Annotated in this window: 420 protein-coding genes, 5 tRNA genes, 5 pseudogenes and 3 riboswitches (1 of these 433 cut by a window edge); of the genes and pseudogenes, 199 read left to right on the forward strand and 231 right to left on the reverse strand. The window is 68.3% G+C overall.

Translation table 11 applies throughout. From position 1 onward, the window contains the following. Positions 1-149 carry the 5' end (the start) of a DUF2934 domain-containing protein gene (locus STARVERO_RS23520; RefSeq protein WP_244616712.1) on the reverse strand. It extends 271 nt beyond the left edge of the window, so the window shows 149 of its 420 coding nt (coding positions 1-149); the start codon lies at positions 147-149; the stop codon falls past the left edge of the window. A gap of 29 nt (positions 150-178) precedes the next feature. Here STARVERO_RS23520 and STARVERO_RS10205 point away from each other — a divergent pair, with 29 nt between their 5' ends. Beyond that, positions 179-1303 (forward strand): DNA topoisomerase IB, encoded by a 1125-nt coding sequence (locus STARVERO_RS10205; protein WP_244616718.1) that lies wholly within the window; start codon positions 179-181, stop codon positions 1301-1303. A gap of 77 nt (positions 1304-1380) precedes the next feature. Here the strand turns inward: STARVERO_RS10205 and STARVERO_RS10210 are convergent, their stop codons facing one another. The 3 genes and pseudogenes from STARVERO_RS10210 to ku (STARVERO_RS10215) all read right to left on the reverse strand — a co-directional run. Continuing rightward, positions 1381-1779: a type 2 periplasmic-binding domain-containing protein gene (locus STARVERO_RS10210; RefSeq protein ID WP_244616720.1), complete on the reverse strand. Its 399-nt coding sequence runs from the start codon at positions 1777-1779 to the stop codon at positions 1381-1383. After that, the gene (locus STARVERO_RS23525; protein ID WP_308678442.1) at positions 1721-1972 is read right to left on the reverse strand and encodes a LysR substrate-binding domain-containing protein; all 252 of its coding nucleotides are present in this window, start codon (positions 1970-1972) and stop codon (positions 1721-1723) included. The genes STARVERO_RS10210 and STARVERO_RS23525 overlap by 59 nt, the downstream gene beginning before the upstream one ends. 19 nt (positions 1973-1991) lie before the next feature. Then, a pseudogene (gene ku / locus STARVERO_RS10215) lies at positions 1992-2699 on the reverse strand (non-homologous end joining protein Ku); the annotation flags it as partial. A gap of 218 nt (positions 2700-2917) precedes the next feature. Here ku (STARVERO_RS10215) and STARVERO_RS10220 point away from each other — a divergent pair. From STARVERO_RS10220 to STARVERO_RS10270, 11 genes are all read left to right on the forward strand, one after another. Then, positions 2918-4249 carry a PQQ-dependent sugar dehydrogenase gene (locus STARVERO_RS10220; protein WP_244616722.1) on the forward strand — a complete coding sequence of 444 codons (1332 nt, stop codon included), beginning with the start codon at positions 2918-2920 and terminating at the stop codon, positions 4247-4249. 36 nt (positions 4250-4285) lie between these two features. Then, positions 4286-4609 carry a hypothetical protein gene (locus tag STARVERO_RS10225; protein WP_159598775.1) on the forward strand — a complete coding sequence of 108 codons (324 nt, stop codon included), beginning with the start codon at positions 4286-4288 and terminating at the stop codon, positions 4607-4609. A 28-nt stretch (positions 4610-4637) separates the two neighbouring features. Continuing rightward, the gene (locus STARVERO_RS10230) at positions 4638-6833 is read left to right on the forward strand and encodes a VTT domain-containing protein (protein WP_244616724.1); all 2196 of its coding nucleotides are present in this window, start codon (positions 4638-4640) and stop codon (positions 6831-6833) included. Positions 6834-6865: 32 nt separating this feature from the next. Next, on the forward strand, positions 6866-7597 hold the full coding sequence (locus STARVERO_RS10235) for an endonuclease/exonuclease/phosphatase family protein (protein WP_159598776.1): 732 nt from the start codon (positions 6866-6868) through the stop codon (positions 7595-7597). A gap of 463 nt (positions 7598-8060) precedes the next feature. Then, complete coding sequence (locus STARVERO_RS10240) at positions 8061-8558, forward strand: YciE/YciF ferroxidase family protein (protein WP_159598777.1); 498 nt, start codon at positions 8061-8063, stop codon at positions 8556-8558. Between the two features lie 70 nt (positions 8559-8628). Next, positions 8629-9075 (forward strand): DUF6766 family protein, encoded by a 447-nt coding sequence (locus tag STARVERO_RS10245; protein ID WP_159598778.1) that lies wholly within the window; start codon positions 8629-8631, stop codon positions 9073-9075. A 187-nt stretch (positions 9076-9262) separates the two neighbouring features. Further along, positions 9263-10432, forward strand: coding sequence for a zinc-dependent alcohol dehydrogenase (locus STARVERO_RS10250; RefSeq protein ID WP_159598779.1), 1170 nt, complete (start codon positions 9263-9265; stop codon positions 10430-10432). Between the two features lie 11 nt (positions 10433-10443). After that, positions 10444-11238 (forward strand): SDR family NAD(P)-dependent oxidoreductase, encoded by a 795-nt coding sequence (locus STARVERO_RS10255; protein WP_159598780.1) that lies wholly within the window; start codon positions 10444-10446, stop codon positions 11236-11238. A gap of 10 nt (positions 11239-11248) precedes the next feature. Further along, the gene (locus STARVERO_RS10260; protein WP_159598781.1) at positions 11249-11707 is read left to right on the forward strand and encodes a hypothetical protein; all 459 of its coding nucleotides are present in this window, start codon (positions 11249-11251) and stop codon (positions 11705-11707) included. Further along, entirely contained in the window at positions 11704-12207 is a 504-nt protein-coding gene (locus tag STARVERO_RS10265) for a hypothetical protein (RefSeq protein WP_200837767.1), read from the forward strand. Before STARVERO_RS10260 ends, STARVERO_RS10265 begins: the two co-directional genes overlap by 4 nt. Beyond that, positions 12204-12527, forward strand: a complete 324-nt coding sequence (locus STARVERO_RS10270; RefSeq protein ID WP_159598782.1) for a hypothetical protein — start codon at positions 12204-12206, stop codon at positions 12525-12527. Before STARVERO_RS10265 ends, STARVERO_RS10270 begins: the two co-directional genes overlap by 4 nt. Here STARVERO_RS10270 and STARVERO_RS10275 read toward each other — a convergent pair. From STARVERO_RS10275 to STARVERO_RS10310, 8 genes are all read right to left on the reverse strand, one after another. After that, positions 12524-13003: a DUF2269 family protein gene (locus STARVERO_RS10275; protein WP_159598783.1), complete on the reverse strand. Its 480-nt coding sequence runs from the start codon at positions 13001-13003 to the stop codon at positions 12524-12526. The genes STARVERO_RS10270 and STARVERO_RS10275 overlap by 4 nt on opposite strands. After that, positions 13003-14298 carry an SDR family oxidoreductase gene (locus STARVERO_RS10280; RefSeq protein ID WP_159598784.1) on the reverse strand — a complete coding sequence of 432 codons (1296 nt, stop codon included), beginning with the start codon at positions 14296-14298 and terminating at the stop codon, positions 13003-13005. Before STARVERO_RS10280 ends, STARVERO_RS10275 begins: the two co-directional genes overlap by 1 nt. A 30-nt stretch (positions 14299-14328) precedes the next feature. Next, positions 14329-14856, reverse strand: coding sequence for a DUF4142 domain-containing protein (locus tag STARVERO_RS10285; RefSeq protein WP_159598785.1), 528 nt, complete (start codon positions 14854-14856; stop codon positions 14329-14331). A gap of 191 nt (positions 14857-15047) precedes the next feature. Beyond that, positions 15048-15632 carry a flavodoxin family protein gene (locus STARVERO_RS10290; protein ID WP_308678444.1) on the reverse strand — a complete coding sequence of 195 codons (585 nt, stop codon included), beginning with the start codon at positions 15630-15632 and terminating at the stop codon, positions 15048-15050. Between the two features lie 64 nt (positions 15633-15696). After that, the gene (locus STARVERO_RS10295; protein ID WP_159598786.1) at positions 15697-15930 is read right to left on the reverse strand and encodes a hypothetical protein; all 234 of its coding nucleotides are present in this window, start codon (positions 15928-15930) and stop codon (positions 15697-15699) included. A gap of 10 nt (positions 15931-15940) precedes the next feature. Continuing rightward, a complete protein-coding gene (locus STARVERO_RS10300; RefSeq protein WP_159598787.1) occupies positions 15941-17710 on the reverse strand; it encodes a thiamine pyrophosphate-dependent enzyme in 1770 nt (589 codons plus the stop codon). A gap of 64 nt (positions 17711-17774) precedes the next feature. Further along, positions 17775-18050, reverse strand: coding sequence for a DUF3175 domain-containing protein (locus tag STARVERO_RS10305; protein ID WP_159598788.1), 276 nt, complete (start codon positions 18048-18050; stop codon positions 17775-17777). 72 nt (positions 18051-18122) lie between these two features. After that, positions 18123-18440 carry a plasmid stabilization protein gene (locus tag STARVERO_RS10310; RefSeq protein ID WP_159598789.1) on the reverse strand — a complete coding sequence of 106 codons (318 nt, stop codon included), beginning with the start codon at positions 18438-18440 and terminating at the stop codon, positions 18123-18125. A gap of 406 nt (positions 18441-18846) precedes the next feature. On the opposite strand from STARVERO_RS10310, the gene STARVERO_RS10315 reads away from it, so the two are divergent. Together STARVERO_RS10315 and STARVERO_RS10320 are read left to right on the forward strand one after the other, a co-directional pair. After that, a complete protein-coding gene (locus tag STARVERO_RS10315; protein WP_159598790.1) occupies positions 18847-19296 on the forward strand; it encodes a DUF2231 domain-containing protein in 450 nt (149 codons plus the stop codon). Between the two features lie 104 nt (positions 19297-19400). Then, a pseudogene (locus STARVERO_RS10320) lies at positions 19401-20635 on the forward strand (PQQ-dependent sugar dehydrogenase); the annotation flags it as partial. A gap of 145 nt (positions 20636-20780) precedes the next feature. Here the strand turns inward: STARVERO_RS10320 and STARVERO_RS23685 are convergent. The 12 genes from STARVERO_RS23685 to STARVERO_RS10375 form a co-directional block, all read right to left on the reverse strand. Then, entirely contained in the window at positions 20781-20909 is a 129-nt protein-coding gene (locus STARVERO_RS23685) for a hypothetical protein (protein ID WP_280178119.1), read from the reverse strand. A 38-nt stretch (positions 20910-20947) separates the two neighbouring features. Continuing rightward, complete coding sequence (locus STARVERO_RS10325; RefSeq protein WP_159598791.1) at positions 20948-21235, reverse strand: helix-turn-helix domain-containing protein; 288 nt, start codon at positions 21233-21235, stop codon at positions 20948-20950. 15 nt (positions 21236-21250) lie between these two features. Next, a complete protein-coding gene (locus STARVERO_RS10330) occupies positions 21251-21673 on the reverse strand; it encodes a BrnA antitoxin family protein (protein WP_159598792.1) in 423 nt (140 codons plus the stop codon). After that, entirely contained in the window at positions 21666-21920 is a 255-nt protein-coding gene (locus STARVERO_RS10335) for a BrnT family toxin (RefSeq protein ID WP_159598793.1), read from the reverse strand. Before STARVERO_RS10335 ends, STARVERO_RS10330 begins: the two co-directional genes overlap by 8 nt. Before the next feature lie 397 nt (positions 21921-22317). Continuing rightward, the gene (locus STARVERO_RS10340; RefSeq protein ID WP_159601709.1) at positions 22318-22845 is read right to left on the reverse strand and encodes a hypothetical protein; all 528 of its coding nucleotides are present in this window, start codon (positions 22843-22845) and stop codon (positions 22318-22320) included. Further along, positions 22845-24878, reverse strand: a complete 2034-nt coding sequence (locus tag STARVERO_RS10345; protein WP_159598794.1) for a phage tail tape measure protein — start codon at positions 24876-24878, stop codon at positions 22845-22847. Before STARVERO_RS10345 ends, STARVERO_RS10340 begins: the two co-directional genes overlap by 1 nt. After that, positions 24878-25351 (reverse strand): hypothetical protein, encoded by a 474-nt coding sequence (locus STARVERO_RS10350; RefSeq protein WP_159598795.1) that lies wholly within the window; start codon positions 25349-25351, stop codon positions 24878-24880. Before STARVERO_RS10350 ends, STARVERO_RS10345 begins: the two co-directional genes overlap by 1 nt. A gap of 356 nt (positions 25352-25707) precedes the next feature. After that, entirely contained in the window at positions 25708-26127 is a 420-nt protein-coding gene (locus tag STARVERO_RS10355; protein ID WP_159598796.1) for a hypothetical protein, read from the reverse strand. Beyond that, entirely contained in the window at positions 26120-26854 is a 735-nt protein-coding gene (locus tag STARVERO_RS10360; protein ID WP_159598797.1) for a hypothetical protein, read from the reverse strand. Before STARVERO_RS10360 ends, STARVERO_RS10355 begins: the two co-directional genes overlap by 8 nt. Then, positions 26851-27771, reverse strand: coding sequence for a helix-turn-helix domain-containing protein (locus STARVERO_RS10365; RefSeq protein ID WP_159598798.1), 921 nt, complete (start codon positions 27769-27771; stop codon positions 26851-26853). The genes STARVERO_RS10360 and STARVERO_RS10365 overlap by 4 nt, the downstream gene beginning before the upstream one ends. Continuing rightward, positions 27768-28181, reverse strand: coding sequence for a hypothetical protein (locus tag STARVERO_RS10370; RefSeq protein WP_159598799.1), 414 nt, complete (start codon positions 28179-28181; stop codon positions 27768-27770). The genes STARVERO_RS10365 and STARVERO_RS10370 overlap by 4 nt, the downstream gene beginning before the upstream one ends. A gap of 10 nt (positions 28182-28191) precedes the next feature. After that, a complete protein-coding gene (locus STARVERO_RS10375; protein WP_159598800.1) occupies positions 28192-28383 on the reverse strand; it encodes a MerR family transcriptional regulator in 192 nt (63 codons plus the stop codon). A 106-nt stretch (positions 28384-28489) separates the two neighbouring features. Here STARVERO_RS10375 and STARVERO_RS10380 point away from each other — a divergent pair, with 106 nt between their 5' ends. Beyond that, the gene (locus tag STARVERO_RS10380) at positions 28490-28753 is read left to right on the forward strand and encodes an Arc family DNA-binding protein (RefSeq protein WP_159598801.1); all 264 of its coding nucleotides are present in this window, start codon (positions 28490-28492) and stop codon (positions 28751-28753) included. Positions 28754-28755: 2 nt separating this feature from the next. Next, on the forward strand, positions 28756-30000 hold the full coding sequence (locus STARVERO_RS10385) for a tyrosine-type recombinase/integrase (protein ID WP_159598802.1): 1245 nt from the start codon (positions 28756-28758) through the stop codon (positions 29998-30000). 122 nt (positions 30001-30122) lie between these two features. On the opposite strand, the gene STARVERO_RS10390 is transcribed toward STARVERO_RS10385, so the two are convergent. Then, positions 30123-30455 (reverse strand): hypothetical protein, encoded by a 333-nt coding sequence (locus STARVERO_RS10390; RefSeq protein ID WP_200837769.1) that lies wholly within the window; start codon positions 30453-30455, stop codon positions 30123-30125. Between the two features lie 356 nt (positions 30456-30811). Between STARVERO_RS10390 and STARVERO_RS10395 the strand changes: the two genes are divergently transcribed. Genes STARVERO_RS10395 through STARVERO_RS10405 form a run of 3 tightly spaced genes read left to right on the forward strand, consistent with a single transcriptional unit; the run spans position 30812 to position 32169 of the window. After that, a complete protein-coding gene (locus tag STARVERO_RS10395) occupies positions 30812-31042 on the forward strand; it encodes a hypothetical protein (protein ID WP_244616726.1) in 231 nt (76 codons plus the stop codon). 12 nt (positions 31043-31054) lie between these two features. Further along, the gene (locus tag STARVERO_RS10400; RefSeq protein WP_159598804.1) at positions 31055-31954 is read left to right on the forward strand and encodes a dihydrodipicolinate synthase family protein; all 900 of its coding nucleotides are present in this window, start codon (positions 31055-31057) and stop codon (positions 31952-31954) included. Positions 31955-31959: 5 nt separating this feature from the next. Further along, positions 31960-32169, forward strand: a complete 210-nt coding sequence (locus STARVERO_RS10405) for a hypothetical protein (RefSeq protein WP_159598805.1) — start codon at positions 31960-31962, stop codon at positions 32167-32169. A 9-nt stretch (positions 32170-32178) separates the two neighbouring features. Here the strand turns inward: STARVERO_RS10405 and STARVERO_RS10410 are convergent, their stop codons facing one another. The 7 genes from STARVERO_RS10410 to STARVERO_RS10440 all read right to left on the reverse strand — a co-directional run bounded on the left by STARVERO_RS10410 (position 32179) and on the right by STARVERO_RS10440 (position 41620). After that, a complete protein-coding gene (locus tag STARVERO_RS10410) occupies positions 32179-33993 on the reverse strand; it encodes an acyltransferase family protein (protein ID WP_159598806.1) in 1815 nt (604 codons plus the stop codon). A 179-nt stretch (positions 33994-34172) separates the two neighbouring features. Next, on the reverse strand, positions 34173-34613 hold the full coding sequence (locus tag STARVERO_RS10415; protein WP_144342207.1) for a BA14K family protein: 441 nt from the start codon (positions 34611-34613) through the stop codon (positions 34173-34175). Positions 34614-34828: 215 nt separating this feature from the next. After that, positions 34829-35263: a GlcG/HbpS family heme-binding protein gene (locus tag STARVERO_RS10420; RefSeq protein ID WP_159598807.1), complete on the reverse strand. Its 435-nt coding sequence runs from the start codon at positions 35261-35263 to the stop codon at positions 34829-34831. Next, positions 35260-36801 (reverse strand): tripartite tricarboxylate transporter permease, encoded by a 1542-nt coding sequence (locus tag STARVERO_RS10425; protein ID WP_144342205.1) that lies wholly within the window; start codon positions 36799-36801, stop codon positions 35260-35262. The genes STARVERO_RS10420 and STARVERO_RS10425 overlap by 4 nt, the downstream gene beginning before the upstream one ends. 11 nt (positions 36802-36812) lie before the next feature. After that, positions 36813-37325 carry a tripartite tricarboxylate transporter TctB family protein gene (locus STARVERO_RS10430; RefSeq protein WP_144342204.1) on the reverse strand — a complete coding sequence of 171 codons (513 nt, stop codon included), beginning with the start codon at positions 37323-37325 and terminating at the stop codon, positions 36813-36815. A gap of 153 nt (positions 37326-37478) precedes the next feature. Continuing rightward, positions 37479-38501 (reverse strand): Bug family tripartite tricarboxylate transporter substrate binding protein, encoded by a 1023-nt coding sequence (locus tag STARVERO_RS10435; RefSeq protein ID WP_159598808.1) that lies wholly within the window; start codon positions 38499-38501, stop codon positions 37479-37481. 143 nt (positions 38502-38644) lie between these two features. Beyond that, on the reverse strand, positions 38645-41620 hold the full coding sequence (locus STARVERO_RS10440) for an FAD-binding and (Fe-S)-binding domain-containing protein (RefSeq protein ID WP_159598809.1): 2976 nt from the start codon (positions 41618-41620) through the stop codon (positions 38645-38647). A gap of 189 nt (positions 41621-41809) precedes the next feature. Between STARVERO_RS10440 and STARVERO_RS10445 the strand changes: the two genes are divergently transcribed. Together STARVERO_RS10445 and STARVERO_RS10450 are read left to right on the forward strand one after the other, a co-directional pair. Next, a complete protein-coding gene (locus STARVERO_RS10445; RefSeq protein WP_144342201.1) occupies positions 41810-43015 on the forward strand; it encodes a pyridoxal-phosphate-dependent aminotransferase family protein in 1206 nt (401 codons plus the stop codon). A 68-nt stretch (positions 43016-43083) separates the two neighbouring features. After that, positions 43084-43809, forward strand: coding sequence for a GntR family transcriptional regulator (locus tag STARVERO_RS10450; protein ID WP_244616728.1), 726 nt, complete (start codon positions 43084-43086; stop codon positions 43807-43809). A gap of 138 nt (positions 43810-43947) precedes the next feature. Here STARVERO_RS10450 and STARVERO_RS10455 read toward each other — a convergent pair whose 3' ends face one another. Continuing rightward, positions 43948-44547, reverse strand: coding sequence for an FMN-dependent NADH-azoreductase (locus STARVERO_RS10455; RefSeq protein ID WP_159598810.1), 600 nt, complete (start codon positions 44545-44547; stop codon positions 43948-43950). A gap of 106 nt (positions 44548-44653) precedes the next feature. Here STARVERO_RS10455 and STARVERO_RS10460 point away from each other — a divergent pair, with 106 nt between their 5' ends. The 7 genes from STARVERO_RS10460 to STARVERO_RS10490 all read left to right on the forward strand — a co-directional run bounded on the left by STARVERO_RS10460 (position 44654) and on the right by STARVERO_RS10490 (position 51519). After that, positions 44654-45085, forward strand: a complete 432-nt coding sequence (locus STARVERO_RS10460) for a winged helix-turn-helix transcriptional regulator (protein WP_159598811.1) — start codon at positions 44654-44656, stop codon at positions 45083-45085. Between the two features lie 241 nt (positions 45086-45326). Beyond that, a complete protein-coding gene (locus STARVERO_RS10465; protein ID WP_159598812.1) occupies positions 45327-46331 on the forward strand; it encodes a Bug family tripartite tricarboxylate transporter substrate binding protein in 1005 nt (334 codons plus the stop codon). A 109-nt stretch (positions 46332-46440) separates the two neighbouring features. Further along, positions 46441-46923, forward strand: a complete 483-nt coding sequence (locus STARVERO_RS10470; protein ID WP_159598813.1) for a tripartite tricarboxylate transporter TctB family protein — start codon at positions 46441-46443, stop codon at positions 46921-46923. Between the two features lie 33 nt (positions 46924-46956). Beyond that, positions 46957-48492: a tripartite tricarboxylate transporter permease gene (locus tag STARVERO_RS10475; protein WP_144342196.1), complete on the forward strand. Its 1536-nt coding sequence runs from the start codon at positions 46957-46959 to the stop codon at positions 48490-48492. Between the two features lie 83 nt (positions 48493-48575). Next, positions 48576-49316, forward strand: a complete 741-nt coding sequence (locus STARVERO_RS10480) for a GntR family transcriptional regulator (protein WP_159598814.1) — start codon at positions 48576-48578, stop codon at positions 49314-49316. A gap of 98 nt (positions 49317-49414) precedes the next feature. Further along, positions 49415-50704 carry a CaiB/BaiF CoA transferase family protein gene (locus STARVERO_RS10485; protein ID WP_144342194.1) on the forward strand — a complete coding sequence of 430 codons (1290 nt, stop codon included), beginning with the start codon at positions 49415-49417 and terminating at the stop codon, positions 50702-50704. After that, positions 50701-51519, forward strand: a complete 819-nt coding sequence (locus tag STARVERO_RS10490) for an enoyl-CoA hydratase/isomerase family protein (protein ID WP_159598815.1) — start codon at positions 50701-50703, stop codon at positions 51517-51519. The genes STARVERO_RS10485 and STARVERO_RS10490 overlap by 4 nt, the downstream gene beginning before the upstream one ends. A gap of 102 nt (positions 51520-51621) precedes the next feature. On the opposite strand, the gene STARVERO_RS10495 is transcribed toward STARVERO_RS10490, so the two are convergent. From STARVERO_RS10495 to STARVERO_RS10515, 5 genes are all read right to left on the reverse strand, one after another. Next, positions 51622-52635 (reverse strand): amino acid ABC transporter substrate-binding protein, encoded by a 1014-nt coding sequence (locus STARVERO_RS10495; RefSeq protein ID WP_159598816.1) that lies wholly within the window; start codon positions 52633-52635, stop codon positions 51622-51624. Positions 52636-52701: 66 nt separating this feature from the next. Next, positions 52702-53325, reverse strand: coding sequence for a L,D-transpeptidase (locus tag STARVERO_RS10500; RefSeq protein WP_144342191.1), 624 nt, complete (start codon positions 53323-53325; stop codon positions 52702-52704). Between the two features lie 161 nt (positions 53326-53486). Further along, positions 53487-54812 (reverse strand): xylose isomerase, encoded by a 1326-nt coding sequence (gene xylA, locus STARVERO_RS10505; RefSeq protein WP_159598817.1) that lies wholly within the window; start codon positions 54810-54812, stop codon positions 53487-53489. Further along, positions 54809-56266: a xylulokinase gene (gene xylB, locus STARVERO_RS10510; protein ID WP_159598818.1), complete on the reverse strand. Its 1458-nt coding sequence runs from the start codon at positions 56264-56266 to the stop codon at positions 54809-54811. The genes xylA and xylB overlap by 4 nt, the downstream gene beginning before the upstream one ends. 35 nt (positions 56267-56301) lie before the next feature. Next, complete coding sequence (locus tag STARVERO_RS10515; RefSeq protein ID WP_200837771.1) at positions 56302-57339, reverse strand: LacI family DNA-binding transcriptional regulator; 1038 nt, start codon at positions 57337-57339, stop codon at positions 56302-56304. A 299-nt stretch (positions 57340-57638) separates the two neighbouring features. Between STARVERO_RS10515 and xylF the strand changes: the two genes are divergently transcribed. The 8 genes from xylF to STARVERO_RS10555 all read left to right on the forward strand — a co-directional run bounded on the left by xylF (position 57639) and on the right by STARVERO_RS10555 (position 64281). After that, a complete protein-coding gene (gene xylF / locus STARVERO_RS10520) occupies positions 57639-58679 on the forward strand; it encodes a D-xylose ABC transporter substrate-binding protein (RefSeq protein WP_159598819.1) in 1041 nt (346 codons plus the stop codon). A gap of 90 nt (positions 58680-58769) precedes the next feature. Next, on the forward strand, positions 58770-60092 hold the full coding sequence (locus STARVERO_RS10525) for a sugar ABC transporter permease (protein ID WP_159598820.1): 1323 nt from the start codon (positions 58770-58772) through the stop codon (positions 60090-60092). A gap of 106 nt (positions 60093-60198) precedes the next feature. Continuing rightward, complete coding sequence (locus STARVERO_RS10530; protein WP_200837903.1) at positions 60199-60951, forward strand: ATP-binding cassette domain-containing protein; 753 nt, start codon at positions 60199-60201, stop codon at positions 60949-60951. 89 nt (positions 60952-61040) lie between these two features. After that, positions 61041-61451 carry a hypothetical protein gene (locus STARVERO_RS10535; protein ID WP_159598822.1) on the forward strand — a complete coding sequence of 137 codons (411 nt, stop codon included), beginning with the start codon at positions 61041-61043 and terminating at the stop codon, positions 61449-61451. A 78-nt stretch (positions 61452-61529) separates the two neighbouring features. Then, positions 61530-62084: a copper chaperone PCu(A)C gene (locus STARVERO_RS10540; protein WP_159598823.1), complete on the forward strand. Its 555-nt coding sequence runs from the start codon at positions 61530-61532 to the stop codon at positions 62082-62084. A 94-nt stretch (positions 62085-62178) separates the two neighbouring features. After that, positions 62179-63549, forward strand: a complete 1371-nt coding sequence (locus tag STARVERO_RS10545; RefSeq protein WP_159598824.1) for a PepSY-associated TM helix domain-containing protein — start codon at positions 62179-62181, stop codon at positions 63547-63549. Between the two features lie 57 nt (positions 63550-63606). After that, positions 63607-64035 (forward strand): winged helix-turn-helix domain-containing protein, encoded by a 429-nt coding sequence (locus STARVERO_RS10550; protein ID WP_159598825.1) that lies wholly within the window; start codon positions 63607-63609, stop codon positions 64033-64035. Positions 64036-64083: 48 nt separating this feature from the next. Continuing rightward, complete coding sequence (locus STARVERO_RS10555; protein ID WP_159598826.1) at positions 64084-64281, forward strand: hypothetical protein; 198 nt, start codon at positions 64084-64086, stop codon at positions 64279-64281. Here the strand turns inward: STARVERO_RS10555 and modC are convergent. From modC to STARVERO_RS10575, 4 genes are all read right to left on the reverse strand, one after another. Continuing rightward, positions 64278-65387, reverse strand: coding sequence for a molybdenum ABC transporter ATP-binding protein (modC, locus tag STARVERO_RS10560; RefSeq protein WP_144342180.1), 1110 nt, complete (start codon positions 65385-65387; stop codon positions 64278-64280). The genes STARVERO_RS10555 and modC overlap by 4 nt on opposite strands. A gap of 10 nt (positions 65388-65397) precedes the next feature. Beyond that, complete coding sequence (gene modB / locus STARVERO_RS10565; protein ID WP_144342794.1) at positions 65398-66087, reverse strand: molybdate ABC transporter permease subunit; 690 nt, start codon at positions 66085-66087, stop codon at positions 65398-65400. A 168-nt stretch (positions 66088-66255) separates the two neighbouring features. Beyond that, a complete protein-coding gene (gene modA, locus STARVERO_RS10570) occupies positions 66256-67053 on the reverse strand; it encodes a molybdate ABC transporter substrate-binding protein (protein WP_159598827.1) in 798 nt (265 codons plus the stop codon). A 234-nt stretch (positions 67054-67287) separates the two neighbouring features. After that, positions 67288-67527, reverse strand: coding sequence for a hypothetical protein (locus STARVERO_RS10575; RefSeq protein WP_144342178.1), 240 nt, complete (start codon positions 67525-67527; stop codon positions 67288-67290). Positions 67528-67850: 323 nt separating this feature from the next. Between STARVERO_RS10575 and STARVERO_RS10580 the strand changes: the two genes are divergently transcribed. Next, positions 67851-68117, forward strand: a complete 267-nt coding sequence (locus tag STARVERO_RS10580; protein WP_159598828.1) for a hypothetical protein — start codon at positions 67851-67853, stop codon at positions 68115-68117. Positions 68118-68210: 93 nt separating this feature from the next. Here STARVERO_RS10580 and glgX read toward each other — a convergent pair whose 3' ends face one another. From glgX to cbiE, 10 genes are all read right to left on the reverse strand, one after another. Beyond that, a complete protein-coding gene (gene glgX / locus STARVERO_RS10585) occupies positions 68211-72359 on the reverse strand; it encodes a glycogen debranching protein GlgX (protein WP_159598829.1) in 4149 nt (1382 codons plus the stop codon). After that, positions 72356-73813: a glycogen synthase GlgA gene (glgA, locus tag STARVERO_RS10590; protein ID WP_159598830.1), complete on the reverse strand. Its 1458-nt coding sequence runs from the start codon at positions 73811-73813 to the stop codon at positions 72356-72358. Before glgA ends, glgX begins: the two co-directional genes overlap by 4 nt. A 143-nt stretch (positions 73814-73956) precedes the next feature. Beyond that, the gene (glgC, locus tag STARVERO_RS10595; RefSeq protein ID WP_144342175.1) at positions 73957-75225 is read right to left on the reverse strand and encodes a glucose-1-phosphate adenylyltransferase; all 1269 of its coding nucleotides are present in this window, start codon (positions 75223-75225) and stop codon (positions 73957-73959) included. A 22-nt stretch (positions 75226-75247) separates the two neighbouring features. Then, entirely contained in the window at positions 75248-77482 is a 2235-nt protein-coding gene (gene glgB, locus STARVERO_RS10600) for a 1,4-alpha-glucan branching protein GlgB (protein ID WP_159598831.1), read from the reverse strand. Positions 77483-77634: 152 nt separating this feature from the next. Then, complete coding sequence (locus STARVERO_RS10605) at positions 77635-80139, reverse strand: glycogen/starch/alpha-glucan phosphorylase (RefSeq protein WP_144342173.1); 2505 nt, start codon at positions 80137-80139, stop codon at positions 77635-77637. 104 nt (positions 80140-80243) lie between these two features. Beyond that, positions 80244-80621 carry a DUF423 domain-containing protein gene (locus STARVERO_RS10610; RefSeq protein WP_159598832.1) on the reverse strand — a complete coding sequence of 126 codons (378 nt, stop codon included), beginning with the start codon at positions 80619-80621 and terminating at the stop codon, positions 80244-80246. Between the two features lie 3 nt (positions 80622-80624). Then, positions 80625-81953 carry a cobyrinic acid a,c-diamide synthase CobB gene (locus STARVERO_RS10615; RefSeq protein ID WP_159598833.1) on the reverse strand — a complete coding sequence of 443 codons (1329 nt, stop codon included), beginning with the start codon at positions 81951-81953 and terminating at the stop codon, positions 80625-80627. Between the two features lie 277 nt (positions 81954-82230). After that, a complete protein-coding gene (gene cobM, locus STARVERO_RS10620) occupies positions 82231-82989 on the reverse strand; it encodes a precorrin-4 C(11)-methyltransferase (RefSeq protein ID WP_159598834.1) in 759 nt (252 codons plus the stop codon). Then, a complete protein-coding gene (locus tag STARVERO_RS10625; RefSeq protein WP_159598835.1) occupies positions 82986-83384 on the reverse strand; it encodes a cobalamin biosynthesis protein in 399 nt (132 codons plus the stop codon). The genes cobM and STARVERO_RS10625 overlap by 4 nt, the downstream gene beginning before the upstream one ends. Further along, on the reverse strand, positions 83381-84664 hold the full coding sequence (cbiE, locus tag STARVERO_RS10630; RefSeq protein WP_159598836.1) for a precorrin-6y C5,15-methyltransferase (decarboxylating) subunit CbiE: 1284 nt from the start codon (positions 84662-84664) through the stop codon (positions 83381-83383). Before cbiE ends, STARVERO_RS10625 begins: the two co-directional genes overlap by 4 nt. Between cbiE and STARVERO_RS10635 the strand changes: the two genes are divergently transcribed. Then, the gene (locus STARVERO_RS10635) at positions 84663-85451 is read left to right on the forward strand and encodes a cobalt-precorrin-6A reductase (protein ID WP_159598837.1); all 789 of its coding nucleotides are present in this window, start codon (positions 84663-84665) and stop codon (positions 85449-85451) included. The genes cbiE and STARVERO_RS10635 overlap by 2 nt on opposite strands. Positions 85452-85675: 224 nt before the next feature. Here the strand turns inward: STARVERO_RS10635 and STARVERO_RS10640 are convergent, their stop codons facing one another. The 6 genes from STARVERO_RS10640 to cobW all read right to left on the reverse strand — a co-directional run bounded on the left by STARVERO_RS10640 (position 85676) and on the right by cobW (position 93639). Next, positions 85676-86437 (reverse strand): precorrin-3B C(17)-methyltransferase, encoded by a 762-nt coding sequence (locus tag STARVERO_RS10640; RefSeq protein WP_144342166.1) that lies wholly within the window; start codon positions 86435-86437, stop codon positions 85676-85678. Continuing rightward, the gene (locus tag STARVERO_RS10645) at positions 86434-87198 is read right to left on the reverse strand and encodes a precorrin-2 C(20)-methyltransferase (RefSeq protein ID WP_144342165.1); all 765 of its coding nucleotides are present in this window, start codon (positions 87196-87198) and stop codon (positions 86434-86436) included. The genes STARVERO_RS10640 and STARVERO_RS10645 overlap by 4 nt, the downstream gene beginning before the upstream one ends. After that, positions 87195-87830, reverse strand: coding sequence for a precorrin-8X methylmutase (locus STARVERO_RS10650; RefSeq protein WP_422802137.1), 636 nt, complete (start codon positions 87828-87830; stop codon positions 87195-87197). Before STARVERO_RS10650 ends, STARVERO_RS10645 begins: the two co-directional genes overlap by 4 nt. Continuing rightward, positions 87831-89045 carry a precorrin-3B synthase gene (gene cobG / locus STARVERO_RS10655; RefSeq protein WP_159598838.1) on the reverse strand — a complete coding sequence of 405 codons (1215 nt, stop codon included), beginning with the start codon at positions 89043-89045 and terminating at the stop codon, positions 87831-87833. Further along, positions 89042-92389, reverse strand: a complete 3348-nt coding sequence (cobN, locus tag STARVERO_RS10660; protein ID WP_159598839.1) for a cobaltochelatase subunit CobN — start codon at positions 92387-92389, stop codon at positions 89042-89044. The genes cobG and cobN overlap by 4 nt, the downstream gene beginning before the upstream one ends. Positions 92390-92577: 188 nt before the next feature. After that, positions 92578-93639: a cobalamin biosynthesis protein CobW gene (cobW, locus tag STARVERO_RS10665; protein ID WP_159598840.1), complete on the reverse strand. Its 1062-nt coding sequence runs from the start codon at positions 93637-93639 to the stop codon at positions 92578-92580. A gap of 112 nt (positions 93640-93751) precedes the next feature. Then, a riboswitch (cobalamin riboswitch) is annotated at positions 93752-93959 on the reverse strand. A 68-nt stretch (positions 93960-94027) separates the two neighbouring features. Next, a riboswitch (cobalamin riboswitch) is annotated at positions 94028-94246 on the forward strand. A gap of 33 nt (positions 94247-94279) precedes the next feature. On the opposite strand from cobW, the gene STARVERO_RS10670 reads away from it, so the two are divergent. From STARVERO_RS10670 to STARVERO_RS10700, 7 genes are all read left to right on the forward strand, one after another. Next, positions 94280-94465: a CbtB domain-containing protein gene (locus tag STARVERO_RS10670; protein ID WP_144342161.1), complete on the forward strand. Its 186-nt coding sequence runs from the start codon at positions 94280-94282 to the stop codon at positions 94463-94465. A gap of 19 nt (positions 94466-94484) precedes the next feature. Further along, positions 94485-95210: a CbtA family protein gene (locus STARVERO_RS10675; protein WP_159598841.1), complete on the forward strand. Its 726-nt coding sequence runs from the start codon at positions 94485-94487 to the stop codon at positions 95208-95210. A gap of 50 nt (positions 95211-95260) precedes the next feature. Then, positions 95261-95878: a HupE/UreJ family protein gene (locus STARVERO_RS10680; RefSeq protein WP_159598842.1), complete on the forward strand. Its 618-nt coding sequence runs from the start codon at positions 95261-95263 to the stop codon at positions 95876-95878. Positions 95879-95893: 15 nt separating this feature from the next. Continuing rightward, the gene (gene cobU / locus STARVERO_RS10685) at positions 95894-96406 is read left to right on the forward strand and encodes a bifunctional adenosylcobinamide kinase/adenosylcobinamide-phosphate guanylyltransferase (protein ID WP_159598843.1); all 513 of its coding nucleotides are present in this window, start codon (positions 95894-95896) and stop codon (positions 96404-96406) included. A 4-nt stretch (positions 96407-96410) separates the two neighbouring features. Continuing rightward, positions 96411-97025: a cob(I)yrinic acid a,c-diamide adenosyltransferase gene (gene cobO, locus STARVERO_RS10690; RefSeq protein WP_159598844.1), complete on the forward strand. Its 615-nt coding sequence runs from the start codon at positions 96411-96413 to the stop codon at positions 97023-97025. 138 nt (positions 97026-97163) lie between these two features. Then, on the forward strand, positions 97164-97412 hold the full coding sequence (locus tag STARVERO_RS10695) for a TM2 domain-containing protein (protein WP_144342156.1): 249 nt from the start codon (positions 97164-97166) through the stop codon (positions 97410-97412). 25 nt (positions 97413-97437) lie between these two features. Continuing rightward, entirely contained in the window at positions 97438-98922 is a 1485-nt protein-coding gene (locus STARVERO_RS10700; protein WP_159598845.1) for a cobyric acid synthase, read from the forward strand. A gap of 27 nt (positions 98923-98949) precedes the next feature. On the opposite strand, the gene cbiB is transcribed toward STARVERO_RS10700, so the two are convergent. Then, positions 98950-99927, reverse strand: coding sequence for an adenosylcobinamide-phosphate synthase CbiB (gene cbiB, locus STARVERO_RS10705; RefSeq protein ID WP_159598846.1), 978 nt, complete (start codon positions 99925-99927; stop codon positions 98950-98952). Between the two features lie 126 nt (positions 99928-100053). Between cbiB and recQ the strand changes: the two genes are divergently transcribed. From recQ to tmpT, 4 genes are all read left to right on the forward strand, one after another. Continuing rightward, positions 100054-101892 (forward strand): DNA helicase RecQ, encoded by a 1839-nt coding sequence (gene recQ, locus STARVERO_RS10710; RefSeq protein ID WP_144342153.1) that lies wholly within the window; start codon positions 100054-100056, stop codon positions 101890-101892. Positions 101893-102020: 128 nt separating this feature from the next. After that, a complete protein-coding gene (locus STARVERO_RS10715) occupies positions 102021-102566 on the forward strand; it encodes an SRPBCC family protein (RefSeq protein ID WP_159598847.1) in 546 nt (181 codons plus the stop codon). Positions 102567-102602: 36 nt separating this feature from the next. After that, positions 102603-103589 carry a YVTN family beta-propeller repeat protein gene (locus STARVERO_RS10720; protein WP_159598848.1) on the forward strand — a complete coding sequence of 329 codons (987 nt, stop codon included), beginning with the start codon at positions 102603-102605 and terminating at the stop codon, positions 103587-103589. A 72-nt stretch (positions 103590-103661) separates the two neighbouring features. Then, entirely contained in the window at positions 103662-104300 is a 639-nt protein-coding gene (tmpT, locus tag STARVERO_RS10725) for a thiopurine S-methyltransferase (protein ID WP_159598849.1), read from the forward strand. Positions 104301-104327: 27 nt separating this feature from the next. Here tmpT and STARVERO_RS10730 read toward each other — a convergent pair whose 3' ends face one another. After that, positions 104328-105428, reverse strand: a complete 1101-nt coding sequence (locus STARVERO_RS10730; protein WP_144342149.1) for a sulfate/molybdate ABC transporter ATP-binding protein — start codon at positions 105426-105428, stop codon at positions 104328-104330. A 193-nt stretch (positions 105429-105621) separates the two neighbouring features. On the opposite strand from STARVERO_RS10730, the gene STARVERO_RS10735 reads away from it, so the two are divergent. Then, positions 105622-106251, forward strand: coding sequence for a GNAT family N-acetyltransferase (locus STARVERO_RS10735; RefSeq protein ID WP_159598850.1), 630 nt, complete (start codon positions 105622-105624; stop codon positions 106249-106251). A 16-nt stretch (positions 106252-106267) separates the two neighbouring features. On the opposite strand, the gene fliJ is transcribed toward STARVERO_RS10735, so the two are convergent. Beyond that, positions 106268-106666, reverse strand: a complete 399-nt coding sequence (fliJ, locus tag STARVERO_RS10740) for a flagellar export protein FliJ (RefSeq protein ID WP_159598851.1) — start codon at positions 106664-106666, stop codon at positions 106268-106270. A gap of 523 nt (positions 106667-107189) precedes the next feature. Between fliJ and ctrA the strand changes: the two genes are divergently transcribed. Beyond that, positions 107190-107891 (forward strand): response regulator transcription factor CtrA, encoded by a 702-nt coding sequence (ctrA, locus tag STARVERO_RS10745; RefSeq protein WP_144342146.1) that lies wholly within the window; start codon positions 107190-107192, stop codon positions 107889-107891. Between the two features lie 177 nt (positions 107892-108068). Here the strand turns inward: ctrA and copM are convergent, their stop codons facing one another. The 4 genes from copM to chpT all read right to left on the reverse strand — a co-directional run bounded on the left by copM (position 108069) and on the right by chpT (position 111004). Continuing rightward, the gene (gene copM / locus STARVERO_RS10750; RefSeq protein WP_144342145.1) at positions 108069-108464 is read right to left on the reverse strand and encodes a CopM family metallochaperone; all 396 of its coding nucleotides are present in this window, start codon (positions 108462-108464) and stop codon (positions 108069-108071) included. A gap of 58 nt (positions 108465-108522) precedes the next feature. Next, positions 108523-108921, reverse strand: coding sequence for a hypothetical protein (locus STARVERO_RS10755; RefSeq protein WP_159598852.1), 399 nt, complete (start codon positions 108919-108921; stop codon positions 108523-108525). 104 nt (positions 108922-109025) lie between these two features. Then, complete coding sequence (locus tag STARVERO_RS10760; RefSeq protein WP_244616729.1) at positions 109026-110063, reverse strand: DNA-binding transcriptional response regulator; 1038 nt, start codon at positions 110061-110063, stop codon at positions 109026-109028. A 293-nt stretch (positions 110064-110356) separates the two neighbouring features. Next, entirely contained in the window at positions 110357-111004 is a 648-nt protein-coding gene (chpT, locus tag STARVERO_RS10765; RefSeq protein WP_144342142.1) for a histidine phosphotransferase ChpT, read from the reverse strand. A 123-nt stretch (positions 111005-111127) separates the two neighbouring features. On the opposite strand from chpT, the gene cysQ reads away from it, so the two are divergent. The 5 genes from cysQ to STARVERO_RS10790 all read left to right on the forward strand — a co-directional run bounded on the left by cysQ (position 111128) and on the right by STARVERO_RS10790 (position 116412). After that, positions 111128-111940, forward strand: coding sequence for a 3'(2'),5'-bisphosphate nucleotidase CysQ (gene cysQ, locus STARVERO_RS10770; RefSeq protein WP_144342141.1), 813 nt, complete (start codon positions 111128-111130; stop codon positions 111938-111940). A 168-nt stretch (positions 111941-112108) separates the two neighbouring features. Continuing rightward, the gene (locus tag STARVERO_RS10775; protein ID WP_144342140.1) at positions 112109-112678 is read left to right on the forward strand and encodes a DUF1134 domain-containing protein; all 570 of its coding nucleotides are present in this window, start codon (positions 112109-112111) and stop codon (positions 112676-112678) included. Between the two features lie 126 nt (positions 112679-112804). Further along, positions 112805-114136: a coiled-coil domain-containing protein gene (locus tag STARVERO_RS10780; RefSeq protein ID WP_200837773.1), complete on the forward strand. Its 1332-nt coding sequence runs from the start codon at positions 112805-112807 to the stop codon at positions 114134-114136. Between the two features lie 94 nt (positions 114137-114230). Beyond that, positions 114231-115601: an NAD(P)H-dependent oxidoreductase gene (locus tag STARVERO_RS10785; RefSeq protein WP_159598854.1), complete on the forward strand. Its 1371-nt coding sequence runs from the start codon at positions 114231-114233 to the stop codon at positions 115599-115601. A 250-nt stretch (positions 115602-115851) separates the two neighbouring features. After that, entirely contained in the window at positions 115852-116412 is a 561-nt protein-coding gene (locus STARVERO_RS10790) for a DUF2087 domain-containing protein (protein WP_159598855.1), read from the forward strand. A 55-nt stretch (positions 116413-116467) separates the two neighbouring features. Here the strand turns inward: STARVERO_RS10790 and STARVERO_RS10795 are convergent, their stop codons facing one another. The 5 genes from STARVERO_RS10795 to STARVERO_RS10815 all read right to left on the reverse strand — a co-directional run bounded on the left by STARVERO_RS10795 (position 116468) and on the right by STARVERO_RS10815 (position 121626). Next, the gene (locus STARVERO_RS10795; protein ID WP_144342137.1) at positions 116468-117073 is read right to left on the reverse strand and encodes a thiamine phosphate synthase; all 606 of its coding nucleotides are present in this window, start codon (positions 117071-117073) and stop codon (positions 116468-116470) included. A gap of 14 nt (positions 117074-117087) precedes the next feature. Beyond that, positions 117088-117900: a thiazole synthase gene (locus STARVERO_RS10800; RefSeq protein WP_159598856.1), complete on the reverse strand. Its 813-nt coding sequence runs from the start codon at positions 117898-117900 to the stop codon at positions 117088-117090. Between the two features lies 1 nt (position 117901). Further along, a complete protein-coding gene (gene thiS / locus STARVERO_RS10805; RefSeq protein WP_144342135.1) occupies positions 117902-118099 on the reverse strand; it encodes a sulfur carrier protein ThiS in 198 nt (65 codons plus the stop codon). Next, positions 118077-119078, reverse strand: coding sequence for a glycine oxidase ThiO (gene thiO / locus STARVERO_RS10810; protein ID WP_159601715.1), 1002 nt, complete (start codon positions 119076-119078; stop codon positions 118077-118079). Before thiO ends, thiS begins: the two co-directional genes overlap by 23 nt. Before the next feature lie 41 nt (positions 119079-119119). Beyond that, a riboswitch (TPP riboswitch) is annotated at positions 119120-119237 on the reverse strand. Positions 119238-119307: 70 nt separating this feature from the next. Beyond that, entirely contained in the window at positions 119308-121626 is a 2319-nt protein-coding gene (locus tag STARVERO_RS10815; protein WP_159598857.1) for an MHYT domain-containing protein, read from the reverse strand. A 336-nt stretch (positions 121627-121962) separates the two neighbouring features. Between STARVERO_RS10815 and STARVERO_RS10820 the strand changes: the two genes are divergently transcribed. After that, positions 121963-122742: a phosphatase PAP2 family protein gene (locus STARVERO_RS10820; RefSeq protein WP_200837775.1), complete on the forward strand. Its 780-nt coding sequence runs from the start codon at positions 121963-121965 to the stop codon at positions 122740-122742. Positions 122743-122834: 92 nt separating this feature from the next. After that, positions 122835-123044: a hypothetical protein gene (locus STARVERO_RS10825; RefSeq protein WP_144342133.1), complete on the forward strand. Its 210-nt coding sequence runs from the start codon at positions 122835-122837 to the stop codon at positions 123042-123044. A 28-nt stretch (positions 123045-123072) separates the two neighbouring features. On the opposite strand, the gene STARVERO_RS10830 is transcribed toward STARVERO_RS10825, so the two are convergent. Beyond that, positions 123073-123639 (reverse strand): RBBP9/YdeN family alpha/beta hydrolase, encoded by a 567-nt coding sequence (locus tag STARVERO_RS10830; RefSeq protein ID WP_144342132.1) that lies wholly within the window; start codon positions 123637-123639, stop codon positions 123073-123075. Between the two features lie 17 nt (positions 123640-123656). Then, complete coding sequence (locus tag STARVERO_RS10835) at positions 123657-124055, reverse strand: MAPEG family protein (protein ID WP_159598858.1); 399 nt, start codon at positions 124053-124055, stop codon at positions 123657-123659. A gap of 183 nt (positions 124056-124238) precedes the next feature. Between STARVERO_RS10835 and STARVERO_RS10840 the strand changes: the two genes are divergently transcribed. Beyond that, a complete protein-coding gene (locus STARVERO_RS10840) occupies positions 124239-124661 on the forward strand; it encodes an NUDIX hydrolase (protein ID WP_244616899.1) in 423 nt (140 codons plus the stop codon). A gap of 30 nt (positions 124662-124691) precedes the next feature. On the opposite strand, the gene STARVERO_RS10845 is transcribed toward STARVERO_RS10840, so the two are convergent. Further along, positions 124692-125945 (reverse strand): multidrug effflux MFS transporter, encoded by a 1254-nt coding sequence (locus tag STARVERO_RS10845; protein ID WP_244616730.1) that lies wholly within the window; start codon positions 125943-125945, stop codon positions 124692-124694. A gap of 292 nt (positions 125946-126237) precedes the next feature. On the opposite strand from STARVERO_RS10845, the gene STARVERO_RS10850 reads away from it, so the two are divergent. Next, positions 126238-126729 (forward strand): hypothetical protein, encoded by a 492-nt coding sequence (locus tag STARVERO_RS10850; RefSeq protein WP_159598859.1) that lies wholly within the window; start codon positions 126238-126240, stop codon positions 126727-126729. A 21-nt stretch (positions 126730-126750) separates the two neighbouring features. On the opposite strand, the gene STARVERO_RS10855 is transcribed toward STARVERO_RS10850, so the two are convergent. The 7 genes from STARVERO_RS10855 to ssuD form a co-directional block, all read right to left on the reverse strand. Further along, complete coding sequence (locus tag STARVERO_RS10855) at positions 126751-128163, reverse strand: TRAP transporter large permease (protein WP_144342130.1); 1413 nt, start codon at positions 128161-128163, stop codon at positions 126751-126753. A 59-nt stretch (positions 128164-128222) separates the two neighbouring features. Continuing rightward, positions 128223-128762, reverse strand: coding sequence for a TRAP transporter small permease subunit (locus tag STARVERO_RS10860; protein ID WP_144342129.1), 540 nt, complete (start codon positions 128760-128762; stop codon positions 128223-128225). 221 nt (positions 128763-128983) lie between these two features. Further along, entirely contained in the window at positions 128984-129874 is an 891-nt protein-coding gene (locus tag STARVERO_RS10865; protein ID WP_159598860.1) for an ABC transporter permease subunit, read from the reverse strand. Continuing rightward, positions 129871-130650 (reverse strand): taurine ABC transporter ATP-binding protein, encoded by a 780-nt coding sequence (locus STARVERO_RS10870; RefSeq protein WP_159598861.1) that lies wholly within the window; start codon positions 130648-130650, stop codon positions 129871-129873. The genes STARVERO_RS10865 and STARVERO_RS10870 overlap by 4 nt, the downstream gene beginning before the upstream one ends. A gap of 122 nt (positions 130651-130772) precedes the next feature. Continuing rightward, positions 130773-131789, reverse strand: a complete 1017-nt coding sequence (gene tauA / locus STARVERO_RS10875; protein WP_159598862.1) for a taurine ABC transporter substrate-binding protein — start codon at positions 131787-131789, stop codon at positions 130773-130775. A 255-nt stretch (positions 131790-132044) separates the two neighbouring features. After that, on the reverse strand, positions 132045-133475 hold the full coding sequence (locus tag STARVERO_RS10880) for an FAD/NAD(P)-binding protein (RefSeq protein ID WP_244616731.1): 1431 nt from the start codon (positions 133473-133475) through the stop codon (positions 132045-132047). Beyond that, positions 133472-134662, reverse strand: coding sequence for an FMNH2-dependent alkanesulfonate monooxygenase (gene ssuD, locus STARVERO_RS10885; RefSeq protein ID WP_159598863.1), 1191 nt, complete (start codon positions 134660-134662; stop codon positions 133472-133474). The genes STARVERO_RS10880 and ssuD overlap by 4 nt, the downstream gene beginning before the upstream one ends. Before the next feature lie 295 nt (positions 134663-134957). On the opposite strand from ssuD, the gene STARVERO_RS10890 reads away from it, so the two are divergent. The 6 genes from STARVERO_RS10890 to STARVERO_RS10915 all read left to right on the forward strand — a co-directional run bounded on the left by STARVERO_RS10890 (position 134958) and on the right by STARVERO_RS10915 (position 140819). Beyond that, complete coding sequence (locus STARVERO_RS10890) at positions 134958-135539, forward strand: NAD(P)H-dependent oxidoreductase (protein ID WP_159598864.1); 582 nt, start codon at positions 134958-134960, stop codon at positions 135537-135539. A 1-nt stretch (position 135540) separates the two neighbouring features. Beyond that, a complete protein-coding gene (locus STARVERO_RS10895) occupies positions 135541-136389 on the forward strand; it encodes an ABC transporter permease subunit (RefSeq protein WP_159598865.1) in 849 nt (282 codons plus the stop codon). Between the two features lie 17 nt (positions 136390-136406). Beyond that, a complete protein-coding gene (locus tag STARVERO_RS10900; RefSeq protein WP_144342121.1) occupies positions 136407-137177 on the forward strand; it encodes an ATP-binding cassette domain-containing protein in 771 nt (256 codons plus the stop codon). A gap of 38 nt (positions 137178-137215) precedes the next feature. Next, entirely contained in the window at positions 137216-138175 is a 960-nt protein-coding gene (locus tag STARVERO_RS10905) for a sulfonate ABC transporter substrate-binding protein (RefSeq protein WP_144342120.1), read from the forward strand. A 120-nt stretch (positions 138176-138295) separates the two neighbouring features. Next, positions 138296-139321, forward strand: coding sequence for an AI-2E family transporter (locus tag STARVERO_RS10910; RefSeq protein WP_159598866.1), 1026 nt, complete (start codon positions 138296-138298; stop codon positions 139319-139321). Between the two features lies 1 nt (position 139322). After that, positions 139323-140819, forward strand: a complete 1497-nt coding sequence (locus tag STARVERO_RS10915; protein ID WP_159598867.1) for an alpha/beta hydrolase — start codon at positions 139323-139325, stop codon at positions 140817-140819. 24 nt (positions 140820-140843) lie between these two features. On the opposite strand, the gene STARVERO_RS10920 is transcribed toward STARVERO_RS10915, so the two are convergent. Beyond that, complete coding sequence (locus STARVERO_RS10920) at positions 140844-143882, reverse strand: efflux RND transporter permease subunit (protein WP_159598868.1); 3039 nt, start codon at positions 143880-143882, stop codon at positions 140844-140846. Beyond that, positions 143882-144946 (reverse strand): efflux RND transporter periplasmic adaptor subunit, encoded by a 1065-nt coding sequence (locus STARVERO_RS10925; protein WP_422802138.1) that lies wholly within the window; start codon positions 144944-144946, stop codon positions 143882-143884. Before STARVERO_RS10925 ends, STARVERO_RS10920 begins: the two co-directional genes overlap by 1 nt. A gap of 291 nt (positions 144947-145237) precedes the next feature. Here STARVERO_RS10925 and STARVERO_RS10930 point away from each other — a divergent pair, with 291 nt between their 5' ends. Continuing rightward, positions 145238-146455 (forward strand): alpha/beta hydrolase, encoded by a 1218-nt coding sequence (locus tag STARVERO_RS10930; protein ID WP_144342116.1) that lies wholly within the window; start codon positions 145238-145240, stop codon positions 146453-146455. Positions 146456-146492: 37 nt separating this feature from the next. On the opposite strand, the gene gltS is transcribed toward STARVERO_RS10930, so the two are convergent. The 13 genes from gltS to STARVERO_RS10995 all read right to left on the reverse strand — a co-directional run bounded on the left by gltS (position 146493) and on the right by STARVERO_RS10995 (position 161484). Next, complete coding sequence (gltS, locus tag STARVERO_RS10935) at positions 146493-147698, reverse strand: sodium/glutamate symporter (RefSeq protein ID WP_159598869.1); 1206 nt, start codon at positions 147696-147698, stop codon at positions 146493-146495. 35 nt (positions 147699-147733) lie between these two features. Next, positions 147734-149185 (reverse strand): GntP family permease, encoded by a 1452-nt coding sequence (locus tag STARVERO_RS10940; RefSeq protein WP_159598870.1) that lies wholly within the window; start codon positions 149183-149185, stop codon positions 147734-147736. 3 nt (positions 149186-149188) lie between these two features. Next, complete coding sequence (locus STARVERO_RS10945; RefSeq protein ID WP_244616732.1) at positions 149189-150298, reverse strand: patatin-like phospholipase family protein; 1110 nt, start codon at positions 150296-150298, stop codon at positions 149189-149191. Between the two features lie 326 nt (positions 150299-150624). Continuing rightward, complete coding sequence (locus STARVERO_RS10950; protein ID WP_144342113.1) at positions 150625-150960, reverse strand: RcnB family protein; 336 nt, start codon at positions 150958-150960, stop codon at positions 150625-150627. A gap of 274 nt (positions 150961-151234) precedes the next feature. Next, positions 151235-151657, reverse strand: coding sequence for a RidA family protein (locus STARVERO_RS10955; protein WP_159598871.1), 423 nt, complete (start codon positions 151655-151657; stop codon positions 151235-151237). An 18-nt stretch (positions 151658-151675) separates the two neighbouring features. After that, the gene (locus STARVERO_RS10960; protein WP_159598872.1) at positions 151676-152635 is read right to left on the reverse strand and encodes an agmatinase; all 960 of its coding nucleotides are present in this window, start codon (positions 152633-152635) and stop codon (positions 151676-151678) included. 48 nt (positions 152636-152683) lie between these two features. Beyond that, positions 152684-154768 (reverse strand): dipeptide ABC transporter ATP-binding protein, encoded by a 2085-nt coding sequence (locus STARVERO_RS10965; RefSeq protein WP_159598873.1) that lies wholly within the window; start codon positions 154766-154768, stop codon positions 152684-152686. After that, the gene (locus tag STARVERO_RS10970) at positions 154768-155565 is read right to left on the reverse strand and encodes an ABC transporter permease (RefSeq protein ID WP_200837777.1); all 798 of its coding nucleotides are present in this window, start codon (positions 155563-155565) and stop codon (positions 154768-154770) included. Before STARVERO_RS10970 ends, STARVERO_RS10965 begins: the two co-directional genes overlap by 1 nt. A gap of 64 nt (positions 155566-155629) precedes the next feature. Continuing rightward, entirely contained in the window at positions 155630-156586 is a 957-nt protein-coding gene (locus STARVERO_RS10975) for an ABC transporter permease (protein ID WP_144342108.1), read from the reverse strand. A gap of 126 nt (positions 156587-156712) precedes the next feature. Next, positions 156713-158212 (reverse strand): ABC transporter substrate-binding protein, encoded by a 1500-nt coding sequence (locus STARVERO_RS10980; RefSeq protein WP_159598874.1) that lies wholly within the window; start codon positions 158210-158212, stop codon positions 156713-156715. A gap of 77 nt (positions 158213-158289) precedes the next feature. Next, positions 158290-159249: an agmatinase gene (speB, locus tag STARVERO_RS10985; RefSeq protein ID WP_159598875.1), complete on the reverse strand. Its 960-nt coding sequence runs from the start codon at positions 159247-159249 to the stop codon at positions 158290-158292. Continuing rightward, on the reverse strand, positions 159249-160175 hold the full coding sequence (locus STARVERO_RS10990) for a MurR/RpiR family transcriptional regulator (protein ID WP_159598876.1): 927 nt from the start codon (positions 160173-160175) through the stop codon (positions 159249-159251). Before STARVERO_RS10990 ends, speB begins: the two co-directional genes overlap by 1 nt. A 172-nt stretch (positions 160176-160347) precedes the next feature. Next, positions 160348-161484, reverse strand: coding sequence for an acyl-CoA dehydrogenase family protein (locus STARVERO_RS10995; RefSeq protein WP_159598877.1), 1137 nt, complete (start codon positions 161482-161484; stop codon positions 160348-160350). 97 nt (positions 161485-161581) lie between these two features. Between STARVERO_RS10995 and STARVERO_RS11000 the strand changes: the two genes are divergently transcribed. The 4 genes from STARVERO_RS11000 (at position 161582) to STARVERO_RS11015 (ending at position 166898) form a co-directional block, all read left to right on the forward strand. Then, on the forward strand, positions 161582-162502 hold the full coding sequence (locus STARVERO_RS11000; RefSeq protein WP_144342103.1) for a LysR family transcriptional regulator: 921 nt from the start codon (positions 161582-161584) through the stop codon (positions 162500-162502). Between the two features lie 131 nt (positions 162503-162633). Further along, positions 162634-164310 (forward strand): urocanate hydratase, encoded by a 1677-nt coding sequence (gene hutU, locus STARVERO_RS11005; RefSeq protein WP_422802174.1) that lies wholly within the window; start codon positions 162634-162636, stop codon positions 164308-164310. 6 nt (positions 164311-164316) lie between these two features. Next, positions 164317-165696: an MmgE/PrpD family protein gene (locus tag STARVERO_RS11010; RefSeq protein ID WP_159598878.1), complete on the forward strand. Its 1380-nt coding sequence runs from the start codon at positions 164317-164319 to the stop codon at positions 165694-165696. A 2-nt stretch (positions 165697-165698) separates the two neighbouring features. Further along, the gene (locus STARVERO_RS11015; RefSeq protein ID WP_159598879.1) at positions 165699-166898 is read left to right on the forward strand and encodes a CaiB/BaiF CoA transferase family protein; all 1200 of its coding nucleotides are present in this window, start codon (positions 165699-165701) and stop codon (positions 166896-166898) included. Positions 166899-166971: 73 nt separating this feature from the next. On the opposite strand, the gene STARVERO_RS11020 is transcribed toward STARVERO_RS11015, so the two are convergent. Beyond that, entirely contained in the window at positions 166972-167877 is a 906-nt protein-coding gene (locus STARVERO_RS11020; protein WP_159598880.1) for a LysR family transcriptional regulator, read from the reverse strand. Between the two features lie 110 nt (positions 167878-167987). Here STARVERO_RS11020 and STARVERO_RS11025 point away from each other — a divergent pair, with 110 nt between their 5' ends. The 3 genes from STARVERO_RS11025 (at position 167988) to STARVERO_RS11035 (ending at position 169786) form a co-directional block, all read left to right on the forward strand. Beyond that, complete coding sequence (locus STARVERO_RS11025) at positions 167988-168704, forward strand: SDR family oxidoreductase (RefSeq protein WP_159598881.1); 717 nt, start codon at positions 167988-167990, stop codon at positions 168702-168704. 86 nt (positions 168705-168790) lie between these two features. Continuing rightward, positions 168791-169168, forward strand: a complete 378-nt coding sequence (locus STARVERO_RS11030) for an Atu4866 domain-containing protein (RefSeq protein ID WP_159598882.1) — start codon at positions 168791-168793, stop codon at positions 169166-169168. Positions 169169-169282: 114 nt separating this feature from the next. Then, complete coding sequence (locus STARVERO_RS11035; protein ID WP_159598883.1) at positions 169283-169786, forward strand: invasion associated locus B family protein; 504 nt, start codon at positions 169283-169285, stop codon at positions 169784-169786. A 52-nt stretch (positions 169787-169838) separates the two neighbouring features. Here the strand turns inward: STARVERO_RS11035 and phnE are convergent, their stop codons facing one another. From phnE to STARVERO_RS11050, 4 genes and pseudogenes are all read right to left on the reverse strand, one after another. Then, positions 169839-170645, reverse strand: coding sequence for a phosphonate ABC transporter, permease protein PhnE (gene phnE, locus STARVERO_RS11040; RefSeq protein ID WP_244616733.1), 807 nt, complete (start codon positions 170643-170645; stop codon positions 169839-169841). After that, on the reverse strand, positions 170638-170994 hold the full coding sequence (locus tag STARVERO_RS23690; RefSeq protein WP_280178120.1) for an ATP-binding cassette domain-containing protein: 357 nt from the start codon (positions 170992-170994) through the stop codon (positions 170638-170640). Before STARVERO_RS23690 ends, phnE begins: the two co-directional genes overlap by 8 nt. A 106-nt stretch (positions 170995-171100) precedes the next feature. Next, positions 171101-171562: pseudogene (locus STARVERO_RS23695) on the reverse strand (ATP-binding cassette domain-containing protein); the annotation flags it as partial. Positions 171563-171581: 19 nt separating this feature from the next. Continuing rightward, positions 171582-172439: a PhnD/SsuA/transferrin family substrate-binding protein gene (locus STARVERO_RS11050; protein ID WP_159598885.1), complete on the reverse strand. Its 858-nt coding sequence runs from the start codon at positions 172437-172439 to the stop codon at positions 171582-171584. Positions 172440-172562: 123 nt separating this feature from the next. Here STARVERO_RS11050 and STARVERO_RS11055 point away from each other — a divergent pair, with 123 nt between their 5' ends. Together STARVERO_RS11055 and phnF are read left to right on the forward strand one after the other, a co-directional pair. Beyond that, on the forward strand, positions 172563-173711 hold the full coding sequence (locus tag STARVERO_RS11055; protein ID WP_244616734.1) for an alpha-D-ribose 1-methylphosphonate 5-triphosphate diphosphatase: 1149 nt from the start codon (positions 172563-172565) through the stop codon (positions 173709-173711). Between the two features lie 4 nt (positions 173712-173715). Then, positions 173716-174492 carry a phosphonate metabolism transcriptional regulator PhnF gene (gene phnF / locus STARVERO_RS11060; protein ID WP_244616735.1) on the forward strand — a complete coding sequence of 259 codons (777 nt, stop codon included), beginning with the start codon at positions 173716-173718 and terminating at the stop codon, positions 174490-174492. Positions 174493-174736: 244 nt separating this feature from the next. On the opposite strand, the gene STARVERO_RS11065 is transcribed toward phnF, so the two are convergent. Together STARVERO_RS11065 and STARVERO_RS11070 are read right to left on the reverse strand one after the other, a co-directional pair. Then, a tRNA-Glu gene (locus tag STARVERO_RS11065) sits at positions 174737-174811 on the reverse strand. Between the two features lie 123 nt (positions 174812-174934). After that, on the reverse strand, positions 174935-175276 hold the full coding sequence (locus tag STARVERO_RS11070) for a hypothetical protein (RefSeq protein WP_144342091.1): 342 nt from the start codon (positions 175274-175276) through the stop codon (positions 174935-174937). Between STARVERO_RS11070 and STARVERO_RS11075 the strand changes: the two genes are divergently transcribed. Beyond that, positions 175275-176333 (forward strand): RluA family pseudouridine synthase, encoded by a 1059-nt coding sequence (locus STARVERO_RS11075; RefSeq protein ID WP_159598888.1) that lies wholly within the window; start codon positions 175275-175277, stop codon positions 176331-176333. The two genes, STARVERO_RS11070 and STARVERO_RS11075, sit on opposite strands and share 2 nt — an antisense overlap. Positions 176334-176489: 156 nt before the next feature. Further along, positions 176490-177401: an RNA polymerase sigma factor RpoH gene (gene rpoH / locus STARVERO_RS11080; RefSeq protein WP_159598889.1), complete on the forward strand. Its 912-nt coding sequence runs from the start codon at positions 176490-176492 to the stop codon at positions 177399-177401. A 24-nt stretch (positions 177402-177425) separates the two neighbouring features. Here the strand turns inward: rpoH and STARVERO_RS11085 are convergent, their stop codons facing one another. Together STARVERO_RS11085 and STARVERO_RS11090 are read right to left on the reverse strand one after the other, a co-directional pair. After that, positions 177426-177878 carry a CBS domain-containing protein gene (locus tag STARVERO_RS11085; protein WP_144342088.1) on the reverse strand — a complete coding sequence of 151 codons (453 nt, stop codon included), beginning with the start codon at positions 177876-177878 and terminating at the stop codon, positions 177426-177428. Positions 177879-178078: 200 nt separating this feature from the next. After that, a pseudogene (locus STARVERO_RS11090) lies at positions 178079-178210 on the reverse strand (NAD(P)(+) transhydrogenase (Re/Si-specific) subunit beta); the annotation flags it as partial. Positions 178211-178234: 24 nt separating this feature from the next. Here STARVERO_RS11090 and STARVERO_RS23530 point away from each other — a divergent pair. Further along, positions 178235-179188: pseudogene (locus STARVERO_RS23530) on the forward strand (recombinase family protein); the annotation flags it as partial. Between the two features lie 564 nt (positions 179189-179752). Here the strand turns inward: STARVERO_RS23530 and STARVERO_RS11100 are convergent. Together STARVERO_RS11100 and STARVERO_RS11105 are read right to left on the reverse strand one after the other, a co-directional pair. Then, positions 179753-179844: transfer RNA gene (locus STARVERO_RS11100), tRNA-Ser, on the reverse strand. A gap of 127 nt (positions 179845-179971) precedes the next feature. Then, on the reverse strand, positions 179972-180685 hold the full coding sequence (locus STARVERO_RS11105) for a glutathione S-transferase N-terminal domain-containing protein (protein WP_144343665.1): 714 nt from the start codon (positions 180683-180685) through the stop codon (positions 179972-179974). Between the two features lie 182 nt (positions 180686-180867). Between STARVERO_RS11105 and STARVERO_RS11110 the strand changes: the two genes are divergently transcribed. Continuing rightward, a complete protein-coding gene (locus STARVERO_RS11110; RefSeq protein WP_159598890.1) occupies positions 180868-181566 on the forward strand; it encodes a hypothetical protein in 699 nt (232 codons plus the stop codon). 25 nt (positions 181567-181591) lie between these two features. Here STARVERO_RS11110 and STARVERO_RS11115 read toward each other — a convergent pair whose 3' ends face one another. Beyond that, entirely contained in the window at positions 181592-182080 is a 489-nt protein-coding gene (locus STARVERO_RS11115; RefSeq protein ID WP_159598891.1) for a GNAT family N-acetyltransferase, read from the reverse strand. A 141-nt stretch (positions 182081-182221) separates the two neighbouring features. Further along, complete coding sequence (gene gatB / locus STARVERO_RS11120; protein WP_422802139.1) at positions 182222-183697, reverse strand: Asp-tRNA(Asn)/Glu-tRNA(Gln) amidotransferase subunit GatB; 1476 nt, start codon at positions 183695-183697, stop codon at positions 182222-182224. A gap of 158 nt (positions 183698-183855) precedes the next feature. On the opposite strand from gatB, the gene STARVERO_RS11125 reads away from it, so the two are divergent. Both STARVERO_RS11125 and STARVERO_RS11130 read left to right on the forward strand, forming a co-directional pair. Continuing rightward, positions 183856-184812, forward strand: a complete 957-nt coding sequence (locus STARVERO_RS11125) for a threonine dehydratase (RefSeq protein WP_159598892.1) — start codon at positions 183856-183858, stop codon at positions 184810-184812. A gap of 64 nt (positions 184813-184876) precedes the next feature. Beyond that, positions 184877-185203: a DUF6455 family protein gene (locus STARVERO_RS11130; RefSeq protein ID WP_144343669.1), complete on the forward strand. Its 327-nt coding sequence runs from the start codon at positions 184877-184879 to the stop codon at positions 185201-185203. Between the two features lie 8 nt (positions 185204-185211). On the opposite strand, the gene STARVERO_RS11135 is transcribed toward STARVERO_RS11130, so the two are convergent. The 5 genes from STARVERO_RS11135 to STARVERO_RS11155 form a co-directional block, all read right to left on the reverse strand. Then, entirely contained in the window at positions 185212-185505 is a 294-nt protein-coding gene (locus STARVERO_RS11135) for a chorismate mutase (RefSeq protein WP_144343670.1), read from the reverse strand. Between the two features lie 3 nt (positions 185506-185508). Further along, on the reverse strand, positions 185509-186990 hold the full coding sequence (gene gatA / locus STARVERO_RS11140) for an Asp-tRNA(Asn)/Glu-tRNA(Gln) amidotransferase subunit GatA (protein ID WP_159598893.1): 1482 nt from the start codon (positions 186988-186990) through the stop codon (positions 185509-185511). Between the two features lie 5 nt (positions 186991-186995). Beyond that, positions 186996-187283 carry an Asp-tRNA(Asn)/Glu-tRNA(Gln) amidotransferase subunit GatC gene (gene gatC, locus STARVERO_RS11145; protein ID WP_144343672.1) on the reverse strand — a complete coding sequence of 96 codons (288 nt, stop codon included), beginning with the start codon at positions 187281-187283 and terminating at the stop codon, positions 186996-186998. Between the two features lie 111 nt (positions 187284-187394). Next, positions 187395-187682 carry a hypothetical protein gene (locus STARVERO_RS11150; RefSeq protein WP_159598894.1) on the reverse strand — a complete coding sequence of 96 codons (288 nt, stop codon included), beginning with the start codon at positions 187680-187682 and terminating at the stop codon, positions 187395-187397. A gap of 26 nt (positions 187683-187708) precedes the next feature. Continuing rightward, positions 187709-188011, reverse strand: a complete 303-nt coding sequence (locus STARVERO_RS11155) for a hypothetical protein (protein ID WP_159598895.1) — start codon at positions 188009-188011, stop codon at positions 187709-187711. Positions 188012-188134: 123 nt separating this feature from the next. Between STARVERO_RS11155 and STARVERO_RS11160 the strand changes: the two genes are divergently transcribed. After that, a complete protein-coding gene (locus tag STARVERO_RS11160) occupies positions 188135-189049 on the forward strand; it encodes a hypothetical protein (protein ID WP_244616736.1) in 915 nt (304 codons plus the stop codon). A gap of 10 nt (positions 189050-189059) precedes the next feature. On the opposite strand, the gene STARVERO_RS11165 is transcribed toward STARVERO_RS11160, so the two are convergent. Further along, a complete protein-coding gene (locus STARVERO_RS11165) occupies positions 189060-189764 on the reverse strand; it encodes a metal-dependent hydrolase (protein ID WP_144343676.1) in 705 nt (234 codons plus the stop codon). 144 nt (positions 189765-189908) lie between these two features. Between STARVERO_RS11165 and ruvX the strand changes: the two genes are divergently transcribed. The 6 genes from ruvX (at position 189909) to dprA (ending at position 195481) form a co-directional block, all read left to right on the forward strand. Next, positions 189909-190391, forward strand: coding sequence for a Holliday junction resolvase RuvX (gene ruvX, locus STARVERO_RS11170; protein ID WP_159598896.1), 483 nt, complete (start codon positions 189909-189911; stop codon positions 190389-190391). Between the two features lie 30 nt (positions 190392-190421). Next, positions 190422-191354: an AEC family transporter gene (locus STARVERO_RS11175; RefSeq protein ID WP_159598897.1), complete on the forward strand. Its 933-nt coding sequence runs from the start codon at positions 190422-190424 to the stop codon at positions 191352-191354. An 82-nt stretch (positions 191355-191436) separates the two neighbouring features. Next, positions 191437-192402, forward strand: coding sequence for an aspartate carbamoyltransferase catalytic subunit (locus tag STARVERO_RS11180; protein ID WP_144343679.1), 966 nt, complete (start codon positions 191437-191439; stop codon positions 192400-192402). Next, complete coding sequence (locus tag STARVERO_RS11185) at positions 192395-193693, forward strand: dihydroorotase (RefSeq protein WP_144343680.1); 1299 nt, start codon at positions 192395-192397, stop codon at positions 193691-193693. Before STARVERO_RS11180 ends, STARVERO_RS11185 begins: the two co-directional genes overlap by 8 nt. 63 nt (positions 193694-193756) lie before the next feature. After that, on the forward strand, positions 193757-194362 hold the full coding sequence (plsY, locus tag STARVERO_RS11190; protein WP_144343681.1) for a glycerol-3-phosphate 1-O-acyltransferase PlsY: 606 nt from the start codon (positions 193757-193759) through the stop codon (positions 194360-194362). Positions 194363-194365: 3 nt separating this feature from the next. Beyond that, positions 194366-195481, forward strand: coding sequence for a DNA-processing protein DprA (gene dprA / locus STARVERO_RS11195; RefSeq protein ID WP_159598898.1), 1116 nt, complete (start codon positions 194366-194368; stop codon positions 195479-195481). A 13-nt stretch (positions 195482-195494) separates the two neighbouring features. Here the strand turns inward: dprA and STARVERO_RS11200 are convergent, their stop codons facing one another. Then, positions 195495-195815 carry a hypothetical protein gene (locus tag STARVERO_RS11200; protein ID WP_159598899.1) on the reverse strand — a complete coding sequence of 107 codons (321 nt, stop codon included), beginning with the start codon at positions 195813-195815 and terminating at the stop codon, positions 195495-195497. Positions 195816-195933: 118 nt separating this feature from the next. Here STARVERO_RS11200 and topA point away from each other — a divergent pair, with 118 nt between their 5' ends. After that, positions 195934-198591 carry a type I DNA topoisomerase gene (topA, locus tag STARVERO_RS11205; RefSeq protein ID WP_159598900.1) on the forward strand — a complete coding sequence of 886 codons (2658 nt, stop codon included), beginning with the start codon at positions 195934-195936 and terminating at the stop codon, positions 198589-198591. A 46-nt stretch (positions 198592-198637) separates the two neighbouring features. Here the strand turns inward: topA and STARVERO_RS11210 are convergent, their stop codons facing one another. After that, entirely contained in the window at positions 198638-200116 is a 1479-nt protein-coding gene (locus STARVERO_RS11210) for an MDR family MFS transporter (protein ID WP_159598901.1), read from the reverse strand. A gap of 255 nt (positions 200117-200371) precedes the next feature. Between STARVERO_RS11210 and rnr the strand changes: the two genes are divergently transcribed. From rnr to rpmG, 5 genes are all read left to right on the forward strand, one after another. After that, positions 200372-202612 carry a ribonuclease R gene (rnr, locus tag STARVERO_RS11215; protein ID WP_244616737.1) on the forward strand — a complete coding sequence of 747 codons (2241 nt, stop codon included), beginning with the start codon at positions 200372-200374 and terminating at the stop codon, positions 202610-202612. A 47-nt stretch (positions 202613-202659) separates the two neighbouring features. Then, positions 202660-203103 (forward strand): DUF983 domain-containing protein, encoded by a 444-nt coding sequence (locus STARVERO_RS11220; protein WP_159598903.1) that lies wholly within the window; start codon positions 202660-202662, stop codon positions 203101-203103. Between the two features lie 26 nt (positions 203104-203129). Next, positions 203130-203882 carry an NUDIX hydrolase gene (locus STARVERO_RS11225; RefSeq protein WP_244616738.1) on the forward strand — a complete coding sequence of 251 codons (753 nt, stop codon included), beginning with the start codon at positions 203130-203132 and terminating at the stop codon, positions 203880-203882. A gap of 128 nt (positions 203883-204010) precedes the next feature. Further along, positions 204011-205168, forward strand: a complete 1158-nt coding sequence (locus STARVERO_RS11230) for an MFS transporter (RefSeq protein ID WP_159598904.1) — start codon at positions 204011-204013, stop codon at positions 205166-205168. Positions 205169-205300: 132 nt separating this feature from the next. Then, complete coding sequence (gene rpmG, locus STARVERO_RS11235) at positions 205301-205468, forward strand: 50S ribosomal protein L33 (RefSeq protein ID WP_144343689.1); 168 nt, start codon at positions 205301-205303, stop codon at positions 205466-205468. 343 nt (positions 205469-205811) lie between these two features. Here rpmG and STARVERO_RS11240 read toward each other — a convergent pair whose 3' ends face one another. Continuing rightward, positions 205812-206183: a response regulator gene (locus STARVERO_RS11240; protein WP_144343690.1), complete on the reverse strand. Its 372-nt coding sequence runs from the start codon at positions 206181-206183 to the stop codon at positions 205812-205814. Positions 206184-206291: 108 nt separating this feature from the next. Here STARVERO_RS11240 and STARVERO_RS11245 point away from each other — a divergent pair, with 108 nt between their 5' ends. After that, on the forward strand, positions 206292-206594 hold the full coding sequence (locus STARVERO_RS11245) for a DUF3572 domain-containing protein (protein ID WP_144343691.1): 303 nt from the start codon (positions 206292-206294) through the stop codon (positions 206592-206594). A gap of 36 nt (positions 206595-206630) precedes the next feature. Next, entirely contained in the window at positions 206631-208028 is a 1398-nt protein-coding gene (locus STARVERO_RS11250) for a DNA polymerase IV (RefSeq protein ID WP_159598905.1), read from the forward strand. Here the strand turns inward: STARVERO_RS11250 and STARVERO_RS11255 are convergent. Then, positions 207985-208803, reverse strand: coding sequence for a cell envelope integrity EipB family protein (locus STARVERO_RS11255; RefSeq protein WP_159598906.1), 819 nt, complete (start codon positions 208801-208803; stop codon positions 207985-207987). The two genes, STARVERO_RS11250 and STARVERO_RS11255, sit on opposite strands and share 44 nt — an antisense overlap. Positions 208804-208952: 149 nt before the next feature. On the opposite strand from STARVERO_RS11255, the gene STARVERO_RS11260 reads away from it, so the two are divergent. The 4 genes from STARVERO_RS11260 to STARVERO_RS11275 all read left to right on the forward strand — a co-directional run bounded on the left by STARVERO_RS11260 (position 208953) and on the right by STARVERO_RS11275 (position 212133). Then, positions 208953-209414, forward strand: coding sequence for a RidA family protein (locus STARVERO_RS11260; protein ID WP_144343693.1), 462 nt, complete (start codon positions 208953-208955; stop codon positions 209412-209414). An 8-nt stretch (positions 209415-209422) separates the two neighbouring features. Beyond that, entirely contained in the window at positions 209423-210181 is a 759-nt protein-coding gene (locus STARVERO_RS11265) for a glycerophosphodiester phosphodiesterase family protein (RefSeq protein ID WP_200837779.1), read from the forward strand. Positions 210182-210362: 181 nt separating this feature from the next. Beyond that, positions 210363-211661, forward strand: coding sequence for a GNAT family N-acetyltransferase (locus STARVERO_RS11270; RefSeq protein ID WP_159598908.1), 1299 nt, complete (start codon positions 210363-210365; stop codon positions 211659-211661). 49 nt (positions 211662-211710) lie between these two features. Then, the gene (locus STARVERO_RS11275; RefSeq protein ID WP_159598909.1) at positions 211711-212133 is read left to right on the forward strand and encodes an HIT family protein; all 423 of its coding nucleotides are present in this window, start codon (positions 211711-211713) and stop codon (positions 212131-212133) included. A gap of 72 nt (positions 212134-212205) precedes the next feature. Here STARVERO_RS11275 and STARVERO_RS11280 read toward each other — a convergent pair whose 3' ends face one another. From STARVERO_RS11280 to STARVERO_RS11300, 5 genes are all read right to left on the reverse strand, one after another. Next, positions 212206-212556: an AzlD domain-containing protein gene (locus STARVERO_RS11280; protein WP_159598910.1), complete on the reverse strand. Its 351-nt coding sequence runs from the start codon at positions 212554-212556 to the stop codon at positions 212206-212208. Next, positions 212553-213296, reverse strand: a complete 744-nt coding sequence (locus STARVERO_RS11285; protein ID WP_244616739.1) for an AzlC family ABC transporter permease — start codon at positions 213294-213296, stop codon at positions 212553-212555. The genes STARVERO_RS11280 and STARVERO_RS11285 overlap by 4 nt, the downstream gene beginning before the upstream one ends. Before the next feature lie 161 nt (positions 213297-213457). After that, positions 213458-215899, reverse strand: coding sequence for an ATP-dependent Clp protease ATP-binding subunit ClpA (gene clpA / locus STARVERO_RS11290; RefSeq protein WP_159598911.1), 2442 nt, complete (start codon positions 215897-215899; stop codon positions 213458-213460). 31 nt (positions 215900-215930) lie between these two features. Further along, positions 215931-216302 (reverse strand): ATP-dependent Clp protease adapter ClpS, encoded by a 372-nt coding sequence (clpS, locus tag STARVERO_RS11295; RefSeq protein WP_144342783.1) that lies wholly within the window; start codon positions 216300-216302, stop codon positions 215931-215933. 264 nt (positions 216303-216566) lie between these two features. Then, entirely contained in the window at positions 216567-216905 is a 339-nt protein-coding gene (locus tag STARVERO_RS11300; protein ID WP_144342782.1) for a phasin family protein, read from the reverse strand. Positions 216906-217342: 437 nt separating this feature from the next. Between STARVERO_RS11300 and STARVERO_RS11305 the strand changes: the two genes are divergently transcribed. Continuing rightward, positions 217343-219016 (forward strand): D-alanyl-D-alanine carboxypeptidase, encoded by a 1674-nt coding sequence (locus STARVERO_RS11305; protein WP_244616740.1) that lies wholly within the window; start codon positions 217343-217345, stop codon positions 219014-219016. A 10-nt stretch (positions 219017-219026) separates the two neighbouring features. Here STARVERO_RS11305 and STARVERO_RS11310 read toward each other — a convergent pair whose 3' ends face one another. Beyond that, entirely contained in the window at positions 219027-219725 is a 699-nt protein-coding gene (locus tag STARVERO_RS11310) for a DnaJ domain-containing protein (protein WP_159598912.1), read from the reverse strand. Further along, complete coding sequence (locus tag STARVERO_RS11315; RefSeq protein ID WP_159598913.1) at positions 219722-220435, reverse strand: VWA domain-containing protein; 714 nt, start codon at positions 220433-220435, stop codon at positions 219722-219724. The genes STARVERO_RS11310 and STARVERO_RS11315 overlap by 4 nt, the downstream gene beginning before the upstream one ends. 139 nt (positions 220436-220574) lie before the next feature. Between STARVERO_RS11315 and panC the strand changes: the two genes are divergently transcribed. Beyond that, positions 220575-221435: a pantoate--beta-alanine ligase gene (panC, locus tag STARVERO_RS11320; RefSeq protein WP_159598914.1), complete on the forward strand. Its 861-nt coding sequence runs from the start codon at positions 220575-220577 to the stop codon at positions 221433-221435. Between the two features lie 3 nt (positions 221436-221438). Here the strand turns inward: panC and STARVERO_RS23360 are convergent, their stop codons facing one another. From STARVERO_RS23360 to STARVERO_RS23365, 4 genes are all read right to left on the reverse strand, one after another. Continuing rightward, on the reverse strand, positions 221439-221609 hold the full coding sequence (locus STARVERO_RS23360; protein ID WP_186291897.1) for a hypothetical protein: 171 nt from the start codon (positions 221607-221609) through the stop codon (positions 221439-221441). 64 nt (positions 221610-221673) lie between these two features. Further along, on the reverse strand, positions 221674-222108 hold the full coding sequence (locus tag STARVERO_RS11325; RefSeq protein ID WP_144342778.1) for a DUF1489 family protein: 435 nt from the start codon (positions 222106-222108) through the stop codon (positions 221674-221676). A gap of 51 nt (positions 222109-222159) precedes the next feature. Next, positions 222160-222834 carry a glutathione S-transferase family protein gene (locus STARVERO_RS11330; protein WP_159598915.1) on the reverse strand — a complete coding sequence of 225 codons (675 nt, stop codon included), beginning with the start codon at positions 222832-222834 and terminating at the stop codon, positions 222160-222162. Between the two features lie 235 nt (positions 222835-223069). After that, a complete protein-coding gene (locus tag STARVERO_RS23365; protein ID WP_186291896.1) occupies positions 223070-223207 on the reverse strand; it encodes a hypothetical protein in 138 nt (45 codons plus the stop codon). A gap of 291 nt (positions 223208-223498) precedes the next feature. Here STARVERO_RS23365 and STARVERO_RS11335 point away from each other — a divergent pair, with 291 nt between their 5' ends. Together STARVERO_RS11335 and STARVERO_RS11340 are read left to right on the forward strand one after the other, a co-directional pair. Then, positions 223499-224182, forward strand: coding sequence for a DUF599 domain-containing protein (locus STARVERO_RS11335; RefSeq protein ID WP_159598916.1), 684 nt, complete (start codon positions 223499-223501; stop codon positions 224180-224182). Next, complete coding sequence (locus STARVERO_RS11340) at positions 224172-224459, forward strand: DUF3253 domain-containing protein (RefSeq protein ID WP_159598917.1); 288 nt, start codon at positions 224172-224174, stop codon at positions 224457-224459. Before STARVERO_RS11335 ends, STARVERO_RS11340 begins: the two co-directional genes overlap by 11 nt. Here the strand turns inward: STARVERO_RS11340 and STARVERO_RS11345 are convergent. The 3 genes from STARVERO_RS11345 to mgtE all read right to left on the reverse strand — a co-directional run bounded on the left by STARVERO_RS11345 (position 224456) and on the right by mgtE (position 229065). Next, positions 224456-225250 carry a YdcF family protein gene (locus tag STARVERO_RS11345; protein ID WP_159598918.1) on the reverse strand — a complete coding sequence of 265 codons (795 nt, stop codon included), beginning with the start codon at positions 225248-225250 and terminating at the stop codon, positions 224456-224458. The genes STARVERO_RS11340 and STARVERO_RS11345 overlap by 4 nt on opposite strands. Positions 225251-225259: 9 nt before the next feature. Continuing rightward, on the reverse strand, positions 225260-227512 hold the full coding sequence (locus STARVERO_RS11350; RefSeq protein ID WP_159598919.1) for a putative bifunctional diguanylate cyclase/phosphodiesterase: 2253 nt from the start codon (positions 227510-227512) through the stop codon (positions 225260-225262). Between the two features lie 158 nt (positions 227513-227670). Further along, complete coding sequence (gene mgtE, locus STARVERO_RS11355) at positions 227671-229065, reverse strand: magnesium transporter (protein WP_159598920.1); 1395 nt, start codon at positions 229063-229065, stop codon at positions 227671-227673. Positions 229066-229237: 172 nt separating this feature from the next. Between mgtE and STARVERO_RS11360 the strand changes: the two genes are divergently transcribed. Then, the gene (locus STARVERO_RS11360) at positions 229238-229531 is read left to right on the forward strand and encodes an acylphosphatase (RefSeq protein ID WP_159598921.1); all 294 of its coding nucleotides are present in this window, start codon (positions 229238-229240) and stop codon (positions 229529-229531) included. 41 nt (positions 229532-229572) lie between these two features. Here the strand turns inward: STARVERO_RS11360 and STARVERO_RS11365 are convergent, their stop codons facing one another. The 4 genes from STARVERO_RS11365 to STARVERO_RS11380 form a co-directional block, all read right to left on the reverse strand. Then, on the reverse strand, positions 229573-231165 hold the full coding sequence (locus STARVERO_RS11365; protein WP_159598922.1) for a Na/Pi cotransporter family protein: 1593 nt from the start codon (positions 231163-231165) through the stop codon (positions 229573-229575). Between the two features lie 154 nt (positions 231166-231319). Then, complete coding sequence (locus tag STARVERO_RS11370) at positions 231320-231691, reverse strand: response regulator (protein ID WP_144342769.1); 372 nt, start codon at positions 231689-231691, stop codon at positions 231320-231322. Positions 231692-231702: 11 nt separating this feature from the next. Beyond that, positions 231703-234048 (reverse strand): response regulator, encoded by a 2346-nt coding sequence (locus STARVERO_RS11375; RefSeq protein ID WP_244616741.1) that lies wholly within the window; start codon positions 234046-234048, stop codon positions 231703-231705. A gap of 11 nt (positions 234049-234059) precedes the next feature. Then, entirely contained in the window at positions 234060-235244 is a 1185-nt protein-coding gene (locus STARVERO_RS11380) for a PP2C family protein-serine/threonine phosphatase (protein ID WP_159598923.1), read from the reverse strand. 205 nt (positions 235245-235449) lie between these two features. Between STARVERO_RS11380 and STARVERO_RS11385 the strand changes: the two genes are divergently transcribed. Further along, positions 235450-235752, forward strand: a complete 303-nt coding sequence (locus STARVERO_RS11385; RefSeq protein ID WP_159598924.1) for a hypothetical protein — start codon at positions 235450-235452, stop codon at positions 235750-235752. Between the two features lie 237 nt (positions 235753-235989). On the opposite strand, the gene thrS is transcribed toward STARVERO_RS11385, so the two are convergent. Next, complete coding sequence (gene thrS, locus STARVERO_RS11390; protein ID WP_159598925.1) at positions 235990-237951, reverse strand: threonine--tRNA ligase; 1962 nt, start codon at positions 237949-237951, stop codon at positions 235990-235992. A gap of 66 nt (positions 237952-238017) precedes the next feature. Then, complete coding sequence (gene yidD / locus STARVERO_RS11395; protein ID WP_159598926.1) at positions 238018-238359, reverse strand: membrane protein insertion efficiency factor YidD; 342 nt, start codon at positions 238357-238359, stop codon at positions 238018-238020. Between the two features lie 143 nt (positions 238360-238502). Here yidD and STARVERO_RS11400 point away from each other — a divergent pair, with 143 nt between their 5' ends. Beyond that, positions 238503-238994, forward strand: coding sequence for a hypothetical protein (locus STARVERO_RS11400; RefSeq protein ID WP_244616742.1), 492 nt, complete (start codon positions 238503-238505; stop codon positions 238992-238994). Positions 238995-239002: 8 nt separating this feature from the next. Here STARVERO_RS11400 and STARVERO_RS11405 read toward each other — a convergent pair whose 3' ends face one another. Further along, positions 239003-239449 (reverse strand): iron-sulfur cluster assembly scaffold protein, encoded by a 447-nt coding sequence (locus STARVERO_RS11405; RefSeq protein WP_144342764.1) that lies wholly within the window; start codon positions 239447-239449, stop codon positions 239003-239005. Between the two features lie 253 nt (positions 239450-239702). On the opposite strand from STARVERO_RS11405, the gene folE reads away from it, so the two are divergent. After that, positions 239703-240341, forward strand: a complete 639-nt coding sequence (gene folE, locus STARVERO_RS11410; RefSeq protein ID WP_144342763.1) for a GTP cyclohydrolase I FolE — start codon at positions 239703-239705, stop codon at positions 240339-240341. A gap of 34 nt (positions 240342-240375) precedes the next feature. After that, a complete protein-coding gene (gene hisI / locus STARVERO_RS11415) occupies positions 240376-240876 on the forward strand; it encodes a phosphoribosyl-AMP cyclohydrolase (protein WP_159598928.1) in 501 nt (166 codons plus the stop codon). 245 nt (positions 240877-241121) lie between these two features. Here the strand turns inward: hisI and STARVERO_RS11420 are convergent, their stop codons facing one another. Further along, on the reverse strand, positions 241122-241553 hold the full coding sequence (locus STARVERO_RS11420) for a CBS domain-containing protein (protein WP_144342761.1): 432 nt from the start codon (positions 241551-241553) through the stop codon (positions 241122-241124). Between the two features lie 190 nt (positions 241554-241743). Then, positions 241744-242514, reverse strand: coding sequence for a rhomboid family intramembrane serine protease (locus STARVERO_RS11425; protein WP_144342760.1), 771 nt, complete (start codon positions 242512-242514; stop codon positions 241744-241746). A gap of 276 nt (positions 242515-242790) precedes the next feature. On the opposite strand from STARVERO_RS11425, the gene STARVERO_RS11430 reads away from it, so the two are divergent. Further along, positions 242791-243435 carry a transglutaminase-like cysteine peptidase gene (locus STARVERO_RS11430; RefSeq protein ID WP_159598929.1) on the forward strand — a complete coding sequence of 215 codons (645 nt, stop codon included), beginning with the start codon at positions 242791-242793 and terminating at the stop codon, positions 243433-243435. Positions 243436-243605: 170 nt separating this feature from the next. On the opposite strand, the gene STARVERO_RS11435 is transcribed toward STARVERO_RS11430, so the two are convergent. The 7 genes from STARVERO_RS11435 to STARVERO_RS11465 form a co-directional block, all read right to left on the reverse strand. Continuing rightward, positions 243606-244136 (reverse strand): gamma carbonic anhydrase family protein, encoded by a 531-nt coding sequence (locus STARVERO_RS11435; RefSeq protein ID WP_159598930.1) that lies wholly within the window; start codon positions 244134-244136, stop codon positions 243606-243608. 6 nt (positions 244137-244142) lie between these two features. Beyond that, positions 244143-244355, reverse strand: coding sequence for a DUF3126 family protein (locus tag STARVERO_RS11440; RefSeq protein WP_159598931.1), 213 nt, complete (start codon positions 244353-244355; stop codon positions 244143-244145). Between the two features lie 93 nt (positions 244356-244448). Beyond that, on the reverse strand, positions 244449-245300 hold the full coding sequence (cysE, locus tag STARVERO_RS11445; RefSeq protein WP_144342756.1) for a serine O-acetyltransferase: 852 nt from the start codon (positions 245298-245300) through the stop codon (positions 244449-244451). Between the two features lie 277 nt (positions 245301-245577). After that, positions 245578-246330, reverse strand: a complete 753-nt coding sequence (locus STARVERO_RS11450; protein ID WP_159598932.1) for an alpha/beta fold hydrolase — start codon at positions 246328-246330, stop codon at positions 245578-245580. Positions 246331-246401: 71 nt separating this feature from the next. After that, positions 246402-247274 (reverse strand): DMT family transporter, encoded by an 873-nt coding sequence (locus STARVERO_RS11455; protein ID WP_159598933.1) that lies wholly within the window; start codon positions 247272-247274, stop codon positions 246402-246404. Positions 247275-247591: 317 nt separating this feature from the next. After that, entirely contained in the window at positions 247592-247957 is a 366-nt protein-coding gene (locus STARVERO_RS11460) for a DUF4087 domain-containing protein (RefSeq protein WP_144342753.1), read from the reverse strand. An 18-nt stretch (positions 247958-247975) separates the two neighbouring features. Continuing rightward, complete coding sequence (locus STARVERO_RS11465; RefSeq protein WP_159598934.1) at positions 247976-248962, reverse strand: hypothetical protein; 987 nt, start codon at positions 248960-248962, stop codon at positions 247976-247978. A 349-nt stretch (positions 248963-249311) separates the two neighbouring features. On the opposite strand from STARVERO_RS11465, the gene STARVERO_RS11470 reads away from it, so the two are divergent. The 3 genes from STARVERO_RS11470 to STARVERO_RS11480 all read left to right on the forward strand — a co-directional run bounded on the left by STARVERO_RS11470 (position 249312) and on the right by STARVERO_RS11480 (position 251803). Next, positions 249312-249560 (forward strand): zinc-finger domain-containing protein, encoded by a 249-nt coding sequence (locus STARVERO_RS11470; RefSeq protein ID WP_144342751.1) that lies wholly within the window; start codon positions 249312-249314, stop codon positions 249558-249560. Between the two features lie 15 nt (positions 249561-249575). Next, positions 249576-250745, forward strand: a complete 1170-nt coding sequence (locus STARVERO_RS11475) for an FAD-dependent monooxygenase (protein WP_159598935.1) — start codon at positions 249576-249578, stop codon at positions 250743-250745. Between the two features lie 158 nt (positions 250746-250903). Beyond that, the gene (locus STARVERO_RS11480) at positions 250904-251803 is read left to right on the forward strand and encodes a DMT family transporter (RefSeq protein WP_159598936.1); all 900 of its coding nucleotides are present in this window, start codon (positions 250904-250906) and stop codon (positions 251801-251803) included. Between the two features lie 225 nt (positions 251804-252028). Here the strand turns inward: STARVERO_RS11480 and STARVERO_RS11485 are convergent, their stop codons facing one another. Beyond that, positions 252029-253057: an LLM class flavin-dependent oxidoreductase gene (locus STARVERO_RS11485; protein WP_159598937.1), complete on the reverse strand. Its 1029-nt coding sequence runs from the start codon at positions 253055-253057 to the stop codon at positions 252029-252031. Between the two features lie 293 nt (positions 253058-253350). Between STARVERO_RS11485 and putA the strand changes: the two genes are divergently transcribed. Further along, complete coding sequence (putA, locus tag STARVERO_RS11490) at positions 253351-257175, forward strand: trifunctional transcriptional regulator/proline dehydrogenase/L-glutamate gamma-semialdehyde dehydrogenase (RefSeq protein ID WP_159598938.1); 3825 nt, start codon at positions 253351-253353, stop codon at positions 257173-257175. Between the two features lie 171 nt (positions 257176-257346). Then, positions 257347-258462, forward strand: coding sequence for a linear amide C-N hydrolase (locus STARVERO_RS11495; protein ID WP_159598939.1), 1116 nt, complete (start codon positions 257347-257349; stop codon positions 258460-258462). 28 nt (positions 258463-258490) lie between these two features. On the opposite strand, the gene STARVERO_RS11500 is transcribed toward STARVERO_RS11495, so the two are convergent. The 9 genes from STARVERO_RS11500 to STARVERO_RS11540 form a co-directional block, all read right to left on the reverse strand. Then, a tRNA-Leu gene (locus STARVERO_RS11500) sits at positions 258491-258577 on the reverse strand. Between the two features lie 30 nt (positions 258578-258607). Continuing rightward, positions 258608-260302, reverse strand: coding sequence for a formate--tetrahydrofolate ligase (locus tag STARVERO_RS11505; protein WP_159598940.1), 1695 nt, complete (start codon positions 260300-260302; stop codon positions 258608-258610). A 39-nt stretch (positions 260303-260341) separates the two neighbouring features. After that, on the reverse strand, positions 260342-260752 hold the full coding sequence (locus tag STARVERO_RS11510) for a DoxX family protein (RefSeq protein ID WP_159598941.1): 411 nt from the start codon (positions 260750-260752) through the stop codon (positions 260342-260344). 88 nt (positions 260753-260840) lie between these two features. After that, entirely contained in the window at positions 260841-261206 is a 366-nt protein-coding gene (locus STARVERO_RS11515; protein ID WP_144342743.1) for a hypothetical protein, read from the reverse strand. 12 nt (positions 261207-261218) lie between these two features. Continuing rightward, a complete protein-coding gene (gpt, locus tag STARVERO_RS11520; protein ID WP_144342742.1) occupies positions 261219-261725 on the reverse strand; it encodes a xanthine phosphoribosyltransferase in 507 nt (168 codons plus the stop codon). A 146-nt stretch (positions 261726-261871) separates the two neighbouring features. Further along, entirely contained in the window at positions 261872-262693 is an 822-nt protein-coding gene (locus STARVERO_RS11525) for an ABC transporter permease (protein WP_159598942.1), read from the reverse strand. After that, the gene (locus tag STARVERO_RS11530) at positions 262686-263522 is read right to left on the reverse strand and encodes an ABC transporter ATP-binding protein (RefSeq protein ID WP_200837783.1); all 837 of its coding nucleotides are present in this window, start codon (positions 263520-263522) and stop codon (positions 262686-262688) included. The genes STARVERO_RS11525 and STARVERO_RS11530 overlap by 8 nt, the downstream gene beginning before the upstream one ends. A gap of 28 nt (positions 263523-263550) precedes the next feature. Continuing rightward, positions 263551-264561: an ABC transporter substrate-binding protein gene (locus STARVERO_RS11535; protein WP_159598943.1), complete on the reverse strand. Its 1011-nt coding sequence runs from the start codon at positions 264559-264561 to the stop codon at positions 263551-263553. 99 nt (positions 264562-264660) lie between these two features. Continuing rightward, positions 264661-265404 carry a competence/damage-inducible protein A gene (locus STARVERO_RS11540; protein ID WP_159598944.1) on the reverse strand — a complete coding sequence of 248 codons (744 nt, stop codon included), beginning with the start codon at positions 265402-265404 and terminating at the stop codon, positions 264661-264663. A 205-nt stretch (positions 265405-265609) separates the two neighbouring features. On the opposite strand from STARVERO_RS11540, the gene STARVERO_RS11545 reads away from it, so the two are divergent. The 6 genes from STARVERO_RS11545 to STARVERO_RS11570 all read left to right on the forward strand — a co-directional run bounded on the left by STARVERO_RS11545 (position 265610) and on the right by STARVERO_RS11570 (position 271444). Then, the gene (locus STARVERO_RS11545) at positions 265610-267031 is read left to right on the forward strand and encodes a circularly permuted type 2 ATP-grasp protein (RefSeq protein ID WP_144342738.1); all 1422 of its coding nucleotides are present in this window, start codon (positions 265610-265612) and stop codon (positions 267029-267031) included. Between the two features lie 39 nt (positions 267032-267070). After that, positions 267071-267694, forward strand: coding sequence for a LysE family translocator (locus tag STARVERO_RS11550; protein WP_159598945.1), 624 nt, complete (start codon positions 267071-267073; stop codon positions 267692-267694). Positions 267695-267706: 12 nt separating this feature from the next. Further along, the gene (locus STARVERO_RS11555; RefSeq protein ID WP_159598946.1) at positions 267707-268651 is read left to right on the forward strand and encodes an alpha-E domain-containing protein; all 945 of its coding nucleotides are present in this window, start codon (positions 267707-267709) and stop codon (positions 268649-268651) included. Between the two features lie 14 nt (positions 268652-268665). Further along, on the forward strand, positions 268666-269502 hold the full coding sequence (locus STARVERO_RS11560) for a transglutaminase family protein (RefSeq protein ID WP_159598947.1): 837 nt from the start codon (positions 268666-268668) through the stop codon (positions 269500-269502). Positions 269503-269647: 145 nt separating this feature from the next. Further along, positions 269648-270394 (forward strand): proteasome-type protease, encoded by a 747-nt coding sequence (locus tag STARVERO_RS11565; RefSeq protein WP_144342734.1) that lies wholly within the window; start codon positions 269648-269650, stop codon positions 270392-270394. A 303-nt stretch (positions 270395-270697) separates the two neighbouring features. Continuing rightward, positions 270698-271444: an SDR family oxidoreductase gene (locus STARVERO_RS11570; RefSeq protein WP_159598948.1), complete on the forward strand. Its 747-nt coding sequence runs from the start codon at positions 270698-270700 to the stop codon at positions 271442-271444. A 23-nt stretch (positions 271445-271467) separates the two neighbouring features. Here STARVERO_RS11570 and STARVERO_RS11575 read toward each other — a convergent pair whose 3' ends face one another. Beyond that, on the reverse strand, positions 271468-272070 hold the full coding sequence (locus STARVERO_RS11575; protein ID WP_186291894.1) for an exopolysaccharide biosynthesis protein: 603 nt from the start codon (positions 272068-272070) through the stop codon (positions 271468-271470). A gap of 126 nt (positions 272071-272196) precedes the next feature. Continuing rightward, on the reverse strand, positions 272197-272511 hold the full coding sequence (locus tag STARVERO_RS11580) for an usg protein (protein WP_159598949.1): 315 nt from the start codon (positions 272509-272511) through the stop codon (positions 272197-272199). Positions 272512-272816: 305 nt separating this feature from the next. Between STARVERO_RS11580 and groES the strand changes: the two genes are divergently transcribed. Both groES and groL read left to right on the forward strand, forming a co-directional pair. Continuing rightward, entirely contained in the window at positions 272817-273131 is a 315-nt protein-coding gene (gene groES / locus STARVERO_RS11585) for a co-chaperone GroES (protein ID WP_144342731.1), read from the forward strand. 44 nt (positions 273132-273175) lie between these two features. Further along, positions 273176-274813: a chaperonin GroEL gene (groL, locus tag STARVERO_RS11590; RefSeq protein ID WP_159598950.1), complete on the forward strand. Its 1638-nt coding sequence runs from the start codon at positions 273176-273178 to the stop codon at positions 274811-274813. A gap of 269 nt (positions 274814-275082) precedes the next feature. Here the strand turns inward: groL and STARVERO_RS11595 are convergent, their stop codons facing one another. From STARVERO_RS11595 to STARVERO_RS11610, 4 genes are read right to left on the reverse strand one after another with little or no spacing between them, the layout of a single operon-like run. After that, positions 275083-275718, reverse strand: a complete 636-nt coding sequence (locus STARVERO_RS11595) for an ABC-type transport auxiliary lipoprotein family protein (protein ID WP_244616743.1) — start codon at positions 275716-275718, stop codon at positions 275083-275085. Between the two features lie 42 nt (positions 275719-275760). Beyond that, positions 275761-276807: an MlaD family protein gene (locus STARVERO_RS11600; protein WP_159598952.1), complete on the reverse strand. Its 1047-nt coding sequence runs from the start codon at positions 276805-276807 to the stop codon at positions 275761-275763. Positions 276808-276814: 7 nt separating this feature from the next. Beyond that, positions 276815-277597 (reverse strand): ABC transporter ATP-binding protein, encoded by a 783-nt coding sequence (locus STARVERO_RS11605; protein WP_159601738.1) that lies wholly within the window; start codon positions 277595-277597, stop codon positions 276815-276817. A 59-nt stretch (positions 277598-277656) separates the two neighbouring features. Further along, positions 277657-278805 (reverse strand): ABC transporter permease, encoded by a 1149-nt coding sequence (locus STARVERO_RS11610; RefSeq protein WP_144342727.1) that lies wholly within the window; start codon positions 278803-278805, stop codon positions 277657-277659. 247 nt (positions 278806-279052) lie between these two features. Between STARVERO_RS11610 and dgcA the strand changes: the two genes are divergently transcribed. Continuing rightward, positions 279053-280030, forward strand: coding sequence for an N-acetyl-D-Glu racemase DgcA (gene dgcA / locus STARVERO_RS11615; RefSeq protein ID WP_159598953.1), 978 nt, complete (start codon positions 279053-279055; stop codon positions 280028-280030). Here the strand turns inward: dgcA and STARVERO_RS11620 are convergent. Further along, positions 280027-281199 (reverse strand): MFS transporter, encoded by a 1173-nt coding sequence (locus tag STARVERO_RS11620; protein WP_159598954.1) that lies wholly within the window; start codon positions 281197-281199, stop codon positions 280027-280029. The genes dgcA and STARVERO_RS11620 overlap by 4 nt on opposite strands. Before the next feature lie 65 nt (positions 281200-281264). Further along, positions 281265-282071 carry a bifunctional hydroxymethylpyrimidine kinase/phosphomethylpyrimidine kinase gene (thiD, locus tag STARVERO_RS11625; RefSeq protein ID WP_159598955.1) on the reverse strand — a complete coding sequence of 269 codons (807 nt, stop codon included), beginning with the start codon at positions 282069-282071 and terminating at the stop codon, positions 281265-281267. A 294-nt stretch (positions 282072-282365) separates the two neighbouring features. Between thiD and STARVERO_RS11630 the strand changes: the two genes are divergently transcribed. Beyond that, entirely contained in the window at positions 282366-282602 is a 237-nt protein-coding gene (locus tag STARVERO_RS11630; protein WP_144342723.1) for an Lrp/AsnC ligand binding domain-containing protein, read from the forward strand. 4 nt (positions 282603-282606) lie between these two features. On the opposite strand, the gene STARVERO_RS11635 is transcribed toward STARVERO_RS11630, so the two are convergent. The 3 genes from STARVERO_RS11635 to STARVERO_RS11645 are packed head-to-tail and all read right to left on the reverse strand — an operon-like array spanning position 282607 to position 284740. Continuing rightward, complete coding sequence (locus tag STARVERO_RS11635; protein WP_244616744.1) at positions 282607-283551, reverse strand: DMT family transporter; 945 nt, start codon at positions 283549-283551, stop codon at positions 282607-282609. Positions 283552-283590: 39 nt separating this feature from the next. Continuing rightward, positions 283591-284292 carry a cytochrome b/b6 domain-containing protein gene (locus STARVERO_RS11640; protein ID WP_244616745.1) on the reverse strand — a complete coding sequence of 234 codons (702 nt, stop codon included), beginning with the start codon at positions 284290-284292 and terminating at the stop codon, positions 283591-283593. 1 nt (position 284293) lies between these two features. Next, complete coding sequence (locus tag STARVERO_RS11645) at positions 284294-284740, reverse strand: cytochrome c (protein ID WP_159598957.1); 447 nt, start codon at positions 284738-284740, stop codon at positions 284294-284296. 258 nt (positions 284741-284998) lie between these two features. On the opposite strand from STARVERO_RS11645, the gene STARVERO_RS11650 reads away from it, so the two are divergent. The 4 genes from STARVERO_RS11650 (at position 284999) to STARVERO_RS11665 (ending at position 288588) form a co-directional block, all read left to right on the forward strand. After that, on the forward strand, positions 284999-285814 hold the full coding sequence (locus STARVERO_RS11650; protein WP_144342719.1) for a universal stress protein: 816 nt from the start codon (positions 284999-285001) through the stop codon (positions 285812-285814). A 172-nt stretch (positions 285815-285986) separates the two neighbouring features. After that, positions 285987-286583 (forward strand): LysE family translocator, encoded by a 597-nt coding sequence (locus STARVERO_RS11655; protein WP_159598958.1) that lies wholly within the window; start codon positions 285987-285989, stop codon positions 286581-286583. A gap of 122 nt (positions 286584-286705) precedes the next feature. Next, the gene (locus STARVERO_RS11660) at positions 286706-287524 is read left to right on the forward strand and encodes a UDP-2,3-diacylglucosamine diphosphatase (protein WP_186291914.1); all 819 of its coding nucleotides are present in this window, start codon (positions 286706-286708) and stop codon (positions 287522-287524) included. Continuing rightward, entirely contained in the window at positions 287524-288588 is a 1065-nt protein-coding gene (locus STARVERO_RS11665) for a glycosyltransferase family 4 protein (RefSeq protein WP_159598959.1), read from the forward strand. The genes STARVERO_RS11660 and STARVERO_RS11665 overlap by 1 nt, the downstream gene beginning before the upstream one ends. A 10-nt stretch (positions 288589-288598) precedes the next feature. On the opposite strand, the gene STARVERO_RS11670 is transcribed toward STARVERO_RS11665, so the two are convergent. Further along, on the reverse strand, positions 288599-289588 hold the full coding sequence (locus STARVERO_RS11670) for a threonine ammonia-lyase (protein WP_144342715.1): 990 nt from the start codon (positions 289586-289588) through the stop codon (positions 288599-288601). Positions 289589-289733: 145 nt separating this feature from the next. Between STARVERO_RS11670 and STARVERO_RS11675 the strand changes: the two genes are divergently transcribed. Then, positions 289734-290354 (forward strand): helix-turn-helix domain-containing protein, encoded by a 621-nt coding sequence (locus STARVERO_RS11675; RefSeq protein WP_144342714.1) that lies wholly within the window; start codon positions 289734-289736, stop codon positions 290352-290354. A 63-nt stretch (positions 290355-290417) separates the two neighbouring features. On the opposite strand, the gene STARVERO_RS11680 is transcribed toward STARVERO_RS11675, so the two are convergent. Beyond that, positions 290418-292634, reverse strand: a complete 2217-nt coding sequence (locus STARVERO_RS11680) for an esterase-like activity of phytase family protein (RefSeq protein ID WP_159598960.1) — start codon at positions 292632-292634, stop codon at positions 290418-290420. A gap of 267 nt (positions 292635-292901) precedes the next feature. Here STARVERO_RS11680 and STARVERO_RS11685 point away from each other — a divergent pair, with 267 nt between their 5' ends. The 3 genes from STARVERO_RS11685 (at position 292902) to STARVERO_RS11695 (ending at position 296178) form a co-directional block, all read left to right on the forward strand. Beyond that, complete coding sequence (locus STARVERO_RS11685; protein ID WP_159598961.1) at positions 292902-294041, forward strand: TRAP transporter substrate-binding protein; 1140 nt, start codon at positions 292902-292904, stop codon at positions 294039-294041. A 182-nt stretch (positions 294042-294223) separates the two neighbouring features. Further along, the gene (locus STARVERO_RS11690; protein ID WP_159598962.1) at positions 294224-294850 is read left to right on the forward strand and encodes a TRAP transporter small permease subunit; all 627 of its coding nucleotides are present in this window, start codon (positions 294224-294226) and stop codon (positions 294848-294850) included. Then, positions 294850-296178: a TRAP transporter large permease gene (locus tag STARVERO_RS11695; protein ID WP_159598963.1), complete on the forward strand. Its 1329-nt coding sequence runs from the start codon at positions 294850-294852 to the stop codon at positions 296176-296178. The genes STARVERO_RS11690 and STARVERO_RS11695 overlap by 1 nt, the downstream gene beginning before the upstream one ends. A gap of 82 nt (positions 296179-296260) precedes the next feature. On the opposite strand, the gene STARVERO_RS11700 is transcribed toward STARVERO_RS11695, so the two are convergent. Then, positions 296261-297736: an ATP-binding protein gene (locus STARVERO_RS11700; protein ID WP_159598964.1), complete on the reverse strand. Its 1476-nt coding sequence runs from the start codon at positions 297734-297736 to the stop codon at positions 296261-296263. A 162-nt stretch (positions 297737-297898) separates the two neighbouring features. Between STARVERO_RS11700 and STARVERO_RS11705 the strand changes: the two genes are divergently transcribed. Beyond that, positions 297899-298360, forward strand: coding sequence for a DUF488 domain-containing protein (locus STARVERO_RS11705; RefSeq protein WP_159601740.1), 462 nt, complete (start codon positions 297899-297901; stop codon positions 298358-298360). Positions 298361-298512: 152 nt separating this feature from the next. After that, the gene (gene bcsS, locus STARVERO_RS11710; protein WP_159598965.1) at positions 298513-299256 is read left to right on the forward strand and encodes a cellulose biosynthesis protein BcsS; all 744 of its coding nucleotides are present in this window, start codon (positions 298513-298515) and stop codon (positions 299254-299256) included. Positions 299257-299287: 31 nt separating this feature from the next. Here the strand turns inward: bcsS and STARVERO_RS11715 are convergent, their stop codons facing one another. The 3 genes from STARVERO_RS11715 to STARVERO_RS11725 are packed head-to-tail and all read right to left on the reverse strand — an operon-like array spanning position 299288 to position 301973. Further along, positions 299288-300952 (reverse strand): NTP transferase domain-containing protein, encoded by a 1665-nt coding sequence (locus tag STARVERO_RS11715; protein WP_159598966.1) that lies wholly within the window; start codon positions 300950-300952, stop codon positions 299288-299290. Further along, positions 300949-301650, reverse strand: coding sequence for an XdhC family protein (locus STARVERO_RS11720; protein WP_159598967.1), 702 nt, complete (start codon positions 301648-301650; stop codon positions 300949-300951). The genes STARVERO_RS11715 and STARVERO_RS11720 overlap by 4 nt, the downstream gene beginning before the upstream one ends. Continuing rightward, positions 301650-301973 (reverse strand): XdhC family protein, encoded by a 324-nt coding sequence (locus STARVERO_RS11725; protein WP_159598968.1) that lies wholly within the window; start codon positions 301971-301973, stop codon positions 301650-301652. The genes STARVERO_RS11720 and STARVERO_RS11725 overlap by 1 nt, the downstream gene beginning before the upstream one ends. An 88-nt stretch (positions 301974-302061) precedes the next feature. On the opposite strand from STARVERO_RS11725, the gene STARVERO_RS11730 reads away from it, so the two are divergent. Both STARVERO_RS11730 and STARVERO_RS11735 read left to right on the forward strand, forming a co-directional pair. Further along, positions 302062-303138, forward strand: coding sequence for a lysine-2,3-aminomutase-like protein (locus STARVERO_RS11730; protein ID WP_159598969.1), 1077 nt, complete (start codon positions 302062-302064; stop codon positions 303136-303138). Beyond that, entirely contained in the window at positions 303135-304322 is a 1188-nt protein-coding gene (locus STARVERO_RS11735; protein WP_159598970.1) for a BaiN/RdsA family NAD(P)/FAD-dependent oxidoreductase, read from the forward strand. The genes STARVERO_RS11730 and STARVERO_RS11735 overlap by 4 nt, the downstream gene beginning before the upstream one ends. A gap of 7 nt (positions 304323-304329) precedes the next feature. Here the strand turns inward: STARVERO_RS11735 and STARVERO_RS11740 are convergent, their stop codons facing one another. Beyond that, positions 304330-304833, reverse strand: coding sequence for a flavin reductase (locus STARVERO_RS11740; RefSeq protein ID WP_244616904.1), 504 nt, complete (start codon positions 304831-304833; stop codon positions 304330-304332). Positions 304834-305243: 410 nt separating this feature from the next. Here STARVERO_RS11740 and STARVERO_RS11745 point away from each other — a divergent pair, with 410 nt between their 5' ends. From STARVERO_RS11745 to STARVERO_RS11770, 6 genes are all read left to right on the forward strand, one after another. Further along, complete coding sequence (locus STARVERO_RS11745) at positions 305244-306161, forward strand: branched-chain amino acid ABC transporter permease (RefSeq protein WP_144342703.1); 918 nt, start codon at positions 305244-305246, stop codon at positions 306159-306161. An 11-nt stretch (positions 306162-306172) separates the two neighbouring features. After that, positions 306173-307618 (forward strand): high-affinity branched-chain amino acid ABC transporter permease LivM, encoded by a 1446-nt coding sequence (gene livM, locus STARVERO_RS11750; RefSeq protein ID WP_159598971.1) that lies wholly within the window; start codon positions 306173-306175, stop codon positions 307616-307618. Beyond that, positions 307618-308580 (forward strand): ABC transporter ATP-binding protein, encoded by a 963-nt coding sequence (locus tag STARVERO_RS11755; RefSeq protein WP_159598972.1) that lies wholly within the window; start codon positions 307618-307620, stop codon positions 308578-308580. The genes livM and STARVERO_RS11755 overlap by 1 nt, the downstream gene beginning before the upstream one ends. A 62-nt stretch (positions 308581-308642) precedes the next feature. Further along, positions 308643-309356, forward strand: coding sequence for an ABC transporter ATP-binding protein (locus STARVERO_RS11760; protein WP_186291913.1), 714 nt, complete (start codon positions 308643-308645; stop codon positions 309354-309356). Positions 309357-309469: 113 nt separating this feature from the next. Continuing rightward, positions 309470-309832, forward strand: coding sequence for a DUF6867 family protein (locus STARVERO_RS11765; protein WP_200837909.1), 363 nt, complete (start codon positions 309470-309472; stop codon positions 309830-309832). 130 nt (positions 309833-309962) lie between these two features. Further along, on the forward strand, positions 309963-311063 hold the full coding sequence (locus tag STARVERO_RS11770; protein ID WP_144342698.1) for a branched-chain amino acid ABC transporter substrate-binding protein: 1101 nt from the start codon (positions 309963-309965) through the stop codon (positions 311061-311063). Between the two features lie 176 nt (positions 311064-311239). Here STARVERO_RS11770 and STARVERO_RS11775 read toward each other — a convergent pair whose 3' ends face one another. Then, entirely contained in the window at positions 311240-311971 is a 732-nt protein-coding gene (locus STARVERO_RS11775; RefSeq protein ID WP_144342697.1) for a cytochrome c biogenesis CcdA family protein, read from the reverse strand. Positions 311972-312084: 113 nt separating this feature from the next. Between STARVERO_RS11775 and STARVERO_RS11780 the strand changes: the two genes are divergently transcribed. The 6 genes from STARVERO_RS11780 (at position 312085) to rpe (ending at position 319519) form a co-directional block, all read left to right on the forward strand. Next, on the forward strand, positions 312085-313074 hold the full coding sequence (locus STARVERO_RS11780; protein WP_159601742.1) for a P1 family peptidase: 990 nt from the start codon (positions 312085-312087) through the stop codon (positions 313072-313074). 127 nt (positions 313075-313201) lie between these two features. Then, positions 313202-314401, forward strand: coding sequence for a quaternary amine ABC transporter ATP-binding protein (locus STARVERO_RS11785; RefSeq protein WP_159598974.1), 1200 nt, complete (start codon positions 313202-313204; stop codon positions 314399-314401). A 13-nt stretch (positions 314402-314414) separates the two neighbouring features. Continuing rightward, a complete protein-coding gene (locus tag STARVERO_RS11790; RefSeq protein WP_159598975.1) occupies positions 314415-315269 on the forward strand; it encodes an ABC transporter permease in 855 nt (284 codons plus the stop codon). 66 nt (positions 315270-315335) lie between these two features. After that, positions 315336-316190 (forward strand): glycine betaine ABC transporter substrate-binding protein, encoded by an 855-nt coding sequence (locus STARVERO_RS11795; protein ID WP_159598976.1) that lies wholly within the window; start codon positions 315336-315338, stop codon positions 316188-316190. Positions 316191-316586: 396 nt separating this feature from the next. Next, positions 316587-318752, forward strand: a complete 2166-nt coding sequence (locus STARVERO_RS11800; protein ID WP_159598977.1) for an inverse autotransporter beta domain-containing protein — start codon at positions 316587-316589, stop codon at positions 318750-318752. An 80-nt stretch (positions 318753-318832) separates the two neighbouring features. Further along, positions 318833-319519, forward strand: a complete 687-nt coding sequence (rpe, locus tag STARVERO_RS11805) for a ribulose-phosphate 3-epimerase (RefSeq protein WP_159598978.1) — start codon at positions 318833-318835, stop codon at positions 319517-319519. Between the two features lie 12 nt (positions 319520-319531). On the opposite strand, the gene STARVERO_RS11810 is transcribed toward rpe, so the two are convergent. Continuing rightward, positions 319532-320140, reverse strand: coding sequence for an N-acetylmuramoyl-L-alanine amidase (locus STARVERO_RS11810; RefSeq protein WP_144342691.1), 609 nt, complete (start codon positions 320138-320140; stop codon positions 319532-319534). Positions 320141-320285: 145 nt separating this feature from the next. Between STARVERO_RS11810 and purB the strand changes: the two genes are divergently transcribed. After that, positions 320286-321593, forward strand: coding sequence for an adenylosuccinate lyase (gene purB / locus STARVERO_RS11815; protein WP_159598979.1), 1308 nt, complete (start codon positions 320286-320288; stop codon positions 321591-321593). A 23-nt stretch (positions 321594-321616) separates the two neighbouring features. Here purB and STARVERO_RS11820 read toward each other — a convergent pair whose 3' ends face one another. The 3 genes from STARVERO_RS11820 to STARVERO_RS11830 form a co-directional block, all read right to left on the reverse strand. Beyond that, a complete protein-coding gene (locus STARVERO_RS11820) occupies positions 321617-322291 on the reverse strand; it encodes an SH3 domain-containing protein (protein ID WP_159598980.1) in 675 nt (224 codons plus the stop codon). A gap of 133 nt (positions 322292-322424) precedes the next feature. Further along, a complete protein-coding gene (locus tag STARVERO_RS11825; protein ID WP_159598981.1) occupies positions 322425-324500 on the reverse strand; it encodes an SH3 domain-containing protein in 2076 nt (691 codons plus the stop codon). A gap of 181 nt (positions 324501-324681) precedes the next feature. Beyond that, positions 324682-325005, reverse strand: coding sequence for a DUF1476 domain-containing protein (locus STARVERO_RS11830; RefSeq protein ID WP_159598982.1), 324 nt, complete (start codon positions 325003-325005; stop codon positions 324682-324684). 301 nt (positions 325006-325306) lie between these two features. Between STARVERO_RS11830 and purC the strand changes: the two genes are divergently transcribed. From purC to grxD, 6 genes are all read left to right on the forward strand, one after another. Next, entirely contained in the window at positions 325307-326116 is an 810-nt protein-coding gene (gene purC / locus STARVERO_RS11835; RefSeq protein WP_144342687.1) for a phosphoribosylaminoimidazolesuccinocarboxamide synthase, read from the forward strand. A gap of 140 nt (positions 326117-326256) precedes the next feature. After that, positions 326257-326499, forward strand: coding sequence for a phosphoribosylformylglycinamidine synthase subunit PurS (purS, locus tag STARVERO_RS11840; RefSeq protein WP_159598983.1), 243 nt, complete (start codon positions 326257-326259; stop codon positions 326497-326499). Positions 326500-326504: 5 nt separating this feature from the next. Then, positions 326505-327203, forward strand: coding sequence for a phosphoribosylformylglycinamidine synthase subunit PurQ (purQ, locus tag STARVERO_RS11845; protein ID WP_144342685.1), 699 nt, complete (start codon positions 326505-326507; stop codon positions 327201-327203). 55 nt (positions 327204-327258) lie between these two features. Further along, complete coding sequence (gene purL / locus STARVERO_RS11850; RefSeq protein ID WP_144342684.1) at positions 327259-329469, forward strand: phosphoribosylformylglycinamidine synthase subunit PurL; 2211 nt, start codon at positions 327259-327261, stop codon at positions 329467-329469. An 18-nt stretch (positions 329470-329487) separates the two neighbouring features. Beyond that, positions 329488-329721 carry a BolA family protein gene (locus STARVERO_RS11855; protein WP_144342683.1) on the forward strand — a complete coding sequence of 78 codons (234 nt, stop codon included), beginning with the start codon at positions 329488-329490 and terminating at the stop codon, positions 329719-329721. 57 nt (positions 329722-329778) lie between these two features. Next, complete coding sequence (gene grxD / locus STARVERO_RS11860; RefSeq protein WP_144342682.1) at positions 329779-330117, forward strand: Grx4 family monothiol glutaredoxin; 339 nt, start codon at positions 329779-329781, stop codon at positions 330115-330117. A gap of 156 nt (positions 330118-330273) precedes the next feature. Here the strand turns inward: grxD and rpsD are convergent, their stop codons facing one another. The 4 genes from rpsD to STARVERO_RS11880 form a co-directional block, all read right to left on the reverse strand. Continuing rightward, entirely contained in the window at positions 330274-330891 is a 618-nt protein-coding gene (gene rpsD / locus STARVERO_RS11865) for a 30S ribosomal protein S4 (protein ID WP_144342681.1), read from the reverse strand. 216 nt (positions 330892-331107) lie between these two features. Beyond that, positions 331108-332361 (reverse strand): lytic murein transglycosylase, encoded by a 1254-nt coding sequence (locus STARVERO_RS11870; RefSeq protein WP_159598984.1) that lies wholly within the window; start codon positions 332359-332361, stop codon positions 331108-331110. 77 nt (positions 332362-332438) lie between these two features. Further along, entirely contained in the window at positions 332439-333386 is a 948-nt protein-coding gene (gene murI / locus STARVERO_RS11875) for a glutamate racemase (protein WP_244616746.1), read from the reverse strand. Positions 333387-333471: 85 nt separating this feature from the next. Further along, positions 333472-334326: an RNA methyltransferase gene (locus tag STARVERO_RS11880; protein WP_144342679.1), complete on the reverse strand. Its 855-nt coding sequence runs from the start codon at positions 334324-334326 to the stop codon at positions 333472-333474. Positions 334327-334618: 292 nt separating this feature from the next. Here STARVERO_RS11880 and STARVERO_RS11885 point away from each other — a divergent pair, with 292 nt between their 5' ends. Continuing rightward, positions 334619-335830, forward strand: coding sequence for an NADP-dependent isocitrate dehydrogenase (locus STARVERO_RS11885; RefSeq protein ID WP_144342678.1), 1212 nt, complete (start codon positions 334619-334621; stop codon positions 335828-335830). Positions 335831-335917: 87 nt separating this feature from the next. Here the strand turns inward: STARVERO_RS11885 and STARVERO_RS11890 are convergent, their stop codons facing one another. The 11 genes from STARVERO_RS11890 to STARVERO_RS11940 form a co-directional block, all read right to left on the reverse strand. After that, positions 335918-337156: a cyclic nucleotide-gated ion channel gene (locus STARVERO_RS11890; protein ID WP_159598985.1), complete on the reverse strand. Its 1239-nt coding sequence runs from the start codon at positions 337154-337156 to the stop codon at positions 335918-335920. 195 nt (positions 337157-337351) lie between these two features. Then, entirely contained in the window at positions 337352-340003 is a 2652-nt protein-coding gene (gene alaS / locus STARVERO_RS11895) for an alanine--tRNA ligase (protein ID WP_159598986.1), read from the reverse strand. 270 nt (positions 340004-340273) lie between these two features. Further along, positions 340274-341359 (reverse strand): recombinase RecA, encoded by a 1086-nt coding sequence (gene recA / locus STARVERO_RS11900; RefSeq protein WP_144342675.1) that lies wholly within the window; start codon positions 341357-341359, stop codon positions 340274-340276. 149 nt (positions 341360-341508) lie between these two features. Continuing rightward, complete coding sequence (locus STARVERO_RS11905) at positions 341509-342492, reverse strand: carbohydrate kinase family protein (RefSeq protein ID WP_159598987.1); 984 nt, start codon at positions 342490-342492, stop codon at positions 341509-341511. 30 nt (positions 342493-342522) lie between these two features. Continuing rightward, positions 342523-343959 (reverse strand): mannitol dehydrogenase family protein, encoded by a 1437-nt coding sequence (locus STARVERO_RS11910; RefSeq protein ID WP_159598988.1) that lies wholly within the window; start codon positions 343957-343959, stop codon positions 342523-342525. 113 nt (positions 343960-344072) lie between these two features. Further along, positions 344073-345071, reverse strand: a complete 999-nt coding sequence (locus STARVERO_RS11915; RefSeq protein ID WP_159598989.1) for an ABC transporter ATP-binding protein — start codon at positions 345069-345071, stop codon at positions 344073-344075. Positions 345072-345081: 10 nt separating this feature from the next. Then, positions 345082-345912 (reverse strand): carbohydrate ABC transporter permease, encoded by an 831-nt coding sequence (locus STARVERO_RS11920; RefSeq protein ID WP_144342671.1) that lies wholly within the window; start codon positions 345910-345912, stop codon positions 345082-345084. A 2-nt stretch (positions 345913-345914) separates the two neighbouring features. Further along, the gene (locus STARVERO_RS11925) at positions 345915-346787 is read right to left on the reverse strand and encodes a carbohydrate ABC transporter permease (RefSeq protein ID WP_144342670.1); all 873 of its coding nucleotides are present in this window, start codon (positions 346785-346787) and stop codon (positions 345915-345917) included. A gap of 185 nt (positions 346788-346972) precedes the next feature. Continuing rightward, positions 346973-348292 carry an ABC transporter substrate-binding protein gene (locus tag STARVERO_RS11930; RefSeq protein ID WP_144342669.1) on the reverse strand — a complete coding sequence of 440 codons (1320 nt, stop codon included), beginning with the start codon at positions 348290-348292 and terminating at the stop codon, positions 346973-346975. Between the two features lie 254 nt (positions 348293-348546). After that, a complete protein-coding gene (locus tag STARVERO_RS11935; protein WP_159598990.1) occupies positions 348547-349506 on the reverse strand; it encodes a sugar-binding transcriptional regulator in 960 nt (319 codons plus the stop codon). Continuing rightward, positions 349503-350195: an HAD family hydrolase gene (locus STARVERO_RS11940; protein ID WP_159598991.1), complete on the reverse strand. Its 693-nt coding sequence runs from the start codon at positions 350193-350195 to the stop codon at positions 349503-349505. The genes STARVERO_RS11935 and STARVERO_RS11940 overlap by 4 nt, the downstream gene beginning before the upstream one ends. 321 nt (positions 350196-350516) lie before the next feature. Between STARVERO_RS11940 and STARVERO_RS11945 the strand changes: the two genes are divergently transcribed. From STARVERO_RS11945 to STARVERO_RS11970, 6 genes are all read left to right on the forward strand, one after another. Beyond that, positions 350517-352463, forward strand: coding sequence for a sigma-54-dependent Fis family transcriptional regulator (locus STARVERO_RS11945; RefSeq protein WP_159598992.1), 1947 nt, complete (start codon positions 350517-350519; stop codon positions 352461-352463). Between the two features lie 194 nt (positions 352464-352657). Continuing rightward, entirely contained in the window at positions 352658-354811 is a 2154-nt protein-coding gene (locus STARVERO_RS11950) for a hydantoinase/oxoprolinase family protein (protein ID WP_144342665.1), read from the forward strand. Between the two features lie 37 nt (positions 354812-354848). Beyond that, positions 354849-357179 (forward strand): hydantoinase B/oxoprolinase family protein, encoded by a 2331-nt coding sequence (locus STARVERO_RS11955; RefSeq protein WP_159598993.1) that lies wholly within the window; start codon positions 354849-354851, stop codon positions 357177-357179. 65 nt (positions 357180-357244) lie between these two features. After that, positions 357245-357754, forward strand: a complete 510-nt coding sequence (locus tag STARVERO_RS11960) for an acetone carboxylase subunit gamma (RefSeq protein WP_159598994.1) — start codon at positions 357245-357247, stop codon at positions 357752-357754. A 109-nt stretch (positions 357755-357863) separates the two neighbouring features. Then, on the forward strand, positions 357864-358583 hold the full coding sequence (locus STARVERO_RS11965; RefSeq protein WP_159598995.1) for a CoA transferase subunit A: 720 nt from the start codon (positions 357864-357866) through the stop codon (positions 358581-358583). Continuing rightward, on the forward strand, positions 358583-359242 hold the full coding sequence (locus tag STARVERO_RS11970; protein WP_159598996.1) for a CoA transferase subunit B: 660 nt from the start codon (positions 358583-358585) through the stop codon (positions 359240-359242). Before STARVERO_RS11965 ends, STARVERO_RS11970 begins: the two co-directional genes overlap by 1 nt. A 34-nt stretch (positions 359243-359276) precedes the next feature. Here the strand turns inward: STARVERO_RS11970 and STARVERO_RS11975 are convergent, their stop codons facing one another. Genes STARVERO_RS11975 through STARVERO_RS11985 form a run of 3 tightly spaced genes read right to left on the reverse strand, consistent with a single transcriptional unit; the run spans position 359277 to position 361926 of the window. Beyond that, entirely contained in the window at positions 359277-359942 is a 666-nt protein-coding gene (locus tag STARVERO_RS11975; protein WP_144342660.1) for a response regulator transcription factor, read from the reverse strand. Beyond that, a complete protein-coding gene (locus tag STARVERO_RS11980; RefSeq protein ID WP_159598997.1) occupies positions 359939-361402 on the reverse strand; it encodes an ATP-binding protein in 1464 nt (487 codons plus the stop codon). Before STARVERO_RS11980 ends, STARVERO_RS11975 begins: the two co-directional genes overlap by 4 nt. Then, positions 361399-361926: a hypothetical protein gene (locus STARVERO_RS11985; protein WP_159598998.1), complete on the reverse strand. Its 528-nt coding sequence runs from the start codon at positions 361924-361926 to the stop codon at positions 361399-361401. Before STARVERO_RS11985 ends, STARVERO_RS11980 begins: the two co-directional genes overlap by 4 nt. 461 nt (positions 361927-362387) lie before the next feature. On the opposite strand from STARVERO_RS11985, the gene STARVERO_RS11990 reads away from it, so the two are divergent. From STARVERO_RS11990 to STARVERO_RS12045, 12 genes are all read left to right on the forward strand, one after another. Next, on the forward strand, positions 362388-364289 hold the full coding sequence (locus tag STARVERO_RS11990) for a methanol/ethanol family PQQ-dependent dehydrogenase (protein WP_144342657.1): 1902 nt from the start codon (positions 362388-362390) through the stop codon (positions 364287-364289). A 141-nt stretch (positions 364290-364430) separates the two neighbouring features. After that, entirely contained in the window at positions 364431-365312 is an 882-nt protein-coding gene (gene moxJ / locus STARVERO_RS11995) for a methanol oxidation system protein MoxJ (RefSeq protein WP_144342656.1), read from the forward strand. Between the two features lie 69 nt (positions 365313-365381). Further along, positions 365382-365990 (forward strand): cytochrome c(L), periplasmic, encoded by a 609-nt coding sequence (moxG, locus tag STARVERO_RS12000; RefSeq protein WP_144342655.1) that lies wholly within the window; start codon positions 365382-365384, stop codon positions 365988-365990. A 44-nt stretch (positions 365991-366034) separates the two neighbouring features. Further along, a complete protein-coding gene (locus STARVERO_RS12005) occupies positions 366035-366349 on the forward strand; it encodes a methanol dehydrogenase [cytochrome c] subunit (RefSeq protein WP_144342654.1) in 315 nt (104 codons plus the stop codon). A 234-nt stretch (positions 366350-366583) separates the two neighbouring features. Continuing rightward, positions 366584-367615 carry an AAA family ATPase gene (locus STARVERO_RS12010; protein WP_159598999.1) on the forward strand — a complete coding sequence of 344 codons (1032 nt, stop codon included), beginning with the start codon at positions 366584-366586 and terminating at the stop codon, positions 367613-367615. Continuing rightward, positions 367612-368475 carry a DUF58 domain-containing protein gene (locus tag STARVERO_RS12015; RefSeq protein WP_159599000.1) on the forward strand — a complete coding sequence of 288 codons (864 nt, stop codon included), beginning with the start codon at positions 367612-367614 and terminating at the stop codon, positions 368473-368475. Before STARVERO_RS12010 ends, STARVERO_RS12015 begins: the two co-directional genes overlap by 4 nt. Further along, entirely contained in the window at positions 368476-369399 is a 924-nt protein-coding gene (locus tag STARVERO_RS12020; RefSeq protein ID WP_159599001.1) for a nonribosomal peptide synthetase MxaA, read from the forward strand. Then, positions 369396-370463: a vWA domain-containing protein gene (locus STARVERO_RS12025; RefSeq protein WP_159599002.1), complete on the forward strand. Its 1068-nt coding sequence runs from the start codon at positions 369396-369398 to the stop codon at positions 370461-370463. Before STARVERO_RS12020 ends, STARVERO_RS12025 begins: the two co-directional genes overlap by 4 nt. Next, positions 370460-371020, forward strand: a complete 561-nt coding sequence (locus tag STARVERO_RS12030) for a hypothetical protein (protein WP_159599003.1) — start codon at positions 370460-370462, stop codon at positions 371018-371020. The genes STARVERO_RS12025 and STARVERO_RS12030 overlap by 4 nt, the downstream gene beginning before the upstream one ends. Beyond that, positions 371017-371994 carry a vWA domain-containing protein gene (locus STARVERO_RS12035; RefSeq protein ID WP_159599004.1) on the forward strand — a complete coding sequence of 326 codons (978 nt, stop codon included), beginning with the start codon at positions 371017-371019 and terminating at the stop codon, positions 371992-371994. Before STARVERO_RS12030 ends, STARVERO_RS12035 begins: the two co-directional genes overlap by 4 nt. 11 nt (positions 371995-372005) lie before the next feature. Then, a complete protein-coding gene (locus tag STARVERO_RS12040; protein ID WP_144342647.1) occupies positions 372006-372533 on the forward strand; it encodes an SRPBCC family protein in 528 nt (175 codons plus the stop codon). Then, positions 372530-373501 (forward strand): YncE family protein, encoded by a 972-nt coding sequence (locus STARVERO_RS12045; protein ID WP_159599005.1) that lies wholly within the window; start codon positions 372530-372532, stop codon positions 373499-373501. The genes STARVERO_RS12040 and STARVERO_RS12045 overlap by 4 nt, the downstream gene beginning before the upstream one ends. Before the next feature lie 39 nt (positions 373502-373540). On the opposite strand, the gene STARVERO_RS12050 is transcribed toward STARVERO_RS12045, so the two are convergent. After that, on the reverse strand, positions 373541-375163 hold the full coding sequence (locus tag STARVERO_RS12050; RefSeq protein ID WP_159599006.1) for an ABC-F family ATP-binding cassette domain-containing protein: 1623 nt from the start codon (positions 375161-375163) through the stop codon (positions 373541-373543). Positions 375164-375526: 363 nt separating this feature from the next. Here STARVERO_RS12050 and STARVERO_RS12055 point away from each other — a divergent pair, with 363 nt between their 5' ends. The 3 genes from STARVERO_RS12055 to STARVERO_RS12065 are packed head-to-tail and all read left to right on the forward strand — an operon-like array spanning position 375527 to position 378297. Beyond that, a complete protein-coding gene (locus STARVERO_RS12055) occupies positions 375527-376447 on the forward strand; it encodes a heme/hemin ABC transporter substrate-binding protein (protein ID WP_244616747.1) in 921 nt (306 codons plus the stop codon). Further along, positions 376444-377532 carry a FecCD family ABC transporter permease gene (locus STARVERO_RS12060; protein ID WP_244616748.1) on the forward strand — a complete coding sequence of 363 codons (1089 nt, stop codon included), beginning with the start codon at positions 376444-376446 and terminating at the stop codon, positions 377530-377532. The genes STARVERO_RS12055 and STARVERO_RS12060 overlap by 4 nt, the downstream gene beginning before the upstream one ends. A 3-nt stretch (positions 377533-377535) precedes the next feature. Next, on the forward strand, positions 377536-378297 hold the full coding sequence (locus tag STARVERO_RS12065; RefSeq protein ID WP_159599007.1) for a heme ABC transporter ATP-binding protein: 762 nt from the start codon (positions 377536-377538) through the stop codon (positions 378295-378297). Between the two features lie 31 nt (positions 378298-378328). On the opposite strand, the gene STARVERO_RS12070 is transcribed toward STARVERO_RS12065, so the two are convergent. From STARVERO_RS12070 to STARVERO_RS12115, 10 genes are all read right to left on the reverse strand, one after another. Beyond that, positions 378329-378910 carry a biliverdin-producing heme oxygenase gene (locus STARVERO_RS12070; RefSeq protein ID WP_159599008.1) on the reverse strand — a complete coding sequence of 194 codons (582 nt, stop codon included), beginning with the start codon at positions 378908-378910 and terminating at the stop codon, positions 378329-378331. Between the two features lie 41 nt (positions 378911-378951). Continuing rightward, positions 378952-381213, reverse strand: a complete 2262-nt coding sequence (locus STARVERO_RS12075; RefSeq protein WP_159599009.1) for a TonB-dependent hemoglobin/transferrin/lactoferrin family receptor — start codon at positions 381211-381213, stop codon at positions 378952-378954. A 395-nt stretch (positions 381214-381608) separates the two neighbouring features. Continuing rightward, a complete protein-coding gene (locus STARVERO_RS12080; protein WP_159599010.1) occupies positions 381609-382331 on the reverse strand; it encodes a hypothetical protein in 723 nt (240 codons plus the stop codon). Positions 382332-382563: 232 nt separating this feature from the next. After that, positions 382564-383271, reverse strand: a complete 708-nt coding sequence (locus STARVERO_RS12085; RefSeq protein ID WP_159599011.1) for a LuxR C-terminal-related transcriptional regulator — start codon at positions 383269-383271, stop codon at positions 382564-382566. A gap of 379 nt (positions 383272-383650) precedes the next feature. Next, complete coding sequence (locus STARVERO_RS12090) at positions 383651-385018, reverse strand: HlyD family type I secretion periplasmic adaptor subunit (protein WP_159599012.1); 1368 nt, start codon at positions 385016-385018, stop codon at positions 383651-383653. 40 nt (positions 385019-385058) lie between these two features. Continuing rightward, on the reverse strand, positions 385059-386813 hold the full coding sequence (locus STARVERO_RS12095) for a type I secretion system permease/ATPase (protein WP_159599013.1): 1755 nt from the start codon (positions 386811-386813) through the stop codon (positions 385059-385061). Positions 386814-386876: 63 nt separating this feature from the next. Beyond that, entirely contained in the window at positions 386877-389693 is a 2817-nt protein-coding gene (locus STARVERO_RS12100) for a beta strand repeat-containing protein (protein WP_244616749.1), read from the reverse strand. Positions 389694-390224: 531 nt separating this feature from the next. Then, the gene (locus tag STARVERO_RS12105; RefSeq protein ID WP_159599015.1) at positions 390225-390533 is read right to left on the reverse strand and encodes a hypothetical protein; all 309 of its coding nucleotides are present in this window, start codon (positions 390531-390533) and stop codon (positions 390225-390227) included. 160 nt (positions 390534-390693) lie between these two features. Further along, positions 390694-391425 (reverse strand): hypothetical protein, encoded by a 732-nt coding sequence (locus STARVERO_RS12110; RefSeq protein ID WP_159599016.1) that lies wholly within the window; start codon positions 391423-391425, stop codon positions 390694-390696. Positions 391426-391600: 175 nt separating this feature from the next. Continuing rightward, positions 391601-393394, reverse strand: coding sequence for a hypothetical protein (locus STARVERO_RS12115; protein WP_159599017.1), 1794 nt, complete (start codon positions 393392-393394; stop codon positions 391601-391603). A gap of 255 nt (positions 393395-393649) precedes the next feature. On the opposite strand from STARVERO_RS12115, the gene STARVERO_RS12120 reads away from it, so the two are divergent. Continuing rightward, on the forward strand, positions 393650-394042 hold the full coding sequence (locus STARVERO_RS12120; protein ID WP_244616750.1) for a RidA family protein: 393 nt from the start codon (positions 393650-393652) through the stop codon (positions 394040-394042). Positions 394043-394048: 6 nt separating this feature from the next. Here STARVERO_RS12120 and STARVERO_RS12125 read toward each other — a convergent pair whose 3' ends face one another. Beyond that, positions 394049-394750, reverse strand: a complete 702-nt coding sequence (locus tag STARVERO_RS12125; RefSeq protein ID WP_159599018.1) for a fumarylacetoacetate hydrolase family protein — start codon at positions 394748-394750, stop codon at positions 394049-394051. Here STARVERO_RS12125 and STARVERO_RS12130 point away from each other — a divergent pair. Together STARVERO_RS12130 and STARVERO_RS12135 are read left to right on the forward strand one after the other, a co-directional pair. Further along, a complete protein-coding gene (locus STARVERO_RS12130; protein ID WP_280178121.1) occupies positions 394658-395872 on the forward strand; it encodes a phosphate acetyltransferase in 1215 nt (404 codons plus the stop codon). The two genes, STARVERO_RS12125 and STARVERO_RS12130, sit on opposite strands and share 93 nt — an antisense overlap. Positions 395873-395875: 3 nt before the next feature. Then, entirely contained in the window at positions 395876-397063 is a 1188-nt protein-coding gene (locus STARVERO_RS12135) for an acetate/propionate family kinase (RefSeq protein WP_159599020.1), read from the forward strand. Positions 397064-397151: 88 nt separating this feature from the next. Here the strand turns inward: STARVERO_RS12135 and STARVERO_RS12140 are convergent, their stop codons facing one another. From STARVERO_RS12140 to STARVERO_RS12195, 12 genes are all read right to left on the reverse strand, one after another. Beyond that, entirely contained in the window at positions 397152-397559 is a 408-nt protein-coding gene (locus STARVERO_RS12140; RefSeq protein ID WP_200837785.1) for a DUF1801 domain-containing protein, read from the reverse strand. 14 nt (positions 397560-397573) lie between these two features. After that, positions 397574-398050, reverse strand: coding sequence for a DUF1801 domain-containing protein (locus STARVERO_RS12145; RefSeq protein ID WP_159599022.1), 477 nt, complete (start codon positions 398048-398050; stop codon positions 397574-397576). Between the two features lie 24 nt (positions 398051-398074). Beyond that, positions 398075-398833 carry an ATP12 family chaperone protein gene (locus tag STARVERO_RS12150; protein ID WP_159599024.1) on the reverse strand — a complete coding sequence of 253 codons (759 nt, stop codon included), beginning with the start codon at positions 398831-398833 and terminating at the stop codon, positions 398075-398077. After that, complete coding sequence (locus STARVERO_RS12155; protein ID WP_159599026.1) at positions 398830-399501, reverse strand: HAD-IA family hydrolase; 672 nt, start codon at positions 399499-399501, stop codon at positions 398830-398832. Before STARVERO_RS12155 ends, STARVERO_RS12150 begins: the two co-directional genes overlap by 4 nt. Before the next feature lie 46 nt (positions 399502-399547). After that, positions 399548-399623, reverse strand: a tRNA-Val gene (locus STARVERO_RS12160). A 284-nt stretch (positions 399624-399907) separates the two neighbouring features. Continuing rightward, on the reverse strand, positions 399908-400186 hold the full coding sequence (locus tag STARVERO_RS12165) for an HU family DNA-binding protein (protein ID WP_013167015.1): 279 nt from the start codon (positions 400184-400186) through the stop codon (positions 399908-399910). 330 nt (positions 400187-400516) lie between these two features. After that, complete coding sequence (gene lon, locus STARVERO_RS12170; RefSeq protein WP_144342626.1) at positions 400517-402955, reverse strand: endopeptidase La; 2439 nt, start codon at positions 402953-402955, stop codon at positions 400517-400519. A 252-nt stretch (positions 402956-403207) separates the two neighbouring features. Continuing rightward, positions 403208-404479 (reverse strand): ATP-dependent Clp protease ATP-binding subunit ClpX, encoded by a 1272-nt coding sequence (clpX, locus tag STARVERO_RS12175; RefSeq protein ID WP_144342625.1) that lies wholly within the window; start codon positions 404477-404479, stop codon positions 403208-403210. Positions 404480-404857: 378 nt separating this feature from the next. Beyond that, positions 404858-405490, reverse strand: coding sequence for an ATP-dependent Clp endopeptidase proteolytic subunit ClpP (clpP, locus tag STARVERO_RS12180; RefSeq protein ID WP_144342624.1), 633 nt, complete (start codon positions 405488-405490; stop codon positions 404858-404860). Positions 405491-405646: 156 nt separating this feature from the next. Beyond that, positions 405647-407002: a trigger factor gene (tig, locus tag STARVERO_RS12185; RefSeq protein WP_159601752.1), complete on the reverse strand. Its 1356-nt coding sequence runs from the start codon at positions 407000-407002 to the stop codon at positions 405647-405649. A gap of 135 nt (positions 407003-407137) precedes the next feature. Next, positions 407138-407222: transfer RNA gene (locus tag STARVERO_RS12190), tRNA-Leu, on the reverse strand. A 148-nt stretch (positions 407223-407370) separates the two neighbouring features. Beyond that, the gene (locus STARVERO_RS12195; protein WP_159599028.1) at positions 407371-408861 is read right to left on the reverse strand and encodes an NAD(P)H-hydrate dehydratase; all 1491 of its coding nucleotides are present in this window, start codon (positions 408859-408861) and stop codon (positions 407371-407373) included. Here STARVERO_RS12195 and STARVERO_RS12200 point away from each other — a divergent pair. The 3 genes from STARVERO_RS12200 (at position 408860) to glnA (ending at position 411110) form a co-directional block, all read left to right on the forward strand. Then, positions 408860-409018 (forward strand): hypothetical protein, encoded by a 159-nt coding sequence (locus STARVERO_RS12200; RefSeq protein ID WP_159599030.1) that lies wholly within the window; start codon positions 408860-408862, stop codon positions 409016-409018. The two genes, STARVERO_RS12195 and STARVERO_RS12200, sit on opposite strands and share 2 nt — an antisense overlap. A 209-nt stretch (positions 409019-409227) precedes the next feature. Beyond that, a complete protein-coding gene (locus STARVERO_RS12205) occupies positions 409228-409566 on the forward strand; it encodes a P-II family nitrogen regulator (RefSeq protein ID WP_013167021.1) in 339 nt (112 codons plus the stop codon). Positions 409567-409700: 134 nt separating this feature from the next. Continuing rightward, positions 409701-411110: a type I glutamate--ammonia ligase gene (gene glnA, locus STARVERO_RS12210; protein WP_144342621.1), complete on the forward strand. Its 1410-nt coding sequence runs from the start codon at positions 409701-409703 to the stop codon at positions 411108-411110. Between the two features lie 84 nt (positions 411111-411194). Here the strand turns inward: glnA and STARVERO_RS12215 are convergent, their stop codons facing one another. From STARVERO_RS12215 to rplM, 4 genes are all read right to left on the reverse strand, one after another. Beyond that, the gene (locus tag STARVERO_RS12215) at positions 411195-412385 is read right to left on the reverse strand and encodes a GGDEF domain-containing protein (protein WP_159599032.1); all 1191 of its coding nucleotides are present in this window, start codon (positions 412383-412385) and stop codon (positions 411195-411197) included. A gap of 108 nt (positions 412386-412493) precedes the next feature. Continuing rightward, positions 412494-413642, reverse strand: a complete 1149-nt coding sequence (locus STARVERO_RS12220) for a GGDEF domain-containing protein (RefSeq protein ID WP_244616905.1) — start codon at positions 413640-413642, stop codon at positions 412494-412496. Positions 413643-413843: 201 nt separating this feature from the next. After that, entirely contained in the window at positions 413844-414320 is a 477-nt protein-coding gene (gene rpsI / locus STARVERO_RS12225; protein WP_144342618.1) for a 30S ribosomal protein S9, read from the reverse strand. A gap of 2 nt (positions 414321-414322) precedes the next feature. Then, the gene (gene rplM / locus STARVERO_RS12230) at positions 414323-414784 is read right to left on the reverse strand and encodes a 50S ribosomal protein L13 (RefSeq protein WP_144342617.1); all 462 of its coding nucleotides are present in this window, start codon (positions 414782-414784) and stop codon (positions 414323-414325) included. A 295-nt stretch (positions 414785-415079) separates the two neighbouring features. Here rplM and STARVERO_RS12235 point away from each other — a divergent pair, with 295 nt between their 5' ends. Further along, on the forward strand, positions 415080-415520 hold the full coding sequence (locus STARVERO_RS12235) for a CoA-binding protein (protein WP_159599036.1): 441 nt from the start codon (positions 415080-415082) through the stop codon (positions 415518-415520). Positions 415521-415527: 7 nt separating this feature from the next. On the opposite strand, the gene STARVERO_RS12240 is transcribed toward STARVERO_RS12235, so the two are convergent. Further along, positions 415528-416127, reverse strand: a complete 600-nt coding sequence (locus STARVERO_RS12240) for a tyrosine-protein phosphatase (RefSeq protein ID WP_144342615.1) — start codon at positions 416125-416127, stop codon at positions 415528-415530. Between the two features lie 234 nt (positions 416128-416361). Between STARVERO_RS12240 and STARVERO_RS12245 the strand changes: the two genes are divergently transcribed. Then, entirely contained in the window at positions 416362-417654 is a 1293-nt protein-coding gene (locus tag STARVERO_RS12245; protein ID WP_159599038.1) for an O-acetylhomoserine aminocarboxypropyltransferase, read from the forward strand. 200 nt (positions 417655-417854) lie between these two features. Further along, positions 417855-418016, forward strand: a complete 162-nt coding sequence (locus STARVERO_RS12250; RefSeq protein WP_144342613.1) for a DUF1127 domain-containing protein — start codon at positions 417855-417857, stop codon at positions 418014-418016. Between the two features lie 150 nt (positions 418017-418166). Here the strand turns inward: STARVERO_RS12250 and STARVERO_RS12255 are convergent, their stop codons facing one another. Both STARVERO_RS12255 and STARVERO_RS12260 read right to left on the reverse strand, forming a co-directional pair. Further along, the gene (locus STARVERO_RS12255) at positions 418167-419453 is read right to left on the reverse strand and encodes a flavin-containing monooxygenase (protein WP_159599040.1); all 1287 of its coding nucleotides are present in this window, start codon (positions 419451-419453) and stop codon (positions 418167-418169) included. Between the two features lie 347 nt (positions 419454-419800). After that, positions 419801-420964: a branched-chain amino acid ABC transporter substrate-binding protein gene (locus tag STARVERO_RS12260; RefSeq protein ID WP_159599042.1), complete on the reverse strand. Its 1164-nt coding sequence runs from the start codon at positions 420962-420964 to the stop codon at positions 419801-419803. 305 nt (positions 420965-421269) lie between these two features. Between STARVERO_RS12260 and STARVERO_RS12265 the strand changes: the two genes are divergently transcribed. From STARVERO_RS12265 to ku (STARVERO_RS12315), 11 genes are all read left to right on the forward strand, one after another. Next, the gene (locus tag STARVERO_RS12265; RefSeq protein WP_144342610.1) at positions 421270-422187 is read left to right on the forward strand and encodes a branched-chain amino acid ABC transporter permease; all 918 of its coding nucleotides are present in this window, start codon (positions 421270-421272) and stop codon (positions 422185-422187) included. Beyond that, positions 422187-423362: a branched-chain amino acid ABC transporter permease gene (locus tag STARVERO_RS12270; protein ID WP_159599044.1), complete on the forward strand. Its 1176-nt coding sequence runs from the start codon at positions 422187-422189 to the stop codon at positions 423360-423362. Before STARVERO_RS12265 ends, STARVERO_RS12270 begins: the two co-directional genes overlap by 1 nt. A 2-nt stretch (positions 423363-423364) precedes the next feature. Then, positions 423365-424177, forward strand: coding sequence for an ABC transporter ATP-binding protein (locus STARVERO_RS12275; RefSeq protein ID WP_159599046.1), 813 nt, complete (start codon positions 423365-423367; stop codon positions 424175-424177). Then, positions 424164-424862 (forward strand): ABC transporter ATP-binding protein, encoded by a 699-nt coding sequence (locus STARVERO_RS12280; protein WP_144342607.1) that lies wholly within the window; start codon positions 424164-424166, stop codon positions 424860-424862. Before STARVERO_RS12275 ends, STARVERO_RS12280 begins: the two co-directional genes overlap by 14 nt. After that, complete coding sequence (gene argE, locus STARVERO_RS12285; protein WP_144342606.1) at positions 424859-426007, forward strand: acetylornithine deacetylase; 1149 nt, start codon at positions 424859-424861, stop codon at positions 426005-426007. The genes STARVERO_RS12280 and argE overlap by 4 nt, the downstream gene beginning before the upstream one ends. A 199-nt stretch (positions 426008-426206) precedes the next feature. Next, positions 426207-427727, forward strand: coding sequence for a 4-hydroxyphenylacetate 3-hydroxylase family protein (locus tag STARVERO_RS12290; protein WP_159599048.1), 1521 nt, complete (start codon positions 426207-426209; stop codon positions 427725-427727). Positions 427728-427806: 79 nt separating this feature from the next. After that, a complete protein-coding gene (locus STARVERO_RS12295) occupies positions 427807-428220 on the forward strand; it encodes a RidA family protein (protein WP_144342604.1) in 414 nt (137 codons plus the stop codon). A 19-nt stretch (positions 428221-428239) separates the two neighbouring features. Next, on the forward strand, positions 428240-428914 hold the full coding sequence (locus tag STARVERO_RS12300; protein WP_159599050.1) for a DUF1028 domain-containing protein: 675 nt from the start codon (positions 428240-428242) through the stop codon (positions 428912-428914). A 109-nt stretch (positions 428915-429023) separates the two neighbouring features. Further along, positions 429024-429974 carry a LysR family transcriptional regulator gene (locus STARVERO_RS12305; protein ID WP_144342602.1) on the forward strand — a complete coding sequence of 317 codons (951 nt, stop codon included), beginning with the start codon at positions 429024-429026 and terminating at the stop codon, positions 429972-429974. A gap of 69 nt (positions 429975-430043) precedes the next feature. Next, positions 430044-430718, forward strand: a complete 675-nt coding sequence (locus STARVERO_RS12310; protein ID WP_144342839.1) for an HAD family hydrolase — start codon at positions 430044-430046, stop codon at positions 430716-430718. Between the two features lie 85 nt (positions 430719-430803). Further along, positions 430804-431616, forward strand: coding sequence for a non-homologous end joining protein Ku (gene ku / locus STARVERO_RS12315; RefSeq protein ID WP_159599052.1), 813 nt, complete (start codon positions 430804-430806; stop codon positions 431614-431616). 30 nt (positions 431617-431646) lie between these two features. Here the strand turns inward: ku (STARVERO_RS12315) and ligD are convergent. Next, a partial coding sequence (ligD, locus tag STARVERO_RS12320) for a DNA ligase D (RefSeq protein WP_159599054.1) occupies positions 431647-433248 on the reverse strand: 1602 nt, incomplete at its 5' end.

The following is a 433248-nucleotide window of genomic DNA, read 5'->3' on the forward strand; positions in this document are numbered from 1 at the left end:
AACGGCTTGAATATCTCGGGGCGGCCGTCCTCGATCGCCACGATCTCCTTGGCCTGGAACCAGTGGCTCTCGGCGCGGCCTTCCGGGCGGCCCTCTTCCTCCCAGAGCCGGTGGGCGCGTTCGCGAATACGGCTTTCGTCAGTCTGCATCGTCATCTCCCTAGGTTGTCAGGAAGAACGTGCGTGCCGGACATCCGTTCCGCGCGATGCCGCCGGAACGGATGGCAGGGCGGCGCGTTGGTCCGCGCTGTTTCGAGGAGCGTCCGGCCACGATGACCGACAGTAGTGCCCAGCGACGCCTCGCGCGTCGTTTCGATCTGCGGATCGTCGCCTGTTCGGCGCTGACGATCCGTCGCCGGCGCCGCGGGCGCGGCTTCAGCTACGAGAATGGCGACGGCAGGCCGATCACCAACGAGGCGACGCTTACCCGCCTGAAAAGCCTCGCCGTGCCGCCAGCCTATGCCGATGTCCGGTTTGCCGCCGATCCACGCGCGCATCTGCAGGCCATTGGCACTGATGCCGCCGGCCGGCTGCAATATCGCTACCACCCCGACTGGACACGAGTGCGCGAGGCGCTGAAGGCCGGGCGGCTCTCGGCGCTGGCCGGGGCGCTGCCGGCGATCACTCGCGCCGTGCGGCGGGCGCTGCGCCGGCCCGAGCCCGACCAGCGCTTTGCCCTCGCCGCGGCGGTCGAACTGGTCGCGCTCACCGCAATTAGGCCCGGCAGCGAGCAATATGCCGCGCAGCACGGCACGCGCGGCGCTACCACCCTGCTGAAATCGCATATCCGCATTGAGGGTGACGCCATCGCCCTTACCTTCACCGGCAAGGGCGGCAAGGCAATCCGCAAGCAGCTTAGCGACATCCGCCTCGCCGAGGCATTGACGCGGCTCAAGGCGCTGCCTGGCCGCCGGCTGTTCAAATATCGCGACGCCGAGGGCGCGCTTCGCCCCATCCATGCCGGCGATGTGAACCGCTTCCTCAAGGAGGTCAGCGGCCAGCCGATCTCGCTCAAGGATTTCCGCACGCTCACTGCCTCGCTCGGCGTGCTCGACCAACTCGCCCGACTCGAGCCGGAAATGAGCGAGAGCGGCCGACGTCGTCAAATCCGTCAGGCGATCGCGCCGCTAGCCGAAGAACTCGCCAACACTCTGACAGTGTGCCGAAGCAGCTATGTTCATGACAGCGTAATTGCCGCCTTCGAAAGCGGCAAGCTGCGCAACGCGCGTGAGAAGGGCTTGTGTAGTGTTGAGCGACTGTCCCGCCTGCTGGCAAGCCGAGACTGTCGGCCAAAGCTCGCTTGACGAAACTCAGGCATCTTACACCATGCTTGGCTGGCGTTCGGCCACGCTGACGGCGAATAATAGTTGGCGAATAATAGTTATAGAATCCACAACGCGCCAGCACCGGACATTGTTCGCCTGAAAACCGACATTGCGATTGTCGTGCACTTGACGCCGCTCTCCCGTTGTCGCTGGACCGCGATCTCTGAAGCGCTACTCTGAGGCAGATGACTGACCCCGCCCGGCGAAGGGGCGAACGCGCAGGTCGCCCGGCGTTCGAGGTCAGCCCCGGCACGGCACAGGGGGCGGCTCGCCGAATAGAGGATGTGGAAGGCACCGACATCGGCGGTGTATTCGTCGAGCACGCTGGCCAGCGTGCCCCGCTCCAACTGCCGGCGCACGGCGAACAGCGGCAGGCAGGCAAGACCGAGGCCTTCCTCAGCCAGGCAGATCTGAGGTTCCAGCGTGCTGGCGACGCTGGTCACGGGCAGTTCCATCGCGATTTCGCCTCCGTCCCGCCGCACCTGTCGAGGGGAAACGGTGACGGTGGCAGGCGTGCTGCGCCAGATCCTCGGGGATCAGCGGCGTACCCCAGGCGGCGAGATAGGCCGGAGAGGCGACGATACGGTGCGAGAAGGTGCCGAGCTTGCGCGTCTTCAGGCGGGAATCCTGCGCCTCGCCGGTGCGGATCGCCGCCGCCGCGCCCGCGCCGTGCCTTGGTGGGACGCCGGCGCTTCTTCTTGTCCTCGATCAGCGCCCGCAGGTTTTCCTGCAGGGGATCGTGCACGAGGGTCCTGTCCCAGTCGCGGGTGCGGCGATCGATCAGCCGGGAGACGAGGCCGACGAGATCCGGGTCCGCCTTGCCGTCGATGTCCTCGAAATAGCCCTCCGGCGCGCGCAGCTCGTCCGCATAGTGCAGGGTCCACAGCACGATGCCCCGCTCGCGCGGCTCCAGCATCACCGGGCGCTCGCGCCGGTACATCACCAGCCGGGAAAGGCCGACCGTGCCGGTCACGGCCATCGCCTCGCGGATGACGGCGAAGGCTTCCTCGCCGACGGGATCGTCCGGCATGAGGAAGTGCGGCTTGTCGTACCAGAGCCATTCGATGCTGTCGGCGCGCACGAAGGTCTCGACGTCGATGGTGCGCGTGCTTTCCAGCGCAACGGCATCGAGCTCGTCGTCCTCGATGACGACGTAGCTTCCCGGTTCGCGCTCGTAGCCGCGCGCCTGGTCGTCGTCATCGACCCGCTCGCCGCTTTCGGCATCGACATAGATGCCTTCGACCCGGTTCCCCGTCGCCCTGTTGAGCGTATGGAACCGGATCTTCTCCGCCTCGCTGGTCGCCGGCGTCATGGCGACCGGGCAGGTGACGAGCGAGAGCTTGAGATAGCCCTTCCAGAAACTGTGTCCCGCCATCTGTGCCTCTCGCACGAGTGAGCCGCAAACCTTGAGACAATCGGCGAAGCGCGCCGGCGTTCCACGAAAAGCGATGGTCTGGCGAACCATCCGCAGCGCTGCGCGTTCACCTCTCATCACATGCGTGGCCAGCTTGGGCCGGGGCGAGCGAAGCCTACACGCGTTCGCAGATGAGGCACGCCATGTCGATGTCATCAAGCATGAGAGGCACCAGATTGATGGTCCTTCCCTGCGCCCTATTCCTCGCCTTCTCCGTCGCCGGCTGCGACCGCGGCTCGCAACTGCCGGAAAGCGCCGGCTACGGGCCGGACCCGCAACTTCCCGAGCCGGCGCCTTCTTGGATTCCGACGCTGAAGGTGGCGGAGGCTATCGGCTGGCGGGAGGGCGACGGGCCCAAGCCCGCCGCCGGCATGGAGGTTGTTGCCTTCGGCTCCGATCTCGCCCATCCGCGTTGGCTCTATGAACTGCCGAATGGCGACATCCTCGTCGCCGAATCCGATGCCCCGCCCAAGCCCGAGGGCACGTCCGGCGGCATTCGCGGCTGGGTGCAGGGCCTGTTCATGAAGCGCGCAGGCTCGCGCACCGAAAGCGCCGACCGCATTACCCTGCTGCGCGACAGCGACGGCGACGGTGTCGCCGAGACCAAAAGTGCGTTTCTTGACAAGCTGAACTCGCCGTTCGGCATGGCACTGATCGGGGATCGGCTCTATGTCGCCAATGCCGATGCCATCATCAGCTTCCCCTATGAGCAGGGCGCCACGCGCGTCACCGCGCCGGGCGAGAAGCTCGCCGACCTGCCGGCGGGGCGCAATCACCACTGGACCAAGAGCCTGCTAGCGAGCCTGGACGGCTCCAAGCTCTATCTCGGCGTCGGTTCCAACTCCAATGTCGGAGAGAACGGCATGGAGGAAGAAGAAAGACGAGCCGCCGTGCTGGAGATCGACGTGGCGAGCGGTGCCTCGCGGGTCTTCGCCTCCGGCCTGCGCAACCCGGTCGGCATCGACTGGAACCCGGTCAATGGCGAGCTCTGGGTCTCGGTGAACGAGCGCGACGAGATCGGCGACGACCTCGTGCCCGACTACATGACTTCGGTGAAGGACGGAGCCTTCTATGGCTGGCCCTACAGCTATTACGGCCAGCATGTCGATGAGCGCATCGAGCCACAAAAGCCGGAACTCGTCGCCAGGGCGATCAAGCCGGATTACGCACTGGGCAGCCACACCGCCTCACTCGGCTTCACCTTCGTCGACGGTACCGCCTTTGGCGAGCGCTTCCAGAACGGCGCGATCATCGGCCAGCACGGCTCGTGGAACCGCAGCCGGCCGGTCGGCTACCGGGTGATCTTCGTGCCGTTCGCCAATGGACGCCCCGCCGGCCCGCCCGAGGAACTGCTGACGGGCTTCCTCGATGCCGACGGCAAGGCGCAGGGCCGCCCGGTCGGGGTGATGGTCGACCGCCGTGGCGGGCTGCTGGTCGCCGATGACGTCGGCAACACTGTCTGGCGGGTGAGCAGCGGTTCGCCGACGCCCGCCGGCAACGAGGTCAACTGATCCGCTCCGCGGACCGCCAGAAGGAGGGCTGACCCGATGCCCCATCCAGACCGCCTGCGCCACGACATCGATAGCGGCCGCGCCGCCGACAAGGTTCCGTTCCCCGATCCCGCCGCGGCGCCGCTCGGCACCGACGAGGAGGCCGCCGGCACGCCGGTGCCGGTGGACGAGGTCATTGCCGCGCGCCGCGAGGAATGCCGGACCGCGCCAATGCCCAGCAGCGGCACCGATGAGCGCCGGCGTCCCTATGACGACAGGGGAACCTCCGTTCCCGGCGCGAGCTTTCCCGTCGCCACCGCCGGCCTCCTCGGCGCAGTGGTCGCGCTGGGGGCCGCAGCGGCCTTCCTCATCGCCTCGTGAGCCGTCGAGGCAGCAAAGTGGAGACGCAATGAAGAGCCGGACCATGGAACGGGTCGAGAGCCTGATCGCGGAATACACCGTTCCGCGCGCCACCTCGCATGAGCCTCCGAGCGCGGAGCCGTCATCGAGCGCCGAACCCCTGCTGCGACCGGGCCGCAATGTCTGGTGCCGGGAAACGGCAAAGCGCGCGAGCGTGCTGATCGACGGCGCCGGCTATTTCGGCGCGCTGCGCAGTGCGATGCTGAACGCCCGCGAAACCATCCATATCGCTGGCTGGGACCTCGACAGCCGCATGAAACTGGTCGGCGAAAGCGGCACGGCGGATGACGGCTTTCCCGAGGAGCTGGCGGCGTTCCTGTCCGCGCTGGTCCTGCGCAAGCCGCATCTGCGAATCCGCCTGCTGCTCTGGGACTATTCGGTGGTGTTCGCCTTCGAGCGCGAGTTGACGCCGCTCTATTCCTTCCTCTGGGCGACGCCGCCACAAATCGAACTGTGCCTCGACGACACGCTCCCTATCGGCGCTTCCCATCACCAGAAAATCGTGGTGATCGACGACAGCATCGCGTTCTCCGGGGGGCTCGATCTCACCCGCCGGCGCTGGGACACGCCCGAGCATCGCCCGGATGACGAGCGCCGGAAGGACCCGAGCGGCTCGAGCTACGCCCCTTTCCACGACGTACAGATGGTGGTGGACGGCGCGGCGGCGGTGGCGCTCGGCCGGCTGTTCCGTGAGCGCTGGAAGCAGGCGGCCTGCGAACGCCTGCCGGCCGGCCGCCAGCCGGGCGCGGAGGACCGCTGGCCGGACGGTCTGGAGCCGGACTTCCGCGAAATCGGGATCGGCATCGCCCGCACCCTGCCGACCCTCGCCGACCAGGCGGAGGTGCGCGAGATCGAGGCGCTGTTCTTCGACATGGTCGATTCAGCCGAGCGCTCGCTCTATGTCGAGAACCAGTTCCTGACCTGCGAGCGCTTCACCCGCCGGCTGATCGAGCGGCTGCGCGCGAAGCCCCGGCTCGAAGCGCTGCTGGTGACGCCGCAGGCCTATCGCAGCTGGATCGAACATCAGGCCATGGGCGTCGGCCGCGAGCGGGTGATGGCGCTGCTGAACGCGGCGGGCGTTGCTGACCGGGTGCGCATCGTGTTCCCCGAGGTTGGGGCCGAGGACGGCGAGAGCACGCCGGTCATGGTGCATTCCAAGGTGATGATCGTCGACAACCGCCTCCTGAGGATCGGCTCGGCGAACCTTTGCAACCGCTCCATGGGCTTCGATACCGAGTGTGATCTGGTGATCGAGGCGAGCAGCGAACACGAGCGGGCGGCGATCCGCGCAGTGCGCGACCGGATGATCGGCGAGCATGTCGGCCTCGTCGCCAGCGAGGCGGCGGATCTTGTGCCGCCGGATGGCTCGCTGCTGGCCATCATCGATCGCACGTCAGCGGAGCGGCGCCTCCTCGATGTGTCGCGTTCGCCGGCGAGCGAACTGCCGTTGCCGGCGCTCGATGCCTTGGGCGATCCGCTGGAGCCGCTCTATGAAGAGCGCGTGGCGGCCGGCAAGACGCGGAACTGGCGGGGCTGGCTGCCGCTCCCCGCCGGCGCCGTGGTGCTTTTCGCTTTGGTCATCGCCGGGGCCTATTCGCCGTTCTCCGAGCCCGAACGCATGATCGCGGCGCTCGATGGCATCGCCGAGCGGCCCTGGGCGCCGGCGCTGGTGGTGGCGCTGTTCGTGCTGGGCGGGCTCGTGGCGTTCCCGGTCTCGGTGCTGATCATCGCCACCGTCGCGGTGTTCGACGGCTGGGCCGGCGGGGTGATCGCCGGTGTCGGCGCGCTCGCCAGCGCGGTGGTCACCTATGTCATCGGGCAGCGCATGGGCGCGGGCGCGCTGCGGCGGCTGATCGGGCCGCGCATCAACCGCATCCGCCGCTCCTTCGCCGACCGCGGGGTGATCACGGTGGCAATGGTGCGGCTGGTGCCGGTGGCGCCGTTCTCCTTCATCAACCTCGTCGCCGGCGCCGCCGGGGTGCGGTTCCTCGACTATCTCATCGGCACCGTGATCGGCCTGATGCCGGGGCTGATCGTGTTCACCGCGCTGGGGCGGCAGATCGTCGAGATGATCTCGAAGCCGTCGCTGTTCAGCGCGGGGCTGCTGGTCGGCTTCATCCTGTTGTGGGGCACCTGCTCACTGGGGCTCCAGTTGCTGGTGACGCATTTTCGGAGGAAGCATTGAGTCTGGAAGGTGTCGCCCCGAGTCTGCGCCTGATGACGTGGAACATTCATGGCGGGATCGGGCCGGACCGGTGCTTCGACCTCTCCCGCATCGCTGCGCTGGTGGCGCGGCATCGGCCGGATATCCTCGCGCTCCAGGAGGTCGACACCCGCGGGCGCCCGGTCGACTGCCTCGCGCCGCTCGGCGCGTTCGACATCGCCCACCTCACCGAGGCGAAGACCATGGTGGTGCCGGACGGGCATTACGGCCATGTGCTCTATTCGCGCTGGCCGATGCGCGACGTGGTACTGCACGATCTGTCGATGCGCTGGCACGAGCCGCGCATGGCGATCGAGACAAGACTGGAGACGCCGTTCGGCCCGCTGCATCTGGCGGCGGTGCATCTCGGCCTCGCCATCTGGGAGCGCCAGCGGCAGGTGATGGCGCTCGCCACCATCGCGCGGCGTATCGGCGACATACCGACCGTCATGATGGGCGACTTCAACGACTGGCTCTCATTCGGCCGGGTGCGGCGGACCATGGCAGAACTCCTGCCGGAGCGCACCCGGCTGCGCAGCTTTCCCGCCGGCCGGCCGATGCTGTCGCTCGACCGGATCTATTGCAGCCGGCACGCCACGCTGGTGCGCGCCTTCACCGACCTGGAAGCCGCAACGGCCTCCGATCACCTGCCGGTCATCGCCGATATCCATCTTGCGATGGCCGATGCCCGGCGGGAGCCGGATTGGATCGATGATACAGGAGTGGAAGTCAGCCTTTGGGGCTGATCACCGTTGAGGATGGCATCTGGATCGATCTCAGCGGTCAGTACTTCGGATGATATCGAGGGGAACGCCGTTATTCCTGTAGGCATCTTTGATATGCTACGCGTGTCCGCCACGGAAGGGCGCGCATGTCTTATTCTAGCTCACTACGAAGACTTGTATTCGTTATTTATTATGATAAATGACGACACATCATATTATGTACTATTATGTTATAATGAATTCTTCAGAATCATAGCGCTCTCCGGTGCGATAAACAAGAATACATGAAAGTGCACTTCCTCGGACGAGGGCGCGAATCCGGTACTGGCGATCTATCGTTCCCGCTTCGCCGAGCAGGCTAGCGTGGTGCGGGCGGCGGGATAGGTCGGCGGTTGGCCTGCTGAACCGTACGTCCCTGCGGAACGAAGCGACGCTACTTACGTTCTTCGCTTGGGCTTGGGAGGACAATCCCATGGAGACGGACATGGCCGAGAAGACGCTCGATACCCTGTTTCATGAGACCCTCAAGGACATCTATTACGCCGAGCGCAAGATCCTGAAGGCGCTGCCGAAGATGGCGCGCGGCGCTCAGTCGCCGGAGGTCAAGGCCGCGTTCGAGAAGCATCGCGACGAGACCGAAGGCCATGTCGAACGCCTGCAGCAGGTATTCGAGATGATCGGCAAGGGCGCCCAGGGCAAGACCTGCCCGGCGATCGACGGCATCATCGAGGAAGGCGAAGAGATCCTCGAGGAGTTCAAGGGCCAACCGGCGCTCGACGCCGGCCTCGCTGCGGCGGCGCAGGCCGTCGAGCATTACGAGATCAGCCGATACGGCACGTTAAAGCGCTGGGCTCAGGTGCTCGGCATGAACGACGCGGTGAAGCTGCTCGATGCCACGCTGAAGGAAGAATCCCTGACCGACGAGACGCTGTCGAAGCTCGCCGATCAGGTGGCCAACCAGAAAGCGCTGAAGGCCGCGTGAAGTAAAGGGGTATCGGCGACGGCCGGTGCCCCTTCCCGCGTGATCCAGGCAGCGCTTGTCGGAGAGCTTCATGGGCGAGCCCGAACTCCATCCCAACCGCAGATCGATCTGGCGCCGCTACGGCTATGGCTGGGTGACGCTTGGCTTCTTCCTCATCTCGCTGATCGGGCACTGGCTGTTCGGCTGGCTTGCGTATGTAAACGAGCAGACCCAGCATGGCACGCAGATCGCGGTCTCCGGCTATGTGGTGGAGATGATGCGCGACACGCTGGAGAACTGGCAGTCCGAATTCCTCCAGCTGATCTGGCAGATCGGCGGCCTTGCCTTCCTGCTCTATGTCGGCTCGCCGCAGTCCAAGGAAGGCGACGATCGCATCGAGGCCAAGGTCGACGCCATCCTCGCTGCCGTCGATCCGAAGAACGCGAGCAAGCTGATCGACGAGATCGATCGCGAGTATGCCGGCCGCCACACCGACGAACGCTGGCAGCGGCTGGCACAACGGGGACGGGGAAACTGAACTTTCCATTCCACCGCAATGGGTACTCTCATCCACTCCTTGATTCAGGAAGATACGTTCAGCTGGTAATATTTTGATAACAGCTCCAAGAAACACACAGGCGTTATCATCAGTATTTGCTGGCAAACTGGAACGCCCTGCCGCTCGGCGCATTGTCGAGAGCATCTCCGGCCCCAAGGAGCTCCCGATGAAAGCGCTGACCTGGCACGGCAAGGGTGACATTCGCTGCGAGAGCGTGCCCGACCCGAAGATCGAGCATGGCCGCGACGCCATCATCCAGGTCACCTCCTGCGCCATCTGCGGCTCTGATCTGCACATCTATGGCGGCATCATTCCCAGGATGGAGAGCGGCGACGTGCTCGGTCACGAGACCATGGGCGAGGTGGTCGAGGTCGGACCGGAGAACACCAAGCTCAAGGTCGGGGACCGCGTCGTGGTGCCCTTCACCATCTCCTGCGGCGAATGCTTCTTCTGCAAGCGCGGTTTCTATTCGGGGTGCGAGCGCACCAATCCCGATCGGGAGAAAGCCGCCAAGCTCTGGGGCAACTCGCCCGCCGGCCTGTTCGGCTATTCGCACCTGCTCGGCGGCTATGCCGGCGGCCAGGCGGAATATCTGCGCGTGCCTTATGCCGATGTCGGTCCGATCAAGGTGTCGGGCAATCTCACCGACGAGCAGGTGCTGTTCCTCTCCGACATCTTCCCGACTGGCTACATGGCGGCGGAGTTCTGCGACATCCAGCCCGGCGACACCATCGCCATATGGGGCTGCGGCCCGGTCGGACAGATGGCGATCCGCTCCGCCTTCCTGCTCGGGGCCGAGCGGGTGATCGCCATCGACACCGTGCCGGAGCGGCTAGCGCTGGCCAGTCAGAGCGGGGCCGTGACGCTCGATTACATGGAAGAGGATATCTACGACCGCATCATGGAGCTCACCCATGGCCGCGGCGCCGACGCCTGCATCGACGCGGTCGGCACCGAAGCCGAGCCGATGGCGAGCGCCGATTCCATGCTCGACCGGGTGAAGACCGCCCTCTTCATGGGTACCGACCGGCCGCATGTGCTGCGCCAGGCGATCCATTGCTGCCGCAACTTCGGCACCGTCTCCATCGTCGGCGTCTATGGCGGCTTCCTCGACAAGGTGCCGATGGGCTCGGCGATCAACCGGGGGCTGAAGTTCCGCATGGCCCAGACGCCGGTGCAGCACTATCTGCCCATGCTGCTCGAACGCATCGAGAAGGGCGAGATCGACCCGTCCTTCGTCATCACCCATCGCGCGTCGCTGGACGAGGGCCCCGAGCTCTACAAGACGTTCCGCGACAAGCAGGACGGCTGCATCAAGGTCGTTCTCAACCCATAAGGAGACCTGCCATGGCCTATGTCGCCAAGCCGCTCGCGGTCGTCACCGGCGCCTCCACCGGCATCGGTTTCGAGCTCGCCCGCATCGCCGCCGAGAAGGGCTACGACCTCATCATCGCTGCCGACGAGCCCCGCATCGAGGAAGCGGCGCTGAAATTGCGTGGCCTCGGCGCTGCCGTGGTGCCGGTCGAGGCCGATCTCGCCCAGCTCGAGGGCGTCGACGAGCTCTACGAGACCATCCTCACCATCGGCCGGCCCGTCGATCTCCTGATGGCCAATGCCGGCATTGGCCTCGGGCACGCCTTCCTTGAGCAGGATGTCGACGCCTGGCAGCGTGTGGTCGACACCAACATCACCGGCACGATCTATCTGATCCAGCGGATCGGGAAGGACATGCAGGAGCGCAATGCCGGACGCATCCTCATCACCGGCTCGATCGCCGGCTTCATGCCGGGCTCGTTCCAGGCGGTCTACAACGGCACCAAGGCGTTCCTGAACTCCTTCTCTTTTGCCTTGCGCAACGAGTTGCAGGACACCGGCGTCACCGTCACCTGCCTGATGCCCGGTGCCACCGACACCGAATTCTTCGCCCGCGCCGGCATGCTCGACACCAAGGTCGGGCAGGACGAGAAGGACGATCCGGCCGAGGTTGCCAGGAACGGCTTCGAGGCGATGATGAACGGCGAGGGCGATGTGGTCAGCGGCTGGAAGAACAAGCTGCAGACCGCCGCTGCCAATGTCATGCCGGCCGGCATGCTTGCTGAACAGCACCGCAAAATGGCCGAGCCGGGCTCGGGCAAGCATTGAGGACGGAGCGATGCTGCCGCTTCTTACGAGGGCCATTCTCTCCGGCAGCGCGGTGAGCCTTGCCACCAGCGTGGCGCTCGCCCTGTTGGCACGCAGCGAAGGGCGGCACGCGGTGCAGCCGGTGAATTCCACCAGCCACTGGTTCCTCGGCGAGGCCGCCGGCCACTCGCGGGCCATCGACCTCAAGCACACGCTCGGCGGCTTCGCCACGCATCACGCGGCCTCCGTGTTCTGGGCGATGGTGTTCGAAGCGCTACAGCGCCTGCGCCCGAACAAGGCGCCGCTGGGCGACGCCGTCGCCGTGTCGGCGCTCGCCGCTCTCGTCGATTACGGCGTTGTTCCGAAGCGCCTGACGCCGGGCTGGGAGAAGGTGGTGACACCCAAATCCATCGCCCTCGCCTATGTCGCCATGGCGCTCGCCTTGGCGGCCAGCTGCCCGCGGGTCCACGGGCGCGAGCGACGGCAATGAAACCGCTCGATCGCATCGTGCTGGGAGCGATCGCTGGCTTTGCGGCCACCCTTCCGATGACCATGGCCATGCGGGGCCTGCACGCCCGGCTGCCGCGCACGGAGCGCTATCCGCTGCCGCCCCGGGAGATCAGCGAAGACCTGCCGCGGCCGGGGATGAGCGCCGCAACGGCCGCGCTGCTGTACCACTTTCTCTATGGGGGAGCGGCAGGCGGCCTGTACGCGCTGCTGGTCCGCCGCCGCGACGTCGTCAACGGCTCGGCCTATGGAGTGGCGGTCTGGCTCGCCAGCTATCTCGGCTGGATACCGGCGGCAAGCATTCTGCGCTTCGGCACCGAGCACCCGGCACGGCGGAATGGCCTGATGATCGTCGCTCATCTGGTGTGGGGATCGGCCCTGGCGCTCGGGCTGGAAGAATTGGCCGGGGCCAGGACCGAGAGCTTCTCCCGCTCGACCAGCCCAAGATCCGCCTTGAAGGACCGCACGGAGTTCTCACGATGAACACTGCCAATCTGCAGATGGAAGGCGTACTACTCGCCCTCGCGGCGCTGTGCGACGTGCTGAAGCGGAAAGACGTGTTGAATGGGGACGAGATCGCCGCGGCGCTCGACCGTGCCGAGAAGGGCGCATCGGCGCGCGCGCCCGGCCTCAGCGAGGCCAATGTCGAGGCGATCCGCTTTCCTATCCGCTTCCTGTGCCGAGCCATGGAGCGCGACGGCGATGCGCTCGACTATGCCGCCATCGCCGCCGGCATCGGCCGCATGCGCGACAGTCTGTCGGTGCAGAGCTCCTCGCCGCCCGACGGCCCGATGGATCTCTAGCCGAAGAGCTGGATTTCGGGCCTGGCGATCATCAGCCACAATATGCCGAGGATCGCGCCGAAGGCCGGGAAGCCGAAGCCGAACCAGGTCCAGAAGATCCGGTGATAGGCGGGCGGCAGCGGCGTGCCGTCCCGCTCGGCGGCTTCCGCGAGGTCGCGCAGGCGCATCTGCATGAAGACCACCGGAATCCAGAAGGCGCCAATGACGAGATAGAGGACGATCGACAGCACGATCCATCCTTCCGTCAGCGGATAGCCGACCTCGCGCGCCAGCAGCACGCCTGTGATCGGCTGGACGACGACGGCGCTGGCGGTGAACAGGAAGTCCGCCGTCACCACGATGCGGGCGACGCCGGCGATCTTCGTCGCGTTGCCGGTGAAATGCGCCATCACCATGAAGAAGGCGATGCCGGCGCCGGTGCCGATCAGCACCATCGCGCCGATGAGGTGCAGGAACTTCAGGATGAAATAGGTCATTAGCGATCCTGCAAGGTGGCCAGCGCCACCAGGTGCAGCGCGATCACCGGCGCGATCTTCAGGAGCGGCGCCAGCGGATCGAGCCACAGCCAGGGCGTGAGAAGGGTGCCGGCGAGGGCGTAGAACAGCGCGACCGCGATGCCGGCGAGGAGCGCGAGGCGCGCGGTCCGCCGGATGGCGATGCCGATGCCGACCAGAAGATCGGCCAGCCCGCCGCCGACAACCGCGACAGGCGCCAGCCCGGCCGCCGCCCCGCCCTGCTGCATCATCGCTATGCCCGATGCATAGCCTTGCCCGAGCGAAGCGAGGCCCGAGCCGATCCAGAAGATGGCGAGGCTCACCAACACCAGCGGCTTGAGCAAATAGAGCCCGGCGAACCACCCCTCCTGCACCGAGGCTGGACGGGCGTTGAGCATCGATTCTATGGAACGGGGCACGATGCCGGTAATACGGGTCCATTCGCTCGCATCGCCCACCGCGCCGCGGGCAATCTCGCGCCGCGCGGTCGAGCGCACCGGCGGGCGCCAGCCGAGCAGGCCGGCAAGATCGCCCAGGCGGTAGACGAGGCCGGCGAGCCAGCCGGGCAGAGCGATCTCACGCGCCGGCGCGTGGCCGAGCCAGCGGCGGTAAAGGCAGATCAGTCGAGCGAAGTCGAGCCGGTCGGGTCCCGCAAGTTCCAGCGCCAGCCTTGCCGGCGCCTCCGGCTTCCGGAAGAAGGCGACGGTCGCCACCACATCCTCCAGCGCCACGGGTTGCAGCGGCGCGGTGTCCGGCATCACCGGCAAGATCGGTTGCGCGGCCAGCCCGCGGATCAGCGCGCTTGCACCATAGGCCGACGGGCCGAGCACGACGGAAGGGCGCAGGATCACCCAGTCGAGCCCGCTCGCCATCAGCGCCTCGTCGCCCGCCCGCTTGCTGCGCGAGAACTCGCTCGGGGTTATCCGGTCGACACCCATGGCGGAGAAATGGACGAGGCGCCGCACGCCGGCGGCTTCACATGCCGCGACCAGCGCCGTCAATCCCCGCTCATGCACGCCGGCGACGTCGTCCGCCGGTCCGCTCTGCAACGCGCCGGCACAGTTCACCACCGCGTCGATGCCGGCGAGATGGCGGCGCCATTCATGCGTCGAGGCACGGGCGAGGTCGACCGCCTCCCAGCCTATCGCCGGTATGCGGCGCGACGCCGACCCGAGATGGCGCGCCACGCCGGTCACGGCGTGACCGGCGGCGCAGAGAGATGCCGCGACGTGCGAGCCGATGAGGCCGGTGGCGCCGATGACGAGGATGCGGCTCATGGTGGCGACATACGATCGGGCCGCCGGCCGTCAGTCCGCCAGCTTTTCCGCCATTTCGAGGTGATGCCGCAGCTCCGGCAGCGTCTTGCCGGCCCAATCCTTCAGCGCCGGGTTGTCGCCTTCCTTGGCGTAGCGCTCGAACAGCGAGACGGCCGCTTCATGCGCGTCGACCTGGTCTTCGTGGTACTGGTCGATGAACTCGCTGCCCTGCAGCTTCTTCAGGTCGTCGAGCTTGCCCTGATGAGAGCTGTCGAGCGCGGCAGGTGGCGTGATCTGGATATTGGCGCTGACCAGCAGGCCCTTCAGCTCCGTCGTGGTCTTCTGGTGCGCAGCGATCATCTGCGTCGCAAAAGCCTTGGTCGGCTCATCGCCGCGCTCCAGCGCAAGCTCGCTCGACTGGATTTCGAACATGTCGCTGACGGCGGCTTCGGTGACGAAGTCCTGCGTCGAGGGGCTGATGCCGAGCACGGAATTGACGCCGGTCTTCTCGCCAATCGACTGGGCGGCGGCGGGTGTCGCCGCGATGAGAAGCGCGGCCACGAGATGAAGCGTCTTCATCGTCTTTCTCCATCGGTTCGATGATGCAGCAGCCCGATGTATTGCGAGCCATCGCGGCGCTCGCGGACTAATGGCGCCGGGGCATCAATGTTCCGATAGGCAAAGAGATTCGAGGCAGGAGAACAGGAAGGATTACTCGGGTACATCGAACAACATAATACTATACCACATCCTGTGATACGAATTCGGGGTCAGCCCTGGTCCATGCCTGGATAGCCGGAAGCCTTGAGCAGGCCGGCGAGGTGCACCGCACTGATCGCGAGCGAGGCGGTCTGCTTGTGCGTCTTCTCTGCCGGCTGTTCCAGATCCTGATAATCGACCGAACCCATCGCCTCGCCAACCCAGTAGGTGCCGGCGCCGGGAGCGAGACTGAAGCCGACATCGTTGAGCGCCTGGAACAGCTCGGCATGGCAGTGATGCGCGCCGTCCTCATTGCCGACCACCGCCACCGCCGCGACCTTGCCGAAGGACGGCATGCGGCCGCGCTCGTCACCCTCGCTGAGAAAGGCGTCCATCTGCTCCAGCACGCGCTTGGCGACGCTGGAGGGCTGGCCGAGCCAGATCGGCGTGCCGATCAACAGGATGTCGGCGGCCAGAATGCGCCGGCGCAGCGCTGGCCATTCGTCGCCTTCACCCTCGTCCGAGGTCACGCCTGGCTTGATGTCGAGATCGGCGACGCGGACGACCTCGCCGGCGACATCGAGCTTGCCGAATTCGGCCAGCGCCTCGCGTAGCAGCTTTTCGGTGGAAGACGGCGCCGCGCTTGAGGGTGCAATTCAACGCGACAACGGAAAGCGCCATGTCGGTCTCCTCTCGGTGGGGCGATGGCCCGGCGTATGTTCAGAGCCACCCGAGCGAGCGAAGCAGGGCGCGCATTTGCTCGGTTGCCATCTTACGATGGGACGGCTGACCGGAAACGGCTGCCTTGGTCACCGCGGTCACTGCCGCCTGGCACAGCTCGCGGTCGCCTTCGCTTGGCTCGTGCAACGCCAGCAGTCCGTGCGCATCGTCGAGCGTGCGGAGCGTCCGCGCCTCGCCGTCCCTGTGAAAGGTGAGCGGCTCCGACAGGTCCATGTCCCAGCCCTCAGTCATCACGGCTGCCCGCCTCGATCATGGTCTTCAGCGGCTCTTCGGCAATCGCCGCCTCGATCTCCTCATGGCCGGGCGTGTCCGGCAGCGCTTTGCGGAAATTCTCCGCATAGTCCGGCGGCATTTTCGGCGGCATCATCGGCTCGGCGGCGTCGACCACCGCCTCGATCAGCACCGGCCCCTCAGTGGCGAAGGCCCGGTCCAGCACCTCCTCGACCTGGTCGGGGTGGGTGATCGAATAGCCGATGCCGCCCATCGCCTCGGCGGCCATAGCGAAGTCGATCGGCTGCAATTCGCAGCCGAATTGCGGGTTGCCAAGGAACATCATCTGCTCCCATGCGATCTGGTTCAGCATGTTGTTCTTGATCACCAGCATCTTCGAAGGGATGCTATAGCGCACGGCGGTAGAGAACTCGCCGAGCTGCATGGCGAGCCCGCCATCGCCAACCACGGCGAAGATCGGCCGGTCCGGAAAAGCGAGGCCCGCGGCGATGGCATAGGGCAGGCCGCAGGCCATGGAGGCAAGCGAACCAGAGACGCCGAAGGCCTGGCCCTCGCGCATGTCGATATGGCGGGCGGCAAGTTCGGTGTTCTGCCCGGAATCGGTGACCAGCACCGCGTGGTCCGGCAGGCGCCGCCCAAAGGCGCAGGCCACCAGCTGGGGCTTGAGCGGCAGATCCGCCTTGGTCTCGGAGGTAACCATCATCTCGCGCCAGCGCGCCATGCCGGCCTGCGCCTCCTCAAGGAAGCCTCGGTCGCGCTTGCGAGTCAGCCGCTCGTTGAGCAGGCGCAGCGTCTCGCCGGCATCGCCGACGAGGCCAATCTCGACCGGGTAGCGCAGCCCTATGCGCTGGCCGTCGCGGTCGATCTGTACGCCTTTCGCTTGGCCGGGCTTGGGGTAGTACTCGATATACGGGAAGGTCGAGCCGACAATCAGCAGCGCGTCGCAGCGTTCCATCGCCTCCTGCGAGGGCAGCGTGCCGAGCATGCCGATGCCGCCGGTGGAATGGGGATGGTCGTCCGGCAGCACCGCCTTGCCGAGCAGCGCCTTGGCGACCGGCGCGGCGAGCAGGTCGGCCGTGTGCTCCAGCTCGGCACGGGCACCAAGCGCACCGCGGCCGGCGAGGATCATCACCCGCGAGGCGTCGTTGAGTAACCTCGCCGCCTCGTCGAGGTCACGTTCGGTCGGCAGGCGCCGTCCCTCGAACCAGCCGTTCGGCACATGGCCGGGCGGGTTGCGCTTGGAGCGCTTCGCCTCGCTCAGCGCCTGCTCCTGCACATCATTGGCGATGGAAAGATGGGCGACGCCGCGCTTCGACAGCGCCGAGCGGCAGGCAAGGCTGGCGACGCTCTCCATATGCGCGGGGTCGCTCACCTGCGTGTTGAACACGGCGACGTCGTTGAAGACGCGGGTGAGGTCGACGTCCTGCTGGGTGAAGGTCTCGATGAGATCGTGGAACTGCATGCCGGTGATGGCGAGCACCGGCGCCTGGTCGAGCTTGGCGTCGTAGAGCCCGGCAAGCAGATGCGCGCCGCCGGGGCCAGAGGTGGCAAGGCAGACGCCGAGCTCCCCGGTCCATTTGGCATAGGCACAGGCCATGAAGGCGGCGGATTCCTCGTGCCGCACCTGCACGAAGCCGATTCTGTCCTGCCGCGTGCGCAGCGCTTCCATGATGCCGTTGATGCCGTCGCCGGGCAGGCCGAAGATCACCTTCACCCGCCAGTCGATCAGCGTGTCGATAAGAATATCCGCAGCCGTGGGCATGGCGCGCTCCATCTCTCCAGAGGAATGAGGTCGGCCGATGCGCCCCAAGACACCCGCCGCGCGGTCAGCGGCCGAATTCGTGCCGCAGTTCATCCTTGGCCGCTTCCAGCACCTTCTTCTGCGACTGCGGCAGGTTCTTCCCGGCACGGTTGATGTAGAAGGTCAGCATCGACATCGCCGAGCGATAGGGCGACGATTTGCGCCGATGGCTCGTCTCGGCTGAATGCTTCAGCGACTTGGCGATCTCGCGGGGATCGTGGGATTCGAAGACGTCCTTCCTGAGGTCGAGTGCGTCGCTGTGCTCGGTGACCTCGGCGGACCATTTGCGCTTTTCAGCCATGTGTCCTCCTTTCGCCGACGGTGCCGGCGGTTCGTCATTGGGTATGGACTCGGCCCGGCCCTGCGGCCGCGGTCAGGAATGGGTATGGTGTTCGGCGTTGCGCTTGCGCGTCGCTGCCGCCTTCTTCGCCGAGGCGGAACGGTCCGCGGCTGAGCGGTGTGCCGAGGTCGCGCCGCCGATCTTCCCGCCCTTCTTGGCCGAGACGTGGGTATCCTTCTTGCCGCGACCAGAGCCGGACTTGTTGCCGCCGCCTGATTCCTTGTTCACAGTCGCCCAGGCGCGACGTTCGGCCTCTTTCTCCGAGACGCCCCGATCCTCATAGCTCTCGGCGATGTGGTCGGCCTTGCGTTCCTGCTTGTCGGTGTATTTCGACTTGTCGCCACGCGGCATGGCTTTCTCCTAAGTTTGGGTCAGGACGCGTGGCCATGAGCTCCGTCAACGCGACCTTCAATCGGAAGCCAACGCGCGAGAGCAGGAAACGCTCCTTGGTGAGTATCCATCTGTTGCTTAGCCATTTGGCGTTACCACTCGCCAGGAGGTTGGCATCCTCATCCGCGCAACACTCATCACTGCAGATTGCGCCGTGCGTCCGACACCATGCCGGGTGGGCGATGAAACGCTACGACGGATGCCATTCCCCGCCGATCTCCGCTGACCGATAGGCAATTGCCTGGGGATGGACCACCCATCATCGCGAGGGTCGCGTATGGGAAACTCACCATCGTGTGTTCGACGCAGCTGGAACGACATAGCCGTCGCGATGTTGGCGCATGGGCTACCGGACAGGATCAGCTTCATGACGATCGTCGATCATCCCGCGCCGGCAGTGTTCATCGCGCCTCCAATCCATCCCACGCTTGCAGCAGCCCCGGCGACCTGCTTCGTCGGCGCTTTGCTGACGGATCTCGCCTATTGGCGATCGGCCGAGATGTGGGCCGACTTCTCGGCCTGGCTGATCAGCGCCGGCGTGGTTCTCGGCTGGCTGTTCCTGATCGCCGGCCTGATCGAGATCGCCCTCCGCCCGTCGGTGCGCATTCGCGAGGGCATCTGGCTCTATATCGCCGGCAATCTCGTCGTGCTGGTGCTGGCGACGTTGAACATGCTGGTGCACACCCGCGACGCATGGACCTCGGTAGTCCCTTGGGGACTGTTTCTGTCCGCAGCCACGTTCGTGGCCCTGATAGGCACCGCGAGCTTCGGCTGGCTGATGATCTACCGTCCTCGCTGTGGAGTAACCGTCCAATGACCCGCCATCCCATTCCGGCCGGCCGCATCGCGGCCATCGCCCTGTGCTGCGCCGCCCTGACCGTCACCGCCTATGCCGCCGACGATTTCGATCCGCAGACCTAGGTCGGCCCCAATCCGGTGCTGCCGGAGCCGAACCAGTATCTGTTTCCGCCGATGCATCTCGCGGAGGTCGTCGGCTGGGGCGACGGCCAGACCCCGACGGTCGCCCCCGGTCTCAAGATCGAGGCGCTGGCCAACGGTTTCCAGCATCCGCGCTCGCTCTATGTGCTGCCGAACGGCGACGTGCTGGTGGTGGAGTCCAAGGCGCCGGGCGGCGAACCGATCAAGCGGCCCAAGGATATCGTCATGGGCTGGATCGAATCCTGGGTCACGTCAGGCGGCGACGCCGGCGAGAGCAACCGCATGCCCCTGCTGCGGGACGCTGATGGCGACGGCAAGCCGGAGACCCGCTCGGTGTTTCGTGACCATCTCCATTCGCCGTTCGGCGTTGCGCTGGTCGGCAGCGACCTTTATGTCGCCAACACCGACGCCATCAGACGCTATCCCTACAATGAGGGCGACACGAAGATCACCGCGCCGGGGACGAAGCTCACCGATCTGCCTGGCGGACCGATCGACCACCACTGGACCAAGAGCCTCGTCGCCAGTCCGGACGGTTCGCTGCTCTATGTCGGCGTAGGCTCCAACAGCAACATCACCGAGAACGGACTGGAGGCGGAGAAAAGCCGCGCCGCGATCTGGGAGGTGGACCGCACCTCCGGCCGCTGGCGGATCTTCGCGAGCGGGCTGCGCAACCCGAACGGGCTGAGTTGGAGCCGCAGAGCGGCGCACTCTGGGCGGTGGTCAACGAGCGCGACGAGCTCGGGCCCAACCTCGTCCCCGACTACATGACTTCGGTGAAGGACGGAGCCTTCTATGGCTGGCCCTACAGCTATTACGGCCAGCATGTCGATGAGCGCGTACAGCCACAGCGGCCGGATCTCGTCGAGAAAGCGATTCCGCCGGACTATGCCCTGAGCTCCCACGTAGCGCCGCTCGGTCTCGCCTTCTACACGGTGCAGGCGTTGCCCGAGAAATACCGCGGTGGCGCCTTCGTCGGTGAGCATGGCAGCTGGGATCGCGACCGCTTCAACGGCTATAAGGTGGTGTTCGTCCCCTTCGCCGACGGCCGCCCAAACGGCAAGGCCGAGGATGTGGTGACGGGTTTCCTCACCTCCGACGGCAAGGCTCGCGGCCGGCCGGTGGGCGTCGCTGTCGACCGGAGTGGCGCCCTGCTCATTGCCGACGATGTCGGCAACACCGTCTGGCGGGTGACGGCCGCAAGCCCGAGCTCGTGACGGCTGCCCAAGTCATATGGCCGGAGGGAGCGACGAGCGCTTCGGTGCTGATGGAAAAGCCGAAGGCGCCCAGGAGACCGTTTCGTTGTTCCATCGCCAGATCATCGGAACCTTCTATCCTGGGCGACCGCAAATAGCGACGGCATCAATGAACGGGACCCCTTCCTTCCGGGAAGAACAGAGCTACGGCCTCGGCCAAGGTGATCGGCTCGTCGCCCCTCCACTGGTCCAGATTTGGACGCATGTGAATGCGCCGCAGCGGGTCGTAGCTCATCGACGATCTCCCTGATTGCTGAGGGACGCAGCGAGCGGTCAGGCCAAGGCGTCGGCCGTCAGTCCGAGAACATCTGCCAGCCTGCGGAGAGCGGCCGCGCTGGGGGCTCTGAGCCCGATTTCCATCGCGGCGAGCTCGTCTTCCGCAATGCCGACCTTGTCGGCGAGTTCGGCGATCGGGAGCCCACGCTTCTTCCGCCAGAAGGCGAGAGGTGTAGGAGCGGCGAGATAGGCGTCCATGTCTTTGTCGCTGATGAGGGTCTCGGTGCCAGCTTCGAGGCGCGCCAGCGCAGCGCTTGCGATGCGGGCATCCTCGTCGTCGCTCATGCCGACCTCCAAGCCCTACAGTCCCAGCGCTTTGCGCAGGGTTTCGTTGATGCGCCCCTGCCATCCCGGCCCAGACCGCTTGAAGGCTTCGATCACGTCGACATCGAGCCGCAAGGACTGCAGCTTCTTCGGCGCCTCAGCCTTCGGCCGGCCACGTGAGCGCTTGATGCCCGCGGCAAGCCCCGGCACCGCCTCGGTGAACGTGCTGGCTTGCGCCAGTTCCTCGCGGGTGCTGGGGCGTTCCATTTCCGGGTCAGGGCCGATCAACTCCCCCGTCCCATCGTCGATCCACCAGCCGTCTTCGTCCAGATGGACGCCTCCGGCGGCTATGAGCGCCTTCATCTCGCGCTCATAGACCTGCCATCGACGCAGCATCTCGGCATCGTCTTCCGGGGTTCCCGTCAGATCCTTGGTGATGAACTGCGGCCACCTAGCCATTCCAGAACCTCCTTTCTTGCCGATCCGCGCGGCGCATGGAGACGATCGAGACGGCTTCCTCGCCGAGGACGCGGAACACGACGGCCACCACAACGGCGCCGTTGAATTCTCCGATGGCCATCAGGCGCTCGCCCTTGGCCGGGACGATGGCAGCGGCGGCGAAGAAATCCTCGGTCAGCTCGGCGAAGTCGAAGCCGTGCTTCTCGATATTGGCCAGCCGCTTCGGCTCGTCCCACAGGATGATCATGAAATTAGCGTAGCTACGCAAATGCGGGGCGTCAATTGTCGTAGCTACGAAAAATATTGCTGTCGCTCACCGACATGTGGAAGGCGCAGGGCGCGCCGGAGAACATGGAGTCATTCAATGGGGCCCGGAAGGGCCACTAACCATCAAGTCGTTTCGCACAGCAGCGAAGCGGGGCGATCTCGCCTGGGTCAAGGTCGCCGGCAAGATCTTCACGAGCCCGGATTCCGTGCGCGAGATGCTGAGACCTGTCGCGAAGGGAAAGGAAGACACGGTCAGTGTGCCCTCCAGTCCTGCGCCGAACGACGGTGGTCTCAGCGCCCAAGAGGCCGCGCGCACAACGCTCGCTTCGCTGCGCATGCGCCGTAAGCCGGACGGCAAGAGCTAGAGCTGCGCGGCCCTAGCCTTTGAGCCTCCGCGCGATCTCGTGCTCGACGCGCTTCATGATCGCGGGCGGCACGGCGGTCTCCCACAGCGCCTTCGTCTCGTCCTTCACCATCTCGCGGGCGATGTTCGGCCCGTACAGCGGCTTGATCGGCCCGCGCTTCGGGGTCAGGCGGTGATAGACCCTGCCACGCACGAAGAAACTGCCCTTGAACACGCGGCGGACGCCCCACGGCCGGGCCGAGACGCCCTTCTTCCGCTGCACGGCGCCGAACAGGTTCAGGTTCGTCTCGTCGCCCGTGGCTTCGAGCGCGTAGAGGAGCCCAGGCTTCTCGCGGAACTTCGTCTCAATGGCCTTGTCGATCAGGCCGTACTTGATACCGGTCTGCTTCGTGAGGGTCCGCTTGATCTGGGTGCGGGCTTCGTTGCCGCCGCGCCAGAGCGCGGATTTCATCACAGCATGTGCCTCTTTCGCGCCGAGCATGGCGAGCCGGTTTCCGAAGCGGGCGAGAATCTTGTCCTGCGGCGTAATGATGATCTGCATCACTCAATCCCTATGTCTGCATGGATGCCGCGGAGGCTCTGGCCGAGGGCCGGAGAGGTCTGGATGCGGACGCTCGACCCGTTGATCTCGAGGATCGCGCTCTTGAGCTGCTGCGCCTTGGCAATCGCGGCATCGAGAGAGCCGGTGTCGACCGCCGGCGCCACCCGCGTGCCGGCGACCTGATCCAGCGCAGCCTTGGCTTCACCGGCCTTCGTTGACAGCCCGCCAAGGGCGGCGGCGCCCGCATCGGCATCGGCCTTCACGCTCTGCCCAACGGCCGGAGCCGGAGCGGGCGCCGGCGGTGTCGGATCATCGTAGGGGGCAACGGGCACAATATCGACCGGCGCGGCACGGCGCGGATCCGGAGCAGGCATCGGCACCTTCGCCCCCTCCCGAGCCGCTTCCGCCTTCGCCGCCTCGATGGCCTCCCGGCGCGTTCGGTAGGCGTGAAACGATGCCCGGCCGGCATCGGCGTCGATGGGGATTTCGACCGGACCCGGCAGCGGCTCCGCCAGCGCGCGGGCGGCGAGCTCTCGCTCGCCCCTCTGCAGCTGCAGCTTTTCGAGCGCCTTCCGCGCTTGGTCGGCACGGCCTTTGGAAAGGGGCGACTTCCTCTCGGACGCCTCCGCGCGCTCGACGTCGGCCTTCGCGCCCTCGATCTTCCTGTCGAGGGCGGTGACCTCCTCCTGCGCCTCGCGGGCGCGGCCAAGGTCGGGATTGGCGCGCTCCGCCTCGCGGCGGTCGTTGGCGGCCTTCTGTTCCTCGGGTGTGGCGATGCCCGCCATCTTCATACCGCCACGGATGATATCGCCGACGGAGTAGCCGGTCTTGTCCTGCACCCACTTGTCGAAATCGTCGATCTCGCCCTTTACCGCACGGATATCCTGCACCACGCCGTTCAGCATGGAGATCACCGGCGACGCGGCGAGATCTCCGATGTCACGCCCGAACTGTTCGAACCGGTTCATGAGCCGGTCGAGGTTCGCCGTGGTGTCTCCGGACACGCGCTCCAACGCGCCGGCAACGGCGCCTCCCGAGTTCTTGAGCAGGCCATTGATGCGGCCGATCTCCGCCCGCTGCGCCAGCAGCGCCCGCATACCGCGCGCGAATTCCATATCAGAGAAAAGCTGCGGAACCTTCGAGAGATCGCCCTTAAGCGCTTTGTTTGATAGATCGAGGAAGACGTCCAGAAGGTCTTTCCCTTCGCGGCGCGCGACCGCCATCTCCTTGCGAAGGTCGACGCCGAACTTCGCGAATTTCTTTGCAGTCTCTTCGCTTTCCATTTTCGCGAAGACATTATTCATACTGGTGGCAGCCTCTTCGGAGGTACCCATTTGCTTTCGCATGACCTGCAACATAGCGACCAGCTTCCGCACGCCTTCCTCGCCCTGGAGCCCGATGGCGGCGGCATTCGCTGCCAGGCTCGGGAGGTAGCGGGCCATATCGCGGAGCTCGAATTTGCCGAGATTGCCACCTTCTACGAGGACATCGAAGGCTCGCTGCATCTCACCGCCGGCAATCTTAAAGCTCGTCGCCAGCGCGTCGGCGGTGCTCGCGATGTCGCTCGTCTCGGCGCCGGCGGCATGCGCCGTGCGGACGACCGCAGGGAGGAAGCCCATCGCCTCAGGCAGCGTCCGGCCGGCGGCGACGAGCGCCTCAAGGCCAGACACGACCTGTTCGAGGGGAACGCCCGCTTCGTCGGCTACCTTCGACACATCGACGGTCGCCGCCTTCACCTCGCCGATGCCGGCGCCAGCGGTGATGCCCACGCGGTTCATTTGCCTTTCGAGTTCCGCGAAGGAGCCGATCGCCGATTTCACGCCCACCGCGACACCAGCGACGCCGCCTGCTGCGGCCAGCACGCGGGTGGTGGCGAGCGCGGCGGCGTTCCCGGCTCTGGTCGCGATGCCGGTCGCAGCGCTCGCCCTGGTCACGGTGCCCTGGAGCCTCTGGACGGACGCCCCGACTTTCGCGGCAGGCCCGCTGACTTGATCGAGGAGCCGGACCGCGAGGATCGACGTGAGCGAAGCCATCAGACGGCACCTTCAATGATGTCACGAATGGACTGCGGCAGCGTCTGCGCGAACGAGCCGAGCACGAGATCCTCGTCGCCACCACGGAGGGCACGGAAGAGCGCAAGCGGCTCATTCGTCACCGCGACGAGGATGTCGAGCAGGGTCTCGTGAACGCCCATCTGCACGTCGAGCGCGACGCCGAGCGGAACCGGCGGGATGACGACCTCCTCGACCAGCCGAGTGCCGATCCGGAAGGGATGCGCCAGCGCGATCCGGATGCCGGCCGGACGGGTGTAGGTGACGCCCAAGGTGGGGAAAGCGGCCACGGTCTCGTCCTCGATACCGTCGAGCCGATCATCGACGAGCGGCGACGGAGAGGACTGCGCAGCTGCGGCTGCGACCGGTTTGTCGAAGGGCGTCGAGGGCTCGGCGTCGTTCCCGTGGAGAACGACATCTCCGTCACGGAAGACATAGGCGTGGTCATCGGCCATTACGGCCTCCTGTCGTCAACTTGGGGTAACGAGACGCGCCGGCTATCGGCGGTTCCGAGGCTCTCCGGCAAAGCAAAGCCCGGATTGCCGAAATGGAAAAACACGCGAATTCTGGGGCTGCGAACAGTCGCACCCCACCGGTTTCGGCATACGGTCCCTAACATCTTGCCCGGCCGCTACAGCTTCTGGGTAACACTTGTCGCCAAACTGCAACAATGGGTGGAAAGCATCGGCAGGGATGATCCGCATCATTGCCAGCGCGGCGTGGTTGCTGAATCGAGGGCGGCCAAGGGGGCGCCGGGCGCGCATCCCCGCGCTCAGCGGAACGTCCGCGCGATCACGACCCGAGGCGCTTCTCATACGACGTCAAACTCCGCATCGAAGGAAAAGCCATCGTCGAGGATCCCATCAACGAACGCGGGGCCTTCATCGCCCACAATCGCGAGGAGGCGCTCCACGAGCTCGGCTCTCGATATGTCGCGGACGGCGGCAGCATCGTCGAGCGCGGCCCGGGTCTTCTTGTTGATTACGGCCGGGACGCAGCTGTCACCATTTCGCCGCCGGTGAAGCTTGATGCCGTAGCGCTTGCACGCATTGGCCACTGAAGCACTACTGCAGCCTAAGACGTTCTCGATGTCCGGGCCGTTAAAGCCCAAGCCCACCATGTATCCGAAGCTAACCAGCGTGCGCCGGCTCCACCATCGGCCAGTTGACGGGCTCGCTCGGACGAGCGGATCGGTCAGGGTTGGAGCGGCGGTATGCTGAAGACTATTCATGCCGAGCGTCCTTTTTTCCGTATCCGTGGGAGCCTTGATCGCTTTGCGGGCTTACCGCCTCGCAGTTGGACGGCGACGCCCCAAGATCGGGAATCGTGTCGTCCATGCCGTCGGACGGCCCCTCTCCCAGTTCGAGCAAGACGAGTTCGGCGTCGCTGCGAAGGTTAGCCAACGTCTCGACATCGAGGGCCGCCGCGCGATATGCGGCCCGAACATCGACGCAAAGATCGTGAAGCTCGGCGATCGACGGGCAAAATTTCAGAGTGCGAAGTGCCTGGCGGGCCGCGGCCGCAACGACCGGTGGCGCAAATCCGCGATACGGAGGCTGCTCTTCGATCGCGGCGAGGACATCGACGGCCGCGTCGACGTAAGCGTCGGGCGATGCCGGCCGCGCATTCGGGATGGCGTCCAGCATCTTGGAGAGGACAATCCGCGTGATGTTTTCCGCCGGTTCACCGCGCCATATCGTCTCGAAGTGCTCCGAAATCCGCCACAAGGTGGCGGAATCCGGAAGGTCCTTGATCCGCTCCAGGGCAAGCGGGCGAAGCGAGGATGCGTCATCCAGGCTCCAACCCTCCGCCGTCAGGCGAGGATCTTCGTGAATGTCGCGGCCAGCACCCGGCAGTCGGCAGTATTTGGAGACCAGCGGTGCAAGCGCCTTCCTAGTCCAGTCCGGCCGTTCAGGATCGAATACGATCCCCGATGCGCGAAGAGCAGGGAGTGTCATCCTAACTGGCGCCCCCACATCGCGATTTCGCGCGCAAGTTCGATCGGGTCGATCGTCTCCCGGGCGTACTCGGTGAACGAAAAGCCTCCGTACTGTCGGTTTTCCGTCGATCGAGGGCTGGTAAGATCTATCTGGTCCTTCCAGTGACCGCTCCGTAACCAGTTCTCCGCGAGCTTCGTAAACCGGGCCGGCTCACCCTGCCGGCCTGCTGCGTATCGGAGCGCGCCGGCCAGCAACTCCGCCACGGTCGCCTCGCCGCTGCCGATCACCCGGTTGAACTCCCGTCGTGCCCCTGCCTCGCCGTCGTGGCGCGGATAGGCCGACCACCACCGGGAGAAATCATCTTGGACGCCCGGAAGGGAAGATCCCTGCGCCGGGCTCAGAGATCGAGTTTGAGGGGGGAGGGGGAGAGTCTCCTCTCTATTCTTTATTCTTCCCTTTATATTAGGATGAACTGTACTTCGGGGTTCGATGTCGAATTCTTCAGGGTTGGCGACACTCTGGTTCAGGGTTCGCGGCTCCAACCCCGAACCAGAGGACAGGGTTAACCCTGAACTCTCCTTCGTGGTTGAAGCGCTCATCCCTGAACTGGCGTTCAGCGTTTCGCCGTTTGCAGGTTCTTCATCGGGAGCACCCGCGGAGACGAGATCAAGGCGCAGCGAGTAGCTATTCGCATGCCGACCTCGGCTGCTTCGCCGCTCGATCCAGCCGGCCTCGATCAGGTCGGCGATGGACTTCGCAGCCCACCTGGTGGACATCGCCACCTCGCGGGCCAGCGTGGCGACCGACGGGTCGCAGCGCCCGTCCTCGCCGTTCACGTGCATCGCCAGACGGGCGGCGAGGAGCCGTGTGCCTGCGGTGAGGTTCGGCGCCGCCATCACGGCGGCGATCCATTGGAAGCGCTCGCGCGGTGTCATGTCTGACCTCCCGCTTCCGGAATGGTCGTCCGGGCCCATTTCTCGCCAAAGCGCTCGTAGTGGCCCCGCCGGAAAGCGGTCAGCGAAGGGCTATAGGCCCCCTCGATCTCAACCTCTCCCGGTCCAGGGATTGCCCTGCTCGCTGCGCGCAACGTGCGGAATCGACCCAGCGACACGCCGTCGAGATCCATCGCTACGAAGACGTACTCGCCGTCCTGGCGGATCGAGCCGATGCGCTCGCGGCCGCCGTACACTCCGATAAGGAAAACTTGCGAAACAGGGGCGTTGCGTTTAGATTTTCTTAAATCACTTTTGCCGAGCCGACGAGCCTTCTGAGCCTTCTGAGCCTTCGCCTTTGCCCCGCCCGTGGCTGCCACCGCGGCGGGGCCTTGCGTTTCTGGGGCGATCATGATCGCACCCTCACGCCGCTTCGCCGAGAACCGCCGCAAGCAACTTCTTGCGGGACGCGACCCAACGCTCACCAATCTTGTTCGCCGGAAGATGCCCGGAGTTGAGCATGTGAAAAGTCTGGCGCTCGGTACGCCCGAGCAGCTTGGCGATTTCTTTGACGCCCCAGACCAGGTCGGCAGTGCTGTTGTCAGCCGTTGTCATTCGCTTGACCTTCCAGTAACCATAACGACACCACGATAGTGCCGCGGCGGTGACGGTGTCAATATGGTGCCGTTATGGTGCAGATGCTTTGGAAGGGGACCGACCGGTGAATGACGACGCAGATGAAGTGAGGCTCACCCTCAGATTGCCGATCGGGGTGCGGGACCGGTTGATCGAGAAGGGCAAGGCGAGCGGCCGATCACTCAATGCAGAAATTGTAACTCGCCTGGAGAGAACCATCTCCGAAGAAGATGAGTATGTGAATATTTATGAATACGCGGGAGAACTTGAGCAGCGCTTGGAGAAACTTGAACGTCTCGTTGGAGATCACGACGAAATGCTTCGTCCAGGCAGATATGAGCGAGACTGAAAATGTCAGTTCGCAAGCGCAATTGGACTACCGCGAAGGGCGAGGAAAAGACCGCCTGGGTTGTCGATTACCTCGATACCAAGGGGACCCGTCGGCTGAAGACCTTCGCCAAGAAGAAGGAGGCGGACGCCTTCGCCGCTACGGCAAGCGTCGAGGTGCGCGCCGGCACCCATGTGGCAGATTCCGCCAGCATCACGGTGGAGAAGGCCGGCGCATTCTGGATCGCCACGGGCGAGGCGGAGGGCCTCGAGCGTTCGACGATCGCGCAGCGAAAGAACCACCTGACGAAGTACGTCGTGCCGCTGTTGGGCAGGACGCTGGTCAGCAAGCTCTCGGTGCCCGTCATTCGCAAGTTCGAGGACGACCTACGCGAGCAGGGCACCTCCGCCGCGATGATCAAGAAGGTCGTCGTCAGCCTTGGATCCATCATCGCCGACGCTCAGGAGCGCGGCCTCGCCACCAAGAACCCCGTTCGCGACATGCGAGCCAAGCGGGGCGGCAGCAAGCACCGCATAGAGGCGCGCCAGAAACGCAAGCTAGTGGTCGGTGAGGACATCCCTACGCCGGCTGAGGTGCGGGCCCTGCTCAATGTCGTTGCGGGCCGGTGGCGCCCTTTGCTGATCACAGCCGTCTTCACCGGCATGCGTGCCTCGGAACTTCGCGGCCTGCGATGGCAGGATGTGGACCTTGAGAAGCGCCAAATCCGAGTGCGGCAGCGCGCGGATGAGTTCGGGCAGATTGGAGCGCCGAAGTCCGAAGCCGGCGAGCGCGACATTCCGCTCCCGCCGATCGTGGTCAATACGCTGAAGGAGTGGCGGCTTGCATGCCCGCGCCGCCAGACCGGCAAGGGCGACGCGGGCGAGCCCGTGACGGAGCCCCACCTTGTGTTTCCCAATGGCGCCGGGAATGTCGAGAACCACAAGAACATCCTTCGGCGCGGCCTCGAGCCGGCACTGGTCAAGGCTGGCGTGTCGGTTCCTACCGGCGAAACCGACAAGAATGGTCAGCCGATCAAGGTCGCGAAGTACGGCGGGCTTCACGCCCTCCGGCACTTCCACGCGTCCTGGCTGATCAACCGACCGCGCGACGGAGGGCTCGGCTTGCCCCTCAAGGTCGTTCAGGAACGGATGGGGCACGCCTCGATCACGATGACGGCGGACGTCTATGGCCATCTCTTTCCGAGGGTGGATGACGCCGACGAATTGGCCGCTGCCGAGAGTGCACTGCTCGGATCGAACGCGACATAGACGCGACACGAGACGAAAAAATCTTTATATCTCAGTGATCCACTCAGGCATCATAATCCTGGGGTCGGGGGTTCAAGTCCCTCTCCCGCTACCACTTAACTCCTTGAGATAACCAGAACATTTCACGCCTGCCGATCGGTGCGCTCCGGTGTGTCAATCGGCTTGGCCTTTTGCCGGAAGTGCCGCCAGGCGAGATGCCCGAGCAGCAGGGCGAGCCAGCCGGCCAGCAGCATCGCGCCGACGGGGATGGTGGCGACCATCAGCCACCCGAGAACGCCCATCGTGTAGAGCAGCCCACCCATATCGACGCCGGCGATCACGCACGGGGTAACGCTCCCCTCATTGACCGAGCACCCCGCCGCGCCAGCGACGAGGGAGACGATCAGCACCGACAGCACCGGAAACAGCGCGAAGCCGAGAATGGTGAGCAGGGCGACGGTATAGGCGCGGACCATGGCCCGTAGAGGTACTCCAGCCGCGCGCCGGACGCTACGGCACTCGCCGGCGTCGGACCGGAACATGCTCCCCGACCTCACTCCGTCCGGGCTCGAACACGCGCAACAGCATCCGCCATACGCTCATCAGGCTCATCATCGGCGCCTCCCCTGCTTGCGGGAGCCCACCCGTGCGGCACGGGCGCATAAGGCGTCGATGCGGTTTTACCGCCGCCGGCATAAGGCGCGGGAAAAGAGCGGCGGGGCTTATGCCGTCTTTATGTAAGGCGCCGCATCTTCCCATCGCTCCTTGAGCCGGCCCTGCCTAGCTTTCGGGATGCGGCGCACATCCCGCGCCGCGTACCCGGCATGGAAACATGAGCACTCTCAAATGCATGGTCGCCGATCGTCTCAACCCGATCGCCAACCGCCTGCGTTTCGCCGTCGGCAGGGATGCCCTCGGTCGGTGGGTCGCCATCGAACTCCACGGACGCGGCGGTGGCTTTTTCCGTTCCAGGGAAGCCGCCCTGCACTACGCCACATCCGAATGCGGCGGACGCCGCCGCGCGGTGCGCCTCGCCCGCCGCCCGCTGTCGCTTGCCCTGTGATGGAGGCCGCCCATGCTCAGCGGCACCCTTATTCCTCTGGTCACTCCCTTCCTCGCCGGCATGATCGACGAGGACGCCTTCGCCCACCACGTCGAGACGCTGCTCGCCGCCGGCGTGAGCGGCTTCGTCACCGGCGCCATCGCCGGTGAGGGCCTCACCCTGACGCCGCGCGAGAAGGAGCGGCTGATCCGCGTCGCCGTCGAGGCGACGGGCCGGCGCGTGCCGGTCATCGCCGCCACCGGCACCAACGCCACCGAGGCGACCATCCTCGCCACCCGCGCGGCGCGCGACGCCGGGGCCTCGGCGGCGCTGCTGGTGACGCCCTACTACAACAAGCCCTCGCAGGAAGGCATGTACCGGCATTTCAAGGCGGTCGCGGAAGCCGTCGACCTGCCGCTCATCCTGCACAATACGCCCCAGCGCACGCAGGTGACGCTGGCGCCCGAGACCCTCGACCGGCTCGGCCAGCTTCCCAGCATCTTCGCGCTGCTCGACGAGAGCGACGATCTCTGCCGGCAGCGGGCGGTCGCGGAAGTCTGCGCCGAGCGGCTCTGGCGCATCGCGCCCGGTAGCCTTGCCGCCTTCCTGCCCGGCCTCCGGCCGCCGCGCGCCTGCATGTCGCTCGCCGCCAACATCGCCCCGCACCTGTGCGTGAGGCTGTGGGAACACCGGCTCGCCGGGCGCGGCAAGGACGTCGCCGCGCTGGCGGCGGCGCTCGATACGCTTCAGCACGCGCTGGACCTCGAGCCGGAGCCGGTCGGCGCCAAATACGCCATCTCGCTGCTGACGCCGACCTTCAGCCCCGCGCCGCGTCTGCCGCTCACGGCGGCAACGCCGGCCGCCGCCTCCGCCATCCGCGTCGCGCTCGCCGCCCTTGCCGGCACGCATGAGCGCGCGCTTCATCCGGTGTGAACATCATGTATCCGAACGAACAGCATCCCCTGCGCCACCGCCGCCATCGCCCGACCCGCTATGCGAGCACCCACGCACTGATGACCCGCATGGCGGTGATGATGAGCGTGCTCTTCGCGCTCAGCATGGTGCTCAGCCATCTGAGCCGGCCGGACAGCGCCGACGCGCCCGCGGCAGCGCCGGTCGATACGCTGGTGCCCACGACAGCGCGCTGAGTCAGGGTCCTATTGCCGCTCGGCCACGGCCGCGTCCGGCAGCCGGGCGGCGAGCAGACGCGCCGCCGTCAGGCTCGGATGATTGTCGTCGAACAGCAGCGGCTTGCCCTCCGCCAGCATCGAGCACTCGCCGTCCTGGCAGAACACGTCGGCCGGGCGCAGCACCCGCACGCGCGGATCGAGCCCGGCGAGCAGCGCCTCGAACCCGTCATCCGCCGCCCGGAAGCGCGCCCCCCGCCCGAAGGCGAGATGGGTCGGCACATCGTAGCCGGGGCTCGGCATCGGCCCCATCAGCACGACCTCGCGTCCCCGCTCCGCCAGCGCGTTGGCCGTGGCGACGATGCCGGCAAGCGCTTCCGGCGGCAGGACGCGATAGTGGGCGGCCAGAACCACCGGCCCGCCGTTCCCGGCCGACAGCTCCGCCAGCACCTGGTCATTGTGCGCCCGGCAGTCCGGGCGCGGCGCGGGCGCGTAGCCGAGCGCCGGCGGGCAGGCCGAATAGGTGATCATGGTGACGCGGTAGCCGAAATCGGCCAGCGCCGAGGACAGCTCGATCCCGTGGCTGTCCGCCCACACCGTCACCTCCCCCTTCGTCCCGTCGCCGCGCGTGCAGTAACCGCCGGGACGGCCGATGCCGGAGGCGATATGGCAGTCCAGCCGCAGCGGGCTGATGTCGTAGCGCGCCCGGTCGAAAGTGATCTGCTGCGCGTCGAGGCCGCCGAGATTGCCCCGCGCCGCCCGTAGCACGCCCCCGGCCGTCAGCACCGCCACGACGCCCGCCGCCGTGGCGGCGAGCAGCCGGCGCGTCGGCATGGCCGTGCGGTCGCGGAAGGGCTGTTCGACAAAGCGCCACGAGAGATAGCCGAGCAGCAGGGAGACGCCGAGGATGATCGCCGGCTCGGCCCGCCCGAGGTCCACCGCCCCGCTGCGGGCGAAGACGGTGATCGGCCAGTGCCAGAGATAGAGCGAGTAGGAGATGAGCCCGATCCCGACCATCGCCCGCGCCGACAGGAAGCGCCCCACCCACGTTCCCGGCGCGGCGAGGATCAGCAGCGCCGCGCCGAGCACCGGCAGGATGGCCGCATAGCCGGGGAAAGGCGTCGTGTCGTCGAAGAGGAAGATCGCGCCGGCCAGCATCAGCAGCCCGGCGCTCGCCAGCATCTCGTCGAGCCAGCGCGGCCGCCCGCCGGACGGCAGATAGCCGAGAAGCCCCCCGGCCAGTAGTTCCCAGGCCCGCATCGGCAGGAGATAGAAGCTCGCCTCCGGGTGGCGCGGCGTGAGCGCGACGCACAGGCCGAGCGACAGTGCGGCCAGCGCCGACAGCACGACGATCTGGCGGCGCCGCCCCCATCCGGCCACGGCCAGCATGACCAGCGGCATGAACAGGTAGAACTGCTCCTCCACCCCGAGCGACCAGGTGTGCAGGAACGGCTTGGTCTCCGCCGCCGCCGCGAAATAATCCGAGGTGAGCCAGAAATAGATGTTGGCGACGAAGCCCAGCGCCGCCATCGCCTGCTTCGGCACGTCGCGGTTCATGGTCGGCAGCAGGAAGACGCCGGCCAGCAGCACCGTGACCGCGCTCATCACGATCAGCGCCGGCAGGATGCGGCGGATGCGACGCTCGTAGAAGCGGGCGATCGACCACGCGCCGCTCTCCGCCTCGCGGCGCAGGATCGCGGTGATCAGATAGCCGCTGATGACGAAGAAGACGTCGACGCCGACATAGCCGCCCGGTACGGCCGCGACGCCGGCATGGAAGAACAGCACGGCGAGGACCGCGATCGCCCGCAGCCCGTCGATATCCGCCCTGTAGGACAACGCCATTGCGCTCGTTCCGGCCCCGGGATCGCGGCGGGAGAACCCGCCGCGTCGGGGACTTGTAATGCGCGGATGGCGGCTGGTTCAACCTTGCCGTCCACCCTCGTCGTCTATGCGGCAGCCGGCACCCAAAAGCAGAAAGCCCGGCCGGAGCCGGGCTTTCGTATCTTCCAATGCGTTCCGGCTCAGTAGGGCGAGACGCACTGCTGGCGCGGGGCGCCATAGGGCTGGAACGTGTTGTCCGAGACCCGATAGGAGCGATAGCGGTTGGCGCACCACTGAACATGCGCGTTGACGCCGCCCGCCCCATAGGACGGGGCCGGATAGGCCGGCGCCGGCTGGGCGGCGATGGCGCCACCGATCAGCGCACCGGCCGCGAAGGCAGCGGCGGGATACCACCAGCCATTATAGTTGCGATAGCCCGGGCGGTAATAGTTGTAACCGCGATGGCCATTATAATAGTGGCGGCCGCCATTGTAATAATAGCCGCGACGATAGCGCACCTGCTCCACATTGGAACCGGGAGCACTCAGGCCAGACGGCTTCCATGGCGCAGACATGGCGGGAACAACGCTGGACGTCACCAGGGTCGCAGCGGCAGCGAGAGCAAGCGTCAACTTCTTCATCGCGGCATTCCTCCGTAATACATTCCGTTACCGAAGTGGTAGCGAAGTGTCGATGAATGCTTGCTGAATGAAATCGGTCGGGAAAACGGCGGATCGACGGTTTCTTCCGCGCCAGCAAGCACCCGCATCATGCGGTATCCGACGACCTAACGCGCAAGGGCGCGCCACGTTCCCATGGCGCGCCCCGGCGTTCCTCACGAAAGAAGAATGAGGCGTCAGTCGGTGCCCGGATCGGCGGCGAACCCGGCAGCCACGATGCCGGCGGTCGCCGCCGCCTCGTCGTTCTCCGACGTGTCGCCGGAGATGCCGACGGCGCCGATCACCTCGCCGCCCGCCTCGCGGATCAGCACGCCGCCCGGCACCGGCACCAGCGCGCCGCCGGCGACGTGGCTCACCGCCGCGACGAAGAAGGCCTGCTCCTTCGCCCGCTTGAAGATGGAGCGCGAGCCCATGCCGAGCGACAGCGCGCCATAGGCCTTGCCGTGGGCGACCTCGAAGCGCTTCAGGCTGGTGCCGTCCTCGGCGGCCGACACCTTCACGGCGCCGCGCGCGTCGAGCACGACGATCGCCATCGGCTTGAAGTTGCCCTGCCGGCAATGGTCGAGGGCGGTGGAGAGGATGGTCTGGGCGGCTTTCAGGCTCAGGGTCATGGGCGGCTGCTCTCGCTGCTGGCCGCGCTCGCGGGCGAGGCGTGCCCGGAGCCGCGGATCATGTCGATCGCCCTCCCGATAAGCGGCCAGAACAACATGATCAAGGCCAGCGTGGTGATCGTGCCCACCAGCTTGTTCGACCAGAAGATGCCGATGCCGCCGTCGAGGCCGATCATCGACTGGCGGAAGGCGTCTTCGGCCTTGTCACCGAGCACCAGCGCCAGCGTCATCGGCGCGAGCGGGATGCCGATCTTCTTGAACACGTAGCCGACGATGCCGAAGCCCAGCATCAGCCAGATGTCGAACATCGCGTTCTGCACCGCGAAGGCGCCGACCGCGCAGGAGACGATGATCATCGGCGCGATGGTGGCGAAGGGCACGCGCAGCACCGAGGCGAAGAGCGGCACGGTGGCGAGCACGATGATGAGGCCCGCGATGTTGCCGAGATACATGGAGGCGATCAGGCCCCACACGAAGTCCTTCTGCTCGACGAAGAGCAGCGGGCCGGGCTGCAGGCCCCACACCATCAGGCCGCCGAGCAGCACCGCCGCCGTGCCCGAGCCGGGAATGCCCAGCGCCAGCATCGGCAGCAGCGCCGAGGTGCCCGCCGCGTGCGCCGCGGTCTCCGGCGCCAGCACGCCCTCAATCTTGCCCTTGCCGAACTGGGCGCCGTCGCGGGAGAAGCGCTTGGCGAGGTTGTAGCCCATGAAGGAGGCCGCGATCGCCCCGCCCGGCGTTACTCCGAGCCAGCAGCCGATGGCGGAGGAGCGTAGCAGGGTCATCCAGTAGCGCGGCAGGGTGAGCCAGGTGCGCCACACCACCGAGAGGCGGATCTTCGCCTCCTGCCCCTTGAAGGCGAGATGCTCCTCCATGGCGAGCAGGATCTCGGAGATGCCGAACAGGCCGATCACCGCGACGAGGAAGTCGAAGCCGCGCAGCATCTCGATCGAGCCGAAGGTCATGCGCAGCTCGCCCGACACCGTGTCCATGCCGACCGCCGCCAGCAGGAAGCCGATGGTGAGCGAGATGATGATCTTGTGGCGCGCTTCCTTGCCGAGGCCGACGAAGGAACAGAAGGTCAGCAGATAGACCGCGAAGAATTCCGGCGGGCCGAAGCGCAGCGCGAAGCTGGCGATCCATGGCGCGAGGAAGGTGATCAGCATCACCGCGACGATCGAGCCGACGAAGGAGGCGGTGAAGGCGGCGGTGAGCGCCTCGGCCGCCTCGCCCTTCTGCGCCATGGGATAGCCGTCGAAGGTAGTCGCTACCGACCATGCCTCACCCGGTATGTTGAACAGGATCGAGGTGATGGCGCCGCCGAACAGTGCCCCCCAGTAGATGCAGGACAGCAGCACGATGGCCGAGGTCGGGTCCATGGTGAAGGTCAGGGGCAACAGGATCGCCACGCCGTTCGGTCCGCCAAGGCCGGGCAGCACGCCCACCAAGATGCCGAGGCAGATGCCGACCAGCATCAGCATCATGTTGTGGGCGGTCAGGAGGACGCCGAAGCCGTGAAACAGGGAGTCGAGTGCTTCCATGGGGCCCTCCTCTAGAAACCGAACGCCGCTTCGAGCGGACCCTTGGGCAGCAGCACGTTGAACTGCATGTCGAAGATGTAGAACATGAGACCGGAGAAGATCAGGCCGGTCAGGATCGACTTCCAGACCGACAGCTTGCCGATGAAGATCATGAATGCCGAGACGAAGACGAAGCTCGCGACGTAAAGACCGAGGAGCTGTACCAGGAGGACGAAGAGGATCGTCGGAATGAACACGCGCAGCACGCGCCCGAAGGCCGAACGTCCGACGAAGATCTCGTCCCGCAGTTCCTCGCTGCGCAGCGCGGAAGCAATGCCGACGAGGCTCGCCCCGCCCAGCAGCACCGAGAGGTAGAACGGGAAGTAGCCCGCCTGCGGCCCGTCCGGCGCCCAGCCGGCCCCGATCCGCCAGTTGTCCCAGCCAAGGAAGACGGCGACGCACAGAAGAAGCGCCATCACCACGACTTCGACGCTGCGCGTCGACACCAGAGCGGGATCGACTTCCGCGTTCGGGTCATCGGACATCGGTATTCTCCAGAAGAAGGGGCCGGCCGGGAGGCGGCGGGGTCGCGGCGCCGCGCATGTGCGCGCCTCTCATTGCGAAGCCCGTCGGGCCGGCACGGCAGCAGACGAAAGCGATGCCGGCGCCCGCAAAGGGTGCGCCGGCACGCAGGCTCATCAGTTGGTGGCGACGAAGCCGGACTGGGTCATGAGGTCCTTGTAGAGGGCCTCGTCCTTCTCGAGGAACTTGACCATCTCCTCGCCCTTCAGGTCGGAGGGCTTCAGCGCCTGCTTCTCGAGATATTCCTTGAACTCGGTCGTCTCGACGAGCTTGCCGAGCAGCTCCTGATAGAATGCCACCTGGTCCGGCGTCACGCCGGACGGCAGGAACACGCCGCGCAGCATGATCCACTGGAAGTCGACGCCCTGCGACTTGCAGGTCGGGATATCCTTCCAGGACAGATCGGCGGTGACCTTGGCCTCATAGTTCATCGGCTCGTTGTCGAAGACGCACAGCGCCTTCACCTGCCCGGCACGCCAGACGGCGATGTTCTCGGACGGGTTGTTGACGTTGGCCTTGATGTGGTCGCCGACCAGCTGGGTCGCCGCCTCGCCGCCCGACTTGTAGGGGATGTAGCTGAACTTCACCCCGGCGATCCGCTCGACCGCGGCGGCCAGGATGTGGTCCTCGCGCTTGGAGCCGGTGCCGCCGAGCTTGAACGAGCCGGCCGGCTCCTTCTTCACCGCCGCGAGGAATTCCTGCGCGTTCGCATAGGGGGCGTTGGCGTTCACCCACAGCACGAAATTGTCGAAGGCGAGGATGCTGATCGGCGTGAGCTTGCGCCAGTCGAAGGGCAGCTTGTTGGCCAGCGGCAGCGTGTAGATGGCCGAGTTGGAGATGACCATCTTGTAGGGGTCGCCGGCGCTCGCCAGCATGTCCATCAGCCCCTCGCCGCCATTGGCACCGCCCTTGAGCGTCACCACGACCGGGGTGGGCGAGAGCTTATTGTTCTGGATCGCGGCCTGCATCATGCGGGCCATCTGGTCGGAGGCGCCGCCGGCGCCGGCGGGCACGATGATCTCGATGGGCTTGGTCGGCTGCCAGGCCGCGAACGCGGGCGAAATGGCGGGCGACAGGGCGAGCCCGGAAAGGCAGACCGCGAGCACGGCTGCCCGTTTAGAGACGAGGCTCTCGAACATGCGTCATTCCTCTCTTGTGAACGGCGCCCGATTGGTTCCGGGCGTCCAAAGCGTTTCCTGCTGTGTTCTTAGTCTTACGCATTTTTGCGTTATGCATTCATAATGCAAAACGGAACTGTTTAAATCAAGCGGACTTTTCGCCGCTATTCCGCCGCCTCCAACTGACGTGTCGTGCCGCCGGAGCGTGCCGCCGCGACGCTGCGCGCCAGCACCTCGACGACGTGGATCGCGTCGCGCTCCGCCCCGTCATGGATCTGGTGGCGGCAGGACGTGCCGTCCGCGACCACCAGCGTGCCGGGCTCCGCCTCGCGCACGGCCGGCAGCAGCGAGAGCTCGGCCATGGCGAGCGAGGTGTCGATGGTCTCGGCGTGATAGCCGAACGCCCCGGCCATGCCGCAGCAGCTCGATTCCACCACCTCGACATGGAGCCCCGGCACCAGCCGCAGCGCCTTCTCCACCGCGCCCATGGCGCCGAAGGACTTCTGGTGGCAGTGCCCATGCAGCAGCGCCTTCTCGGCCACCGGCGCCAGCGGCAGGTCGAAGCGGCCGGCATCGATCTCGCGGGCGATGAATTCCTCGATCAGCAGCGCATGGGCGGAAAGGTGCTGCGTCGCCTCGCCCGGCAGCATGGAGGGCAGTTCGTCGCGGAAGGCGAGCAGGCAGCTCGGCTCCAGCCCGACCACCGGCACGCCGCGGGCGATGAAGGGCGCATAAGTCTCGACCACCCGCCGCGCCTCCGCCTTCGCCTCGTCGACGAGGCCGGCGGAAAGGAAGGTGCGCCCGCAGCACAGCGCGCGCTTGGCGCCGTCCGCCGGGCGCGGCATGTGCACCCGGTAGCCGGCGGCGGTCAGCACCTCCAGTGCGGCGAGGATGTTCTCCTTCTCGAACCAGCGGTTGAAGGTGTCGGCGAACAGCACGACCTCGTGCCCGTCCGCCGGCCCGAATTCGGTCTGGTCCTCGCGGAAGGCATCGGCGCGCCAGCGCGGCAGGGTTCGGCGGGCGCTGAACTGGGCGACCACCTCCGAGAGCTTCGCCGCCCCCGGCAGCACGTCGCGCAGGTTCAACAGCCACGGCACGCGGGAGGCCAGCCCCGCATAGCGCGGCAGATAGGCGACCAGCTTCTGGTGCAGGGTGATGCCCTTGGCCTTCGCCCGCGCCGCCAGCGCCTCGATCTTCATCTTGGCCATGTCGACGCCGGTCGGGCATTCGCGCCGGCAGCCCTTGCAGGAGACGCACAGCTTCAGCGTCTCCATCATCTCGTCGGAGGCGAGCGCATCGGGGCCGAGGCGGCCGGAAATAGCGAGGCGCAGCGTGTTGGCGCGCCCGCGCGTCACGTCGCGCTCGTTGCGGGTCACCCGGTAGCTCGGGCACATCACCCCGGCGACAGCCTTCCGGCAGGCGCCGTTGTTGTTGCACATCTCGATGGCGCCCTGCAGGCCGCCGCCCTCGCCGGAATAGCCCGTCCAGTCGAGCGCCGCCTTGATCGGCTCCACCTTGTAGTCGGGGGCGTAGCGGAACAGGCCGCGGTCGTCGAATTTCGGCGCCCGCACGATCTTGCCCGGGTTGTAGAGCCCCTTCGGGTCGAAGCGGTCCTTCACCTCCTCGAAGGCGCGCACGAGGCGCGTGCCGAACATCGTCTCGTGGAACTCGGAGCGCACGATGCCGTCGCCGTGCTCGCCCGAATGCGAGCCCTTGTACTCGCGCACCATGGCGAAGGCTTCCTCGGCGATGTTGCGCATCGCCTTCACGTCCTTCTCCAGGCGCAGGTTCAGCACCGGGCGCACATGCAGGCACCCTTCCGAGGCGTGGGCGTACCAGGTGCCCTTGGTGCCGTTCTTCTCGAACACCTCGGTGAGACGCGCCGTGTAGTCGGCGAGGTGCGGCAGCGGCACGGCGCAATCCTCGACGAAGGAGACAGGTTTGCCCGCCTGCTTCATCGACATCATGATGTTGAGGCCGGAGGTGCGTACATCGGCGATGGCCGCCTGCAACCCCGCCTCGTGCACCGGCACGACACCGCCCCATTTGGCCCCGGCGCGGTCCCAGCCGAAGCCGAGATCGCCCATCGTGTCTTCCAGCAGCTTCAGCCGGCGCGCATTCTCGGCCTCGTCCTCGGCGAACTCCACCAGCAAGATGGCGTCCGGCGTGCCGCGCACGAACTGCTTCAGCGTCGCCTGGAACATCGGGATCTCGCTCGCCAGCGCGAGCAGCGTCGCATCGACCAGCTCGACCGCGATGGGCTTGAGCTTCACGAGGTGCTGAGCGGCGTCCATCGCCGCGTAGAAGCTGCCGAAATGGCAGGCGCCGATCACACGTCTGCCGATCAGCGGCCAGAGCTTCAGCTCGACGCGGGTCGAATAGGCAAGCGTGCCCTCAGAGCCCACGAGAATGTGCGCGAGGTTGTAGCCGCGCTCGTTCGGCACCAGCGCGTCGAGATTGTAGCCGCCGACGCGGCGCTGCACGCGGGGGAAGCAGTCGGCGATCTCGCCCGCCTCGCGCGCGCCGAGGTCGAGCAGATCGCGCACCAGCGGCGCCAGCGGCATGTCCGCCGGCAGGTCCGCGAGATTGTGGTCCACCTGCCCGAAATGCGCCTTCGCGCCGTCCGCGAGCATCGCGTCGATGGAGATGACGTTGTCGCGCATCGTGCCGTAGCGCAGCGAACGCCCGCCGCAGCTGTTATTACCGGTCATCCCGCCGATGGTCGCGCGGCTGGCGGTGGAGACGTCGACCGGGAACCACAGGCCGTGCTTCCTGAGCTGGCGGTTGAGGTCGTCGAGCACGATGCCCGGCTCGACCACGCAGCGCCGGCCCTCGACGTCGAGTTCGAGGATGCGGTTGAGGTGCCTGGAGCCGTCGATGACGAGCGACTCGTTGATGGTCTGGCCGCATTGCGAGGTGCCGCCGCCGCGCGGCGTGACGGGAATGCCCTCGGCGCGCGCCAGCGCGATCGCCCGCTCCGCCTCTTCCGTGGTGCGCGGCACGACAACGCCTAGCGGCATGATCTGATAGAACGAGGCGTCGGTGGCGTAGCGCCCGCGATTGAAGCGGTCGAACCACACATCTCCCGAAACTTCCGCCTTCAGGCGCCGCTCGAGTCCGGGCGCCAGTCGTGCCGCCATGATGCTTTCACTCCCTCACGTCCCTCAGTGCGTCCGTCTCACAAATCCCGTGAACGCCCCGTGGACTTGATCGCATTTTGCATTCATAATTCATTTATGCAAGATCAAGGGCGCGGGGAATGGCATCCCCGGCCTTATGTGCACAAACCGGCGCGTCTGATCGCCGTGCCGCCAAGGGAGAGAACACCGATGTCCAGCAATGCCGCCCGGGTCGCGGGTCGTCATTTCCTGCAGATTCCCGGCCCGACCCCGGTGCCCGACCGCATTCTGCGGGCGATGGACATGCCGACCATCGACCACCGCGGTCCCGAGTTCCAGAAGCTCGGCAAGCGCGTGCTGGAAGGCATGAAGAGCGTCTTCAAGACCGCCAATCCGGTCATCATCTACCCCGCCTCCGGCACCGGCGCCTGGGAGGCCGCGCTCGCCAACGTGCTCTCGCCCGGCGACAAGGTGCTGATGTTCGAGACCGGCCATTTCGCCACGCTGTGGAAGAACATGGCGATCAAGCTCGGCCTGCACCCGGAGTTCATCGCCTCGGACTGGCGCATCGGCGCCGACGCCGACGCCATCGAGGCGCGGCTGCGCGAGGACAAGAACCACGAGTTCAAGGCGGTCTGCGTCGTCCATAACGAGACCTCGACCGGCTGCATCTCGCGCATCGCCGAGGTCCGCAAGGCCATCGACAATGCCGGCCACCCCGCGCTGCTCCTCGTCGACACCATCTCCTCGCTGGCCTCGATCGACTATCGCCACGACGAATGGGGCGTGGACGTCACCGTCTCCGGCTCGCAGAAGGGCCTGATGCTGCCGCCGGGCCTGTCCTTCAACGCCCTCTCGCCCAAGGCGCTCGCCGCGGCGAAGAAGTCGACCATGCCCAAGCTGTTCTGGTCGTGGGAGGAGATGATCCCCCACAACGAGAAGGGCTACTTCCCCTACACGCCCGGCACCAACCTGCTCTACGGCCTCGCCGAGGCCATCGACATGCTGCACGAGGAAGGGCTGGACAACGTCTTCGCCCGCCACGACCGCCACGCCGAGGCGACCCGCCGCGCGGTGCGCGCCTGGGGCCTGGAGGTTCTGTGCCGCGATCCGAAGTACTACTCGTCCTCGCTGACCGCCGTGCTGATGCCCGAGGGGCATGACGCCGACGCCTTCCGTGAGAAGACGCTCGACCATTTCGACATGTCGCTCGGCACCGGCCTCACCAAGCTGTCGGGCCGCGTCTTCCGCATCGGCCACCTCGGCGACACCAACGACCTGACCATCCTCGGCGCGCTGTCGGGCGTCGAGATGGGCCTCGCCCTCGCCGGCGTCCCGCACAAGAAGGGCGGCGCGCAGGCGGCGATGGACTACCTCGCCGAGTGCGCCTCGAACCCGCTGCGCGCCGCTGCGTAAGCCCTTCCGCTCCGGCCGGCTTGCGAAATCCGCCGGCCGGAGCGATTTAAGGGACGTTGGGAAATGTCATGCCGCGCCGGGAGCGCGGCATCTGGGAGAGCCGCCGCATGGCGATGTCGGACACGGCCATCATTCCGCGCCGCAGCCTGCATGACGAGCTGGCCGCGCAGCTGCGCGACATGCTCATGCGCGGCGATCTCAAGGCCGGCGACAAGATCTCCGAACAGGCCCTGTGCCAGCGCTTCGGCGTCTCCCGCACCCCGCTGCGCGAGGCGCTCAAGGTGCTCGCCAATGAGGGGCTGCTGATTCTCTCGCCCAATCGCGGCGCCAGCGTCGCGCGCGTGTCGCCCGAAGAGGTCGACGAGCTCTTCCCGATCATGGGCGCGCTGGAAGCGGTGGCGGGCGAGGCCGCCTGCGCCCGCGCCAGCGATGCCGACGTCGCGAGCGTGCAGGCCATGCACGATGAGATGCTGGCGTATTATCGGGCCGGCGACCCCGCCGCCTATCTGCGGCTGAACCGGGCGATCCACGAGAAATTCTTCGAGCTCGCCGGCAACCACGCGCTCAGCCAGCTCTACCAGACCCTCATGGTACGCATCCACGCGGTGCGCTTCATCGCCCAGAAGTCCAGCGAACGCTGGCGCGAGGCGGTGCAGGACCACGAGGAGATGATGGCCGCGCTGAAGGCGCGCGACGGCGTGCGGCTCGGCACCATCCTCAAGGAGCACCTGCGCCACAAGGCGGCGATGGTGCACGAATCGCTCGACCAGCTCGACAGCCACGCGGCGGAGTAGGATGCTCCGACATTTCCTATGGGAAGGTCGTCATGGCCGGGCTTGGCCCGGCCATCTACATCTTGATGGGAGCGATCAAAGACATGGATCCCCGGGCCAGGCCCGGGGATGACGGTCGTCGGAGAGTGAGGACAGCCCTCACGCCGCCTTCAGCGCCGCCGCGCTTTTCAGCGCCCCTTCCAGCGCCGCGTCGCGCTGGCCGGCGGCGATGCCGTCCGCGGCGATGAATTCTGGCGTGATGCCGATGAAGCCGAACACCCAGCGCAGATAGGTTTCGGCGTGCTCACCGGCCGCCGCCGCGGCGTTGTTCCCGTAATGGCCGCCGCGCGCCAGCGCGACGATCACCCGCTTGCCGGCGGCGAGGCCCGCCACCGTGCCGTCCGCGTTGTAGGCGAAGGTCTTGCCGGGCACGAGGATGCGGTCGATCCAGGCGCGCAGCTGGGTGGGGATCGAGAAATTATACATCGGCGCGCCGATCACCACGATGTCGGCGGCGAGGAAGTCGTCGAGCGCCTGCTGGCTCGCCGCGTCGCCCTGCCCGCCCGAGAGCGGGTGGTCGGCCGGCATGCTGGCGGGCGTCGCGTGCGGCAGCGGATTAGCCGCCAGATCGCGATAGACCACCTTCAACGAGGGATCGGCGGCGGTGAGCCGCGAGACGATGGCGGAGGTGACCTGACGGCTCACCGAATGGCCGCCGAGAATGGAGGAGTCGATGTGCAGGAGCGCGCCGTTCGACATGATGGGACCTGTGATTTCCTAGGTTACGTTTTGTGACCTGGACTAATTACGTGCCCATCCCTACATTCCACAAGAACGCACATGCTCCATACCGAGGCACACCGAAGTGACTGAGGCACATCCGCATTTCCACAGCGAGGACTGCCGCAAGGTCAGCCGCCTGCTTGCCCGCATCGGCGACAAATGGAGCGTGCTGATCGTCATGCTGCTGGCGAACGGGCCGCGCCGCTTCAACGAGATGAAGCGCATGATCGACGGCATCTCGCAGCGCATGCTCACCCTCACCCTGCGCGGTCTGGAGCGCGACGGGCTGGTCTCGCGCACCGTCTACCCGACCATCCCGCCGCGGGTCGATTACGAGCTGACGCCGCTCGGCCATTCGCTGCGCGAGCCGGTCATGGCGCTCGGCCAATGGGCGCAGGCCAATCTCGGCGCGATCGCCGCCGCGCAGGAGGATTTCGACCGCCGCTGCGCCGCCGAGGGCAAGGATTCGGGCCACAGCCCGCCGGATGTCGCGCGTCCCCATATCCGGGCGTGACGCGCGGCGCACCCTCGCCCGCTTCTCCCATCCCACTGATTCATAAAAGAGAATTCTATTACCGGACCACTCCATCGCGTGGCGACCGGAGACCTGTCCGCCACTCCCGCGCCGTCCCTCGGCCGGCATCGAGCGAAAATCGCATCTATAATTATTGATGTGAAATGATTGATGCGATAGCGTTCCCCTCAAGAACCGCGAGGCAAAGCCCGCTCAAATAATTCTCATGGGGAGGAATTGAATGCCCAAGCACGCCCTAACTGCGTTTGCGCTCACGCTTTCGGTGGTCGTCCCGACCGCCGCGCTCGCCGAATGGAAACCGAACCGCCCGGTGGAGTTCGTCGCCGCGGCCGGCCCCGGCGGCGGCACCGACACCTTCGCCCGCGTCGTCCAGTCGGCGCTCAGCAAGAACGAGTTGCTCACCACGCCGATCATCGTCAGCAACAAGTCCGGCGGCTCCGGCGCGGAGACCTTCATCTACGCCAAGTCGAACAAGGGCGATCCCTACAAGCTCTATTTCGGCACGCAGGACGCCTATGTCCTGCCGCTCGCCAACAAGCTCTCCTACAGCCAGAAGGACCTCACCCCGGTCGCCGCGATGGTGTTCGACCCCTTCATCCTGTGGGTGAATCCGAAGACCTCGGGCATCGAGGACGTCAAGGGCTTCATCGCCAAGGCGAAGGAGAATCCCGGCCAGCTCAAGCTCGGCGGCGCCAAGGCCAAGGAAGCCGACGAGACGCTGATGACGCTCATCGAGCACAAGACCGGCGTCGACCTCACCTACATCCCCTACAAGTCGGGCAGCGAGGCGGCCATCCAGGTGGCCGGCGGGCACATCACCGCCAACGTCAACAATCCCAGCGAGAGCGTCGAGCAGTGGAAGGCCGGCGTGCAGAAGCCGCTCTGCGTGTTCGAGAGCGAGCGCCTCGCCGACAAGACCGTCATCGCCGACGGCATGTCCTGGAACGACGTCCCGACCTGCGTCGAGGCCGGCATCGACGTGAAGACCTTCGCCCAGCCGCGCACCATCTGGGCGGCCGCGGACATCCCGCCGGAGGCGCTCGCCTACTACACCGAGCTGTTCACCAAGGCGGCCGGCACGCCGGAGTTCAAGGGCTATCAGGAGCGTGGCGCGCAGATCCCGCGCCTGCTCACCGGCAACGCCTTCAAGGACTTCATCAAGCAGCACGAGGCCACCTACGCCGAGATCTACAAGGCGAATGGCTGGCTGCGCGCCGAGCAGTGAGCCCGCGCTTTTGGTGAAACGAGGGGCGGCGCGCCCGCCCCTTCTCCTTCTCGACCCGGATCGCAGATCCTGCGGGAGCGCGACGGCGTGCCCGCCCCGGAGTGACGTCATGGATATCTCGCGCAACACCATGGAGATCGCGACCGCCTGCGCCACCGCCCTCGTCGGCGGCGTCGTGTGCTACGGCGCGTCCCTCAACGGCATCAGCTGGAACGAGAGCGGTCCGCAGCCGGGCTATTTCCCCTTCTATATCGGCGCCCTCATCATCTTCGGCAGCGCCGCCACCATCCTCCAGACGGTGCTGCGCCGGGCCTCGACCTCCGACGTCTTCATCGACGGCGAGCGGCTGCGCACCATCGTCGCCTTCTTCCTGCCGATCGTCGTGATGGTGGCGATCTCCGCCTGGCTCGGCCTCTACATCGGCATGGCGCTCTACACCTTCTACGCCATGCGCATGGCCGCCGGCTTCCGCACCGCGACCTCGCTGCTCACCGCCGCCATCGTGGTCGCGGTCAACTTCGTCATCTTCGAGAAGATCTTCATGGTCCCGCTGCTGAAGGGGCCGATCCTCGAATATTTCGGCATCTACTGAGAACAAGAAGAAGAGACGGGAGAGGGAACGGCCATGGGCAATTTCGGCCAGTTGATGGACGGCTTCGCCGTCGCGCTCACCGCCCACCATGTGATGATCATGGCGGTGGGCGTGCTGCTCGGCCTGGTGGTCGGCGTGCTCCCCGGCCTCGGCGCGCCCAACGGCGTGTCGCTGCTGCTGCCGCTCACCTTCACCATGGACCCGATCTCGGCGATCATCCTGCTCACCTCCATGTACTGGGGCGCGCTGTTCGGGGGATCGACGACCTCCATCCTGTTCAACATTCCCGGCGAACCCTCCTCCGTCGCCACGACGTTCGACGGCTATCCGCTCGCCCGGCAGGGGCAGGCGGTGCGCGCGCTCACCCTCGCCTTCACCTCGGCCGGCATCGGCGCCCTCACCGGCGTCATCGTCATCACCCTGCTGTCGAGCTGGGTCGCCAATTTCGCCATGCGCTTCGGCGCGGCCGAGTATTTCGCGGTCTACTTCATGGCCTTCGCCAGCTTCATCGGCATGGCCGGAGGCTCGCCCTTCAAGACGCTGGTCTCAATGATGCTCGGCTTCGCCGCCGCCACGGTGGGCATCGACACCATCTCCGGCGAGAGCCGCCTGACCTTCGAGATCGACGAACTTATCGGCGGCATCAGCTTCCTCATCGCCGTCATCGGCCTGTTCGGCCTCGGTGAGCTGCTGCTCACCATGGAGGAAGGGCTGAAGTTCGAGGGCGTGAAGGCCAAGCTCGACATGCGCACCATCCTGCGCACGGTGGCCGAAGTGCCGCGCTACTGGGTCACGCTGGTGCGCAGCGCGCTCATCGGCTGCTGGATGGGCATCACGCCGGGCGGCCCGACCGCCGCTTCCTTCATGAGCTACGCACTGGGCCGGCGCTTCTCCCGCCGCGGCAGGAATTTCGGCAAGGGCGAGCCCGAAGGCATCGTCGCGCCCGAGACCGCCGACCATTCGGCCGGCTCCTGCGCGCTGCTGCCGATGCTGGCGCTGGGCATTCCCGGCTCCGCCACCGCCGCGGTGATGATGGGCGGCCTGATGATCTGGGGCCTCTCGCCCGGCCCGATGCTGTTCTCCACCCGGCCGGACTTCGTCTGGGGCCTCATCGCCTCCATGTACATGGGCAACCTCATCGCCGTCGTGCTGGTGCTCGCGACCGTGCCGCTCTTCGCCTACATCCTGCGCGCGCCCTTCACCGTCGTCGGGCCGATGATCACCATCGTCTGCGTCATCGGCGCCTACACGGTCGCCAACCACGTATTCGACATCTGGCTGGCGCTGGCCTTCGGCATCGTCGGCTACGTCTTCAAGAAGCTCGACTACCCGCTCGCGCCCTTCGTCCTCGCCATGGTGCTGGGCGACAAGGCCGAGGACGCCTTCCGCCAGGCCATGCTGACCTCGGACGGCTCGCCCGCGATCTTCTTCTCCAACGCCCTCGTCTCCACCATGATGGGGCTCGGCATCCTGCTGCTGTGCCTGCCGCTGATCACCGTCCTGTTCAAGGGCGGCCTGTTCGGCCGGCCGGCCGCCGGCGACGCCGAGGCCCACGGGAGGTCGGCGTGATCGTCTTCCCGATACCGGCGGTTCCCGGCTATCCTTCCGTCGGGAAACGCTCAGGCTCGCAGAAGCCGCCAAGGATAAAACGCATGCCGTCCGCTCCGATCGTCCGACACTCTCTCCACGAATCCCTCGTGGCGCCCTTGCGGGAGATGATCCTGCAGGGCGAACTGCGGCCCGGCGAGAAAGTGCCGGAGGAGCAGCTGTGCGAGCGCTTCGGGGTCTCCCGCACACCGATCCGCGAGGCGCTGAAGGTGCTCGCCGCCGAGGGCGTGCTGCAGATCCTGCCCCATCGCGGCGCCATCGTCGCGCGCATCACCGAGGAGCAGATCGAGGAGCTGTTCCCGATCATGGCCTCGCTGGAGCGCCTCGCCGGCCTGCTCGCCTGCGCCCGCGCCAGCGATGCCGACATCGCCCGCGTCCGCGCGCTGCACGACCGGATGATGGAGTATTTCGAGAAGGGCGAGGAAGTGGAGTATCTGCGCCAAAACCGGCTGATCCACGAATCCTTCTTCGAGATCGCCGGCAACGTCACGCTGTCCGCCTTCTACCAGCAGATCCTCACCCGCATCCACGCCTGCCGCTTCGTCGTGCGCAAGAGCCGCGAGCACTGGGCCGCCGCCGTGGTCGAGCACAACGCCATGATCGAGGCGCTGGAAGCGCGCGACGCGCCCCGCCTCGCCGCCCTGCTCGAAACCCACGTCATGGGCACCACCTCCGGCATCGCCCGCGCCTTCATCAACCGCACCAGCGTGGAAGCCCCGGCCGAGCCGGCGGATGAGCGTGGCGCGGCGCGGGGGCGCAGGACATCGACCTCCGAGCCGGTCTGAGATCCCCGGCTCCGCCCGCTCCGGCGGAGCCGCTTCCGTCATTCGTAATTATTGATTGTGAATTCGGGCGCCGCGCCCACCGCAGAAAGGTAGAACCGATGAGCGATGTTCTGGATCAGGCCCGGGAAAATCCCGCCGCCGGCAATCCCGCCAGCACACCGCAGCGCGAGGCGCGGACGGAGGGCGCGGCGCGCCCGCTGCCGCTGGCCGGCGTGCGGGTTCTCGACGTCAGCCAGGTGATGGCCGGTCCCTATAGCTGCATGCTGCTCGGCGACCTCGGCGCCGACGTCATCAAGATCGAGCCGCCGGGCACCGGCGACCAGACCCGCGGCGCCATGGGGTTCAAGATGAAGGGGCCCGACAGCATGGGCTTCCTCAACATGAACCGGAACAAGCGCTCGGTCGCCGTGAACCTCAAGAGCGAGGCCGGCCGCGAGCTGTTCTACGAGCTGGTGAAGAGCGCCGACATCCTGGTCGAGAACTACCGGCCGGGCGTGATGAAGAAGCTCAAATGTGACTATGAGACGGTGCGCCAGTACAATCCGCGCCTCGTCTACGCCTCCATCTCCGGCTTTGGCCAGACCGGCCCCTGGGCCGGCCGCCCGGGCTTCGACCTGATGGCGCAGGCCATGTCCGGCGTGATGAGCGTCACCGGCCATCCCGGCGGCCTGCCGGTCAAGGCCGGCGTGCCGGTGGCCGACATCGGCTGCGGCCTGTTCGCCACCTATGCCGTGCTCGCCGCCTATATCGGCGCCAAGAACACCGGCGAAGGCCAGTACATCGACGCCTCGCTGTTCGAGGCCGCCCTCGCCTTCTCGGTGTGGGACATCTCCGAATATTGGGGCCGCGGCACCCAGCCGATCCCGCTCGGCACCGCCAACCGCATGAGCGCGCCCTATCAGGCGGTGAAGTCCTCCGACGGCTATTTCGTCATGGGCGCCACCAACCAGAAGCTCTGGCTGCAGCTGTGCGAGACCATCGGCCGGCAGGATCTCCTCGAGGATCCCCGGTTCAAGACCAATCCCGACCGGCTCGCCCATCGCGAGGAGCTGATCGTCGAGCTGGAGAAGACCTTCGTCACCCGCACCTCCGACGACTGGGTGGAAAGCCTGCTCGCCGTCGGCATCCCCGCCGGCACCATGCACAGCTACCCGGAAGCCTTCGAGAGCGAGCACGGCCGGCACCGCCAGATGCGCATCGAGATCGACCATCCCAACGAGGGCAAGGTGTCGAACATCGGCTTTGCGGTTAAGCTGACCGGCACGCCGCAGCAGGTGCGCCGGCATCCTCCCCTGCTCGGCCAGCACACCGACGAAGTGCTGAAGGAGATCGGCCTCGACGCCGCCGCCGTCGAAGCCCTCACCGCCCGTGGAGCCTTCGCGCCATGAACCTCGCCACCACAACCGTCGCCAGGCCCGAGGCACCCGCCGCGCCGGACCAGGGAACCGTCCGCTTCACGAAGGACGGCGCCGTCGCCCGCCTCGTCTTCGACCGACCCTCCGCCCGCAACGCCATGACCTGGCGCATGTATGAGGAACTGGCGGCGGCCTGCGCGGCCATCGCCGCCGATCCGTCCATCCGCGTGGCCGTGCTGCGCGGCGCCGGCGGCAAGGCGTTCGTCGCCGGCACCGACATCGAGCAGTTCCGCGCCTTCTCCTCCGGCAATGACGGCATCGCCTATGAGGAGAAGGTGGAGCACTATGTCGGCGGACTGGAAGCCCTGCCCGTTCCCACCGTCGCGGTGGTGGAAGGCTGGGCGGTCGGCGGGGGCATGGCGCTGGCCAATGCCTGCGATTTCCGCGTCGCCACGCCCGGCGCGCGCTTCGGCGTGCCCATCGCCCGCACCCTCGGCAACTGCCTGTCGGCGTCCAACGTCCAGCGCCTCGCCGCCACGCTCGGCGTGAGCATGGTCAAGCGCATGCTGCTGCTGGCCGAGACGCCCGTCGCCGAGGAACTGCCGCCCGGCTACGTCTCCATCGTTCCGGCGGAGGAGATCGACGCGAAGGTCGAGGAGCTGTGCGCGCGCCTCGCCGGCCATGCGCCGATCACGCTGCGCGTGACCAAGGAGATTCTGCGGCGCCTCGCCCGCGACCCGCACGCCGCCGATTCCGATCTGGTGCGCGAAACCTATGGCAGCGCCGATTTCCGCGAGGGCGTCGAGGCCTTCCTGGCCAAGCGCCCGCCGAACTGGCGGGGCGTCTAGGCCCCGCGCAGGCCCTCTGCAGGCTCTCCCTCGAGGAGCAACTGAAAAGCCGGCGACCCGTCAGGATCGCCGGCTTCCTTTCTTCCGGGATATGGACCCGCCTCAGCGGATCGGCGGCGCGTACTGGATGCCGCCGGCGCTCCAGAGCTGGTTGATGCCGCGGGGGATGCCGAGCGAGGACTGCGAGCCGATATTGCGCTCGAACACCTCGCCGTAATTGCCGACATTCTTGACGATCCGCACCGCCCAGTCCTTGGTCAGGCCGAGCTGCTCGCCATAGGCGCCGTCGGTGCCGACAAAGCGCTTCACGTCCGGCTTGTCGGACTTGAGCGCCTGGTCGAGGCTCGCCGTGCTGATGCCCAGCTCTTCGGCGTTCAGCAGCGCGTAGAGGCTCCACTTGACGATGTTGAGCCACACGTCGTCGCCCTGGCGCACCACCGGGCCGAGCGGCTCCTTGGAGATCACGTCGGGCAGCACGATGTGGTCGGCGGGCTTGGGCAGCTTCAGGCGCAGCGCGTAGAGCTGCGACACGTCGGTCGTCAGCACGTCGCACTTGCCGTCGGCATAGGCCTTCACCACCTCGTCGACGGTCGGCAGCTGGATCAGCTCCAACTCCATCTTGTTCTGCTTGAAATAGTCCTGCGCGTTGAGGGCGCTGGTCGTGCCGCTCTGGGTGCAGACCTTGGAGCCGCCGAGTTCCAGCGCGCCCATCACGTTCTTGCCGGCCGGCACCATGAAGCCCTGGCCGTCATAATAGGAGATGCCGGCGAAAAGCAGCTTCAGCTCGGCCTCGCGCTGCAGCGTCCAGGTCGAGTTGCGGGAGAGGACGTCGATCTCGCCCTTCTGCAGCGCTGGGAAGCGCGCCTCGGCGGAAAGCGGCACATACTCCACCTTGGAGGGATCGTCGAAGACCGCCGCCGCCACCGCGCGGCAGAAATCGACGTCGAAGCCGCTCCAGGCGCCCTTGTCGTCCTTGGCCGAGAAACCGGCGAGGCCCTGGCTGACGCCGCACTTCAGCGTGCCGCGCGCCTTCACGTCGGACAGCGTGTCCGCATGGGCGAAGCCGGCCGTGAGAAGAACGCCGGCGGCGGCCAGCGCGGTTGCGATCCTGTTCATGTTTCCCCCAGATCGGTCGACGGCACCGGAAGGTCCGGCGCGTCGATATTCACAAAAACCGGACGCTCAGAGCTCGGGCGCCTGACGGATGATCACCTTCGTCCCCACCGGCACGCGGTTGTAGAGGTCCTGCACGTCCGCGTTCACGAGACGGAAGCAGCCGGAGGAGATCGCCATGCCGATGGTGTTCGGCATGTTGGTGCCGTGGATGCGGTAAACCGTGGAGCCCAGATAGAGCGCGGCAGCGCCCATCGGGTTGCCGGGACCGCCGGCCATGAAGCGCGGCAAATAGGGCTGGCGCTGGATCATCTCCGGCGGCGGCGTCCAGTCCGGCCACTCCGCCTTGCGGGTCACCTTCTGCAGGCCGGCCCACTGGAAGCCGTCGCGGCCCACGCCGATGCCGTAGCGCAGCGCCCGGTTGTCGCCCTGCACGAGGTACAGGAAGCGCTCATTCGTATGGACGATGATCGTGCCCGGCGGCTCGTTGGTGCGGAAATAGACCGGCTGCCGGCGGAAGGCCGGGTCGAGCTGCTCCTCGTCGGCCGACGGCACGTAGCCGGGCTTCTCCGGCACGTCGACGATCTGGTTGCCCATGCCGCCCGGCGGACGCATCTGGGCGTCCGCATCGGCGGCCATAAAGGACAGGGCGGCCACGGCGGCCAGCGCTGCTCCCATCATGCGATGACGCATTCGTCACTTCCCCTCTTGAAGGCGTCCTCCCGCGCGAAAGCGGGGTGCCGAGTCACGGGTCGTCCCGCCGGGGATCGAACGGGGGAAATGCCGCCAAGTCAATCACAGTAAGATGAAATCTGCGCCGGAGGACGAAGCCCGGCGCAGATTTTGCCAATCGTTCAGCGCAGGTAGCTGCCGGCCAGCGCCTCGAAGCGCTCCTGCCGGCCCGAACGCGGCTGCGGGTCGAGGCCGGCGGCTTCCACCCGCGCGGCGATGGCGTCGAGCGAGGAGCCCGGCGCCAGCATCGCCCTGGCGTCCGGCGTCTGCCAGCCGGCATAGCGCTCGTCCACCGCATGCTGGAGAGCGCCGTCCTCGATCATGTCGGCGGCGATCAGCAGTGCCCGCGCACACACGTCCATGGCGGCGGCGTGGGCGATGACGAGGTCCTCCGGCTCGATCGACTGGCGGCGCACCTTGGCGTCGAAATTGGTGCCGCCGGTGGTGTAGCCGCCCGCCCGCAGGATCTCGTACATGGCGAGCGCGGTGTCCTCGACATTGGTCGGGAACTGGTCGGTGTCCCAGCCGGACTGGGCGTCGCCCTTGTTCATGTCGATCGAGCCGAACACGCCGAGCGCCGCCGCCATGGCGATCTCGTGCTCGAAGCTGTGGCCGGCGAGCGTGGCGTGGTTGGCCTCGATGTTGAGCTTGACCTCCTTCTCGAGGCCGGCCCGGCAGAGCAGGCCGTACACCGTGCCGACATCGAAGTCGTACTGGTGCTTGGTCGGCTCCTGCGGCTTGGGCTCGATCAGGATGGTGCCCTTGAAGCCGATCTTGTGCTTGTGCTCGACCACGAGGTTGAGGAAGCGCGCCATATGGTCGAGCTCGCTCTTCAGGTCGGTGTTCAGCAGCGTCTCATAGCCCTCGCGCCCGCCCCAGAGCACGTAGTTCTGGCCGCCGAGCTCGTGCGTCACCTCCAGCACGGTCTTTACCTGCGCGGCGGCATAGGCGAACACGTCCGGGTCCGGGTTGGTCGCCGCGCCGGCCATGAAGCGGCGGTTGGAGAACAGGTTCGCCGTGCCCCAGAGCAGGCGCACCTTCGAGGTCTCCATCTTCCTGGCGAAGATGTCGGCGATGGCGCGCACATTCGCGTTGCTCTCCTTCAGGCTGCGGCCCTCGGGAGCGATGTCGCGGTCATGGAAGGCGAAGAACGGCGCGTCGAGGATGCGGAACAGCTCGAAGGCAACGTCCGCCTTGGCGCGGGCGAGCGCCATCTCGTCGGCGCCGTGCATCCACGGACGCAGGAAGGTCTCGCCGCCGAAGGGGTCGCCGCCCGGCCAGGTGAAGCTGTGCCAGTAGGCGACGGCGAAGCGCAGATGGTCCTCCATCCGCTTGCCCAGCACCACGCGGTCCTTGTCGTACCAGCGGAAGCTGAACGGGTCGCGGCTCTCCGGGCCGGCATATTTCAGCGGCTCCGTGGAAGCGAAGAAACCGGCGGGCGCATTCATGAGGTCACTCCCTTGAGCGCGGGATACAGCGCCCGGTAGAGCGCGTGCCGTTCCGCATAGGCTTGTTGAAGGGCCGGATCGGGCTCGATGGTCTCGATGCGGCGCGGCGGCAGGCAGATGTCGGCCGGCGCCTCGCCGGTCGCCGCCATGCGCGCCAGCCGGGCGGCGCCGAACGCCCCGCCGCGCTCGCCGTCCTCGATCCGGTTGAGCGGCAGGCCGAGCACGCTCGCCAGCACCGCGATCCAGAAGCGCGAGCGCGAGCCGCCGCCGATCACATCAGCCTCGCTCAGCCGCGTCCCGGCGGCGCCGAGCGCGTCGAGGCAGTCCTTGAAGGCGAAGGCGACGCCCTCCAGCACCGCCTGCGTCATCGTCTCGCGCGTCGCGTCATGGTCGAGCTCGGCGAAGGTGGCGCGGATCTTCGTGTCGTTGTGCGGCGTGCGCTCACCCGAGAGGTAAGGCAGGAAGATCGCCTTGGAGGGCGCCTGCGGCGCCGCGCCCAGCGGCGCCAGCAGGTCGCCCGGCGTCTGCTGGGCAACGTTCGACCACCATCCCAGCGCCGAGGCGGCGGAGAGGATCACGCCCATCTGGTGCCAGGTCGCCGGTATGGCGTGGCAGAAGGCATGGACGCTCGATTCCGGGTTCGGCGCGTAGCGGTCGGTGGTCGCCCACAGCACGCCCGAGGTGCCGAGCGAAACGAAGGCGTTGCCGGCCTTGATGGCGCCGAGGCCGATCGCCCCGGCGGCATTGTCGCCCGCCCCGCCGGCCAGCACCGGCGGCGTCGTCATGCCCCAGCGGGCGGCGAGCTCCGGCATCAGCCGTCCGGCGGCCGCGCTGCCCTCGACGAGGCGCGGCATGTTCTCGCGGCTCATATAGGTGGCGGCCAGCGCCTCGTCCGACCAGTCGCGCCGGGCGACGTCGAGCCAGAGCGTGCCCGAGGCGTCGGACATCTCCTCCACCATCTCGCCGGTCAGGCGATAGCCCACATAGGCCTTGGGCAGCAGCACCTTCGCCATGCGGGCGAAGATCTCCGGCTCGTGCTTCCTCACCCACAGAAGCTTGGGGGCGGTGAAGCCGGGGAAGGCGAGATTGCCGGCGACACGGTGCAGCGCCGGGAAGCGCTCCTCCAGCTCCCGGCACTCGGCCGAGGAGCGCCCGTCATTCCACAGGATCGCCGGGCGCAGCACCGCCCCCGCCTTGTCCAGCAGCACGGCGCCGTGCATCTGCCCGGACAGGCCGACGCCGCGCACGACGGCGAGCGCCTGCGGCTTCTCGGCCTTCAGCTTGTCGATGCTGGAGAGCGTCGCCTGCCACCAGTCTTCCGGGTTCTGCTCGCTGAAGCCCGGCTGCGGGCGGGAAATCGCCAGCGGCGTCTCGGCGGTCGCGACGACGCTCTGCGCGTCGTCGACCAGCACGGCCTTGATGGCGGACGTTCCAATATCGAGGCCGAGAAACATGCCTCACTCCCTTTCGACACGACTGAACTGGGGAATCACGGCAGGTTGTCTCGCACGAAGATGTCGATGCGGATACGTTCCTGTTCGTTCAACAGCGGCTCGCCGGCGCAGTGCGCCAGCAGCACCCGGGCGGCCGAGCGCGACTGGTGCCCGGCATCCTGGTTGATCACCGCGTCCATCACCCCCCGCAGCAGGAAGCGCCGCGTGTCGTCGGTCAGGTCGTGGCCGATGAAGATCAGGTCGTCGGCGCGGTTGGCGGCCGAGATCGCCGCCGCGATGCCGCGATTGCCCGCGCCGGCATTGTAGAGGCCCACGAGATCAGGCGCGTCGCGCAGCATCCGGGCGACGATGGCCTCGGTCCGCTCGTCCTCGTCGAGGCTTTCCTCCACCGGCAGCACCTTCAGCGCCGGATATTCGCCCGCCAGCACCTGGGTGAAGCCGAACTGGCGCTCGGCATGGTCGCGCAGCGCCGGCGTGCCGACGATCAGCCCCACCGTGCCTCGCCGTCCCCCGGCGAAGCGCCCGAGCAGCGTCGCGGCGGTGCGGCCGGCGGCGATGTTGTCGATGCCGACGTAATGGAGACGGTGCGAGGACGGCACGTCCGAAACCAGCGTGACCACCGCCACCCCGGCGGAGGTCAGGTCGTCGATCGCCGCCCGCACCCGTGGATGGTCGAGCGCCACCACGGCGATGCCGTCATAATGACCGACCAGCCCCTCCAGCGCCGAAGCCAGCGTCTCGGGCGCGAACACGTCGACACGCAGCGTGTCGATATAGGCGTTGTTGGCGGCCAGCCAGCTCGCGGTGTTCGACACCTGCTCGGCCAGCAGCCGCATGAAGACGTTGGTGCCGACCGGCAGCACGAAGCAGAAACGGTAGGTCTCTCCCCGCGCGAGACGCGCCGCCGCGAGGTTCGGACGGTAGCCGAGCCGCGCCACCGCATCGCGCACGCGCTCCGCCGTCACGCCGCGCACGCCGGCCCGGCCGTTGAGCACGCGGTCGGCCGTCGCCAGCGAAACGCCGGCCTCGCGGGCCACGTCTTGCAGGGTTATGCGCGAAACACCTCTGGACATGTCGCCATGTTGCCCTCAAAATCTGAGGTACGCAACTCATCGCGCGCCGTCGTCCACTAGACCAAGTAAGGAAGGCGCCGGGGCTCGCGATTTGGTAGGTTCACGTCGATCACCCCGCAGGACGAGGTGTCCGGAATGACGTCGGCCCTCGATAGGCCGATCAAGAATATGACGAAATTCGACCCGCTTGAGGTTCGAACGTCAAGCAGACCGCGGCATGCATGCCCCCCGCGACATTCTCGCGGGAAGGCGGCCAAGCCGGGCGGCACTCGGGAATCGCACCCATTTGGGAGGAAAGCATGAAGCTGAAACTGATGATCACGGCCGCCGCCTTTGCCACGCTCGTGGCGGCCGGCGCCGCGCGTGCCCAGGACGTCGTGGTCGGCGTGAGCTGGTCCAACTTCCAGGAAGAGCGCTGGAAGACCGACGAGGCGGCGATCAAGAAGGCGCTGGAAGCCGCCGGCGCCAAGTACATCTCCGCCGATGCCCAGTCCTCGGCGGCCAAGCAGCTCTCGGACGTCGAGGCGCTGATCGCTCAGGGCGCCAACGCCCTCATCATCCTGGCGCAGGATTCCGACGCCATCGCCCCCGCCATCACCAAGGCGCAGAACGAGGGCATCCCGGTGGTCGGCTATGACCGGCTGATCGAGAACCCCTACGCCTACTACATCACCTTCGACAACAAGGAGGTCGGTCGCCTCCAGGCCGCCGAGGTGCTGAAGCTCAAGCCGAAGGGCAACTACATCTTCATCAAGGGCTCGGCCTCCGATCCGAACGCCGACTTCCTGTTCTCCGGCCAGATGGAAGTGCTCAAGCCCTCCATCGACAAGGGCGACATCAAGAATGTCGGCGAGGCCTATACCGACAGCTGGCTGCCGGCCAACGCCCAGCGCAACACCGAGCAATTCCTGACCGCCACCAACAACAAGGTCGACGCCGTCGTCGCCTCCAACGACGGCACCGCGGGCGGCGCCGTGGCCGCGCTCGCCGCGCAGGGCCTCGCCGGCTCCGTGCCGGTCTCCGGCCAGGACGCCGACTTCGCGGCGCTGAACCGCGTGGCGCTCGGCACCCAGACCGTGTCGGTGTGGAAGGATTCGCGCGAGCTCGGCAAGCACGCGGCGGAGATCGCCCTCACCCTCGCCAAGGGCACCGATCCCAAGGCCGTGCCGGGTACCACCAGCTTCACCGGCGGCCCGAAGGGCGTGCCGATGAACTCCACCTTCCTGAAGCCCGTCCCGATCACCAAGGACAATCTCGACGTGATCATCGAGGCCGGCTGGGTGCCGAAGGCCACCGTCTGCCAGGGCGTGAAGCCCGGTACGGTGAAGGCCTGCAACTGATCCGGGCGTGACAACCGCGGCGGGGCCCGAACCCCGCCGTCCGCCCCACGGGGCGCCCGCGCTGGCTCGCGCGGGTTCAGGAGGACGCACATGAGCGACACCACCACGGCCAGCACGCCCGTTCCGTCATCCAGGCCGCAGGGGTCGCCGGCAGCGGCGCCGACCTCCCTTGTCGGCGCGCTGGAGATCGACGTGCGCTTCCTCGGCATGATCGGCGCCCTCGCCGTCATCTGGGTCGTCTTCGATTTCCTAGCCGACGGCACGTTCCTGACGCCGCGCAATCTCTGGAACCTGTCGGTCCAGAGTTCGTCCATCGCCGTCATGTCCACCGGCATGGTGCTGGTGATCGTGATGCGGCACATCGACCTGTCGGTCGGCTCGATCCTCGGCGTCACCGGCATGATCATGGCCGTGTTCCAGGCGAGCTACCTGATGCCGGCCTTCGGCTTCAACCATCCCGCCGTGATGGTGCTCACCCTCGCCGCCGGCATCGCCATCGGCGCGGCCATCGGCGCGCTGCACGGCTTCGTCATCGCCTATCTCGGCGTGCCCGCCTTCATCGTCACGCTGGGCGGCCTGCTGGTCTGGCGCGGCGCCGCCTGGGCCGTCGCCCAGGGCAAGACCATCCCGCTCGTCGACGACAACTTCAAGCTGCTCGGCGGCGGTGCCGACGGCTCGATCGGCGCCACCTGGAGCTGGATCGTCGCCGCCGTCGCCTGCGCCGCCATCGCCTTCGCGGCCGTGCAGGCGCGCCGCCAGCGCCAGCGCTTCCATTTCCCGCTGAAGCCCGTCTGGGCCGAGATCGTGCTGGTCGGCGCCGGCTGCCTGGCCGTGATCGCCGCCACGCTGGTGGTCAATGCCTACACCTTGCCCCCGGTGCTCGCCCGCCGCTACGCCGAGGCCGCCGGCCTCACCGTCCCGCCGGAGGGCATCACCATCAGCTTCGGCTATGCGGTGCCCGTGCTCGTCGCGCTGGCGGTCGGCATCGTCATGACCTTCGTGGCCACCCGCACCCGCTTCGGCCGCTACGTCTTCGCCATCGGCGGCAATCCGGAGGCGGCCGAGCTCGCCGGCATCAACACCAAGCGCGTCACCATGGCGGTGTTCGCGCTGATGGGCGCGCTCGCCGCCATCGGCGCCGCCATCTCCACCGCCCGCCTCAACTCGGCGACCAACGCGCAGGGCACGCTGGACGAGCTCTACGTCATCGCCGCGGCGGTCATCGGCGGCACCTCGCTCGCCGGCGGCGCCGGCACCATCGCCGGCGCCATGCTCGGCGCGCTGGTGATGCAGAGCCTCCAGTCCGGCATGGTGCTGATGCGCGTCGACACGCCCTATCAGAACATCGTCGTCGGCATCGTGCTGGTGTTCGCCGTGTGGATCGACACCGTCTACCGCAAGCGGTTCAAGTGAGGAGCGCGGCCACATGAACACCGCCACCAACGCCCCCGCCCAGACCGCCTCCGCCACGGCTTTGCCGCCCGGCGCCTCGCACATCGCCGGCACGCCGCTGGTCGAGATGCGCGACATCTGCATCGCCTTCGGCGGCATCCACGCCGTCGATCATGTCAGCGTCGACCTGATGCCCGGCGAGGTCGTCGCCCTGCTCGGCCACAACGGCGCCGGCAAGTCGACGCTGATCAAGATCCTCGCCGGCGCCTACAAGGCCGACACCGGCGATATCCGCATCAACGGCGATGCGGCCAGCATCGCCAATCCGCGCGACGCCAAGCGCTACGGCATCGAGACGATCTACCAGACACTCGCCCTCGCCGATAACGTCGACGCCGCCGCCAACCTCTTCCTCGGCCGCGAGCTGCTCACCGCCTGGGGCACGCTCGACGACGTGGCCATGGAGGCGGCGACGCGCGAGGTGATGGGCCGGCTCAACCCGAACTTCCGCAAGTTCAAGGAGCCGGTGCGCGGCCTTTCCGGCGGCCAGCGCCAGTCGGTCGCCATCGCCCGCGCCATCCACTTCAACGCCAAGATCCTGATCATGGACGAGCCCACCGCCGCGCTCGGCCCGCAGGAGACGGCGCAGGTGGCCGAGCTGATCAAGCAGCTCAAGGCCGAAGGCATCGGCATCTTCCTCATCAGCCACGACATCCACGACGTCTTCGACCTCGCGGACCGGGTGAGCGTGATGAAGAACGGCAAGCTGGTCGGCACCGCCCGCACCTCCGACGTCACTAAGGACGAGGTGCTCGGCATGATCATCCTCGGCAAGAGCCCGCCCGGCGCGGTGCCCGGCCCCGGCGCCTCCCTCGACTAGCTCCGCCGGACGCCCACCAGCGGCGCCGTGCCGCTGTTCCTCCCCTCCCTCGCCTGTGCTAGATCGCGGGCGAGGGAGCGAGCTTTCCGATGCAGCCCGAACACAGGCACCCCGGCGGCAGGACGTCCGCCACGACGCTGCGCCAGATGGCGCTGGCGCTCGCGGTCGCCTATCTCGTCGTGCTGCAGACGCTGCTCGGCGGCCTCGCCAGCGGCGCCCATGCCGCGAGCGGCGTCGCGCTGGACGCCTTCGGGCAGGTGCTCTGCGTCGGCGCGCATAACGCCCCTTCCTCGCCGGACGAGCCGGCCCACCACACCCCCGACTGCTGCACCACCGGCTGCCAGATGTCGGCCGGCGCCGGCCTGCCGCCGCCCGCTTCCATCAGCCTCGCCGCCCCGTCCGCGGCGGTCCTGCTGCGCAAGGTGGTGCCGCGCAGCGCCGCCGTCGCCCTCGGCGTCGAGCGCTCGCCCCGGCACACCCGCGCCCCTCCCCTCGCCTGACCTCGACCCTTCCAATCCGTCGAATGTCAGTCGAACCGCCGGCCGCGCACAGAGCCCGCCGGCAAAGGGAGTGCTCCCATGATCCGCTTCATGCTGAACCGCGTGCTGCGCCACACCGAGGACCGCATCGGCTTCCTCACCCTCGCCGCCGCCCTCGCCCTCTTCGCCATGCAGCCCGTCGCGGCGCACGAGTTCAAGCTCGGCGAGCTTGAGATCGGCCATCCCTGGGCGCGCATGACGCCCACCGGCGCCAAGGTCGGCGGCGGCTATCTCACCGTCGAGAACGACGGCAAGGAGGCCGACCGCCTCGTCGCCGCCACCGCCGAGGTCGCCGAGCGCGTGGAAATCCACGAGATGAGCGTCAAGGACGGCGTCATGAACATGCGCATGCTCGCCGACGGGCTGGAGATTCCGGCCGGCGGCGAGGTCAAGCTGGCGCCGGGCGGCTACCACCTCATGATGATGGGGCTCAAGCAGCCGCTGAAGCAGGGCGAATCCTTCAAGGGCACACTCACCTTCGCCAAGGCGGGCACGGTGAACGTCGAGTTCAAGGTCGAAGGCATGGGCGGCCCGCAGGGCGCCCAGCCCGCCGGGCACGACGGCCATAGCGGCCACGCCACGCCGGCCAACTGACCCGTCCCGCCGCGCGAGGAGAGGCCGGCCGTCGCAGCTGACGGCCGGCAGCGCCGACGCGCGCCCATGTGCCCCTTATTTCCGGATCGTTCCGATGAACGCGACAGCCACGCGCGCCGCCCCGGCGCCCGCCGAGGCGGGAGACCGCTCGGCCAGCCTCTACCGCGCCGTCTGGCGCTGGCACTTCTATGCCGGCCTGATGGTACTGCCCTTCATGGTCCTGCTCACCGTCACCGGCGGGCTCTATCTCTTCCGCGACGAGATCGACGGCCTCTGGCACCGCGACCTCAAGCAGGTGGCGCTGCGCGAGAGCGCCGTCCGCCCGCCTTCCGCCTGGACCGAGGCGGCGCTCGCCGCGCGTCCCGGCACGGTGCTCAAGGTCATCATGCCGGCGACGCCGGAGACCTCCGCCGAGGTTGTCGTGAAGACCGCCGAGGGCGCCCGCCGCTCGGTCTATGTCGATCCCTACGATGCCCGCGTGCTCGGCGAGCTCGCCGACAGGGGCACCGTCATGTGGCTCGTCCGCCGGCTCCACAGCCTCGCCGAGTTCGGCCCCATCGCCAACGGCGTCATCGAGATCGTCGGCGGCTGGTCGATCCTGCTGGTCGGCACCGGCTTCTATCTCTGGTGGCCGCGCCGCCAGCGCGGGGGCGTCGTCACCGTGCGCGGCACGCCGGGCCGGCGCGTCTTCTGGCGCGACCTGCACGCCGTCACCGGCGCCTTCGCCGGCCTCGCCATCGGCTTCCTGTCGCTGTCCGGCATGCCGTGGTCGGTGCTGTGGGGCGCGAAGGTCAACGAATGGGCGAACAGCTCGAATTACGGCTATCCGGCTGGCCTCTACGTGAACGTGCCGATGTCGGACGAGCACCTCGCCCATGCCAACGGCCCGACCGCCTGGTCGCTGGAGCAGGCGAGGATGCCGGAATCGGGTCCGCCCGCCGGCGCGCCCGTCGGCATTGATGAGGCCGCGGCCACCTTCGAGCGGCTCGGCCTCGCGCCGGGCTACGCGCTCAGCCTGCCGGGCGGCCCGGCCGGCGTCTATTCCGCCGCCGTCTACCCGGACGACCTCGCGCGGCAGCGCGTCGTCCATCTCGACCAGTACAGCGGCAAGCCCCTGCTCGACATGAGCTATGCCGATTACGGCCCGGCCGCCAAGGCGATGGAATGGGGCATCAACGTGCATATGGGCCAGGAATACGGGCTGGCGAACCAGCTCTTCATGCTGGCCCTGTGCCTCGCCGTCATCCTCATGTCGGTCTCGGCCGGGGTGATGTGGTGGAAGCGCCGTCCCAGGGGCTCGCTCGGCATTCCACCGGCGCCGGCGGACGGCTCGGTGATGCGCGGCCTCATCACCCTCATGGCGGTCGTCGGGCTCATCTTCCCGCTGGTCGGCGCCTCGCTGCTGGTCATGGTGCTGCTCGACCTCGCCTTCGCCCGCCGCCGTCCCCGGATGAGGGCCGCCTGAGCGGGTTCCCGCCCCGCGCCTCTTCCCCTAACATCGCGTTCGTGGGAAGGGGCGCGCATGGCACCGCAGAACATTGAAGAAGCAGACGAAACGGCCGCACCCCGGCCGCGCGACGGGCTGTTCATCCGCGTCTATTTCGGCGACGGACGACACGTCGGGCCGGGCATGATCGAGCTGCTGGAGACCATCCGCGCCGAGCGCTCCATCCTGTCGGCCGCCCGCCGCATGGGCATGAGCTACCGGCGCGCCTGGCTGCTGGTGGACGAGATCGGCCGCAATTTCCGCGAGCCGGTGGTGGAGACCCATCCCGGACGACGCGGCCACGGCACCGACCTCACCCCCTTCGGCGAACGGCTGATCGAGCTCTATCGCGAGATCGAGCAGCACAGCGCCGCCGCCACCCGCTCGGCCGTCGAGGAGTTGCGCGCCGCCCTCTCGCCCGCCGGGAGGGCGCCGGAGACCACGCGGGAAAAAGCCGAGGGGTAGCGAGGAACCTTCGCCCCGCCGGCCGTGTTCTCGCAGGATGGAGGCCCCATGCAGACCATCATCCTCATCATCCTCGTCCTGCTGCTGCTCATCGCCACCGGCTTCATCAGCCATCGCGCCTATGGCGTGCGCGGCGCGCTGGCGGTGCTCGTCGTCGCGTTGATCGTCCTCGCCATCGTCGGCTTCATCAGCGACGAGGCCGCCGTCGGTCCCGGCGTCCCGCCGATCATCCAGCAGGATCCCTAAGGGGTCGCCGGGCCGCCGAAGTCCGGGCTGCGGCTGTCGACGGCAACGGTCTTGATCATCGCCCAGACCGGCATTCCCGGCCGCAGGCCGAGCCGCTCGACGCTCTCGCGCGTCACCATCGAGGCCAGCCGCCCCGGTCCGACGGCCAGCGCCACGTCGGCATAGGGCCCCTCCTGCAGGCGCACCTCCTCGACCGTCGCCGCCAGCAGGTTGGAGACCGAGACGTCCTGCGGCCGCGCCAGCGCGATGGCGACGTCGCGCGCCCGCACCCTCGCCCGCACCCGGGCGCCGACCGGCAGGTCCACCTGCGGCACGCGCAGCTCGCCGCCGGCAAAGGCGAGGCTGGAGAGCGCGTAATCGGCATCGTGCCGGCTCACCACGCATTCCAGCAGCGTGCCGACATCGAAGCGGCCGACCACCGGCAGGATCTCCGGCTGCGACATCACCTCGGCCACCGGCCCGGCCGCGACCTGCCGCCCGTCGCGCAGCGCCACAACCATGTCGGACAGGCGCAGCACCTCGTCGATGGAATGGCTGACATAGAGGATCGGCAGGCCCATCTCGTCGCGCAGCCGCTCCAGATAGGGCAGGATCTCCGCCTTGCGCGCCTCGTCGAGCGCCGCCAGCGGCTCATCCATCAGCAGCAGCCGCGGCTGGGCGAGCAGCGCCCGCCCGATGGCGACGCGCTGGCGCTCGCCGCCGGAAAGCGTGTGCGGCCGGCGCTTCAGCAGATGGCCGATGCCGAGCAGCTCGACCACCGCCTCGAAGCGGATCGGCCGCTCCGCCGCCCGGCTGCGCCGCTCGCCATAGCGCAGGTTGCTCTCCACCAGCAGGTGCGGAAACAGCCGCGCGTCCTGGAAGACGTAGCCGGTGCGGCGCGCCTCGATCGGCAGGTCGATGCCCCGCGCGGCGTCGAAGAAGACCTCGCCGCCCACGGCGATGCGCCCGGCGTCCGGCCGCACGACGCCCGCCACCGCCTGGATGATGGTCGTCTTGCCGGCGCCCGAACGCCCGAACAGCGCCGTGACGCCGGCGCCCGGCGCGGTGAAGGCGCTCTCCAGCGCGAAGCCGCCCGGACGGGCGAGGCGGATGTCGATCTCGATCATGCCCGTTCCCTCACACCCGCCCGATCAGGGTCCGGATGCGCCGGTCGACGAGGTTCGCCAGCAGCAGCGCGCCGAGCGCGAGGAGGATGGAGACGACGGTCAGCCGCAGCGCCATGGCGTCGCCGTCCGGCATGTGGGTGGCGCTGTAGATGGCGAGCGGGATGGTCCGCGTCTGCCCCTCGACATTGGAGACGAAGGTGATGGTGGCGCCGAACTCGCCCAGCGCCGAGGCGATGGCGAGCAGCGCGCCGGAGAGGATGCCCGGCAGCATCAGCGGCAGCGTCACCGAGAAGAAGACGTCGAGGCGCGAGGCGCCGAGCGTGCGCGCCGCCGTCTCCAGCCCCCGGTCCACCGCCTCCAGCGCCAGGCGGATGGCGTTCACGGTGAGCGGAAAGCTCACCACGGCCGCCGCCACCGTGGCGCCGGCCGTGGTGAAGATCAGCTTGATGCCGAACCAGGCGTCCAGATACTGCCCGATGAAGCCCCGCGCGCCGAGGGTCAGCAGCAGCAGATAGCCGACCACGACCTTCGGCAGCACGAGGGGGAGATAGACGAGGCCGTCGAGCAGCCCCTTGCCGGGAAAGCGCACGCGGGCCAGCACCCACGCCATCAGCACGGCGAAGGGCAGGCTCCAGAAGGTCGCCCAGAAGGCCACCTTCAGGCTGAGATAGACCGCGGTCCATTCCTCGGGCGTGAGCATATCCATCGCTTTGAAATCGAGCATCCTTCGAGGCCCGCGGCGCGAGCGCCTCAGGATGACGTGGTTCTCTGGCTCCGACAAACCTGCGTCATGCTGAGGTGCCGGCCGGAAGGCCGGCCTCGAAGCACGCACATGGCTCAAGCCGCTCGGCCTCCCAAAAGGAGGCCGTCACTTCACCACGAAGCCGTACTTTGCGTAGATCGCCTTGGCGTCCGGCCCGACGAGGAAATCGAAGAACGCCTTGGTCGCCGGGTTGTCCTGGCCCTTCACGATCTCGAACGGATATTCGACCGGCGGGTGGCTGTCGGCCGGGAAGGTCGCGACCACCTTCACGTTCTTGGCGACGGCGGCGTCCGTGGAATAGACGATGCCGGCGGTCGCCTCGCCGCGCTCGACCAGCGCCAGCGCCGCGCGCACGCTCTCCGCGCCGACGATGCGCTCGCGCACCTTGTCCCACTGCCCGAGATTGGTGAGCGCGGTCTTGGCGTAGATGCCGATCGGCACGCTGTCGGTGATGCCGGTGGCGATCTTGCCGTCGGCGCCGAGGAAGGCGAGCCAGTCGAAGGACTTGTCGATGGTCACGTCCTTCGCCTTGTCGGCCGGCATGATCAGCACGAGACTGTTCCCGATCGGGGTCACGCGGGTGGCCTTCAGCGTCAGGTTCTTGCCCTCGGCGTAGTCCATCCACTTGTTGTCGGCGGAAGCGAAGATCGCGGCGGGCGCGCCGGCCTCGAGCTGCTTGGCCAGCGCCGAGGAAGCGGCGAAGGAGAAGGTCACGTCCTTGGCCGTCTTCTCCTTGTAGAGCTTGCCGATGTCCTGGAAGGCGTTGGTCAGGCTCGCGGCGGCGAAGACGGTCGGCGTGGTCTCCTGCGCGCGCACCGCGGCGGGCACGAAGGGCGCGCCGGCAAGCGCCGCGAGGGCAAAGGCGGCCGCGGCGCGGCGGAGGAAATGGCGACGAAACAACATGGCGTGGCTCCCTGGATCGTATATCCGCCCATATACATGTATTCTTCCATATACATGATTGGCCGTGGGATACCAGCGTGGATGCGGCGCGCGGGGACGTCGGCACGGCTGCCTCGCGGGCCGCGCGTCGGCACGTGCATTCGCCCCGTGCCACGGGGTACGGGCCTGTCATCGGGGAATGTCGTGAGGCCGGGACGTCACCGTCCCGGAGGTCCGTCCGTCAGCCGGTCGGGCTCAGTCGATCATGCCGGTCTGTCGGGCCGTGTCGGCCGCCACCTGTTCGGCGGCCCCCACCAGGTCCCAGGCCGGAATGTCGCAATCCTTGCCGAAGGTGATCTGCGGGCCACGGCTGACCACGCGCCGGCCACAGCCGTCATCCACCACCGAGAACTCGTAGATATGGTGGGCGACGCGATGCATCACACGCACGGTGGAAGGCGAAAGCGTTACGACGTCGAAGTCGGCCTGCGGCATGTTCGTCCCCTCCCTTGCTGGCCTGCCGTAACGACAGGCGCGGCCGCTTTTCGCGGCTTCATCATGTGCCCCCCGGCGGCAAGACCGACGGATTTCGGAACTTTCGTCTAATCGGGGCGTTGGAACAACGGGAATCTGCACGAGGGGAACAGATTGCCGTTCTTGGGCGCGCGGGAGTGGAAAGGTTCCAGTTCGACATCGGTGCCGGCACCTGTTTCCGGCCCGTTGGCGCGTCCCCGTTCCCGCCCCTCAGACGCAACGGACCGGGGCACATCTCCTTCACATGCCGCCCTTGAGCCGAGCGCCAGCCGGAGATGCGCCTCATGAGCCGCACCACTGTCCTGATCATCGCCGCCATCGTCCTCATCCTCGCGGCCTATGCGGCCGTCCAGTATTCGGGACGAATGACGACCCAGACCACGGAAAATCCGACGCCGCCCGCCGCCTCGGAGCCCGCGACACCGCCGGCCGCCGCTCCCGACTCCTCGGCCACGACGCCGCCCTCCGCTCCGTCTCCGGCGCCCGAGACCACCACCCCGCCGGCCCCGGCCCCGGGCGGATCGCCCTCGACCACCCCTTCCACGCCGTAACCGCGTTCACCCCGCGCCGTGCGTCCCACCTGACGGGACGCGCGGCGCGGCTCTTCGGCGCCGCTCCCGCCATGCGAAGGGCGGAGCCGTTCTTCAGGAATGCAGGCCGCGTTCGCCCGCCATGGCGGCGAGCGCGGCCTGCGCGCGCGGGCTCGCCATCACCTCGGCCACCGGCCGGGCCAGCCGGCGCCGCCAGTTCGGCCGCTCGCGGTCGGTGCCCGGCAGGTTCACCGCCACCTCCTCCCCCGCCAGGTCGTCGAGCTGGGCCAGCGCCAGCATGGAGGGAGTGCGGGCGATATAGCCGTGCACGGCGGCGAGGAAGGCGTCGTCGAGCGGCGCATCCGCCGCCGGCAGCGCGGCGATGAGCCCCTCGCTCAGCAGCGCCGCGCCCAGCCGTTCGCGCTCGCGCGCCCGTTCCGCCAGCGCCCGCGCGTAGGACTGCTCGTCCTCCAGCCCAAGCGTCCGGCGCTCCTTCAGATCCGCCCCCTCCCACCAGCCGGCGAGCGTCGGCAGGTCGTGGGTCGACACGCACGCCGCCGCCAGCGCGGGATAGGCAGCCGGCGGCGCGAAGTCGTCGCCCTGCCGCTCGAACCACAGCACCCGGTAGGAAAGCATGCGCTCGGCGGCGAGCTGGTCGCGCATGCCGAAGGGCACGGTGCCGAGGTCCTCGCCCACGACCACGCATTTCGCCCGCGCGCTTTCCAGCGCCACCTGCCCGGCGAGGTCCTCGAAGGGCATGGCGAGATAGCTGCCCTCTGCCCCGCTCGCCCCATATGGAATGAGGAACAGCCGGCGCAGCCCCATCACATGGTCGATCCGCAGTGCCCCGGCATGGCGCATGTTCGCCGCGAGCAGCCGGCCGAAGCGCCTATAGCCGCCGCGCTGCAGGGCGAGCGGATCGAAGGGCGGCAGGTTCCAGTTCTGCCCCTCCGGGCCCAGCGGATCGGGCGGCGCGCCGATATTCACCCCCGGCATCAGCATGGCCGCTTCCGACCACGCCTCGGCCCCGTCCGGCGCCGTGCCCACCGCGAGGTCGCGGTAGAGCCCGAGCGAGAGCCCCGCCTCCCGCGCCTTGCCGGCCGCCGCCGCGAGCTGCCGGTCAGCCACCCATTGCTGCCACAGCGCGAAGCGCACCGGCTGCGGGTGCGCGCGGGCGAAGGCCTTCACCGCCAACCCGTCGGCATCGTCCAGCCCGTCCGGCCAGTCGCGCCAGTTCCGGCGCGGATGCGCGGCGGCGATGGCCTGATGGATGGCGAAGCGCTCCAGCAGCGCCCCGCCCTCGGCGACGAAGCGGTCGAAATCCGGGTTGGGCGCCGCCTCGAAGACCGCGAAGGCCGCGGCCAGCGCCGTCTCCTTCGCCGCCCAGACGCCGGAATAATCGACCGCGCCCCCGGTCGCGAAGCCGGCGAAGGGGCCCATCCCGGCGCCCAGCGCGGCGACGTCGATATAGATCGGATCGAGGAAGCGCCGGTCGGAGGGGGAATAGGGGCTCGCCCGCTCGCGGTCATCCGCAAAGAGCGCGTGCAGCGGGTTGAGGCCGAGCACATCCGCTCCCGCCTGTGCCGTCAGCACGCCCAGTTCCCCCAGCGCCGTGAAATCGCCGATGCCCTGGTCGTGCGTCCCCCGCCGCAGCGTGTAGAGATGGGTGCCGATGCCCGACAGCCTCCCGCCCGCCGCCAGTTCCGGCGGCAGGTAGCAGGCCGGCGGCGCGACGGTGAGCCGGCATTCGCTCTCTCCGAGGACGAGCGTGTGCCGCCCCGCCGGCAGCTCCGGCAGCTCGATCTCGCGGATCGCTGCCAGACGCCCGTCCGGCCGCTCCACCTCGCGGCGGAGGCCGTCCTCGGGCCGCACCGCCAGCTCCACCGTGCTCCCGTCCTCCAGACGCAGCGCGAGGTCGAGCCGGCGCGGTGCCTGCGCCGCCGTCCCCGCCAGCGTCAGCCGCCGGGAACCGCCGCTCCGCAGCACGCGGGCGAAAGGCACGTCGCGGCCGAAGCGCTGCCCGGAAAGCCGCGCGAGGCTGTCGCGCGCCTCCCCGTCGCCGCCGGCCGGCAGGCGCAGCGCGGCGAGGAGCGCGCGCTTGGTGTCGTCGCCCACCTCCCGGCGGGTGCCGTTCACCTCCCACCATTCCGCGTCGATGCCCGCCGCCGCCGCGAGCCGCTGCAACAGCGCGGGATCGCCGGCCCGGCGCGGCGCGTCGGGCGCCGCTTCCTCGACGAGGATGAGCGCGGAATGCGCGGCGAGCTCGAACGTCTCGCCGGTGCCGTCCGCCTCCGGCCGCGCGCTGTCGGCCGCCACCCGCCAGCGGAATCCCTCGCGCGAGGCCGGCGGCACCAGCGGCCGCGCCTCGGCGGAAGCGTTCAGCGCCACGCTCACGCGGTCCGCCGGCGCCTCGCCCTCGGCCGGGGCGTAGAAGACCGCCACCAGCGCCCGGTTTTCCGCCTCGTCCCACGGCACCGGCCCGCCATCGGGGGCGCGCCAGTCGACATCGGGAAAGCCGCTCGCGTCGACCGGCCGTCCGGTCAGCGGCGCCTCGCGCCGGAGCGCGGGATGGGCGAGGCGCAGCCGCACCAGCCGCGCGGTGAAGGCGGCGAGATTCTCATCCATGGCCGACCAGTCGAGCCAGGTCAGCGCGTTGTCCTGCGCATAGGCGTTGTTGTTGCCCCCCTGCGAGCGCCCGCACTCGTCGCCCATGGTGAGCATGGGCGTGCCGCGCGCCGCCAGCAGCGTCGCCAGCAGCGCCCGCATGTCGGCCCGCCGCGCCTCCTGCACGGCCGGATCGTCGCTCGGCCCCTCGACGCCGTGGTTCCAGCTCGCATTGGCGTCGGTGCCGTCGCGGTTGGCCTCGCCATTGGCCTCGTTGTGCTTTCCGTCGAAGGAAACGAGGTCGGCGAGCGTGAAGCCGTCATGGGCGGTGACGAAGTTGATGCCGCGCGAGAGCGGCCGCCGCCGCGCGGCGAAGATGTCCGCCGAGCCGGCGAGCCGCGTCGCCAGCTCCCCCACCCGCCCGGCATCGCCGCGCCAGAAATGCCGCGCCGCGTCGCGGAAACGGTCGTTCCACTCGCCCCATTCCGGCGGGAACCGCCCGACCTGATAGCCGCCCGGCCCCACGTCCCACGGCTCGGCGATCAGCGCCAGTTCGCGCAGCGCCGGGTCCTGCTGGAGCGCGGCGAGGAAGGGCGCCTCGGGGTCGAAGCCGTCGGCCCGCCGGCCCAGCGTCGCGGCAAGGTCGAAGCGGAAGCCGTCGAGCCCCAGCGCCGCCCAGCGCCGCAGCATGTCCATGCCGAGCCGCAGCACCGGCGCGCGTTCCAGCGCCAGCGTGTTGCCGGTGCCGGCATCGTTGACGAGGCGGCCGGCATCATCCTTCGCGTGCCGGTAATAGGTCGCGTTGTCGAGCCCGCGCAGGCTCACCGTCGGGCCGAATTCGTCGCTCTCGCCGCTGTGGTTCAGCACCACGTCGAGCACCACCTTGATGCCCGCCCCGTGCAGCGCCTCGATCGCCCGCGCCACCTCCTCGAAGCCGCCCGGTGCGAGGCGCGGGTCCGGCGCGCCGAACACGATCGGGTTGTAGCCCCAGTAGTTCGAGAGCCCCAGCGGCGGCAGGTGCCGCTCGTCGATCCACGCCATGGCCGGCATCAGCTCGACCGTGGTGATGCCGAGCCGCGTCAGGTGCTCCAGCGCCGGCGCCTCGGCCAGCGCGGCGAAGGTGCCGCGCATGGCGAGCGGCAGCCCCTCATGGCGCCGGGTGAAGCCGCGCACATGCAGCTCGTAGAACACCTCGGCGCCCCAGCGGAACGGCGACGCCCGCCGCGGCGCCGGCTCGCCCGCCGCGACGATGGCTTTCGGCACCGCCGCCGCGCTGTCCACCTCGTCCCGCTCCGCCCCCTTGGCGCGGGCGTCGAACAGGCTCGGATCGAGCCGGAACGGGCGGTCGAGCCGGCTGGCATAGGGGTCCACCAGCAGCTTGCAGGGGTTGAAGCGGTGCCCCCTCTCCGGCGCCCACGGCCCCGCCGCCCGCAGGCCGTAGCGCGCGCCGGCCGGCACGCCCGCAATATGGCCGTGGAACACGTCGCCGGTGCGGTCCGGCAGCGCGATACGGGCGATCTCGGCGTTACCCGCCGCGTCGAAGAGGCAGAATTCGATCCGCTCCGCATGGGCGGAGAACACCGCGACATTGACGCCCGTCGCGTCCGCCGTGACGCCGAGCGGCTCGGGCCGGCCGGTCGAGACGCGCCAGTCGCTCACCCCGTCCGCTCCGCCGCGAGCTGGCGGAACAGCGTGTCATACTGCTTGGCCGCGCGCTCCCAGGAGACGTCCGTGGTCATGGCGTTGCGCTGCAGCTTCTTCCACAGCGCCTTGTCCTGCCACAGCCCGGCGACGCGCTTGAGCGCGAGCTGGAGCGCCGGCGCGGTGACGGGCGAGAACTGCACCCCCGTGCCGACGCCGGAGGTACGGGCCATCTCGTTCACGTCGATCACCGTGTCGGCGAGCCCGCCGACGCGCGCCACCAGCGGCAGCGCCCCGTAGCGCAGCGCCGAAAGCTGGGTGAGGCCGCAGGGCTCGAAGCGCGAGGGCACGATGAGCACGTCCGATCCCGCCTGGATGCGGTGCGCCACCGCCTCGTCATAGCCGAGCCGCACGCCGATCCGGCCGGGATGGCTGCGCGCCGCGCCGGCGAAGCGCCCGGCGAGGTCCGCGTCGCCGGAGCCCAGCAGCACGAGCTGCGCGCCGAGATCGAGCAGCGTGCCGAGGCTGTCGGCCAGCAGGTCCAGCCCCTTCTGCCAGGACAGCCGGCTCACCACGCCGAACAGCAGCGCGCCGGGGTCCGGGTCGAGGCCGAAATCGACCTTCAGCGCCACCTTGTTGGCGGCCCGCGCCTTCAGCGTCTTCACGTCGAAGGGGGCGGCGATCAGCGCGTCGGCGGCCGGGTTCCAGGTCTCGTCGTCGAGCCCGTTGAGAATGCCGGAGACCACGTGGCTGCGCGCCTGCAGCAGGCCGTCGAGCCCCATGCCGCCCTCCGGCAGCAGGATTTCCCCGGCATAGCCGGGCGAGACGGTGGTGATGCGGTCGGCGAGCTGGAGGCCCGCCTTCAGGTAGCCGACCATGCCGTAATATTCGATGCCGTCGATCGCGAAGGCATTCGCCGGCAGGCCCAGCATCGTCGCCACATGGGCGGGAAACTGGCCCTGGAAGGCGATGTTGTGGATCGTCATCACCGTTCCCGGCCGCCGCGTGCCGGAATAGTGGAGATAGGCCGGCGCGAGGCCCGCCTGCCAGTCATGGGCGTGCACCACGTCCGGCACGAATCCCGGCACCAGCCCGAGGCCGAGGCCGGAGGCCACGACGCCGAGCGCGGCGAAGCGCTGGGCGTTGTCCGGCCAGTCGATCCCGTTCGGCCCGACATAGGGCCCGCCGGGGCGGTCATAGAAATGCGGCGCGTCGATGACGAAGAGGTCGAGCCCGCCCGCCCGGCCGGCGATGAGCTGCGCCGGCCCGCCGAACAGGTGGTCGAAGCGGTGCACGCTCTCGCCCTTGCCGAGCGCCGCCTTCACCGCGGGATAGCCGGGGATCAGCGTGCGCATCTCGACGCCGTGCGGCGCCAGCGCCGCCGGCAGCGCCCCGGCGACATCCGCCAGCCCGCCGGTCTTCACCAGCGGGAAAATCTCCGAAACGACCGAAAGAACCTTCAAGGAAGACACGCCCCGATCCCGAGCCCAGACAACAAGCACCTGCACGTTCCGCGCCAGGCGGGCGACTCGCGCAAACTGCCCAACATCCTGAACCTAAGCCGCTTTCTTGTCGCCCGGATGATCCGTCCCGGAGATGCGGAAGGCGGCGAACGCTAGGCTGGCAGCCGGTCGATCATCGCCTGGGTGATGAGGCAGATACCCTTCTCCGTCCGGCGGAAACGCCGGGCATCGAGTTCCGGGTCCTCACCGACGACGAGCCCCTCGGGAATGCGCACATGGGAATCGATCACCACGTTCTTCAGCCGCGCCGAGCGGCCGATCTCGACATAGGGCAGGATGACGCCGTTCTCGATCGAACCGTAGGAATTGATCCGCACCCCCGTGAACAGCAGCGCCCGGCGCAGCGAGGAGCCGGAGATGATGCAGCCGCCCGACACCAGCGAGGAGATCGCCTGCCCGCGCCGGCCCTCGTCGTCGTGCACGAACTTCGCCGGCGGGGTGATCTCGGCATAGGTCCAGATCGGCCAGTCGCGGTCATAGAGATCGAGTTCGGGCACCACGCCGGTGAGGTCGATATTCGCCTCCCAATAGGCGTCGACCGTCCCCACGTCGCGCCAGTAGGGCGCCGTCTCCTGGTCGGAGCGCACGCAGGAGCGCGAGAAGTGGTGCGCCACCGCCTTCCCGTGCTTGACGAGGTAGGGAATGATGTCCTTGCCGAAATCATGCGTCGAGAGCGGGTCGGCGGCGTCGCGGCGCAGCTGGTCGATCAGGAACTTGGTCTCGAACACATAAATGCCCATCGAGGCCAGCGCCTTGTCCGGCTTGCCGGGCATCGGCGGCGGGTCCTTCGGCTTCTCCAGGAAGGAGATGATGTTGTCCTGCGCGTCGACATGCATGACGCCGAAAGCACTCGCCTCCGCGCGCGGCACCTCCAGGCAGCCCACCGTCACGTCGGCCCCCTGGTCGACGTGCTGCTGGAGCATGATCTCGTAGTCCTGCTTGTAGATGTGGTCCCCGGCCAGGATGATGATGTGGCGGGTGTCGTAGGCCTCGATGATGTCGAGGTTCTGGTACACCGCGTCCGCCGTGCCGAGGTACCACATGGTCTCGGAGACGCGCTGGCTGGCGGGCAGGACGTCGAAGCTCTCGTTGCGCTCGTGGCGAAGGAAGTTCCAGCCGCGCTGGAGGTGGCGGATCAGGCTGTGGGCCTGGTACTGCGTGGCCACGCCGATGCGGCGGATGCCGGAATTGATGGCGTTGGAGAGCGCGAAGTCGATGATGCGCGACTTGCCGCCGAAATAGACGGCGGGCTTGGCACGGCGGTCCGTCAGCTCCATCAGGCGACTGCCGCGGCCACCGGCGAGGACATAGGCCATGGCCGAGCGGGCCAATGGAGCATTCTGGATCGTCGGCCTTGCCATTTGGCGTTGTCTCCCTGAGGTCCTATTGCCGCGACGTCGCCCCGCCCTGCGGCGTCGGCGCGTCCGGTTCCCACCTGAAGTAAAGCGTGGCGAGCGGCGGTAACACAATATGGGCGCTCGCCCGCTGCCCGTGCGCCGGCTCCTCGCCGGCCGTCACCGCGCCGAGATTGCCCATGCCGGAGCCGCCGTAGTTCTCCGCGTCCGTGTTCATGATCTCCCGCCACACGCCCGCATGGGGCAGGCCGAGCCGGTAGTGCTCGCGCGGCACCGGGGTCAGGTTGGAGACCATCGCCACCGGCGGCTCGCCATCCGGGCCGAGACGGAGCCAGGCGAACACCGACTGGTTCTTGTCGTCGACGACGATCCAGCGAAAGCCTTCGGGCTCGCAGTCCCGCGCGTGCAGGGAAACCTCGTCGCGGTACAGATGGTTCAGGTCGCGCACCAGAAGCTGCATGCCGCGATGGTGCGGGCCCATCTCGAGGAGGTGCCAGTCGAGCGAGCGCTCCTCGCTCCACTCCCGACGCTGGGCGAATTCCTGGCCCATGAACAGCAGCTTCTTGCCGGGATAGGCCCACATCATCGCGTAATAGGCGCGCTGGGTGGCGAAGCGCTGCCAGTCGTCCCCCGGCAGGCGGCTGAAGACCGTGCCCTTCCCGTGCACCACCTCGTCATGGGAGAGCGGCAGCACGAAGTTCTCCGAGAAGGCGTAGGTGATGCCGAAGGTGATCTTGTCGTGGTGCCAGGGGCGGTAGACCGATTCCGTCGACATGTAGTCGAGCGTGTCGTGCATCCAGCCCATGTTCCACTTGAAGCCGAAGCCGAGCCCGCCGGCATAGACGGGATGCGAGACACCGGCCCAGGAGGTGGATTCCTCGGCGATCACCACCGTGCCGGGATGCGCGGCATAGATGGTCTCGTTGGCGCGGCGCAGGAAGGCGACGGCATCCTTGTTGTCGTTGGAGCCGTCCGGGTTCGGCGCCCATTCGCCTTCCTTGCGCGAGTAGTTCAGGTAGAGCATCGAGGCCACCGCATCCACGCGCAGCCCGTCGATGTGGAAACGGTCGAGCCAGTACAGCGCGTTGGCGATCAGCATATTGGCGACTTCGCGCCGGCCGAAGTCGTAGATCGCCGTATTCCAGTCGGGATGAAATCCGCGCCGCGGGTCCGGATGCTCGTAGAGAGCGGTGCCGTCGAAATGCGCGAGGCCGTGGATGTCGGTCGGGAAATGCGCCGGCACCCAGTCGAGGATCACCGACAGCCCCGCCTGATGCGCCCGGTCGACGAAGCGCGCGAAGCCGGCCGGGTCGCCGAAGCGGCTGGTCGGCGCGAACAGGCCGATCGGCTGGTAGCCCCAGCTCTGGTCGAGCGGGTGCTCGGAGACCGGCAGCAGCTCGATATGGGTGAAGCCCATCCAGGCGGCATAGGGAACGAGCTGGTCGGCCAGCTCGTCATAGGTCAGGAAGCGGTTCCATTCGCCCCGCCGCCAGGAGCCGAGATGCACCTCGTAGGTCGCCATCGGCCGCCGGCGCGCCTCCCCGCTGTCGCGGGCGGCGACGTGCGCCTCGTCGTGCCAGACGAAATTGTCGGTGCGCGCCACCACCGAGCCGGTCGCCGGGCGCATCTCGCCGGCGAAGCCGAAGGGGTCGGCCTTCAGCGGCAGCAGGCGCCCGTCGGCGGCGACGATCTCGTATTTGTAGATCGTCCCCTCGCCCACCTCCGGCGCGAAGATCTCCCACAGCCCGCTGTCGACGCGCTTGCGCATCTGGTGCCGGCGACCGTCCCACTGGTTGAAGTCGCCCACCACGGAGACGCGCGAGGCGTTCGGCGCCCACACCGCGAAGCGCACGCCGACCACGCCCTCATGCTCGCAAGGATGCGCGCCGAGCCGCTCGTAGAGCTGGCGGTGCGTGCCCTCGACGAGGAGATAGTCGTCCATCGGCCCCAGCGCCGGGCCGAAGGAATAGGGATCGTGCAGCACCCATTCGCCGCCCTCGTTGCGGGCGCGCAGGCAATAGCGCGCCCAGGCGGGACGGCCGGGCACCAGCCCCTCGAAGAAGCCGGCATCGTGCCGGCGGCCCAGCTCGGCGATGACCGAGCCGTCGGCCTCGATGGCCTCCAGCGTGCCGGCATGGGGAACGAAGGCGCGGATGACGAGGCCGTCCGGGCTCTCATGCGGCCCGAGCAGGGCGAAAGGATCGTTGTGGCGGCCCCCAACGAGTGCGTCGACCTCCCGGTCGGGCGCCTGCCACGCGAACATCACGACCAATCCTTCCTGTGTCGGACCATCGGGTCCACGATAACGACGCAGGAAAGGTTCCTCTACTGCCAAAACAACATCCACGCGTCAGGACGATTCCGGAAGGCACGGCGGAGGCGGAGCCGGGCGAGGCGCCGCCCGGCTCGTCGGCGTCAGCGGACGGGCCGCACCGGCACGTTCCAGATCTCGGTGGCGTATTCGGTGATCGTCCGGTCGGAGGAGAACCAGCCCATATTGGCGGTGTTGATCGCGCTCGAGGTCCACCACGCCGCCCGGTCGTTCCAGCGCGCGTCGACCTCGCGCTGGGCGTCCCAATAGGCGTCGAAATCCGCCGTCACGAGGAAGTAGTCATGGTGGCGCAGCGCATCGACCAGCGGCCGGAAGCGGTCGGGCTCATCGGGCGAGAACACGCCCGAGCCCACCGCGTCCAGCACCTCGCCGAGGTGGTGGGAGTCGCGGATCGCGCCCGCCTCGTCGATGCCGTTGCGGCGGCGCTCCTCCACTTCCTCGGCGGTCAGGCCGAAGATGAAGATGTTGTCGTCGCCGACATGCTCCTTGATCTCGACATTGGCGCCGTCGAGCGTGCCGATGGTCAGCGCGCCGTTGAGCGCCATCTTCATGTTGCCGGTGCCGGAGGCTTCCATGCCGGCGGTGGAGATCTGCTCCGACAGGTCCGCCGCCGGGATGATGCTCTCGGCGAGGCTGACATTGTAGTTCGGCAGGAACACCACCTTCAGCAGGTCGCGCACGGTCGGGTCGTCGTTGACCACGCGGGCCACGTCGTTGGCGAGCTTGATGATGAGCTTGGCCATCTGGTAGCTCGCCGCCGCCTTGCCGGAGAAGATCTTCACCCGCGGCGCCCAGTTCCGGGTCGGGTTGGCGCGCATGGAGTCGTAGAGCGCGATCGTCTCCAGCACGTTCAGGAGCTGGCGCTTGTATTCGTGGATGCGCTTGATCTGGACGTCGAACAGCGCGCCCGGATTGACCTTGATGTCGAGCCGGTCACGGATGATCCGCGCCAGCGCCACCTTGTTCTGCCGGCGCACGGCGGCCAGCCGGTCGTGCAGCGAGGAATCGCCCGCGAAGGCTTCCAGCTTCTTGAGCTGCGAGGCGTCGTCCAGCACCTCCGGCCCGCACACATCGACCAGCAGGCTGGTGAGGCCGGGATTGGCCTGGTAGAGCCAGCGGCGGAAGGTGATGCCGTTGGTCTTGTTGTTCATCCGGTCGGGGAACAGCCGGTAGAAATCCTTGAAGACCGTGGTCTTCATCAGCTCACTGTGCAGCGCCGCGACGCCGTTGATCGAGTGCGAGCCGAGGAAGGCGAGATTGCCCATGCGCACGCGCCGGCCGTGATCCTCCTGGATCAGCGACACGGAGCTGGCCAGCGCGTCGTCGCCGGGGAACTCGGCGCGCACCTTCTCCAGATGCTTGGCGTTGAGCAGGTAGATGATCTGCATGTGGCGCGGCAGCACGCGCTCCATCAGCGGCACCGGCCAGGTCTCCAGCGCCTCGGGCAGGAGCGTGTGGTTGGTGTAGGAGATGGTGCGCACGGTGATGTCGAACGCCTCGTCCCACTCGATGTCGTGCTCGTCGAGCAGGGTGCGCATCAGCTCGGCGACGGCGATGGAAGGATGCGTGTCGTTGAGCTGGATCGACACCTTGTCGGGCAGCGAGCGCACGTCGCCGAAGCTGTCGATATGGCGGCGGATCAGGTCGCGCAGCGAGGCGGCGGTGAAGAAGTATTCCTGCCGCAGGCGCAGCTCCTGCCCAGCCGGCGTCGCGTCGCTCGGGTAGAGCACCTTGGAGATCGCCTCGGCCTTCACCTGGTCGGCCAGCGCGCCGACATGGTCGCCCTGGTTGAAGGCGTCGAGCCGCAGCGGGTCGGCGGCGCGGGCCGACCACAGGCGCAGCGTGTTCACATGGTGGCCGCGCCAGCCGACGATGGGCGTGTCATAGGCCACCGCCTCCACCGTCTCGGCGGGATGCCAGACCTGCTTCTTGCGGTCGCCCCCCATCGGGAGCGCCTCCACCGAGCCGCCGAAGCCGATATCGTAATAGACCTCGGGGCGCTCGAATTCCCACGGATTGCCGAAGGACAGCCAGTCCTCGGGATATTCCTGCTGCCAGCCGTTCTTGATCCTCTGGCGGAACAGGCCGTGGTCGTAGCGGATGCCGTAGCCATAGGCGGCGATGGAGAGCGTCGCCATGCTGTCCATGAAGCAGGCGGCGAGGCGCCCGAGGCCGCCATTGCCCAGCGCCGCGTCCGGCTCCACCTGCCGCAGCCGGTCGAGGTCGACGCCGAGGTCGCCCAGCGCCGAGCGCGCCGTCTCCAGCATCTCCAGATTGGTCAGCGCGTCGAACAGCAGCCGCCCGATGAGGAACTCCAGCGAGAGGTAGTAGACCCGCTTGCGGCCTTCCGAATAGGTCTGGCGGGTCGAGGTGATCCAGCGGTCGACGATCCGGTCGCGGGTGGCGAAGGCGGTGGCGAGGAACCAGTCGCGATCGCTCGCCGCCGCCGGGTTCTTGCCCACCGCATAGGTGAGCTTGGAGATCACCGCCGCGCGGAACTGGGCGACGTCGTCCCCGCTCCCGCCCGCTGCCGGGCGCGCGACGGTCTCCGGCTTGTCCAGCATCTTCTCTTCGACCTCGACTGACATGTGCAGCTAGTGCTCCCGTTGCGGCTGCCGCCCCCGGCCCGGCCGGGTGGCGGGTGCCGTTCTCGCGAATACCGTTCTCGTTTGATGCAACCTTCTGGCCAACTTCAGCCGGCGCGGCTCCCCCGCTCGAACGCCGCCAGTCCCAGGACCAGCCATCCGACGATCAGCATAGTCCCGCCGATCGGCGCGGCCATAGGAAAAAGAACCACGTCCCAGAGCACCCGCCCGGCCAGCGTGCCGCTGAAAAGCAGCGTGCCCAGGGCGATGATTCCCCCGCCCGCCGTCGCGAAGGACCAGCCCTGCCCCCGCGCCGTGGCCAGCGCGCAGGCGCCGATAACCGCCGCCGCGCCGAGCATCAGGAAGCTGGCGGCGGTGGCGAGGTTCGGGTCGGGGTTCACATGCGCCCCGGCCGCCGCCGCGGCCACCCCCGCTGCTCCCATCAGGCCGGCCAGCAGGACGAGGAAGCGGCGATAGGCGTTCATGGTTCACTCCAGTTCGGCTTGTTCAACGGCGATGACGTGGAAGAAGGTTCCCGAGACCCGCCCGCGGCGGCTCCCGGCTGGTCCTATTCCCTTACCCTGTCCGTCGCTCAATTCGACAAGCGGCGCATCGTCGCCCTGCTGTGTGACGCTGGCATAATGGAACTCGTGGCCGCGCAGCTGCGTGCCCGCCGGGCCGATCGGCGAGGCCGCCAGCGTCGCCGCCCGCCGGTAGCCGAGATTGAGCTTTCGCCGGGCGAAGCTGGTGGCGTGGCCGAGCAGGCCGAGCATGCGGTGCGGCACGCCCTCGGCATCCTCGATCGCCTCGCCCAGCACCATGAAGCCGCCGCACTCCCCATGCACCGGCCGCGTCCGCGCGAAATCCCGCACCCCGTCGAGGAACTGCGCGGCGCTCGCCAGCGTGCCGGCATGCAGCTCGGGATAGCCGCCCGGCAGCCAGCAGGCGTCGGCGTCCGCCGCCGGCGCCTCGTCGGCGAGCGGCGAGAATGGCAGGATTTCCGCCCCCGCCCGCCGCCAGCCGGCGACCAGATGCTCATAGGCGAAGGAGAAGGCGACGTCGCTGGCGAGCGCGATGCGCTGGCCGGGCGGCGGCAGCGCCAGCGGCGCCGGCCCTCCGGCGGGCATCATCGGCACGGCGATCCCCGCCAGCGCGTCGAGGTCGATGTGCCGCTCCGCCCGCTCCGCCAGCGCGGCGAGCTGCCCGGCAAGCTCGGGATGCTCGGCGGCCTGCACGAGGCCGAGATGCCGCTCCGGCAGGCTCACCGCCCCCTCACGCGGCAGACTGCCCAATATCTGGATACCCAGCGCGGCGATCGCCTCGCCCGCCTGCGCGCGGTGGCGCTCGCTCGCCACCTTGTTGAGGATCACCCCGGCGATCCGCACGTCGGGATCGTGCGTCGCGAAGCCCCGCACCACGGCGGCGGCCGATTGCGATTGGCCGGAAATGTCGAGCACCAGCACCACCGGCAGGCCGAGCCGCGCCGCGAGGTCCGCCGCCGCCCCCGTCCGCCCCGGCTCGCCGACGATGCCGTCGAACAGCCCCATCGACGCTTCGACGATGACGAGATCGGCGCTCTCCGCCGCCTCCGCCGCCAGCGCGTCGATCAGCACGGGCGGCATGGCGAAGCTGTCGAGGTTCAGCCCCGGCCGGCCCGTGGCGGCGGCATGGAAGGCGGGGTCGATATAGTCCGGCCCGGACTTCACCGCGCGCACGCCGACGCCTCGCGCCGCGAAGGCCGAGGCGAGCCCGAGCGTCACCGTCGTCTTGCCCGACCCCGAGCGCGGCGCCGCGATGATGAAGCCGCGCGCGGTCATGAAATGGCTCCAGCGGCTACATCCTTCGAGGCCGGCGGCAAGGTCTCAGCGGCTGTGACAAAGGCGCCGTCATGGCCGGGCTTGTCCCGGCCATCCACGCCTATCGGCCGGGTAGAAGCGGTGGCAAAGTCGTGGACCCCCGGGACACGCCCGGGGATGACGGCGTTCGGGGACGTGTCCGTCAGGCTCTTGGGATGACGTTGCTTTCCCGGGGGCACGTCGTCCCGAGGTGCCCGGGCATGGCCCGCGCCTCGACGGGTGCTAATCTCGCGCCTCCTCATCCCCGCCCCCGGAAGCGGCGCTGATAGGCGGCGTCGTAGAGCGCGCTCTCGCGGAAATCCTCCGCCGCCAGCGCCCGCCCGGCCATGATCAGCGCCGTGCGCTCCACCGGCTCGGCCGCGACCTTGGCAAGGATGTCGCCGAGCGTGCCGGCGATGACCCGCTCGGCCGGCCGCGTCGCCTCCACCACCACGGCGACCGGGCAGTCGGCGCCGTAGAGCGGCGTCAGCTCGCGCACCACCTGCTCCAGCGCATGGATGGCGAGGTGGATGGCGAGCGTCGCGCCCGTCCCGCCGAAGGCGGCCAGCGTCTCGCCCTCCGGCATGGCCGAGGCCCGCCCGGAAACCCGGGTGATGACCACGCTCTGCACCAGCCCCGGCACGGTCAGCTCGCGTCCCAGCACTGCGCTCGCCGCCGCAAAGGCCGGCACGCCGGGGGTGAGCGTGTAGGCGATCCCGGCCCGCTCCAGCCGCCGCGTCTGCTCGGCCACCGCCGAATAGATCGACAGGTCGCCGGACTGCAGCCGCGCCACGTCGAGCCCGGCGGCGTCGGCGGCAAGGAATTCCGCCTCGATCTCGTCGAGCGACAGCGGCGCCGTGTCGACGATGCGCGCGCCCTCCGGGCACCAGCCCAGCACCTCGGGCGGCACGATGGAGCCGGCATAGAGGCAGACGGGGCAGCGGGCGATGAGGTCGCGCCCGCGCAGCGTCATCAGATCCGCCGCGCCGGGCCCGGCGCCGATGAAATGCACGGTCACGGCGTCTCCACCCCTTTTTCAGCCTCGCGCGCCAGCGCGCAGGTCACCGGCCCCAGCACGAAGCGCGGCCCGATCAGCGTCGAGCGCCGGCCGGCCACCGCCAGCGCCGAGGCTTCCGCCACCGAGGGCACGCCCATCAGCGCCACCACGCGCTCGGAATGCGTCACCGCCCGTTCCCCGGCGGATTCCAGCTGCGCCTGCGGCACCATCACCAACAGCAGCCCGAGATCGAGCGCCGCCTTGATGATGCCGGCCTCGCCGCCCTTGATCGCCGGCGTCGCCATCAGCGAGATGTCGCACAGCTTCACGTCGTGGCGCGCCAGCGCCCCGCGCACCGCCGCGCAGACCTCCTCCGCCGTCACCCCGCGACGGCTGCCGACGCCGGCCACGATCACGACGCGCCTCCCGGCTTCGCCCAGCTCCATTGCGTCACCGGCATCGCCGGCCGCCAGCCGGTGAGCCCGCCCACCGGCGCCGCGCGGGCGACGGAGAGGCGCACCAGCTCGCCGCCCTGCGCCGCGTGGCGGGCGATCAGCAGCGCCTCGGTCTCCAGCGTCACCGCGTTGACGACCAGCCGCCCGCCCGGCTTCAGCGCCGCGATGGCGGCGTCCATCACGCCCGGCTCGCCCGCCCCGCCGCCGATGAACACCACGTCGGGCACCGGCAGGCCGGCCAGAGCCTGCGGCGCCCGGCCCTCGACGATCGCGAGCCCCGGCACGCCGAGCGCCTGCGCGTTGCGCCGCGCCCGCGCCGCCCGCTCCGGCCGCTCCTCGATGCCGACCGCTTCGAGCGAGGGGTCGGCCAGCATCCATTCGATGCCGACGGACCCCGCCCCGGCGCCGATATCCCACAGAAGCTCGCCCCGGCGCGGCGCCAGGGCGGAAAGCGTCAGCGCCCGGATCTCGCGCTTTGTGAGCTGCCCGTCATGCTCGAACAGGTCGTCCGGCAGGCCGGGCGCGCGGGCGATGATCCGTGCGCCCTCCCCCGCCGCGACCTCGATGCCCAGAAGGTTGAGCGGGTCGACATCGGCGAGGTCGAACGCCGCCGCCGTCGCCGAGCGCACCCGCTCGCGCGGCCCGCCCAGCGCCTCAAGCACGTGCAGCGTGGAGCCGCCGAAGCCGCTTCCGGTCATCAGCCTGGCGATCTCGCCCGGCCCAGCCCCGTCGGAGGTCAGCACTAGCAGCCGCCGGCCGGGATGCAGATGCGCGTGGACGAGATCGAGCGAGCGGCCATGCACGGTCAGGCACGTCGTCTCCGCCAGCGGCCAGCCGAGGCGGGCACCGGCGAGGCTGTAGGAGGACGGCGCGGGAATGACCCGCATCTCCCCGGCCGGCAGGTGGCGCGCCAGCGTCGCGCCGACGCCGTGGAGGAACGGGTCGCCCGAGGCAAGAACGCAGACCTTCCGCCCGCGCATGGCGAGCACCTGCTCGATCCCCCGCTCGAACGGGCTCGGCCACACAACTGCCGTTCTCTTCGCCGCCGTTCCCGTCACCGACACACCAGCCAGCGCCAGATGCCGCGCCCCGCCGAACACCACCTCCGCCGCCTCGATGGCGGTGCGGGCGGCGGGCGAGAGGCCATCGAGCCCGTCCTCGCCGATCCCGACGATGGACAACCAGCGCGCCTCCGGCGCATCGTCGCGCCGCCCGATGGCTATGGACTCAGTGCCCTGCATGACCCTGCCCGACCCGAACCGCGATACGCGCCCACGCCTGCTCATCCTCGGCGGCACGGCCGAGGCGCGCGCGCTGGCGCAGGCGCTTGCCGCGCGCGGCGATTACGAGGTCAGCCTGTCGCTTGCCGGGCGCACGCGCAACCCGCTCGACCTGCCCGCCCCCACCCGCTCGGGCGGCTTCGGCGGCACGGAGGGGCTGGCGGCGCATCTCAAGGCGGAGCGCATCGAGGCGCTGATCGACGCCACCCATCCCTTCGCCGCCGTCATCTCGCGCAACGCGGCGGAGGCCGCGCGCGTCGCCGGCGTGCCGCTGCTCGCCCTGCTCCGCCCCGCCTGGACCCGCCGGCCGGGCGATGTCTGGACCGACGCCGCCGACATCCCGGAGGCGGTGGCGAGGCTCGGCGCCGCGCCGCGCCGGGTGCTGGTCGCGCTCGGCCGCAACGAGGTCCGCGCGCTCGAGGCCGCCCCGCAGCACCATTACCTCGTGCGCAGCATCGATCCCGTCGCCCCGCCCCTCGCCGTGCCGCACGCCCGCTACATCGAGGCGCGCGGCCCCTTCGCGGAGGCGGACGAGCGGGCGCTGCTCGAGGAGCACCGCATCGACGCGGTGCTGTCGAAGAACAGCGGCGGCGCGGCGACCTACGGCAAGCTGGAAGCCGCCCGCGCGCTCGGCATCGAGGTCATCATGGTGGCGCGTCCCGCCCGCCCCGAGGTCGAGACGGTGGAAAGCGTGGAGGCGGCGGTGGCGTGGCTGCAGGGGCTCGGCCTGCCGAAATCCCCGGCTTGAGCCTTCTCCATTCCGCCCCTGCCGACATCTGACCGTCATCCCCGGGCTTGACCCGGGGACCCACGACTTTGGCCGGGCGTTCGGGGAAAAGGAAGGCGTGGATGGCCGGAACTCGGGCTTGCCCGAGTTCCGCACTCTGGCGACCGAAGCCGGCATTTGCCGACTTCGGGCCAAGCCCGGCCATGACGAACCCCTGAGCGGGCAGCTCGCAAGGGCCGGCCCCATCAGGCATCTCCCGACCGGCGCGGCGTGTAGACCAGCGAGGGCCGGCCCGGCCGCTCGACGATCCGCGTCTCCGCCGAGCCGACCAGGATGCAGGTCGCCATGTCGGCCATGTGGCCGCGCGCATGGGTCAGCGGCACCACGCGCATGCGCTCGTCCGGCCGCCCCACCGCCCGCCCGAAGATCACCGGCACGCTGCCGGCCAGCTCCTCGCGCAGGATGTCGAAGGCGGTGTCGAGCTGGTGCGGGCGCGCCTTGGACACCGGGTTGTAGAAGGCCATGGCGAAGCCCGCCTGCGCGGCGAGGCGCAGCCGCTTCTCGATTACGTCCCAGGGCTTGAGGTTGTCGGAGAGCGAGATGGCGCAGAAATCGTGCCCCAGCGGCGCGCCGCACTTCGCCGCCACCGCCAGCATAGCGGTGATGCCCGGCACCACCGCGAGTTCCAGCGCCCGCCATTCCGCCGGCCCGGTCTCGATCGCCTCGATCACCGCCGCCGCCATGGCGAACACGCCGGGGTCGCCGCCCGAGACCATCGCCACCGTCGCCCCGCCCGCCGCATGGGCAAGCGCCGCGCCCGCACGCGCCAGCTCCTCGCGGTTGTCGGAGGCATGGCGCGCCTGCCCGTCGCGCGCCGGCACGCGGTCGAGATAGGGCGCGTAGCCGTAGAGCGCCTCGGCCTCGCCGAGCGCCGCGCTGGCCTCCGGCGTCAGGAAGCGCGCCTCTCCCGGCCCGAGGCCGACGACGTAGAGCTTGCCCGCACTCATCCGCGCGTCCCCCAACCCGGCACCAGCACGATGGCGAAATAGGGCGCCGGCACGTCCGCCCTCCCCGCCAGCCTTTCGCAATGGCTGCCGTTCATCGTGCCGCGCTCGACATAGAGCGCCCGTTCCAGCCGGCCGGCGGCGTCGAGCGCGCGCCGTATCTTCGGCAGGTTGCGTCCCACCTTCATGATCACCGCCGCGTCCGCCTCGGCGAGCCGCCGCGTCAGCTCGGCTTCCGGCAGCGTGCCCGGCAGCACGCTCAGCACGTCGTCGCCCTGCGCGATCGGTGTCCCGGCCTGCGACCAGCAGCCGGACATGCCGGTGACGCCGGCGATCACCTCGGTCGGGTAGCGCTGGGACAGGCGCACATGCAGGTGCATGTAGGAACCGTAGAACAGCGGATCGCCCTCCGAGAGCACCGCCACCGTCCGCCCGGCATCGAGATGCGCCGCGACCGACCTCGCCGCGTCTTCATAGAAATCGGTGATGGCGGCGCGGTAGGGCGCCTCGTCCTTCGGCAGCTCGGTGGTCACGGGATAGCCGAGCGGCAGCTCCTGCGCCCCGGCGCGGAAATGCCCGCAGGCGATGGCCCGCGCGTGGCTGGCATTGCCCTGCTTGGCGAAATAGGCGACGACGTCGGCCTCGCCGAGCGCGCGCACCGCCTTCAGCGTCATCAGTTCGGGATCGCCCGGCCCGACGCCCACGCCGATCAGGCGGCCGGCGCCCGTCCCGCTCCGTTCGGAGCCCGTCGAGATCGCGTTCATATGCCGGGCCTCGCCAGCGCGTTCACCGCCGCCGCCGTCATGGCGCTGCCGCCCAGCCGCCCGCGCACCACCAGCCAGGGCACCCCATGGTCGCCCGCCGCGAGCGCGTCCTTGGATTCGGCCGCACCGACGAAGCCGACGGGAATGCCGAGGATCGCCGCCGGCTTCGGCACGCCGGCATCGAGCATTTCGAGCAGCCGGAACAGCGCCGTCGGCGCGTTGCCGATGGCGATGACGGCGCCCTCCATGCGGTCGCGCCACAGTTCCAGCGCGGCAGCCGAGCGCGTGGTGCCGAGCCGCTCCGCCAGCCCCGGCACGGCCGGCTCGCGCAGCGTGCAGATCACCTCGTTGCCCGCCGGCAGCCGGGCGCGGGTGACGCCGTGCGCCACCATCTCCGCATCGCACAGGATCGGCGCGCCGGCCTTCAGCGCCGCGCGCGCGGCCCGTACCAGATCGGGCGAGAAGTCGATGGCATAGGCCGCTTCCACCAGCCCGCAGGCGTGGATCATGCGCACCGCCACATCCGCCTCATCCGCCGAGAAGCGGCCAAGCTCGGCCTCCTCGCGGATGATGGCGAAGGAGCGCTCATAGATCGCGTTGCCGTCGCGCACGTAATCGAACGGGATGGACACTCAGATCGGGTCCTTCTTCAGAAACTCACGCACGGCTCCGGGCAGCCCCGCCACCGGCACGATGCGCGCGGGAACGTCGCGCGGCGTGCCTTCGACCACGAGACCGGCACCTTCGTCCAGTCCCACGATGGTCAGCGCCGCCGGCGCAGGGTGCGCGCAGCCCTTCACGCAGCCCGAAACATGCAGTTCCCCGCCTCTCATCAGCGGCGCCAGGGTGGAGGCGAGCGCATGCGTCTCAAGGCGCGCCGAGGCGCAGGCCGGCTGCCCGGCGCAGGCGAAGACGCGGCAGCGCGGATCGGCGGGATCGGTGATGAAGCCCAGCGCGCCCGCCTGCGCGCGCAGCCTCTCCGCCGCCGCGCGCGTCAGGCCGGTCGCCAGCAGCGCCCTCCCCGCCGCCGGCTCCACGCGGCGCGCCCCGGCCGCGCGGGCGGCTCTCACAAAATCTTCCAGCGCCGCCGCCGCGACCTGCCCGAAGGCAAGCCCTACGCCGAGCGCGAGCGTGCCGTCCTTCAGCGCATGAAGGCCGACCGGCTCGGACGGCGCGGGCCGGGAGATCGCCCCCGCCGGCGCGAGATCAAGGGAGGCGGCCAGCGCTTCGGCCCCCTCCTGCGCCAGCAGCTCGGGCATGCGGGCGGCATTCCCCCGCGCCGCGAGCCGTTCCAGCAGCGCCACCACGACGGCCGCGGCCTGTTCCGGCGCCGCCAGCCCGACCGGCCGGCCGGCGAGCGCGATGAGCCGCGTCCCGGCCTCCCCCGCGCTCACGCCGATATCCGCCTTCAGCTCGCCGAGCCGCAGCGTCCCGCCGCCGTCGACGACGACGGAGACCTTCGGCGCGAGGCGCGGCACCAGCCCGGCGGCGGCCTGCGCGATGGCCTGCGCGAGCGGGCGCGGATCGAAAACCTCCGCCGGGTCGCGGCCCGCCAGCGCGTTCACCTCCACAGGGAAACCTTCGGGCATCTCGATGCCCAGCGCGCCGACGCCCTCCGCCAGCGGCCCCGCGCTCGCCTCGCTCAGGCCGCGCAATTGCAGCTTGCCGCGCGCCGTCACCTCGAGAATGCCGTTGCCGAGCTCGCGGGCAAGCCGCGCCAGCCCGCCGAGTTGGTCGAGGGTCAGCGGCGCCCGCGGCTGCAGCCGCGCCAGCAGCCCGTCACCGGTGCGCATCGGGCGCGGCAGGCTCGGGCAGGCCCCGCGCCGCAGGCGGGCGACATCGCTCATTCCGCCGCCTCCCCGGAAAGCAGGGCGAGGTCGGCCGCCACGTCGTTGCGGCGCGGGTGCCAGAGCCCCTTCTCCCGCGCCCCCTCGAAGCGCGCCGCGACGAAGCGCGCCGCCTCGGGCGAGGTCCGCAGGAGGAAGTCGCGCACCGCCGCGTCGCCGACATAGGCGGCGTGGAGCGCGTCGATCAGATGGCCCGGCACCGCCCGCGTCGCCTCGGCGAAGCCGATCAGCCGGTCGACCGTCTCGGCGATCTCCGCCGCGCCGCGCGGCCCGTGCCGCAGCAGCCCGCCGACATGGCGCGGGTTCACCCGTCCGCGCACGATGCGGGCGATCGCCTGGTCGAGCGGGCGCGCCGCCGGCCGCGCGGGGTCGGAAGTGTCCAGCACCACGAGGTCGGGCGCGCGCCCCAGCCCTTCCGCCGCCGCCGCGAAGCCGCCGATGAAGGCGAGGTCGGCATCGCCCTCCAGCAGGTCGCGGCCGGGATCGTCGGCGCCATGCACCAGCAGGTCCGCCGCCGCCACCCGCGCCGTGAAGGCTGCACCGGCGTCACGCGCCTCGCCCTCCGCGCCGCCATAGGCGTGCGAGGCGCTTGCGAGATAGGCGGCGCCCAGTGCCTCGCGCTCGATGTCGCCGGCTTCCAGCCCCGCGCCATAAGCCCCCGGCGCGGTGCCGAAGATGCGCGCGGCTTCTTCTCCCGCCGCCTTCAGCGGGTTCTCGTCCGCCGTCTCCTCGCGCCGCGCCACCGCCCGCAGCGCGGCGTCGAGCAGCGCGATCTGCGCCGGAAACAGGTCGCGGAACAGGCCGGAGATGCGGAACGTCACGTCGACGCGCGGCCGTCCCAGCACGGCGGTCGGCAGCACCTCGATGCCGGTCACGCGCCCGGTGGCGGGGTCCCAGGTCGGGCGGGCCCCGATCAGCGCCAGCCCCTGCGCGATCTCCTCGCCGCCGGTGCGCAGCGTGGCGCTGCCCCACAGATCCAGCACCAGCGCGCGCGGCCAGTCGCCATGCGCCTGCGCATAGGCCCGCAGCACCTCCTCGGCCGCCAGCCGCCCGAGGTCCATGGCGGTCGGCGTCGGCAGGGCGCGCGGGTCGCTGGCGAACAGATTGCGCCCCGTCGGCATCACGTCGGTGCGCCCGCGCCCCGGCGCGCCGGCCGGCCCGGCGGCGACGCGCCGCCCGTCCAGCACGGCGAGCAGCCCGTCGCGCTCAGCCTCGCCGCAGACACCCCGGCCATAGATGTGGAAGCCGTCCTTGAGCCGCATCTCCTTGATGTCGCAAAGGAAGGCATCGATCTGCTTCAGCGCCTCATCCGGCTCGGCGCCCGTCGCCAGCCCGGCATCGCGGGCAAGGCCGGTGCGCTCGGCCTCCTCGACGATCAGCCGTGCCAGCCGCTCGCGCCGGCGCCGGTCCAGCCCGTCGGCCTGCGCATATTCGTCGACGAGGCGTTCAAGTTCGGCCGCCTCAAAGGCCAGCCCGGCTTCGACGGTGGGCGGCGGCAGGTGGCCGAGCGCCACCGCCGCGATGCGCCGCTTGGCCTGCGCCGCCTCGCCGGGATTCGACACGATGAAGGGATAGGCGACGGGGAGCGCGCCCAGCACCAACTCCGGGAAACACGCTTCGGTCAGCGCCACATGCTTGCCCGGCAGCCATTCCAGCGTGCCGTGCGCGCCCATGTGGACGAGGACGTCGGCCCCGCCTTGCAGCCACAGCCCGAAGGCGAGCAGCGCGTGGCGCGGCGGCAGGGCCGGGTCATGATACTGCGCCCGCCGCTCGGCCCGGCTTCCACGGTCCGGCGCGAGGGCGACGGTGACGTTGCCGAAGCGCCGCGCCCGGAAACGGAAGGCGCCGTCGATGAGGTCTGGATCGTCCTCCGGCGCGCCCCAGGCGGCCTCGACGGCGGCGATGGCGGCGGGCGGGAGGGTTGCCAGCCAGTCCCGATAGTCGGCGAGCGGCAGCGCCGCATCCCCGACGTCATGGCCGGGCTTGTCCCGGCCATCCACGCCTTCCTCCCGATCAAGTCGTGGATGCCCGGCCCGAGGCCGGGCATGACGGTCATCCTTCGGGACCGCCGCCAGCCGTTCCACCAACTCCCGCTCGTCCGCCGGCCGGTCCTCGAGCCGGTAGCCGGCGGCGGCGAGGTCGTCCATCAGCGCCAGCACGCTCGCCGGCACGTCGAGCCCCACCGCCCAGCCGGTGCGGCCGGGGGCGCCGGCGTAATCGGGCATCAGCACGGTGACGCGCCGGGAGTAGCGCTCCGTAGCACCGAGTTGCACCAGCGCTGCTACGCGTTTTGCTACCTGCTCGATACGGTTGCATTCCGCCCGATTCACCAGCCCGGCGAATCCCGGCACGGCGGCCGCCGCCGTGTCCGGCGCCTTGAACGAGACGGCCCCGGCGAGCACGCGCCCGTCGAGTTCGGGCAGCACCACATGCATGGCGAGGTCGGCGCTGGTCAGCCCGCGCACGCCCTCCACCCAGGCCTCGCGCCGGGTGGTGGCGACGACCGCCTGCAGGACCGGCACCCCGGCGGCGTCGAGAACGGTTTCCTCGCCCGGATCGGCGGCGGCGAAGGCGGTCAGCGTGACGATGGCGGCGGGATCGAGAGCGGCCAGCGCCTCCTTCAGGAAGGCGATGGAGGTCGGCTCCTTCAGGCTCGCCACGAAAATCGGCTTCGGCGTCAATTCCTTGGCGGCGAGAGCGGTGCACAGCGCGTCCACCGGCGCGGTGTCCCCGGCCAGTTCCATGGAGCGATAGAAGATGACCGGAACCGCCCGCCCCGCAGCCTCCCCCTCGCCTTCCCAGGCGTGGAAACCCGCCAGCGGCACCGGCACGGGAGGCGTCGGGGCGAAGGTACGGCCGGCATGCAGGGCCAGCCGCTCCAGCAGCGCGCGCATGTTCGCCGGCCCGCCGGCGCGGAAATAGCCGAGCAGCGCCTCCAGCTCCGCCGGCGGCAGCGTCGAGGCCTCCGCGAGCCGTGGATCGTCGCGATCCTCGCCCGGCAGCACGGCCAGCGCGAAGCCGCGCGCCCTTGCCTCGGCGCTCAGCCGGTCGACGCCGTAGCGCCACCAGTCGAGCCCCCCGAGCAGGCGCACGACGACGATCCGCGCATGAACGGCCACGCTGTCGATCCACAGATCGACCGACATCGGATGCCGGAGATCGCGCAGATTGGCGAGGCGCAGGCTCGGCAGGCCGGCATCCTGCGCCCGCGCCAGCGCCGAAGCGAGGCCCATCAGGTCGCTGTCGGCGAAGGACACGACCACCACCTCCCCCGGCATCTGGCCGAGATCAACCGGCTCGACGAGATCGTCGAGGCTGCTCGAGGTGGTGGTGAGGATGTGCATGGCCGGCCTCGCTCAGAAGGCCGTCATGCCCGGGCATCGCCCGGGCATCCACGACTTCTTCATCGGCCAAAGACGTGGATGGCCGGAACTCGGGCAAGCCCGAGTTCCGCACTCTAGAGACAGAAGTAGGCAAATGCCGACTTCGGAACACGTCCGGCCATGACGTCGCGCATGGGCGAGGCGCCCGATCACGCGACCTCCCGTTCCCCGGCGAGGATGGCCTCCACCTTCGCCCGATCGAGGCCCTTGAGGCCGATGGCGACGAGCCGCCCCACACGCGGTTCCGCGCCCCATGCGCGGTCGAAATGATGCGCCACGCGCGGGCCGACCGCCTGCACCAGCAGGCGCATCGGCTTGCCGGCGACGGGCAGGAAACCCTTCACCCGCAACACTTCCGCTTCCTCCGCCGCGCGGGCGATGCGGGCGGCGAACTCCGCCGGATCGGCGATCTCGGGGACCTCGACGACGAAGCTGTCGAAATCGTCGTGATCGTGCTCGGCCTCATTGTCGTGATGGGTCCTGCGGTTCTCGATGTCGTTCTCCGTGCCGACGCCGAGCCCCATAAGCACCACGGGGTCGACCCGGCCTTCGGTAACGCTCACCACCCGCACGCCCCTGGGCAGCTCGGCGTCGAGCGCCGCCCGCGCCCTGGCCTGCCCGGCCGCATCGATCAGGTCCGCCTTGGTGAGGATCACGAGGTCGGCGCAGGCGATCTGGTCGTCGAACACTTCCTCGATCGGGTCGTCATGGTCGAGCGAGGCATCCGCCGCGCGCTGCTGGCTGAGCGCGTCATGGTCATGCGCCACGCGCCCGTCCGCCAGCGCCGCGCCGTCCACCACCGCGACCACGCCGTCCACCGTCACCCGGCTCCTGATCGCCGGCCAGTGGAAGGCCTGCACCAGCGGCTTGGGCAGCGCGAGGCCGGAGGTCTCGATCAGGATGTGGTCGACCCTGGGCGAGCGCGCGAGAATGGCGTCGAGCGCGGGCACGAAATCATCCGCCACGGTGCAGCAGATGCAGCCATTCGCCAGCTCGACGATGTTCTCCTCCGGGCAGGTGTCGATGCCGCATCCCCTAAGGATCTCACCGTCGATGCCGACATCGCCGAACTCGTTGACGATCACCGCCAGCCGCTTGCCCTTCACGGTTTCCAGCACGTGGCGGATCAGCGTCGTCTTGCCGGAGCCGAGGAAGCCGGTGACGATGGTGCACGGCACCCGGTCGAGAGGGGTCGGGGCGGCGGTGTTCATGCGGCGTCTCCACGAAAATCCAACGTTCGCGGGATGCGCCGGTCGCGGAAGGATTTCCGCGCGAAGCCGCGGGAGGCGCGGCTCTGCCTGACTGCCGGGCACCCCGCCGGCACGCACGACCGGACCGCCGGCAGGTCTCCTGGCTCGCGGGTCGTCGCCTCGTCGCCGCCTTCCCGGAGAATTCCCCAGTGGCTTCCGGCTGAGGCTCGCCGCTTACAGTTGCGGGGGCAGCCGCGGAATTGGAGCGCCTTCGGGCCTCCGCACCGCATTCCCTCTTCGTCCTTCCCCGGAAGGAAGGAACCGACGGTCGGGGCCACTAAAGGAGTGCCCATGCGAATTGTCAACGCGACCGGCGGTCGAGCCGGTTGCGGTAGCCGGCGGCTGGACTATAGTCGCCGGAGTCGTCGGTTCCCGTGATGCGCACGGGACGCAAGACGGGAACGCGGTGGGGCGGAAACCTTCCTTCAAGGTCGACGCCGAATCCGCGGCTGCCCCCGCAACTGTAAGCGGCGAGCCCTTCTCCAACAGCCACTGGCGGCAGCGCCGGGAAGGCGGGGAAGGGCCGAGACCCGCGAGCCAGGAGACCGGCCGGCGACGCAACCCGCACAGATCCTCGGGTGGAGGGTCAAAGGAGCCGACCATGCCGACCCAGAACAGCCACAGCGCGGCTGCTTCCCACGAATCCATCGCCTCGCGCACCATCCAGATCACGTTCGCGGCGCTGCTTGGCGTCTTCGTGCTGGGCGGCGTGGGCTTCTCCCACATCAGCGCCGTGCACAACGCCACGCACGACGTCCGCCACGCGACCGCCTTCCCCTGCCACTGACCGTTACGGGGGACGCATCATGTCGCTTTTCAGGACGATTCTGTTCGTCGCCGCGCTGGCGGGCATCGGCACGGGCCTCGTCGGCTCGGCCGTCCACATCTTCACGACCGTTCCGCTGATCCTTCAGGCGGAAACCTTCGAGGGTTCCGGCGAGGCGGAAGCCCCGGCACCTGCGGAAACCGCGACGCACGAGCATGCGCCGGGCACCGCCGAGCACAGCCACGACGCCGACGAATGGGGCCCGGCGGACGGCTTCGAGCGCAACGCCTACACCGTGCTCGCCATGGTGCTGACGGGCTTCGGCTTCGGCCTGCTGCTGGTCGCGGCCAGCGAGCTCGCCGGCGGGCTGACCGGCTGGCGCCAGGGGGTCATCTGGGGTCTGGCGGGCTTCGCCGTGTTCACGCTGGCACCGGGTCTCGGCCTGCCGCCGGAGCTGCCCGCCATGCCGGCGGCCGACCTCGCGGCGCGTCAGGTTTGGTGGGTCGGCACGGCCGCGGCCACCGCGGCGGGCCTCGCCCTCATCGCCTTCGGCCGCACCCCGATGCTCGCCATTCTCGGCGTCGCGCTGATCGTGGCGCCGCAGATCATCGGCGCGCCGCAGCCCGCGAGCCACGAGAGCCCGATCCCGGAATCGCTACACCACAGCTTCGTGGTTGCGACCATCGTAGCGAGCTTCGTCTTCTGGTCCCTCCTCGGCGGGCTCGCCGGCTGGTTGCGGCCGCGTCTCGCGACGCCCGGCACCTGACCTTATTTTTCAATGACTTGCCCTTCATCGAGAAGGGCCAAGGAGCCTCGATGAACCCGATCCTTCGGCGCGCCGCCGTCCTTCCGACCGCCGCGCTCGCGCTCGTCGCCTCGTCCCCGGCCTTCGCCCACCATGCCATGGGCGGCGAAATGCCCTCGACCTTCGGCGAGGGCTTCATTTCCGGCCTCGCCCATCCGGTGATCGGTCCCGACCACCTCGCTTTCCTCGTGGCGGTGGGCGTCGCCACCGCGCTGGGCGGCATGCCGCTGTGGCTGCCGATTGTCTTCGTCGCGGCATCCGCCGTGGGCGTCGGCGTCCACCTCTCGCTCGTCAACCTTCCGGCGGCCGAGCTGGTCGTCGCCGCGAGCGTGCTTCTCGCCGGTTTCCTGCTGGCGCGCGGCGAGCGCGTGGCCACGGGCGCGTGGGCGGCGCTGTTCGCTATCGCCGGCCTGTTCCACGGCTACGCCTATGGCGAGTCGATCGTCGGCGCCGAGCCGACGCCGCTCTACGCCTATCTGGCGGGCCTCGTCCTGATCCAGTCCGCCCTGTCGATCGGCGTCGCCCTGGTCGCCAGCCGTGCTGCCTCGGCCCTCGCTCCGCGCCTCGCCGGCGCGGCGGTGGCCGGCATCGGCTTCGCGGCGGTGATCGGCCAGGTCGTTCCGGGCTGATCGGACGCCTCAGCCGTGGCGCTCACCCTCGTCCTCGGCGGCGCCCGCTCCGGCAAGAGCCGGCACGCCGAGGAACTCGTCGAGCGTCTCATGCCGCCGTGGACCTATATCGCGACGGCGCAGGCCTATGACGACGAGATGGTGGAGCGCATCGCGCTCCACCGCTCGCGGCGCGGCGCGGAGTGGCGCACGCTCGACGCCCCGCACGACCTTGCGGACGCGCTGAACGGCCTGCCCGCCGGGCGGCCGGTGCTGGTCGACTGCCTCACGCTCTGGCTGACCAACCGCATGCTGGCCGACGGCGACGTCGCGGCCGAGAGCGCCGCACTCGTCGAGGCGCTGGCGGGGCATGGCGGCCCGGTGATCGTCGTTTCCAACGAGGTCGGCCTCGGCATCGTGCCGGACAACGCGCTGGCCCGCCGTTTCCGCGACGCGCAGGGCCGCCTCAACCAGATGGTTGCGCAGCGGGCGGACCGCGTGGTCTTCATGGTCGCCGGGCTGCCCATGAACGTGAAGGGATCGGGGTGACGGAATGAGCGACATCTCCCCGGAAGAGGCCGCGCGCCATCGCGCCAAGATGGAGAAGCGCAAGGCGGTTCAGGACGCGGAAGTCGCGGAGAAGACCGCCGAGAAGGGCCTGCTGATTGTCCACACCGGCGCCGGCAAGGGCAAGTCCACGGCCGCCTTCGGCCTCGCCCTGCGGGTGCTCGGGCATGGCGGGAAAGTCGGCGTGGTGCAGTTCATCAAGGGCGCCTGGCATTCGGCGGAGCGCGATGCGCTTGCGGCTTTCGGCGACCGCGTGGAATGGCACTCCATGGGCGAGGGCTTCACCTGGGAGACGCAGGACCTCGCCCGCGACATCGCCGCCGCCCGCCGCGCCTGGGACAAGGCCCGGGAACTGATGGCCGACGAGAACCTCGGCCTGCTGATCCTCGACGAGCTGAACATCGCGCTGCGCTATGACTACCTGCCCGTCGAGGAGGTGGTGACGGTCCTCGCCGCCCGCCGGCCGGACCTCCATGTCGTCGTCACCGGCCGCAACGCCAAGCCGACGCTGGTCGAGGCCGCCGACCTCGTGACCGAGATGGGGCTGGTGAAGCACCACTTCAAAGCCGGGGTGAAGGCGCAGAAGGGCATCGAATTCTGATGCGCGCGGCCCCCACGCGCCCGGAACCGGCACAGCCGGGGAATTGCACCGTGCGATCTCGCAATTCCCCAGCGGCATTCCTATGTCATGCGCGGCGCCGGATATTGCGGCGTGGTTTCGTCATGGAGATGCGCACCGATGCGCTCGGCTCCCGTCGCCTATCTGTTCTGGTTCTTCTGCCTCGTGGGCATATGCGGCATCCACCGTTTCTATGCCGGCCGCTACTGGACGGGCGCGCTGTGGCTGCTCACCGTCGGCCTTCTGGGCATCGGCCAGCTCATCGACCTGTTCCTCATCCCCGGCATGATCCGCGAAGCCAATCTCCAGTATCGCGTCGATCACCTGGAAGCGCGGGACTACCGCGAGCCGGGCACCCGTCACGGCTGACGCCTCTTCCGCGCGAGGGCGCGCGATGAACGCCCCTCGCGCGCCTTCCGCCCCCCCGCGCGCCCTCATGTTCCAGGGCACCGGCTCGGATGTCGGCAAGTCGCTGATCGTCGCCGGCCTCGCACGCGCCTACACCAATCGCGGGCTGAAAGTCCGCCCCTTCAAGCCGCAAAACATGTCCAACAACGCCGCCGTCACCGCTGACGGTGGCGAGATCGGTCGCGCGCAGGCACTGCAGGCGCGGGCAGCGCGCGTAGCGCCTTCCGTCCACATGAACCCGGTGCTGCTGAAGCCACAGAGCGAGATCGGCGCGCAGGTCGTGGTGCAGGGCCGCGCGCGCGGCACGGCGAAGGCGAGCGAGTACCAGAAGCTCAAGCCCTCGCTGATGGCAGCGGTGCTGGAGAGCTACGGAAAGCTCCGTGCGGAAGCCGATCTCGTGCTCGTCGAGGGCGCCGGCTCGGCGTCCGAGATCAACCTGCGGGCCGGCGACATCGCCAATATGGGATTTTGCCGCGCGGCCGATGTGCCTGTCATCCTGATCGGCGACATCGACCGGGGCGGCGTCATCGCCAGCCTCGTCGGCACGCATGCGGTGCTGCCGGCGGAGGACGCGGCGATGATCCGCGGCTTCCTCGTCAACCGCTTCCGCGGCGACCCGGCGCTGTTCGCCAGCGGCATGGAGGAGATCACCCGGCGCACCGGCTGGGAAGCGCTGGGCCTCATCCCCTTCTTCCCCGATGCCCGCCGCCTGCCGGCCGAGGACGCGCTCGGCCTCGACGCCGCGGCGCAGGCCAAGCCGGAGGCCCACATCCGCATCGCCGTGCCGCTCCTGCCGCGCATCGCCAATTTCGACGATCTCGACCCGCTGGATGCGGAGCCCTCCGTCGAGGTACTGCGCATCCGCCCCGGCACGGCTCTGCCGGGCGATGCCGATCTCGTCATCCTGCCCGGCTCGAAGTCCACCATTGCCGATCTCGAGGATTTCCGCCGGCAGGGCTGGGACATCGACCTTGCCGCCCATGCGCGGCGTGGCGGGCGGGTGCTGGGCCTGTGCGGCGGCTACCAGATGCTGGGCCGCTCCATCGCCGATCCCGAAGGCATCGAAGGACCGCCCGGCAGGGTCGCGGGTCTCGGCCTGCTGGACGTCGAGACGGTGCTCGCCGGCGAGAAGCGCCTCGTCGCCGTCACCGGCATGGCTTCCGGCGCGCCTTTCTCCGGCTATGAGATGCATATGGGCGTGACGGAAGGGCCCGGCCGCTCCCGTCCTTTCGCGCAGATCAACGGCGAGGGGCCGGAAGGCGCGGTCTCGGCGGATGGCCGGATCACCGGCACCTATGCGCACGGCCTGTTCGCCGATGAACGCCAGCGCGCGCTGTGGCTGGCGACGCTCGGCGCCGCGCCGAGCGATCTTCGCTACGAGGAGGGCGTCGAGGCGACGCTGGATGCCCTCGCCGCGCATCTGGAGCTGCATGTCGATCTCGACCGGCTCATGGAACTGGCCGGCGGATAGCCCAGCACCCGCCGGCCGGAATCGGCCTCACCAGTTCCAGGCCACCAGCGCCAGCGCCGCCACCAGCCCGATCATCACCGCGTCGGCCGCGCGATACAGCCTCAGCGCGCGGCGGATGTCGTCGGCCGTGCACGCGCGCCGGCCGCCCTCTCCCATCACGCCGTCCACCGAGAGCGCACCGCCATAGTAGCGCGGCCCGGCTAGCCCGATACCGAGCGCGCCGGCAAGCGCCGCCTCCGGCCAGCCGGCATTGGGCGAGCGGTGCTTCTTCGCGTCCCGCAGCATCGCCCGCCAGGCCCCGCTGGGAGAGGCCCCACGCACGAATACCGCGCCCGCCACGATCAGCAGGCCGGCAAGGCGCGAGGCCGGCAGGTTGATCAGGTCGTCGAACCGCGCCGAGGCCCAGCCGAAATCGCCATGCCGCGCGTCGCGGTGGCCGATCATGCTGTCGGCCGTGTTCACCGCCTTGTAGATCGCCCCGCCCGGCAGCCCGCCGATCACCATCCACAGCGCCGGCGCGACGATGCCGTCGGAAAAATTCTCGGCGAGGCTCTCGATGGCCGCGCGCGACACGCCGGCCTCGTCCAGCCTTTCCGGGTCACGCCCGACGATGTGCGAGACCGCCTTCCGCCCGGCCTCCAGCCCCTCGTCGAGTCCGTCGGCCACGCGCCCCACGAAATCGTGGAGACTGCGCTGGGCGAACAGGGTCGAGCCGAGCAGGGCGACGCCGAGGAACCCGAACGGAACCGAGAGAAGCATTTTCTGGGCGAAGCCCGCCGCCGCCCCGCTCGCCACGATGATGACCACCAGCGCCGCGATCCCGGCGGCACGCCGCCAGCCGGGCGGGTCGCCATCGCGGTTGATCGTGCCGTCCAGCGCGCCGATCAGCCGCCCGATCCACATCACGGGATGACCGAGGAAACGCACGAGAATGTTCGGATAGCCGAACGCAGCCTCGCACAGCAGCGCCGCCAGCGTTAAACCAAGGGTGAGTTCGAGCGCCATCGGAAGTGATTCTCAGGAAAGCTCGCGAATCCGGCGGATGCGCGGGACCACCATTTCCGCCCATGCGCCCGCCATCAAGACCCTTCGCGCGGCTTCCCGCGCCATCAACCGGACGACGCCCGCCGCATGAACATCCCGCTCACCTCATCGCACGGCATCCTGCCGCCCGACGTCGAGGAAGCCAAGCGCGCGCGGCTCGCCGAAGTGTTCGGCTTCGACCGCTTCCGCCCCGGCCAGCAGGACGTGGTGGATTCTGTCCTCGCCGGAGTGCCGACCCTCGCGGTGATGCCGACCGGCGCCGGCAAGTCGCTGTGCTACCAGCTACCCGCCCTGGTGCTGGGCGGCCTCTCCATCGTCGTCTCGCCGCTCATCGCGCTGATGGACGACCAGGTGAACGCGCTGAAGCTGCAGGGTGTTGCGGCAGAGGCCATCCACTCGGGAAAATCCCGCGAGGAGAACGTCGCCATCTGGCGCCGTGTCGCGGCGGGCGAGATCCGCCTGCTCTATCTCGCCCCCGAGCGGCTGCTGACCGAGCGCATGCTGGCGGCGCTGTCGCGCCTGCCGCTCGGCCTCGTCGCGGTGGACGAGGCGCACTGCATCTCGCAATGGGGCCATTCCTTCCGCAACGAATATCTCGGGCTCGGCCGGCTGCGCGAGATCTTCCCCGGCCTGCCGCTCGTCGCGCTGACCGCCACCGCCGACCGGGCGACGCGCGACGACATCGTCGAGCGGCTGTTCGGCGGGCAGGCGCGGGTCTTCGTCTCCGGCTTCGACCGGCCGAACATCTTCATCGGCATCGAGCCGAAGAAGGATCCTGCGCGGCAGATCGAAAGCTATGTGCGGGCGCGCGACGGCGTCTCCGGCATCGTCTACCGCATCTCGCGCAAGAAGGTGGACGAGACGGCCGAGCGTCTGGCCGGCGCCGGCATCCGTGCCCTGCCCTACCATGCCGGCATGAGCCCGGAAGCGCGCGCCGCCAATCAGGAGGTCTTCCTCGCCGAGGACGGCGTGGTGATGGTGGCGACGGTCGCCTTCGGCATGGGCATCGACAAGTCGGACGTACGCTACGTGCTGCACGCGGACGCGCCCGGCACGCTGGAAGCCTATTATCAGGAGATCGGCCGCGCCGGCCGCGACGGCCAGCCCGCCGAGGCGCTGCTGCTCTATTCGGCGGGCGACATCGCCACCCGGCGCCGCTTCCTCGACGAGGAGCCCTCCCCGCCCGAACGCAAGATGGTGGAGGCCCGCCGGCTCGACGCCATGGTCGGCTTCTGCGAGGCGGTGACCTGCCGGCGCGCCGTTCTGCTCGGCTATTTCGGCGAGCGGGCGAAGGCCTGCGGCACCTGCGACGTCTGCCGCGACCCGCCCAAGGTGGTGGATGCCAGCCGGGACGCCCAACTCGTGCTGCGGCTCGTGCGCGCCACCGGCGAGCGCTACGGCGCGGCCTATATTGCGAGCGTCGTCACCGGCCAGCGCAACGACCAGATCTGCGCACGCGGCCATGACCGTCTGGCCGATTTCGGCGCCGGCGCCGACAAGCCGGCGACCGAATGGCGCGCGCTGCTGCGCCAGCTCGTGGCGACCGGCGCTCTGCATGCCGACCCCACCCGCTTCGGCGCCCTCACCCTCGCCGAGACCGGCCTCGCCGTGCTCGACGGCACCCGCGCCTTCACCCTCGCGGCGCCCGCCAAGCGGCGGCGGGAGCGCTTCGCGCGCGGGGAAGGTGGACCGGAGCTGGCGCCGGCCGAGGCGGCGCTGCTCGGCAAGCTCAAGGCGCTGCGCCGCGAACTGGCCGCCGAGCGCGGCGTGCCGGCCTATGTGATTTTCGCCGACCGCACGCTGGAGGAGATGGCGGTGGAGCACCCGCGCACCCGCTCCGAGCTCGCCGGCATCAAGGGTGTAGGCGCGGCCAAGCTGGATTCCTTCGGCGCCGCCTTTCTTAAGGTTCTCAAAGAATTTTCTTAAGAATCTCAAAGAATAAGATCAGGAACTTTTTCACGCCGGAGAGAGTTCACGAACGCCGATTCTGTCCCTAGACTGGCCGCCAACGGGCACGAAAAGCCCGCAACGAACCCTGTTCCGGGATGGAAACGATGAAGATCCAACTGTTCGCCGCGGCGCTGGCCGCCACCTCGATGCTGGCCACCCTCGGCACGGCCTCCGCCCATGGCCCGACCCGCCAGAAGGTCTCCGAGAAGATCGAGATCAACGCCCCGCCGGAGAAGGTGTGGACCGTCCTTTCCAACTTCCAGGACGGCGGCTGGATTCCCGTCGTCGCCAAGACCGAGGGCACCGGCGGCAACGCGCCCGGCGCCAAGCGCATCCTCACGCTGAAGAACGGCGCGACGGTCGAGGAAGAGGTCGCCAAGATCGAGCCGGAAAAGATGACCCTCATGTACCGGATCGAGAAGGTCGACGTGAAGGTGCTGCCGGTGACCAACTATTCGTCCTGGCTGGTCGTGACGCCGGCCGATGGCGGCAAGAAGTCCGAGGTCGAATGGCGCGGCGCGTTCTATCGCGGCTACCCCAACAACGACCCGCCGCCGGAACTGAACGACGAGGCCGCCATCAACGCGGTGACCGGGCTCTACAAGGCCGGGCTTGAAAACCTGAAGAAGCAGATCGAAGCCAGCAACTGACCACTCATGCCCGCACCGGCTATGAGCAGGAAGCGGATGACCGGGTGTACCCCGGTCATCGCGCGTCTGCGGGCATACGCGACGGTCGCGGGGGCGTTCGCGGCACTGCTTCTTCCCCCCATTCCCGTCGAAGCTGACGAGGCCTTCGTCACCTCGCAGCCGGCGGAGATGCTTTCCATCGTCGACCTCGACACGCGCAGGGTGGTCGCCACCCTGCCGATCCCCGGCAAGCCGGCCGGCATTGCGGTGACGCCGGACGGCGCGCGGGCCTTCGTCACCTCGCCCGACGGCAAGGCGCTGAGCATCATCGACGCAGCCGGCCGCCGGGTAGAACATCGCGTGGATGTCGGCGGCGGCCCTCTTGGAGTCGCCGTGCATCCCTCCGGCAGCCCGGCCTATGTCGCCGACTGGTATCAGCACCGCATCGTCGCCGTGGAGGCCGCCACCGGGCGGATCGTCGGCGAGGTGAAGGTGGGCGACTCTCCCTCCGGCCTCGCGGTGACGCCCGACGGCGCGCTTCTGCTCTCCGCCGACCGGGACTCCGACGCGGTGAGTTTCATCGACACGACGAGCCTCACCCGCGCCACCTCCCTCAAGGTCGGCACCCGTCCCTTCGGCATCACCATCGATGCCGAAGGCCGGCGCGCCTACACCGCCAATGTCGGCTCGAACGACGTGACGGTCATCGACATCGCCGCGCGCCGCGTGGTCGGCACGGTGAAGGTCGGCCAGCGCCCCTATGCCGTGGCGCTCGCCCGAGGCCGCGCCTTCGTCACCGACCAGTATGATTCCACCGTCAGCGTGTTCGACGTCGCCACGCTGGAGAAGATCGCCACCATCCCGGTCGGCGACTATCCCGAGGGCATCGCGACCAGCGGCGACGGCGCCTTCGTGCAGGTCGCCAACTGGGAGGCGAACACGCTGAGCGTGATCGACGCGACGACGCTGAAGGTCGTCGCCGACATCGAGGTCGCCGACGGTCCGCGCGCCTTCGGCAGTTTCATCCGGCGTACGGCCCGCTAGCCGGTTTCGCTCTAGGAAGGCGAAGCGCCGGCGCTATGATGCCCGCACCCGCAGACAGCAAGGTGCGTGACGATGGACGACAGCTTCTGGCACGACAAATGGCGGCGCGGCGAGATCGCCTTTCATGCTTCCGCGCCCAATCCGCTGCTCCAGCGCCACCTGCCCGCCCTCGGCCTCGCGCCCAGCGCACGCCTTTTCCTTCCCCTGTGCGGAAAGAGCCTCGATATCGGCTGGCTGCTGTCGCAGGGCCATCGGGTCGCCGGCGCCGAACTGAGCCGGCTGGCGGTCGAGCAGCTGTTCGCCGAACTCGGCGTCACGCCGGAGATTTCCGATGCCGGCCCGCTGGAGCGCTTCGAGGCCGGCCCGCTCACCGTCTTCGTCGGCAACATCTTCGATGTCGATCGTCATGCGCTGGGTGCCGTCGACGCGGTCTATGACCGCGCCGCGCTGGTCGCCCTCCCGGGACCCATGCGCGAGCGTTACGCGGCGCATCTCGTCCATCTGACGCACGCCGCGCGGCAATTGCTGATCGCCTTCGACTATGATCAGTCGCTTCTGGCCGGTCCGCCCTTCGCGGTGCCGGAGGCGGAGGTGCGACGCCTCTACGGCCCGTCCTACCACGTCACCCTGCTGGAGAAGCACGAACCGAAGGATGGCCTCAAAGGCCATCGGCCGGTACATGAGGATGTGTGGCGGCTGGAGCCTCGCTGACCCGCTTCCAGTGAACGGGTCGGCCCGTCAGATCGCGTAGTCGCCCGGCTGCTGGGGCGGCGGCGGACGGCAGTCGACCCCGGGTCCCGTCGGCGGAAACAGGCGGGCGCGGTCCAGCCGCACAGCCACCGCCTCGCCGACCGGCACGCGCACGGTCGGCGCGATATCCGCTTCGAACAGCGCGCTGCCGACTTCCACCTCAACCCGGCGGATGGCGCCATGGCGGCGGAAGGCCCGCACCGCGCCCCGGAGGCCCGGCGTGCCGGGAAGTCCGAGCGAGACGTCGTGCGGGCGTACATAAAGCAGCGCCGGCCCGTCCGGCACCGGCTGGGTGGCGGCGGCGATGGCGGTGCTGCCGGCAATGGCGACGCCGTCCTTCACCTCCACCTCGATACGGCTCGACTCGCCCATGAAGCCGAACACGGCGGCGGTTTCCGGGCGGTCATAGACATCGTCCGGCGAGCCGACCTGCTCGATCTTGCCCCTGCCCATGACCACCACGCGGTCAGCAAGCTCCAGCGCCTCTTCCTGGTCATGCGTCACGAACAGGGTCGTGTGGCCGGTGCGGTCGTGCAACTCGCGCAACCATTTTCGCAACTCCTTGCGCACCAGTGCATCCAGCGCCCCAAACGGCTCGTCAAGAAGAAGCACTTTCGGCTCGATGGCGAGGGCGCGGGCCAGCGCCACGCGCTGGCGCTGGCCGCCGGAAAGCTGGGCCGGGAAACGTCCGCCGAACGCCTCGAGCTGCACGAGGGCCAGCAGGTCGGCCACCCGCTTGCTGATCTCCGCCTCGGAGGGGCGCTCGGCACGCGGGCGCGAGCGCAGCCCGAAAGCGACGTTCTCGGCCACGGTCATGTGGCGGAACAGGGCGTAGTTCTGGAACACGAAGCCGATGCCCCGCCGCCGCACCGGCACCGAGAGAGCGTCCTGCCCGTCGAACAGCACGCGACCATGGCTCGGCTGCTCCAGGCCGGCGACGATGCGCAGCAGCGTGGTCTTTCCCGAACCGGACGGCCCCAGCAGCGCCACCAGCTCGCTCGGCTTCACCTCGAGCGACACGTTGGAGAGCGCGGGCGCCCCGCTGCCGAAATTCTTGCCGACCTGATCGATCGTGACGGCGACGGTCATAAATTCACTCTCATTAGATGTACTAAATGGAATTGTCCGTAAGATATCTGAAAATCTATCGCTGTGAACCCCTGGAACCGCTCCAGCCCGCGAAAACATGCGGTGCGGACGCTCTGCAGCCATCATAGGCAGAGGCTGCGAGGAGCTGTAGAAGCAGGAACGTCCAGACACCCACAGTCGCACCACCATACCGATGACCGATACGACCGACACCTCATTCCCGCCGACACTGAACCTCGACGGCTATACGCCGCTGCCGCCCGGCAAGATCGCGACCATCGTCACCCATCTGGAAATCACCGCGCAACCTTCGGCTCTGCGCGAGCCTCCGGACAGCGGGCTGACGCTGGAACGGGTCGATGCGCCGGACACCGGCTGGTATCGGGACCTGTTCCGGCGGATCGGGGAGCCATGGCTGTGGTATTCACGCCTGCGCATGGATGAGGCGGCGCTACGCGGTGTGATCGCCGACCCCGAGGTCGCGGTGCACGCCTTGCGCCGAAACGGCGCCGATGTCGGCCTGATGGAACTCGACTTCCGCACGCCGGATGATGTGGAACTGGCTTTTTTCGGTGCGGTGCCGGAACTGGTGGGCTCGGGCGCCGGGCGCTTCCTGATGAACCGGGCGCTCGCTCTGGCCTTTGCCCGCAGGCCCCGGCGGGTGCATGTGTACACCTGCACCCATGACCATCCGGCAGCACTCGGCTTCTACATCAAGGCCGGCTTCCGGGCGATCGGCCGGTCAATCGAAATCGCCGATGATCCCCGCCTGTCCGGGCTGCTGTCGCGCGAGGCCGCGCCGCACGTGCCGGTCATAGACTGAGAGAGAGGGGGCGGTTTCAGACCCCGAGCACCGCGCGGGCGCGTCCGGACACGTTGCGCGGCGGCATTTCCACCGGCGCTTCGGAACGCTCGCGCTCACCGAGCGCCTCGACCTTCTTCACCTCGTCCAGCGCGTTGTCATAGGCGAGGCGCGCCTCTTCAAGCTGCCCTTTCAGCTCGTCGGCCGAGCGGCGCAGATTGTCGCGGCGGGTCGCCGCGGCGCGGGCATAGGTCGAATAGGCGAAATGCTGCGTGTCGGTGATGCCGGAGCGCTGCTCCTCGGCCTCGATCTCGCGGTCGAGATCGCGCGCCATGCGGTCGAAATCCGCAATCATCGTCTCGATCTGGACGAAGTGGCGGCGCTTTTCCTCCGCCTGGAAACGCTTGAGGCGAATGAGTGTGTCGAGCGACTTCATAACCGGCGTACTCCGCTCCGTCGGGCCGGCCCGATCACCGCAGAGAAGGCGGAAACGCGAGCCGGTTCGAGCCGCCTTTACGCGGCGGCAGGGCTCATCTTGGCCGACAGATGTTGCCGCTTCCTTACCCTTTCGTCGGAACAGGTAGTCCGAAACCGGGAATCCGCGACTCTCCAGCTGGATGGAAACGATTTGTTTACCGGGCTCGTTAATGATCGCGGCATCGTCCGGTGTGACAGACGAAACCGCGAAAGCGGAGTCGACTGACTCACTTAGGCATACTTTCTAAGATTCGACTTCAATGATCAGGCTGATGAATTCCGCTTCCTGACCAGCTTCTTGCGGGAAGACTCGAAGAAATTTCGTGTCCCCGCTTGTGCCCGGGAATCGGTTTTTGTTACCCCTAATTCACGAAGTAACGAATCAGTGTGTCGGGCCGGGCGCGGGAGGGGTCACGTTCGGTCCGGAGTCGTCCGATTGAGCGCTGAAACCCCCGGGGCCATGGCGAGGGAAGGGGATTGGCATGCGCGTCTTGCTCATCGAGGACGACCGCGCGACCGCGCAGAGCATCGAACTGATGCTCAAGTCCGAGAACTTCAACGTCTACACGACCGATCTCGGTGAGGAAGGCGTCGATCTCGGCAAGCTCTACGACTACGACATCATCCTGCTGGACCTGAACCTGCCGGACATGTCGGGCTACGATGTCCTCAAGGGACTGCGCGTCGCCAAGGTGAAGACGCCCATCCTCATCCTGTCCGGCCTCGCCGGCATCGAGGACAAGGTGAAGGGCCTCGGCTTCGGCGCCGACGACTATCTCACCAAACCATTCCATAAGGACGAGCTGGTCGCCCGCATCCACGCCATCGTCCGGCGTTCGAAGGGGCACGCCCAGTCGGTCATCACCACCGGCGATCTGGTGGTCAACCTCGACACCAAGACGGTCGAGGTCGCTGGCAACCGCGTGCATCTCACGGGCAAGGAGTACCAGATGCTGGAGCTCCTCAGCCTGCGCAAGGGCACCACGCTGACCAAGGAGATGTTCCTCAACCATCTCTATGGCGGCATGGACGAGCCGGAACTCAAGATCATCGACGTCTTCATCTGCAAGCTGCGCAAGAAGCTCGCCAACGCCTCCCAGGGCCACAACTTCATCGAAACGGTCTGGGGCCGCGGCTACGTGCTGCGCGAGATGGGCGAGCAGGAACAGCGCATCTCGGCCTGAGAGCCGGACGACATCCCGAGCGGCAAGGCGCCAGGTGGCGCCGGCCCAACTGAAGCCCCGCCACACGGCGGGGTTTTTGTTTTGCGGCATCTCTCCGGCAGCTGTCGGCCTGTCTGAGGCCACCCGCATGGTGTCATGGCCGGGACAAGCCCGGCCATGACGATACTTCAGGTCCGCCTACTTCGCGTTTTTGGCCAGCCAGGCTTTCAGGAAGGCGATCTCGCCCTCCTGCGCCTTGATGATCTCCTCGGCCAGCTTCCGCAGCTCCGGATCCTTGCCGTACTGCAGCTCGATCTTCGCCATATCGATCGCCCCCTGATGGTGGGGAATCATGCCGCGGGCGAAGTCGACATCCGCGTTGCCGGAGAACGGAATCGCCATTCCCTCGTGCATGCGGCTGTTGGCTTCCTCGAAGGCCTTGGTCGAGGCGCCGTCGCCCATATGAGCGCTGTGGTCCATCGGCATGTTCCCATGCTGCATATGGTCCTGCCCCATGGGCATACCCTGGGCGAAGGCGAGCGAAGGCACGGCAAGGCTGGCGGCGATCAGGGCCGCACGGGTGATGTTCTTCATATCTTTCTCCATCGGATCGCAAAGGTGCGGCCGTGACAGGCCGCGCGTCGAACGGGGATCAGACGGCTCGGGGTGGGGGCACCGGCGTCGCCAACGTCAGGCCGGACAGGGCCGCCCCGACCGGTGGCAGAAGCGCTACGACGCGCGAGACTGGCGGTACGATAGCGGGCACGGTGAACGGCGATGCCACGAGCTGGCTCAACACGCAGCACAGGTGAAGACGCACCGCATCCGAAGCGGGCGGATGGAGGGTTCCTTCCGATCCCTTGGCAGATGCCAAGCTCGCAGGAGCAACATGACCCGCCGCCGCATGCCCCTCCCCCGCAGCCGACATCGCCGACTCGTGGCAAGGGGTGGAACGCTTCGCCATCGCCGCCGAAGCCGATGCCGCGCCCGCCATGGCCGAGCCCAGCGCGAGAAGCGCCAGAAGCACGCGGAAAATCTTCAACAGGGCCATGCATGGATTCCGGGGGCGATATCGGACAGAAGCCTATCAGGCCCCAGGACACGGCACAGCCGTGGAAAGCACGGATGGCGCAGCTGTGATCGGTGGGCTCGCTTCTAGGCGCGCCGCAGCAGGGCCAGCGCCAGCGCGACGGCGTCGCCCGCCGGAACCACGCGCGCGAAGCCGCGCGGCGCGGCGGGAAGAGCGCCGGCCGCAAGGCCGATGCGCTGCGCACCGTCCGTCGCCTCGACGCCCCCGGCGCGCACATCCTCATAGGCGTCAAGATCGAACAGAATCACATCGAAACGCCCGCCTGCCAGCCGCGCCGCGCGCGGATCGTCGGCAAGCGACACCTCATGGCCCATGGAGCGGACGAGGTCGCGAAGCGCGGAGCGCCCGGCATCTTCCGGCGCCGTCACCAGCACGCGCTTTGTCACCGCGCGGGCAGGCTGGGTGCCGCCGGGCTCCAGAAGCCGGTAGCGGCCGGTCGGCGTGGCAAGGAAGCGCAGGCTCCCGACGCGCTCGATGCGGCCCTGCGGCGCGAGACCCACCACCTCGTCGACGGCAACCACGTCACCCTGGCCGCCGAATTCGAGCAGCATGCGCTGGCGGCCACGCGGGAGAGCGGCGGACGGAAGGACCGCCAGCCCCGGAACTTCGTCGAGCGGCCTCAGATCCCGAACGGCGGCAATGCGCACGGCTTCGAGTTGCGCCCGTCCCGCCCGCACCAGCAGATGGGCGGTGTCCCGCTCGGGAGCACCGGCCACGGCGGCCCGCGGCGCGTTGACGCCGAGCGGCAGGTCGATCATCGCCGCCTGCGCTCCGTCCGGCAGCAGGGCCACGCCGTCGATCATGTCCTCGCAGGGGCTGAAGCGACTGCGCCAGCTCGCCGGCATGGTCTCGACCCCCGCGGACACGCGCGTCGGCACGTCGTCGATCAGCACGGTCGCACGCACCTTGCCGGCGGTGCCGAACAGCACCAGCCCGCCTTGCACCGGCCGGTTGGCGGCGTCCGCGGCGAAGCCCATGCGGGCGGCAAGCCGGATCAGCGGCAGGCCGCTGGCACCCAGCGTACCCGTGGCGGACATGGCGACGAGACGCTCCCAGCGCGCGCCGGAAACCGTCATCACATCGACGATATGGGCGGCCGGCAACGCGAATCGCATGCCATGGAAAGAGAAGGCCAGCACATCGACACGCGCCGGCGCGGGACGCGGAGGCTCAGACCGGAGCATCTCGGCGCGCAGGGCGCCGGAAGCGCGAAAGGGCTTGGCGGCAAAGGCCGCGTCGTTCGGGACGGATCCGCGCGGGGCGGCGGTCAGGGAATCGACGGGGAACATGGGTGACCGGCAATACTGGAACACAACGCGCACGCCTTTCGGCCTGCACGCCAGATTGTCCACCGATCGGTTAATGTCTTCTGAAAATGACGCTGCGGGAGATCGCGTCAGGCACGCTCGACCAGAATGGTCACCGCCTCGCCCTCATGCGCGAGATTGAAGCCATAGCCGGTCGCCCGCCCCAGCAGGCCCGTATAATGCGGCTGGATCGCATGCGCGTCGAGCGCGCCGCCTTCCGGCGCCTCGCCGGCCAGCAGGCCGACCAGATGCGGGGGAATGCGCGAATGGCTGCCTTCGGTACGCAGGCGGAAACCGCCTTCCTCGCCCTCCCCCGTCGCTTCGACGGCGATGCGCCCGCCGCGCGGGATGGTCGAGGTGGCGACGATCAGCAGGTTCAGCAGGAGCTTCACCTTGTTCTTCGGCGCGAGCACGCGCGGCACCTGCCATTCGAGGCTGGTGCGATCATCCTCGATGAAGCCGCGCGCCACCTTTTCCGCGTCGCCGGTGTCGATCTGCGCCCCGGCCGAGCCGGCCGCTCCGAAGGCGAGGCGGGCAAATTGCAGCCGGGCGGAAGCCTGTTTGGCGCTCTTGGCGATGAGGTCGAGAGCGAAGGCCTTCATGGCCGGGTCGTCCTCGTCGTCGAGCACCTCGAGCCCGTTCACGATGGCGCCGACCGGGCTGATGACGTCATGGCACACGCGCGAACACAGGAGGGCGGCAAGATCGAGCTTGTCGAGGTCGATGGCGGTCGTCATCGCATCCCTTGCGGTGTTTTTCAGGCGAATCGGCCGCAAAATGTGCAGCCGGCGTGCGGGCTGTGATACACCGCGCCCCCAGCGACGCCAACCTCGCGCGAACACCGAGAGCTCTCCTCCCCGATGTCCCTGCCGACCGCCCACCTGCCGCCGCATCTCTCCCTTCTGGCCGCCCTCGCCGATGCCGCGCTGAAGGCCGGCGAGGTGATCCTGCGCATCCGCGCCGAGGGCCTGACGGTGAACGCCAAGGCCGACCAGAGCCCCGTTACCGCTGCCGATCTCGCCGCCGAGGAGCTGCTGCGCGGCGAGCTCGCCCGTATCCTGCCCGGTGTGCCGGTGATCGCCGAGGAAGCGGTCTCCCAGGGCAAGGGCGAGGCGCCTTCCCGCACTTTCCTGCTCGTCGACCCGCTCGACGGCACGCGTGAGTTCGTCGGCTCCAGCGGCGAGTTCACGGTGAATATCGGGCTTGTGGAAAACGGCGTGCCGACGCACGGCATCGTCCTCGGCCCGGCGGTCGGCAAGCTCTATGCGGGCGCCGTGACCGGGACAGCGAGCGCGGCCTTCGCCGCCGGCCCGGTCGCCGATCCGTCCTCCTGGTCGCCGATCCATTGCCGGCCGATGCCGGAGAGAGGAATTGTTGCCGTCGCCAGCCGGTCGCATCCCGATCCGGGAACGGAGGCGCTGCTTGCCGAACTCGATATCGCCGAACGGATCAGCTGCGGTTCCGCGCTGAAATTCGGCCTCGTCGCGGAAGGGCGCGCCGACATCTACCCGCGACTCGGCACGGTATGCGAATGGGATGTGGCCGCCGGCCATGCTCTGGTACGGGCGGCGGGCGGCAGCGTGCGCCGTCCGGACGGCACGCCCCTGCCCTATGGCCGCACCGCGGAAAGCTATCGTGTGACGGGGTTTGTCGCCCGCGGCGCCGCGACCTGAGGATCACATTCGCAGCGGAACCAGCCTTTCGCCGGCTCGACGCGCCTTCCTAAGGTCGCACTCCGTGCTAATGATAGGTTCGATTTTGATGTTTGGTGTGGGGATGTCGGATTCTGGGCCCGTCTCGGGCTCCGTCCCCGTTTGATGAGATCCAACGCGAGACCGACGATGCCGACCTTGCGCGCCCTTGCTGCCTGCCTCGCCCTTCTTGCCACCCTCCCCTTTGCCGCCATGCCGGCCCGTGCCCAATCGAACCCGACCTACTCGTCCGACGAGCTCGTCCAGCGCGGGCACGGCTTCTTCGGCGAGGTGTCGCGGGGCCTCGCCCTCTCCATCGAGAAAGCGGTGAGCCAGTGGGGCCAGCCCAACGGCTACATCCTCGGCCAGGAGGGTTCCGGCGCCTTTGTCGGCGGCCTGCGCTATGGCGAAGGCACGCTCTACACCCGCAACGCTGGCGACGTGAAGGTATACTGGCAGGGTCCCTCGCTCGGCTGGGATTTCGGCGGCGACGGCGCCCGCACGATGATCCTCGTGTACAACCTCAATTCCATCAGCGACATCTTCCGCCGCTTCGGTGGCATCTCCGGCTCGGCCTATTTCGTCGCCGGCTTCGGCATGACCGCCCTGGCCGCCGACAAGGTGGTGGTGGTGCCGATCCGTTCGGGTGTCGGCGTGCGCCTCGGCGCCAATATCGGCTACCTGAAGTTCACTCCCAACTCGACCTGGAACCCCTTCTGACGCCACACCGAGGCACCGGCGCCCGGTCGGGCTGGCCCGGCCGTTTCGGTATTTGTAACCTATGGTCCGTAAGCTGCCGTCCGGCCCGCTCCGGGCGGACATGCCGCGTTTGAGGTGAGACTCCGCATGATCGAAGCGATCATGTATGCCGCCATTGGCTTCCTGACGGCGACGTTGCTGGCGCTGCTGGCGCTTCCCGCCGTGTGGCGCCGCGCCGTGCGTCTCACGCGCAAGCGCATCGAGGGCGCCATTCCCGTTTCGGTCGCCGAAGTCCAGGCCGACAAGGACGAGCAGCGCGCCATCTTCGCGGTCGATGTGCGTCGCCTCGAACTCGAGGTGAACAAGCTCCAGAACCGTGCGGCCTCCCAGTGGACCGATGTGACGCGCCAGGCCGAGGAATTGCGGACGCGTCAGGAGACGATCGACCGCCTGGCCGGCGAACTGACCGCGCTTCAGACCGAGCACAGCGCGATCACCGCCGAGCGCGACCGGCTGGCCAGCGAGCTCGACATCCACTCCCGCGATCTGGCGGAGACCCGCGCCGCCCTGCAGACCACGAGCGCCGATCTCGCCGAGACCCGCATCGCGCTGGAAGAGACCAGTGCCCGCGAAGACGAGTTCAAGATCGACCACGTGGCGCTCACCACCCTGCGCGACACGCTGAAGGACCGGATCGGCGAGCTCGACCGCAATCTGGCGGCGACCAACACGCATCTGACGACCGAGCGCAACACGCTGCGCACGACCTCCGAGAGCCTTTCCGTCGAACTCACGAAGAATCGCCAGTTGCGGGAGCAGCTCGCCGACACCGAGGCGCGGCTGGCGACGCTCGATCGCGAGGCAGCCGCTCTCAGGACCGAGCGCGCCGCCCTCACCGCGCAGGTTGCTGCCTTGGAAGCACGCGCGCTGGAAGCCGAGCAGGCGCGCGCCGCCACCGAAGCCGAGGCGAGCCGCCTCACCGGCGACGCGCGGCAGGCGCAGCGGACAGCCGAGGCGCTGGCACGCGAGGCCGCCGACACCATCGAGATGCTCCGCGCCGAGAAGGCTATGCTCGACGACGCGCTCGCCAAGGCGCGCGACGACCGGGCCGGGCTGCAACAGCAGCTCGACCATCTCCTGTCCCTCGCCACCACCGTCCCCGCCACGCCCGCGGGCGGCGTCTCCTCCCGGGACGAGGCCGACGACACGGCGCTGCTGCGTGAGCGCATCAGCGACATCGCCGCCGAGGTCGCCCATCTGACGGCACGGCTGGAAGGTCCAGGCTCGCCCATCGACGTCCTGCTGGCCAGCCACGCTCCGGCCGCGAACGGCGCCTCGCCGACCCTCGCCGACCGCATTCTGGCGCTGAGGACGGCAGAGGATGCCGCGCAGGATCCCGCCCCGCCTCAGACCGCCCCGAAGGCTGCGGCACCGAAGACATCCGCGCCGCGGAGCAAGGGCCGAGCGGTGGCCGGCTGAACACACGACGGTGCGGGGCGCCAAACCCGCATCGGCCGAAGACAAGAGCGGACACCAAAGGTCCGCCGGACAACGCCAGGGAAGGAACACGCCCATGAATCTCGCCCGCATGCTCAAGGCGCGCGCCGACGAAGGCCGCCCCATCCGTGTCGGCCTTATCGGCGCCGGCAAGTTCGGCTCCATGTTCCTGTCGCAGTTGCGCACCACGCCGGGGCTGCATCTGCTGGGAATCGCCGACCTTTCCGTGCCGCGTGCCCGCGCTGCACTGGAAGCGACCGGCTGGGACGTGGCGGCTGCCGTCGCCCCGTCCTTCGCCGAGGCGCTGCGCACCGGCCGCACCGTGCTCACAGAGGATGCCGACGCTCTGATTTCGGCCGACGGGCTCGACGTCGTGGTGGAAGTCACCGGCAATCCCGCCGCCGGTGCGCACCACGCGCTGAAGGCCATCGAGCACGGGCGGCACATCGTCATGGTGACGGTCGAGGCCGACGTGCTGGTCGGCCCGCTGCTGGCCGAGCGCGCCCGCAAGGCCGGCGTGGTCTACTCCATGGCCTATGGCGACCAGCCGGCGCTGGTCTGCGAGATGGTGGACTGGGCGCGCACCTGTGGCTTCAGCGTGGTCGCCGCCGGCAAGGGCACGAAGTACCTGCCGAGCTTCCACCGCTCGACGCCGGACACAATCTGGGATCTCTACGGCCTCACCGTCGAGCAGGCTGCGCAAGGCGGCATGAACGCCCAGATGTTCAACTCCTTCGCCGACGGCACCAAGTCGTCCATCGAAATGGCGGCGATCGCCAATGCGGCGGGGCTGAAGGCGCCTTCGGACGGCCTGCTGTTCCCGCCCTGCGGCGTCGACGATCTCGCCACCGTGCTGCGCCCGCGCGAGCGCGGGGGCATTCTGGAACACTCCGGCACGGTGGAGACGGTCTCCTCGCTGGAGCGTGACGGGCGCCCGGTGTTCCGCGATCTGCGCTGGGGCGTCTATGTGGTGTTCGAGGCCGACCCGAGCGCACGGGGCGACTATGCCCGCCGCTGCTTCAAGGAATATGGCGTGGTGACGGACCCGTCGGGCCGCTACACCGCGCTCTACCGCCCCTATCATCTCATCGGGCTGGAACTCGGCGTCAGTGTCGCCTCCGCCGCGCTGCGGGGCGAACCGACCGGCGTCACCGAGGCGTTCAACGGCGATGTGGTGGCGGTCGCCAAGCGTCCGCTGAAGGCCGGCGAGATGCTGGACGGCGAAGGCGGCTTCACGGTGTGGGGCAAGCTCTTTCCCGCCGCCACCTCGCTGGCGAAGGGCGGCCTGCCCATCGGCCTCGCCCACCACGTGGCGCTCAAGCGTGACATCCCCGAGGGCGAGATCGTCGGCTGGGCGGATGTCGAGGTGAAGGACAGCCCGACCGTGCGCCTGCGGCGCGAAATGGAACGCACCTTCGGCGGCGGCGTGAGCGCGGCGGCGGAGTAAGGACGTCCCCTCCCCGTTCACGACGTCATGCCCGGGCTTAGCCCGGGCACCCAGTGGTCGGGCACACCGCTGGACTTCCGGCGGCCCTTCGCTTATGCCTCGGCCACGGTCTGCAGTTCACCGAGGCGTTGCCGCCCCGCAAGGGGAGCTAAACCTGCTCATTTCCGTACCCTGCACTTGTCCTTGTGCCCGGTCGCAAGACGGCAACCCCGACAATTCCTCGCGGAATGGCACCAAACGAGGATAGGTCATGCCCAGAACCGTTCTGGCCTATGAGGCGCCGGACATTTCCGCGCTCGCCCGCACCCTGCGCGACGGCATCGCCGCGCTGGACCGCGCGCCCGGCCATGTCGAACTGCTGAACCTGCTGGCGCGCGGTGCCGGCTTCCGCAACTTCCAGCATCTGCGCGCGGATGCGCAGGCTCGTGATCGCCTGTCGCAAAGCCCCATGGCACCCGCTCTCCCGCCGGATCATGCGCGCTGCGAGAAGGCGCTGCGGCTGTTCGACGTGGAAGGGCGCCTCCTGCGCTGGCCCAAGAAGCGCAACCAGCAGGTGCTGTGCCTGTGGCTGCTATGGTCGCGCCTGCCGAGCGGGGTCTCTTTCCCCGAACGGCGGATGAACGAGCTGCTGAACGAACAGCACACCTTCGGCGACTATGCTCTGCTGCGCCGTGAACTGGTGGAACTCGGCCTGTTCCGCCGCACGCCGGATGGCCGCGATTACGGACGCATCGAACGAGAGCCTCCGCCCGAGATGGCCAAGCTCGCCAGCTTGCTGCGCCAGCGCACGCTCGCGCCATCCGCCGGCTGAGACAAGCACGGGCCGTGGCCGGGAGATTTCCCGGCCACGGCCTCATGACCAAGCGTCAGGCGAGTTCCCGCGTCGCCAGCACCCATTCACGGGCGCGGCGTTCAGGATTGTCGTTCAGCAGCACGTCGGTGACGACGGCGACACTGTCCGCGCCCGCCTGCAGCACGCCGGGCGCGCGCTCGATGGTGAGCCCGCCGATGCCGACCAGCGGCACGTCGCCGACGCGCGCCTTCCACTGGCTCACACGCTCCAGCCCCTGCGGCGCCCAGCGCATCTTCTTGAGAATGGTCGGATAGACCGGGCCCAGCGCCACATAATCGGGCCGGGCCAGCAACGCCGCCTCCAGCTCCGCTTCGTCATGGGTGCTGATGCCGAGCTTCAAGCCCGCGCGGCGGATCGCCGGCACGTCGGCGGCGGCGAGGTCTTCCTGGCCGAGGTGAACGAAATCGCAGCCCTCTTCGATGGCGAGCTGCCAGTAGTCATTGACGATGAGCTGCGCGCCGTAGCGCTCGCAGACCTGCCGCGCGGTCGCGATCTCCTGCCGGAGCTCCGGCTCCTCCAGATCCTTGGCCCGCAGCTGCACCAGCTTCACGCCCTGCGGCAGCAGGCGAGGCAGCCAGGAGGCACGGTCGACGATGAGATAGAACGGATCGAGCTTCATCACTCTGCCCCGGCTCACTGGCCCAGCACGGCACGGCCCATAACGGGCGTCGAGGGCGCCGCCATGTCGCGCACCTCCATGGGATCGGCGATCAGCGCCTCGCGGCCGGCCTCGATGGCGCGGGCGAAGGCACGGGCCATGCGCACCGGGTCGCCGGCCTTGGCGACCGCCGTGTTCAGTAGCACAGCGTCATAGCCCATCTCCATCGCCGCCGCCGCGTGGGAGGGGACGCCGACGCCGGCATCCACCACCAGCGGAATGCCGGGGAAATGCGCGCGCATCGAGCGCAGGCCGTAAGGGTTGTTCAGTCCGCGCCCGGAGCCGATGGGGGCACCCCATGGCATCAGCACCTCGCAGCCGGCGGAAATCAGTTTCTCCGCCACCACGAGGTCCTCGGTCGTGTAAGGAAACACCTGGAAGCCGTCGCGCACCAACATGCGCGCCGCCTCGACCAGCCCGAAAACGTCCGGCTGCAGCGTGTCGTCCTCGCCGATCACCTCCAGCTTCACCCATGGCGTGCCGAACAGCTCGCGCGCCATCTCGGCCGTGGTGACGGCTTCCTTCACCGTCTTGCAGCCGGCCGTGTTGGGCAGCACCTTCACGCCGAGGTCGCGGATGATCTGCCAGAAGCTCTGGCCGGACTTCGCCACACCGGATTCACGGCGCAGCGAGACGGTGACGATCTCCGTGCCCGAAGCCCGGATCGCCTCGGCGAGGATGGCCGGCGAGGGATACTGCGCGGTGCCGAGCAGCAGGCGCGAATTCACCCTGGCGCCGTAGAACTCGACCGTGTCGGCGTGAGCCGTCTTTTCCGTCATCGCGTCCATCTCAGCCTCCCTGCATCGGGGCGAGGATTTCCACCCTATCGCCGTCGGCGATCGGCGTCGCCTCGCGCTTCACCGCCCGCACCATGGCGCCGTTGACGGCCGTCGCGACGATGGCGTCGCCGAGGCCGAGCTCCGCGAGCAGAGCGGCCAGCGTGCCGGCACGGGTATCGGCCGCCTCACCATTCACGATGATCTTCATCCATGACCTCCGGGAAATGCGTCCCGTCGAACGCCAGTTCCGCCGCGCGGCGGGCCAGCGCCGGCGCCGCGAGGAAACCGTGGCGGTAGAGACCGTTCACATAGATCGTGTTCCCGCGCCGGCGCAGGCGCGGCAGGTTGTCCGGGAAAGCCGGGCGAACATCCGCGCCGATCTCGACGATCTCGGCCTCGCCGAAGGCGGGATGCAGCGCATAGACCGCCGACAGCAGCTCCAGCATGGAGCGTCCGGTGACGCGGCCGCGCTCGTCATTCTCGATCGAGGTGGCCCCGATCATGAAATGCCCGTCGCCGCGCGGCACGATGTAGACGGGGATGCGCGGGTGCAGCATCCGCACCGGACGCTTGAGGGCGATCTCGGTGGAATAGAGCACCAGCATCTCGCCCTTCACGCCGCGCAGATCTTCCAGCTGATCGCGCGCCGCGAGCCCGCGGCAGTCGACCACTACATCGGCGGCGTCATCGCCTTCGAAGCCCTCCGCCTCGTAGCGGATGGTCACGTGGTGCTCGTCGACCAGCTTGCGGGTCAGCGCCGCAAGCGCCTTGCGCGGCTCCAGATGCGCCTCGGTCGGAAAGAACAGGCCCTGGTCGAAGCGCCCTTCGAGATCCGGCTCCAGCGCAGCGATGCGCGTGTCGTCAATCCACTCATACCCTTCGGTGCGCCGCGAGAAGCGGCGAAGGTCCGGCAGATCGCGCGGCTGCGCCAGCACCAGGCTGCCTTCCTTCGGTACGTTGGGCACCGCCTCGCGCCAGTAATCGAGCGACTCGAAGCCGAGTTCGGCGATGATCGGCTCGGCGCTCTCGCGTTCGCACCACGGGGCGAGCATGCCGCCCGCATACCAGGAGCAGCCCTGCCCGGAGCCGGCCTTGCGCTCGACGATGGTGACCTCGGCGCCGCGCCGGGCGAAGGCATGGGCGCAGGTGAGCCCGGCAACGCCGGCGCCCACGATCTTCACGCGCATGGCGTTGGCCGTGCACGGCGTTGCGGTGGTTTCATCGTGCGGGGACAGCATTCACTCCTCCCTCCGCCAGTCTCAACTGGATCAGGTTCGAAGGGTCGCCATGCCGCTCGCGCGCCGATGGCCTCTCAGCCTCCTGACGAGGCTCCCCCGGACGTGTCTGATATAGTCATTCGAACGTCGAATGTCACCGCCAGTACACAATATTCCGATGGCGGCGTCAGTGGTCGACTCACCCGAGCCGGGTCAGCGGCACCACATTGTCCGTCTGGCCGCGCGTGGCGGCGATCACCGCACGCCGCAGGGTCTCGCGGCTGAAGGGCTTGCCGAGCCGTAGCATGCCGGCCTTGGCGTCCGGCGGAAGCTCGGCATAGCCGGTGCCGAGAATGACCGGCAGCGCCGGCCAGCGGACCGAAATGGCCGAAGCGAGCTGGACGCCGGTCATGCCCGGCATCGCCTGGTCCGTAAGCACCGCGTCGAAGCCCTCCCCGGCCTCGAGCAGCGCCAACGCTTCCGATCCGGACGACGCCTCGCGGACCATGCAGCCAAGGTCCTCCAGCATCGCGGCGGTGGCGGAGAGGACGAGAGGATCGTCGTCGACGACGAGCACACGCTGCTTGCCTGTCTCGCCGGCGGGCACGCCATCGTCGTCCTCGGCCGCCATGGCGGGTTCGGCGACCGGTGCCGCAATGGCCTCGGCGATCGGTAGGCAGATCGTCGCCGTCGTGCCCTGCCCCAGGCGGCTGTCCAGCGACAGCTTTCCGCCCGATTGGGCCGCGAGCCCATGGACCATGGCAAGGCCGAGGCCGGTCCCTTTGCCGACCCCCTTGGTGGTGAAGAACGGCTCCGTGGCCCGCGCCAGCGTCTCCTCGTCCATGCCGGTGCCGCTATCCGACACCGACAGGCAGAAATAGCGCCCCGGCCGGAAGGAGCCGGCATCCGCTTCGTCATCGGATGGCCCCACCGTCTCTTCCCGGGCGGCAATGGTGATTGTGCCGCCATCCGGCATGGCGTCGCGGGCGTTCACCGCCAGATTGAGCAGCGCGAGCTCGAGCTGGTTGGCATCGACCCGGGCACGCGGCAGGCCGAGGGGAAAGCGCGTCTCGATGCGCACGCTCGGCCCGATGGAACGGCGCAACAGTTCCGCCATGCCGAGCACGAGGTCGGGCACGTCCACCGGCTCGGGCTGCAGGTCCTGCCGACGGGCGAAGGCCAGCATGCGCTGGGTCAGAGCCGCCCCACGCTGCGCGGCCTGGATCGCATTGTCGAGCAGGGCGAGCAGGCGCGCGTCATCAGGGGCCCTCTTGGTGGCGAGTTCGAGATTGCCGAGCACGACCGCGAGCAGGTTGTTGAAGTCATGGGCGATGCCGCCGGTGAGCTGACCGACCGCCTCCAGCTTCTGCGCCTGCCGGAGCGCCTCCTCCGCGGCGCGGCGTTCGGTGACGTCGATCAGCCCGCAGAGCGTCTTGGTGAGGCGTCCCTCGGCATCCTTCTCCGCCACGGCGGAGAGAACGCAGTCGAGCACCCGCCCGTCCCGGGTGATCAGGCGGTATTCCGCCTCGCGCAGTTCCCCCGTGCCGAGCAGGCGCGGCCAGTGCTCCTCCAGGCGCCGGCGTGTGGAATCCGGCGTCATGAAATCCGTCAGCGGACGCCCCACCACCTCCTCCCGCCGATAGCCGAGCATGTCGAGCCAGCGATCACTCACCTGTGCGATACAGCCGTCGGCGTCCAGCGAATGCAGAGGCAGCGGCGTACGGCGATAGAGCATGCGATAGCGCTCCTCGCTCTCGCGCCACATCGCCGCCTCCCGCTCGGCCAGCACCGCAAAGCGCCGGTCGTACATCGCGGCCAGCAAGGCCGCGATGAAGATGGTGAAGGTCGCGGCAGTGACCACGATGACGAGATCGACGGTATCGAGGCCATCGAGAGGAACATGACCTCCCTCGTGCGGCGCGAGCGTCACTCCCATCATGGCGACGTAGTGCATGCCGGCAATGCCGAAGCCGAGCGCCAGCGCCGCAATGGCGCGCTGCGTTATCGAGTGCCGGCGGAAGGCCAGCCAGATCGCCACGGTGGACGCCGTGATCGCCAGCACGACCGACGCACCCACATAGACAAGATCATGCGTCATGACGGCAGGCATGCGCAGGGCCGCTATGCCGGTATAGTGCATCCCGACGACGCCGAGTCCCATGAAGATGCCGCTCAGCAGGATGCGGCCATTACTGACGACTCTCGGCCCCACAGCGACGTGGCTGGCCGCGTAGAGGGCGATACCGGTCGCGACGACCGCGACGACGAAGGACAGGATCGTCAACCCCGGATCGTAGGAGATGGGCATGCCGACATGCATGGCGAGCATGGCGATGAAGTGCATCGCCCAGATGCCGCCACCGAGCACGAGCGCCGCTGCGGCCAGCCAGCCATTGCGCACCGTGCCGCGCGCCGGAGACACCCGTCCGGCGAGGTCCAGCGCCGTGTAGGACGCCGCCACCGCGATCAAGATCGACAGCGCCACCAGCGCCGGATCGTGGCTACCGACAGGATTCATAGAACAACCGCGAACCTCTCGCCGATGGCGGACGCGCCATCACGGACACTAGCGCCGAAAAGCCTTGGGGGAATGCCGCACCATGCGTGACGATGCCGCGCCCGCCCGATTTTCCGGCATCGTGGTCCGTGGCGCGTTCAACTGAGATAGCCGAACAGCCACAACAGGATAATGATCGGCAGGGGGATGCCGATCAGCCACAGGATTCCACCCTTCAGCATAGGCTTCTCCCTCCGATGCCGAAGGGGAACACGCCAACGCCCCTTCCGGTTCCCGTAGGAGACGGGGTACTCCTCGGGACGTGCCACCTGTTGCCACCTGCAGAGCTTTTGTTAGATGCCGGACCTCGCCCCTCCCCCCTCCCGGGAACCGCTGCTTCACCGACTGCGGGACCTGCCGCGCTGGGTCCTGTCCGAACTGAGCGCGCTGGTCGCCCTCATGGGCGCGGCGCTCGGGCTGCTCGTCTTCGCGCTCATCGCGGACGAGGTCGTGGAGGGCGAAACCCACGCCTTCGACGAAGCCGTCCTGCTCGCCTTCCGCACGCCGGGCGATCCGGCCGACCCGCTGGGTCCGCCCTGGCTGGAAGGCGCCATACGCGACATCACCGCGCTCGGCAGCACCACCGTGCTGACGCTCATCACGCTTGTCGTGGTGGGGTTTCTCGTGGTGGACCGCAAGCGTGCCGCGGCGCTGTTCGTGCTTGTCGCCACCGCCGGCGGCGGGATCGCGAGCTACCTGCTGAAGCTCGGCTTCGAGCGGCCGCGCCCGGACCTCGTCGCCCATCTCGTCGACGTGCAGACGCTGAGCTTTCCGAGCGGCCACGCCATGGGGGCCGCCGTGACCTATCTCACCCTCGGCGCGCTGATCGTGCGGACGGAAAGCCGCCGTCGGATCAAGGCCTATGTGCTGGCTGTCGCCATGGGGCTCACGCTCATGGTGGGCCTCAGTCGCATCTATCTCGGCGTCCACTGGCCGACCGACGTCATCGCCGGCTGGTGCGCCGGCAGCGCCTGGGCGCTGCTGTGCTGGTTCGTGGCGCTCCTTCTCCAGCGCCGCGGACGTATTGAGAGCGCCAACGGAGCGAACGAAGCGGATCAGCCTACGCCCAATTCCTGATCCCCGAAGACGGCGATTCCATTCGCCCGGCGCTCGGCTATCATCGGCGGCGCTGGGGCCGAAGCGCTCCACGCTGTCGCAGGAGGAAACACATGAGCATCCCGGCGCCGGAAGGGACCCTGATCCCGGAGATTGGCGTGATCGAGACCACCGAGTCCGACAACATCCTCCATTGGGACGGTACCGATCTCTATGTCGAGCAGGACGTCTATCACAACGGCCAGCTCGTTCACCGGCGCTACCGTCGCCGCGTGACCAGGCAGGTGGCCCAGGCGCTCGCGCAGATCCTCGCCCAGCACTAGCCGTCGCGGCCACCGTGCCGCGAACCGCCTAGATCCGCCCCAGCAGCCCGCCGAGCAGCAGCAGTCCCGTCGGCCAGATGCCGAGCCGCGCGGCGCTGCCGATATGGCCGAACTCGCCGACATCGGCGAAATCCGCGCCCCACGCTTCGGCGAAGGTCCGCGCCTGCGCCGGGCGCACGCGCGGATCGTCGCGCGAGGCGACCACCAGTGCGGGATAAGGCAGGTGGGCGAGCGGCATCGGCCCGAAATTGCGCACCACGTCGAAGGATGGATCGGGATCGTCGACATTGGTCGGCGCCGCGAGGAAGGCTCCCGCGACCTTGGTCTTCGCCAGCTCCGGCCGTGCCGCTGTCCAACGCACCACCGTCGCCACGCCCACCGAATGGGCGATGAGCACCACGCGGCGCGGAGCGGCCTCGACCGCGCGATCGAGCCGCCCGGTCCATGCCGCGACTTCCGGCTGGCTCCAGTTCTCCTGAATCAGCCGGGTGGAATTCGGAAAGGCGCCGAGCCAGTGCGACTGCCAATGCTCCGCCGGCGCGTTCTCGCGGCCGGGCACGACGAGGAAGTCGAAGGAAGCGAAATCGACGGACATGGCAGGGCCTCCCGGGATCAGGCCGGACTGAGTACGGCGAACAGGATCATCACCACGCCGCCGAGCGAGACCAGCCACGCCAGGGAGCGCAGATAGGGCACCCCAAAGGCATAGAGCGGGACGTAGACGAGCCGGGCGCCGAAATAGAGCCCGGCACCCCAGAGCGTCAGCGTGCCTTCCCGGTCCGCCAGATGTGCGATGAGCACGCCGGCGGCGAAGACCGGCAGCGTTTCGAACAGATTTGCCTGCGCGCGCCGCAGCCGCCCGGTGACCACGCCGACGGGAGGACCCGCCTCGTCGCGCGGACCTGCATTATACGCAATGCCCGTCTCACGGTTGCGGAAAAAGGCTGGCAACAATACCTGCACCAAGGCAAGAACCAGCGTCCAGGCGAGCAGGATAAGTTCCGTCGTCATGACCAGGGTGATCGGCAGGGAAGAACGGCGAAATCCATCGCTATTTGCGCGAGGCAGACTACATTAGCAGCCATGGCCAAAGATAAACAGAAGAAGCGGCATCTGGCTGACGGACGCCCCCTGGAGCAGGTCGCGGCCCTTCCCTTTCGGATCACGGAAGACGGCGGGGTCGATATCCTGGTGATGACTTCGCGTGAGACCCACCGCGTCGTGATTCCCAAGGGCTGGCCGATGAAGAACCGCAAGGACTGGAAGTCGGCGCAGATCGAGGCGCGGCAGGAGGCCGGCGTGATCGGCGATATCGGCCGCAAGCGCATCGGCCAGTACCGCTACTGGAAGCGGCTGGAAACGCATTTCGCACTGGTCAAGGTCTCGGTCTATCCACTGGCCGTCCGCCGCCAGCTCTCCGACTGGCCCGAACGCCACGAACGGGCGCAGATGTGGATCAATGCCGAGGATGCCGCGCTGCTGGTGGACGAGCCCGAACTCGGCGCTCTGATCGTCGAGTTCGCCCAGTCTCCAACCGCACGCCGGCTGGCTCCACGCCACGAGAACGCCTCGAAGACGGCAGACGCCAAGTCACCTGTCGCGCCGGCCGGCACCTGACCGACGCCGTCGGCTCGCAACGATCCGCGATCAGTTCGCCGTGTCGGAAACGCGCATGTCCGCGCGGAACAGCCGGCCGCGCTCGGCCACCAGCACGAAGAACACCGCCCCGCAGGCGAGTACCACAAAGCCCATGGTGAGCGGCAGCGTGGTGCCGTCGAAACGCTGGCCGATCGCGAAGCCGAACAGGGCGCCTCCCACCGTGCTGACGAAGCCGAGCGCCGAGGATGCGGTGCCCGCCACATGCCCGACCGGCTCCATCGCCATGGAGTTGAAGTTCGACACCATGAGGCCGAAGAAGAACATCATCGCCCCCTGCAGCACCGAGAAGGTCCAGATGGTCTCCACGCCCGCCAGCACCACGGCGGCATGCACCACCGTGACCAGAAAATAGCCGGCGAGCGCCGCATGCGAGACGCGCCGCATGCCGAGCTTCTCGACGATGCGGGCATTGACCAGCGACGAGGCCGCCATGAACACGGCGATAAGCGCGAAGATCAGCGTGAACAGCTCGGCCGCGTCGAAGGCGTCGGCGAACACCTGCTGGGCCGAGTTGATGAAGCCGAACAGCCCGCCCATCACCATGGTCATGGCCAGCATGTAGCCCACCGTCACGCGGCTGCGGACGATCAGCCCGAAAGCGTGGGAGACGCCGGCGAGGGAGATCGGCGAACGGTCCTCCGGGTGAAGCGTCTCGGGCAGACGCGTCAGCGTCCAGAAGAACAGCACGGCGCCGAGCAGGCAGAGCATGAGGAAGATCGCCCGCCACGGCGCCACCAGCATGATGGCCTGCCCGATGGAGGGGGCGAGGATCGGCACCGACAGGAAAACGAGGAAGGCGAGCGACATCACTCGTGCCATGTGCGAGCCGGAATAGCAGTCGCGCACGATGGTGATGGCGAGGATGCGCGTAGACGCCGAGCCGACGCCCTGCAGCACGCGCGCCGCCAGCATCACCTCCAGCGTACCGGCAAAGATCGCCCCCACCGAGGCCAACGTGTAGAGAGCGAGGCCGAACAGCAGGACGGCGCGGCGCCCGAAACGATCCGCCAGCGTGCCGTAGATGAGCTGCGCGGAGCCAAAGCCGAGCAGATAGGCGGTGACGATGAGCTGGGTGTGATTGGCCGTGTCGATCGCCAGCGAATGACCAATCTCGGGCAGTGCCGGCAGCATGGAATCGATGGCGATGGCGTTGGTCGCCATCAGACCGGCGATGAACAGCACGAATTCACGAAATCCCATGCCGGGATGGGGATTCTCCGGCGCGGGCGCGGGCGTGCTCATGCGATGTCCATGCATTGGAAGAAGGCAGGAAGTGAGGCGGGCTGGCCTTATGCCCCAGAAAGCCGCTCAGCCCTATTGGCCGGAAGACACAGGCCGGATGAAATCGATAACAGGCACCCACCCGAAGACCCATTATGGCCCGCGAGCCGGCGCCGACGCTGGCCCCGACAAAAATGATCGATATCATCAAAACGTCGCGAGCCCGCCAGTCTTGGCGGCCGCAGGGGCGCTTCCGCGTCGGGCGGCAGCGCAGATGGGCGAATTCTCGCCCGCAACAAGGGGAGCGCATGCCATGTTCGATCCGACGACCTGGACGGGGTTCCACACCTGGCTGAGCCTGATCGCCATCGCGACCGGCTTCGTGGTGCTGCTCGACCTCATTGCCGGACGCGACCGTCCGATGTGGACGGCCATCTTCCTCGCCACCGCCTTCGGCACCAGCGCGACAGGCTTCGGTTTCCCCTTCAACGGGGTGCTACCATCGCACATCGTCGGTCTAGCAGCGCTCCTCGTGCTCACCGTGATCGTGCCGGCCCGCTACCATTTCCACCGCGCGGGGCGGTGGAACGCCGTTTATGTGGCCGGCGTCGTGACGAGCCTTTGGCTGCTGGTCTTCGTCGGCGTCGCGCAAGCCTTTGCCAAGATCCCCGTGCTGCACGCGCTGGCGCCGACCCAGTCGGAGCCTCCCTTCGCCATCGCCGAGGGAATCGTGCTGGTCCTGTTCGTGCTGGCCGGCCTGGCGGCGGTGCGCGGCTCCCGCCTCACCGCCCGTCCGGCCTTCTGAACGACGCGACCGGGGCCATCCTCAGAACTGGGGTGGCCCCATGTCGAGCGTCGGCGGCTCCATCTGGGGAATGTTGAGCTCGATGGTCGCCGGATCGACCGTCGGGCCGGCGCTGATCCAGTAGGTCACCGCTTCCGGCCACATGATCACGACCACCACGAGAATGAGCTGCATCAGCAGCCACGGGATCGCGCCCCAATAGATCTGCGAGGTGCGGATCGACTTCGGCGCGATGCCGCGCAGATAGAACAGCGCAAAGCCGAAGGGCGGGTGCATGAAGGCGGTCTGCATGTTCACGCAGAGCAGCACACCGAACCAGATGAGGTTGATGTCGAGCTTCACCGCCACCGGCACGAGCAGCGGCACGATGATGAACGCGATCTCGAAGAAGTCGAGAAAGAAAGCGATGAAGAAGACGAAGATGTTGACGAAGATCAGGAATCCGATCCGGCCACCGGGCAGTTGCGCGAGCATGTGCTCGATCCACAGCGCGCCGTCCATGCCCTGGAAGACCAGGCTGAACACGGTGGCGCCGATGAGGATGAACACCACCATGGCGGTCAGCCGCATGGTCGAGGCCATGGCCTGACGGACGAGGTCCCAGGTGAGACGACGGTGCATGGCCGCCAGCACGATGGCGCCCACGGCGCCCATCGCGCCGGCTTCCGTCGGCGTGGCAAGGCCCATGGCGAGCGTGCCGAGCACCAGCATGATCAGCACGATGGAAGGGATCATACCCCACAGCACCTGCTTGATCAGCGGCCAGCCGCCCTCCCCGATCGCTTCCGGCGGAAGCGGCGGCATGTGGTTCGGCTTGATCAGCGACAGCACGAAGACATAGGCGAGGAAGATCAGCACCTGCAGCAGCGACGGGCCGATGGCGCCGAGATACATGTCGCCCACCGGCTTGCCGAGCTGCTCGGCGAGCACGATCAGCACCAGCGACGGCGGGATGAGCTGGGTGATGGTGCCCGAGGCGGCGATGACGCCCGTGGCCAGCTTCTGGTCGTAACCGTAGCGCATCATCACCGGCAGCGAGATCACGCCCATGGCAATGACCGAGGCCGCGACCGTACCGGTGATGGCGCCGAGAATGGCGCCCACCACGATCACCGCATAGGCGAGGCCGCCCGGCACCCGGCCGAAGAGCTTGCCGGTTCCCTCCAGCAGGTCCTCGGCAAGCCCGCAGCGCTCCAGGATCGCGCCCATGAAGGTGAAGAACGGGATGGCGAGGAGCAGGTCGTTGGAGATGATGCCGTAGAAGCGCAGCGGCAGCGCCTGCAGGAAGCTGGGGTGGAAGTGCTCGGTCAATATGCCGAGCGAGCCGAAGAACAGACCCACCGCGATCAGCGAGAAGGCGACCGGGAAGCCGATGATCATGAAGCAGATCATGCCGGCGAACATCAGCGGGGGCATCACGCCATAGGAGAACATGAAGGGCTCGCGGCTCGGGGAGTTCGGGGCTCGGGTCTGATGACTCTGGCGGCTGGACGCTACTGGAGCGGCTTCTCGTAATCGGTCTCGATCTCGATCGCGCCGGCGAGCGCGGCGACGCGCTTGATAAGCTCCGAGATGCCCTGGATGGTGAGAAGGGCGAAGCCGAGCGGCAGCAGCAGCTTGGCCGGCCACAGGATCAGGCCGCCCGCGTTCTGCGACATCTCGTCGGAGACGAAGGACTGCCAGAAGAAGGGGAAGCTCAGCCAGGTCAGGTAGATACCGGCCGGGATGAGGACCACCACGAAGCCGATCGTGTCGACCCAGAGCCGCCCGCGCGGCGAGAGTGCCATGTAGAGAAGGTCGACGCGCACATGCTCGTTGCGCTGGAGCGTATAGGGCGCGCCGAGCAGCACCACGGCGCCGAACAGGTACCACTGGATCTCCAGCAGGCCGTTGGTGCTGTAGCTGAGCAGATAGCGGACCGTGGCATTGCCGGCACTGATGAGGCAGGCGAACAGCACGCAGTAATCCGCGATGCGGCCGAACCTCTCGTTCAGTCCGTCGATGACGCGGCTGAAGGCCAGCAGCCCTCCCATCGCATCCCCCCTCGTTCTGGTCGACTTTTGTCGTTGCGGTCTGGGAAGCTGCAATCGCCGCCCCTGCCGATCGGGGCAAGATAGACCATCGTCTCACGCAGTTTAAACCCGCGCGGGATACTCTCCATCCCGCGCGGGCCAAACAGCGACAAGGTGTTGCGCATATGTCTCGCAGCGCGCCGAAACTGCCGTTGCGGCAGCGTGAAACGTGGAGAGCGCCCTCAGCTGTGCAGCGACCAGCCGACCAGTGCCTTCTCCAGCAGCCTGACGCCGAGCTCCAGAACGAACGCCACCGCCGCGATCACAAGAATGCCGGCCACCACCACGTCCGTGGCGAGGAAATTGGCGGCGGACTGGATCATGAAACCGACGCCGCGCGTCGCCGCCACCAGTTCCGCCGCGACCAGCGTCGACCAGCCCGCACCGAGCGCGATGCGCGTGCCGGTGAGGATGGACGGCAGCGCCGAAGGTAGCACCACGAAGCGCAACACTTGCGCACGTGTCGCCCCAAGTGCGCGCGCGACGTTGACGCGGTTGCGTTCGACACCGCGCGCGCCAGCTGCCGTGGCGATGACGATGGGCGGCAGCATGGCGAGGCCGATCACCAGCACCTTCGCCGTCTCCCCGATGCCAGCCCAGATGATGACGAGCGGCAGGTAGGCGAGCGGCGGGATCGGCCGCAGGAACTCGATGATCGGATCGAGGACGCCGCGTCCGACGGTGGAAAGGCCGATGGCCAGCCCGACCGGCACGCCGATGATCAGCGCAGCCGCCAGGGCGGCGAAGACCCTGAACAGGCTGGCGAGCAGGTGCTGCACCAGCGTCGCGTCGACGAAGCCTTCCGTCGCGATGCTCCACAGCCGCGTCAGCACACTCTGCGGCGATGGGAGAAAGAGAGCAGGCACCGCGCCGGAGGCGCTCGCCACCCACCACAACGCGACGAGACCGGCAATGGTCGCGGCAGAGATCCAGAGGCGCGGCGGCACAGCGAAGGCGCGTCCGCCCGAGCCGGAGGTGCCGGTGTCGACCTCGGCACCGCGCGGGATGCCTTCGGACGGGACGACGAGCGGCAGGGCGATATCCGGTACCGCGATGGGAGTGGAATGGCTCATTGCTCGGCTCCCGCAAAGATCACGCCCCGCAGCCGCTCACGGGCGGCGGCGAATTCGGGGGTGGACTTGATGCGCCCGCTCGCTCCCTCGGCGAGGGCACGGCGCCCCAGATCGGAGCGCTCATCGAGCGCGATGCGGCCGGGCCGCCCGGCGATCACCACCACGCGACTGCCAAGATAGAGCGCCTCGTCGAGGCCGTGCGTGACGAAGACGATGGTCTTGCCGGTGCGCTGCCAGACATCGAGCACGAGGTCCTGCATGTTCTCGCGGGTCAGCGCATCGAGAGCGCCGAGCGGCTCGTCCATCAGCAGGATTTCCGGGTCGGCGACCAGCGCCCGGGCGAGGCTCACACGCTGGCGCATGCCGCCGGAAAGCTGCCAGACGGCATGATCGCCCTTGCCCTCGAGGCCGACGAGAGCCAGCGCCTCATCGGCGCGCGCCTCTCGCTCGGCCTTGGACACGCCGCGCAGGCGCAGGCCGAAGCCCACATTCTCGCGGGCATTGAGCCAAGGGTAGAGCGCGTCCGTCTGCAGCACCACGCCCCGGTCGATGCCCGGTCCCTCGACCCGGCGCCGATCCACCCAGATTTCACCGGTACTCGGCTGGTTGAAGCCGGCGATGGCGTTCAGCAGCGTGGACTTGCCGCATCCCGAGGCGCCCAGCAGCACGACCAGTTCGCCCGGCTCGATCGTCAGGTTGATGTCGTCGAGGACGGCGGTCTCGCTACCGTCCGGCGCGGGGAAACGCACGCCCAGCTTGAAGATCGTCAGTGCCATGGTTCTTGCTCCCGGACTGAGAAGAAAATGGCCCGGCATCCATTCGGTCGCTTTGGTGACGACGAAGGAGTGCCGGGCCAAGGTACACCGCGGGCTCTCACCCAGCCGCGGCGCTCGGGAACTCAGTTCAGCTTGGCGGCCTGCTCGGCCGGCACACGGCTGACATAGGGACCGTAGTCCTTCAGCACGGCCTCGATGCGGCCCTGCTCCTTCAGAAACTTCGCGGTGGCGACCAGCGCCTCGACCGTGCCGCCGCCCAGCAGCCCTTCGGACAGCTGCTCGTTCAGCAGGGGATATTTGTTGCCCTTCAGCAGGTCCGGAACTTCCTCGGGCTTGGCACCCGAGAGCTTGGCGATAGCGACGACCTCCGGCGAGGTCGGCGTCCATGAGGCGCCGCTCCTGGCGTAATCGGCATAGGAGTCCGCCGTCACCTTCACGAACTCGGCCACCGCCTCCGGATTCTTCTTTGCGAAGTCCGTGCGCACGATCCAGGCGTCGAAGGTGGGCGCGCCCCACTTGGCGACGTCAGCCGACGACGCGAAGACCTTGCCGTTCTCCTTGATCTTGCCGAGCGCGGGATCCCACACATAGGCAGCGTCGATGTCGCCACGCGTGAAGGCGGCGGCGATCTCCGGCGGACGCAGGTTCAGGATCTCGACGCTCTTGGGATCGACGCCCCAGTGCTTCAGCGCCGCCAGCAGCGAATAATGCGTGGTGGAAACGAAGGGTACCGCGACCTTCTTGCCCTTGAAGTCCTCCGGCTTCTCGATGCCCGCGCCGTTGCGGACGACCAGCGCCTCGGCATCGCCGAGCAGCGCCGCGACATAGACGGTCTCGATCGGCAGTTCGCGGCTCGCGGCGGCGGCGAGCGGGCTGGAGCCGACATAGCCGAACTGGATGTCGCCCGAGGCGATGGCGGCGATCACGTCGGCGCCGGAATCGAACTTGCGCCAGTTGATGGTGGATTTGGTCGCCTTCTCATAGGCGCCGCTGGCCTGCGCGACCTTCGCCGGATCGGCGCCGGTCTGGTAGCCAATGGTGAATTCGGCCGCCGAGGCGGAGGAAAGGCCGGAACCCGCGGCCAGAAGGCCAAGCGCGGCCGTGGCGGCGACGAAGCCGCGGCGAGACAGAGTGAACATCTGAAATTTCCTGATTGTGCCGTCGCGGCGCCCACGCGCCTGCAGACGGCCCCTGAGAATTCTGCGGGAATACCGGCAATCCGGCGGCGTCAGCCGCGTCGACAGTTCCAAGTCATGTGAAGCCCAACCGCCCCTCTTCAGCGAAACCGGGCACCCTGAAAGGGCGACGCGTCCGGCATCGGTGGGAGGATGACACCAGATGCCGGACGCCTCGTCAATATCATAATCTATTTTTCTAGTAGATTTCTTTTCTATTCAGCCGGAAGCCTGAACCAGGTCGGGTTTCCTGGCGATCCGGGCATCGAGCTGCGCCGCCACGCCACCAGCCACGCGGATGGCATAGTTGGTCACGTCCGGCAGCCCCATCAGCTCGCCCACCGTGCCGCGCGCCAGCGGCCCGGCGACGAAAAGATCGGGACGCGCGACACCGTCGGCACCGACAGCGTGGCCATCGCCGGTCACGTCGATGCCGAGCCGCAGGGGATCGGGACGGGCAAGACCGGCAGCCTCCAGCGACGCCAATACCGGCGTCTCGGCGAAGACCCGGCCATGCGCCGGGCCGGTCGCCACCACCACCGCATCGAACCGCTCCGTATCGACGCGAGCGCCCCGGCGGGATCGGAGGGTCACCTCGATGGTCTCGCCCTTGCGCTCCATCGTTTTCAGGGAAGCGGCACGCAGCGAGAGCCGCCCCTCCGCCAGACGCCGGTCGAGCCCCTGCTCTACCTGCGGCGCGATGCGGAAGCGATGCACGTCCCAGAAGGGGCGCAGATGACGCAGCAGCCGCGCGCGCTCGGCAAGCGGCAGCGCCCGCCAGATGGCGCTGCCCTGCAGGCGTACCTGATCGAGCACGCAGTGCCAGCTCTTGCCCTCGCGGGCGGCCGCCCGAACCGTCTCGCGCACGCGCCGCACCAGTTCGCGCACCGTCTGCGCCGGCTCTGTGGCGAAGTCGCCATAAGGCTCATGCGCTTCGGCGGGATGGCCGCGCGAACGCAGGCCCCGGCGGGAGATGGCGACGATCTCGCCCTTGTGGCCGAGACGGTCGAGGCTGGCGACGATATCCGCCATGGTCAGCCCCGTACCCACGATCAGCACGCGATCCTCGGGGCGGATCGTCTCCAGCCGGTCGGTCGCCCATGGATCGCGCACATAGCGGGGATGACCGGCGAGTGCTCGGTCGACGAGTGACGGGGGACTCGGCGCGACGTGCGCCACCGCCAGCACCACGATCCGGGCCAGCACCTCGCTCCCGTCGGAGCAGGCGATGCGATAGCCGCCCTCGACCGGCTCGATGTCCTGCGCAGCCGCGCGCACATGCTGAAGGCGCGGCCCGAGCGAGGTCAGCATGCGGTGGACATACTCGCCGAACACCGCGCGGGCGGGGAAATTCCGCCCGTCCGGCATGCGGGCCGCCGGGTCGCCATCAAGGCGGCCCGACGCCTCCAGCCACGCGTTGAAATGCTCGGGCTGGTCGGGCATCAGCGTCATGCGCACCGCCGGTACATTGATGCGATGGCTGGGATCGGCGGCGCTGTAGGCCAGACCGCGCCCCAGCTCGGCGCGCGGCTCGATCACGACGACCCGCTCCAGATCCGGGCGCAGCCGGAAGAGGTGCCAGGCGACAGCGGCGCCGGAGAAGCCGCCGCCGACGATCGCGACCGGCACCTGATGTGCGGACGTGCTCACGACTGGGACGCGCGCGTGACCGGGCGGTAATCGTTGGCGATGGTTTCGCCGAAGGGCCCGGTGTTCACCTTCGAGCTGGCCTTCACGATGTCATGCTTCAGCTTGAGACGGGGCAGCACCAGCTCGGCCACGCGATAGGCCTCCTCCAGATGCGGGTAGCCTGAGAGGATGAAGCTGTCGACGCCAAGATCCGCATATTCCTGCATGCGCGCCGCCACCGTTTCGCCGGAGCCGACCAGAGCCGTGCCGGCACCGCCGCGCACCAGCCCGACGCCGGCCCACAGGTTCGGGCTGACTTCAAGCTTATCACGTCGTCCGCCGTGAAGCGCCTGCATGCGCGCCTGCCCGACGGAATCGAGACGCGAAAACACCTTCTGCGCCGCGGCGATGGTGTCGTCGTCGAGATAGCGGATGAGATCCTCCGCCGCCTCCCAGGCCTTGGCATCGGTCTCGCGCGCGATGACGTGCAGGCGGATGCCGAAGCTCACCTTGCGCCCGCGCGCCTCGGCGAGCTCCCTCACCTGCTTGATCTTGGCCGCGACGGCGGCCGGCGGCTCGCCCCAGGTGAGGTATTTGTCGACGTGATCGGCCGCCACGGTGTTCGCCGCTTCCGACGAGCCGCCGAAATACAACGCCGGTCCGTTCTCCTGCGTCGGCGGGAACAGCAGATGGCCGTCCTCGATCCGGATATGCTTGCCCTCATAACTCACATGCTCGCCGGCGAGCAGGCGCCGATAGACGGTGAGGAACTCGTCCGTCACCTCGTAGCGCTCGTCGTGATTGAGGAAGATGCCGTCGCCGGCATTCTCCACCGGATCGCCGCCGGTGACGATGTTGATCAGCAGCCGTCCTTCGGAGATACGGTCGAGCGTCGCCGTCATGCGCGCGTAAAGAGTGGGCGAGGCAAGGCCGGGGCGAACCGCCACCAGATAGCGAAGCCGCTTCGTCACCGGCGCCAGAGCCGAGGCCACCAGCCAGGAATCCTCGCAGCTTTTGCCAGTGGGGATGAGCACGCCGTAATAGCCGAGCCGGTCCGCCGCCTGCGCCACCTGGCGCAGATAGTCGATGTCGACTTCGCGGGCGCCGACGCCGGTACCCAGATGACGACCGTCGCCATGGGTCGGCAGGAACCACAGGACGTTTAACCCCTCGCTCTGCGTGGACGGGATCGAGGACTGGGACGACATTTCAGGCTTCCTTCCGATTAGGTGGCGGCGATCAGGCCTCGCGGCGCGCCGGAACAGGCAAGAGGGACCGAATTCGCCGCATCAGACGCCGCGAAAAGCGACGTCCGACGCGCGGATCGCGGGGCTCGGGTAGCGCGGGAAAATGGCGAATAGCCCTTATCTTTCATCTACTTGATGCCAGTCCCGCACGTCGGACATAGGTAGAAATCTATTTTCTATATAGACATTTGGCAATCGTCATGTCACGGATTGACCAACTTATCGGGACTGGACGCAGCGGAAACGGAGCGCGGCCATGGCAAACATCAAGATCGTCGGCCTGAGCGGCGGCCTGTCCGTGCCCTCGCGTACGCTCGCGCTGGTCGAACTCGCGGTCGCCCGTATCGCCTCTGCGGCAGGGGCATCATTCCGCGTGGACAGCAAGGTGATCGATGTCGCGGCGCTCGAACATATCGGCGCGCTGCGTGCCCGCCCGGCGGCAGGAACGATCGAGGAAGCGGCTCTGCAGGCGGTCGAGACGGCCGATCTGCTGGTGGTCGGCTCGCCGGTCTACAAGGGCTCCTATTCCGGCCTCTTCAAGCACTTCGTCGACCTTCTCGACTATCGCAGCCTCGTCGGCGTGCCGGTCGCCCTCCTCGCCACCGGCGGAAGCGACCGCCACGCGCTGGTGATCGAGCATCAGCTGCGGCCGCTCTTCGCCTTCTTCCAGGCCCAGCCGCTCGGCACCGGCATCTTCTTCACCGACCGCGAATTCGCCGAAGGTCGGGTTACGCCGGGCGCGGCGGAGCAACGCTTCGAACAACTCGTCGCCGAAGCGGTGCATGCCCTCGACGGCCGCCTGCGCGCAGCCCGGCGCCTCACCGAGGAGGCCGCCTGACATGTCGCTGGCCGAGCTCGATGCGCCTGTCGCCACCTCCGGCAAGAAGGCGGACGCGCGCCGCCGTCCCGACCTCTCCTCGGTCGAGGCCCGCATTGCCGGCTGGGTGCTTCCGGTGCTGCTCGTGGCGGCCTGGGAATATCTCTCCCGCATCGGCTATATCGCGCCGAACGTTCTGCCGGCGCCGTCCGCCGTGGCGCTGGCCGGCTGGCAGGCGCTGAAGTCAGGCGAACTGGCTCACAACATGGGCGTCAGCACGCTGCGCGCCCTTGCCGGGCTGGTGGTCGGCGGCGGCATCGGGCTCGCGCTCGGCATCGCCAACGGGCTGTCGGAACTGTCGCGCCGCTATACCGACACGACGCTGCAGATGATCCGCAACATGCCGCATCTGGCACTGATTCCGCTGGTCATCCTGTGGTTCGGGATCGAGGAGGAGGCGAAGCTCTTCCTCGTCGCCCTCGGCGTGTTCTTCCCGATCTACATCAACACGCTGCACGGCGTGCGCACCGTGGATCCCCAGCTCATCGAGATGGGGCGGGTCTACGGCATGTCGCCCTTCACGCTGTTCCGCCGGGTGATCCTGCCCGGCGCGCTGCCGTCGATCTTCGTCGGCCTGCGCTTCGCGCTCGGCATCATGTGGCTGACGCTGATCGTCGCCGAGACCATCGCCGCCTCCTCCGGCCTCGGCTACATGGCGATGCAGGCGCGCGAGTTCCTTCTGGTCGACATCGTAGTGCTGGCGATCCTCATCTATGCGCTGCTGGGCAAGCTCGCCGACGTGCTCACGCGCTGGCTGGAGCGCACCTGCCTGCAGTGGCACCCGGCCTTCCAGACGCCCGCGCGCGGCTGAAGCGGCGGAGCGGACACATGACGGCTGCCCCTTCTCCCGCCAGCTTCACGGCCTTCGTCGATGCCGCACGTGGGCTTGGCGTCCGTTTCGAGCGGCTCGGCCGCCATTTCGGCACCAAGCGCGTTCTGGAGAATATCGACCTCTCCATTCCCGCCGGCCAGTTCGTCGCGATCGTCGGCAAGAGCGGCTGCGGCAAGAGCACGCTATTGCGCCTCGTCGCCGGTCTCGATCAGCCGAGCAGCGGGCGCCTGCTGTTCGACGGCGCGCATGATGGCGAGGCTCTGCGCATCATGTTCCAGGAGCCGCGCCTGCTGCCGTGGGAGCGGGTGCTCGCCAATGTCGAGGTCGGCCTCCCGGCCACGGTGAAGGGCGAGGAACGCCACGAACGCGCCCGCGCCATCCTCGCCGAGGTCGGCCTCGCGGACCGCGCCGACGAATGGCCCTCCGTGCTCTCCGGCGGCCAGAAGCAGCGCGTCGCTCTGGCTAGGGCGCTGGCTTCCGGCCCGCGCCTGCTGGCGCTGGATGAGCCGCTCGGCGCGCTCGACGCCCTCACCCGTATCGAGATGCAGGGCCTCGTCGAGCGCATCTGGCTGGAACAGCGCTTCACCGCCATTCTGGTGACCCACGACGTCTCCGAAGCCCTCGCCCTCGCCGACCGCGTTCTGCTGATCGACGGCGGTCGCGTGGCGCTTGACCTCGATGTCGAACTGCCCCGTCCGCGCCCGCGCGGTTCGGCCGAACTCGCTCGGCTCGAAGGGCGCATCCTCCAGCAGCTCTTCGGTTCCTAATCCCGTCCCGCTCATTCCCGCGGAAGGACACCCTGCAGATGACCGCTCTTTCTCGCCGTACCCTGCTCGCCGGCACTGCCGGCCTTGCCGCCGCGCTCGCCGCCCCCGGCCTTCACTCCGCCTTCGCCGCCGATACGGAGGTCCGCGTCGGCTTCCAGAAATACGGCACGCTGGTGCTGCTGAAGGGGCGCGGCATCCTCGAGAAGAAGCTGGAGCCGCTCGGCGTCACGGTGAAATGGGCGGAGTTCGCCGCCGGCCCGCAGATGCTGGAAGCGCTGAACGCCGGTGCCATCGACATCGGCCAGACCGGTGAAGCGCCGCCGATCTTCGCCCAGGCCGCCAGCGACAACCTCGCCTACATCGCCAACGAGCCTCCCGCGCCCAAGGGCGAGGCGATCCTCGTGCCGAAGGACAGCCCAATCCAGTCGGTCAAGGATCTCAAGGGCAAGATCGTCGGCCTCAACAAGGGCTCGAACGTGCATTTTCTGCTGGTGAAGGCACTGGAGCAGAACGGCCTCGCCTATTCCGACATCACGACCAAGTTCCTGCCGCCGGCCGATGCCCGCGCCGCCTTCGAGAAGGGCGCCATCGACGCCTGGGCGATCTGGGATCCGTTCCAGGCGGCCGCGGAAGTCGCGATCAAGGCGCGCACCCTCACCACCGCCGAGGGCATCGTGCCGAACTACCAGTTCTATCTCGGCTCGCGGAAATTCGCCGATGCCAATCCCAAGGTGATCGGGCAGCTCATTGAGGCCATCCGCGAGACCGACGACTGGATCCAGAAGGATCCGGCCGCGGCGGTGGCGGAACTGGCGCCTTCGACCGGCATTCCGGCTCCGGTGCTCGCCGTCGCGGTCGCGCGGCAGAGCTTCGGCGTCGCCCCGCTCAGCGAGAAGGTGATCGCCGATCAGCAGCTCGTCGCCGACACCTTCTTCGACCTCGGCCTGCTGCCGAAAAAGATCACGGTCGCCGATGCGGTGATCCGCGCCGGTCTCTGAGGACGGCGGGGTGCCAGCGCGATGCGGGCACCCTTCGCTTGAAACGTGGACAAACAGCGATTTTCCTTTGGGTTGCGCCATGTTATCCGGCGAGGATGACCGCGTGACCCAAAGGCCCCCATGACCTCCCGCGCCACCAACCTTCTCCTCGGCATCAGTACGTTCATCATCGGCGCCGGCGCCATCCATCTCGCGCAGCCGATCGTCGCGCCGGTGGCATTCGCGCTGTTCATCATCGCCCTTGTCTGGCCGCTTCAGAAGCGGTTGCAGAACCATCTCTCCGGCCTCGGGGCGATGGCGATCACGCTGCTGCTCACCATTCTCGTGGTCGCCCTGCTCGGTTACGTCACCGTCTGGGGCTTCAGCCAGACGGGCCGCTGGCTCATCGCCAATGCCGGCCGCTTCCAGGCGCTCTACACCGAGACCGCCGCCCGGCTGGAGGAGATGGGGCTCTATTCGGCCGGCATGCTCTCCGACACCTTCAACGCGAGCTGGCTGATCCGCTTCTTCCAGGGCCTCGCGGGGCGCCTGAACGGCATGATCGGCTTCGTGGTGGTGACGCTGATCTTCGTCATGCTCGGCCTGCTGGAGGTCGACATCATCCGCACCAAGTTGCTCGCCGAGGCGGGGGAGAAGGGCACCCGGCTGGTGCGGGCGAGCGCGGCCACGGCCGCGAAGTTCCGCACCTACATGATGGTGCGCACGGCGATGAGCGTGCTGACTGGCCTCTTTGTCTGGGCCGTCACCGCCGCGCTGGGGCTCGATCTCGCGCCCGCCTTCGGCGCCATCGCCTTCGCGCTGAACTACATCCCCTTCATCGGGCCGCTGGTGGCGACGCTGCTGCCGACCTTCTTCGCGCTGGCGCAGTTCGGATCGTGGGAGACAGCGGTGCTGGTCTTCCTCACCATGAACGTCATCCAGTTCTTCTCAGGCAGCTATATCGAGCCGCGCATGGCCGGCAAGGCGCTCTCCATCTCGCCCTTCCTCGTGCTGTTCGCGGTGTTCTTCTGGTCCTTCATGTGGGGCCTGCCGGGCGCCTTCATCGGCGTGCCGCTGGTAATCGCCGCCCTCACCTTCTGCGAGGAGGGAGAGGGCACGCGCTGGATCGCCCGCCTGCTGTCCGGCCGAGAGGAGCCCGTCGCCTGACATGCTCACGCCCCTGCGCAAAGCCCTGAAATGGGTCGGCATCCTGCTGCTGGTGCTGTTCGTCGGCTTCCTCGGCTCGCGAGTCTGGTTCGCCCAGAGCGGCGCGCCGCTGGAGCCCTGGCACACCTTCGTGCCGGAGGAGATGACCGTCGCCGAGCTCGACGAGGCGGACTGGGCGGCCTATCTCGCCCGCGAAGACAAGCTCTTCAGCGACGTGACCCGCGAGGTCGTACAGAAGCTGCCCGAGGATGAGCGCATCCCCTCGAACCGCTACTTCTCCGGCAGCATCGTCTACCCGCCGAGCCTCACCCACGACTGGAACCGCTCCTACGAGATGGTGCCCGTGGGCGAGCCGGCCGGCGCGGTCGTGCTGCTGCACGGGTTGACGGACTCGCCCTACAGCCTGCGCCACACCGCGCAGCGCTATCTCGCCGCCGGCTTCGTGGTGGTGGCCCCCCGCCTGCCCGGGCACGGCACCGTGCCCGCCGGCCTCACCGAGGTCGAATGGGAAGACTGGCTCGCGGCGACGCGCCTCGCGATGCGCGAGGCCGCGGCGCGGGCGCCGGGCAAGCCGCTGGAGATCGTCGGTTTCTCCAATGGCGGCGCGCTGGCGCTGAAATACGCGCTCGACGCGCTCAGCGACGACAAGCTCGCCCGGCCCAGCCGGCTGGTGCTGATCTCGCCGATGATCGGCATCACCCGTTTTGCGCGTTTCGCCGGCCTTGCCGCGCTCCCCGCTTGGCTGCCAGCCTTCGACAAGGCAGCGTGGCTCGGCATTGTGCCGGAGTTCAATCCGTTCAAGTACAACAGCTTCCCGGTCAACGGCGCCGTGCAGTCGCATCGCCTGACGCGGGCCTTGCAGGCTTCCATCACGGCTCAGGCGCGTGCCGGCAAGCTGGCGGAGCTGCCCCCGGCGCTCACCTTCCAGTCGGTGATGGATTTCACCGTCTCGACGCGCGCGATCATCGACGCCTTCTACAGCCAGCTTCCGGCGAACGGCAGCGAACTGGTGCTGTTCGACATCAACCGCAACACCAAGCTCGGCCCGCTGCTGCGCGCCACCTCCTATTCGGCGCTGATGCGGCTGTTGCCGCCGCTGCCGCGCAATTTCCGCACCGTGATCATCACCAACGAGGATTCCGGCAGCGACCAGGTGGTGGAACGCAGCATCGCCGCCGGCTCGAGCGAGGAGGTCGTGCGCCCGCTCGGCCTCTCCTACCCGCTCGACGTCTATTCGCTCTCGCATGTCGCGCTGCCCTTCCCGTCGAGCGACTCGCTCTACGGTTCGGCCCCCGACCCGAAGGAGAATTTCGGGCTTCAGCTCGGCGCTATGGCGGTGCGGGGCGAGCGCGGGGCGCTGATCGTCAGCCTCGACGCGCTGGTGCGCATGTCGTCGAACCCGTTCTTCCCCTACATGATCGACCGGATCGCGCCGCCAGTCTCCACGGCACAGGCCGGCACGCCGGAGAACGCGGCCTCCGCCTCCTCCGCGCCCTGACGACAGACGCGGGCGGCCGCCCGATCACGCCGTCTTCGTGCGCTCCCTTCCCACCGTCGCCAGATAGAGCGCCGGCAGGAAGATGAGGGTGAGCAGCGTGGCGACCAGCAGGCCGCCCATGATGGCGAAAGCCATCGGCCCCCAGAACACCGTCGGGGCGATGGGAATCATGCCGAGCACGGTGGAGACGGCAGTCAGCATGATCGGCGTGAAGCGCGCGCAGGAAGCGTCGATCACCGCCTCGCGTGCGCTCTTGCCGCCCGCGCGCTCGGCTTCGATCTGACCGATCAGGATCACCGCGTTCTTGATGATCATGCCGATCAGCGCCAGCACGCCGAGGATGGCGACGAAGCCAAGCGGCCGGCTGGAGACCAGCAGCGCCAGCACCACGCCGATCAAGCCGAGCGGCGCCACGCTGATGACCAGGAAGGTCAGCGAGAAGCGACGCAGCTGGAACATCAGCACGGTGAGCATGATCAGGATCATGACCGGCACCACCGCCATGACCGAGGCGAGCGAGGACGCGCTCTCTTCCACCGTGCCGCCGGTCTCGATGCGGTAGCCGGCCGGCAAGGTCCTGGCCAGTTCCTCGATCTTCGGGGTGAGCTGCTGCACCACCGTCTCGGGCAACTGCCCGGCCTCGATATCCGACTGCACGGTCAGCGAGGGTAGCCGGTCGCGGCGCCAGACCAGTGGGTAGGTCTGCTCGTAGTCGAAGGTCGCGAACTGGCTGAGCGGCACGGTGCGCCCGTTGGGCAGCGGCACCTCCAGCGTGCGCAGCGTGTCGAGCGAAACACGCTGCTCGTCGGTCGCGCGCAGCACCACGTCGACGAGATAGATGTCGTCGCGCACCTGCGTGACCGGCGCGCCAGTGATGACGGTGTTGAGCACCGAGCCGATGGCCTCGGTGGAGAGGCCGAGCAGGCGCGCCTGGTCCTGGTCGACCCGGATACGGATCTCGCGCGCCGGCTCGATCCAGTCATAGTTCACCGATCGCGTCAGCGGATCAGCGGCCATGACCTCGGCCAGCTTGAAGGCGATGTCGCGCACCTGCCCGAGCTCGGGGCCGACGACCCGATACTGGATCGGCCAGCCGACCGGCGGGCCGAGCTCCAGCGGCGAGACGCGGCTCACCACATTGGGGAACTCGTTGGCGAGCAGCGTCACCAGCTTCGCGTGCAGCCGCTCGCGCGCCTCGACATCCTTGGCAACCACTACCGCCTGGCCGAAGAAATCATTCGGCAGCTGGGCGTTGAGCGGCAGGTAGAAGCGGATGGCGCCACGGCCCACATAGCCGCTCCAGCGCGCGACATCCTCGTCGCCCTTCAGCGCCGCGTCGAGCCGCTGCATCGCCGCATCGGTGGCGTAGATCGAGGCGTTCTGCGGCAGTTGCAGGTCCACCAGCAGTTCCGGCCGATCGGACGAGGGGAAGAACTGCCGGGGAATGAGCGGCATCAGCAGCACCGCGGCGGCGAACAGTCCGAGTGTCACCGCGACGGTGAGCCAGCGCGCCGTGAGCGCGGCGGAGAGGAAGCCGCGATAGACGCGCATCACCCGCCCCGGTTCGCTCCCGGCATTCTTGGGCACCTTGAGGATCACGAGGCCGATCAGCGGAGCGAACACCACCGCCACCAGCCACGAGATCAGCAGCGCGATCGTCACCACCGCGAACAGGGTGAAGGTGTATTCGCCCGCCGAGGAGGCCGCGAAGCCCACCGGCACGAAGCCGGCGATCGTCACCAGCGTGCCCGCCAGCATGGCGAAGGCGTAGGTCTTGAAGGCGTAGACCGCCGCCACCTCCTTGCGGTCCCCGGCAGCGAGGCGCCCGAGCGTCGCATCGGTGGTGGTCATGGCGTCGTCGACCATGAGCGCCAGCGCGATGATGAGCGCGCCCAGCGAGATGCGCTGCATGTCGATGTTGAAGAGCCACATGACGGCGAAGACGCCTGCCAGCGTGAGCGGAATGGTCAGCGCCACCATCAGCCCGGCGCGCACGCCGAGCGCGATGAAGCTTACCGCCAGGATGATGACGATGGCCTGCCAGAGCGACTCCATGAACTCGGAGATGGCACTGCGCACCGTCACCGCCTGGTCCGCCACCAGATGCGGCTCGATGCCCACCGGTAGCTCGGCGGTGATCTTCGCCATCGCCTGGTCGATGTTGCGGCCGAGCTGGAGAATGTCGCCACCGTCGCGCATCGAAATGGCAAGGCCGATCGCCGGCTCGCCGTTCACGCGGAACAGCGGGCGCGGCGGATCCACATAGCCGCGCCGGACGGTAGCAATGTCCGACAGTCGCAGCATACGCCCGCCGACCGCGAAATTGATGTTGGCGATGTCTTGCTCCGAGCCGAAGGCGCCGGTGACGTCGATCGCCAGCTTCTCGTCGCCGGTCTGGATGGTACCGGAGGGCTGAACCACGTTCTGCGCGCGCAGAGCCGCGATCAGCGTGGCCCGGTTGATCCCGAGATTGGCCAGCTCGCGCATGGAGAACTCGACGAAGATCTGCTCGTCCTGCTCGCCGAGCAGTTCGATCTTGGCGACGTCCGGCACGTGCAGCAGCGTGGAGCGGGCCTGCTCCACATAATCGCGCAACTCGCGATGGGTGAAGCCGTCGGCGGTGAAGCCGTAGATCAGGCCGAAGGTGTCGCCGAACTCGTCGTTGAAGCCAGGCCCCACCACGCCGCGCGGCAGCGTGTGGGCCATGTCGCCGATGCTCTTGCGCACATGATACCAGGTGTCGGGCACTTCGGCGGCGGTGGTACTGCCCTTGAGGGCGACGAAGATCGTGGTGACGCCCGGCCGCGTATAGCTGCGGATGAAGTCGAGATGCGGCGTCTCCTGCAGCGTGCGCTCGAGCCGCTCGGTGACCTGATGGAGCGTGTCCTCGACGCTGGCTCCGGGCCAGGCTGCCTGCACCACCATGGTCTTGATGATGAAGGACGGATCTTCCGCCCGGCCGAGGCGCGTATAGGCGAAGAGCCCCGCGCCGATCACCGCCAGCATGAAATAGATGACGAGCGAGCGCTCGCGGACGGCCCATTCCGAAAGGTTGAACCGCATCACGACCCCGCACCCAGCAGACGCACCTTCTGGCCGGGATGCAGCGCCTGCACGCCCGCCGTCACCACGACCTCACCGGGGCTGAGCCCGGAATCGACGGCGACGCGGGCCTGCGAGAAGCTGCGGACCTCGATGTTGCGCAGCGAGACCGTCTGCGTCGCGGGATCGACGATCCAGACCGCCGGCTGGCTGTTGACCGCGGTCAGCGCGGAGGCGGGAATATCGATCACCAGGTCGTTGTCGAGCCGCACCCGGCCGACGACGGTGGAACCCAGCCGCATCGCCGGCGGCGGATTGTCGAGCCCGACCCGCACCCGGAAGGTGCGCGTGACCGGGTCCGCCTGCGGCGCCACCTCGCGCACGCGGCCGACGGCGGTCACATTCGGATCGTCGCTGAGCGAGACGGTGATGACGGGATCGGCCGGCGCCTGGCGGAGCATGTTCGCCGGCAGGTCGAACACGGCGTCGCGCCCGCCCTGACGGGCGAGCTGAAGGATCATCTGCCCCGCCTGCACCACCTCGCCCGGCTCGGCACCGCGCGCCGTCACCGTACCGGCGGCGTCGACAACGAGATCGGTGTAGCTGAGATTGTCCTGCGCGATCTTGAGCTGCGCCTCGGCGTCGTCCACCGCCGACTGCGCCGCCTGGAGCGCGGTGCGGGCGGAATCGTGGTTGGCACGGGTGGTGAAGCCGTTGGCAAGCAGGCGGTCCTGCCGCTCGAAGGCGTTGGCTGCCGTGACAAGCTGGCTTTCCGCCGCCGCCAGTGCCGCCTGCGCCGAACGCAACGTATTCTGCGCGTTCTGCGGGTCGAGCCGCGCCACGATCTGGCCGGCCTTCACCTGGTCGCCGATATTGGCGCTGCGCTCGATCATCCGCCCGGAGACCCGGAAGGCCAGCGACGCCTCGTCCTGGGCCAGCACCTCGCCCGTGAAGCTGACGACCTGCCCGCCCTCGCCCTTCTCGACGGTGACGACCCGCACCGGCCGCGGCTGCGGCGCTTCCGCCTCGGTCTCCGCTCCGCACCCGGCAAGAAGCAGGCTCGCACCGAGCGCGACAAATACCATCCACGGCCTAGCTGTCGTCATCTCGGTCCCAGTCCCCACCAAACAAGTCCGTCGCACCATAAAACCACGAAGCGCGACATGCCCATCCGCGATAGTGCGGTGGGATCATCGCGTTATGACGGTATTTCTCGCACACTATATGCGGCCCGTGCGGGAAACCATGGCATTGCGTCCCTTCCCCGACTGTTGCCCCGAGGCCGCGCCCCGCCACCAACGACATCGGCAATCTGGTCACAGCCTCCGGGGCGCGATATTGGTTCGCGGTCACGGGCGGAGCCCGATGGAGGCGGAATGCGTCTGGTCATTGTTGCGTTGGCCTGCGCCCTGAGCGCCGGATGTGCCGGACGACCGGTAGGCGTGCTTACGCCCGTCGAGGAAACGGCGCCGGATGCGACCAAGCTCGACCTTCTGGTTGCCACGACCCGCGCGCCCTCCCCCAATGCCGGAGAACTCTTCAGCGGCGAGCGCGGACGCGGCGTCTCGCTGAGCGCCTTCACCGTTTCGATTCCGCCGGACGACCGTCGACAGATCGGCGAAGTCCAGTGGCCGCGCAGCCTGCCGGCCAATCCCGCAACCGATTTCGCCACCCTCTCGGTGGAACCGCTCGACAGCGTGAAGGCGGCCAAGGGCTGGCTCAACGCCCATCTGCCTCCGAGCCGTCGCGTGCTGATTTTCGTGCACGGCTACAACAACCGTTTCGAGGACGCGGTCTACCGCTTTGCGCAGATCACGCACGACTCCCGTTCGGAAGTGGCGCCGGTGCTGTTCACCTGGCCATCGCGCGCGCGGGTGTTCGACTATCTGTTCGACCGCGAGAGCACCATCTTCTCGCGCGATGCCTTCGAGGAGACCGTCTGGCAGGTGGTGAGCGATCCCCGCGTGGAGGACGTCACCGTGATGGCGCACTCCATGGGCGCCTGGCTCGCCATGGAAGGCCTGCGACAGATGGCGATCCGCCGTGGCCAACTGCCGGCGAAGATCAGCAACGTCATCCTCGCCTCACCGGATGTCGACGTGGATGTGTTCGCCTCTCAGTGGCGCGCGCTCAACGGGCCGAACGCGCATTTCACCCTGTTCGTCTCCCGCGACGACCGCGCCCTCCAGGTCTCGCGCCGCATCGCCGGCGGCGTCGACCGGCTCGGCATGATCGACACCCAGCAGTATTACGCCGAGCTGGAGAAATCCGGCATCGTGGTGATCGACCTCACGGCGATGCGCAGCGGTGACACACTCAATCACGGCCGCTTCGCCTCTTCACCCGAAGTGGTGAAGCTGATCGGCCAGCGCTTGGTCAACGGCCAGACCGTAACCGATTCCGACGTCAGCATCGGCGATCGCATCGGCGTCGCCGCCATGGGCGTCGGCCAGACGGTCGGCGGCGCGGCGGGCCTTGCCCTCAGCGCACCGCTCGCGGTCATCGACCCGAAGACGCGCCGCACCTATCAGGGGCAGGTCGAACAGTTCGGCCGTGCGGTGAGCGGCACCGTCGAAGACCCCGGCGCTGACTGAACCTTCCCCCCGGGCACACTCGGGAGACGGCAAGCGGTCAACGGACCATGAAGCCGATGACCGCCGCGTTCACGATATCGATGAAGAAGGCCGACACCAGCGGCAGGATGATGAAGGCACGAGGCGCAGGACCGTGCGTCTTGGTCACCGCCGTCATGTTGGCGATGGCCGTCGGCGTCGCGCCGAGACTGATACCGGTGAAGCCGGCCGAGATGACCGCCGCCTGATAATCCTTCCCCATCAGCGGGAACACCACGAAGATGATGTAGGCGACCGCCACCAGGGTCTGCACGGCAAGCACGATGACGAGCGCGAGGCCGAGACCGCCTATGGTCCAGAGCTGCATGCTCATCAGCGACATCGCGAGGAAGACGTTCAGCGCGAGATCCGACACCAGCGCCAGCGCGCGGGTTCGCGTCGGCCAAAGCAGGCGCGGGAAAAGGCGCGGCACCGTATTGGTAAGCACGATGCCGACCAGCAGGCAGACGACGAACATCGGCAGCTTCAGGCCAGTGTTCTCGACCACTCCTTCCAGCGCGAAAGCGATCAGTATCGCGACGTTCAGCACGAGAACGGTCCGCAGCAGGCTGACATGGCTGATGTCGTCCGAAGCCTTGCGATCCGCCGACGCCGGCAGGCCGACCACCGCTTCCTCGCCCGGCGGGCTCTTCAACCGATAGCGGGTGATGAGGTGGCGGGCGATGGGGCCGCCCGCAAGGCTCGCCAGCACGAGACCGAGCGTGGCCACGGCGATCCCGACCTCCATCACGTTCGCGACGCCGAAGCGCTGCGAGATCAGCGGTGCCCAGGCGATCGTCGTCCCATGCCCTCCGATCAGCGACGCCGAACCGAGGAAGACGGTCAGCCCCTCCGGCAGGCTCAGAGCCGCGACGGCGCCGATGGCGACGAGGTTCTGGATCACTAGGAAGGCGACGGTGAGCGCCAGCAGGATCAGCAGCGGCTTGCCGCCGGTGAGAAGGTCGTCGAGGCGGGCGTTGAGGCCGATGCCGGTGAAGAAATAAAGCAGCAGCATGTCGCGCGCGCCAAGGGCGAAGGCGATCTCGGTGTCGAACACGCGATAGGCGATGAGCGTGGCGACCGCCGCGAGCAGACCGCCGGTCACCGCCTCGGGAATGTTCCAGCTCCGCAGGGCGGGCACCGCCTGGTTGATACCCGAGCCGACGAAGAACACCACGATGGCGATGGTGAAGGTCAGCAGGCCGGAAAATGCGATCGACGTCATCGTTGCCCCATACGCAGGTTCGCGAAGGCGCCGCCTCAGAAGCTTCCGACCACCGAACCGAGCGCGATAACTGCGACGAGTGCCACGATGGCACCGACGATGGCAACCATGACGATGTCGAGATAGCTCTGTTTCGGCGTCGCACCGCAGACCGCGAGCAGCGTGACCACCGCTCCACTATGGGGAAGGCTGTCGAGCGTGCCCGCGCTCATCACCGCCACGCGGTGCAGCAGGGCGGGGTCGATGCCGAGCTCGCCGGCCCGCGCGAGGAACGTCGGCCCGAGCGCATCGAGCGCGATGGTGAGGCCGCCGGAAGCCGAACCCGTGAGCGCCGCGAGAATGTTGGTCGCCACCGCCAGCGAGACCAGCGGGCCGCCCTCGATGGAAAGCACCCAGTCGCGCACCAGTTCGAACGCCGGCAGCGCCGCCACCACCGCGCCGAAACCGACGAGACTTGCCACGCTGAAGATCGGCAGCACCGAGGCGTTGGCGCCCGCGTCCATGGTCTCGCGCAGCTTCGGCAGGCGACGCCAGTTGAGGGCGAGCGTGGCGAGGATGGCGACGATCAACGCCACCGCCACTGACCACACGCCGCTGACCGCCGCGAAGGGCACGCCCCCCCAGCGTTCCTCCGCGAGGAAGCTGAAATCGAGGCTCGGCAGCACGACGAAGGACATCAGCAGGTTGACGACGATCACCAGCACCAGCGGCAGCGCGGCAAGGATGATGGAAGGGCGGTCCGTGCTGACATGGCCATGCGCGATCTCAGCCGGATCGAACTCGCGCGCCGTCGTGGCCCGCTCGCGCAGCAGCGGATCGTCCAGATGCGCGTTCACGCCCGCCGCACCGTCGCCGAAGCCCTCTCCCGCAAGCCGCGCGCGGGCTTCCGCCCCCGCCAGCCACCACAAGCCGAAGCCGAGCATGATCGCCGAAGCGATGATGCCAAGCCCCGGCGCGGCGAAGGGCGTGGTGCCGAAGAACGGCATGGGAATGGCGTTCTGGATCGCCGGCGTGCCGGGCAGCGCCATCATGGTGAAGGTGAAGGTGCCGAGCGCGATGGCCGGCGGCATCAGCCGGCGGGGAATGTCGGCGACGCGGAATAGCGCCTCCGCCATGGGCGCCAGCACGAACAGCGCGACGAACAGGCTGACACCGCCATAGGTGACGATGGCACCCGCCAGCACGACGGCGAGGATGGCGCGCTGCGCCCCGAGCTTCTCGGTCATGAAGTCGGCGATGGATGACACCGAGCCGCTGTCCTCCATCAGCTTGCCGAACAGAGCACCGAGCAGGAACAGCGGAAAGAACTGGCCGACGAAGCTCGCCGCGCTGCCCATGAAGGTCTGCGTCCAGTTGGCGAGCAGCGGCTCGCCGGAGAGGAAGGAGGCGATCAGCGCCGAAAGCGGCGCCAGCAGCAATACGCTCCAGCCGCGATAGGCAAACCAGACGAGGAGCCCGAGGCCGAGCAGTATGCCGAGAAGGCCCATGGCTCAGACCCCTTCCAGCAACAGGTCGAGATCAACGGAGGAACGCTTGCCGATATTGTCGGCGTCGGCTTCGAGGAAAGCCTCGGCCGCCCTGCGGCCCTCGTCCCGCAACATGCTCAGGAATGTCCATTCGGCGTTCAGCTTCGAGGAATAGCCGAGCGTGCTCATGATGGAGTTGCGCACGAGGTGGATGCGCATCTTCGCCCATTGCGCGCCCTCGCTGTGGCCGGGATCGGCGACCTGCCGAAGCAGGGCGATCATCCGCAGCTCCTTCAGCAGCGCCGAGTTGAACGATACCTCGTTGAGGCGGTTGAGGATCTCCGCGGCGGTGCGGGGCGTGCCGGGCCGCTCGATCGGATTGATCGGCACGAGGATGGTGTCGTCCGAGTCCAGTTCCCGCACCAGCGGCGTCATGGTCGGGTTGCCGGCATAGCCGCCGTCCCAGTAGCTCTCGCCGTCGATCTCGACCGCCTGGAAAAGGGTCGGCAGGCAGGCGGAGGCCAGCAGTACCTCTGGGGTGATCTCGGCGTTGCGGAACACCCGGCCGCGCCCGGTGCGCACATTGGTGGCGGTGATGAAGACCTTGACCGGCGATGTCTTGAGGCGGTCGAAGTCGATTGCCTTCTCCAGCACGGACCGGAGCGGGTTCGTGCCGGCCGGATTGAGGTCATAGGGTGAATAGAGCCGGGACATCAGGTCCATGGCGATGAACAGGGGCGAGTTATCGAGCGTCCAGCGCCCGAGCAGCACGTCCAGCGGGCCGCGCTGGAAGGGGCTGAAGCGGGCCGCATCGGCCACATGGCGCCAATAGGCGTCGAGAGCGGCGCGCGCGCCTGCGGCGCCGCCGGCGGCATAGCCGTCCGCCATTACCGCGGCGTTCATCGCCCCGGCTGAGGTGCCGGAAACGCCGTCGATCCGCAGCCATTCCTCTTCCAGCAGCCGGTCGATCACCCCCCAGGTGAACGCTCCGTGCGCCCCACCCCCCTGCAAGGCGAGATCGACCAGCACCGGCGCACGCGAAACGCCAGCCTCCGGCTTTGCGGCGGCCTCGGACGATGCGGCGGCGGTCTTGCGGGGAGAACGGGCGGGTGTCGGGGACTTCGCGCGGGACATGCGGCACGCCTTTCCAACGGAACCGGCGCACCGTAACCGCCCCCATGTTGCACCACAACATCAATTCGGGCGACGAAAGCTCTTTGGGATTCCGCGTCAAGTTTATGACGGGAACACCTTGCCCGTGACGTTCCAGGCAAAAGGCGGCGAGCCGGCATCCGCCGATTGCGCGGACAGCCAGCCCCGTTATGCTGCGACGCAGCACGACAGGGCTGGCGTTGAACCGAAACCATCACGCTGCGCCAGCGGCAGCGCAGCAGAATCCCCCGCCCACCGGTCGGAGAGCGGGGGATCGTATCTGGCGGGTTCTGCTTTGCGACAGGAACTCAGCGCGCCCCGAAGACCGAAGCGATCAACCCGGTCGTTGCCGAGATCAGCAGGTAATCATTGTTCACGCGCACCCAATGATGTCCGCGGGGCGGCGGTGCAAGCCGATAACGCTTGTAGTCACGCACCACATCTCGCCGATACTGCGACGGAAGACGCTCGCCCCGGCTCCAATGCGACCGCTTCCTGGGCGCCTGATATCCGTGATGAGGCTTGTAATTCTGATGGTATCCGGCCGGCGGCTTGCCCTGCGGGTTATAATATCCCTGCGCAAATACTGCGGTCGACCCCGGTATCATCAGCATAGCGAGGCCGGCGATGACAGACTTGTACATAATTAACTCCTGAACGAATGAAGAGTTCTGATGAAGTCAACCTATACAACAGCACCTGAACCGAAACTGAATATGAAATTTACATTTTCGTAAGGTTGCAGAATCCGGCCATTTGTCAGATTTCAACATGAAGCCATGGCATCGCTGCATCCTGCAGCCTTTTCAAAGGCCGGACCCGAACTTGAACACTGAAGCTGCACTGATGTAGGGCAGGCGTCGAGCAAGCGTGATCCCGTCGGACCCGGCTCGCTCGACGCCCGTCTCGCGATGGCGCTCAGAACGCGTCGGGGATGACGGCCGTCGCCTCGATCTCGACGACCCATTCCGGTCGCGCAAGCGCGGGAACGACGAGGCCGGTCGATACCGGGAACACGCCCTTAAACCACTTGCCCATCTCACGATAAACCGCCTCGCGGTAGCGGATATCCGTGAGATAGACGACGATGCGACAGATATGGCTCATGTCGCCGCCGGCTTCCTCCATGAGCATCTTGATGTTCGACATCGCCTTTTCGGCCTGCTTGCCGGGATCCCCGACATGCAGGCTTTCACGCGTGTCGAGGTCCTGGGCGATCTGGCCGCGCAGGAACACCATGGTTCCGCGCGCGACGACCGCCTGGCAGAGATCGTTGTCGAGCTTCTGCTCGGGATAGGTCTCCTTCGTGTTGAAGGGACGAATGCGGGTATGGGTGGTCATGACGATGGCTCCCGATGCTCAGCGGTCGAAATAGCTGGCCTTGATGGTCGCGCCGATCAGGTTGACGAAGAGGCGGCAGGCCGCGATCGACGAGATGCGGTTCACATCCTTGGCGGGCGTGATCTCGACGAGATCCATGCCCACCACACGCCCCTTGTTGACGAGGCCGTGGATCAGCTTGCGCGCCTGGTGATAGGTCACGCCGCCGAGCGCGGGGCCGTTCACGGCGGGCATCACGGACGGATCCATGCCGTCCGCATCGATGGTGATGTAGTAGCGCCCACCGGCGGGGATGCGCTCCAGAACGGCGTCCATGCCGACATCGTGCAGCTCGTAGGCGGTGATGATGTTGGCGCCGTAGGCATAGGCGGCGTCGACCTCTTCCTGCCGGGCACTGCCCTGGGCGCGAATGCCGATCTGGAAGATGTCCTTCACATGGTCCATTTCGGAGATGCGGCGGATCGGGCTCGAATAGCCGTCCGTCACGCCATTGACCTCGTTGCGCCAATCGAGATGCGCGTCGATGTGGACGAGGGTGATCGGCCCCTCCTGATCGTCATAGGCGCGCAGCACCGGGATCGGAATGCCATGGTCGCCGCCGAGGATGATCGGCAGGGCGCCAGCCTTCAGGATCTTGCGCACGGCGGCCTCGGCGTTGCGGTAGCTCATGCCGAGATCGCGCGGGTCGTTGATGACGTCGCCGCAATCCACCATGCGGATCGGCTTGTTCATCAGCAGCGGGCCGCCAATGTCGAAGTCGTAGCGCTCCAGGGCGCGCACGGCGCGGTCCGAGGCCTGGCGGATCGCCGTCGGCGCATTGGACTGGTCGTTGCTGACTTCCTCGATCGTATAGGCGGAGCCATAGGGAATGCCGAGCACGGCGATGTCGGCCTTGAGGTTATCGAGGTCGTCCACGACCTCGGAATAGAGGAGGCTCTTATGGCCGTGCTTCGGAGGGGTAGTCAGGCGGGCACTCATCGGATCACATCCTCAGGCTTGAACGAGCGGCTTCCCGCTCGCGGGAAATCATTCGGCGGCGGTCGGCAGCGCGGAAGGCGCGCGCATCAGCTCGTCGAGCGGCAGATGGCAAGCGATGCGGTGGCCGGGGCGGGGCTCTTGCAACGGTGGCGTCGAGGTAGCGCAGATGTCGCCGAGCGCGCGCGGGCAGCGTGTGTGGAACACGCAGCCCGAGCGCTCGCCCTCCGATGGAGGACGGTCGCCGCGCAGCCGGATACGCTCGCTCTTCTCCGCTCCCGGGGTAGCGAGCGGCACGGCGGAGAGCAGGGCCTGCGTGTAGGGGTGATAGGGCGGCGACAGCACGTCCTTCGCGTCGCCGATCTCGCAGATGCGGCCGGAATACATCACCGCGATGCGGTCGGCGATGTAGGCGACGACCGACAGGTCGTGCGAGATGAACAGGTAGGAGAGCTTCAGGTCGTCGCGCAGCTCGTCCAGCAGGTTGAGAACCGTGGCCTGCACGGAGACGTCGAGCGCGGAGACCGGCTCGTCGCAGACGATGAAGTCCGGCCCCGTCGCCAGCGCGCGTGCGATGCCGACCCGCTGCTTCTCGCCGCCGCTGAGCTGGTGCGGGTAGCGATCATAGTAGGAGCGCGGCAGCCCGACCCGGTCGAGCAGGTCCTCGACATGGGCGCGGCGCCCTTCGCGGGGCACGTTGGTCTGCAGCGCGACGGCACGGGCGATGGCGTCGCCGACCTTGCGGCGCGGATTGAGCGAGGAATCCGGGTTCTGGAACACGATCTGCGCCCGCTTGCGCAGGTCCTGCAGATCATCCGCCGGCGCCGCCGCGACGTCGACGCCCTCGAACAGCAGGCGCCCGGCGGAGGGATCGATGAGGCGCAGCACCGTGCGGCCCAGCGTGGACTTGCCGCTGCCGCTCTCGCCGACCAGCCCGAGCGTCTCGCCGCGCCGGACATCGATGGAGATGTCGTCCACCGCGTTGACAATCTCGGCGCGCACCTCGGGCCACGGCAGGACGCCGAACTTCCGCGTCCACGCGATGCCGCCGCCGATGCGCCCGCGCCGGTAGCGCTTGACCAGATGCTCGGCGCGCAGCAGCGGCTCTTCCCCTGCCCCGGCCGGCTGCGCCACGCGGGGGGCCGTGTCGGCCTGCGGCCAGCCGGGCAGCCGGTCGCTCTTCCAGCAGCGGGCGCCGCTGCCGGTCTCGTCCACGGTCAGCGCCTGCGGGGCGGCGCACTTTTCCTCGGCGAACGGACAGCGGGGGGCGAAGATGCATCCCGGCGGCGGATCGACCAGATCCGGAAAGCGGCCGGGGATCGGCGCGATGCGCTGGCTGCGCCCCTGCGCGGAAAGCTGCGGCAGCGAGGCGAGCAGCCCCTTGGTGTAGGGATGGGAGGAGCGGCCGAGCACCGCCTCCTTGGCCCCGATCTCGACGACCTGCCCGGCGTAGAGCACGCAGACCCGGTCGGCGATGCGGTTCACCACGCCCAGATTGTGGGTGATGAACAGCATGCCCAGCCCACGGCTGCGCCGCAGATGGTCGAGCAGGTCGAGTATCTGCGCCTCGACCGTCACGTCGAGCGCGGTGGTGGGCTCGTCCAGAATGAGGATGCGCGGATCGCAGACGATGGCGCTGGCGATCAGCACGCGCTGCTGCATGCCGCCCGAGAGCTGGTGCGGATAGGCCGAGGCCAGTTCACGCGGGCTCGGCAGTCCCACCTCGCCCAGCGCCGCGATGGCCCGCTCCAGAGCGGCCGGACGCGTCAGGCCCTGATGATAGACCAGCGGCTCGGCCACCTGCTCGCCAACGCGCAGGCTCGGGTTGAGCGAGGTGAACGGATCCTGGAACACCATGCCGATCGACCGGCCGCGCAGGTCGCGACGCGACGCCTCGTCGAGGCCGACAAGCTCGGTGCCGTCGAAACGGATCGATCCGCTGATCGCGGCCTCGGGGCCGAGCAGGCCCATGGTGGCGAAGGCGATCGAGCTCTTGCCGGAGCCCGACTCCCCCACGACCGCCAGCGTCTCGCCCGCGCCGACGCCGAGACTGACGGAATTCAGCGCCCGCAGCGTGCCGCGGCCCGTCTGGTAGGCCAGGGTCAGATTGTCGAGGGTCAGGAGGGGAGCGGTCATCAGCCACCTTTCCGGTGCATGCGCGGGTCGAGCGCCTCGCGCAGGCCGTCGCCGAGCAGGTTCACGGCAATGACCGTGATGCCCATGGCGATGCCGGGCGCGATGGCCACCCAGGGCGCGCGGTCGATGAGGGGGCGGGCTTCGGCGATCATGAGGCCCCAGTCCGAGCTGGGCGGCTGGGCGCCGAGGCCGATGAAGGACAGCGCGGCGCCGAGCAGTATGGCGAAGGTCACGCGCAGGCTCGCCTCCACCATGATCGGCGGCCAGGCATTGGGCAGGATCTCCGCGTGGAGAATGTAGGAAGTGCGCTCGCCACGGGCGCGCGCCGCCTGCACGAACTCCTCACCCGCGAGGTCGAGGGTGACGCTGCGCGTCAGGCGCACCGTGCTCGGCACATAGACGATGCCCACCGCCACGATCATCTTCCACAGCGAGGGCGGCGTGACGGCGAGCAGCAGCAGGCCGAGCATGATGGGCGGGAAGGACAGCAGCACGTCCGTGGAGCGCATGACGATCTCGTCCACCCGGCCGCGCCGGTAGCCGGCCCACAGGCCCAGCGGCACGCCGATGGCGAGGCTGACGGCGGTGGCGGCGAAGCCCATCAGCAGGGACAGCCGCGCGCCGATCAGTGTCCGGCTGAAGACGTCGCGCCCGAACTCGTCGGTGCCGAGCCAGTTGCGCAGGCTCGGGGGCTTGAGACGATTGAGGATGCTCATCTCGTCGAAGCGGTAGGGCACGATCCAGGGTGCCGCGACGGCGACGACGATCAGCAGCAGCAGAACGGCGCTGCCGATCACGAGCTTTCCATTGAGACCACGAGGCCATAGCCGTCGCGGGCGTGCGGCCGCGCTTTGCGCGGTTTCAGCTTTCGGCATGGCCATAGCGGATCTTCGGGTTGAAATAGGCATAGAGGAGATCGGCGATCAGGTTCGCGAAGCAGTAGACCGCCGCGATCAGCAGGATGCCGGCCTGGATGAGCGGCAGGTCGTGCCGCTCGATGGCGAACAGCAGCAGGCGCCCGATGCCGGGATAGGAGAACACCGCCTCCACCACCACGATGTTGCCCAGCAGCCAGCCGACATCGATGGCGAGCACGGTGATGGTGGGCAGCAGCGCGTTGCGCAGAGCGTGCCGGCGGATGATCACCTTCTCCGGCAATCCCTTGGCGCGGGCGTTGCGCACATAGTTGGAGCGCAGCGTCTCGATCATGCTGGAGCGCGTGAGCCGCGACACATGGGCGATGAGGGTCAGGGTCAGCGTGAGCACGGGCAGCACGAGGTGCGAAGCCCAGACCCAGAACCCCTGGGAGATATTCCCCGCGCCGCCGCTCGGCAGCCAGTTGAGATAGCGCGCGAAGACGATGATGGCGACGATGGCCCAGAAGAACTCCGGCACCGACACGCCGACATAGGAGAACAGCGACACCGCGTGATCGGCGAACCTGTTCTGCCGGATGGCGGCGATGACGCCGAGCAGGATGCCGAACACGGCCACCATGATGAAGGCGAGGATGGCGAGCAGCGCCGACGACTTGAACGCCTCCCAGATGAGCGGGCCGACCGGACGCTCCATGATGATGGAATTGCCGAGATTGCCGCTCAGCACGCCGCCGGCCCAGCGCCAGTACTGCACATAGGCCGGCGCATCGAGGCCGAGCTTGTGCTCGATGGCCTTGATGGTGGCGTCGTCGGCGAACTGCCCGGCGAGGATGTTCGCGACGTTGCCCGGCATCACCTGGGTGATGGCGAACACCAGCACGGACATGACCGCGAGGATCGCGACGATGCCGAGCAACCGTTTGATCACGTAGATGGCCATCGGTCATCCGCATGTGAGGGCGCGCTTCCAGCGAAGGCACCGGACGAAAGGAGGGCGTGAACGCGCCCGGGACCGGCATGGCGCCGGGCGCGTCAGGAAGAGCGAGCCGGCCGAACGGCCTTCAGCTCACTGGATGGTGGTCTCGCGCAGATCGAGCCACATCATCGGGCTGGACGAGAAGCCCTTCACGTTCTTGCGGTAGGCATTGACGTGATTGAGCACGTAGGGGATCGCGCCGGCCGGATCGTCCTCGGCGAGAGCCTGGAACTTGTTGTAGAGCGCCGCCCGTTCTTCCTCGGTCTTGGCGGCGCGCGCGTCGTCCAGAACCTTGTCGATCTCCGGGTTCTTGTAGTTCCAGAGCTGGGTGTTCCACGAACCCGTCGAGTGGAAGAACGGATAGATCGAGGTGTCGATGGTCGGGCGGCTGAAGAAGCCGTCCGTGTAGAACGCGGCCTTGCCCTCGATCTCCTTCACGAACTTGTCCCACGGCACGCGCTGCAGATCGACCTTGATGCCGATCGGCGCGAGCAGCTCCTTCGCGGCGATGCCGAGGCGCTCGCGCGTGGGGCGGCCCACCGGCACGTAGAGCGTCGCCTCGAAGCCGTTCGGATAGCCCGCTTCGGCCAGCAGCTTCTTCGCGCCCTCGATGTCCGGGGTCGAGATCGGCAGGTCCTTGTTGAAGTAGGGATGCGACGGCGGGATCATCGTGTGGGTCGGCGTGCCCTGACCGTAGAGCGCGACCTCGACGAGGGCCGGCTTGTCGAGGGTCATCAGGATCGCCTTGCGCACCCGCTTGTCGTCGAAGGGCTTCTGCGCCGCGTTCATGATCAGCCCGTCCCAGGTCGAGGTCGGGGTCGAGTCGACGACGACGTCCGGGTTCTTCTTCATCTGATCGATGGATTCGAGCGGCAGGTTCCAGACGAGATCGATGTCCCCGGTCTCCAGGGCGGCGATCTGCGCGGCGCTCTCCGGCATGATGCGGAGGGTGATGGCATCGAGCTTCGGCTCGCCGGCGACGAAATAGTCCGGGTTCTTCACCAGCTCCACGCGGTCGCCCGGCGTGAAGGACTTGAAGATGAAGGGGCCGGTGCCGACGGGGCTGGTGGCGACGGTATCGAACTTGTCGCGCGGCAGGATGCGGACCTGGCGGTCGCCGAACAGCTCGGCGAAGCCGGAATAGGGAATCTTCAGCTTGAAGACGACGGTCTGCTTGTCCGGCGTCTCGATGCTCTCGACGATGTCGAAATTCACCCGCGCGGTGGAGCCGGTGGACTTGTCCTGGATGCGCTGGATGGTGGCCTTGACGTCCTCGGCCTCGAGCAGCCGGCCGTCGTGGAACTTCACGCCCGGACGCAGCTTGAACGTCCAGGTCTTCTGGTCGTCGCTCTTGGTCCAGCTTTCGGCGAGGTCGGGCTTCACGCCGCCCTTGCCGTCGACCTCGGTCAGCCCGCTGAAGACGAGGAAGTTCATGATGTACTCTTCGCCGAGCTTGGTCTTCGCGGCGTCGAGCGTGTTGAGGTTGGCGGGGATGGCGACACGCAGATTGCCGTCCGCCATGGCAGGGGCCATCAGCGCGGCAAGGCTGACGGCCGCGGCCCCTAAGGCACCGATAATTCGCTTCTTCATTCCCAACTCCTTCTGGTTTTTATGTTCTTGATATTTTTTGGTATTTCGCCGGCGCCGCGCTGGGCGCCGGGTATGCTTCAGCGGCCGCGGGCCGCGAAGATCGCTCCGAGGAATTCGAGGATCAGCGTGGTGGCGAGGAGGCTGGTCTGTCCCTCGACGTCGATGAAGGGATTGACCTCGACCAGATCGAAGCCGACCACGTTGCCCCGCGCCGCCACGCCCTGCAGCAGCGCCCGCACCTCGTGGTAGAGCAGCCCGTCGACGGTCGGAGAGCCGGTGCCCGGCGCGATTGAGGGGTCGAGGCCGTCAATGTCGATGGTGACGAAGACGTTGCCGAGTTCCGGCATCGCGCCCAGCACCGCCGCCACGCCCCTCTCGCGGATGTCCTCGCGGGTGACGATCTGCACGCCCTGCGCGGTCGCGTCGGCGTAGTCGCTCTCGCGGGTGCGCACGTCGCGGATGCCGAGCTGCACCATGTGGCGCACGAAGGGCAGCTCCTTGGAGCGGCGCAGCGGGCTCGCATTGGTGAAGCGCACGCCGGCGATATCGTCGCGCCAGTCCATGTGGGCGTCGATGTGGACGATGTCGATCGGGCCGAGCGGGGCGAAGGCGCGCACGTTCGGGAAGGTCACCGAATGGTCGCCGCCGAGGATGACCGGCAGCGCCCCGCGCGCCAGCAGCGCCGAGACGGACTCGGTGATCTTCGCCATGTTGGCGGCGATGTCGAAATAGGTGATGTCGACGTCGCCGCAATCGACGATCGAGACATCCCTCAGGAAGCGCTTCTTCTGGTTCACGTCCCAGTAGCCGGCGGCGTTGCCGGTGCCCCAGGAGGCGTAGCGCGTCGACTGGTTGCGGATCTCGCGCGGCCCGAAGCGCGTGCCGGGCCGGTAGCCGACGCCGCAATCATAGGGAATGCCGAGAACGGCGACGTCCGCCTCGACCTTCGAGAAATCCTCGCAGATCGGCGAGCGCAGGAAGCTCGCAATGCCGGCCGACGGCATGTAGGCGTTGTAGCGGGGTGTCTGCGTGTCCATCACCCGGCCCTCCCTTTCGGTCTGGTCTTTTCGGGATGCGAGGGCGGGAGCGGATCGTCCGGTCGCCACCAGACGCCGAGATCCCAGAGCTTCTCCTCCGAGCGCGCGACGGCGGAGGGCACATCGCCCGGATGCAGGCCGGCGATCAGCGCGACCAGCGTCTCGCACACGGCCACCGCCGGCGTGATGGAATCGAAGAAGGACGGCGACTGGCTCGACGCCAGCAGGGTGAGGTTCGCCAGCCGCCCGATGGGGTTCGTCTCGCTGTCGGTGATGGCGATGACGTGGACGCCCTGGCGGCGGGCGAACGCGACCGTCTCGACCACATGGCGCGCGGCGGGGGAGTAGCAGATGGCGAGCAGCACATCCCCCTCCCCGGCATTCAGCATCCCCGGATGACCGATGCCGCCGGTCGCGTCGAGCAGGGTCGAGCGGGTGTCGAAGAAGGACAGCAGATAATTGAACTGGAACGCCGCCGGGAAGGACGAGCGGTGGCCGAGGCAGTAGATGTGCCGCGCCTGCACCATCTGCTGCGCGGCGTCGACCAGCCGCCTCACCGAGGCCGGCACGCCGATATCGGCGAGATGACCGGACAGGCGCGCCGTCATTTCCGAGGCCACGCCGGCGACGCCGACCTCGCGGTGGCGGGAGACGAGGCTCTGCGCGCGCCCGCTATACGCCTCCGGCGCCTCGCGGATGGCGGCCGCATGAATGGCCCGCACCTCGTCATAGCCGGCCAGCCCAAGGTGTTGCGCGAAGCGCGTCATGGTGGCGGGCGGCACGCCGGCACGGCGTGCCTGCTCGCGCATGGAGAGGAGCGCCACGTCCTGGGGATGATCGAGCACGAACTCGGCGGCGATCCGGATCTGGCCGGGCAGCGCGTCGAACTGGTGCTTCACCTTCGTCACGAAGTCAGCGTGCTTCATGACGCCGAGGCTAGGACGCCCGAACAAGCTTTGCAACGAATGTTTCAATATGCATAGATTATGAACTGTTTGATCCAAAATGAACCAGAATTGAGCGACCTTCTGCCTTTGCGGTGAGCAGCTTCCCGGTCCCGGCGATGGCACAGTGGCGGAGAGCTGCATCACCGGGACCTCACTTGAGCAGCGTGCGGGCGATGATGTTGCGCTGGATTTCCGAGGAGCCCTCGTAGATCCGCATGATCCGCGCGTCGCGCACCAGCCGCTCCAGCGGCAGGTCGCGCGAGTAGCCATAGCCCCCGTGGATCTGCAGGGCCGCGTCCGTGATGCGTCCCGCCGCCTCCGCCGCGAACAGCTTGGCCATGGCCGCCTCCTGCGAGAAGCGCCCGTGCCTTGCGCGCAGATGGGCGGCCCGCAGCCCGAGAAGGCGCGCCGCGTCGAGCTCGGTCGCCATATCGGCCAGCATCCACTGCAGCCCCTGGAACCGGGCGATCGGCGCGCCGTCGACCTCGCGCTGCTGCACCCACTCCCGCGCCGCCTTCAACGCGGCGGCGGCGATTCCGGTGGAGGTGGCGGCGACTTCCACCCGACCATTGTCCAGCACCTTCATGGCGGTGCGGAACCCCGTGCCCTCCTCCCCCAGCCGCCGCTCGGCGGGAACGAGGCAACCGTCGAAGGTGACTTCGAACACGTGACCGCCGCGCAGGCCCATGGTGGGCTCGGGCGAGCTGACGCTCAGGCCCGGCGTGTCCCGGTCGACCACGAAGGCGCTGACGCCGCGCGCGCCCGCTCCGGGATCGGTCAGCGCGAAGACGACCAGAAAGCGGGCATGCGCCGCGTTGGAGATGAAGTGCTTGGTGCCGTCGAGCCGGTAATTTTTCCCCTCCCGCGTGGCGCGGGTACGCATGTCCGCGGGGTTGGAGCCGGCGCGGGGCTCGGTCAGCGCGAAGGCGCCGAGGGCCGTGCCGGCGGCGGCTTCCGGCAGCCAGCGGGCGCGCTGCCCGTCATCGCCGCCGATCAATATGGAATCGGTCGCCAGGAAGTGGGCGGTGAGCATCGAAGTGGTGGAAGCGCAGGCTCCGGCGAGCGCTTCCACCGCGAGATAGAGCCCGACCGCCGATACGCCGGCCCCGCCCCATTGCTCCGGCAGGTTCATGCCCATGAGGCCGATCTCGGCGAGCGCGGGAACATGCTCGCCGGCGAACAGCGCCCCGGCATCGATGGCGTAGGCACGCGGGGCGATCCGTTCCGCCGCGAAACGCTCGATGGCGTCGGCGATGGCGAGGTCGTCGGCGGAGCAGAAAGGGTCCATGGCACGCTCGGAACAGGAACACTGATCCAAGCTTGACGCCCTGTTCGGAATAATAAAAATATTCGCTATTCATATTCTGAATTAAAAAAGCTTATCCATGGCCCTCCACATCTCCTGGCGACAGCTCTCCTACTTCGTCGCCACCGCCGAGGCCGGAAGCACGCTGCGCGCCGCCGAGACGCTGCACGTCTCCCAGCCGGCGGTGTCCGTCGCCATCGGCCAGCTCGAACAGGCCTTCGGACAGAAGCTGTTCGTCCGCCGCCATGCGCAGGGCGTGGACCTCACCCCGTTCGGCCGGCGCAAGCTCGCCGAGGTGCGCCACCTGCTGGCGCACGGCCAGGCGGTGATGGGAACCGGCGAGGACGACGAGCTGATCGGCGATCTGGAGATCGGCGTCTTCTCGACCCTCGCCCCCGCCTATGCGCCCGGCCTGATGCGCGCCTTCGGCGCCGCCCATCCCAAGGTGCGGGTGCGCATGCGCGAGGCGACGCTCGACCAGCTTCATCGCGACCTCGACGACGGCGCCATCGAGATCGCGCTGCTCTACGAGATCGACACGATGGGCGAGATGGTCCGCATCCCGCTCGGCGCCCACCGCCCCTACGCGCTGCTGCCGGAGGGCCACCCGCTGGGGGCGCAGGACCGCGTCTCGCTGCGCGACCTCGCCGTCGAGCCCTTCGTGCTCATCGATCTTCCCCACAGCCGCGATTATTTCCTGTCGCTGTTCCGCATCGCCGACGTGATGCCCGAGCAGCTGATCCGCTGCACCTCGCTGCCGACCCTGCGGGGCATGGTCGCGCACGGGCTGGGCAACAGCGTGCTGGTGACGCGCCCCTATGGCGACCGCTCGCATGACGGGCTGCCGCTGGTGTGCCGGCCGCTGGTCGAGATCGTGCCGCCGCAGCGCGTGATCATCGGCTCCTCCGCCCGCTCGCCCATGACGCGGGCGGCCGAAGCCTTCGTCGAGACGGCCAAGGACTATTTCCGCGACCGCACGCCCGATCCCGATCTGAATTAGTTTATCTTATCCAGATTATGAAAATTCATTAGTACAATTCATTCTCTGTCGCCCCTATGGTCCCGCCGGTAAGCCTGCCGGCCGCCTTCGGGTGGCCCCTCATCGGGGAGCCTTGCGTGACCACCTCCGACATCAGCATTTCCAAGAACAGCCGCGTCGTGCGCGCCCCGCGCGGTTCCACCCTGAACGCGCGAAGCTGGCAGACGGAAGGCCCGCTGCGCATGCTGATGAACAATCTCGACCCCGAGGTCGCCGAGCGTCCCGAGGACCTCGTCGTCTATGGCGGGCGCGGACGGGCGGCGCGCAACTGGGAATCCTTCGACCGCATCGTCGCCACGCTGAAGGCGATGGACAATGACGAGACGCTGCTGGTGCAGTCCGGCAAGCCGGTCGGCGTCATCCGCACCCATGCCGATGCGCCGCGTGTGCTGATCGCCAATTCCAACCTCGTCGGCCGCTGGGCGACGCAGGAGGTCTTCGACGAGCTGGAGCGTCGCGGGCTCATGATGTACGGCCAGATGACGGCCGGCTCCTGGACCTATATCGGCAGCCAGGGGATCATCGGCGGCACCTTCGAGACCTTCGTGGAAGCCGGCCGCCAGCATTATGGCGGCGATCTTTCCGGCCGCTGGCTGCTCACCGCCGGGCTCGGCGGCATGGGCGGCGCGCAGCCGCTGGCGGGCGTCATGGCCGGCTGCTCGGTGCTGGCGGTCGACATGCGCGCCGAGCGCATCGAGCGGCGCATGGAGGGCGGCTATCTCGACCGCCGCGCCGCGAGCCTCGACGAGGCCCTCGCCCTGCTGGCCGAGGCCAAGCGCACCGGCAAGGCGGTCTCGATCGGCCTGCTGGGCAATGCGGCCGAGGTCTATGAGGAGATCCTCGCGCGCGGCACGCTCCCCGATCTCGTGACCGACCAGACGGCGGCGCACGACCCGCTCTACGGCTACATTCCCGCCGGCTGGACGATCGCCGAGTGGGAGCGCCGGCGCGACAGCGAGCCGGAGGCCGTCATCGCCGCCGCGAAGCAGACCATGGCCCGGCAGGTGCGCGCGATGCTGGAATTCCGGGCGCGCGGCATTCCGGTGTTCGACTACGGCAACAACATCCGCCAGATGGCGCGGGATGTCGGGGTGGAAGAGGCCTTCGCCTTCCCCGGCTTCATCTCGGCCTATGTCCGCCCGCAATTCTGCCGGGGCCGGACGCAGTTCCGCTGGATCGCGCTTTCCGGCGACCCGCAGGACATCCTCGTCTCCAGCCGCAAGCTGAAGGGCATCGTCGAGGACCCCAGCTTCGCGCGCTGGATCGACATGGCGGAGACGCGCATCCGCTTCCAGGGACTGCCCTCGCGCAGCTACTGGATGGGCCTGCGCGACCGCGTCGCGGCGGGGCTGGCGCTCAACCAGATGGTCGCCTCCGGCGAGGTGGGCGCCCCCATCATCGTCACCCGCGACCATATCAGCTCCGGCTCGGTGGCCAGCCCCAACCGCGAGAGCGAGGGCATGCTGGACGGTTCCGACGCGGTGGCCGACTGGCCGATGCTCAACGCGCTGGTCTCCTGCGCCAGCGGGGCGACCTGGGTGTCGCTGCACAATGGCGGCGGTGTCGGCATCGGCTATTCGCAGCATGCCGGCTTCGCGGTGGTGGCGGACGGCAGCGAGGACGCCGCGCGCCGCCTCAGCCGGGTGCTGGCCAACGATTCCTCGGTGGCGATGTTCCGCCATGCCGATGCCGGCTATGACGAGGCGCTGGCGACCGTCGAGCGCGAAGGGCTGCGGACCTTCGGCGCGCCGCCGGCCGCCGGAGGCTAGCCGCCCATGGAGGAGCGACCGGCGACCGCCATCGAGCGCATGGCCCGCTGGGCTTGCGGCCTGCGCCCCGGCGATGTGCCGGCGCCGGTGCGGCGGGTCGCCCGCAACTGCCTGATCGACACGCTCGGCGTCGCCCTGGCGGGGTCGGCGACCCCGGTCGCCCGCCGCGCGCGCGGCGTGCTGGCCGACATCGGCGCGGTGGGCGAGGCGCAGCTTCTCGGCTCCGCCGCGCGTCTCGCCGCGCCCTGCGCCGCGGCGGCCAACGCCACCGCCGCCCATGCGCTGGATTTCGACGACAATTGCTATGCCGGGGTCGTGCACGGCTCGGCGGTGATCGTGCCGGCCGCGCTCGCCGTGGCGCAGAGCGTCGGCGCGTCGGGGGCCGCGTTGATCGAGGCGATCGTCGCCGGCTCGGAGGCGGAGTACGCCCTCGGCGCCGGCATGACCATGGCGCTGTACGAGCGCGGCTGGTGGACCACGGCGGTGCTCGGGCCGGTGGGCGCCAGCGTCGCCGCGGCCCGCCTCTATGGGCTCGACGCCCGGGCGACCAGGGCGGCGATCGGCATCGCGCTGGCCGGCACCGGGGGCGCCAAGGCCGCCTTCGGCACCGACGCCAAGCCGGTGCTCGCCGGCCGCGCCGCCGAGGCGGGCGTGACGGCGGCGCTCATGGCGCGGGCCGGCGTGAGCGGACCGCTCGACGCGGTCGAGCATCCGCGCGGCTTCGCCGGCCTGTTCAACGGCGGCGTGCGGGAGGACGAAGCCTTCGCGACGCTGGGCCGGACGTGGCGGCTTCTCGAGCCCGGCATCGACGTCAAGCGCATCCCGGTGTGCCTCTCCTCGCACGCGGCGGTCGACGTCGTGGACGAGCTGGCGCGGACCCATGGCGTCGAGCCGGGCGAGATCGTGCACATCGCCTGCGACGTGCCGCCGGTGGTGATCGCCAATCTCATCTACGACCTGCCGGCGAACCGCCAGCAGGCGCAGTTCAGCATGCCCTTCGCCATCGCCGCGACGCTGCTGTTCGGCGAGGTAAGGCTGCGCCATCTCGACGACGCCGTGCTCGCCGATCCCGCTCTCGCCCGGCTGTTGCCACGGATCAGCATGCAGACCGGCGAGCGCTGGGACGAGGCGGCCCGGCGCGCCGCGCCCGAGGGCGCGCATGTCACGCTGCTTCTGCGCGACGGGCGGCGGCTCGAGGGCTTCCGGGCCTTTCCGCGCGGCGCGGCGGCCGACCCGCTCTCCGACCAGGCGCTTGCGGCCAAGTTCCTCGACTGCGCCGCAAGCGTGACGACACCGGCCGCCGCCGCCGGCCTGCTCGACCGGCTCGGCCGGATCGAGACGCTGGCCGATGTGACCTGCCTTCTTCCCCTTTGCGACGAGACCTGACGATGACCCACCTGCCCCCGCCGCTCGCCGGGCTGCGCGTGCTCGACTTTTCCCGCATGCTGGCCGGCCCGTTCTGCACGGCGCTGCTGGCCGATGCCGGCGCGGACGTCATCAAGATCGAGAGCCCGGAAGGCGACGATGCCCGCCACTTCGCGCCCCGCGTGGGGGGCGAGAGCGCCTATTTCCTGCTGATCAACCGAGGCAAGCGCTCGCTGGTGCTCGACCTCAAGAGCGAGGAAGGGCGGTGCACCGTCCACGCGCTGGCGCGCGAGGCGGATGTCGTGGTCGAGAACTTCCGGCCCGGCGTCGCCCGGCGCCTCGGCATCGACTACGAGACGCTGGCGGCGATCAACCCGAAGCTGGTCTATGCCAGCATCTCCGGCTTCGGCCAGGAAGGGCCGCTGTCGCACCGGCCGGCCTACGACATCATCGCCCAGGCGATGAGCGGCATCATGAGCGTCAACGGCCCGGCCGGCTCGGCGCCCAACCGGGTGGGTGAATCGATCGGCGACCTGATCGCCGGCCTGCAGGGAACCTGGGCGATCCTGGCCGCGCTGCACGGACGCAACCGGGACGGACGCGGGCAGCATCTCGACATCGCCATGGTGGATTCCATCGTCGCGATCATGATCACCGCCCTGTCCCAGTATCTGTTCACCGGCGAGGTGCCCGGGCGCATCGGCAACGCCCATCCGATCAGCGCGCCGCTCGACAGCTTCGCCGCCGCGGACGGACACCTGATCATCGCGGTGGCCAATGACGCGCTCTTCTCCCGGCTCGCCGCGGCGATCGGGCGGCCGGAGCTGGCCGGGGACCCGCGTTTCGCCACCGACATCGCGCGCAAGGCCAACGAGGCCGAACTGAAGGCGATACTGGAGCAGTGGAGCCGGGCGCGCAGCGTCGCCGAGGCGGTGGCCGCGCTCGAAGCGGCACAGGTGCCGGCCTCGCCCATCCTGTCGGTCGACCAGATGATCGAGAGCGTCCACGCCAAGGCGCGCGGCTTCATCCGCACCGTCGCCCATCCCACGGCGGGGACGATTCCGCTGGTGTCGCAGCCGGTGCACTTCCTCGGCTCGGGAACGCTGCCGATGGGCCCGGCGCCGCTGCTCGGGCAGCATTCGTCCGAAATCCTCGCGGGGATGACCACAGGCTGGCCGGCTCAGGCGGCACTCGACGAGGCGCTCTCACCCGCGACGAACTGATGTCCTTCGAACATCGGCGACCGGCGGCGCGGCTGGAAGGCGGAGGCAGTGCTCGCAGCGGCGGCGCCCGCCTCTAGCCCCTCATGCCGCTGCGAGCCGTACGCAGGTGATCGGTCAGCACCCGCAGTTTCGGCGCGAGATTGCGGCGGCTGGGATAGTAGAGATAGAAGCCGGCGAAGCGGGGACAGAACTCTTCCAGGATCGGCACCAGACGGCCACGCTCCACCTCCGCGCGAAAGCTCTCCTCCATGCCGAAGGTGATGCCCGCGCCGGCGACGGCGAGCTTGATCATCAGCGCCATGTCGTTGGTGGTGATCTCGGGAGCGACTTCAACCGCGAACTCCCTGCCGTCCACGCCGAATTCCCAGCGATAGGGCGCCACGCGCGGCGCCGGCCGCCAGCCGATGCAGCGATGACCGACGAGGTCGCCGGGATGCTTCGGCACGCCGGCGCGCTCCAGATAGGCCGGCGCGCACACGGCGGACTGGCGCTGCTCGCCCGAAACAGGGACGGCGATCATGTCCTGCGCGATCACCTCGCCGAGCCGGACGCCGGCATCGTAGCCCTCGGCCACGATATCGAATTCCTCATCCGTCACGGTGATGTCGAGCTGGATCTCGGGATAGGCCCCGGCGAAGCCGGCGAGCAGCGGCCCGGCCAGGAAGGTCTCGGCGATCGACGAGACCGCCAGACGCAGCTGGCCGCGCGGGCGCCGGCCGAGGCTGCCGGCGCTCTCCACCGCGGCGTGGATATCGGCGATTGCCGGAGCCAGTGAAACCGCGAGCCGCTCGCCCGCTTCCGTCAGGCTGACGCTCCGCGTGGTACGCCGCACGAGCGCGATGCCCATCGTCGCCTCCAGCCGCGCCATGGTCTGGCTGACGGCGGAGCGGGTCACGCCGAGCCGGTCCGCGGCGGCGCGGAAACTCTTCTCCTCCGCCACCAGCATGAAGACCGCGAGCGCGTTCAGGTCGAGGCTCATTGGTTAGTATGACTTTCCATTTCGTATATCTGAAGGCGTCTTATCGCGACAATGCCATGCCCCTATCTTCCCGCCAACTCCGGCCCGGAGCAGCAGAGGAGACAAACGAGATGGCTTTGGAAAAGGTCGTGCTGATCACCGGCGCCTCCAGCGGCATCGGGGCGGGCATCGCCCGCGAACTGGGCAAGGCCGGCGCCCGGCTGGCGCTCGGCGCCCGTCGCACGGAACGCCTTGACGCGCTGGCCCGCGAGATCGGCGGCGAGGTTCTCGTCCGACGCCTCGACGTGACCGATCGCGCCGACGTCGCGGGTTTCGCGGATGCGGCGCGCGAACGCTTCGGGCGCGTCGACGTGATCGTCAACAACGCCGGCGTCATGCCGCTCTCGCTCATGACGTCGCTGAAGGTCGAGGAATGGGACCGCATGATCGACGTCAACATCAAGGGCGTGCTCTACGGCATCGCCGCCGTGTTGCCGGAGATGACGCAGCGGGGTTCCGGCCACGTCGTCAACATCGCCTCGATCGGCGCGCTGCAGGTCTCGCCGACCGCCGCCGTCTACTGCGCGACCAAATACGCGGTGCGCGCGCTCTCGGACGGGCTCAGGCAGGAGAACAGGCATATCCGCGTCACCTGCATCCATCCCGGCGTCGTCGAGAGCGAACTCGCCGACACCATCACCGACCCGGTCGCGGCCGAGGCGATGAAGAGCTTTCGCGCCATCGCGCTGCAGCCCGACGCGATCGGCCGGGCGGTGCGCTACGCGATCGAGCAACCAGACGACGTCGATGTCAGCGAGATCGTCGTGCGCCCGGCCGGCGGCATGTGAGGGCAAGACGGATGTCCGTCCACGCCCCGCCGCACGCGGTTGCCGCCGCCACGACAACCGGGAAGCGGCGCCCATGCGCCGCACCCATGGCCAAGGCGCGGCACGGGCCTGCACGCCGGCTGCCCATGCTCCTGATCGCGCTCGCCACCGGCACGCTCCTTCCCCCCATCGACAGATCCGGCGCCCAGATGATCACGCATTCTTCATCCCCCTCCCGGCCCGCACAAAGCCACCCCTATGTCGGTATGTGGGTAACTCTCGACGGCCATGTCCGCCATGAACTGCTGCCGAACGGCCGCTACGACGAGGCGCGCGGCAGCCGCCAGAGCGCCTATCAGGGACGCTACGAAGTGCGCGGAAACCATGTCGATTACTGGGACGACACCGGTTTCACCGCCGACGGCACGTTCGTCGACGCGGACACGCTGCATCACGGCGGCATGGTGTTCCGGCGCGAGAGGTGAGCCCGGCGCCGGCGCCCCCGCGCGGGGCGGACGCGCACCGTGCGGTTAACCTCCTGTTAGGCCGCATCGAAAAGGCTCGCGCGACCTCAATCCGGAAAAGGAGTAGCAAGGCCAATGATCGGACGGACCGCCGTTGCCCTCAGCATGCTGATCTTCGCCAACGTGGAAGTGGGGGCTGCTCAGGTTACCGAAATGGGAAAGTTCGACGACTGGGGAGCCTACGCCTACAAAGTCGACGGCAAGCCGACATGCTACGCCGTCAGCTGGCCCTCGACGGCCCGGCCGACGCATCTCGATCACGGCGAGGTGGCGTTCTTCGTCACCGCGAAGGAAAGCCGCCAGTCCCGGACGCAGGTCAGCCTGCAGACCGGCTATGATCTCGCGGAGGGTTCCAGGGTGGTCGCCAGCATCGGCGATGACACCTTCACCCTGTTCACGGAAGGAAAGGGCGCCTGGCTGCACCGCGCGGAGCGCGAGCCCGCCTTCCTGCAGGCGATGCGCAGCGGCGCCGAAATGGCGATCACCGCCACCTCCGCGCGCGGCAACGAGACGAGCTACGTCTTCTCGCTCGACGGCGTCACCGCCGCGACCAACCGCATCCTCTCGCGCTGCCCGTGAGGGAACGGAAGCGCAGGGCGGACACGTTCGCCCAGCGCGCGGCGTCGCGGCGCTACTGGAAGCGCGCGCGCAGACGGTCGGTCAGGAACTCCATCGCCAGCACGATGACGAAGATCGCCAGGATGATCGCGGAGGCGTTCCTGTACTGGAACAGGTCGAACGCGACCTTCAGCTCCTGACCGATTCCGCCCGCGCCGACGAGGCCGAGCACCACCGAGGAGCGCACCGCCTTTTCCAGCGCGAAGAGCGATGAGTTGATCAGCGTCGGCATGACGTCCGGCAGGACCGCCCCGCACAGCACCGTCACCCGGTTGGCGCCGATGGCGTGGAGCGCTTCCTGCGGTTTCTTGTCCGCCTCCTCCATCGCCTCGGCGAAGAAGCGGCCGCAGAAGCCGATCGTGTCGACGACGATGGTCATGGTGCCGGCGACCGCCCCGAGGCCCAGCGTCGATACGAACAGCAGCGCCCAGACGAGGTCCGGCACGGTGCGGAACAGCGAGATCAGCGCGCGCGGGAGATGACGCAGCGCGCCGAGGGGCGAGATGCCGCGCGCCGCCAGCCAGCCCATCGGCAGGCTGGCGATGACGCCGAACACCGTGCCGACGAGCGCGATCTGCAGCGTCTCCAGGATGCGCCAGCCCATGCGCTGGAGGAACGCCGGATCGGAATTGGGCGGCAGCATGCGCCCGACCAGCTCGGCCATGCGCGGCGCGCCGGCCGCCAGCTTTTCAGGCGACGGCGCCACCTGCCCCATCGAGGCGAGGAACAGGGCGCCGACGGCGACGATCAGCGTGAAGGACAGCGGCGAGATCGAGGGCAGGCGCGAGGGGAGAGACGCCGTCGAGGTCGTGCTAGCCATGGAACACGCCATCCATCTCGCGGTGGGAGACCCGCGCGGTGGGCCGGTCGAAATGCACCTTGCCGCCCTTCAGCGCCACGATGCGGTCGGAATAGTCGAGCGCGTGCTGCATGTCGTGTGTCGTGTAGACGAGGGTGATGCCGTGCTCGCCGGCGAGATCGGAGAAGATGCGCATGATGTCGCGCCCGACCGCCGGATCGAGGCTCGCCGCCGGCTCGTCGGCGATCAGGAGCCTCGGACGGCGTATCAGGGCGCGGGCAATGGCGACGCGCTGGGCCTGACCGCCGGACAGCTGATCGGCCCGGGCGCCCGCCTTGTCGGCGAGACGCACCTCGGCGAGCACCTGCATCGCCTCCTCGCGCCATGCACGCGGGGCGATGCCCCTGATGCCAGGCGCGCCAGCTGCCCGGCAGGCCGAGCTTGCCCTGCACCACATTGGTCAGCACGGACTGGCGCCCGACGAGCCCGTGGTTCTGGAACACGAAGCCGATCTGCCGGCGCAGGCGCTTCATCTGCGCGGGGCCGGGCACGGCGGTGAAGCGCTCGCCCAGCGTCGCGATCTCGCCGCCGGTGGAGGGAAGAAGGCCGATAAGGCACTTCAGCAGAGTGGACTTGCCCGCCCCGTTGGAACCGATGAGCGCGACGCGCTGGTTTGCGCGGATATCGAGCTCGATGCCGGCAAACACCGCCTGTCCGTTGGGATAGGTCTTGGCGAGACCGTGCGTGCGGATGATCGGGGGACCGGAAGACGGTGCCGGCGCCCTTGCCAGCGGCGCGATCAGAGGACCACCCGGACGAGGCCCGTCGGTCTTCTGCACCGGAACATGCTCCATGGCGGCCTCCATCGGTCGACGATCTGGTGAACTGCCGGGAAACGGCCATGCGCGACCGGAACGCCGGAGGGGCGCGCGGCCCATCCGGCGTCCGGCGGGAAGATCACTCGACGAAGGAGCCGAAGCTCTCGATGCCGATCGTGCGGTACATCGAGCGCACGTAGTCGTAGTCGCTGTCCTTCACGTCGGTGATGAAGACACCGCCCTTGAACTTCTGATTGTCCTCGCCCATCAGCACCGCGCCCATCAGCTCGTTGCCATGCTTGAGGAACGCCTCGCGGACCTTCACGAACACCTCTTCAGGAACGTCCTTGCGCGCCACGAGGATGTCGTTCGGCAGATCGCGGCCGCGGGCCACCACCGCGAAGGCGGCGTCCGGGAAAGCCTTGCGGATCGAATTGAGGTGGCCGAAGTTCAGGCCGATGGCGGCGATGTCGCCACGGATGAGGGCTTCCGCCGCGACGTTGCGGGCGATGATCACACCCTCATAGTCCTTGCCGTAGATCAGCTCCTGATCCGCCAGCGCCTGGGCCGGACCGAGATGCTGCGAGGTCGAGCCGACCGCCCCGAAGGCGATCTTCTTGCCCTTGAGGTCGTTCAAGGTGCGGATGGGACCGTTCGCCAGCACGGCGACCTGAGCGAAATAGTCGGGACGCTGCCACGCCACCACGATCCGCGGATCGCTGAGCTGCTTCATGACGACGTATTCCGCCGGGCCGGTGAGGACGAGCTCGACGTGGCCGGCATTCATCGCCTCCACCGCCGCCGTGCGGGAGCTGACCGGGATCAGCTCGATATCGAGGCCGGTCTTCTCCTCCAGCGCCTTCTGGAAGCCGCCGAACTCCTGCTGGAGCGCCTCGAGCCCCTCGATGTCCGTCACCGCGAAACGGACCGGTTCGGCCATCGCCGAGAATGCCGTCGCCAGCGTGATGGCGAGGGCGGGAACGAGCGTGCGAAACATTTTCTGCCTCTTGCTGTATAGACAGGAATATCGTTGTTTGATTATCTGTATATACAGCAGATGACGGGTTCGTGACGGTGGGTCAGCAGGTGAACGGCAATGGCTTGGCGGATTGAGAACGGATTGGCACTGATCGACGGTCGCTGGAGCGACGCCCCGCTCGCGATCGCCGGCGCGACCCTCGCGCCGGACGGCGGCGCCGGAGCGCCGGCCCTCGACGCCTCGGGGCTGCTGATCCTGCCCGGCATCGTCGACCTTCATGGGGACGCCTTCGAGCGTCACATCATGCCGCGTCCCGGCGTGCGCTTCGACACGAAGCTGGCGTTGCGCGACACCGACCGCCAGCTCGTCGCCAACGGGATCACCACGGCGTTCCACGGCGTCACCATCTCCTGGGAGCCGGGCCTTCGTTCCCTCGACGCCGCGCGGGCTTTCGTGAGCATGCTCATCGACCTGCGGGGATCGCTGAGCTGCGACACGCGCCTGCATCTGCGCTGGGAGACCTTCGCGCTGGACGAGGCCGCGCAGGTGATCCGGTGGCTGGAGCTGTCTCCCTCCCCCATCCTCGCCCTCAACGACCACACGACCGGATCGGTGCTGAAGGGCAGCATCGCCCGCAAGATCGGCCAGATGGCCGAACGCTCGAGCCTCAGCCGCGAGGGATACATGGCCCTGCTCGACCATGTGTGGAGCCGCCGGGACGAGGTTCCCATGGCGATCGAGGCCATGACCGCCGCCGCGCGCGCGCACGGCAACGTCCTGCTCGCCCATGACGAGGCTTCCCCCGAGGAGCGCCTGCGCTTCCGCGCGCTGGGCGCGGTGTCGTCCGAGTTTCCCTTGACGCTGCAAACCGCCGAAGCTGCCCGCGCGGCGGGCGAGGACGTCATCCTGGGCGCTCCCAATGTCGTGCGCGGCGGCAGCCACAACGGCGCCCTCGACGCGACCGACGCGATCCGCCGGGACCTCTGCACCGTCCTCACCAGCGACTATCACTACCCCTCCCCGCTGCATGCCGCCTTCAAGCTGGCCGACGGCGCGCCGGACCGGCTGGCCGCCATCTGGCCGCTCGTCTCCGGCAACCCTTCCCGGGTGGCGCGGCTGCGGGATCGCGGCAGCCTCGGCGAAGGTCACCGCGCCGACCTCATCCTGGTCGACGCCGGCGACATGGCGCACCCGCAGGTGGTGGCGACGATGGTCGCCGGCAAAATCGTCTATGCTAGCCGGGCGATCGATCGCCTCCCGGTACCCACCCTCGCGAGCGCGGCGGAGTGACAGCGTGAATACGAGCCTTCGGTCCCAGCCCGCCCGGTCGGGCGACGTATCCGGCTTCGACGGCCTCGTCTTCCGTCCACGGAGCGACACGCCGATCTGGCAACAGATCTACGACTACATCCTGGCCTTGATCGACAGCGGCTGCCTGCGGGCCGGCAGCCAGCTTCCCGGTGAAATCCACCTCGCCGAGAAGCTCGGCGTGACCCGCATCACGCTGCGCCGCGCCCTTCAGCAGCTCCAGCAGGAGGGCCATCTCACCTCGCGCAAGGGGGTCGGCGTCTTCGTGCGCAGCCTGCCGTCGGCACTGGTCGTGCGCGACGGCAGCCGCTTCGCCGAAAGCCTGCGCGCCGACGGCAAGGCGGTCGGCACCCAGACGCTCTTTCTGGAGCGGGAGCCGGCGGATCCGGAAATGGCCGCCGAGCTGCGGCTCCAGGCCGGCGCGCCGGCAATCCGGCTGCGGCGCGTGCGCAGCGCCGACGGCCAGCCGATCTACATCAGCACCAAGGTCTTTCCGGCGGATCTGCTGCCGGACTTCGAGGTGGTGTATTCGCGGCGTCAATCGGTGACCGACGTCTTCGTGGCGCACGGAATCCAGAAGTACCGACGCGTCGAGACCCGCATCAGCGGAGGCTTCGCGACCGCCGAGGAAGCGCAGCTGCTTCAGCTCACCCCCGGCACGCCGGTCTTCCGCACCAGCTCGATCAACGCGGATGCCTCGGGCAACCGAATCGAGTGGGCACGAGGCTGCTGGCTGCTGACCTCCGTCGACTTCATCTTCTGAGGTCGACCACACCCGAAACCTGTCGCGGATGCCGGCAACGCGCCGAACGGATCGCGGCTCACGAAAGACGATGCTGAGAAGGGGATCTACCCGCCGGCCACGGCATTCATCCCGGCACCACGCACGGAATGGCGCGCCCACGGGGAAGGAAACAAGTCAGGAACGGATTAGTGGCAAACCATGCCGAAACCGAATGGCAAACCACCCATGAAAACAAGCAATAGAAACGCTTTTCTCAGATGGGTGGCGCGCCCACGGGGAATCGAACCCCGGTTTTCGCCGTGAGAGGGCGACGTCCTGACCGCTAGACGATGGGCGCATCTAGGCAGGCCGGTCTCTTAGAGCCATTCGGCAGCGGGATCAAGGGCGGCGCACGCTCATCCCGGTGGATTTTCACCAGCGGCGCTGTCCGCCCCCGCGGGATGGCCGGCATACCGCCGCCTTACGGCTCGCTGGCGAAACCCAGAACGCCGCGGGGGGCGCGCGAGGCAAGGTCGAAGAAGCGCGTCTCGACCAGACCGTCCCGCTCCAGAGTCACCGCGATCATGTCGCCGGAAACGACCGCCGAGCGGACATTCGCCCCCCTGGGAAGCTGAATCGTGCCGGCGATCTCCACCGGCGCGCTTTTCCAACCCGTCACGACCCTGTATCCGATGGCACCGAACAGGGCGAGGAAGCCGAAAGCCATCAGCAGGCCGGAAAAGGCGGCGAAGCCGCGCAGCTTGCGCAGCACGCGCTCGGCGGCCGGATCGAGCTTTTCGTCGTCTGTATCAGGAGAGGTCATGCCGGCACCGGACGAACTGAATGAGGATATGGACGAGATCGCGCCCGAGGCGGCCGCGACGCGCGTCGATATCATTGCCGGGCCGGAGGATGAAGGGCTTCGGCTCGATCGCGTGCTGGCACGCCATCTGCCCGAGCTCAGCCGCACCCGGCTGCAGGCGCTGATCGCCGACGGCAAGGTGCTGCGCGACGGCCGCCCCGTCACCGGCGGCTCGGCCAAGGTGAGCCCCGGCGAGGGCTTCACCGTGGAGGTGCCCGCCTCCGAGCCCGCCGAGCCGGTGCCGCAGGATATCCCGCTCGTCATCGTCCACGAGGACGACGACCTCATCGTCATCGACAAGCCCGCCGGCCTCGTCGTCCATCCCGCGCCCGGCAATCCCGACGGCACGCTGGTCAACGCACTGCTGTTCCATTGCGGGACAAGCCTTTCCGGCATCGGCGGGGTGCGGCGGCCCGGCATCGTCCACCGGCTCGACAAGGACACGTCCGGCCTCATGGTGGTCGCCAAGAACGACCGCGCCCACAAAGTTCTCGCGGCGCAGTTCGCCGATCACGGCCGCAGCGGCCCATTGGAGCGCGCCTATCTCGCCTTCGTCTGGGGCGTGCCGGAATTGCCGAGCGGTACGGTGGACGCGCCGCTCGCGCGCCATCCGGTCTCACGCGAGCGCATCGCGGTGCGCACGAACGGCCGTTTCGCCATCACCCACTGGCAGCGCCTGGAAAGCTACCCGGACACGCAGGGCCGCCCGGTCGCCTCGCTCGTCGAGTGCCGGCTGGAAACCGGCCGCACGCACCAGATCCGCGTCCACATGGCCCATATCGGCCATCCGCTGCTGGGCGACGCGGTCTATGGCGGAGGCCAGCGCACCCGGGCGAACCGTCTCGGCCCGGAGGCCAGCGACCGGCTGGACGCGCTGGGGCGGCAGGCGCTGCACGCCTTCCGGCTAGGTTTCGAGCATCCGGCCACCGGCGACTTCATGCTGTTCGAAAGCGCGCTTCCCGACGATCTCGCGCGCCTCCAGGCGGCTCTCGACGCGCCGCTCGATGGGGGAAGTTGAGCGCGGACACGCCCGCTCAACGCATCGTGACCCCTCATCGCCTTGCGCTTTCGCAAAAAGACGATGTTCCTGTTATTATAGAATTACGGCCGGCTGAAAGCGGCCGTAAACCGGTCGCCCAATCATGGGGACCGAGAAAGACAGGAGGGTGCATTCATGGCCCGTTCCGCTATGAGCCTACCTTCCGCGGAGGGCGGCCTGAGCCGCTATCTCGCGGAAATCCGCCGGTTCCCGATGCTGGAGCCGCAGGAAGAATATATGCTCGCCAAGCGCTGGCGCGAGCACGAGGACCCGGAAGCCGCGCACAAGCTCGTCACCAGCCATCTGCGTCTCGTGGCCAAGATCGCCATGGGCTATCGCGGCTACGGCCTGCCGATCTCCGAGGTGATCTCGGAAGGCAATGTCGGCCTCATGCAGGCGGTGAAGCGCTTCGAGCCGGACAAGGGCTTCCGCCTCGCCACCTATGCCATGTGGTGGATCAAGGCCTCGATCCAGGAGTACATCCTGCGCTCGTGGAGCCTGGTGAAGATGGGCACCACGGCGGCGCAGAAGAAGCTGTTCTTCAACCTGCGCAAGGCCAAGAGCCAGATCTCGGCGCTCGAGGACGGCGACCTGCTCCCCGACCAGGTGCAGCAGATCGCCACCAAGCTCGGCGTCACCGAGCAGGAAGTCATCGACATGAACCGCCGTCTCGGCGGCGACGCCTCGCTCAACGCGCCCCTGCGCGGCGATGTCGAGGGCGGCGGCGAGTGGCAGGACTGGCTCGCCGACGACCGTGACAGCCAGGAAACCACGCTCGCCGAGGTCGAGGAGATGGACAACCGGCGCAGCGCGCTGTCCGGCGCCCTCTCCGTCCTCAACGAGCGCGAGCGCCGGATCTTCGAGGCGCGGCGCCTGTCGGACGACCCGATGACGCTGGAGGACCTCGCCGCCGAGTTCGGCGTGTCGCGCGAGCGCGTGCGGCAGATCGAGGTCCGCGCCTTCGAGAAGGTGCAGAAGGCGGTGATCGACCGCGTGCACCAGATGGAATCGGCGCCCATGCGGCAGGAGACCTCCCCGGCGCTGTGAGGCGCCGGGTTTCTCCCCGCGGGATCAGGCCGGCAGCGGGTGGACCGTTGCCGGCGTTGCCCGGCCGGTGAACTCGTTCGCCTGGCGGACGTCATGGGCAAGCACGTCGCGGATACTCAGCACGCCGACGAGCTGGTGTTCCTCGAGCACCGGCAGATGGCGCACATGATGCTGGTCCATCAGCGCGCGCACATGGTCGATCGTGTCGTCCATGGCGCAGGAGATCATGTTGCGCGACATCAGATCGCCGACGGTGAGGCGCAGCGCCGCCGCGCCGCGCTCGGCGAGGGCGCGCACCACGTCGCGCTCGGAGAAGATGCCGACCACGGTATCCCCTTCCGAACCGCAGGCATCCTTCACCACCACGGCGCCGATGTGCTCGCGATTGAGCAGCGTGGTGGCCATCTCGATATTTTCCGACATGCGTATCGTCGGCACGCGGGCGCTTTTGAGCTTCATGAGATCAGCGACAAGCATGGCACATCCCTCTGGTTGCGGGCCTTGGCCGTCACGTCATCTTATTCTTTGGTCTAAGTCTGGTATGCCATACACAAGCCGTCAACGAAAAGAGTCGCGGCAGCGCAGCATTGGCGGCGACATGGCCGCACATGAAAAAGGCCGGGCGTGAGCCCGGCCTTTCGCTTGCACAAGGATGAGGCCGCCGCGACGGCCGGCCGTCAAAGATTCTTGACGATATCCTCGACCATTTTTTTGGCGTCGGCGAAGAGCATCATGGTGTTGTCGCGGAAGAAGAGCTCGTTCTCGACGCCGGCATAGCCGGCCGCCATGCCGCGCTTGATGAACAGCAGCGGCAGGCTGAGCATGATGTCTCCATCCCTGACCAGAAGCGGCAGGGCGAAGCCTATTGCGCCTCGCGCGGCTATCAGCTTGTCGAGACCTACGTGGAGCCGGGCGCTTCGGCGACCAACGACCGCAGGCCCGAGTTCCAGCGCATGATCGAGGCGGGCACGTCGAAGCCCGCGCCGTTCGATGTCGTCGTGGTCCATTCGTTCAGCCGGTTCTTCCGCGACCACTTCGAGCTTGAGTTCTACGTCCGCAAGCTGGCCAAGAACGGCGTCAAGCTGGTCTCGATCACGCAGGAAATGGGGGACGACCCCATGCACGTCATGATGCGGCAGATCATGGCGCTGTTCGATGAGTATCAGTCCAAGGAAAATGCCAAGCACGTCATGCGCGCCTTGAAGGAAAACGCCCGGCAAGGCTTCTGGAACGGCTCGCTTCCCCCTATCGGCTACCGCGTCGTTGCGGCCGAGCAGCGCGGGGCCAAGACCAAGAAAAAGCTGGAAATCGACCCACTTCACGCCGACACCGTGCGGCTGATCTATCGCCTTGCCTTGGAGGGCGACGGCACGACCGGCCAGATGGGCGTCAAGAACATCGTTTCCTATCTCAACAGCCGCCGCATCTTCACCCGCGACGGCGGACGCTGGGGCATCGGCCAGGTTCACCGCATCCTGACGCGCCGCACCTATATGGGCGAACATGAGTTCAACAAGCGCAGCAAGACCAAGGAACTAAAGCCGGTCAGCGAGATCGTCACCGTTCCGGTCCCGCCGATCATCGACCGCGAGACGTTCGACACGGTTCAGGCGCTATTGAAGGCCCGCAACCCCAAGGTCGTGCCATCCGCCGTCATCAGCGGCCCGACCATGCTGACCGGCCTGATCCATTGCGCCAAGTGCGGCGGAGCCATGACTATCCGTACCGGCAAGGGCGGGCGCTACCGCTATTACGCCTGTTCGATGAAGGCGCGGCAGGGACCGACCGCCTGCGAAGGCATGGCCGTGCCGATGGAGAAGCTGGACGATCTTGTCGCCGACCACCTCGAAAGCCAGCTTCTCCAGCCCGAGCGGCTGGAAACCATCCTCGCCAGTGTCCTCGACCGGCGGCAGGAGCAATCCGAGCGCCGCCGCGAGCACATCGCCGAACTGAACAAGCGTGCGTCCGAATCGGAACTGCGTCTCAAGCGCCTCTACGACGCCATCGAGGCAGGCGTCGCCGACATCGACGATCCCGCCCTCAAGGACCGGATCGACGGGCTCAAAGCCATCAGGGATCAGGCGAAGGCCGACGCCGAGCGCGCCCAGGCCATGCTCGATAACTCCGGCGCCAAGGCGATCACCCCGCAGATGGTCCACACCTTCGCCAAGACCGCCCGCCAGCGCATCCGACTTGAAGGCGGCGGCTATCGCCGCGACCACCTGCGCGCGCTCGCCCAGCGCGTCGAGGTCGCGGACGGCGAGGTTCGGATCATGGGATCGAAGACCCGGCTGCTTCAGGCGCTGACCGGAAAAAATGGCGTAAACTCAGTGCCCACTCAGGGACTGAAGTGGCGGAGACGGAGGGATTCGAACCCTCGAGACCCTTTTGGGGGTCTGCTCATTTAGCAAACGAGTGCCTTCAGCCTCTCGGCCACGTCTCCAGCCGGCCCCGTGCCACCCTGCGGCGGCTGCGGTTTCAAGCCGGCGACCTGTCTAGGTTTCCGCCGCCCCCCGGTCAAGGCCGAATGCGCAGACGGTCCACCGATCGCCGCGCGAAGCATGCCCCGTTCAGGGGCGCGCGCGCTGGCCGAACAGCACGCTCTGCGCCTGCTGATCGGTGGCAATGTCGATCTTCGTGCGGTCCTCGGCGTTCAGCGCGAGGCCGCGCTTGACCGCCGGCCGCGCCAGCACCCGTTCCAGCCAGGCGGCGAAATGAGGGAACTCGGCAATGTCCTGCCCCTGCCGCTCCCACAGCTTCGCCCAGCCGACGCAGGCGATGTCGGCGATGGAGTAATCCCCCGCCAGGAACGGCCGGTCGGCAAGACGCCGGTTCATCACGCCATAGAGCCGGTGCACCTCGTTGGTGTAGCGCTCGATGGCGTAGGGGATCTTCTCCGGCGCGTAGATGCGGAAATGATGCGCCTGCCCGGCCATCGGCCCGAGACCGGACATCTGCCAGAACAGCCACTGGTCGACCTCGATCCGCCCGCGCTCATCGGCGGGGTAGAACAGGCCGGTCTTGCGGCCGAGATACTGGAGGATGGCCCCCGATTCGAAGATCGAGATCGGCTTTCCGTCCGGCCCCTCGGGATCGACGATGGCGGGCATCTTGTTGTTGGGCGAGATGGCGAGGAAGTCCGGCTTGAACTGGTCGCCCCGGCCGATATTCACCGGAATCACTTCATAGGGGAGACCGCACTCCTCCAGCATGATGGCGATCTTCCAGCCATTCGGCGTGGGCCAGTAATAGAGCTGGATCGGGCGGGTCTGGAGCTGGGCCATGGAATGAGTGCCTTCGCATCGCCCGTCGCGGGCGGTTCCCCACCAGAACTAGAGCCGCCCTTGGACGCTGGCAAGCGACCGCCCCCTGCCAGCGTCTCGCCCCGCTCGCATCGTCCGGCCGAACCGGATAGATTCGACCATCGGCCGCGAGCCGTGCCCGAACCAGAGATGAGATACGCATCGTGAAACGGACTGCCCCGCTCCGCCTTCTCATTCCCGCCATGCTCGTCGCCATGACGGCAGGGGCACTGGCGCAGAGCGCTCCCTCGCCCGCCAAGGTCTGCGCGGACCGCTGGAACGAGATAAAGGCGAAGAACCAGACCGGCGACCAGACCTATCGCGATTTCTCCCAGAAGTGTCTGGTGGACGTCGGCGGCAAAGCGGCCAAAACCGATTCCGGCAAGACGGACTCCGGGAAGGCTGATTCCGGGAAATCGGATTCGGGAGCGAGGACCGCGACCCCGGCCGCCGATTCGGCGCCGAAGCGCACGACCCCGACCGGACCCAACGCCACCGCCGCGCAGCCGACGATCAAGCAGTGCGCCGACCGCTGGAACGAGATGAAGGCGAAGAACCAGACCGGCAACCAGACCTATCGCGACTTCGCGCAGCAGTGCCTCGCCGGCTCGCCCGCCGCGATCAAGGAAGATGCCGCGCCGAAGAACGAGGGCAAGGACGGCGCCGCCAAGCCGCGCACCTCCGTTCCGTCCGTCTCTTCGCGCCAGACCTCCGAGGCCGCCGGGCGCAAGAGCAAGGATTCCGACGAGAACGACCGCGAGGCCCTGAACCGCTGCAATTCCGAATGGCAGGACTACAAGGCCAAGAACAGCCTCTCCGGCGCCAAGGCCTGGCACGTCTTCATGGCGCGCTGCCTGCCGTGAGAGGCGGCATCCCCGTCGCGGACGGCTAGAGTTCCATCTTGAAGCCGTCGAGCCGCTTCTCGAAGCCAGCGCGCTCGTAGAAGCGGTGCGCGTCGAGGCGCTTCTTGTTGGAGACCAGCTGGAGCGAGGCGGCCCCGCGCCGCTTCGCCTCCTCGGCGGCGAAGGCCATCATGGCGCCGCCGACGCCCTGCCCGCGCGCCTCCGGATGCACCTGCACCGCCTCGGCGATGGCGAGCACCGCGCCATGCCGCGTCAACGCCCGCATCAGCAGAAGCTGGAAGGTGCCGAGCACCCGGCCGCCCACCCTCGCCACGTAGAGCGTCGTGCGTGGGTCGTCGGCGATCGCCGCGAAGGCCTGCTCATAGTCGGCGAAATCGGCCGGATCGACGCTGTCGCGCACGCCGAACATGGTTTCGAGCGCGAGAATTTCAACGATGGCCGGCAGGTCCGCGCGGGTCGCCGGCTCGATCAGCACAGGGGCGACGGAAAGCACGGCGTCGAACTCGGCGGCCATCTATCTTCCCATCCGATCGACCGTCATGGCCGGGCTTGACCCGGCCATCCACGATTTCCTACCCGGGCATAAAGACGTGGATACCCGGGTCAAGCCCGGGCATGACGACACTCTTATCGGCACTGGTGCGCCGAGCAACGCTCATATCCCGAGCTTGCCCTTCAGCAGGTCGTTCACCGCCTGCGGATTGGCCTTGCCGCCGGTCTGCTTCATCACCTGGCCGACGAACCAGCCGAGCATGGTCGGCTTGGCCTTCACCTGCTCCACCTTGTCGGGGTTGGCGGCGATGATGGCGTCGACAGCCGCCTCGATGGCGCCGGTGTCGGTCACCTGCTTCATGCCGCGCGCTTCCACGATCTCGCGCGGGTCGCCGCCTTCGGTGAAGACGATCTCGAACAGGTCCTTGGCGATCTTGCCGGAGATGGTGCCGTCGGCGATCAGGTCGACGATGGCGCCGATCTGCTGGGCGGAGACCGGCGAGGAGGCGATGTCCTTGCCTTCCTTGTTCAGCCGGCCGAACAGCTCGTTGATGACGAAGTTCGCCGCCGCCTTGGCGTCGCGCCCGGTGGCGCAGGCCTCGTAATAGTCGGCGGTGTCCTTCTCGGCGACCAGCACGTCGGCGTCGTAGGCGGACAGGCCATAGGTGGAGACGAAGCGCGCCTTCTTCTCGTCCGGCAGCTCCGGCAGATGCGCCGCGAGCTCGGTGACGAAGGCGTCGTCGAATTCGAGCGGCAAGAGGTCCGGGTCGGGGAAGTAGCGGTAGTCATGCGCCTCTTCCTTCGAGCGCATGGAGCGCGTCTCGCCCTTGTTCGGGTCGAACAGCCGCGTTTCCTGGTCGATGGTGCCGCCGTCCTCGATGATGCCGATCTGCCGGCGCGCCTCGGTCTCGATGGCCTGGCCGATGAAGCGGATGGAGTTGACGTTCTTGATCTCGCAGCGCGTGCCGAAATCGTCGCCCGGCTTGCGCACGGAGACGTTCACGTCGGCGCGCAGGTTGCCCTTCTCCATGTCGCCGTCGCAGGTGCCGAGATAGCGCAGGATGGTGCGCAGCTTGGTCACATAGGCCTTCGCCTCCTCCGACGAGCGCAGGTCCGGCCGGGAGACGATCTCCATCAGCGCCACGCCCGAGCGGTTGAGGTCGACCAGCGACTGGGTCGGGTGCAGGTCGTGGATCGACTTGCCCGCGTCCTGCTCCAGATGCAAGCGCTCGATGCCGACCTCGATCTGCCCGTCGGCGGTATCGACCAGCACCACGCCCTCGCCCACGATGGGGCTCTTGTACTGGCTGATCTGGTAGCCCTGCGGCAGGTCCGGGTAGAAGTAGTTCTTGCGGTCGAACACCGAGCGGTTGTTGATCTGCGCCTTCAGGCCCAGCCCGGTGCGCACCGCCTGCTTCACGCATTCCTCGTTGATAACCGGCAGCATGCCCGGCATCGCCGCGTCGACAAGCGAGACATGGCTGTTGGGCTCGCCGCCGAACTCGGTCGAGGCGCCGGAGAACAGCTTGGAGTTCGAGGTGACCTGGGCATGGATCTCCATGCCGATCACCACTTCCCAGTCGCCGGTGGCGCCCTTGATGAGCTTCTTCGGGTCGGCGGGGCGGGCATGCATGTTCATGGGCGGCGTATCTCGTCACAACGGATTTCGTCGACCGTTTCCCTACTCCCTGGCCCCCGATGCCGCAACCGGCTCGCGCCCATCGGACGCGCCGGTTTACCGCCCGGCCGCAATCGCCTATTGCTCGGCCCTCCTCTCCACCGGCCGAGTTCACCCGCATGTTCACGCTCGACAAGCTGGAAGACGCCCTCCGGCAGGTCCATGCCGTGTTTCCCGGCACCCACCAGTATGCCTGGCCGCTGCTGTCCGAGCGGGTCGGCGCGGAAGTCTGGGTGAAGCACGAGAACCAGACGCCGACCGGCTCCTTCAAGGTGCGCGGCGGGCTCATCCATCTGGCGCGGCTCGCCCGCGAGGGCGTGGCGGGCGCCGGCATCGTCTCCGCCACGCGGGGCAATCACGGCCAGTCCCTCGCCTTTGCCGGCCGCCGCGTCGGCATCCCCGTCACCATCGTCGTGCCGGAGGGCAACAGCGTCGAGAAGAACGCGGCCATGCGCGCGCTCGGCGCGCGGCTGGTCGAGCACGGCGCCGATTTCGACGCCGCCCGCCAGCACGCCATGCGGCTCGCCGCCGAGGAGGGTTTGCTCTTCGCGCCGTCCTTCCACCCCGATCTGGTGGTCGGCGTCGCGACCTGGGCGCTGGAGCTGTTTCGCACCGCGCCGCCGCTCGATGTCCTCTACGTGCCCATCGGCCTCGGATCGGGCATATGCGGCGCCATCCGCACCCGCGACCTGCTGGGGCTGGCGACCGAGATCGTCGGCGTGCAGAGCGCCCACGCGCCCGCCTATGCGCGCTCGCTGGAGGCCGGCCGTCCGGTGACGCTGGAAAGCGCGGACACCATGGCCGACGGCCTCGCCGTGCGTGTGCCCGACCCCGCCGCTCTGGAAATCATCCGCGAAGGCGTGTCGCGCATCGTCTCCGTTCCCGACCACGAGGTGGCGGAAGCGATCCGCGTCTACTGGACCGACACCCACAACCTCGCGGAAGGCGCCGGCGCCGCCGCGCTCGCGGCGCTGATGCGCGAGAAGGATCGCGCGGCCGGGCGGCGCGTCGGCGTGGTGCTGTCGGGCGGCAATATCGACCTGCCGGTGTTCAGCCGCTGGGTCGGGGCGGCTTGATCGAGATCAAGGTGCCCTGCTGACCTGTCCGCCACCTTGCTGCCTCAATCGAGGGAGGCAAGCGATGCGGGTGGACACCATCGACGAGCGGCTCCAGCTCTTCCGTCGCATGATTGAACATGCCGGGCTCGACCCCGACGATCTACAGACCGCCTCCGGCGAGGCCCTGCGCGCCGCCGCCCAGCGCTGCCTCGGCTGCCGCGCCGGAGAGGAATGCCGCTCCTGGCTCGACGACGTGCCGGACACACAGCCCCTGCCCGGCTTCTGCCGCAACGCCGGCCAGTTCCAGGACTGGGTCGAGCAGGAGATCGCCCGCGATCTCGCCGCGCTCAGCGAGCGCATCGACGCCGCCAGCCGCCTCACCGGCGCGTGCGGTTCCGCCGAGGACTGACGGCCCGCCTATCCGAGCCGCTCGTTCTCGTAATCGATCACCCATTCGATCAGCACGCGCCAGAGCTTCTCGGCCAGCTCCGGCGGCACGCCATGGGTTTCCGCGCGCACGCTCACCTTCTCGATCACGTCATCGACGCGCTCCGGCAGGAAGGCCGCGAGACCTTCCGTCCTCTTCACCGCGACGACGTGCTTCACGACCTCGAAGCGGCGCGCCAGCAGTTCGACCATCTGCGCATCGATGGCATCGATCTCGGCCCGGAAGGGCGCGAGGGAGCGCTCATTCTCGGGCAGCTGGCGCATCGCCTACTCCCACCAGCGTTCGGCGATCTCGAAGCGGCCGGCGGCCTCCTCGATCACCTGGGCGAGGGAGAACAGCCCCTCCTCGCCGAAGGGGCGGCCGATGAGCTGGAGCCCGAGCGGCAGGCCCTCGGAGGAGAGCCCCGCCGGCACCGCGATGCCCGGCAGGCCGGCCATGTTCAGCGTCACCGTGAACACGTCCTGCAGGTACATCTCGACCGGATCGCCGCTGGACTTCTCGCCGATGCCGAAGGCGGCCGAGGGCGTCGCCGGCGCCAGCACCGCGTCGATGCCCTCCGCGAAGGCGATCTCGAAATCGCGCTTGATCAGCGTGCGGACCTTCTGCGCCTTGAGGTAGTAGGCGTCGTAATAGCCGGCGGAGAGCACATAGGTGCCGATCATGATGCGCCGGCGCACCTCGTCGCCAAAGCCGGCGGCGCGGGTCTTCTCGTACATCTCGACGATGTCGCGGCCGGGCACGCGCTCGCCATAGCGCACGCCGTCATAGCGCGCGAGGTTCGACGAGGCCTCGGCCAGCGCGACGATGTAGTAGGCCGGCAGCGCGTATTTGGTGTGCGGCAGGCTGATCTCGACCACCTCGGCGCCGGCATCGCGCAGCATGTCCGCGCCCTTGTCCCAGAGGCGCGCGATCTCCGCCGACATGCCGTCGACACGGTATTCCCTGGGGATGCCGATCCGCTTGCCCTTCACCGAGGCGCCGACCGCCGCCTCGTAATCCGGCACGGGAAGGTTGGCGCTGGTGGAATCCTTCGGGTCGTGCCCGGCCATCGAGCGCAGCAGCAGCGCCGCGTCGTTCACCGAACGGGCGATGGGACCGGCCTGATCGAGCGAGGAGGCATAGGCGATGATGCCCCAGCGCGAGCAGCGCCCGTAGGTCGGCTTGATGCCGACCGTGCCGGTGAAGGCCGCCGGCTGGCGGATCGAGCCGCCGGTGTCGGTGCCGGCCGCCGCCGCGCAGATATGCGCCGCCACCGCCGCCGCAGAGCCGCCCGAGGACCCGCCCGGCACCAGTGGCTGAGCCGAGCCGTTGCGCCGCCACGGGTTCACCGCCGGGCCGAAGGCGCTCGATTCGTTGGACGAGCCCATGGCGAACTCGTCCTGGTTGAGCTTGCCGAGCAGCACCGCGCCGTCCCGCCAGAGCCGCGAGGTGACGGTCGACTCATAGGGCGGCACGAAGTTCTTGATAATGTTCGAGCACGCCGTGGTGCGCACGCCGTTGGTCGCGAACATGTCCTTGATGCCGAGCGGGATACCCTCCAGCGGCCCCGCCTCGCCCTTGGCGATGCGCTCGTCGCTGGCCTTGGCCATCTCCAGCGCCTTGTCGGGCGTGGCCAGCACATAGGCGTTGAGGTCGCCGGCCGGCGCGATGGCGTCGAGATAGGCCTGCGTCAGCTCGGTGGCGGTGAAATGGCCCTGCGCCAGCCCTTCGCGGGCGGCGGTGACGGTGAGGCGGGTGAGTTCGGTCATGGCGCTCACTCCACCACCTTGGGAACGGCGAAGAAGCCGTCCTCGGCCACCGGGGCGTTGGCGAGCACGCGCCGCGCATCGCCGCCGTCGTTCACGACGTCGGTGCGCAGGGGAAGCTGCATCGGAATGACGCTGGTCATCGGCTCGACGCCGGTGGTGTCCACTTCGCCGAGCTGCTCCACAAAGGCGAGGATGGCGTTGAGCTCGCCCTGGAGATGGGCCACCTCGTCCTCCGTCACGGCGATGCGCGAGAGATGCGCGACCCGCCGGACCGTCGCCTGATCGACCGACATCCGAAATCCCAATCAACTGAAACCGATGCGCGCCCTATAGCAGGCGGGCACCGGGCCCCGCAACGCGCGGCGCCCGGTATCGACGGTTTCGGATATCGGTCGAGGCGTCTTTCAGGAACGCGCCTGCTGGAGGCAGGCACCCGCCGCCTGGGCGTTCGTGCGGGCGTTGCCGCGGTCGATCTTGCCGGACATGACGAGGGACTTGGTGGTGTCGGTGACGACGCTGCGCAGGTCGCCGCCGGGGCCCGCGCCCATCACGGCGGCATAGATGGCCTTGCCGTCCGGCGAGAGCGCGGCGGCGCAGGCATCGCCTGCCGCCTTGTCGGCGAAGGCCGGCGCGCTGCCGAGAAGCGCCGCCAGAGCGATGGCGGCAACCGAAGCGGTGCGAAGACGGATCATGATATCCTCCAGCGTGGTGAAAGCGGTCAGCGCAATCCGGGACGGTTCACCGGCCCGCCGGCATTGACGCCCGGCCCCGGCCGGACGACGGCGCGCGCCGCCGGTGCTGCGACGGCGCCACCCGCCACGCAGCCGACCGGATAGCCCGGCCGCGTGCAGTAGACGACGGCGCGCGCAGCCGGCGCATAGGGCGTCGGACGCACGATGCATCCGGCCGGAATGCCCGGAGCCGTGCAGTAGACGACGGCCGCGCGGGCGTCGCCGCCGAAGGCCGAAAGCAGGGCGCTGCCGGCGACGACGGCGGCGAGTAGACCGGTGCGTGCGCACATGCGAGGACGAGAAGTCGTCATGCCGTTCCCTCGATCAGGCTTCCGCTTGGGAAAACGGCGCGCATGATGCTCGCCGCGCAGGGGGCGGCAATGTCGATTATTGGTCGCAATGGCGGGAGAGACATGTTTGCGAAGACCGCTCCGGCATGGAACCCGGACCTCACCGCCGCGCCTGAGAGCCCGCTGACGCCCGGCGAGCTGGAGGCGCGGGCGCGCCTGCGGGCTCGCCCGGATTTCCCGGAGATCGCCCGCCGCGCCGCCGTGAACCTCGGGCGCAGCTATCAGGGCAACGTCCTGCTCACGCGGCTGCTGAACGACCGCGCCCGCATCGCCCTCGCCCTGCTGATGCTCGACATGCATTTCGAGCCGGCCGAGGCGCCCGGCCTGACGGCGGGCCGGCTCAAGGCGGAAGCGGTCGCGCTCGGTCTGTGCAGTCCCGGCCGGGTCGGCGCGGTGCTGGCCGCCGCGCGGCTGCTCGGACTGGTCGCGCCTGCGCCGGACAAGGACGGCCGGCGCCGGCGTCTCGTCGCCACGCCGCGCCTGCTCGACATCCACAGGGAGCGCTGGCGCGTCCTGTTCGAAGCGATGCACCCCGCCCTGCCGGAGGGCGGGATCGGACTGTCGCGGCTGGACGACCCCGGCTTCGGCGCCGCTTACGTATCCGCCCTGCTCCGCCCATTCCGGGCGGGCTGGCGCATCGCACACGACATCCCCCGCGTCGACGTCTTCGCCGACCGCGACGGCGGCCTCATGATCGCGTTCGCCCTCTACGAGGCGACCCGCGCCGGCGAGACGCTGACCATCCTGCATCTGGCGCAGACCTACCGGGTCTCGCGCTCTCATGTCGGCGACATCCTGCGGAAGGCCGCCGAGGCCGGGCTGGTGCGCCGGGTCGAGGCGCCGGGCACCGGCAGCGCGGGATTCGTCGCGGAGCCGGCATTGGACGAGGCGATCGACACCTTCGTCGCCATCGCGCTGGTGCGTCAGGCCTTCGCCATCCGCGAGGCGGTCGCCGCCACCTCCGCCGGGCCGCGCTGAAGCGCGCCGCTCACGGGCGGCGCAGTTCCGTCGCCACGCCCTTCTCGGGAACGATCACCGTCGCCTCCTCGCCCACCAGCGAGACGAAACGGTCGGCCTTCGGCTCCAGCAGGCCGAACGAGCCGTAATGGGCGGGAATGATCGTCAGCCCGCCGAGATAGCGCGACACGGCCACCGCCGCCGTCTCCGGCCCCATGGTGAAGCGGTCGCCGATCGGCACGATGACCACGTCCGGCTTGTGGATCTCGGCGATCAGCGCCATGTCCGAGAAGATGTCGGTGTCGCCCATGTGCCAGACGGTCGGCTCGCCCGGCGCCTTGACGATCAGCCCGTTGGCATTGCCGAGATAGATGGTCGCGCCGTCGCGGACCATGCCCGAGGAATGGTCGGCCCGCACCATGCTCACGGTGAAACCGTCGAGATGGATGGTGCCGCCGGCGTTCATCATCTCCAGCTTGCCGACGCCCTGCGTGCCGAGCCAGCTCGCGAGGTCGGCGTTGGCGACCACCGTCGCCCCGCTCCTGCCCGCGATATCCACCGTGTCGCCGACGTGATCGCCATGGCCGTGGGTGAGCAGCACGTGGGTGACGCCCTCGGTCGCCTGCGCGGCCGAGCCGGTGAAGGCCGGGTTGCCGGTCAGGAACGGGTCAATGAGAACAACCTTGCCGGCGAATTCCAGCCGAAACGCCGCATGGCCAAACCAGGTGATCTTCATCGCCGCTCTCCATCTGTCCCGCGTGCCTGCCGGGTTGCCGCGGCAACATAATGCGCGACCCCGGGGACTCAAGCCCGTCCGGCGCGCCTGTCCCGCCACGCGGCCATGGCTTCCGGCCGGCCGCCGTGCTACGCGCAGGGCACCATGGTTGCCGCGATCCTCACCGTCACCGACGCCGCCCCTCTCCTGCCGCCGCGCGGCGGGCTGATCGGCCTCGATCTCGGCACCAAGACCATCGGCGTCGCCAGTTCCGACCCCGACCGCCGCATCGCGGCGGGCGTGGAAACCGTCGCCCGCAAGCAGTTCACGCCCGACGCCCAGCGCCTGCTCGCCCTCGCGGCGGCACGGGGAGCGGTCGGCTTCGTGCTCGGCCTTCCCGTGAACATGGACGGCAGCGAGGGCCCGCGCGCGCAGGCTTCGCGCGCCTTCGCCCGCAATCTGGCGAAGCTGACCGAGCTGCCGATCATCCTGTGGGACGAGCGCCTGTCCACGGCCGCCGTCGAGCGCGACATGATCGCCACCGACATGAGCCGCGCCCGGCGCGCCGAAGTGGTGGACCAGCAGGCCGCCGCCTTCATCCTGCAGGGCGCGCTGGACCGCCTGCGCTTCATCGCCGAGCACGGCTGATGGAGCGCGGTTGATGGAGCGCGGCTGACCATGGCGGCGGTGCTCGGCGCGCTGGTGCCGGTCTTCCTCGTGATCGCCCTCGGCGCCGTGCTGAAGCGCGGCCTGCTGCCGGAAGCCTCGCACTGGATCGCGCTGGAGCGGCTCACCTATTTCGTGCTGTTCCCGGCGCTGCTGGTGGTCAGCATCTCGCGCGCCGAGCTTGGCAACGTCGCCGTGGTCGAGGTCTCGGTCGCGCTGCTCGGCTCCATCGCCATCGTCGGGGCCCTGCTCAGCCTCGCGCGCAAGCCGGTCTGCCGCGCCTTTTCGCTGCCGGGGCCGGGCTACACCTCCGTCTTCCAGGGCGCGCTGCGCTGGAACACCTACATCGCGCTCGCCGTCTCCGGCTCGCTCGCCGGCCCGCGCGGCCTCGCCGTGGCGGCGGTCGGGCTGGCGGTGATGATCCCGGTGCTCAACGCGCTCAGCGTCATCGTGCTGGCGCGGCACGGCGAGAACGGCGGCGGCGGCAACCGCCTGCTGCTGCTCCAGCTCGTGCGCAATCCCTTCATCTGGTCCTGCGCCGCCGGCGCGGCGATCAACGCCACCGACCTGCCGATCCCGCCGGTCCTCGTCACCTTCGGCGATATTCTCGGCCGCGCCTCGCTGGCGCTGGGGCTGCTCGTCGTCGGGGCGGGCCTGCGCCTCGAGGATCTGCGCCGGCCACGCGCTGCCACGTGGTTCACCAGCCTGATCAAGCTCGCCATCCTGCCGGCGCTCGCCGTCGGCATCGGCCTTGCCCTCGGCCTGCGCGAGGTGGACCTGCTCATCGTCGCGGTCGGCGCGTCCGTGCCTTCCGCGCCCAACGGCTACGTGCTGGCGCGGCAGATGGGCGGCGACGCGCCGCTGCTGGCGGAAATCCTCACCGTACAGACCCTCCTCGCCGCCGTGACCATGCCGCTGGTCATCGCCGCCGTCGCCCATCTTTGAGCGCGTCGGGCCGCGAAAGTCTGGACAGCGCTCTTATATGCTTGCGGCGCGCGCCGGCTGCGTCTATCCAGCCGACTTCGATATGACATCGAACCCGACTGCCAGCTTCACCCTCCAGCGCCGGCACCTGCTTGGCATCGAGGGTCTGTCGCCCGACGAGATCGTCGGCCTTCTCGACCTCGCGGAAGAATTCGTCGTTCTCAACCGGCAGGTGGAGAAGAAGCGGACGACACTGCGCGGCCGTACCCAGATCAACCTGTTCTTCGAAGCCTCGACGCGCACGCAGTCGTCCTTCGAGATCGCCGGCAAGCGCCTCGGCGCCGACGTGATGAACATGTCGGTCAGCACCTCCTCGGTGAAGAAGGGCGAGACGCTCATCGACACCGCCGCGACGCTGAACGCCATGCACCCGGACGTGCTGATCGTGCGCCACAGCGCCTCCGGCGCCGCCGAGCTGCTCGCCCGCAAGGTGGACTGCTCGGTCGTCAACGCCGGCGACGGCGCGCACGAGCACCCGACGCAGGCGCTGCTCGACGCCCTGACCATCCGCCGCAACAAGGGCCGCATCCAGGGCCTGACTGTCGCCATCTGCGGCGACATCACCCATTCGCGCGTCGCCCGCTCCAACATCCTGCTGTTGCAGGCCCTCGGCGCGCAGGTGCGCGTCATCGCCCCGCCGACCCTGCTGCCCAAGGACATCGAGCGCTTCGGCGTCGAGGTTCACGGAGACATGCGCCGGGGTCTGGAAGACGTCGACATCGTGATGATGCTGCGCCTCCAGCGCGAGCGCATGAACGGCTCCTATGTGCCTTCGGTGAAAGAGTATTTCCATTTCTGGGGACTCGACGAGGCGAAGCTTCGCTACGCCCGGCCCGACGCGCTGGTCATGCATCCCGGCCCGATGAATCGCGGCGTCGAGATCGACTCGGCCGTCGCCGACGGTGCCCAGTCCCTCATCCGCGAGCAGGTCGAGATGGGCGTCGCCGTCCGCATGGCCGTTCTGGATGCCCTGTCGCGCACCCTGCCGGGGAATTCGTCCAATGCCTGATCCCCGTCCCATCCTGCTCGCCAAGGCGCGCATCCTCGACCCCTCGCGCGACCTCGACACCAAGGGCGACATCCTCGTCGCCGACGGCGTGATCAAGGACATCGCGCCCGACCTCACCGCCGCCGGCTTGCCGGCGGACACCGAGATCGTGGACTGCCGCGGCCTCGTCGCCGTGCCCGGCCTCGTCGACATGCGCGCCTTCGTGGGCGAGCCCGGCGCCGAGCACCGCGAGACGCTCGCCTCCGCCAGCCAGGCGGCGGCGGCGGGCGGCGTGACCACCATCATCTGCCAGCCCGACACCGACCCGGTGATCGACGATCCCGCCATCGTCGACTTCATCATGCGTCGGGCGCGCGACACCGCCATCGTCCATGTCCATCCCATGGCCGCCCTGACCAAGGGGCTGGAAGGCCGCGAGATGACCGAGATCGGCCTGCTCGGCGCGGCCGGCGCCGTCGCCTTCACCGACGGCACGCGCTCGGTTCCCTCCGCCCAGGTCCTGCGCCGCGCCCTCACCTACGGGCGCGACTTCGGCGCCCTGATCGTCCATCACACCGAAGACGCCAGCCTCGCCGGCGAAGGCGTGATGAACGAGGGCGAACTCGCCTCGCGGCTCGGCCTCGCCGGCATGCCGAAGGCGGCGGAGACTATCGTCTTCGAGCGCGACGTGCGCCTCGCGGCGATCACCGGCGGGCGCTACCACGCCGCCTCGCTGACCTGCGCCGAGTCGCTCGACGTGCTCCGTCGCGCCAAGGAAGCCGGGATCAACGTCACGGCGTCGGCCTCCATCAACCACCTCACGCTCAACGAGCGCGACGTCGTCGGCTACCGCACCTTCTTCAAGCTCACCCCGCCGCTGCGCAGCGAGGACGACCGCGTGGCGCTGGTCGAGGCGGTGGCCGAGGGGCTGATCGACGTCATCGTCTCCGACCACAATCCGCAGGACGTCGAAGTCAAGCGCCTGCCCTTCTCGGAGGCCGCCTTCGGCGCGGTCGGGCTGGAGACCATGCTGGCCGCCGGTCTGCGGCTGGTGACGGATGGCCGCCTCGATCTCATGACGCTGATCCGCGCCATGTCGACGCGCCCGGCCGAGCTTCTCGGCCTGCCGGCGGGGACGCTGCGCCCCGGACGACTCGCCGACATCGCGCTCATCTCTCTCGACGAGGCGTGGATCCTCGATCCCACTTCCCTCAAGTCGCGCTGCCGCAACACGCCCTTCGACGAGGCGCGCTTCGAGGGCCGCGTGGTGCGTACGCTGGTTGCCGGCCGCACGGTATATGAATACGTGTGAGCGGACGGGCCTTGCCGCGCCCGTCCCCTGTGCTTTCCGTCAAAAGCCTTTAAGGTCGTCCGCATGAGCCTGACCCTGCCCCCGCTGTCGAGCTATGTGGCGCTGCTGCTCGGCTACGCGCTCGGCTCGATTCCGTTCGGCCTTCTGCTCACGCGCTGGGCCGGCACCCAGGACCTCCGCAGCATCGGCTCTGGCAATATCGGCGCCACCAACGTCCTGCGCACCGGCCGCAAGGGCCTCGCCGCCGCGACGCTGCTCGGCGATGCGCTCAAGGGCACCGTGGCCGTGCTGCTGGCCGGCTGGCTGATCGGCGAGAACGGCCCTCTGCCGGCCGCCCTCGGCGCCTTCCTCGGCCATCTCTTCCCGGTCTGGCTGGGCTTCAAGGGCGGCAAGGGCGTCGCGACCTTCCTCGGCGTGACGCTCGCCCTCGTCTGGCAGGCGGCGCTGGTGTTCGCGGCGGCGTGGCTCACCGTCGCCTTCGTCACCCGCTATTCCTCGCTCGCGGCGCTGGTGGCGAGCGTGCTCACCGTGCTCGCCGCCTTCGTGCTCGCCTCCCCGCAGACCTGCCTGCTGCTGACGATCCTCACCGCGCTGCTCTGGGTCATGCACCGCGCCAACATCCGCCGTCTCGTCGACGGGACGGAAGGCCGGATCGGCAAGAAGGGATAGGCCTTGAGCGGGCGCGGCGTTCACCTCGATCCGGGACAACGTCGCGACTGGCTCCGCCTGATCCGCTCGGAGAATGTCGGCCCCCGCGCCTTCCGCAGCCTGATCAACCGTTTCGGCGGCGCGCGCGCGGCGCTGGAAGCCCTGCCCGCCCTCGCCCGTCGTGGCGGGCGGCTCATTCCCCCGCACATTCCCTCCATCGCCGAGGCGGAAGCGGAGATGGAGGCGCTGGCACGGCTCGGCGGGCGCTTCGTCGCCCTGGGCGAGCCGGAATATCCCGCGCTGCTGCGCGAGATCGACGACCCGCCGCCGCTGCTGGCGGTGCGGGGACGCAGCGACGTCCTTCTGCAGCCCACCGTCGCCATCGTCGGCTCGCGGAATGCCTCCGGCGCCGGCCGGACCATGACCCTGCGCCTCGCCCGGGGCCTGGGCGCAGCGGGATGGGTCGTCGCCTCCGGCCTTGCCCGCGGGATCGACGCCGCCGCCCATGAGGCGAGCCTTTCCACCGGCACGATCGCGGTGATCGCCGGCGGCCACGACCGGCCCTATCCGCGCGAGAACGAGCCGCTGCTGGAACGCATCGCCTCCGAGGGCGCCGTCCTCTCGGAGATGCCGATGGGCTGGGAGCCCCGCGCCCGCGACTTTCCCCGCCGAAACCGCATCGTGTCCGGCCTGTCGCTCGGCGTGGTGGTGGTCGAGGCGGCGGAGCGCTCCGGTTCGCTGATCACCGCCCGCCTCGCCGCTGAGCAGGGACGCGAGGTCTTCGCCGTGCCCGGCTCGCCGCTCGACCCGCGGGCGGGCGGCACCAACGCGCTGATCAAGCAGGGTGCCGCGCTCGTCACCGGCACGGAGGACGTGCTGGAGGTCCTGGCATCGCTGCGGGACCGGCCGTCGCGCCTCGACATGGAGGAAGCCGCCGACGAGGGGATGGACGCCCCGGAGCCGAGCGAGGATGCGCGCGGGCGGGTGCTGGGGCTGCTCGGCCCGGTGCCGATGCCCGTCGACGACATCGTCGTGCTCTCGGGCGCCGGCGTCGCCGAGGTGCAGGTGCTGCTGCTGGAACTGGAACTGGCCGGACGGCTGGAGCGGCACGTCAACGGCACGGTCTCGCTGGGCTTCTAGTCCCGGGACGGCCCTAGGACGGGCGCCGCTTCTTCTCTTCGAGCGCGATCGCCTGGGCCTCGTCGCGCGCCATTTCCAGAAGATACTTCAGGACCTCCATGCCGGCGCCTTCCGCCAGAGCCGCCAGCTCACGGGTGATCGTGGCGATATAGGCGGCGGCATCGCGCTCGTTGATCGGATCGCGATTCCTGTCGGTTGCGGAAGACCTGTTCATCGCGGAAAGCGTCACCGGGATATGAGGGGAAGTCGACGGAAAACTACCATCGCGTGCATCAACTGGATATATACTCGCAAAACGAGCAAACAGGAACTGATGCCGCCCCTGGTCAGCCAAAAAGCCACGCAACCTCCCTCACGCAGCCCCCTACCTCCCGTTGCCATTTGACAGGCCGGGGCGGCTACCCCATTTTCCCGGCCTCCTGGGGCTATACCAATCAACGGACAAGGCGGGCATGCAGGTCGTCATCGTCGAATCGCCTGCCAAGGCGAAGACGATCAACAAATATCTCGGGCCGGGCTACGAGGTCATCGCCTCGTACGGTCACGTGCGCGATCTTCCTGCCAAGGACGGCTCTGTCGATCCCGAGCACGACTTCCGCATGCTGTGGGATGTCGATCCCAAGGCGCAGAAGCGCCTGTCCGACATCGCCCGCGCGGTGAAGGAGGCGGACGGCCTCATCCTCGCCACCGACCCGGATCGCGAAGGCGAGGCGATCTCCTGGCACGTGCTGGAGATCCTGAAGGAAAAGCGCGCACTCAAGGACCAGCCGATCTCCCGCGTGGTGTTCAACGCCATCACCAAGCAGGCGGTGCTGGATGCGATGAAGCATCCGCGCACCATCGACGCGGCGCTGGTCGACGCCTATCTGGCCCGCCGCGCGCTCGACTATCTCGTCGGCTTCACCCTGTCGCCGGTGCTGTGGCGCAAGCTGCCGGGCGCCCGCTCGGCCGGCCGCGTGCAGTCCGTGGCGCTGCGCCTCGTCTGCGACCGCGAGCGCGAGATCGAAACCTTCGTCAAGCGCGAGTACTGGTCGATCGCCGCCACGCTGGCGACGCCGCGTCAGGAGACCTTCGAGGCCCGCCTCGTCGGCGCCGACGGCAAGAAGATCACCCGCCTCGACGTCGGCAGCGAGGCCGAGGCGACGGATTTCCGCAAGGCGCTGGAAGCGGCCGATTTCAAGGTTCGCTCGGTCGAGGCCAAGCCCGCCAGGCGCCACCCCTACCCGCCCTTCACCACCTCGACGCTGCAGCAGGAAGCCAGCCGCAAGCTCGGCCTCGCGCCGGCCGTGACCATGCGCATCGCCCAGCGCCTCTATGAGGGCGTCGACGTCGGCGGCGAGACGGCCGGCCTCATCACCTATATGCGTACCGACGGCGTTGACATGGCGCCGGAGGCGGTGGCCCAGGCGCGTTCCGTCATCGGCCGCGACTATGGCGACCGCTACGTTCCGTCGGCCCCGCGCAAGTACACCGCCAAGGCGAAGAACGCGCAGGAGGCGCATGAGGCGATCCGCCCGACCGACCTCTCGCGCCGGCCGAAGGACGTCGCCCGGCATCTCGAACCCGAGCAGGCGAAGCTCTACGAGCTGATCTGGCTGCGCACCGTCGCCAGCCAGATGGAATCGGCCGAGCTGGAACGCACCACCGTCGACATCGACGCGCAGGTTGGCGGCACGTCGGCCGGCGCCCGCGCGCTGGAACTGCGCGCCACCGGCACCGTGGTGAAGTTCGACGGCTTCCTCACCCTCTATCGCGAAGGCCGCGACGACGAGGAGGAAGACGAGGAGAACCGCCGCCTGCCGTCCATGTCCTCCGGCGAAAGCCTCGCCAGCAAGGGCATCAAGGCCGACCAGCACTTCACCGAGCCGCCGCCCCGCTATTCGGAAGCCTCGCTCGTCAAGCGCATGGAAGAGCTCGGCATCGGCCGGCCCTCGACCTACGCCTCCGTGCTGGCGGTGCTGCGCGACCGCGAATATGTGAAGCTCGACAAGCGCCGCCTCGTTCCCGAGGACAAGGGCCGCCTCGTCACCGCCTTCCTCGAGAGCTTCTTCGACCGCTATGTCGAATACGACTTCACGGCCGATCTCGAGGAGAAGCTGGACCTCATCTCCAACGGCGAGTTGCAGTGGAAGGACGTGCTGCGCGACTTCTGGCGCGACTTCACCGCCGCCGTGGGCGAAACCAAGGAACTGCGCGTCTCCGACGTCATCGCCGCGCTCGACGGGATGCTGACGGCGCACATCTTCCCGCCCAAGGAAGACGGCAGCGATCCGCGCCTCTGCCCGAACTGCGGCACCGGCCGGCTGTCGCTCAAGGTCGGCAAGTTCGGCGCCTTCATCGGCTGCTCGAACTATCCCGAGTGCAAGTACACCCGCCCGCTGGCGGCGCAGAACGGCGATTCCGACAACCCGGCGGAGGCGAACGGTACCCGCGTGCTCGGCACCGACCCGGCAACCGGGCTCGAGGTCACCGTGCGTGACGGGCGCTTCGGCGCCTATCTGCAGCTTGGCGAGGCGAAGGATGGCGAGAAGCCGAAGCGCTCCAGCCTACCCAAGGGCCTCGCGCCGGCGGATGTGGACCTGGAGACGGCGCTCGCCCTGCTGTCCCTGCCGCGCGAGATCGGCCGGCACCCGGATTCCGGGGAGCCGATCCTCGCCGGCATCGGCCGCTTCGGCCCCTATGTCCAGCTCGGCAAGACCTACGCCAATCTGGAGCCTGGCGACGACGTGCTCTCCATCGGCATCAACCGGGCTGTGGCACTGATCGCCGACAAGCAGAACAAGGGCCCCGGCCGGGGCCGCGGCGCCGTCGGCGGGCGCGAGCTCGGCGAGCACCCGACCCTCGGCGGGCAGGTGACCGTGCGTCCGGGCCGCTTCGGCGCCTATGTGAACCACGGCAAGGTCAACGCCACGCTGCCGAAATCGGTGGCGCCGGAAACGGTGACGCTGGAGCAGGCGGTCGAGTTGATCACCGCCAAGGCCGGCTCGGCTCCCGCCAAGCCGGCGCGCCGTGCCGCGTCCAAGACAACATCCAAGTCTGCGGACAAGCCCGCCGCCAAGAAGACGACCAAGGCGGCGCCGAAGAAGGCTGCGGCAAAGAAGAGCGGCTGAGCCGGCACAAACCGGCCCTCGTCGTCCCGGCTTTCCGCCGTCGCCCCTATTCCGGCAGGGGCGCCGGCGCGTGGCCGGAGCGCAGCGGGCGCTCCTCCATCGCGATCATCGCGACCAGCGACACCGCCAGCGACGCCGCCGCCGCGACGAACACCCAGCGGAAGGCGTCCGCCAGCGGCGCCACCTGCGCGCGTCCTTCCAGCAGCCGTTCGAGCAGCGCGCTGGCCTCGATGCCGGACATGCCGATGACGATGGCGCCGAAGCCGGCGGTGAGCACCGCGCCGCCGAGCGAGCGGAACAGGTTCACCACGCCGGTCGCCGTGCCCATCTGCGGCAGCGGCACGGCGTTCTGGATCGCCACGGTGGAAACCGGCAGCACGGTGCCGAGCCCGATCCCCGTCACGCCCATCGCGAGGCCGACGACGAGTACCGGCAGGCCCAGCGGCCAGAAGGCCAGCACGCCGAGCGCCGCCATGCTGGCGACGAGGCCGACAAGCGGCAGCCGCTTGTAGTGCGTCACGCTGCCCATCACCTTGCCCGCGCCCGTCGCACCCACCACCACGCCGGCCATCAGGGGAATGAGCGCCACGCCGGATTCGGAGGCGGTCAGCCCCATCACCCCTTCGAGATAAAGCGGCATCTGGATCGACAGGCCGACCAGCGTTCCCATGGCGAAGGCCGCCGCCGGCACGCCGGTGCGCACCACCTGGTTCGCCAGGATCGAGACCGGCATGAGCGGCTCGCTCGCCGTCGCAACCCTGAGCCCGAAGCCGACCCACAGCAGGACGGAGAGCGTCAGCAGGCCGAGAATGGGCAGCGACAGCCAGCGGAAATGCGTGCCGCCCCAGCTCAGCGCCAGCAGCAACGCGACGGTGGCTGCGCACATCAGAGCCGCACCGAGAATGTCCAGCCGGTGCGGATGATGATGCGCCGGCAGGCGGCGCAGCGCCCGGTAGCTCATCGCCGCCGCGACGAGGCCAAGCGGCACGTTGATCCAGAAGATCAGCGACCAGTGCAGATGCTCGGCGAAAAAGCCGCCGAGGATCGGCCCGGCGATGCTCGACGTGATGAACACGATGGCGAAATAGCCCTGGTAGCGCCCGCGCTCGCGCGGCGCGATCAGCAGGCCGATGATGGTCTGCGCCAGCGCGATCAGCCCGCCGCCGCCCACCCCCTGCACCGCCCGCCCGATGATCAGCCAATTCATGCCCGGCGCCAGCGCGCAGAGCACCGAGCCGACGAGAAACAGAGCGATGGCGCCCATCAGCACCGGCCGCGGCCCGTGAATATCCGCCAGCTTGCCGACCAGCGGCGTCACCGCCGTGCCGGTGAGCAGATACGCCGTCACCACCCAGGACAGGCCCTCGAGGTCGCCGAACTGCGCGCCGATGGTCGGGAGCGCGGTGGCGATGATCGTCTGGTCCAGCGCGCTGAGGAACATCGCGACCATGACGCCGGTGACGATGACGCGAATCTCGGCATGGGCAAGCGGGGCGTGAGCCGCCTCCGGCGAACGGGCATCCATAGGGCAGTTTCCATCATCGGCGTTGTGACCCGCCGGAAGGCCGGCAAATTCGGCGCATCCGCTGTGAATTGCAAGCGACGGGCGCCGCCTCACGCATGGTCATGTTGCCTGTCCGGTCGACGCCGCGCCCCGATCCCGGTAGCGTCGGTGCGGCCATCCCAGAAACGGTGAATCGTGCGCAAACCAACAAAACCGAAGTCCCGGCGGCCCGTCCGTCCCGCGTTGCCGAAGGGCCTGCCCACTCGCGATGAATTGATGGCGTTCATCGCCTCGCATGGCGGCGATGTGGGCAAGCGGGAGATTTCGCGCGCCTTCGGGCTCGACGGCAGCGACCGCATCGCGCTGAAATCCATGCTGCGCGAGCTGACCGACGAGGGACTCATCGGCAGCAAGCGCAGGAAGCTGCACGTCCCCGGCGCCCTGCCCGCCGTCGTCATGGCCGAGGTGACCGAGCGCGACGAGGACGGCGAGTTGATCGCCACGCCCATCGACTGGGACGAGGAGGAGCATGGCGCGGCCCCGCGCATCCTGGTGCGCCTCGCCCGCCGGGGCCGTGTCGCCGGCCCGGCTCCGACCATCGGCGACCGCGTGCTGCTGAAGACCGAGGAGATACCGGAGGCCGACGGCCACGTCCGCCACAATGGCCGCGTGCTGAAGCTGATCGAGAAGGCCCGCGCCCTCACGCTCGGCATCTTCCGCCGCGATGCGCAGGGCGGCGGGCGGCTGGTGCCCATCGACAAGCGCAATATGGGCCGCGAATTCGCCATCCCGCCGGACTTCGCCGGGGAGGCGCAGGAGGGCGATCTGGTCTCGGTGGAGATCGTCCGCCACCACGCCTATGGCCTGCCCACCGCCAAGGTGAAGGAGCGACTCGGCTCGATCTCGACCGAGAAGGCGATCAGCCTCATCGCCATCCACGCCCACGGCATCCCCAGCGTCTTCCGCCGCGAGGCACTGGCCGAGGCCGAGGAGGCGAAGGCCGCCACCCTCGCCGGCCGCGAGGATTGGCGCGACCTGCCGCTCGTCACCATCGACCCGCCCGACGCCAAGGACCATGACGACGCGGTGCACGCGACGCCGGACCTCGACCCGGACAATGAGGGCGGCTTCATCCTCACCGTCGCCATCGCCGATGTCGCGGCCTATGTCCGGCCGGGCAGCGGGCTCGACCGCGAGGCGCTGGCGCGCGGCAACTCGGTCTATTTCCCCGACCGCGTGGTGCCGATGCTGCCCGAGCGCATCTCCAACGACCTGTGCTCGCTGCGCCCGCTGGAGGACCGCCCGGCGCTGGCGGTGCGCATGGTGGTCGGCGCCAACGGCCGCAAGAAGCGCCACAGCTTCCACCGCATCATGATGCGCTCGGCGGCGAAGCTCGCCTATGCGCAGGCGCAGGCCGCCATCGACGGGCGGGCGGACGGGACGACCGACCCGCTGCTGGAGGGCGTGCTGCGCCCGCTCTGGGCCGCCTATGGCGCGGTGAAGAAGGCGCGCGACGCCCGCGCCCCGCTCGAACTCGACCTGCCCGAGCGCAAGATCCTGCTGAAGCCCGACGGCACGGTCGACAAGGTGATCGTCCCCGAGCGGCTCGACGCGCACAAATTGATCGAGGAGTTCATGATCCTCGCCAATGTCGCGGCGGCCGAGACTCTGGAGGAGAAGCGCGTGCCGCTGGTCTACCGCGTGCACGACCAGCCCTCGCTGGAGAAGATGTCGGGCCTGCGCGAATTCCTGCAAACGCTCGACATCAAGCTGCCGAAGACCGAGACGGTGCGTCCGGCGCAGTTCAACGACATCCTCGCCCGCGTCGACGGTTCCGAGCTGGCGCCGCTGGTCAATCAGGTGATCCTGCGCAGCCAGGCGCAGGCCGAGTACGCGCAGGAGAATTACGGCCATTTCGGCCTGCACCTGCGCCGCTACGCCCATTTCACCTCGCCGATCCGCCGCTACGCCGACCTCATCGTGCATCGCGGGCTCATCCGGGCGCTCGATTTCGGCCGCGACGGCCTGCCCGAGAACGTGACGCCCGAGCAGCTCTCGGAGATCGCCGCCCGCATCTCGGCCAGCGAGCGCCGCGCCATGGCGGCGGAGCGCGAGACCATCGACCGGCTGATCGCCCACCACATGGCCGAGCAGATCGGCGCCACCTTCAAGGCCCGCATCTCCGGCGTCACCAAGGCCGGGCTGTTCGTCGCCCTCGACGACACCGGCGCGGATGGCTTCATCCCCGCCGTCACCCTCGGCATGGACTATTATCGCTACGACGAGGCCCGCCACGCGCTGATCGGCGACCAGACCGGCGAGATGCACCGGCTCGGCGACCGCGTCGAAGTGAAGCTCGTGGAAGCCGCTCCGGTGGCTGGCGCGCTGCGATTCGAGCTTATATCTGAAGGGCAGTATGTGGCGGGCGACAAGCGTCGCTTCCGCGGCGGGAGTCGCGGCCGCTACCGGCGGCCCGACGAGCGGCCGCGTCCCGGCCCGCGCGGCAAGCGCCGCTAGGCCGCAAACGTCGAGAAGGCGCCACGGGCGTCAGGAGGCGCTATCCGATGGAAACCCAGCCCGCGCGGCCGATCGGCCCGGCCATCAGCAACGGCTTCCGCATGCGCTGCCCCGCCTGCGGCAAGGGCGCGCTGTTCTCCTCCTATCTCAAGGTGAACGAGCACTGCCCCTCCTGCGGCGAGGAGCTCTGGCATCACCGTGCCGACGACGCCCCGCCCTACATGGTCATCACCATCGTCGGCCATATCGTCGTGCCGCTGCTGCTCACGGTGGAGATGGCGATGCATCCGGCGCTGTGGATCCACCTGTCCATCTGGCTGCCGCTGACGCTCATCCTCTCCATCGTCCTGCTGCCGCCGGTGAAGGGCGCGCTCATCGGCTTCCAATGGGCCATGCGGATGCACGGCTTCGACCCGACCGACCCGGAACGCGATCCCCTGCCCCCGAGCCGGCGCGAGGAGCCGGCGCCGGTCGGCCGTCCCGTGGGCTGATGGCCTGACCCGCATGGCTGATCTGCATGGCTGACCTGATGGACACCGCCGACGTTTCCGGCCGCTTCGCGCTCCAGGGGCACGACACGGCCCATCCGCTCATCCGTCCCGTGGACGCCGCGTCGCTGATCCTCGTCGACCGTTCGACTCGCGCGCCGCGCCTGCTGTTCGGCCGACGCAACCCCTCGCTGCGCTTCATGCCCGGCAAGTTCGTCTTCCCCGGCGGGCGCGTCGACGCGGGCGACCGCCACGTGCCGGTCTACGGCATGCTGGACGCGGAGAGCGAGCGGCGCCTGTCCGCCCGCGTGTCCCGCCCGAGCGCCGCCCGCGCACGGGCGCTGGCACTCGCCGCCATCCGCGAGACCTTCGAGGAAGCCGGCCTCATCATCGGCACGCGCGAGGCCGGAGCGCCGGAACGCCTGCCCGCCGGATGGGACGGCTTCGTCGACGCCGGCGTGTTCCCGAACCTCGAAGCCCTCACCTTCGTCGCCCGCGCCATCACCCCGCCGCGCCTCGCCCGCCGCTTCGACACCCGCTTCTTCATGGCCGATGCCGGCGACGTCGCCCATCGCATCGAGGGCGTGGTCGGACCGGAGGCGGAGATCGTGGAGACCGCCTGGCTCACCATTGCCGAGGCGCGCAAGGCCGAGCTGCCGGAAATCACCCTCGCCATCGTCGACGAGGTCGAAGCCCGGCTGAAGGGCGGAAACCGGCCCTGGCAGCCGGTGCCGTTCTATTTCACCCGGCGCGGACGGGTCTATCGCGAAGCCTTGAGCTGAAAGGCGCGGACGGGGATCCACAAATCCCCGGCATGCCGGCATTTCCAAAAGTCATTCGACTTTCGCCATCCATGGTCTAGAGCCAGGGACCCGGGGCCGTCGGCCCCGCAGTGCTTCCGGTGTCTGCCATGCATGCCCCCGCCCCTCATCGCGGCGTGAACATCGCCTCCATCGCCGCCGCTATCGCCGCGATCTCCGTCGTCGGGCTCGGCCTCAACCTGTCGATCCCGCTGCTCGCCTTCGAGATGGACGCGCGCGGCATCTCCTCGACCTGGATCGGCATCAACACGGCGGTAGGCGGCGTCGCGACCATCGCGCTCGCGCCCTTCCTGCCGGACCTCGTGCGCCGCGTCGGCGCCGCGCCGCTGCTTCTGGCCGCCATCGCCAGCGCCGCGCTGAGCCTGCTCGCCTTCAAGGTCACGCCGTCCTTCCTGCTGTGGTTTCCGCTGCGCTTCATCTTCGGCGCGTCGCTCTGCGTGCTGTTCGTCGTCAGCGAATTCTGGATCAACGCCGCCGCCCCGAACCACCGGCGCGGCCTCGTCATCGGCATTTACGGCACGGTGCTGTCAATGGGCTTTGCCGGCGGCCCGGCGATCCTCAGCCTCGTCGGTACGCAAGGCTGGGCGCCCTATCTGATCGGCGCCGTCTTCTTCGTTCTGGCGTCGATCCCCGTGATGATCGGCGCGTCGGGTGCCCCGGCCATCGAGAAGGAAAGCTCGCGCGGCGTCTTCAGCCTGATGCGCATCGCGCCCGCCGCCACCATGGCCGCCTTCATCTTCGGCGCCGTGGAGACCGGGCTCATCGGCTTCCTGCCGCTCTATGGCCTTCGCCGGGGCCTCGACGACGGCCAGGCGGCGCTGCTGCTGACCGTCGCCGAGCTTGGCAACGTCGCCCTGCAGCTTCCCATCGGACTGCTCAGCGATCGCGTCGACCGCCGCCGGCTGCTGCTCGCCTGCGGCACGGTTGGCGTCGTCGGCGCCTTCCTGATTCCCTATCTGCCGATCGACGGCTGGTCGATGTGGGTGGTCGCCTTCGTCACCACCGGCATCGTCGCCGGCCTCTATACGGTCGGCCTCGCCCTGCTGGGGGCACGATTCGACGGCGCCGCTCTGGCGACCGCCAACGCCGCCTTCGTCATGCTCTACTCCGTCGGCCTCATCATCGGCCCGACGGCGGTGGGCAGCGGCATGCAGGTTTTCGACCCGCACGGCTTCGCCTGGACCATCGGCGCCTTCCTGGTGCTGTATGTGCTGGTGGTCGCGGGTCAGATATGGCGTGATCGCTGAACGGCTTTCCTTGACATTCGCGCGCCGATCACGGATACGGACGCGCAACGAGCGGCAGCGATGCTGCGCGAACATGATTTCTTCGGCGTGGCGCCACCACGTTCGAATGCCACGCTCCAGGAGACTCCGGTCATGGCCAAGGCAACGACCATCAAGATCAAGCTCGTGTCGAGCGCCGACACCGGCTTCTACTATGTGACCAAGAAGAACTCGCGCACCATGACCGACAAGCTGGTCGTCAAGAAGTACGACCCGGTCGCGAAGAAGCACGTCGAGTTCCGCGAAGGCAAGATCAAGTGATCTGAGCCCGACCCGGGCCGAGGCCCGGAACGGATGCCGAGATGCGAAAGGCGCCGCGAGGCGCCTTTTTCATTTGGTGCGGTGAAATCGGGAAAAGGCGGTCGGCCGGGCCGGGCGGGCAGCGGCCCCGCGGACGGGAATCGGCGGGCGATGAGCGGAGAGGCCATCCACACCCAGCGCCCGCCGACCAGACCCTACGGACCCAGGAGATGCGGCGGACCCGAGCACTCCGCAGGGAAAGCGGATGGCACCAAGCTATTCCAGCCCTTGGGGAACGCAACGGGTTTATGCGCTCGCGCACAGCGAATCGGCGAAGGCGTTGCCTTCCTGCCGCGCCCGCTCGTCAGCCGACGGGAACGAACTGGCGCACGGTTTCGAGGAACTTGCCGACCGAGATCGGCTTGGAGAGATAGGCCTCGCAGCCCCCCTCGCGAATGCGCTCCTCGTCGCCCTTCATGGCGAAGGCGGTGACGGCGATGACCGGGATCGACTTGAGCTCCGGATCCGCCTTCAGCGCACGCGTCACATCGAGACCGGAGACCTCCGGCAGCTGGATGTCCATCAGGATCAGGTCCGGCCTGTGGCGGCGCGCGAGTTCCATCGCCTCGACACCGCTGCGGGTGCCGACCGTGCTATAGCCATGGGCTTCGAGCAGATCGTTGAAGAGCTTCATGTTGAGCTCGTTGTCCTCAACGATCAGAACGGTCTTGGGCATCGCTCGATGGATCCTCGATCGTCGGCGGTGGGAACCGTGGGCTGGATTCGCTCACGCATCGCCTGCCAATCGGTTAGCTTTAAACATGCATTCCTTACGGAACCGGAAATGAAAAGCCGTCCTTCCCGCCCCCTTTCCCAGCAGCAGGCCGCCCGCGAGGTCAGCCTCGGCGCACTGGGCTACCTCGCCGGCGATCCCGAACGGATCGGCCCCTTCCTCGCGGAAAGCGGACTCTCGCCCGCCGACCTGCGCGGCGTCGCCGGCTCGACCGCCTTTCATGTGGCGTTGCTGGACTATCTGATCAACCGTCAGGACCTGCTGATCGCCTATGCCGGGGAAGCCGGCATCGACCCCGGCCATGTCGTGGCGGCGCGGGAAATCCTGTTCCACGCGGATATGGGCGAGGACTGAGCGGAAAACGACGGGGAACGCGCCATGGCGCCGGGGATGGCACCGATACCGGCCTTCTGCCGCGACTGCCTGAGCGACGCGAGCGGCGCCCCGCGCTGCCGCCATTGCGGCAGCCCGCGCGTCGTCCGCCATCCCGAGCTCGACACGCTCCACATCGCCCATATCGACTGCGACGCCTTCTACGCCGCCGTCGAGAAGCGCGACGATCCCGCGCTGCGCGACGTGCCGGTGATCATTGGCGGCGGCAAGCGCGGCGTGGTGTCGACCGCCTGCTACCTCGCCCGCATCAAGGGCGTGCGCTCGGCCATGCCGATGTTCAAGGCGCTCGCCCTCTGCCCCGAGGCGGTGGTGGTGAAGCCGAACATGGCGAAATACGTCACGGTCGGCCGGCAGATCCGCGAGCGGATGCTGGAGCTGACGCCACTGGTCGAGCCGCTCTCCATCGACGAGGCCTTCCTCGACCTCGCCGGCACCGAGCGGCTGCACGGCGCGAGCCCGGCGCGGGCACTGGCCCGGCTGGCCCGCAGCATCGAGGCCGAGATCGGCGTCACCATCTCCGTCGGGCTGGCACCCAACAAGTTCCTCGCCAAGATCGCCTCCGATCTCGACAAGCCCCGCGGCTTCGCCGTCATCGGCCGGGCGGAAGCGAGGGATTTCCTCGCCCCGCGCGGCGTCGGCACCATCTGGGGCGTCGGCGCGGCGACGCAGGAGCGGCTGGCCCGCGAGGGCTTCCGCCTGATCGCCGACCTGCAGGCTGCGGACGAAACCGATCTCGCCCGCCGCTTCGGCAATGAGGGCCTGCGCCTCGCGCGCCTCGCGCGCGGCATCGACGACCGCCCCGTCAATCCCGAGCGCGAGACCAAGAGCGTCTCGACCGAGACCACCTTCGACACCGACATCAGCGATTTCCGCGCGCTGGAGCAGGAGCTTTACCGGCTGACCCGCAAGCTCTCCGACCGGCTGAAGGCCGCCGACCTCGCCGGCCGCACGGTGACGCTGAAGCTGAAGACGGCGGATTTCCGCCTGATCACGCGCGCCCGCTCGCTGGAGGATCCGACCCGCCTCGCCCATCGCATCTTCGATCACGCCCGCGAATTGCTGGCGCGGGAGACGGACGGCCGCCGCTTCCGGCTCATCGGCGTCGGCGTGTCGGAGCTCGCCGATCCCGCCCTCGCCGATCCCGCCGACCTCGTCGACACGCAGGGCACCAAGCGCGGCCTCGCCGAGCTGGCCACCGACACGCTGCGCGCCCGCTTCGGCAAGGAGATCATCGAGCGCGGCATCGCCCTCGACGCGCCGCGCCGCCGGGGAGCGGACCAGCCCCATCGCAACCGGCCGGACGAGCCGCCCGCGCCCGAGGCGCCGGGGAATGCGCCTACTTCGAGTACGCCTACTTCGCGCACTCTTCCTTCGGCAGCGCCTCATAGGAAATGAGCGTGCCGCGCAGCGCGAACTCGCCATAGTCCAGCTTCAGGTTCCGGCTGACGCCGTTGTCGAAGATGTCGAAGCTGATGATGTAGTCCGGCGTTTCCTTGGCGGCCCCGCGCTCGTAATAGCTCACCGTCACCGGATAGCGCGTGCGCCCGGCGAGGTCGCCGCTGGTGGCCGCGTTCTCCAGCCCCTTGGGGTCGCTCATGCCGCGCCCGATGACGGACAGCGTGTCGTAGACCTTCTTCGCGTCCGGCGAGCCGTCGAACACCGATGCCTCGAGGATCGGCTCGCCCTGCTCCGCGCTGTTGATCAGGCGCAGCACGTGCTGGGTCGGCAGCATGACGTTCTTGCCGAGCTGGATCGTGTCCGCCTCCGGCTTGGTGGCCTTCACCACCAGCCTGCCGTCCTTCCGCTCGGCCACGCCGTCCGCTTCCTCCGGCGTCTCGCCGTTCAGCGTGTTGGTGACGCGGAAGCGGTAGGAGTTGCCGTCGCCGTCCTCCCATGTCGCGGTCGAGACGGCGCTGTTCACCTGCCCACCCTCGGTGGCGAGATCGGTGCTCTGGCGCAGCTGCACGGAATAGCCGGCGCACGGATTGCCGCGCAGCTCGTAGACGATCTGCCCGTCCGCGCCGTTCACGCGGTTCGCCGGTTTCGAACCGTCGAGCGAGATCGCATAGGTGGCGCGGTGCGGCGTGAGCTGGATGGCCGCGGCCGGCAGGGCGGTGCCGCCGACAAGCGCGATCGTGGCGGCGGCGAGAACGGAACGAGCGAAAGGCATAGGCAGACGGCTCCTCGAAGGCTCCACACGCGGCTTGCGAACGGCGGACCGATCCGCCAAACATCACCCATCGAAAATGGCAATTGCGGGTCGGCTCCCCGCCGACGCACGCCAAATATGCATGCTCAGCACGATAGCAGGAGATATCCATGTCCGGAACGGTTGAGGCCAAGCTCGCGGCCCTCGGCATCACCATCCCCGCCGCGGCGGCGCCGGTGGCGAATTACGTGCCCTACGTCGTCAGCGGCAACCAGCTGTGGATTTCCGGGCAGATCTCCGCCGCCGACGGCAAGTTCCTCGCCGGCAAGCTCCAGACCGAGGCCGACATCGAGGCCGGCCGCGCGGCGGCGCGCCAGAGCGCCATCAACCTGATCGCCCAGATCAAGGCGGCGCTCGGCGATCTCGACCGCGTGAAGCGGATCGTGAAGCTCGTCGGCTTCGTCAATTCGGCGCCGGATTTCATCGATCAGCCGAAGGTCATCAACGGCGCCTCCGATCTCTTCGCCGAAGCGTTCGGCGATGCCGGCCGCCATGCCCGCTCGGCCGTCGGCGTCTCGGCCCTGCCCTTCAATGTCAGCGTCGAGATCGACGCCGTCATCGAGTTCGCCTGAGGTCCATGATGTCCCCCTCGTCTGCCGCCCCGACCTGGCTGACGGCGCGCCCGGTCGCGCACCGCGCGCTGCACGATGCGGCGCGCGGCGTGATCGAGAACACGCCCTCCGCCGTCGATGCGGCGCTGGCGCGCGGCTACGCCATCGAGGTGGACATCCAGCTCTCGGCCGATGGCGAGGCGCTCGTCTTCCACGACGAAACGCTGGAGCGGCTGACGACCGCTTCCGGCCCCGCCGGCGCGCTCACCGCCGCGCAGCTCAAGGCCACCCCGCTGCGCGGCACCGCCGACCGCATGATGACGCTGGCCGAGCTGCTGGCGCGCGTCGGCGGCCGCGTGCCGCTGGTCATCGAGCTGAAGAGCCTCTTCGACGGCGACACGGCGGTCGCCGCCCGCGCCGTCGAGGTGCTCGCCTCCTATGACGGCCCGGCGGCCCTGATGTCCTTCGATCCCGATCTCGTGGCCGCCGTGCGCCGGCTCGCCCCGCACATCCCGCGCGGCATCACCATGGAACACCGCTACGACGACCCGGAATGGGACATGCTGAGCCCCGCGACCAAGTTCGCCTGGGGCAACCTCTTGCATTTTCCCCGCACGCGGCCGGACTTCATCGCCCATTACGTGAAGGAACTGCCGGCGACCGCCGTCTCGCTGGCCCGCCGCGCCACCGGCCTGCCGGTGCTGACCTGGACCGTGCGCACCCCGGAAGACCGTGCCGTGGCGGCCCGCCACGCCGACCAGATGATCTTCGAGGGCTTCCTGCCCTGACCGGCGCGGGACCGGCGCCTCGCGCCGGCCCCATCCTTCCGGCTTCTCCGTCGCGCGCTCCCACCCTTCGCCGCGATGGCCGCCCCACATCGACTTTCCCGATCTCGTGAACGCTCTTTCGCTCGCGGCGCGAGGGGCGCACATTCGGGCATCCTCCTTTGCCCGCCGAGCCTGATCCCGCATGTCCGACGATACGTTCAGCCTCCGCGTCGAAAGCGACATCACCGCGCTTCCGGCCGCCGCCTGGGACGCCTGTGCCGCGCCCTCAACTTCCACAATCAGATTAGAATCCACATCTAACGCTTTGAAATACCGCGTTGATGAAACGCTTGATGATGTTCAGGTGGTATCTGAGGATGATTCCGTTCAACCTGAATCTCGCCCCTTCAACCCCTTCGTGAGCCACGCCTTTCTTTCGGCGCTGGAGGAGTCCGGCTCCGCGTCCGCGTCCACCGGCTGGCTGCCGCAGCATCTCGTGCTGGAAGACCCCAGCGGCGCCGTCATCGGCGTCTGCCCCGCCTATCTGAAATCCCATTCGCAGGGCGAGTACGTCTTCGATCATGGCTGGGCGGAGGCCTTCGAGCGGGCTGGCGGGCGCTACTATCCAAAGCTACAGGTCAGCGTCCCCTTCACCCCGGCCACCGGCCCCCGCCTGCTGGTGGCGCCCGGCGCCGATGAGGAGACGGTGCGTGCCGCGCTTGCCGGCGGGCTGGTGACGCTTGCGCGCATGCGCAAGGTTTCCTCGGTCCACGCCACCTTTCTCACCGAGCCCGACGCGCAGGCCCTCGCGGACGAAGGCTTCCTCCCGCGCACCGACCAGCAGTTCCACTGGCACAATCGCGGCTACGGCGACTTCGAGGAATTCCTCGGCGATCTCGCCTCCCGCAAGCGCAAGCAGATCCGGCGCGAGCGGCGCGAGGCGGTCGAGAACGGCATCACCATCCACCCGCTCACCGGCGCCGACATCACCGAGGAGGCCTGGGACGCCTTCTTCGATTTCTACATGGAGACCGGCTCGCGCAAATGGGGCCGCCCGTACCTCAACCGCCAGTTCTACTCGCTGATCGGCGAGCGCATGGCGGATCGCGTGCTGCTGGTGATGGCGAAGCGCGCCGGCCGCTGGATCGCCGGGGCGATCAACTTCATCGGCTCCGACACGCTCTATGGCCGTCACTGGGGCGCCGTCGAGCATCACCCCTTCCTGCATTTCGAGGTCTGCTACCATCAGGCCATCGACTTCGCGATCGCCCGCGGCCTCGCCACCGTCGAAGCCGGCGCGCAGGGCGAGCACAAGCTGGCGCGCGGCTACATGCCGGTCACCACCCGCTCCGCCCACTACATCGCCGATCCGCAGTTCCGCGCCGCGGTCGCGAATTATCTCGAACGCGAGCGCCGCTACGTCGCCGAGGCGGGCGAGGAACTGAGCGAGCTCGGCCCCTTCCGCCATACGCTCCGCGCGGAGGCGGCTGACGAGCCTTGACCGCCCGCCCGCGGCTTGCGACAGGTCGAGCCGACAGGGGAGGATTTCGATGACCTACGATCCCGGCAACATCTTCGCGAAGATCCTGCGCGGCGAACTGCCCGCCTATCGCGTCTATGAGGACGAGCGCGTGCTCGCCTTCCTCGACATCATGCCGCGCGCGCCGGGCCACACGCTGGTCATCCCGAAGGCGCCGTCCCGCAACCTGCTGGACGTCGCGCCGGACGATCTGGCGGCCGTCGCCGCCGTCGCCCAGAAGATCGCCCGCGCCCAGATGAGCGCCTTCGGCGCCGAGGGCATCACCGTCACCCAGCATAACGAGCATGCCGGCGGGCAGGAGGTGTTCCACCTCCACGTCCACGTCATCCCCCGCCACACCGGCATCGAACTGAAGCCGCCGCTGTCCTACAAGGAGACGCCGGAGGTCCTCGCCGAGCAGGCCGCGCGGCTCTCATCCGTGCTGGAAGGCTGACGGGCGAGCGTATTTTCGAGCGAAGTGGGCACCGGTTCGCGTGAAGAAGATGCGCTGGCTCCAAGAAATGATCTAGCCGATCCCGAGCCACCACGCGCCGAGCACCAGTATCGTCTCGGCCGCGAGCACGCCCGCCAGCACCGAGCGGCGGATGGCGAGGAAGCCGGCGATCCCGCCGGCCACCGCCCCCACCCGCAGCCAGAGCGGCAGCGCCACCAGCGCGCCGCTCGGCACCAGCACCAGCCGCGCGACGACGGCGGCCAGCAGCGCGGTGGCGACCGCCTTCACCCAGCGCATCCACGCGCTGTCCTCGTCGATCCGCCGGCCGAACAGCACGCCCAGCACGCGCCAGACCTCGTTCGGCAGGAAGCCGATGAAGATCACGATCAGCATGGCGCCGAATTCGCTCAGCGGGGCGCTCATGCCGCCGCCCTCGGCCGGTAGCGGTCGATGAGGAAGGCCAACGTGCCCCCGCCGACACCCGCCCAGAACAGGTCGAGCCCACCGGGCGCGTCCGCCGCCAGCGGCATGATCGCCGTGCCGAGCCCGATCGCCAGCCAGTCGACCACCTGCTTCGCGTTGCGCACCAGCAGGATGGTGAAGGAGATCGGCGTCAGCAGCAGCAGGGCGACGGCGAGCGGCCCGGGCAGCGCGTTGGTCAGGTAGAAGCCGAAGGCCGTGCCGGCCATGCTCATCCCCACCAGCCCCATGCCGAGGCCGCACGCATAGGCCGGGCGCCCCTCGGCCGGAACCTTCGGCAGCAGGCGAAAGCCCTCCACCCACATGGTCACGGCGACGAAATGGGCGCAGAGCAGCTCGCTCCACAGGCGTGGGCGCGGCCCGCGCATCAAGGGCATCACCGACACCACCATGGGCAGCAGCCGCACGCCGGAGAGGCAGACGGCGAGCGCGAGCGCCGGCAGCGAGGTGCCGGCCGCCAGCCCGCCCACCAGGATCACCTGCGCCGGCAGCGCCCAGACCAGCAGCGTCGACAGAAGCCCGGCGCCGATCGGGAAGGCCAGATCGTGCAGCAAGCCGCCGAAGCCGACGAACGTCACCATCAGCACGAAGCCCGGCACGGCGGCGGCGCCCGCCATGCCGCGCAGGAACCAGCGCGAGGGGCGCATCGGGATGGAGGGGGGCGGCTCGGGAATCGAATGCATAATGCCTTCGCTCGATACAGGCCGTTCTTCCGCCCGCCGGCGCGCCGGGTCAAGCCGGCCCTTGGTCGAGCGCCGGCGCGAGCACGCCGGGCATCGCAAAAGAAAACCGCCCGCGGGAAAGCCCGCGGGCGGCGATCATCGGTTTCGGCGGAAAGCGCGGGTCAGGCCTTGACCAGCGGCACCTTCGGCACGCGCGAGCTGCCGGGCTTGGAGCGCCCGCTCGCCGCGCCGGCCGCCTTCTTGGCCTTGGGGGCGGCCGCCTTGCGGCGCGGCGCGCGCTTCGCCTTGGCCGGCTCGATCTTCTCCGGCTTCGGCGTGATCGGGCCTTCCGGGAACTCGAAGCCGAGCGAGGTCTCGCCCTCGGCATCGGTCTTCAGCACCACCCGGACATGCCCGCCATTGCGGAGCTTGCCGAAGAGCACCTCGTCCGCCAGCGGCTTCTTGATGTGCTCCTGGATCACCCGGCCCATCGGCCGCGCACCCATCTGCTGGTCGTAGCCGCGCTCCACCAGCCAGGCGGTCGCCTCGTCGGAGAGCTCGATGGTCACGTTCCGGTCGGCGAGCTGCGCCTCCAGCTGCAGGACGAACTTCTCCACCACCAGCGCGATGATCTCGTTGCTGAGATGGGCGAAGGTGATGGTCGCGTCGAGGCGGTTGCGGAACTCCGGCGCGAACAGGCGGTTGATCGCTTCCACGTCGTCGCCCTCCCGCTTCGAGCGGGTGAAGCCGAAGGCCGACTTCGACAGGTCGGCCGCGCCCGCATTCGTCGTCATGATGAGGATGACGTTGCGGAAATCGACCTGCTTGCCGTTGTGGTCGGTCAGCTTCCCGTGGTCCATCACCTGCAGCAGGATGTTGAACAGGTCGGGATGTGCCTTCTCGATCTCGTCGAGCAGCAGCACGCAGTGCGGATGCTGGTCGACGCCGTCGGTCAGCAGGCCGCCCTGGTCGAAGCCGACATAGCCGGGAGGCGCACCGATCAGCCGCGAGATGGTGTGCCGCTCCATGTACTCGGACATGTCGAAGCGCAGCAGCTCCACGCCCAGGCTGGAGGCGAGCTGCTTGGCCACCTCGGTCTTGCCGACGCCGGTCGGGCCGGAGAACAGGTAGGAGCCGATCGGCTTCTCCGGTTCGCGCAGGCCCGCGCGGGCGAGCTTGATCGCCGAGGCCAGCGCCTCGATCGCCTTGTCCTGGCCGTAGACGACGCGCTTCAGCGTGGTCTCCAGCGCCGCGAGGATCTCCGTGTCCGACTTGGAGACGGTCTTCGGCGGGATGCGGGCGATGGTGGCGATGGTCGCCTCGATCTCCTTCACGCCGATCGTCTTCTTGCGCCGGCCCTCGGGCAGCAGCATCTGCGCCGCGCCGGACTCGTCGATGATGTCGATCGCCTTGTCGGGCAGCTTGCGGTCATGGATGTAGCGGGCCGAAAGCTCCACCGCCGCCTTGATGGCGTCGTTGGTGTAGCGCAGCCGGTGGTAGTCCTCGAAATAGGGCTTCAGCCCCTTCAGGATCTCGATGGCGTCCGGCACGGTCGGCTCGGGCACGTCGATCTTCTGGAAGCGGCGCACCAGGGCGCGGTCCTTTTCGAAGTACTGGCGGTACTCCTTGTAGGTGGTCGAGCCGATGCAGCGCAGCGTGCCGGAGGCGAGCGCGGGCTTGAGCAGGTTGGAGGCGTCCATCGCGCCGCCGGAGGTCGCCCCGGCGCCGATCACCGTATGGATCTCGTCGATGAACATGATGGCGTCGGGATAGGCCTCGATCTCCTTCACCACCTGCTTGAGGCGTTCCTCGAAGTCGCCGCGGTAGCGGGTGCCGGCCAGCAGCGCGCCCATGTCGAGCGAGAAGACGGTGGCCTTCTTCAGCACGTCCGGCACCTCGCCATTGACGATGCGGCGCGCCAGTCCCTCGGCGATGGCGGTCTTGCCCACGCCGGGATCGCCCACGAAGAGCGGGTTGTTCTTGGAGCGGCGGCACAGCACCTGGATGGTGCGCTGGATCTCGCCGTCACGGCCGATCAGCGGGTCGATCTTGCCCTCGCGCGCCTTCTTGTTGAGGTTCACGCAATAGGCATCGAGTGCATCGGCCTTCTTCTTGGTGTCCTCCCCGGTCTTCGTCTCGGTCTCCTCTTCGGCTCCGCGCACGGGGCGGCTCTCCGACATGCCGGCGCGCTTGGCGATGCCGTGGCTGATGTAGTTCACCGCGTCGTAGCGGGTCATGTCCTGCTCTTGCAGGAAATAGGCCGCGTGGCTCTCGCGCTCGGCGAAGATGGCGACCAGCACGTTGGCGCCGGTCACTTCCTCGCGGCCGGAGGACTGGACATGGATGACGGCGCGCTGGATCACGCGCTGGAAGCCGGCCGTCGGCTTGGAATCCTCGCCGCCGTCCTGGACCAGGTTGTCGAGTTCGGTGTCGATGTATTCGACGAGGTTGCGCCGGAGCTTATCGAGGTCGACGTTGCAGGCGCGCATCACCGCCGCCGAGTCCTGGTCGTCGACCAGGGACAGCAGCAGGTGCTCGAGGGTCGCGTATTCGTGGTGGCGTTCGTTGGCGAGCGCGAGGGCCCGGTGAAGCGACTGCTCGAGGCTGCGGGAGAAGGTGGGCATCGGGACCTCTTCGTTTAGCCGTCGCGGGGCGTCACTTCTTCTCCATGACGCACTGCAAAGGATGCTGGTGCTTTCGCGCGAAGTCCATCACTTGTGTGACCTTTGTTTCGGCCACCTCGTAGGTATAGACGCCGCACTCCCCCACGCCATGCTGATGCACATGCAGCATGATCTGGGTGGCTTCCTCCCGATCTTTGGTGAAGAAGTGCTCGAGCACGTGCACGACGAACTCCATTGGCGTGTAGTCGTCGTTGAGCAGGAGCACCCGGTAGAGGCTCGGCCGCTTCACCTGCGGCTTCGTGCGTGTGATCACCGCCGTGCCGGGCGCGTTGTCTCCGCGCCGGCGACGCTCGTCGTCGGCCATCATTTCTTCACGCAGCTGGGACATCGCAGAGTCGGACATTCAGGCTTTTTCCCCAACCGGCGAGCCGGTTCTGAAAGCTATAATATGTACGCCCCCCTGCCCGCGCCAGAGGCGCCGTGTGAACCCACTGTCGCAATCCGGTGACATTTTCCGGAGCGGTGCCCGAGGGAACGGTCCCGGCGCGAGTCGGCGCGGCGGTTGCCGGGGGCGCAGAAACGAAGAAGGCCCGGCGTTGCCGCCGAGCCCCCAGAAATCCGAAGCATCGCCGCCCGGAAGCCCGGGCGCTGAATGCTCAGTCGCCGCTCACTTGCCGTTCGGAAGCTTCCCGATCAGGCTCTCGTAGGGCTTGTAGGTCTCCTTGGCGAGATCGGCATAGAGCTCGCCGATCTTGGTCGCCTGGGCGACGAAGCCCTCATAGGCATGCTTGAAATACTCGGACTGGATCTCGACCGCCTTGTCGAGGGTCTTGGCGCCGAACAGCTTCTCGGCGGTCGCGGTGCCCTCCTCGAACGACTTCTTCGAGTAGTCCGCCACCTCGACGGCGATGGCCTGGACGCCCTTCGACACGGAGCCGAAGCTCTTCATGGCGAGGTCCAGATTATCCTTACCCAGCTTCTGAACGTCATCGAAATTCTGCAGCATGTGCCAACTCCAGTGGTATCGCCACGCGAGCCGCGCCCCAAACCGCACGCGCCCGCCCGGGAAATCCTCCCCGCCATCATTTGTATGGCGGCACCCCGACCCGCGTCAAGAAAAATTGTGCAGTGCAATATGAACGATCTTCGCACTGCCACGACCGCCCCTTTTTCTCGCCACATCGACCCGGTTCAAGGGCGTTCTTTACGACTTTGTAACCGCGCCCTTCTTAAGGTTTGGGAAGTGATGGTTCGGCAGGGTTCCTTAACCGAAAAGGGCTTTCGCACGGGCAGCAAGCCCGATGCGAAGAGGAATCCGGCGGGATGCGTGGAACGCCGGCGACGGCCGGTGGGATAGAGTAGCGGGACGGACAAATGCGGGTTCCGGGGATTGTCGGCGCGTACATGATGCGGGCTGCCGTTGCGGTCTTGGCGGTGGCTCTCGTGGGAGCAAGCGCGGCGGATGCCGCACCCAAGAAGAAGAAAAAGACGGCGCGCAACAAGGCGGCCATCACGCGAACGGTCGCGTCGGGCTCGGCCGCCAGCAGCGGCGTCTGGCAGCGCGGCTATTCCCACATCGTGGTCGACGCCAATACCGGCCGCGTCCTCGATGCCGAGAATGCCGACGCCCTGCGCCATCCGGCTTCCGTCACCAAGGTGATGACCCTCTATCTCCTGTTCGAGCAGCTCGAAAGCGGCCGGATGCGGCTCAACACCCCGCTCCGCGTCTCCAGCTTTGCGGCCGCCCAGCAGCCCTCCAAGCTCGGCGTGAAGGCCGGCTCGACGATCGTCGTCGAGGACGCCATCCAGGCGCTGATCACCCGTTCGGCCAACGACGTCGCCGTGGTCATCGCCGAGAACATCTCCGGCGACTCCGCCAGCTTCGCCCAGCTCATGACCCGCCGCGCCCGCCAGCTCGGCATGTCGCGCTCCACCTTCCGCAATCCGAACGGCCTTCCCCACCCGCAGCAGGTCACGACCGCCCGCGACCTCGCCACGCTCGGCCGGGCCATTCAGGAGCGCTTCCCGCGCTACTATGCCTATTTCGAGAACCGCAGCTTCATGTATCGCGGCCAGGCCATCCGCAATCACAACCGCCTGCTCGGGCGGGTCGAGGGCGTCGACGGCATCAAGACCGGTTACACCAACGCCTCCGGCTTCAACCTGCTGACCAGCGTGAAGACCAGCGGCCGCTATGTCATCGCGGTCGTGCTCGGCGGCACCAGCGCCGCCTCGCGCGACAACCGCATGGTCTCGCTGATCGGCCAGAACCTCGCCAAGGCCTATTCCGGCCGCCAGATGGTCGCCCGCATGGACTCGGCGCCGCGCGGCACGGTGTCCGACGATGAGGTCGGCGCGCCGGTCGCCCTCGCCGCGGCTCCGGTCCCGGCTCCCGCGCCCCAGCCCGCGCCGGAACCGGCTCCGCAGGTCGCGCAGGCCCCGGTTGCCCCCGCGACCATCCCGGTTCCCTCGGCCAATCCGCGTCTCGCTATGGCCTCCGCCGCCATGGACATGGACAGCATGACCACGGCTTCCGTGCCGACCCCGGCGCCCGCCCCGGCTCGTCCGGCGCAGGCCGCCGCCGGCACGCCTGCCGCCGGTTCCTCCGCCCCCATCGTTCCGGTCGCCGTGAAGACCGTCGCCGTCGCCCGTCCGGCCGCGCCGACCGCCACCTTCAGCAACCAGCCCGGCATTCTCGGCACCCTGTCTTTCGCCAACGGCCAGATGTCCGGCGCCTCGGAGACGCAGGCCGCGCAGGTTCAGGCTGCCCCCGCCCAGCGCGCCATCAAGAAGGTGCAGGTCGCCAGCGCCGCCTCGACCGAGATTCCGCGTCAGGAGGCCGAGAGCGCCGAGAAGGCCGCCGCCCCCCGTTCCGGCTGGGCCATCCAGATCGGCGCCTATGGCAGTGAGGCCGACGCCCGCGCCCAGATCGCCAAGGCCCAGCAGAAGGCCGGCGCGGCCCTCTCGAAGGTCGATGCCTATACCGAGCAGGCCGTGAAGGGCTCGACCAAGATCGTGCGCGCCCGCTTCGCCGGCTTCGATGCCGAGGCCGGCGCCCGCAAGGCCTGCCAGGCCCTGAAGCGCAGCGACTTCGGCTGCATGGTCTTCCGTAACTGACGGGGAGCCATCAATGCCCCTGGAGCAGGATATCCTTGGCTTCGTTCACCCGGGCGGCCAGATAGTTCGACCCGCCCTGGTCGGGATGGAGTTTCTTCATAAGGGATCGGTGGGCTCTTCGGATCTCCTCCGTTCCCGCCCCCGGCTGAAGCCCCAGGATCTGGTAGGCCTCCTCTTCCGTCATCGCGCCTCGGCGCGCCGGGTCAGTGCGCCGCCCGCCCGCATCGCCCTGCGCGTGTTCACGCCAGCCGGGCGAGCGGCGGTCAAGATAAGCTTCGAGTAGCTGCCGGCTCTCCATATCGACGTCGAGCGCCAGCCGCGCGAGGGCCGGCACGTCGAGCGCATCGAGCGCGGTGCCGGCGAGCGGCCCGGCGATCACCGTCCCGGTCAGGCGCCCGCTGTCATGATCGAGCAGCATGTCCAGCGCGGCGGTGCGGACCTTCGAGGTCCGGCCCGGGCTCGCCTGCCCCTTCGACCACGGCATGGCCTTGCGCACATCCCAGCCGATCAGCGACAGCCCGAAGATGCCGAGCGGCAGCGCCGTCTCGAAATGGCCGCGCATGCCGAGGAAGGCCGCGATCAGCAGCAGCGCCCCGCCGCCCACCCGCCGCCCGAGCTGCGCCAGCATCTTGGCATCGGCCCGGCCGAAGACCTTCAGCCCGTAATAGAGAAGCGCGACGATCGCCGCGCCGACGAGAAGGTTGATCATTGCGTATCCTGCATGGCGGCGATCAGCCGGCGCGCGCCGGGAGAGGTTCCGGCCAGCGCCGCGAGCGCCTTGGAGCCGCCGGCCGCATAGCTGGCCGCCGCCCTCAGCAGCGCCTTGAGCTCACCGGCCGCGCCGGCATCGAAGCGGCACCAGGCGCCCTTGGTCAGCCGGGCGATCTCGCGGAAGCCCCGCTCCACCGCCGGATCAGCGCCTTCCTGGAACATGAAGGCCGGCACGCCCCGCAGCGCCAGCGGCCCGGCTTCGGCGCAGAGGTCGTCGAGCGGCTCCTCCAGCGCGTCGCCCACGAAGACCAGCGCGCCGACCGGCCCTTTCGCCGCTTGCGCCGCCGCGTGCCGCAGCACCCGGCCGATCTGCGTGCGCCCGCCCTGGCAGGTGATCCGCGCCATCAGTGCGCCGAGGCGCGCCCCGTCCGCCATCCAGGGCGAGGCCCGGCATTCGCCGATGCCGCGGTAATAGACGAGCTGAATGTCGAGCCCGCCGATCCGGCCGGCCTCCTCGAACATCTCGGCCTGCAGCGTGCAGGCGAGGTCCCAGGTCGGCTGGCGGCTCATCGTCGCGTCGAGCGCGAAGATCAGACGGCCGCGCCGCTCGGCGGTCAGCGGCGCGCGCTGCTCCAGTTCCGCGAGGAAGGAGGCGACGGTGCCGGTCGGGGCGGGCGGTGCCGCGGGAGGACGCTTCTCGGAGGCCATCTGGCGTACCTGATCGGGATTCGTGGAGATACTAGCGGGGGATAAGGCCGGACGCACGGCGCGCTCCCCAAGGGTTGACCCGAGGTTGACCCCCTTGGCCGCTCTGCTAGCTTCCGCGCCCCGATCAGGGAGTCTCGCCATGTCCGCCCGCCGCACCATCCGCCCCGTCCATACCGTCGCCGAGCTGCGCGAGCAGGTGAAGAGCTGGCGAGCGGCCGAGGAGCGCATCGCGCTGGTGCCGACCATGGGCGCGCTGCATTCCGGGCATGTGGCGCTGATGGAAGCCGCCCGCGCCCACGCGGAACGGGTCGTCCTCTCGATCTTCGTCAATCCGACCCAGTTCGCGCCGACCGAAGACCTCAGCCGCTATCCGCGCACGCTGGAGGCCGACCTCGACAAGGCGGATGCCGCCGGCGTCCACCTCGCCTTCGTGCCCGATGTCGGCGAGATGTACCCGGAAGGCTTTGCCACCACGATCTCCCTCGCCGGCCCGGCGCTCGGGCTGGAGACGGAGTTCCGCCCCACCCATTTCGCCGGCGTCGCCACCGTCGTCGCCAAGCTGCTCATCCAGGCGGCGCCGGATGTCGCGCTGTTCGGCGAGAAGGACTACCAGCAGCTTCAGGTCATCACCCGCCTCGCGCGCGACATCGATCTCCCGGTCCGCATCGTCGGCGTTCCGACCGTGCGCGAGCCGGACGGCCTCGCCCTCTCCTCCCGCAACGTCTATCTGGGCAAGGAGGACCGCGCCGCCGCTCCCGTGCTGCATCGCGCGCTGAGCGCCGCCACCGCGCAGATCGCCGGAGGCGGCAATGTGCTCGACGCGATCGACGACGCGCGGCGCGCCGTCATCGCCGCCGGCTTCCAGCTCGATTATCTCGAAGCGCGCCACGCGGCGTCCCTCGCGCCCGTCCTCAGCCGCGCCGAGGGGCCGATCCGCCTGCTCGTCGCCGCGCGCATCGGCGCCACCCGGCTGATCGACAATCTGGCCGTGCCGGACTGAGCCTCACCGGAGGAGAAAGGCGATCACCACCATGGCCAGGATCGCCAGCGCCAGCCCGATCCCGAGCACATAACGCATCGGGCGCACTTCCGCCGCCTGCCGCTCCTCGATATCCGCCTTCACCACGACCTCGCCATGCTCGGCGACGCGGTGATCGTCTGAATCCTGGACCATGCGCGCCTCCCTTCGTTCGCTGTGCATGTACACAACGCGGAGAGGCGGGCTCGGGTTCGCGGGATCAGAGAAGACCGAGCGAGCGCAGCTCGCGGCGCAGCTGGTCGGGCAGCGCCGGCTCGTCGCCCGTGGCGGCGAGATCGGGCGGCGCGTCCTTCGCGGCGAGGTAGCGCCAGCCCTGGAAGGGACGGCTCGGGCGCGGCGTCACCCGGTGCACGACGGGCTCCATCACCAGATGGCAGCGGCGTATGCCGTCCCCGTCGACGAAGGGCCGGATGCCGGTCAGCGCCTGCCGGCAGGCGACCTCGCCCTTGATCACCCAGTAGAGCGAGCCGCCGTCGAGCAGTTCTTCCGTGCGCGTCGGCACCATGCGGGTGGTGTGCACCTGCTCCGCCGCCTGCCCGCGCGCTGCCTTCCCCGCCAGATTCTCCGCGATCCACGCTTCGAGGTCCTCGATGGATTCGGCGCCGACGCAGAGCTTGAGCAGGTGTAGAGGCATGGCTCGACCGGATGGCAGGCTGGGCAGGCCCGAAGGCGAAGGGTGCGCCCTCTATACGCGCTTGACGGTCGGCCAGTCGACCTCATCCTCGGGCAGCACGCCGGTTTCCCGCAGCGCCGCTTCCTTCCACGCCACGAAGGCGGGATGGGCGTGGATCGCCTCCACATAGGCCGCCGATACCGGATCGACCTCGATCGCATAGGTGCGGATGCGCGTCGCCACCGGCGCGTACATCGCGTCCGCGCCGCTGAAGGCGCCGTAGAGAAAGTCGCCCCCCGCGCCGAAGCGCTCGCGCGCCTCGTTCCAGCGCCGCATGATGCGCCGCACGTCCTTCAGCGCCGCCTCGGGAAAGGCGCGCGGCTCCACTGGGCGCCAGAGGTTCATCGGCGCCACGCTGCGCAGCGCGCCGAATCCGTTGTGCATCTCGGTCGCCAGCGAGCGCGCATGCGCCCGCGCCGCCGGTTCGGACGGCCACACGCCCTTGTCGGGGAAGCGCTCGGCCAGATGCTCCAATATGGCGATAGACTCCCACACCGTCGCCTCGCCGTCGATCAGCACCGGCACCTTGCCGGCCGGCGAGCGCTCCCGGATGCGCGCCTTGAAGTCGGGCGCGTCCAGCGGCACGAGGATTTCCTCGAACGGGATGTCGAGCGCGCTCAGGGCCAGCCAGGGCCGCAGCGACCAGGACGAGTAGTTCTTGTTCCCGATGATGAGCTTCAGCGCCACGATGCCTCTCCCCGTGCCTCGACCGGCCGCAGGTTCGGCGATCTCGCCGGCTCAGGCAAACGCATGCGGGTGATGGCCGCGATCAATCCCGGTGATCGACAGGCGCGGGGGCGCGACGGGCGCCCGGAAAAAGAAAACGGCCCAGCCTCGCGGCGGAGCCGTTTTCCGAACCGTGGAGCGGTATCCGGGAAGCCGTTCGGGAAACACGTTTCCCGCAGCCTCACCGAACCGGGCCTCAGCCGGCGACCGCCTTGGTCGCCACCTGAGCGGCCTGGAAACCGCCGAAGAGATAGACCATGGCCACGCCCGCCAGAAAGGCGGCAACAGCCCAACGGGCAACTCCCCAACAGGAGCGCTCGGGTATGGAATTCATGATATTCCTCGGAACGAGATGTTCTCCTCGTCGCCCGTCTCCGCGACTCGCGGCCGGCGACAAGCTGTAACGATACTTAATGAAATGTTACCGAGTTCGCAATCGCGAAAACGCCATAATCCACCTCGTCCGCCACAAGCCAGCCCCGCGACGCCCGCATGACGCAGCGTCGGCAACGATTCCCGCCGCCTATTGAAAGCCGCCCGCCGCGCCCTCACCATAGCGGCGGCGATTCGCGACGGATTCGCGCCGCAAAGCGGACGCGGAACGTGAGAAAATTCACGTAAGCACATGCTCGGCTTCACTTATCTCGATGGCGCGGCTTTCGCCGTCTTCACCGTCGCATGGATCGCCTACCATTATCTGATGGAAGGCGGCTGGGCCGAGGCGCGCACGCTGAACCGCCGGATGGACGTGTTCCGCCTCGAATGGACGCACCGGATGCTGGCGCGCGAGAACCGCATCGTCGACGCCCAGATCGTTGCCGCACTGCAAAACGGCACGGCCTTCTTCGCCTCGACCTCGCTGCTCGCCATCGGCGCCTCGCTGGCCATCCTGCAATCCACCGACGCGGTGATGGCGATCTTCCTCGATTTGCCCTTCGTCACGCCGAACCGGTCGAGCTGGGAACTGAAGACGCTGGGCCTGACGCTGATCTTCGCCAACGCCTTCTTCAAGTTCGCCTGGGCCTACCGGCTGTTCAACTATACGACCATCCTGCTCGGCTCGACGCCGCCGCCCTCCGAAGCGACGACGCCCGCCGCGCAGGCGCACATCGTCAAGCTCGCCCGCATGGCCACCCTCGCCGGCCGGCATTTCAACCGCGGCCAGCGCTCCTTCTTCTTCGCCATCGCCTATCTCGGCTGGTACATCAACGGCTGGGCGCTGATGCTGGCGACGGTCGCCATCTTCCTCGTCATGGTCAACCGGCAGTTCGGGCCGGATTCGCACTGGGTCCTCGACAATGAACGATAGATCGGCCGCCGGCGCCCGGCTTCCCTCCGAGGATGCGGTCGAGGCCGCCATCCTCGCCGTGGCCGGCCGCCCCGACGCGCTGCGCACCATCACGCCCGAGGAGGTCGCCCGCAGCCTCGCCCAGGGCCCGGACTGGCAGAGCCTGCTGCCGCTGGTCCGCCGCTGCGCCATTCGGCTCGCCGAGGCGGAACGCCTCGTCATCTATCGCAAGGGCAAGCCGGTCGATCCGGCCGATTTCCGCGGCGTCTACCGGCTCGGCCTGCCGCCGCAGGGCTAGTTCGGCCCCGGAAACGGGCTGGAAATGCGCCCGGTCAGGTAATAGGCCGCGAGCCCGATCCATTCGCGCGTGGCGAGGTCGAAGAAGCCGAGCCCTTCCGCCACCGAGCCGAACGGCCGGAAGAAGCCGGGATCGCCGGTGGTGCGGAAGTCCACGGGATAGGCCACCACCGGAAAGCCGACCGCGCGGAAATTGCCCATGGCGCGCGGCATGTGGAAGGCGGAGGTGACGAGCAGCCACCGCTCGCCGGGCTTGGGCTCGATCAGCTCCCGCGCGAGGCGGGCATTCTCCGCCGTGTTGCGCGACAGCCGCTCGAATTCGACCCGCCCCTCCTCCAGCCCGATCTGCGGCAGCGCCATGCGCACGACCTCCGCCTCCTGCATGGGCTGCTCGCTCAGGCTGCTGCTGCCGCCGGCGAAGACGACCCGCGCCTGAGGGTAGCGCCGCGCCAGCTCGCCCATGGCGAGGATGCGCTCGGCCGATTCCTGGAAGGACGCCGTGCCGCGCGCGGCGGTGATCACCGGCAGTTCCGCCCCGCCCAGCACGATGATGCCGTCCACCCGCCCGCCATCCCCGGCATAGACGGGGAAACGGTTCTCCAGCGGCACCATCAGCATGCGCCCGAACGGGCCGAGCCCGGCGAGCAGGAGCCCGATCACGCCGATGGCGGTCAGCGCGCCGCCGAGCCGTCGGAACCACGGCCGCAGCAGCAGCCCGGCCACCGCCAGCAGCGTCAGGAAGGTGGACGGCACCGCGACCGCCCAGAGGATCTTGGAAAGGATGAAGAACATGCGGGTCCGTCAGATCGTCACGCGCGAGCGCTTTGGCGGGGGCGAGGGAAAGGTCGCCCGTTCGAGGTAGCGGTCGATGCTGGCGAGCGGCACCGGGCCGGCGAGCAGGTAGCCCTGCACATGGTGGCAGCCGACCGATTGCAGGTAGCGCAGCTGCTCGCGCGTCTCCACGCCCTCGGCGGTGACGGTGATCGCCAGCGCCCGCGCGAGGCGCACCACGCAGTCGATGATCGCCGCCGCATCGTCGCTCTGGCCGATGTTCTGCGTGAAGCTGCGGTCGATGTTGATGGTGTCGACGCGGAAGCGGCGAATGTAGCCGAGCGAGGAATAGCCGCTGCCGAAATCGTCCAGCGCGATGCGGATGCCCATCCGGCGCAGCGCCGCCAGCGAGGCGAAGGCTTCCGGCTGGTTGCCGAACAGAAGGTTCTCGGTGATCTCGATCTCCAGCCGCTCGGCCGGGAAGCCCGTCTCGTCGAGGATCCGCTTCACCTGCATGTCGAGGTCGCCGGAGCGGAAATCGACCGGCGAGAGGTTCACCGCCAGCTTCAGTTCGCCCCAGTCGCGCGCCTGCGCGCAGGCGTTGCGCAGCACCCACATGTCGAGCTCGGTGATGAGCCCGGTCTGCTCGGCGATGGAGATGAACTCGCCCGGCGCGATCACCCCGCGCGAGGGCTGCACCCAGCGCACCAGCGCCTCGAAGCCGATCACCACCTCGCCATCCACGGCGAATTGCGGCTGGTAGTAGATGGTCAGCTCGCCCTCGGCGAGCGCGCGCTGCAGGTCGAGCTCGACGTCGCGGCGGCGCATCACCTCGCGCTCCATGCGCGGCGCGAATATCTGCACATTGGCCCGCCCCTCGGCCTTCGCGCGGTAGACGGCGATATCGGCGAGGCGGATCAGTTCGATGGCATCGACACCGTGGTCCGGCGCCACGGTACAGCCGATCGAGCCGCTGACCGTCAAAGTTTGGCCGGCGATCTCCGCCGGCTGCCGAACCACTTCCAGAACCACGGCGCCGGCCGCCGCGATATCCTCGTCGCTCTTCACCGGCACAAGGATGACGAACTCGTCGCCGCCGAAGCGCGAGGCCAGCGCGTCCTTGAGCGGCAGCCGCGCCAGGCGGTTGCCGATCTCCGTCAGCAGCAGGTCGCCCACATGGTGGCCGAGCGTGTCGTTGATGTCCTTGAAGCCGTCGAGGTCAAGGAAGAGGACCGCCAGCCGGTTGCCGGGATCGACCTGTCGCAGCCGCTCGCCGAGGGCCCGCATCAGCATGGTCCGGTTGGCGAGGCCGCACAGCGGGTCGGTATAGGCGAGGCGCGAGGCGAGCTTCTCGCTCTCCGCCAGCTCCTGCGTCGCCCGGCGGGCGTACCACAGCACGATCGCCGCCACGGCGAGCAGCAGCAGCGCCGTGCCGATCAGCGCCGGCAGCAGCGTGGAAAGCAGCGCCCGGCCCGGATTCTCGGGCTTCCAGCTCAGCCAGGCCGGCTTGGTCTGCGGGTCGTGAAAGGGAACCCGCACCCCCTGCCGGTCGGGCGGCGGCGGCTCGTCCGATATGCTGGGCGAGGCCATGTGCAGCTCGCCCACGAGATCGCCGAGAAAGCTGGCATCGAGGAACAACACCGTCACCGCCACCGGCGGCACCCGCGTCGGCGACACCACGCGCCCGAAATCCGGGGTGATGCTGATCGCGCCGATCAGCGCCGGCCGCCCCTCGACCCTGAGATAGCCGGCCCGGAACACCGGAGGATTGTCGCGCCCGCGCGACTCGCCCGCCAGCGGCGCCGTCGCTTTCAGCGCCTGCGTCTGGTCGAGGAACGCCGCCTTCACGCCTTCCACCAGCGGCATGATCGCCGCCGTGTCGAACGGCGCGCCCGCCACGTCGACCGCCGCGCCGTCGATGGAGGCATAGGCCGGTCCGGTTTCGAGGACGATGTAGGAACGGTCGTGGCGCTGGGTGTGGTAGAGCCACTTGCCGAAATTCTCGTGCACCCAGTCGACGTCGAGGAAATAGGCGGTGCGCAGCACCGACTCGTCCCAATGGGCGAAGCTCGACAGGTCGCGTTCCAGAAACGCCGCCCGCCGCTGCAGGGCATCGAGCACCAGGCTGTTCCAGCGCTCGCGGGAGGTGGCGTCGATCCGCTCCGCCGCCACCAGCGAGAAGGCCCCCATCACGATGACGGCAGCAAGGATCACCAGCGCGACGGCGAGGATCATGCCGTCGCCGGCGCGCAGACGACGGCGCGGCGCCACGGCAACGGGCATTGCCTGAGGCGCCGGTTCATCCCTCGACGGAAGGGTCAGACGACCCCTTTCGGGCGTCTCCATCCGCTCCTCCGACTGACCGCCGTCAAACAAGACGTTCTTCTTGCTGTTGTTCCACGCGGGAAGTCATTCAATGCATACAATGCCGACCACCACGTTCAGAACCAGAGTGACGCAATGCTCAGGAAGGCGAAAAACCCGACCACATCGGTGATCGTCGTGACGAACGGTCCCGACGATACGGCGGGATCGACCTTAAGTCGATCAAGTATCAACGGAATCATGATGCCGCCCAGCGCCGCCGCCAGAAGATTGATGATCATCGCGAGCGCAATCACGAAGCCGAGATCGGCGATGCCGAAGCGCGCGAACACCACGGCGGCCATGATCACCGCGAAGACCACGCCGTTGAACAGGCCGACCAGCAGCTCGCGGGCGATGACGCGCCGGGCGTTGCTGGGGCGCAGCTCGCGCGTCGCCAGCGCCCGCACCGCGACCGTCATGGTCTGGGTGGCGGCGTTGCCGCCCTGGCTGGCGACGATCGGCATCAGCACCGCCAGCGCCACCATGCGCTGCAATTCGCCCTCGAACATCGCGATGACGAAGGAGGCGAGGTTCGCGGCGATCAGGTTGAACAGCAGCCAGGAGAAGCGGCTCTTGGCGATGTACCAGAAGCTGTCCGACAGCTCCTCGTCGCCGGTCACGCCGCCCAGCGCCTTCAGGTCCTCGTCCGCCTCCTCCTGGATGACGTCGACGATGTCGTCGATGGTCAGCACGCCGACCAGCCGCTCGCCCTCGTCCACCACCGGCGCGGAGATGAGGTTGTAGCGCTCGAAGATGCGCGCCACGTCCTCCTGGTCGTCGGTGGCGCGGACCACGTGCCGGTCGGGCATCACCACATCGCCCAGCTTCACGCCCCGCTTGGTGCGCAGCAGCCGGTCGAGCGGCACCGAGCCGCTGAGCCGGTAGCTGGGATCGACGACGAAGACCTCGAAGAAGACCTCCGGCAGCCCCTCGGTCTCGCCGATGTAGTCGAGCGCCTGCCCCACCGTCCAGAACGGCGGCAGGGCGATGAACTCGGTCTGCATGCGCCGGCCGGCGCTCTCCTCGGGATAGTCGAGGCTGCGCTGCAGCGCGGCCCGCTCCGGGATCGGCAGGTTGGCGAGAATCTCCTGCTTGTCGGCATCGTCGAGGTCTTCGAGGATGTAGACCGCGTCGTCGGAATCGAGGTCGCGCACGCCCTCGACGACCGTCTGCGTCGGCAGCTCCTCGAGGATCTGCACGCGGACCGTCTCGTCGAGCTCGGTGAGCGCGGTGAAGTCGAAGTCGCTGCCCAGCAGCTCGATGAGCTGGGGCCGGTCCGCCGCCGGCAGCGCCTCCAGCAGATGGGCGACGTCGGTCTCGTGCAGGTCGGAGACGATCGCCTTGAGCGCGTCGACGTCGCGCGTCTCGATGGCGCCGAGCACCGCCTCGACGAAGCCGGGCGTCTCGGTCGGGTCCGCGTCATGTTCCGGCCCGCGCGGCGGGACGGCGAGATCGGTCTCTTCGCGCATGCCGCTCTCCGGCGCTGGGGTGAGGACGGGCTCGGGATTTCCGAACCAAGGACTTGATATTGCTTCTAATCAAGCTGTTCTTAATGAAGCGTCGGCGGGATGCACAATTTCGGCCGGCCGGTCCCGGTTCCGCGCATTCGCCCGGCATATTGCGCCGCAACGAGGCATCGTCATGACACAGCTCCGCGCCACCCGCCTCGCCATCCGTGGACATGTTCAGGGCGTCGGCTACCGCGTGTGGCTGGCGCGCGAGGCGGAGCGGCGGAGCCTCGGCGGCTGGGTGCGCAACCGCGCCGACGGAAGCGTCGAGGCGCTGGTCTTCGCCGCTCCCTCCGAGCTCGCGGACTTCATCGCCGCCTGCCGCCGCGGCCCGCCGGCGGCGGCCGTCACCGAGGTGGCGGTCGGCGAGGAAAGCCTGCCGGCGGCCGAGGGGTTCGACGATTTCGCGGTGTGGCCGACAGCCTAGGGGCTTTTCGAACGAACCGGGCTCCGGCTCGCGTGAACACGCTAGTCCGCGTTCTGCGCCCGGTGCACCTGGCTGAAGTCGTTCACCAGCCGGCGCGCCAGCCAGACGATGCGCTCGAACAGCACGGTCATGTGGAACAGCGCGTTCTGCACCTCGGGCGCGATGTCCTGCTGCGAGGACAGGCGCTGGCGCAGCTCTTCCATCAGGTGGTCGCGGTGGCCGAGCAGGCTCAGCACCATGTCGGGCTCGTCGGCGCCGAGGCTTTCCGCGTGCTCGGCGACGGCGCCGAGCAGCAAATGCAGCGCCTCGGTCAGCCGTTGCGCCGTCGGCAGGCCCCGCGCGGTCGCGGCGGCCTCGGTGAACTCCGCCACCGCCTCGTGCAGCGCCGCGACATTCGTCGCGCCGTCGTCGAGCAGCAGCGCCACGGCCACCTCGTCGCGCGCCGGCTGCGCATCGAGCAGCGAGGCGAGATAGGCTTTCACCGTCGCGGAGAGGGTCGCCCCCGCCCCGCGCAGCACCGCCGCCGGCGGCGTCTTCGGATCGCCGCCTTCGCGGACACGGTCGAGCAGCAGCGGCAGCCGCCCGCTCAGCCGCGCCAGCTCGCGCGTGGTCAGGTCGAGCGCCGCCGCCGGATCGTCGAGCGATTCACGCATCAGGAAGGCCGGCTGGGAGAGCGTCTCGGCGACGTTCATCGGCAGCAGGCGCGCCACCGTCCGGCGCGTCGCGCCCTCCAGCAGCGCGGCGATGACGGAGCCGCCGACCTGCGCCGCCAGGAAGATCAGCGCCAGCTCCGCGCCCACGTCCTGCGCCGAGCCGAGCACCTGCTCCACGTAGTCCGGCCGATAGGCGGCGAAGACGGCGAGCGCCGCCAGCAGCACCGAGCCGCCGAGCTTCTGCACCACCTGCAGGCTGAAGACCACGCGGCCGGTGCTGGTCTCGCCGGGAATGAGCACCGCGTTGTTGATCGTGCCCGCCGCGTTGGCCCCGGCGATGAGCGGCAGCGCCGCCCCGAAGTCGAGCAGCCCCGTCCCCACCGCCGCCACGGCCAGCGCGGCCGCCACCGAGGAGGACTGCGCGAGCATCGAGAAGCCGGCGCCGATCAGCGCCAGCAGCCAGGGATTGGCGACCGCCGCGTCCCACCAGGGGTGGTGCATCAGCGCCTCGCGCATCGGCCCCACGGCGATGGAGACGAGGTGCATGCCGAACAGCAGCAGCGCCGCGCCCAGCGCGGCTTCCAGCGCGTTGCGCATGCGGTCGCCGCGCACGAGCCGGAAATAGGTGATGAAGCCGACCACGCCGATGACGATGCCGGCCGCCGTCGAGGTGTCGATGGCGACGATCAGCGGCAGCAGCGCGGTGCCGACATTCGCCCAGGTCGGCGCCATCAGCGCCGGGCCGTCGGTCAGCACGCCGCCGCGCACGAAGGAGACGATGATCCACGAGACCGCCGTCGAGCTCTGCGTCACCATACCGGCCAGCGTGCCGTTGATGGCGGTGCTCACCGGCCCACGCAGCGCCCGCGCGAAGGCGGCGCGCGCCCGGCGCCCGACCAGCGGCACGAGGTTGGCGGAAAGCCCGCGGACACCGATGAAGAAGAGCCCCAGTCCGCTCAGCAACAGGGCGATCGTCGCCATAACGCTCGACTACTCTTTACCCGCGCCGGAAGCGGCGGGCTCGTTCGGATGGAAGGACGGTTGGCCGGCTAAGCCCCTGCGGGCCGAAGCAAGCGGCATACCGTTCTGCGACTGTTGGATGACAGAAGGGTGACATCCGCCCGCCAAGGCGAACTCACTCCCCGGTTCCGAGCAGCGCCCGGATTTTCTCGAGCAGGCGCGGCAGCTCCACCGGCTTGGTGTCGAAGTCGTCGCAGCCCGCCGCCATGGCGTCCTCGCGGTCCTGCGCCATGGCATGGGCGGTCAGCGCGATCACCGGGATGCCGGCGGTCGAGGGATCCGCCTTCACCCGCCGCGTCGCCTCCCAGCCGTCGAGCACCGGCAGGCTCATGTCCATCAGGATCAGCGACGGGCGCTGCGACAGAGCAAGGTCGACGCCCTCCTGCCCGTTGACCGCCACCACGACCTCGAAGCCGTTGCGCGACAGCCGCCGGGTGAGCATGTCGCGGTTCATTTCATTGTCTTCGACCAGCAGGATCTTCGCCATCGCCGTCTCTCTCAGTGGGACCGGGCGCCGGGAGCGCCCTTCGGGGCCGCCCCCTTGCCGGCGATGTGCGCCAGCGCCGCCCCCAGCGTGCCGATGGGCTGCGCGCTCTTGTTGAGGATCAGCAGCGTGTTGCGGGCGAGGAAGTCGCGCTCGTCCTCCGTCAGCTCCTTGGCGGTCAGCACCACGATGGGCAGCTCGGCGAATTCCGGCGCCGCCCTCACCTTCTCCAGGAAGGCGAAGCCGTCCATGCCGGGCATCATCAGGTCGAGCAGCACCAGCGACGGCATCTCGTGGGCGCCCAGCCAGTCGAGCGCCTCCTGCCCGCCGCCGGCCTCCGCCACCGCGAGCCCGGCATCCTCGATGGTGGTGCGCACCAGCGTGCGCACCAGCGGGTCGTCGTCCACCACCAGCACCACGCCCTTCTCCTCGCCGGGGGCGAATTTGTGGATCAGCGCGATGAGCCGCTGCCGGTCGATCGGCTTGGTCATGTATTCCGCCGCGCCGAGCGAGTAGCCCAGATTCCGGTCGTCGACGATGGTCAGCATGATGACCGGGATATGCTCCAGCTCCGGCTCCGACTTCATGATGCCGAGCACCGACCAGCCGTCGATCTTCGGCATCATCACGTCGAGCGTCACGATGTCCGGCGGATCCTTGCGCATCATGTTGAGCGCCTCGATGCCGTCGCGCACGTGCCGCAGCACATAGCCTTCCTTGCCGAGCGTCGCGGCCAGCACCTCGTGCACGGCCGGGTCGTCGTCGACCACCAGCACAGTGATCGCGCCCGGCTGCGCCGGCGCGCCGGGATCGGCGATCTCGACCTCCTCCAGCTCCGCGGAGGCGACCGGACGCGTCTCGACCGGCAGCTCGATGGTGAAGGTCGAGCCCTTGCCCGGCTCGCTCCGCACCTCGATCGTGCCGCCCAGCATGGCGACGAAATGCTTGGTGATGGTGAGCCCGAGGCCGGTGCCGCCGAAATTGCGCGTGGTGGAGGAATCCGCCTGGGTGAACGCCTGGAACAGCCGGCCCAGCTGTTCCTCGGACATGCCGATGCCGCTGTCCGCGACGTCGAAGCGTATCGCCCCCGCCCCGTCCGGCAGCGTGTCGCGCGACAGGCGCAGCGTCACCGTGCCTTCCTTGGTGAATTTCGCCGCGTTGCTCAGCAGGTTGATCAGGCTCTGCTTCAGCTTGGTCAGGTCGGTGCGCAGCGTGCCGATGTCGATCGGGCAGTCGATGACGAGCTGGTTGGCGTTCTTCTGCATCATCGGGGCGACGATGGTCTTCACCTCGTCCACCATCCGGCTCAGGAACACCTGTTCCAGATAGACGTCCATCCGCCCGGCCTCGATCTTCGACAGGTCGAGGATGTCGTTGATCAGCCCCAGCAGGTGCTTGCCGGCCGCCTGGATCTTGTCGAGGTCCGCGACCATCGCCTCGTCGCCATTGTCGGCGGCGTCCTCGGAAAGGATCTCGCTGTAGCCGATGATGGCGTTGAGCGGCGTGCGCAGCTCATGGCTCATATTGGCGAGGAAGGCCGACTTCACCTGGCTGGCCGATTCCGCCGCCTCCTTCGCCTCACGCAGCTGCTGCTCCATGCGCACGCGGTCGCTGATGTCGACGAAGGTGGCGATCACCGCCGGGGCGCCGCGGAAATCCAGCCCCTCGTGCGAGACCATCGTGCAGATCGTGCTGCCGTCGGTGCGCGGCAGGTAGAACTCCTGCCGCTCGCTCGACGGCGTCAGCAGGATGTCCACCAGCTCCCGGCCCTTGTCGGGGTCGGCGAACAGCGCCGGGATCGGCTGGCCCACCAGCTCCGCCGCCTCGCGGCCGATCATCCGGCCGAAGCAGCCGTTGGAATGGCAGGCCACATGCGTCCCGGCGTCCATGATGAGCAGGCCGATCGGCGCCGCCGCGTCAATGGCGCGGAGCTGCTCCTCGTCCTCGCGCAGCTTCATCTCGGCCAGCTTGCGCTCGGTGATGTCGGTGTAGATGGCGATGAAGCCGCCGCCCGGCACCGGATCGCGCCGCACCTCGAGGATCGTCCCGTCCGGGCGGGTGCGCTCGAAGGAATGCGAGGTCGCGAGCTGCGCGAGGCGCTCGGCGAGCGCCGTCTCGATGTCGATCTCGCCGAACTCGCCCCGCTCGCCGAGATAGCGGATGTAGTCGGAGAAGGTGTGCTCGGTGCCGAGGAACTCGTCCGGCATGTCGAGATATTCGCGGAAGAGCTGGTTCCACGTCACCAGCCGGTGTTCCGCGTCGTACATGGCGACGCCCTGGGACATGTTCTCCAGCGTCGCGCGCAGCAGGGTCGCCTCCCGGCTGTCGTCCGTCATGTCCGCCGCCCCATCCTTGGCCATTCCGCCCTCTTTCATCCCTGGCCCGCGCCCGGCTCCAGCGTCAGCAGCAGCGCCGCCATGTCGTCGAACGCCGGCAGCCCCGCCTCGAAGGCCCGCACCTCGGCCGCCAGGCGGTGCAGCGGCCGCGCCTCGCCATCCGAGAGACCGGCGAGGAAGTCGCCCACCCGCTCCTCGCTGAACAGCACGCCGTCATGGTCGTGCGCCTCGGTCAAGCCGTCCGTGACCACCAGCAGCCGCTCGCCCGCCGCCAGCGTGGCCGAGGCGGCGCGATAGGGAAAGTCCTCCGCCACGCCCAGCGCCGGCCCGCCCGGCCCGCCGAGCCGCGAAACGGCGCCGTCCGCCGCGCGCCGGTAGGGCGGCACATGGCCGGCGCGCACGAAGGCAAGGTCGCCGCTGGTCACGTCCAGCGTCGCCAGCAGCAGCGTCACGAACATGCAGGACGTGTTGCCGCGCACCAGCGCGTCGTTCACCAGCCCCGCCGCCCGCGCCGGATCGTCGAACAGCTCGGCCGCGTCCGGCCGCGCGGCGAGCGCGCGGAACATGGCGTGGGTGCGCGCCATCATCAGCGCCGCCGCCGCCCCCTTGTCGGAGACGTCGCCGATCACCAGCACCATGCGCGTGTCGCCGATCGGGAAATAATCGACCAGATCCCCGCCGACCTCCTTGGCCGGCTCCAGCAGCGCGTCGATGCTCAGCCCGCGCCCGGCCACCGTGCCCGCGAAGGCCGGCGGCACCAGCGAGAGCTGCAGCGTGCGCGCCTCGGCAAGCTCGATATGCTTGCGCATCAGCTCGTCGCGCGTGCGGTCGCGCAGCGCCTTCTTCTCCAGCGTGGCGAGCACGCGGGCGCGCAGCAGCGTCGGATTGAACGGTTTGAAGATGAAATCGTCGGCGCCCAGCTCGATGCAGCGCACCACCGGGTCGATCTCGTTCAGCGCCGAGACCACGATGACCGGCAGCTCGTTGATCCGCCCGTCGGCACGCAGCTGGTCGAGCACGCCGAAGCCGTCGAGTTCCGGCATCATGATGTCGAGCAGCACGAGGTCGTAGGGCGTCTGGGCGATGGCGGCGAGCGCCTCGTGCCCGTTGGCCGCCTCGTCGATGCGGGAGAAGCCGAGCCGCTTCAGCCGGCGCATCAGCAGGTCCCGGTTCTCCGCGACATCGTCGACCACCAGAATCGCTGCGTTCTGGTCCGTCATGATCCCGCTTCCACCGCGCTCCGCCGGCCGACACCTGCGCCGGCACGCGCGGAATATCCACGCAAAGCATCCGCTTAGCAACGGCGGCCGGAAGTTGCCGACGATTATTTCATGACAAATATTGCATGCATCGCCGGCTCTCGCAGGGGCATGGCAATGCGCGTCCCGGCATCCTAAATAGAAGAAAGGGAGGCGCGAATTACCGATGAAGACCGTCACAGCGGCCATGCTGGCGCTGATGCTGGGCGTGGCGGGTTCCGCCGCCCTCGCGCAGACCCCGATGCAGCCGGAGCGCTACATGCCCCCACGCACCAATTCCGTCCGGCCCAACAGCCAGAACCTGATGCAGGGTCCGTCCTACTGGACGCCGCAGCAGCGCCGGCTGAACGTGCCCGGCGCCGACAACAATCCCAGCCTGCGCCGCGAGACCGCCCCCTACCCGCCGCAGCCGATCCCCCCCGACGCCCCGGCCCGCCCGGCCGAGACGCCGGACAAGCCGAAGGGTTGAGCGCCGAAACAGCGCTGCCGGCCTCGGCTACGATCGGAGACGGCTCACAACGTCCCCTCTCGCTGCGCCGTCATCCCCGGGCTTGTCCCGGGGATCCATGCGCCGGCCACGTCAGCAACACGTCACCTGAACGCAGGCCGCGCACGTAGGCCGGGTTCGCCGCCCCGCCGCAATGAAAAGGCCCGGGACGTCGATCCCGGGCCTTTCTTTCGATGAGGAAACATCCCCGCTGCCGGCTCAGTCCCGCTGCAGGTCCGGCGGGCTTGCCTCGGCCACCAGCGAGGCCAGCGCCTCGTCGAGCGTCAGCGCGGTCTGGTTCTGCGAGCCGAGCCGGCGGATCGAGACGGTGCGCTCGGCGGCCTCCTTGCGGCCGACCACCAGCAGCGCCGGCACCTTGGCCAGCGAGTGCTCGCGCACCTTGTAGTTGATCTTCTCGTTGCGCAGGTCCAGCTCGACGCGCAGCCCCATCTTCCGGGCCGCCGCGACGATCTCCTCGGCGTATTCGTCGCCTTCGGAGGTGATGGTCGCCACCACCGCCTGCACCGGCGCCAGCCACAGCGGGAAATGGCCGGCGAAGTGCTCGATGAGGATGCCGGTGAAGCGCTCCATCGAGCCGCAGATGGCGCGGTGGATCATCACCGGCGTCTTCTTCTGGCCGTCGGCGTCGACATAGAAGGCGCCGAAGCGCTCCGGCAGGTTGAAGTCGACCTGCGTCGTGCCGCATTGCCATTCGCGGCCGATGGCGTCGCGCAGCGTGTACTCGAACTTCGGCCCGTAGAAGGCGCCCTCGCCCGGCAGGATGCCGGTCTTGATGCGCCCGCCCGACTGCTTCTCGATCGTCTCCAGCACGCGGGTCATCACCTCTTCCGCGTGGTCCCACACCGCGTCCGAGCCGACGCGCTTGTCGGGCCGCGTGGAGAGCTTCACCACGATCTCCTCGAAGCCGAAATCGGCGTAGGTGGAGAGGATCAGCTCGTTGATCTTCAGGCACTCCGCCGCCATCTGCTCCTCGGTGCAGAAGATGTGGGCGTCGTCCTGGGTGAAGCCGCGCACGCGCATCAGCCCGTGCAGCGCACCGGAGGGCTCGTAGCGGTGCACGGCGCCGAATTCGGCGAGGCGCATGGGCAGGTCGCGGTAGCTCTTCAGCCCGTGCTTGAAGATCTGCACATGGCCGGGGCAGTTCATCGGCTTCAGCGCGTAGACCCGGTCATTGTCCTCGGTGTCGCCGGCCGGCTGCACCTTGAACATGTTGTCCTTGTACCAGCCCCAGTGGCCGGAGGTCTCCCACAGCGACTTGTCGAGCACCTGCGGGGCGTTGACCTCGCTGTAGTCCGCCGCGAGCCGCCGGCGCATATAGGCGACGAGGTTCTGGAACAGGTTCCAGCCCTTCGGGTGCCAGAACACGACGCCCGGCCCTTCCTCCTGGAAGTGGAAGAGGTCCATCTCCCGGCCGAGCCGGCGGTGGTCGCGCTTCTCCGCCTCCTCCAGCTGGAGGATATAGGCGTCGAGCTCCTCCCTGGTGCGCCAGGCGGTGCCGTAGATGCGGGTCAGCATCGGGTTGTTGGCATCGCCGCGCCAGTAGGCGCCGGCCACCTTCATCAGCTTGAAGGCGTCGCCCACCTTGCCCACGCTCGGCATGTGCGGGCCGCGGCAAAGGTCGAACCACTCGCCCTGCTTGTAGATCTTGATCTTCTGGTCGGCGGGAATCGCATCGACCAGCTCGACCTTGAACGCCTCGCCCTTCTCGGCGAAGACGCGCTTGGCCTCGTCGCGCTCCCACACCTCCTTGGTGAAGGGCGCGTCGCGGGCGATGATCTCGCGCATCTTCTTCTCGATGGCGACGAAATCGTCCTGGTTGAACGGCTCGTTGCGGAAGAAGTCGTAATAGAAGCCGTTCTCGATCACCGGGCCGATGGTCACCTGGGTGCCCGGCCACAGCGTCTGCACCGCCTCCGCCAGCACATGCGCGGCGTCGTGGCGGATGAGTTCCAGCGCCTCCGGGCTCTCGCGGGTGACGAGCTCGAATTTGGCGTCGTGGGTGATGGGATCGGAAAGGTCGCTCAGCGTGCCGTCGAGCTTCATCGCCAGCGACTTCTTGGCCAGCGACTTGGCGATGGAGGCGGCGACCTCGGTGCCCGTGGTGCCGGAGGCATAGGCTCGGACGGCGCCATCGGGGAAGGTGAGATTGATCTCGGACATAGGCTTTTCTCCTGCCCACTCCTGCGAACCACGCAGGTAGGCTTGTTGGTCGGATCGGCGGGGCGATCAGGAACCGCCCGCATCCTCCCTTCCAGGGGTGCGGGCGTAGCGCCACGGCATATACCACGCGCCGTCCTTGGGCAATTCGACCGGCACCGCCTCGTAGCCCGATCCGCCCCAGGGATGGCAGCGGCACACGCGCCCCGCCGCCATCCATCCGCCGGCCCAGGCGCCGTGCGTCTCGATGGCCTCCTCGGCGAATTCCGAGCAGGTCGGGAGATAGCGGCATTGCCGGCCCATGAAGGCGGAAAAGCTGTAGCGGTAGAGCAGGATAGGCGCCTTGAGCGCCAGCCGCGGCAGGCGCGCGGCGAAGGCGGCGACGCTGCCCGATGGACCCTTCCCGCTCATGCCCGCCCGCCCCTAACCGGGAACCGGCGCGGCGCCCGGGCGTTTTCCGACCGGCCGGCCGGATTTGCCTCCGGCGCAATCACGGGGAGGTCGCCATGTGGCGCGCAAGCGAAATATGGACGTGGCGCGCAAGCGGAATGTCGATGGCGATGCTGGTCGCGGGGGGCCTCCTCGGCGCGCCCCTGCCCCTCGCCGCCCAGCAGCCGGCCCAAACGCCGCCGCCCGCCGCGAACCCCGGCAAACCGGCTCCCGAGACTCTGGCTCCCAAGACTCCGGCTCCCGAAGCCCAGCCTTCCGGCAGCCACACCCCGCCCGGCCCGAACGACGGCACGCAGCCCGACGAATCCGCCGCCCAATCGCCGGATGTCGATCCCGACATGCAGCGCGTCGCCGCCTGCAAGGCGGAGGCGCTGAAGAAGCTCAAGCAGCGCTCGCCCTCGGTCGACGACATCCATATCGACATAGACGGCCTCACCATCGCGCAGGCCGACGCCAAGCTCGGCGACACCCCGGTGAAGGGCGTGATCATGGGCGAGGCCTATATCCAACGCGACCGCTCCGATTCCGCGAACCGCTTCCTCTGCCTCACCGGCGAGAAGGGTGAGGTGCTGTTCACCTTCTTCACCGAGCGGTGAGCGTGCGCCTACTCCGCGGCCTGTCCGGCGCGGGCCTCGATCTGGTCCACCGCGTCGACCACCGCGTCGAAGGTCAGCAGCGTCGAGGCGTGGCGCGCCTTGTAGTCGCGCACCGGCTCCAGCACGGCGAGCTCGGCCCAGCGGCCGTCCGGCGGCGGGCCGTTCTCCTTGAGCATCCGGCGCATGGCCTCGCGCACCTCGCGCAGTTCCTGCGCCGTCGAGCCGACGACGAGGCTGCCCATCACCGAGGAGGACGCCTGTCCGAGCGCGCAGGCCCGCACCTCATGGGCGAAGTCGGCCACCACGCCGTCGCGCAGGACGAGGTCGATGGTGACGGTGGAACCGCAAAGTTTGGAATGCGCCGTTGCCGACGCATCGGGCGAGGCAAGCCGCCCGAGGCGTGGTATGTCGGCGGCCAGTTCAAGTATGCGGCGGTTGTAGACCTCGTTCAGCATGCTCAGTCCGTCCGTCCGGGCCCGTTCCAACGTGCAAAGGCGCCTTGTGCCTGCATTGCAGCCAGCCCGCTCTCGCCTATATAGGAGCGGTCGTCGGCTTGCGAAAGCAACCGGATGTCTCTTCCGGCGCTTGCGCAGGGCGGCTATGGTCGAAATGCGTCCCTGAACCGTGACGGGTGACGGCACGTATGGCGAGTTGGACCGGTGACACTTCGGCGCCCGGTAAAAAATGCGCCGTCGAACGGAGTTCGTCATGGATGCCGTGCTTAAGTCGCTGATGCGTAGTGCCCAGAACGAGATCGAGGCGTCCGCCGCCCGCCGCCCCTCGCGTGAGGACGCCGAGGCCGCCGTGCGCACGCTCATCGCCTGGGCCGGCGACGATCCGAGCCGCGAGGGCCTGCTCGATACCCCCAAGCGCGTCGTGCGCGCCTATGAGGAGCTGTACAGCGGCTACCGCGCCGACCCGGAAAGCATCCTCGACCGCACCTTCGGCGAAATCGGCAATTTCGACGACATGGTGCTGGTGCGCGACATCGAGTTCTATTCGCACTGCGAGCACCACATGGTGCCGTTCGTCGGCAAGGCGCATGTCGCCTATTTCCCCGTCGAGCGCGTGGTCGGCCTGTCGAAGATCGCCCGCATCGTCGATCTGTTCGCCCGCCGCCTGCAGACGCAGGAGCACCTGACCTCGCAGATCGTCACCGCCATGGACGAGATCCTGAAGCCGCGCGGCGTCGCCGTGCTGCTGGAGGCCGAGCACATGTGCATGGCCATGCGCGGCGTGCGCAAGCAGGGCGCCTCCACCGTCACCACCCAGTTCACCGGCGTGTTCCGCGACGACCCGCAGGAGCAGGTTCGCTTCATGAGCCTGCTGCGCGGCATGCGTCCGTGACGCGGCGCCCGGTGACTTTGCGCACCCGATTGCCGTGACCGATCCCCTCTTCGCCCCGCGAGGCAGCAAGGCCGAGATCGAGGAAGGCGACCGCCTCTCCCCGAAGTTCGACGCCGACGGCCTCATCACCGCCGTCACGGTCGACGCCGACGACGGCGCCGTGCTGATGGTCGCGCACATGAACGCCGAGGCGCTGGCCCTCACCATCGAGACCGGCGAGGCGCATTATTTCAGCCGCTCGCGCGGGCGGCTCTGGAAGAAGGGCGAGGAGAGCGGCCACGTCCAGAAGCTGGTCGAGCTCAGCGTCGACTGCGACCAGGACGCCGTGGTGCTGCGCGTGCACATGCCGGAGCTCGGCCCGGGCATCCCCGGCGCCGCCTGCCACACCGGCCACCGCTCCTGCTTCTTCCGCTCGGTGCCCCTCGGCGCCGCCCCGCCCGCCGATCTGAAGCTCAGCGTCAACGACGCCGGCAAGCTGTTCGATCCGGCGAAGGTCTACGGCACGCCGAAGAAGACCGACACGCCCCGCTTTTGAGGCGTGCGCGGCCTGAACCTCGCTTCCGAGGGCGCGGCCCGAAGTAGCTCTTTCCGTCCCTCTCCCGTCGGGGAGAGGTGGCCTGCGAAGCAGGTCGGTGAGGGCGGCGCGATTGCGGAGCTTCGAGGCTCGGGCGTTGCCCGCGCACCTCAGCATGAGGTGCGTTGCTGAACGCCCAAGAGCGACGTCATCCCGAGGTGCGAGCCGGAGACGAGCCTCGAAGGATGCCCGCCTCCGCCCGTCCCTCACGCCGTCATGATGTACTCGCGCAACTGATGGCTCTCGCGCTCCATCTCCGCGAGGCGATGCTTCACCACGTCGCCGATCGAGACGATGCCGACCAGCTTGCCGCCCTGCACCACCGGCAGGTGGCGGAAGCGCCCGGCGGTCATCTGTTCCATGATCTGGTGAACGGTCTCGTTGCCGTCGCAGGTGACGACCTTCGTCGTCATCACCGCGGAAACCGGGTCGTCGAGCCGGCCCGGCCCGTCGACGCCGACCACGCGCACCACGTCGCGCTCCGACAGGATGCCGACCACACGGCGCTCGGCATCCGTCACCACGATGGCGCCGATCCGCTTCTCCGCCAGCATGTGCGTCGCGTCGCGCACCTTCACATCCGGGCCGATCGTCTGAACGTCGTAGCCCTTCTCTTCCAAAATCGTACGCACCGTCATGGCATGCCTCCTTCCCAGCAGCGGCGGGGTCAGGCGGGCCATGCGCCGCCCCGCTCCTTCGGCTTCTTCCCGTCATGAGCGGGCGAGCCTTGTGGATCAATGATCGGCTGTAACGCAGCGGCAAGCAATAGGCTCCGAAGCGGACCTATTTTAGGCGGCCGGTGTTCGGGAAAATCCGTGCGCGGGAAGATCAGCGGTCGAGACGAGGGAAGAGCTGGTCGTCGGGCGTGCGGCCGACTGGATCGAACAGCGGGAACAGCAGCAGGCCGACGATGAAGCCGCCGATATGGGCTTCCCACGCGACGCTGCCGTCGACGATCCCCGCCGGTGCGCCGACGCCGAAGGCGAGGTTGATGATGAACCACACGGCGACGAAGCCGATCACCCGCCGGTCGCGCATCGCCTCGATCAGCGGCGGCGCGGGATAATGCACCGTGTTGCCGACGATGTCGGGCCGCCAGACGGCGTGCCCCTCATGCGCGAACATGAAGCGCAGCGCCGCCGCCATGCAGCCGGAAACCGCGGCGGAAGCGCCGATCATCGGCACCAGCTCGCCCTCATGGGTCAGGAGGTGCAGCCCCGCCCCCGCCGCCGCCGTGGCGGCGAAGAACAACAGGAAGCGCACCGTGCCGAAGCGGCGGGCCACCGGCGTGCCGAAGGCCAGCATCCACAGCAGGTTCAGGCCCACATGGGTCCAGCCGCCGTGCAGGAAGGCATAGGTGACGAAGGTCCAGATGTCCGCCGCCACGCCGCCGGGCAGCACGCCCTCGGCCAGCACCGAGGGGTCGAACCGCGCCGGGATGAAGGCGAACAGGGCGAGGATCTCCACCCCGATCTCCGGCGACACCCAGTCCCGCACCACCTGTATGGCGAGCATCACCACCGCCAGCACGGTGATCACCGGCGGGACGTTCAGGATCGGCTCGCGTCTGTGTTCGGCAAGGCGGGGCGGTTCAAGCACGGGGGATCACATAGGCTTCCGCGCGCGCGGCGGCAAGGCAGAGCACGGCGGCAAATCGCGGCGTCAGGCAATGGAAAAGCGCGCGGGCGCTGCCATCTTCGGCTTGCCGGCGGCTTAATTGGCGTGATGAACAGTTTGCCTATTGGCGTGGTTAATGCCAATAAAAAGACATATTAACATTCCCTGTCCGCCGTAGTTACGAATCTTCGGCATCGCTTAGACGAGCATAAAAACCTCGTCTGTATGATCTCATCCATGGACAGGATGAGGTACGCGATGAAAAAGAGGCTCGAACGGGCCCTCCTCGCGGCAGGAGCGGTGGTTTTCGCGATGACTTTCGCAAGTGTTGCGAAAGTTGAAGCGAAAGAACAGGTGGCGATGCTGTCGAGCTTCGCCGCAAACATGGCCGTCGGTGCCAATACCGCCGTGCCGCTCGGCTATGCGCAGTTCTGCGCGCAGAACCCGGCCGACTGCGCCGGAACCACCGGGCGTGGCGGAAAGGTGGCGCTCACCGAGGCCAACTTCGCCCAGCTGCGCAAGATCAACGACGAGATCAACGAGCGCATCCAGCCGATGACCGATCTCGATCACTATGGCGAGGTCGAGCGCTGGGCCTACCCGGACGACGGTTACGGCGACTGCGAGGATTACGTGCTGCTCAAGCGCCGCACGCTGATCGAGCTCGGCTGGCCGGCCGACACGCTGCTCGTCACCGTGGTGCGCGACCGCAAGGGCGACGGCCATGCCGTCCTCACCGTGGTCACCGACCGCGGCGACCTCGTGCTCGACAATCAGGAAGCCGCCATCGTGCTCTGGCACGAGACCGGCTACCGCTTCGTCAAGCGCCAGGCGCAGGACGACAACAACCGCTGGGTCTCGCTCGGCGACGTGCTCGCCCCGCTCACCGTCGGCCGCTACTGAGATTTCGGGCCGCGCTCCCCCGTCAGAGCGTCATCCCCGGGCGCGTCCCGGGGATCCACGCCTTCAACGGCTGCCCCCCTGAGCACGCCCTCATCGTGAGGCGCGAGCGCAGCGAGCCTCGAAGGATGACGTGATCCAAAGAAAAGAGGCTGGCGGCGAGGGCAAAGCCCTCAGTCGATCCGGCTGAGCCCCGCCGAGAAGCGCCGCCAGTTGCGCACATAATGCGCGGCGGTGCCGTGGATGCGCTGCTCCATCGCCTCGTCGAGGGTGCGAATGGCCTTGGCCGGCGCCCCGACGATCAGCGAATTGTCGGGGAATTCCTTGCCCTCGGTCACCAGCGCGCCGGCGCCGACCAGGCAGTTGCGGCCGATCTTCGCGCCGTTGAGCACCGTGGCGCCCATGCCGATCAGGCTGTTGGCGCCGATCGTGCAGCCGTGCAGCATCGCCTTGTGGCCGATCGTGCAGTCCTCCCCGATGGTCATCGGGAAGCCGGGATCGGTGTGCAGCACGCAGTTTTCCTGGATGTTCACCCGCGCGCCGATGGCGATGCGCTCATTGTCGCCGCGGATGACCGAACCGAACCACACGCTCGCCTCGTCGCCGAGTTGCACGTTGCCGATCACCTCCGCGCTGGGGGCGATCCAGTAGCGGCCGAGCGCCGGCAGGTCCGGCGCCACGCCGTCGAGCGCGTAGACGGTCATCCCGGCTCAGTCCTCGAGGTCGGTGTCGAGGATGGCCATCTGGAAATTGTAGGAGAGGTCGCCGTCTTCCTTGTCCTCGAAGAGGACGCCGATGAACTCGTCGCCGAGATAGACCTCGGCCGAATCCTTCTTCTTCGGCCGCGCGACGACCCGCAGCTGCGCGTTGCTGAACAGGCGCCGCATATAGGTCTGGACGCGCTCGAGATCCTTCTTTTCCAAAGTCCGTGCTCCCGCAATGGATCGAGTTGGGCGGCAGGCTTGCCACGCCCGGCGCGCCGGCGCAACCGCCACGGCGCGCGACGCACGGTCTGTTCAGATGGCTTCGCCGAGGAAGGGCAGGTCGTCGAACATCTGGTCCATGCTGCGCGAGGGCTCGGCGCAGCCCGCCTGGCCCACCACCTTGGCCGGCACGCCGGCGACCGTGGTGCCGGGCGGCACCGGCTTCAGCACGACCGAGCCGGCGGCCACGCGGGCGCAGCGGCCCACCTCGATGTTGCCGAGCACCTTGGCCCCCGCCCCGAGCAGCACGCCGCTGCGGATCTTCGGGTGGCGGTCACCATGCTCCTTGCCGGTGCCGCCGAGGGTCACGCCCTGCAGCACCGAGACGTTGTCCTCGATCACCGCCGTCTCGCCGACGACGATGCCGGTGGCGTGGTCGAAGAAGATGCCCCGCCCGAACGGAGCCGCCGGGTTGATGTCCACCTGGTTCACCGCCGAGGAGCGGCTCTGCAGGTAGAGCGCGAAGTCCTTGCGGCCCTTCCGCCACAGCCAGTGCGCCAGGCGGTGCGTCTGGATGGCGTGGAAGCCCTTGTAGTAGAGCACCGGCTCGATGGCCCGCTCGGTGGCGGGGTCGCGGTCGCACACGGCGAGAATGTCGGCGCGGATGGCGACGCCGAGTTCGGCATCGTCGGCCAGCGCCTCGTCATAGGCGTGGCGGATCAGCTCCGCCGGCACGTCGGCATGGTCGAGCCGCTGGGCGATGCGGTGCGCCACGGCGCCTTCCAGCGTCGCGTGGTAGAGCACGGTCGAAAAGATGAAGCTGGCGAGCGCCGGCTCGCGCGTCGTGATCTCCTCGGCCTCGCGGCGGATGCGCGACCAGACCGGATCGACCTTGTCGAGCGCGCGGGTGGGCGCCTCGACGCGATGCAGTGCATTCTGTGCCATTTTCTTCCCTCGCCGTCCGCCTGTCGGCGCCGGCCGGATACCCGAGTTGAGGTCAGCCTAACACAGCGAAACGGGTGATCCTACGCTGCCTCCGTTGCACTTCTGCATAGAAGGCGAGTCCCCGCCATTACCACCGGGCGGCGGGTCGGAAGCGCGAAGCCGGCCCCGCTCCTTCGCGAACGGCGCCCGTCTCCGGCTTCCCGCACCGCTTCCCTCCCGCACTGCGGAAGCGAAAGACGTCACGCATCCTTGCATCCGCGCCGACTAAACCGCCCGCTCACGGCCTTTCCTCGAGGAAGGCCAGCGCCGCCTGTTTGAACGCCTTGTCGCCCACCGCCAGCATGTGGTCGCGATCGGGAATGTCCACCGCCTGCGCGCCGGGGATCAGCGCCGCGAGCGGGCGCGCCGCCCCGGCGATGGGGTCGCGCGTGCCCACGGCGATCAGCGTCGGCACCGCGATCCGGCTCACCTCCTCCCGGCTCAGCGTCCGCCGGGAGCCGACGATGCAGGAGGCCAGCGCCTCGCGGTCGCTCTTGGTCTGGTCGGCGAAGGCGCGGAACATGCGCCCCGTCGGGTCGCTCACATCCTCGAGGCTCGGCGCGCGCAGCGCGTCGGCGATGGAGATCGGCAGCCCCGCCCCTTCCACCAGATGGATGCCGATGCCGCCGAGGATCAGCGAGCGCACCCGTTCCGGCGCCGTCAGCGCCGCGCAGGCGCCGATGCGCCCGCCCATCGAGTAGCCCATCACGTCGGCGCGCTGGAGGCCGAGATGGTCCATCAGCGCGATCACGTCCCGCGCCATCAGCCAGGGGTCGTAGAGTTCGGGCTGGTAGAGCTTGGACGAGGCGCCGTGGCCGCGATTGTCGAAGGCGATCGCCCGCCGCCCGGCGCGGGTCAGCGTCGACACCCAACCGGGGCCGACCCAGTTGATCTCCTTGGTGGAGCCGAAGCCGTGCACCAGCACGATGGGCTCGCCCTCCCCCTCGTCGAGATAGGCGAACTCGATTCCATCGTGCGAGAAGGTCGGCATGGCGCGCTCCGTTATGGCGGCCGCACGCTAATCGGCCCGCCCCGCGCTGCCAAGCCAGCGCGCGACGGCTTTCATGTGGTGGACAGGAGGACGACGCCCGCGATCAGCACGCCGCACCCCGCCAGCCGCCACGGGCCGACGGCTTCGCGCAGGATCAGCATCCCCATCAGCGCGCCCACCATCATCGACATCTCCCGCATCGGCGCCACGAGGGTGAGCGGAGCCCCCTCCATCAAGGCGGCGAGCACGAGAATGTAGGACAGGGGCGAGAGCAGCCCGACCGCCGCCGCGAGCCACCAGAAGCCCCGCATGCGCGCGAGCGCCCGGCGCGGGTTCATCACGACGAGGGGCAGCAGCAGGAAGAGGCGCAGCAGGTTGGAAAACCAGTCGAGGACGACGGGCGCGACGCCCAGCGCCTTCACCGCATAGGCGTCGACCACCGTATAGGAGGCGATGAGACCGCCCGTCGCCGTGCCCCAGCAGACCCCCGCCTGCCCTCCCGGACGCCGGAAGGCCGACAGCTCCCCGCGCGTCGCGATGAGGCCGATCCCGGCGACCACCAGCAGGAGCCCCGCCATCCCCTGTCCCGTCGGCGCCTCGCCGAGGATGAGGATGGCGCCGATCGTCGACAGCATCGGGCCCGTGCCGCGCGCGACGGGGTAGACGACGGAAAGGTCCGCCACCTGATAGCCCCGCTGGAGGCAGAGGCTGTAGGCCAGATGGATCAGGCCGCTGAGAAGGACGAACCCGGCGCCTTCCGCCGTCCATGCGATTGAGCCCTGGGCGAGAAGATACAGCACCCACGGCGCATAGGCGGCGCAGGCCACGAGGTTGTAGGCGAACACGAAAACCGGACCGACCGGAGCGGCCCGCTTGGCGAGCAGGTTCCAGGTCGCGTGGATGAAGGAGGCAAGGACGACGAGAAGCAGCGAGGCAAGCGTCATTGAGATCCCCTGAGGCGCCCTGTGCGCCGGTTGATCTCGACGTCTCCTCCCCTGGGTTTTTGCCCCTTGGGTGCAGCCGCGGAACGCCCGCGGTCTCTGCAACGCTCGGTCCAGCGGCGGCGAAGCGCCCGGAACCCTAGTTGCCACTCGGTCGATAAGGTGAGGCTAGAGCATTTTCGAGCGAAGTGGGCAACGGTTCGCGTGAAGAAAATGCGCCAACTCGAAGATCTGGAGCGTTTCAATGCTTCCGCTAAACCGTGAAACGCTCGAGGTGGCGAAAGCCGCGCGATCAAGAGCGGCGCGTATCGAGCCCGCCGCTAGTCCGGCTTCTTCAGCGCCTTGTCGCCCCGGCAGCGCGCCAGCGGCAGGATCTTGCCGGAATAGATGCGGGTGATGTTCTGCTCGGCCTTGTCGGTGTCGACGCTCAGGCAGGCGCAGCCATAGCCGTAGCCGTTGGGCTGAAGCTTCACATATTCCTTGGTGTCGAAGGCCGGCGCGTGGTCCTCGAAGCCCTCGGCCTCCATCCCGCCCTGCGAGCGCATCCACCAGTTGCCGTCGCGGTCGGTCAGGTACCAGTTGCCCGGCGTCGGGTTCACATACCAGCCGCAGCGGTTCTCCGCCGCGCCGGCAGGCGCCGCGAGAGCCAGCATCAGGATCGACAGGGTCAGGGCCGCGCCGCGCATTCCTCGCCTCCTCCGGCGTCACGCCGGCAGGAACGGGGACCGGCGAGGCTTCTTCTTCCACAACGGACGCAGCGTCGCCACCACCATCGCATTGAAGGAAGAAACGAGGCCGAACAGATTCAGCACCGCCGCCATCACCCAGAAGGCGAGCTTGGCCATGGCCTCGGTGACGAACAGCGCGCCGCGCCCCAGCGTCTTCACCACCGCCAGCGTCTGCCCGCCCTTCACCTCGGCGAGCCGGCGCAGGCGCGCCGCACCCGCCGCGTCGTCCACATGCCGCAGCCCGGCGAAGGTCGCGCGCGTGCCGGCCCGCGTGCCCGCCGTGCCGAGATCGGACACCAGCCGCGCCGCGGCCGCCTTGCTGCCGCCCTTCAGCGTCGTCGCCAGATGGCCGGCAAGGCGCCCGCCCATCACGCCGGCGCGCCGCGCGCCCTTCAGCACGGAAAGGCCGGCCCGCAGCGTCAGCGGCGTGCCGAAGGCGGCATAGGTCGCGCCGGTGGCCACGATGCCGGCGCCCGCGAGGTTGACCATCAGGCGGTCCACCGGCTCGCCGCTCGCCCAGTGCCAGGCTTCGCGGCCGAGATCGCGCACGTCGCCCCACACGGTCAGGTCGCCCGCGGTGGCGCCCGCGAGGCCGGCCAGGTCTTCCGCCTCGCCCGTGAGGAACCCCTGCCCGAAGCGCCCGGCGCCGCGCACGAAGGTCGCTCCCGGCGCGTTCGCCAGCGCCGCCCGCGCCCGCCGCTCGGCGGAGACGGGGATGCCGCGCGCCTGCGCCAGCTCGACGAAGCTCGCCGCCATCTCCCCGTCGCCCTCGGCAAGGGCGGCGTCGACCTCCTGCGCCACCCGCTCCGGCGTCAGCACGCCCGCGAGCTGCAGGTCGGCGATCCCGGCCGCGTCGTCGCGGGCGGTGACGAGGGCAAGTGCCTCCCGGCCCATCGGCACGACCCAATGGGCGGCGCCGGCGAAGGCGAGGAGGAAACCGGCGGCGGCGAGGAAGCGGCGCATGGAGGCTGAAGACCTTGGAAGCGGAACGGTCGTGCGTCCTTCGAGGCTCGCGAAGCCTGTCCTCGGGCTTGCCAGAGGCAAGACCCGTGGGCTCGCACCTCAGCATGACGAAAACCGAGCTCGTCATGCTGAGGTGCCGGCCGAAAGCCGGCCTCGAAGCACGCAGCCGGTAATCCATCCTTCCCATGCCTCACCAATATGGCGAAGCGATGGGCGACATCCCGTTGCGTCATACGTCTCTTTACGGGTGCGACCCGCCGCCCCGGCCCGATGCGCGCGTCGCCCCTTGGACCCGGCGGCGCCTGCCGCTATGTTCCGGCCGATTGCAACACGAGCGCAGGCGGACATCATGGCGGGCCACGTCGTTCCCCACTTCCACAATTCGGCGGGCGTGCCGAGCATCTCCATCGGCGCCCGGGAATTCATGTGCGTCGGCGCCTTGCCGCCCTACGACCATCCGCATGTCTTCCTCGACATGGGCTCGGACAGCGAGATCATCTGCCCGTACTGCTCCACCCTCTACAAATACGACTCGCACCTGCACGGCACCGAATCGAACCCGCCGGGCGCCCTGTACGAGACGCCGGTCGCCGCCTGACCCGGCGGGCATGCCGTGGCCGCACGCCACATCGCGATCGCCGGTGCCGGCATAGGCGGGCTCACCGCCGCGCTGGCGCTCGCCCGCGCGGGCTTCGCGGTCACGCTGCTTGAGCGCGCGCCGGCGCTGGAAGAGGCCGGCGCGGGCGTCCAGCTCGCCGCCAACGCCACGCGCTGCCTGCAATCGCTCGGCGTCTACGAGCGCGTCGCCGAGCACGCCGTCTTCCCGCAGTCCTTTGAGGTGATGGACGGCCGGCGCGGCGCGCGCCTCACCGGCGCGCCGATGGGCGCGCAAGCCGAGGCGCGCTTCGGCGGCCCCTTCCTCGTCATCCATCGCGCCGATCTGCAGGCCGCCCTGCTCGCCGCCGTGCGCGAGACCCCCGCCATCACCCTCCGCCTCGGCCACGCGGTCGAGAGCTTCGAGGCCGAAGGCGACGGCGTCACCGTCCATCTCGCCGACGACGCCCCCCTCCATGCCGCCGCCCTCATCGGAGCCGACGGCTTGCGCTCCATGGTGCGGCTCGCGCTGCACCCGGAAGCGAAGCCCTCCTTCCGCCACCGCGCCGCCTGGCGCGCCACCGTGCCGGCGCAGGCCCTGCCCGCGCACCTCGCCGTGCCGGCCACGCGGCTCTGGCTCGGGCCCGGCGCGCATCTCGTCTCCTATCCCGTGCAGGCGGGCCGCGCGGTCAACCTCGTCGCCGTCACGCCGGACGCGCGCGAGGCCCATGGCTGGAGCCTTGAGGGCGCCCCCGGCGAGCTCCTGTCCCATTATCCCGACTGGAGCGCCGACGCCCGCGCCCTGCTCGCCGCGCCGGAACGCTGGCTGCGCTGGGCGCTGTTCGATCTCGATCCCCTGCCCGTCTGGGGCGCCGGCCCGGTGACGCTGCTCGGCGACGCCGCCCACGCCATGCCGCCCTTCCTCGCGCAGGGCGCCGCGCAGGCCATCGAGGACGCCGTGGTGTTGGCCGACTGCCTCGACGATGCCGGCGACATCCCCGCCGCGCTGCGCCGCTACGAGGCCCTGCGCCAGCCGCGCACCGCCCGCGTGCAGCGCGCCGCGCGCGGCATGGACCGCATCTATCACCTCGCGGGCCCCGCCCGCCTCGCCCGCGATCTCGTCATGCGCGCGCGCTCCGGCAACGCGGTGCTGGAACGCTATCGCTGGATCTATGACTGGCGCCCGTAAGCCCGTCCCCAGGATCGATTTTCCTCATACCCCCTATGAAAACATCTCGTTTTCCGATCCATCGGGCCTCCGTTAGGGTGCGCGCAATCAACGATTGGAGATGAGCGATGCCACCCGCATCGAGCGCGTCGGCGCCCGCCGCCGCGGCGCGCCGCCTTATGCCCCGTCATGTCCCCCTGCCGCTGCTGGTGGCGCTGTTCTGCGTGCTGTGGTCGTCCGCCTTCGCCGGCGCCAAGCTGGCGCTGGCCGACTGCCCGCCGCTGATCCTGCTCGCCGTCCGGCTCCTTCTGGCCGGCACCCTCATGCTGGCCCTCGCCCCTCTGTGGGACGGCGGCGAACGGCGCCGGGGCCTGCCGCCGGTCGGCCGGCGCGACCTCGTCGTTCTCGCCCTCATCGGCATCCTCAACAACGCCGTCTATCTCGGCCTCAACTGGACGGCGCTCACCTTCACGTCCTCCGCCTATACGGCGGTGCTGACGAGCTGCCTGCCGCTGCTGGTCGCGCTGGTTGCCGGCCCGCTGCTCGGCGAGCGGATGAACCCGCGCAAATGGGCGGGCATCGCGCTCGGCCTGCTCGGCGTGGTCATCGTGCTGCGCTCGCGCCTCGTCGGCGCGCATGAGAGCGTCACCGGCACGCTGCTCATCGCCGGCGGCGTCACCGCGCTGGCGGCGGGCACGCTGGGCTTCAAATATTTCGCGCCGCGCGGCGGCATCTGGAGCGGCAACGCCATCCAGTGTCTGGCGGGCGGCATCGTGCTCGTCCCCGTGGCCCTCGCCACGGAGAGCCTGGCCGACATCCATGTCACCGCCAATCTGCTCGTCGGCTTCGCCTTTCTGGTGGTCGGCGTGTCGATCGGCGGCTACGGGCTCTGGTACTATCTGCTGACCCGCTCCAGCGCGACGGCGGCGTCCAGCCTGCACTTCCTCATGCCGCCGCTCGGCCTGTTCTTCGGCTGGCTGCTGCTGGGCGAGAGCGTGCCGCCGCTGGATTTCCTCGGCATCGCCCCCATCGCGCTCGGCATCTGGCTGGTGACGCGACCGGCGCGGGGAGCGGCGTAGCCGACGCAATCCTGTTCCCCGGACAAGCTGCACGCAGTGCGGCGCCGATCCGGGGTCCAGCGCAGGAATCCGCGAAGCGGCCTGCCTTCCCGAAGCCGATCCAGCACCGCCCCGCCCCGCACACGACGTCATGCCCGGCCTTGTGCCGGGCATCCACGTCTTCGGGCGGACGGAAGGAGCCGTCGTGGACGGCCGGGCCGCGCCCGGCCATGACGGCGTTCGGGTCTACGCCTCCACCGGCGCCGCCTGCAGCGCCTTCAGCAGCTCATAGGAGCGCTTCTTCGCCGCGAGGTCGGGAATGGCGGTAGTGATCATCAGCTCGTCCGCCAGCGTCGTGTCGAGGAAGCGCTCCAGCCCCTCCGCCACCTTCGCGGGCCCGCCGACCAGCACCCGGTCGCGGTTGCGGCGGATGAAGGCGCGGTCGACCTCGGTGTAGGGATAGGCGGCCGCCTCTTCCGGCGAGGGGATCGGATCGTGATGCCCCCGCGCGCGCCGCAGATGCGCGAGGTCGACGCTGCCGGCGAGCCATTCGGCCTCCTCGTCGGTCGGCGCGCACACCACCGCCAGCGCCAGGATGGCGTGCGGCTGGGCGAGCCGTTCCGAGGGCTGGAAGGCCGAGCGATAGGTCAGCATGGCGTCGAGCACGTCATGGTCGGCGAAATGATGCGCGAAGGCGAAGCCGACGCCGATCTGCGCCGAGAGCCGGGCGCTATAGCCGGAGGAACCCAGCAGCCAGATCGGCGGCAGCCGCACGTCCACCGGCATGACCTTGATGTTGCGGAACGGGTGGTCCGCCGGCCAGTCGCCGCTGTCCCACAGCATCAGTTCGCGCAGCCGGTCGAGGAAGTCGTCGCTGGGCGCGATGTCCTGTCGGCGGCGCAGCGCATGGGCGGTGAGCTGGTCGGTGCCGGGCGCCCGGCCGAGGCCGAGGTCCACGCGGTCGGGGTAGAGCCCCTCCAGCACCTTGAAGCGCTCCGCCACCATCAGCGGCGCATGGTTGGGCAGCATCACCCCGCCCGAGCCGACGCGGATGCGCTCCGTCGCGGCGAGGATCTGCCCGGACATCACGTCCGGCGCGCCGGAGGCGACGGACGGCAGGTTGTGATGCTCGGCCACCCAGAACCGGGTGTAGCCGAGCGCATCGACATGGCGCGCCAGCTCGATGGTGCTGCGCAGCGCCTCCGGTCCCGTGCCGTCGGCGGCGACGAAGGACAGGTCGAGGACGGAAAGGGGTGTTCGCGCGAGACGGGTCATCGCCGTCACGTAGGCATGCCCCCGCCCCCTGCCAAGGAGTATCCTTTTTGTGACCGCCGCTGCCGCTCCGGGACGCCCGGCACGTGCCACGCAGCACCACCCCACGTAGCACCACCGCATCTCGCCCGGATGCGACCGCGCAAATGCTACTCAACGCTACTTAATGCTACGCAAAACGCTACTCCAAAAACGACACCATAATACCTCCCGAAGCGGTTGCACCTTTTCTCCCGTGAGGTTACACCTCTGACGTCAGCTTTGGCCTTCCGGCGGCAGTTTCAGGGGAACGCGACATGTCTCAGACCACCATGGGCGTGAAGATCGACGACGAGTTCCGCGCCCGGCTGAAAGCCGCCGCCGAGCGGGAAGGTTGCACCCCTCATGCACTGGTCAAGCACGCCATCGCCACCGCCGTGGAGCGTGCCGAGCAGGGCTTGCCACCGGTCGCCGCCATCGGCGCAACCGAGACCCTGCCGCTCCCCGACACCGAGAGCCCCTTCCTGCCCTTCGCCCGCGGCGTCCAGCCCCAGGGCGTGCTGCGCGCGCGCATCACCGGCGCCTACCGCATGCCGGAAACCGATTGCGTGCCGCTGCTGCTCGGCCCGGCCACCCTGCCCGACCCCAGGGCGGAGGCCGCCCGCGAGCGCGCCCGCACGCTGGTCGAGGCGCTGCGCGCCAAGGGCCAGAAGGGCCCGGTGGAAGGGCTCATCCATGAATATTCGCTGTCCTCGCAGGAAGGCGTGGCGCTGATGTGCCTCGCCGAGGCGCTGCTGCGCATCCCCGACCGCGCCACCCGCGACGCGCTGATCCGCGACAAGATCGGCCATGGCGACTGGCACGCCCATGTCGGCCAGAGCCCCTCGCTCTTCGTCAACGCCGCCACCTGGGGCCTCGTGCTCACCGGCAAGCTGACCTCCACCTCCAGCGAGGCCGGCCTCTCCGGCGCCCTCACCCGCCTCATCGGGCGCGGCGGCGAGCCTCTGATCCGCAAGGGCGTGGACGTCGCCATGCGGATGATGGGCGAGCAGTTCGTCACCGGCCAGACCATCTCCGAGGCGCTGGCCAATTCCCGCCGGCTGGAGGCGAAGGGCTTCCGCTATTCCTTCGACATGCTCGGCGAGGCCGCCACCACCGAGGCCGACGCTCAGCGCTATTTCGCCGATTACGAGCAGGCCATCCACGCCATCGGCAAGGCGTCGGCCGGGCGCGGCATCTATGAAGGGCCGGGCATCTCGATCAAGCTCTCGGCCCTGCATCCGCGCTACAGCCGCGCGCAATATTCCCGCGTCGTCAATGAGTTGCTGCCGCGCGTTGTCGCGCTGGCGAAGCTCGCGCGGCAATACGACATCGGCCTCAACATCGACGCCGAGGAAGCCGACCGGCTTGAGATCTCGCTCGACCTCCTGGAATCGCTTTGTTTCGACGAGGGCCTAAGCGGCTGGAACGGCATCGGTTTCGTCGTTCAGGCCTATCAGAAGCGCTGCCCTTATGTGATCGATTACCTCATCGACCTCGCGCGCCGCTCGAACCACCGGCTGATGGTGCGTCTGGTGAAGGGCGCCTATTGGGACAGCGAGATCAAGCGCGCCCAGCTCGACGGGCTGGAAGGCTTCCCGGTCTACACCCGCAAGATCCACACCGACATTTCCTATCTCGCCTGCGCGCGCAAGCTGCTGTCGGCGCCGGATGCGGTGTTCCCGCAATTCGCCACCCACAACGCCCAGACGCTCGCCACCGTCATGGAGATGGCCGGCGCCAACTATTACGCCGGGCAGTACGAGTTCCAGTGCCTGCACGGCATGGGCGAGCCGCTCTATGAGGAAGTGGTCGGCCGCGAGAAGCTCGGCCGTCCCTGCCGCATCTACGCGCCCGTCGGCACCCACGAGACGCTGCTTGCCTATCTCGTGCGGCGCCTGCTGGAGAACGGCGCCAACTCCTCCTTCGTCAACCGCATCGCCGACGAGAACGTCCCCGTCGACGAGTTGATCGAGAGCCCGGTCGAGGCCGCCCGCCGCATCGAGCCGCTCGGCGCGCCGCATCCGCGCATCGCCGCCCCGGCCGACCTCTTCGGCGAGCAGCGGCGCAATTCGGCGGGGCTGGACCTCTCCAACGAACAGCGCCTCGCCTCGCTCGCCGCCGCCCTCCTCGCCGGCAGCGCCGCCCCGCTCAAGGCGACGCCGCTGCTGGGCGACGGCCCGGTCGCCGGCATCGCCCGCCCGGTCCTCAACCCGGCCGACCATCGCGATCAGGTGGGCGTGGTCGAGGAAGCCACCCCCGAGATCGTCGCCCGCGCCATGGAGATCGCGCAGGGCGCGGCGCCGATCTGGCAGTCCACCCCGCCGGCCGAGCGCGCTGCCTGCCTGTTCCGCGCCGCCGAGCTGATGGAGGCCCGGCTGCCGACGCTGATCGGCATCATCGTGCGCGAGGCCGGCAAGTCCTTCCCCAACGCCATCGGCGAAGTGCGCGAGGCGGTCGACTTCCTGCGCTATTACGGCGCGCAGGTGCGCGACGGCTTTTCCAACGACACCCACCGCCCGCTCGGCCCGGTGGTCTGCATCAGCCCGTGGAATTTCCCGCTGGCCATCTTCGCCGGCCAGGTCGCGGCGGCGCTCGCCGCCGGCAATGCGGTGCTGGCCAAGCCGGCCGAGGAGACGCCGCTCATCGCCTTCGCGGCGGTCGAGATCCTGCGCGAGGCCGGCGTGCCGCCGGGCGCGGTGCAGCTCGTTCCCGGCGCCGGCGAGGTCGGTGCGGCGCTCGTGGGTGACACCCGCACGCGCGGCGTCATGTTCACCGGTTCCACCGAGGTGGCACGCCTCATCCAGCGCCAGCTCGCCGGCCGCCTGAACCCGGACGGCAGCGTCATCCCGCTCATCGCCGAGACCGGCGGCCAGAATGCGATGATCGTCGATTCCTCCGCCCTAGCCGAACAGGTCGTGGCCGATGTTTTGTCCTCGGCCTTCGACTCCGCCGGCCAGCGCTGCTCGGCGCTGCGTATCCTCTGCCTGCAGGAGGATGTCGCCGACCGCATGCTGGAAATGCTGCACGGCGCGCTGAAGGAGCTGTCCGTGGGCAACCCGGTGCAACTTTCCACGGATATCGGCCCCGTCATCACCGCCGAGGCGAAGGCGAACATCGAGGCGCATGTCGAGCGCCTGCGCGAGGCCGGGCGCCGCGTCGAGCAGCTCGCCCTTGGCGACGAGGCGCGCCACGGCACCTTCGTGCCGCCGACGCTGATCGAGATCGACGACATCGCCGAGCTCAAGCGCGAGGTCTTCGGCCCGGTGCTGCATGTGGTGCGCTACCGGCGCGACGACCTCGACACGCTGATCGACGCCGTCAACGCCACCGGCTACGGCCTCACCTTCGGCCTGCACACCCGCATCGACGAGACCATCGCCCATGTCGGCGGGCGCATCGAGGTGGGCAACGTCTACATCAACCGCAACGTCATCGGCGCGGTGGTCGGCGTGCAGCCCTTCGGCGGTCACGGCCTCTCCGGCACCGGGCCGAAGGCCGGCGGGCCGCTTTATCTCCATCGCCTGCTGGCGGTCCGCCCCGCCGCCGGCCTGCCGGAGACGCAGGTGCCGGATGCGGCGCGGCTCTGGGTGGACTTCCAGTCCGATCCGGACACCCGCGCCCTCTGCGGCGCCGTGCTCGACGCCTCGCCCTTCGGCCACAAGGCGGAGTTGCCCGGCCCAGTCGGCGAACGCAATATCTATGCGCTCGCCCCGCGCGGCACCGTGCTCTGCCTCGCCGCCACCGAGCGCGGCCTCGCCGTCCAGATCGCCTCGGCGCTCGCCACCGGCAACCGCGTGCTGCTGGAAGGCTCGTTCCTCCCGCCCCTGCCCAAGGGGATGGAGGATCGGGTAAGCATGGTGGAGGACTACGGCCCGGCAGCGTTCAACGCCGTGCTGTTCGAGGGCGACGGCGACGCGCTGCGCCAGCTCAACGAGAGCATCGCCACGCGCGAGGGGCCGATCGTCCTGGTCCACGGCCTCGCGCCCGATGCCGTCGCGCGCGGCGAGCAGTACCCTCTCGACCTGCTGATGCTGGAGCGCTCCACCAGCACGAACACCGCCGCCGCCGGCGGCAATGCCAGCCTGATGACCATCGGCTGATCGAAAGGCCGGGGAGGCTCCCGCCTCTCCGGCGCTTCAGCGCCCATTGCCACGATCCGACCTTTTCGACCTGCGGCAGGTGTGCGACCTAACAAAAGGTACCCGCTGCGGGATTCGGCATCGCCTGCCGCGCCCGGCCAGCTTCTTTCCGGGTCGTGGAGGAATGACGGGATGTGCACATCGCTCAGCTATCGCGACAAGGCGGGCAAGGTCTATTTCGGCCGGACGCTCGAGCTGACGATCGATCTTCCCTACCAGATGACCTATCTGCCGGCGGGTTTCTCCACCACCTCCGAGATCGCCGGCCATGCGCCGCTGACCTACGCCGCGCGCTACGGGGTACTGGCGGTCACCATGCCGATCCGCATTCCGACGCCGCAGGCGCCGCTCGCCATCTCCGACCTGAAGGTGCTCGAGGGCATCAACGATCAGGGACTGACCTTCAGCCTCCTCTCCTACCCCACGGCGGCCGGCAAGCAGAAGTCGGTGGCGATGACGCAGGCCGTGCTCTCGGCCTCCGACCTCGGCACGTGGAGCCTCGGGCAGTTCGCCACCGTGGCCGAAGTAAAGGCGGCGCTGGCTGCCCAGCCGATCCTACTGGCGCCGCTCGCCATCCTCGGCGGGGTGGAGTCACCCTTCCATTACGTCGTGCACGATGCCTCGGGCGCCGCGCTCGTCATCGAATTCGACGGCGGACAGATGACGGTCTACGACAATCCGGTCGGCGTGATGACGAACGGCCCGGCTTTCGGCTGGCACCTGACCAATCTCGACAACTACACCTTCCTCAGCAACGTCGACAAAGCAAGCGCCAGCTTCGGCGGTTACAAGGCGGTGCAGCCTGACTCCGGCATCGCCACCGCCGGCCTGCCGGCGTCGAACACCTCCGTCGGCCGCTTTGTCCGCGCCGCCTATTACGCGCAGTACACCGAGAAGGCCGATACGCCCGACCTCGCGGTGCGCACCCTCGCCCATGTCATGAACAATTTCGACCGGCCGCGCGGCGTCAGCATCGATTATCCGGAGGCCGGCGGCGGGCATCTCGAGGTGAAGGGCCTCGACCAGCCCGGCGGCGCGGCCTACGCGACCGAATTCACGTGCTGGACGAGCCTGTCGGACCTCGACCGCAAGGTCTTCTTCCTGCGCGATTACCGCAGCCTGAACTTCACCCGCTTCGATCTCGCCGCCCTGGCGGCGCTGAAGGAGCCGAAGGTGCTCCCCGTCTCCCGCCTCGCCGAGATGCCGGACGCGACCGAAGCGCTCAAGAACGTGCCGGTCGCCGCCTGACGGCGGCTCGTGGCCGACAGGAAAGGAATGGTGCGGACGACGGGACTCGAACCCGTAAGCCTTTAAGGGCGCAAGATTTTAAGTCTCGTGCGTCTACCAGTTTCGCCACGTCCGCCCCGGCCGGGCCATCGGGGCCCCGGATGTCCTAGAACACCCCGCCGATGAAGCCGGTTTCATCGACGAAGATATGCTCGGCCGCCGGCTGCGAGGGCAAGCCCGGCATCGTCATCACATCGCCGCACAGCGCCACGACGAAACCCGCCCCGGCCGACAGTCTCACCTCGCGAACCGGCAGGGTGAAACCTTCCGGCGCGCCGCGTTGCGCGGGGTCGGCGGAGAAGCTGTACTGCGTCTTCGCCATGCAGATCGGCAGGTCGCCATAGCCCTGCCCCTCGAACTCGCCGAGACGGCGCAGGGCGACCGGATCGATCGAGATGGCTCCGGCGCGGTAGATGCGGCGGGCGATGGTCTCGATCTTCTGCACCAGCGAGAGGTTGCTCTCGTAGATCGGCTTGAAGGCGGAGGGTTGCGACGCCAGTTGCACCACCTCGGCGGCGAGGTCGACGGCCCCCGCCGAGCCTTCCGCCCAGTGCGAGCACAGATGCACGCTGGCCCCCACCGCCGCGCAGGCCTGCTTGATCGCCTCGATCTCCGCCGACGTGTCGCTGGTGAAACGGTTGATCGCCACCACCGCCGGCAAGCCGAAGGCCTTCATGTTCTCGATGTGCCGCACGAGATTGGCCGAACCGGCCTTCACCGCCGCCACGTTCTCCGGGCCGAGTTCCTTCTGCCCGACGCCGCCGTGCATCTTCAGCGCGCGTACGGTCGCGACGATCACCACGGCGGAAGGCGAGAGCCCCGCCTGCCGGCACTTGATGTCGAGGAACTTCTCGGCGCCGAGATCGGCGCCGAAACCCGCCTCGGTCACCACATAGTCGGCAAGGCCCAGCGCAGTGCGCGTCGCCATCACCGAGTTGCAGCCATGGGCGATGTTGGCGAACGGGCCGCCATGCACGACGGCCGGCGTCGCCTCCAGCGTCTGCACGAGGTTGGGCTGGAAGGCATCGCGCAGCAGCGCCGCCATCGCGCCCGTCACCTTGAGCTGGCCGGCGGTGATCGGCTGGCGGGCGCGGTTCTGCGCCACCACCATGCGACCGAGCCGGTCTTCCAAATCCTCCAGCGACCGCGCGAGGCAGAAGATCGCCATGACCTCGCTTGCCACCGTGATGTCGAAGCCGTCCTCGCGCGGGAAACCGTTGCCCGGTCCCCCGAGGCCGACCACCACGCTGCGCAGCGCGCGGTCGTTGAGATCGACCACGCGGCGCCAGTTGATGCGCCGGGCGTCGATGTCGAGCGCGTTGCCCCAGTAGATGTGGTTGTCGATGGCGGCGGCGAGCAGGTTGTGCGCGGCGCTGATGGCGTGGAAGTCGCCGGTGAAGTGCAGGTTGATGTCCTGCATCGGCACGATCTGCGAGCGCCCGCCGCCCGTCGCCCCGCCCTTGGAGCCGAACACCGGCCCGAGGCTCGGCTCGCGCAGGGCGATGGCCACCCGCTTGCCGGCACGCGCCAGCGCGTCGCCGAGGCCGATGGTGGTCGTGGTCTTGCCCTCGCCCGCCGGGGTCGGGTTGATCGCGGTGACGAGGATCAGCTTGCCGTCCGCCTTGGCCTCGGCGCGGCGAGCGAAATCGAGGGCGATCTTCGCCTTGTCGTGACCGTAGCGGTAGAGCGAGGCCGCCGGGACTCCCAGCTTGTTGCCGATTTCCTCGATGGGCCGCGGCGTCACCGACGCGGCGATCGCCGCATCGCTGTTGGGATCGATCTTGCGCACCGCGGTATTCATGAGGGCTCCCGTCTCAACGCCACGTCGAACGCCACGCCATCAGGCCGTGCGCGTGCGCTCGGCCAGAATGGCGACCAGCAACATGCCGCCGATCACCGCGAGGTGCTCGACGACGAAATAGAACTCGATCTGCGCCATCTGGCCTTCCATGGTCCAGAAATGGTGCGCGATCGGAATGGTCAGCGCCGTGAAGACGCCGAGCGCCCCCGCGCCCAGCCACGTCGCCCGATTCAGCAGGATCAGCACGCCGCCGGCAAGCTGCGTGGCGATGGTCGCCACCGCGAACAGCCACGGCGGGTTGAGCCCGAAATACGCCATCTCGGCCTGCGCGCCGGCAAAATCCGTGATCTTGCTGATGGCGCTGCCGAGGAACATGAAGACGAGCAGGAGACGCGCGAGAAAGGCCGTGGCCGGAGACCGCAGGATGCCGGAAATGATGGCGGGGGTCATCGTTGGAATTCCCGAAACGGCACATTTTGCCGCACCCCGGCATACCGCAGGGGCACCATAAAGGCGAGCCGCATCAGGATACCAGAGGTCATGATGGGCGGCTTTCGGCCCCGTCATCCTCCGCCTGCTCCTCCTCGCGCGCGGCCTTCGCCTCGGCGATGAACTCGGCGGCGTATTTCTTGGCGTCGCGCACGCTCTCGCCCAGCTCCCGGGAGAAGCGGTCGAGATCGAGCCGCAGGCCGCCGACCGACGGCTTCTCGGTCTCCGAGGCATAGGCGACCATGCGCAGCGACAGGCCAATATCGGAGGCGAGCATCGAGATGAAGCCGTCGCTCAGATCGTGCTTCTCGGCGTAGTCGATCAGCATGTCGTAGAGCGCGGTGCGATGCGTCTCATAGGCCGCATCGAACGCCTCGTCGGACTCCTCGTCCGTCCTGTCAAACTCACCGGTCATGGATGATTTTCCTCACGCCACCCCGTCGCGGATCGGCGGCTGGAAGCTCAGCCCCATGTCCCACGGGAAATAGATCCAGGTATCCTGGCTCACCTCGGTGATGAAGGTGTCCACCAGCGGGCGGCCCAGCGGCTTGGCGTAGAGTGTGGCGAAATGCGCCTGCGGCAGCATCTCGCGCACCAGCCGGGCCGTCTTGCCGGTATCCACCAGATCGTCGATCACCAAGAGCCCCTGCCCACCCTCGCCGGCCGTCGCCATGACGACCTCGGAGATGGGCTTGAGCACCTGCATTTCGCCCTGCTTCGTATAATCGTGATAGCTGGCGATGCAGACCGTCTCGATCATTCGCAGCCCCAGCTCGCGGGCCACGATCGCCGCCGGCACCAGGCCGCCGCGGGTGATGCAGACGATGCCGGAGAACGGACCCGCCCCGGCGAGCCGCCAGGTCAGGGCGCGGGCATCGCGGTGAAACTGGTCCCAGGAGACCGGAAAGGCCTTCTTCTGGCGATCGTCGGACATGAAACAGATCCCGGAGGGCTCGCAATGAGCCATTTTCCGAGATCATTAGCCGTAGCGCGCCGCCTTCTCCAGTGCCGGCCCCCGAAAATCCCCGCCTTACGCCATAAGCCCTATTCCTTAGACGGGCGGCGCCGCCCGCCGCATGGTCAGCTCTCCTGCCCCCAGCGCCGCACGGTGACGCGGTTCAGCGTCGCGAAGACCAGCGTCTCCACCGCCAGGCCGATCAGGATCACCGTCAGCAGGCCGGCGAAGACGTTCGCCGTCTCCAGCTGCGCCCGGTTGGTGAAGATGAACCAGCCGAGCCCGCCGGAGCGCGCGCTGGCGCCGAACACCATCTCCGCCGCGATCAGCGTGCGCCAGGCGAAGGCCCAGCCGAGCCGGAGCCCGGAAAGGATCGAGGGCAGCGCCGCCGGCACCAGCAGCGCGAAGACGTAGGAAGGACCGGAGAGGCCGATATTGCGCCCCGCCATGCGCAATGTCGGCGGCACGGCGCGGAAGCCCGCGTGGCAGGCGAGCGCCAGCGGCCACAGCACGGCGTGGACGATGACGAAGACGAGGCTCGACGATCCGATGCCGAACCACAGCAGCGCGATGGGCAGCAGCGCGATGGCCGGCAGCGGGTTGAACATCGAGGTGAGCAGCGAGAGCAGGCTCTCCCCCCAGCGGTTGAGCACCGCGAGGGCGGTGATCGCCGCCGCCAGCACGATGCCGATGGCATAGCCGGTCAGCAGCACCTCCAGCGACGCCCAGACGCGTTCGGGCAGCTCGCCGTTCAGCGTCTCGCTCCACAGCGCGCCCAGCGTTTCGAGGAAGGTCGGCAGCAGCAGCGAATTTCCGAGCCAGCGCGCATAGAGTTCCCAGCCGGCCGCCAGCAGCGCGAGGATCATCGCCCGGCGCGCGCCGGGGCCCAGCACCAGCGGACGGCGAAGCGATGCCGCGGCCGGAAGATGCAGCGTTCCGTCAGACATGATCGTCCTCGTGGTCACTCCCGCCCTCGTCGGCTCCGCGCGGTCCGGCGAAGAGCCGCGCCTGGATCTCGGCTTCCAGCAGGCCGAACGGCGCCGTCCCGCGCCGCGTCGCCTCGGATACCTCGTATTCGGCGGCGATGCGGCCGGGATGCGGGCTCAGCACGAGAACGCGGGTGCCCACGTGCAGCGCCTCGTCTATGGCGTGGGTGACGAACAGGCAGGTCGCCCCCGTCTCCTCGCACAGGCCGAGCAGTTCGTCCTGCATGCGCCGACGAGAAAGAGCGTCGAGCGCGGCGAAGGGCTCGTCCATCAGCAGGATCGCCGGCTGCACCGCGAAGGCGCGGGCGATGGCGACCCGCTGCTTCATGCCGCCCGAGAGCGTGTGCGGATAGGCATCGGCGAATTTGGCGAGCCCCACACGGCCGGCCCAGTCCAGCGCCACCGCATGTGCCTCGGCCCGCGACAGGCCGCGAGCCCGGCGCAGGGCAAAGGCGATGTTGCCGGCCACCGTGCGCCAGGGAAGAAGCTGGTCGAATTCCTGAAACACCACCATGCGGTCCGGCCCCGGCCCCTTCACCGGCAGGCCGCCGAGGCGGATTTCGCCCGATGCGGGTTTCAGGAAACCACCGACGGCGCGCAGGAGGGTCGACTTTCCGCAGCCCGAAGGCCCGAGCAGCGCCAGCCTCTCGCCGGTGCCGATGGTGAAGGAAACATCCTCCACCGCCGTCACGATGCCGGCGGCTGTCGCGTAGCGCAGCGTCACATGGTCGACGGCGAGCGCCGCGGGCGCGCTGCGGGGTGCCGGCCTGCCGGCGATGGGCGGCGGCATGCGGCTCTCGGCCGGCATTGCCACCGGCTCAGCTCCCGTTCCGGGCGTGCAGGCCGGGCTGGAACAGCTCCTTCCAGCCGGGCTTCTGCTTGATGAGGCCGATGCGGTATTCGAAGTCGGAGAACACGTCGACCCGCTCCGGCACGGTGGTGAAGTTGATCTGCGGGTCACGGATGATCCGCTCGACGAAGGCCGGATCGAGCTTGGAACTCTCCGCCGCGATATAGAGCTTTGCCGCCTCGGCCGGGTTGGCCTTGATCCATGCATTGGCCTCGTCGAGCGCGGCGACGAAGGCGTTCACGGTTTTCGGGTTCTCGGTGGCGAATTTCTTGGTGCCGTAGACCACGTTGAAGGTGTGCGGGCCGCCCAGCACGTCATAGCTGTTCAGCACCGCATGGACCTTGCCGCTTTCCAGCTGCTGCTGGACGAAGGGCGGCGAGGTGAAATGCGCGGTGATGCCGCCGGTGCCGGCGAGGATCGAGGTGGTCGCGTCGGGATGCGGCAGGCTCACCGTCAGGTCGTCGAGCTTGTCGTACTGGCCGAACTCCTTCTCGGCCGCGATCTGCAGCACGATCGGCTGGAAGCCGACCTTCACGGAGGGCAGCGCGATGCGGTCGGTGGCGGCGAAGTCCTTGAGCGTCTTCACCTTGGGATTGTTGGTGGTCAGCACGTTCGGCATGGAGCCGAGCGAGGAGATCAGCACGATGTCGGTCTTACCGCGCGTCTTGTCCCAGGTGAGGATGGCCGGCGCGACGCCCGCCGTGGCGAAGTCCAGCCCACCGGAGATCAGCGCATCGTTCATCGCCGCCGCACCCGAGAGGCGCAGCCATTCGACCTTCAGATCCGGCAGCCCGTCCGCCGCCGCATGCTTCTCGATAAGCTTCTGCTCCTTGGCGACGATCAACGGCAGATAGGCGATACCAAACTGCTGGGCGATGCGCAGTTCGCCGGTTTCCGCCGACGCGGGCGAAGCGTGGAACAGGGTGCCTGCCGGCGTCAGGGCGAGCGCCATGGCGGCAAGAAGAGCGCGAAGGCGCATGGGAAGTCTCCGTCCAAACCGATGTCTGGACGGAACTCTTGCTTATTAATACATAAAGTCAATAGATTTTATAATTTATCGCGAGGCTGCGCTGTGAAATCACCAGCGACGCACGGTGTCCACCATCGCCTGTACCTCGGCCAGCGCGGCGGCGAGCTTTCGCGGATCGCGTGAGCGCACCACCAGATTGGTGTTGGGCCGCCCGTCCTCTCCCATGAAGGGATAGCTGCCGATGGTCACTTCCGGATGCGCCTCGGCGATGATCCGTAGCGGGCCGCCGACATCCCCTTCCCTGGCATTGGCGAGGATCGTCTCGGACAGCATGCGCACGCCGGTGCGCAGCCTGGGCGCCACCTGATCCAGCATCGCCTGCATGATGGTCGGCACGCCGGCCATGACGATGACGTTGCCGATCCAGAAGCCCGGCGCCTTGGAAACGGGGTTGGGCACGAGTTCGGCCCCGTCCGGGATGCGCGCCATCCGTAGCCGCGCTTCGTTCAGGTCCTCCGCCTTTATGTATTCGAGGAGCATGGCGCGCGCGCGGGGATCCACATCGATGCTCACCCCGAAGGCCTTGGCCACCGAATCGGCGGTGATGTCGTCATGGGTCGGCCCGATTCCGCCGGTGGTGAAGAGATAAGTATAGCGCGCCCGCAGCGCGTTCACCGCCGTGACGATCTCTTCCTCGACGTCCGGCACCACCCGCACCTCGCGCACGTCGATGCCGAGAGTGGTGAGATATTCGGCGATGTAGCCGATGTTCCGGTCCTTGGTGCGGCCCGAAAGTATCTCGTCGCCAATCACCAGGATCGCCGCCGTCACCGGCTCCACCGAGGCCGTCATCCGATTCTCCTCCGTCCCGTGGGCGGTCCGAGGCCTCGTCCGCCGCAAATCAACGCATACCACGCCGCAAGCGAGGGCAGTCGCCTGCCAATTGGGCAGAAGCCACACGCAATGGTTCGATTATCGCAATGCGGAGTCTTCCGCCCCTTCCGCTGGCACGAGCTTTGTAGCTAACTTGAGCGAGTTGGGGAGTAGATTTGCACCTATGAGCGTCGCCTTCGACGAGATGACCAATGCGGACGGCTCGATCCGCTCCGCCTACACCGCCCTCGCACGCTGGTTGAGCAATGTTCCGCCCGACGTGCTGGATTTCCGACGCAAGGAAGCCGAGTTCATCTTCCGGCGCATCGGCATCACGTTCGCGGTCTATGGCGACAGCGATGCCCAGGAACGCCTGATCCCCTTCGACATCATCCCGCGCATCCTCACCGGCACCGAATGGCGCCGCATGTCGCGCGGGCTGGAGCAGCGCGTGAAGGCGCTGAACCTCTACCTGAAGGACATCTATTCGCGGCGGGAGATCCTCAAGGCCGGCGTGGTGCCGGAGGACCTCGTCTACCAGAACCCGGCCTTCCGCCCGGAGATGAACGGCCAGAAGGTGCCGCACGACCTCTATGTCCACATCGCCGGCATCGACGTGGTGCGGGTGGATTCGGAAACCTTCTACGTCCTGGAAGACAACGCCCGCACGCCCTCCGGCGTCTCTTACATGCTGGAGAACCGCGAGATCATGATGCGGCTCTTCCCGGAGCTGTTCGCCGACAACCGCGTCGCGCCGGTGGAGAACTACACCGACGAATTGCTGGCCACGCTCAAATCGGTGGCCCCGCTCAGCGCCAGCAGCGACCCCGTGGTCGTCGTGCTCACGCCCGGCATCTACAACTCCGCCTATTACGAGCACTCCTTCCTCGCCGACAAGCTGGGCGTCGAGCTGGTCGAGGGCCGGGACCTCTTCGTGCGCAGCGACGTCGTCTACATGCGCACCACCGAGGGGCCGCGCCGCGTCGACGTCATCTATCGCCGCCTCGACGACGATTTCCTCGACCCCCTCACCTTCCGGCCCGACAGCGCCCTCGGCGTGCCCGGGCTGATGAGCGCCTACAATGCCGGCAACGTCACGCTGACCAACGCGGTCGGCACCGGCGTCGCCGACGACAAGGCGGTCTACAGCTACATGCCGGACATCATCCGCTTCTATCTCGGCGAGGAGCCGCTGCTGAAGAACGTGCCGACCTGGCGCTGCCGCGAGGCCGACCACCTGAAATATGTGCTCGATCACCTGAACGAGCTCGTCGTGAAGGAGGTCCACGGCTCCGGCGGCTACGGCATGCTCATCGGCCCGCGCGCCGACAAGGCGCAGATCGAGCTGTTCCGCGCCAAGCTGAAGCAGGATCCGACCAACTTCATCGCCCAGCCCACGCTCGCGCTGTCGACCTGCCCCACCTTCGTCGAGGAGGGCATCGCGCCGCGCCACGTGGACCTGCGCCCCTTCGTGCTCACCGGCTCCGACCGGGTGCGCATCGTGCCGGGCGGCCTCACCCGGGTGGCGCTCGAGGCCGGCTCGCTGGTGGTCAATTCCAGCCAGGGCGGCGGAACCAAGGACACCTGGGTGCTGGAGGAGAGCTGAGGCCGCGATTCAAGGTCCCGAGAACGGGAGGGAGCACCGATGCCGATAGAGACATGGCTGGCCTTCGTCGCCGCCTCGGCGGTCCTGCTGGTGATACCCGGGCCGACCATCCTGCTCGTCGTCTCCTACGCGCTCGGCCAGGGGCGGCGGGTGGCGTTCCCGGTCGCGCTGGGCGTGGCGCTCGGCGACTTCACCGCGATGACGCTCTCCATGCTCGGCCTCGGCGCCCTGCTGGCGACCTCGGCGACGCTGTTCACCATCCTCAAATGGATCGGCGCGGCCTATCTCATCTGGCTCGGCATCAAGCTCTGGCGGGCGGGCGGCGCCCCCTCCTTCGGCGAGGCCCGCGCGGCCGGCCCGACATGGCGGATGATGCTGCACGCCTGGATCGTCACCGCGCTGAACCCGAAGAGCATCACCTTCTTCGTGGCCTTCCTGCCGCAGTTCCTCGATCCCGCCGGCGACTTCCTCACGCAGATGGCGGTCTTCGAGACCACCTTCCTTGCACTCGCCGCCGCCAACGCCTTCGGCTACGCGCTGCTCGCCGGCCGCCTGCGCGGCGCGGTGCGCAGCCCGCGCCTGGTCGCCACCTTCAACCGGGTCGGCGGCTCCCTCCTGATCGCGGCGGGCGTCACCACGCTTGCCTGGCGCCACGCCAAATAGAACGCGGTTCCCATGCTTTCTCGCACTGCCGACAATCTCTACTGGCTCTCCCGCTACATGGAGCGGGCGGACTGCCTCGCGCGTATTCTGGACGTCACCCAGCGCCTCGCCCAGCTGCCGGCGGCCTATGGTGGCTCGACCAATGAGTGGCGTTCGGCCCTGCTCACCGCCGGCTGCGCCGACCTGTTCAAGCAGGTCCATGGCGAGGAGACCAACGAGCAGAACGTGGTCAATTTCCTCGCCTTCGCGCCGGAAAACCCCTCCTCCATCCGCAACTGCTTCGAGATCGCCCGCACCAATGCCCGCTCGGTGCGCACCGCGCTCACCATGGAGATGTGGGAGACCATCAATTCCGCCTGGCTGGAACTGAAGCGCTACTCCACCAAGAACATGACCCGCGAGGAACTCGCCCGCTTCCTTTCCTTCGTAAAGGAGACCTCGCTGCGCTTCGACGGCGCCGCCTACCGCACCATGCTGCGTAACGACGCCTTCTGGTTCTCGCGCGTGGGCATGTATGTCGAGCGCGCCGACAACACCGCGCGCATCCTCGACGTGAAGTATCATGTGCTGCTGCCGGATTCCGAGCACATCGGCGGCCCGCTCGACTACTTCCAGTGGGCCTCGATCCTGCGCTCGGTCTCGGCGCTCACCAGCTTCCACTGGGTCTACCGCGAGAGCGTGAAGCCGTGGCTGGTGGCGGACCTGCTCATCCTCAACGCGCAGATGCCGCGCTCGCTGACGAGCTGCTACCAGAACATCACGCGCTATCTCGACGACATCGCCGCCTATTACGGCCGGCAGGGCAGCGCGCAGCGCCTCGCCCGCTCGACGCTCACCAAGCTCGGCAACAGCCGGATGGAGGACATCTTCCAGACCGGACTGCACGAATTCATCGATTCCTTCGTCTTCGAGAACAACCGCCTCGGCTCCACCGTCACCGAGCAATACCTGCTCTGACCCGGTTTCGCGTCATGCGTATTCATGTGAACCACGCCACCACCTACAGCTACGATCCGCCGGCCAACGGCGCGATCCAGACCCTGCGCCTGACGCCCCGCAACCATGACGGCCAGTATGTCGTCTCATGGCGCATCGACGTGTCGGAAGGCTGCCGGCTGCGGTCGCACGAGGACGCTTTCGGCAACCTCACCCACACCTTCGCCCTTGAAGGGCCCATCGGCGAATTGCGGGTGCTGGTCGAAGGCGAGATCGAGACGCAGGATACCGCCGGCGTCATCCGCGGCATCAGCGAGCGCTTCCCGCCGTCCCTGTTCCTGCGCGGCACCGACCTCACCGCGATGGATGCCGACCTCGTCGCCTTCGCCGAGACCGCCGGCACCGGCGAGGGCGATCGCATCGCCCGGCTCCACCGGCTGATGGACGCGATCGCGGATGCGATGACCTTCGATCCCGACCCGACCCACGCCTCGACCGCGGCGGCGGAGGCCTTTCAGCTCAAGCGCGGCGTCTGCCAGGATTTCGCGCACATCTTCTCCGCCTGCGCGCGCCATCTCGGCATGCCCGCCCGCTATGTCAGCGGCTATCTGGTCGGCGACGGCGCGGAACCGGAACAGCGCGCCGGGCATCAGGCGGGCCATGCCTGGGCGGAAGCCTATGTGGAAGGGCTCGGCTGGGTCGGGTTCGATGCCGCCAACCGCCAGTGCCCGACCGATTCCTATGTGAGGGTCGCGGTCGGCCTCGATTATCTCGGCGCCGCGCCGGTACGAGGCAACCGCTATGGCGGCGGCGACGAGAACCTCACCGTCGCCCTCAAGGTCGACCAGTCGAGCCGGCAGATTCAGGGTTAGGAACATTTTTCACCCGGCTCCGGCCGATCGGGCGAGCCGCCGGATCGGCCGGAGCCGGGTTGCCGGGCAGGAAAGCGCCCCGTTATAAGGGCGCGGGAGCGGCCGCCAGCCAGAGGCACCGGCGGCGTAGGGGAAAGCGCCTTTCATGACCTATTGTTGCGGTATCCTGGTGCGTGACGGCCTCGTCATGATCGCCGACACCCGGACCAATGCGGGGCTCGACAACGTGTCGACCTTCCGCAAGCTCCACGTGTTCGAGGAGCCCGGCCGGCATGTGCTGGCGCTCTCCACCGCCGGCAACCTCTCCATCTCCCAGGCCGTGATCAGCACGCTGCAGGAAGGTCTCGACAATCCGGAAACCGGGCAGAAGGAGACGCTCTCCACCTGCTCGTCGATGTTCCGGGCAACGCAGCTCGTCGGCCGCGCGGTGCGTCACGTCTACGAGCTTTATGGAGACGCGCTGAAGGACGCCGACGTCCGCTTCGACGTCTCCTTCCTGTTCGGCGGGCAGGTGAATGGCGGCCGGATGCGGCTGTTCATGATCTACTCGGCCGGCAACTTCATCGAGTGCACGAGCGACACGCCCTTCCTGCAGATCGGCGAGCACAAATACGGCAAGCCGGTGCTGGACCGCTCGATCGGCTTTGACATGGACCTCTACGACGCGCTGAAGTCGGGCCTGATCTCGATGGATTCGACCATGCGCTCCAATCTCGGCGTCGGCATGCCGATCGACATTCTCGTGGCGCGGCGGGATGCCGGCCATTCCGAGCTGAACTACCGCATCGAGCCGGGTGAGCCCTATTTCCACGACCTGCGCGAGCGCTGGTCGGCGGCCCTGCGCGCCGCGCACACCGCCATTCCGCGCCCGCCCTACGGGCGTCAGCGCTGATCGCCAGAAGAAAGGGCCGGACGCATCGCTGCGACCGGCCCTTCTGCTTGGGCGCCCCTCATTCGTCAGGTAATGAGGTACAAAAGAATGATGATCGGAATCGGAATACCGATGAGCCACATCAGAATGGCGGGCATGATCGTTCACCTCCCGTCAGAATGACTTGTCCTATGCAGCTTTAACGCGGACATCTCTTCGAGGTTCCCGCCGTCGACGAAGAGCGATGCGGGATATGCGGTTCGACCGTCCGGCTTGTCCGCCGCCGGCACCTCGTCCATCTTCGCCCGCCTCGGGAGGAAACACATGAACGCCAATCGCATCGCCCTCGTCACCGGCGCCGGCACCGGCATCGGCAAGGCCGCCGCGCTCGCCCTTGGCGAGGCCGGCTTCACCGTCGTGCTCACCGGGCGCCGGGCCGAGCCGCTCGACGCCGTGGCGGCGAGCCTCGACGGCAAGGGGCACGTCGTCACCGCGGACATCAGCGCCCCCGCCTCCGTCTCCGCCCTGTTCGACACCATCGCCGCGCGCTTCGGCCGGCTGGACGTCCTGTTCAACAATGCCGGCGGCTGGTCCGCCGCGACGCCGATCGAGGACATTCCGCTGGAAGACTGGCAGCGCGTGGTGAATGTGAACCTCACCGGCGTGTTCCTGTGCACCCAGCACGCCATCCGGCTGATGAAGGCGCAGGACCCCAAGGGCGGCCGCATCATCAACAACGGCTCGATCTCCGCCCACGCCCCGCGCCCGCTGACCGGCCCCTACACGGCAACCAAGCACGCCGTCACCGGCCTCACCAAGCAGGTGGCGCTGGAAGGCCGGGCCCACAACATCGCCTGCGGGCAGATCGATATCGGCAATGCCGACACCGACATGGCGGTGAAAATGAAGACCGGCATCCTCCAGGCCAACGGCCAGATCATGGTCGAGCCGACCTTCGATCCCGTCCACGCCGGCCGCGCCGTCGCCTACATGGCGAGCCTACCGCTCGACGCCAACGTGCTGACCATGACCATCATGGCGACCAGCGCTCCCTTCGTCGGGCGGGGGTGAGACGCCAGCCGGCGGGCGGGACGTCAGATGACGGCCAGCGCGCCCTGGAACAGCAGCCAGCTCAACAGGCCCATGACGCCGAGGCTGATCAGCGTGGCGACGACGCCGGCGGCGATGAACACGCCGTCGCGCTCCACCAGCCCGAGGCCGAGGATGACGACGGCGATGCCCGGCGGCAGATTGCCGAAGATCGGGATCGGCAGCAGCAGCAGCAGGCCGAGCAGCACCACCATGCCGCCCAGCACGAAGCGCGCCGACGGCGAGGAGAAATAGGGCAGCCGCGGGCGCGAATAGCCCTCGAAGCGGCGGATCCATTTCAGCGAGCCGTTGACGATCTTCTCCAGCAGCGCGCGCGAGATCGTCCGGTTTGCCAGCCAGCGCGGCAGCCAGAGCTCATCGCGCCCCATCACCATCTGCACGCCGACGAGACACAGCAGCACGCCGCAGATGACCGGCAGGCCCGGCGGCATCGGCAGGCAGTTGGGCAGGCCGAGCAGCAGGATCGACAGGCCGAAGGCGCGGTTGCGCAGGGCGTGCACGATCTCGCCCACGCCGATGCGTTCCGCCGAATGGGCGGTGACGATCGCGGAGAGCAGCTCCGACGTGCGCGGTGAGCGATGATCCAAGGGCCTGACCAGGTGCCTGCTTCCGATACGGACACCGGGGGCGGCACCCATTTCGCCGCCCTCATAGCACGTCGGAAGCGACAAGAAGAGGGCAGCCCGGTCAAAAGGCCCGTTGGTGATATCGGCTCAGTTCAGGCGGAACACGCCGTCCACGCTGCGCAATTCCGCCGGCTTGACGAGCCGTGCATGGGCGATGGTCACCGAGTGCAGCGGCCCCTCCAGCTCCCGCTTCCAGAACTCCAGGAAACGGTTCAGCTCGGGAAAATGCGGGCACAGGTCGTAGTGCTGCCAGAGATAGGTTTGCAGGATCGCCGGATGATCCGGCATGCGGTAGAGGATCTGCGCGGTGGTCAGCCCGTAGCCTGCGAGCTGCCGGCGGAAATCCTCCGATACCGCTCCCTGCGACGCCACGCCCTGCGGCGATGCCCCATGTCCTGCCATGCGGAACCTCCTTTCGCGAACGAATCCGATTGTGCGGCCAGCCCCGTCCTTCGGCAAGGTTAATTTCTAAATTAACCTTCGATATCAATGCCTTGGCAGCATAGACGACGGAGTGCTGACAAAGCGGCGGATTAACCGTTGGCACTCACCGCTGATGACTGCTAATTTTTTCCCGGGCGCACCTTGCGCGGCATTTTCCCGCCGCCTAGATGTCCCCACGGCAAGCCGCCGGGAACGTGGGGCGCATGTCCTCGCCAGCCGCGCCTTGCCGGATCAAGCGATCGTTCAGGATTTGGAGAGAACCGATGAAGTTCCGTCCCCTGCATGACCGGGTCGTGGTCAAGCGCATCGATGCGGAAGAGAAGACCGCGGGCGGCATCATCATTCCCGACACCGCCAAGGAAAAGCCCTCGCAGGGCGAGGTCGTCGCCGTCGGCCCCGGCGGCCGCGACGAGGCCGGCAAGCTCGTGCCGCCCGACCTCAAGGCCGGCGACCGCGTGCTGTTCGGCAAGTGGTCGGGCACCGAGGTCAAGATCGACGGCGTCGATTACCTCATCATGAAGGAAGCCGACATTCTCGGCGTGCTGGAAGGCACCACCGCGGCCAAGAAGGCCGCGTGAGGCAGCCCTGACGCTGCTCGCAACGCTTCACCGGAGAAAGAAACATGTCTGCCAAGGAAGTTAAGTTCGCTGGCGACGCGCGCGAGAAGATGCTGCGCGGCGTCGACATTCTCGCCAACGCGGTGAAGGTCACGCTCGGCCCGAAGGGCCGCAACGTCGTCATCGAGAAGAGCTTCGGCGCCCCGCGCATCACCAAGGACGGCGTCACCGTCGCCAAGGAGATCGAGCTCGAGGACAAGTTCGAGAACATGGGCGCCCAGATGGTGCGCGAAGTGGCCTCGAAGACCAATGACCTCGCCGGCGACGGCACCACCACCGCCACCGTGCTGGCCCAGGCCATCGTGAAGGAAGGCGCCAAGTCGGTCGCCGCCGGCATGAACCCGATGGACCTCAAGCGCGGTGTGGACCTCGCCGTCGAGGCGATCGTCGCCGACCTGAAGAAGAACGCCCGCAAGGTCACCTCCAACGCCGAGATCGCCCAGGTCGGCACCATCTCCGCCAATGGCGACGCCGATGTCGGCAAGTTCCTCGCCGAGGCGATGCAAAAGGTCGGCAACGAGGGCGTTATCACCGTCGAGGAAGCCAAGACCGCCGACACCGAGCTCGACGTCGTCGAGGGCATGCAGTTCGACCGCGGCTACCTCTCGCCCTACTTCATCACCAATGCCGAGAAGATGCGGGTCGAGTTCGAGGACCCCTATATCCTCATCCACGAGAAGAAGCTCTCCGGCCTTCAGGAGCTGCTGCCGGTCCTCGAGTCCGTCGTGCAGACCTCCAAGCCGCTGCTGATCATCGCCGAGGACGTCGAGGGCGAGGCCCTGGCCACGCTCGTCGTCAACAAGCTGCGCGGCGGCCTGAAGGTCGCGGCCGTGAAGGCGCCGGGCTTCGGCGACCGCCGCAAGGCCATGCTGCAGGACATCGCCATCCTGACCGGCGGCACCGCGATCTCCGACGATCTCGGCATCAAGCTCGACACGGTGACCCTCGCCATGCTCGGCCGCGCCAAGAAGGTGGTGATCGAGAAGGAGAACACCACCATCGTCGACGGCGCCGGCGCCAAGAAGGACATTGAGAGCCGCGTCGCGCAGATCAAGGCGCAGATCGAGGAGACCACCTCGGACTACGACCGTGAGAAGCTCCAGGAGCGTCTGGCCAAGCTCGCGGGCGGCGTCGCGGTGATCCGCGTCGGCGGCGCCACCGAGGTCGAGGTCAAGGAGAAGAAGGACCGCGTGGACGACGCGCTGCACGCCACCCGCGCAGCCGTCGAGGAAGGCATCCTGCCGGGCGGCGGTGTCGCCCTGCTGCGTGCCACCAAGGCGCTGGACGGTATCAAGACCGCCAATCCCGACCAGAAGACCGGCGTCGACATCGTGCGCCGCGCCATTCAGGCCCCGGCCCGTCAGATCGCCAGCAATGCTGGCGAGGACGGCTCCCTGATCGTCGGCAAGATCCTTGAGAAGGACACCTACGCCTACGGCTTCAACGCGCAGTCGGGCGAGTATGTGGACATGTTCAAGGCGGGCGTCATCGACCCGGCCAAGGTCCTGCGCTCCTCTCTGCAGAACGCGGCCTCGGTCGCCTCGCTGCTCATCACCACCGAGGCGATGATCGCCGAGCTGCCGAAGAAGGCCGCTCCCGCCCCGGCCATGCCGGGCGGCGGCATGGGCGGCATGGACTTCTGAGGACGCCCACCGAAGCCGCCCGGCGAAACGCCAGAAACCTGAAGTCGGCATTAGCCGACTTCAGCGGGCGGCGGCATGGGCGGGATGGACTTCTGATCGAAGTCGAATTGCCTTCGAATGCAGAAAGGCGCGGCGCGAGCCGCGCCTTTTTTGTTTCCGTCGAAAGATCCGCACACACACAGATCGAGAGGATCTGGGCACCCGTACCGATAACAAAAAGCCCGGCCGAAGCCGGGCTCGTCCTCCACTTCAAGAATCGGCCGTAACCCTCAGAAACGACTCGATGCCCAGCGCACGATCTCGACGAACACCTCGTCCGAGGCCGCGTCGATAGCCCGTGTCGCATCGGGCCCGCTCGTGGAGGCGGCCGGCGCCGTGGCCCTGAACACCTCGGCCGCGGCGATCCGGCCCGTGCTGCTGGCGACGATCTTCACCGACACCTCGACCACGGCCTCGGCACTCCCGTCCGAGGTACGCAGCCCGAAGGCACGGAGGTCCGACAGGAGCGTGTAGTCGGCGCTGAGCCCGTCGCCCGCACGCCCGACCGAGCGGCCGCGATTGCCGTTCTCGAAGGACTCGATCAGCCGCGCCTGGAACAGCGCCGGCAGGCGGTCGCTCCACTGGGCACGGTCGAGATAGGTGATCTGGCCCGGCGCCGGCTCGACGACGATCCGCTCGGTATCCAGCACCTGCAGCGCGCTCGGCGGGCCGATCACCAGCAGTCCCGTACCGCGGCGTGGCGCGCTGAAGTCTCCGGGAGCCGTCAGGTCGAAGGTCGGCACCGATTTGTCGCCGCCGGCGAGCAGCGCGCCGCATCCACCCAGCGTCAGGGCAACAGCCAGCACGCTGGCGCACGCGGCAAGCCTGTGTCCCGGCTTGCTGCGACCGGTCTCGTCAAAGGTCACGTTTGCTCCCCTGCCCCCGTGAGTTCCCCAGAGCCCCATCGACTAGCGCCCACTGTAGCTGGGGACGTTTGTCCCGCCAAAGATGAACTGGCGCGGGTTGCGTTCGAAGTTGCGGAAAACCCGCTCGATCTCGGACAGGGTGCGCCGTCCGTCCACCGCCAGCGCCTCGTACTGGCGCAGGCCCGGCCCCGTGAACTTGTTGAGGTTGACGGAAAGCTCGGCGGTGCGCGTGTCGAGATTCGCGGCCAGCTTGCGCACCTCGGCGGCGGCGCTGGTGATCTCGCTGAACATGCCCTTGCCTTCCTCGCTCGTGGTCATCGCGTTCACGTTGTCGAGGATCGTGTCGAACTTCGCCGCCATCTTGTCGAGCTGGGCGGTGAAGCGACTGATGTCGTCCACCGTGTTGCCCACCTTCTTCGGATCGAAGGAGGTGACGACCTTGTCAAGATTGTCCGATAGCCGGCTGATCTGCTCGGCCGCCCCGCCCACCTGCTTGAGGAAGCTGTCGACGCTGCCGGCGTTGTCGCCCAGCGCCTTGCTGAACTTGTCGACATTGTCGATCACCGAGGCGATCTTGGAGTCGTTGGCCTTGATCAGGTCGTCCACCCGCGTGGCGATGTCGCCGATCCGGCCCAGCACCTCGCGGGCCGAGCGCATGAGGTCCTGCACCGCCGAGGTGTTGGCGTCGATGGTCGGCAGTCCGCCCTCGGGCGGCGTCGGCAGCGGCTGGGCCTGCGTCGACCCGCCGACCAGCCCGACCGAGGCGAGGCCGGTGAGCAGCTGCGAATCGAGATTGGCGCGAGTATCCGACTTGACCGGCGTGCTGGGCTGCACGGCGATGGTGGCGATCACCTTGCGCGGGTCCTGCGGATCGATGCGCAGCCCCGTCACCTCGCCGACCGGAATGCCGTTGAAGGTCACCGCCGAGCCGGTCTGCAGCCCGCTGACGACCCCGCTGAACACGACGTCGTAGGAAACGCGCGGCCCGCGGCTGTTCGATCCGGTGAACCACCAGACGAACAGGAATCCCGCCGCGACGACCAGAAGCGTGAACAGGCCGATAATGATATAGTTGGCGCGTGTCTCCATGTCGGCCTCAGCGCGCCTCCTCTTGCCCGAAGCCGGCGGCGCGCGCCCGCTTGCCGTGGAAATAGGCGGAAACCCAGGGATGCTTCGACGCCAGCATGGTTTCGATCGGTCCGACTGCGATGATCTTGCCCTCGCCGAGCGCCGCAATGCGATCGCAGACCGTATGAAGGCTGTCGAGATCGTGGGTTACCATGAATACCGTCAGCCCCAAAGTCTGCTGCAATGTCGCGATCAGATCGTCGAACTCCCCGGCCCCGATGGGGTCGAGACCCGATGTGGGCTCATCGAGGAACAGGATTTCCGGGTCGAGCGCGAGGGCGCGGGCGAGCGCCACGCGCTTGATCATGCCGCCTGAAAGCTCCGACGGCGCCTTCTCCGCGACATCCGGCGCGAGGCCCACCATTTCCAGCTTGGCGATGGTCAGCTCGTCCATCAGCGCCGGGGAAAGATCGAGATATTCGCGCATCGGAAACTGGATGTTCTGCCGCACGCTCAGCGAGGAGAACAGCGCCCCCTGCTGGAACAGCACGCCCCAGCGCCGCTCCAGCTGCCGGCGCTCGGCATAGCTGAGCGTGTCGAGGTCCTGCCCGAACACCTCGACGGTGCCCGAGCGCTTCGGCACCAGCCCGAGAATGGTCCGCGTCAGCACCGACTTGCCGCCGCCGGAGGCACCGACGAAGCCGAGAATCTCGCCGCGTATCACGTCGAGCGACAGGCCGTTGAGGATGATGCGGTCGCCGAAACCGACCACCACGTCGCGGACGCGGATGATCGGCTCGCCGGGTGCCACCTCCCGCCCCGCCGTGCTGCCGTTCCGTGTGGTTTCGCCTTCGGCCTGCACCGCGCGCCTCACATGTCGATCGCGGCGAAGAACATGGCGAACAGGCCGTCCACCACGATCACGAGGAAGATCGCCTTCACCACCGAGGCGGTGGTGTGCGCGCCGAGCGATTCGGCGCTGCCGCCCACCCGCATGCCCTCCATGCAGGCGATTAGGCCGACGATGGCGGCCATGAACGGCGCCTTGATCATGCCGACCTCGAAGGTGTTGAGGGCGATGGCCTCCCGCAGCCGGTTGATGAAGATCTCCGGCGAGATGTCGCCATAGAGCCAGGCCACCAGCCCGCCGCCGAACAGCGCGCACATATTGCCGATGAAGGTCAGCAGCGGCACGGCGATGATCAGTGCCACGAGGCGCGGCAGCACCAGCACCTCGTTGGGGTCGAAGCCCATCACCCGCAGCGCGTCGACCTCCTCGCGCATGCGCATGGAGCCGAGCTCCGCGGTGAAGGCGCTGCCCGAACGGCCCGCCACCATGATGGAGACGATCAGCACGCCCAGCTCGCGCAGCGTGAGGATGCCCACCATGTCGACCACATAGGTCGTCGCGCCGAACTTGCGGAAATGGAAGATGCCCTGCTGCGCGATGATGCAGCCGATGAGGAAGGTGATCAGCGCCACGATCGGCACCGCGCGCAGCCCGGTGCGTTCGAGGTGATAGATCATCGACGTCCAGCGGAAGGTGTGCGGGCGCACGATCACGCGCAGGAACGATGTGATCACCGCGCCGATGAACGACAGCAGCGCCAGCGCGTCCTTGCCGGTGGCGACCACCGTGCGGCCGGTGACGTAGAGGCCGCCGACCAGCGGGTTGAGCGGCTTCTTGCGCGGGGGAACCTCGTGGCAGCCCTTGATGATCTCGTCGAGCAGCGGGCGGAAGCGCTGTTCCAGCCCGACGATCTGGTAGCGCACCCCGGCCGCGTCGAGCCCGCGCAGCAGCCGGTCCAGCACCACCGCGCCGAGCGTGTCGAACAGGCGCACGCCGGAAAGGTCGAGCCGCGCCGTCTCGGTCTGCGCCGCCGTCACCTCGCCGAGCGCCGAATCGACGCTGCCCTCCAGCGCCCGGCCCTGCCCGGCCACCCAGCGGCCATTGCCCACGAACACGAGTTCGCGGCCATTGCGGGCGGTGGCCAGAAGCGGCGCTTCAGCGGCTCCCAAGATCGGTTTCCTTCCCTGACGGCACCTTCAACGGAACGAAGCCGCCAATCGCCAGATTCCCTATGTGTTTCATAGCGGTGAGGGTCCGGGTCGTCGAGCCGTCCGGCCCTCGAAACGAATTTATGATGGCGGATCGGCCGCTTAATGCCCGCCACTGTGCTTTCGCGGCGACGCCTGCCTGCGGCCGGTCAGCATTATGCTCCGAACCCATCGCGCGATTCGCGGCTCCTCCCACCTCTTCTTGGCCATGACCGAGCTCCTCGTCACCCCGGAACGCTTCCCCATCCGCGGCAGCTTCACCATCGCCCGCGGCTCGAAGACCGAAGCCGCCGTCGTCACCGCGACCCTGCGTGACGGCGCCTTAGTCGGCCGCGGCGAATGCGTGCCCTATGCGCGCTATGGCGAAAGCGTGGAAGGTGTGACGGCCGCTTTGACCGCCCTCGAGGGCGCCGTCGCCGCCGGCCTCACCCGCGAGGCGCTACAGGCCGTGCTGCCGGCCGGCGCGGCGCGCAACGCGCTCGACTGCGCGATGTGGGACCTCGAGGCCAAGCGTGCCGGCGTCCGCGTGCACGAGCTCGCCGGCCTGCCGACGCCGAAACCGGTGGTCACCGCCTACACGATCAGCCTCGGCACGCCGCAGGGCATGGCGGACACCGCCGCCACGTGCGGGCACGAGCTGCTCAAGCTGAAGCTCGGCGCGGAAGGCGATCCCGAGCGCCTCACCGCCATCCGCGCGGCCGTGCCCGGCGTGCGGCTGATCGTCGACGCCAATGAGGGCTGGACCGCCGCCAACCTCGTCGCCAACCTCACCGCCTGCGAGAAGGTCGGCGTCGAGCTGGTCGAGCAGCCCCTGCCCGCCGCCGACGATGCGCTTCTCGGCCGGATCGCCCGCCCGGTCCCGGTCTGCGCCGACGAGAGCGCACACGGCCTCGACAGCCTGCCGGGCCTGATCGGCCGCTACGACGCGCTCAACATCAAGCTGGACAAGACGGGCGGCCTCACCGAGGCGGTGGCGCTCGCCCGCGCCGCGCAGGCGGCCGGCCTCGACATCATGGTCGGCTGCATGGTGGCGACCTCGCTCGCCATGGCCCCGGCCCTCCTGCTCACCCCGCTCGCCCGGGTGGTCGATCTCGACGGCCCGCTGCTGCTGGCCGCCGACCGCACGCCGTCCCTGCGCTATGAGGGCAGCGTGGTCCATCCGCCCGAACCCGCTCTCTGGGGCTAGCCGGCTCCGGTCCGGTCGTCGCGCATCCGGCCGGCGACGAGGGCGAGCAGCGCCCCCAGCGCGCCGAAGGCCGCCGAGGCGAGGAAGGCGCGCGTTCCGAAGGCCTGCCAGAGCGGGCCGGAAGCCAGCGTCGCCCCGGCCATGGCGATGGCCGTCGCCCACGCCGCCATCGCCTGCACGCTCGCCCCGCGCCCCGGCGGCGCATGGCGCGCCACCAGCTCCACCGTGCCGAGATAGGTGCAGCCGAACGTCACCGCGTGCAGCGGCTGCAACAGCAGCAGCAGGGCGGTCGGCGGGTCGAAGGCCATGGCGCCGAAGCGCAGCACGCCGGTCGCCCCGCCCAGCAGCAGCAGGCGCTCCGCCCCGAGCCGGCGCGTCACCCGCGTGCCGAAATGGAACAGCACCACCTCGGCGATGACGCCGAGCGACCACAGGAGGCCGATGACGGTGTCGGAGAGCCCCCTGGCGTGCCAGTGGATCGAGGCGAAGGCGTAGAGCACCGCATGGGACCCCTGCGCCAGCGCCGCCGCCGCCATGCCGACCAGCAGCACCGGCGCGAGGCCCGCCAGCCCGCCGCCCGGCGGGCCTTCCTCCTGCCGCGGCGGCGCCTTCACCTCCTCCAGCGTCGCCGCCGCCAGCGCCGCCGCGACGCTCGCCCCGACGATGAGCCAGATCACCGCGTCGCGCGGCACCTGCCCGAAGACCACCCCGCCCAGCAGCGCGCCGGCGACGAGGTTGCCGCCGATGAAGGCCATGGAGCCCCACAGCCGCACCCGCCCGTAGTCCAGAATTCCCTCGCGCCGCCGCGCCACCGCATAGGCATCGAGAACCGGCAGGCTCGGCTGCCAGAAGATGGCGGTGAGACCGAGCCCGATGAGGATGAACGTGGCATTCGGGGCGATCGCGATGCCGGCAAAGCACAAGGCCGTCGCCAGCGCGTAGCCGATCAGCGTGGCGCGCGGCCGGCCGCTGCGGTCGGCCAGCACGCCGCCCAGCGGCATGGTGAGCAGGCGCACCGTCTGCGGCACGGCGAGCGCCAGCGCGATCATCGCCGCGTCGAAGCCCCGCCCCTCCAGCCAGATCGGGAAGAACGGCATGAAGACGCCGATGCCGAAGAACAGCCCGGCATAGACGGAGGCGATGGCGTGGCGCGGGGCGATGAGGGGCACGAGACGACTCGCGGAAATCGCCGCCTCGATAGCAGTCCCGCTCCCCTCTTACGAGCGCGAAGCGCTCACCACCAGGCGTGGAAGTGGTGCACCGGCCCGTGGCCCCGCCCGATCTCCAGCTCCTCCGAGCGGGCGAGCGCGCGGGTCAGGTAGTCCTTCGCCCCTTCCACCGCCGCCCGCAGCGGCAGGCCCTTGGCAAGGCCGGCGGCGATCGCTGAGGATAGCGTGCAGCCCGTGCCGTGCGTGTTGCGGGTCGAGACGCGCGGCGCGCTCAGCTCGAAGAAGCCGCCCTCGTCAAGCAGCACGTCGGTGCTCTCCGGCCCCTCGCCGTGGCCGCCCTTGATCAGCACCGCGCGCGGCCCCAGCGCCTTGAGCCGCTCGGCCTGCCCGCGCACCTGAGCGAGGTTTTCGGCCGGCGCCTCGTCGAGCAGCGCCGCCGCCTCCGGCAGGTTGGGGGTGATCAGCAGCGCGCGGGGCAGCAGCAGCGACCGCAGCGATTCCACCGCCTCCGGCACCAGCAGCCGGTCGCCGGACGCGGCGATCATCACCGGGTCGAGCACGACCGTGGACTGGCCGTGCCGCGCGAGGCCCGCCGCCACCGCCTCGATGGCCTCGGGCCGGGAGAGCATGCCGATCTTCACCGCGTCGACCGCGAGGTCGGAGAACACGGCATCGATCTGCGCGGCGATGAAGGCGGGCGGAACATCGTGGATGCCGGTCACGCCGAGCGTGTTCTGCGCCGTCAGCGCGGTGATGACGCTGGCGCCGTAGACGCCCAGCGCGGAGAAGGTCTTGAGGTCCGCCTGGATGCCGGCACCGCCGCCGGAATCGGAACCCGCTATCGTTACCGCGATCGGTGTGGAACCGCCCATCTCAACGCCTCCCTCGCCGCGTGAAGGCCGGGAGCGTCTCCGCCCGGACGGTCCTCCGCCCCGGGCGTGCGCGATCCGTTTCCTCCGCCGGCATGACCCGGATCAGGTTCGTGGGTTGGCAAGACGCCTCTCAGCCCGCGCGCCTTGCGGCGGATGGGCACCCCAACGTGATCGTTCTCGCGAAATAGGCGAAGCCGTCCCCCGGCGCAAGCGCGCGCCGAAGCGCGGAGGGGTTGCGCGCGAACCGGGCTTCTGTTCCTTATCGGCCTCCCGCCCCGAAGCCGGAAGGTCGCGATGGTCCCTTTCTTCATGCAGATCAAATGCCACCTCGGCCGCTCCTATGAGGTAGCGAACGCCATCGCCGACGCCGAGATCGCCTCGGAGATCTACTCGACCGCCGGCGAGTTCGACCTGCTGGTGAAGTTTTACGTCCCCGAGGACACGGACATCGGGCATTTCGTCAACGCCAAGGTGCAGCAGTTCCCGGGCATCCTCGACACCCGGACCATCATCACCTTCAAGGCGTTCTGAGGCGTCAGGCCGCCGGCCCCGAAGGCGGCGTCGCAGCCTCCTCCTCCCGGCGCCGCTCGATGCCGAGCTGGCGTTCGCGCCAGATGACGAAGAGGCCGGCGCCGATCACGATGGCCGCGCCGATAACCACGAGCAGCGGCGGAATCTCGGCGAACAGGATGAAGCCGAGCAGCAGCGACCACAGCATGGCCGAATAGGCGAAGGGCGCGACGACCGAAGCCGGCGCGTAGCGGTAGCTCTCGGTGAGCAGGATCTGGCCGATGCCGCCGAGCACGCCGATGGTCACCAGCAGCACGGCCTCGCTCACGCTTGGCACCACCCAGCCCCAGCCGGCCGTCGCCAGCCCCGCCACCGCCGCCAGCGCCTGGAAATAGAACACGATGGCGGGCGTGGTCTCGGTCCGCGTCAGCCGGCGCACCTGGATCATCGCGCCTGCCGTGCAGCCGGCGGCGACCAGCGCGAAGGTCGCACCGAGCACCTGCTCGACGCTGTCGAGCGCACCCGACATATGCGGCCACAGCATCACCACCACGCCGCCGAGGCCTACCGTCACCGCCGCCCAGCGATAGATCTGCACCCGCTCGCGCAGGAAGATCGCCGCCAGTACCACGGTGAGAAGCGGCGCTGTGAAGCCGATCGCCGTCACGTCGGCGAGTGGAAGCCGCGCCAGCGCCGCGAAGCCGAGCCCCATGGCGCAGACGCCGATGGTGCCGCGCACGATGTGGCCGAGAGGATGGGCGGTGCGTATCGCCGCGCTGATCTCGCCGCGCCACGCCAGCAGCGCCATCAGCGGGAACAGGGCGAAGAACGAGCGCGAGAAGACCACTTCGCCGGTCGGAACGCGATCCGAGACGATGCGGACAAGGGCCGACATGATGGTGAAAAGGAACGTCGCGCAGATCTGAAGCGCGATGCCCTTGAGCGCGTGCATGGTGGCGCCATGGAGCACGAGTCCGGCCCGCCCGCAAGCGGGTCGGACTCCTATATTTCACGGGAAGGGATCGCCCCCCGCCAGCGCGATGCCGCCGAACACGACGGCAATCGCCGCCGCGAGGCACGCCAGCGCCCTGCCGATCGCCCCCGGCGTCGCCGGCGCGCGGTCGACGAAGCTCCCGGCCGGCTTGCGGCCGGTGATCATGGCGGCGATCAGATTGTCCCGCCCGAACAGCGAATAGGCGACGTTCACCGCCACGTGCAGGCCGATCAGGGCCAGCAGGAACGGGTAGAGCCGCTGGTGCCATGCCGAGGCGCTGGCGATGGTGGCGTCGCTCGCCACCGCCGTCATCGGCCCGTAGACCACGATGTCGTCGCTGGTGAACAACCCGGTCAGGCCCTGCGCCGCCACCAGCGCCAGCAGCGCCGCGACCATCCATCCCCCGGCGGGACTGTGGCCGAGGAAATGCTGCGGGCGCCCGCGCAGCAGGCTCGCCGCATAGGCGGCCACCGCGCCCGGCCCGCGCAGGAAGCCGGCAAAGCGTGCCGTCGAGCCGCCGACGATTCCCCAGAACAGCCGGAACACCACCAGCACGAGGATGGCGAGCCCGTTCCACTGGTGCCAGACGAGCCCGATATCGCCGTAGTACTTGCTGGCGAAGGCGAGCCCCACCAGCGCGGCCAGCAGCCATTTGGCCAGCCGCGTCGGCAGGTCCCACGCCAGCACGCGCGCCGGCGATTCGGCGGAGGCGGTCACGTCAGCTCTTCTGGCGATAGACATCGTGGCAGCCGCCGCAGCTGCGCAGCACGCCGGGCATGTTGGCCTTGAAGCTCGCCTCGTCGGTGATCGCCGCCCGCGCGGCGGTGGCGTCGGCCTCGAACCTGGCGAAGCGGGCGTCGAAATCGGCCTTGTCCTTCCACACCGCCGCCAGCGCATCGGTCCCCGCGCCGGGGCCCGAGCCCTCGGGGAACAGGCCCGGCAGCGCCTTGGCGCCCTTGATGTAGGCGTCGAGCGCCGCCTGCACCGCCGCGAGGTCGAACGCGGCGCTTCCGCGCAGCATGCCGCCCACCGGGCGGGTCAGGGTGCCGAACTCCTTCAGCACCGCCTGGCGCTGCTTGACGACATCGGACTGCGCGACGACCGCGGTGGCGGCGACGACGGCGAACATGGCGACTGCGGTGGCAGCCGTCAGGCGACGAACCATGGAATGCTCCCTCACTCCCGTGCTGCGACGCAGCACGTCCCGGGGCCACCTTATTGGTGCTCAAAACAATCGCAATCGGCCGGAGGTCGCGTTCGCGAGGTCGTGAAGTGCGCGCGCGAAGGCATGGCGGTCATCGCCGCGATACGGTATCGAAAATACCTAATGCCTCTTGCGGATCGTGGTTTTCCGAATTCTCATCACCGCCGTTGTGACCTTACGTCAAAACCAAGAACTTCCCGCCATCGGAGAGAAGCGCCCATGTCCATCCGTACCGTCCTCCTGCACGCCGCGCCCGACTCGGGGTTCGATGATCGCCTCGCCTTCGCCGTCGCCCTGGCCCGCCAGTCCGGCGCCGCGCTGAAGGCGATCTACACGCTCTATCCCGCCGGCGTGCCGCGCGTCGGCCGTGCCCTCTCCATCTACGTCAACGAGCTGGTGCACGAGGCCAGGCAGAAGGAAGCCGGCCTCAAGGCCCACTTCGAGCAGGCCGCCGCCGCGGCCGGCGTGGCCACCACCTGGCAGACGGTCGAGGGCGAGGTCACTTCCGCGCTCCGCAATGAAGTGACCTTCGCCGACGTCACCGTGGTCAGCGAGACGCCCTACGGCACGGTGGACGACCAGCTCGCGGCCACCCTGCCCGAGCACCTCGCCCTCGCCTGCAACGGCCCGGTGGCGGTGGTGCCGACCGGCAAGCCGGTGCCGGCCCGCATCGGGCGCGTGCTCGTGGCCTGGAAGCCCTCGCGCGAGGCCGGCCATGCGGTGCGCTTCGCCCTGCCCCTGCTCGCCACCGCCGAAGAGGTGGAAGTGCTCACCATCGAGGAAGGCGACGCCTCGGTCGCCGAATCCGGTGCCCGCCTCGCCGCCTATCTCGCCACCCATGGCGTGAACGCCCGCCACCGCCACGCGGTCGAGAGCCCGGTCGGCACCGCCATCGCCAACGAGGCGCAGAAGTTCAAGGCCGATCTGCTGGTGATGGGCGTCTACAGCCGCTCCCGCCTTGCCGAGATGGTGCTCGGCGGCGTCACCGCCTCCCTGCTCACCGAGCCGCCGGTGCCGCTGCTCGTCGCCCACTGACGACATCGCCCGGCGCATCGCGCGCCCGCCCACGACACGCGCCGCCGGCTCCCTGCCGGCGGCGTCTTTCTTTTGCCGGCGAGGCCGCGCCGTTTCGGGTTGCGCCCGGCGAACCGGCGCTCTAGCTCTGCGCGGCCCGAGCCGGCGCCGCCGGCGGGCCGAGGAGTCTCCCGTGCCGAGCCCGTTCCTACCCCTGTTCCTGTTCGCCCTCGCGGGCGCGCTCACGCCGGGCCCCAACAACATGATCTCGGCCGGCTCGGGCGCCGCCTTCGGCTTCCGGCGCACCCTGCCGCAGATCTGGGGCGTCACCGTCGGCTTCACGGTCATGATCGTCGCCATCGGCATGGGGCTGGGAACGCTGTTCATGGCGATCCCCTACATGCACCAGACGCTCAAGGTCGTCGGCTCGCTCTATCTGCTCTATCTCGCCTGGAAGATCGCCAATGCCGGCGGACCCGGCGGCGGCACCGCCATGGAGCAGCCGATGACACTGCTGCAATCGGCGCTGTTCCAGTGGGTCAACCCGAAGGCATGGACCCTCGCGCTCAGTATGGTCCCGGCCTTCACCACCGTGGGCGGGGAGCGCCTGTTCGCCGAGGTGGCGATGATCGCCGCCGTCTCCGGCATCGTCACCTTCCCGAGCCTGTGCCTGTGGGCCGGCTTCGGCGCCCTGCTCGCCCGCCTGCTCGCGACGCCCGGCCAGCAGCGCATCGTCAACTACGTGATGGCCGCGCTCGTCGCCGCCAGTGTGGCGATGCTCTTCATGTGAGCCTCCTGCCCTCGCGGACTCAACGGCGCTGCGGCGCAGCATCCGTCATAAAAGCGTGATGCGAGTCGGGCTTATGTCCGCTCATGAACGCATCGCCGGGCCCGCTGGAGGGCATGACCGAGATGGCTTCCGAGGTGAACGACGCACCCGAGGCGCGCCGGTACCGCAGCCTCTTCCTGTCCGACATCCATCTCGGCACCAAGGGGTGCCAGGCCGATCTGCTGCTGGATTTCCTGCGCTACCACGACGCGGACAGCATCTACCTCGTCGGCGACATCGTGGACGGCTGGCGCCTGCGCTCCGGCTGGTACTGGCCGCAGGCCCACAACGACGTGGTGCAGAAGCTGCTGCGAAAGGGCCGCAAGGGCGCGCGCATCGTCTACCTCCCGGGGAACCACGATGAATTCCTTCGCGACTATTACGGCAATCATTTCGGCGGCATCGAGGTGGTCGACACGGCGGTCCACGAAGCCGCCGACGGCAAGCGCTACCTCGTCATCCACGGCGACGTGTTCGACGTCGTGGTCCGCCACGCCAAATGGCTCGCCTTCCTCGGCGACGGCGCCTACACCGCCGCGCTCGGCATCAACACCTATCTCAACTGGATACGGCGCAAGCTCGGCTTTCCCTATTGGTCTCTGAGCCAGTGGGCCAAGCTGAAGGTGAAGAACGCGGTCAACTTCATCGGCCGCTTCGAGGAAGCCGTGGCGACCGAGGCCCGCCGCCACAAGGTGGACGGCGTGATCTGCGGCCACATCCATCACGCCGTCATTCACGATGGCTTCGGCGTCCAGTATCTTAACTGCGGCGACTGGGTCGAAAGCTGCACGGCGATCGTCGAGCACGAGGATGGCCGCTTCGAGCTGATCGACTGGGCCCGCCACACCCGGGCGCGGGTGAACGCGCCATTGCTGCTCGAACGGCCGAAGGTCGCTGCCTGATGCACATTCTCATCGCGACGGATGCCTGGCTCCCGCAGGTGAACGGAGTCGTCCGCTCGCTGCAGAACACGGCGCGCGAGGCCGCGACGCTGGGTGCGCGCATCGACTTCCTCACCCCGCTCGATTTCCGCACCGTGCCGATGCCGACCTATCGCGAGATCCGCCTCGCTCTCGCCACGCCCGGCCGCGTGGCGCGCCGCATGGACGAGATCGGCGCCGATTTCGTGCACATCGCCACCGAAGGCCCCATCGGCCTGATGGCTCGGCGCGTCTGCCTCGGGCGCGGGCAGAGCTTCACCACCAGCTACCACACGCGCTTCCCGGAATATCTCTCGGCCCGCGCGCCGGTGCCGGAGGCACTGTCCTATGCGTGGCTGCGGCGCTTCCACAATGCCGGCGCCGGGGTGATGGTCTCCACCCCCACGCTGGAGGCCGAACTGCGCGAGCGCGGCTTCCGCAACATCATGCGCTGGTCGCGCGGCGTCGATGCGGAGCTGTTCCGCCCACGCCCCTATGAGGAACTCGACGGCCTCGTGCGCGACCTGCCGCGCCCCATCTTCCTCTCGGTGGGCCGGGTGGCGGTCGAGAAGAACATCTCCGCCTTCCTCGATCTCGACCTGCCCGGCAGCAAGGTGGTGGTCGGCGAGGGTCCGGCCCGTGCCGAGCTTCAGGCGCGGCACCCCAACGTGCATTTCCTCGGGCTGAAGGAAGGCGAGGCGCTGGCCCGCATCTACGCGGCGGCCGATGTCTTCGTCTTTCCGAGCCTGACCGACACCTTCGGCATCGTGCTGCTGGAAGCGCTGGCGAGCGGCCTGCCCGTCGCGGCCTTCCCCGTCACCGGCCCGCGCGACGTGATCGGCGAGGCCGCTTCGGGCACGCCGGTCGGCATCCTCGCGGACGATCTCCGGCAGTCGGCCCTCGGCGCGCTCGAACTCGACCGCGCCGCCGCGCGCGCCTATGCGCTGCGCTTCACCTGGCGGGCCTGCACCGAGCAGTTCCTGGGCAATATCGAGACCGCCCACGCCCGCGCGAACGCCGCCCGGCAGCAGGCTGCGGTGAGCTGAGCTCCGGTCTTCAGGCCGCGGCGAGGCAGCGGGCGAAGAGAGCGCCGTCGACATTGCCGCCGGACAGCACGATGGCGGCGACCTTGCCCTTCAGGTCCAGCTTGCCGGCCAGCACGGCGGCCAGCGCCACCGCCCCGCCGGGCTCCACCACGATCTTCAGTTCCTCGAAGGCGAAGGCCACCGCCCGCGCCACTTCCTCGTCGGTGGCGGACACGCCCTCGCCGACGATGCGCGAGGAAATCTCGAAGGTCAGCTTGCCCGGCGTCGCCGCCAGCAGCGCGTCGCAGATCGAGCCCGTGACCCGGTTGTTGCGCTCGCGCCCGCCGGAGCGGAAGGAGCGCGCATGATCGTCGAAACCGGCCGGCTCGGCGGTCATCACCCGCGCCTCGGGAAAGTGATGCTTCACCGCCAGCGCGATGCCCGAGATCAGGCCGCCGCCAGAGGCGTTGGCCACCACCACGTCCGGCACGAGGCCGCGCGCGGCGAGGTCTTCCGCGATCTCCAGCCCTACCGTGCCCTGCCCAGCGATGATGTGGAAATCGTCATAGGGCGGCACGAACACCGCGCCGCGCTCGCGCGCGATCTCGCCGGCGATGGCGTCGCGGTCGTCATGCTCACGGTCGTACTCCACCACCTCGCCGCCGAAGGCGATGGTGCGCGCCCGCTTCATCGCCGGCGCATCCTTCGGCATCACGATGACCGAAGGCATGCCCATCAGCGTCGCCGCCGCCGCCACGCCCTGCGCGTGGTTGCCGGACGAGCAGGCCACCACGCCGCCGGCGCGCTGGTCCTCGGGGATGCGGGAAATGCGGTTATAGGCGCCGCGGAACTTGAACGAGCCGGTGCGCTGCAGCGGCTCGGGCTTGAGGAACACGCGGCCCCCGACCATCTCGTCGAGGCGCGGCGAGGAGATCAGCGGCGTGCGCACCGCCACGCCGGAAAGGCGCTCGGCGGCGGAGGCCACGTCGTCGATGGTGGGGAGTGCGTTGCTCTGCATCATGCAACGAGCTTAATCCGGTAGCAGGTAGCACGCACCCGATTTCGGCACTGTTGCGCTACGGATTCCGCTACTCGCCGCACCACGCTTGCACCGCCTTGCCGGGGCGACCTAAATGTATGTCCCATAACGCAAACCAGGAGCGGGCATGTCGGGCCGCACGCGCAGTCTTGATCGAGGCGGCATGGATGCCGGGGCACAGGCCATCACGGGCCAGCTCGGCCGCACCATCCAGCGCCTGCGCAAGGCCTACAATCTCTCGCTTTCCGAGCTTTCGGAACAGTCCGGCGTCGCCAAGTCGATCATCAGCCAGATCGAGCGCAACGAGACCAACCCGACGCTCGCAACCGTCTGGCGTCTCTCGCAAGCCCTTGATGTATCGATCGATCGCTTCATGGCGGCGACCGACGACGAGCCCTTCGTCGAGCACCTGACCCGTGGCGACACGCCGATCCTGGTCTCCGAGGACGGCAAGTGCCGCCTCACCATCACCGGCTGGATCAAGACGGTGGAATGGCTGCAATGGTTTGATTTCGTTGCCGAACCGGGCGGCGAGCTGGTCTCCGACGGCCACCAGCGCGGCTCGGTGGAGTGCCTGTCGGTGCTCTCCGGCGAGCTCCAGGTGGAGTGCGGCGACATCATCGAGACCGCGCGGGCGGGTGAGACGCTACGCTACCGTTGCGACCGCCGCCACATCATCCGCAACCTCGGTAGCGAGCACGCGCATGCTACCATGGTCTGCCTGCTCAAGGCGGCCGTTCTGGACTGAAAACCCAGTAATTTCAAAACATAAGCGGGCGCCCCGGAGCGCCCGCCTCACCTATTCCGCTGCTCAGTCCAGCTTGCCGATAGCGATGAACTGCGTCTCCCCAGAAGAACCGTCCACACCGTCATTGTCGGTGACGATGAAGGCGTTGCCGGCGGCATCGATGGCGAAGCTCTCCACCTTGTCGAGCACATAGCCCTTCGGCGCCTGAAGCAGCGGCAGCAGGTCCTTCACCTCGCTCTTGGAAAGGACCGGCGGCTGCGCCTCGCTGCCCAGCGGCGCCGGCGTCACGCCCTTCAGCGAGACGAAGGTCAGCTTCTTGATCTTCGCGTCCACTCCGATCTGGTTGTCGCGCTCGATGGCAATGAAGCCGTCCTTGTAAGGCGTGAGCTCGGACAGGCCGACCCAACCCTTGGCAACTGTGTCGAGCGGGTAGCGCACGTAGCTCCAGCTCTTCACCGCCGGCTTGTAGGCGAGAAGCTTCACGAAGCCCTTGGGATCGTCCTTCCACTCGCGCTGGACGGCGATCCATACGGTCTCGTCGGCGCCCGAACCAGCCACCGCCACACCCTCGAAGCCGAAGCGGGTCGCCTGCCCGGCCAGCGCTTCCGGGAGAGCGATCTCCTCCGCGACCACCCCGTCGGCGTCGACACGCAGCAGCAGGTTCTGCGTGGGCTTCTCCTTCTTCTCCGGATTGCCTTCCGACACCACCCAGAAGCCGCCTTCCGGACGCACGGCAATCCCTTCGAGATCGAGGTCCTTGGCCGGCTCGCCACCCTTGGTGAGCACGGTCGCTGCGACGATCTCCGCCGGCAGCGCCGTGGCGTCGACGGTCAGGATGCGCGCCTGGGCATAAGCGCTGTCGGTGACGGCGTAGAGCTTGCCCGGCGTCTTCGGATCGGCGGCGAAGCCCGACAGGGCCGACCACCAGATCGGCAGCCCGTCCGTCCCGTCGGCGGAAAGGATCGTCGGATAGGCCGGCTTCGCGCCGGGTTGACGCTGATAGACGGTGACGACCGAACCGATGCCGCCATCCTCGCGCAGATCGGTCTCCGAGGCGGTGACGAACAGGTCGCGGGCCGGAATGGCGATCAGGCCCTCAGGTCCCACGCCGCCCGGCAGTACCTGCAGGAACTCCGGCGCCTCGGCACCGCCCTTGTCGCGATAGACGAAGACCAGCGAACCGCGCTCCGACGCGACGAAGATCAGGCGCTCGCCGGCGAAGGTCGCGACTTCCGCGCCCTCCATCTCGATGCCCTTCTTGTTGCGCTTGTCGGGATAGTGGCCGAGCCGGACGGCGAGATGCTCAGGCGCCGCGCCGCTCTCGAACAGCAGCTTGCCGGTCTTGTCGAAGATGCTGAAGCCGCGCGAGCCGCCCTTCCAGTCGCCCTCATTGGCGATGACGAAGCGGTCCTCGTCGAGCCACTGCACGGTATCGGGCTCGCGGGGCACCGCCTTCAGCGAGCCGGACAGGTCGATCACCTTGTCCTTCTTGGTGTCGATCTTGTCGAGGTCCACGGTGCCGGCGGAGAAATGCGAGGTCACCTTGCCGGTCGGCAGATCGACCACCACAACGTGGTTGTTCTCCTGAAGCGTAACGACCACCTCGTTGCGGGCGTTGATGTCGACATATTCCGGCTCCGGATCCTCCGGCGCGACGGCAGCGAGGCCGGTCAGGTCCACCACCTTCTTGGACTCGTCGACGACGCGGCCGTTCTTCACCTCGAAATAGGTCAGGTTACCCGGCGGAGACTGCGGAATGGCGCCGTCGTTCACTTCCTCGTCGCGCTCGTTCTCGATCGCGATGGCGAGGTAGCTGCCGTCAGGGCTCTTGGTCACGGAATCGGGCTGGCCGCCCAGATCGATCTTGTCCTCGACCTTGCGGGAGGCGATGTCGACCACGGCGAGATGGCCAGAAGGATTGGCTTTCGATTCCGAGGTATTCACCCCGACATAGGCCTTGCTGCCGATCACCACGGTGGTGGTGGGCTCGCCGTCGAGGGCGACGACGCCCGCCGGCTTCGGCATCGCCGGATCGGTGATGTCGATGAAGCCGATGCGCTTGCCGGGGCTGTCGCTGTAGATCAGCGTCCGGCCGTCCTCGGTGAAGGTGATGATCTCGGCGGCGGTCGACTTGGCCGGGTCGGCGCCGGCGGGCAGGTTCGCCACCACGTTGAAAGTCGAGATGCGGTTGAAGGCCGCGTCAGGGGCCTCGGCCGAGGCCGTGGAGACAGCAAGACCGAAGACCGCCGCCGACACGCCGGCAAGAAGAGTCGCGCGCATGGAAGATCCCTCTCTGGGCAACGGGCGGAGGCCCGCATCGACGCCGTTCAAATCCGCCTGAATGACAGGCGGATGACAAAATCACCGGCGCGTGCCGCAGATGTGTCATTCCTTTCGACTTTGGTAGGACGCATTTTACCGTAAAGCCGCGAATTTGGGCTTGCGCTTGACGTTTCGGCATCGTCTCCTTGCGTCATCGGGACAAGGCGATCAATCGCCGCCCGGCGGGCATGACCCGCAGAGGAAACGCCATAGGAGGAACCGCCCATGACCGAAACGTCAGGGAAGAGTGTGGACGCGCGTCACGACGTCCGCACCAGCCGACGCCGCTTCATCGCCACCGCTGCTGCCGCCGCCGGCGCGACCGTCGTCGCCGCTCCGGCCGTGCACGCGCAGGCACCCATCAAGCTGAAATTCCAGTCGACCTGGCCGAACAAGGACATCTTCCACGAATTCGCCGGCGACTATGTGAAGCGCGTCAACTCCATGACCGGCGGGCGCGTCGAGCTCGAGCTTCTGCCGGCCGGCTCGGTGGTACCCGCCTTCCAGATGCTCGACGCGGTATCCTCGGGCATCCTCGACGGCGGCCACGGCGTCGCCGCCTACTGGTACGGCAAGAACAAGGCGTTCTCGCTGTTCGGCACCGCTCCGGCCTTCGGCTGGGACGCCGACGAGCTGCTCGGCTGGATCCGCTATGGCGGCGGCCAGGAGCTCTATGACGACCTCGTCCAGAACACGCTGAAGCTCAACGTCGTGGGCATGCTGACGGGGCCGATGCCCAGCCAGCCGCTCGGCTGGTTCAAGAAGGAAATCACCAGCGCCGACGACATGAAGGGCATGAAGTACCGCACCGTCGGCCTCGGAGCGGACCTCTTCAAGGAGATCGGCGCGGCCGTGACCATCGTGCCCGGCGGCGAGATCGTGCCCGCCATCGACCGCGGCCTGCTGGACGGCGCCGAGTTCAACAACCCGTCCTCCGACCTCGTGCTCGGCTTCCCGGACGTGGCCAAGGTCTACATGATCCAGAGCTACCATCAGGCGCTCGAATGCTTCGAGATCCTGTTCAACAAGACCAAGTTCGAGGGCCTGCCGAAGGATGTGCAGGAAATCCTGCGCGGCGCGGCCGACGCCACCTCCTCCACCATGATGTGGAAGGCGCAGGACCGCTATTCGAAGGACCTCGAAGCGATCAAGGCGCGCGGCGTGAAGGTGATGCCGACCCCCAAGCCGGTGCTCGAAACCCAGCTCAAGGCCTGGGATGCCGTAATCGCCAACCTCTCGGCCGACCCGGTCTTCAAGAAGGTCATCGACAGCCAGAAGGACTGGGCGAAGCGCATTGTCGGCTTCCGGCTCGAATATGAGCCGGACTCCAAGTTCGCCTACGACCACTTCTTCAAGACGGCCTGACCCGCCATGCGGCGCGCCCCTCTCCGAACCCGGAGGGGGGCGTTCGGGCTTTCATCGCGTCATCATCGGCTTCGCATCGGAGGACGCGCGCGCCGCGTCGCAGGGTGCCCTGCCGGCATGCGCCTGCGCCAGGAGACGGCCCTTGCGAGAGCCGTCGAAGGCCGTCGCCACGAGGCCACCCCATGCAATCCATCCTTCTCGGCGTTGACCGGCTGAACGCTTTCATCGGCAAGCTGTTCGCCTGGTGCATCGTCCTTCTCATGCTGGCGATCACCTACGAGGTGTTCCGCCGCTACGTCCTGCACGACCCGACCACCTGGGCCTACGACGTCAGCCTGATGCTGTATGGCGGGCTGTTCATGATGGCCGGCGCCTACACGCTGTCGCGCAACGGCCATGTGCGCGGTGACTTCATCTACCGGAAATGGGCGCCCACCACCCAGGCGAAGGTCGATCTTGTCCTTTATTTCCTCTTCTATTTTCCCGGCATCCTGGCGCTGATCTATTCGGGGTGGAACTATTTCTACCTCTCCTACCTGCTCAACGAGCACTCCTCCTTCAGCCCCGAGGGACCGGTGATCTGGCCCTTCAAGGCGCTCATCCCGATCACCGGCGTGATGCTGCTGCTGCAGGGCGTGGTCGAGGTCGTGCGCTGCCTCATCTGCATCCGCACCGGCGATTGGCCGCAGCGCCTGCACGACGTCGAGGAGATGGAGAAGATCATCCTCGAGGAGGCTGCCACCAAGGACAATCCCGAAGAAGCGCTCAACGTGATCGAGCGTGACTCCACCACCCGAGGGTCCCTGTGATGTTTCTCTCCGATCCCGCCCTCGGCATCCTGATGCTGGTGCTGTTCCTGATCTTCCTGATGCTCGGCTTCCCCATCGCCTTCACGCTGATGGCCCTGGGCGTCGGCTTCGGCTACTTCACGCAAGGCGACAGCATCTTCCAGCTTTTCGTCCAGCGCACCTATTCGGTGATGGCCAACGACGTGCTGATCTCGATCCCGCTGTTCCTGTTCATGGGATATGTGATCGAGCGCGCCAACATCCTCGACCGGCTGTTCCGCTCCATCCAGCTCGCCGCGGGCTGGATCCCCGGCTCGCTCGCCGTCGCGACGCTGATCACCTGCGCCCTGTTCGCCACGGCGACCGGCATCGTCGGCGCGGTGGTCACGCTGATGGGGCTGCTCGCCTTCCCGGCCATGCTGCGCGCCGGCTACGACACGCGTATCGCCTCGGGCGTCGTCTGCGCCGGCGGCTGCCTGGGCATCCTCATCCCGCCCAGCGTGATGCTCATCCTCTACGGCGCCACGGCCGGCGTCTCGGTGGTGAAGCTCTACGCCGCCGCCTTCATCCCCGGCATCACGCTGGCGGGCATGTACATCGCGTACGTGATCATCCGGGTGATGATTAACCCGGCGCTGGCGCCCAAGCTTCCGGCGGCGGAGCGCAACGTCCCGGCCCTGACCATCGCCTGGGCGCTGCTGACTTCGTTCCTGCCGCTGGTGGCGCTGATCGTCGCGGTGCTCGGCTGCATCATTTTCGGCCTCGCCACGCCTTCGGAAGCCGCCGCCATCGGTGCCCTCGGCGCCATCATCCTGGCGCTGGCCTACCGCACCTTCAGCCTCGAAAAGCTGAAGGACTCGGTGTTCCTCACCGCGCGCGCCTCAGCGATGGTGTGCTGGCTGTTCGTGGGTTCGGCGGTGTTCTCCGCCGTCTTCGCCCTGCTCGGCGGCCAGCGCGTGGTGGAAGAGTTCATCATGGGGCTGAATCTGGGGCCGGTCGGCTTCCTGATCCTCACCCAGGTGATCATCTTCGTGCTGGGCTGGCCGCTGGAATGGACGGAGATCATCGTGATCTTCCTGCCCATCTTCCTGCCGCTGCTCGACCATTTCGGCATCGACCCGATCTTCTTCGGGGTGCTGGTGGCGCTGAACCTGCAGACCTCGTTCCTGTCGCCACCCGTGGCGATGGCACCTTTCTACTTGAAAGGCGTGGCACCGAAGCATGTCTCCATCGACGAGATTTTCTCCGGCGTGATGCCCTTCATCTTCATCGTCGTTCTGGCGATGGTGCTGCTCTACACGGTGCCGGACTTCGCGCTCTGGCTGCCGAACTACCTCTATGGCGGCTGACGACGCGTGCTAAGGGCGCAGGAAAGGAAACGGGCCCGGCGACGGGCCCGTTTTCACATGCGCTACGCCAGGGCCAGACAGGTTAAGCCGACAGCGCCTTGGGATCGCCCGGTGCTGTCTTCCAGCCCAGCGAGGGGAAGCGCACCACGCGGCGCCCGCGGAAATCCGCCTCGCAGACGAGGTGGCCGCGCTCCTCCATATAGGTCAGCAGCCAGCGCCCGCGCGAGGGCGAGCGGCTGCCATAGGCCCGTGCCAGCGCCTCGTCGGCGGGCGACGGCGCCCCGTCCATGCCCGCGCGGGCGAGCAGCAGGAACACGCCCTGCATTTCCTCCGGCAAGCCCGAGGCCTGCTCGACCGCCCGCTGCCAGCCCTCATCCTCCGTCCGCGCATCGAGGCCGGCGCGGGCGATGGCAAGGCGACGGGTGAACTCGGCGAGATCCGGCACCTTGGAGCCGACCCGCCGCACCCGGCAGTGCACGAGGAAATCCGGGTAGAGCGAAGCGGCCGAGCGGAACGGAGCCTCCGGATCGGCCACGAACTGGCGCACGATCTCCTCGATCAGCGCCTCGCGCTCCGCATCGAAGGCGGCCGCCGCCTCGGGATCGACCGGAACCGGCTCGGGCGGCGGGGCGTCCTCCAGCGTCTCGATGATGGCCTCGGTCGCGCGCGGCTCGGCGCGGAGCGGCGGGGCGGGCAGCGGCTCATTGCCGATATCGTCGAAGATGAGGTCCTGCAGCTCGGCGGTGCCGAGCTCGGGCGGCGGCATCAGCTCCGGCCGGCCGTTACGGCTGGCGGTCTCCACCACGCCGATCTTCACCGGCAGCGGCCGACGCGACAGCGCCGGGCCCAGCGCCACGAAGGAACCGGTATTTAGATCGCGGAAGCTCTCCGCCTGCCGCTTCTCCATGCCGAGCAGATCGGCGGCGCGCGCCATATCGATGTCGAGGAAGGTGCGGCCCATGAGAAAGTTGGACGCCTCCGCCGCGACGTTCTTGGCGAGCTTCGCCAGACGCTGCGTGGCGATGACACCGGCAAGCCCACGCTTGCGGCCGCGGCACATGAGATTGGTCATGGCCGACAGGGAGACGCGCCGCGCCTCGTCGGAAATCTCGCCGGCACCGGACGGCGCGAAGAGCTGCGCCTCGTCGACGATGACCAGCATGGGGAACCAATATTCGCGCTCGGCGTCGAACAGGCCGTTCAGGAAGGCGGCGGCCGAGCGCATCTGCGCGTCCGCATCGAGCCCTTCGAGGTTGAACACCACCGAGGCGCGATGGCGCCGGATGCGGCTGGCGATGCGCTGGATCTCGCCGGCCGTGCGCTCGGCGTCGATCACGACATGGCCGAAACGCTCGGCCAGCCCGACGAAATCACCTTCCGGGTCGATGATCGCCTGCTGCACATGGCCCGCGCTCTGCTCCAGCAACCGGCGCAGGAGATGCGACTTGCCGGAGCCGGAATTGCCCTGCACCAGAAGGCGCGTGGACAGGAGCTCTTCCAGATCGAGCCGCACCGGCTGGCCCGCGTTGCTGCTCCCGAGCTCGATACCGATCTTCATCTGCGATGACGTGTCCCTGATCGACCGTCCCCATGGGCGCCGCCCGGCGTCGCCCGAAGATGTGGTCCTAGCACGCAGGGCGCGCATGCGAGCCCTGACATGGAGAAGTCCACAGATTCGGCGCCGCTCGACAAGGGCACGCGGCGGGTTCATGTTCCCGCCATGGCCACCCGTCCTCCCCTTTTCACCATCGGCTACGAACAGGTCTCGTCCTCCGCCGTCCTCGACACGCTGAGCGCGGCCGGCGTCGAGCTGCTGGTGGATGTGCGTGCGGTCGCCGCCTCGCGTCGTGCCGGCTTTTCGAAGAGCCTGCTGGCGGCCGGCGTGGCGAGCCGGGACATCGGCTATCTGCACCTGCGCGGCCTCGGCACGCCGGCCGAAGGCCGCCAGGCCGCGCGAAGCGGGCATTACGACGAGTTGCGCCGCATCTACAATGCCCACCTCGCGACCCCGACCGCGCAGGAACAGCTCGACGAGCTGACCGAACTGGTGAAGGCCGGCAGGAAGGTCTGCCTGCTCTGCTTCGAACGGCATCCCGAGCACTGCCACCGCCAGATGATCGCCGACCTGATCTGCGAGCGGGTGGACGTGAAGGTGGAACATCTGGCGGCCCCGCCGGTCTGAGTCGCACAGCCGAGCGCACCTGCGACAAAACGCGCCATACCGACGCGAGCACAATACGAGACCAGCAATCAGCGATTGATTGAAGGTATTTCGGTGCAGTGCTCGCATAGGTCGTTACAACCTGATCGATCCACACCTTCGCGAGCGCGGCGATGTTTCCTTCGCCAGTGCCTATCCGCGTGCGCCTTCTGGCGGCGACGGCCGTCGTCACCTGCCTCGGTGGGGGAGCTGACGCCGACGAGCCGGGCGAACCGTCGCTTGAAGACCGGCTGTACTTCTACTCCGGCATGGATGTCGCCCGTGACAATGCCTATGGCTGGGGCGGCATGGCGTGGGCACCCTTCGCGCCGATGGACAAGGAAGGGCTGCGCCTGCGCACCCAGACCGGCGGCGGGCGCTATCGCTACCGCACACAGGCCGTGGCGGACGGCTGGAACATCGGCAACAAGCTGGAGGCCGAACTGCTCGTCGGCTGGCAGTTCCTGCGCGGGGCCCATGCTCTCGCCCTCTATGGCGGCGTGAACGTCGTCGACAACCAGCTCGACAAACCCGACCCCGGCAACCGCGACCAGGGCACCCAGGTCGGCGCGAAATTCGTGGCCGAATGGTTCTACCGGCTTGACGAGCGCTGGACGCTGACCGCCGCCATCGGTGGCTCCACCGCCGACGGGACCGTCTCGGGCCGCGCGACCGCCGGCTGGCGGGCAATGGAATGGCTCGACATCGGCGTCGAGACCGGCGCGACCACCGACTGGCTGGACGAGAGCGCCCGCGTCGGCGCCTTCCTCGCCGTCCCCTTCTCCGGCCGCGAGTTGCGGGCCGCCGGGGGATGGCGCTGGAGCAGCGACAGCGACGACGGCATGTACGGGACTCTGTCCGTCTACATGCCGTTCTAGGAAACAGGTACGCCCCGCCGTCGGAGGGGTCTCAGGCGTCTTCCGCCTTCATCCCCTCCAGAGCGGCCCGCGCGTCGACATCGGCGTGTTCGGCGATCTCGTGGATCTCCAGCGCCTCAAGCTCGTCGCGCGTGTCGATGTCGAGAAAGGCGCCATCGCCTTCCGCCGGCACCTCGACCACCAGATCGGCGTTCTCGGCGATGACGTGGCGGGCGCCGACATCGCCCTCCAGCGCCATCAGGGCCGGGAACAGGCGGCGCGCCCAGGCGACCGGGTTGCCCCGTCGCCCGTCCGCCACCGGAACCGCGATGAGCCGCCCCTCCTGCGGATCGATCGCGCTGGCGAGGCGGTCGACGAGCGCCGGATCCACCTTCGGCATGTCGCCGAGCATCACCACCGCGCGGTCGACCTCCTCCGGCAGGGCGGCGAGGCCGGCCCGCAGCGATGTCGACAGCCCGTCGGCGAAGGCGGGATTGTCAACGAAGACGACGTCGAGCCCGGCCAGCGCCGTGCGCACCTTCTCCGCCTCATGGCCGGTGACCACCACGACCGGCCGAGCCTTCGAGGCCCGCGCCGCCGTCACCGCCCGGCGCACCAGCGGCTCGCCGTGCAGCGGGGCCGAGAGCTTGTGGGCGTGCGGCATGCGCGTGCCACGCCCGGCGGCGAGGACGATGGCGGCGGCGCGACCGGTCACGGACGCAGCGCTCTCGCGCGGCTGCGGGCGAGTGGGAATCTCCATCAGCAATCCTCCGACGCCCATCATCATGATGTCGTCGCGCGACACCTCCAGGCCAGCCAGCAGGCGCCGGAGCACCCAGTCGAAACCATTCTCCTTCGGGCTGCGCGCGCAACCCGGCGCGCCGAGCACCGGCATCGCCCCAACGCGCCCGACCAGCAGAAGGTTGCCGGGATCGACGGGCATACCGAAATGGTCGATCCGCCCGCCGGCCGCCTCGATGCCGGCCGGAATCACATCACGCCGGTCGGCGATGGCGGAGGCGCCGAAGACGAGGGCGATCTCCGCGCCCTGCCCGGCGGCCCGCTCCAGCGCGACCGCAACCTCGTGCTCATCATGCCGCACGCGCTGCTCGAAGATGATGGAGGCGCCCGCGGCCGCCAGCCGGGCGGCAGTGACGCGCAGCGTCTTGGCGATGACCTTTTCCGTCAGACCCGGCAGCAGGGTCGAGACGACCGCGACGCGCGTGAGCCTATACGGCGCGACCGAGATCAGCGGTGCGGCGGCGCGCGCCAGCGCGTCCATCGTGGAGCCCGGCACGGCGAAGGGAATGACCTTCACCGTCGCCACCATCTGCCCAGCGTCGACCGCCGCGAAGGCCGGCAGCGTGGCCAGCGTCACCGCCTCGTCGATGCGGTTGAGGGCATCGATGCCGGCTCGCTCGACCGTCATCACGCCCGGCACCGCCGCCCGCAGGTTCACGCGGCCGGTAAAGGCGGCGTCGGCGCGGACATTGCTGCCGGAGACGGCGGCCGCGATGCCGGCGGCGGCCTTATCTTCGGCGACATCTCCCGGCTCCAGCCGGGCGGCCGTGATCTCCTCGACGCCGGCCGCGCGCAGCCGGGCGATGAGCGCGGCGTCGAGGAGAGTGCCCTTTCGCAGTTCGAGGTCCGGCAGGCGCAGCGAGTGCACCGCCAGAGCCCCAAGCACCTCATCGAGCGGAACCCGGCCGAACTTCACGCAGCCTGTCCCCGCATGGCTGGCCGACGGCGCAGTTCGCCGATGATCTCGGCAAGGACGGAGACCGCGATCTCCGCCGGGCTCGCGGCGCCGATGTCGAGCCCGATGGGGGCATGGATCGTCGCCAGCGCCTCGCGCGAAACGCCACGCGCCGCCAACCGCTCCAGCCGGGCGCCATGTGTCTTGCGTGAGCCGAGGGCCCCCACATAGAAGCACCCGGCCGCCAGCGCCTCGGTCAGCGCGGGATCGTCGATCTTGGGATCGTGCGTCAACGCGGCCACGGCGGTGAACGGATCGAGGCCGATGCGCGGCAGCACGACGTCCGGCCATTCCGCCCTGAGATCGACGCCGGGAAAACGCTCGGATGTGGCGAAGGCGGTGCGGGGGTCGATGACGGTGACGTCGAGCCCCGCCATGGACGCCATCGGCGCCAGCGCCTGCGAGATATGCACCGCTCCGGTGATGACGAGGCGCGGCGACGGTACCTGAACGGTCAGGAAGAGGCGTTGGTTTCCGGCCTCGACCAGCCGGCTGCGACCGCTGCGCAGCGCCTCGCCCAGCACTTCCGCGAGCGGATCGCCCGCGATGCCGGAAGGCGTGACCAGCCGCTGCCGGCCGCTGGCGAGCTCGGTGACCAGAATGCTGGCGCGCCGCGCCGCCCGCTCCGCATTGAGAGCCTCAAGAACGGCAAGCTCCATCAGGCGACCTTCTCGACATAGACGGCGATGCGCCCGCCGCAGGAAAGACCGACCTGCCAGGCGGTCTCGTCGGCGACGCCGAACTCCAGAAGGCGCGGCGCGCCGTCGGCGATCACCTCGGCGGCCTCCGCGACGACCGCTCCCTCGACGCAGCCGCCGGATACCGAACCGAGGAAATTGCCGGCCTCGTCGATGGCGAGGTGACTGCCCACCGGACGGGGCGCCGAGCCCCAGGTCTCGACGACCGTGGCCAGCGCCACGCCGCGCCCCTCGCGCCGCCAGCCGGCGGCCGCCTCGAGCACGTCTTCCTCACGCGCGAACATGGCGCCTCCTCATCATGTACGGCGGAATATAACGCAGCCTCTCGCAGCCGCCTTGCCGATATTCACGGAAAGGATCACAAAGCCGCGCATGAACCGCCCGCTTTCATCCCCCTCCGTCTCGGCGCTGCCGGCGCGCACCCTGCGCAGCCTGGACGAGCTTGCCGATGCCGGCCTGCTGGCGCCCGATGCCGGGCTCGAGAAGGTCGCCGGCCGCTATGCCGTCGCGGTGACGCCGACGCTGGCGGGCCTTATCGACCGCGACGACCCCGCCGACCCGATCTCCCGCCAGTTCATCCCCGACGCGCGCGAGCTGGAGACCCGGCCGGAGGAGCGCGAGGACCCCATCGGCGATCATGCGCACAGCCCGGTGCCCGGCATCGTGCACCGCTATCCCGACCGGGTGCTGCTGAAGCTGGTCGGCGTCTGCGCCGTCTACTGCCGCTTCTGCTTCCGCCGCGAGATGGTCGGGCCGGGGGCGGAGACCAGCCTTTCCGAGGACGCGCTGGAAGACGCCATCTCCTATATCGCCGGCCATCCCGAGATCTGGGAGGTCGTGCTGACCGGCGGCGACCCCTTCGTCGTCGCCCCGCGCCGTCTCGCCCTGCTGATGGAACGCCTCGCGGCCATCGGGCATGTCAAGATCGTGCGCTTCCACACCCGCGTGCCGGTCGCCGCGCCGGAGCGCGTCACGGCCGCCCTCGTCGAGGCGATCCGCGTGCCGGGCGTGACATCCTATGTCGCCGTCCACGCCAACCATGCAAGCGAGCTGGCCGACGAGGCCCGCGCCGCCCTCGCCCGCCTGGCGGATGCCGGCGTCGCTCTGGTCGGCCAGAGCGTGCTGCTCGCCGGCGTCAACGACCATGAGGCCACGCTCGCCGCGCTGTTCCGTGCCCTCGTGGAATGCCGGGTGAAGCCCTACTACCTCCACCATCCCGACCTCGCGCCCGGTACCGCCCATTTCCGGCTGAGCATCGCGCGGGGGCAGGAACTGATGCGGGCCCTGCGCGGGCGCGTCTCCGGCCTCGCCTTGCCGACCTATGTGCTCGACATACCCGGCGGCCACGGCAAGGTTCCGATCGGCCCCGGCTGGCTGGAGCCGACGCCGGAGGGCTGGCGCGTCACCGATTATTGCGGCGGTGTGCATGCCTATGGAGAGGCGGTGTGAACCGACCTTCCGCGGCCGACGTGGTGGTGATCGGCGCCGGCGCGGCCGGGATGATGTGCGCCATCGAGGCGGGACGGCGCGGGCGGCGGGTCGTCCTCATCGATCACGCACGCGCGCCCGGCGAGAAGATCCGCATCTCCGGCGGCGGAAGGTGCAACTTCACCAATCTCGACGCCGCGCCGCGCAACTATCTCTCCGCCAATGCCGGCTTCTGCATCTCGGCGTTGAAGCGCTTCACCCAGCACGATTTCGTCAGGCGGGTGGAGGCGCGCGGCATCGCCTATCATGAGAAGACGCTGGGCCAGCTCTTCTGTGACGGCTCCTCGCGGCAGATCGTGGACATGCTCACCGACGAACTGCGTGCCGCCGGTGCCGAGTTGAAGCTGTCGACCTCGGTGACGGGTTATGAGCGGACGGGCGACGGCTTCACGCTCGCCACCACGGAAGGCGCCCTCACCTGCCGCTCGCTGGTGATCGCCACCGGCGGCAAGTCGATACCGAAGATGGGCGCAACCGGCTTCGGCTACGAGGTTGCCGAACGCTTCGGCCTCAAGGTGCAGTCCACCCGCCCCGGCCTCGTGCCGCTGACGCTCGATCCGGCTCTGCTGGAACGCCTGGCCCCGCTCGCCGGCGTCGGCGTCGAGGCCCGCCTGCGGCACGGCAAGACCCGGTTCGACGAGGGCCTGCTGTTCACCCATCGCGGCCTTTCCGGCCCGGCTGTGCTGCAGATTTCCTCCTACTGGCGCGAGGGCGACGAGATCGAGGTCGCGCTCGCCCCAAGCAAGGATGTCTTCACGCATCTGCGGACGGCACGGGCGGCAAATGGCCGGCAGGCGCCGGCCACGGTGCTCGCCGGGCTGCTGCCGAAGCGCCTGGCGCAGATGATCGCCGACCGCGAAGCCGGCGCACGCAATCTCGCGGATCTCTCCGACAAGGTGCTGCAACGCATCGACGGGGCGGTGAACGGCTGGAAGCTGAAGCCAACCGGATCGGAAGGCTACCGCACCGCCGAGGTGACGCTCGGCGGGGTCGATACCGACGGGCTGGATTCGCGCACCATGCAGGCACGCGACGTCCCGGGCCTCTATTTCATCGGCGAGGTGGTGGACGTCACCGGCTGGCTTGGCGGCTATAATTTCCAGTGGGCGTGGTCGTCCGGCTGGGTTGCCGGGCAATGCGCGTGAACCGTCGTCAGATCACACGATAGCTGCGCCCGAGATAAGCGAGCTTGCCGCCGTCGGGACCGAGCGTGACCGCCTCGACCCGCCCGACCAGCACGTCATGCGTGGCGATGGTGCGCGCCTCGACCAGCCGGCACTCGAACACCGCGATAGCCCCTTGCAAACAGGGCACGCCGAGCGCGCCTTCACGCCAGTGGCCGACGGAAAAACGCGGCTCGCCGGACGCAGCGGTGCGCCCGCCGAAGCTCTCGGCGACGGCCTGGTGCTCGCCGGCCAGCATATTGACGGCGAATCGGCCCGCCTGCCGGAAGGCGGAGGCCGAGCGGATGCGGCGGTTGAGGCAGACCAGCAATGTCGGCGGGCTATCCGACACGGAGGCGACCGCGGTGGCGGTGAAACCGGCGCGCCCCTCCTCGCCATGCGTCGTGATCACGTGGACCGCCGCAACGAGGCGGCTCATCGCCTCCCGATAGAGACCCGGCTCGACCAGCCGCTCCACGCCATGACCCCTCACTTCGTCCAAAGCGTCCTCACCCTGTCACGCACGCTGCGATCCTACGCGGCCCGCCGGCGTCGAACAGACCCGCGCTGTGCATAACTCCCCGCGGGGAATTTTGAAAACCGCTCGCATACAAAGCCCAACTTGGCAGAAACGTGACGAAAAGGTGAAGGCGCCAGACGGATACGTTGCACACAACGCCCTTCGCAACCGATTGAACTGCAAAGGATTTCGGAAAAACGGTATTTTTGCACCGTTGCATCACTCCTTTCGATCGATTGCATTTCGTCTTTCGATCGAATTGTATCGGAGCGCGGTGCAGGCTAAGAGTCAGAGACGCACACGTTACGGGCACGAACAGAATATATGCAAAAGCCCGGCGCGCGCGTCTTCCGCATAACGGCTGAGGGGAGCCGGAAAAAAATATGGATGTTTTCGTTCAGCAGCTCATCAACGGGCTGACGCTCGGCTCGATCTACGGGCTGATCGCCATCGGCTACACGATGGTCTTCGGCATCATCGGCATGGTGAACTTCGCCCATGGCGACGTGTTCATGGTCTCGGCCTTCATCGCCCTGATCTGTTTCCTGCTGCTCACCACGGTTCTCGGCATCACCTCGATCTTCCTGGCGCTGGCCATCGTGCTGGTCGTGGCGATGTTCTTCACCTCGCTGGTCAGCTGGGCGATCGAACGGGTGGCCTACCGGCCGCTGCGAGGCTCGTTCCGCCTCGCGCCGATGATCTCGGCGATCGGCATGTCGATCTTCCTCGCCAATTTCGTCCAGGTCACACAGGGCCCGCGCAACAAGCCGGTGCCGCCGATGATCACCGACGTGATCGTGCTGATGGATTCCGGCGGCTATCAGGTCACGCTGGCCTGGAAGCAGGTCATCATCATGGTGGTGACGGCGCTGCTGCTCGGCGGGTTCTGGTACCTCGTGCAGAAGACCTCGCTCGGCCGCGCCCAGCGCGCCGTGGAACAGGACCGCAAGATGGCGGCGCTGCTCGGCATCAACGTCGACCACACCATCTCGCTCACCTTCGTCATCGGCGCCGCGCTCGCGGCCGTCGCCGGCGTGATGTACCTGATGTACTACGGCGTCGCGAACTTCGCGGATGGCTTCGTGCCGGGCGTGAAGGCCTTCACCGCGGCCGTGCTGGGCGGCATCGGCTCGCTGCCGGGCGCCGTGCTTGGCGGGCTGCTGATCGGGCTCATCGAGACCTTCTGGTCGGCCTATTTCTCCATCGAATACAAGGACGTGGCGGCGTTCTCGATCCTCGCCATCACGCTGATCTTCATGCCGCAGGGCCTGCTGGGCCGGCCTGAGGTCGAAAAGGTCTGAGGTCACACATCATGGCTGTCCAGACCGCCGAAACCGCCCCGTCCGCGGCCCAGGCCGCCGATGCCGGCTCCGCGGTGGCGCACGCCTTCAAGGATGCGTTCGTCACCGGCCTCATCGCCCTCGGCCTGCTCGGGCCTCTGATCGGCTTCGAGACCATCATCATCGACGGCGCGCTCGGGCTCGGCTACCGGCCCTCGCTGCTCGCCATCATGGTGGGCATCATCTTCGCCGGCCGGCTGCTGCTGAACCTCACCATATGGTCGCCGAACCGGCGCCCCCGGACGCGTACCGGCCCCACGGTGTTCGACCGCGCCGGCGTCGCGGTCGGCCCGGTCGTGAAGCCGGCCCTGCTGGCCTTCGCGGCGACGTTCCCGTTCATCGCCTCCTACACATTGGGCGGCTGGAACGAGAGCCGCTACCTGATCGACCTCGGTATCCTCATCCTCACCTATGTGATGCTGGGCTGGGGCCTGAACATCGTGGTGGGCCTCGCCGGCCTGCTCGACCTCGGCTACGTCGCCTTCTACGCGGTGGGCGCCTACACCTACGCGCTGCTCGCCACCTCGGCGCCGGTGAACGGCTTCTTCGCCGGCCTGCTCGGCGAAACCTTCTGGGCCAACTGGGCGTTCTGGATCTGCCTGCCGGTCGCCGGCCTCTTCGCCGGCCTCTGGGGCATGATCCTCGGCTTCCCGGTGCTGCGCCTGCGCGGCGACTATCTCGCCATCGTCACCCTGGCTTTCGGCGAGATCATCCGCCTGGTGCTCATCAACTGGGTCGACTTCACCGGCGGCGGCGCCGGCATCGCCTCGATCCCGCGCGCCACCTTCTTCGGCGTCCCGTTCACCCGTGACGAGGACGGCTTCGCGGCGCTGTTCGGGCTCGAATTCAACCCGATGCACCGCATCGTCTTCCTCTATTTCGTCATCCTGGCACTGGCGCTGATCACCGCCTTCGCGACGGTACGGCTGCGCAAGCTGCCGGTCGGGCGGGCCTGGGAAGCGCTGCGCGAAGACGAGATCGCCTGCCGCTCGCTCGGCATCAACACCACCAACGTGAAGCTGTCGGCCTTCGCCACCGGCGCCATGTTCGGCGGCTTCGCCGGCTGCTTCTTCGCCGTGCGCGCCGGCTTCGTCAGCCCGGAAAGCTTCACCTTCGACGTCTCGGCGATGATCCTCGCTATCGTCGTGCTGGGCGGCATGGGCTCGCAGGTCGGCGTCGCCGTCGCGGCGGCGGTGATGATGGGCGGCATGGAGATGCTGCGCAATCTCGGCTTCCTCAAGCAGGTCTTCGGCAACGATTTCGACCCGAGCCTCTACCGCATGCTGATCTTCGGCTTCGCCATGGTCGCGATCATGGTGTGGAAGCCGCGCGGCCTCGTCTCGACGCGTGACCCCACGATCTTCCTGAAGGAACGCAAGGCGGTCTCCGGCGATCTCGTGAAGGAGGGCCACGGCTGATGGCGACCTCACCCGAAAACGGCACCCACCGCTGGGACGTCGACCCCATCCTTTCCGTCGAGCACCTGTTCATGCGCTTCGGCGGTCTGATCGCGGTGAACGACCTCAGCTTCAAGGTCGGGCGCGGCGACATCACCGCGCTGATCGGGCCCAACGGTGCCGGCAAGACCACGGTGTTCAACTGCATCACCGGCTTCTACAAGCCGAGCGAGGGACGTCTGGTGCTGGCGCATGGACGCGCGCCGACGCCGGACGAGGTCGCCGAGGTGACCCGCGTCGGCGAGCGCGCGCTCGCCGGCCCGCAATCCGGCGTGTACCTGCTGGAGCGCATGCCCGACTACGCCGTCTCCGGCCAGGCCAAGGTGGCACGTACCTTCCAGAACATCCGTCTATTCACCGGCATGACCGTGCTGGAGAACCTGATGGTCGCCCAGCACAACGCGCTGATGGCCGCCTCGGGCTTCTCCATCAAGGGCCTGCTCGGCCTGCCAGGCTGGGCGAGCGCCCAGCGCGCCGCCACCGAGAAGGCGACGTACTGGCTGGAGAAGGTCAACCTGATCGACCGCGCAGACGATCCAGCCGGCGACCTGCCCTACGGCGCCCAGCGTAGGCTGGAGATCGCCCGCGCCATGTGCTCGGACCCGATCCTGCTCTGCCTCGACGAACCGGCCGCCGGCCTCAATCCGCGCGAGAGCCTCGAGCTCAACACGCTGCTGCGCGCCATCCGCGCCGAGCATGGAACCTCGATCCTGCTGATCGAGCACGACATGAGCGTGGTGATGGAGATCTCCGACCACGTGGTCGTGCTCGACTACGGCACCAAGATCTCGGACGGCACGCCGGAAGCGGTGAAGAACGATCCGCGCGTCATCGCCGCCTATCTCGGCGTCGACGAGGACGCGGTGGAAGAGGTCGAGGCCGCCATCAACGCCGACACGCATGCGACGGGGACGAGCTCGTGAGCGACACTCTCACCGTAACCCCGCCCGCCACCGCCCCCCTCGCCCCGCGTAGCGACGAGCCCATGCTGTCGGTACGCGGCGTCAAGACGTTCTACGGGAACATCATGGCGCTGAAGGGCGTCGACGTGGACGTCTACAAGGGCGAGATCGTCACCCTGATCGGCTCCAACGGCGCCGGCAAGTCGACCCTGATGATGACGATCTTCGGCCAGCCGCGTCCGCGCGAGGGGACGATCGTCTATGAGGGGCGCGACATCACCAAGGTGCCGACCCACGAGATCGCGCAGCTGAAGATCGCCCAGTCCCCCGAGGGCCGGCGCATCTTCCCGCGCATGACCGTGTTCGAGAACCTGCAGATGGGCGCCGCCGTCGACGGCTTCGCCCATTTCGACGAGGATCTGCAGAAGGTCTTCACGCTGTTCCCCCGCCTCAAGGAGCGCATCACCCAGCGCGGCGGCACGCTGTCCGGCGGCGAGCAGCAGATGCTCGCCATCGGCCGCGCGCTTATGAGCCGGCCCCGCCTCTTGATGCTGGACGAGCCCTCGCTCGGCCTCGCCCCGCTGATCGTGCGGCAGATCTTCGACGCCATCCGCGAGCTCAACCGCACGGAGGGGCTGACCGTCTTCCTCGTCGAGCAGAACGCCTTCCACGCGCTCAAGCTCGCCCATCGCGGCTACGTGCTGGTGAACGGCCTCGTCACCCTGTCGGGCCAGGGCAAGGAACTGCTGGAACGCCCCGAGGTGCGGGCCGCCTATCTCGAAGGAGGGGCGCATTGATGTCGGAACGCACCGGAACCCTGATCGCCCAGGGCAGCCCCAGCAGCCTCGCCGTCGTCGTCCCCGCGCTCGTCGTCGTGGCGGTGCTCGCCGCCGCCGTCTTCGCGCCGGAGCTGGTTGTGGAGGTCTCGCGCGGCGACTTCCTGCTCGTCACCGTCTTCCTCGGTGGCGGCGCCGCCTGGCTGACCGGGCGTTCGATCGCCCGCACGTGGCGCAGCTACCGGCAGGCGGTGATCTACGCCGTCCTGCTCGGCTGCGTGGTCCGCTTCTTCCACTACGCGCTGTTCGAGGGCACGCTGCTCTCCCTGCAGCATTTCATCAGCGACACTGCCTTTCTGACCGCGATCACCACGCTCGGCTTCCGCGCCGAGCGCGCCGCGCAAATGGGCACGCGCTACGGCTGGCTCTACCGTCAGTCCGGCCCCGTCGGCTGGTCCGAGACCGCCCCGTCGGGCGCCCCGGGAGAAGCTCCGTGAGCGCCTTCGCAGGCTTTCGCTCCGTCATCGACATGCCCGCGAAAAGGGGCATGATACCGGCACGCGGCGCGTGTTACCGTGTCGTCGAGGCGGCGAGAAAACTACCCTTCCAGAACCAGGAGAGAAGTTCATGAAGAAGCTTCTGTTTGCCGGCATCGCGCTCGGCGCCATGGCAGCGCTCGCCGTCCCGGCGTCCGCGCAGGTCAAGGTCGGCGTGGGCGGCCCGATCACCGGTGCCAACGCGACCTTCGGCGCCCAGCTGAAGAACGGCGCCGAGCAGTGGGCCGCCGACGTCAACGCCAAGGGCGGCATTCTCGGCGAGAAGGTCGAGCTGATCGTCGGCGACGACGCCTCCAAGCCCGAGCAGGGCGTCTCGGTGGCCAACAAGTTCGTGTCCGACGGCGTGAAGGTGGTCCTCGGCCACTTCAACTCCGGCGTGTCGATCCCGGCCTCCGAGCAGTATGAGGAAGCCGGCGTTCTCCAGCTGACGCCGGCCTCGACCAACCCGACCTTCACCGAGCGCAAGATGTGGAACACCTTCCGCGTCTGCGGTCGCGATGACCAGCAGGGCACGGTGGCGGGCAACTACATCGCCAAGAACTTCAAGGACAAGAAGGTTGCGATCGTCCACGACAAGACCCCCTACGGCAAGGGTCTCGCCGACGAGACGCAGAAGGCGATGAACGCCGCCGGCATCAAGGAAGTGGCGTACGAAGGCATCAACCCGGGCGAGAAGGACTATTCGGCCCTCGTCTCCAAGCTGAAGGCCGCGGGCGTCGACCTGCTCTACTACGGCGGCCTGCACACGGAAGCCGGCCTGCTGGTCCGCCAGATGCGCGACCAGGGCATGCAGACCGTGCTCTTCTCGGGTGACGGCATCACCGACAAGGAATACTGGACCATCGCCGGTCCGGGCGCCGCGGGCACCCTCATGACCTTCGGTCCCGATCCGCGCAACAACCCCGCCGCCAAGGACGCCGTCGCCGCGTTCAAGGCCAAGGGCATCGATCCGGAAGGCTACGTCCTCTACACCTACGCCGCCGGCCAGATCTTCCAGCAGGCCGCCGAGGCCATCAAGTCGACCGACCCCAAGAAGGTCGCCGACTACATCCACTCCGGCGCCAAGTTCTCGACCGTTCTGGGCGACTTGACCTTCGACAAGAAGGGCGACCGTACCAGCCTCGACTACGTGCTGTACGTCTGGAAGGACGGCGGCTACACCCAGATGTGAGCCGAAAGGCCGCGCTTCCTTACGGAAAGCAGCATCCTTCAGGAACCCGCCGGAGCGATCCGGCGGGTTTCGTCGTTCAGAGACCCCACATCAGCTTGCGGCAGAAGGGTGCGAACCGAAGGAGAAAACGAATCGGAGGGAAAACGGGCAGAGCGGCTCTGCCCGTGGTCACGATCTCAGCCGAAACTCGACAGCGCCGGGAAGGTTTCCAGCAGCCAGAAGCTCATCTGCGCCATCCAGCCGGAGAGGAAGCCGATGCCGGTGAGCACCAGCAGCCCACCCATCACCTTCTCGACCACCGGCAGGTAGCGCCGAGCGTGGCCGAGCAGGCCGAGCGCCGGCCGCGCCATGGCGGCCACCGCGAGGAAGGGCACGCCGAGGCCGGCGGAATAGGTGGCGAGCAGCCCCGCCCCGCGCGTCAGCGTCTGCTCGCTCGCCGCCACGGCGAGGATGGCCGCCAGCACCGGGCCGATGCAGGGCGTCCAGCCGAAGGCGAAGGCGAGCCCCATCACATAGGCGCCCGCCAGCGTCGACGGCGCATCGACATGCACGCGCTTGCTGCGCGTCAGCCAGCCGAGCCGAAGCACACCGAGAAAGTGCAGCCCCATCAGCAGGATGGCGACGCCCGCGACGATGGCCAGTTCCTGCGAATAGAGCCGCAGATAGCTGCCGGCGACCGACGCGCCCGCCCCGAGCGCCACGAAGACCGTGGAAAAGCCGGCGACGAACACCATCGCCGCGCCGAGCGTGCGCCAGGCGGCAACGTCGGTCGGGGCCTTGTGCGTGATCTGGTCGAGGCTCGTCCCAGCGAGGTAGCACAGATAGGGCGGCACCAGCGGCAGGACGCAGGGCGAGGCGAAGCTGGCGATACCGGCCACGAAGGCGGCCGGAAGAGTGACGTCGGCCATGAAATAGGCAACCTTAGCCGTTCCGAGAGCTTCCCAATGCACGCCCGCACCGGCTTAGGCAATGCGGCGGCTTGGCCTCTCGCCGGGATGTGATGCGCGTGAGCGAGGAACCGATGCGTAACCTGATCACCGACGTCGCCGGCCTGAAGGTCGGCCATGCCACCGACCTCGACCTCGCTTCCGGTGTCACCGCCATCCTCTTCGATGAGCCGGCCGTCGCCTCGGTCGACGTGCGCGGCGGCGGGCCGGGCACACGTGAGACCGATCTGCTGGCACCCGACGAAACGGTGGGTGCCATCCACGCGGTGACTCTCTCCGGCGGCTCCGCCTTCGGTCTCGACGCTGCCGCCGGGGTGATGGCCGCGCTGGCCGAGCAGGGGATCGGCTATCACGTCGGCACGGCGCTGGTGCCTATCGTCCCCGGCGCGGTGCTGTTCGACCTCATCAATGGCGGCAACAAGGACTGGGGCCGCTTCGCCCCCTATCGCGACCTCGGCTATGCCGCCGCCAACGCGGCCGGCCTCGACATGCCGCTGGGTACGGTCGGCGCGGGCACCGGCGCCACCACGGTGAACCTCAAGGGCGGCCTCGGCTCCGCCTCGATGGTGGCGGCATCCGGCCATACGGTGGGAGCGCTGGTGGCGGTCAATGCCTGCGGCGCGACGAACCTGCCGGACGCGCCGCATTTCTGGGCCGCGCCTTTCGAGCAGTACGGCGAATTCGGCGGGCTCGGCCTGCCCTCCCCGCTGCCGGTCCTGCCGGAACGTCCGCCGTTGAAGGGCCTGCCCCCCGGGGCCAACACCACCATCGCCCTCGTCGCCACCGATGCGATGCTGACCAAGGCTCAGTGCAAGCGCCTCGCGGTGATGGCGCATGACGGCTACGCCCATGCCATCTGGCCGGTGCACACGCCGCTCGACGGCGACACCATCTTCGCCGCCGCCACCGGCCGGCGGCCGCTCGTCGATCCGGTATTCGACCTTGCCCTGATCGGCGACGCAGTGGTGCGCACCCTCGCCCGTGCCTGCGCCCGCGCCGTCCATGAGGCGACCGCGCTGCCGCAGCCCGGCACCCTGCCCGCCTGGCGGGATTTGTGGGGTTGAGCCCGGCTTATTGACGGGGACGCAATAAGACCGGGCTATTGTCGTCTTTGCAGCCCGGCTTGTCGCATCTGTCCAATCGGCATGGCAGCCATGCGCCGGACACTTCCCTCAATAATGAGGGGAGCGCATGAACGCAAAGCGACCGCGGGTTCAGGTCCGGGGACTGACGAAAATATTCGGCGACGAGGCCGGCGCGGCGTTGCCGCTGCTCAAGGCCGGGCAGAGCCGCGCCGAAGTGCAGAAGGCCACGGGCGCCGTCATCGGCCTGCAGGATGTGAGCTTCGACGTCGACGAAGGCGAAATCCTCGTCGTCATGGGCCTGTCGGGCTCGGGCAAGTCGACCTGCCTGCGCTGCATCAACCGGCTGATCGAGCCGACCTCCGGCTCGGTGCTCGTCGATGACACCGACGTCACCGCGCTCAACGAACGCGAACTGATGGAATTCCGCCGCACCCGCTTCGGCATGGTGTTCCAGCAATTCGCCCTGTTTCCCCACCGCACCATCCTGCGCAACGTCGAATACGGTCTCGAAGTCCAAGGCGTCGCGCCCGATCTGCGGCGCGACCGGGCGCTCACGGCGATCGAGACGGTCGGGCTGAAAGGCTGGGACCAGCACTATCCCTCGCAGCTTTCCGGCGGCATGCAGCAGCGCGCCGGCCTCGCCCGCGCGCTGGCGCTGGACCCGGACGTGCTGCTGATGGACGAGGCCTTCAGCGCGCTCGACCCGCTGATCCGCCGGGACATGCAGCAGGAACTCGTGGCGCTGCAAAGGCGCCTGAAGAAGACCATCGTCTTCGTCAGCCACGACCTCGACGAGGCCATCGCGCTCGGCGGGCGCATCGTGCTGATGAAGGACGGCCGTGTCGTGCAGCAGGGCACGGCGGCCGACTTCCTCGCCAACCCGGCCGACGACTATGTGCGCCGCTTCGTCGAGCATATCGACGTACTGGGCGTCGTTACCGCCGGCGACGCCATGCGCATGCCGGCCGCCGTGAAACCCTGGCAGAGCACCGCCGCCGAGGCGCTGGCGATCCTCATCCAGTCGGGTGAGCCGGTCGTCACCGTCGTCTGCCACGAAGGACGTTTCCAGGGCACCGTCGATGCCGAAACCCTGAAGCAGGCCGGCGATACGGAACTGCGCCTGCTGCTCAGCGACCGCGAGGCCTGCGTGCCCGGCACGGCGACGCTGAACGACGCCGTCGCCAAGCTCGCCTCCGGCCGCGGCGAGATCGCCGTCATCGGGCCGGACCGCGAGCTCAAGGGCGTCATCGCCAATGCCGATCTCGTGGCGGCGCTGGCGCGGCGACGCTCCGAAACGACGCACTGAGGGAGGACGGACGATGGCCTTCGAGATTCCCCGCATTCCCCTCGCCGAATGGTGCGACATCGCCCTCGACTGGGCGACGGAGCACTTCTCGGGCGTCACCCGCGCGCTCAGCGCGGTCATCGGCACCGGCATCGAGACCACCACCGATTTCCTCGTCGGCCTGCCGCCCTGGCTGGTCATCATCCTCTTCGGGCTGCTGATCTGGCGGCTGACCACCGCGCGCATCGCGATCTTCTCGATGCTCGGCTTCGCCTTCCTGTGGAACCTCGAACTCTGGCGAGCGACCCTGCAGTCGCTCGTGCTGGTGCTGGTCTCGACGCTGTTCGCACTCGCCATCGGCATTCCGATCGGCGTCGGCGCCGCGCTCAGCAAGCGCTTCTGGCGCGTCGTCGCTCCGGCGCTCGACATGATGCAGACCATGCCGAGCTTCGTCTATCTGATCCCCGCCATCCCGTTCTTCGGCCTCGGGGCGGTGTCGGCCTGCTTCGCGACCATCGTCTTCGCCATGCCGCCGACCATCCGCCTGACCGCCCTCGGCATCCTCCAGACACCGCCGGAACTGGTCGAGGCCGCCGACGCTTTCGGCTCCAGCCGCTGGCAGAAGCTGTTCAAGGTGCAGCTCCCCCTCGCCATCCCGACCATCATGGCCGGCATCAACCAGACCATCATGCTCGCGCTCTCCATGGTGGTGATCGCGGCGATGATCGGTGCCGGCGGGCTGGGCGGCGAGGTGTGGAAGGCGATCCAGCGGCTCGAAGCCGGACAGGGTTTCCAGGCCGGCATCGCCATCGTGGTGCTCGCCGTCATCCTCGACCGCATCACCCAGTACGTCGCCCGCCACATGCGGCGCGACCGCCAGGGCGGCTGACCATTCCTACAACGGAAGCAGCGCAACGACTTCCGACCCCTCACCTTCCAACGCGGAGCAACCGACATGTCGCTATTCGGAAAGTACGTGAAGACGGCCGCCGTCGCCGCCACCGCCCTCGGCCTCGCTGTCGGGGCTGCGCAGGCGGAGAAGAAGGACCTCACTATCGCCTATGTGGAATGGTCCGACGCCGTGGTCGCCACCAACATCATCAAGACCGTGCTGGAGGACAAGGGCTACAAGGTGAAGATCGTGCCGCTTTCCGGCGCCGCCATGTGGCAGGCGGTGGCGACCGGCGAGGCGGACGCGATGGTCGCGGCCTGGCTGCCGGCCACCCACGCCGCCTATAACGCCAAGCTCAAGGACAAGGTGGTCGATCTCGGCCCCAATGTGACCGGCGCCAAGATCGGCTGGGCGGTGCCGACCTATGTCGACATCACCACGATCGAGGACATCAAGAAGGACCCAGCGAAGTTCGGCGGCAAGGTGATCGGCATCGATCCCGGCGCCGGCCTGATGAAGGCCTCGGAAAAGGCGGTCAAGGACTACGGCCTGCCGGTGAAGCTGGTCGAGGGCTCCGACGCCACCATGGTCGCGGCGCTGAAGGACGCCTACGCCAAGAAGGAGCCGATCGTCGTCACCACCTGGACGCCGCACTGGATGTTCGCCGAGTGGGACCTGAAGTATCTCGCCGACCCCAAGGGCGTGTTCGGCGGCGAGGAGACGGTCAACACCGTGGTCTCGACCAAGCTGAAGGAAGAAGCGCCGGAGGCTTACAAGATCCTCGATAATTTCAGCCTCTCGCTCGACGACGAGCAGAAGGTGATGGTCGAGAACAACAAGCCCGGCGCCGATCCGGCAGCCACCGCCAAGGCGTGGGTCGCGGCGAACAAGGACAAGGTCGACACCTGGACCAAGTGAACCGGCCCGGCGGAATCGCCGACCGTCGGGCGCACCGGGATGTGCGCCGGCAGAACCTCCGTCCACCTGCGCCCGGCCCTGGCCGGCTCGGGTGGTGACCTCCCCTGCGGCCGGATCATTTCCGGCCGCTTTTTCTTTTCATTCCCTCGGAGGGAGTCCGGCCAGACACGCCGGACCAGCGTGGCGACGGCAGTTCCCGCAAGGAGCTCGTTCGTGTTGCCATCGCTTCCTTGACACGATGTTCGATATTTAATTTGTCTACGAATAATTATAAAATGACTTTTATATCAACAACTTAGAGTCATTTTTCGTTCTTTTTGGTGAATGGCGGTGCTAACGCAGTGCGCCGGGATTGAGGTTCGGAAACCCTCCGAAACCTTCCCCAGGAGAGTGCACATGAGACGCGCCGTTATTCCCGCGCTCCTCGCGACCGCGGTGAGCCTGCCGGCGATGGCCGAACCGCCGGGAGGCGCCCCCGCCTCGCTGGAAGCCACGCTGGGCACGGTTGGAGACGAAGCCTTCGGCAGCTTCGACCTGTTCCTGCCGATGACGGGTGACGGCAACCGCCTGCTGTTCCTCGACGCTCGCGCCAGCTTCGGCAGCGAGCAGGAAATCGATCAGGGCTCGCTCGGCATCGGCTACCGCTTCCACCACGACAATGGCTGGGTCTACGGGATCAATGGCTATTTCGACTATCTGAACAGCCAGTATGACAACAGCTTCACCCAGATCGGCGTCGGCCTCGAAGCCCTCAGCCAGGATTGGGAGATCCGCGCCAATGCCTACCTGCCGGTGGGCGAGATCGAAAGCTCGCTGGCCATCGCAAATGCCGCGCTGATCGAGGCCAACCGCCTCATCTTCCGGGCCGGCGAGGAAACCGCCATGGACGGGTTCGATGCCGAGATCGGCTATCGCCTGCCCTTCCTCTCGCCGGACGACCTCACCCAGATCAAGCTCTTCGCCGGCGGCTACTACTACACCGGCGACGATCTCGAAGACGTGCCGGGCGTATCCGCCCGCATCGAGCTGTCGCGCGCCGGCCTTCCCGCCTTCGGCAACGGCTCGCGCTTCACGCTCATCGCCGGCCTGACCCATGACGACCAGCGAGACACGCAGGGCATCTTCCTCGCGCGCCTGCGCGTTCCGCTGGGCGACACTTCCGGCCAGGCTCCCTACGACCCGCTCTACCGCCGCGTTGACCGGCAGGACGCGATCCGCACCCTCGCCGGCGCCACCGGCAAGGCCGAGACCGCGATCTACACGGAAACCGGACAGGCGGCGGGCCGGGTCGTCAACATCGGATCGGGCGACACCGCATCCGCCATCAACGAGCGTCTGGAGAATGCCGGCAACGGCGCGCTCGTGCTGGCCTCCGGCGCCATCGATGTCGATTCCGCCGTCTCGCTCGGCACCGGCCAGTTCCTGCTGGGCGGTGGAGGCGCGCTCACGGTTCGCGGCGCGCTGAGCGGCGGCACGGCAGTCTTCCGCAACAGCCTTCCGGCGGCGACCATCACCGGCAGCGATCCGCTCGCCGATGTCGTGGCGCTGGCCGGCGACGGGAGCGCCGTCGCCTCCCTCGCCGTTCGCGGCGGACGCTCCGGCGTCGTGGCGGAAGGCGTGAACGACATCGTCATGCGCGATCTCGACATTGCCGATGCCAGCAGCCACGGCATTGCGCTGACGGACGTCTCGGGCGCGCTCATCCGCGCCACCCGCATTCACGACCTCGCGCCCTGCGAGGACAATACCGCCTGCGAATGGTCGATCTTCGACCCGAACGTCGTCCATAACGCCGGCATCGCGGCACTCGCGGTCAAAGACCTGCGGGTCAGCGGCGTGACGATGGAAAACGTCACCTACGGCCTCTTCGTCGGCAGCCAGTACGAGGAGATCGACTGGGAGAACGTCGTCACCGGCCAGAGCCGCGACATTGTCATCGACAACCTGTCGATCACCAACAGCCGCCGCGAGGGCATCCTCATGGTCGGCGTCGAGGACGCGGCGTTGCACTCCGTCACCATCGACAACTCCGCCATGGAGCGCTCGATGGACCTGATCGTGCTGCAGAAGACGGCGCACGCGACGCTGGACGATCTGACGCTGAAGGGCGGCATCAACGGGCTGATGTTCGCCTCGTCCTTCAACCTCCCGGGTGAGACGGCCGACATCTCGGTGTCGAATGCGTGGATCGAATCCACCTATCGCGCCGGCATCTTCATCAATCCGTCGAGCGACATCCGCTTCGAGAACGTCACCATTGTCGATCCCGGCAGCTACGGCGTCTATTTCTACGGCGACGCCTGGGGCTTCTCGGGCGGCCCCGTCACCGGCATCAGCTTCACCGATGTGGCGGTCACGCGCAGCGGCGCCTCGGCGGTCTATGTCTCGGGTCCGATCCAGGACATCTCGGGCGACATCGCCGTGACGGACGTGCCGGCGCGATGCAGCGCCGATGCCGGTGCGTGGTCGGGAACGGAGCTGATCCAGACCGGCGGCGAGGTCTTCTCGATCGGCGGCACGCCGGTTTCGTCCGGCACGCTGAGCGCCACCTGCGGGCTTTGAAACCAATGGACGGCCGGGACGGCATTGCCGCCCCGGTCCCTTGGTGCTACGCCCCCGGCAAACAGCCGGAGCCTCGATCCATGACCACCCGCCCGCTGATCATCGCCCCCTCCATCCTCGCCTGCGACTTCGCCCGCTTCGGCGAGGAAGTGCGCGCGGTCGACGCGGCCGGGGCGGACTGGATCCATATCGACGTGATGGACGGGCATTTCGTGCCCAACATCTCCTTCGGCCCGGACGTGGTGAAGGCGATCCGCCCGCTGACCTCCAAGCCGTTCGACGTGCATCTGATGATCGCGCCGGCCGATCCCTATCTGGAGGCCTTCGCGAAGGCCGGCGCGGATCACATCACCGTCCACGCCGAGGCCGGCCCGCATCTGCACCGCTCGCTGCAGGCCATCCGTGCGCTCGGCAAGAAGGCCGGCGTCGCCATCAACCCGGCGACCCCCGCCAACGCCGTCGAGCACGTGCTCGACCTCCTCGACGTGATCATCGTGATGACCGTGAACCCCGGCTTCGGCGGTCAGGCCTTCATTCCCTCGGTGATGGACAAGGTGCGCCAGCTCTCGGCGATGATCGGCGAGCGCCCCATCCATATCGAGATCGACGGCGGCGTGACCAGGGACACCGCGAGCGCCTGCATCGCGGCCGGCGCCAACGCGCTGGTGGCCGGCTCGGCCGTGTTCAAGGGCGGCGCCGGAGCATATGCCGGCAACATCGCCGCCATCCGCGACGCCGCGCTGCGTGAACGCGGCGCGCTGGTGTGAGCCGAACGCCGGCTAGTCGCCGCGGCCCAGCACTCTTGCCGCGAAGCTGAGCATCGGAAAGGCCGGACCGGGATCGACCCGCCGGCCCCGCGACACGTCCTCATGGCCGACGACGTCGTAGAAGCCATAGGCGCTGTGAAGCGCGAGCGCCACTTCCAGTGCCACCTTGATCTGGGCGGCCGGATAGGCGTGCCAGCCGGCTACGACATTCCCGTGCTTGTGGGGAGCCTCCACCACCTGATCGGCCGGGATGACGTTGCCGGCCCAGTTCTGCCAGGTGTCCCCGACCTTTATCAGCCTGCCCGCGTTCACCAGCTCGATGCCGATGGAATGGCGGTTCATACCTTCCAGCCCGGCCCATTCCGAACGGCCGGCATGCCAGGCGATGCGGTTGAAGCGGACCATCTGGGTGACGTTGCCGTTGCGGTCGATCACGAGATGCGCCGAGGCCTGCGACGCCGGCTGCGCCAGCCATGCCACGGCGCCGGCGCCGGTCATGCCGGCCGTGTAATGCAGCACCAGATACTGCGGACGGAAGGCCCCTCCCTGATTGGTCGTCGGCACGAACTCGACCGCATCCCCGTTAAGCTCCAATGTGTGGTTACGCACAGAAAACGACATGAACCAATTCCCACCAGTTGTTCATGGTTAGTTATACACGTATTGATTGTATAAGCGAGGCAAAAGCCGTCGGTTGCGTCGCCGGCCCCGCCCTGCTAGAGCGCCCGGCAACGACGCCATCCCCGTCTTTCCCGAAGGGCCGCCCGTGATCCCGCGCTATACCCGTCCCGAAATGGCTTCCATCTGGGAGCCGCAGACCCGCTTCCGCATCTGGTTCGAGATCGAGGCGCACGCCACCGATGCTCTGGCCGAACTCGGCGTCGTGCCGAAGGAGGCCGCCGCGAAGGTCTGGGAAAAGGCGAAGGACGCGACCTTCGACGTCGCCCGCATCGACGAGATCGAGGCGGAGGTGAAGCACGACGTCATCGCCTTCCTGACCCATCTCGCGGAGATCGTCGGTCCCGAGGCGCGCTTCGTCCATCAGGGCATGACGTCGTCCGATGTGCTCGATACTTGTCTGTCGGTGCAACTCGTGCGTGCCGCCGACCTGCTGATCAAGGATGTCGACCGGCTGCTCGCCGCGCTGGAGGCACGTGCCTTCGAGCACAAGCTGACGCCGACCATCGGACGCTCGCACGGCATTCATGCCGAGCCGACCACCTTCGGACTCAAGCTCGCCCAGGCGCATGCCGAGTTCCAGCGCAACCGCGCTCGCCTCGTCGCCGCGCGCCACGAGGTGGCGACCTGCGCCATTTCCGGCGCGGTCGGCACCTTCGCGCAGATCGACCCGCGGGTTGAGGAATACGTTGCCGAGAAGATGGGCCTCGCGGTGGAGCCGGTGTCCACGCAGGTCATCCCGCGCGACCGGCACGCCGCCTATTTCGCCACGCTCGGCGTCGTCGCCTCCTCCATGGAGCGCGTCGCGGTGGAGATCCGCCACCTGCAGCGTACCGAGGTGCTGGAGGCGGAGGAATTCTTCTCCGCCGGCCAGAAGGGCTCCTCGGCCATGCCGCACAAGCGCAACCCGGTGCTGACCGAAAACATCACCGGCCTCGCCCGCCTCGTGCGCGGCATGGTGACCCCCGCTCTGGAAAACGTCGCGCTCTGGCACGAGCGAGACATCTCGCACTCCTCGGTGGAGCGGATGATCGGCCCCGACGCGACGGTGACGCTCGACTTCGCGCTGGCGCGCCTCGCCGGCGTCGTCGAGAAGCTCGTCATCTATCCCGAGAACATGCAGAAGAACCTGGACCGCCTCGGCGGTCTGGTCCATTCCCAGCGCGTGCTGCTGGCCCTCACCCAGAAGGGCGCCTCCCGCGAGGACGCCTATCGGCTGGTGCAGCGCAACGCCATGCCGGTCTGGCGTGGCGAGGGCGATTTCCAGACGCTGCTGACCAACGATGCCGAAGTCCGCAAGTACCTGACGGCCGAGGAGATCGCCGAGAAGTTCGACCTCGGCTATCACCTCAAGCACGTCGATACGATCTTCAAGCGGGTGTTCGGCCGGAGCTGAACCCCGGCCGCGCCCGCCAGGGCTTAGCGGAAGCCGCGGCCACCAAAGCCCCGGCCGAAGCCCATCCCACCGCCCCGCATATAGACCGGGCGGCCGCGGAAGGCCGGAGCGCCGCGGAAGGCGGGACGACCACCCCAGTAGGCCGGACGGCCGCGCCACGCCGGGCCGCCGCGCCAGCCCGGAGCACCGCGCCAATACGCCGGGCGACCACGCCAGCCGGGAGCGCCGCGCCAATAGGCCGGCCGCCCACGCCAGTAGGCTGGGCCGCGCCAGCCGGGTCCGCCACGCCAATAGCCGTAGCGCGGACCCCACCACGGGCCGCCGTAGCCCCAGCCCGGGCCGTAATAGCCCCAGCCGCCGTCCCAGGCCGAGCCGACCGCCGCGCCGAGAGCGAAGGCTCCGACGCCGAGGGCCACATCGTCCACCCCCGAATAATCGGGGCTGACCACCACACTGGTGCCCCCGCCCGACAGGAAGCTGGCGCTGACCCAGCCACCGGCCACGCGGCACCAGTTGCCGCGACAGCCGCCCACATCCACGCGGGCACCCGCCGGCAGCGAGCCGATGACCCGATAGTTCGTTCCGGGACCGCTGCGCACATTCACATTGCCGGTCACCACGGCCGCTGAGGCCGCACTCATGACGCTGCCCGCGACCAGCAAACCGGCCGCCAACGCCAACGACTTCACAAGACTCATTTTGTCCTCCCTCGAGGTACGCGCCGCGCGCGGCCCCTCGCGGCATGCGCGGAGTTCCGGTCATCGTCGATAGCAACCCCGTCCGACGGAATTGGTTGCATTACCTATGTAATGCGGTTCTGAGGGAGCAACCTCACCAAATGCCGGCACGCGGCCGCCACACGACCGGGCGCCCGCGGTATTCCGGCCCCTCCGCGTAAGGTCCCTGCCAGCGTGGCCCCATGCCGAGATACCAGGCCGCCGACTGCGGCAGCCGGCCCTCGCCGCGCTTGGACCAGTACATGTTGCCCCGGCGATCCCCGAAGCGCGCCCGCGTCGGATAGCCGGGATGAATGTTCCAGAAGCTGGTGCGACCGCCCCAGTAGCTCGGACGCGCACCCCAGTTGGAGGTCATGTTGCGACCAGACAGGGCAGGCCCCCAGTAGCCGGGGCCCCAGCTCGTGCGCCAGTTGGTCCAGCCGATGCCGCGGCCGTACCCGCCCCATGAGCTGTCGAGCCCGCCCAGGGTGTCCTGCACCGGCAGGCTCGCCGCCGTCACGTAACCACCCTGCGGATAGACCGGTTCGACATAGCCGAGGTCGTCATAGGACGACGCGGGCGCATAGGACGGCGACGCGGCGAGCATCGCCGGATCGACATAATCCGCGCTCGAATATTCGGCGCCCGAGACCACGGCCGGGCGCGCCAGAAGGCTTCCCGCATCGGTACGCCCGGAAGAGAGATAGCGCGCGCTGACATAGCCGTACTGGGTCTCGCACCAGCTTCCCGAGCACCCGACCACGCTGACCGGCGCGCCGGCCGGCAGGGCGCCAAGCACCTGATAGCCGGTGCCGGGACCGCTGCGGACGTTGACGTCCGTGGAAGTGGTCGCCGTATAGGCGCCCGAAGTGGCGAAGCCGGGCGCGGTCGGCGCCGGATTCAGCGCGGCGCCGGGCGCCCCGAGATAGCGCGGTGCCTGCACGGGGGCGACGGGAACGGTGCCGATATTGGTGCCGACCGGGTAGTAGCCGCGCGCCGTCGGCGCGGCGCGATAGGCGGCCGGATACGCCGGCTGCGTGTAGCCGTAGCCGCCCTGGTTGATATGGCGAGCGCTGACATAGCCGTATTGCGTCTGGCACCAGCTTCCGGTGCAGCCGACCACATTCACGGGCGAGCCGGCCGGCAGCGTACCGAGCAGGGCGTAACGCACGCCCGGACCGCTGCGCACATTGACATTGGTTCGGGTCGTCGCCGTACCAGTCGCCGCATAGGCTCCGGCAACGTTGGACGGCGCATAGGCACGGCCCGGCGCCGGATAGGTCCGGGCGGGGGCATAACCGAGAGCGGAGGCACCGGCCGACGGGTAGGTGCCGACGCCCGCCGGCGCGGCGTAGCCCTGCACCGCGGCGCCGGGCGCTCCATAGCCCATGGCGGCCTGGGTGGCAGCATTCCACGCGAGGGAGTCGCGCGTCTGCGAGCCCGGCACGCGCGGCTGCGCCTGCGCGCTCAGCACCTGCTGAACCGGCCCGCGCGACAGCAGATAGATGCTGATGTAGCCCTCATTGGTCTGGCACCAGCTATTGGCGCAACCCGTCACCTCCACCTTGGTGAAATCGGGCAGCGTCTTGATGATGTCGTACTCGACACCGGGACCGCTGCGCACATTGGTCGTGCCGATGGTGGTGCGGGGGCCGGCCATGGTGGTGTTGGAACCGGGATGGACGGGATCAACGCCGTTCGCCGCCGTTCCACCCGTCACGCCCATATTGGTGGCCACGACGCGGTTCGCGACGGGCGCCGGGGGCGAGACGGGCGGCGCGCCATAGCCCAGAACCGCCGCCCCGGCCGTCACGCTGGAAGCGGGCGGCGCGTAGACGGGCGCCGCAGGGGCCGCCATCGTATTGTACGGCAGGCGATAATTGGTGCCGCTGTTGGCGTAGGCAGGCGCATAGCCGGTCGAAGCCGCATAGCCGGCCATCGGCGCATAACCGCCGCTCTGCGACAGCAGCCGCGCGCTCACATAGCCATATTGGGTCTGACACCAACTGCCCGTGCAGGCCACGACCTCGACGGCGGAACCGGCGGGAAGCGTGCCGAGCACGCCGTAGTGAACGCCCGGGCCGCCGCGCAAATTCGTGTTGGTCGTCGTCACCGCCGGCCAGGCGCCGGCGCTCAGCGTGCCTCCGACGATCAGGCCGGAAGCCAACGCGAAGGACGTGGTAAACCGCATCGGCTCCTCCCCGGACGTCGCCTTCCCTCACGGAGGGTACGACGGTGCTCAGGGATGCCGCGATTATGGTCAGTTCGCAACAAAATAAGAGGAAAATGGTTGCTAAGCTGCAACCGTCATGGTTGACGGCCCCGCAAGCAGCCGATTCGATCGCTTGCGGAGGCGTCGAAATCTGGAAGGCTCAGCCTTCCTTCTTCAGCGTCTCGATGGCCGCAGCGAGCAGCTCTTCCATCGTGCGACGGATGCGGTGCTCGGAGACGTCGAGCCCCTTGGCGTCGAAGTCGGTCTTCAGCTTGCGATAGACGTCCTCGTCGCCGGCCTCCTCGAGGTCGGCCTCGACCACCGAGCGGGCATAGGCCTCCGCCTCGGCGCCCGCGAGACCGAGCTTCTCGGCCGCCCAGAGGCCGAGCGCCTTGTTGCGGCGGGCCAGAGCCTTGAAGCGCAGGCTCTGATCGTGGGCGTATTTGGCTTCGAACGCGTCTTCGCGGTCGTCGAACGTGCTCATTTGCTCGCCCTGTATCCTGGTAAATGGCGGGCTTGATTATCGCGCCCCCGCCACCAAATCAACGCCGTCGACATGCCTCAACGGCCCCTACGTCAATGTGACGCTCACCATCGTATAACGCGAGAACATGGCGCCCATGCGTGTAAAGGGCACGTGGACACGTTTGTATCCGCCCCCCCGATGGGCTAGTGTCCGCGCGTGGGCGCTGGTGCCGATGCGAGACGAATCGTCAAGCGCGAGCGGATCGCGCAAAAGTGCGGCGCCCTAGCCGTGAACCCGGAACCGGAGCCCCGGCATCCTAATGGACTTCCTCAACCGACGGTACCCACCCATGAGCCGCCGCCGCCGCATTTATGAAGGTAAGGCGAAGGTCCTCTATGAGGGCCCTGAGCCAGGCACGCTGATCCAGCACTTCAAGGACGACGCCACCGCCTTCAACAACAAGAAGCACGATGTCATCGACGGCAAGGGCGTGCTGAACAACCGCATCTCGGAATACATCTTCCAGAAGTTGAACGAGATCGGCGTCCCCACGCATTTCATCAAGCGGCTGAACATGCGCGAGCAGCTCATCCGCGAAGTCGAGATCATTCCTCTCGAAGTCGTCGTGCGCAACGTCGCCGCCGGTTCGCTGTCGAGCCGCCTCGGTATCGAGGAAGGCACCCAGCTCCCGCGGTCGATCATCGAGTTCTATTACAAGAACGACCAGCTCAACGACCCGATGGTCTCGGAAGAGCACATCACGGCCTTCGGCTGGGCGACCACGCAGGAAATCGACGACATCATCGCGCTGGCCATCCGCGTGAACGACTTCCTCTCCGGCCTGTTCCTCGGCGTCGGCATCCGCCTCGTCGACTTCAAGATGGAATGCGGCCGCCTGTGGGAAAACGACATGATGCGGATCGTCGTCGCCGACGAGATCAGCCCCGACTCCTGCCGCCTGTGGGACATCAAGTCGAACGACAAGCTCGACAAGGACCGTTTCCGCCGCGACATGGGCGGCCTCGTCGAGGCCTACTCGGAAGTCGCCCGCCGTCTCGGCATCATGTCCGAGAACGAGCGCCTTCAGAGCGGCGGCCCGGTTCTGGTGAAATCCGAACCCGAGGAGTGAGGGGGCAAGACCCGTGGATGCGTTGTCCTCGGGTCAGCCATTCCGCACTCAAGCATTGAGCCGTTCGCGGCCAGGTGATAGGCGGGGGCCCGAAAGCCCCCGTTTCTGTTTTCCGCAAGAACGTCCTTGAGAGTGAATCCATGAAGGCGCGCGTCCTCGTCACCCTGAAGTCCGCCGTGCTCGATCCGCAGGGCAAGGCCATCGAGGGCGCCCTGCGCTCGCTCGGCGTCCCCGGCGTCGCCAGCGTGCGGCAGGGCAAGGTGTTCGACGTCGAGCTGGAGACCACCGACGCGGCCAAGGCCGAGGCGACGCTGAAGGACGCCTGCGAGAAGCTGCTCGCCAATACGGTGATCGAAACCTACCGCATCGAGTTCGTGGGCTGACGACCATGAAATCCGCCGTCCTCGTCTTTCCCGGCTCCAACCGCGAGGGCGACGTCGCGCGCGCCCTCGAACTGGTGACGGGCGTCAAGCCCACGCTGGTCTGGCACGCCGATACGTCCCTGCCTGCCGGCACCGATCTCGTGGTGCTACCCGGCGGCTTCTCCTATGGCGACTATCTGCGCTGCGGCGCCATCGCCGCGCGCGCCGCCATCATGGACGCCGTGCGGGCCCACGCCGCGCGCGGCGGGCTGGTGCTCGGCATCTGCAACGGTTTCCAGATCCTCTGCGAGAGCGGGCTGCTTCCGGGCGTGCTGGTGCGCAACGCCCGCCTGCGCTTCATCTGCCGCGAGGCGCTGCTGAAGGTCGAGCGCAACGACACCCCCTTCACCCGGCGCTACGCCAAGGGGGCCGTCGTCCGCTACCCGGTGGCGCACGGCGAGGGCAACTACACCGCCGACGCCGACACGCTGAAGCGGCTGGAGGACGACGGCCGCGTCGTCTTCCGCTACGTGATGGCGGATGGTCGGCGCGACGACACGCAGGTGCTCAACGGCGCCGCCAACTCCATCGCCGGCATCGTCTCCGAGAAGCTCAACGTCCTCGGCCTGATGCCGCACCCCGAGAACCATGTCGACCCGCTCGTCGGCCCGACCGACGGGCGCGCCCTGTTCGAGAGCATCGTCGGAGCGCTGGAGCGGGCCTGAGCCGCGTGCCTGCTCCCGCCCCTGCCCGCCCGCGTAACGGAATGACGGCCTTCGCATGACCTCTGCCGAACCGAAGATCACCCCGGAACTCGTCGCTGACCACGGCCTCAAGCCCGACGAGTATGAGCGCATCCTGAAGCTGATCGGCCGCGAGCCGAGCTTCACCGAGCTCGGCATCTTTTCCGCCATGTGGAACGAGCACTGCTCGTACAAGTCCTCGCGCCTGCACCTGAAGGGGCTGCCGACCAAGGCGCCGTGGGTCATCCAGGGGCCGGGCGAGAACGCCGGCGTCATCGACATCGGTGACGGCAAGGCCGCCGTCTTCAAGATGGAGAGCCACAACCACCCGTCCTACATCGAGCCCCATCAGGGCGCGGCGACGGGCGTAGGCGGCATCCTGCGCGACGTGTTCACCATGGGCGCGCGCCCCATCGCGGCGCTGAACGCGCTGCGCTTCGGCGACCCCAAGCACCCGCGCACCCGCCATCTGGTGGCCGGCGTGGTCAGCGGCATCGGCTCCTACGGCAACTCCTTCGGCGTGCCGACGGTGGGCGGGCTCGTCGGCTTCCACACCCGCTATGACGGCAACAACCTCGTCAACGCGATGGCGGTCGGCCTCGCCGACGCCGACAAGATCTTCTACGCCAAGGCGACCGGCGTCGGCCTGCCGGTGGTCTATCTCGGCTCCAAGACCGGCCGCGACGGCATCCACGGCGCCACCATGGCCTCCGCCGAGTTCGGCGACGGCGCCGAGGAGAAGCGCCCGACCGTGCAGGTCGGCGACCCCTTCGCCGAGAAGCTGCTGCTCGAAGCCTGCCTCGAGATCATGGAAGCGGGCTGCGTGGTCGCGATCCAGGACATGGGCGCGGCGGGACTGACCTGCTCGGCGGTCGAGATGGGCGCCAAGGGCGATCTCGGCATCGAGCTCGACCTCGACAATGTGCCCTGCCGCGAAGAAGGCATGAGCGCCTACGAGATGATGCTCTCCGAGAGCCAGGAGCGCATGCTCATGGTCATCGCGCCGGGCAAGGAAGAACAGGCCGAGGCGATCTTCCGCAAATGGGGCCTCGACTTCGCCATCGTCGGCCACACCACCGACAATCTGCGCTTCGTCGTGCGGCACAAGGGCGAGGTCAAGGCCGACCTGCCGATCAAGGAGCTGGGCGACGAAGCCCCGCTCTATGACCGGCCGTGGGTCGAGACGCCCAAGCAGCAGCGCATCGATCCCGCCTCGCTGGACATCACCGCCACCATTCCCGGTGCGCTGGAACGGCTGATCGGCTCGCCCGACTTCGCCTCCAAGCGCTGGATCTGGGAGCAGTACGACCACCTGATCCTCAACAACACCGTGCAGCGCCCCGGCGGCGACGCGGCGGTCGTGCGCGTCGAGGACGGCCCCAAGGGGCTGGCCATGGCCTGCGACGTCACCCCGCGCTACTGCGAGGCCGACCCGTTCGAGGGCGGCAAGCAGGCGGTGGCCGAGGTGTGGCGCAACATCACCGCCGTCGGCGGCAAGCCGCTGGCGCTGACCGACAACCTGAACTTCGGCAATCCCGAGAAGCCCGAGATCATGGGCCAGCTCGTCGGCTGCCTGCGCGGCATCGGCGAAGCGGCGCGCGAGCTGGAGTTCCCGGTCGTCTCCGGCAATGTCAGCCTCTACAACGAGACCCACGGCCGCGGCATCCTGCCGACCCCGACCATTGGCGGCGTCGGCGTGCTCGACGACATCGAGAAGATGGCGACGCTCGACTTCAAGGAGAGCGGCGAGATTGTTTTCGTCGTCGGTGAGACCGGCGGCTGGCTCGGCCAGTCCGCCTTCCTGTCGGAGATTCTCGACCGCGAGGACGGCGCCCCGCCGCCGGTCGACCTCGCGCTGGAGCGCAAGAACGGCGACTTCGTGCGCGCCCTCATCGAGGAAGGCCTCGTCACCGCGGTGCACGACGTCTCCGATGGCGGCCTGCTTGTCGCGCTTTCCGAGATGGCGATGGCCTCCGGCATCGGCGCCAACCTCGTCGCCCCGCCGGCCGAGATCAACCCGCACGCCTTCTGGTTCGGCGAGGATCAGGCCCGCTACATCGTCACGGTCGAAAGCGGCTCCAAGGCCCTGCTGCTGCGCCGCGCCGAACTCGCCGGCGTGACGATCGCCAAGCTCGGCACGACGGGCGGCGACCGGTTGAATATCCCCGGCGAGCGCCCAATTGTGGTGGACGCGCTGCGCGAGCGTAACGAAGCCTGGCTGCCCATCTATATGGGCGCGGGCCTGTGATGTGAGGGAACACAGTCGATGGCGATGGAAGCGACCGAGATCGAACGGCTGATCAGGGACGGGCTGCCGGACGCGACGGTCGAGATCCGTGATCTGGCCGGGGACGGCAATCACTATGCCGCGACCGTGGTTTCCGAGAGCTTCCGCGGCAAGAGCCGCGTGCAGCAGCATCAGATGGTCTACGCGGCGCTGAAGGGCCAGATGGGCGGCATATTGCATGCCCTGGCGCTTCAGACCAATGTACCGGACTGAAGGCGGCTCACGTCGCCACAACCTCTCGCGAGGCCCCCACGGGCGAAAGGCAATGCCATGAGCATTCACGATTTCATCGACAGCCAGGTGAAGAGCAACGACGTCGTTGTCTTCATGAAGGGCACGCCGCAGTTCCCCATGTGCGGCTTCTCCGGGCAGGTGGCGCACATCTTCAACCTGCTCGGCGTCGACTATAAGGGCATCAACGTCCTCGATTCCGACGAGATCCGTCAGGGCATCAAGGAATACACGAACTGGCCGACCATCCCGCAGGTCTTCGTGAAGGGCGAGTTCGTCGGCGGCTGCGACATCGTGCGCGAGATGTACCAGTCCGGCGAGCTCCAGACCCTGCTCGAAGAGAAGGGCGTCGTGGTGATGGGCCGCGCCACCGCCTGAGCGGACGCGCGTTCACCGGCCGGGACGACAAAGCCGCCCTCCGGGCGGCTTTTCTTTTGCGCGGCCTCGCCCAGCCCCTCTCGCCGCTCCAGCGCAGCCCAACAAAAAAGCCGCCCTCGCGGGCGGCTTTTCCGTAGCGGATGATCCGGTGATGGATCAGCGCGAATAGAACTCGACCACGAGGTTCGGCTCCATCACGACCGGATAGGGCACCTCGTTGAGCTCGGGCACGCGAGCGAACTTCGCGGTGAGCTTGGAGTGGTCGACCTCGAGATAGTCCGGCACATCGCGCTCGCCCGAAGCGACGGCTTCCAGAACCAGCACGAGCTGCTTGGAGGCGTCCTTCACCTCGACCACGTCGCCGACCTTCACCTGGTAGGACGGGACGTTGACGCGGCGGCCGTTCACCTTGATGTGGCCATGGCTCACGAACTGGCGGGCGGCGAACACGGTCGGAACGAACTTGGCGCGGTAGACGACGGCGTCGAGGCGGCGCTCCAGAAGGCCGATCAGGTTGGCGCCGGTGTCGCCCTTGAGGCGCGCGGCTTCCACATAGATCGAATAGAACTGCTTCTCGCCGATCGAGGCGTAGTAGCCCTTGAGCTTCTGCTTGGCGCGCAGCTGCACGCCGAAGTCGGAGAGCTTGCCCTTGCGGCGCTGGCCGTGCTGGCCGGGGCCGTACTCACGCTTGTTGATGGGGCTCTTCGGGCGGCCCCAGATGTTCTCGCCCATACGGCGGTCAAGCTTGTGCTTGGCCGAAACGCGCTTGCTCATGCGCAGGTCCTTCTCGCATTGTTGCGGTTTGGATCGCGCCCCCTCCTCTACTCCCTTGCGGGAGCCGACAGGACCAGTCCGAACGCGCCGGACAGACCCACGGGTGCGTGAAACACCACGCGGGACCGTTGCCGGCCCCGCGTGTGCGTGGGTGGATAGGCGGAAACGCACGGGAGGTCAAGCGCGACCGTCACCCGGTCGTCATGCGGAACGGGGTCATCGCCCCTTACGCAGCGCCGCCAGCACGTCGAGGCTGGCATAGCCGTCCGGCTCCAGCCCGACCTTGCGCTGGAAGCCCGCGACGGCGCGCATCGTCATGTTGCCGACGCGCCCGTCGACGCCGCCGGTGTCGAATCCCGCCTTGGTCAGCCGGCGCTGCACTTCCTGGATCTCCGCCAGCGTCAGCACCCGCTCGCCGCCCGGAAAGGGCGTGATGAACGGATCGCCGCCGAGCACCCGGTCGCCCAGATGGCAGACGGCGAGCGCGTAGTTCATCGACGGGTTGTAGCTGCGCACGGCATAGAAATTCTGCGTCAGCAGGAAGCACGGCCCCTCCGTCCCAACGGGAGCCCACAGCCGCGCCCGCGCCTTGGGAAACTGGAAGCGGCCGCCGCCGGCCGGCTTCACGCCCAGCCCCGCCCAATCCTCGACGGCGCGCCAGGACCGAGCGTCGGCATATTTCTCCGGCACGCCCGCCATCGTCACCTCGAAGCCCCAGGGCAGGCCGCGCTGGTAGTTGCCGCGCTTGATGAGGTAGCGCGCGCTTCCGGCCAATGCGTCGGGTACGCTGTAGGGCGAGGGATGGCCGTCGCCGTCATAGTCGACGCCGAGATTCAGCCAGACCTCCGGCATCCACTGCGTATGCCCCATCGCGCCGGCCCAAGAGCCACGCATCCCCTCCGGCTCGCCCCAGCCGCGCTGAACCACGGCCAGCGCGTTGAGGAACTCGGTCTCCCAATATTTGCGGCGGCGCGGCTCGCCCCAGGCCAGCGCGCCCAGCGAAGGGAACACCGGCTTCATGTGGTCCTCGTCCTCGACCAGTTCGCCGAAGGCGCTCTCCATGCCCCAAAGGCCGAGCAGGACGTCCGGCTCCACGCCGAAATCCTTCTGCAGGCGCTTGAGCAAAGCTGCGTTTTCCTTCGCGGCCGCCCGGCCGGTGATCAGCCGCCAGTCGGAGATGCGCCGGTTGAGATATTGCCAGAGCTCCTCGCGGAACTCCGGCTGCGCCCGGTCCTTGGCGTAGACGGAGGTATCCGGCTTCAGCCCGCGCGTGACCCGGTCATACACCGCATCGGAGATGCCACGCGCCTTGGCGCGGGCGCGGAAGGCGACGATCCAGGCGTCGAAGGACTGCTTGGCGGATTGCGCGTAGGCATCGCCTCCTCCGAGCGCCAGCGCAGTGGCGCCGGCACCGAGCAGGAATGCCCGCCGGGTCGGACACCGCGCGTCGTCAAGAACACTGCCAGTCACTTTGCATCTCCTGCCCTACGGGCATGCTGGGCAGGGATCGCGGCGCTGGCAAGGCACCTGTAAAAAGCGCAGCCTTCTCAAGCAGGTGTCGGCATCGATGCCGGAGCGGACGCCATGGGCACGAGTTCGCCGGCCCGCGCGCGTCGGCCGACGATTCGTTCCACCAGCGCCGCGTCGAGCGGGCTCCCGGTGGAAAACAGCCGCATCGGCGCCGGGCTCGCGGCGAAGGCGACGGGACCGAGAAGCGAACTGAGACGCCGGGCGATGGCCGCCGCCGGGTCCACCCAGCGCACCGGCCAGGGCGCCACCTTGCGCAGCCGGTCGAGCACCAGCGGATAATGGGTGCAGGCCAGCACCACCGTATCGGTGCGCGCCTTGCCCTCGCGCACGAAGGCCGGCGCGATCTCGGCGGCGAAGGCTTCGTCCGGCACGTCCACGCCGGCCATCGCCGCCTCCGCGAGCGCCGCCAGATGGACGCTGCCCACCAGCGTCACCCGGCAATCGCCGGCGAAGTCGCGGATCAACGCCTGGGTGTAGTCACGCTTCACCGTGCCCGGCGTCGCCAGCACGCTCACCTGTTTGGTGAGAGACCCCTCGCAGGCCGGCTTGATGGCCGGCACGGTGCCGACGAAGGGAATGGAATAGCGCGCGCGCAGGGCCGGCAGCACGAGCGTGGAGGCGGTATTGCAAGCAATGACCACGGCATCCGGCGCCAGCCGCGCTATCAGAGCGTCCATGACGCCAACGACGCGGGCGACCAGATCCTCCTCGCTGCGCGGGCCATAGGGGAAGCCGGCATCGTCGGCCGCATAGACGAAGCGCGTATCCGGCCGCGCCCGCACCAGCTCGCGGAACACCGAGAGCCCGCCGAGACCGGAGTCGAACACGATGATGGTCGGCGCGCGAAGCGCGACGGCAGGCGGGTGAAGCGGCGGCGACACGGCTGACGGCCCGGTTGACGAAGCGACGAGCGAGACGCCATGCCTGCCGGACGAACCGGAAACGGGAGAAGCCTCGATGCGCATCTGATGTCCTCCATCCCGGGCATCATTGTGGCGCATCCTGGTGAACGCTTCCTTATCTTGCCGCCTGTCCCCGCCAGTCCGCCGCTCAGCTCTCCGGCCCGGCCCCGCCTTCGTCCGGCGCCGCCTTCGCCGGCCGCTTCTTCCCGCCGAGCCGCGCGGCGGTACGCTCCTCACGGGTGCGCCGCCCCTCCACCAGCGCGGCCACCATGCCATGCAGCGTCGCGATGTCCTGACGGGTCAGCCCGACCCGGTGGAAGATGTTGCGGATGTTGCGCGTGGTGACCGGCTGCTTCTCCGGCGAGCGGAAGAACAGCGCCTCGTCCAGCTCGCGCTCCACATGGTCGAAGAAGGCGAACAGGTCCGCCTTGTCGGCGATCGGGTAGCGGTCCGGCTGCTGGAAGGGCAACGCCCCGCCGGAGGCCAGCTTGAACCACTCATAGGCGACGACCGCGACCGCCATGCCGAGATTGAGCGAGGCGAAGGCCGGGTTCACCGGCAGGGTCAGGATGACGTCGGCCAGCGACACCTCTTCCGTGTAGAGCCCCGTGCGTTCCCGCCCGAACACCAGCCCCACCGTCTCACCGGCTGCGATTCGCGTCGCCGCCTCCGCGGCCACGACATCCGCGCCGAGCACGGATTTCTGCATACCGCGCTCGCGCGCCGTGGCGGCGGCGACGAAATTGAGGTCCGCCAGCGCCGAGCGCAGGTCGGGAAACAGCTCGGCATTGTCGAGGATGCGGTCGGCGCCGGAGGCGAAGGTCACCGCCTTCGGATTCGGCCAGCCCTCGCGCGGATTGACGATGCGCAGCCGCGTCAGGCCGAAATTGCCCATGGCGCGCACGGCCGAGCCGATGTTCTCGCCGAGCTGCGGCTCGACGAGGATCACGACCGGCCCGCCCTCCTGCCAGGGCTTGGTGCTGTCGGTGCCGGCGCCGGGCATCGCGGTTCCTCGTTTCGTCATCCTGCGGAAAGGTCGCTGATATAGCCGCGCACGGCGCGCTTGCGAAGCACCCTGCCCGACGCGGCGCCACAGCCCGTTTCGCGATCAGGCATACCAGATGCCAGGAACCATTGGTGGAGAAGGGCCGCGCGCCTTGTCCTTTGGTCGAAATTTGGCCCGGGACCTGCTTTCCCTGTCCGGCATGGCAGGGTATCACCCGCCCATCCGGCGTCTGCCCGCGCGGACACGCGCCGCGACCCTCCGACAACGATTTCCGTGCGAGGTGAATTTCATGGCGAAGATCAAGGTGGCGAATCCGGTCGTCGAGCTCGACGGCGACGAGATGACCCGGATCATCTGGCAGTACATCAAGGACAAGCTGATCCATCCCTATCTGGACGTACCGCTGGAATATTACGACCTCAGCGTCGAGAACCGCGATGCGACCGGCGACCAGGTGACGATCGACGCCGCCGAAGCCATCAAGCGGGTAGGCGTCGGCGTGAAGTGCGCCACGATCACGCCCGACGAGGCGCGGGTGAAGGAATTCAACCTCAAGAAGATGTGGAAATCGCCGAACGGTACGATCCGCAACATCCTCGGCGGCGTGATCTTCCGCGAGCCGATCATCTGCAAGAACGTGCCGCGCCTCGTGCCGGGCTGGACGCAGCCGATCGTCGTCGGCCGCCACGCCTTCGGCGACCAGTACCGCGCCACCGACTTCAAGTTCCCCGGCAAGGGCACGCTGAGCATCAAGTTCGTCGGCGACGACGGCCAGGTCATCGAGCACGAGGTCTACAAGGCACCCGGCGCCGGCGTCGCCATGGCGATGTACAACCTCGACGAGTCGATCAGGGAATTCGCCCGCGCCTCGCTCAATTACGGGCTGATGCGCAACTATCCCGTCTACCTCTCCACGAAGAACACCATCCTCAAGGCCTATGACGGCCGCTTCAAGGATATCTTCCAGGAGATCTACGAGGCCGAGTTCAAGGCCGAGTTCGAGAAGCGCAAGATCTGGTACGAGCACCGCCTGATCGACGACATGGTCGCCTCCGCGCTGAAGTGGTCCGGCGGCTATGTCTGGGCCTGCAAGAACTACGATGGCGACGTGCAGTCCGACATCGTGGCGCAGGGCTTCGGCTCGCTCGGCCTGATGACCTCGGTGCTGATGACGCCGGACGGCAAGACCGTCGAGGCCGAGGCCGCCCACGGCACGGTGACGCGCCACTACCGCGAGCACCAGAAGGGCAAGGAGACCTCGACCAACTCCATCGCCTCGATCTTCGCCTGGACGCGCGGCCTCGCCCATCGCGCCAAGCTCGACAACAACGCCGACCTCGCCGCCTTCGCCTCCACGCTGGAGAAGGTGTGCGTGGACACGGTGGAGAGCGGCGACATGACCAAGGACCTCGCCCTGCTCGTCGGCGCCGACCAGAAGTGGCTCTCGACCACCGGCTTCCTCGACAAGATCTCCGAGAACCTCGGCAAGGCCCTCGCCTGAGCAGGACCCGTGCCTGACCTGCACGCTTCACCCGGGACGCGCCGCGCGCCCCGGGTCCTTCCCAAGGCCCCTCCCCGCGTCGGCCGCTCAGGCGCTCTTTATCTCGTCGTCGGCGATATCGGCACTGCGGCGCAGCGCCCGCGGCCCTTCCTCGTCACGGGCCATGGCCTGGATGCGCTCGCCGATCGCGGGATGCCGCCGGATCACGTCGGCAAGATCGTCTGCTCCCAGCATCAGCAACATGCAGCGTGTATGTGCCCGCGCCGTCGCGGCGCGGCGGGCCGAGTGCAGCAGCGCCATCTCGCCGAAGAACTGCCCCTCGCCGAGGATCATCACCTCGTCCGGAAATTCCAGCGCCACCTCGCCCGAGGCGATGAAATACATCGACCGCGCCACGTCGCCGCGCCGGGCGACGATCTCGCCGGGCTGCGCGGTATGGGCCGAGAGCGCCTTGTGGATCTCGCCGATGCCGGCGGCATCGAGATCGGCGAACAGCGGCACGCGCGCCACCATGCCCCAGGTGATGATGAAATCCCGGCGCTTGATCACGTCGACGAAGGAGGTCGCGATGATGCCGACCGGCAGCGCGATCATGACGATGCCGGTGATCATGGTGAGGCCGGCGACCACACGCCCCGGCACCGTCACGGGATAGACGTCGCCATAGCCGACCGTCGTCACCGTCGCCATCGCCCACCACATCGCCGCCGGGATGGAGCCCAGATGGTCCGGCTGGACGCCTCCCTCGGCCACGTACATGGCCGACGCGGACAGCAGAACCGCCGCCACCAGCAGCCAGAAACAGGCGACGAGCGACTGGCGCTCGCGGTACAGCACCTCCAGCAGGGACTGCATGCCCGGCGAATAGCGCGCGAGCTTGATGAAGCGCACCAGCCGCAGAATCGCCAGCGTGCGCAGGTTCACGCCGAACATCGCCGAGACCACGAAGGGCAGCCAGGCGAGCAGATCGATGATGGCGACCGGCGTCAGCATATAGCGCCACCGGGCACGCCCCTCCGACAGGCCCCGATAGCGCGGGTTCTCCGGCGAAACCCAGACCCGCAGCAGATACTCGACGGCGAAGGCCGCCAGCGAGAAATGCTCGAACGCGCGAAACAGCACGTAGTCGCGCAGGAAGAGGCTCGGCACGGTTTCGAGCACCGCCGCGACCACGTTCAGCACGATGAGGACAATCAGGGCCAGATTGACCCGCTCCGCCCACCGGTCATCAGCGGCGTCGCGCTCGAGGATCTCATAGCAACGCCGTCGCCTGGCACGCTGCCACGCGCCCGAGAACCATTTTCCTTGATGCCTGCGGGCCGCCATGACGGCCTTCCCCCGACCGGACCCGCCCGGCAGCGCGGCCCTCGGCGCACTTCCCGGTCCGATGGGGGCATCGGGCCGAGCCAGAAATGCTCCGGCCTGTTGAAACGAGTGCTCGTTCCGTCCTGACACCTTTCATCCGGACGGAACGAGCACAACTGAAAATGCCCTCCCAGCGGCCAGGCCGCCGGCAGGAACCTAGCCGGCCAGAGCGCTCTCGATCGCCGCCAGCGCCTCGGCGGCGCGGCCGCCATCCGGCCCACCGGCCTGCGCCATGTCGCGCCGGCCGCCGCCGCCCTTACCGCCGAGCGCCTCGGCGCCGTGGCGAACCAGCGCGACGGCGTCATAGCGGTCGATGAGGTCATCCGTGACGCCGACCACGAGCCCGGCGCGCCCCTCGTCGGTCACCCCGACAATGGCGACGATGCCCGAGCCGATGCGCTTCTTGCCCTCGTCGACGAGGCTCTTCAGGTCCTTCGGTTCGATACCCGTCACCTGCCGTGCCAGCAGCTTGATGGCGCCGATGGTGCGCGTCGGCTCCTCGCCGGCGGTGCCCCCGCCCATGGCCAGCTTGCGCCGGGCCTCGCCGAGCTCGCGCTCCAGCTTGCGGCGCTCCTCGACGAGTTGGGCAAGGCGCGCCTCGACCTCGCCGACCGGCGCCTTGAGCAGGCCGGCGGCCGCGTGCAGCGCCCGGCTCTCGCCGTTCAGGTGATAGCGGGCGGCATCGCCCGTCATCGCCTCGATGCGGCGCACGCCGGCGCCTACCGCGCTCTCGCCGAGCAGGCTGATGATGCCGATGTCGCCGGTGCGCGCCACATGGGTGCCGCCGCACAGTTCCACCGAATAGGGAGCGCCGTTGCCTGGATCCGTGCCCATGGACACGACGCGGACCTCGTCGCCGTACTTCTCTCCGAACAGCGCCCGCGCGCCCGATTCGATGGCATCGTCGACCGCCATCAGCCGGGTGACGACCGGCTCGTTGCGCAGCACGATGCGGTTGGCGATGTCCTCGACCTGCCGCAGCTCGGCCTCGTCCATCGGCTTGGGATGGCTGAAGTCGAAGCGCAGGCGATCCGGCGCCACCAGCGAGCCCTTCTGCGCCACGTGATCGCCCAGCACCCGGCGCAGCGCCTCGTGCAGCAGATGCGTCGCCGAATGATTGGCGCGGACGGCCTGGCGGCGATCGCTGTCGACGACGAGCGCGAGGGCAGCGCCGACGGCCAGCGTGCCGCTCTCCACCTCCACCTCGTGCACGAAGATGTCGCCGAGCTTCTTCTGCGTGTTGACGACGCGCGCGCGCAGCCCGCCCTCGCCCGTCAGCACGCCGGTATCGCCGACCTGACCGCCGGATTCGCCATAGAACGGCGTCTGGTTCAGCACCACGAGGCCGCGCCCGCCGGCCGGCAGTTCGCCGGCGCGGCGCCCCTCCGTGACCAGTGCGGTCGCCGTGCCTTCCGCCGTCTCGGTGCCGTAGCCGAGGAACTCGGTCGGGCCGACATCCTCGCGCACGGAGAACCACACCGTATCCGTTGCTGCCTCGCCGGAACCCGCCCAGGAGGCGCGCGCCTCGGCGCGCTGGCGCTCCATGGCGGCGTTGAAACTGTCGACGTCGACGCCGACGCCGCGCGCCCGCAGCGCGTCCTCGGTCAGATCGAGCGGGAAGCCGTAGGTGTCGTAGAGCTTGAACGCCGTCTCGCCGGAGAACTTGGCGCCGGCATTGAGGCCTTCGCTCTCCGTCTCGAGGATCGACAGGCCGCGCTCCAGCGTCTTGCGAAAGCGGGTTTCCTCGAGCCGCAGCGTTTCCGTGACCAGCGCCTCGGCGCGCACGATCTCGGGATAGGCCCGCCCCATCTCGCGGACCAGCACCGGCACCAGGCGGTGCATGAGCGGGTCGCGGGCGCCGAGGAGCTGCGCGTGGCGCATGGCGCGGCGCATGATCCGGCGCAGGACGTAGCCGCGCCCCTCATTGGAGGGCAGCACGCCGTCGGCGACGAGGAAGGTCGAGGCGCGCAGATGATCGGCGATGACGCGGTGGCTCGCCTTTTGCGGACCGTCCGCCGGCACGTCGGTCAGTTCCTCGACCGCGCCGGTGAGGGCGCGCATGAGGTCGATCTCGTAATTGTCGTGCGTGCCCTGGAGCACCGCCGAGATGCGCTCCAGCCCCATGCCGGTGTCGATCGACGGCCGTGGCAGCACGACGCGCTCGCCGCCCGGCAGCTGCTCGAACTGCATGAAGACGAGGTTCCAGATCTCGATGAAGCGGTCACCATCGGCATCGGGCGAGCCGGGCGGGCCACCGGGAATGTGGGAACCGTGGTCGTAGAAGATCTCCGAGCACGGGCCGCACGGCCCGGTGTCGCCCATCTGCCAGAAATTGTCGGAGGTCGCGATGCGCACGATCTTGGAATCGGGCAGGCCGGCGATGCGCTTCCAGAGCGAGAAGGCCTCGTCGTCCTCATGGTAGACGGTGACCATGAGCTTATCGACCGGCAGCTCGAATTCGCGGGTGATCAGGTTCCACGCGAACTCGATGGCGTTCTCCTTGAAATAGTCGCCGAAGGAGAAGTTGCCGAGCATCTCGAAGAAGGTGTGGTGTCGCGCCGTGTAACCGACATTATCGAGGTCGTTGTGCTTGCCGCCGGCACGCACGCATTTCTGCGAGGTCGCGGCGCGCGAATAGGGGCGCTTCTCGATGCCGGTGAAGACGTTCTTGAACTGCACCATGCCGGCATTGGTGAACATCAACGTCGGGTCGTTGCGCGGAACAAGTGGCGATGATTCAACCACTTGATGACCATTCTTCGCAAAGTAGTCGAGGAAGGTCGCACGTATCTCGTTAACGCCGCTCATTGAACCCGGATCCGCCGATGACACATTCGGCGCCGGTGGCACCGGCCCGCACAAGACGGCGCGGGCGCAACGGTTCTAACGACGCGCCAACACCTTGTCCAGAAAGCGCGACAGCACTGTCCTCGGCCCCTCCGGAACCCGGCCCCGCTGGGCCGCGGCGCGCCATGCAACACCCTTCCCGGAACCCGAACCGGCGCCCTGCGAGAAGCGCGCCGGCTTCACTCCCACCGGCCAGAACACGCCGTCGGGAAACCGGGAGGAGACGACGCCTCAACCCTCGGCGTCGCCCTCGTCCTCCTCGCCGCCCTCGGCACCGGCGAGAATCTGCTCGGCGATCAGGCCGGCATTCTGGCGGATCGTCGCCTCGATGCGACCGGCGACCTCCGGGTTCTGGCGCAGGAAGTTCTTGGCGTTCTCGCGCCCTTGGCCGAGCCGCTGGCTGTCATAGGAGAACCACGCGCCCGACTTCTCCACCACCCCGGCCTTGATGCCGAGATCGATGAGCTCGCCCATCTTGGAGACGCCCTCGCCATACATGATGTCGAACTCGACCTGCTTGAAGGGCGGCGCCAGCTTGTTCTTCACCACCTTCACGCGGGTCTGGTTGCCCACCACCTCGTCGCGCTCCTTGATCGCGCCGATACGGCGGATGTCGAGACGGACCGAGGAATAGAACTTCAGCGCGTTGCCGCCCGTGGTGGTCTCCGGGCTGCCATACATCACGCCGATCTTCATGCGGATCTGGTTGATGAAGATCACCATGGTGTGGGAGCGGTTGATCGAGGCGGTCAGCTTGCGCAACGCCTGGCTCATCAGCCGCGCCTGCATACCGGGCTGATTGTCGCCCATCTCACCGTCGAGTTCGGCACGCGGGGTCAGCGCGGCGACCGAATCGACCACCAGCACGTCCACCGCGCCCGAGCGCACCAGCGTGTCGGCGATCTCCAGCGCCTGCTCGCCAGCGTCCGGCTGGGAGATCAGCAGATTGTCGAGGTCGACGCCCAGCTTGCGGGCATAGATCGGGTCGAGCGCGTGTTCGGCGTCGATGAAGGCGCACACCCCGCCCTTCTTCTGCGCCTCGGCGATGGTGTGCAGCGCCAGCGTGGTCTTGCCCGAGGATTCCGGCCCGAAGATCTCGACGATGCGCCCGCGCGGCAGGCCGCCGATGCCGAGCGCGATGTCGAGACCGAGCGAACCCGTGGAGACCGTCTCGATCTCCATGATCCGCTCGTTCTTGCCCAGCCGCATGATCGAGCCCTTGCCGAAATGGCGCTCGATCTGGGAAAGCGCGGCGTCGAGCGCCTTGGCCTTGTCCATGGAAGATCCTTCAACGAGTCGCAGAGTCGCTTGAGTCATCGCCGGGCTCCGGGCTGCACGCAAGAGGATGAATAGGGTTTCGGATAAGTTGGTGCAGTTGTACCCGGTTTGTTCGATGTTCGCAATATGTTCTCATCAAGTTCCTTCGAGGCGGTTTCCGGTGCGATCGGCCCGCGCCGCCCCACCCCTCACTCCCCTTCGAGGATCTCGCTACGCCAGGGCGGGTTGGCGCCCGCGCGGGTGACGGAGACGGCGGCGGCGCGGGCGGCGAAGGCGAGCGCGGCCTGCAGCGTCGCGGGCGGCAGCGCCGCCAGCCGATCCGGGGCCAGCGCGCCGGCCTCCGCCAGCGCCGACAGGAAGCCGGCGTTGAAGGTGTCCCCCGCCCCCACCGTATCCGCCACGGTGACGGCCGGCGCCGCCACGGACACCTCGATGTCGCCCCCCTGCGCGTCGCGGCCGAAGGCGCGCGCGCCGCGGGCGCCCAGCGTCACCAGCACCAGACGCGGGCCCAGCGCCTGCACCCGGCGCGCCTGGGTGGCGAGGTCGCCCGGCCCGGTCAGCCAGAACAGGTCCTCGTCGGAGAGCTTCACCACATGGCTGAGGCGGATGAGGCGGTCGATGCGGGCGCGATAGGCCGCTTCGTCGCGGATGAAGCCGGGGCGGATGTTCGGGTCGAGCATGATCAACCGCCCCCGGCCGTCCGCCGCCACCCGGGCCGCCAGCGCTTCCATCGCGCTGCCGACCGGCTCGCCGACCAGGCTGATGCCGCCGAGGAACAGCGCCCCCACCTCCTCCGGCACCTCGGGCACGTCATCCGGGGCGAGCAGGCGGCCGGCGGTGTTCTCGTCGAGGAAGAGATAGCGCGCCTGGCCCTCGACCAGGGTGACGAAGGCGAGCGTGGTGGGCCGGTCGACCGGACGGCACAGGCGGGTATCGACGCCGGCGGCGTCGAGGGCGGCGCGCAGCTGGTCGCCGAACAGGTCGGTCGAGAGGCCGTACCAGAACAGCGTGGGGGTGCCGAGGCGGGCGGCGGCTATGGCGGTGTTGAACACCGCCCCGCCGGGCAGCGGCAGGAAGGCCCGTCCTTCCGGCGTGTCGCGCGGCACCATGTCGATCAGCGCCTCTCCCGCGCACAGAAGCGCCGGCGAGCGGGGCGAAGACGAAGCGGGCATGGGAATCACCGTCCTGGAATGAAGGGAGGCTCAGCCGGCGAGATAGTCGGTCAGCACGGCCCGCGTACCACGGCTCCACAGCGCGTCGAGCGCCGCGGAGAAGGCCGCCACCACTTCCACATCCTCTCCGAGATTACCATAGACATCCTGCATGCCGAACCACACCGAAGGATCGGCCTTGGCCGCCCGCGCCCGCGCCGAGAGTTCGTCCCAGTTCGGGTCGTTCGGGGCGATGGCCGCGCCGCTGTCGGTCACGCCCGCGCAATAGCGGCACCACAGCGCCGAGGCGAGGATCAGCCCCTTGGGAAGCCTCCCCGTGGCGCGGTTGTCGCGGATCGAGGGCACGATGAATTTCGGCTGCCGGTTGGAGCCGTCGAGGCACAGGCGCCGCACCGTGTCCGCCACCTCGGGATTGGAGAAGCGGGCGCGGATCACGCGATAGTAGTCGCCGAGGTCGGTGTCCGGCACGGGCGGCACGATCGGGATGATCTCCTCGCGCTCCAGCCGGTCGAGGAAGGCCACGATCAGCGGCTCCTCCATCGCCTCGTGGACGAGATCGATGTCCATCAGCCCGCCGGGATAGGCGATGATCGCGTGGCCGCCGTTGAGGATGCGGATCTTCATCGTCTCATAGGCATGGACGTGATCGGTGAACACCACGCCCACCTTCTCCAGCGCCGGGCGGCCGGCCGGGAAGCGGTCTTCCAGCACCCACTGACGGAACGGCTCGCAGGTCACGGGCACCGGATCGGCGATGCCGAAGGCGGCGGCCATGGCCCGCTCGCGCTCGCCCGTCGCGGGGGTGATGCGGTCGACCATCCCGTTCGGGAAGGCGACATGGGCGTCGACCCATGCCGCCAGCTCCGGGTCGAACAGCCGGGCAAGGCCGATGACCACCTGGCGGGTCACACTGCCGTTGCCCGGCAGGTTGTCGCAGGACATCACCGTGAAGGGCGCGATGCCGGCGGCGCGGCGGGCCTTCAGCGCGGCAAGGATGGCGCCGAACGCGGTGCCAGGTGCGGAGGGATTGGCCGCGTCGGCGGCGATCTCCGCCGCGCCGGTGTCGAGCCGGCCCGCCGGGTCCATGAAGTAGCCGCCCTCGGTCACGGTCAGGCTGACGATGCGGATTTCCGGCTTCGCCATGGCGGCGATCAGCGTGGCGTTGCCGGTCTCCACCGGCAGGAAGTCGATCATCGCGCCGACCCGCCGCGCCCGACGGCCGGCCGGATCGAGCTCGATGACGGTCGACAGGCAGTCCTGCGCCAGAAGCGCCTCGCGCATGCGCGCGTCCGCCGGCCGCACCCCGGCGCCGATGATCGCCCAGTCATGGCCCTCGCCGAGCGCGAACAGGTCGTCGAGATAGACGGCCTGATGGGCGCGGTGGAAATTGCCCAGCCCGATATGGACGATGCCCGGCGTCAGCGTCGAGCGGTCATAGGAAGGAAGCGATACGGCGGGGCTGCTCATTGTCGTGCCATTCGGGTTGTCGCCGTCCGCGCCGGGGCGCCGGGCGACGCAGGGGTCGATCTCGGGAATGGGAGGGACGGCCGGGCCGCGCCCTCCCGTGTCACGTCACCGCGTCACGTCGCGGCGTTGCCCGCCTCGTCGAAGCGGTGGAGCTTGTCCGGCTGGGGGGCGAGGCCGACCGTGTCGCCGAAGGCGAGCGCCACCTCGCCGCTGGCGCGGACGTTGATCTGCCCGACGCCCTCGACATCCACCTTCAGGAAGGTGTCGGAGCCCAGATGCTCGCAGAGCCCCACCCTGCCCTTCCACGGGCCGGCGGCGGCGATGTCGATATGTTCCGGCCGGATGCCGAGCGTATGGGCGCCGTGCTTCGCCGCCTCCGTCCCCTCGATGAAGTTCATCTTCGGGCTGCCGATGAAGCCGGCGACGAAGAGGTTGGCCGGCCGCCGGTAGAGCTCCAGCGGGCTGCCGACCTGCTCGATCCGGCCGGCGTTCAGCACCACGATCTTGTCGGCCATGGTCATGGCCTCCACCTGGTCGTGGGTGACGTAGATCATCGTCGTCTTGAGCGACTGGTGCAGTTCGGAGATCTCCTGCCGCATCGAGACGCGCAGCGCCGCGTCGAGATTGGACAGCGGCTCGTCGAACAGGAAGGCCGCCGGCTCGCGCACGATGGCGCGGCCGATGGCGACGCGCTGGCGCTGGCCGCCGGAGAGCTGGCTCGGCTTGCGGTCGAGATAGGGCGTCAGGTTCAGCACCCTGGCCGCCGCCTCCACCTTGCGCTCCTGCTCGGCGGCGGGAACGCCGGCCATGCGCAGGGGAAAGGCGATGTTCTTGCGCACGCTCATATGCGGGTAGAGCGCGTAGCTCTGGAACACCATGGCGAGGCCGCGCCGGGCCGGCGGCAGGTCGGTCGCGTCGCGCCCGTCGATGGAGATATTGCCGGAGGAAACATCCTCCAGCCCGGCGATGAGGCGCAGCAGCGTGGACTTGCCGCAGCCGGACGGGCCGACGAAGACCACGAACTCGCCGTCGGCGATGCGCAGGTCGATCCCCTGGATGATGGAGACGCCGCCGAACGACTTCTTCACCTGGGACAGGACGATTTCGCCCATTGGTTTCCCCCTACTTCACGGCGCCGAAGGTCAGGCCGCGGACGAGTTGCTTCTGGCTGAACCAGCCGAGGATGAGGATCGGCGCGATCGCCATGGTGCTGGCCGCCGAGAGCTTGGCGTAGAAGAGCCCCTCGGGGCTCGAATAGCTGGCGATGAAGGCGGTCAGCGGCGCGGCGTTGGCCGCGGTGAGGTTCAGCGTCCAGAAGCTCTCGTTCCACGCGAGGATGACGTTGAGCAGCAGGGTGGACGCGATGCCCGGCACCGCCATGGGCGTCAGCACGTAGAGAATCTCGGAGCTCAGCGAGGCGCCGTCCATGCGCGCGGCCTCGAGGATCTCGCCGGGGATCTCCTTGAAGTAGGTGTAGAGCATCCAGACGATGATCGGCAGGTTCACCAGCGTCAGCACGATGACGAGGCCGAGCTTGGTGTCGAGCAGGCCGGTGTCGCGCGCCAGCAGGTAGATCGGCACCAGCACGCCGACCGCCGGCATCATCTTGGTGGAGAGCATCCACATCAGCACGTCCTTGGTCCGCTTTCCCGGCACGAAGGCCATGGACCAGGCGGCCGGGACCGCGACCAGGAGCCCGACCAGCGTCGAGCCGAGCGCGATCACCACCGAGTTCCAGAAATGGACGAGGTAGTCGGAGCGCTCGTTCACCGTCTCGTAGTTCTCCAGCGTCCAGTCGAAGAACAGGAACGAGGGCGGCGAGGCGATCGCCTCGGCCTCGGTCTTGAAGGAGGTCAGCACCGTCCAGAGGATCGGGAAGAAGATCAGCAGCCCGATGCCCCAGGCGAGAGCCGTGACGGCGGCCTTGCGGCCTTTCGAAACCTCGCGCGCCATGGTCAGGCCTCCAGGTTCCGGCCGATCATCCGCATGAGGAAGATCGCGACGATGTTGGCGAGGATGACGGCGACGATGCCGCCGGCGGAGCCCAGCCCCACGTCGAACTGCAGCATGGACTGCATGTAGACGAGGAAGGTGAGCGTGGTGGACGCCGTGCCGGGCCCGCCATTGGTCGTCACCAGTATCTCGGCGAAGACGGAGAGCAGGAAGATCGTCTGGATCAGCACGACGACGGTGATCGAGCGCATCAGGTGCGGGATGGTCAAGTGGAGGAAGCGCCAGAACCAGCCGGCCCCGTCCATCTCCGCCGCCTCCATCTGCTCCTGGTCGAGACTCTGCAGCGCGGTGAGCAGGATCAGCGTGGCGAAGGGCAGCCATTGCCAGGCGACGATGGCGATGATGGAGGCGAGCGGTGCCTCGGCGAAGAAGTCGAAGGGCTCCAGCCCGAGCCCGCGCGCCATGGAGGCGAAGAGCCCGTTCACCGGGTTCATCAGCATGTTCTTCCACACCAGCGCCGAGACGCTGGGCATGATGAAGAACGGCGCGATGACGAGGATGCGGACGATCCCCTGCCCCCACATCGGCTGGTCCAGCAGCACCGCCAGCGCCACCCCGCCGACCACCGTGATCACCAGCACGCCGAGCACGAGGGTCAGCGTGTTGATCAGCGCCGGCCAGAAGGACGGATCGGTGAAGAAGTAGAGATAGTTCTCGAAGCCCGTGAACTCCTCCGTGCCCGGCATCAGCAGGTTGAAGCGCAGGAAGGAGAAGTAGACGGTCATCGCCAGCGGCACGATCATCCACAGGAACAGCAGGATGACCGCCGGGGACAGCATGAGCCGGCCTGCAGTGCGTGAGGCTTGCGTCGCCATGGACGGATACCTTGGCTGGTGCCGCTCGCGGGCGGGCCCCGCGGGTGGTGCGCAAAAGTGAGACCGCGACGGACGCGGGCTGGTCTCGTCTGCCGGCCTGCCGCGGCACGGGGGCGGGAATTCCCGGACCGCGGCAGCTCGGCCCGCCGGCGCGCGATGGCGCCGGTGGACGGGAATGCGAACGCCTACTTCGGATAGCCGGCGCGGGTCATTTCACGGACGGTCAGCGCCTGCGCGGCGGTGAGCGCCTGCTCCGCCTTGGACTTGCCGGCGACGGCGGCCGAGAACTGCTGGCCGACGGCCGTGCCGATCGCCTGGAACTCCGGGATCGCGACGAACTGGCCGCCCGTATAGGGCACCTGCTTCTCCGAGGGGTGCGCGGTGTTGGCGGATTCGATCGCCTTCAGCGTCATCTCGGCGAAGGGTGCGACCTTCAGATAGTCGGGATTCTTGTAGAGCGAGGTCCGCGTGCCGGGCGGCACGTTGGCGACGCCTTCCTTCTCGGCCACCAGCTTGGTGTATTCGGGCGAGGTCGCCCAGGCCACGAAGGTCTTGGCCGCGTCCGCCTTGGTCGAGGTGGCGGGAATGGCGAGGTTCCACGACCACAGCCAGTTGCCGTGGTTCTTGCCGCCCGCACGGGTCGGCGCCGGCGCAAAGCCGACCTTGTCGGCGACCTTCGACTCCTTCGGATCGGAGATGAAGGAAGCGGCGACGGTAGCGTCGATCCACATGCCGCACTTGCCGGTCTGGAACAGCGCGAGGTTCTCGTTGAAGCCGTTGGAGGAGGCGCCGGGCGGGCCGTAGTTCGACATCAGCTTCAGGTAGGTGTCGAGCGTCGCCTTCCACTCGGGCTGGTCGAACTGCGGCTTCCACTGCATGTCGAACCAGCTTCCGCCCATGGAATTCACCATGGAGGTGAGGAACGCCATGTTCTCGCCCCAGCCGGCCTTGCCGCGCAGGCAGATGCCGTAAACGCCGGCGCTCTTGTCGGTCATCTTGGCCGCCGCGTCGGTGATGAAGTCCCAGTCGGGGTTCTCCGGCATCTTGAGACCGGCCTTCTCCAGCAGGTCGGTGCGGTACATCAGCATCGAGCTCTCGGCGTAGAACGGCACCGCATAGAGCTTGCCGTCGACGGTGAGGCTCTGGGCCACCTGCGGCAGCAGGTCGTCCTGCTGGTAGTCGGCGCCGAGATTGTCGAGCGCCAGCAGCCAGTTCTGCTTGGCCCAGATCGGCACCTCGTAGTTGCCGATGGTCAGCACGTCGTACTGGCCGCCCTTCGAGGCGATGTCGGTGGTCACGCGCTGGCGCAGCACGTTCTCTTCCAGCGTCACCCAGTTGACCTTGATGTCGGGATGCTTGGCGTAGAAGTCCGACATGAGGCGCTGCATGCGGATCATGTCGCCGTTGTTCACCGTCGCGACGGTGATGGTCGTCTGGGCCGATGCGGTGCCGGCGAAGGCAAGCATCATCGACGCGCCCACGAGGGCGCGGAACGTAACGGTCATGACTCTCCTCCCTTGCGGCGAATTGAGCATTTCATCGCCTTGTGGGCAAATATTCACGTGACCCTGACGCCCGTCAACCCCCTTCCATGCTGCGGACGCGAGAGACCGGCGGCTGTCCATGCCCGTTCTGAGCTAGGGGGAAACGCTTCCACGGCAAGGCCGCGCACGCGCCCGGAGGGCGGTACGAGGGGCTTGCGCGCTTGTATGTGAATGGTGTTGCCCATCAGGGCGGGAACGGCCCGCCCGGCGGCGCCTCAGCGCGCGAGAATGCCGATGGCCGTCGGCTCGTCGGTCACCAGCCCGTTGATGATGCCGGATTTCAGCGCCGCCGCGGCGGCGGCGATCTTCACCTCGCCGGCGGCGATCGCGATCACCGGGCGGTCCGGGCCAGTCGGCGGCACCCGCACGCCGGTCATCCGCTGGTTGATCGCCAGGTCGAGGTAGCGCCCCTCCCCGTCGAAGATCCAGCCGGCGATCTCGCCGGCCGCCCCGACCGCCTGGATCTCACGCAACTCGCCCGGGGTGAGGAAGCCGTCGGTCAGCAGCGGCGCGTCGTCGGTCATCTGGCCGATGCCGACGAAGGTCACGTCGGCCTCCTGCGCCAGCTCGCGGACCTTGCGCACCGCACCGAGCGACTGGAGGACCGCATTCTCCGAGGGCGTGTCCGCCATCACCGGCACCGGCATCGGATAATGCGGCGCGTGGACCTTCTCGGCCAGCCGCATGATGACCTCGAAATAGGAGGCGGAGCCGTCCGGCGCGATGTTGCCGAGCAGCGAGACGAGCCGGTGCTGCGGCGCCTCGACCGGCGCCAGCGCCTCGACCATGCCGCGCAGTGCCCGCCCGGTGCCGAGCGCGATGACCAGCGAACGCGGTTCCCGCAGCACGCGCTCCATCTCCGCCGCCGCCGCCGGCGCAATCGCGCGCACGGGATCGCGATCCGGCCCCAGCCCGGGCATCACGCGGCAGCGCACGAGGCCGAAGCGCTCGCGCAGCGCCGCCTCCAGCGACTGGCAGGTCGCCAGATGGTGGTTCAGCCGCACATGGATAAGCCCGGCCGCCACCGCCCGGCTGACGAGTCGCTGGGCGCGCTGGCGGGAGACGCCCATCTCGGCCGCGATCTGGTCCTGCGTCAGGCCGCCCACGTAATACAGCCAGGCGGCGCGGGCGGCCTGGTCGTCGGTCGAAGGGTCGGCGTCGGGAAGAAGGCTCATGCGAGGTTCACTACGCCAGCGGACGGGTGGAACAGGTGAGGCAGCGCCGCCCTCAGCTCGGCGAAGCTCGCGAAACTGCGATGCGGACGGCAATCGACGGGTAGCGGCACGTCCATATTGGCAAGGTGGCTGCCTCCGGTGAAGCGCCACACCTGCATTCCGGCGGCGAGACCCGCCAGCAGGCCGGGTACGCTGTCCTCCACCACCACGCAGGTGGACGGGTCGGCGCCCATGACCGCCGCCGCGTGGAGGAACAGGTCCGGCGCCGGCTTGCCGCGCGGCACCTCGCTGGCGGTGAAGGTCCGGCCGTCGAAATGCCGGTCGAGCCCGACCATGGCGAGCGAGGCGGCGAGCCGCGCCGGGCTCGACGATGTCGCGACGCAGGCCGGCACCTGCAACGCCTCCACCGTCTCGATCGCGCCGGCCATCGCGGCGAGACCCGTCCTGAACGAGGCCAGCAGCCGGCCGCGATAGCGTTCCTCGAAATCGTCAGGAAGCGTGACGCCGAAGCGCTCGCTCACCTCGGCCACGATCACCGGATAGGCCCGGCCGATGAAATGGCGCGCGACGAAGCCCATGTCGACGGCAACGCCGTGACAGGCCAATTCGTCGATGAGCGCACGGGCGCTGAGAACCTCGCTGTCGATCAGCACGCCGTCGCAATCGAAGATGATGAGGGCCGGGCGCATGGCTAGCGATCTAGTCTTCATCCCGCCCGGCGTCCAGCGACGTGTATCCGGCGGCCGGCGCGAAATCACATTTGCCGTCCGCCGTTTTGCTGTGCATTGCGTCGGAGCGCGAAAGCGTCCTACCTTCACCGCGCACGCGCCGAAGAAAGAAGCGCGGCATCAAAAGCAGACCTAGGACGGAGCGTTCGCGACCCGGACGTCGCATGGCCGGATCCTTTCTGTTCGAACCCGATCGGGATCCCGCGACATGCCCTCATTCTCCGCACGCCAACGGAGAACCGGGACATTCGGCGCTCCTCCTCTGCAGGGGAGGACAGCGGCATGGAGCAGAATGCGATCCGTGCGGCTTGGGAACGTTTCCTGAGTGACGGCGCGCCAGAGCTTGCCGGCGTGCCCCGTCCCTTGGCCGCGTCATGGGAAAGATCCCGCGCCGGGGGCATCGGCATCGAGCGCGCGCAGGCGCCTCTGGCGGCCGAGCCCGAGATCTACCGGCGTCGCTCCGCCAACGCGGCGCTGCTGAACGTGGCGCGCCCGGCGCTCGAACGTTCCGGCCTCTTCCTCGCCGACGCCTCCTCCATGATGATCCTGAGCGACGCCAGCGGCTTCATCATCGAGACGGCGGGCGACCCGCGCGTCGTCGACCATGGCCGCCGCAACCATCTGGAAACCGGCGGGCGCTGGGACGAAGGCGTGATCGGCACCAATGCCATCGGCACCGCGCTGATCGACGGGCGGCCGACGGAGATCCGCGGCGCCGAGCATTTCTGCGAGGACGTGCAGCGCTGGACCTGCGCCGCCACGCCGGTCCGCCATCCGCTCGACCATCAACTGCTCGGTATCGTCGACATTTCCGGCCCCGTCGATCACTTCAATCCGCAGAGCCTCGCGCTCGCCGTCGCCATCGGCCAGGAGATCGAAGCCGGGCTGTATCGCACCGCGAAGCTCGAGCATGAGCTGCTGCTGCGCAGCTTCGTCTCGAAACGCTCGATCTGGCTGAGCGAGGAGATTCTCGTCGTCGACCGGCGGGGCTTTCTCGTGCACGCGGCGGATTCCGCCCGGCGCCAGTCCGATGCGGCGCCCGAGCGGCTGGCCGAGGAGGTCCGCCACCTCATCGGCGCTGCTGAACACGAGGCGTGGGAGGAGAATTGCCGCCACCGCTTTCCCAATGCCAGCGTGGAGATCGTCCGCTCGGACGGCGAGGCCATCGGCTGCCTGATCGTGATGCACCGCAGCCGCGGCCGCTCGTCCGCATCGGTGGAGAGCCCGCGCGAGGCGGTCGAGCCGGAGATCGGCTTCGACCGCATCCTCGGCTCCAGCGCGCCGATGCGCGAGGCCCGCGAGCGGGCCCGCAAGCTGGCGGCCAACAGCCTGCCGATCCTCATCGAGGGCGAGACCGGCGTCGGCAAGGAACTCTTCGCCCGCGCCATCAGGAGCGCCAGCCCGGCCGCTAGCGGTCCCTTCGTGCCGCTGAATTGCGGTGGCATGCCGCGCGACCTCATCGCCAGCGAGCTGTTCGGCTATACCAGGGGCGCCTTCACCGGCGCCGACGAGAAGGGTCGCCCCGGCCGCATCGAGCAGGCGGACGGCGGCGTGCTCTGTCTCGACGAGATCGGCGAGATGCCGCTCGACCTGCAATCCTATCTGCTGCGCGTGCTGGAGGACGGCGTGGTCTACCGGGTCGGCGACCATGTGGGGCGCCGGGTCAGCATCCGCATCCTCTCCATGACCAATCGCGACCTCGCCGCCGAGGTCGAGGCCGGCCGCTTCCGCCGCGATCTCTACTATCGCATCGCCGCCGCCCGCATCCGCATCCCTTCCCTGCGGGAGCGCGGCGAGGACGTCGTGACGCTGGCCGGCGGATTCGCACAGGCCGCCGCCGCGCGTCAGGGCCGGCCGGTCCCCGTCTTCGCGCCGGAGGTTCTGGAGCGCCTGCGTCACTATTCCTGGCCCGGCAATGTGCGCGAGCTGCGCAACGTCGTCGACGCGATGATCGCGCTCGCCGATGGCGACGTGATCGGCCTCGACGACCTGCCGCCCGAGCTTGACGGCCACGCCCCCCTCGTGCCCCGGCCCGGCGCGGCGGCGATGGATTTTCCGGATGCCCCTGCCCCCGCCGTTGACCTCAAGGCGACCGAGCGCGCGGCGATCCTCGCCCAGGTGGAAGCCTGCGGCGGCAATCTGACGGAGGCGGCCCGGCGCCTCGGCATCGCCCGCTCCACCCTCTATCTGCGCCTCAACGGGTATCGCGGCGGCGGCACCGTCCGCTGAACACCGCCTCGTCCGCCGATCGTCCGTCCGTCGTCCGACAATCGGACAGGATGCAAGCGCGAAGACGCTCTTCGCGGTCGCGGTAAGTATCTGCGAATACTCGACAGGCAACGGCGCGCCGATACTGGCACGCCTTCTGCGTTCTCCCTGTGGCCCGGCTCGGCAGAAGCCGGCTGAACACCAGGAGGACGCCTGTGAACATCCATTCTCCGACCAACAGAAACGTGCAGGTGCTCGGCATCGACGCCGGCGGCACCATGACGGACACGTTCTTCGTCGACTCCGACGGCGACTTCGTCGTCGGCAAGGCGCAGAGCACGCCGCAGAATGAAGCCCTCGGCCTGATCGCTTCCAGCGAGGACGGCCTCGGCAACTGGGGCCTCTCGCTCGACGCCGCCCTCAAGCAGCTCCAGACCGGCGTCTATTCCGGCACCGCCATGCTGAACCGCGTGGTGCAGCGCAAGGGCCTGAAATGCGGCCTCATCGTCAATCGCGGGCTGGAGGACTTCCACCGCATGGGCCGGGCGATCCAGGCCTATCTCGGCTACGCCTATGAGGACCGCATCCATCTCAACACCCACCGCTACGACCCGCCGCTGGTGCCGCGCAATCTCACGCGGGGCGTGGTCGAGCGCATCGACATGTCCGGCACGGTGGTCATCCCGCTGCGCGAGGACAGCGTGCGCGAGGCCGCCCGGGAGCTGATCGCCGCCGACGTGGAAGGCATCGTCATCAGCCTGCTCCACTCCTACAAGAACCCGGCGCATGAGCGCCGCGTGCGCGACATCGTCACCGAGGAGATCGGCAGGAGCGGCAAGACGATCCCGGTCTTCGCCTCGGCGGACTACTATCCGGTGCGCAAGGAGACCCACCGCACCAACACCACCATCCTCGAAGGCTACGCGGCGGAGCCCTCCCGCCAGACGCTGAAGAAGATCTCGGACGCCTTCAAGGACCGCGGCACCAAGTTCGACTTCCGCGTGATGGCCACCCATGGCGGCACCATCTCGTGGAAGGCCAAGGAACTGGCCCGCACCATCGTGTCCGGCCCCATCGGCGGGGTCATCGGCGCGAAATATCTCGGCGAGGTGCTGGGCTACAACAACATCGCCTGCTCGGATATCGGCGGCACCTCCTTCGACGTCGCCCTCATCACCCAGGGCGAGCTCACCATCAAGAACGACCCGGACATGGCGCGCCTCGTCCTGTCGCTGCCGCTGGTGGCGATGGATTCGGTGGGGGCCGGCGCCGGTTCCTTCATCCGGCTCGATCCCTACACCAAGGCGATCAAGCTCGGCCCGGACTCGGCCGGCTACCGCGTCGGCGTGTGCTGGAAGGAAAGCGGCATCGAGACCGTCACCGTCTCCGACTGCCACATGGTCCTGGGCTATCTGAACCCCGACAACTTCCTCGGCGGCGCGGTGAAGCTCGACCGTCAGCGCTCCGTCGATGCCATCAAGACGCAGCTCGCCGATCCGCTCGGCCTGTCGGTCGAGGACGCGGCGGCCGGCGTCATCGAGCTGCTCGACAGCGACCTGCGCGACTATCTGCGCTCGATGATCTCCGGCAAGGGCTACAGCCCGCAGAGCTTCGTGTGCTTCTCCTATGGCGGCGCCGGCCCGGTCCACACCTACGGCTACACCGAGGGTCTCGGCTTCGAGGACGTCATCGTGCCGGCCTGGGCGGCGGGCTTCTCCGCCTTCGGCTGCGCGGCGGCGGATTTCGAGTACCGCTACGACAAGTCGCTCGACATCAACCTCGCGCCCGACGCCCCGGCGGATCAGCGCGAGGCGGCGGCGAAGACGCTTCAGGCGGCGTGGGAGGAGCTCACCCACAACGTGCTGGAGGAATTCAAGCTCAACGGCTACGCGCCCGAGCAGGTGACGCTGCAGCCCGGCTACCGCATGCAGTATCGCGGGCAGCTCAACGACCTCGAGATCGAGTCCCCGCTGCCGAACGCCTCGACCGCCGAGGACTGGGAACAGCTCGTCGACGCCTTCAACACCACCTATGGCCGCGTCTACGCCGCTTCCGCCCGCTCGCCGGAGCTCGGCTATTCGGTCACCGGCGCCATCATGCGCGGCGCGGTCCCGATCCCGAAGCCGAAGATCCCGAAGGAGCCGCTGGAAGGCGAGACGCCCCCGGAAGAGGCGAAGATCGGCACCCGAAAGTTCTACCGCAAGAAGCGCTGGGTCGATGCGCAGCTCTACCGGATGGAAGCGCTGCGTCCCGGCAACCGCGTGGTCGGGCCCGCCATCATCGAATCCGACGCCACCACCTTCGTCGTCCCCGACGGCTTCGAGACCTTCCTGGACGGCCACCGGCTGTTCCACCTCAAGGAAGTCTGACCGCCACGACAAGCCGAAAACCAGGAGGAAACCGAAGATGAACATCCGTGTTCGCGACAAGGATCTCGACGCGTCGACCGGCGGCATCGTCCGCGGCGGCGAAACGCTCAAGCAGCACCGCGACCGCATCATGGACGCGACCAAGCAGACCGGCTGCTACGCCGGGATGGAGACGATGGCGCTGCGCGACAGCCAGCCCATCCTCTACAACAAGCTGTTCTCGCGGCTGCGTGCCGGCGTGGTCGATGCCCGCGAGACCGCCAAGAAGATCGCCGCCTCGCCGATCGTCGAGCAGGAGGGCGAGCTCTGCTTCACCCTCTACAACGCCGCCGGCGACAGCATCCTCACCTCGACCGGCATCATCATCCATGTCGGCACCATGGGCGCGGCGATCAAATACATGATCGAGAACGGCTGGGAGCATAACCCGGGCGTGCGCGACAAGGACATCTTCTGCAACAACGACTCGCTGATCGGAAACGTCCATCCCTGCGACATCCACACCATCGTCCCGATCTTCTGGGAGGGTGAGCTGATCGGCTGGGTCGGCGGCGTCACCCACGTCATCGACACCGGCGCCGTCGGCCCCGGCTCGATGGCGACGGGCCAGGTGCAGCGCTTCGGCGACGGCTACTCCATCACCTGCCGCAAGGTCGGCGAGAACGACACGCTGTTCCGCGACTGGCTGCATGAGAGCCAGCGCATGGTGCGCACCACCCGCTACTGGATGCTGGACGAGCGCACCCGCATCGCCGGCTGCCACATGATCCGCAAGCTGGTGGAGGAGGTGATCTCCGAGGAAGGCATCGATGCCTACTGGAAGTTCGCCTATGAGGCGGTCGAGCACGGCCGGCTTGGCCTGCAGAACCGCATCAAGGCGATGACCATCCCCGGCAAGTACCGGCAGGTCGGCTTCGTCGACGTCCCCTACGCCCATCCCGACGTGCGCGTGCCCTCGGACTTCGCCAAGCTCGACACCATCATGCACGCCCCCTCGGAGATCACCATCCGCGGCGACGGAACCTGGCGCCTCGATTTCGAAGGCTCCAGCCGCTGGGGCTGGCACACCTACAACGCCCATCAGGTGAGCTTCACCTCCGGCATCTGGGTGATGATGACCCAGACGCTGATCCCGTCGGAAATGATCAATGACGGCGCGGCCTACGGCACCGAGTTCCGCCTGCCCAAGGGCACGTGGATGAACCCGGACGACCGCCGCGTCGCCTTCTCCTACAGCTGGCACTTCCTCGTCTCGGCGTGGACGGCGCTGTGGCGCGGCCTGTCGCGCTCCTATTTCGGGCGCGGCTATCTGGAGGAGGTGAACGCGGGCAACGCCAACACCTCCAACTGGCTGCAGGGCGGCGGCTTCAACCAGTACGACGAGATCCACGCCGTGAACTCGTTCGAATGCGCGGCGAACGGCACCGGCGCCACCGCCGTGCAGGACGGCCTCTCCCACGCCGCTGCCATCTGGAACCCCGAAGGCGACATGGGCGACATGGAGATCTGGGAGCTGGCCGAACCGCTCGTCTATCTCGGTCGCCAGATCAAGGCGTCTTCCGGCGGCGCCGGCAAGTACCGCGGCGGCTGCGGCTTCGAGAGCCTGCGTCTGGTCTGGAACGCCAAGGACTGGACCATGTTCTTCATGGGCAACGGCCACATCTCGTCCGACTGGGGCCTGATGGGCGGCTATCCGGCGGCCTCCGGCTACCGCTTCGCCGCGCACGATACCGGCCTCAAGGAGCTGATCGCCTCCGGCAAGCCGATCCCGCTCGGCGGCGACACCGATCCGCAGAACCCCGTCTGGGACGACCTGATCAAGGGCGCCGTCATCAAGCGCGACAAGCAGGCCATCACCACCGAGGAAATGTTTGCCGACTACGATCTCTACCTCAACTACATGCGCGGCGGGCCGGGCTTCGGCGATCCGCTCGACCGCGTGCCCCAGAGCGTGGTGGACGACCTCAACGGCGGCTACCTGATCGAGCGCTTCGCCCTCTCCGTCTATGGCGTGGTGGCGCAGAAGGAAGCGGACGGCGCCTATGTGCTCGACGCCCCCGCGACCGAGGAACGCCGTGTGGTGATCCGCAAGCAGCGCATCGCCACCTCGGTGCCGACGCGCGACTGGATGCGCGGCGAACGCGAGAAGATCCTCGCCAAGGATGCCGGCACCCAGGTCCGGCAGATGTTCGCCGCCTCTTTCAAGCTCGGGCCGCGCTTCGAGGCCGATTTCCGCTCCTTCTGGGACCTGCCGGAGAGCTGGATCCTGACCGAGGAGGAGATCGGCGTGCCGCATTACGGCTCGCGCTACTCCATGGACGTGTCCGAGCTGCCGGACGTGAAGACGGTGCAGTTCGTCGAGGAATGACGCCAGGCGGGCCGGCGGTCACGTCGGCCCGCTCACCTCATCAACAAACAAAGCGAGGAAACACCATGGCCTATACGCGCGCCAAGATCGCGGACCTGATCGACGGCACCGTCGATCACGACACGCTGCACCAGATGCTCTCGACCCCGAAGGACCCCGAGCGCTTCGCGACCTATATCGAGATCCTTCAGGAGCGGGTGCCGTGGAGCGACCGCATCGTGCTGCCGCTCGGCCCGAAGCTGTACATCGTGCAGCAGAAGGCCAGCAAGAAATGGACGGTCCGCTGCCAGTGCGGCCACGATTTCTGCGACTGGCGGGACAATTGGAAGCTGCACGCGCACATCCATGTCCGCGACACCGCCGAGGAGCTCGAGGAGCTCTATCCGCGCCTGATGGCGCCGACCTCCTCCTGGCAGGTGCTGCGCGAGTACTACTGCGCGGAATGCGGCACGCTGCATGACGTCGAGGCGCCGACGCCTTGGTATCCGGTGATCCGCGACTTCGAGCCCGACATCGACACCTTCTACAAGGACTGGCTCGGCCTGCCGGTCCCCGAGCGCGCCGACGCCGCCTGAGCCTGGCCGGGCTCACGCCGGCCGGCGTGCCTCTGCCGCCGGAGCGTCCCCCGCTCCGGCGGCCTTCCGGCCGCCCGATCCTCCATTCCCATCCTGAAAGAGAGACGCGATGGCGCAAGGCAAGCTTCGCCCCGATTCCGTCGCCGCGCTCGACGGCCTCCTCTTCGACGGCATGACCATCATGTCGGGAGGCTTCGGGCTCTGCGGCATCCCACAGGCCCTCATCGACGCCATCCGCGATTCCGGCGTCCGCGAGCTGACGGTCATCTCCAACAATGCCGGCATCGACGGCGCCGGCCTCGGCATCCTGCTGGAGACCCGGCAGATCGCGAAGATGATCTCGTCCTATGTCGGCGAGAACAAGCTGTTCGAGGAACAGTACCTGTCCGGCGAGCTGGAGCTGGAGTTCAATCCGCAGGGTACCCTCGCGGAACGCATAAGGGCCGGCGGCGCCGGCATCCCCGCCTTCTTCACCCGCACCGGCGTCGGCACCATCGTCGCCGAGGGCAAGGAGGTCCGGCACTTCGACGGGGCCGACTACGTGATGGAGCGCGCACTCACCGCCGATCTCGCCATCGTCCACGCCCACAGGGGCGACACCGAGGGCAACCTCGCCTATCGCAAGACCGCCCGGAACTTCAATCCGATGATGGCGACCGCCGCGCAGGTCACCGTCGCCGAGGTCGAGATCCTCGTCGAGCCCGGCGCCATAGACCCCGATCACATCCACACGCCGGGCATCCACGTCGACCGGCTCGTCCCGGTGCCGGATGCGCCCAGGCGCATCGAGCAGCGCACCGTCCGCACGCGCCAGAAGGAGCCCGCCTGATGCCCTGGACACGAGATCAGATGGCCGCCCGCGCCGCCCGCGAGCTGGAGAACGGGTTCTACGTGAACCTCGGCATCGGCCTGCCGACGCTGGTGGCGAACCACATCCCGCCCGGCATCTCCGTACAGCTCCAGAGCGAGAACGGCATGCTCGGCATGGGCCCCTTCCCCTTCGAGGGCGAGGAGGACCCCGACCTCATCAACGCCGGCAAGCAGACCATCACCGAGCTGCCGACGACGAGCTATTTCTCCTCCGCCGACAGCTTCGCCATGATCCGCGGCGGGCATATCGACCTGTCGATCCTCGGCGCCCTGCAGGTGTCCGAGACCGGCGACATCGCCAACTGGATGGTCCCCGGCAAGATGGTGAAGGGCATGGGCGGGGCGATGGACCTGGTGGCGGGCGTGAAGCGCGTCATCGTCCTGATGGAACACACCGCGAAGGGCGAGCCGAAGATCCTGCCCGAGTGCACCCTGCCCCTCACCGGCCGCGGCGTCGTCGACCTGATCATCACCGATCTGTGCGTGTTCAAGGTCTGGCGCGGCGGCGGGCTGGCCCTCGTCGAGCTGGCGCCGGGCGTGGATGTGGCGACGGTGGAGGAGCGCACGGCGGTGCCCTTCGACATCCCGCACTGGTACCTCGCAGGGGCCTCCGCCTGAGCCGAAGCCGCGGCCCGCGGCACGGCGGGCCGCGCTAGGACAGCCGCGAAGGGCGCCCGCCCATGCCGGCCGGCGAGGACGACAGATACTGGATCGAGCAGCGCACCAGCTCGGGCAGGCTGTTGGCGCCGAGCTTGGACTTCAGCGCCGAGCACGTATTGGCCACCGTCTTGTAGCTGATGCCCAGCTCGTGGGCGATGAGGGCATAGTCCTTGCCCTCCGCCAGCAGCGAGAGCGTCTGCAATTCGCGCGGCGTGATGTCGGCGAGCGGCGCCTCCTTGCGCGAGCCCAGCAGCGCCACCTGCATGGCGAGGTCGTGGCTCATATAGGGCTGGCCGCGCCGCACCCGCTCGAAGGCTTCGAGCAGCGCGCCGGAGGAGGAATCCTTCAGCACATAGCCGGTGGCGCCCGCCTCCAGCGCCCGGCTGGCGATCACCGGATCGCCGTGCATGGAGAAGACGAGGATCGGCGTGCGGGTGTTCTGCGCGCGCAGCCGGCGCACCAGCATCAACCCGCTCAGCCCGTTGCCGTGCAGGGCGAGATCGACGATCACCACGTCCGGCTTTTCCCGGCGGAAGGCGCGATAGCCGCCGAGCACGGTGCTTGCTTCCAGCACCCGCTCGACGCCGGCATCCTCCAGCAGCCGCCGGCAGCCTTGCAGCACGATGGGATGGTCGTCGATCACCAGCACGCTCGTCATGTCGTCGTGGCCCTTTCCCGCTTGCCGGGTTGCTTGTTGGCGCCGTCCGCCGGGGCGGCACGCACCGGCACGCTCATCTCCACCCGCGTGCCGCGCGGCGTTGCCGGAACGAGCCGCCAGCTTCCGCCGAGCGCCCCGACCCGCTCCTCGATGCCGAGCAGTCCGAAGCCGCGCGCCGCACCGGCCGGCACGCCCAGCCCGTCATCCTCGACCACGAGGCAGAGCCGGCCCGCCGCCGTCTCGTCACGCAGCGTGATCGCGATGTTGCGCGCCTCGCCATGGCGCAGCGCATTGGTCACCGCTTCCTGGATGCAACGATAGACCGTGATGTCCACGCTGTCGCCGTAACGGTCGGCCACGCCCTCGGCCGAGAGGCGGAAGGAGCGGCCGGGGGAATGGCGTTCGAAATCGGCGACGAGGTCGGCGATCACCGCCGCCAGCGGCACATGGCCGAGCGCCATCGGCCGTATCTTGCGCAGCAGGCGCCGGTTGAGGTCCTGCACCCGGTCGAGGATCTCCGCCATGGTGCCGGTGCGCTCGCCGATGCGACGGGCGAGGTCCGGCTCCGCCCGCCCCGCCAGCCGATCCACCGATTCGAGATTCGCCCTCAGGCCGAACAGGCAGGGGCCGAGTTCGTCGTGAAGGTCGGCGGCGATCTGCCGGCGCTCCTCGTCCTGCAGGTGGATGATGTGCTCGTTGAGACGGGCATTGTCATCACGGGCCCCGTTGAGCGCGGTGCCGAGCGCGTTGAAGCGGTCGGCGATCAGGGCGAGCTCGCGCACTTTCGGCCGCGCCAGCCGGTGCCCGAATCGGCCTTCCTCCAGCTCGTAGAGACCGGCGGAGAGCGTCTTCAGCGGCAGGAGAAGCCGCCCCAGCACGAGATAGAGCGCGCCGAGGACCGCGATGTTCACCACCAGCGCCAGCAGCGCGAGGTCGGACATGTCGTTCCAGACCTCGGCGATCTCGTCCGAGGCCTCGCCCGCCAGCCGCACATGGCCGATGACGCGCCCGCCCTCCACGACCGGAATATCGCGCTCAACCCCGTCCACGCTCACCAGGGCCGCGAACCAGCCCGGCACCGGCGTTTCGTCCGCGCCGTCCTCACCGTCGTCGTCGCCCGTCGGCGCCAGATCGACGGCATTGCCCTGCGCGTCCTCGATGCGGATGCGCACATGGCGCAGTCCGCCGATATGCAGCGGCAGCTGCGCGAGCGAGGCGGCACCGTTCCCGCCGTCCTGATTCCCCGCCAGCCGCTCCACCGTCTCGGCGACGAAGCGCTCCGCCACCGAAAGCGAGGCGTTCATCTCGATCTCGGTCGCCCGCCGCGCATTGGCGATGATGACCACGACCGCCACCAGCGCGGCGCCGAGATTGATGGCGATCACCGCCGCCATCATCTGCCAGCGCAGCGAACGCCCGTGCCAGAAGCTGAAGGGGGGCTCGGGGGCGAAGGCGCTCATGGCACCCCCTCCCCGGCCTTGCCCCCGCCCTCGGAGCGAAGCGCGGCGAGAGCCGCGTCGCGCGAGAGGCCCCGGGCACGCAGATTGTAATAATGCTGGCAGAGGTCGCTGAAGCCGCTGCGCGAGCCCTTCGCCGCCAGCCCCGAGAAGTCCGCCAGGAGCTCCCGCGCCGGCTCGGCGACCTTTATCTCCCCCAGCATCGTCTCCAGCTGCACCGCCCGGTTGGCGATCATCCGGTCGGTCTCGCCGAAGCGGTCATCGGCATCGGCGAGGCGCGCCCGCCAGTCCGCCACCGCGGGATCGGACGGAGCGACGTCGCTGCCCGCCTCGCGGCTCGCCAGCCACAGGGCGGGCTCGGTCCCGTCGGTCGGCGACAGCCAGGTGAGCCGCGCTACCGCATCGCCTGCCGGCGCCGCTACGCGTTCGCGACGCTCCGGCTCACGCTCGTCCGAGCAGCCCGCGAGAGCGACGACGACGGCCGCGCCGAAAAGCGCGCGAATGAGGAGAAGCGGAACGGCGTTCATCTATACTTATAAACTTCTTATGATCTTTCCCCGAAAGAACTCAGCCACCGCCTCACCGTGAGCCGGAAACAGCGTTCAGCATTGATAGTGACGACCAGCGCGAGCACCCGCGCCATCACACCAATGCACTGTCAGGAAATCATTTTTCCGAACCATCGGCAAGATTGCCGGCGCGCTTCGGCATATTCTCCGGGCGGGCATGGAAAAGTTCCCGTCGAGAATTTCCAACTTGCCTACAGACACGAAAAGCCAACACGGCAAACAATACTCAGACAATAACGAAGATATTGAAAACTTCATAAGAATTTCTCTCCGCGCTGCAAATAACACCCGTACAAACGCCGCATCTTCCGGGATGGGGCGTTTCCGGCGGGCGCGGCGCGGAAGAAAGCGAGAAGTCCGCTCCCTCGCCAAAAGGGGATGCGGACCGGCCTGGGAATAGGAAACGCGAGGAAAGTCCAATGAGCCGACTGCACACTTCGGTGTCCGCGCTCTCCGTCGCCGCCGCCATGGCGACGGCGCTCGGCCTCGGCGCCATGGCGCCGGCGGTGGCGAACGACAAGCTCGTCGAGCTGTCGAAGAGCACCGACAACTGGCCGATGACGGGCAAGAACTACAGCGCCAACAACTACAGCGAAGCGAACCAGATCAATAAGCAGAACGTGAAGCAGCTGCGTCCGTCCTGGTCCTTCTCCACCGGCGTGCTGTCGGGTCATGAGGGCACGCCCCTCGTCGTCGACGGCGTGATGTACATCCATTCGCCCTTCCCCAACACGACCTTCGCGGTCGGGCTGGACGATCCGGGCAAGATCCTGTGGCAGCACAAGCCGAAGCAGAATCCGACCGCCCGCGCGGTGGCCTGCTGCGATGTCGTCAACCGCGGCCTCGCCTACTGGCCCGGCAACGGCACGGTCGGCCCGTTGATCATCAAGACCCAGCTCGACGGCCATGTCGTCGCCCTCAACGCCAAGACCGGCGAAGAGTACTGGAAGCTCGAGAACTCCGACATCAAGGTCGGCTCGACCCTCACCATCGCCCCCTATGTGGTGAAGGACACGGTGCTCGTCGGCTCCTCCGGCGCCGAGCTCGGCGTGCGCGGCTACGTGACCGCCTACGACATCGCCACCGGCGCCCAGAAGTGGCGCGCCTACGCCACCGGCCCGGACGAGGAAGTGCGTCTCTCCGACGACTTCAACAGCGCCAACCCGCATTACGGCCAGAAGGGCCTCGGCAAGGCGACCTGGGAAGGCGAGGCGTGGAAGATCGGCGGCGGCACCAACTGGGGCTGGTACGCCTTCGATCCCGACACCAACCTCTTCTACTACGGCTCGGGCAACCCGGCGCCGTGGAACGAGACGATGCGTCCGGGCGACAACAAGTGGACCATGACCATCTGGGGCCGCGACATCGACACCGGCAACGCCAAGTTCGGCTACCAGAAGACCCCGCATGACGAGTGGGATTACGCCGGCGTCAACGTCATGATGCTCTCCGAGCAGCAGGACAAGGACGGGAAGATGCGCAAGCTTCTCACCCATCCCGACCGCAACGGCATCGTCTACACGCTCGACCGTGAGAACGGCGACCTGGTCTCGGCGGACAAGCTCGACGACACCGTCAACTGGGTGAAGCAGGTCGACCTCAAGACCGGCCTGCCGCAGCGCGACCCGGAATATGCGACCCGCATGGACCACAAGGCGCGCGACATCTGCCCCTCGGCGATGGGCTACCACAATCAGGGCCACGACTCCTACGATCCGGAGCGCAAGTCCTTCTTCATGGGCATCAACCACATCTGCATGGACTGGGAGCCCTTCATGCTTCCCTACCGTGCCGGCCAGTTCTTCGTCGGCGCGACCCTGTGGATGTATCCGGGCCCGAAGGGCGACCGCCAGACCTATGAGGGCCTCGGCCAGGTCAAGGCCTACGACGCCATCAACAACAAGTACAAGTGGCAGGTGATGGAGCGCTTCGCGGCTTGGGGCGGCACGCTCGCCACCGCTGGCGGCGTGATGTTCTACGGAACGCTGGACGGCTTCATCAAGGCCCGCGACAGCGACACCGGCGAGCTGCTTTGGAAGTTCAAGCTGCCCTCCGGCGTGATCGGCCATCCGATGACCTACACCCATGAGGGCAAGCAGTACGTCGCCATCTACTACGGCGTCGGCGGCTGGCCGGGCGTCGGCCTGGTGTTCGACCTCAACGACCCGACCGCCGGCCTCGGCTCGGTGGGCGCGTTCAAGCAGCTCCAGCACTACACCCAGATGGGTGGCGGCGTGATGGTGTTCTCGCTCGACGGCGCGGGCCCGTATGACGACCCGAACGTGGGTGAATACTCCACCACCGTGATCCAGGGCGGCTGACCCTCTCTCGCCGCACCTGAAAAGGCCGTCCGCCGCGCCCTCCTGACGCGGCGGGCGGCCCCTTCGCCCCGAAATCGATCCGCGCCCGGCCGGGCACCCCCTGCCCGCCGCCGCAACCACCCCGGTCAAGGAGGATCCCCCATGTCCAAGCGACAGGCCATCAGCCGGCTCGCCCTCGCCGCGGGCCTTGCCTTCGCGGGATGCGGCCTCGCCAGCCTCGCATCCGCCGCGACCGTCGAGGCGGACAAGAACGCCGGCCGCAACCCGAACGAGCTGCGCATCTGCGCCTCCAATGCCGAGGCGCCGTTCTCGGCCGCCGACTCCACCGGCTTCGAGGACCGCATCGCCACCGTCCTGGCGCAGGCCATGGGCCGCAAGGCGGTGTTCGTGCGTACCGACCAGCCGGGCATCTATCTGGTGCGCGACCAGCTCGACAAGAACAACTGCGACGTCGTCATGGGCGTCGACGTGGGTGACGAGCGCATGCTCACCTCCAAGCCCTATTACCGCACCGGCTACGTGCTGGTGACGAAGGCCGACCGCGACATCACCGCCAGCGATTGGGAAGACCAGCAGATCAAGGACCAGTCGCGCTTCGCCGTCCGCTTCTACTCGCCGGCCGAGACGATGCTGAAGCGCATCGGCCGCTTCGAGGACAACGCGGCCTACATGTACTCGCTGGTCAACTTCAAGTCGCGCCGCAACCAGTGGGTCCAGGTGCCCGGCGACCGCATCGTCACCGAGGTCGCCAATGGCGAGGCCGACGTCGGCATCGCCTTCGCCCCCGAGGTCGCGCGCTATGTGAAGGCGTCCTCCACGCCGCTGCGCATGACGGTCATCAGCAAGGACGTCGACCGGCCGAACGATAAGCCGATCCCGATGCACTACGACCAGGCCATCGGCGTGCGCAAGAACGACCCCGCCCTGCTGAAGGAGATCGACGCGGCGCTGGAGAAGGCGCGGCCGCAGATCGAGCAGATCCTCTCGCAGGAAGGCATTCCGCTGCTGAAGCCGAATACCTGATCCCGATCCGCCGGCAGGCCCGCCCGGGGCCGCCGGCGCCTCCCCGATCTCGCATGTGAACAAGGTTCAATGAAGAAGAAGATTTTCACCAGGAAGGCGGCCGCCCTGCTGGTCGCCGGAGCCCTCGGGGCCGGCGTGGCGGGTCTTGACCTCGCATCCCTCGGCGCCCGCGCCGCGATCATGCTGACCAACACCGTCACCGGCCAGCCGCTGGAGCTTTCGGAAGCGCCGGAGGAAGGCCGCGACACCAAGGCGGTGAAGACGTTCCTCGAGACCGGGGTCAACATCTACAACGAGAACCTCGCGTGCCTGCCGAAGGCGCATGAGCTCTTCCTGTCCATGTGCTCGGGCTGCCACGGCCATTACGCCGAGGGCAAGATCGGGCCGGGGCTCAACGATTCCTACTGGACCTATCCGAAGAACGAGACCGACCAGGGCCTGTTCGAGACCATCTTCGGCGGCGCGCAGGGCCAGATGGGCCCGATGTACGGCGCGCTGAACATGAACGAGATGCTCCTCGTCATGGCCTGGGTCCGGCACCTCTACAAGGACGATCCGAAGGGCGCGGTCTGGCTGACCGACGAGCAGCGCAGCCAGTTCAAGCCCTTCGACGCGAGCGCCAAGCACATCGAGCCGGCCGAAGAGCTGCCCGAGGCGTGCGGCGGACCGGCGGGCTGAACCGCCGGCTGAAGACGGGTGGAAACGACGAGGAGAGACGTCCCATGAGAATGATCGATCGCAGCGTGAAGTTCGCCCTTTCCCTCGCCGGCGCCGGGGCTCTCGCCCTCGCCATGGCAGGGGGCGCGAGCGCCTATGACGGCACCAACTGCAAGGCTCCCGGCAATTGCTGGGAACCCAAGCCGGGCTACCCGGACAAGGTCGCCGGGTCGAAGTACGACCCCAAGCACGATCCGAAGGAGCTGAACAAGCAGTCGGAATCCATCAAGGCGATGGAGCAGCGCAACGCCCAGCGCGTCGAGAACTTCAAGAAGACCGGCAAGTTCGTCTTCGACGTCAGCAAGATCAGCGCGAACTGAGCGTCCTCGCGGACGCTTCCCTCGGGGCGCTGCGGCGTCCCGGCCATTTGGCTTTCACGAACCCACTTGCGGGTGGACGTCATTCTCCTGTCCACCCCGCGATCCTCCGGGCAAGCCGCCCGGTTTGTGGGCAACTGGCGCGGCCAACGTTCGACGGGTTCTGCCCTCGACGTGGGCCGCGCCCTTTTGGGGCGCCGGCCATCGCCGCGCCCGCGTGCTTGAAGGGTTGCCCGGATGCGCATCGTTCGCGACACCGATTCCGTCCTGTCGGACTGGCAGGGCCATGCGCTGCGTTTCGAGCGCGAGATCGGCAAGGTGGTGCTCGGGCAGGAGCGGGTCATCCGCCTGCTCACCATTGCCACCTTCGCCCGTGGCCACGTGCTGCTCGAAGGCGATGTCGGCGTCGGCAAGACCACATTGCTGCGGGCGCTGGCCCGGGCCATCGGCGGTGCCTTCGAGCGCATCGAGGGTACCATCGATCTGATGCCCGCCGATCTCATCTATCATGCCCATCTCGGCGAGGACGGGCGTCCGCGCATCGATCCCGGCCCTCTGCTGCGGCAGGGCGAGCAGCTCTCCGTCTTCTTCTTCAACGAGATCAACCGCGCCCGCCCGCAGGTCCACTCGCTGCTGCTGCGCCTGATGGCGGAGCGCTCGGTCTCCGCCTTCAACCGGGAATACCGCTTCCCGCACGTTCAGGTCTTCGCCGACCGCAACCGGGTGGAGCGCGAGGAGACCTTCGAACTGCCCGCCGCCGCCCGCGACCGCTTCCTCATGGAGGTGCAAGTCGCCATGCCCGCCGATGCGGAGGCGCGCCGCAGCCTCGTCTTCGACCCGCGCTTCCACGACGTCGACGCGCTGCTGATGGAGGTCGAGAGCGGCGTGCTCGATCCCGAGGCGCTGGAGACCGTGGCGCGTGCCATCCAATCCGGCGTGCGCTCCAGCCCGACGCTGGAAGCCTATGTCGTCTCCCTGTGGGAAGCCCTACGCGATCCCGCCGGCCACGGCATCGTCGTCGAGGGCGTCGATATGGGCCGGTTGGTGCAGGGCGGCGCCAGTCCGCGCGGCATGTCCTATCTGGTACGCGCCGCCCGCGTGCGCGCCTGGCTCGAAGGGCGCGACATGCTGGTGCCGGAGGACCTGCGCGCCGTCTTCCCGGAAGTCATGGCCCACCGCGTCTTCATCGATCCGGTCTACGAGCTGCGCCGCGAGCAGATCGTCGGGGCGCTCATCGCCGGTGTCTTCGAGCGGGTGCCCGCGCCATGACGGCGCCGCAGGGCGGCACGGACGAGCGGCGGCCGATCCCCTACCGGCTGCGCTGGCGGCCGGAAGGTACCTTCCCCGGCGCCCATCCCGGCCATGGCGAGGGCACGGAAGGCGAGTTCCGGCGCCATGTCCCGCTGCTGCGCCAGCCCGATCCGCGGCGCATCGACCTGCGTGTCTCGCTGCGCGATCCCCATGGCGAGCTGCATGTGCGCCAGTTCGCGCCGCGCCGGTCGGTGCCCGTCGTCGCGCTCGTCGACCTCTCCGGTTCCATGCGCTTCGGCGACGCGGTTGCCGGCCGGGTCGCCGATTTGTGTGCGCTGGCGGCACTCTCCGCCGTCCGCTCCGGCGACAGCTTCGCCCTCTACGGCGCTGACGCGCACCTGCGCGAGGACGTGACGATCCCCCTCGCCCGCCGCCGGGGGCTGGAAGAGGAGGTCCGCGAGCGCCTTCTCGCCGCGCGGCCCGGCGGATCGGGAACCGGCGGCCTCGTCGAGGCGGCGGAACGCCTGCCCTCGCGCCGCAGCCTCGTCTTCCTCGTCTCCGACTTCCTGATGCCGCCGGCGGACATCGAGCACCTGCTGGATGCGCTCTGGCGGCATGACGTTGTCCCGGTCGTCGTCCGCGACAGCGCGGCGGAAGAGCGCCTGCCGCGCTGGGGGCTCATGGAAATCGGCGATCTGGAGACCGGCGCCACGCGGCTGGTCTTCCTGCGTCCCTCCCTGCGCGCGCGCTGGCGCCGCGAGGCCGAGGAGCGCCGGCAGGCGCTGACGGCGACATTCACGCGGCGCGGCCTGCGTGCCGTCGAACTGAAAGACGCGCTCGACACCGACGCGCTGGCGCGCCGCCTGATGGAGGGCTGAATGGGGCGGCTCGCGCGCGTGGCCATCCTGCTGCTGACCCTGCTGCCCGCCCCCGCGCTGGCGCAGCTCCGCTCGGTCGAGCTCTACGCCCCGCGCCCCTTCGGCCACGTCATCGGCGACACGCTCACGCTCACCGCCGAGATCGCGCTCGACGCGCCTTTCGTGCTGGATCCCGCCTCGTTGCCGCAGCCCCGCGCCCTCGATTACTGGCTCGACCTGCGCGACGTCCGGCTTTCGGATCACGGGGTCGAGGCCGGCGTCCGCCGCTACACGCTCGACCTCGTCTACCAGACCTTCTATGCGCCGCTGGAACCGCGCCGGCTCGACATTCCCGCGCTCGCGCTGTCGGCGGTGGACGGCACCCGGCGCGTGCCCGTGCAGGTGCCCGCCTGGTCGTTCCTGATGTCGCCGCTGCGGGAGATCGTCGGCACCGGGCCGGGGCAGGCGCTGGCGCTGCGTCCCGACCTGCCGCCGCAGCCGATCCCGACGGCGCCCGCGCGGCGTGGGCTGGTCGCCGCCCTCACGGTGGTCCTCGCCGCCCTCGGCGTGCTTGCCTGGCAAATGGGCTGGGGGCCGTTCGGGCGGCGGCGCTCACGCCCCTTCGCGCGTGCCGCGCGTGCCGTCACCTCGCTTCTGGCGGCATCGACCGATGTCACCTCCAATGCCTATCGCGGCGCGCTTCTCGCCCTGCACCGTGCCTTCGACAGCACCGCCGGAAAAGGCGTCTTCGCCGAGGACCTGCCGGCCTTCTTCGCCGGCCATCCCGCCTTCGGAACGGCGGAAGCGGAGGTACGCCGGCTGTTCTCCGCCTCGCGCCGCGCCTTCTTCGGCGACGACACGGCTGGTGCCCTGAAGGAATTGCCGCCGCCGGAGCTGGCGGCACTGGCGCGCCGGCTGCGTTCCATCGAACGGAGCGGCGCATGAGCTGGGCGAGCGCCATCATCGACGGCCTGACGCGGGAGTGGGGCGTGGACCATCCCCTCGTGCTCGGCCTGCTGGCGCTCGCCCTCCTGCCCCTCCTCGGGTCGGTCTTCCGGCGCTGCCCCGTTCCCGCCATCGCGCTGGTGCCGTCGGACCCGCTGTCCCGCATCCTGTCCGCCGTCCTGTGCCTCGCCGGCATCGCGGCCATCGCCGCGCTGGTGCTGGGCCTCGCCGGCCTGCACCGGCGTGAGCAGAGCGTCGAGCGCGAGGGCACCGGCGCCCATCTGGTCCTGCTGCTGGATCGCTCCTCCAGCATGGACAACAACTTCGCCGACCGGGCCCCGACCGGCGACCAGGAATCCAAGTCCGCCGCCGCCAAGCGCCTGCTCGCGCAGTTCGTCGCCCGCCGGCCGCACGACCGCATCGCGGTGGCGGCCTTCTCCACTTCGCCCATGCCGGTGCTGCCGCTGACCGACCATCACGAGGTGGTGGACGCCGCCATCGACGCCATCGACCGGCCGGGCCTCGCCTTCACCGATGTCGGCCGGGGCCTCGCCCTCGCCTTCTCCTCCTTCGCCGGCGACACCGCTGAAGCCTCCCGTGCGGTGCTGCTCGTCTCCGACGGCGCCGCTCTGATCGATCGCCGGGTGCAGGAGGCGCTGCGCGACGCGGCGGCGCGCACGCCGGTGCATCTCTACTGGCTGTTCCTGCGCTCGCGCGGCGCCCGCGGCATCTTCGACGTGCCGCCGCCCGGCGAGGACACCCCGCAGGCCAATCCGGAGCGGCATCTGCACCTGTTCCTGCAGAGCCTGCGCCTGCCCTATCGCGCCTTCGAAGCGACCAGCCCGCAAGCGGTTGCGGAGGCCATCGCGGAGATCGACCGGCAGGAAACGCGACCCATTCGCTACCTCGAGCGCATCCCCCGCCAGGACCTCGCGGGGCCGGCCTTCGCGCTTGCCGGCATCTTGGTCGCGATGCTTCTCGGCGCCAAGCTGGCCGAGCGCCGGCTCGCCCCCGCAAGCGCCGCCCGCGCCGCCATCCCGACGGACATGAGGAGGGCGGCATGAACGCGGGACGCCTCGTCATCCTCGCGAGTTCGGCCATGCTCGCGCTCAGCCTCGCGGCGGCGGCGTGGTTCGGTGGACGGCTTGCCGTCGACCACCGCGACAACGCGCTGATCGCCTCCCTCGCCACCGGCCACGACCTTGCCGCCAGCCCGGACGATCCCGCCGAGCTACGCTTCGCGCGGCTGTTCTTCCTCGCCACGCGCGATCGGCTGGACGAGGCCCAGCCGCTGCTCAACCGGCTGGCCACCGACACCGACCGCCGCCTCGCCGTCGCCGCGCTCTACGACATGGCGAACGCCCGGCTGCGGATCGCCATCGACCATCTCGGCTCGAACCGCATTGATCCGGCCGTTCCCCTCGTGCGCCTCGCCAAGGAAGGTTACCGCCGCGCGCTGGTGCTCGATCCCGGCTTCTGGGACGCCAAGTACAATCTCGACGTCGCCATGCGGCTGGTGCGCGACTTCCCGCAAATCGACGTCGACGGCGAGGAAATGCCGCCGGAAGCCGCCAAGCGGCTCTGGACCGATCTTCCGGGCCTGCCCAAGGGACTGCCATGAGCAGCGCCCTGTCCCACCTCCCGCGCGACTGGCGCTTCTGGCTGCTGGCGCTGGCGCTCGTCGCCATCCTCGCCGCGCTGGTCGCGCCGCGCGTCGCCCTCACCCGCACGGCCCGCGACATCCTGCTGGTGGTGGACGTGACCGGCAGCATGAACGTGCGCGACACCGTCCTCGACGGCGCACCGGCGACCCGCCTCGCCTCCGCCAGGCGCGGCGCCCGCGCGCTGCTCGCCGGCCTGCCCTGCCAGTCCCGCCTCGGGCTCGGCATCTTCACCGAGCGGCGGACCTTCCTGCTCTTCGAACCGACCGAAGTCTGCGAGAACTTCGCCGCCATCGACGGCGCCATCGACGGGCTGGACTGGCGCATGGCGTGGGAGGGCGACAGCTACGTGGCGCGCGGCGTCCACTCGGCCCTCGCCATCGCCGGCGGGCTGAAGGCGGACCTTCTCTTCATGACCGACGGCCACGAGGCCCCGCCTCTGGCGGGCGGCCTGCCGGGTTTCGACGGCAAGCCCGGCGACGTTCAGGGCCTGCTCGTCGGCGTCGGCGGCACCGAGCCTTCGCCGATCCCGAAATTCGACGAGGACGGCCGCGAGATCGGCTTCTACGACGAGCAGGACGTGCCGCAGGAGAACCGCACCGGCGCGCCGCCGGCCGACGCTCCCTCGCGCGCCGGCTGGAATCCGCGCAACGCGCCGTGGGGCGGCGAGCCGGCATCCGGCACGGAGCATCTGAGCGCCATGCGCGAGGAGCATCTGCGCGCCCTCGCCGCCCAGACCGGGCTCGGCTTCGCCGCCCTCGGCACCGCCCCCGCCCTGCTGGCCGATGTGGAGGCGAACGCGCGCCCCCGGCCGGTGCAGGTACGCGTGGCCACCGCCGCCGTGCCCGCCGCGCTCGCGCTGTTCTGCCTCGCCGTTCTCTTCGGCCTCGGCGCCGCGTCTTCCCGGCGCCCGGACCGGCTCCCCTCCCGATGAAGGAAAAGACGATGCTACAAAGACTTGCGCTTGCGTTCGGCCTGCTGCTGCTCGGCCCGCTCCTGGCCACCGCGCATGGCCCGACGCCGCAGCGCGCCGACGAGACCCTCGCCATTGCCGCCCCGCCCGACGCCGTATGGAAGCTCGTCTCCGGCTTCGGCACGATCGGCGACTGGCACCCGCTGGTCCAGAAGGTCGCCGTCACCGGCGGCGAGGCGGCCGGCGCCGAGCGTGTGCTCACCCTCGCCAAGGGCGAGATCACCGAAGGGCTCGACGAGGTCGATACGGGCGCGAAGCGCCTCTCCTACCGCCTGCTGAAGGAGAATCCGGAAGCCCTGCCCGTCAGCTTCTACACCGCCACCATCGAGGTGAAGCCGGCGGGCGACGGCAGCGAGGTGGCATGGAGCGCCCGCTTCTACCGCGCCGACACCACCAACGAGCCGCCGGAAGACCGCAACGACGAGGCCGCCGTGGCGGCGATGACCGACTTCATCAAGCAGGGGCTGGAAGGGCTTAAGGCGAAGGCCGCCGGCAAATGACGCGCCGATACGCCGGGCTGGCCGCGCCCCTCCTCGCGGCCGCCCTCCTCGCTCCTGCTCCGGTGGCGGCGCAGGAGGGGCCCGGTCCCGTCGCCGCCATCGTCTCCCAGCAGGCGGGCGCGGTGACGCTCGTCGACGTCCGCGCCGCGCGCCGGCTGGCGGAGATAAAGACCCCCCGGGTCCCCGCCGCCCTCGCCGCGGCGCCGGACGGGCGCACCCTCTACGTCACCCATCCCGACCTCGGCCTCGTCTCGCGCATCGACGTCGCCGCGCGCCGGGTGGAAACGAGCTTCCCGGTGGGCAAGGAGCCCTTCGGCATCGCCGTGATCGAGGACGGCCGCGCGCTGCTGGTCAGCGACTGGAGCGCGGATGCGCTGATCCGCCTCGACGCGGCGACCGGCCGGGAGACCGCTCGCGCCGCCGTCGGCCGTTCACCGGCGGGCCTCGTCGTCGAGCCCCGCTCCGGGCGCACTTATGTCGCCGACCGCGAAAGCAACCAGATCAGCGTGGTCGACATCGCCACGATGCGGCGCGTTGCCGTCGTTCCGACAGGCAAGGCGCCCTTCGCGCTCGCTTTGTCGCCGGATGGCGGCCAACTCTACGTCGCCAATGTGCAGAGCAACGATCTCTCGATCGTCGAGACCGCGACCACGCGCGAGGTGGCGCGGATCCGCATCGGCCTGATGCCCTACGGGGTCGCCGTCTCAGCGGATGGCGCGACCGTCGCCGTCACCAGCCAGCAGAGCGGCAAGGTCGCCCTGCTCGACCGTGCGACGCGCAAGGTCATCGGCGAGGCCAGAACCGGCGACTATCCCGAGGGCGCCGCGATCACCACGGACGGGCGCCTCGTCGTCGCCAACTGGGCCGACGACAGCCTCTGCCTCATCGTCCTGAGCGAGCCGCCCTCCTGCCGCCAGCATGTGCCGGTGGCGACCGGACCGCGCAACATCACGATCCTCGCACCCTAAGTAACTCGCGCCCCGGGAACCGCGGCGCGCGACGGCGGCTCAGTTTCTCAGCCCGGGCGCTTCCTGCCCGGTGCGCGCGACATATTCCGTATAGCCGCCGCCATACTGGTGGATTCCGTCCGGCGTCAGCTCCAGCACCCGGTTCGACAGCGCGGCGAGGAAATGCCGGTCGTGCGAAACGAAGAGCATCGTGCCCTCGTAATTCGCCAGCGCGGCGATCAGCATCTCCTTGGTGGCGATGTCGAGATGGTTGGTCGGCTCGTCCAGCACGAGGAAGTTCGGCGGGTCGTAGAGCATCTTCGCCATCACAAGGCGCGCCTTCTCGCCGCCCGAGAGCACGCGGCACCGCTTCTCCACGTCGTCGCCGGAGAAGCCGAAGCAGCCGGCGAGCGAGCGGAGCGAACCCTGCGCCGCCTGCGGGAAAGCGTCTTCCAGCGCCTGGAACACGGTGCGCTCGCCATCCAGCACTTCCATGGCGTGCTGGGCGAAATAGGCCATCTTCACGCTTCCGCCGAGCGCGACGCTGCCGCCGTCGGGCTCCGTCGCGCCGGTCACCAGCTTGAGCAGCGTCGATTTTCCGGCGCCGTTGACGCCCATCACCGCCCAGCGCTCGCGCCGGCGCACATGGAAGTCGAGCCCGTCATAGATGCGGCGCGCGCCATAGCTCTTGTGCACGTTCTTCAGGCTGACCACGTCCTCGCCCGAGCGCGGCGCCGGCTGGAACTCGAAGGCCACCGTCTGCCGGCGGCGCGGCGGCTCGACGCGCTCGATCTTGTCGAGCTTCTTCACCCGGCTCTGCACCTGCGCGGCATGGGAGGCGCGCGCCTTGAAGCGCTCGATGAAGGCGATCTCCTTGGCGAGCATGGCCTGCTGGCGCTCGAACTGCGCCTGCTGCTGCTTGTCCGCGAGCGCCCGCTGCTGGGCGTAGAACTCGTAGTCGCCGGAATAGCTGGTGAGCGTACCGGCATCGATCTCGATCACCTTGTTGACGATGCGGTTCATGAAGGCGCGGTCGTGCGAGGTCATCATCAGCGCGCCGTCGAAATTCTTCAGGAACGCCTCGAGCCAGATCAGGCTCTCGATATCGAGATGGTTGGAGGGCTCGTCGAGCAGCATCACGTCCGGGCGCATGAGCAGGATGCGGGCAAGCGCGACGCGCATCTTCCAGCCGCCGGAGAGCTTGCCGACATCGCCGTCGATCATCTCCTGGCTGAAGCCGAGGCCGGCCAGCACCTCGGCGGCACGGCCCTCCAGCGAATAACCGTCGAGCTCTTCGAAGCGGCCCTGCACCTCGCCGTAGCGCTCGATGATCGCGTCCATCTCGTGGGCGCGGTCGGGGTCGACCATGGCGGCCTCCAGCTCGCGCAGCTCGGCGGCGATTGTGCTGACGGGGCCGGCGCCGTCCATCACCGCGGCGAGCACGGTCTGGCCGGCCATCTCGCCCACGTCCTGGCTGAAATAGCCGATGGTGATGCCGCGATCGACCGAGACCTGGCCCTCGTCAGGGGCCTCCTCGCCGGTGATCAGGCGGAACAGCGTGGTCTTGCCGGCGCCGTTGGGTCCGACGAGACCCACCTTCTCGCCCTTCAGCAGCGTCGCGGACGCCTCGATGAAGACGATCTGCTTGCCGTTCTGTTTACCGATGGAGTCGAGCCGGATCATGCGCGCGGGAAACCCAGGATGAGGTGCGAAGGGATTGCGAGGCGCTTAGGCCATTTGGCGCGCCGGGGGAAGTGCGGCCAACGCGCGCCAGCCCCGCGCAGGCACGAACGGGACGAGAGGCCGTTCCAGTGATCCGGCGGGCGGCCGGATCATTCACATCCTTGTCTCGGCCGCCACGCAGCAACGGGCAAACCCGACCCGTCGGCACATATAGATTTTCTCGTCTTCATTTTAATTATTACAATGAACGAACAAGATATTTCGGTATTTTTACTTGACCTCAACCACCCCTCAGGTGTTCCCGTTCGCGCAAGAGCCTGTCCTTCCCCACGGGACCGGCGGATGATCGAGCGAGGATGAATCATGCGGACAGCTCCCCTGAAGCACGCCCTGCTTGTGCTCGCGCTGATGCTGTCCGCATTCGCCCCGTCCGCCCATGGCGAGGAGGCCAGGCCCACCACCAGCCGCCGCATCGTCGCCATCGGCGGCGCGGTGACGGAGACCCTCTACGCGCTCGGGCTGGAGGACCGCGTCGTCGCCGTCGACACGTCGAGCACCTATCCGCCCCGCGCGCTCGCCGGGAAGCCCAATGTCGGCTACATCCGCGCCCTCTCCCCCGAAGGCGTGCTCTCAGTCGGCCCCGAGCTCATCATCGCGCTCGACGGCGCCGGCCCGCCGGATGCGGTGAAGGTGCTGAAGTCCGCCGCCGTGCCCTTCGAGAGCATTCCCGAGGCCCGGAACGGCGAGGCCGTCGTCGCCAATATCCGCCGGATCGCGAAGCTGGCCGGCGTGCCGGAGCGCGGCGAGGAGCTGGCAAAGGCGGTGGAGAGCGATTTCGCCGCGCTCGCCGAGCTGCGCGGCCGCATCGCCACGCCGCGCGAGGCGGTGTTCGTGCTCTCCGCCTCCGGCGCCGCGCCGGTGGTCGGCGGCGCCGGCAGCAGCGCCGACGCGATGTTCGCCCTCGCCGGCATCGGCAACGCGCTGCGGGCGGTCGAAGGCTACAAGCCGGCGGTGGGCGAGGCGATCCTCGGCGCGGATCCTTATGCCATCGTCCTGATGAAGGACCGCAACCACGCCCTCGCCGACGACGCGATCCGGACCATGCCCGCCTTCGCCGGCACGAAGGCGGTAACGGAAGGCCATGTCTACCGCATCGACGGCGGCTACCTGCTCAGCTTCGGCCCCCGCACGCCGCAGGCGGCGCGCGATCTCGCCGCCATGATCTATCCCGAGCTGAACCTGCCGGCGCTGCCGACCCGCGCCTGGGCCAGCGCGGCGCCATGAGCGATGCCGCCCTCGCCATGACGGCAGGCACACGCTGGCGGCCGCGCCGCACCGGCCTCGCGCTCGGTGCCTGCCTCCTTCTGGTGGTGGTCGCCTTCATCGCCTCGCTGGCCATCGGCCCCGTCACCATCGCGCCCGGAAGGATCCTCGAAATCCTCGGTGCCGCCCTGCGCGGCGAGCGGGCGACCGGGGCGGCGCTGCGCGAGACCATCATCGTGCTCGACGTGCGCCTCCCCCGCACGCTGCTCGGCCTGCTGGTCGGCGGCGGCATCGCGCTCGCCGGCGCGATCACGCAGGGCATCTTCCGCAACCCGCTGGCCGATCCGGGACTGATCGGCATCTCCAGCGGCGCGGCCCTCGCCGCCGCCACCTGGATCGTGCTGGGCGGCTCGCTCGCTGCCGCGCTGACGCCGGCGCTGGCCGATGCCGGCCTGCCGCTGATGGCGTTCACCGGCGCGCTCGTCGCCACCGTCGCGCTCTATCTCATCTCGACCCGGGACGGGCGCACCTCAGTCGCGACCATGCTGTTCGCCGGCATCGCCCTCGGCGCGCTGGCCGCCGCCGGCACCGGCATGGTGGTGTTCGCCGCCTCCGACCAGCAGCTGCGCGACTTCACCTTCTGGACCTTCGGCTCGCTCGGCGGCGCCACCTGGCAGAAGGTGCTCGCCGCCCTGCCCTTCATGTTGCTGCTGGCGCTCATCGCGATGCGGCTCGGGCGGGCGCTCGACGCGCTGGCGCTGGGCGAGGCGGAAGCCTTCCATGTCGGCATCGACGTTCAGCGGACCAAATGGCTGGCGATCGTCGGCATCGCCGCCGGTGCCGGCGCCTCCGTCGCGGTGGCCGGCGTCATCGGCTTCGTCGGCCTCGTGGTGCCGCACCTGATCCGCATCCTGTTCGGCCCCGGCCACCAGCTGCTGCTGCCCTGCGCGGCGCTGCTCGGCGGAGCGCTGCTGCTGGGCGCCGACGTCGTCGCCCGCACGGCGGTGAGCCCGGCCGAGCTGCCGCTCGGCGTCGTCACCGCCGGCATCGGCGCGCCCTTCTTCCTCTGGCTGCTGCTGCGCCGCCGCGCGGCGCTGTTCGGCTGAGCCATGTACCGCGCGGACGACATCACCTTCGACGCTGCCGGCCGCCGGTTGCTCGACGGCGCGACCGCCGTCGCCGTCCCCGGCCGCGTCACCGTGCTGATCGGACCGAACGGCGCTGGCAAATCCACCCTGTTCAAGGTGCTGGCCGGCGAGCTGCGCCCGCGCCACGGGCGCGTCACGCTGGCCGGCGCCGACATCGCCGGCCTGCCGCCCGCCCGGCTCGCCCGGCTGCGGGCCGTACTGCCGCAGAGCGTGCACGTCGCCTTTCCGTTCAGCGTCGCGGAAGTGGTGGGGATCGGCGCCGCCGACGGGCGCCATGGACAGGCCCGCGTGGAGCGCGCGCTGGAGCGGGTCGAGCTCTCCGGGCTGATGGGTGCCGCCTATGATCGCCTGTCCGGCGGCGAAAAGCAGCGCGTGCAGCTCGCCCGCACCCTCGTCCAGCTCGAAGCCGGCGATGGGCCGGGCTACCTGCTTCTCGACGAGCCGACCGCGAGCCTCGACCTCGCCCAGCAGCTTCTGGTCCTGCGGCTGATGCGGGAGCTGGCGGAAGAAGGGGCCGGCGTCCTCGCCGTGCTGCACGATCTCAACCTCGCCGCCATGGCGGCCGACGAGATCGTCGCGCTGAAGGGCGGCCGCGTCATCGCCCGAGGCGTGCCGGCGGACGTCCTCACCGACGCCCGCATCGCCGAACTCTACGGCATAACGGCGCGGATCGGCTGGGCGCCGTCCACGCCGTTCCTGCTGCCGCAATCGGCGCAGCGCTGACCGGCGGACCGGCCCGCGTCGTCGTCTAGCCTCAGGCGAACTCTTCGCCGATCAGCTTCTCCACATGGTCGAAGGCCGCCGTCGCCGCGCTTTCGACGCGCGCGTCCTCCGCCGGCGTCAGCTCGACCGCATCGAGCGCGGCGGTGAAGCGCCGCCAGTGCAGGCCGCGCCCGTCGGGATGGCCCGCCAGATGGCGCGCGCCGAATTCGTCGGAGAAGCCAAGCTTCACGGCTTCCTTGGCGAGGAAGGCCGCGCCCATGTTCGATCCCTCGACGACATAGAGCCAGCCCAGCGCCTCCGGCGTCTCCAGCGCCGGGCCCAGATCGGCCTGCGGCAGCACGAGGCCGAGATCGGCGAAGTCCTGCTCCAGCGCCGCGAGCCGCGACCGGGCCGCGAGGTCCGGCAGCAGCGGCTGCAGCGCCGCGTCCGCGTAGAGCGTCTCGACCCGGCGATGCAGGCGGTACTGGAAGCGCAGGAAGCGCTCATAGGCCTGACGGCTCGCAAAGGGCGCGGCCGCCATAACCCCGTTATCCACCCGCTCGTGAGCCGCGGAAGAGACGGCCTTGAGGCGCTTGGCCCGGCTCGGCGTCTCGATTTCGGCATGTATCGTCATTGTAGGCTCCCTCTCATCCTGCCACCCGGGCAGGCGCGCAATCACTTGACGTAGCGGGCCGGCTGCGCCGCCGACGCCACCTCGCCGCCACCGAAGCGGACGGTCAGCCCGGCCTTGACCGTCAGGCCCGCGCTCGGCAGGAACGTCTGGTACTGGGTGTACTGCTCATCCAGCAGGTTCTCGACCGAGAGCCGCCACAGCGTGTTCTCGTTCGGCTGGTAGCCGGCATAGAGGCTCACCAGGTTGAAACTGTCGGTCGGCTCGTAGACCGAATTGGTCGGCAGGTCGGAAGCCTTCACCGCCGCGACGGCGGTCCAGCGCACGGCGAGCGTCAGCTTGTCGTCCAGGAAGCGGAAGCCGAGGGTCGTGGTGAGCTGGTCCGGCTGGATGGTGGAAAGCGGCTGCCCGGCATCCGGCCCAGCCGACACCTCGCCTTCAGAGACCTGGCCGGAGAGGCCGAGGAACCACTTGCGGGCATCGTAGACGCCCTCGAACTCGAAGCCCTTCAGCCGCGCTTCCTGCACGTTCTGGTACTGGGCATATCCCGGCACGCCCATGTTGAGCGGGAAGCACATGCTCGGCCGGCTCGGGATCGGGCAGATCGTCGAGGTGGGGTCGCCGAACTCGACCAGCTCGATGTAGTCGTCGACGTCGTTCTGGTAGTAGTTGGCCTTGATCCGCAGCTTGTCGCCGGCGGTGAACAGGTCGTCCTGCTTGATGTTGATGCCGACTTCCTTGTTCTTGCCGACTTCGGCCCGCAGGCCGGGATTGGGCAGGAAGTAGAACATCGTGCCGGGCGTGTTGAAGGGCAGCGGATGCGGCCCGCTGACCAGCGCCTCGGTGACGGACGGGGCGCGGTAGCCTTCCGCATAGGTGCCGTAGACGGTCAGCCAGGACCAGGGCGTGACGCCGAGGGTGAACTTCGGCGAGACGCGGTCGCCGCTGGTGCCGCCGCCGCCTTCCGCGTTCAGCGAATAGGCGTCGTAGCGCACGGCCGCGATCGCCTCCAGCCAGGTGGAATAGTTGCCCTTCCACTGCACGAAGGCGCCGCCGACGCCGCGGTCGCCCGAGGGGTTGTAGCCCTCGCCGAAGCCGTACTCGTCGATGTTGTCCACGTCGTCGTGGAAATAGTCGCCGCCGACGGTGATGGCGTTGTTCCAGTCGCCCCAGCTGAAGCGGCTGGTGTTGTTGGCGTCGAAGCCGACCGTGTCGATGGTGAAGCTGCGCGGATCACCGACCGCGCCGGTGATCGGGTTGGAGCTGCCGGAAACCTTCACCTGGTCCTGCTCGACCTGGTTCCAGTAGACGGTGCTGCGCCAGTCGAACAGGTTGTCGTCGGGGTTCTCGTAGTTCCAGCTCGCCGTCACCGAGCGGTTGGCGACTTCCGTGCCGTATTGGGTCGCCGTGGCGCTCTCGTCGTTGCTGGTGGTGTACTGGCTCTCGTAGTTGAGGCCGGTCAGCTTGATCTCGTGGAAGTCCGCCGGGCGGAAGGTCGCCTTGGCGATGCCGGTCCAGGTTTCGTAGTCGGTGTCGGGCACCACGTCGCCATTGCCGTCGTCATAGGCGTCCTGCTTGCGGTAGGTGCCGCCGACGAACAGGTCGACATTCTCACCCACGCGCGCCGCGCCGAGCACGGAGCCGTAGCCCATCGGCCCGTTGCTGCCGGCCTCGGCGTCCGCCTCGACGCCCCAGCTCTTGCCCTCCGCAATGATGTCGTCCGCATCCTTGGTGCGCATGGTGACGACACCGCCGATGGCGCCCGAGCCGTAGATGTTCGACACCGGGCCGCGCACCACGTCGACGTCGGCGATCAGGCCCGGCTCCAGGAAGAAGGAGCCGGCACCGTTGGCATGGCCGAGCTGGGTGAAGTTCTGCCGCGCGCCGTCGACGATCACCGCGACGCGGCCGAAATCCTGCAGGCCGCGAATGTTGATGGAGGCCTGCGACGAGTTGCCGTTCTGGATCGCGGTCACGCCCGGCATGCCGCGGAACAGGTCCGCGGTACGGGAGGGCATGATCATCTCGAGCTGGTCCTCGCGCACCACGCTGACACCCGCCAGCGTGTCGATCCAGTTCTCCGTCGTGCGCGTCGCCACCACCGTCACGGGGTCGAGTTCGATGAACTCGTCGCTGAGCACCACCTGCGCCGTGGAGGCGGGCTCGCCGGCCGGGGAAGACGCCTGCTGGGCGGCTGCGGGTACGGCGGCGAGGAGCGCCAGCCAGGACACGCCCCAGCCGGCCGCGCGGGCGACGCCGGAAAGAGAGTGTCCGTTGGAAAGAATACGCCCCTGCCGGCTCGCCATTCGCATCGTCGTCTGTCCCCGAGGGCGCGCTGGCGCCCGCTTCCCATGAAGACGCTGCCTTACGCTGCGCCCGTTTCAGCGGGGACAGATATTGAAAGTAAATATTTGAGTCAAATCACGTATATATTTGATTTTTAGGAATTCTACTTCAAGCCAACTCCTGGAACGATTAAAATCTGAATCGGTTTAATCGCTCCAGAAAAGGCCATTATTCATATATATAATAATTATAAACTGAATAAACGATACTCATGCGCATGGGCAATGCCCAATTTCCGGGCAGAGATGCGTTCTATTCGCAAGAAATGCTCTTTAGCTGAAAAGCGGACTGATTCTCTCCCATCCGCGCGGAACACGACGGGGAGCATACGGCGCCGCTCGCCGGCACCCGCCCCCTACCCCGGCCGGCATCTCCCGCGCAGGCGCAACCGCAGGACCGCCCCGACGGCTGCAGGGCGCGTCGTCGGATCGCCCTCGCCCTTCCCCTCGCCGATCCCGGACGGACGGCGGCGGGTTCGTACCGTACAGCGCAAAAGCTCCCGGCCGCGCCTTACCTTTGAGCCGGCCGGCGGCGGGACGCGGTGCGATATCATCGTCCGGCCATGCCCGTTCGGCCCGTCCTCGGGCTCCGAGCGACCGATGAAGGTCGCCCCCCGCTCCTCGGCGTCGGAAGGCCGCAGGTCGGTCAGGGCCTCCGGCGGGAAGAACGTTCCCCCGCTCATGATGAAGGTCAGCGCCTGCAGCGCCAGTTGCGGCGTGGTCATCGTCGGCACGAAGCCCTGCGCCCCGTGCCGCAGCGCCTGCAGCGCTTCCTGCGGCCCGTTCCGGTCCGACCAGATGACCATCGGCGCGTCGGGATAGAGATATTGCAGCCGGGCGAGCCAGCCCAGCGACAGCCGGTCGACGACCGACAGGTGCCCCAGGCTGAGGATGACCATCCGATAAGTGTGGGAAGGCTGCTCGCCCTCCTCCGCCGCGGAGGGGTCCATGAGGTCCAGCTCGACCCCATGAAGCTGCGCCCAATCCCGCAGCAACCCCTTGATGCCCACCCCGCGAAGCGGGAGGACATCGGCGATGAGCACCCTCGGCTCGAGCTCCTTGATGACCGCTTCCGGCAAGACCGCACCCAATACTCGTTGGCATCCCCATCCCGTGCAGGGCCGCCGCCGTGCCGGCGAGCGATCCATGCCATCGGGAACGAACACAACGAATATTGCGCAATACTAAGTAAAAACAAATATATCAGAAGATGTATAGCCGAAACTACATCCACCTAACGCAAGACATTCTCATACAAAAGCGGAATAACGCTTCCGGTACCGGATCGGGCACCAGAACAATGCCGGGCGCCTAGAGAACCGAGCCGACTACCTGCCCGTTCACGGCGCGTACGCCGTCCGGCTCTGCCCCGGCCAGCGAGCAGGGACGCGCCGGCTCGTCGAGACCGCCGACGGCGGCATCGGCTTCCTCGTTCCCGGAGACCGCCTCGACGCTGCACAGCGCCGCCTGCGTCCGGTTGGTCGCGCCCAGCTTGCGCATGATCTGGCGCATGTGGACCTTCACGGTCGACTCGCACATCGACAGCTCGCGCGCGATCACCTTGTTCGAGTGACCGTGCTGGAGCAGCCGCCACACCGCCGCCTGGCGCTCGGTCAGGCCGGAGCACTGCACGCGGTATCGCGCCGTGACCGTCGTGGGACCGGTACGTCGCCATTCGGCGCTGTAGGTGCCGGCCTGCGCCTGGAGCAGCGCGCTGGGCGGAAAGTACACGCCGCCGCCAAGGATGAACCGCAGCGCCTGAAACACGATGGCGGGCGGCATCTGCGCGCTGATGAAGCCGCGAACCCCGGCCTTCAGCGCCTCGATCACCTCATGCGCGTTGTCGCCTTCGGAGATGATGACCAGCGGCACGTCGGGCAATGCCTGCCGCAGCCGGTCGATCCGCGCGCGCCACTCGCCGACGGCGGTAGCGACGTAGCCTGAGTTGTAGACGAGCAGTTCCGGGCGACGCTCAATATGATCTAGCCGGTCGGAGCTGTCCGCCTCGATTGTATCCAATGAAACTCGCTCTTCGAGAGCCCAATCCCGCAGCAGGGATTTGATGCTCGCGCGTCTCAAAGGTAGGTCGTCTAACAAAACTATACTAACGCAGCCCGCTTTCTCTACACCTTCTTCGGTCATGATACTTTTCCTCCACCGGCCAACTTCACCATGAAGATGATCCCGGCCCCGCAAGATAGAGTTCAAGCACGTTAACCCGCCGAATGTCATATTATAGCCTCCCGAGCGGTTTTGCCACCGCAAGTTCAGCTAAAAGCCGCACCCTACTCGCCGCCGGAAACAGGCAAAAGACATTGTAGTCACCCGCACATTTCCATCTAAAATCCACGAATACTTAAGTCCTGAACGCCCGCGGAACCGTCCCGGCATATATTGCCTAGGCTTCCCGGAAGCTCCTGCGCATGACATTGCGGAAGGGCTCGGCCAGATAGTCCAGAAATGTACGTTCTTTCGATACGATCAACACCTCCGCGGGCATGCCCGGCTGGAGCTCGATCAGGTCGTTGAACTGCTTCAGCTCGCTCGGGTCCACCTCGACCCGCGCCATGTAGTAGGTCTGGCCGGTGGTCTCGTCGACCATGGCGTCGGCGGAAACCGACCGGACCACGCCGTCGATCCGCGGCAGCGCCCAGCGCGAGAAGGCCGTGAGGTGCACCTGCGCCGCCAGTCCGGGATGCACCACGTCGATATCGACGGGCGAGATGCGCGCTTCGATCAGCAGCGTTTCCTCGACCGGCACGATATCCAGGATCGGCTCGCCGGCCTTGATGACGCCGCCTATCGTCTTGAAGCGAAGATTGACCACGGTGCCGTTCACCGGCGCCGTGATGATCGTCCGCTCGTAGATGTCGCGGCTGGACTGCAGGCGCTCGGTCACGTCGGCGAGCTCGACCCGCACCTTGTCCATCTGCTCGGACACCGCGTCGGCGCGTTCGGCGTCGAGCGCGAGGATCTGTACCTCGGTTTCGCCGATCTGCTGCTCCGCCCGCGAGATCATGCCGAGATACTCGCCGCGCCGGCCTTCGATCTCGGCCCGTGCGCGCTCCAGGCTCAGAACCTCCGCCTTGCGGATGAGGTCCTTCTGCAGCAGGTAGCGCTTGCCCTTCAGCTCCTCGGCGATCAGCTCGAGCTGCTGGACGGCGGAGGATGCCTGCGCCTCCAGCGCCTTGATCTGGTGCTGCGACTGCTCGATGCGCCGGCGCAGGATCTCGCGCTGGCGCTGGTCCGAGTTGCGGCGGGTCTCGAACATCGTCCGCTGTCCTTCGAGAATGGTGGGCAGCTCGGGCGATTTCTCCGCCAGCAGTTCGTCGGGAAACCTGATTTCCTTCGCCCCTTCCTGTTCGGCGATGAGCCGGGCACGCATGGCGACGAGGGTCAGGTAGCGGTTCAGCTGCGTGCGCATCACCGTTTCCGGCTGGATGCTCTGCAGCACGACCAGAGGCTGGCCGGCAGTCACTTCGTCGCCGTCCTTCACGTTGAGGCGGGCAATGATGCCGCCTTCGAGATGCTGGACGACGCGCCGGCTGCCGTCCGGGCTGATGATGCCGGCCGCGACCGCGCCGCCCGCCAGCGGGGCGAGAAAGCCCCAGGCAAGGAAGCTGCCGAGGAAGGCGAGGATCATCATCCCGCCCATCCATTTCGGTCCGCGCACGGCCCGACGGAAGGAGGCCGCATCGCTGGCCGCCGACAGGCGTGGCGTGCCGTAACGGTCCAGCACGACAAGAGCTTTGGATTCGGAGCGCATGGCATTACCCCTGTGAAGCGGGTGCTGATGGCTGATCTGACTATCCGGCGGCTTCCGCCGTCAGACGCTCCTGTTGCTCCCTTTCGGCCGGCAGCGGCCCGGTCGCCGCCACGCGCAGCCGCTTGAGGATCTCGTCGCGGACGCCGAACGCCTCCACCCGCCCCTCCCGCAGCAGCAGGATCTTGTCCGCCTGGGCGATGGTCGAGGGCCGGTGCCCGACGATGAGCAGCGTAGCCCCCTTGGCCTTCATTTCCTCGATCGCCGCCGAGAGCGCCGCCTCGCCCGCCTGGTCGAGATTGGCGTTGGGCTCGTCGAGCACGATCAGCTTCGGCACACCGTAGATGGCCCGGGCCAGCCCGATGCGCTGGCGCTGCCCGCCGGAGAGCCGCAGCCCGCCGTCGCCGATCGGCGTGTCGTAGCCGTTCGGCAGCAGCTGGATCATCTCATGGGCGTGCGCCAGCATGGCGGCCTGGATCACGGCGGCCTCGTCCGTGCAGTTCATGCGGGCGATGTTGTCGCGCACCGTGCCGGGGAACAGCTCGGGCTCCTGCGGGAGATAGCCGATGTGACGGCCCAGTTCGTCCGGGTTCCAGTGCTTCAGGTCCGAGCCGTCGAGCCGCACCACCCCGCCGGTCGGCCGGGCGACGCCGACCAGAAGCCGGCACAGCGAACTCTTTCCGCTGGCGGAAGGGCCGATCACCGCGATCGCCTCGCCGGGCGCCGCCTGGAAGCTCACCTGCTGGAGCACCGGCGCCGACGAGCCCGGCGGCACGAAGCTGACATGCTGGAGGTTCACCTGCCCCTTCGGCTCCGGCAGGCTGATGCGGCGGCTCTCGTCCGGCAGGCTTTCCAGCCGCGTCTTCAGCCGGCCATAGGCGACGCGCGCCACCGAGAAATTGCGCCAGGTCGCCATGGCCATCTCGACCGGCGCCAGCGCGCGGCCGAGCAGGATCGACGAGGCGATCATGACGCCGCCCGACACCTGCCCCTTCAGAACCAGATAGGCGCCGAGCCCGAGAATGCCGGACTGCATGAAGAGCCGCGCGAACTTGGTCAGGCCGAGCAGGAAGGCGCCGCGCTCGCTCGCCTTCTGCGTCGCCTGCAGCCCGACATTGTTGGCCGTGCGCCAATGGTCGATCAGCGCCGGCAGCATGCCCATGGCGGAGACGACCTCGGCGTTTCGGATCGTGGTCTCGGCCTGCATCGTCGCGACGATCTGCGACTGGCTGGCCACCTGCGTCGACCGGCGGGTGATCGCCTCGTTGGCGAGGCCGAGCAGCAGCAGCACGATGGTCGAGGCGATGGCGAGCGTTCCCAGCGCCGGATGCAGCATCCAGATGAGCAGGAGATAGACCGGCGCCCAGGGCGCGTCGAAGAACACGCCCAGCCCCGGCGAGGAGATGAAGTTCTGGATCTGCTGCAGGTCGCGCAGCGGCTGCGCGCCGGAGCCGTCGCCCAGCAGCCGGGAACGGACGGAATGCGCCAGATAGACCGGCCCCAGCCGATCCGACAGCCATGTGCTCATCCGCACCGTCAGCACCGAGCGGATGCTGTCCAGCATGCCGAACAGCAGCAACGCCGCGGCGGCCATGACGGTGAGCATCACCAGCGTGTCGACATTGCCCGTCACCATGACCCGGTCGTAGACCTGCAGCATGTAGAGCGGCGAGGCCAGGGTCAGCAGGTTGATCGCCAGGCTGAACAGGATAAGCGGCCCCAGCGCCTGCCGGCACTGCGCCATGGCCAGTTCGAGATCCGTTTCGTTGTTGCGGAACCATTTGTCACGCGTCGACATCGAAGCCCCCGTTGCATGTGAGCGTGGTGCCCGAGGGCGGGCCGCGCGGGCCCGCCCCTCCCGTCAGGCGATCAGGTTCGGATTCACGAAGAGATCGGTGCTGAGGATCGTGTTGGCGGCCTGGGTGGCTGCAGTCGGATCCGCGGTCGTACCGACGATCACATAGGTCGTGTGGGTCGAGCCGGTGAGGCGCAAAGCGAGGTTGTTGCCCCCGGAAAGCTGCACCAGCGCGGCATTGCTCAGGCTGTTGACGTAGATGTCTTCCCCGGTCTGGTAGTCGGCGATCACATTGGTGCCGCCCATGATCTGGAAGATGTCCATCCCGGCCGTGCCGCCGTCCGAGATGCCGTCGCCGTACAGGGTCTTCGACCCCGTGCCGGTGGCGACCAGAAGGTCGGCGCCGCTGCCCCCGCGCATGATGTCGTTGCCGGCGCCGGAAACCAGCTTGTTGGCGCCCGTGCTGCCCAGCAGCGTGTCGGTGAAGGCCGAGCCGATCACCGCCTCGATGGTATTGAGCACGTCGCCGGCCGCGTGTCCGCCCGAGCCGAGCGTGCCCGCCGCCGGATTGGCGGAGAGCTGTATGGTCACGCCGGCGTTGGAGGCCGAGTAGTCGGCCGTATCGAACCCGTCGCCGCCCACCAGCGTGTCGGCGCCGAGCCCGCCGACGAGCCGGTCGTCGCCCGCCCCGCCCTCCAGCCGGTTGTCGCCGTCGCTGCCCGTGAGGACGTCGGCGAAGGCGGAGCCGGTCAGGTTCTCGATGCCGCTGAGCTGGTCGCCCTGCGCGTCGCCGCCGGAGCCGACCGTGGTCCCGGTGGAGCTGATCGACACGTTGACGCCGCTCGCCGAGGTCGAGTAGCTCGCCGTATCGACGCCGAGCCCGCCGATCAGCACATCCGCGCCGCCCTGGCCGCGCAGCGTGTCGTTGCCGTCGCCGCCTTCCAGCCGGTTGGCGCCGGCACTGCCCTGCAGCGTGTCGTTGAAGGCCGAGCCGATGATGTTCTCGATCTGGGCGATGATGTCGCCCTGCGCGTGGCCGCCGCTGCCCTGCGTCGCCTGGCCGGGCACATCGGTGAGGCCGAGGCCGACGGCGGCGTTCGATTCCGAATAGTCGACGGTATCCACGCCGTCGCCGCCGATCAGCGTGTCGGCGCCGAGCCCGCCGATCAGCCGGTCGTTGCCGGCCCCGCCATCGAGGCGGTTGTTGCCGGCTCCGGCCCTCAGCACGTCGTCATAGGCCGAACCGATGAGGTTCTCGATGTTGGTGAGCTGGTCGCCCTCGGCGTCACCGCCGACGCCGACTGTCGTCAGGCCCGCATCGATGGCGACGTTCACCCCGGCGGCGGAGGTCGAATATTCCGCCGTGTCCGTCCCGCCATTGCCGTTCAGCACGTCCGCGCCGGCCCCGCCGACGAGGGTGTCTCCCAGCTCGCCGCCCAGCAGCGTGTCGGCGAAGGCCGAGCCGATAATCCGCTCGATCAGGATCAGCGTGTCGCCCTCGGCATCCCCGCCCGTCCCGGTGCCCGCGGCGGTCGGATCGGCGGCGCTCGAATTGAGTTGGATCGTCACCGCCTCGTCCGAGGTCGAGTAGTCCGCCGTGTCGATGCCGCCCTGGCCGACCAGCGTGTCGGCGCCGCCGCCGCCGCGGAAGCTGTTGTTGCCGCCGTCACCCGCAAGAATGTCGTCGAACCCGGAGCCTATCACCGCCTCAATGGAGACGAGCGTGTCGCCCGCCGCCGCCCCCGAGGTCGCCCCCGCTCCGAGATCGACGCCGACCGCCCCGCCGGCCGAGTAGTCGGCCGTGTCGAAGCCCGCTCCGCCATCGAGGAGATCGTTGCCCGAACCGCCGTCGAGCCTGTCGTCGCCATCGCCGCCATACAGCAGGTCGTCGCCCGCGCCGCCGAGCAGGACGTCGTTGCCCTCCTCGCCATAGAGCTGGTCGAGGCCGTCGCCGGCGTTGAGGTCGTCGTCGCCGGCGCCGCCATAGAGCAGGTCGTCGCCCAGCGAGGCGTTCAGCCAGTCCTTGCCGCCGCCGCCCCGCAGCGTGTCGTTGCCGAAGCCGGCAATGAGCTGGTCGTCGCCCTCCCCGCCGTCCAGCAGGTCGTCGCCATCGCCACTGGTCAGCAGGTCGTCGCCATAGCCGCCATAGAGTTCGTCATTGCCGAAGCCGCCGACCAGCGTGTCGTTGCCGCCCCCGCCGAACAGCCGGTCATTGCCGGCGCCGCCGTCGAGCGTGTCGTTGCCGCCCGCCATCGTGTCGTTCACGCCGTCGGGAATGCCGTCACCATCATCGTCGTCCGGCACGCCGTTGCCGTCGACGTCGATGATCGTGTCGCCGATCAGCAGATCGTTGCCGTCGCCCCCGCGCAGCGTGTCGTTGCCGAGCATGCCGACGAGCTGGTTGTCGAGCGCGTTGCCCGAGAGCACGTCGTTGTAGGACGAGCCCGTGAGGTTCTCGATGCTCGTCAGCGTGTCGCCGGTGGCCTCGCCGCCCGCGCCGCGCGTCGACCTCAGCGGATCGAGATTGAGCGAGATGATGACCGCGGCCGGCGACGACGAATAGACGGCGGTGTCGATCCCGTCGCCGCCATTGAGCGTGTCGCCGCCCGCGCCGCCGTTCAGCACGTCGTTGCCGGCGCCGCCGTTCAGGCGATCGGTTCCGGCCCCGCCGACCAGCACGTCGTCGCTTTCCGCCGCGTTGAGCGTGTCGTTGCCGTCGCCGCCATCGAGCAGGTCGCCGCCGGTGGTGCCAGGGCGAATCGCGATGACGTCGTTGCCGGCAAGGCCCCGCACCTCGAAGCGCCCCGAGGCGGTGATCTCGACCGAGTCGCCGTTCGTCGTCAGGGTGCGGAGCTGATAGATGGGCGCCGACGTGGTCGACATGAGCCCCATCAGGGTCGAGGACGACTCCGCACCGGTCGAGCCACCCGTCAGGCTGCCGGCCGCCGCCAGGAGCGGCGAAGACGTCTTCAAAGATGAAGTCGGCGAATAAGATCGGGTTATCTTGATAGACGCCATAGTCCTTCCTCCCGCCGGCACAAAAACCCGCCAATAGCTGTATCAATTGAAGCTAATGCTTTGCTTGAGCGGGCAACAACGGCTCTGTCGTGGAAGCACCCTTAGAGGTATGACGCGCCATTGTAGGCAGTTGTCTGGATACACCTTAGGAGGTAGAGCCCAGATCGGGGCATGCCCAACACTTAGACAGCACAGGCGCTAAGTAACTCTTGTAAAATACGAAATATGTACGAACGAATTTTACCTCCACACCGCGCGCAGATACGATGCCAACAAACAATCCGGCAACAATGACTGGACAATAGACGTGCACACACGACAAGCCCTGGAGCGTGGAACGCCCCAGGGCTCTTTCGACCACCAAAGGATCGAACCGGATCTCCGGCTTCACTCGGCTCAGCCGACCGCCGAGTAACCCGTCAGGGTGATGCTGGAGTACTCATCCTCCAGGGTGATCACGGCGAGGTTCACTTCGGTCGCCGTATCCTCGCCGATCGCCTGCACGTCGACCGCGAAGCCGGCGAAGTTGCCTTCAATGTCCACGCAGACATTGACCTCGGGGTCGGCGTTGTACTCGCTGTCGTAGTTCACGTCCGTGTCGAAATCGACGTAAACCTCGAGATTGAAGTCATAGTTGACGTCGAGTTCCCAATCGAAGTCGCTGCTGCCACCATGGTCACCGCCGCCATTGTACGGATAAGTCATGACGCTCTCCATTTCCCAAGATCGGCACATCGCCGACGATCAAAACTGTATGTTCTTCAAGTTCTCAATTCAAAAGGGCAATGGGTGTATGATCCGAAGTGGTATGGGATTGTATTTGCCGGTTAAAATATAATTCGATCCGGTAATCGAAATTATTTCTTCAATCGATCCCGAGTACGACATTTACAATCGCGGACGACAATTGATCCTCCACCGCAAGAGCCACCACATCGACGGTCACGAGGCTGTCTTCGGCTACCGCAGCGGCGGATACATCGAACCAGGCGAGATTGCCGTCGATGGTGAAAGCAGCATCTCCATCGCCGCCGCACCCGCAGTCATAGCCAGCGGCGGGCGGCAGTTCCTCCAGCGGCGCCGGCCCGCTCCCGTCGGGGGGGGCCTCCACCGCGCCGGCCGCGTCGGTGCTGCCCGGCATGTCATCGATGTCGAGGGCGAAAAGCACGCTTTGCGCGCTTGCGTACCAGGCCGCCCCCTCCGGCTCCTGCACGTATTCCGTCACCGAGGTGTTCAGCGTCACGCCGCGATCCGCATCGCCCGTGAGCTCGGCATAGGAGAAGGCCCCCGCATAGGCGCCTCCGTCGCCCTCGCCGGCGGCAACGAAGCTGGCGGAGCCGAAGGCGATCTGCATGTCGGCATCGCCCGCGAGGATGGCCTCCACCTCGGCCACCGCCAGCGTGTCCTCGCCGACGGCCGTCGCCTCTCCGCCGATGGCCATCGCCATGCCCGTCCCGCCATCGCCGCTGGAGGGGCCCGACTGCACATCCGAGGCAATCTCCAGCGCGTGGACGGTCTCGCCGTCCTCCGTCGCCGAGATCTCCGAAACCGCGAAGTCAAAAGTCTGGCCGACACTGGAATTGACGGTGAATGACATGGCGCCACCCGTGCTCGTGCCTGTGGCGGGTCCGGCCGCGCCGGGCTGCCCGTCAGGCGGTCCAATAAAGAAGGGGGCTGGCACCCGATGAACGCTCGGCTGCGCATCCCCCCGTCCGATCCCCCGGCACGCAGCACCCGCCCGCGACCGCTGCCGGTCGGGGCGGGCTCGCCGCCTATGCCAGAAGCATGATGGCGCCGCCGAGGGTCATGGCCGCGTCCGGCAGCGGTGCCGAATGGCCATTGGCGGATGCCATCTGCTGCATCTCGCTGCCCATCCGCAGGACCGACCGCAGGATGGGTACGGCCTCGGCATCCGGCAGCACGTCACTGGCCGAAACGCTGTCGAACTCGGGATTGATGACAAAGAACTCGTCGAGCCGGACGCTGACCTCGTAGCCGTTGCTGACGAAGGTGATGATCAGGTCATTCGGGTCGCAGTCGGCCCGCTCGAGGAAGAGCGTCTCGCCATTCGCCGCGCCGAGCGAGGCATCCGTCGACCAGTTGCTGAAGCCGACCAGCCGGTCGCCCTCGCGAAGGTTGAATTCCTGCACCGTCCCGCATCCCTGGAGATCCGACAGGTCGTACACGTCGGCGCCGGTCTGGCAGACCATGGCCGCATCGTCGCAGGAATATTCGGAATTGGTTGGCGTCAGCGCATCGCAGGACAGACAATCGCCGCTGCCGGCATCGCCGTCGCCCATCTCGCCGACATCCTCGTCCTGTACGGACGCATCGCCCGGCGCGCCGTCCCCGGCGTCGATCTCCTCGTCGAGTTCCTCATCCACCGCCTCGGCGGCCTGGACCTCTTCGCCGCCACCGCCGCCTTCCGCGGCTGCCGCCTCTCCCGAGCCGTCACCTCCATAGGGGCTGCCGCAGGTCACCGAAATCGAGGGGTCCGCGCCGCAGGCTTCGAGATCGACGCCGAACAGGTTCACGTCGCCATTGTCTCCCGACGCGCTGATCAGGTTCAGGCCGCCGCCACCCCCACCGGAGCTGAAGCTGCCGCCCACGCGCGGCACCACCAGCAGGTCGCCGACATCGGGATCGGGAGAGGAGCCGCGACCGCCGCCATCGCCGCCATGGACCGGCCCGTCGCCGCCTCCCGGCGGGTCGATCAACACGACACCCGGCTTCGGCACCACGCCGGGCTGGCCCGGATCGATCGGATCGGTGGGGTCCGTCGGGTCGGTCGGATCCGTGGGATCGGTTGGGTCCGTGGGATCCGTGGGGTCTGTCGGATCGGTAGGATCCGTCGGCACCGCCAGATTGAAATCGACGGCGCCGAGCAGGTTCGCGGTCACGCTCGACATCTGGTCCTCGACCGTCAGCGCTTCGACCACGCTCTCGACGAAGCTGTCCACCCCCCAGGCGGTGTTGGTGAGTTCGAAGGTCGCAAGGTTCCCGAACATCGTGAGCGGCGGGCTCCAGCCGTTGCCGGAGAGCGTGATGTCGGTGCCGATCGAGAGAACCAGCGGCCCGCCGGCGGGCGTATAGCCGGCAATGTCGATGGCCAGATACTCGACCTCGATCTCCTGCGCCGTCCACGCCATCAGACCGCATTGCCCGCCCATCGTCGTGGTGGTCTGGATCTGCAGGATGATGTCGGCGCCACAAGTGTCGAACGCCGCGTCGGTCGATGCCAGCAGGGCCTGGTCGAAGCCACCGCTGGCGAAGGACGACAGGTTCGCCTGCCCCTGCGCCAGCGCGCCCCAGCTGAAGGAGGTGATTTCCAGCATCGCGAAGACGTCGACATTGGTGTCCTGCCCCACGGCCACCGCCATGGGCGACACGCCGACCGACAGGCCGGAATCGCCAATCTCGGGAACCCAGCACACGCTCGAGATCAGGTCCTCGAAGAAATCCGGCAGCGCGACGCTCGCCAGGAGCTCCGCGATGATCTGTTCGGGATTGCTGCCCATTGCGCCGGAAGACGTATCGGGCACTGCCGCAGAGCTGTCGGTCGCCATCGCACTTCCCCACGTCTGGTGTTCTCAACCATTAATATTACTTGCCGGGCGCGCGGGGTACGGCGGCAAAGGGCGATGAAACCTTAGAGTGAAACCTGCCTGAAGGGATTATGACCTTAGGACTCAACAATGCCGGAAGGAGAACGGCAGCGCTTGCCCGCAGGGGTTTGCCGGCGCTGCGACGTTGACCGAACGCCGTCCGCCGTCGACATTGCGCCGCATCATCCCCGCCCAGCCAAACCTCAGGAGACGCCGATGGCGCAGTTCCACATGATCCCCGACGCGCCGCGGCCGGTCGCTCCCTTCAGCCATGCGGTCGAAGCGGACGGCTGGGTCTTCGTCACCGGCCAGATGCCGACCTGGCCGGACGACGACGCCCGCGCCCTGCCGGAAGGCGTGGAGGCGCAGACGCGGCGGGTGATGGACAACCTCGTCCTCGTGCTGGCCGGCATCGGCCTCGACCTGTCGCATGTCGTGCAGGCGCGCGTCTTCCTCACCGAGTTCAAGCGCGACTACGCCGCGATGAACGCCGTCTATGCGTCCTATTTCCCGCAGGACCGGCGGCCGGCGCGCACCTGCGTTGGCGTCACCGGCCTGGCGCGCGACGCGCTGGTCGAAATCGACTTCATCGCCCACAGGCCGGGCTGACGCGCCTCAGATCACCCGCACGTCGAGGGTGCCCACACCCTCGACGCTACCCTTGAGATGGTCGCCTCGCACCACGGGACCGACGCCCGCCGGCGTGCCGGACATGATCAGGTCGCCCGGTTGCAGCGTGAATAGGCCGGAGAGGTAGGAGATCATCTCCGGCACCTTCCAGATCATCTGGTTGAGGTCGCCCTGCTGGCGCAGCTCGCCATTCACCGTCAGCCACACCTTCCCCGTGTCGGGATGGCCGATCTCGGCCGCCGGCACCAGTGGCGAGCACGGCGCCGAGGCCTCGAACGCCTTGCCGACTTCCCACGGGCGACCGAGCTTCTTGGCCTCGCCCTGCAGGTCGCGCCGCGTCATGTCGAGCCCGACGCCGTAGCCCCACACATGGCCGAGCGCCTCGGCGACCGGGATGTCCACCCCGCCCCGGCCGATGGCGACCAGCATCTCCAGCTCGTAATGCACGTCGTTCGAGTGGCCCGGATAGGGGAAGGTGCCGTCGACGATCACATTGTCCGGGTTCTTCTGGAAGAAGAAGGGCGGCTCCTTGTCCGGGTCGTGCCCCATCTCGATGGCGTGCTCCGCATAGTTGCGGCCGACGCAGTAGATGCGGTGGATCGGGAACAGCCGGTCCGTCCCCGCCACCGGAAGCGCCGGTATGCCGGGCGGCACGATCACATAGGTGGAAGCGGCGGAGGAGCTCATGGCGGGTTTCCCGGAGTTGGCGGCGGATATGACGCCCATCGGGATTTCCACGCCTGTTGCGCGAGGTCAAGGACGCTGGCGTCCGACGGCGATCTGTGTCGTCCTGTCGTCAAGGGCGACCGCAACACTGGCCCGAACGCGAAGACGAGGAGCGGAGACGAAAACATGGACACCGCCACCCGGCCGGCGCGCGGCCACGGCAATTACGAGGAACTCATCGCCCGCGCCAGCGAGGTCGAGCCGCTGCCCACCGCCGTCGCGCACCCCTGCGACGCCTCCTCGCTGCGCGGCGCGATGGATGCCGCGCAGGCGGGCTTCATCATCCCTATTCTCGTCGGTCCCACCGCCCGCATCCGCGCCGTCGCCGAGAGCGAAGGCATCGATATCGGTGACGCCGAGATCGTGGACACGCCGCACTCCGTCGCCTCCGCCGCCCGCGCCGTCGAGCTGGTGCGGGAGGGCCGCGCCGCCTTCCTGATGAAGGGCAGCCTGCACAGCGACGAGCTGCTGGCCGCCGTCACCGCCCGCGACACCGGGCTGCGCACCGGCCGGCGCGTCAGCCACGTCTTCCTCATGGACGTGCCGTCCTATCCCGAGCCGCTCTTCGTCACCGACGCCGCGGTCAACATCTTCCCGGACCTCGACGCCAAGCGCGACATCGTGCAGAACGCCATCGACCTGCATGTCGGGCTCGGCCTCGGCCGGCCGCGCGTCGCCATCCTCTCGGCGGTGGAGACGGTGACGACCAGCATCCCCAGCACGCTGGAGGCCGCGGCCCTCTGCAAGATGGCAGATCGTGGCCAGATCACCGGCGCCGATCTCGACGGGCCGCTGGCGCTCGACAACGCCATCTCGCCGGAGGCCGCCCGCATCAAGGGCATCGTCTCCACGGTCGCCGGCCGGGCGCAGATCCTCGTCGCGCCGGATCTCGAGGCCGGCAACATGCTGGCGAAGAACCTCACCTTCATGGCCGGGGCCGATGCCGCCGGCATCGTGCTCGGCGCGCGCGTGCCGATCATCCTCACCAGCCGCGCCGACACGCTGAAGACCCGCCTCGCCTCCTGCGCCGTGGCGGTGCTCTACGCCAAGGCCCGCCAGGCCGCGCCCGGTCTGGGGGGCTGAGCGGTGAGCGAGGCCCTGTTCGTCGTCAACGCCGGCAGCTCCAGCATCAAGTTCAAGCTCTACCGCGCGGTCGGCCACGATGTGGCGCTGATCCTCGGCGGCGCGCTCGACGGCATCGGCGCCCGCCCGCGCCTCCACGCGAAGGACGAGATCGGCAATGTCCTCACCGATCGCAGCTTCGCGCCGGACGAGGTCGCCAAGGCCTCCGACGCCCAGCACGCCATCGGCGACTGGATCGTGCCCTATCTCGCCGAGCACGAGCTGATCGGCGTCGGCCACCGCGTCGTGCATGGCGGGCCGCATTATTCCCACCCGGAGCTGGTGGACGACGAGGTGCTGCGCACGCTGGAGAGCTTCATCCCGCTGGCGCCGCTGCACCAGCTCACCAATCTCGACCCGATCCGCGTCATCCGCGCGCGGCGGCCCGACCTGCCGCAGGTGGCCTGCTTCGACACCGCCTTCCATCGCGGCCACCCGGAGATCGCCGACCGCTTCGCCCTGCCGAACGACCTCTATGAGGACGGCGTGCGCCGCTACGGCTTTCACGGCCTCTCCTACGAGTACGTGTCCGGCGCGCTGCGCGAGCTGGCGCCGGAGCTGGCGCGCGGGCGGGTGGTGATCTGCCATCTCGGCTCGGGCGCCTCCGCCTGCGGCCTGCTCGACGGCCGCAGCATGGAAAGCACGATGGGCTTCACTGCCCTCGACGGACTGCCCATGGGCACGCGCTGCGGCGCGCTCGATCCGGGCGTGGTGCTGCATCTCATCGAGCAGAAGGGCATGAGCGCCGCCGAAGTCGGCCGCCTGCTCTACAACAACAGCGGGCTCAAGGGCCTCTCGGGCGTCAGCAACGACATGCGCGAGCTGCTGGCGAGCGATGCGCCCGCCGCCGCCATGGCGATCGACTATTTCACCCTGCACGTCGCGCAGGCGGTGGCCCAGCTGGCCGTGACCCTCGGCGGCCTCGACGCCCTGGTCTTCACCGCCGGCATCGGCGAGCGCTCGCCGGAAGTCCGCGCCCGCGTCGGCGCCCGGCTCGGCCTGCTCGGCATGTCGCTCGACGAGGTCGCCAACGCCGCCAATGAAACGTGGATCGACGCCGACGGGCCGGGTCCCAGCGTGCTGGTCATCCCGACCGACGAGGAGCGGATGATCGCCCTCGCCACGCTGAGGCTGCTGCGCGCGGGGACGTGAAAACCGACCCCGCACGGCCGCGGGAGTGGCCGGGCTCCCTCTCCCCAACGGGACGGGGGAGCTATGGGCCGGGGTCCATGAGCGCCAGTCAGCTCCGGCGGCGGACGGCGGGCGTCGAGCTGTTCAGAGCCACGGCGGCGCGGATGAGCGCCTTCAGCGCTTCCGCGTCGATCGCCTCGCCCTCGCGGATGTCGATGGCCCGCCGCACATGGCCCTCGAGGCTGGAATTGAACAGGCCGGCGGGGTCCTCCAGCGAGGCGCCTCTGGCGAAGGTCAGCTTCACCACGCTCTTATAGGCCTCGCCGGTGCAGAGGATGCCGGCATGCGACCACACCGGCACGCGCCACTTCCATTCCTCCACCACCTCGGGATCGGCCTGCCGGATGAGCGCGCGGACGCGGGCGAGCGTCTCCCCGCGCCAGCCGCCGAGTTCGGCGATCCGTTCGTCGATGAGATCGGAGGCAGGTCTGCCCTCTTGCGGCTCGTTTTTCATCATGAGGGACCCTCTCGCTAGCCCGCCCAGCCGGGAAGCGCCGCCGCTTGCCGAACCCAGCGCGCCACGCGTTCCTCGTCGATCGGCTCGCCCTCGCGGATGTGGAAGTAGCGCGTGTTCGAGTCCTTGGACTCGACGGGCGGCAGCGGGTCCAGCGATGCGCCGCGGAAGAAGGTCAGCTTGATGTAGCGGTTGAAGCAGTGGACGCTGAGGAACCAGCCTTGGCCCTCCACGCCGTAGAGCGGCGAATTCCATTTCACCGCCTTCTGCACGCCGGGCACGGTGCGCTCGATCAGCGCGTCGAGGCGGCGTCCGGCCTCGCTCTTCCAGGCCGGCAGGGCGGCGATATAGGCCTGCACGGGCGCGTCGCCATAGCCCTTGGCGATCTGCGGATTACCGCCGGAGAGCAGCTTCGGGGGAGCGGCCCCGTCCTTGTCGGCCTTCGTGGATTTGCCGGACGCATTCTTGGCAGAGGCGGCGGGTGCTTCCTTCATGGAACCCTCCTGTCGGCCGGATCTCTAATCCTCCAGCAGCGCCACGAGCCGCGCCGCGGCCTCGAAGTCGCGGAAGCGCGTCGCGCGGCGCTCCAGCGCCTCCGCGTCGGCGCCCCAGAGCTGCTCCTGTATCTCCTCGTCGGCATGGGCGGCGCGCCAGCCCTCCTCCGCCGTCAGCCGTCCGCGTGCGACCGCCAGCGCGATCACCGCCGATCCGCTCAGCGTGGTCATCAGATTGAGCGCGGCGAGGCGCAGCGGGTCCGTCGGCAGCGCGGCGCCGATCAGTTCCAGCGTGCGCGGCGGCTGCTCGACATAGAGAATGCCCTCGCTGAGCATGAACACCGCGCCGAAGGTCTCGCGCGCCCAGTCGAGCAGCGGATCCCACAGCTCGCCCTGCAGCGCCACCAGCTTCTCCGGCGCGTCGGCCCGGTAGCAGAGAAGGTCGCTGCCGGCATAGCGCACGATCTCGCCGGCCACCTCGCCCATGGCGCCGGCCACGCCGTCGAGAGCCGAATTGGCGAGGCGGGTCATCGGCATGCGCATCGGGTCGATGAACTCGCCCTGCCCACGCCACTCCTCCGCCAGCGCCTCCGCCAGTGCGCGGCTCGGCACGGCCACCAGATTGCGGCCCGGCGTGCGTACGGGGCGGCCGTCCAGCTCGATGCGGAACAGGCCCTCCCCGGCGGCGTTCGCCTCGGCGGCCGTGTAGAAGCGCTTGGGCAGCTTGCGCTCGCCGCCGAAGCCCGGTGGCAGCGCGGCGGCCTTGTCGCGTTCCTCGCTCACGCCACGGGCTCCCACATCTCGTCGATGACGCCGACCAGCGTGTCGGCGTCGGACACCAGTCGCTCGGCGCCGGACTGGCGGAGCGTCTCGCGCGGATGATAGCCCCAGGTGACGCCGATGGCGCGGGCGCCGGCGGCGCGGGCCATCACCATGTCGAAGCTGGTGTCGCCGATCAGCACCGTGTCCTCGGCATGGACGCCGGTCGCGGCCATGGCCTGAAGCACCATTGCCGGGTGCGGCTTGGAAGGCGCGTCGTCGGCGGTCTGGATGGTCACGAAGCGGCCGTCGAGGCCATGATGGCCGAGCACGGCGGCCACGCCGCGCTGCGACTTGCCGGTGGCGATGCCGAGCAGCACGTCCTCGCGCGCCGAGAGCTTGTCCAGCACGCCGCGCACGCCGGGGAACAGCGGCTCGAAGAAACCCGGCTCGGTGCGCAGCTCGCGGAACGCCTCGCGGTAGAGGTCGGCCAGCCGCTCGGCCGGAAAATGCGGATCGTCGTCGCCGAGCCGGCGCATGGCCTCGACGAGGGACAGGCCGACAATGCCCAGCACCGCCTCGCGCGGCGGCAGCGCCAGCTCGGCGCGCGCAAAGGCGCGGGTCATGGCGGCGACGATCACATGCTGGCTGTCGACCAGCGTGCCGTCACAATCGAAGAGAACAAGTTTCACGACGCGGACTTCCGGCAAGGCAACAGGGTGATGGCGCCGGGGCCGGTGGTGGGCGGTGACGGGCTCGAACCGCCGACCCTCTCGGTGTAAACGAGATGCTCTACCAACTGAGCTAACCGCCCGCGGAAACCCGCCGGCAGGCGCAGGAAGCGCGATCCGCTCCCAACCTGCCTGCCGAAGCCGGCTCCGGCCATAGCGCCGAGCCAGCCGCCATTAAGCATCCGTGAAGCGATGCGACAAGACCCCGCGGTGCCGCATCGCATGGCGCGGCTGGCCGGAGGGGTCACGGCCCGGCCCGCAGGCCGGACGCCGATCCGCCGGCCGTAGCCGGCGGATGCGCGCCGCTGACGCCGCACCGCGCCCCGGCAGCCTTGCACGGGGGGCGCGACGCTCAGCGCGGAAAGGATCAACCGTTGACGGTTTCCTTCAGGCCCTTGCCGGGCGTGAACTTCGGAGCCTTCGAGGCTTCGATCTTGACCGGCTTGCCGGTGCGCGGGTTACGGCCCTCGCGCGCAGCGCGGGTCACGACGGAGAAGCTGCCGAAGCCGATGAGCTTCACTTCTTCGCCGGCCTTCAGCGAGGCGGCAATGGCGTCGAAGGTCGCGTCGACCGCGGCCGCGGCGGCGGCCTTCGTCAGCTTGGCCTGCTCGGCCACGGCGGCGACGAGTTCGTTCTTCGTGGTCATTTGACCGGTCCTTCCCTTGATTGCACAAGAATCGTCGATCGCATGCACCGACGACGGGCGGGCACCCTTTCTCCAAAATGCGGCGATTGCAAGCGTCCCGGCTCAGGAACCCGCACAAATACACGACTTCCGCACATTCTGCGGTATTAAAACACCTCAAAACCGCGCAAGTCCCATCGCCTGCAATTTGGGCGACTACGACCTTTCGTCCCTCGCCCGCCGGGCCTTGAAAAGAAAAGCGGCGGCGCCCTTTGGGGACGCCGCCGCTCGGTTGGGCGGGAAACCGGCCCGGGGACGCGGAGGCGCCACCCGGGACGGACCTTCTTCAGCTCAGTGCGCCGCGAGGCCGCCGGCCTCGTCGCGGGCGATCACCGGTTCGACCTCGGCGGCCGGGGCGATCGGCTTCTCCTCCCAGACGATCGGCTCAGGCTGGCGCGTCAGGGCGTGGTGCAGCACCTCGTCCATCCGCGACACCGGCACGATCTCCAGCGCGTTCTTCACGTTGTCCGGGATCTCGGCGAGATCCTTGGCGTTCTCCTCGGGGATCAGCACCTTCTTGATGCCGGCCCGCAGCGCCGCCAGCAGCTTCTCCTTGAGGCCGCCGATCGGCAGCACCCGGCCGCGCAGCGTGACCTCGCCGGTCATGGCGACGTCGCGGCGGATCGGGATGCCGGTCAGCACCGAGGTGAGCACCGTCGCCATGGCGACGCCGGCCGAGGGCCCGTCCTTCGGGGTCGCCCCCTCGGGAACGTGCACGTGGATGTCGCGCCGGTCGAACAGCGGCGGCTCGATGCCGAAATCGACGGCGCGCGAGCGGACATAGGAAGCCGCCGCCGAGATCGATTCCTTCATCACGTCGCGCAGGTTGCCGGTGACCGTCATCTTGCCCTTGCCGGGCATCATGACGCCTTCGATCGTCAGGATCTCGCCGCCGACCTCGGTCCAGGCGAGGCCGGTGACGACGCCGACCTGGTCCTCGGTCTCGGCCTCGCCGTAGCGGAACTTCGGCGCGCCGAGATAGTCCTCCAGCGTCTTGGCCGTGACCTTGATCACCTTCTTCTTGGTGAGCATGAGATCCTTCACCGCCTTGCGGGCGAGGTTGGAGATCTCGCGCTCCAGGTTGCGCACGCCCGCCTCCCGCGTGTAGCGGCGGACCAGCGTGAGCAGGGCCTCGTTGTCGATCGACCACTCCTTGGGCTGCAGGCCGTGCTTGGCCAGCGCCTGCGGGATGAGGTGGCGGCGGGCGATCTCGACCTTCTCGTCCTCCGTGTAGCCGGCGATGCGGATCACCTCCATGCGGTCCAGAAGGGCCGGCGGGATGTTCAGCGTGTTCGCCGTCGTCACGAACATCACGTTCGAGAGGTCGTAGTCGACCTCGAGATAGTGGTCGTTGAAGGTGTGGTTCTGCTCGGGGTCCAGGACCTCCAGCAGCGCCGAGGACGGATCGCCGCGGAAGTCCGCACCCATCTTGTCGATCTCGTCGAGCAGGAAGAGCGGGTTGGACTTCTTGGCCTTGCGCATCGACTGGATGATCTTGCCGGGCATCGAGCCGATATAGGTCCGGCGGTGGCCGCGGATCTCCGCCTCGTCGCGCACGCCGCCGAGGGCGACGCGCACATATTCGCGGCCCGTCGCCTTGGCGATGGACTTGGCGAGCGAGGTCTTGCCGACGCCGGGCGGGCCGACGAGGCACAGGATCGGGCCCGTCAGCTTGTTCTGGCGGCTCTGCACGGCGAGATACTCGACGATGCGGTCCTTCACCTTGTCGAGGCCGAAGTGATCCGTGTCGAGCACGTTCTGGGCGAAGGGCAGGTCCTTCTTGACCTTGCTCCGGTTGCCCCACGGGATCGACAGCAGCCAGTCGAGATAGTTGCGCACCACGGTCGCCTCGGCCGACATGGGCGACATCTGGCGGAGCTTCTTCAGCTCGTGCGTCGCCTTCTCGCGGGCTTCCTTGGTGAGCTTGACCGTCTTGATGCGCTCTTCCAGCTCGGCCAGCTCGTCGCGGCCGTCCTCGCCGTCGCCCAGCTCCTTCTGGATCGCCTTCATCTGCTCGTTGAGGTAGTACTCGCGCTGGGTCTTCTCCATCTGGCGCTTGACGCGCGTGCGGATGCGCTTCTCGACCTGAAGGACCGAGATTTCGCTTTCCATCAGCGAGAGCACCTTCTCAAGGCGCGTCGTGACCTTGAGGATCTCCAGCACCGCCTGCTTCTCGGGGATCTTGACCGCGAGATGCGAGGCCACGGTGTCCGCCAGCTTCGAGTGGTCCTCGATCTGGGTGACGACGCCGACGACCTCCGGCGAGACCTTCTTGTTCAGCTTCACATAGCTGTCGAACTCGGCCAGCACCGAACGCCCCAGCGCCTCGGCCTCGACCTTGGAGCCGGTGTCCTCTTCCAGCGCCATCGCCTCCGCCTCGTAGAGGTCGGTGCGGTCGGTGTAGTGGCTCACCTTGGCGCGCGAGATGCCCTCGACCAGCACCTTCACCGTGCCGTCGGGCAGCTTCAGCAGCTGCAGCACCGAGGCCAGCGTGCCGATCTTGTAGATCGAGCTGGTGGACGGGTCGTCGTCGGACGCGTTCTCCTGGGTCGCCAGCAGGATGAAGGTGTCGTTCCGCATCACCTCCTCGAGGGCGCGGATGGACTTCTCGCGGCCGACGAACAGGGGCACGATCATGTGCGGGAAGACAACGATGTCGCGCAGCGGAAGAACGGGAAAGGTCTGCGGGACGCCGGGCGTGAGCGCGGTGCGAGGCTTGGGGCTCGTCATGGCTCTTTCCTTTCTGTTGACGGCCGGCGCCGTGCCCCCGCGACGGGCGTCGCGAGGCGGAACCGTGCCGCAATGCGGCCGGAACGCGAACGTGGATCTCTGTGCGGGAGCAGCGTGAGGCGCGCGAAGCACGTCGATGCGGTCGAGGACCGGTGGTTAGGGCTCAGATGGATATGGCCCGGCTGCCCGTCAAGGGAGCCCCCCATGTCCCTGGCCGGGCGCATACGCCCGGCCCTGCCCGCCGCCGGCCCCTCAGGCACTCGCGCCCGCATCGCCGGCCGCGCGGTCCGCGTAGATGTAGAGCGGACGCGCATTCTGCTCGACGACCTCCTTGGAGATGACGACCTCCTCGACCCCTTCCAGGCCGGGCAAATCGAACATCGTGTCGAGCAGGATGCCTTCCATGATCGAGCGCAGGCCGCGCGCGCCGGTCTTGCGCTCGATGGCCTTGCGGGCGATGGCGCCCAGCGCTTCCTCGTGAATGGTCAGCTCGACGTTCTCCATCTCGAACAGCCGCTGGTACTGCTTGACCAGCGCGTTCTTCGGCTCCGCGAGGATCTTCTTCAGAGCCTCCTCGTCGAGATCGCCGAGGGTGGCGATCACCGGCAGACGGCCGATGAATTCCGGGATCAGCCCGTACTTCAGCAGATCCTCGGGCTCGACCTCGCGGAACACTTCGCCCGGCTTGCGGTCTTCGGGCGCGGCGACCACCGCCCCGAAGCCGATCGAGGTGCCCTTGCCGCGCGAGGAGATGATCTTGTCGAGGCCGGCGAAGGCGCCGCCGCAGATGAACAGGATGTTGCTCGTATCCACCTGCAGGAACTCCTGCTGGGGATGCTTGCGTCCGCCCTGCGGCGGCACGGAGGCGACCGTGCCTTCCATGATCTTCAGCAGCGCCTGCTGCACGCCCTCGCCCGAGACGTCGCGGGTGATCGAGGGGTTGTCGGACTTGCGGCTGATCTTGTCGATCTCGTCGATGTAGACGATGCCACGCTGCGCCCGCTCGACATTGTAGTCGGCCGACTGCAGCAGCTTGAGGATGATGTTCTCGACGTCCTCGCCGACATAGCCCGCCTCGGTGAGCGTGGTCGCGTCCGCCATGGTGAAGGGCACGTCCAGGATGCGGGCGAGCGTCTGCGCGAGCAGCGTCTTGCCCGAGCCGGTGGGCCCGATCAGCAGGATGTTGGACTTGGCCAGCTCGACGTCACCGGCGTGCTTGGTCGCGTGGTTCAGGCGCTTGTAGTGATTGTGCACCGCCACCGAGAGGACGCGCTTGGCATGGAACTGGCCGATCACGTAGTCGTCCAGGACCTTGCAGATTTCCTTCGGGGTCGGAATGCCGTCGCGTGACTTCACCAGCGAGGACTTGTTCTCCTCGCGGATGATGTCCATGCACAGCTCGACGCATTCATCGCAGATGAACACGGTCGGTCCCGCAATAAGCTTGCGGACCTCGTGCTGGCTCTTGCCGCAGAACGAGCAATAAAGAGTATTCTTGCTGTCGCCGCCGCCAACCTTGCTCATGCGTCTCTCCGTCCGCTCGGCGATCCAGGCTTCGCCCGGGACCGCCCCAGTCTCGCAGGCCGCCGCGGGCCTCCAAGGGGGGAGAAACGCGACGGCTCGAAAAGGCCGTCAAAAGGAAGCGACTAAAGGGTCCAATCGATCGACCTAGCCAAGCATGCTTGGATCGACACGATCAAGAAGGCATTCGAACCATCCCCGACTTAGCGCGGATAGGGCGCCTGCCCCGTCGTCCCCTGTCACACCTCCCGGCGACACTTCATCCAGATGTCATGCAAGCGCGATACCGCGATGCACGCAAGTCCGCGCTTCACATCCGCGCGGACCTGCACCTCAATATAGGAAGCCGGCGTGGCTTCGGAAACACGGCGTCAACGCCCGTCAGGGCTTGGCCGGCGCCTCATCCGGGCGCTTGTCGATCACATTATCGATAAGTCCGAAGGACTTGGCGACATCCGAGGTCATGAAGTTGTCGCGCTCCAGCGCGTCCTCGACCGCCTGCAGGTCCTGCCCGGTGTGCTTCACATAGATCTCGTTGAGCCGCTTCTTGAGGCTCAGGATCTCCTGCGCGTGCAGCATGATGTCGGTCACCTGGCCCTGGAAGCCGCCCGAGGGCTGGTGCACCATGATTCGCGCGTTCGGCAGCGCGAAGCGCATGCCCTTCTCGCCCGCGGTCAGCAGCAGCGAGCCCATCGAGGCCGCCTGGCCGATGCACAGCGTCGACACCGCCGGCTTGATGAACTGCATCGTGTCGTAGATGGCGAGACCCGACGTCACCACTCCGCCCGGGGAGTTGATGTACATCGAGATTTCCTTCTTCGGGTTCTCCGCCTCGAGGAACAGGAGCTGCGCGACCATGAGGGTCGACATGTTGTCCTCGACCGGGCCGGTCAGGAAGATGATGCGCTCCTTCAGGAGGCGCGAATAAATGTCGTAGGAACGCTCGCCCCGGTTGGTCTGCTCGACCACCATCGGGACCAGATAATTCATGTAAGTATCAATCGGGTCACGCATATTCCGTTCCTCAGCGGGCCGGCGGCGAACGCCTCCCGCGAATCCACCCCCACCCACAATAATGGGAAAGCGCGTCCCCGCCAGTCCGCAGGGCCAATAAGCCGCGGACAACGGAGCCACGCCTTTGGGGCGCGGCTCCACCGGCTACCGGCGACCTCAGGCCGCCTTGTCTTCCTCGTCCTCGGCGTAGAGTTCCTCGCGCGAAACGGGGATCTCGTTGACCTTGGCGAGTTCGAGCAGGAAGTCGACGACCTTCTCCTCGAAGATCGGCGCGCGAAGGCTCGCGAGCGCCTGGGCGTTCTTGCGATAGAACTCCCAGACCTGCTGTTCCTGCCCGGGGAACTGGCGGGCACGCTCGACGACGGCGCGGGTCACTTCGTCGTCGGTGACCTGGATGTTGTTCTTCTCACCGATTTCCGCAAGGACCAGGCCGAGGCGCACGCGGCGCTGGGCGATCTTCTCGTAGTCGGCGCGGGCAGCCTCCTCGGTGGTGCCCTCGTCGGCGAAGGTACGGTTCTGCGCCTGCATCTCCGAGGTCACCGAATCCCAGATGCCCTGGAACTCCTGCTCGGCCAGCGTCGGCGGCACCTCGAACTGGTGCAGGCCGTCCAGCGCATCGAGCAGGCGGCGCTTCACCTTGTTGCGGCTCTGCGCGTTGTGCTCCTGGGCGATGCGGCTCTTCACCTGCTCCTTGAGCGCGTCGAGGCTGTCCATGCCGAGCGTCTTGGCGAATTCGTCGTCGATCGTCAGCTCGGCGGGCGACTCGATCATCTTGGCGGTCACCTCGAAGGAGGCGGCCTTACCGGCGAGATGCGCGGCCTGGTAGTTCTCGGGGAAGGTGACGTTGACCGTGCGGGTCTCGTCTTCCTTGATGCCGACCAGCTGGTCCTCGAAGCCGGGGATGAAGCTGTTGGAGCCCAGCACCACCGGGACGTCCTCGCCCGAGCCGCCCTCGAACTTCTCGCCGTCGATCGAGCCGACGAAGGAGACGGTGACGCGGTCGCCGTTCTCGGCGGCGGCGTCCGGCTTGGCGGCGTAGGGGCGGTTGGCCTCGGCGATGCGGTTGACGGTCTCCGCGACCTCCTCGTCACTCACCGCGAGCACCGGCTTGTCGAGCGCGATCGACTTGAAGTCGCCGAGCTCGATCTTCGGCAGCACCTCGATGCCGACCGTGTAGGACAGGTCGGCCTTGCCCTCGATCACCTCGTTGACCGCCGCCTCGTCCTGCGGCAGCTCGACCTTCGGCTGCATGGCGAGCTTGAAGCCGTTGTCCTCGACGATCTTGGTGTTGGCCTCGTTCACCGCCTGGTCGATCACCTCGGCGAGCACCGACTTGCCGTACATGCGCTTGAGGTGCGCAACCGGCACCTTGCCGGGGCGGAAGCCGTTGAGACGGACCTTGTCCTTGAGGTCGTTCAGGCGCGCATTGGCCTTGGCGTCGAGTTCGGCGGCCGGCAGCACCACGCGATATTCGCGCTTGAGACCTTCGGCGAGGAGTTCGGTGACCTGCATTTTCAATCGGCCTTCGTCTTGTTTGCCGCTTGCGCGGAGCTCTCGAATTTCTGGGTACGAGCACGGCGCCTCGGCGCCATGAGCCTCGCTTCGGTGCACATCGGTCGGGAGGCGGCGCCGGACAAGGGCGAGAGCTGGTGCGGGCGGAGGGACTCGAACCCCCACGACTCTCGCCACTGGAACCTAAATCCAGCGCGTCTACCAGTTCCGCCACGCCCGCGTATGCGTTCCAACACCCCGCAGGGCGCACAAACGCGTACCCGAGAGGGAGCCGCCTGCCGGGTGCGGGCTTATAACACGGCGCTGCCGCAGCGCCAGCCCTAAATGCGCGGGCGCGCGTCCCGCCGAAAGCCCGTCCCGGCCTGCTCCTATATGGAGAGCCCGAGATCGAGAAACAACCGCCGATAGACCGGCCGCAGTGCCTCGATCAGGTCGTCCGCCACCAGCCCCGGCCCGGCCTCCCGCGCCGCCTCGCCGTGCAGCCAGACGCCGGCCGCCGCGGCCTCCAGCGGCGGCATGCCCTGCGCGAGCAGCCCGCCGACGATGCCCGACAGCACGTCCCCCGCCCCGGCGGTGGCCAGCCAGGGCGGTGCGTTGGCGGCGATCGCCGCCCGCCCATCCGGGCTCGCGACCACGGTGTCCGGCCCCTTCAGCAGCAGCGTCGCGCCGAGCCGCGCGGCGCCGGCCCGCGCCCGCTCCAGCCGCGAGGGCGCCTCCAGCACCTCCGGGCAGCGCGCGAAGAGCCGGGCGAATTCGCCGTCATGGGGCGTCGCCACGGCGGCGGGAGACGCCTTGATGATCGTCGCCAGCGTGTCGACGTCGCCCTTGAAGGAGGTGATGAGATCGGCGTCGAGCACCAGCCGCCGGTCGGCACAGGCCAGCAGCCGGTCGCGGGCGCCCTGCCCCACCCCGACGCCGGGGCCGATCACCACCGTCGACAGCCGCCGGTCGGTCAGCAGATGCGCCAGCCCGGCCGCGTCCTCCACCGGACGCACCATCACCGCCGACAGATTCGTCGCGTGGATGACCATCGCCGCCTCCGGGCACGCCACGGTCACGAGGCCCGCCCCCGCCCTCAGCGCCGCCCGCGCGGCGAGCCGGGTGGCGCCCGTCGCCCGCGCCGGGCCGGACACCGCCACCAGATGGCCGCGCGAATATTTGTGCCCCTGCGGGCGCGGCACCGGAAAATGCCCCGCCCAGAACTCCGGCACGTTCTCGAAGGCGCGCGGCCGCAGGACGTCGAGCGCCTCGGGCCGGATGCCGATATCGGCGACGGTCAGCGGCCCGGCGTGCAACCGGCCCGGCAGCAGCAGATGACCGGGCTTCGGCCGGAAGAAGGTGACGCTCCGGCGCGCCGTGATGGCCGCCCCTCGCACCGCCCCGGTCGCCCCGTCGATGCCGGAGGACAGGTCGACCGCCAGCACCGGCAGGCCGCTCGCGTTCACGCGCTCCACCAGCGCGCGGGCCGCGCCGTCGAGATCGCGCGCCAGCCCGGCGCCGAACAGCGCGTCGACGATGAGATCGACATCCTCCAGCGGCGCCTCGGGCGCGGCCTCCACGGGACCGCTCCAGCGCCCCGCCATGGTCGCGGCGTCGCCTCGCAACCTCTCCCGCTCGCCGAGCAGGGCCAGCCGGACACCGTAGCCCGCCCCCGCCAGATGGCGCGCCGCCACGAAGCCGTCGCCGCCATTGTTGCCCGGCCCGCACAGCACCAGGACCCGCGATCCGACGCTGGCCATCCCCGCCGCCGCCCGGGCGACGGCAAGGCCGGCCCGCTCCATCAGCACCTCGCCGGGAACGCCCGCGGCGATGGTGAAGGCATCGGCCCGCCCCATCTCGTCAGGGGTGAGAAGTTCCATGAACGCATCCCGCGTAAAGACCATTCACCCGTGGCGGATGGCGCATTTCGAAGACCGGGCGAGCTTAGGCGAAAATCGGGGCCGCGAGCGAGAAACCGGGCAGGAAGCGGCAATCGTCGGCATCTGCTCAAATTTCGCGCGCCTCTGGGCGGCATGACACCGTGATCTATGCTCAATAAGTCGGCATAATGATTATTTCTTAGCCATCTTATTGAAAAATCCGGTTTGGGGTCCCCCTAGCCGCCGTGCAATGATGTGATATCGCAGTGTTTTGGAGACGGTGAAAGGGCTTGGCATGGGTTCTGCTTCTACGCGACCCGACTCGGCCGGGCGTCGCGGATCGTCGAGTCAGGGAGACGGGATCAGATGAAGAAGATTGAGGCCATCATTAAGCCCTTCAAGCTGGACGAGGTGAAGGAAGCGCTGCAGGAAGTCGGCCTGCAGGGCATCACCGTCACGGAAGCCAAGGGCTTCGGCCGGCAGAAGGGGCATACGGAACTGTATCGCGGCGCGGAATACGTCGTCGACTTCCTGCCCAAGGTGAAGATCGAGATCGTGGTGAGCGACGAGACGGTCGAGACCGCCATCGACGCGATCCGTCGCGCCGCCCAGACGGGCCGGATCGGCGACGGCAAGATCTTCGTGTCGAACATCGAGGAAGCCATCCGCATTCGCACGGGCGAGTCGGGCGTCGACGCCATCTGACAGCAAGCGTAAGATGCTAGAGCCTATCGAGCGCGCCGCATCCTGGCCGATGCGGCGCGCATCGTTGTTCGACCATCCGCTTGGGACCCATCTGCCATGACAAAAACGGCAGTATCGAAAGAGGTACGAATAATATGACGACGGCCAAGGATGTACTGAAGCTTATCAAGGATAACGACGTAAAATATGTCGACCTGCGCTTCACCGATCCGCGCGGCAAGTGGCAGCATGTGACCTTCGACATCTCGATGGTCGATGAGGACTTCTTCGCTGAAGGACAGGCGTTCGACGGTTCGTCCATTGCCGGCTGGAAGGCGATCAACGAGTCCGACATGCACCTGCAGCCGGACCTCGATTCCGCCTGCATCGATCCGTTCTTCGCCGAGACCACGCTGGTCGTGGTGTGCGACGTGCTCGAGCCGACCACCGGCGAGCCCTACGGGCGCGATCCGCGCGGCATCTCGAAGAAGGCCGAGGCCTATCTGAAGTCGACCGGCATCGGCGACACCGTCTACATCGGTCCCGAGGCCGAGTTCTTCATCTTCGACGACGTGCGTTTCAAGGCGGATCCGTACAACACCGGCTTCAAGCTCGATTCCGTCGAGCTGCCCACCAATGGCGACACCGAATATGAAGGCGGCAACCTCGGCCACCGGGTGAAGACCAAGGGCGGCTACTTCCCGGTCCCGCCGGTCGACAGCTGCCAGGACCTGCGCGGCGAGATGCTGGCGGCCATGGCCCGCATGGGCGCCAAGGTCGAGAAGCACCACCACGAGGTGGCTTCGGCCCAGCACGAGCTCGGCCTGAAGTTCAACACCCTGGTGACGATGGCCGACCACCTGCAGGTCTACAAGTACTGCATCCATCAGGTGGCGAACGTCTACGGCAAGAGCGCGACCTTCATGCCGAAGCCGGTCTTCGGCGACAACGGCTCGGGCATGCACGTCCACCAGTCGATCTGGAAGAACGGCAAGCCGCTCTTCGCCGGCAACAAATATGCCGACCTCAGCCAGGAATGCCTGTGGTACATCGGCGGCATCATCAAGCACGCCAAGGCGCTGAACGCCTTCACCAACCCGCTGACCAACTCCTACAAGCGTCTGGTCCCGGGCTATGAGGCGCCGGTCCTGCTCGCCTATTCGGCGCGCAACCGTTCGGCCTCCTGCCGCATCCCCTACACCACCTCGCCGAAGGCGAAGCGCGTCGAGACCCGCTTCCCGGACCCCGGCGCGAACCCCTACCTCGCCTTCGCCGCGCTGCTGATGGCCGGCCTCGACGGCATCCTGAACAAGATCGATCCCGGTCCGGCGATGGACAAGGACCTCTATGATCTCCCCCCGAAGGAGCTCAAGAAGATCCCGACCGTCTGCGGTTCGCTGCGCGAGGCGCTGTCCTCGCTCGACAAGGATCGCGAGTTCCTGAAGAAGGGCGGCGTCTTCGACGACGACTTCATCAACTCCTACATCGAGCTCAAGATGACCGAGGTCATGCGCTTCGAAATGACGCCGCACCCGGTCGAGTTCGAGATGTACTACTCGGTCTGATCGGCCGGTCGTTCATCGGAAACGGAAAGGGCGCCCCGGTGGCGCCCTTTCTTTTTGGGTTGGCGGCCGCCCGCGAGGCTTGCCTCAGGCCGCGCGCGCCGTGCCGAAGAAGACCACTTCCACGCGGTCCCTGCCCTTCGCCTTCGCCTCGTAGAGCGCGGCGTCGGCCCGCTCCATCACGCCCGCGAGGGAGGCTTCGGCGTGCAGCGCCGTATGCGAGGGAACGACGTCGCCGACGGCGAGGCCGATGCTCGCCGAGCAGGTGATCGGCCCGCTGCCGAACCAGTCCGCCTGAAGCTCTTCCCGGAAGCCGCGCCGCACCTCCTCCGCCGCGTGGCGGGCGGGTAGCGGCTGCGCTACGGGTAGCAATGCTACGAACTCCTCGCCACCGATCCGCGCTACTATGGCGTCCGGTTGCAACCGAAAACGCAACACCTCCGCGAAGGCCACCAGCACCCGGTCGCCGGCGGCGTGCCCATAGGCGTCGTTGACCTGCTTGAAGCGGTCGAGATCGAGGATCATCAACGCCATCGGCCCGCCCTTGCGGCAGACGGGAAGCGCCTCCTCCATGAAGCCGCGCCGGTTCAGCAGGCCCGTCAGCGCATCGCGCTGGGCGGCGCTGCGGTAGAGCAGTTCCGAGCGCTCGCGCACCATCAGCACCAGCGTGAACGTCGCCAGTATCATGACGGCGATGCCGAGGACCCCGACCCAGACATAGCGGGGATCGGTGAACAGGCGGACATGGTTGCCCTCCCCCAGCGCGGAGGCCGCGGGAATGCGCGCCAGCATCGCGACGAACGCGACCGCCAGAAATCCCAGCGCGGCGCCGCGTATGCGCGACGGCAGGACCCAGCCACGCCAGAGCTGCCGGATCGACAGCAAGGCCAGCGCGCTGGCAAGACCCGCCCCCAGGACGATACGGCTCGCGATCCCCTCGCGGAACGGCGGAAGCTGGCAGAGCAGGATCCAGAGCACCGGCGCGATGAAAATCCAGCCGAACCCGGGACGCTTGCGGTCGAAGACACGCAATCCGGTCCAGAGCAGCCCGTAACCGAGCAGCATCGACCCGTTGGCCACCTCGATGGACAGGAAGTCGGGAATCACCCCCCGCGCCATGACGCCGGCGGTTCCGGCCACGAACAGCGCGCAGAACGCCGCCCAGTGCAGCAGCGCCGGTTCCTCCGGCGTCAGCAGCCAGACCAGCACCATGGCAGCCGCCAGCATCAGTCCCACGAACAGGACGACCGACCACAACGTCAACGGATCGAAGATCATGCGGCGGCAACGCGGCTGAATCGCTACGTAACTAATGGCAACAAGACGCGCCGGGACGCAAGTGACCCGGCCGCAACCACTCGCCACACGGGCCGAATTGACGGAGGGTCAGTGCACGAGTGAGAACGGTGCCACTGCTACCCGATTGCGACCGTTGGACTTCGCCTCATACAACGCCCCATCCGCTCGGCGCTGCAGCATTTCCAGCCGCGCCCGCGCCATCGTATCCACCTCGACTGGTGGGAGGGGGGTGTGGGCTACTCCTATGCTACAGGAGCAGTGTAGCGCTTCTTCTCCCAACTCATTGATCGTACTTTGGAATCCGGATCGTATGCGTTCCGCTGCCTGTAGCGCGGCGGTCTCCGTCGCACCGGGTAGCAGAACCGCGAACTCCTCCCCGCCGATACGGGCGACGATGTCGGCCTGGCGCAGATTGAGGCGCAGCGCCTGCGCGAAGGCCACCAGCACGCGGTCGCCGGTGGCGTGGCCGAAGCGGTCATTGACCTGCTTGAAGTGGTCGAGGTCGAGCAGCATGAGCGAGATCGGCCCGGCGCCCATGCAGCACAGCGTGGCGAGTTCCGCGAAGCCGCGCCGGTTCAGAAGCCCCGTCAGCTCGTCGCGCCGCGCCGCGCTGCGATGGATCAGCTCGGCGCGCTCGCGCACCAGCAGCACCAGCGCGCAGTTCAGGAAGATGGTGATGCCGATCGCCACGAGGCCGATGATGGCATTGCGGGGATGGGTGAAGATGACGAGCTGGTTGTCCGACACCTGCGTCGAGGCCAGCGGGATGCGGGCGAGGTTCAGCACGAGAACGACGACCAGCAGCACGAACACGGCGAGCCGCGGCTGCGACGGCACCACCCAGCCACGCCGGGCCTGCACCAGCGAAAGCGTCACCAGCACGCCGATCAGGGCGGAGATCAGCATCACGCGGTTGCCGACCGACTCCCCGAACGCCGGCAACTGGCACAGGGCGATCCAGAGGACGGGAGCGACGAACGCGTAGCCAAGGCACGGCCGCCGCCGGTCGAAGCGGCGCAGGCCGCACCACATCACCCCGTAGGCGAACAGAATCGCCGCGTTGCCCAGCTCGATGGATACGAAATCGGGGATCAGCCCGCGGGCCATGCCTGCGGAGACACCGGCCACCAGAAACCCGGTGAAGGCCGCCCAATAGATGAGCGCCGTCTCTTCCGGGGTCAGCAGCCAGACAAAGAGCATCGACCCGGCCAGCAGCATGCCGACGACCAGGACCACAAGCCACAAGGTCCAGGGATCAAGCAACATGATATGCCGAGCGAACTGCCCGCCGCGATGAACTCCCCCGGCCCCGACTATCGGCGAAACTTTCCGCAGGCCCAAGCGAAAAGGTATCGGGGAACAAAGGGCATCACGGCGACCGCCAAACAAAAAGGGCGGACCGAGGTCCGCCCTTCGAGATTGCCGGTAAAGGCGATATCAGCGCTTCGAGAACTGGAAGCTGCGGCGGGCCTTGGCCTTGCCGTACTTCTTGCGCTCGACCACGCGGCTGTCGCGGGTCAGGAAGCCGCCCTTCTTCAGCGGGCTGCGCAGCTCGGGCTCATAATAGGTGAGCGCGCGGGAGATGCCGTGGCGCAGCGCGCCGGCCTGGCCGGAAAGACCGCCGCCGGAAACGGTGGCGACGACGTCGTACTGGCCGGTGCGGGCCGCCGTGGTGAAGGGCTGCTGGATGATGAGGCGCAACACCGGGCGGGCGAAATAGGTCTCGACGTCACGCTCGTTGACGAGGATCTTGCCGGTGCCCGGACGCACCCACACGCGGGCGACCGCGTTCTTGCGCTTGCCGGTGGCATAGGCGCGGCCCTGCTTGTCCAGCTTCTGGACGTGCTTGGGGGCCTCGGCGGCCTGGGTCTTGAGGGCCTCGAGCCCGTCGAGCGACTGAATGAGCTCAGCCATGATCAGTTCCCCACATTCTTGCGGTTGAGCGCGGCGACGTCGAGCGTCTCCGGCTGCTGGGCCTCATGCGGGTGGCTGCCACCCTTGTAGACGCGCAGATTGCCCATCAGCTTGCGGCCGAGCGGACCGCGCGCCAGCATGCGCTCGACCGCCTTCTCGACCACGCGCTCCGGGAAACGACCATCGAGGATGAACTTCGCAGTCCGCTCCTTGATGCCGCCCGGGAAGCCGGTGTGGTGGTAGTAGACCTTGTCGTCGCGCTTGCGACCGGTCAGCACCACCTTCTCGGCGTTGATGACGACGACATTGTCGCCGCAATCGACGTGGGGGGTGTAGGTGGGCTTGTGCTTACCCTTGAGGCGGGTAGCGATGACGGTCGCGAGACGGCCGACCACGAGGCCGGAAGCGTCGATCACGACCCACTTCTTCTCGATGTCGGCCGGCTTTGCCGAGTAGGTCTTCATGAGATTGTCCATTGCCAAGGGCGCGGGAGCACCCCGCACTTCTCTCGTGGCGGTGCTTCTAGCCGAGAGCCCCCGCAACGTCAATGCAGAGATACGAGAAATAAATACGTAAAATCAATGAGTTGCAAGATAGGTATTTTTATACCTCTCTCTAACCCCTTGAAATGGGCACCGCCACGGCGCGTCCCCCCGCTCCCGGCACCGGCCGCCCTCCCCCGAACGGGAGGCGACACCATATGAAAAGGCGCCTCCGGCGAATGCCGCCCCTGCCGATCAACGCCTCCGGGAAGCCGAGATGAACCACGACCATTATGACGACGCCTATATCGCCGACTGGCTCGGCAAGGTCCGCACCATCGCGGTCGTCGGCGCCAGCCCCAAGCCGGAACGGCCGAGCCACGGCGTCGCCCGCTTCCTCGCGCTCCACGGCTACAAGGTGTTCGCGATCAATCCCGGCCAGGCCGGACGGAACATCGCGGGCCTGCCGACCTATGGACGGCTTGCCGATGTGCCCGAGCCGATCGACATGGTCGACGTGTTCCGCGCGCCGGAATATCTCGCGGCCGTCGTCGACGAGGCCCTCGCCCTTTTGCCGCGCCCGAAGCTGATCTGGACGCAGCTCGGCGTGCGCGACGACAGCGCGGCCGCGAAGGCCGAAGCGGCCGGCGTCGCGGTCATCATGGACCGCTGCCCGGCCATCGAGATCCCGCGCCTGCGCCTGCCGCGCGTGGCCTGACGGCGCCTTAGCTGTCGGGATAGCCGAGGCTCGGCTCCAGACGCTCGAACGTCTCGTCCATCGCGTAGAACGGCGCGAAGGGCAGACCGATATGCCCGAACAGCGGCGAGAGCTGAAGCTCGGCGGTGAACTCGTCGGCCTTCTTGACCGCGGCGAGATAGAGCGCGGCGGCGAGCCCGGTGCGGTCCGACCCGGACCGGCAATGGATGAGAATCGGGCGCGGAACATCGGCGAGCACGCGGAAATACTCCGCCACCTGCTGCTCCGTCAGCTCGCGCTGGGCCGACCATCGCATGTCGATCAGCCGTACATTCGCCTCGCCGGCGATGCGGGCCTCCTCGCGGTACCAGTCGCGCGCCTCGGCACGGCCCCGCAGATTGATGATGGTGCGGATGCCCCGGCTCTCGATCACCTCGCGCAGCCGGTCCGGCGCGAGAGTGCCCGAGCGATAAAGCTCGCCGGGCACCACCGTGTGCAGATTGCCGTTGAGGTAGAACCAGCCGGCATAGAGGCCGATCAGCAGCAGGCCGCCTCCGGCCAGCGCGGCGAGGCCGCGTCTCCAGAGTGCCGGCTTCCTGCCGCTCCCGCGCGATGTTCCAGCCGGCATGTTCCGCCCCGCACGCCCCTTCGCACGCCCCTGCCCTTCGAGAGGCGGCGGCACGCTAGGACGACGAAGCTGTCAGCCGGCTGTCAGGGCGCGCGATGCAAACAACATGACGAGCATGCTGTTTAAATATTTTGCCACCGATATTGCGTTTTTTAACGAAGCTATGAGACTGCCCTCGACCGCTCGACCGAAGCCGTCCAACAGTGCCGTTTCGCGCGCCGACAGGAGAACGCCATGACCGACACCCCCCAGTATAGCCCCGGCTTCGCCACCCTCGCCGTCCATGCCGGCGCCCAGCCGGACCCGACGACCAAGGCGCGCGCGACGCCGATCTACCAGACCACGTCCTTCGTCTTCGACGACGTGGACCACGCGGCCTCGCTGTTCGGGCTCAAGGCCTTCGGCAACATCTATACGCGCATCGGCAACCCGACCAACGCCGTGCTGGAAGAGCGCGTCGCGGCGCTCGAAGGCGGCACCGCCGCGCTCGCCGTCGCCTCCGGCCACGCCGCGCAGCTCCTCACCTTCCAGACGCTGCTCTCGCCGGGCGACGAATTCATCGCCGCGCGCAAGCTCTATGGCGGCTCGATCAACCAGTTCAACCACGCCTTCAAGAGCTTCGGCTGGAACGTGGTGTGGGCCGATTCGGACGATCTCGCCTCCTTCGAGCGCGCCGTCTCGCCGCGCACCAAGGCGATCTTCATCGAATCCATCGCCAATCCCGGCGGCATCGTCACCGACATCGCAGCCATCGCGAAGATCGCCAAGCGCGCGGGCGTGCCGCTGATCGTCGACAACACGCTGGCGACGCCCTACCTCATCCGCCCCTTCGAGCACGGCGCCGACATCGTCATCCATTCGGCCACCAAGTTCCTCGGCGGCCACGGCAACTCGATCGGCGGCGTCATCGTCGACGGCGGCTCGTTCGACTGGCTGCGCGAGGGGCGCTACCCGTTCCTGTCGCAGCCGCGCCCGGAATATGAGGGCATCGTCATCGGCGAGACCTTCGGCAATTTCGCCTTCGCCATCGCCGCGCGCGTGCTGGGCCTGCGCGACCTCGGGCCGGCGCTCTCGCCCTTCAACGCCTTCCTCATCCTGACCGGCATCGAGACGCTGCCGCTGCGCATCCAGCGCCATTGCGACAACGCCCTCGCCGTCGCCCAATTCCTCGCCGAGCACCCCAAGGTCTCCTGGGTGAGCTATCCGGGCCTGCCGGGCGACCGCTATTACAACCTCGCCCGGCAATACGCGCCGAAGGGCGCCGGCGGGGTGTTCACCTTCGGGCTGAAGGGCGGCTACGAGGCGGGCGTGGCGTTGGTGTCGGGTGTGAAGCTGTTCTCGCACCTCGCCAATATCGGCGACACCCGCTCGCTGATCATCCACCCGGCATCGACCACCCACCGCCAGCTCGCCGACGAGCAGAAGACGCTGGCCGGCGCGGGGCCGGACGTGGTGCGGCTGTCGGTCGGCATCGAGGACGCGGCGGACATCATCGCCGATCTGGAGCAGGCGCTGAAAAGCGCCTGATTCCGCCATCTTTCGGCCCACCTTGCCGATTGTGAACGAATTGTGCAGCGCGTCATGCGCGGCGCGCAAAGCTGGGCTGCGGTATATTTCCTACCAAATGGGCAGGATGTCGAATATCTAGGCATCAACATGATTAATGGACGTGCAGCGCCCCGGTCGTCGGGATGCCGCGATCCGTTTCCTAACCGATGGAGATCGACATGCTGCTCTGGGGCCTCGTTGCCAAGCAGATCCGCCGCTGGCAGGCTTACCGCCGCACTCTCGTTGAGCTTTCCCAGCTCGACGACCGCACCCTCGCCGACATCAACGTCTCGCGCGGCGAGATCGCGAATGTTGCGCGCCGTGCTGCCGCTGCGGCCTGAACCGACGGATCGACCGGACGTCGCGTCCGGTCCACGACATGAATGAAACGGCCCCGGACATCTCCGGGGCCGTTTGCTTTTGTGCGGTCGGTGAGGTGACGCCGAAGCCCCCGGCCCCGCGACAGGCTCGCGAGGCCGGGGGCTCGGGGACTATGCCTTTTCGGGCGCGCGCGGCGCGGCGTCGTGATAGGCCATGTAGCTGCGCTGGATCGCGATCTGGTCCGCCAGATACTTGGCGTCGTGCCATACGCCCCAGATGAAGCTGGAGCCGCGCCGCGACTGCCAGGGCAGCCCGAGGAAATAGATGCCCGGCTCGGTGGAGACGCCGCGCTGGTGCTTCGGCTTGCCGCTCGCGTCGAAGGCGTCGACCTTCATCCAGCTATAGTCGACGGCGAAGCCGGTGGCCCAGATGATGGTGGTGATCCCCGCCGCCGCCAGATCGAGCGAGAGGACGGGATCGGTCACGCACGGAGCGTCCGGGACGGTGGCGCGGGCGTCGGGGTCCTGCGGCAGGTCGAGGCCGTTGCGCGCGACATAGGCATCCGCCTCGTCGAGCAGCGAGCGGTTGTTGGCGTCGCCCTGCGAGAGATTCTCGACCAGATCCGGGGCGAAGCGGACCACGCCGTCCTTGTACGACTCGGTCTTGCCGACGAGGACCATGCCATCCGCGGCGAGGCGGCGGAAATCGATGGTGTGGCCGCCGCGCGCGCCGCTGACAGCGATCGTCACGTGCTCCTTGCCGGGCTCCTGGGCGGCGGCGTCCCACTTGCCGAGCACGCCCAGCCACCAGCAGAAGTCGCGGCCGCGATAGGCGCGCGGCGGGCGGTCGTGCGGGCCGACCGAGAGGTAGACGCGCTTGCCCGCCCGCAGGAGCTCCTCGGCGATCTGCACGCCGGACGAGCCCGCGCCGACGACCAGCACGGCCCCCTCGGGAAGCTGGTCGGGGTTGCGGTAGCCGGTCGAGTGCATCTGCAGGATCCCGCTGTCGGCGGGAACGACGGGAGGAATGATCGGGCGCTGGAACGGGCCGGTGGCGGCGACGATCCGGTCGGCCTCGATCACGCCGGTGGAGGTCTCGACGCGGAAGCCGGGACGGCCGGCGTTCCGCTCGACCTTCAGCACCTCGACGCCGCAGCGGATGGGCGCCGCGATCTTGTCGGCATAGGCGACGAAATAGTCGGCGACGGTCTCCTTGGGAGCGAAATCGTCGGGACCCACCTTGGGGTCGACCGCCGAGAATTCGAGCCCCGGAAAGCGGTCGTGCCATGCCGGGCCGTTCGCCACGAGCGAATCCCACCGCTCCGAGCGCCAGCGTTCGGCGATCCGGTGCCGTTCCAGGACGAGATGAGGCACGCCGTTCTTGCCCAGGTGCTCGCTCATGGCCAACCCGGCCTGTCCGGCGCCGATGACCAGCGTGTCTATCTTCTCAACTGACATTTGCCGTCCTTTCTGGCCTTCCAGAATTCGCGCGGGGAAGTGCGGAGATCTGAGTGGCGACTTGCTTCAAATTCGGATCGCCGGGGCGTGGCGGCCCGCAGAACGCTGCGATGCGCCGGCACGCCTGACGTTTTCGAACCCCTCTCGGGTCGAGCCTCCCCGCTCCCCGGCCGGAGCCGGGGGACCGGAAGACATCGCGATGTGCGAGGGGCGGACGAACAGGACGGCGAACGGGCCATCCCGATCATGGGCCGGGAGATCGGGTGCCGGCCCCGCCGGCACCCTCCCCGTAGGCTTTGGAAGCAGCGGCGGCACACGGAGCCTTTCCGTTCCGCCGCTGCCGCACGTCACTGACGGGTGGTCCAGGCGCCGTCCTTCACTTCGCGCAGTTCGAGCACGACCTCGCGCTTGGTCTGGCCGTTCTCGTCGAAGCTGGTGTGGCCCATGGCGCCATCGAACTCGATGCCGCGAATGGCCTTGGCGATGGCCGCCTTGTCCTTGATGCCGGCGGTCTTGAGCGCCTCGATGATGATGTTCGCGGCGTCATAGGCATTCTTGGTGTAGGAGCCGACCGGCTCGGCGAAGTTGGCGGCCTGATAGGCGGCCGTCATCGCGTCGAGCTTGGCGTTGCCGACTTCCTTGGCGATGCCCGAGATCGTGCCGTTCGCGGCTGAGCCGGCGATCTTCAGGAACTCGGGATCGTAGAAGCCGTCCACGCCGATCATCGGCTGGTTCATGCCGAGCTGCACCATCTGCTGGCGCACCAGCCCGGCTTCGGCCACCACGCCGCCGAAATAGATGGCGTCCGGGTTCTCGCCCTTGATCTTGGTGAGCAGGGCGCGGAAATCGGTGGTGCCGACCGGAGCGCTCTCGGCGGCGACGATGGTGCCGCCGTCAGCCTCGAAGAACTTCTTGAAGTTGGCGAGATTGGCCGCGCCGTAGTCGCTGGTGTCGGAGACGATGGCGATGCGCTTGCCGATGTTGCCCACCGCCCACTTGGCGAGCGGCGCATTGGTGTTCACCAGCGTCGTCACGACGCGCGAGACCATCGGGTTGTTCTTCTCGGTGATCTTCGGGCTGATCGCGCCCCAGACCACGAAGGGCACGTTGGCGCGGCTGAACACCGGAATGGTGGCGAGCGCGACGCCGCTGTTCCAGTGGCCGGTCGCGGCGACGACCTTGGGATCGTTGGTGAGCTTCAGGGCGGCGGCGACGCCGGTCTGCGGATTGGCCGCGTCATCGAGGATGACCGGCTCGATCTTGAAAGGAAGGCCGCCGGCGGCGTTGGCCTGGTCGATCGCCAGCTGGAAGCCGTTGCGGGCGGCGATGCCCTGCTGGGCGTTGCCGCCGCTCAGCGGACCGATGAAGCCGATCTTCACGGTCTCCTGAGCCTGCAGCGGAGCAGCCCCGCCAATGCCCGCGAAGGCAAGGACGGCGGCGAGAGCGGCCAAACGCAGGGGCCGCTGGGAATGATGGGAGCGCTTCGGGCGCTCGGCAGACACGAAGGCCATGATCTTTTTCTCCTCTGGAACGGCCGGTAGGCGTGACCATTCACGGTTTGCCGGGAGGCCCGTGACCTCCCACGTGCTGAAATCTGGACTTGCCGCCGTCGGAAAGAAAATCGGAACTTTGGAACCTTTGACCTTGGATTTTCTAAATCAGGCTTCTCGCGCGCGCGAAGAGTCGAAGGCATGGCGTCCGGTCTTCAAAACATCGGACCCATTGATTTGGAAAAAACTATTCTGATCCCGCGCTGCTTTGGGGCAGTGTCCGCGCCACGCGCGACCTTAAGCAGAGCCACCCAAGAGGCCGACCCATGAGCGAGCTCTTCCTCCAGCAATTATTGAACTGGATCACCTTGGGGAGCATCTATGCGCTCATCGCCGTCGGGTTCAGCCTGTTGTTCGGCGTGCTGAACATCATCCATTTCTCGCATGGCGACGTCTCGCTGCTGGCGCCGTTCCTCGCGCTCTCCGTCATCTCCGCCATCGGTTCCGCGCTGGGGGATGCCGGCTCGCTGGGCACCTTCCTCCTCGCGCTTCTGGTCGCCATCGCCATCACCGGGGTGATCGGCGTGCTGCTGGACCTCGTGGTGATACAGAGATTCCGGCAGGCGCCCGCGATGATGGCGCTGGTGGCGACGGTGGCGCTGGGCATCGTGCTGCGCGAGCTGATCCGCCACCTTTTCCCGAACGGCAGCAACCCGCACGCCTTCCCTCGCCTCGTCGAGGGTGACGTGACCATCGCCGGCTTCACGATTCCCCTGTTCAGCGTGATGGTGATCGTCGTTTCCGTGCTCGCCGTCTGCGCGCTGTTCTTCATGCTCAACAACACGCGCCTCGGCCTGCACATCAAGGCGGTCTCGCAGGATCGCGACGCCGCCCGGCTGATGGCCATCAATCCCGGCCGCATCTTCCGCGCCACCTTCTTCGTCGCCTCGGCCATCGGCGCCATCGGCGGCCTGTTCTTCTCCAGCTATGCCGGCATGGCCCGCTTCGACTTCAGCATCGATGTCGGCCTCATCGGCTTCTCGGCCGCGGTGGTCGGCGGGCTGGGCTCGATGCCGGGCGCCATCATCGGCAGCCTGCTGATCGCGGGGCTGGACACGCTGGTCCAGGCCACCGTGCCGAACGGCGCCTCCTACCGCCTGGTGTTCGTCTTCCTGCTCGTCATCGGCGTTCTGGTGTTCCGCCCGTCCGGGCTGATGGGACGCAGCCTTGTGGAGAAAGTCTGATGGCGGAGAGCCTGGCCCTGCCGCGCGACACGTCCAACCCGGTCGTCAGCGCCCTCACGGTGATCGCCGTCCAGCTGGCCGGCGCCCTGTTCCTGCGCCAGTTCCTGCTGATCGACGACTGGCGCCTCGTCATCGGCCTGCTGCTGCTGTTCGGCGCGGCGCTCGTGCTCATGGAACGGGTGCCTTCGCTTGAAGCGCGCGTGGAGGCCGCCTTCGCGCGGCATTCGCGCCTCGCGCTGCTGCTCGGCATCGCCATCGTGCTGGCGTTCCCCTTCGCGCTCGAAGGGAACACCTATGCACTGCACCTGTGCGTCATCTCGATGCTCTACGCGGTGCTCGCGCTGGCCCTGAACTTCCAGCTCGGCAGCGCCAACATCCCGAACTTCGCCACCGGCGCCTCCTACGGCATCGGCGCCTATGCGTCGGCGCTGCTGGCGCTGAACTTCGGCGTCAGCTTCTGGCTGGCGCTGCCGGTGGCCGCGGTGGTGGCGACTATCTTCGGCTTCCTGCTCGGCATCCCCTCGATGCGCACGCGGGACAGCTACCTGGCCCTCGTCACCATCGCCTTCGGCGTGGTGATCCACCAGCTCCTGAACAATCTGGAATTCACCGGCGGCCCGAACGGCCTCGTCGGCATCCCCGCCCCCGAGCTGTTCGGCCACTCCTTCGCCTCCCCGCTGGTGATCTTCGGCCAGGAACTGCCGTCGCAGGCGAACTTCTACTATCTCTCGGCGCTGCTGGTGCTGATCTCCATCGTCTTCGCCCGGCGCCTGCACGATTCCCGCGTCGGCCTCGCCTGGAACGCGCTGCGCACCGACGAGCTGGCGGCGCGCTGCCAGGGCATCAACGTCACCTGGTACAAGGTGCTGGCCTTCGCGGTGGACGCCTTCCTCGCCGGCTTCGCGGGCACGATCTACGCCTTCTATGTGGGCTTCATCTCGCCGGACAACTTCACCTTCCTGGTCTCGGTCACGATCATGACCATGGTGATCGCCGGCGGCATGGACAACATTCTCGGCGTCATTGTCGGCGCCTTCCTGCTGACGCTGCTGCCCGAGAAGCTGCGCGCCTTCTCCGACTACCGGATCCTGTTCTTCGGCGTGACCGTCATCGTCTTCCTGATGATCCGTCCCCAGGGCCTCTTCCCTCAGCGCCTGCGTCGCTACGGACACTGACCATGGGCCTTACTGCCTCCTCCCCCATCGTCCTCGAGGGCGAAAACCTCACGATGCGCTTCGGCGGCCTCGTCGCCATGGCGGAAGTCGCCTTCACGCTGAAGCGCGGCGAAATCCTCGGCATCATCGGGCCGAACGGCGCCGGCAAGTCGACGCTGCTGAACATCATCACCGGCATCTACATCCCGTCCTCGGGCGAGGTGCGGCTGGAGGGCGAGCGCCTGAACGGCGTGCCCGCGCACAAGATCGTCGCGCGCGGCATCGCCCGCACCTTCCAGTCGAGCCGGCTGTTCGGCGACCTCAGCGTGCTCGACAACGTGATCATCGGCCGCCACACCCACACGAAGGCGGGCGTGTTCGACGCCATCTTCCGGCGCGGGCGCGCCAAGGCGGAGCTGGACGCCGCCGCCGCCCATGCCGAGACGCTGCTGAAGAGCGTCTCGCGCGGCCTGCACGAGCAGCGCCACCGCCCGGCCGGCGAGCTGGCGCAGGCGGACCGGCGGCGCCTGGAGATCGCGCGGGCGCTCGCCACCGATCCCAAGGTGCTGCTGCTGGACGAGCCCTCCTCCGGCATGGACGACGCCGACACCGACGCGCTGATGGACGACATCCGCGCCGTGTGCGCCCAGCGGCCCGATCTCGCGCTCATGATCATCGAGCACGACATGCGGCTCGTGGCGAGCCTGCCGCACCGGGTGATGGTGCTGGACTACGGGCAGAAGCTGGCCGACGGGCCCTATGAGGAGATCCGCCGGATACCGCGGGTTCAGGAAGCCTATCTCGGACGCAAGGCGGCGCAGCATGCTGGAGCTTGACAAGGTCGACACCAATTACGGCGTCGTCGCCATGCTGCGCGACGTCTCCTTCAAGGTCGAGGCCGGCGAGGTGGTCTGCGTTCTCGGCCCCAACGGCGCCGGCAAGACCACGACCTTCCGCGCCATCTCCGGCCTGCTGCCGCTGGCCGGCGGCCGTATCCGCATCATGGGTCAGGAGCTCGCGGCGACGCGGACCGAAGCGCTGAGCGCGCTCGGCATCGGCTTCGTGCCGGAAGGCCGCCGCCTGTTCGCCGACATCAGCGTGCGCGACAATATCCGCCTCGGCTTCGAGGCGCAGCGGGCTGAGGGGCGCTTCGCCGACCGGCTGGAGGCCATGCTGGAGCTATTCCCGCGGGTGCGCGAGCGCATCAGCCAGCGGGCCGGCACGCTCTCCGGCGGCGAGCAGGCGATGGTGGCGCTGGCGCGCGCGCTCATCGGTGCGCCGAAGCTCGTCATCATGGACGAACCCTCGCTCGGGCTTTCGCCGAAGCTGATCGACGAGTATTTCGACACGGTCGCGGAGATCAACCGGCGCGGCACGACGGTGCTGCTCATCGAGCAGAACGCCGAGACCGCCCTGTCGATCGCCCATCGCGGCATCATGCTGGTAAAGGGGCGCGTGGTCGCCTCCGGCAAGGCTTCCGAGCTGCTGGAGAACGACGCGGTGCGTCATCTGTACCTATGAACACGCTCGAGCTTCTCGACCGGCTCATCGCCTTTCCGACCGTCAGCCGCGATCCCAACCGCGAGCTGATCGCCTTCGTGCATGATTTCCTCGCCGCGCGCGGCATCGAGGCGCAGATCGTCGCGACGCCGGACGGGCGCAAGGCCAACCTCTTCGCCACGATCGGCCCGGCCGACAGGCCCGGAATCATGCTCTCCGGCCATACGGACGTGGTACCGGTGGAAGGGCAGTCCTGGAGCAGCGATCCGTTCCGCCTGAGGGTCGAGGACGGGCGCGCCTATGGGCGCGGCACCGCCGACATGAAGGGCTTCGTCGCCGCGGCGCTCGCTCTCGCCGAGCGGGCGGCGGGGCGCGAGCTTTCAACGCCGCTTCACCTCGCCCTCAGCCATGACGAGGAAGTCGGCTGCGTCGGCGTGCGCTCGCTCATCGAGCGCATGGAACAGGCGCCGGTGCGCCCGCACATGTGCATCGTCGGCGAGCCGACCGCGCTGCGCATCGCGACGGGCCACAAGGGCAAGCTGGCGGCGCGCGCCACCTGCTGCGGCGTGGAAGGCCATTCCGCGCTCGCCCCCAAGGCGCTCAACGCGATCCATCTGGCCTGCGACTTCGTCGGCGTGCTGCGCGAGCAGCAGGACCGTCTCGCCACTGAGGGCGCGCGCGATCCCGACTACGACATTCCCTACACGACGGTACATGCCGGGGTGATCGGCGGTGGCACGGCGCTCAACATCGTACCGAACCGCTGCACGGTCGATTTCGAGATCCGCAACATCGCGCAGGACGACGCCTCGCAGATCCTGAACCGGCTGATGGACGGCGCCGCGAAGCTGGTCGAGCAGCGCAAGGGCGCGTTTCCGCAAGCCGACATCGTGGTCGACGTGGTGAACACCTATCCCGGCCTCGCCACGCCGGCCGACGCGCCGATCGTCGATTTCGTGCGGCTTCTGGTCGAGGATCCCGCGACCTTCAAGGTGGCCTTCGGCACGGAAGGCGGGCTGTTCGATAGCCGCCTTTCCATCCCGACCGTCATTTGCGGGCCGGGCTCCATGGATCAGGGACACAAGCCGGACGAGTTCATCAGCCTCGACCAGCTCGCCTCGTGCGACCGCATGATGGACCGCCTGCTCGACCGGCTGGCCGCCTAGGCCTGCCGGCCTTCTTCCACGGCACCGCCTGCCTAGGAAGAGTGTCGCACCGAAGGCCGGATGCTTCGGCCTTTCCGAAGCAAGGGGCCGGAAACGAATATTTCCCTTGGTACCGGCACCGCGCCAAGATCGGGCTCATGGACGCACAGTCGCCGGCCGGACCGCCCCGGGATCCCTGCCACTCCATAAAGGTCACCTCATGATCCGCACGGGCGCGCAGTATCTCGAGTCGATCCGCGACGGCCGCGAGGTCTACATCAACGGCGAACGGGTGAAGGACGTGCCGTCCCACCCCATGTTCAAGCCGCTGGTCGATATCCGCGCGCGCATCTACGACATGCAGTGGGACGCCAAGACCCGCGACGTGATGACCTTCACGCAGGACGGCGAGGTCAACGGCATCGGCAACAAGCTGCCCATCACCCAGCAGGACTGGTGGGACAAGCGCCGCGCCACCGACTGCGTGCTGCAGGATGTCGGCGGTGTCGTCACCCGTGTCGGGGACGAGGCCGTCGGGGAGATGTGGTCGCTGTTCGACGGGCAGGACGTGCTCAACGAGGTCGACCCGCGCTTCTCCGAGAACATCCGCAACCACATCGACAAGGTGCTGCACACCGACCCGTTCCACGTCTCGGCCAACACCGACCCGAAAGGCGACCGCTCCAAGCCCCCGCAGGAGCAGGACCCGGACATGCTGCTGCATGTGGTGAAGGAGACGGATGCCGGGATCATCGTGCGCGGGGCGAAGTTCGAAACCGCCGCCGCCTACGCCAACCAGGCCTTCACCAAGCCCACCATCGCGAACTGGGGCGACAGCGCCTATTCGGACTATGCGGTGGGCTTCATCTGCGATCTCGGCTCGCCGGGCATCAAGTTCATCTGCCGCACCGGCTTCGCCGGGCAGAAGCCCGTCGATGACTATCCGGTCTCCAACCGTTTCGACGAGGTGGACGCCCTCGTCATCTTCGACGACGTGCTGATCCCCTGGGAGAACGTGCTGTTCTACCGGCACACCCGGGCGGCGATGTTCATCCGCGCGACGCTGCACCGCTATTCGGCCTTCGCCTTCGTGCAGCGCAACCTGATGTTCGCCGACATGCTCATCGGCGCGGCCCTGTTCAACGTGCGCCAGACCGGGCTCGACCGGCAGCAGGCGGTGCAGGAGAAGCTCTCCCAGCTCGCGGTCTACCGGGAGGGCATCAACGCCCACCTGACCGCCGCCGTCACCCTCGCCGAGCGCTCGCCCGGCGGGCTGCTGATGCCGAACCAGTCGCTGCTCTATGCCGGGCGGGTGCTGGCCTGCTCGCAGCTCCACGAGATGATGCACATCGCGCGCGAGCTGTGCGGCGGCCAGATCTGCGTGACGCCGGACGCGGCGGCCTTCGCCCACCCGGACACCAAGCCCTGGCTCGACAAGTTCTATACCGTCAACGAGGACTGGGTGGCGGACGACCGGCGCAAGCTGCTGGCCTTCGCCCGCGACATCCTGAACTCGGACCATGCGGGCCACCGCCTGACCTTCCAGCTCTTCGCCCAGTCCCCGCCCTTCGCCCATCTGGCCGCGGTCTACCGCAACTTCGATTGGGACGGCCCGCTGGAACTGGTGAAGAAGTCCGCCGGCCTTTCCGACCGGGTGCTGGGAACCGCGACGCGAACGGCCGGCGACAGCGCCATCTCCCGATGGTTCGACCCGTCCATGAACCGCGCGGCCGCCGAGTGAGCCGCCCCCGAGCGCGGAACTGAAGACGGGCCGCCCCGACACTGCCTTCCACGACCTGACGTCACTTCGAGGTAATGAAATGATCCACCGCCGCATCCGCCCGTTCAACACCGCCAAGACCTATCCCGAGCAGCGCCTCGACAACGATCTCGCCCAGGCGGTCGTCGCGCGCGGCGCCACCATCTTCCTGCGCGGCCAGTGCCCGCAGGATCTCGACACGGCGGAAGACGTGGGCATCGGCGACCCCGTCGCCCAGACCCACAAGGTGATGCAGAACATCCGCCAGCTCGTCCAGGAGTCCGGCGGCACGATGGAGCATGTGTGCAAGCTGGTGGTGTATCTCACCGATGTGCGCCATCGCGAGGCGGTCTACCGCACCATGGGCGAGTACATCAAAGGCGTGCACCCGGTGTGCACCGGCCTCGTCGTGGTCGCCCTCGCCCGCCCCAGCTGGCTGGTCGAGATCGACGCCACGGCCGTGATCCCGGATTGATGGCGTCTGGATCGAAGCCATGACCTTCTCCATCGCCGCGCGCTGCGCGAAGACGGGCCGCTTCGGCATCGTCATCTCCTCCTCATCGCCGGCGGTGGCCGCCCGCTGCGCCCATGTGCGCGCGGGCGTCGGCGCCGTGTGTTCCCAGAACATCACCGACCCGCGGCTGGGGCCCGCGGCGCTCGACCTGATGGCGCTCGGCGCTTCCGCGCCGGCCGCACTCGAGGCGCTGACCAGCTCGCGTGCCCATATCGACCACCGCCAGCTCACCGCCGTCGATGCCGCGGGCCGGACCTCCACCTTCTCCGGCTCCGGCACGCTCGGCACCTGGGGCGTGGCGGAGGGACGCGACTGCGTGGCCGCCGGCAACCTGCTCGCCGCCCCCACGGTCCCGGCCGCCATGGTGGCCGCGTTCGAGGCGGCGGAAGGCGAGCTGGGCGACCGGCTGATCGCCGCCCTTCAGGCCGGCCTTGCCTCTGGGGGCGAAGCCGGGCCCGTGCACTCCGCCGGCCTGCTGATGGCGGGAGAGGAGGCCTGGCCCATCGCCGACCTGCGCGTGGACTGGGACGAGACCGACCCGATCGGCCGCCTCGCGGCGCTGTGGGAACTCTACAAGCCGCAGATGGAGGCTTATGTGCAGCGGGCGCTGGAGCCGGTGGCGGCACCGAGCTACGGCGTTCCCGGCGACGAGTAGTTCCCTTCAACGGCCGAAGCCGGGCTCCCTTCGGCGGGCCCGGCTTCGCGCAAGCTCCCCGCGCGGGGACAACTCGCGCGGCGCCTCGGAACAGGGTATGGAACCCTCCATGCGCTACACGCTGAGGCAGCTCGAATATTTCATCGCCGCCGGCGAGACCGGCTCGATCACGCTCGCTTCCGAGCGCATCAGCATTTCCCAGCCGTCCATCTCCACGGCGATCAGCCATCTGGAGCAGGAGCTCGGGGTCCAGCTCTTCGTCCGCCATCACGCCCAGGGCCTGTCGCTGACGCCGGTGGGGCGCAAGCTGCTGGCCGAGGCCAAGCATCTGATCGAGCAGGCGGAGGGCCTCTACGCCGTCGCCTCGGAGGCCACCGATCAGGTGCGCGGGCAGCTCTCGGTCGGCTGCATGGTGACGCTGGCGCCGATGATCATCCCGGAGCTGTCCCACGGCTTCATGTCGGCCTTTCCCGGCACGCAGATCCGCCATGTGGAAGCGAACCAGGAATGGCTGCTGGAAGGACTGCGGCGGGCCGAGATCGACATCGCCGTCACCTACGACCTGCAGATTCCCGACGGCATCGCCTTCACGCCGCTGGCCAGCCTGCCGGCGCATGTGGTGGTGAGCGAGGCGCACCCCTTCGCGCGGCTTTCCGCCGTCAGCCTGCAGGAACTGGCCGAGCAGCCGCTCATCCTCCTCGACCTGCCGCTCAGCTCGGAATATTTCCTCGCGCTGTTCCTGAAGGAAGGCCTGCAGCCGAAGATCCATTCGCGCTCCGCCCATCAGGAGGTGGTGCGGACCATGGTGGCCAACGGCTACGGCTACACGCTTGCCAATGTGCGGCCCCGCTCGGACCTCGCGCTCGACGGCCGGCGGGTGGTGAAGGTGCGCCTCGCCGGCGACCACCGGCCGATGGTGATCGGCACCGCCACGGTCTCGCAGTTCAAGAAATCCCGCCTGCTGCAGGCGTTCGAGACGCATTGCCGTTCCTTCATCTCCGACGCCTATATTCCCGGCATGGTGGCGCCCGCGGTCGAGCGCCGGATGAAAAAGCCGTAGGCCGCCCTACCTCCCCTCGTCGGGCCCGGCCCGGCGAAGGCCGGAATGTCTCAATCGCGAGGTGCCGAGATGCATGTGAAGACGAGCTTTCTTTTCGATCTCGACGGAACGCTGGTCGACAGCGTCTACCAGCACGTCGCCGCGTGGAAGGAAGCTCTGGACCAGGAGGGCATCGAGCTGTCCTTCTGGCGCATCCACCGCAAGATCGGCATGAGCGGCGGCCTCTTCACCAACCAGCTGCTGCGCGAGACGCAGGTGGAGATCAGCGACGAGCGGATCGACCGCCTTCGCCGCCGGCATGCGGAAGCCTACAACCGGCTGTCGGGCACGGTCCGCCCGCTGCCGGGCGCCCGCGCGCTGCTGTCGACGCTGACGGCCAACGGCATCGACTGGGCGATCGCGACCAGCGGCCGGATGGAGACCGCGGCGCCCAACATCGCCGCGCTCGGCATCGACCCGAGCGCCGTGCCCATCGTCACCCGCGACCAGGTCCGCTACGCCAAGCCGGACCCCGACCTGTTCCTCGCGGCGGCCGAGCGGCTGGGCGTCGACATACGCACGACGGCGGTCGTCGGCGACAGCATATGGGACATGCTGGCGGCGGTGCGGTGCGGCGCGCTCGGGATCGGCCTGCTGTCGGGGGGCTACGGCGACGCCGAGCTGCGGGGCGCCGGCGCCTATCGCGTCTTCGAGGACCCCGCCGACCTGCTGGGCCATCTCGACGAGGTGGGTGGCCGGCTCTGACGCGGTTCCCGAATTCGGGAACCTCCGCCGGCCTCGCCGCTTGTTCCCGCGACACGCATGAACGTGTCGCGGAAGGGCAGCGCCCATGGCATCACGCGGCTTCTGGAAGGGCTATCTCAAGCTCTCGCTCGTCACCTGCCCGGTGGCCATGACGCCGGCGACCGGCGAGGCGGAGAAGATCCGGTTCCACACGCTGAACAGGGCGACCGGAAACCGGGTCGAGGGCATCTATATCGACGCCGAAAGCGGCAGGCGGGTCGATGACGACGACCAGGCGCGCGGCTACGAGCGCGAACCGGGAAACTACGTCGTCATCGAGGACGACGAACTCGATGCCGTTGCGCTGGAAAGCACGCGCACCATCGACATCGATACCTTCGTGCGCGCCGACAGCATCGAATGGCTCTGGTACGACAAGCCGCACTTCCTCATGCCGGACGATCCGGTCGGCGAGGAAGCCTTCGCCGTCATCCGCGAGGCGATGGCCGTGACCGGCACGGTCGGCCTTTCCCGGCTGGTGATGTACCGGCGCGAGCGCCCGGTGATGCTGGAGCCGCGCGAGCGGGGCATCGTGCTGTGGACCCTGCACTATGCGGACGAGCTGCGCGCGCCGGAGGGCTATTTCGAGGACATCGACGGCAAGGCCGACCCGGATCTCGTCGGCCTCGTCTCCCGGCTGATCGACCGGCGCACGCGCGACTGGGACAGGACGCTTGTGCACGATCCCCTGCAGGAGAACCTGCGGGCGCTGATCGAGGAAAAGAAGAAGCGCCGGCGTCCCACCAAGGCACGGCGCGGGCGCGGCGGCGGCGAGACGCCCACCAACGTCGTGGACATCACGGCGGCGCTGAAGAAGAGCCTCGCGGCGGAAGAAGCGCGCAAACGCCCCGGCAAGTGACCCGCATGCCCCGCCCGCGCGCCGACGGCGTCAGGGCGTGCGCCGCTTGCCGCCGGCAGCGGAGGGCAGCGGCGCGGCGGCCTTGCGGAAGCCGCTCCACGGATCGGACGACAGGTTGGCGAGGCGCGACGGCGCGGTGTCGAGGGTGAACTGCGCCGCGCCCGTCAGCTGATCGAGCTCCTCCCAGGCCACCGGCATGGCGACCGCCGCCCCCGGCCGGGCCCGCACGCCATAGGGGGCAATCGCCGTCGCGCCGCGCGCATTGCGCAGATAATCCACGAAGATGCGGCCCTTGCGCCGGGCCTTGGTGGCCACGGCGATGTAGCGCTGCGGATCGTCCGCCGCCATCGCCTCGGCGATGCCTTTGGCGAAGTCCTTCACCGCGTTCCACCCGGCCTTCGGCTCCAGCGGCACGACGACGTGAAGGCCCTTGCCGCCGGAGGTCTTGACGAAGGCCGGCAGGTCCGCCGCCTCCAGCCGGGCGCGCACCTCGCGCGCACCGGCAACGACGTCGGGCCACGCGACATCCTCGCCGGGATCGAGATCGAAGATCATCGTGTCCGGCCGCTCGATATCCGCCAGCGGCGCGCCCCAGGGATGGATTTCCAGCGCGCCGGCCTGCACCAGCGCCGTCAGGCCGTCGAAATCGTCGATGACGAGCAGTTCCTCGCCGTCCGTGTCCTTCTTCACCTTGATCGCGCGATTGATGCCGCGCCAGGAGTGCTTCTGGAAGAAGCAGGCCTGGGCAATGCCGTCCGGACAGCGCAACAGGGCCAGCGGGCGCGCGACGATGAAGGGGGCGATGAAAGACCAGACCTGCGCGTAGTAATCCGCGAGGCCCTGCTTGGTGACGCCGTCTTCCGGCCAGTAGATGCGATCCGGATGGGTGAGCTTCACCCCGCTGCGCGGCATCTTCCCCTCCCTGGCAGACGCACCCTGCGCCGCAGGCCCATCCTCGCGCACGATCTCACGCGCCGGCTTGTCCTCGCGCAAGCCCCGGAAGGCCGCGTGGCGCAGATGCTGCTCGCCGGTCCAGCCGCGGAACTCGATCTCCGCGACCAGCTCGGGCGTGACATAGGCGACGCCGCGCCGCTCCTCCGCCGAGAGCGACCCGGCAAAGGGGCTGCGGTCGCGCTCCAGGGTGGACAGGCGCTCGCGCAGCTCGCGCGCCACGCGCTGGGAGAAGCCGGTGCCCACGCGGCCCACATGGCGCAGCCGGCCCTCCTCGTACACGCCCAGCACCAGCGAGCCGACGGCGCCCTTCTGCGCGGTCGAGGGCACGAAGCCGCCGATGACGAATTCCTGCCGGAAGGCGCATTTGGACTTCAGCCAGTCCTTGCCCCGGCCGGAACGGTAGGGCGAGGCCATGCGCTTGGACACCAACCCCTCGAGGCTGAGGCGGCAGGCGTGGCGCAGCATGGTGGGGCCGTCGACCTCGAAGGGCTCGCTCAGCCTCAGCGGCGGCGGCGCGCCTCCCATCACCTTCGCCAGAGCCTCCTTGCGGACCCGCAGCGGGCGGTCGCGCAGGTCGCGGCCGTCGAGAAAGAGGAGGTCGAAGACGTAGAAGACGAAGCGGTCGCGCCGGCCTTCGGAAAGGTCCTGCTGCAGAAGGGAGAAGTTCGAGGCGCCGGA

The sequence above is a fragment of the Starkeya nomas genome (assembly GCF_902703545.1).
Taxonomy (GTDB): domain Bacteria; phylum Pseudomonadota; class Alphaproteobacteria; order Rhizobiales; family Xanthobacteraceae; genus Ancylobacter; species Ancylobacter moscoviensis.

Excerpts from the sequence above, each read along its gene's own strand:
- STARVERO_RS10210 (WP_244616720.1), bottom strand. The coding sequence starts at position 1,779 with ATGGAACTGCCCGTGACCAGCGTCGCCAGCACGCTGGAACCTCAGATC.
- STARVERO_RS10220 (WP_244616722.1), top strand. The coding sequence starts at position 2,918 with ATGGTCCTTCCCTGCGCCCTATTCCTCGCCTTCTCCGTCGCCGGCTGC.
- STARVERO_RS10225 (WP_159598775.1), top strand. The coding sequence starts at position 4,286 with ATGCCCCATCCAGACCGCCTGCGCCACGACATCGATAGCGGCCGCGCC.
- STARVERO_RS10230 (WP_244616724.1), top strand. The coding sequence starts at position 4,638 with ATGAAGAGCCGGACCATGGAACGGGTCGAGAGCCTGATCGCGGAATAC.
- STARVERO_RS10235 (WP_159598776.1), top strand. The coding sequence starts at position 6,866 with ATGACGTGGAACATTCATGGCGGGATCGGGCCGGACCGGTGCTTCGAC.
- STARVERO_RS10240 (WP_159598777.1), top strand. The coding sequence starts at position 8,061 with ATGGCCGAGAAGACGCTCGATACCCTGTTTCATGAGACCCTCAAGGAC.
- STARVERO_RS10245 (WP_159598778.1), top strand. The coding sequence starts at position 8,629 with ATGGGCGAGCCCGAACTCCATCCCAACCGCAGATCGATCTGGCGCCGC.
- STARVERO_RS10250 (WP_159598779.1), top strand. The coding sequence starts at position 9,263 with ATGAAAGCGCTGACCTGGCACGGCAAGGGTGACATTCGCTGCGAGAGC.
- STARVERO_RS10255 (WP_159598780.1), top strand. The coding sequence starts at position 10,444 with ATGGCCTATGTCGCCAAGCCGCTCGCGGTCGTCACCGGCGCCTCCACC.
- STARVERO_RS10260 (WP_159598781.1), top strand. The coding sequence starts at position 11,249 with ATGCTGCCGCTTCTTACGAGGGCCATTCTCTCCGGCAGCGCGGTGAGC.
- STARVERO_RS10265 (WP_200837767.1), top strand. The coding sequence starts at position 11,704 with ATGAAACCGCTCGATCGCATCGTGCTGGGAGCGATCGCTGGCTTTGCG.
- STARVERO_RS10270 (WP_159598782.1), top strand. The coding sequence starts at position 12,204 with ATGAACACTGCCAATCTGCAGATGGAAGGCGTACTACTCGCCCTCGCG.
- STARVERO_RS10275 (WP_159598783.1), bottom strand. The coding sequence starts at position 13,003 with ATGACCTATTTCATCCTGAAGTTCCTGCACCTCATCGGCGCGATGGTG.
- STARVERO_RS10280 (WP_159598784.1), bottom strand. The coding sequence starts at position 14,298 with ATGAGCCGCATCCTCGTCATCGGCGCCACCGGCCTCATCGGCTCGCAC.
- STARVERO_RS10285 (WP_159598785.1), bottom strand. The coding sequence starts at position 14,856 with ATGAAGACGCTTCATCTCGTGGCCGCGCTTCTCATCGCGGCGACACCC.
- STARVERO_RS10295 (WP_159598786.1), bottom strand. The coding sequence starts at position 15,930 with ATGGACCTGTCGGAGCCGCTCACCTTTCACAGGGACGGCGAGGCGCGG.
- STARVERO_RS10300 (WP_159598787.1), bottom strand. The coding sequence starts at position 17,710 with ATGCCCACGGCTGCGGATATTCTTATCGACACGCTGATCGACTGGCGG.
- STARVERO_RS10305 (WP_159598788.1), bottom strand. The coding sequence starts at position 18,050 with ATGGCTGAAAAGCGCAAATGGTCCGCCGAGGTCACCGAGCACAGCGAC.
- STARVERO_RS10310 (WP_159598789.1), bottom strand. The coding sequence starts at position 18,440 with ATGCCGCGTGGCGACAAGTCGAAATACACCGACAAGCAGGAACGCAAG.
- STARVERO_RS10315 (WP_159598790.1), top strand. The coding sequence starts at position 18,847 with ATGACGATCGTCGATCATCCCGCGCCGGCAGTGTTCATCGCGCCTCCA.
- STARVERO_RS23685 (WP_280178119.1), bottom strand. The coding sequence starts at position 20,909 with ATGAGCTACGACCCGCTGCGGCGCATTCACATGCGTCCAAATCTGGAC.
- STARVERO_RS10325 (WP_159598791.1), bottom strand. The coding sequence starts at position 21,235 with ATGAGCGACGACGAGGATGCCCGCATCGCAAGCGCTGCGCTGGCGCGC.
- STARVERO_RS10330 (WP_159598792.1), bottom strand. The coding sequence starts at position 21,673 with ATGGCTAGGTGGCCGCAGTTCATCACCAAGGATCTGACGGGAACCCCG.
- STARVERO_RS10335 (WP_159598793.1), bottom strand. The coding sequence starts at position 21,920 with ATGATCATCCTGTGGGACGAGCCGAAGCGGCTGGCCAATATCGAGAAG.
- STARVERO_RS10340 (WP_159601709.1), bottom strand. The coding sequence starts at position 22,845 with ATGCAGATCATCATTACGCCGCAGGACAAGATTCTCGCCCGCTTCGGA.
- STARVERO_RS10345 (WP_159598794.1), bottom strand. The coding sequence starts at position 24,878 with ATGGCTTCGCTCACGTCGATCCTCGCGGTCCGGCTCCTCGATCAAGTC.
- STARVERO_RS10350 (WP_159598795.1), bottom strand. The coding sequence starts at position 25,351 with ATGGCCGATGACCACGCCTATGTCTTCCGTGACGGAGATGTCGTTCTC.
- STARVERO_RS10355 (WP_159598796.1), bottom strand. The coding sequence starts at position 26,127 with ATGAATAGTCTTCAGCATACCGCCGCTCCAACCCTGACCGATCCGCTC.
- STARVERO_RS10360 (WP_159598797.1), bottom strand. The coding sequence starts at position 26,854 with ATGACACTCCCTGCTCTTCGCGCATCGGGGATCGTATTCGATCCTGAA.
- STARVERO_RS10365 (WP_159598798.1), bottom strand. The coding sequence starts at position 27,771 with ATGACACCGCGCGAGCGCTTCCAATGGATCGCCGCCGTGATGGCGGCG.
- STARVERO_RS10370 (WP_159598799.1), bottom strand. The coding sequence starts at position 28,181 with ATGATCGCCCCAGAAACGCAAGGCCCCGCCGCGGTGGCAGCCACGGGC.
- STARVERO_RS10375 (WP_159598800.1), bottom strand. The coding sequence starts at position 28,383 with ATGACAACGGCTGACAACAGCACTGCCGACCTGGTCTGGGGCGTCAAA.
- STARVERO_RS10385 (WP_159598802.1), top strand. The coding sequence starts at position 28,756 with ATGTCAGTTCGCAAGCGCAATTGGACTACCGCGAAGGGCGAGGAAAAG.
- STARVERO_RS10390 (WP_200837769.1), bottom strand. The coding sequence starts at position 30,455 with ATGGTCCGCGCCTATACCGTCGCCCTGCTCACCATTCTCGGCTTCGCG.
- STARVERO_RS10395 (WP_244616726.1), top strand. The coding sequence starts at position 30,812 with ATGAGCACTCTCAAATGCATGGTCGCCGATCGTCTCAACCCGATCGCC.
- STARVERO_RS10400 (WP_159598804.1), top strand. The coding sequence starts at position 31,055 with ATGCTCAGCGGCACCCTTATTCCTCTGGTCACTCCCTTCCTCGCCGGC.
- STARVERO_RS10405 (WP_159598805.1), top strand. The coding sequence starts at position 31,960 with ATGTATCCGAACGAACAGCATCCCCTGCGCCACCGCCGCCATCGCCCG.
- STARVERO_RS10410 (WP_159598806.1), bottom strand. The coding sequence starts at position 33,993 with ATGGCGTTGTCCTACAGGGCGGATATCGACGGGCTGCGGGCGATCGCG.
- STARVERO_RS10415 (WP_144342207.1), bottom strand. The coding sequence starts at position 34,613 with ATGAAGAAGTTGACGCTTGCTCTCGCTGCCGCTGCGACCCTGGTGACG.
- STARVERO_RS10420 (WP_159598807.1), bottom strand. The coding sequence starts at position 35,263 with ATGACCCTGAGCCTGAAAGCCGCCCAGACCATCCTCTCCACCGCCCTC.
- STARVERO_RS10425 (WP_144342205.1), bottom strand. The coding sequence starts at position 36,801 with ATGGAAGCACTCGACTCCCTGTTTCACGGCTTCGGCGTCCTCCTGACC.
- STARVERO_RS10430 (WP_144342204.1), bottom strand. The coding sequence starts at position 37,325 with ATGTCCGATGACCCGAACGCGGAAGTCGATCCCGCTCTGGTGTCGACG.
- STARVERO_RS10435 (WP_159598808.1), bottom strand. The coding sequence starts at position 38,501 with ATGTTCGAGAGCCTCGTCTCTAAACGGGCAGCCGTGCTCGCGGTCTGC.
- STARVERO_RS10440 (WP_159598809.1), bottom strand. The coding sequence starts at position 41,620 with ATGGCGGCACGACTGGCGCCCGGACTCGAGCGGCGCCTGAAGGCGGAA.
- STARVERO_RS10445 (WP_144342201.1), top strand. The coding sequence starts at position 41,810 with ATGTCCAGCAATGCCGCCCGGGTCGCGGGTCGTCATTTCCTGCAGATT.
- STARVERO_RS10450 (WP_244616728.1), top strand. The coding sequence starts at position 43,084 with ATGCCGCGCCGGGAGCGCGGCATCTGGGAGAGCCGCCGCATGGCGATG.
- STARVERO_RS10455 (WP_159598810.1), bottom strand. The coding sequence starts at position 44,547 with ATGTCGAACGGCGCGCTCCTGCACATCGACTCCTCCATTCTCGGCGGC.
- STARVERO_RS10465 (WP_159598812.1), top strand. The coding sequence starts at position 45,327 with ATGCCCAAGCACGCCCTAACTGCGTTTGCGCTCACGCTTTCGGTGGTC.
- STARVERO_RS10470 (WP_159598813.1), top strand. The coding sequence starts at position 46,441 with ATGGATATCTCGCGCAACACCATGGAGATCGCGACCGCCTGCGCCACC.
- STARVERO_RS10475 (WP_144342196.1), top strand. The coding sequence starts at position 46,957 with ATGGGCAATTTCGGCCAGTTGATGGACGGCTTCGCCGTCGCGCTCACC.
- STARVERO_RS10480 (WP_159598814.1), top strand. The coding sequence starts at position 48,576 with ATGCCGTCCGCTCCGATCGTCCGACACTCTCTCCACGAATCCCTCGTG.
- STARVERO_RS10485 (WP_144342194.1), top strand. The coding sequence starts at position 49,415 with ATGAGCGATGTTCTGGATCAGGCCCGGGAAAATCCCGCCGCCGGCAAT.
- STARVERO_RS10490 (WP_159598815.1), top strand. The coding sequence starts at position 50,701 with ATGAACCTCGCCACCACAACCGTCGCCAGGCCCGAGGCACCCGCCGCG.
- STARVERO_RS10495 (WP_159598816.1), bottom strand. The coding sequence starts at position 52,635 with ATGAACAGGATCGCAACCGCGCTGGCCGCCGCCGGCGTTCTTCTCACG.
- STARVERO_RS10500 (WP_144342191.1), bottom strand. The coding sequence starts at position 53,325 with ATGCGTCATCGCATGATGGGAGCAGCGCTGGCCGCCGTGGCCGCCCTG.
- xylA (WP_159598817.1), bottom strand. The coding sequence starts at position 54,812 with ATGAATGCGCCCGCCGGTTTCTTCGCTTCCACGGAGCCGCTGAAATAT.
- xylB (WP_159598818.1), bottom strand. The coding sequence starts at position 56,266 with ATGTTTCTCGGCCTCGATATTGGAACGTCCGCCATCAAGGCCGTGCTG.
- STARVERO_RS10515 (WP_200837771.1), bottom strand. The coding sequence starts at position 57,339 with ATGTCCAGAGGTGTTTCGCGCATAACCCTGCAAGACGTGGCCCGCGAG.
- xylF (WP_159598819.1), top strand. The coding sequence starts at position 57,639 with ATGAAGCTGAAACTGATGATCACGGCCGCCGCCTTTGCCACGCTCGTG.
- STARVERO_RS10525 (WP_159598820.1), top strand. The coding sequence starts at position 58,770 with ATGAGCGACACCACCACGGCCAGCACGCCCGTTCCGTCATCCAGGCCG.
- STARVERO_RS10530 (WP_200837903.1), top strand. The coding sequence starts at position 60,199 with ATGCGCGACATCTGCATCGCCTTCGGCGGCATCCACGCCGTCGATCAT.
- STARVERO_RS10535 (WP_159598822.1), top strand. The coding sequence starts at position 61,041 with ATGCAGCCCGAACACAGGCACCCCGGCGGCAGGACGTCCGCCACGACG.
- STARVERO_RS10540 (WP_159598823.1), top strand. The coding sequence starts at position 61,530 with ATGATCCGCTTCATGCTGAACCGCGTGCTGCGCCACACCGAGGACCGC.
- STARVERO_RS10545 (WP_159598824.1), top strand. The coding sequence starts at position 62,179 with ATGAACGCGACAGCCACGCGCGCCGCCCCGGCGCCCGCCGAGGCGGGA.
- STARVERO_RS10550 (WP_159598825.1), top strand. The coding sequence starts at position 63,607 with ATGGCACCGCAGAACATTGAAGAAGCAGACGAAACGGCCGCACCCCGG.
- STARVERO_RS10555 (WP_159598826.1), top strand. The coding sequence starts at position 64,084 with ATGCAGACCATCATCCTCATCATCCTCGTCCTGCTGCTGCTCATCGCC.
- modC (WP_144342180.1), bottom strand. The coding sequence starts at position 65,387 with ATGATCGAGATCGACATCCGCCTCGCCCGTCCGGGCGGCTTCGCGCTG.
- modB (WP_144342794.1), bottom strand. The coding sequence starts at position 66,087 with ATGCTCACGCCCGAGGAATGGACCGCGGTCTATCTCAGCCTGAAGGTG.
- modA (WP_159598827.1), bottom strand. The coding sequence starts at position 67,053 with ATGTTGTTTCGTCGCCATTTCCTCCGCCGCGCCGCGGCCGCCTTTGCC.
- STARVERO_RS10575 (WP_144342178.1), bottom strand. The coding sequence starts at position 67,527 with ATGCCGCAGGCCGACTTCGACGTCGTAACGCTTTCGCCTTCCACCGTG.
- STARVERO_RS10580 (WP_159598828.1), top strand. The coding sequence starts at position 67,851 with ATGAGCCGCACCACTGTCCTGATCATCGCCGCCATCGTCCTCATCCTC.
- glgC (WP_144342175.1), bottom strand. The coding sequence starts at position 75,225 with ATGGCAAGGCCGACGATCCAGAATGCTCCATTGGCCCGCTCGGCCATG.
- glgB (WP_159598831.1), bottom strand. The coding sequence starts at position 77,482 with ATGTTCGCGTGGCAGGCGCCCGACCGGGAGGTCGACGCACTCGTTGGG.
- STARVERO_RS10605 (WP_144342173.1), bottom strand. The coding sequence starts at position 80,139 with ATGTCAGTCGAGGTCGAAGAGAAGATGCTGGACAAGCCGGAGACCGTC.
- STARVERO_RS10610 (WP_159598832.1), bottom strand. The coding sequence starts at position 80,621 with ATGAACGCCTATCGCCGCTTCCTCGTCCTGCTGGCCGGCCTGATGGGA.
- STARVERO_RS10615 (WP_159598833.1), bottom strand. The coding sequence starts at position 81,953 with ATGACCGCGCGCGGCTTCATCATCGCGGCGCCGCGCTCGGGGTCGGGC.
- STARVERO_RS10635 (WP_159598837.1), top strand. The coding sequence starts at position 84,663 with ATGACCCTGCCCGACCCGAACCGCGATACGCGCCCACGCCTGCTCATC.
- cbiE (WP_159598836.1), bottom strand. The coding sequence starts at position 84,664 with ATGCAGGGCACTGAGTCCATAGCCATCGGGCGGCGCGACGATGCGCCG.
- STARVERO_RS10640 (WP_144342166.1), bottom strand. The coding sequence starts at position 86,437 with ATGAGTGCGGGCAAGCTCTACGTCGTCGGCCTCGGGCCGGGAGAGGCG.
- STARVERO_RS10645 (WP_144342165.1), bottom strand. The coding sequence starts at position 87,198 with ATGAACGCGATCTCGACGGGCTCCGAACGGAGCGGGACGGGCGCCGGC.
- cobG (WP_159598838.1), bottom strand. The coding sequence starts at position 89,045 with ATGAGCGATGTCGCCCGCCTGCGGCGCGGGGCCTGCCCGAGCCTGCCG.
- cobN (WP_159598839.1), bottom strand. The coding sequence starts at position 92,389 with ATGCACATCCTCACCACCACCTCGAGCAGCCTCGACGATCTCGTCGAG.
- cobW (WP_159598840.1), bottom strand. The coding sequence starts at position 93,639 with ATGAACACCGCCGCCCCGACCCCTCTCGACCGGGTGCCGTGCACCATC.
- STARVERO_RS10670 (WP_144342161.1), top strand. The coding sequence starts at position 94,280 with ATGCCGACCCAGAACAGCCACAGCGCGGCTGCTTCCCACGAATCCATC.
- STARVERO_RS10675 (WP_159598841.1), top strand. The coding sequence starts at position 94,485 with ATGTCGCTTTTCAGGACGATTCTGTTCGTCGCCGCGCTGGCGGGCATC.
- STARVERO_RS10680 (WP_159598842.1), top strand. The coding sequence starts at position 95,261 with ATGAACCCGATCCTTCGGCGCGCCGCCGTCCTTCCGACCGCCGCGCTC.
- cobO (WP_159598844.1), top strand. The coding sequence starts at position 96,411 with ATGAGCGACATCTCCCCGGAAGAGGCCGCGCGCCATCGCGCCAAGATG.
- STARVERO_RS10695 (WP_144342156.1), top strand. The coding sequence starts at position 97,164 with ATGCGCTCGGCTCCCGTCGCCTATCTGTTCTGGTTCTTCTGCCTCGTG.
- STARVERO_RS10700 (WP_159598845.1), top strand. The coding sequence starts at position 97,438 with ATGAACGCCCCTCGCGCGCCTTCCGCCCCCCCGCGCGCCCTCATGTTC.
- cbiB (WP_159598846.1), bottom strand. The coding sequence starts at position 99,927 with ATGGCGCTCGAACTCACCCTTGGTTTAACGCTGGCGGCGCTGCTGTGC.
- recQ (WP_144342153.1), top strand. The coding sequence starts at position 100,054 with ATGAACATCCCGCTCACCTCATCGCACGGCATCCTGCCGCCCGACGTC.
- STARVERO_RS10715 (WP_159598847.1), top strand. The coding sequence starts at position 102,021 with ATGAAGATCCAACTGTTCGCCGCGGCGCTGGCCGCCACCTCGATGCTG.
- STARVERO_RS10720 (WP_159598848.1), top strand. The coding sequence starts at position 102,603 with ATGACCGGGTGTACCCCGGTCATCGCGCGTCTGCGGGCATACGCGACG.
- tmpT (WP_159598849.1), top strand. The coding sequence starts at position 103,662 with ATGGACGACAGCTTCTGGCACGACAAATGGCGGCGCGGCGAGATCGCC.
- STARVERO_RS10730 (WP_144342149.1), bottom strand. The coding sequence starts at position 105,428 with ATGACCGTCGCCGTCACGATCGATCAGGTCGGCAAGAATTTCGGCAGC.
- STARVERO_RS10735 (WP_159598850.1), top strand. The coding sequence starts at position 105,622 with ATGACCGATACGACCGACACCTCATTCCCGCCGACACTGAACCTCGAC.
- fliJ (WP_159598851.1), bottom strand. The coding sequence starts at position 106,666 with ATGAAGTCGCTCGACACACTCATTCGCCTCAAGCGTTTCCAGGCGGAG.
- ctrA (WP_144342146.1), top strand. The coding sequence starts at position 107,190 with ATGCGCGTCTTGCTCATCGAGGACGACCGCGCGACCGCGCAGAGCATC.
- copM (WP_144342145.1), bottom strand. The coding sequence starts at position 108,464 with ATGAAGAACATCACCCGTGCGGCCCTGATCGCCGCCAGCCTTGCCGTG.
- STARVERO_RS10755 (WP_159598852.1), bottom strand. The coding sequence starts at position 108,921 with ATGGCCCTGTTGAAGATTTTCCGCGTGCTTCTGGCGCTTCTCGCGCTG.
- chpT (WP_144342142.1), bottom strand. The coding sequence starts at position 111,004 with ATGACGACCGCCATCGACCTCGACAAGCTCGATCTTGCCGCCCTCCTG.
- cysQ (WP_144342141.1), top strand. The coding sequence starts at position 111,128 with ATGTCCCTGCCGACCGCCCACCTGCCGCCGCATCTCTCCCTTCTGGCC.
- STARVERO_RS10775 (WP_144342140.1), top strand. The coding sequence starts at position 112,109 with ATGCCGACCTTGCGCGCCCTTGCTGCCTGCCTCGCCCTTCTTGCCACC.
- STARVERO_RS10780 (WP_200837773.1), top strand. The coding sequence starts at position 112,805 with ATGATCGAAGCGATCATGTATGCCGCCATTGGCTTCCTGACGGCGACG.
- STARVERO_RS10785 (WP_159598854.1), top strand. The coding sequence starts at position 114,231 with ATGAATCTCGCCCGCATGCTCAAGGCGCGCGCCGACGAAGGCCGCCCC.
- STARVERO_RS10790 (WP_159598855.1), top strand. The coding sequence starts at position 115,852 with ATGCCCAGAACCGTTCTGGCCTATGAGGCGCCGGACATTTCCGCGCTC.
- STARVERO_RS10795 (WP_144342137.1), bottom strand. The coding sequence starts at position 117,073 with ATGAAGCTCGATCCGTTCTATCTCATCGTCGACCGTGCCTCCTGGCTG.
- STARVERO_RS10800 (WP_159598856.1), bottom strand. The coding sequence starts at position 117,900 with ATGGACGCGATGACGGAAAAGACGGCTCACGCCGACACGGTCGAGTTC.
- thiS (WP_144342135.1), bottom strand. The coding sequence starts at position 118,099 with ATGAAGATCATCGTGAATGGTGAGGCGGCCGATACCCGTGCCGGCACG.
- thiO (WP_159601715.1), bottom strand. The coding sequence starts at position 119,078 with ATGCGCGTGAAGATCGTGGGCGCCGGCGTTGCCGGGCTCACCTGCGCC.
- STARVERO_RS10815 (WP_159598857.1), bottom strand. The coding sequence starts at position 121,626 with ATGAATCCTGTCGGTAGCCACGATCCGGCGCTGGTGGCGCTGTCGATC.
- STARVERO_RS10820 (WP_200837775.1), top strand. The coding sequence starts at position 121,963 with ATGCCGGACCTCGCCCCTCCCCCCTCCCGGGAACCGCTGCTTCACCGA.
- STARVERO_RS10825 (WP_144342133.1), top strand. The coding sequence starts at position 122,835 with ATGAGCATCCCGGCGCCGGAAGGGACCCTGATCCCGGAGATTGGCGTG.
- STARVERO_RS10830 (WP_144342132.1), bottom strand. The coding sequence starts at position 123,639 with ATGTCCGTCGATTTCGCTTCCTTCGACTTCCTCGTCGTGCCCGGCCGC.
- STARVERO_RS10835 (WP_159598858.1), bottom strand. The coding sequence starts at position 124,055 with ATGACGACGGAACTTATCCTGCTCGCCTGGACGCTGGTTCTTGCCTTG.
- STARVERO_RS10840 (WP_244616899.1), top strand. The coding sequence starts at position 124,239 with ATGACTTCGCGTGAGACCCACCGCGTCGTGATTCCCAAGGGCTGGCCG.
- STARVERO_RS10845 (WP_244616730.1), bottom strand. The coding sequence starts at position 125,945 with ATGAGCACGCCCGCGCCCGCGCCGGAGAATCCCCATCCCGGCATGGGA.
- STARVERO_RS10850 (WP_159598859.1), top strand. The coding sequence starts at position 126,238 with ATGTTCGATCCGACGACCTGGACGGGGTTCCACACCTGGCTGAGCCTG.
- STARVERO_RS10855 (WP_144342130.1), bottom strand. The coding sequence starts at position 128,163 with ATGTTCTCCTATGGCGTGATGCCCCCGCTGATGTTCGCCGGCATGATC.
- STARVERO_RS10860 (WP_144342129.1), bottom strand. The coding sequence starts at position 128,762 with ATGGGAGGGCTGCTGGCCTTCAGCCGCGTCATCGACGGACTGAACGAG.
- STARVERO_RS10865 (WP_159598860.1), bottom strand. The coding sequence starts at position 129,874 with ATGAGCCATTCCACTCCCATCGCGGTACCGGATATCGCCCTGCCGCTC.
- STARVERO_RS10870 (WP_159598861.1), bottom strand. The coding sequence starts at position 130,650 with ATGGCACTGACGATCTTCAAGCTGGGCGTGCGTTTCCCCGCGCCGGAC.
- tauA (WP_159598862.1), bottom strand. The coding sequence starts at position 131,789 with ATGTTCACTCTGTCTCGCCGCGGCTTCGTCGCCGCCACGGCCGCGCTT.
- ssuD (WP_159598863.1), bottom strand. The coding sequence starts at position 134,662 with ATGTCGTCCCAGTCCTCGATCCCGTCCACGCAGAGCGAGGGGTTAAAC.
- STARVERO_RS10890 (WP_159598864.1), top strand. The coding sequence starts at position 134,958 with ATGGCAAACATCAAGATCGTCGGCCTGAGCGGCGGCCTGTCCGTGCCC.
- STARVERO_RS10895 (WP_159598865.1), top strand. The coding sequence starts at position 135,541 with ATGTCGCTGGCCGAGCTCGATGCGCCTGTCGCCACCTCCGGCAAGAAG.
- STARVERO_RS10900 (WP_144342121.1), top strand. The coding sequence starts at position 136,407 with ATGACGGCTGCCCCTTCTCCCGCCAGCTTCACGGCCTTCGTCGATGCC.
- STARVERO_RS10905 (WP_144342120.1), top strand. The coding sequence starts at position 137,216 with ATGACCGCTCTTTCTCGCCGTACCCTGCTCGCCGGCACTGCCGGCCTT.
- STARVERO_RS10910 (WP_159598866.1), top strand. The coding sequence starts at position 138,296 with ATGACCTCCCGCGCCACCAACCTTCTCCTCGGCATCAGTACGTTCATC.
- STARVERO_RS10915 (WP_159598867.1), top strand. The coding sequence starts at position 139,323 with ATGCTCACGCCCCTGCGCAAAGCCCTGAAATGGGTCGGCATCCTGCTG.
- STARVERO_RS10920 (WP_159598868.1), bottom strand. The coding sequence starts at position 143,882 with ATGCGGTTCAACCTTTCGGAATGGGCCGTCCGCGAGCGCTCGCTCGTC.
- STARVERO_RS10925 (WP_422802138.1), bottom strand. The coding sequence starts at position 144,946 with ATGGTATTTGTCGCGCTCGGTGCGAGCCTGCTTCTTGCCGGGTGCGGA.
- STARVERO_RS10930 (WP_144342116.1), top strand. The coding sequence starts at position 145,238 with ATGCGTCTGGTCATTGTTGCGTTGGCCTGCGCCCTGAGCGCCGGATGT.
- gltS (WP_159598869.1), bottom strand. The coding sequence starts at position 147,698 with ATGACGTCGATCGCATTTTCCGGCCTGCTGACCTTCACCATCGCCATC.
- STARVERO_RS10940 (WP_159598870.1), bottom strand. The coding sequence starts at position 149,185 with ATGGGCCTTCTCGGCATACTGCTCGGCCTCGGGCTCCTCGTCTGGTTT.
- STARVERO_RS10945 (WP_244616732.1), bottom strand. The coding sequence starts at position 150,298 with ATGTCCCGCGCGAAGTCCCCGACACCCGCCCGTTCTCCCCGCAAGACC.
- STARVERO_RS10950 (WP_144342113.1), bottom strand. The coding sequence starts at position 150,960 with ATGTACAAGTCTGTCATCGCCGGCCTCGCTATGCTGATGATACCGGGG.
- STARVERO_RS10955 (WP_159598871.1), bottom strand. The coding sequence starts at position 151,657 with ATGACCACCCATACCCGCATTCGTCCCTTCAACACGAAGGAGACCTAT.
- STARVERO_RS10960 (WP_159598872.1), bottom strand. The coding sequence starts at position 152,635 with ATGAGTGCCCGCCTGACTACCCCTCCGAAGCACGGCCATAAGAGCCTC.
- STARVERO_RS10965 (WP_159598873.1), bottom strand. The coding sequence starts at position 154,768 with ATGACCGCTCCCCTCCTGACCCTCGACAATCTGACCCTGGCCTACCAG.
- STARVERO_RS10975 (WP_144342108.1), bottom strand. The coding sequence starts at position 156,586 with ATGGCCATCTACGTGATCAAACGGTTGCTCGGCATCGTCGCGATCCTC.
- STARVERO_RS10980 (WP_159598874.1), bottom strand. The coding sequence starts at position 158,212 with ATGAAGAAGCGAATTATCGGTGCCTTAGGGGCCGCGGCCGTCAGCCTT.
- speB (WP_159598875.1), bottom strand. The coding sequence starts at position 159,249 with ATGGACACGCAGACACCCCGCTACAACGCCTACATGCCGTCGGCCGGC.
- STARVERO_RS10990 (WP_159598876.1), bottom strand. The coding sequence starts at position 160,175 with ATGAAGCACGCTGACTTCGTGACGAAGGTGAAGCACCAGTTCGACGCG.
- STARVERO_RS10995 (WP_159598877.1), bottom strand. The coding sequence starts at position 161,484 with ATGGACCCTTTCTGCTCCGCCGACGACCTCGCCATCGCCGACGCCATC.
- STARVERO_RS11000 (WP_144342103.1), top strand. The coding sequence starts at position 161,582 with ATGGCCCTCCACATCTCCTGGCGACAGCTCTCCTACTTCGTCGCCACC.
- STARVERO_RS11010 (WP_159598878.1), top strand. The coding sequence starts at position 164,317 with ATGGAGGAGCGACCGGCGACCGCCATCGAGCGCATGGCCCGCTGGGCT.
- STARVERO_RS11015 (WP_159598879.1), top strand. The coding sequence starts at position 165,699 with ATGACCCACCTGCCCCCGCCGCTCGCCGGGCTGCGCGTGCTCGACTTT.
- STARVERO_RS11020 (WP_159598880.1), bottom strand. The coding sequence starts at position 167,877 with ATGAGCCTCGACCTGAACGCGCTCGCGGTCTTCATGCTGGTGGCGGAG.
- STARVERO_RS11025 (WP_159598881.1), top strand. The coding sequence starts at position 167,988 with ATGGCTTTGGAAAAGGTCGTGCTGATCACCGGCGCCTCCAGCGGCATC.
- STARVERO_RS11030 (WP_159598882.1), top strand. The coding sequence starts at position 168,791 with ATGGCCAAGGCGCGGCACGGGCCTGCACGCCGGCTGCCCATGCTCCTG.
- STARVERO_RS11035 (WP_159598883.1), top strand. The coding sequence starts at position 169,283 with ATGATCGGACGGACCGCCGTTGCCCTCAGCATGCTGATCTTCGCCAAC.
- phnE (WP_244616733.1), bottom strand. The coding sequence starts at position 170,645 with ATGGCTAGCACGACCTCGACGGCGTCTCTCCCCTCGCGCCTGCCCTCG.
- STARVERO_RS23690 (WP_280178120.1), bottom strand. The coding sequence starts at position 170,994 with ATGCAGGTGCTCGCCGAGGTGCGTCTCGCCGACAAGGCGGGCGCCCGG.
- STARVERO_RS11050 (WP_159598885.1), bottom strand. The coding sequence starts at position 172,439 with ATGTTTCGCACGCTCGTTCCCGCCCTCGCCATCACGCTGGCGACGGCA.
- STARVERO_RS11075 (WP_159598888.1), top strand. The coding sequence starts at position 175,275 with ATGCCGGCACCGGACGAACTGAATGAGGATATGGACGAGATCGCGCCC.
- STARVERO_RS11070 (WP_144342091.1), bottom strand. The coding sequence starts at position 175,276 with ATGACCTCTCCTGATACAGACGACGAAAAGCTCGATCCGGCCGCCGAG.
- rpoH (WP_159598889.1), top strand. The coding sequence starts at position 176,490 with ATGGCCCGTTCCGCTATGAGCCTACCTTCCGCGGAGGGCGGCCTGAGC.
- STARVERO_RS11085 (WP_144342088.1), bottom strand. The coding sequence starts at position 177,878 with ATGCTTGTCGCTGATCTCATGAAGCTCAAAAGCGCCCGCGTGCCGACG.
- STARVERO_RS11105 (WP_144343665.1), bottom strand. The coding sequence starts at position 180,685 with ATGGCCCAGCTCCAGACCCGCCCGATCCAGCTCTATTACTGGCCCACG.
- STARVERO_RS11115 (WP_159598891.1), bottom strand. The coding sequence starts at position 182,080 with ATGGCCGCCGAGTTCGACGCCGTGCTTTCCGTCGCCCCTGTGCTGATC.
- gatB (WP_422802139.1), bottom strand. The coding sequence starts at position 183,697 with ATGAACATGCATGCCCGCCCCGCCGACCCGAAGAAGCTCATCAAGGGC.
- STARVERO_RS11125 (WP_159598892.1), top strand. The coding sequence starts at position 183,856 with ATGTTCACGCTCGACAAGCTGGAAGACGCCCTCCGGCAGGTCCATGCC.
- STARVERO_RS11130 (WP_144343669.1), top strand. The coding sequence starts at position 184,877 with ATGCGGGTGGACACCATCGACGAGCGGCTCCAGCTCTTCCGTCGCATG.
- STARVERO_RS11135 (WP_144343670.1), bottom strand. The coding sequence starts at position 185,505 with ATGCGCCAGCTGCCCGAGAATGAGCGCTCCCTCGCGCCCTTCCGGGCC.
- gatA (WP_159598893.1), bottom strand. The coding sequence starts at position 186,990 with ATGACCGAACTCACCCGCCTCACCGTCACCGCCGCCCGCGAAGGGCTG.
- gatC (WP_144343672.1), bottom strand. The coding sequence starts at position 187,283 with ATGTCGGTCGATCAGGCGACGGTCCGGCGGGTCGCGCATCTCTCGCGC.
- STARVERO_RS11150 (WP_159598894.1), bottom strand. The coding sequence starts at position 187,682 with ATGATCCGTCTTCGCACCGCTTCGGTTGCCGCCATCGCTCTGGCGGCG.
- STARVERO_RS11155 (WP_159598895.1), bottom strand. The coding sequence starts at position 188,011 with ATGTGCGCACGCACCGGTCTACTCGCCGCCGTCGTCGCCGGCAGCGCC.
- STARVERO_RS11160 (WP_244616736.1), top strand. The coding sequence starts at position 188,135 with ATGTTTGCGAAGACCGCTCCGGCATGGAACCCGGACCTCACCGCCGCG.
- STARVERO_RS11165 (WP_144343676.1), bottom strand. The coding sequence starts at position 189,764 with ATGAAGATCACCTGGTTTGGCCATGCGGCGTTTCGGCTGGAATTCGCC.
- ruvX (WP_159598896.1), top strand. The coding sequence starts at position 189,909 with ATGGTTGCCGCGATCCTCACCGTCACCGACGCCGCCCCTCTCCTGCCG.
- STARVERO_RS11175 (WP_159598897.1), top strand. The coding sequence starts at position 190,422 with ATGGCGGCGGTGCTCGGCGCGCTGGTGCCGGTCTTCCTCGTGATCGCC.
- STARVERO_RS11180 (WP_144343679.1), top strand. The coding sequence starts at position 191,437 with ATGACATCGAACCCGACTGCCAGCTTCACCCTCCAGCGCCGGCACCTG.
- STARVERO_RS11185 (WP_144343680.1), top strand. The coding sequence starts at position 192,395 with ATGCCTGATCCCCGTCCCATCCTGCTCGCCAAGGCGCGCATCCTCGAC.
- plsY (WP_144343681.1), top strand. The coding sequence starts at position 193,757 with ATGAGCCTGACCCTGCCCCCGCTGTCGAGCTATGTGGCGCTGCTGCTC.
- topA (WP_159598900.1), top strand. The coding sequence starts at position 195,934 with ATGCAGGTCGTCATCGTCGAATCGCCTGCCAAGGCGAAGACGATCAAC.
- STARVERO_RS11210 (WP_159598901.1), bottom strand. The coding sequence starts at position 200,116 with ATGGATGCCCGTTCGCCGGAGGCGGCTCACGCCCCGCTTGCCCATGCC.
- rnr (WP_244616737.1), top strand. The coding sequence starts at position 200,372 with ATGGCGTTCATCGCCTCGCATGGCGGCGATGTGGGCAAGCGGGAGATT.
- STARVERO_RS11220 (WP_159598903.1), top strand. The coding sequence starts at position 202,660 with ATGGAAACCCAGCCCGCGCGGCCGATCGGCCCGGCCATCAGCAACGGC.
- STARVERO_RS11225 (WP_244616738.1), top strand. The coding sequence starts at position 203,130 with ATGGCTGACCTGATGGACACCGCCGACGTTTCCGGCCGCTTCGCGCTC.
- STARVERO_RS11230 (WP_159598904.1), top strand. The coding sequence starts at position 204,011 with ATGCATGCCCCCGCCCCTCATCGCGGCGTGAACATCGCCTCCATCGCC.
- rpmG (WP_144343689.1), top strand. The coding sequence starts at position 205,301 with ATGGCCAAGGCAACGACCATCAAGATCAAGCTCGTGTCGAGCGCCGAC.
- STARVERO_RS11240 (WP_144343690.1), bottom strand. The coding sequence starts at position 206,183 with ATGCCCAAGACCGTTCTGATCGTTGAGGACAACGAGCTCAACATGAAG.
- STARVERO_RS11245 (WP_144343691.1), top strand. The coding sequence starts at position 206,292 with ATGAAAAGCCGTCCTTCCCGCCCCCTTTCCCAGCAGCAGGCCGCCCGC.
- STARVERO_RS11250 (WP_159598905.1), top strand. The coding sequence starts at position 206,631 with ATGGCACCGATACCGGCCTTCTGCCGCGACTGCCTGAGCGACGCGAGC.
- STARVERO_RS11255 (WP_159598906.1), bottom strand. The coding sequence starts at position 208,803 with ATGCCTTTCGCTCGTTCCGTTCTCGCCGCCGCCACGATCGCGCTTGTC.
- STARVERO_RS11260 (WP_144343693.1), top strand. The coding sequence starts at position 208,953 with ATGTCCGGAACGGTTGAGGCCAAGCTCGCGGCCCTCGGCATCACCATC.
- STARVERO_RS11265 (WP_200837779.1), top strand. The coding sequence starts at position 209,423 with ATGTCCCCCTCGTCTGCCGCCCCGACCTGGCTGACGGCGCGCCCGGTC.
- STARVERO_RS11270 (WP_159598908.1), top strand. The coding sequence starts at position 210,363 with ATGTCCGACGATACGTTCAGCCTCCGCGTCGAAAGCGACATCACCGCG.
- STARVERO_RS11275 (WP_159598909.1), top strand. The coding sequence starts at position 211,711 with ATGACCTACGATCCCGGCAACATCTTCGCGAAGATCCTGCGCGGCGAA.
- STARVERO_RS11280 (WP_159598910.1), bottom strand. The coding sequence starts at position 212,556 with ATGAGCGCCCCGCTGAGCGAATTCGGCGCCATGCTGATCGTGATCTTC.
- STARVERO_RS11285 (WP_244616739.1), bottom strand. The coding sequence starts at position 213,296 with ATGCATTCGATTCCCGAGCCGCCCCCCTCCATCCCGATGCGCCCCTCG.
- clpA (WP_159598911.1), bottom strand. The coding sequence starts at position 215,899 with ATGCCCACCTTCTCCCGCAGCCTCGAGCAGTCGCTTCACCGGGCCCTC.
- clpS (WP_144342783.1), bottom strand. The coding sequence starts at position 216,302 with ATGTCCGACTCTGCGATGTCCCAGCTGCGTGAAGAAATGATGGCCGAC.
- STARVERO_RS11300 (WP_144342782.1), bottom strand. The coding sequence starts at position 216,905 with ATGCTGCAGAATTTCGATGACGTTCAGAAGCTGGGTAAGGATAATCTG.
- STARVERO_RS11310 (WP_159598912.1), bottom strand. The coding sequence starts at position 219,725 with ATGATCAACCTTCTCGTCGGCGCGGCGATCGTCGCGCTTCTCTATTAC.
- STARVERO_RS11315 (WP_159598913.1), bottom strand. The coding sequence starts at position 220,435 with ATGGCCTCCGAGAAGCGTCCTCCCGCGGCACCGCCCGCCCCGACCGGC.
- panC (WP_159598914.1), top strand. The coding sequence starts at position 220,575 with ATGTCCGCCCGCCGCACCATCCGCCCCGTCCATACCGTCGCCGAGCTG.
- STARVERO_RS23360 (WP_186291897.1), bottom strand. The coding sequence starts at position 221,609 with ATGGTCCAGGATTCAGACGATCACCGCGTCGCCGAGCATGGCGAGGTC.
- STARVERO_RS11325 (WP_144342778.1), bottom strand. The coding sequence starts at position 222,108 with ATGCCTCTACACCTGCTCAAGCTCTGCGTCGGCGCCGAATCCATCGAG.
- STARVERO_RS23365 (WP_186291896.1), bottom strand. The coding sequence starts at position 223,207 with ATGAATTCCATACCCGAGCGCTCCTGTTGGGGAGTTGCCCGTTGGGCT.
- STARVERO_RS11335 (WP_159598916.1), top strand. The coding sequence starts at position 223,499 with ATGCTCGGCTTCACTTATCTCGATGGCGCGGCTTTCGCCGTCTTCACC.
- STARVERO_RS11340 (WP_159598917.1), top strand. The coding sequence starts at position 224,172 with ATGAACGATAGATCGGCCGCCGGCGCCCGGCTTCCCTCCGAGGATGCG.
- STARVERO_RS11345 (WP_159598918.1), bottom strand. The coding sequence starts at position 225,250 with ATGTTCTTCATCCTTTCCAAGATCCTCTGGGCGGTCGCGGTGCCGTCC.
- STARVERO_RS11350 (WP_159598919.1), bottom strand. The coding sequence starts at position 227,512 with ATGCCCGTTGCCGTGGCGCCGCGCCGTCGTCTGCGCGCCGGCGACGGC.
- mgtE (WP_159598920.1), bottom strand. The coding sequence starts at position 229,065 with ATGCGCGAAGAGACCGATCTCGCCGTCCCGCCGCGCGGGCCGGAACAT.
- STARVERO_RS11360 (WP_159598921.1), top strand. The coding sequence starts at position 229,238 with ATGACACAGCTCCGCGCCACCCGCCTCGCCATCCGTGGACATGTTCAG.
- STARVERO_RS11365 (WP_159598922.1), bottom strand. The coding sequence starts at position 231,165 with ATGGCGACGATCGCCCTGTTGCTGAGCGGACTGGGGCTCTTCTTCATC.
- STARVERO_RS11370 (WP_144342769.1), bottom strand. The coding sequence starts at position 231,691 with ATGGCGAAGATCCTGCTGGTCGAAGACAATGAAATGAACCGCGACATG.
- STARVERO_RS11375 (WP_244616741.1), bottom strand. The coding sequence starts at position 234,048 with ATGGCCAAGGATGGGGCGGCGGACATGACGGACGACAGCCGGGAGGCG.
- STARVERO_RS11380 (WP_159598923.1), bottom strand. The coding sequence starts at position 235,244 with ATGACGGACCAGAACGCAGCGATTCTGGTGGTCGACGATGTCGCGGAG.
- STARVERO_RS11385 (WP_159598924.1), top strand. The coding sequence starts at position 235,450 with ATGAAGACCGTCACAGCGGCCATGCTGGCGCTGATGCTGGGCGTGGCG.
- thrS (WP_159598925.1), bottom strand. The coding sequence starts at position 237,951 with ATGTCCGAGATCAATCTCACCTTCCCCGATGGCGCCGTCCGAGCCTAT.
- yidD (WP_159598926.1), bottom strand. The coding sequence starts at position 238,359 with ATGAGCGGGAAGGGTCCATCGGGCAGCGTCGCCGCCTTCGCCGCGCGC.
- STARVERO_RS11400 (WP_244616742.1), top strand. The coding sequence starts at position 238,503 with ATGGCGATGCTGGTCGCGGGGGGCCTCCTCGGCGCGCCCCTGCCCCTC.
- STARVERO_RS11405 (WP_144342764.1), bottom strand. The coding sequence starts at position 239,449 with ATGCTGAACGAGGTCTACAACCGCCGCATACTTGAACTGGCCGCCGAC.
- folE (WP_144342763.1), top strand. The coding sequence starts at position 239,703 with ATGGATGCCGTGCTTAAGTCGCTGATGCGTAGTGCCCAGAACGAGATC.
- STARVERO_RS11420 (WP_144342761.1), bottom strand. The coding sequence starts at position 241,553 with ATGACGGTGCGTACGATTTTGGAAGAGAAGGGCTACGACGTTCAGACG.
- STARVERO_RS11430 (WP_159598929.1), top strand. The coding sequence starts at position 242,791 with ATGAAAAAGAGGCTCGAACGGGCCCTCCTCGCGGCAGGAGCGGTGGTT.
- STARVERO_RS11435 (WP_159598930.1), bottom strand. The coding sequence starts at position 244,136 with ATGACCGTCTACGCGCTCGACGGCGTGGCGCCGGACCTGCCGGCGCTC.
- cysE (WP_144342756.1), bottom strand. The coding sequence starts at position 245,300 with ATGGCACAGAATGCACTGCATCGCGTCGAGGCGCCCACCCGCGCGCTC.
- STARVERO_RS11450 (WP_159598932.1), bottom strand. The coding sequence starts at position 246,330 with ATGCCGACCTTCTCGCACGATGGAATCGAGTTCGCCTATCTCGACGAG.
- STARVERO_RS11455 (WP_159598933.1), bottom strand. The coding sequence starts at position 247,274 with ATGACGCTTGCCTCGCTGCTTCTCGTCGTCCTTGCCTCCTTCATCCAC.
- STARVERO_RS11460 (WP_144342753.1), bottom strand. The coding sequence starts at position 247,957 with ATGCGCGGCGCGGCCCTGACCCTGTCGATCCTGATGCTGGCTCTCGCG.
- STARVERO_RS11465 (WP_159598934.1), bottom strand. The coding sequence starts at position 248,962 with ATGCGCCGCTTCCTCGCCGCCGCCGGTTTCCTCCTCGCCTTCGCCGGC.
- STARVERO_RS11470 (WP_144342751.1), top strand. The coding sequence starts at position 249,312 with ATGGCGGGCCACGTCGTTCCCCACTTCCACAATTCGGCGGGCGTGCCG.
- STARVERO_RS11480 (WP_159598936.1), top strand. The coding sequence starts at position 250,904 with ATGCCCCGTCATGTCCCCCTGCCGCTGCTGGTGGCGCTGTTCTGCGTG.
- STARVERO_RS11485 (WP_159598937.1), bottom strand. The coding sequence starts at position 253,057 with ATGACCCGTCTCGCGCGAACACCCCTTTCCGTCCTCGACCTGTCCTTC.
- putA (WP_159598938.1), top strand. The coding sequence starts at position 253,351 with ATGTCTCAGACCACCATGGGCGTGAAGATCGACGACGAGTTCCGCGCC.
- STARVERO_RS11495 (WP_159598939.1), top strand. The coding sequence starts at position 257,347 with ATGTGCACATCGCTCAGCTATCGCGACAAGGCGGGCAAGGTCTATTTC.
- STARVERO_RS11505 (WP_159598940.1), bottom strand. The coding sequence starts at position 260,302 with ATGAATACCGCGGTGCGCAAGATCGATCCCAACAGCGATGCGGCGATC.
- STARVERO_RS11510 (WP_159598941.1), bottom strand. The coding sequence starts at position 260,752 with ATGACCCCCGCCATCATTTCCGGCATCCTGCGGTCTCCGGCCACGGCC.
- STARVERO_RS11515 (WP_144342743.1), bottom strand. The coding sequence starts at position 261,206 with ATGACCGGTGAGTTTGACAGGACGGACGAGGAGTCCGACGAGGCGTTC.
- gpt (WP_144342742.1), bottom strand. The coding sequence starts at position 261,725 with ATGTCCGACGATCGCCAGAAGAAGGCCTTTCCGGTCTCCTGGGACCAG.
- STARVERO_RS11525 (WP_159598942.1), bottom strand. The coding sequence starts at position 262,693 with ATGTCTGACGGAACGCTGCATCTTCCGGCCGCGGCATCGCTTCGCCGT.
- STARVERO_RS11530 (WP_200837783.1), bottom strand. The coding sequence starts at position 263,522 with ATGCCGCCGCCCATCGCCGGCAGGCCGGCACCCCGCAGCGCGCCCGCG.
- STARVERO_RS11535 (WP_159598943.1), bottom strand. The coding sequence starts at position 264,561 with ATGCGCCTTCGCGCTCTTCTTGCCGCCATGGCGCTCGCCCTGACGCCG.
- STARVERO_RS11540 (WP_159598944.1), bottom strand. The coding sequence starts at position 265,404 with ATGACGGCCTCGGTGGAGCCGGTGACGGCGGCGATCCTGGTGATTGGC.
- STARVERO_RS11545 (WP_144342738.1), top strand. The coding sequence starts at position 265,610 with ATGAGCGTCGCCTTCGACGAGATGACCAATGCGGACGGCTCGATCCGC.
- STARVERO_RS11550 (WP_159598945.1), top strand. The coding sequence starts at position 267,071 with ATGCCGATAGAGACATGGCTGGCCTTCGTCGCCGCCTCGGCGGTCCTG.
- STARVERO_RS11555 (WP_159598946.1), top strand. The coding sequence starts at position 267,707 with ATGCTTTCTCGCACTGCCGACAATCTCTACTGGCTCTCCCGCTACATG.
- STARVERO_RS11560 (WP_159598947.1), top strand. The coding sequence starts at position 268,666 with ATGCGTATTCATGTGAACCACGCCACCACCTACAGCTACGATCCGCCG.
- STARVERO_RS11565 (WP_144342734.1), top strand. The coding sequence starts at position 269,648 with ATGACCTATTGTTGCGGTATCCTGGTGCGTGACGGCCTCGTCATGATC.
- STARVERO_RS11570 (WP_159598948.1), top strand. The coding sequence starts at position 270,698 with ATGAACGCCAATCGCATCGCCCTCGTCACCGGCGCCGGCACCGGCATC.
- STARVERO_RS11580 (WP_159598949.1), bottom strand. The coding sequence starts at position 272,511 with ATGGCAGGACATGGGGCATCGCCGCAGGGCGTGGCGTCGCAGGGAGCG.
- groES (WP_144342731.1), top strand. The coding sequence starts at position 272,817 with ATGAAGTTCCGTCCCCTGCATGACCGGGTCGTGGTCAAGCGCATCGAT.
- groL (WP_159598950.1), top strand. The coding sequence starts at position 273,176 with ATGTCTGCCAAGGAAGTTAAGTTCGCTGGCGACGCGCGCGAGAAGATG.
- STARVERO_RS11600 (WP_159598952.1), bottom strand. The coding sequence starts at position 276,807 with ATGGAGACACGCGCCAACTATATCATTATCGGCCTGTTCACGCTTCTG.
- dgcA (WP_159598953.1), top strand. The coding sequence starts at position 279,053 with ATGACCGAGCTCCTCGTCACCCCGGAACGCTTCCCCATCCGCGGCAGC.
- thiD (WP_159598955.1), bottom strand. The coding sequence starts at position 282,071 with ATGGGCGGTTCCACACCGATCGCGGTAACGATAGCGGGTTCCGATTCC.
- STARVERO_RS11630 (WP_144342723.1), top strand. The coding sequence starts at position 282,366 with ATGGTCCCTTTCTTCATGCAGATCAAATGCCACCTCGGCCGCTCCTAT.
- STARVERO_RS11645 (WP_159598957.1), bottom strand. The coding sequence starts at position 284,740 with ATGGTTCGTCGCCTGACGGCTGCCACCGCAGTCGCCATGTTCGCCGTC.
- STARVERO_RS11650 (WP_144342719.1), top strand. The coding sequence starts at position 284,999 with ATGTCCATCCGTACCGTCCTCCTGCACGCCGCGCCCGACTCGGGGTTC.
- STARVERO_RS11660 (WP_186291914.1), top strand. The coding sequence starts at position 286,706 with ATGGCTTCCGAGGTGAACGACGCACCCGAGGCGCGCCGGTACCGCAGC.
- STARVERO_RS11665 (WP_159598959.1), top strand. The coding sequence starts at position 287,524 with ATGCACATTCTCATCGCGACGGATGCCTGGCTCCCGCAGGTGAACGGA.
- STARVERO_RS11670 (WP_144342715.1), bottom strand. The coding sequence starts at position 289,588 with ATGATGCAGAGCAACGCACTCCCCACCATCGACGACGTGGCCTCCGCC.
- STARVERO_RS11675 (WP_144342714.1), top strand. The coding sequence starts at position 289,734 with ATGTCGGGCCGCACGCGCAGTCTTGATCGAGGCGGCATGGATGCCGGG.
- STARVERO_RS11680 (WP_159598960.1), bottom strand. The coding sequence starts at position 292,634 with ATGCGCGCGACTCTTCTTGCCGGCGTGTCGGCGGCGGTCTTCGGTCTT.
- STARVERO_RS11685 (WP_159598961.1), top strand. The coding sequence starts at position 292,902 with ATGACCGAAACGTCAGGGAAGAGTGTGGACGCGCGTCACGACGTCCGC.
- STARVERO_RS11690 (WP_159598962.1), top strand. The coding sequence starts at position 294,224 with ATGCAATCCATCCTTCTCGGCGTTGACCGGCTGAACGCTTTCATCGGC.
- STARVERO_RS11695 (WP_159598963.1), top strand. The coding sequence starts at position 294,850 with ATGTTTCTCTCCGATCCCGCCCTCGGCATCCTGATGCTGGTGCTGTTC.
- STARVERO_RS11700 (WP_159598964.1), bottom strand. The coding sequence starts at position 297,736 with ATGAAGATCGGTATCGAGCTCGGGAGCAGCAACGCGGGCCAGCCGGTG.
- STARVERO_RS11705 (WP_159601740.1), top strand. The coding sequence starts at position 297,899 with ATGGCCACCCGTCCTCCCCTTTTCACCATCGGCTACGAACAGGTCTCG.
- bcsS (WP_159598965.1), top strand. The coding sequence starts at position 298,513 with ATGTTTCCTTCGCCAGTGCCTATCCGCGTGCGCCTTCTGGCGGCGACG.
- STARVERO_RS11720 (WP_159598967.1), bottom strand. The coding sequence starts at position 301,650 with ATGGAGCTTGCCGTTCTTGAGGCTCTCAATGCGGAGCGGGCGGCGCGG.
- STARVERO_RS11725 (WP_159598968.1), bottom strand. The coding sequence starts at position 301,973 with ATGTTCGCGCGTGAGGAAGACGTGCTCGAGGCGGCCGCCGGCTGGCGG.
- STARVERO_RS11730 (WP_159598969.1), top strand. The coding sequence starts at position 302,062 with ATGAACCGCCCGCTTTCATCCCCCTCCGTCTCGGCGCTGCCGGCGCGC.
- STARVERO_RS11745 (WP_144342703.1), top strand. The coding sequence starts at position 305,244 with ATGGATGTTTTCGTTCAGCAGCTCATCAACGGGCTGACGCTCGGCTCG.
- livM (WP_159598971.1), top strand. The coding sequence starts at position 306,173 with ATGGCTGTCCAGACCGCCGAAACCGCCCCGTCCGCGGCCCAGGCCGCC.
- STARVERO_RS11755 (WP_159598972.1), top strand. The coding sequence starts at position 307,618 with ATGGCGACCTCACCCGAAAACGGCACCCACCGCTGGGACGTCGACCCC.
- STARVERO_RS11760 (WP_186291913.1), top strand. The coding sequence starts at position 308,643 with ATGCTGTCGGTACGCGGCGTCAAGACGTTCTACGGGAACATCATGGCG.
- STARVERO_RS11770 (WP_144342698.1), top strand. The coding sequence starts at position 309,963 with ATGAAGAAGCTTCTGTTTGCCGGCATCGCGCTCGGCGCCATGGCAGCG.
- STARVERO_RS11775 (WP_144342697.1), bottom strand. The coding sequence starts at position 311,971 with ATGGCCGACGTCACTCTTCCGGCCGCCTTCGTGGCCGGTATCGCCAGC.
- STARVERO_RS11780 (WP_159601742.1), top strand. The coding sequence starts at position 312,085 with ATGCGTAACCTGATCACCGACGTCGCCGGCCTGAAGGTCGGCCATGCC.
- STARVERO_RS11785 (WP_159598974.1), top strand. The coding sequence starts at position 313,202 with ATGAACGCAAAGCGACCGCGGGTTCAGGTCCGGGGACTGACGAAAATA.
- STARVERO_RS11790 (WP_159598975.1), top strand. The coding sequence starts at position 314,415 with ATGGCCTTCGAGATTCCCCGCATTCCCCTCGCCGAATGGTGCGACATC.
- STARVERO_RS11795 (WP_159598976.1), top strand. The coding sequence starts at position 315,336 with ATGTCGCTATTCGGAAAGTACGTGAAGACGGCCGCCGTCGCCGCCACC.
- STARVERO_RS11800 (WP_159598977.1), top strand. The coding sequence starts at position 316,587 with ATGAGACGCGCCGTTATTCCCGCGCTCCTCGCGACCGCGGTGAGCCTG.
- rpe (WP_159598978.1), top strand. The coding sequence starts at position 318,833 with ATGACCACCCGCCCGCTGATCATCGCCCCCTCCATCCTCGCCTGCGAC.
- STARVERO_RS11810 (WP_144342691.1), bottom strand. The coding sequence starts at position 320,140 with ATGTCGTTTTCTGTGCGTAACCACACATTGGAGCTTAACGGGGATGCG.
- STARVERO_RS11820 (WP_159598980.1), bottom strand. The coding sequence starts at position 322,291 with ATGAGTCTTGTGAAGTCGTTGGCGTTGGCGGCCGGTTTGCTGGTCGCG.
- STARVERO_RS11825 (WP_159598981.1), bottom strand. The coding sequence starts at position 324,500 with ATGCGGTTTACCACGTCCTTCGCGTTGGCTTCCGGCCTGATCGTCGGA.
- STARVERO_RS11830 (WP_159598982.1), bottom strand. The coding sequence starts at position 325,005 with ATGAGCACGTTCGACGACCGCGAAGACGCGTTCGAAGCCAAATACGCC.
- purC (WP_144342687.1), top strand. The coding sequence starts at position 325,307 with ATGGACTTCCTCAACCGACGGTACCCACCCATGAGCCGCCGCCGCCGC.
- purS (WP_159598983.1), top strand. The coding sequence starts at position 326,257 with ATGAAGGCGCGCGTCCTCGTCACCCTGAAGTCCGCCGTGCTCGATCCG.
- purQ (WP_144342685.1), top strand. The coding sequence starts at position 326,505 with ATGAAATCCGCCGTCCTCGTCTTTCCCGGCTCCAACCGCGAGGGCGAC.
- purL (WP_144342684.1), top strand. The coding sequence starts at position 327,259 with ATGACCTCTGCCGAACCGAAGATCACCCCGGAACTCGTCGCTGACCAC.
- STARVERO_RS11855 (WP_144342683.1), top strand. The coding sequence starts at position 329,488 with ATGGCGATGGAAGCGACCGAGATCGAACGGCTGATCAGGGACGGGCTG.
- grxD (WP_144342682.1), top strand. The coding sequence starts at position 329,779 with ATGAGCATTCACGATTTCATCGACAGCCAGGTGAAGAGCAACGACGTC.
- rpsD (WP_144342681.1), bottom strand. The coding sequence starts at position 330,891 with ATGAGCAAGCGCGTTTCGGCCAAGCACAAGCTTGACCGCCGTATGGGC.
- murI (WP_244616746.1), bottom strand. The coding sequence starts at position 333,386 with ATGCGCATCGAGGCTTCTCCCGTTTCCGGTTCGTCCGGCAGGCATGGC.
- STARVERO_RS11880 (WP_144342679.1), bottom strand. The coding sequence starts at position 334,326 with ATGCCCGGCGCCGGCACCGACAGCACCAAGCCCTGGCAGGAGGGCGGG.
- STARVERO_RS11885 (WP_144342678.1), top strand. The coding sequence starts at position 334,619 with ATGGCGAAGATCAAGGTGGCGAATCCGGTCGTCGAGCTCGACGGCGAC.
- STARVERO_RS11890 (WP_159598985.1), bottom strand. The coding sequence starts at position 337,156 with ATGGCGGCCCGCAGGCATCAAGGAAAATGGTTCTCGGGCGCGTGGCAG.
- alaS (WP_159598986.1), bottom strand. The coding sequence starts at position 340,003 with ATGAGCGGCGTTAACGAGATACGTGCGACCTTCCTCGACTACTTTGCG.
- recA (WP_144342675.1), bottom strand. The coding sequence starts at position 341,359 with ATGACTCAAGCGACTCTGCGACTCGTTGAAGGATCTTCCATGGACAAG.
- STARVERO_RS11905 (WP_159598987.1), bottom strand. The coding sequence starts at position 342,492 with ATGCCCGCTTCGTCTTCGCCCCGCTCGCCGGCGCTTCTGTGCGCGGGA.
- STARVERO_RS11910 (WP_159598988.1), bottom strand. The coding sequence starts at position 343,959 with ATGAGCAGCCCCGCCGTATCGCTTCCTTCCTATGACCGCTCGACGCTG.
- STARVERO_RS11915 (WP_159598989.1), bottom strand. The coding sequence starts at position 345,071 with ATGGGCGAAATCGTCCTGTCCCAGGTGAAGAAGTCGTTCGGCGGCGTC.
- STARVERO_RS11920 (WP_144342671.1), bottom strand. The coding sequence starts at position 345,912 with ATGGCGCGCGAGGTTTCGAAAGGCCGCAAGGCCGCCGTCACGGCTCTC.
- STARVERO_RS11925 (WP_144342670.1), bottom strand. The coding sequence starts at position 346,787 with ATGGCGACGCAAGCCTCACGCACTGCAGGCCGGCTCATGCTGTCCCCG.
- STARVERO_RS11930 (WP_144342669.1), bottom strand. The coding sequence starts at position 348,292 with ATGACCGTTACGTTCCGCGCCCTCGTGGGCGCGTCGATGATGCTTGCC.
- STARVERO_RS11935 (WP_159598990.1), bottom strand. The coding sequence starts at position 349,506 with ATGAGCCTTCTTCCCGACGCCGACCCTTCGACCGACGACCAGGCCGCC.
- STARVERO_RS11940 (WP_159598991.1), bottom strand. The coding sequence starts at position 350,195 with ATGCGCCCGGCCCTCATCATCTTCGATTGCGACGGCGTGCTGATCGAC.
- STARVERO_RS11945 (WP_159598992.1), top strand. The coding sequence starts at position 350,517 with ATGGAGCAGAATGCGATCCGTGCGGCTTGGGAACGTTTCCTGAGTGAC.
- STARVERO_RS11955 (WP_159598993.1), top strand. The coding sequence starts at position 354,849 with ATGAACATCCGTGTTCGCGACAAGGATCTCGACGCGTCGACCGGCGGC.
- STARVERO_RS11960 (WP_159598994.1), top strand. The coding sequence starts at position 357,245 with ATGGCCTATACGCGCGCCAAGATCGCGGACCTGATCGACGGCACCGTC.
- STARVERO_RS11965 (WP_159598995.1), top strand. The coding sequence starts at position 357,864 with ATGGCGCAAGGCAAGCTTCGCCCCGATTCCGTCGCCGCGCTCGACGGC.
- STARVERO_RS11970 (WP_159598996.1), top strand. The coding sequence starts at position 358,583 with ATGCCCTGGACACGAGATCAGATGGCCGCCCGCGCCGCCCGCGAGCTG.
- STARVERO_RS11975 (WP_144342660.1), bottom strand. The coding sequence starts at position 359,942 with ATGACGAGCGTGCTGGTGATCGACGACCATCCCATCGTGCTGCAAGGC.
- STARVERO_RS11980 (WP_159598997.1), bottom strand. The coding sequence starts at position 361,402 with ATGAGCGCCTTCGCCCCCGAGCCCCCCTTCAGCTTCTGGCACGGGCGT.
- STARVERO_RS11985 (WP_159598998.1), bottom strand. The coding sequence starts at position 361,926 with ATGAACGCCGTTCCGCTTCTCCTCATTCGCGCGCTTTTCGGCGCGGCC.
- STARVERO_RS11990 (WP_144342657.1), top strand. The coding sequence starts at position 362,388 with ATGAGCCGACTGCACACTTCGGTGTCCGCGCTCTCCGTCGCCGCCGCC.
- moxJ (WP_144342656.1), top strand. The coding sequence starts at position 364,431 with ATGTCCAAGCGACAGGCCATCAGCCGGCTCGCCCTCGCCGCGGGCCTT.
- moxG (WP_144342655.1), top strand. The coding sequence starts at position 365,382 with ATGAAGAAGAAGATTTTCACCAGGAAGGCGGCCGCCCTGCTGGTCGCC.
- STARVERO_RS12005 (WP_144342654.1), top strand. The coding sequence starts at position 366,035 with ATGAGAATGATCGATCGCAGCGTGAAGTTCGCCCTTTCCCTCGCCGGC.
- STARVERO_RS12010 (WP_159598999.1), top strand. The coding sequence starts at position 366,584 with ATGCGCATCGTTCGCGACACCGATTCCGTCCTGTCGGACTGGCAGGGC.
- STARVERO_RS12015 (WP_159599000.1), top strand. The coding sequence starts at position 367,612 with ATGACGGCGCCGCAGGGCGGCACGGACGAGCGGCGGCCGATCCCCTAC.
- STARVERO_RS12020 (WP_159599001.1), top strand. The coding sequence starts at position 368,476 with ATGGGGCGGCTCGCGCGCGTGGCCATCCTGCTGCTGACCCTGCTGCCC.
- STARVERO_RS12025 (WP_159599002.1), top strand. The coding sequence starts at position 369,396 with ATGAGCTGGGCGAGCGCCATCATCGACGGCCTGACGCGGGAGTGGGGC.
- STARVERO_RS12030 (WP_159599003.1), top strand. The coding sequence starts at position 370,460 with ATGAACGCGGGACGCCTCGTCATCCTCGCGAGTTCGGCCATGCTCGCG.
- STARVERO_RS12035 (WP_159599004.1), top strand. The coding sequence starts at position 371,017 with ATGAGCAGCGCCCTGTCCCACCTCCCGCGCGACTGGCGCTTCTGGCTG.
- STARVERO_RS12040 (WP_144342647.1), top strand. The coding sequence starts at position 372,006 with ATGCTACAAAGACTTGCGCTTGCGTTCGGCCTGCTGCTGCTCGGCCCG.
- STARVERO_RS12045 (WP_159599005.1), top strand. The coding sequence starts at position 372,530 with ATGACGCGCCGATACGCCGGGCTGGCCGCGCCCCTCCTCGCGGCCGCC.
- STARVERO_RS12050 (WP_159599006.1), bottom strand. The coding sequence starts at position 375,163 with ATGATCCGGCTCGACTCCATCGGTAAACAGAACGGCAAGCAGATCGTC.
- STARVERO_RS12055 (WP_244616747.1), top strand. The coding sequence starts at position 375,527 with ATGCGGACAGCTCCCCTGAAGCACGCCCTGCTTGTGCTCGCGCTGATG.
- STARVERO_RS12060 (WP_244616748.1), top strand. The coding sequence starts at position 376,444 with ATGAGCGATGCCGCCCTCGCCATGACGGCAGGCACACGCTGGCGGCCG.
- STARVERO_RS12065 (WP_159599007.1), top strand. The coding sequence starts at position 377,536 with ATGTACCGCGCGGACGACATCACCTTCGACGCTGCCGGCCGCCGGTTG.
- STARVERO_RS12070 (WP_159599008.1), bottom strand. The coding sequence starts at position 378,910 with ATGACGATACATGCCGAAATCGAGACGCCGAGCCGGGCCAAGCGCCTC.
- STARVERO_RS12075 (WP_159599009.1), bottom strand. The coding sequence starts at position 381,213 with ATGGCGAGCCGGCAGGGGCGTATTCTTTCCAACGGACACTCTCTTTCC.
- STARVERO_RS12090 (WP_159599012.1), bottom strand. The coding sequence starts at position 385,018 with ATGCGCTCCGAATCCAAAGCTCTTGTCGTGCTGGACCGTTACGGCACG.
- STARVERO_RS12095 (WP_159599013.1), bottom strand. The coding sequence starts at position 386,813 with ATGTCGACGCGTGACAAATGGTTCCGCAACAACGAAACGGATCTCGAA.
- STARVERO_RS12100 (WP_244616749.1), bottom strand. The coding sequence starts at position 389,693 with ATGTCGACCACGTCGGCGCCCATCTATCAGCTCCGCACCCTGACGACG.
- STARVERO_RS12105 (WP_159599015.1), bottom strand. The coding sequence starts at position 390,533 with ATGACTTATCCGTACAATGGCGGCGGTGACCATGGTGGCAGCAGCGAC.
- STARVERO_RS12110 (WP_159599016.1), bottom strand. The coding sequence starts at position 391,425 with ATGTCATTCACCGTCAATTCCAGTGTCGGCCAGACTTTTGACTTCGCG.
- STARVERO_RS12115 (WP_159599017.1), bottom strand. The coding sequence starts at position 393,394 with ATGGCGACCGACAGCTCTGCGGCAGTGCCCGATACGTCTTCCGGCGCA.
- STARVERO_RS12120 (WP_244616750.1), top strand. The coding sequence starts at position 393,650 with ATGGCGCAGTTCCACATGATCCCCGACGCGCCGCGGCCGGTCGCTCCC.
- STARVERO_RS12125 (WP_159599018.1), bottom strand. The coding sequence starts at position 394,750 with ATGAGCTCCTCCGCCGCTTCCACCTATGTGATCGTGCCGCCCGGCATA.
- STARVERO_RS12140 (WP_200837785.1), bottom strand. The coding sequence starts at position 397,559 with ATGATGAAAAACGAGCCGCAAGAGGGCAGACCTGCCTCCGATCTCATC.
- STARVERO_RS12145 (WP_159599022.1), bottom strand. The coding sequence starts at position 398,050 with ATGAAGGAAGCACCCGCCGCCTCTGCCAAGAATGCGTCCGGCAAATCC.
- STARVERO_RS12165 (WP_013167015.1), bottom strand. The coding sequence starts at position 400,186 with ATGACCACGAAGAACGAACTCGTCGCCGCCGTGGCCGAGCAGGCCAAG.
- lon (WP_144342626.1), bottom strand. The coding sequence starts at position 402,955 with ATGACGAGCCCCAAGCCTCGCACCGCGCTCACGCCCGGCGTCCCGCAG.
- clpX (WP_144342625.1), bottom strand. The coding sequence starts at position 404,479 with ATGAGCAAGGTTGGCGGCGGCGACAGCAAGAATACTCTTTATTGCTCG.
- clpP (WP_144342624.1), bottom strand. The coding sequence starts at position 405,490 with ATGCGTGACCCGATTGATACTTACATGAATTATCTGGTCCCGATGGTG.
- tig (WP_159601752.1), bottom strand. The coding sequence starts at position 407,002 with ATGCAGGTCACCGAACTCCTCGCCGAAGGTCTCAAGCGCGAATATCGC.
- STARVERO_RS12200 (WP_159599030.1), top strand. The coding sequence starts at position 408,860 with ATGAACGCATCCCGCGTAAAGACCATTCACCCGTGGCGGATGGCGCAT.
- STARVERO_RS12195 (WP_159599028.1), bottom strand. The coding sequence starts at position 408,861 with ATGGAACTTCTCACCCCTGACGAGATGGGGCGGGCCGATGCCTTCACC.
- STARVERO_RS12205 (WP_013167021.1), top strand. The coding sequence starts at position 409,228 with ATGAAGAAGATTGAGGCCATCATTAAGCCCTTCAAGCTGGACGAGGTG.
- glnA (WP_144342621.1), top strand. The coding sequence starts at position 409,701 with ATGACGACGGCCAAGGATGTACTGAAGCTTATCAAGGATAACGACGTA.
- STARVERO_RS12215 (WP_159599032.1), bottom strand. The coding sequence starts at position 412,385 with ATGATCTTCGATCCGTTGACGTTGTGGTCGGTCGTCCTGTTCGTGGGA.
- rpsI (WP_144342618.1), bottom strand. The coding sequence starts at position 414,320 with ATGGCTGAGCTCATTCAGTCGCTCGACGGGCTCGAGGCCCTCAAGACC.
- rplM (WP_144342617.1), bottom strand. The coding sequence starts at position 414,784 with ATGAAGACCTACTCGGCAAAGCCGGCCGACATCGAGAAGAAGTGGGTC.
- STARVERO_RS12235 (WP_159599036.1), top strand. The coding sequence starts at position 415,080 with ATGAACCACGACCATTATGACGACGCCTATATCGCCGACTGGCTCGGC.
- STARVERO_RS12240 (WP_144342615.1), bottom strand. The coding sequence starts at position 416,127 with ATGCCGGCTGGAACATCGCGCGGGAGCGGCAGGAAGCCGGCACTCTGG.
- STARVERO_RS12245 (WP_159599038.1), top strand. The coding sequence starts at position 416,362 with ATGACCGACACCCCCCAGTATAGCCCCGGCTTCGCCACCCTCGCCGTC.
- STARVERO_RS12250 (WP_144342613.1), top strand. The coding sequence starts at position 417,855 with ATGCTGCTCTGGGGCCTCGTTGCCAAGCAGATCCGCCGCTGGCAGGCT.
- STARVERO_RS12255 (WP_159599040.1), bottom strand. The coding sequence starts at position 419,453 with ATGTCAGTTGAGAAGATAGACACGCTGGTCATCGGCGCCGGACAGGCC.
- STARVERO_RS12260 (WP_159599042.1), bottom strand. The coding sequence starts at position 420,964 with ATGGCCTTCGTGTCTGCCGAGCGCCCGAAGCGCTCCCATCATTCCCAG.
- STARVERO_RS12265 (WP_144342610.1), top strand. The coding sequence starts at position 421,270 with ATGAGCGAGCTCTTCCTCCAGCAATTATTGAACTGGATCACCTTGGGG.
- STARVERO_RS12270 (WP_159599044.1), top strand. The coding sequence starts at position 422,187 with ATGGCGGAGAGCCTGGCCCTGCCGCGCGACACGTCCAACCCGGTCGTC.
- STARVERO_RS12275 (WP_159599046.1), top strand. The coding sequence starts at position 423,365 with ATGGGCCTTACTGCCTCCTCCCCCATCGTCCTCGAGGGCGAAAACCTC.
- STARVERO_RS12280 (WP_144342607.1), top strand. The coding sequence starts at position 424,164 with ATGCTGGAGCTTGACAAGGTCGACACCAATTACGGCGTCGTCGCCATG.
- argE (WP_144342606.1), top strand. The coding sequence starts at position 424,859 with ATGAACACGCTCGAGCTTCTCGACCGGCTCATCGCCTTTCCGACCGTC.
- STARVERO_RS12290 (WP_159599048.1), top strand. The coding sequence starts at position 426,207 with ATGATCCGCACGGGCGCGCAGTATCTCGAGTCGATCCGCGACGGCCGC.
- STARVERO_RS12295 (WP_144342604.1), top strand. The coding sequence starts at position 427,807 with ATGATCCACCGCCGCATCCGCCCGTTCAACACCGCCAAGACCTATCCC.
- STARVERO_RS12300 (WP_159599050.1), top strand. The coding sequence starts at position 428,240 with ATGACCTTCTCCATCGCCGCGCGCTGCGCGAAGACGGGCCGCTTCGGC.
- STARVERO_RS12305 (WP_144342602.1), top strand. The coding sequence starts at position 429,024 with ATGCGCTACACGCTGAGGCAGCTCGAATATTTCATCGCCGCCGGCGAG.
- STARVERO_RS12310 (WP_144342839.1), top strand. The coding sequence starts at position 430,044 with ATGCATGTGAAGACGAGCTTTCTTTTCGATCTCGACGGAACGCTGGTC.
- ku (WP_159599052.1), top strand. The coding sequence starts at position 430,804 with ATGGCATCACGCGGCTTCTGGAAGGGCTATCTCAAGCTCTCGCTCGTC.